General features: G+C 57.7%; 331 protein-coding genes and 4 pseudogenes. 155 read left to right on the forward strand and 180 right to left on the reverse strand.

What is annotated here, in order from left to right; translation table 11 throughout:
* Nucleotides 1–76: 76 nt before the first annotated feature.
* The gene (locus PVE98_RS20690) at nucleotides 77–2,221 is read right to left on the reverse strand and encodes a TonB-dependent siderophore receptor (protein ID WP_096074050.1); all 2,145 of its coding nucleotides are present in this window, start codon (nucleotides 2,219–2,221) and stop codon (nucleotides 77–79) included.
* Nucleotides 2,222–2,551: 330 nt separating this feature from the next.
* On the opposite strand from PVE98_RS20690, the gene PVE98_RS20695 reads away from it, so the two are divergent.
* The 4 genes from PVE98_RS20695 to PVE98_RS20710 are packed head-to-tail and all read left to right on the forward strand — an operon-like array spanning nucleotide 2,552 to nucleotide 7,423.
* A complete protein-coding gene (locus PVE98_RS20695) occupies nucleotides 2,552–3,439 on the forward strand; it encodes an ABC transporter substrate-binding protein (RefSeq protein ID WP_187143699.1) in 888 nt (295 codons plus the stop codon).
* Entirely contained in the window at nucleotides 3,436–4,362 is a 927-nt protein-coding gene (locus PVE98_RS20700) for an amino acid ABC transporter permease (protein WP_096074049.1), read from the forward strand. The genes PVE98_RS20695 and PVE98_RS20700 overlap by 4 nt, the downstream gene beginning before the upstream one ends.
* The gene (locus PVE98_RS20705) at nucleotides 4,355–5,116 is read left to right on the forward strand and encodes an amino acid ABC transporter ATP-binding protein (RefSeq protein ID WP_033748490.1); all 762 of its coding nucleotides are present in this window, start codon (nucleotides 4,355–4,357) and stop codon (nucleotides 5,114–5,116) included. The genes PVE98_RS20700 and PVE98_RS20705 overlap by 8 nt, the downstream gene beginning before the upstream one ends.
* 24 nt (nucleotides 5,117–5,140) lie before the next feature.
* Entirely contained in the window at nucleotides 5,141–7,423 is a 2,283-nt protein-coding gene (locus tag PVE98_RS20710) for a molybdopterin-dependent oxidoreductase (protein WP_096074048.1), read from the forward strand.
* A gap of 10 nt (nucleotides 7,424–7,433) precedes the next feature.
* Here the strand turns inward: PVE98_RS20710 and PVE98_RS20715 are convergent, their stop codons facing one another.
* Complete coding sequence (locus tag PVE98_RS20715; RefSeq protein ID WP_096074047.1) at nucleotides 7,434–8,735, reverse strand: MmgE/PrpD family protein; 1,302 nt, start codon at nucleotides 8,733–8,735, stop codon at nucleotides 7,434–7,436.
* Nucleotides 8,736–9,003: 268 nt separating this feature from the next.
* Here PVE98_RS20715 and PVE98_RS20720 point away from each other — a divergent pair, with 268 nt between their 5' ends.
* Together PVE98_RS20720 and PVE98_RS20725 are read left to right on the forward strand one after the other, a co-directional pair.
* Nucleotides 9,004–10,077, forward strand: coding sequence for an iron-containing alcohol dehydrogenase family protein (locus PVE98_RS20720; protein WP_096074046.1), 1,074 nt, complete (start codon nucleotides 9,004–9,006; stop codon nucleotides 10,075–10,077).
* A gap of 39 nt (nucleotides 10,078–10,116) precedes the next feature.
* Entirely contained in the window at nucleotides 10,117–11,418 is a 1,302-nt protein-coding gene (locus tag PVE98_RS20725) for an LLM class flavin-dependent oxidoreductase (protein WP_096074045.1), read from the forward strand.
* A 67-nt stretch (nucleotides 11,419–11,485) separates the two neighbouring features.
* Here the strand turns inward: PVE98_RS20725 and PVE98_RS20730 are convergent, their stop codons facing one another.
* A complete protein-coding gene (locus PVE98_RS20730) occupies nucleotides 11,486–11,887 on the reverse strand; it encodes an H-NS family nucleoid-associated regulatory protein (RefSeq protein WP_033748500.1) in 402 nt (133 codons plus the stop codon).
* A gap of 1,070 nt (nucleotides 11,888–12,957) precedes the next feature.
* Here PVE98_RS20730 and fhuE (PVE98_RS20735) point away from each other — a divergent pair.
* Nucleotides 12,958–15,123 carry a ferric-rhodotorulic acid/ferric-coprogen receptor FhuE gene (gene fhuE, locus PVE98_RS20735; protein ID WP_407568606.1) on the forward strand — a complete coding sequence of 722 codons (2,166 nt, stop codon included), beginning with the start codon at nucleotides 12,958–12,960 and terminating at the stop codon, nucleotides 15,121–15,123.
* A 107-nt stretch (nucleotides 15,124–15,230) separates the two neighbouring features.
* Here the strand turns inward: fhuE (PVE98_RS20735) and PVE98_RS20740 are convergent, their stop codons facing one another.
* From PVE98_RS20740 to PVE98_RS20755, 4 genes are all read right to left on the reverse strand, one after another.
* Nucleotides 15,231–16,340 carry an XRE family transcriptional regulator gene (locus PVE98_RS20740; RefSeq protein ID WP_096074043.1) on the reverse strand — a complete coding sequence of 370 codons (1,110 nt, stop codon included), beginning with the start codon at nucleotides 16,338–16,340 and terminating at the stop codon, nucleotides 15,231–15,233.
* 10 nt (nucleotides 16,341–16,350) lie between these two features.
* The gene (locus PVE98_RS20745; protein WP_096074042.1) at nucleotides 16,351–16,944 is read right to left on the reverse strand and encodes a hypothetical protein; all 594 of its coding nucleotides are present in this window, start codon (nucleotides 16,942–16,944) and stop codon (nucleotides 16,351–16,353) included.
* A gap of 105 nt (nucleotides 16,945–17,049) precedes the next feature.
* Nucleotides 17,050–18,150: an LLM class flavin-dependent oxidoreductase gene (locus tag PVE98_RS20750; protein ID WP_407568607.1), complete on the reverse strand. Its 1,101-nt coding sequence runs from the start codon at nucleotides 18,148–18,150 to the stop codon at nucleotides 17,050–17,052.
* The gene (locus PVE98_RS20755; protein WP_096074041.1) at nucleotides 18,150–19,295 is read right to left on the reverse strand and encodes an acyl-CoA dehydrogenase; all 1,146 of its coding nucleotides are present in this window, start codon (nucleotides 19,293–19,295) and stop codon (nucleotides 18,150–18,152) included. Before PVE98_RS20755 ends, PVE98_RS20750 begins: the two co-directional genes overlap by 1 nt.
* A gap of 201 nt (nucleotides 19,296–19,496) precedes the next feature.
* Between PVE98_RS20755 and PVE98_RS20760 the strand changes: the two genes are divergently transcribed.
* Nucleotides 19,497–20,555, forward strand: coding sequence for an ABC transporter substrate-binding protein (locus PVE98_RS20760; RefSeq protein WP_096074040.1), 1,059 nt, complete (start codon nucleotides 19,497–19,499; stop codon nucleotides 20,553–20,555).
* Between the two features lie 45 nt (nucleotides 20,556–20,600).
* On the opposite strand, the gene PVE98_RS20765 is transcribed toward PVE98_RS20760, so the two are convergent.
* Genes PVE98_RS20765 through PVE98_RS20775 form a run of 3 tightly spaced genes read right to left on the reverse strand, consistent with a single transcriptional unit; the run spans nucleotide 20,601 to nucleotide 23,738 of the window.
* Nucleotides 20,601–21,650 (reverse strand): PLP-dependent cysteine synthase family protein, encoded by a 1,050-nt coding sequence (locus PVE98_RS20765; protein WP_227741440.1) that lies wholly within the window; start codon nucleotides 21,648–21,650, stop codon nucleotides 20,601–20,603.
* 23 nt (nucleotides 21,651–21,673) lie between these two features.
* Nucleotides 21,674–22,678, reverse strand: coding sequence for an ABC transporter permease (locus PVE98_RS20770; protein ID WP_096074038.1), 1,005 nt, complete (start codon nucleotides 22,676–22,678; stop codon nucleotides 21,674–21,676).
* A gap of 10 nt (nucleotides 22,679–22,688) precedes the next feature.
* Nucleotides 22,689–23,738 (reverse strand): ABC transporter substrate-binding protein, encoded by a 1,050-nt coding sequence (locus tag PVE98_RS20775; RefSeq protein WP_096074037.1) that lies wholly within the window; start codon nucleotides 23,736–23,738, stop codon nucleotides 22,689–22,691.
* Nucleotides 23,739–23,930: 192 nt separating this feature from the next.
* Here PVE98_RS20775 and PVE98_RS20780 point away from each other — a divergent pair, with 192 nt between their 5' ends.
* Complete coding sequence (locus tag PVE98_RS20780; protein WP_096074036.1) at nucleotides 23,931–24,707, forward strand: ABC transporter ATP-binding protein; 777 nt, start codon at nucleotides 23,931–23,933, stop codon at nucleotides 24,705–24,707.
* Between the two features lie 10 nt (nucleotides 24,708–24,717).
* Here PVE98_RS20780 and PVE98_RS20785 read toward each other — a convergent pair whose 3' ends face one another.
* From PVE98_RS20785 to PVE98_RS20835, 11 genes are all read right to left on the reverse strand, one after another.
* On the reverse strand, nucleotides 24,718–26,025 hold the full coding sequence (locus PVE98_RS20785) for a type II toxin-antitoxin system HipA family toxin (RefSeq protein ID WP_033748516.1): 1,308 nt from the start codon (nucleotides 26,023–26,025) through the stop codon (nucleotides 24,718–24,720).
* Nucleotides 26,025–26,261 carry a type II toxin-antitoxin system antitoxin HipB gene (gene hipB, locus PVE98_RS20790; RefSeq protein ID WP_033748518.1) on the reverse strand — a complete coding sequence of 79 codons (237 nt, stop codon included), beginning with the start codon at nucleotides 26,259–26,261 and terminating at the stop codon, nucleotides 26,025–26,027. Before hipB ends, PVE98_RS20785 begins: the two co-directional genes overlap by 1 nt.
* Before the next feature lie 107 nt (nucleotides 26,262–26,368).
* Nucleotides 26,369–27,691: a glycoside hydrolase family 10 protein gene (locus PVE98_RS20795; RefSeq protein WP_096074034.1), complete on the reverse strand. Its 1,323-nt coding sequence runs from the start codon at nucleotides 27,689–27,691 to the stop codon at nucleotides 26,369–26,371.
* 391 nt (nucleotides 27,692–28,082) lie between these two features.
* A complete protein-coding gene (locus tag PVE98_RS20800; RefSeq protein WP_096074033.1) occupies nucleotides 28,083–28,661 on the reverse strand; it encodes a DUF4142 domain-containing protein in 579 nt (192 codons plus the stop codon).
* Nucleotides 28,662–29,219: 558 nt separating this feature from the next.
* A complete protein-coding gene (locus PVE98_RS20805; RefSeq protein WP_096074032.1) occupies nucleotides 29,220–29,489 on the reverse strand; it encodes an HPr family phosphocarrier protein in 270 nt (89 codons plus the stop codon).
* A 9-nt stretch (nucleotides 29,490–29,498) separates the two neighbouring features.
* On the reverse strand, nucleotides 29,499–30,359 hold the full coding sequence (locus PVE98_RS20810; RefSeq protein WP_096074031.1) for a class II aldolase: 861 nt from the start codon (nucleotides 30,357–30,359) through the stop codon (nucleotides 29,499–29,501).
* A gap of 62 nt (nucleotides 30,360–30,421) precedes the next feature.
* Nucleotides 30,422–31,906, reverse strand: a complete 1,485-nt coding sequence (locus PVE98_RS20815) for an L-fuculokinase (RefSeq protein ID WP_096074030.1) — start codon at nucleotides 31,904–31,906, stop codon at nucleotides 30,422–30,424.
* Complete coding sequence (locus PVE98_RS20820) at nucleotides 31,899–33,257, reverse strand: PTS galactitol transporter subunit IIC (protein ID WP_313619790.1); 1,359 nt, start codon at nucleotides 33,255–33,257, stop codon at nucleotides 31,899–31,901. The genes PVE98_RS20815 and PVE98_RS20820 overlap by 8 nt, the downstream gene beginning before the upstream one ends.
* A gap of 75 nt (nucleotides 33,258–33,332) precedes the next feature.
* On the reverse strand, nucleotides 33,333–33,620 hold the full coding sequence (locus PVE98_RS20825) for a PTS sugar transporter subunit IIB (protein WP_096074028.1): 288 nt from the start codon (nucleotides 33,618–33,620) through the stop codon (nucleotides 33,333–33,335).
* Entirely contained in the window at nucleotides 33,617–34,090 is a 474-nt protein-coding gene (locus tag PVE98_RS20830; protein ID WP_096074027.1) for a PTS sugar transporter subunit IIA, read from the reverse strand. Before PVE98_RS20830 ends, PVE98_RS20825 begins: the two co-directional genes overlap by 4 nt.
* A gap of 10 nt (nucleotides 34,091–34,100) precedes the next feature.
* Nucleotides 34,101–34,850, reverse strand: a complete 750-nt coding sequence (locus PVE98_RS20835) for a GntR family transcriptional regulator (RefSeq protein ID WP_313619793.1) — start codon at nucleotides 34,848–34,850, stop codon at nucleotides 34,101–34,103.
* 433 nt (nucleotides 34,851–35,283) lie between these two features.
* Here PVE98_RS20835 and PVE98_RS20840 point away from each other — a divergent pair, with 433 nt between their 5' ends.
* The 7 genes from PVE98_RS20840 (at nucleotide 35,284) to PVE98_RS20870 (ending at nucleotide 42,988) form a co-directional block, all read left to right on the forward strand.
* Nucleotides 35,284–37,887, forward strand: coding sequence for a sigma 54-interacting transcriptional regulator (locus PVE98_RS20840; RefSeq protein ID WP_096074024.1), 2,604 nt, complete (start codon nucleotides 35,284–35,286; stop codon nucleotides 37,885–37,887).
* Nucleotides 37,888–38,051: 164 nt separating this feature from the next.
* The gene (locus PVE98_RS20845; protein WP_096074023.1) at nucleotides 38,052–38,534 is read left to right on the forward strand and encodes a PTS sugar transporter subunit IIA; all 483 of its coding nucleotides are present in this window, start codon (nucleotides 38,052–38,054) and stop codon (nucleotides 38,532–38,534) included.
* Entirely contained in the window at nucleotides 38,531–39,709 is a 1,179-nt protein-coding gene (locus PVE98_RS20850) for a glycoside hydrolase family 88 protein (protein WP_096074022.1), read from the forward strand. The genes PVE98_RS20845 and PVE98_RS20850 overlap by 4 nt, the downstream gene beginning before the upstream one ends.
* A 12-nt stretch (nucleotides 39,710–39,721) precedes the next feature.
* Entirely contained in the window at nucleotides 39,722–40,219 is a 498-nt protein-coding gene (locus tag PVE98_RS20855) for a PTS sugar transporter subunit IIB (RefSeq protein WP_096074021.1), read from the forward strand.
* Between the two features lie 9 nt (nucleotides 40,220–40,228).
* Nucleotides 40,229–41,026 carry a PTS sugar transporter subunit IIC gene (locus PVE98_RS20860; protein ID WP_096074020.1) on the forward strand — a complete coding sequence of 266 codons (798 nt, stop codon included), beginning with the start codon at nucleotides 40,229–40,231 and terminating at the stop codon, nucleotides 41,024–41,026.
* Entirely contained in the window at nucleotides 41,019–41,858 is an 840-nt protein-coding gene (locus PVE98_RS20865; protein WP_096074019.1) for a PTS system mannose/fructose/sorbose family transporter subunit IID, read from the forward strand. Before PVE98_RS20860 ends, PVE98_RS20865 begins: the two co-directional genes overlap by 8 nt.
* A 158-nt stretch (nucleotides 41,859–42,016) precedes the next feature.
* The gene (locus tag PVE98_RS20870; RefSeq protein WP_096074018.1) at nucleotides 42,017–42,988 is read left to right on the forward strand and encodes a hydroxyacid dehydrogenase; all 972 of its coding nucleotides are present in this window, start codon (nucleotides 42,017–42,019) and stop codon (nucleotides 42,986–42,988) included.
* Nucleotides 42,989–43,130: 142 nt separating this feature from the next.
* On the opposite strand, the gene PVE98_RS20875 is transcribed toward PVE98_RS20870, so the two are convergent.
* Together PVE98_RS20875 and PVE98_RS20880 are read right to left on the reverse strand one after the other, a co-directional pair.
* A complete protein-coding gene (locus PVE98_RS20875) occupies nucleotides 43,131–44,588 on the reverse strand; it encodes an MFS transporter (protein ID WP_033748539.1) in 1,458 nt (485 codons plus the stop codon).
* Between the two features lie 73 nt (nucleotides 44,589–44,661).
* Nucleotides 44,662–45,408, reverse strand: coding sequence for an SDR family NAD(P)-dependent oxidoreductase (locus PVE98_RS20880; RefSeq protein WP_096074017.1), 747 nt, complete (start codon nucleotides 45,406–45,408; stop codon nucleotides 44,662–44,664).
* 129 nt (nucleotides 45,409–45,537) lie between these two features.
* Here PVE98_RS20880 and PVE98_RS20885 point away from each other — a divergent pair, with 129 nt between their 5' ends.
* A complete protein-coding gene (locus tag PVE98_RS20885; protein ID WP_096074016.1) occupies nucleotides 45,538–46,398 on the forward strand; it encodes a LysR family transcriptional regulator in 861 nt (286 codons plus the stop codon).
* 132 nt (nucleotides 46,399–46,530) lie between these two features.
* Here the strand turns inward: PVE98_RS20885 and PVE98_RS20890 are convergent, their stop codons facing one another.
* The 12 genes from PVE98_RS20890 to PVE98_RS20945 all read right to left on the reverse strand — a co-directional run bounded on the left by PVE98_RS20890 (nucleotide 46,531) and on the right by PVE98_RS20945 (nucleotide 58,486).
* On the reverse strand, nucleotides 46,531–46,821 hold the full coding sequence (locus PVE98_RS20890; RefSeq protein WP_096074015.1) for a chorismate mutase: 291 nt from the start codon (nucleotides 46,819–46,821) through the stop codon (nucleotides 46,531–46,533).
* Between the two features lie 104 nt (nucleotides 46,822–46,925).
* Nucleotides 46,926–47,519: a DUF308 domain-containing protein gene (locus tag PVE98_RS20895; protein ID WP_227741439.1), complete on the reverse strand. Its 594-nt coding sequence runs from the start codon at nucleotides 47,517–47,519 to the stop codon at nucleotides 46,926–46,928.
* 73 nt (nucleotides 47,520–47,592) lie between these two features.
* A complete protein-coding gene (locus PVE98_RS20900; RefSeq protein WP_127908350.1) occupies nucleotides 47,593–48,294 on the reverse strand; it encodes a hypothetical protein in 702 nt (233 codons plus the stop codon).
* A gap of 200 nt (nucleotides 48,295–48,494) precedes the next feature.
* The gene (locus tag PVE98_RS20905; protein ID WP_096074014.1) at nucleotides 48,495–49,085 is read right to left on the reverse strand and encodes a TetR/AcrR family transcriptional regulator; all 591 of its coding nucleotides are present in this window, start codon (nucleotides 49,083–49,085) and stop codon (nucleotides 48,495–48,497) included.
* A gap of 238 nt (nucleotides 49,086–49,323) precedes the next feature.
* On the reverse strand, nucleotides 49,324–50,172 hold the full coding sequence (locus PVE98_RS20910) for a VOC family protein (RefSeq protein ID WP_096074013.1): 849 nt from the start codon (nucleotides 50,170–50,172) through the stop codon (nucleotides 49,324–49,326).
* A 20-nt stretch (nucleotides 50,173–50,192) separates the two neighbouring features.
* Entirely contained in the window at nucleotides 50,193–51,323 is a 1,131-nt protein-coding gene (locus PVE98_RS20915; RefSeq protein WP_369826070.1) for an amidohydrolase, read from the reverse strand.
* Nucleotides 51,324–51,325: 2 nt separating this feature from the next.
* Complete coding sequence (locus PVE98_RS20920) at nucleotides 51,326–52,438, reverse strand: alkylhydroperoxidase domain protein (protein WP_096074011.1); 1,113 nt, start codon at nucleotides 52,436–52,438, stop codon at nucleotides 51,326–51,328.
* Entirely contained in the window at nucleotides 52,435–53,445 is a 1,011-nt protein-coding gene (locus PVE98_RS20925) for a putative FMN-dependent luciferase-like monooxygenase (protein ID WP_033748554.1), read from the reverse strand. Before PVE98_RS20925 ends, PVE98_RS20920 begins: the two co-directional genes overlap by 4 nt.
* Nucleotides 53,442–55,055 (reverse strand): ABC transporter ATP-binding protein, encoded by a 1,614-nt coding sequence (locus PVE98_RS20930; RefSeq protein ID WP_096074010.1) that lies wholly within the window; start codon nucleotides 55,053–55,055, stop codon nucleotides 53,442–53,444. Before PVE98_RS20930 ends, PVE98_RS20925 begins: the two co-directional genes overlap by 4 nt.
* Nucleotides 55,052–55,900 carry an ABC transporter permease gene (locus PVE98_RS20935; RefSeq protein WP_096074009.1) on the reverse strand — a complete coding sequence of 283 codons (849 nt, stop codon included), beginning with the start codon at nucleotides 55,898–55,900 and terminating at the stop codon, nucleotides 55,052–55,054. The genes PVE98_RS20930 and PVE98_RS20935 overlap by 4 nt, the downstream gene beginning before the upstream one ends.
* The gene (locus PVE98_RS20940) at nucleotides 55,897–56,841 is read right to left on the reverse strand and encodes an ABC transporter permease (protein WP_187143698.1); all 945 of its coding nucleotides are present in this window, start codon (nucleotides 56,839–56,841) and stop codon (nucleotides 55,897–55,899) included. The genes PVE98_RS20935 and PVE98_RS20940 overlap by 4 nt, the downstream gene beginning before the upstream one ends.
* Nucleotides 56,842–56,854: 13 nt before the next feature.
* Entirely contained in the window at nucleotides 56,855–58,486 is a 1,632-nt protein-coding gene (locus PVE98_RS20945; RefSeq protein WP_096074007.1) for a TIGR04028 family ABC transporter substrate-binding protein, read from the reverse strand.
* A gap of 324 nt (nucleotides 58,487–58,810) precedes the next feature.
* On the opposite strand from PVE98_RS20945, the gene PVE98_RS20950 reads away from it, so the two are divergent.
* The 8 genes from PVE98_RS20950 (at nucleotide 58,811) to PVE98_RS20985 (ending at nucleotide 66,476) form a co-directional block, all read left to right on the forward strand.
* Nucleotides 58,811–59,809, forward strand: coding sequence for an MsnO8 family LLM class oxidoreductase (locus tag PVE98_RS20950; RefSeq protein ID WP_096074006.1), 999 nt, complete (start codon nucleotides 58,811–58,813; stop codon nucleotides 59,807–59,809).
* 17 nt (nucleotides 59,810–59,826) lie between these two features.
* A complete protein-coding gene (locus PVE98_RS20955; protein WP_096074005.1) occupies nucleotides 59,827–60,981 on the forward strand; it encodes an amidohydrolase in 1,155 nt (384 codons plus the stop codon).
* A 79-nt stretch (nucleotides 60,982–61,060) separates the two neighbouring features.
* The gene (locus PVE98_RS20960; RefSeq protein ID WP_096074004.1) at nucleotides 61,061–62,374 is read left to right on the forward strand and encodes an LLM class flavin-dependent oxidoreductase; all 1,314 of its coding nucleotides are present in this window, start codon (nucleotides 61,061–61,063) and stop codon (nucleotides 62,372–62,374) included.
* Between the two features lie 13 nt (nucleotides 62,375–62,387).
* The gene (locus PVE98_RS20965) at nucleotides 62,388–63,329 is read left to right on the forward strand and encodes an ABC transporter substrate-binding protein (RefSeq protein ID WP_096074003.1); all 942 of its coding nucleotides are present in this window, start codon (nucleotides 62,388–62,390) and stop codon (nucleotides 63,327–63,329) included.
* Between the two features lie 10 nt (nucleotides 63,330–63,339).
* Complete coding sequence (locus PVE98_RS20970) at nucleotides 63,340–63,852, forward strand: GNAT family N-acetyltransferase (RefSeq protein ID WP_033748652.1); 513 nt, start codon at nucleotides 63,340–63,342, stop codon at nucleotides 63,850–63,852.
* Between the two features lie 9 nt (nucleotides 63,853–63,861).
* Nucleotides 63,862–64,791, forward strand: a complete 930-nt coding sequence (locus PVE98_RS20975; protein WP_033748654.1) for an amino acid ABC transporter permease — start codon at nucleotides 63,862–63,864, stop codon at nucleotides 64,789–64,791.
* Nucleotides 64,775–65,569: an amino acid ABC transporter ATP-binding protein gene (locus PVE98_RS20980; protein WP_033748656.1), complete on the forward strand. Its 795-nt coding sequence runs from the start codon at nucleotides 64,775–64,777 to the stop codon at nucleotides 65,567–65,569. Before PVE98_RS20975 ends, PVE98_RS20980 begins: the two co-directional genes overlap by 17 nt.
* A gap of 10 nt (nucleotides 65,570–65,579) precedes the next feature.
* Nucleotides 65,580–66,476: an ABC transporter substrate-binding protein gene (locus PVE98_RS20985; RefSeq protein WP_033748658.1), complete on the forward strand. Its 897-nt coding sequence runs from the start codon at nucleotides 65,580–65,582 to the stop codon at nucleotides 66,474–66,476.
* Nucleotides 66,477–66,555: 79 nt separating this feature from the next.
* On the opposite strand, the gene PVE98_RS20990 is transcribed toward PVE98_RS20985, so the two are convergent.
* Nucleotides 66,556–66,888, reverse strand: a complete 333-nt coding sequence (locus tag PVE98_RS20990) for a hypothetical protein (RefSeq protein ID WP_033748660.1) — start codon at nucleotides 66,886–66,888, stop codon at nucleotides 66,556–66,558.
* A 514-nt stretch (nucleotides 66,889–67,402) separates the two neighbouring features.
* Nucleotides 67,403–67,729 (reverse strand): four-helix bundle copper-binding protein, encoded by a 327-nt coding sequence (locus PVE98_RS20995; protein WP_096074002.1) that lies wholly within the window; start codon nucleotides 67,727–67,729, stop codon nucleotides 67,403–67,405.
* Nucleotides 67,730–68,218: 489 nt separating this feature from the next.
* Between PVE98_RS20995 and PVE98_RS21000 the strand changes: the two genes are divergently transcribed.
* The 3 genes from PVE98_RS21000 (at nucleotide 68,219) to PVE98_RS21010 (ending at nucleotide 70,017) form a co-directional block, all read left to right on the forward strand.
* Entirely contained in the window at nucleotides 68,219–68,779 is a 561-nt protein-coding gene (locus PVE98_RS21000; protein WP_096074001.1) for a non-canonical purine NTP pyrophosphatase, read from the forward strand.
* On the forward strand, nucleotides 68,776–69,570 hold the full coding sequence (locus PVE98_RS21005; RefSeq protein ID WP_033748663.1) for an SIR2 family protein: 795 nt from the start codon (nucleotides 68,776–68,778) through the stop codon (nucleotides 69,568–69,570). Before PVE98_RS21000 ends, PVE98_RS21005 begins: the two co-directional genes overlap by 4 nt.
* A gap of 105 nt (nucleotides 69,571–69,675) precedes the next feature.
* A complete protein-coding gene (locus PVE98_RS21010; protein ID WP_096074000.1) occupies nucleotides 69,676–70,017 on the forward strand; it encodes a YebG family protein in 342 nt (113 codons plus the stop codon).
* A 352-nt stretch (nucleotides 70,018–70,369) separates the two neighbouring features.
* Here the strand turns inward: PVE98_RS21010 and PVE98_RS21015 are convergent, their stop codons facing one another.
* Both PVE98_RS21015 and proP read right to left on the reverse strand, forming a co-directional pair.
* Entirely contained in the window at nucleotides 70,370–70,708 is a 339-nt protein-coding gene (locus tag PVE98_RS21015; RefSeq protein ID WP_096073999.1) for a cupin domain-containing protein, read from the reverse strand.
* Nucleotides 70,709–70,869: 161 nt separating this feature from the next.
* On the reverse strand, nucleotides 70,870–72,330 hold the full coding sequence (gene proP, locus PVE98_RS21020; RefSeq protein ID WP_096073998.1) for a glycine betaine/L-proline transporter ProP: 1,461 nt from the start codon (nucleotides 72,328–72,330) through the stop codon (nucleotides 70,870–70,872).
* 517 nt (nucleotides 72,331–72,847) lie between these two features.
* Between proP and PVE98_RS21025 the strand changes: the two genes are divergently transcribed.
* Entirely contained in the window at nucleotides 72,848–73,588 is a 741-nt protein-coding gene (locus PVE98_RS21025; protein ID WP_033790492.1) for an SDR family oxidoreductase, read from the forward strand.
* Nucleotides 73,589–73,620: 32 nt separating this feature from the next.
* Here PVE98_RS21025 and PVE98_RS21030 read toward each other — a convergent pair whose 3' ends face one another.
* A complete protein-coding gene (locus PVE98_RS21030) occupies nucleotides 73,621–74,895 on the reverse strand; it encodes a Glu/Leu/Phe/Val dehydrogenase (protein ID WP_033748673.1) in 1,275 nt (424 codons plus the stop codon).
* 376 nt (nucleotides 74,896–75,271) lie between these two features.
* Nucleotides 75,272–75,649 (reverse strand): RidA family protein, encoded by a 378-nt coding sequence (locus PVE98_RS21035; RefSeq protein WP_096074343.1) that lies wholly within the window; start codon nucleotides 75,647–75,649, stop codon nucleotides 75,272–75,274.
* A gap of 180 nt (nucleotides 75,650–75,829) precedes the next feature.
* Here PVE98_RS21035 and PVE98_RS21040 point away from each other — a divergent pair, with 180 nt between their 5' ends.
* From PVE98_RS21040 to PVE98_RS21070, 7 genes are all read left to right on the forward strand, one after another.
* Nucleotides 75,830–77,959 (forward strand): TonB-dependent siderophore receptor, encoded by a 2,130-nt coding sequence (locus PVE98_RS21040; protein WP_313618908.1) that lies wholly within the window; start codon nucleotides 75,830–75,832, stop codon nucleotides 77,957–77,959.
* A 12-nt stretch (nucleotides 77,960–77,971) separates the two neighbouring features.
* The gene (locus tag PVE98_RS21045; protein ID WP_096074342.1) at nucleotides 77,972–78,991 is read left to right on the forward strand and encodes an ABC transporter substrate-binding protein; all 1,020 of its coding nucleotides are present in this window, start codon (nucleotides 77,972–77,974) and stop codon (nucleotides 78,989–78,991) included.
* Between the two features lie 158 nt (nucleotides 78,992–79,149).
* Nucleotides 79,150–79,551: a hypothetical protein gene (locus tag PVE98_RS21050; protein ID WP_096074341.1), complete on the forward strand. Its 402-nt coding sequence runs from the start codon at nucleotides 79,150–79,152 to the stop codon at nucleotides 79,549–79,551.
* Between the two features lie 409 nt (nucleotides 79,552–79,960).
* The gene (locus PVE98_RS21055) at nucleotides 79,961–81,391 is read left to right on the forward strand and encodes a sodium:solute symporter family protein (RefSeq protein ID WP_033748684.1); all 1,431 of its coding nucleotides are present in this window, start codon (nucleotides 79,961–79,963) and stop codon (nucleotides 81,389–81,391) included.
* Nucleotides 81,375–82,544 carry an exo-alpha-sialidase gene (locus PVE98_RS21060; protein WP_096074340.1) on the forward strand — a complete coding sequence of 390 codons (1,170 nt, stop codon included), beginning with the start codon at nucleotides 81,375–81,377 and terminating at the stop codon, nucleotides 82,542–82,544. The genes PVE98_RS21055 and PVE98_RS21060 overlap by 17 nt, the downstream gene beginning before the upstream one ends.
* Nucleotides 82,541–83,011 (forward strand): YhcH/YjgK/YiaL family protein, encoded by a 471-nt coding sequence (locus PVE98_RS21065; RefSeq protein WP_033748689.1) that lies wholly within the window; start codon nucleotides 82,541–82,543, stop codon nucleotides 83,009–83,011. Before PVE98_RS21060 ends, PVE98_RS21065 begins: the two co-directional genes overlap by 4 nt.
* On the forward strand, nucleotides 83,012–83,689 hold the full coding sequence (locus tag PVE98_RS21070) for an SDR family NAD(P)-dependent oxidoreductase (protein WP_096074339.1): 678 nt from the start codon (nucleotides 83,012–83,014) through the stop codon (nucleotides 83,687–83,689).
* Here the strand turns inward: PVE98_RS21070 and PVE98_RS21075 are convergent.
* Nucleotides 83,686–84,432, reverse strand: coding sequence for an SGNH/GDSL hydrolase family protein (locus PVE98_RS21075; RefSeq protein ID WP_033749085.1), 747 nt, complete (start codon nucleotides 84,430–84,432; stop codon nucleotides 83,686–83,688). The genes PVE98_RS21070 and PVE98_RS21075 overlap by 4 nt on opposite strands.
* 660 nt (nucleotides 84,433–85,092) lie before the next feature.
* On the opposite strand from PVE98_RS21075, the gene PVE98_RS21080 reads away from it, so the two are divergent.
* On the forward strand, nucleotides 85,093–86,220 hold the full coding sequence (locus PVE98_RS21080) for an acyltransferase family protein (RefSeq protein ID WP_051905571.1): 1,128 nt from the start codon (nucleotides 85,093–85,095) through the stop codon (nucleotides 86,218–86,220).
* A 126-nt stretch (nucleotides 86,221–86,346) separates the two neighbouring features.
* Nucleotides 86,347–87,312, forward strand: a complete 966-nt coding sequence (gene corA / locus PVE98_RS21085; protein WP_033748694.1) for a magnesium/cobalt transporter CorA — start codon at nucleotides 86,347–86,349, stop codon at nucleotides 87,310–87,312.
* 40 nt (nucleotides 87,313–87,352) lie between these two features.
* Here the strand turns inward: corA and PVE98_RS21090 are convergent, their stop codons facing one another.
* A complete protein-coding gene (locus PVE98_RS21090) occupies nucleotides 87,353–88,345 on the reverse strand; it encodes a sugar phosphate isomerase/epimerase (RefSeq protein ID WP_033748696.1) in 993 nt (330 codons plus the stop codon).
* A 292-nt stretch (nucleotides 88,346–88,637) separates the two neighbouring features.
* Here PVE98_RS21090 and PVE98_RS21095 point away from each other — a divergent pair, with 292 nt between their 5' ends.
* Complete coding sequence (locus PVE98_RS21095) at nucleotides 88,638–89,363, forward strand: YoaK family protein (protein ID WP_096074338.1); 726 nt, start codon at nucleotides 88,638–88,640, stop codon at nucleotides 89,361–89,363.
* Nucleotides 89,364–89,421: 58 nt separating this feature from the next.
* On the opposite strand, the gene PVE98_RS21100 is transcribed toward PVE98_RS21095, so the two are convergent.
* Entirely contained in the window at nucleotides 89,422–90,117 is a 696-nt protein-coding gene (locus tag PVE98_RS21100) for a B3/4 domain-containing protein (RefSeq protein ID WP_096074337.1), read from the reverse strand.
* A 199-nt stretch (nucleotides 90,118–90,316) separates the two neighbouring features.
* Between PVE98_RS21100 and PVE98_RS21105 the strand changes: the two genes are divergently transcribed.
* On the forward strand, nucleotides 90,317–90,640 hold the full coding sequence (locus PVE98_RS21105) for a hypothetical protein (RefSeq protein ID WP_033748700.1): 324 nt from the start codon (nucleotides 90,317–90,319) through the stop codon (nucleotides 90,638–90,640).
* Nucleotides 90,641–90,671: 31 nt separating this feature from the next.
* Here the strand turns inward: PVE98_RS21105 and PVE98_RS21110 are convergent, their stop codons facing one another.
* A complete protein-coding gene (locus tag PVE98_RS21110; RefSeq protein ID WP_096074336.1) occupies nucleotides 90,672–91,874 on the reverse strand; it encodes an MFS transporter in 1,203 nt (400 codons plus the stop codon).
* A 122-nt stretch (nucleotides 91,875–91,996) separates the two neighbouring features.
* Between PVE98_RS21110 and PVE98_RS21115 the strand changes: the two genes are divergently transcribed.
* The 9 genes from PVE98_RS21115 to PVE98_RS21155 all read left to right on the forward strand — a co-directional run bounded on the left by PVE98_RS21115 (nucleotide 91,997) and on the right by PVE98_RS21155 (nucleotide 105,282).
* Complete coding sequence (locus PVE98_RS21115; RefSeq protein ID WP_033748705.1) at nucleotides 91,997–92,551, forward strand: TetR/AcrR family transcriptional regulator; 555 nt, start codon at nucleotides 91,997–91,999, stop codon at nucleotides 92,549–92,551.
* A gap of 809 nt (nucleotides 92,552–93,360) precedes the next feature.
* The gene (locus tag PVE98_RS21120) at nucleotides 93,361–94,734 is read left to right on the forward strand and encodes a NarK family nitrate/nitrite MFS transporter (protein WP_096074335.1); all 1,374 of its coding nucleotides are present in this window, start codon (nucleotides 93,361–93,363) and stop codon (nucleotides 94,732–94,734) included.
* Nucleotides 94,735–94,772: 38 nt separating this feature from the next.
* Nucleotides 94,773–98,507, forward strand: a complete 3,735-nt coding sequence (locus tag PVE98_RS21125) for a nitrate reductase subunit alpha (protein ID WP_096074334.1) — start codon at nucleotides 94,773–94,775, stop codon at nucleotides 98,505–98,507.
* Entirely contained in the window at nucleotides 98,504–100,039 is a 1,536-nt protein-coding gene (narH, locus tag PVE98_RS21130) for a nitrate reductase subunit beta (RefSeq protein ID WP_096074333.1), read from the forward strand. Before PVE98_RS21125 ends, narH begins: the two co-directional genes overlap by 4 nt.
* Entirely contained in the window at nucleotides 100,039–100,728 is a 690-nt protein-coding gene (gene narJ, locus PVE98_RS21135; RefSeq protein ID WP_096074332.1) for a nitrate reductase molybdenum cofactor assembly chaperone, read from the forward strand. Before narH ends, narJ begins: the two co-directional genes overlap by 1 nt.
* Complete coding sequence (gene narI / locus PVE98_RS21140) at nucleotides 100,725–101,405, forward strand: respiratory nitrate reductase subunit gamma (protein ID WP_096074331.1); 681 nt, start codon at nucleotides 100,725–100,727, stop codon at nucleotides 101,403–101,405. The genes narJ and narI overlap by 4 nt, the downstream gene beginning before the upstream one ends.
* 221 nt (nucleotides 101,406–101,626) lie before the next feature.
* Nucleotides 101,627–102,379 carry a YoaK family protein gene (locus PVE98_RS21145; protein WP_096074330.1) on the forward strand — a complete coding sequence of 251 codons (753 nt, stop codon included), beginning with the start codon at nucleotides 101,627–101,629 and terminating at the stop codon, nucleotides 102,377–102,379.
* A 384-nt stretch (nucleotides 102,380–102,763) separates the two neighbouring features.
* Nucleotides 102,764–104,638, forward strand: coding sequence for a phospholipase effector Tle1 domain-containing protein (locus PVE98_RS21150; protein WP_333620483.1), 1,875 nt, complete (start codon nucleotides 102,764–102,766; stop codon nucleotides 104,636–104,638).
* The gene (locus PVE98_RS21155; protein ID WP_096074328.1) at nucleotides 104,629–105,282 is read left to right on the forward strand and encodes a DUF2931 family protein; all 654 of its coding nucleotides are present in this window, start codon (nucleotides 104,629–104,631) and stop codon (nucleotides 105,280–105,282) included. Before PVE98_RS21150 ends, PVE98_RS21155 begins: the two co-directional genes overlap by 10 nt.
* Before the next feature lie 174 nt (nucleotides 105,283–105,456).
* On the opposite strand, the gene PVE98_RS21160 is transcribed toward PVE98_RS21155, so the two are convergent.
* The 3 genes from PVE98_RS21160 to PVE98_RS21170 form a co-directional block, all read right to left on the reverse strand.
* Nucleotides 105,457–106,923 carry an aspartate aminotransferase family protein gene (locus tag PVE98_RS21160; RefSeq protein ID WP_033748722.1) on the reverse strand — a complete coding sequence of 489 codons (1,467 nt, stop codon included), beginning with the start codon at nucleotides 106,921–106,923 and terminating at the stop codon, nucleotides 105,457–105,459.
* Nucleotides 106,924–106,941: 18 nt separating this feature from the next.
* On the reverse strand, nucleotides 106,942–108,324 hold the full coding sequence (locus tag PVE98_RS21165) for a diaminobutyrate--2-oxoglutarate transaminase (protein ID WP_071997408.1): 1,383 nt from the start codon (nucleotides 108,322–108,324) through the stop codon (nucleotides 106,942–106,944).
* A 442-nt stretch (nucleotides 108,325–108,766) separates the two neighbouring features.
* Complete coding sequence (locus PVE98_RS21170; RefSeq protein ID WP_096074327.1) at nucleotides 108,767–109,651, reverse strand: LysR substrate-binding domain-containing protein; 885 nt, start codon at nucleotides 109,649–109,651, stop codon at nucleotides 108,767–108,769.
* A gap of 101 nt (nucleotides 109,652–109,752) precedes the next feature.
* Here PVE98_RS21170 and PVE98_RS21175 point away from each other — a divergent pair, with 101 nt between their 5' ends.
* The 4 genes from PVE98_RS21175 (at nucleotide 109,753) to PVE98_RS21190 (ending at nucleotide 113,404) form a co-directional block, all read left to right on the forward strand.
* Nucleotides 109,753–110,085, forward strand: a complete 333-nt coding sequence (locus PVE98_RS21175; RefSeq protein ID WP_096074326.1) for a carboxymuconolactone decarboxylase family protein — start codon at nucleotides 109,753–109,755, stop codon at nucleotides 110,083–110,085.
* A complete protein-coding gene (locus PVE98_RS21180) occupies nucleotides 110,076–110,465 on the forward strand; it encodes a tautomerase family protein (protein ID WP_096074325.1) in 390 nt (129 codons plus the stop codon). Before PVE98_RS21175 ends, PVE98_RS21180 begins: the two co-directional genes overlap by 10 nt.
* Nucleotides 110,462–110,986, forward strand: a complete 525-nt coding sequence (locus PVE98_RS21185) for a DUF4865 family protein (RefSeq protein ID WP_096074324.1) — start codon at nucleotides 110,462–110,464, stop codon at nucleotides 110,984–110,986. Before PVE98_RS21180 ends, PVE98_RS21185 begins: the two co-directional genes overlap by 4 nt.
* Nucleotides 110,987–111,079: 93 nt before the next feature.
* The gene (locus PVE98_RS21190) at nucleotides 111,080–113,404 is read left to right on the forward strand and encodes an FdhF/YdeP family oxidoreductase (RefSeq protein WP_033748729.1); all 2,325 of its coding nucleotides are present in this window, start codon (nucleotides 111,080–111,082) and stop codon (nucleotides 113,402–113,404) included.
* Nucleotides 113,405–113,432: 28 nt separating this feature from the next.
* Here the strand turns inward: PVE98_RS21190 and PVE98_RS21195 are convergent, their stop codons facing one another.
* Both PVE98_RS21195 and PVE98_RS21200 read right to left on the reverse strand, forming a co-directional pair.
* Nucleotides 113,433–114,305 carry an aldo/keto reductase family oxidoreductase gene (locus PVE98_RS21195; protein WP_096074323.1) on the reverse strand — a complete coding sequence of 291 codons (873 nt, stop codon included), beginning with the start codon at nucleotides 114,303–114,305 and terminating at the stop codon, nucleotides 113,433–113,435.
* Nucleotides 114,306–114,400: 95 nt separating this feature from the next.
* Nucleotides 114,401–115,159: a MerR family transcriptional regulator gene (locus PVE98_RS21200; protein WP_033748733.1), complete on the reverse strand. Its 759-nt coding sequence runs from the start codon at nucleotides 115,157–115,159 to the stop codon at nucleotides 114,401–114,403.
* A 343-nt stretch (nucleotides 115,160–115,502) separates the two neighbouring features.
* Between PVE98_RS21200 and PVE98_RS21205 the strand changes: the two genes are divergently transcribed.
* Nucleotides 115,503–117,050, forward strand: a complete 1,548-nt coding sequence (locus PVE98_RS21205; RefSeq protein WP_096074322.1) for a sensor domain-containing diguanylate cyclase — start codon at nucleotides 115,503–115,505, stop codon at nucleotides 117,048–117,050.
* Nucleotides 117,051–117,053: 3 nt separating this feature from the next.
* Here the strand turns inward: PVE98_RS21205 and PVE98_RS21210 are convergent, their stop codons facing one another.
* Nucleotides 117,054–119,633, reverse strand: a complete 2,580-nt coding sequence (locus PVE98_RS21210; protein ID WP_313618901.1) for an EAL domain-containing protein — start codon at nucleotides 119,631–119,633, stop codon at nucleotides 117,054–117,056.
* A gap of 229 nt (nucleotides 119,634–119,862) precedes the next feature.
* Between PVE98_RS21210 and PVE98_RS21215 the strand changes: the two genes are divergently transcribed.
* Both PVE98_RS21215 and PVE98_RS21220 read left to right on the forward strand, forming a co-directional pair.
* Nucleotides 119,863–121,515, forward strand: a complete 1,653-nt coding sequence (locus PVE98_RS21215; protein ID WP_096074321.1) for a methyl-accepting chemotaxis protein — start codon at nucleotides 119,863–119,865, stop codon at nucleotides 121,513–121,515.
* Between the two features lie 228 nt (nucleotides 121,516–121,743).
* Nucleotides 121,744–122,034, forward strand: a complete 291-nt coding sequence (locus PVE98_RS21220; RefSeq protein ID WP_096074320.1) for a hypothetical protein — start codon at nucleotides 121,744–121,746, stop codon at nucleotides 122,032–122,034.
* 67 nt (nucleotides 122,035–122,101) lie between these two features.
* Here the strand turns inward: PVE98_RS21220 and yajD are convergent, their stop codons facing one another.
* Nucleotides 122,102–122,449 (reverse strand): HNH nuclease YajD, encoded by a 348-nt coding sequence (gene yajD, locus PVE98_RS21225; RefSeq protein ID WP_033790448.1) that lies wholly within the window; start codon nucleotides 122,447–122,449, stop codon nucleotides 122,102–122,104.
* Nucleotides 122,450–122,657: 208 nt separating this feature from the next.
* Between yajD and PVE98_RS21230 the strand changes: the two genes are divergently transcribed.
* Complete coding sequence (locus PVE98_RS21230) at nucleotides 122,658–123,128, forward strand: DUF1203 domain-containing protein (RefSeq protein WP_096074319.1); 471 nt, start codon at nucleotides 122,658–122,660, stop codon at nucleotides 123,126–123,128.
* A 101-nt stretch (nucleotides 123,129–123,229) separates the two neighbouring features.
* On the opposite strand, the gene PVE98_RS21235 is transcribed toward PVE98_RS21230, so the two are convergent.
* Together PVE98_RS21235 and PVE98_RS21240 are read right to left on the reverse strand one after the other, a co-directional pair.
* Nucleotides 123,230–124,261 (reverse strand): methionine synthase, encoded by a 1,032-nt coding sequence (locus PVE98_RS21235; RefSeq protein ID WP_096074318.1) that lies wholly within the window; start codon nucleotides 124,259–124,261, stop codon nucleotides 123,230–123,232.
* Between the two features lie 26 nt (nucleotides 124,262–124,287).
* A complete protein-coding gene (locus tag PVE98_RS21240; RefSeq protein ID WP_096074317.1) occupies nucleotides 124,288–125,271 on the reverse strand; it encodes a DUF1852 domain-containing protein in 984 nt (327 codons plus the stop codon).
* A gap of 406 nt (nucleotides 125,272–125,677) precedes the next feature.
* Between PVE98_RS21240 and PVE98_RS21245 the strand changes: the two genes are divergently transcribed.
* Both PVE98_RS21245 and PVE98_RS21250 read left to right on the forward strand, forming a co-directional pair.
* On the forward strand, nucleotides 125,678–126,448 hold the full coding sequence (locus PVE98_RS21245; RefSeq protein WP_096074316.1) for an ABC transporter substrate-binding protein: 771 nt from the start codon (nucleotides 125,678–125,680) through the stop codon (nucleotides 126,446–126,448).
* A 74-nt stretch (nucleotides 126,449–126,522) separates the two neighbouring features.
* Nucleotides 126,523–127,611, forward strand: a complete 1,089-nt coding sequence (locus PVE98_RS21250) for a DUF2817 domain-containing protein (RefSeq protein ID WP_096074315.1) — start codon at nucleotides 126,523–126,525, stop codon at nucleotides 127,609–127,611.
* On the opposite strand, the gene PVE98_RS21255 is transcribed toward PVE98_RS21250, so the two are convergent.
* A complete protein-coding gene (locus tag PVE98_RS21255; RefSeq protein WP_333620485.1) occupies nucleotides 127,596–128,363 on the reverse strand; it encodes a 2OG-Fe(II) oxygenase family protein in 768 nt (255 codons plus the stop codon). The two genes, PVE98_RS21250 and PVE98_RS21255, sit on opposite strands and share 16 nt — an antisense overlap.
* A 98-nt stretch (nucleotides 128,364–128,461) precedes the next feature.
* Here PVE98_RS21255 and PVE98_RS21260 point away from each other — a divergent pair, with 98 nt between their 5' ends.
* Nucleotides 128,462–129,397, forward strand: a complete 936-nt coding sequence (locus PVE98_RS21260; protein WP_096074313.1) for a LysR substrate-binding domain-containing protein — start codon at nucleotides 128,462–128,464, stop codon at nucleotides 129,395–129,397.
* On the opposite strand, the gene PVE98_RS21265 is transcribed toward PVE98_RS21260, so the two are convergent.
* From PVE98_RS21265 to PVE98_RS21290, 6 genes are read right to left on the reverse strand one after another with little or no spacing between them, the layout of a single operon-like run.
* Nucleotides 129,370–131,568 carry a glycoside hydrolase family 2 protein gene (locus tag PVE98_RS21265; protein ID WP_096074312.1) on the reverse strand — a complete coding sequence of 733 codons (2,199 nt, stop codon included), beginning with the start codon at nucleotides 131,566–131,568 and terminating at the stop codon, nucleotides 129,370–129,372. The two genes, PVE98_RS21260 and PVE98_RS21265, sit on opposite strands and share 28 nt — an antisense overlap.
* Nucleotides 131,565–134,261, reverse strand: a complete 2,697-nt coding sequence (locus tag PVE98_RS21270; RefSeq protein ID WP_096074311.1) for a PAS domain-containing hybrid sensor histidine kinase/response regulator — start codon at nucleotides 134,259–134,261, stop codon at nucleotides 131,565–131,567. Before PVE98_RS21270 ends, PVE98_RS21265 begins: the two co-directional genes overlap by 4 nt.
* A 9-nt stretch (nucleotides 134,262–134,270) precedes the next feature.
* Nucleotides 134,271–135,674 carry a DUF3131 domain-containing protein gene (locus tag PVE98_RS21275; protein ID WP_096074310.1) on the reverse strand — a complete coding sequence of 468 codons (1,404 nt, stop codon included), beginning with the start codon at nucleotides 135,672–135,674 and terminating at the stop codon, nucleotides 134,271–134,273.
* The gene (locus PVE98_RS21280) at nucleotides 135,659–137,155 is read right to left on the reverse strand and encodes a DUF3131 domain-containing protein (protein ID WP_407568608.1); all 1,497 of its coding nucleotides are present in this window, start codon (nucleotides 137,153–137,155) and stop codon (nucleotides 135,659–135,661) included. The genes PVE98_RS21275 and PVE98_RS21280 overlap by 16 nt, the downstream gene beginning before the upstream one ends.
* A 50-nt stretch (nucleotides 137,156–137,205) precedes the next feature.
* Nucleotides 137,206–138,564 (reverse strand): DUF3131 domain-containing protein, encoded by a 1,359-nt coding sequence (locus PVE98_RS21285; protein WP_096074308.1) that lies wholly within the window; start codon nucleotides 138,562–138,564, stop codon nucleotides 137,206–137,208.
* Nucleotides 138,561–140,381, reverse strand: coding sequence for a glycosyltransferase (locus PVE98_RS21290; protein ID WP_033748757.1), 1,821 nt, complete (start codon nucleotides 140,379–140,381; stop codon nucleotides 138,561–138,563). Before PVE98_RS21290 ends, PVE98_RS21285 begins: the two co-directional genes overlap by 4 nt.
* A 323-nt stretch (nucleotides 140,382–140,704) precedes the next feature.
* Here PVE98_RS21290 and opgC point away from each other — a divergent pair, with 323 nt between their 5' ends.
* From opgC to PVE98_RS21315, 5 genes are read left to right on the forward strand one after another with little or no spacing between them, the layout of a single operon-like run.
* Complete coding sequence (gene opgC, locus PVE98_RS21295) at nucleotides 140,705–141,919, forward strand: OpgC domain-containing protein (RefSeq protein WP_096074307.1); 1,215 nt, start codon at nucleotides 140,705–140,707, stop codon at nucleotides 141,917–141,919.
* Nucleotides 141,920–141,933: 14 nt separating this feature from the next.
* The gene (locus tag PVE98_RS21300) at nucleotides 141,934–142,851 is read left to right on the forward strand and encodes a hypothetical protein (protein WP_033748762.1); all 918 of its coding nucleotides are present in this window, start codon (nucleotides 141,934–141,936) and stop codon (nucleotides 142,849–142,851) included.
* A gap of 8 nt (nucleotides 142,852–142,859) precedes the next feature.
* Complete coding sequence (locus PVE98_RS21305) at nucleotides 142,860–144,095, forward strand: PP2C family protein-serine/threonine phosphatase (RefSeq protein WP_096074306.1); 1,236 nt, start codon at nucleotides 142,860–142,862, stop codon at nucleotides 144,093–144,095.
* Entirely contained in the window at nucleotides 144,085–144,429 is a 345-nt protein-coding gene (locus PVE98_RS21310; protein WP_096074305.1) for an STAS domain-containing protein, read from the forward strand. The genes PVE98_RS21305 and PVE98_RS21310 overlap by 11 nt, the downstream gene beginning before the upstream one ends.
* A gap of 3 nt (nucleotides 144,430–144,432) precedes the next feature.
* On the forward strand, nucleotides 144,433–144,870 hold the full coding sequence (locus tag PVE98_RS21315; RefSeq protein ID WP_033748766.1) for an ATP-binding protein: 438 nt from the start codon (nucleotides 144,433–144,435) through the stop codon (nucleotides 144,868–144,870).
* Here PVE98_RS21315 and PVE98_RS21320 read toward each other — a convergent pair.
* The 3 genes from PVE98_RS21320 to ascF form a co-directional block, all read right to left on the reverse strand.
* Nucleotides 144,867–146,042 (reverse strand): esterase, encoded by a 1,176-nt coding sequence (locus PVE98_RS21320; protein ID WP_096074304.1) that lies wholly within the window; start codon nucleotides 146,040–146,042, stop codon nucleotides 144,867–144,869. The two genes, PVE98_RS21315 and PVE98_RS21320, sit on opposite strands and share 4 nt — an antisense overlap.
* Nucleotides 146,043–146,138: 96 nt before the next feature.
* Nucleotides 146,139–147,569, reverse strand: a complete 1,431-nt coding sequence (locus PVE98_RS21325) for a 6-phospho-beta-glucosidase (protein WP_407568601.1) — start codon at nucleotides 147,567–147,569, stop codon at nucleotides 146,139–146,141.
* 8 nt (nucleotides 147,570–147,577) lie between these two features.
* Nucleotides 147,578–149,032, reverse strand: coding sequence for a PTS cellobiose/arbutin/salicin transporter subunit IIBC (ascF, locus tag PVE98_RS21330; RefSeq protein WP_033748771.1), 1,455 nt, complete (start codon nucleotides 149,030–149,032; stop codon nucleotides 147,578–147,580).
* Between the two features lie 270 nt (nucleotides 149,033–149,302).
* Here ascF and PVE98_RS21335 point away from each other — a divergent pair, with 270 nt between their 5' ends.
* Nucleotides 149,303–150,319, forward strand: coding sequence for a LacI family DNA-binding transcriptional regulator (locus PVE98_RS21335; RefSeq protein WP_096074302.1), 1,017 nt, complete (start codon nucleotides 149,303–149,305; stop codon nucleotides 150,317–150,319).
* Here the strand turns inward: PVE98_RS21335 and PVE98_RS21340 are convergent.
* Entirely contained in the window at nucleotides 150,316–151,332 is a 1,017-nt protein-coding gene (locus tag PVE98_RS21340; protein WP_096074301.1) for a lipoate--protein ligase A, read from the reverse strand. The genes PVE98_RS21335 and PVE98_RS21340 overlap by 4 nt on opposite strands.
* A gap of 154 nt (nucleotides 151,333–151,486) precedes the next feature.
* Between PVE98_RS21340 and eptA the strand changes: the two genes are divergently transcribed.
* Nucleotides 151,487–153,121, forward strand: a complete 1,635-nt coding sequence (gene eptA / locus PVE98_RS21345; RefSeq protein ID WP_096074300.1) for a phosphoethanolamine transferase EptA — start codon at nucleotides 151,487–151,489, stop codon at nucleotides 153,119–153,121.
* Between the two features lie 35 nt (nucleotides 153,122–153,156).
* On the opposite strand, the gene ascB is transcribed toward eptA, so the two are convergent.
* Nucleotides 153,157–154,554 (reverse strand): 6-phospho-beta-glucosidase, encoded by a 1,398-nt coding sequence (gene ascB, locus PVE98_RS21350; RefSeq protein ID WP_096074299.1) that lies wholly within the window; start codon nucleotides 154,552–154,554, stop codon nucleotides 153,157–153,159.
* 34 nt (nucleotides 154,555–154,588) lie between these two features.
* Nucleotides 154,589–155,965, reverse strand: a pseudogene (locus PVE98_RS21355) (PTS transporter subunit EIIC); the annotation flags it as partial.
* Nucleotides 155,966–156,452: 487 nt separating this feature from the next.
* Between PVE98_RS21355 and licT the strand changes: the two are divergent.
* Nucleotides 156,453–157,328 (forward strand): BglG family transcription antiterminator LicT, encoded by an 876-nt coding sequence (gene licT / locus PVE98_RS21360; protein ID WP_096074297.1) that lies wholly within the window; start codon nucleotides 156,453–156,455, stop codon nucleotides 157,326–157,328.
* Nucleotides 157,329–157,576: 248 nt separating this feature from the next.
* Here the strand turns inward: licT and PVE98_RS21365 are convergent, their stop codons facing one another.
* From PVE98_RS21365 to PVE98_RS21380, 4 genes are all read right to left on the reverse strand, one after another.
* The gene (locus tag PVE98_RS21365; RefSeq protein ID WP_096074296.1) at nucleotides 157,577–158,677 is read right to left on the reverse strand and encodes an NADH:flavin oxidoreductase/NADH oxidase; all 1,101 of its coding nucleotides are present in this window, start codon (nucleotides 158,675–158,677) and stop codon (nucleotides 157,577–157,579) included.
* 416 nt (nucleotides 158,678–159,093) lie between these two features.
* The gene (locus tag PVE98_RS21370) at nucleotides 159,094–162,849 is read right to left on the reverse strand and encodes an NAD(P)-binding protein (RefSeq protein WP_407568602.1); all 3,756 of its coding nucleotides are present in this window, start codon (nucleotides 162,847–162,849) and stop codon (nucleotides 159,094–159,096) included.
* 441 nt (nucleotides 162,850–163,290) lie between these two features.
* On the reverse strand, nucleotides 163,291–164,058 hold the full coding sequence (locus tag PVE98_RS21375; protein WP_096074295.1) for an amino acid ABC transporter ATP-binding protein: 768 nt from the start codon (nucleotides 164,056–164,058) through the stop codon (nucleotides 163,291–163,293).
* 1 nt (nucleotide 164,059) lies between these two features.
* Nucleotides 164,060–164,710: an amino acid ABC transporter permease gene (locus PVE98_RS21380; protein ID WP_033748787.1), complete on the reverse strand. Its 651-nt coding sequence runs from the start codon at nucleotides 164,708–164,710 to the stop codon at nucleotides 164,060–164,062.
* Between the two features lie 291 nt (nucleotides 164,711–165,001).
* Here PVE98_RS21380 and PVE98_RS21385 point away from each other — a divergent pair, with 291 nt between their 5' ends.
* From PVE98_RS21385 to PVE98_RS21395, 3 genes are read left to right on the forward strand one after another with little or no spacing between them, the layout of a single operon-like run.
* Nucleotides 165,002–165,766 carry an ABC transporter substrate-binding protein gene (locus PVE98_RS21385; RefSeq protein ID WP_051905577.1) on the forward strand — a complete coding sequence of 255 codons (765 nt, stop codon included), beginning with the start codon at nucleotides 165,002–165,004 and terminating at the stop codon, nucleotides 165,764–165,766.
* 47 nt (nucleotides 165,767–165,813) lie between these two features.
* The gene (locus tag PVE98_RS21390) at nucleotides 165,814–166,419 is read left to right on the forward strand and encodes a cupin domain-containing protein (RefSeq protein WP_033748790.1); all 606 of its coding nucleotides are present in this window, start codon (nucleotides 165,814–165,816) and stop codon (nucleotides 166,417–166,419) included.
* Between the two features lie 26 nt (nucleotides 166,420–166,445).
* Nucleotides 166,446–167,774 carry an FAD-binding oxidoreductase gene (locus PVE98_RS21395; RefSeq protein WP_096074294.1) on the forward strand — a complete coding sequence of 443 codons (1,329 nt, stop codon included), beginning with the start codon at nucleotides 166,446–166,448 and terminating at the stop codon, nucleotides 167,772–167,774.
* 33 nt (nucleotides 167,775–167,807) lie between these two features.
* Here PVE98_RS21395 and betA read toward each other — a convergent pair whose 3' ends face one another.
* The 3 genes from betA to betI are packed head-to-tail and all read right to left on the reverse strand — an operon-like array spanning nucleotide 167,808 to nucleotide 171,596.
* Nucleotides 167,808–169,487, reverse strand: a complete 1,680-nt coding sequence (gene betA / locus PVE98_RS21400) for a choline dehydrogenase (protein WP_096074293.1) — start codon at nucleotides 169,485–169,487, stop codon at nucleotides 167,808–167,810.
* 27 nt (nucleotides 169,488–169,514) lie between these two features.
* Nucleotides 169,515–170,987, reverse strand: a complete 1,473-nt coding sequence (gene betB, locus PVE98_RS21405) for a betaine-aldehyde dehydrogenase (protein WP_313621279.1) — start codon at nucleotides 170,985–170,987, stop codon at nucleotides 169,515–169,517.
* A 12-nt stretch (nucleotides 170,988–170,999) separates the two neighbouring features.
* A complete protein-coding gene (gene betI, locus PVE98_RS21410) occupies nucleotides 171,000–171,596 on the reverse strand; it encodes a transcriptional regulator BetI (protein ID WP_333620427.1) in 597 nt (198 codons plus the stop codon).
* A 230-nt stretch (nucleotides 171,597–171,826) separates the two neighbouring features.
* Here betI and PVE98_RS21415 point away from each other — a divergent pair, with 230 nt between their 5' ends.
* Nucleotides 171,827–173,854 (forward strand): choline transporter, encoded by a 2,028-nt coding sequence (locus PVE98_RS21415; RefSeq protein WP_033748797.1) that lies wholly within the window; start codon nucleotides 171,827–171,829, stop codon nucleotides 173,852–173,854.
* Between the two features lie 32 nt (nucleotides 173,855–173,886).
* Here PVE98_RS21415 and PVE98_RS21420 read toward each other — a convergent pair whose 3' ends face one another.
* The 7 genes from PVE98_RS21420 to otnK form a co-directional block, all read right to left on the reverse strand.
* On the reverse strand, nucleotides 173,887–174,471 hold the full coding sequence (locus PVE98_RS21420) for a DJ-1/PfpI family protein (protein ID WP_333620428.1): 585 nt from the start codon (nucleotides 174,469–174,471) through the stop codon (nucleotides 173,887–173,889).
* A 117-nt stretch (nucleotides 174,472–174,588) separates the two neighbouring features.
* The gene (locus PVE98_RS21425) at nucleotides 174,589–174,780 is read right to left on the reverse strand and encodes a tautomerase family protein (RefSeq protein ID WP_033748802.1); all 192 of its coding nucleotides are present in this window, start codon (nucleotides 174,778–174,780) and stop codon (nucleotides 174,589–174,591) included.
* Nucleotides 174,773–175,210 (reverse strand): cupin domain-containing protein, encoded by a 438-nt coding sequence (locus PVE98_RS21430; RefSeq protein WP_033748804.1) that lies wholly within the window; start codon nucleotides 175,208–175,210, stop codon nucleotides 174,773–174,775. Before PVE98_RS21430 ends, PVE98_RS21425 begins: the two co-directional genes overlap by 8 nt.
* A 29-nt stretch (nucleotides 175,211–175,239) precedes the next feature.
* Nucleotides 175,240–175,980, reverse strand: a complete 741-nt coding sequence (locus PVE98_RS21435) for a DeoR/GlpR family DNA-binding transcription regulator (protein ID WP_096074290.1) — start codon at nucleotides 175,978–175,980, stop codon at nucleotides 175,240–175,242.
* 4 nt (nucleotides 175,981–175,984) lie between these two features.
* Nucleotides 175,985–177,286: an SLC13 family permease gene (locus PVE98_RS21440; RefSeq protein ID WP_033748809.1), complete on the reverse strand. Its 1,302-nt coding sequence runs from the start codon at nucleotides 177,284–177,286 to the stop codon at nucleotides 175,985–175,987.
* A gap of 75 nt (nucleotides 177,287–177,361) precedes the next feature.
* The gene (locus PVE98_RS21445) at nucleotides 177,362–178,000 is read right to left on the reverse strand and encodes an aldolase (protein WP_033748810.1); all 639 of its coding nucleotides are present in this window, start codon (nucleotides 177,998–178,000) and stop codon (nucleotides 177,362–177,364) included.
* Nucleotides 177,993–179,252: a 3-oxo-tetronate kinase gene (gene otnK, locus PVE98_RS21450; protein ID WP_033748811.1), complete on the reverse strand. Its 1,260-nt coding sequence runs from the start codon at nucleotides 179,250–179,252 to the stop codon at nucleotides 177,993–177,995. Before otnK ends, PVE98_RS21445 begins: the two co-directional genes overlap by 8 nt.
* Before the next feature lie 322 nt (nucleotides 179,253–179,574).
* Between otnK and PVE98_RS21455 the strand changes: the two genes are divergently transcribed.
* The 7 genes from PVE98_RS21455 to PVE98_RS21485 all read left to right on the forward strand — a co-directional run bounded on the left by PVE98_RS21455 (nucleotide 179,575) and on the right by PVE98_RS21485 (nucleotide 188,055).
* Nucleotides 179,575–180,645 (forward strand): isocitrate/isopropylmalate dehydrogenase family protein, encoded by a 1,071-nt coding sequence (locus PVE98_RS21455; RefSeq protein ID WP_096074289.1) that lies wholly within the window; start codon nucleotides 179,575–179,577, stop codon nucleotides 180,643–180,645.
* A 53-nt stretch (nucleotides 180,646–180,698) separates the two neighbouring features.
* The gene (locus PVE98_RS21460; RefSeq protein ID WP_096074288.1) at nucleotides 180,699–181,352 is read left to right on the forward strand and encodes an arylsulfatase; all 654 of its coding nucleotides are present in this window, start codon (nucleotides 180,699–180,701) and stop codon (nucleotides 181,350–181,352) included.
* Nucleotides 181,353–181,413: 61 nt separating this feature from the next.
* Nucleotides 181,414–182,262 carry an amidohydrolase family protein gene (locus PVE98_RS21465; RefSeq protein ID WP_227741448.1) on the forward strand — a complete coding sequence of 283 codons (849 nt, stop codon included), beginning with the start codon at nucleotides 181,414–181,416 and terminating at the stop codon, nucleotides 182,260–182,262.
* 4 nt (nucleotides 182,263–182,266) lie between these two features.
* Nucleotides 182,267–183,673, forward strand: a complete 1,407-nt coding sequence (locus PVE98_RS21470) for an MFS transporter (RefSeq protein ID WP_127908356.1) — start codon at nucleotides 182,267–182,269, stop codon at nucleotides 183,671–183,673.
* Nucleotides 183,657–184,340: a transporter substrate-binding domain-containing protein gene (locus PVE98_RS21475; RefSeq protein WP_096074285.1), complete on the forward strand. Its 684-nt coding sequence runs from the start codon at nucleotides 183,657–183,659 to the stop codon at nucleotides 184,338–184,340. Before PVE98_RS21470 ends, PVE98_RS21475 begins: the two co-directional genes overlap by 17 nt.
* 125 nt (nucleotides 184,341–184,465) lie before the next feature.
* Nucleotides 184,466–187,114: an aconitate hydratase gene (locus PVE98_RS21480; protein WP_096074284.1), complete on the forward strand. Its 2,649-nt coding sequence runs from the start codon at nucleotides 184,466–184,468 to the stop codon at nucleotides 187,112–187,114.
* A gap of 2 nt (nucleotides 187,115–187,116) precedes the next feature.
* Entirely contained in the window at nucleotides 187,117–188,055 is a 939-nt protein-coding gene (locus PVE98_RS21485) for a LysR substrate-binding domain-containing protein (protein WP_096074283.1), read from the forward strand.
* Here PVE98_RS21485 and PVE98_RS21490 read toward each other — a convergent pair.
* Entirely contained in the window at nucleotides 188,042–189,139 is a 1,098-nt protein-coding gene (locus PVE98_RS21490) for a lactonase family protein (protein ID WP_333620430.1), read from the reverse strand. The genes PVE98_RS21485 and PVE98_RS21490 overlap by 14 nt on opposite strands.
* A 312-nt stretch (nucleotides 189,140–189,451) precedes the next feature.
* Here PVE98_RS21490 and phbB point away from each other — a divergent pair, with 312 nt between their 5' ends.
* Nucleotides 189,452–190,195: an acetoacetyl-CoA reductase gene (gene phbB / locus PVE98_RS21495; protein ID WP_033748825.1), complete on the forward strand. Its 744-nt coding sequence runs from the start codon at nucleotides 189,452–189,454 to the stop codon at nucleotides 190,193–190,195.
* 76 nt (nucleotides 190,196–190,271) lie between these two features.
* Nucleotides 190,272–191,609 carry a CitMHS family transporter gene (locus PVE98_RS21500; protein ID WP_096074281.1) on the forward strand — a complete coding sequence of 446 codons (1,338 nt, stop codon included), beginning with the start codon at nucleotides 190,272–190,274 and terminating at the stop codon, nucleotides 191,607–191,609.
* Nucleotides 191,610–191,643: 34 nt separating this feature from the next.
* Here the strand turns inward: PVE98_RS21500 and PVE98_RS21505 are convergent, their stop codons facing one another.
* The 9 genes from PVE98_RS21505 to PVE98_RS21545 all read right to left on the reverse strand — a co-directional run bounded on the left by PVE98_RS21505 (nucleotide 191,644) and on the right by PVE98_RS21545 (nucleotide 201,754).
* The gene (locus PVE98_RS21505) at nucleotides 191,644–192,537 is read right to left on the reverse strand and encodes a GntR family transcriptional regulator (RefSeq protein ID WP_096074280.1); all 894 of its coding nucleotides are present in this window, start codon (nucleotides 192,535–192,537) and stop codon (nucleotides 191,644–191,646) included.
* A gap of 423 nt (nucleotides 192,538–192,960) precedes the next feature.
* Nucleotides 192,961–194,208: an aromatic amino acid transporter gene (locus PVE98_RS21510; protein ID WP_096074279.1), complete on the reverse strand. Its 1,248-nt coding sequence runs from the start codon at nucleotides 194,206–194,208 to the stop codon at nucleotides 192,961–192,963.
* 21 nt (nucleotides 194,209–194,229) lie between these two features.
* Nucleotides 194,230–195,567, reverse strand: coding sequence for an amidase family protein (locus PVE98_RS21515; protein WP_096074278.1), 1,338 nt, complete (start codon nucleotides 195,565–195,567; stop codon nucleotides 194,230–194,232).
* Nucleotides 195,568–195,580: 13 nt separating this feature from the next.
* Entirely contained in the window at nucleotides 195,581–197,281 is a 1,701-nt protein-coding gene (locus PVE98_RS21520; protein ID WP_096074277.1) for an NAD(P)/FAD-dependent oxidoreductase, read from the reverse strand.
* Nucleotides 197,282–197,289: 8 nt separating this feature from the next.
* A complete protein-coding gene (locus tag PVE98_RS21525) occupies nucleotides 197,290–197,772 on the reverse strand; it encodes an aromatic-ring-hydroxylating dioxygenase subunit beta (RefSeq protein WP_096074276.1) in 483 nt (160 codons plus the stop codon).
* A complete protein-coding gene (locus PVE98_RS21530; RefSeq protein ID WP_096074275.1) occupies nucleotides 197,762–199,057 on the reverse strand; it encodes an aromatic ring-hydroxylating dioxygenase subunit alpha in 1,296 nt (431 codons plus the stop codon). Before PVE98_RS21530 ends, PVE98_RS21525 begins: the two co-directional genes overlap by 11 nt.
* Nucleotides 199,058–199,065: 8 nt before the next feature.
* A complete protein-coding gene (locus tag PVE98_RS21535) occupies nucleotides 199,066–200,004 on the reverse strand; it encodes a flavin reductase family protein (protein WP_096074274.1) in 939 nt (312 codons plus the stop codon).
* Nucleotides 200,001–200,408 carry a hypothetical protein gene (locus tag PVE98_RS21540; RefSeq protein WP_127908355.1) on the reverse strand — a complete coding sequence of 136 codons (408 nt, stop codon included), beginning with the start codon at nucleotides 200,406–200,408 and terminating at the stop codon, nucleotides 200,001–200,003. The genes PVE98_RS21535 and PVE98_RS21540 overlap by 4 nt, the downstream gene beginning before the upstream one ends.
* Nucleotides 200,387–201,754: an MFS transporter gene (locus tag PVE98_RS21545; protein ID WP_096074272.1), complete on the reverse strand. Its 1,368-nt coding sequence runs from the start codon at nucleotides 201,752–201,754 to the stop codon at nucleotides 200,387–200,389. The genes PVE98_RS21540 and PVE98_RS21545 overlap by 22 nt, the downstream gene beginning before the upstream one ends.
* Nucleotides 201,755–201,844: 90 nt before the next feature.
* Here PVE98_RS21545 and PVE98_RS21550 point away from each other — a divergent pair, with 90 nt between their 5' ends.
* Together PVE98_RS21550 and PVE98_RS21555 are read left to right on the forward strand one after the other, a co-directional pair.
* Nucleotides 201,845–202,732 (forward strand): LysR family transcriptional regulator, encoded by an 888-nt coding sequence (locus PVE98_RS21550; protein ID WP_096074271.1) that lies wholly within the window; start codon nucleotides 201,845–201,847, stop codon nucleotides 202,730–202,732.
* A 182-nt stretch (nucleotides 202,733–202,914) separates the two neighbouring features.
* Nucleotides 202,915–203,811, forward strand: a complete 897-nt coding sequence (locus PVE98_RS21555; RefSeq protein WP_096074270.1) for an alpha/beta fold hydrolase — start codon at nucleotides 202,915–202,917, stop codon at nucleotides 203,809–203,811.
* A 37-nt stretch (nucleotides 203,812–203,848) separates the two neighbouring features.
* Here PVE98_RS21555 and PVE98_RS21560 read toward each other — a convergent pair whose 3' ends face one another.
* The 5 genes from PVE98_RS21560 to galB all read right to left on the reverse strand — a co-directional run bounded on the left by PVE98_RS21560 (nucleotide 203,849) and on the right by galB (nucleotide 208,664).
* Nucleotides 203,849–205,084, reverse strand: a complete 1,236-nt coding sequence (locus PVE98_RS21560; RefSeq protein ID WP_096074269.1) for an MFS transporter — start codon at nucleotides 205,082–205,084, stop codon at nucleotides 203,849–203,851.
* Nucleotides 205,085–205,242: 158 nt separating this feature from the next.
* Nucleotides 205,243–206,118 (reverse strand): DUF1932 domain-containing protein, encoded by an 876-nt coding sequence (locus PVE98_RS21565; protein ID WP_033748849.1) that lies wholly within the window; start codon nucleotides 206,116–206,118, stop codon nucleotides 205,243–205,245.
* Between the two features lie 10 nt (nucleotides 206,119–206,128).
* Complete coding sequence (locus PVE98_RS21570) at nucleotides 206,129–207,211, reverse strand: 4-oxalomesaconate tautomerase (RefSeq protein WP_096074268.1); 1,083 nt, start codon at nucleotides 207,209–207,211, stop codon at nucleotides 206,129–206,131.
* Nucleotides 207,208–207,930 carry a 4-carboxy-4-hydroxy-2-oxoadipate aldolase/oxaloacetate decarboxylase gene (locus tag PVE98_RS21575; protein ID WP_096074267.1) on the reverse strand — a complete coding sequence of 241 codons (723 nt, stop codon included), beginning with the start codon at nucleotides 207,928–207,930 and terminating at the stop codon, nucleotides 207,208–207,210. Before PVE98_RS21575 ends, PVE98_RS21570 begins: the two co-directional genes overlap by 4 nt.
* Entirely contained in the window at nucleotides 207,927–208,664 is a 738-nt protein-coding gene (galB, locus tag PVE98_RS21580; protein WP_033748854.1) for a 4-oxalmesaconate hydratase, read from the reverse strand. Before galB ends, PVE98_RS21575 begins: the two co-directional genes overlap by 4 nt.
* Before the next feature lie 129 nt (nucleotides 208,665–208,793).
* Between galB and PVE98_RS21585 the strand changes: the two genes are divergently transcribed.
* The 3 genes and pseudogenes from PVE98_RS21585 to PVE98_RS21595 all read left to right on the forward strand — a co-directional run bounded on the left by PVE98_RS21585 (nucleotide 208,794) and on the right by PVE98_RS21595 (nucleotide 212,673).
* Nucleotides 208,794–210,023: a LysR family transcriptional regulator gene (locus tag PVE98_RS21585; protein WP_096074355.1), complete on the forward strand. Its 1,230-nt coding sequence runs from the start codon at nucleotides 208,794–208,796 to the stop codon at nucleotides 210,021–210,023.
* A 236-nt stretch (nucleotides 210,024–210,259) separates the two neighbouring features.
* Complete coding sequence (locus PVE98_RS21590) at nucleotides 210,260–211,639, forward strand: aromatic acid/H+ symport family MFS transporter (RefSeq protein WP_096074266.1); 1,380 nt, start codon at nucleotides 210,260–210,262, stop codon at nucleotides 211,637–211,639.
* A 43-nt stretch (nucleotides 211,640–211,682) separates the two neighbouring features.
* A pseudogene (locus PVE98_RS21595) lies at nucleotides 211,683–212,673 on the forward strand (VOC family protein).
* Between the two features lie 38 nt (nucleotides 212,674–212,711).
* Here PVE98_RS21595 and PVE98_RS21600 read toward each other — a convergent pair.
* The 4 genes from PVE98_RS21600 to PVE98_RS21615 all read right to left on the reverse strand — a co-directional run bounded on the left by PVE98_RS21600 (nucleotide 212,712) and on the right by PVE98_RS21615 (nucleotide 217,226).
* Entirely contained in the window at nucleotides 212,712–213,827 is a 1,116-nt protein-coding gene (locus tag PVE98_RS21600; RefSeq protein ID WP_096074264.1) for a metallophosphoesterase, read from the reverse strand.
* A gap of 268 nt (nucleotides 213,828–214,095) precedes the next feature.
* Nucleotides 214,096–214,827, reverse strand: coding sequence for a complement resistance protein TraT (gene traT / locus PVE98_RS21605; RefSeq protein ID WP_033748866.1), 732 nt, complete (start codon nucleotides 214,825–214,827; stop codon nucleotides 214,096–214,098).
* Between the two features lie 296 nt (nucleotides 214,828–215,123).
* Nucleotides 215,124–215,429 (reverse strand): GNAT family N-acetyltransferase, encoded by a 306-nt coding sequence (locus PVE98_RS21610; protein WP_096074263.1) that lies wholly within the window; start codon nucleotides 215,427–215,429, stop codon nucleotides 215,124–215,126.
* A 795-nt stretch (nucleotides 215,430–216,224) separates the two neighbouring features.
* Complete coding sequence (locus tag PVE98_RS21615) at nucleotides 216,225–217,226, reverse strand: zinc-binding alcohol dehydrogenase family protein (protein ID WP_033748869.1); 1,002 nt, start codon at nucleotides 217,224–217,226, stop codon at nucleotides 216,225–216,227.
* Between the two features lie 241 nt (nucleotides 217,227–217,467).
* On the opposite strand from PVE98_RS21615, the gene PVE98_RS21620 reads away from it, so the two are divergent.
* From PVE98_RS21620 to mdtI, 5 genes are all read left to right on the forward strand, one after another.
* A complete protein-coding gene (locus PVE98_RS21620) occupies nucleotides 217,468–218,268 on the forward strand; it encodes a MetQ/NlpA family ABC transporter substrate-binding protein (RefSeq protein WP_033748873.1) in 801 nt (266 codons plus the stop codon).
* A 251-nt stretch (nucleotides 218,269–218,519) separates the two neighbouring features.
* The gene (locus PVE98_RS21625; protein ID WP_096074262.1) at nucleotides 218,520–218,849 is read left to right on the forward strand and encodes a DUF1471 domain-containing protein; all 330 of its coding nucleotides are present in this window, start codon (nucleotides 218,520–218,522) and stop codon (nucleotides 218,847–218,849) included.
* Between the two features lie 236 nt (nucleotides 218,850–219,085).
* Complete coding sequence (locus PVE98_RS21630) at nucleotides 219,086–221,629, forward strand: excinuclease ABC subunit UvrA (protein WP_096074261.1); 2,544 nt, start codon at nucleotides 219,086–219,088, stop codon at nucleotides 221,627–221,629.
* Between the two features lie 613 nt (nucleotides 221,630–222,242).
* Entirely contained in the window at nucleotides 222,243–222,593 is a 351-nt protein-coding gene (gene mdtJ, locus PVE98_RS21635) for a multidrug/spermidine efflux SMR transporter subunit MdtJ (RefSeq protein ID WP_407568603.1), read from the forward strand.
* The gene (mdtI, locus tag PVE98_RS21640; RefSeq protein ID WP_096074260.1) at nucleotides 222,580–222,909 is read left to right on the forward strand and encodes a multidrug/spermidine efflux SMR transporter subunit MdtI; all 330 of its coding nucleotides are present in this window, start codon (nucleotides 222,580–222,582) and stop codon (nucleotides 222,907–222,909) included. Before mdtJ ends, mdtI begins: the two co-directional genes overlap by 14 nt.
* 30 nt (nucleotides 222,910–222,939) lie before the next feature.
* Here mdtI and PVE98_RS21645 read toward each other — a convergent pair whose 3' ends face one another.
* Complete coding sequence (locus PVE98_RS21645) at nucleotides 222,940–223,845, reverse strand: LysR family transcriptional regulator (RefSeq protein WP_333620433.1); 906 nt, start codon at nucleotides 223,843–223,845, stop codon at nucleotides 222,940–222,942.
* A 153-nt stretch (nucleotides 223,846–223,998) separates the two neighbouring features.
* On the opposite strand from PVE98_RS21645, the gene PVE98_RS21650 reads away from it, so the two are divergent.
* The 4 genes from PVE98_RS21650 to PVE98_RS21665 all read left to right on the forward strand — a co-directional run bounded on the left by PVE98_RS21650 (nucleotide 223,999) and on the right by PVE98_RS21665 (nucleotide 226,288).
* Entirely contained in the window at nucleotides 223,999–224,748 is a 750-nt protein-coding gene (locus PVE98_RS21650; protein WP_096074258.1) for an SDR family oxidoreductase, read from the forward strand.
* A 266-nt stretch (nucleotides 224,749–225,014) separates the two neighbouring features.
* On the forward strand, nucleotides 225,015–225,254 hold the full coding sequence (gene ycgZ, locus PVE98_RS21655) for a regulatory protein YcgZ (RefSeq protein WP_033748886.1): 240 nt from the start codon (nucleotides 225,015–225,017) through the stop codon (nucleotides 225,252–225,254).
* A gap of 170 nt (nucleotides 225,255–225,424) precedes the next feature.
* Complete coding sequence (locus PVE98_RS21660) at nucleotides 225,425–225,718, forward strand: hypothetical protein (RefSeq protein ID WP_033748889.1); 294 nt, start codon at nucleotides 225,425–225,427, stop codon at nucleotides 225,716–225,718.
* A 36-nt stretch (nucleotides 225,719–225,754) separates the two neighbouring features.
* Complete coding sequence (locus PVE98_RS21665) at nucleotides 225,755–226,288, forward strand: hypothetical protein (RefSeq protein ID WP_096074257.1); 534 nt, start codon at nucleotides 225,755–225,757, stop codon at nucleotides 226,286–226,288.
* Here the strand turns inward: PVE98_RS21665 and PVE98_RS21670 are convergent.
* From PVE98_RS21670 to PVE98_RS21680, 3 genes are all read right to left on the reverse strand, one after another.
* Nucleotides 226,260–227,246, reverse strand: coding sequence for a UV damage endonuclease UvsE (locus PVE98_RS21670; RefSeq protein ID WP_096074256.1), 987 nt, complete (start codon nucleotides 227,244–227,246; stop codon nucleotides 226,260–226,262). The two genes, PVE98_RS21665 and PVE98_RS21670, sit on opposite strands and share 29 nt — an antisense overlap.
* Before the next feature lie 108 nt (nucleotides 227,247–227,354).
* Nucleotides 227,355–227,813 (reverse strand): DMT family transporter, encoded by a 459-nt coding sequence (locus PVE98_RS21675; protein ID WP_313618862.1) that lies wholly within the window; start codon nucleotides 227,811–227,813, stop codon nucleotides 227,355–227,357.
* Between the two features lies 1 nt (nucleotide 227,814).
* The gene (locus PVE98_RS21680; protein ID WP_048782770.1) at nucleotides 227,815–228,249 is read right to left on the reverse strand and encodes a DMT family transporter; all 435 of its coding nucleotides are present in this window, start codon (nucleotides 228,247–228,249) and stop codon (nucleotides 227,815–227,817) included.
* A 96-nt stretch (nucleotides 228,250–228,345) separates the two neighbouring features.
* Here PVE98_RS21680 and PVE98_RS21685 point away from each other — a divergent pair, with 96 nt between their 5' ends.
* Entirely contained in the window at nucleotides 228,346–229,287 is a 942-nt protein-coding gene (locus PVE98_RS21685) for a LysR family transcriptional regulator (RefSeq protein ID WP_096074254.1), read from the forward strand.
* 379 nt (nucleotides 229,288–229,666) lie between these two features.
* Nucleotides 229,667–230,872: a diguanylate phosphodiesterase gene (locus tag PVE98_RS21690; RefSeq protein ID WP_033748898.1), complete on the forward strand. Its 1,206-nt coding sequence runs from the start codon at nucleotides 229,667–229,669 to the stop codon at nucleotides 230,870–230,872.
* A gap of 55 nt (nucleotides 230,873–230,927) precedes the next feature.
* On the opposite strand, the gene PVE98_RS21695 is transcribed toward PVE98_RS21690, so the two are convergent.
* On the reverse strand, nucleotides 230,928–231,143 hold the full coding sequence (locus PVE98_RS21695) for a hypothetical protein (RefSeq protein ID WP_033748899.1): 216 nt from the start codon (nucleotides 231,141–231,143) through the stop codon (nucleotides 230,928–230,930).
* A 74-nt stretch (nucleotides 231,144–231,217) separates the two neighbouring features.
* Nucleotides 231,218–232,099 carry an alpha/beta fold hydrolase gene (locus tag PVE98_RS21700; protein ID WP_096074253.1) on the reverse strand — a complete coding sequence of 294 codons (882 nt, stop codon included), beginning with the start codon at nucleotides 232,097–232,099 and terminating at the stop codon, nucleotides 231,218–231,220.
* Nucleotides 232,100–232,267: 168 nt separating this feature from the next.
* Between PVE98_RS21700 and PVE98_RS21705 the strand changes: the two genes are divergently transcribed.
* Nucleotides 232,268–232,858, forward strand: a complete 591-nt coding sequence (locus tag PVE98_RS21705) for an ABATE domain-containing protein (protein WP_096074252.1) — start codon at nucleotides 232,268–232,270, stop codon at nucleotides 232,856–232,858.
* On the opposite strand, the pseudogene PVE98_RS21710 reads toward PVE98_RS21705, so the two are convergent.
* Nucleotides 232,855–232,995, reverse strand: a pseudogene (locus tag PVE98_RS21710) (Lrp/AsnC ligand binding domain-containing protein); the annotation flags it as partial. The gene PVE98_RS21705 and the pseudogene PVE98_RS21710 sit on opposite strands and share 4 nt — an antisense overlap.
* Before the next feature lie 87 nt (nucleotides 232,996–233,082).
* A complete protein-coding gene (locus PVE98_RS21715; protein ID WP_096074251.1) occupies nucleotides 233,083–234,171 on the reverse strand; it encodes a YncE family protein in 1,089 nt (362 codons plus the stop codon).
* 397 nt (nucleotides 234,172–234,568) lie between these two features.
* On the opposite strand from PVE98_RS21715, the gene fhuE (PVE98_RS21720) reads away from it, so the two are divergent.
* Together fhuE (PVE98_RS21720) and PVE98_RS21725 are read left to right on the forward strand one after the other, a co-directional pair.
* The gene (fhuE, locus tag PVE98_RS21720) at nucleotides 234,569–236,740 is read left to right on the forward strand and encodes a ferric-rhodotorulic acid/ferric-coprogen receptor FhuE (protein WP_096074250.1); all 2,172 of its coding nucleotides are present in this window, start codon (nucleotides 234,569–234,571) and stop codon (nucleotides 236,738–236,740) included.
* A 265-nt stretch (nucleotides 236,741–237,005) separates the two neighbouring features.
* Nucleotides 237,006–238,334 carry an MFS transporter gene (locus tag PVE98_RS21725; RefSeq protein ID WP_096074249.1) on the forward strand — a complete coding sequence of 443 codons (1,329 nt, stop codon included), beginning with the start codon at nucleotides 237,006–237,008 and terminating at the stop codon, nucleotides 238,332–238,334.
* Between the two features lie 55 nt (nucleotides 238,335–238,389).
* Here PVE98_RS21725 and PVE98_RS21730 read toward each other — a convergent pair whose 3' ends face one another.
* Nucleotides 238,390–239,337 (reverse strand): NAD(P)-dependent oxidoreductase, encoded by a 948-nt coding sequence (locus PVE98_RS21730; protein WP_096074248.1) that lies wholly within the window; start codon nucleotides 239,335–239,337, stop codon nucleotides 238,390–238,392.
* Nucleotides 239,337–240,029 (reverse strand): RraA family protein, encoded by a 693-nt coding sequence (locus tag PVE98_RS21735; protein ID WP_313618861.1) that lies wholly within the window; start codon nucleotides 240,027–240,029, stop codon nucleotides 239,337–239,339. The genes PVE98_RS21730 and PVE98_RS21735 overlap by 1 nt, the downstream gene beginning before the upstream one ends.
* Nucleotides 240,030–240,200: 171 nt before the next feature.
* On the opposite strand from PVE98_RS21735, the gene PVE98_RS21740 reads away from it, so the two are divergent.
* Nucleotides 240,201–240,911, forward strand: a complete 711-nt coding sequence (locus tag PVE98_RS21740; RefSeq protein WP_096074246.1) for an IclR family transcriptional regulator — start codon at nucleotides 240,201–240,203, stop codon at nucleotides 240,909–240,911.
* Between the two features lie 102 nt (nucleotides 240,912–241,013).
* On the opposite strand, the gene PVE98_RS21745 is transcribed toward PVE98_RS21740, so the two are convergent.
* The 9 genes from PVE98_RS21745 to PVE98_RS21785 all read right to left on the reverse strand — a co-directional run bounded on the left by PVE98_RS21745 (nucleotide 241,014) and on the right by PVE98_RS21785 (nucleotide 249,180).
* Nucleotides 241,014–241,328 carry a DNA-binding transcriptional regulator gene (locus PVE98_RS21745; RefSeq protein ID WP_033748913.1) on the reverse strand — a complete coding sequence of 105 codons (315 nt, stop codon included), beginning with the start codon at nucleotides 241,326–241,328 and terminating at the stop codon, nucleotides 241,014–241,016.
* Nucleotides 241,321–241,665 (reverse strand): toxin, encoded by a 345-nt coding sequence (locus tag PVE98_RS21750; RefSeq protein WP_096074245.1) that lies wholly within the window; start codon nucleotides 241,663–241,665, stop codon nucleotides 241,321–241,323. Before PVE98_RS21750 ends, PVE98_RS21745 begins: the two co-directional genes overlap by 8 nt.
* 114 nt (nucleotides 241,666–241,779) lie before the next feature.
* Nucleotides 241,780–242,625, reverse strand: coding sequence for a type I 3-dehydroquinate dehydratase (gene aroD / locus PVE98_RS21755; RefSeq protein WP_096074244.1), 846 nt, complete (start codon nucleotides 242,623–242,625; stop codon nucleotides 241,780–241,782).
* Between the two features lie 94 nt (nucleotides 242,626–242,719).
* Nucleotides 242,720–244,108: a cytosine permease gene (locus PVE98_RS21760; RefSeq protein WP_096074243.1), complete on the reverse strand. Its 1,389-nt coding sequence runs from the start codon at nucleotides 244,106–244,108 to the stop codon at nucleotides 242,720–242,722.
* Between the two features lie 209 nt (nucleotides 244,109–244,317).
* The gene (locus PVE98_RS21765) at nucleotides 244,318–245,784 is read right to left on the reverse strand and encodes an aldehyde dehydrogenase (RefSeq protein WP_096074242.1); all 1,467 of its coding nucleotides are present in this window, start codon (nucleotides 245,782–245,784) and stop codon (nucleotides 244,318–244,320) included.
* 11 nt (nucleotides 245,785–245,795) lie between these two features.
* Nucleotides 245,796–246,833 (reverse strand): LLM class flavin-dependent oxidoreductase, encoded by a 1,038-nt coding sequence (locus PVE98_RS21770; protein ID WP_313591048.1) that lies wholly within the window; start codon nucleotides 246,831–246,833, stop codon nucleotides 245,796–245,798.
* A 20-nt stretch (nucleotides 246,834–246,853) separates the two neighbouring features.
* On the reverse strand, nucleotides 246,854–247,774 hold the full coding sequence (locus PVE98_RS21775; RefSeq protein ID WP_033748931.1) for a flavin reductase family protein: 921 nt from the start codon (nucleotides 247,772–247,774) through the stop codon (nucleotides 246,854–246,856).
* Entirely contained in the window at nucleotides 247,761–248,606 is an 846-nt protein-coding gene (locus PVE98_RS21780) for an alpha/beta fold hydrolase (protein WP_096074239.1), read from the reverse strand. Before PVE98_RS21780 ends, PVE98_RS21775 begins: the two co-directional genes overlap by 14 nt.
* The gene (locus tag PVE98_RS21785; protein ID WP_096074238.1) at nucleotides 248,578–249,180 is read right to left on the reverse strand and encodes an amino acid synthesis family protein; all 603 of its coding nucleotides are present in this window, start codon (nucleotides 249,178–249,180) and stop codon (nucleotides 248,578–248,580) included. Before PVE98_RS21785 ends, PVE98_RS21780 begins: the two co-directional genes overlap by 29 nt.
* A 457-nt stretch (nucleotides 249,181–249,637) precedes the next feature.
* Here PVE98_RS21785 and PVE98_RS21790 point away from each other — a divergent pair, with 457 nt between their 5' ends.
* Complete coding sequence (locus PVE98_RS21790) at nucleotides 249,638–250,315, forward strand: GntR family transcriptional regulator (protein ID WP_033748940.1); 678 nt, start codon at nucleotides 249,638–249,640, stop codon at nucleotides 250,313–250,315.
* Between the two features lie 3 nt (nucleotides 250,316–250,318).
* The gene (locus PVE98_RS21795; RefSeq protein ID WP_096074237.1) at nucleotides 250,319–250,603 is read left to right on the forward strand and encodes a DUF1330 domain-containing protein; all 285 of its coding nucleotides are present in this window, start codon (nucleotides 250,319–250,321) and stop codon (nucleotides 250,601–250,603) included.
* Between the two features lie 67 nt (nucleotides 250,604–250,670).
* Here the strand turns inward: PVE98_RS21795 and PVE98_RS21800 are convergent, their stop codons facing one another.
* Nucleotides 250,671–251,378, reverse strand: coding sequence for a phage antirepressor KilAC domain-containing protein (locus PVE98_RS21800; RefSeq protein ID WP_033749107.1), 708 nt, complete (start codon nucleotides 251,376–251,378; stop codon nucleotides 250,671–250,673).
* A 286-nt stretch (nucleotides 251,379–251,664) separates the two neighbouring features.
* Here PVE98_RS21800 and PVE98_RS21805 point away from each other — a divergent pair, with 286 nt between their 5' ends.
* The gene (locus PVE98_RS21805; RefSeq protein WP_033748946.1) at nucleotides 251,665–252,858 is read left to right on the forward strand and encodes a zinc-dependent alcohol dehydrogenase; all 1,194 of its coding nucleotides are present in this window, start codon (nucleotides 251,665–251,667) and stop codon (nucleotides 252,856–252,858) included.
* Nucleotides 252,859–252,896: 38 nt separating this feature from the next.
* Here the strand turns inward: PVE98_RS21805 and PVE98_RS21810 are convergent, their stop codons facing one another.
* The 3 genes from PVE98_RS21810 to PVE98_RS21820 form a co-directional block, all read right to left on the reverse strand.
* On the reverse strand, nucleotides 252,897–253,244 hold the full coding sequence (locus PVE98_RS21810) for a hypothetical protein (RefSeq protein WP_096074236.1): 348 nt from the start codon (nucleotides 253,242–253,244) through the stop codon (nucleotides 252,897–252,899).
* A gap of 30 nt (nucleotides 253,245–253,274) precedes the next feature.
* Nucleotides 253,275–253,448 carry a hypothetical protein gene (locus PVE98_RS21815; protein WP_179944755.1) on the reverse strand — a complete coding sequence of 58 codons (174 nt, stop codon included), beginning with the start codon at nucleotides 253,446–253,448 and terminating at the stop codon, nucleotides 253,275–253,277.
* A gap of 318 nt (nucleotides 253,449–253,766) precedes the next feature.
* Nucleotides 253,767–254,453, reverse strand: a complete 687-nt coding sequence (locus tag PVE98_RS21820; RefSeq protein WP_096074235.1) for a hypothetical protein — start codon at nucleotides 254,451–254,453, stop codon at nucleotides 253,767–253,769.
* 168 nt (nucleotides 254,454–254,621) lie between these two features.
* On the opposite strand from PVE98_RS21820, the gene PVE98_RS21825 reads away from it, so the two are divergent.
* Both PVE98_RS21825 and clcA read left to right on the forward strand, forming a co-directional pair.
* Entirely contained in the window at nucleotides 254,622–255,299 is a 678-nt protein-coding gene (locus PVE98_RS21825; RefSeq protein WP_096074234.1) for an SOS response-associated peptidase family protein, read from the forward strand.
* 84 nt (nucleotides 255,300–255,383) lie between these two features.
* The gene (clcA, locus tag PVE98_RS21830; RefSeq protein WP_187143695.1) at nucleotides 255,384–256,784 is read left to right on the forward strand and encodes a H(+)/Cl(-) exchange transporter ClcA; all 1,401 of its coding nucleotides are present in this window, start codon (nucleotides 255,384–255,386) and stop codon (nucleotides 256,782–256,784) included.
* Here the strand turns inward: clcA and PVE98_RS21835 are convergent.
* From PVE98_RS21835 to fdhF, 4 genes are read right to left on the reverse strand one after another with little or no spacing between them, the layout of a single operon-like run.
* Nucleotides 256,781–257,725, reverse strand: coding sequence for a cytochrome d ubiquinol oxidase subunit II (locus PVE98_RS21835; protein ID WP_096074233.1), 945 nt, complete (start codon nucleotides 257,723–257,725; stop codon nucleotides 256,781–256,783). The two genes, clcA and PVE98_RS21835, sit on opposite strands and share 4 nt — an antisense overlap.
* Entirely contained in the window at nucleotides 257,722–259,089 is a 1,368-nt protein-coding gene (locus PVE98_RS21840) for a cytochrome ubiquinol oxidase subunit I (RefSeq protein ID WP_096074232.1), read from the reverse strand. The genes PVE98_RS21835 and PVE98_RS21840 overlap by 4 nt, the downstream gene beginning before the upstream one ends.
* The gene (locus PVE98_RS21845) at nucleotides 259,082–259,570 is read right to left on the reverse strand and encodes a DUF1641 domain-containing protein (protein ID WP_033748956.1); all 489 of its coding nucleotides are present in this window, start codon (nucleotides 259,568–259,570) and stop codon (nucleotides 259,082–259,084) included. Before PVE98_RS21845 ends, PVE98_RS21840 begins: the two co-directional genes overlap by 8 nt.
* The gene (gene fdhF / locus PVE98_RS21850) at nucleotides 259,570–262,542 is read right to left on the reverse strand and encodes a formate dehydrogenase subunit alpha (protein ID WP_096074231.1); all 2,973 of its coding nucleotides are present in this window, start codon (nucleotides 262,540–262,542) and stop codon (nucleotides 259,570–259,572) included. Before fdhF ends, PVE98_RS21845 begins: the two co-directional genes overlap by 1 nt.
* Nucleotides 262,543–262,885: 343 nt before the next feature.
* Between fdhF and PVE98_RS21855 the strand changes: the two genes are divergently transcribed.
* Nucleotides 262,886–264,094, forward strand: coding sequence for a zinc-dependent alcohol dehydrogenase (locus tag PVE98_RS21855; protein ID WP_096074230.1), 1,209 nt, complete (start codon nucleotides 262,886–262,888; stop codon nucleotides 264,092–264,094).
* A gap of 81 nt (nucleotides 264,095–264,175) precedes the next feature.
* Here the strand turns inward: PVE98_RS21855 and PVE98_RS21860 are convergent, their stop codons facing one another.
* Nucleotides 264,176–265,159, reverse strand: a complete 984-nt coding sequence (locus PVE98_RS21860; protein WP_096074229.1) for a GlxA family transcriptional regulator — start codon at nucleotides 265,157–265,159, stop codon at nucleotides 264,176–264,178.
* Between the two features lie 113 nt (nucleotides 265,160–265,272).
* On the opposite strand from PVE98_RS21860, the gene PVE98_RS21865 reads away from it, so the two are divergent.
* From PVE98_RS21865 to PVE98_RS21875, 3 genes are all read left to right on the forward strand, one after another.
* Nucleotides 265,273–265,914: an HD domain-containing protein gene (locus tag PVE98_RS21865; protein ID WP_096074228.1), complete on the forward strand. Its 642-nt coding sequence runs from the start codon at nucleotides 265,273–265,275 to the stop codon at nucleotides 265,912–265,914.
* Between the two features lie 249 nt (nucleotides 265,915–266,163).
* A complete protein-coding gene (locus tag PVE98_RS21870; protein ID WP_096074227.1) occupies nucleotides 266,164–266,856 on the forward strand; it encodes a hypothetical protein in 693 nt (230 codons plus the stop codon).
* A 220-nt stretch (nucleotides 266,857–267,076) separates the two neighbouring features.
* On the forward strand, nucleotides 267,077–267,556 hold the full coding sequence (locus PVE98_RS21875; RefSeq protein ID WP_096074225.1) for a type VI secretion system tube protein TssD: 480 nt from the start codon (nucleotides 267,077–267,079) through the stop codon (nucleotides 267,554–267,556).
* A 142-nt stretch (nucleotides 267,557–267,698) separates the two neighbouring features.
* Here the strand turns inward: PVE98_RS21875 and PVE98_RS21880 are convergent, their stop codons facing one another.
* The 7 genes from PVE98_RS21880 to purB all read right to left on the reverse strand — a co-directional run bounded on the left by PVE98_RS21880 (nucleotide 267,699) and on the right by purB (nucleotide 275,211).
* A complete protein-coding gene (locus PVE98_RS21880) occupies nucleotides 267,699–269,651 on the reverse strand; it encodes a methyl-accepting chemotaxis protein (RefSeq protein WP_096074224.1) in 1,953 nt (650 codons plus the stop codon).
* A gap of 152 nt (nucleotides 269,652–269,803) precedes the next feature.
* On the reverse strand, nucleotides 269,804–270,955 hold the full coding sequence (locus tag PVE98_RS21885) for an amidohydrolase (protein ID WP_033748969.1): 1,152 nt from the start codon (nucleotides 270,953–270,955) through the stop codon (nucleotides 269,804–269,806).
* A 50-nt stretch (nucleotides 270,956–271,005) separates the two neighbouring features.
* A complete protein-coding gene (locus PVE98_RS21890) occupies nucleotides 271,006–271,767 on the reverse strand; it encodes an amino acid ABC transporter ATP-binding protein (protein WP_033748971.1) in 762 nt (253 codons plus the stop codon).
* A gap of 7 nt (nucleotides 271,768–271,774) precedes the next feature.
* Entirely contained in the window at nucleotides 271,775–272,446 is a 672-nt protein-coding gene (locus PVE98_RS21895; RefSeq protein WP_096074223.1) for an amino acid ABC transporter permease, read from the reverse strand.
* Between the two features lie 62 nt (nucleotides 272,447–272,508).
* Nucleotides 272,509–273,312: an amino acid ABC transporter substrate-binding protein gene (locus PVE98_RS21900; protein ID WP_407568609.1), complete on the reverse strand. Its 804-nt coding sequence runs from the start codon at nucleotides 273,310–273,312 to the stop codon at nucleotides 272,509–272,511.
* 28 nt (nucleotides 273,313–273,340) lie between these two features.
* On the reverse strand, nucleotides 273,341–273,844 hold the full coding sequence (locus tag PVE98_RS21905; protein WP_096074222.1) for a GNAT family N-acetyltransferase: 504 nt from the start codon (nucleotides 273,842–273,844) through the stop codon (nucleotides 273,341–273,343).
* Nucleotides 273,841–275,211: an adenylosuccinate lyase gene (gene purB, locus PVE98_RS21910; protein WP_033748979.1), complete on the reverse strand. Its 1,371-nt coding sequence runs from the start codon at nucleotides 275,209–275,211 to the stop codon at nucleotides 273,841–273,843. The genes PVE98_RS21905 and purB overlap by 4 nt, the downstream gene beginning before the upstream one ends.
* Before the next feature lie 667 nt (nucleotides 275,212–275,878).
* Here purB and PVE98_RS21915 point away from each other — a divergent pair.
* The 4 genes from PVE98_RS21915 to PVE98_RS21930 all read left to right on the forward strand — a co-directional run bounded on the left by PVE98_RS21915 (nucleotide 275,879) and on the right by PVE98_RS21930 (nucleotide 279,723).
* Entirely contained in the window at nucleotides 275,879–276,829 is a 951-nt protein-coding gene (locus PVE98_RS21915) for a LysR family transcriptional regulator (protein WP_096074221.1), read from the forward strand.
* Nucleotides 276,830–276,982: 153 nt separating this feature from the next.
* Nucleotides 276,983–277,735: an SDR family oxidoreductase gene (locus tag PVE98_RS21920; RefSeq protein WP_096074220.1), complete on the forward strand. Its 753-nt coding sequence runs from the start codon at nucleotides 276,983–276,985 to the stop codon at nucleotides 277,733–277,735.
* Between the two features lie 32 nt (nucleotides 277,736–277,767).
* Entirely contained in the window at nucleotides 277,768–278,847 is a 1,080-nt protein-coding gene (locus PVE98_RS21925) for an alkene reductase (protein WP_033748982.1), read from the forward strand.
* 294 nt (nucleotides 278,848–279,141) lie between these two features.
* The gene (locus PVE98_RS21930) at nucleotides 279,142–279,723 is read left to right on the forward strand and encodes a helix-turn-helix domain-containing protein (RefSeq protein ID WP_033749111.1); all 582 of its coding nucleotides are present in this window, start codon (nucleotides 279,142–279,144) and stop codon (nucleotides 279,721–279,723) included.
* Between the two features lie 23 nt (nucleotides 279,724–279,746).
* Here PVE98_RS21930 and PVE98_RS21935 read toward each other — a convergent pair whose 3' ends face one another.
* The 8 genes from PVE98_RS21935 to PVE98_RS21970 form a co-directional block, all read right to left on the reverse strand.
* A complete protein-coding gene (locus tag PVE98_RS21935; protein ID WP_096074219.1) occupies nucleotides 279,747–280,190 on the reverse strand; it encodes an acetyltransferase in 444 nt (147 codons plus the stop codon).
* Nucleotides 280,191–280,634: 444 nt separating this feature from the next.
* Complete coding sequence (locus tag PVE98_RS21940) at nucleotides 280,635–280,844, reverse strand: YdgH/BhsA/McbA-like domain containing protein (RefSeq protein ID WP_096074218.1); 210 nt, start codon at nucleotides 280,842–280,844, stop codon at nucleotides 280,635–280,637.
* A 246-nt stretch (nucleotides 280,845–281,090) separates the two neighbouring features.
* Entirely contained in the window at nucleotides 281,091–282,545 is a 1,455-nt protein-coding gene (locus PVE98_RS21945; protein WP_333620575.1) for a hypothetical protein, read from the reverse strand.
* A 51-nt stretch (nucleotides 282,546–282,596) separates the two neighbouring features.
* Nucleotides 282,597–282,962: a DUF305 domain-containing protein gene (locus tag PVE98_RS21950; protein ID WP_407568610.1), complete on the reverse strand. Its 366-nt coding sequence runs from the start codon at nucleotides 282,960–282,962 to the stop codon at nucleotides 282,597–282,599.
* A 150-nt stretch (nucleotides 282,963–283,112) separates the two neighbouring features.
* Nucleotides 283,113–283,940, reverse strand: a complete 828-nt coding sequence (locus PVE98_RS21955; RefSeq protein ID WP_096074215.1) for an alpha/beta fold hydrolase — start codon at nucleotides 283,938–283,940, stop codon at nucleotides 283,113–283,115.
* Between the two features lie 189 nt (nucleotides 283,941–284,129).
* On the reverse strand, nucleotides 284,130–284,879 hold the full coding sequence (locus PVE98_RS21960; RefSeq protein WP_033748987.1) for an SDR family NAD(P)-dependent oxidoreductase: 750 nt from the start codon (nucleotides 284,877–284,879) through the stop codon (nucleotides 284,130–284,132).
* 171 nt (nucleotides 284,880–285,050) lie between these two features.
* The gene (locus PVE98_RS21965; RefSeq protein WP_081876046.1) at nucleotides 285,051–285,506 is read right to left on the reverse strand and encodes a 4-hydroxythreonine-4-phosphate dehydrogenase; all 456 of its coding nucleotides are present in this window, start codon (nucleotides 285,504–285,506) and stop codon (nucleotides 285,051–285,053) included.
* 14 nt (nucleotides 285,507–285,520) lie between these two features.
* Nucleotides 285,521–286,075, reverse strand: coding sequence for a VOC family protein (locus PVE98_RS21970; RefSeq protein ID WP_096074214.1), 555 nt, complete (start codon nucleotides 286,073–286,075; stop codon nucleotides 285,521–285,523).
* A gap of 129 nt (nucleotides 286,076–286,204) precedes the next feature.
* Between PVE98_RS21970 and PVE98_RS21975 the strand changes: the two genes are divergently transcribed.
* Nucleotides 286,205–287,122 carry a LysR family transcriptional regulator gene (locus tag PVE98_RS21975; protein ID WP_096074213.1) on the forward strand — a complete coding sequence of 306 codons (918 nt, stop codon included), beginning with the start codon at nucleotides 286,205–286,207 and terminating at the stop codon, nucleotides 287,120–287,122.
* Between the two features lie 129 nt (nucleotides 287,123–287,251).
* Entirely contained in the window at nucleotides 287,252–287,656 is a 405-nt protein-coding gene (locus PVE98_RS21980) for a nuclear transport factor 2 family protein (RefSeq protein WP_096074212.1), read from the forward strand.
* A 232-nt stretch (nucleotides 287,657–287,888) separates the two neighbouring features.
* On the opposite strand, the gene PVE98_RS21985 is transcribed toward PVE98_RS21980, so the two are convergent.
* Nucleotides 287,889–289,247 (reverse strand): esterase-like activity of phytase family protein, encoded by a 1,359-nt coding sequence (locus PVE98_RS21985; protein ID WP_096074211.1) that lies wholly within the window; start codon nucleotides 289,245–289,247, stop codon nucleotides 287,889–287,891.
* A 401-nt stretch (nucleotides 289,248–289,648) separates the two neighbouring features.
* Between PVE98_RS21985 and PVE98_RS21990 the strand changes: the two genes are divergently transcribed.
* Together PVE98_RS21990 and PVE98_RS21995 are read left to right on the forward strand one after the other, a co-directional pair.
* Nucleotides 289,649–291,856: a DUF2157 domain-containing protein gene (locus PVE98_RS21990; RefSeq protein ID WP_096074210.1), complete on the forward strand. Its 2,208-nt coding sequence runs from the start codon at nucleotides 289,649–289,651 to the stop codon at nucleotides 291,854–291,856.
* Nucleotides 291,849–292,379, forward strand: a complete 531-nt coding sequence (locus PVE98_RS21995; protein ID WP_096074209.1) for a GDYXXLXY domain-containing protein — start codon at nucleotides 291,849–291,851, stop codon at nucleotides 292,377–292,379. Before PVE98_RS21990 ends, PVE98_RS21995 begins: the two co-directional genes overlap by 8 nt.
* 364 nt (nucleotides 292,380–292,743) lie before the next feature.
* Here the strand turns inward: PVE98_RS21995 and PVE98_RS22000 are convergent, their stop codons facing one another.
* The gene (locus PVE98_RS22000; RefSeq protein WP_096074208.1) at nucleotides 292,744–293,679 is read right to left on the reverse strand and encodes an aromatic alcohol reductase; all 936 of its coding nucleotides are present in this window, start codon (nucleotides 293,677–293,679) and stop codon (nucleotides 292,744–292,746) included.
* Between the two features lie 86 nt (nucleotides 293,680–293,765).
* Between PVE98_RS22000 and PVE98_RS22005 the strand changes: the two genes are divergently transcribed.
* Nucleotides 293,766–294,167, forward strand: a complete 402-nt coding sequence (locus PVE98_RS22005; protein WP_096074207.1) for a helix-turn-helix domain-containing protein — start codon at nucleotides 293,766–293,768, stop codon at nucleotides 294,165–294,167.
* 253 nt (nucleotides 294,168–294,420) lie between these two features.
* Here the strand turns inward: PVE98_RS22005 and PVE98_RS22010 are convergent, their stop codons facing one another.
* Nucleotides 294,421–294,927, reverse strand: coding sequence for an ATP-binding protein (locus PVE98_RS22010; protein WP_096074206.1), 507 nt, complete (start codon nucleotides 294,925–294,927; stop codon nucleotides 294,421–294,423).
* 382 nt (nucleotides 294,928–295,309) lie between these two features.
* On the opposite strand from PVE98_RS22010, the gene PVE98_RS22015 reads away from it, so the two are divergent.
* Entirely contained in the window at nucleotides 295,310–296,011 is a 702-nt protein-coding gene (locus PVE98_RS22015) for a glutathione S-transferase family protein (RefSeq protein WP_096074205.1), read from the forward strand.
* A 207-nt stretch (nucleotides 296,012–296,218) separates the two neighbouring features.
* On the forward strand, nucleotides 296,219–296,896 hold the full coding sequence (locus PVE98_RS22020; protein WP_048781165.1) for a hypothetical protein: 678 nt from the start codon (nucleotides 296,219–296,221) through the stop codon (nucleotides 296,894–296,896).
* Between the two features lie 67 nt (nucleotides 296,897–296,963).
* Here the strand turns inward: PVE98_RS22020 and PVE98_RS22025 are convergent, their stop codons facing one another.
* Complete coding sequence (locus tag PVE98_RS22025) at nucleotides 296,964–297,689, reverse strand: pirin family protein (protein WP_033749009.1); 726 nt, start codon at nucleotides 297,687–297,689, stop codon at nucleotides 296,964–296,966.
* Nucleotides 297,690–297,812: 123 nt separating this feature from the next.
* Here PVE98_RS22025 and PVE98_RS22030 point away from each other — a divergent pair, with 123 nt between their 5' ends.
* Nucleotides 297,813–298,700 carry a LysR family transcriptional regulator gene (locus PVE98_RS22030; RefSeq protein ID WP_096074204.1) on the forward strand — a complete coding sequence of 296 codons (888 nt, stop codon included), beginning with the start codon at nucleotides 297,813–297,815 and terminating at the stop codon, nucleotides 298,698–298,700.
* Between the two features lie 15 nt (nucleotides 298,701–298,715).
* Here PVE98_RS22030 and gap read toward each other — a convergent pair whose 3' ends face one another.
* The 4 genes from gap to PVE98_RS22050 all read right to left on the reverse strand — a co-directional run bounded on the left by gap (nucleotide 298,716) and on the right by PVE98_RS22050 (nucleotide 303,043).
* Nucleotides 298,716–299,717 (reverse strand): type I glyceraldehyde-3-phosphate dehydrogenase, encoded by a 1,002-nt coding sequence (gene gap, locus PVE98_RS22035; RefSeq protein ID WP_333620573.1) that lies wholly within the window; start codon nucleotides 299,715–299,717, stop codon nucleotides 298,716–298,718.
* A gap of 193 nt (nucleotides 299,718–299,910) precedes the next feature.
* Nucleotides 299,911–300,102, reverse strand: coding sequence for a hypothetical protein (locus PVE98_RS22040; protein WP_127908351.1), 192 nt, complete (start codon nucleotides 300,100–300,102; stop codon nucleotides 299,911–299,913).
* Nucleotides 300,103–300,333: 231 nt separating this feature from the next.
* Entirely contained in the window at nucleotides 300,334–302,259 is a 1,926-nt protein-coding gene (locus PVE98_RS22045) for a methyl-accepting chemotaxis protein (protein WP_096074352.1), read from the reverse strand.
* A 622-nt stretch (nucleotides 302,260–302,881) separates the two neighbouring features.
* Nucleotides 302,882–303,043 (reverse strand): hypothetical protein, encoded by a 162-nt coding sequence (locus PVE98_RS22050; protein ID WP_187143694.1) that lies wholly within the window; start codon nucleotides 303,041–303,043, stop codon nucleotides 302,882–302,884.
* A gap of 432 nt (nucleotides 303,044–303,475) precedes the next feature.
* Here PVE98_RS22050 and PVE98_RS22055 point away from each other — a divergent pair, with 432 nt between their 5' ends.
* Complete coding sequence (locus tag PVE98_RS22055) at nucleotides 303,476–303,661, forward strand: general stress protein (RefSeq protein ID WP_096074202.1); 186 nt, start codon at nucleotides 303,476–303,478, stop codon at nucleotides 303,659–303,661.
* Nucleotides 303,662–303,878: 217 nt separating this feature from the next.
* Here PVE98_RS22055 and PVE98_RS22060 read toward each other — a convergent pair whose 3' ends face one another.
* Nucleotides 303,879–304,436 carry a YbhB/YbcL family Raf kinase inhibitor-like protein gene (locus PVE98_RS22060; RefSeq protein WP_096074201.1) on the reverse strand — a complete coding sequence of 186 codons (558 nt, stop codon included), beginning with the start codon at nucleotides 304,434–304,436 and terminating at the stop codon, nucleotides 303,879–303,881.
* A gap of 175 nt (nucleotides 304,437–304,611) precedes the next feature.
* Between PVE98_RS22060 and PVE98_RS22065 the strand changes: the two genes are divergently transcribed.
* The 3 genes from PVE98_RS22065 (at nucleotide 304,612) to PVE98_RS22075 (ending at nucleotide 311,072) form a co-directional block, all read left to right on the forward strand.
* Nucleotides 304,612–309,201, forward strand: a complete 4,590-nt coding sequence (locus PVE98_RS22065) for an ATP-dependent helicase (protein WP_096074200.1) — start codon at nucleotides 304,612–304,614, stop codon at nucleotides 309,199–309,201.
* 382 nt (nucleotides 309,202–309,583) lie between these two features.
* On the forward strand, nucleotides 309,584–309,895 hold the full coding sequence (locus PVE98_RS22070; RefSeq protein WP_096074199.1) for a response regulator transcription factor: 312 nt from the start codon (nucleotides 309,584–309,586) through the stop codon (nucleotides 309,893–309,895).
* A 109-nt stretch (nucleotides 309,896–310,004) separates the two neighbouring features.
* Nucleotides 310,005–311,072 carry an SDR family oxidoreductase gene (locus tag PVE98_RS22075; RefSeq protein ID WP_033749021.1) on the forward strand — a complete coding sequence of 356 codons (1,068 nt, stop codon included), beginning with the start codon at nucleotides 310,005–310,007 and terminating at the stop codon, nucleotides 311,070–311,072.
* A gap of 32 nt (nucleotides 311,073–311,104) precedes the next feature.
* Here PVE98_RS22075 and PVE98_RS22080 read toward each other — a convergent pair whose 3' ends face one another.
* On the reverse strand, nucleotides 311,105–312,139 hold the full coding sequence (locus tag PVE98_RS22080; protein WP_272869526.1) for an NADP-dependent oxidoreductase: 1,035 nt from the start codon (nucleotides 312,137–312,139) through the stop codon (nucleotides 311,105–311,107).
* A gap of 234 nt (nucleotides 312,140–312,373) precedes the next feature.
* On the opposite strand from PVE98_RS22080, the gene fucO reads away from it, so the two are divergent.
* The 3 genes from fucO to PVE98_RS22095 all read left to right on the forward strand — a co-directional run bounded on the left by fucO (nucleotide 312,374) and on the right by PVE98_RS22095 (nucleotide 314,625).
* A complete protein-coding gene (fucO, locus tag PVE98_RS22085; protein WP_096074197.1) occupies nucleotides 312,374–313,522 on the forward strand; it encodes a lactaldehyde reductase in 1,149 nt (382 codons plus the stop codon).
* A 197-nt stretch (nucleotides 313,523–313,719) separates the two neighbouring features.
* Nucleotides 313,720–314,232 carry a 5' nucleotidase, NT5C type gene (locus PVE98_RS22090; RefSeq protein ID WP_096074196.1) on the forward strand — a complete coding sequence of 171 codons (513 nt, stop codon included), beginning with the start codon at nucleotides 313,720–313,722 and terminating at the stop codon, nucleotides 314,230–314,232.
* 219 nt (nucleotides 314,233–314,451) lie between these two features.
* On the forward strand, nucleotides 314,452–314,625 hold the full coding sequence (locus tag PVE98_RS22095) for a GhoT/OrtT family toxin (RefSeq protein ID WP_065426280.1): 174 nt from the start codon (nucleotides 314,452–314,454) through the stop codon (nucleotides 314,623–314,625).
* 417 nt (nucleotides 314,626–315,042) lie between these two features.
* Here PVE98_RS22095 and PVE98_RS22100 read toward each other — a convergent pair whose 3' ends face one another.
* The 3 genes from PVE98_RS22100 to PVE98_RS22110 all read right to left on the reverse strand — a co-directional run bounded on the left by PVE98_RS22100 (nucleotide 315,043) and on the right by PVE98_RS22110 (nucleotide 317,050).
* Entirely contained in the window at nucleotides 315,043–315,948 is a 906-nt protein-coding gene (locus PVE98_RS22100) for a manganese catalase family protein (RefSeq protein ID WP_313618850.1), read from the reverse strand.
* Nucleotides 315,949–316,009: 61 nt separating this feature from the next.
* Entirely contained in the window at nucleotides 316,010–316,516 is a 507-nt protein-coding gene (locus PVE98_RS22105) for a ferritin-like domain-containing protein (protein ID WP_187143693.1), read from the reverse strand.
* Nucleotides 316,517–316,573: 57 nt separating this feature from the next.
* On the reverse strand, nucleotides 316,574–317,050 hold the full coding sequence (locus PVE98_RS22110; RefSeq protein WP_033749031.1) for a ferritin-like domain-containing protein: 477 nt from the start codon (nucleotides 317,048–317,050) through the stop codon (nucleotides 316,574–316,576).
* 457 nt (nucleotides 317,051–317,507) lie between these two features.
* On the opposite strand from PVE98_RS22110, the gene PVE98_RS22115 reads away from it, so the two are divergent.
* The gene (locus PVE98_RS22115) at nucleotides 317,508–318,713 is read left to right on the forward strand and encodes an MFS transporter (RefSeq protein ID WP_096074193.1); all 1,206 of its coding nucleotides are present in this window, start codon (nucleotides 317,508–317,510) and stop codon (nucleotides 318,711–318,713) included.
* A 4-nt stretch (nucleotides 318,714–318,717) separates the two neighbouring features.
* Here PVE98_RS22115 and PVE98_RS22120 read toward each other — a convergent pair whose 3' ends face one another.
* The gene (locus PVE98_RS22120; RefSeq protein WP_096074192.1) at nucleotides 318,718–319,068 is read right to left on the reverse strand and encodes a cupin domain-containing protein; all 351 of its coding nucleotides are present in this window, start codon (nucleotides 319,066–319,068) and stop codon (nucleotides 318,718–318,720) included.
* Between the two features lie 114 nt (nucleotides 319,069–319,182).
* Here PVE98_RS22120 and glsB point away from each other — a divergent pair, with 114 nt between their 5' ends.
* The 4 genes from glsB (at nucleotide 319,183) to PVE98_RS22140 (ending at nucleotide 323,283) form a co-directional block, all read left to right on the forward strand.
* Nucleotides 319,183–320,103: a glutaminase B gene (gene glsB / locus PVE98_RS22125; RefSeq protein ID WP_096074191.1), complete on the forward strand. Its 921-nt coding sequence runs from the start codon at nucleotides 319,183–319,185 to the stop codon at nucleotides 320,101–320,103.
* 121 nt (nucleotides 320,104–320,224) lie between these two features.
* Nucleotides 320,225–320,644 carry a DUF2946 domain-containing protein gene (locus PVE98_RS22130; protein ID WP_033748149.1) on the forward strand — a complete coding sequence of 140 codons (420 nt, stop codon included), beginning with the start codon at nucleotides 320,225–320,227 and terminating at the stop codon, nucleotides 320,642–320,644.
* 75 nt (nucleotides 320,645–320,719) lie between these two features.
* The gene (locus PVE98_RS22135; RefSeq protein WP_096074190.1) at nucleotides 320,720–322,447 is read left to right on the forward strand and encodes a DUF2534 family protein; all 1,728 of its coding nucleotides are present in this window, start codon (nucleotides 320,720–320,722) and stop codon (nucleotides 322,445–322,447) included.
* A gap of 131 nt (nucleotides 322,448–322,578) precedes the next feature.
* Nucleotides 322,579–323,283: a pirin family protein gene (locus PVE98_RS22140; RefSeq protein ID WP_033748153.1), complete on the forward strand. Its 705-nt coding sequence runs from the start codon at nucleotides 322,579–322,581 to the stop codon at nucleotides 323,281–323,283.
* 31 nt (nucleotides 323,284–323,314) lie between these two features.
* On the opposite strand, the gene PVE98_RS22145 is transcribed toward PVE98_RS22140, so the two are convergent.
* Nucleotides 323,315–323,527 (reverse strand): hypothetical protein, encoded by a 213-nt coding sequence (locus tag PVE98_RS22145; RefSeq protein WP_033748157.1) that lies wholly within the window; start codon nucleotides 323,525–323,527, stop codon nucleotides 323,315–323,317.
* A gap of 183 nt (nucleotides 323,528–323,710) precedes the next feature.
* On the opposite strand from PVE98_RS22145, the gene PVE98_RS22150 reads away from it, so the two are divergent.
* From PVE98_RS22150 to crtB, 7 genes are all read left to right on the forward strand, one after another.
* Entirely contained in the window at nucleotides 323,711–324,298 is a 588-nt protein-coding gene (locus PVE98_RS22150; RefSeq protein WP_033748160.1) for a YtfJ family protein, read from the forward strand.
* A 277-nt stretch (nucleotides 324,299–324,575) separates the two neighbouring features.
* A complete protein-coding gene (locus tag PVE98_RS22155) occupies nucleotides 324,576–325,433 on the forward strand; it encodes a polyprenyl synthetase family protein (protein ID WP_227741446.1) in 858 nt (285 codons plus the stop codon).
* 34 nt (nucleotides 325,434–325,467) lie between these two features.
* Nucleotides 325,468–326,502: a type 2 isopentenyl-diphosphate Delta-isomerase gene (gene fni, locus PVE98_RS22160; RefSeq protein ID WP_096074188.1), complete on the forward strand. Its 1,035-nt coding sequence runs from the start codon at nucleotides 325,468–325,470 to the stop codon at nucleotides 326,500–326,502.
* Nucleotides 326,499–327,788: a glycosyltransferase gene (locus tag PVE98_RS22165; protein ID WP_096074187.1), complete on the forward strand. Its 1,290-nt coding sequence runs from the start codon at nucleotides 326,499–326,501 to the stop codon at nucleotides 327,786–327,788. Before fni ends, PVE98_RS22165 begins: the two co-directional genes overlap by 4 nt.
* Nucleotides 327,772–328,935, forward strand: a complete 1,164-nt coding sequence (gene crtY / locus PVE98_RS22170; RefSeq protein WP_096074186.1) for a lycopene beta-cyclase CrtY — start codon at nucleotides 327,772–327,774, stop codon at nucleotides 328,933–328,935. Before PVE98_RS22165 ends, crtY begins: the two co-directional genes overlap by 17 nt.
* Nucleotides 328,932–330,413: a phytoene desaturase gene (locus PVE98_RS22175; RefSeq protein WP_096074185.1), complete on the forward strand. Its 1,482-nt coding sequence runs from the start codon at nucleotides 328,932–328,934 to the stop codon at nucleotides 330,411–330,413. The genes crtY and PVE98_RS22175 overlap by 4 nt, the downstream gene beginning before the upstream one ends.
* On the forward strand, nucleotides 330,406–331,335 hold the full coding sequence (gene crtB, locus PVE98_RS22180) for a 15-cis-phytoene synthase CrtB (RefSeq protein ID WP_096074184.1): 930 nt from the start codon (nucleotides 330,406–330,408) through the stop codon (nucleotides 331,333–331,335). The genes PVE98_RS22175 and crtB overlap by 8 nt, the downstream gene beginning before the upstream one ends.
* On the opposite strand, the gene PVE98_RS22185 is transcribed toward crtB, so the two are convergent.
* From PVE98_RS22185 to PVE98_RS22195, 3 genes and pseudogenes are all read right to left on the reverse strand, one after another.
* A complete protein-coding gene (locus tag PVE98_RS22185) occupies nucleotides 331,274–331,807 on the reverse strand; it encodes a sterol desaturase family protein (protein ID WP_096074183.1) in 534 nt (177 codons plus the stop codon). The two genes, crtB and PVE98_RS22185, sit on opposite strands and share 62 nt — an antisense overlap.
* Nucleotides 331,808–331,957: 150 nt before the next feature.
* The gene (locus PVE98_RS22190; protein WP_096074182.1) at nucleotides 331,958–332,263 is read right to left on the reverse strand and encodes a helix-turn-helix domain-containing protein; all 306 of its coding nucleotides are present in this window, start codon (nucleotides 332,261–332,263) and stop codon (nucleotides 331,958–331,960) included.
* Nucleotides 332,256–332,613, reverse strand: a pseudogene (locus PVE98_RS22195) (type II toxin-antitoxin system RelE/ParE family toxin). Before PVE98_RS22195 ends, PVE98_RS22190 begins: the two are co-directional and overlap by 8 nt.
* Before the next feature lie 203 nt (nucleotides 332,614–332,816).
* Between PVE98_RS22195 and gstA the strand changes: the two are divergent.
* Complete coding sequence (gene gstA / locus PVE98_RS22200) at nucleotides 332,817–333,419, forward strand: glutathione transferase GstA (protein ID WP_096074351.1); 603 nt, start codon at nucleotides 332,817–332,819, stop codon at nucleotides 333,417–333,419.
* Between the two features lie 32 nt (nucleotides 333,420–333,451).
* Here the strand turns inward: gstA and PVE98_RS22205 are convergent, their stop codons facing one another.
* The 3 genes from PVE98_RS22205 to PVE98_RS22215 form a co-directional block, all read right to left on the reverse strand.
* Complete coding sequence (locus tag PVE98_RS22205) at nucleotides 333,452–334,468, reverse strand: NAD(P)-dependent alcohol dehydrogenase (protein WP_033748181.1); 1,017 nt, start codon at nucleotides 334,466–334,468, stop codon at nucleotides 333,452–333,454.
* Nucleotides 334,469–334,497: 29 nt separating this feature from the next.
* Nucleotides 334,498–335,079, reverse strand: a complete 582-nt coding sequence (locus PVE98_RS22210) for a flavin reductase family protein (RefSeq protein WP_096074180.1) — start codon at nucleotides 335,077–335,079, stop codon at nucleotides 334,498–334,500.
* Nucleotides 335,080–335,192: 113 nt separating this feature from the next.
* Entirely contained in the window at nucleotides 335,193–335,462 is a 270-nt protein-coding gene (locus PVE98_RS22215) for a hypothetical protein (protein WP_033749046.1), read from the reverse strand.
* A gap of 289 nt (nucleotides 335,463–335,751) precedes the next feature.
* Here PVE98_RS22215 and PVE98_RS22220 point away from each other — a divergent pair, with 289 nt between their 5' ends.
* Complete coding sequence (locus PVE98_RS22220) at nucleotides 335,752–336,309, forward strand: thioredoxin domain-containing protein (RefSeq protein WP_096074179.1); 558 nt, start codon at nucleotides 335,752–335,754, stop codon at nucleotides 336,307–336,309.
* Nucleotides 336,310–336,788: 479 nt separating this feature from the next.
* Here the strand turns inward: PVE98_RS22220 and PVE98_RS22225 are convergent, their stop codons facing one another.
* The 4 genes from PVE98_RS22225 to PVE98_RS22240 all read right to left on the reverse strand — a co-directional run bounded on the left by PVE98_RS22225 (nucleotide 336,789) and on the right by PVE98_RS22240 (nucleotide 339,584).
* On the reverse strand, nucleotides 336,789–337,763 hold the full coding sequence (locus PVE98_RS22225) for a YsnF/AvaK domain-containing protein (RefSeq protein WP_096074178.1): 975 nt from the start codon (nucleotides 337,761–337,763) through the stop codon (nucleotides 336,789–336,791).
* Between the two features lie 24 nt (nucleotides 337,764–337,787).
* A complete protein-coding gene (locus PVE98_RS22230) occupies nucleotides 337,788–338,195 on the reverse strand; it encodes a DUF2382 domain-containing protein (protein WP_033748188.1) in 408 nt (135 codons plus the stop codon).
* A gap of 549 nt (nucleotides 338,196–338,744) precedes the next feature.
* On the reverse strand, nucleotides 338,745–339,269 hold the full coding sequence (locus tag PVE98_RS22235; protein WP_033748190.1) for a phenolic acid decarboxylase: 525 nt from the start codon (nucleotides 339,267–339,269) through the stop codon (nucleotides 338,745–338,747).
* 183 nt (nucleotides 339,270–339,452) lie between these two features.
* Entirely contained in the window at nucleotides 339,453–339,584 is a 132-nt protein-coding gene (locus PVE98_RS22240; protein ID WP_255404256.1) for a hypothetical protein, read from the reverse strand.
* 184 nt (nucleotides 339,585–339,768) lie between these two features.
* Here PVE98_RS22240 and PVE98_RS22245 point away from each other — a divergent pair, with 184 nt between their 5' ends.
* The 4 genes from PVE98_RS22245 to PVE98_RS22260 all read left to right on the forward strand — a co-directional run bounded on the left by PVE98_RS22245 (nucleotide 339,769) and on the right by PVE98_RS22260 (nucleotide 342,973).
* Nucleotides 339,769–340,701 (forward strand): diguanylate cyclase, encoded by a 933-nt coding sequence (locus PVE98_RS22245; protein WP_096074177.1) that lies wholly within the window; start codon nucleotides 339,769–339,771, stop codon nucleotides 340,699–340,701.
* 144 nt (nucleotides 340,702–340,845) lie between these two features.
* The gene (locus tag PVE98_RS22250) at nucleotides 340,846–341,763 is read left to right on the forward strand and encodes an extracellular solute-binding protein (protein WP_096074176.1); all 918 of its coding nucleotides are present in this window, start codon (nucleotides 340,846–340,848) and stop codon (nucleotides 341,761–341,763) included.
* Nucleotides 341,763–342,560 (forward strand): molybdenum ABC transporter permease, encoded by a 798-nt coding sequence (locus tag PVE98_RS22255; protein WP_033749047.1) that lies wholly within the window; start codon nucleotides 341,763–341,765, stop codon nucleotides 342,558–342,560. Before PVE98_RS22250 ends, PVE98_RS22255 begins: the two co-directional genes overlap by 1 nt.
* Complete coding sequence (locus PVE98_RS22260; RefSeq protein ID WP_033748197.1) at nucleotides 342,560–342,973, forward strand: ASCH domain-containing protein; 414 nt, start codon at nucleotides 342,560–342,562, stop codon at nucleotides 342,971–342,973. The genes PVE98_RS22255 and PVE98_RS22260 overlap by 1 nt, the downstream gene beginning before the upstream one ends.
* A gap of 12 nt (nucleotides 342,974–342,985) precedes the next feature.
* Here the strand turns inward: PVE98_RS22260 and PVE98_RS22265 are convergent, their stop codons facing one another.
* From PVE98_RS22265 to PVE98_RS22300, 8 genes are all read right to left on the reverse strand, one after another.
* Nucleotides 342,986–343,765, reverse strand: coding sequence for an ABC transporter ATP-binding protein (locus PVE98_RS22265; RefSeq protein WP_033748199.1), 780 nt, complete (start codon nucleotides 343,763–343,765; stop codon nucleotides 342,986–342,988).
* Nucleotides 343,762–344,448, reverse strand: a complete 687-nt coding sequence (locus PVE98_RS22270; RefSeq protein WP_033748200.1) for an ABC transporter permease — start codon at nucleotides 344,446–344,448, stop codon at nucleotides 343,762–343,764. The genes PVE98_RS22265 and PVE98_RS22270 overlap by 4 nt, the downstream gene beginning before the upstream one ends.
* Before the next feature lie 9 nt (nucleotides 344,449–344,457).
* Nucleotides 344,458–345,183, reverse strand: coding sequence for an ABC transporter permease (locus tag PVE98_RS22275; protein ID WP_033790876.1), 726 nt, complete (start codon nucleotides 345,181–345,183; stop codon nucleotides 344,458–344,460).
* A 6-nt stretch (nucleotides 345,184–345,189) separates the two neighbouring features.
* Nucleotides 345,190–346,038, reverse strand: coding sequence for a transporter substrate-binding domain-containing protein (locus PVE98_RS22280; RefSeq protein WP_187143692.1), 849 nt, complete (start codon nucleotides 346,036–346,038; stop codon nucleotides 345,190–345,192).
* 10 nt (nucleotides 346,039–346,048) lie between these two features.
* A complete protein-coding gene (locus PVE98_RS22285) occupies nucleotides 346,049–347,248 on the reverse strand; it encodes a M20 family metallopeptidase (RefSeq protein WP_033748203.1) in 1,200 nt (399 codons plus the stop codon).
* Nucleotides 347,249–347,557: 309 nt separating this feature from the next.
* Nucleotides 347,558–350,269, reverse strand: a complete 2,712-nt coding sequence (locus tag PVE98_RS22290; protein ID WP_096074175.1) for a cation-transporting P-type ATPase — start codon at nucleotides 350,267–350,269, stop codon at nucleotides 347,558–347,560.
* Between the two features lie 450 nt (nucleotides 350,270–350,719).
* Nucleotides 350,720–351,418, reverse strand: coding sequence for a DJ-1/PfpI family protein (locus PVE98_RS22295; protein ID WP_096074174.1), 699 nt, complete (start codon nucleotides 351,416–351,418; stop codon nucleotides 350,720–350,722).
* 43 nt (nucleotides 351,419–351,461) lie between these two features.
* A complete protein-coding gene (locus PVE98_RS22300; protein ID WP_313619128.1) occupies nucleotides 351,462–352,358 on the reverse strand; it encodes an alpha/beta hydrolase-fold protein in 897 nt (298 codons plus the stop codon).
* 286 nt (nucleotides 352,359–352,644) lie between these two features.
* Here PVE98_RS22300 and PVE98_RS22305 point away from each other — a divergent pair, with 286 nt between their 5' ends.
* The 3 genes from PVE98_RS22305 to PVE98_RS22315 all read left to right on the forward strand — a co-directional run bounded on the left by PVE98_RS22305 (nucleotide 352,645) and on the right by PVE98_RS22315 (nucleotide 355,199).
* On the forward strand, nucleotides 352,645–353,598 hold the full coding sequence (locus PVE98_RS22305; protein ID WP_081876035.1) for a glycosyltransferase family 32 protein: 954 nt from the start codon (nucleotides 352,645–352,647) through the stop codon (nucleotides 353,596–353,598).
* Nucleotides 353,599–353,617: 19 nt separating this feature from the next.
* On the forward strand, nucleotides 353,618–354,571 hold the full coding sequence (locus PVE98_RS22310; RefSeq protein WP_096074172.1) for a glycosyltransferase family 32 protein: 954 nt from the start codon (nucleotides 353,618–353,620) through the stop codon (nucleotides 354,569–354,571).
* 82 nt (nucleotides 354,572–354,653) lie between these two features.
* Nucleotides 354,654–355,199, forward strand: coding sequence for a GNAT family N-acetyltransferase (locus PVE98_RS22315; protein WP_033749049.1), 546 nt, complete (start codon nucleotides 354,654–354,656; stop codon nucleotides 355,197–355,199).
* Here PVE98_RS22315 and PVE98_RS22320 read toward each other — a convergent pair.
* Together PVE98_RS22320 and PVE98_RS22325 are read right to left on the reverse strand one after the other, a co-directional pair.
* Nucleotides 355,181–355,504: an AzlD domain-containing protein gene (locus PVE98_RS22320; RefSeq protein ID WP_033748218.1), complete on the reverse strand. Its 324-nt coding sequence runs from the start codon at nucleotides 355,502–355,504 to the stop codon at nucleotides 355,181–355,183. The two genes, PVE98_RS22315 and PVE98_RS22320, sit on opposite strands and share 19 nt — an antisense overlap.
* Nucleotides 355,501–356,166 (reverse strand): AzlC family ABC transporter permease, encoded by a 666-nt coding sequence (locus PVE98_RS22325; RefSeq protein WP_313619129.1) that lies wholly within the window; start codon nucleotides 356,164–356,166, stop codon nucleotides 355,501–355,503. The genes PVE98_RS22320 and PVE98_RS22325 overlap by 4 nt, the downstream gene beginning before the upstream one ends.
* 102 nt (nucleotides 356,167–356,268) lie before the next feature.
* On the opposite strand from PVE98_RS22325, the gene PVE98_RS22330 reads away from it, so the two are divergent.
* From PVE98_RS22330 to PVE98_RS22345, 4 genes are all read left to right on the forward strand, one after another.
* The gene (locus PVE98_RS22330; RefSeq protein WP_369826075.1) at nucleotides 356,269–356,814 is read left to right on the forward strand and encodes a helix-turn-helix domain-containing protein; all 546 of its coding nucleotides are present in this window, start codon (nucleotides 356,269–356,271) and stop codon (nucleotides 356,812–356,814) included.
* Nucleotides 356,815–356,902: 88 nt separating this feature from the next.
* The gene (locus tag PVE98_RS22335) at nucleotides 356,903–357,421 is read left to right on the forward strand and encodes an N-acetyltransferase family protein (RefSeq protein ID WP_313619130.1); all 519 of its coding nucleotides are present in this window, start codon (nucleotides 356,903–356,905) and stop codon (nucleotides 357,419–357,421) included.
* A 355-nt stretch (nucleotides 357,422–357,776) separates the two neighbouring features.
* Nucleotides 357,777–359,321, forward strand: coding sequence for a methyl-accepting chemotaxis protein (locus tag PVE98_RS22340; RefSeq protein WP_096074168.1), 1,545 nt, complete (start codon nucleotides 357,777–357,779; stop codon nucleotides 359,319–359,321).
* Nucleotides 359,322–359,796: 475 nt separating this feature from the next.
* Nucleotides 359,797–361,029, forward strand: coding sequence for a sensor domain-containing diguanylate cyclase (locus PVE98_RS22345; protein ID WP_096074167.1), 1,233 nt, complete (start codon nucleotides 359,797–359,799; stop codon nucleotides 361,027–361,029).
* Between the two features lie 60 nt (nucleotides 361,030–361,089).
* Here PVE98_RS22345 and PVE98_RS22350 read toward each other — a convergent pair whose 3' ends face one another.
* Nucleotides 361,090–361,599, reverse strand: a complete 510-nt coding sequence (locus PVE98_RS22350) for a phenolic acid decarboxylase (protein ID WP_033748230.1) — start codon at nucleotides 361,597–361,599, stop codon at nucleotides 361,090–361,092.
* 105 nt (nucleotides 361,600–361,704) lie between these two features.
* Between PVE98_RS22350 and PVE98_RS22355 the strand changes: the two genes are divergently transcribed.
* Complete coding sequence (locus PVE98_RS22355) at nucleotides 361,705–362,595, forward strand: LysR family transcriptional regulator (protein WP_096074166.1); 891 nt, start codon at nucleotides 361,705–361,707, stop codon at nucleotides 362,593–362,595.
* Nucleotides 362,596–362,757: 162 nt separating this feature from the next.
* On the opposite strand, the gene PVE98_RS22360 is transcribed toward PVE98_RS22355, so the two are convergent.
* On the reverse strand, nucleotides 362,758–364,128 hold the full coding sequence (locus PVE98_RS22360; protein ID WP_313619133.1) for an aldehyde dehydrogenase family protein: 1,371 nt from the start codon (nucleotides 364,126–364,128) through the stop codon (nucleotides 362,758–362,760).
* Nucleotides 364,129–364,564: the final 436 nt, after the last annotated feature.

Raw genomic sequence — 364,564 nt, forward strand, 5'->3', positions numbered from 1 at the left:
CAGGTTAAATCAGCAATCTTTCACCGCCTGTCCGCCGTCGCGCAAATGCGTCGCGCAACGGCGGCGGCAGGGCCGGTCAGAAGTTGTACGTCACGCCGGCGTACCAGGCGCGACCGGGCTCGTTATAGGTCGACGCGCCCGCGTTCTCGCGATAGAGCCGCTTATCGAGCAGATTGCTGACGCCCGCGTTGGCGCGCAGGTTTTTCGTCAGGTCGTAATTAAGGTTAAGGCCCAGCACCGAGTAGGCGCCAACCTCACGCTGCGACAGATTGTTCACCTCCAGCCGCGATTCGGAAAACTCGCGCGGCTTCTGGCGGCCGTACATCGTCCAGTTGATATTGCCGGAAAGGTCGCGCGTCATCTGCCACTCAAGCTGCGAGTTGATGGTGTACTTGGGAATAATCGACAGTGGATTACCGGTCTCTTTATCTTCCGACTTCAGCATATAGGTGGCGTTGCTGCGCCACTCCAGCGTATCGGCGATCAGCGGCACCGTCAGGTTGCCTTCCAGCCCTTCGACCACCGCTTTGCCGCCATTTTCCCAGCGCAGAATGTTATAGCCGTTAGAGGCGATGCCTACCCGCTCGCGGCCAGAGACAATCTTGTTTTTATAATCGTTGCGGAACCAGGTGATGCCCGCCACATAGCCTTGATGGGTGAACTCAATGCCCAGCTCTTTATTCACGCTCACTTCCGGCTCAAGATCGTCGCTGCCCAGCAGATAACAGCTGCCTGACGCGATATCTTTCGGACAGCCGTTGCCGCGCGTGGAAAGCAGATAGCCTTCGGTGGACTGATAGAGGTTCGGCGCTTTGAAGGCGCGAGCGATACCCGCCTTAAGCGTAAAGTAGTCTCCCAGATCCTGCGACAGGTTGAGACTCGGGCTCCAGTTGGCGCCAAAGCTGTTGTGGTAGTCGAAGCGGATGCCGGGAATGATCTCGGTCGAGTCGGTCGCGGCAATATTATCCTCGAAGTAGAGCGAGCTGAGGGTGGCGCTGTTCTTGCTGCTGCGATCCGCCGCGTTGCCGCTGACGCCGCCGATATTGACGCCCGCCTGGTTGGCGGCCTGCATCGAGGCGGGATCGTTCAGCTTGTCATGGTTCCACTCCGCGCCCAGCGTTACCGTCTGGTCGCGCAGCCAGTCGAGCGGGAAGTTAATCTCCGCGTTGCCGCGGTAGCTCTCCAGTCGGCTGGTGGCGAATTTATCGCTGTTGATCATTCCCTCCACGCTGCCGCCGGAGCCTTCCTGCAGGCGCGTGTTATTGGTTTTTTCGTAGTTGAACGTCAGCTTCGACAGGCCCCAGTCCCAGATGCCGTTGTGCGCCAGGCCATAAGACTGGCGGTAAAGACGGTTGGTTTCGCTGCCGACCAGCGATTCGACCAGGCCGTTGGCGCTGTTATTGCCGTTGCTGTTTTGCGTGTCGCCCGCGTAGATATTGCCCTGGCGGCTGTAGCCGTATGAGAAATCAAGGATCTGCTCTGGGGTTAACTTCCAGGAGAGCACGCCGTTGATATCTTTATTACGTACGCCTTCGCGACCCGCGGCATAGGAGCCGTTCTGCGCGGTATTAATGTCCCAGGCGTCGGCGTCGGTTTTATTGATGTTGCCATAGAGGCGCATAGTCAGTGCGTCGCCCGCCAGCGGCCCGCTCAGGCTGAAGTTGGCGCGTTTGGTCGCACCCTCTTTGCTGTCTTCGGGCTGGTTGGTAAACAGCGAGAGCGACCCGTGCCAGTCGTTGGTCGGCCGCTTGGTAATGATATTCACCACGCCGCCCGCCGCGCCGGAGCCGTAGCGCGCCGCCGCCGGGCCGCGGATTACCTCGATACGCTCAACCATTTCCGGCGGCACCCAGTTGCTGTCGCCGCGCGAATCGCGTTCGCCGCGCCAGCTGTAGCGCACCGCGTTGCGCGAGGAAACCGGCACGCCGTCAATCAGGATGAGGGTATTTTCCGGGCCCATGCCGCGAATATCGATCTGGCGGTTGTTGCCGCGGCTGCCGCTGGCGCCGTTGCCGGTTAGATTGACGCCGGGCATTTTACGGATGATGTCGGAGAGGTCGTTCACCGGCGGGCTTTTTTCAATATCTTTGGCGGTAATGGTGGAGACGCCGGGCTGCTGCTTGAGGATCTGCTCGGCGGTGACCAGCATCGTCTCGTCGTCGGCCAGCTTTTCTGTCTCTTCCGCCGCGCCTACGCCGGTGGCGCTCAACATGCCAACCATCAGCAGGGCGCAAGGGCGCTTTCTGAAATCTACCGTTACATTCACTTAAACTTTCTCCCTGATACGTTAATGAGTGTAAGTAAATGCGCATGATAGTGATAATGATTCTCATTGTATAGTTGGTGTCAGCATATTTACATTCCTACACAATGGGTTAAGAAACGGCCTATACGTCACGCTAATGCTTGTTACGGCAATGCTTAGCGTTTTTTCGCATTTGTTAAGCCAGCCTCTCCTCCTTGAGAATGAAGCCGTCTGGCCGTTTGGATACATATCCACTTTTCCCGCAAGGGATTTTATTTGATCAGGAGAAAGGTCCCCGTGAAACTCATGCAACGTGTCACCCTTATTGCTCTCGCTCTGGCCGCGCAGGGCGCGATGGCCGCCGACACCTCGGTGCCCACCGACAGCTCGCTGCATGTGCAAGCCGATCCCGCGCTGAAAAGCCTGGTGCCTGCCGCTATTCTGCAGCGCGGCTATATTGTCGCCGGGACTAATCCCAATACGCCGCCGACCACCTTCTATAAAGAAGACAATAAAACCCTGGCCGGACGCGAAATCGACGTGATGAACGCCGTCGGCGAACGGTTGGGCGTCGCGGTACAGTGGCGCGACACCGGCGGCTTCGACAATATCATTCCCGGCCTGAAAACCGGCCGCTACGATGTGGCGCTCTCCAATATCAACGCCACTCAGGCGCGCCTGAAGCAGGTCGATTTCGTCGGCTACTACAACGCCAGCCGCCTCGGCATTATCTCTCTGAAAAGCGCCAGTATCGCGCCGTTCACCACCTTCGACGCGGTCTGCGGCAAAGAGGTCGGCGCGGGGGCGGGCACCACGCAGATCACCCGACTGGAAGAGGCGAGCAAAGCCTGCGAAAGCGCAGGCAAACCGCCGATTAAAATCGCCGTTTTCCCGGATCGTCCTGCTGGCGTGCAGGCGGTTGTCAGCGGACGCGTGCCGATGTTCTTCGGGCCTTACGAAGGGCTCACCTGGCAGGTGAAGCTGATCAAACCGCTGACCATGAGCGGCGAGATCAGCGTCAACGATGCCCCGGTTTCCGTGGCGTTCCCGAAAGATTCACCGCTGGAGCCCGCAGTACAGGCGGCGCTCAATTCGCTGATCAAAGACGGCAGCTACCAGAAGATCCTCGATCGCTGGGAGATCGGCTTCGGCGCGGTGAAAGAGGCGAAACGTAATCAGGAGATCTTCCAGTGAACCCGGAACCGCATCGCGCTGACGAGCTGCGCATCGTCGGCAAACGCTACTATGGCCGCTGGCTGAGCGCGCTGCTGGTGCTGCTGTGCGTAGTGGCGATGGCCCACTCGATGATCAATAACCCACGCTTCGAATGGGGCGTTATCGCCGACAACTTTACCGAAGCGTCGATTCTGCAGGGCGTTTTAATGACCCTGCAGCTGACGGCAATTTCGGTGGTGCTGGGGTTCGCCTTCGGCACGGTGCTGGCGCTGATGCGCCTCTCCTCGAATCCGGTACTGGTGGCGGTAAGCTGGGCCTATACCTGGTTTTTTCGCGGCGTGCCGATGCTGGTGCAGCTGTTTCTCTGGTACAACATCGCCGCACTCTATCCTACGCTCTCCCTGTCGCTGCCGGGCGTCGGCGAACTCTGGAGCGCCCAGTCCAACGCGCTGGTCAGCCCGTTCAGCGCTGCCGTTATCGCGCTGGTGATGCACCAGTCCGCCTACGCGGCGGAGATCGTGCGCGCCGGCATCCAGAGCGTTGGCAACGGACAGCTTGAGGCGGCGCGCGCGCTCGGCTATCGGCCGGCGCAGATATTCCGCTTCACCATCCTGCCGCAGGCGATGCGCGCCATTCTGCCGCCGGCAGGCAATGAGGTGATCGGCCAGCTAAAAACCACGGCGGTGGTGTCGGTGATCTCGCTGCAGGATGTGCTCTTTTCCGCGCAGATCATCTATCAGCGCACCTATGAAGTGATCCCGCTGCTGCTGGTGGCGACGCTCTGGTATCTGCTGATGACCTCGGTGTTGTCGGTCGGGCAGTTCTATGTCGAACGCTATTTCTCGCGCGGCGTGTCGCGCGGTCAGTCGCGCACCCTGTGGCGCAGCCTGCTCAACGGCTTTACGCCGACGCGCAGCGAAAGGAGTATCACCAATGGCTGAGGCAATTGCTCTGCGTAACGTGACCAAACGCTTTTCCGGCGTCACCGTTCTTGACGAGGTCGATCTGGATATTCCCGCCGGTTCGGTGACGGTGATCCTCGGGCCGTCCGGCTCGGGCAAATCGACGCTGCTGCGCTGCATCAACCACCTGGAAAAGCTGGACGGCGGCACCATCCGCATCGGCGGCGAGCTGGTGGGATACCGACAGAAAGGGCAGGCGCTGCATGAGCTGAGCAGCGGCGAGGTGGCGCGCCAGCGCCGCGACATCGGCATGGTGTTTCAGCAGTTCAATCTCTTTCCTCATCGCACGGTGCTGCAAAACATCGCCGACGCACCGATACGCGTGAAAAAAGCGCCGCGCCAACAGGCGCTGGAAAAAGCGCGCGCGCTGCTGCAGCAGGTCGGGCTGGCGGGTCGCGAAGAGGAGTGGCCGCAAAATTTGTCGGGCGGACAGCAGCAGCGCGTCGCTATCGCCCGCGCGCTGGCAATGGATCCCGGCGTGCTGCTGTTTGACGAGCCGACTTCCGCGCTCGATCCCGAACTGGTGGGCGAGGTGCTGCAGGTGATTAAGCAGCTGGCGCACTCCGGCATCACCATGGTGATCGTTACGCACGAGATCGGCTTCGCGCGTGAAATCGCCGACACTCTGGTGTTTATGGAAAGCGGCCGGATCGTTGCCGCCGGGCCGACGCAGCAGGTGCTTGACGATCCCAACAACGGACGCGTGCGAAACTTCATCGCAACGGTGCTCTGAGCGCCATTTCTCCGCAGGACGATCATGACCGACAGTATGCACAGCGCCCACTGGGGCGCATTTCGCGCGCGCCGCGACGGCGACAGCCTGACGATTACCCCCTTCAGCGCCGACCCCGATCCCAGCCCGCTGCTGGCGAATCTGCACAACGCGCTTGCGCATCCGGCGCGCGTGGCGCGCCCGATGATACGGCGCGGCTGGCTGGAGAACGGGCCGGGTCCCGACGCGCGTCGCGGCCTGGACAGCTACGTGGCGGTAAGCTGGGAAGAGGCGTACGCGCGGGTGGCAGACGAGCTGCGGCGCGTCGGGGAGCGCTATGGGCCGGCCGGCATTTTCGGCGGATCTTACGGCTGGTCGAGCGCCGGACGCTTTCACCATGCGCAAAGTCAGGTGCACCGCTTTCTGAATACTGTGCTGGGCGGCTATGTGCGCTCGGTCAACAGCTACAGCTCCGGCGCGGCCTCGGTGCTGCTGCCGCATATCGTCGGCGATATGAACGAGATTGCGCGGCGCGGCGTCAGCTGGGAGTCGATCGCTGAGCACAGTGAGGTGGTGCTGGCGTTCGGCGGACTGGCGCTCAAAAATTCTCAGGTGGCGAGCGGCGGCCTTAGCGAGCACACCGAGCGCAGCTTTATGCAGCGCGCCGCCCGACGCGGCACGCGTTTTATCTCCGTTAGCCCGCTGAAAAGCGATCTACCTGATGAAGCAGGCGGCGAATGGCTACCGCTGATCCCCGGCAGCGACGCGGCCCTGATGCTCGCGCTGCTGCATGAGCTGACCACGCAGGGCCTGACCGCCGACGACTTTCTGGCGCGCTATACCCACGGCTGGACGACGCTCAAAGCCTATCTGCTGGGCGAAGAAGACGGCATTACGCGCGATGCCGACTGGGCCGCCGATCTCTGCGGCCTGCCCGCGGCGCAGATCCGCGCGCTGGCGCATGCGCTGCACGGCAAGCGCGTAGTGATAACCGTGGCGCACGCCCTGCAGCGCGCGCAGCATGGCGAGCAGCCGGTCTGGCTGGGACTGACGCTGGCGGCCGCGCTGGGGCAGCCAGGCCTGCCAGGCGGCGGCTTTACCTATGCGCTCGGCGCGCTGGGGCACTACGGCAAACACCATAATCTGGCGAGTTTTCCGGCGCTGCCACAGGGTAAAAACGGCATCGATCGCTTTATTCCGGTAGCGCGCATCGCCGATATGCTGCTGCATCCCGGCGAAAAATTTCACTATAACGGCCGCCATCTTACCTATCCCGACATTCGGCTGGCCTACTGGGCAGGCGGTAACCCGTTTCATCATCATCAGGATCTGGCGCGGCTGCGGCACGCCTTTTGCCGTCTTGATACGCTGATCGTCCATGAGAGCGCCTGGACTGCCACCGCGCGGCACGCGGATATCGTGCTGCCCGCCACTATGACGCTGGAGCGCGAAGATGTCGGCGGGGCGCCGACCGACCGCCATCTTATCGCCATGCAGCCGGTGGCGGCCCCGTACGGCGAGGCGCGGGACGATTACCAGATTTTCAGCGAGCTGGCGCGGCGCCTGGGACGAGAGGCGGCGTTTACCGAAGGGCGCGACGCGCGCGGCTGGCTTGAACATCTTTATGCGCAGCTGCAGGAGAAGCTGGCGGCGCATCAGGTAGGGCTGCCCGATTTCGCCGCCTTCTGGCGGGAAGGCGTGGTGACGCTGCCGCAGCTGCAGGATGGCGGCCGCATGATGAACGCGTTTCGCGCCGATCCGGCGGCCCATCCGCTGCCGACGCCCACCGGAAAGATTCAGATCGCTTCCGAGGTCATCGCCGGTTTCGGCTATGAGGATTGTCCCGGCCATCCGGTCTGGCGCGCGCCGCGCGAGCAGCCCTGCGCAAACTATCCTTTCTGGCTGATCGCCAACCAGCCAGCGACGCGCCTGCATAGCCAGCTCGATTTCGGCGACTACAGCCGCAGCGGCAAGCGCAACGGGCGTGAGGTTTGCAGCCTGCATCCGCTGGACGCGCAGCGGCTGAGCATCGCCGATAACGACATCATTGAGCTTTATAACGCGCGCGGGCATCTGCTGGCGAGCGCCGCGCTCACCGAGGCGATCAGGCCCGGCGTGGTGCGGCTGCCGACCGGCGCCTGGTACGATCCGGTCGATCCCGCCGCGGCGCGACCGCTCTGCCGTCACGGCAACCCCAACGTGCTGACGCAGGATATCGGCACCTCGGCGCTGGCGCAGGGCTGCACCGGCCAGATTGCCGTGGTGAACGTCAGAAAATATATCGGCGCCGCGCCGCCGGTCGCCGCCTTTACGCCGCCGCAAGGCTAAGCGCCGGACGCTACAGCGCGGCGATCAGCGTCTGCGCCAGGCGGCGTAAATCCTCATCATCGCGCAGCGCGCTGCAGGCCAGCAGCGCGGGCTGCCCGTCCAGCGCCGCGCGCAGCTTGCCTGCGACGTCCACCGGCGTCGCCAGCGACTGCTGACGGGTGCGCCGCTGGCGCAGCAGCGTGCCGTCGTTGAGAAACAGCGTCACCTCATGGAAGCGCAACCCGGGATTGATGGCATCCGGCGGCGCATGCTGGTCGGGCTGGCGCGTTACCTTCGCCGCCAGCGCCATAATCTGCGGATTGACTTCGCCTTCGGCAAAGTCAGCCATGCGCAGGTCGCCGTAAATCAGCATGGCGGCGATGACATATTCCAGGCTAAAACGCGCCTCGATACCGTTTTTCGGCTGGCGCACCGAGGCGGCGATATCGCCGCCGGGCGGAAAGGCCACGGTTATGCGATCGATAGCGCTCAGCAGCTCTGGTGTCGAACCGCTCCAGCGCTGGCGGATCTCACGCGTCGCCTCCGCCGCGCTATGCGTGCCGGCGCAGGTGGCGAAGGGTTTGAACTCCAGGCCCGGCGTGACGATGCGCCAGGGCGCGCCCCAGTTTTCCAGCAGCTTTTCAGGCTGCGCCTCACGCGCGCTGCCCAGCGAAATAAAGGCCTCGAGCACACCCTCCGGCTGTCCGTCGAACCCCGCCAGCGCCAGCTGCGCGGCGCGCACCGCGCGCTCGGCGGCGAAACCGGCATGCAGCGGCTTCACCGCCGAGCCGAACTGGGCGCGCAGGCCGCTCGCTTCGGTAGCGGCGATGCCGAGCAGCACCGCGGTCTGGCGCGCGTCCGCGCCGCTAAAGCGCGCCAGTGCCGCGGCGGCGGCCAGCGTGCCGAGCGATGCGGTATTGTGGTAGCCGAGCATGTAGTGGCTTTGCGTCATCGCCAGGCCGAGCCGGCCGGCCATCTCTACGCCGATGATAAAGGCGTCCAGAAAGCGCGCCGCGTCAAACGCCTTGTTCTCCGCCGCCCACGCCAGCAGCGCAGGCAGGATCACCACGCTGGGATGGCCGCGAAAGTCGGCGTGAAAATCGTCATAGTCGAGCGCGTGCGCGGCGTAGCCGAGCAGCAGCGCGCGCGACGCGGGCCCGCCATCGCCATAAATCGTTTTCAGCAGCGGCAAGCCGCTGTCCGGTGCCTGTTGGTTGAGTATCGGCCAGCTTACGGCGAGAAAATCCTGCACCCCCTGGCGCGCGCGCTGGCGCGCGGCGTCATTGGGCTGTGACAGGCGGATCGGCTGGCTGAGCTGCGCGGTCAGGCTCACGGCGTCGCCGCCAGATAACGGAAAAAATGCATCGACATCTCCGAAATAAAAAGCAGAACCCAGAGGGTAGCAACAAAGGCGCCGCTGTCTATATCTGAAATATCGCTAAGCTAATGCGAATTTGTGAAGAGGCGAGGCCGCATAAGGCGTTGCTTAAATTAGCGTTTGTCGTACTATGCCCTGCATACGCCACGCGCATGAGCAACCTTATTAACTCTCTGTTTACCCGACCTTTTTAGCGGGCAGCAGACCCACAGCAGGATAAGCCGTGTTAGCCATCAAATCGCCGCAAGCCTATCTACAGCAGGCCGGGATCCGCGCGCGGGCCGGAGAACATATTCGTCCCATCGCTACCCATCTTCGCATTCTCTCCTCGCCGCGCGCCTGGCAGGCGGTGAATCCTGAACTCACCGAAAGCCTCGAGAGGCAGGGAATCCGCTGGCAGCTGGAGCTGCTCGACGGCGAATGCACCGACGAGGCGATTAGCCAGCTTCAGGCGAATACGGCGCAGCAGGGCGCGGAGGCGATTCTCGCCGTCGGCGGCGGGCGCGTGCTGGACTGCGCCAAAGCGGCGGGCGACGGGCTGGATAAGGTTGCGGTGATCAACTTTGCCACGCTGGCCGCCACCTGCGCCGCCTGGTCGCCGGTGGCGATCGTCTATAACGCGCAGGGCGCGCATCTGCGCAGCCAGCCGCTGCGCAATATGCCGGCGCTGGTGCTGGTGGACAGCGAAATCATCGCCCGCAGCGATGTGCGCTACCTGAAAGCGGGCATCGTCGATGCGCTGGCCAAGTGGTATGAGTTTCGTCCCTATCAGCGCCACAATCCCGACAGCCTGGCGCTCGATTTGAAGGTCATGGCGGCGCAGCGCGCGGTGGACGCCTATCGGCAGTGGGGCGACGAGGCGGTAGCGGCCAACCGGCAACGCCAGGTGACCTTTGCGCTGGAGCGTATCATCGACGCGAATATCGTGCTGGCTGGACTGGCCAACAGTATGCGCGATACTCTACCGACGCCGGGCTACGCCCACGCCATCCATAATCGCCTGACCGGACTGCCGGAGCTGCACCCCTGGCTGCACGGCGAAAAAGTCGGTTACAGCCTGTTGGTTCAGTCTTTTATGGAGCAGGGCAACGGCGAACCGGACCCGGCGCTGGTGGCGCTGCTGCGCCGCTTCGACGCCCCGCTGAAGCTGCCCGTGCTGGCAGGCGATCGCGCGGCGGCGCTGCATCGTCTGGCCGCTGAAGTGCGTTTTCCGGCAGCCAGCGCGGCGCGTCTGCCGTTTGACGTTTCGTCGGCGGCGCTGGAACAGGCGCTTATCGCCACCGACCATTTTTCATAGCCGCCCAAAGACGGCTCTTACTTTAATCAGGGAAATAATATGGACAGTTCATCTGCAAAAAATCATCTGCGTCTTGGTCTTTTCGTTCAGCCGGTAGGGCATCACGTGAGCGGCTGGCGCCTGACCGAAGAGCTGGGGGCGCCGACCGATATCGACTGGCTGATTCGCCTGGCGCAGAAAGCGGAAGCGGGACGTTTCGATCTCTTTTTCGTCGGCGACGCGCTGGCGACCAGCATGTATCGTCTGCCCTCTACCATGGCGCGCCTCGAGCCGCTGACCATGCTGTCGGCGGTAGCGGTCAATACCCGCCGTATCGGGCTGGCCGCCACCGCGTCGACCACCTTCAGCGATCCCTTCACCATGGCGCGCACCTTCTCCTCGCTGGATCATATCAGCCGCGGCCGCGCCGCCTGGAATGTGGTGACGTCGTTCTCCGCCGACGTGGCGAAAAACTTCAGCCGCGACGATATGCCGAACCACGCCGAGCGCTATGCGCGCGCGCGCGAATTTCTGCAGGTGACCAGTAAACTATGGGAAGGCTGGGAAGAGGGCGCGGTAGAGCCAGATCCGGCATCGGGCCAGTATTTCGTTAACGAAAAGATCAACCCGATCAACCACGTCGGCGAGCATTTCCAGGTGCAGGGTCCGCTGAATATCACCCGCTCCCCGCAGGGGCGTCCGGTGATTATCGAAGCGGGATCTTCCGCCGACGGGCAGCAGCTCGCCGCCGAAACCGCCGAAGTGGTCTTTACCGCCGCCGCCAGTCTGGAAGAGGCGCAGGCGTTTTATCAGTCGCAGAAGGCGCAGGTCGCAGCCGCAGGCCGCAACCCGGCTCACGTGGTGATCATGCCGGGCGTGATGCCGATTGTCGGCCGCACGCGTGAAGAGGCGAAAGCGCTGTGGAAAGAGCTGAACACGCTGGTGGATATCGACAACGGGCTGAAACAGCTTTCGCTGCGCTTTAGCATGGATCTCTCCAGCTATCCGCTGGATGGCCCGGTGCCGGAAGTGCCGCTGGGCGAGGGCAACCAGAGCCGCGTGAAGCTAATGACCGATATGGCGAAGCGCGAGAACCTGACGCTGCGCGAACTGGCGGCGATCGCGGCGGGCTCGCGCGGGCACCGGGTTATTGTCGGTACCGCAGAGGATATCGCCGACGACTTCCAGCTCTGGCTGGAGCAGGGCGGCGCAGACGGCTTTAATATTATGCCGGCCATTATGCCGGAGCAGCTGGATCTGTTTGTGGAGCTGGTGATCCCGGAACTGCGTCGTCGCGGCCTGTTCCCGACCGACTATGCCTACGCCACGCTACGTGAGAACCTTGGTCTGCCAACGGTCTGACCTGGCTGCCGCGCAGAAAGCCGCAATGCAGAAATAAAAAAAGGCGCTGATATCAGCGCCTTTCTTATTAGATCAGGAACTCGTCGAGCGAGCCGCCTGCATCCAGCACTTTTTTAATCGGCGAAGGCGTGCGGCCCTGACCGGTCCAGAATTTGGTTTCGCCGGTTTCATCCGTGAACTTATATTTTGCCGGGCGCGGCGCGCGTTTCGCTTTGGGTTTGCTTTCGTTCTGCGCCAGGTCGGCCAGATCGGAAATATCGATGCCGTCTTTCATCAGCATCTCTTTATACAACGCCAGCTTCTCCGCTTTTTCTTTTTGCGCGGCTTGTTCAGCATTCACTTCTTCACGGCGTTCTGCGACAACGACAGAGAACTTTTCGAGCATCTCGTTTAACACGTCGAGCTCAATTTCTCGTGCCTGAACGCGCAGCGTACGAAGATTATTCAATGCTTTCAGCGCATCACTCATGGATATAACCCTTAACGAATCAAAATATGTAAAGCGCGCAGTTTACGGTAAAAAGTAGATAAAGGAAATAAGCTAAAGCACAGAGAGTATCATTAAATTGATAGCCAATTGCTACCTCGCCCGGGTTAATGTATTAGCATAAAAAAACAAGCACAAATATAACGCAGCGGAAAGCAGGGAGGGCGATGAATAGTTTTCGCGCGGTTGCCGTTAAGGCGATCGAGCTGCGGCCTTACGTTTATTTTTAAACGTAACAGCTCTTATCCTGCTGATAACTGGCAGTTTAACTCACCTGCATCGCCATATCTCCCCGCTATTTTACAGGTGATCTGTACAATGGCGCCAAATTTATCAGCGAATACAAGTTATAAACCTATTAAAACGGCCACTCTTTGCACAGCGTTATCATTAACTTTTGCAATATTTACCTCTTGCAAGCGTCAGCGGCTATTTAGCGTAACGCGGCGGTAGTGACGTGCGGAACTATTTTCCCGCTTAAAAAGCTCGCGTTGTTTCACTATTTCATAATCTGGAATAAATTTTCTTCGGTCGCAGAGGCGCCCTTATATTAATCAGCCGACAATTAGCGAATTAATAAGGCCTCTGTTCTTTCCAGCCATCGCGTCGGTTATGGAACCGTCATAGATTCCCAGCATCGCGAGCTAAGCGGCGAAACCGCTTTATTTGGTCATCTCGCCTCAGGTTGCGGCCTGCGCGCCCAGAGTCTGCCGGGTCAGTTGCCGCCTGACTTTCCTGTAAATTCCAGTAGTTACGCCGTGCTTACGCAGATTTACTTCATAAACCTCTTATTAATCAGTGTTTTTCTGCCGATTCCTGGCTGATGAACTTTTGCAGCATTTATTAACAATTGCTTGCAATGATAATAGCAATGCGTATATTTCTCATTTGCTTTATTACAGCATCACGTCAGGACAGCGTCCTGCGGCCGGACAGGCGAGTCGATCCGGCAACCAGTGGCAGCCATACCCAATAATGAAAAAAGAGGAAGAGTGATGTCTTTTGATGTTCAGCGCGTCAGGGAAAACCGCGCAGGCGATTGCGCCAGCGCCATGAAACACCCTCTGCAACGCTTGCTGCTGGCCGTGCTAATCGCCGCCAGCGTCGCGCAGAGCGCCCATGCTGCCGATACGGCCGCCTCCAGCGGACAGACGCTTGTCGTCGAGGCCAGCGCCAGCAGCACCGGGCAGCAGGACGCGCGCGATTACAGCGTGCCGATTACGCGCGCTGGCACCAAAATGGCGCTGACCGCGCGCGATATTCCGCAGTCGGTCACTGTCGTCAGCAAGCAGCGCATGGAAGATCAGCAGCTGCAGTCGCTGAATGACGTGCTGCACAACACCACGGCGATCACCGCCGTCAGTCCCGATATGGATCGCATTACTTATTATTCGCGCGGCTTTCCCATCGACAACTTTATGGTCGACGGTATTCCGACCACCTTCGCCTCAAACTGGAACCTGGGCGACGCCAAGTCTGATATGGCGCTCTACGAGCGGGTCGAAGTGGTGCGCGGCGCGACCGGTCTGCTGACCGGGCCGGGCAACCCGTCGGCCGCTATCAACATGGTGCGCAAGCACGCCGACAGCAAAGAATTCACCGGCAGCGTCTCCGCGACCTACGGCAGCTGGGGCAAGCAGCGCTACGTCGCCGATCTCTCGACGCCGCTCAACAGCGACGGCAGCGTGCGCGGCCGCCTGGTAGCGGGCTATGACGACAAAAACAGCTTTATCGAGCGCTACGGCGCGACTAAGCAGTTTGTCTACGGCGTGGTTGACGCCGATCTGACCGACTCTACCACCCTCTCGGTGGGCTATGAGTTCTCGCAGGTCAATACCGACTCGACGATGTGGAGCGGCACGCCGCGCTGGTACACCGACGGCACGCAGATTCATACCCGCCGCGGTTTCAACACCGCGCCGGAGTGGGCCTATAACGATCAAGAGAACAAAAAGCTGTTCGTGAACCTGAAGCAGGATTTCGACAACGGCTGGAACATCACGCTGAACGGTACGCATAACGAGATGTACCTCGACAGCAAGCAGCTCTACCTCGACGGCTACTTTGATAAAACCACCGGCCTCGGCGTCTCGCAGTACGCCAACTATCCGGTAGTGGGCGGCACCGGCTACAACACCGGCAAGCGCAAGGTGGATGCGGTAGACGCTTTCGCCAGCGGCCCCTATGAGCTGCTGGGTCGTCAGCATGAGCTGATGATCGGCGTTAACTACAGCCGTCAGGACAATAAGTATTACAGCTCCTGGGCCAATATTTCGGCGGACGAGCTGGGCAACTACAACGACTATAACGGCAACTTCCCGGAGACCGACTGGGGCCCGCGTGAGCTAACGGCGGACAGCACCACTGTGCGGCAGAAAGCGGTCTACCTCGCGACGCGCATTTCGCTCGCCGATCCGCTGCATCTGATCCTGGGCGCGCGCTACACCAACTGGAATCGTCAGACGCTGGCCTCCGGGGAAGAGCTGGAGAAGAATAACACCACGCCGTACGGCGGGCTGATTTACGACTTCGCCGAGAACTGGTCCGCCTACGCCAGCTACACCTCGGTGTTCCAGCCGCAGGACTACCGCGACAGCAGCGGCGCCTTCCTCTCCCCGGTGATCGGGAAAAACTACGAGGTGGGCGTGAAGTCCGACTGGCTCAACAGCCGTCTGACCACCACGCTCTCCGTGTTCCGCACCGAGCTGGATAATGTTGGGGTAGATACCGGCCAGGTTATTCCGGGCTCGCAGAGCACCGCCTACGAGGCGAAGGATGGCGTGGTCAGCCGCGGCGTGGAGTTTGAGCTGAACGGCGCGCTCACCGACAACTGGCAGATGACATTTGGCGGCACCACCTATCTGGCGGAAGATCGCGACGGCAACGCCTATAACTCGCAGCTGCCGCGCACCACCTTTAATCTCTTTACCAGCTATCGCCTGCCGATGCTGGATCAGCTGACGCTCGGCGGCGGCGTAAACTGGCAGACGCACACCTGGCAGGACGTTGGCGCGCCGGAAGGCAACGGCACCTGGCACGCGAAGCAGGGCAGCTATGCGCTGGTGGATCTCTTTGCTCGTTATGAGGTGAATAAAAACCTGTCGCTGCAGGCCAACCTGAATAACCTGTTCGACAAAGAGTACGACACCTGGGTCGGCGCCTATAACGTCTATGGCGCGCCGCGTAACTTCTCGGTATCGGCGACCTATCGGTTCTGAGTGGACTTTCAGCGAGTAAAAAAACCACGGCGGGACAGCTCAGGCTGTACCCGCCGTTTTTGCTTCAAAGCGATGACATCGCCAGGCTAGCTGAACAGAGAGGCAAATTAAGGGATGTTTTTGATATAGCCGCTTAAATAAACGACATTCCCGCTAAAACGAATGTCGCCTTCAGGAGCAGCGACTTCAGTAAGCTCATCCAGTAAACAGGGGGTTATTGCCAACGCCTGCGCAACCGCTGCTTTATCAACATTCATATTCTCATAAAGAAAGTTCAGAGCGCTGGGCAAAAACTCCGGCTTCTCGCTGACGATCAAACTATCTTCCTTTTCATCTATCGCTTCGCCTTTGCGTTTCAATGCGGTAAAAGCCGTTTTGTACTGTGCGTCTGTTAATAAACCGAGCTGATGCGCTCTGTAGACGATCGCCGCTTTGCTGACCTTCCAGGTTAGCTTGAATTCGCTTAATCCTTTCCAGTTGATGCGTCCTCCGACCGGCGGCGGAAAGAAGCTTGCCATAGCCGAACGAGGAAGCAAAAGCGCTGAAGCAAAGCGGTTCGCCTGAGATTCTGTCGCACGATCGCCGGTCGTTACCCCGCGATGCAGAATCAGATGCGCAATTTCATGCGCTATATCGAAGCGCTGACGACAGGCTGATTTCTTCGCTCTGTTTCTGACGATAAACGGGCGTTCGAGCGGCACAGACAATGCGTCTACCTCATCGGAAAGGGAATCAAACGAGGTAACAAAAGCGCCGAGCTTTTCGGCCAGACGCGTCACATTATCAATCGGCCCCAATCCCAGCCCCCAGTCGACACGGCATTTTTCAGCCGCACTCTCAATCTCTTCCGGGGTATGGGCGGTAATCTCCTGAAAACAGACGGGAGGCAGTTCCAGTTGCCGATCGAGAAGGGTTATCAAACGGCCGTAAAGCTCGGCCTTTGCCAGCGTTGAAAGCCGCGTTGACACTCGCGTGCCTTCCCGTTTACGAAAGTGCACCAGCTCTTCGTTGACGCGTTGCGGCTCCTGTAGGCGAAAGAATTCAGGCGTCACCTTTAAAGCGACGGCTAATTCTTTTGCCAGTACGGGAGTAGGGACAGCAATGCCGGTTTCCAGCCGCTGTATGTACTGGCGAGTCTTGCTGACTCGCTCAGCCACTTGCTCCAGCGACAGCTCGTGATACAGACGAGCCAGTCGTAAATTCGAACCGTTAAACACGTTTCACCTGTTACTTATTATCTGATGGCCTTTGCTTATCGCGGGTCGGTGCCCGGATAGGATCCAGGACAATGGGAACGGATGCGGGCGGGGTATCGCCCATCGCATGCAGCGGCGGCACACGTCCTTCTCCAAAGGTCCATTTTGAAACAATTTCATCCAGCGCATTAGTGCCAATGAAATGCACTCGCGCGCCTTCACCCTCAAATTCTGGCTTCTCAACCACAAAACGATGCAGCGTAGGCGTGGTCAGCTGAGGCTCAAAGAGCTGGTCCACTTCATTCCTGCGAAAAAAACCGGGCTTTTTGGGATTGTCCGGATCGTCTGCGAAAAAGCGCACCGGAATATTTTCAATATTGAACGTCACATCCATTCCCGGATGGGTCAGCTGCAGCCAATTATGCTTACCACTCAGACAAAGAGCGATAAGCATTTGTCGCTGTCGGCCAAACGTACAGGTTCCGCGAGTGTAGTTATCATCCAGCGGTGAAGAGAGTTGCTGCCAGGTCATATCGAGTACCTTAAGCAGCTCTTCGGCAATAAGTGAAAGACGTTCTTCAGAAAGTTCAGGATAAAAAAGCCAGGGGTAAGGGTGAGTTTGCATTTTAATATTCCTTCAAATTGCAATTCGAGGGATTTGTCAATCGGGGTGTTGGTGCACAAAGGCAGATTTGTCAATCATTTTTGGGATGCACGACGCGTCAGAGGGTTATTTATGATGCTGTAAGTTAATGCCGACGCGCGCTGCATCATACGCCGCGACGCGCTCGCGGATCGTCGGCAGCAGCAACCGCCCATAATCCGCCGCGTCGCGCAGCTGATCGAAGCCGCGGAACAGGAAGGTGGTGACGCCGAGCTTGTAATATTCCAGCGCCGCCTCGGCTACCGTCTCCGGCGCGCCGACCAGCGAGGTGGAGTTGCCCGCCGCGCCGGAAAGGGCGGCGATGCCGGTCCACAGGCAGCTGTCGTAGACCTTGCGCGCCGTCGCCAGCTGATATAGCCGCTGCGAGCCGGTATTGCTGTCGGGCTGGATCGCCTGGCCGCCGAGCCTCGCCTGCGCCTGCGCGAGCAGATGGTCGGCGCGCTGCCATGCCTCTTCATCGGTCGTGCCCAGCACCGGGCGCAGCGACAGGCTAAAGCGAATCTGATCCTCGCGGCCATATTTCTGCGCCGCCGCGCGCACCTGGGCGATTCGCTCTTTCACCTGCTCCAGCGGCTCGCCCCACATCATATAAACGTCGGCATGGCGCGCAGCAATCTCTACCGCCGCATCCGACGCGCCGGAAAAGTAAATCGGCACGCGCGGTTTCTGGTACGGCTTCACCTCGGTAAAGTTGTCCCGCACCTGATAGAAATCGCCCTCAAAGCTGAACGGCTGCGGCGACGTCCATACCTGCTTCATAATCTCCAGATATTCGCCGCTGCGCGCATAGCGGCTCTCTTTATCGAGAAAGTCGCCGTCGCGCTGCAGATCGCCGCTGTCGCCGCCGGTAATCACGTTGATCGCCGCACGCCCCTGGCTGAGCTGGTCCAGCGTCGCGAACTGGCGCGCTGCGAAGGTCGGCGCCTGAAAGCCGGGCCGATGCGCCACCAGCAGGCCGAGCTTATCGGTGAACGCCGCCACGTAGCTGGCGATAATCATCGAATCTGGCGCGCGGGTATTTACCGGCAGCAGCACTTTGTCAAAACCCGCATACGCCTGCGTCTGGGCAAAGGCTTTGATAAAGGGCAGATCCACCACCTGACCGTTGCCGGCGTCGGACTCGCTCGCCTCATGCGCGCCTACCAGACCAATAAATTCCAGCGTCATCATTCACTCCTGTCGGATAAAAGGGCCGCTTTGCCGGCGGCGGTGAAAATAACATCGTCCTGCGGCATATGGATCCGGCCGCACAGTACGTTGCGCAGGTGGCGTTCGAGCGGGTTGGCGCGCGTCAGCGCGTGATTGCCGATATGCTCGACCATCAGCTGCACGCTGCGAATGGCGTTATCGATAGTGACCTGTTTCACTTTCGCCGCGTCGGCTGCGGCGATCTGGCCAGCTGCCGCACTGTCGAGCAGCGTGCGGCTGGTAAACAGCAGGGTTTCGATGCGGCCCGTCAGCTCCTGAAAGCGCGGCAGGCTCGCCAGCGGCTGGCCCAGGTTGGCGGGCACGCGCTGCTGCAGAAAGCGGATGAATTCACGCTGCGCCGCGCGCGCCACCGCGTCATAGAGCGTGCCCAGCAGTACCGCCATCCACAGGTTCTCTTCGTCGTTGAGCGCCGGACACGGCGTGCTCCAGCGGCTGACGTTGACCGCATTCTCCAGCGGCACCCAGACCTCCTCCAGCACCACGCGGTGGCTGCAGGTGGCGCGCATGCCCAGATGATCCCACTCCTCTTCAATGCGGATGCCGGGCGCGGAAGCGGGCACCAGCCAGGCGCCGACCAGCGGATCCGCGTCGTCGCTGCGGCCCCAGACCAGAAACCAGCTCAGTCCGACACTGCCGGTGGAGTAGATTTTTTCGCCGCTGATGCGCCAGCCGTCGGCGGCGCGTCGCGCGGTGGTGGCGGGCAGGCCGCCGCGCGCGGGCGTGCCCAGCTCCGGCTCGACGCGCAGCGCGTTAATTAGCGCCCCATGCTGCGCGATGCTCTGCGCCACCTGGCGGCGCACGTCGGCGGGCCAGCTGGCGTCGTCGCCGAGCCGACGGGCGTTCAAGTACTGCATAATCAGGATAAGCGCGGTAGAAGGTTCGCCCTGCGCCACCGCGGCGATCGCCGCGCGGCACGCCGCCAGATCCGCGCCGCCGCCGCCCGCAGACGCAGGCAGCGCGAAACTGAGCAGGCCGTGCTGGCGCAGCAGCGCGAAATTGGCCGTGGGAAATTCGCCACGTCTGTCCACCTCCGCCGCGCTGCTCGCCAGCGTCTGGCTAATCACCGGCAGCAGCTCGTGAAGATATTCGCTAAGCGCCATCATCTTGCCTCAGTTATTCAGGGGGATTGTCGATTCTTTATTTTTCTCTTAGCGAAGTAAAAGCATTAAAGCGGATAACCACATGCGGAATCGGCATAATTTACAGGCTGGTTGCCCCCTCTGTTTCCCATTACTCTGCCCCTGTCGTCATATTTCTTTGATATTTCATTTCCGGCAAAGGGTATTTCATTCGGGGGAAAGAGCATGCCAGTAAATAGCGTTTTATCTCGTCGGCAATTTTTGCATTATTCCGCCGCGGCGTTTGCCGCCAGCGCCTTTTCGCCGTCGCTCCGGGCGGATAACGCCATGCCCGGCATGTCGATGCCGCACGATCTGCTGCAGGGCGGCGCGGGCAAATGGGCGCTGGCGCAGCCGACGCCGGTGCGTCTGGCGGTCAATCTCAACGCCATCTGTCTGGCGCCGGTCGTGGTGGCGGATCAGCATCAGTTCTTTAAAGCGCACAACCTGGAGGTCGAGTTCGTTAACTTCGGCAACTCCACCGAGCTGCTGCTGGAGTCGATTGCCACCGGCAAGGCGGAAGCGGCGGTCGGCATGGCGCTGCGCTGGCTCAAGGCGCTGGAGCAGGGCTTTGACGTTAAGCTGACGGCGGGCACCCACGGTGGCTGTATGCGGCTGCTGACGCGCGACGACGGGCCGACCTCGCTGCAGGCGCTGAAAGGCAAAACCATCGGCGTCACCGATATGGCGGGCGCGGATAAAAACTTCTTCTCGCTGCTGCTCAAGCGGCACGACGTCGATCCCAATAGTGACGTGGACTGGCGCGTTTTCCCGCAGGACTTACTGCCGATGGTGCTGCAAAAAGGGGAGATTCAGGCGGCGAGCGGCTCCGACCCGGTGATGTGGCGTCTGACGCAGCAACCGGGCTTTCGGGAAGTCGCCACCAACCTCAGCGACGACTATGCCAACCTCAGTTGCTGCGTGATCGGCACGCGCGGCAGCCTGATCCGCGATCGCCCTGAAGTGGCCGCGGCGATTACCCACGCGATTTTGCAGGCCCACGCCTATGCCGCGCAGCATCCCGAAGTCATCGCACAGGCCTTTAACAGCAAGGCGTTGAATACCAATCCTGACGAAATCGCCAGCGTGCTGAAAACCCATACCCACGGGCACTATTCCTCAGGGGACGCCTTTGTGAAAGAGATCGATATCTACGCGCGCGACCTGAAGGCCATCAAGGTGCTGCGCCCGGAAACCGATCCGCTGCTGTTCGCCAAAGGCATAACTGCGAACGTGCTGGCGTAAAAAAATTCGGCAGCCCGAGGCTGCCGTTTTATTCCTCTGTCTCTCTTACAGCAGTAGCTGCGAGGTCTGCACCGCCGTCGCCTCTTTCAGGCTCTCCGCGGGGTGCTCGTGGCTGAACAGGCGCGTGCTGAGGTAGTTGACGCCGCCGTCGGCCAGCAGCAGAACGATGCGCTTGCCCTGATTTTCCGGCCGTGCCGCCAGCTGCTGCGCAGCAAACAGCACCGCGCCTGACGAATCTCCGACCAGTATGCCTTCCGCCAGCGCGAACTGGCGCGCAGCCTGATACGCCTGCCAGGTTTCCACCGCGATCGCGTCGTCATAAACCTGAGGATCCAGATTCGGCGGGATCCGCTCCGGCGGCTGGCCGCTGAAGGCGTGGACGCCGGTAATCTCCAGCGGTTCCGGATGCTGCGGGCTCGGCTGCGAGCCGATGCCTGGTTCCACGGCGACCACCTGAATGGCGGGATCCTGCGCTTTCAGATAGCGCCCAATGCCGGAGAGCGTGCCGCCGGTGCCTACCGAGGCGACGAAAATATCGAGTTTGCCCTGGGTATCGCGCCAGATTTCCGGACCGGTGGTCAGCTCATGCACGCGCGGGTTCGCCGGGTTCTGTAGCTGCTGAAGAAAATGCACGTCCGGCTCGGCTTCGGCCACCTGCGCCACCAGCCAGCGCGTGGCGGCGACAAAGTCGCCGTCGCTGGCCTCGTAGTAGTCGGCGAAGCCCGGCACGGTGCTGAAGGGCACCACCTCTGCGCCGTAGGCCTGAATAATCTTGCTGCGCTCGATACTGACGAAATCGTTGATATAGACGCGAAAGCGATAGCCTTTGGCCGCCGCGATCGAGGCGACGCCGATACCGGTGTTGCCGCTGGTGGTTTCGGCGATGATGTCACCCGGCTTGATAAGGCCGTCGCGCTCCGCCTGTTCAATCATCGCCAGCGCGATGCGATCCTTGACGCTGTGGTTAGGGTTAAAGAGTTCCAGCTTGCCGAGCAGTTCGGCGCGCACGCCCTGACGCTCGCTAAAGCGCGACAGGCGCAGCAGCGGCGTTTGGCCAATGAGTTCGGTCACAGAGTTATAGATAGATGCAGCCACAGGCGACTCCTCTTGAGAAAGCGTTACCATTTCACCGCGTTGCGCTGCCAGGCGAGCGTGCGGTCGCGCACCAGAAACAGCAGGGTGATCAGCGATGAGAACAGCACCGCCATCACGATCAGCGCGGCATACATATTGGCGTAGGCCGCCCAGCCCTGCGCCCACTGCAAATACCAGCCCAGCCCCGATTTAACGCCCATCATTTCCGCCGCCACCAGCACCGAAAAAGAGGCGCCTAACCCCATAAACAGCCCGACGAACAGGTGCGGCAGCGAGGCGGGAACCGCGACGCGCAGCACCAGAAACAGCGATTTCGCCCCCAGGGTGCGCGCCACGTCGTAATAGCGGCTATCGACGCTGGCGACGCCTGACCAGGTGAGCACCGTGACCGGGAACCAGGTCGCCAGCGCAATCAGAAACACGGCGGCGGCGAAGCTGGAGGGGAAAAAGTAGAGCGACAAGGGCAGCAGCGCCGTTGAAGGCACCGGGCCGAGAAAGCGCAGGATCGGATGCACCCAGTAGCCCAGCCCGCGTGACCAGCCGATGGCGACGCCGGTGATGAAGCCGACGACGCTGCCGTAGAGAAAGCCGAACGCCAGCAGGCGCAGCGAGTTGAGCACGCTGTCGAGCAGGCGCGGCCAGTCGGTGGCGTAAGCCTCGATCAGCGCACGCGGCGGGGCGAAGAAGGGCGCGGGCAGCAGCGCCAGCTTGGCGGTGACGTATTCCCACAGGCCGATCAGCAGCGCCAGCGCAATCAGCCAGCGGCCGCTGCGCTTCAGCGGCTGCCAGGCCTTCAGCGTGGGCGCGGCGCTGGAGCCGAGCACCAGCGCGGTAAGCAGCGTCGCTAGCGCGATAAACAGCTCGTGGGTCTCGTTGACGAAACGCGGCGTCGCGAAGCCCTGCGGCTTATCCGGTACGCCTACCATCAGCGCCACCAGCGCCCACCACGCCAGCAGCGCGCCCCACAACGCCGGTTCGAGGCGTCGCGACTCGGCGCGGCGGCGCAACGTCAGAATATCTGTGGCCATGCTGCTCTCCCTAACTCATTTTCATATGGTGATGCTGGCCGTTATCCGGCAGCAGATCGGGCACATAGTGATCGGCAAACTGCTGCGCGTCGGTGTCCGGGCGGATCACGTTGATTTTTTTCAGCTCGTTGACGTAGGTCGCCACTTCGCCGCGCAGCTGCGCCCCGGTGGAGTGGTGGCTGTGGGTATGCTCTTTCAGCATCGCGGCGATGGACTCGACCGGCACCGAGCCGGGCACGAACGGCTGGAAGATCTTCGCCGTCTCCTCCGGATGGTCGGCGGTCCACTGCTGCGCGTCGACAATCGCCTGGGTGATCGCCTGCGCAGTGTTGGGATCGTCGCGCACCAGCGAGCCGCGCAGCCCCAGCACGCAGCAGGTCAGGTGGGCATATTCGCCGTTCAGGTTATTGTCTACTTCTATCAGCCCGTGCTGCTGCTTCAGCAGCCAGCCCTGCGGATCATCGGTCGCCAGCGCCTGCACTTCGCCTTTGCGCAGCGCCTCGCCGAAGAGATCGGCGGGATACTGCAGCCAGTTCACCGCCTTATCGGGATCGATGCCCTGTTTCGCCAGCTGAATGGCGAAAAAGTTGCGGATTGGGCTCGCCTGGTCGGTCACCGCCACCGATTTGCCCACCAGATCTTTTACGCTACGGATGTTGCTGTTTTCCGGCGTCAGCAGACGCATGCAGCCGCCGTGGGTGCCAACAGTGAGATCGACGTCGAATCCCTGCTCCAGCGGCTTGAGCCAGCGCAGCGCCATGCCGATGCCGCCGTCCGCCTGACCGGTGGCGATCGCCTGCAACAGCGCGTCGGTCGGGCCGCTGAAGTTTACCGGCTCGACGTTGAGGCCATATTTTTTAAAGAATCCCTGCTTCAGCGCCACCGAGATGGGCGACTGGCAGACCGCGGTTTGTCCCCAGGCGAGTTTGATGGTTTTCAGTGGCGGATCCTCCGCCAGCACGGAACTGGTGAATACCGGACTTAAGCCGATTCCCGCACCCAGCGTGGCGAGGCCGCGCAGTACGGTGCGTCTGCTCAGCGAGAGTGAATGTAATGCCATAGCGCCTGTCCCTTTTAGTGAATTACCTGGAAACTAACGCATGCGCCAGACGTCACCAAATAACAATCCCGCATGTGCTCATGCGATATTTCATTATGAAGAACGGGCAAACCTATTACCGCTATCGGCATATTTCATTCGCGAGGCGCGTGCTATTTATGAGGTTATTAAGCGGACTTCGGAGACTATTTTATGGCGACGCAAGCGGCAGGCGTAAATATCGATATTGAAAATGTCAGCCACCATTTTACGCTGGAGGGCAGCGATTTGCCGGTGCTGGAAAATATCAGCCTGCAGGTGCGGCCGGGGGAATTTGTCGCGCTGCTCGGGCCGTCGGGCTGCGGCAAGTCGACGCTGCTGCGCCTGCTGGCGGGGCTTGAGCAGCCCGCCAGCGGCGTGCTGGCGGAAGAGGGGCGCGCCATCACCGCGCCGCATCCGTCGCGCGTGGTGGTGTTTCAGGATCCGACGCTCTATCCGTGGCGTACGGTGTACGACAACGTCGGGCTGGGGCTGCAGATCCGCGGCGAGAGCAAACAGGCGGCGCAGACCCGCATCGACGCCATGCTGCGTCGCGTCGGGCTGCAAGAGTTCGCGCGCGCCTGGCCGCATCAGCTCTCTGGCGGCATGGCGCAGCGCGCCGCGCTGGCGCGGGCGCTGGTCAACCATCCGCGCCTGCTGATCCTCGACGAGCCGCTCGGCAAGCTTGACTCGCTGACGCGCCTGCGCATGCAGCAGGAGATTGTCGATCTCTGGCAGGAGCAGAACTTCACCACGCTGATGGTGACGCACGACGTGGAAGAGGCGCTGGTGATGGCGAATCGTGTGGTGGTCTTTAGCTCGCGTCCGGCGCGGGTGCTGGACGTGATCGAAGTCGAGCAGGCCTATCCGCGCCGCCGCGACGATCCGGCGCTGGTGGCGCTGCGCAGCCGGGTGCTGGCGCTGCTGAGCGCGGAGCAGGCCGCCGCCTGACAAATGCCGCTTATTTCGTCAGGCGCGCCGCTATTTTCAGCGCGTTGTCGAAGATGGCGTCGGCGATCGCTGGCGGAATAGCCGCAGGCAGTTGCGCCCTGACGCGCGTCACGGCGACGGGCAGCGCCTCGGCGAAGAAGGCAAGGATCTGCGCCATCCGTTCCCTGGAGAAGCGCACGCTTTCAGCCGTGGCGAAGAAATGGCGTGGAAAGATTTTATCGATTTCGCTCTTTTTACCTTTCGACGCGCTCAGACCCATTGCCAGCTTCAGCTCGCGGATATTGAGACCCGCGCCGCCCAGCACCGGATAAGCGGAAAGAATGTCGTAGAAAGGCGTCAGCCGGTAGCTGCCGCCGCGCTCGATATAGAGAGAAAAGTTTTTCGCATGTCCATCTGTGGCACCGATCAGCCACTGAAACACCTGAAACTTCATAAAATCGTCGCGATCCTCAAGCGCATTGCTGGATCCCATCAGCAGCGACATGATCGTCGCGATGCCCGGGCCGCCGTCAGACTCATATTTGGTCGCCGAGGCGAGGCCGAGGCTCTGGCAGATATCTTCCTGCGGCAGACGCAGCAGCCGGGCGCCGTCGGCGCTCCAGCGGCGATCAAATCGTCTGACCGCCAGCGCGCGCAGCCTGCCTGCCGTAATAATACTGGCGTCGGGCACGCGGAAGCCCAGCTCACGCGCCAGCGCCAAGCAGACATACTCATTTTCCACGCTGTCGCGCATATCGAGGGTAGCGAAGGGCTGTTTAATTTCGCCGATCGGCAGCTTGATGATATGCGAGGTCGGCGTCGGACCCTGGGGGATCGCCCAGCCCCGATCGGTATGCAGCAGCGCGGTTTTCTCCTGCGCGCCCGCCACGGAGATGCGGAAATCGCGCTCTTCCGGGATCATGCCCAGCGGAATATCGCTCTGGTAGGCCGAGAGGATTTTTTCCAGCCGCGCAGCGTCGAGCGTTTCATAACGCACCGCAAGATCGGGCGCGGCGGCCTCTTCGGGCAGCAGCATCACCGCGCCGACGCTGTCGCGGCCTACTTCCCGCAGCAGATCGAACGGCTGCATCGATTTCGCCCGATAGCGGTTTAGGATGCGCTCCCTGACGCGCGGATTGTCCGGCAGCAGGTTGTCGAAAAAGTTAATCACGCTGACCGAGGCGATAGCGGGGTACTGCAGCGGCAGCGAGAGCGACAGCGGCCGCGCCAGCGGATTGCTCAGCCAGCTCGCCTCATACTGAAAAAGATGCGCGCCGTTTTTTTGTCGCGTCAGGGTGCCGACGCGCTCGCCGTTCATCCAGGCGATAAGCCGATCCATTACCAGTCAAGCTCCTTGCCGTTCTGCGCCGATTTACCCTGGATCACCAGTTCCTGCTCCAGCGACTGCAGGATCTTAAACAGCGTCGTCAGCGTGGTTTTGTCAGGATTGTTTTCAAAGTTCGACACCGTGGCCTGCTTGATGCCGACCCGGCGCGCCAAATCGCTCTGCGTCCAGCCGCGCTTCTGCCGTTCAAGCCGGATCAGCTGGGCCAGCTGTTTGGGGCTGTATATCATCGCCGCTCCTGATAAAAGGCGGGGATGCAGCTATCCCCGCCTGGGGGTAAACCAGAAAATATACCCACTAAAGGATAAAGTAAAGCGTATCCTTACTTGGGGATAAATCAGCCGCCCCAGCGCTGCTGCAGATAGCGAACGGCGGGCTGCGTCTGCGGCTGATTAAGGTAGTTTTCCCGGAACAGAATGGTGCCGTCGATGCCCGGTGTGCTTTCGTTCAGATCGAGCTGCTTCTTCAGCTCCGGCACGCCGCCTTCTACCGTCCAGTCTGGCTCGGTACGCGACGGCTCGCCGACTTTATAGAGCGCGACGCCGATATAAAGGCGCGTATGGGTCGGCTTCACCACCTGCGCCCACCAGTGCGCCAGCACGTCGTAGCGCGCCGCCTGTCGCGCGAAGGGCCAGTAGAGCTGCGGCGCGATATAGTCCAGTAGCCCCTGCTGCACCCAGCGTCGGGTATCGGCAAAGGCTTCGTCGTAGGCAGCCGCGCCGCGCGTGTCGGAGCCTGCTGCATCGTGCGACAGATTACGCCAGACGCCCGCCGGGCTGACGCCGAATTCCACCTGCGGTTTAATCTGCTTGATGGTGCGCGACACCTGCTCAATCAGCAGCTGCGTGTTGTGCCGCCGCCAGTCCGCTTTCGTGGCGAATCCCTGGCCGTATGTACGCCAGGTCTGTGCATCATTAAGCGGCGAGTCGGCCGTCTCTGCGTAGAAGTAATCATCGAACTGCACGCCGTCGACGGGATAGCGCCTGACCACTTCCGCTACGATGCTGGTGATCCAGTCACGCGCGTCCGGGATGCCGGGATCCAGCACCAGCCGATCGCCTGCGGTGCGGATCCAGTCGCGGTGCAGCACATAGACGCTGGCGGGATGCAGCGACAGGGTGCGGTTCAGCTCGGCAAGGGTTGACGGACGGGTATTGACGGCGACGCGGTAGGGATTGAACCAGGCGTGCACTTTCATGCCGCGCTTGTGCGCCTCATCCAGCATAAACATCAGCGGATCGTAGCCGGGATCGGCGCCGATAGTCCCGGTCAGCATATCGGACCAGGGCAGAATGTCCGAGCGCCAGAGCGCGGTGCCGTCCGGCTTGACCTGAAAGAAGACCGTGTTGATGCCGAGGCTTTTCAGCCTGTCGAGCTTGGCCGTCAGCGCCTGCTGCTGTAGCTGAATGCGCTGCGTGGCGCTGCTGACGTTAACCGAATTGACCGGCGGCCAGTCGAGACGGGAAACGGTCGCCAGCCAGACGCCGCGTACCGGCTGCTGCGCGGCTGCCGGCGTGGCTTTTTGCGGCTGCGGTTTCGCGGCGGGAAAGGGCGTGACCAGCGATTTGGGCGGCTCGGAGGCGCAGCCGGCCAGCAACAGCGCGACGGCGATCAGCAGTTTTTTGCGCGCCGCGCAGAAGGTGACGGTGGAATGACTAATGGTAAACTCCCTTTCATATCGCTAACTATCCGGAGAGCATCATTCTCTGGTTATCGTAGCGTAAGTCAACCGCTTATCGGAATGCGTTGTCTTGAGTAAAAAGGGGAACAGCAACCTGCAGAGGAGCGGATAAGAGGGGAAGGTTGCATACGAGGTGAAGGATGTCCGCTCTGTGTCAGACGCGGTGCTTCGCCCTCTTTGGGGCATCAAGTCTGTCTGCTGCGGATAAATTCCAGGAGTGAGTGTCAGATTGTGACGGCATACAGGCGAACATCAATCGGCACTTTAATAGAGCGGCCGTCCCGCTTCCTCAACGCTGACACTCGTGATCTGTTTTCCTGTAACCCGTTGAACTCAGGTCACAGGACCTTGCTACTACCGAGCAAGCTGTTTACTTGCCAGCCTGCGACATCTGCTGAGCGGCCTTCAGATGCTCCTCGACCACCGGCGTATGCGCGTCAGCCAGGGTTTTCACATCCGGATCCTTAATATTTTTGGCGTCACTCTGCAGTTTTGACAGCACCATCTTGTGGTCCATAGTGCCGGCATTTGTCATATACATCTTGTCAAAGGCGGTGCCGCTCTCTTTTTCCAGTTTCGCTGCCATGGTTTTGTGTTTGGCGTCCGGCTCCGTCGGCAGCGTCACGCCTTTTTGCTCGGCGACCGTCTGGACTTTGGTCAAAGCGGCGCCGTGATCGTCGACCATTTTCTGCGCGTAGGCTTTCACTTCGCTGCTTTGCGCTTTATTCAGCGCGATTTTGGCGGCAGCGACTTCATTAATATTGGCCTGCGCCATATCCTTCAGCGCTTTTTCATCGCCGGCGCTGAGTTTGCCGCCTGATGCGGTCTGGCCTGCGGCGCCGTTCTGCGCCGGGCTGGTTGGCGTCTGGGCATACACGCCAGCCGTGCTAAACATGGCGACTACTGCCGATGCGGTCAGCAGGGCTTTCAGGGTTTTATTCTTGTGCATATTGTTCTCCAGATACTTATAGGGTGGCTGGCGTCAGGCTATTAACCCCGGACAACCTTGTAGGGAAATCAGAAGTGCACTAGTGAGTATAGTGGGAGAACAATGTGAGGCTATAGAAATGACGAAAGCGCGAGCTAATAAGCACGAGCTGAAGGTCACTGGCATGCTAAATCCTGCGGCAATAAGGTCGTGAAGATCAGCGCAGCGCGCATAGCTGCTGATTAGGGATCGACTTGTATTGAACGAGCGCCAGATGACAGAAAAAGAGATTGCTGCCATCGTACCATGTTGATAGTCGGGAACCTTTAATAGAATATATGCTTCGCCCAATCAGGTGGCCGCAGATTTTTAATCATTACAGAGAAGATAACTGGTAGAGTATTTGATTGCGTCTTCTGCTTTTGGTGTAGCCATTCTGTCTGGCGCGCTTATATTTGCAGCTCAGGCGTTAGCCAGCCTATATGCCCTGTTGACGCCGGTTCCATCACTTTACACTGGCTTGAAATAAGCGGTGCAGCAAGTTTCTACAACCTACTGCACCCTATGACGACGATTTCACTACAAGGGCTCACCAAAACCATCAGCAAAAGCAGATTTTAATTCATTCATAAAGGCCAGTTCATCCTGCCCGTCACAAATTAAATCAATCATGGTGTTTCCCTTGATACCCGCGCCGAGAATACTCATCATCCCCTTAACAGGAATCTCTTTATCATTATTAACCAGCGTTAATGACGACTGATATTTTTTGACGATTTTGGCAAGCGTTGCGGCGGGGCGCGCATGAATACCTGTGCTATTGATAACGCGCACTTTTTGTCTAATCATCTTTTCTCCTCAAGAGGCTTTGTAGAGTGCGGGGTGATGTTTATTCATCAGCTGGATTTTAGAGTAAACGTCCTCTTCGACAGCCTGCTTTGCATTCGCCATAACGCGCGCCAGATTGGCCTCGTTATTATTGTTTACCCAGGCTTTACCAACGGTGGTGATAAAGGCTTTGCGCAGATCGCTCGCAATATTCACTTTGGCTACTTTGTAATTAATAAAACTGCGCAGAATATCCGCTTCAATACCAGAACCCCCATGAATGACCAGCGGTACCGGACTAACGGAAGCGATACGTTGCAGTAAGGGAATATCAATGCGCGGGATATCTTCCAGTCCGTGGACATTGCCAATAGATACCGCCAGCATATCGCACCCCGTTTCTTCAACGAAGCGCTGTACCTTTTCGGGTTCAGTTTTGCAGTCAGCCTCGCTGATATGGTCATCTTCCTTACCCAGAATAGCGCCCAGTTCCGCTTCGACGGGCACGCCAAAAGATTTACAAAAATCGACAGCTTCTCGGGTAAAAGCAATATTTTCTTCAAATGGCAAAGCCGCACCATCAATCATTATCGACGTAAATCCGGCCCTGACCGCCTGCTTAACATCGCCCAGCGTTTTCCCATGGTCCAGATGCAGACTGACAGGAACGTCCATTTTATCGGCATGCCGTTTAACAATTTCATAAATGTAATCGTATCCGGAAAGCTGCGCATTCGTTGGCGCGATCTGAATGAAATTAGGCAAGCCCGAACGCTCTATCGCATTAAGAATAGAGATTGTGGTCTCCAGATTAGTAGTATTAAACGCGCCAGCAAGCACGCGTTTCTCCTGAATACAATTGAGCAAGATCCTACCGTTGACTAAAGGCATATTAACTCCAGATATTAATGTGGATAAAGAAAGTAAATTAGCGAAAGACCGAGTCGTCAGCGCTATTCATTAGTAATCGATCCCTCCTGTTGCAGTTTAAAGCGGTAGAATGCAAGCCACTTCTGCTGAAATAGTTTCAACTTCGCAGAGCGAAGGGCGTCAGGAATATAGCGCGCAGCTACAGGAACCGGCGGGGGAGTAATATCCGGACAGGCTATCAGCAAGGCCCCAACAGAGACGGTTTCATCAAATGCTATCGCCTCGATCGGACATTGAAGGATGTCAGCTTTTAGCTGAAGCCAGTAGGGATTTTTCACCGCAGGGCCAATCACTTTAACCGTCGTATTTGCCGGAAGGCTGAAGCATTCATAGCAATGTGTAAATTCCATTGCCAGCCCGATAAACAGACTCTCCAGGAGAGATTCCGGAGCCAGCGTATCGGTCAAACCAAAAAGCAGGCCGCGAGAGTGGCGGTTTTTATTTGGCGACCCTGAACCCCGCAAATGAGGGATGAATACAGGCACTTGTTCGATAGACCAGGAGGGCTTGAGGTAGTGATCCAAAAGCATTTCCAGCGCAGCGTTAATTTCCTTGTCTGTCAAACGAAAGGTTTTCTTGCCCCATTCAAGCGCATAGCCACCAACGGGAAGAGAAGCGAAAAGGGTGAAAAACTCTCCATCGGAATAACAGCCATTTGCCAGCTTGTCTTTGCGAGCCTGACCATTAAGCGTCGGCTGCGTATTGAGCAGTAAAATACCTTCTGTAGTGCCGGTAGAGTTCAGTACCTCGCCCGGTTGCATCTGTAAGGCGCGAGCGCCAACCATATGATCGTGCCCGGCGAGCGTGACTTTAACCTCATATGAACATCCCAGCTCCTTTCTGAGCGCAGGCGTCATCCAGCCAGCTATTTCACCCGGCTTTATCAGCGGAGCCAGTACATTGAAGGGAATGCCAAGAATCCCGGCAGCCTTGCGAGACCAGTTACGGCGAGTAATATCCAGACACAGGGTTCTGCTGGCCATGGAAATTTCACTCTTTTTTTCACCCGTCATGCGCCACAGCAGCACTTCTGGCGCATGTAACCAGCAAATATCTTTTCGTCCATGCAGTGAGTAATTATCAAGCAACCATCGCATCTTGAATGCTGAGTAATTGCTGTGTAGAGGCAATCCGGTAATAGAGTAAATCTCTTCAGCCTCTGTTTTGCTTAATGACGAGAGGTAAGATTCACCTCGCCGATCATACCAGGCCAGCATTGGAGTCAGAATAGTATTCTCCTCATCGACAAAGACGCCAGACTCGCCGAAACTCGCAATGCTAATATTGTGTATCGGAAACGGTGTCGAAGATATCAGCTCTGCCATTATCACGCGTAGCGCCTGCCAAAGCGCGTCGATATCGAAATCGACCTCGCCTTTCTCAGACGACTTAACAGGCGTCGGAAATTTTCGGGTCTCCAGAACTGATGCGTCGTGACAGGAGTAACAGCTGACTTTACAGTTAGTTGTGCCAATATCAATGACAAGCGCTGCGCGGCAATCAGGCATAGACCGTTCCTTTTGTCAGGCGAAAGACACCGTAAATCATTAGAGCAACCACGGGGATTAACCCGATAGCAATGATATTGCCGTTGAATATTTCAAGCAGCCAGTAACGGAAGGGATTACCACCATCAAGGAAGCTGGATACCTGACCACTTGACCCTTCAGCCATTTTAAAATTAACGTCTTTCGCCATGCCGGTAATAAATGGCGCAATTTTGGTTGCGATCCACAAGTCAGCGGCGATAACAGGAATGGCGGTGATTACAGCCCGGAAAATATTTCCCCGGCAGGCCAGGACAATCATGGATGCCATTACCGCCAGGTTCGCGAGATCGCCAAGCGGCAGAACCTTATTACCAGGGAGCAGAAAAGCGATAAGCACGGAAATGGGCGTAAGTATCAGAGCCGTAGAAATAATGGCTGGATTGCCTACTGCTACTGCGATATCCAGTCCGATATAAAGGTCGTCGCGCCCTGGATATTTAGCATTCAGATATTTCTTGATTGCCTCAGACAGAGGCAGCAGACCTTCCATTAGAATGCGTACCATGCGGGGAAGAATAAACATGACGCCACCGATGCTAATCCCCAGCAGCAGGATATGTTTAAAGTCGTAACCCGCAATAATGCCCAGTAAAACCCCAAGAATGGTGCCCACCATCATGGGTTCCCCAAAGATCCCCAGCTTTTTCTGGACGTTCTCAGGGTCGATATGAATGCGATTCAGCCCAGGGATTCTGTCTATTATCCGGTCAAACAGCAGCCCTACCGGAAAGAAAACGACAGATGAGAGCGTTGGCAGCGAGATGCCTTCCAGACCAAAATATTTTGCGACTAGCGGCGCTGACCAGTCCGCCAGCTTGAGAACCACGACTGCCGCAAGCGCAGCTGCAAGAAGTCCCAACATAAAACTTCCGGTACTGTAGTAAACCAGCGTTCCCGCTAGCGCAAAGTGCCAGTAGTTCCACATGTCCACATCCACCGTTCTGGTCCTGTTGAGCGCCAGCATGGCGACATTGATCAGCATGGTCAGGGGGATGACGAACGGCGCAATGGGAGAACCCCATGTGATCGCGGCCAGCGGCGGCCAGCCCAGATCGACAACAGGAAGACTGATACCGGTTCGCTCAACCATTGCCTGCGCAGCAGGGCCAACGTTGCTGGTAAGAATGTCAAAAATGGCATAAATACCGACAAAGCCGATGCCGACTATCAATGATGAGCGAAGGGCTTTTGCTGGTTTGACTTTGAAAAATAATGCCAGAAAAAACAGAACCAGTGGCAATAAAACCGTTGGGCCAAATCCAAGGACATATTGCACAACGGTATAAAGAGTATGTGCTATATCTTTCATGTGAGACCTCTGTTCAGATGCGACCAGACCTCGCGTTAGCGCCTGGATAATTTACCTGTTTTTATATTTATAGGATTAGGCTTTCTCTTTAAGAATAGAAACTATTTTCTCCAGTACTTTCTCTTCTCCGACGCCTGTAATGATTGGCAGGCCATTTACGACCGGGATATTAAGCTCGTAGGGAACTTTTGTTGTGGAAACAATCAGCGTTGCGCCATCAGTATTATTTGGAAGCGACGCGACATTGGTCTGGGCATAATCGACCTTAAGCCCATTTTCCTTACAATATTCCATCACTTTTTCTGTTACTGCCGTGGAGGTTGCAATGCCCGTGGCACAAACGAACAAAATCATTTGACTCATAATTCACCTCTTTCAGATATACGTGCGTAAATAGACTGATAAACTTCATCATCATTCATGACCAGCAACTGCTGCATAAAATCCTCATCCTGGATAACATCCATAACCCAGCCCAGCACATTAAGCTGTTTATTGCTTTCACCTAACGCGAGCATGAATACCACTCTGACGGGAACGGACTCGGGTTCTCCGCCCATATCTTCAAAACTCACCGCTTCCGCCAGAATGCCGACGCTAATCGCATTCTGGCGAACATGCTTATGATCGGTATGGGGTATAGCGACGCCTACCGGTGTTACCGGGAGGCCTGTCGGAAATTTTTCCTCTCGCGCAATAACGTGGTCGGCAAAATCAGAGACAACCATCCCATCGAGAACTAATGGATTGGCCAGAGCCCTGATAATGTCATCCCGGCTTGTTTTTGTTGCAATGTGTCTAACATAATGTCGACGAAAATGTATGTCCTGCATGATTACCTCGTTACTCGTTAGCATCCCGGCGTTGTAAAATGGTGCCAAGATAATATTTATTCCCTTTTAGCCAGACGTTTCCAAACTCAACAGGCAGGCCTCTTGAGAAAAAAACAAGCTGTTCAAGATGGAGAACCGGCGCATCTTCAGCAATGTCAAGATAATGGCCACGCTCTTTCCCAATCAGTCGAGCGGCATAGCGACTTTCAGAAAAGCTTATTTTTTTATCAGAGAGTCTTTCGATAGTTGGAAATAAATTTTCTTTGTTAAAATCCACTTCTATGATGCCGGGGCAAAGGTCAATGTTGATGCGGTTTTCAATCAACATGACTTTTTCATCCCCAATAGCGCGCAGGCGCTCAAGAAACAAAACTTCTTGCCCCTGTCTAATATTCAATTTATCCGCAACAAAACGATTAGCTGGCTCAAGTCGGGCGGTAATCACGCTGGTTGTAAAATTTATCTTTTGACTGGCCAGCGCTTCAGCAAAGGAGAGCAATCCTTCCCCCAGTGGATAGGCAACGTTTTCCTTTTTCACAAAGGTGCCTTTGCCCTGAACCTGGATCAAAATACCTTCCCTGACCAGTTGGTTAACCGCTTTCTTAACGGTGCCGCGACTCACCTCCAGCATATCCATAATCTGATATTCAGAAGGGATCCGGTCATCTTCGGCCAGCTCGCCGCTATAAATGCTTTCCCTTATCCACTCCGCGACCTGCTGATAGAGCGGGGTTTGAGAACTTTTGCTTAATGTTTTCATGGCGCGCACCTGAACATTTAGGGTTGTCTATGGACAACTATGTACAACCTGAAAATCATCATAAGAAATTTCGATAAAAATGAGATGCGAAGGAGTCACAGTTTTGAGGTTCAAAACAGGATCAATTTTATGAGATATCGATCACATAATTACTGCTTCCTGCGGATGGAGATGAAAATAGCAGTGGCTTACAGGCAGGGAAATATCGGGGAAGCAGCACTTATGTGAAAATTATGCAGAGCTCAAGTCATTTTCGTTTATTGCGGCGGCATTGCTTTGACTATGCGGAGTGAGAACAACGTCACATTAATAATGAAACGACATTTCAATTCTTTCCATTAGCGTTGACAGTAGCAGTGTCTGGCTTTCGAATCAGCGTCTAATTCTCTTTAAAATTTCGACACTAATTCCTGTTAATCGGGGACATATTTGTATGGCTTTGTCTGCAAAGGAAAAACTCTTTAATAATCTTGTCGCTCATTACGCAGGCGGCGGGGCTGGCTTTACGGCGCAGGAGTGCGCCAAAATCGCCCAAATCAACCGCAGTGTGGTCAGCCATTATCTGAACCGACTGTGCGATGATGGATATTTGCGAAAAGAAAATACGCGGCCGGTACGCTTTTTTATCGTCCGTGGCCTTTCGGATAAGGCCTCGGCGCCGGCTGTTCTAAATAAAATGCCACGCGCATTCGCTTCATTGATTGGCTGCCACGGCAGCCTTGCTGAAGCCGTGTCCTTGTGTCGTTCCGCCGTAGATTACCCCGGCAGCGGGCTGCCGATACTGTTTGCCGGGGAAAGCGGCGTGGGTAAAAGCCACCTGGCTTCACTGGTCTATCAGTATGCGCTGGAGCGTGGCGTCATCCATTCGACGGCTCCCTTTGTTGAGCTTAACTGCGCTGATTATGCCAATAACCCGGAACTGCTCTCCGCCACGTTGTTTGGCTATATCAGAGGGGCTTTCACCGGAGCCGATCGTGAAAAACGCGGCGTATTTGATGAGGCCGATGGAGGTTTTCTGTTTCTGGACGAGGTGCATCGTTTATCTGCAGAAAACCAGGAAAAGCTGTTTATGTTTATGGATAAGGGCTATTTCTATCGCCTTGGCGACAGTCGCACATGTCGGCCTGCCAGCATACGTTTTATCTTCGCCACGACGGAAAATATCGAGACTGTTTTGCTCACCACTTTCCGTCGACGCATTCCAATAAGGGTAACTTTGCCCAATTATCTTTCCCGCCCACTGCCCGAACGTATCGCCCAAATTAGCCATTTCTTCCAGCAGGAGGCCGTGAGTCTGCAGCGGGATATTCACTATGATACCCAGTTGATGCATCAGCTTGCCACATCGCCGGTACGTGGCAATATTGGCGAACTAAAGAACCAGATAAAAGTGATGTGCGCGACGGCGTGGAGCAACGCCTCTGACTGCGGAGCGATCGCTCTTCAGGGCAGCTTGCCGGGTGGAGGCGTACTGGTCGCATCTGCCACGGCGAAAAGTGGAATACCGGATATCAGCGCGTTTTTGCCAAAAGCCTTGCATGATGAGGTTATTCTCAAGGAATTTTGCCATAGCGGAAACATACTGCTGCTAAACCGCAAGCTGGAACAGTTATTGACCGATATTAACGGCACCTTCTCTTCAGAATCGCTCTATAGCGGCTATATCTGGCAAAAAACGATGCGGGCGGTGAGGGATCTGGAGGATCAGTGCGGTATTCAGACAGGGCAGGAGCTGCGTAAAACCTTGTGGCTGTGTCTGAGCTATGCATTGCACACCATACAGGATGAAAAAACGCTGTCTGAACTCAGCGCTATTTCAGACTATGCGTCCGGGAAAGCCAGCATGTTGGCTGAAGAGTGCATGGCGCTGCTGAAAGAGCACGTCACTCCCCAGCCGCTGCCGCTGCTGCGTCCTTTACTGAGCTGTGCTTTTCATACTCTTGCCGGAGAGGACGATCCTGTCCAAGGCATTATTGTCGCCCATGGACGGAGTACGGCTAGCAGCATCGCAGGAGTCGCCAACCAGTTGAGCGGCGGCTATTACTTTAAAGCCTTCGATATGCCAGGCGCGACCTCTACTCGTGAAATTATCGACCTGTTGATCGCGCATGTCTCTCGGCTAAGGCAAGGAGCTGGACTCATTATTCTGGTCGATATGGGATCGCTGAAAGAAATATATGAGGAGATAAAACTTCATCTGCACGGCGAATTGCTGGTTATCAACAATGTATCAACGATGATGGCGCTGGATATTGCTTCAAAAATCCAGCAGCAGCTTTCGATGGCGGAGATTATTGAAAGCGCGCAAGGCGCTTACGAGGTGGAAACCAGATACTACGCTGGCGTGCTGCCAGGAAACAAAATCATTATTTCCTGTATATCCGGCGAGGGGATTTCTCGCAAACTGAAAGATATCTTCCTGCGATTTTTGGTACGCGAGGATCTCGACATTGTCACAATGGAATATGACGATCTGAAATGGAAGATTAACCATGCGGATCCCTCACTTAATGGTACCCGGCTAATCGTGACCACAACGGAACTGGAGGCGGGGTATATCCCTTTGCTCAGTGTCGAACAGCTCATTAAGGAGAGGGCGCAGATACTGAAGCGCGATTATTTTAACGGGCTATTACCGGAAGGCGCGCTGGAACCCATGATTGAGGAGATCGTGAAACTTTTTACCGTGGAGGGCATTGCCGGACGGCTAAGTTTCCTCAACCCGGTAGTGATTATTAATGAAGTCGAAGCTGTGATTAAGCAGTACGAAGAGTTTTATAAGATTCATTTTGAAAGCTATCTGCGGATGAATCTCTTCATGCACATCGCCCTGATGATCGAACGCGTGATGGTCAATAACGGCGTGCGCCACCGGGAGGAAGCAGCGCTGACGCCCCAGCAGCAGGCTTTCGCCGCGGTGCACGATACGTTTTTCCAGGCCCTTAACCGAAAATATCATCTCAGTCTCCCCCTGACAGAAATCCTGATGATCTATGAAATTATGGAACCCTGGATCGCGGTTGACACACCGGCCTAAAAAATCGTCCTGCCGGTTTTCCGGCAGGGCCTTCGACACTGATTGCATCTCCGCTTTAAACACTAAAATCTTCCTTTAAATTACATTGAAAATCAATAGATTACAATTTTGGCATATCTCTTGCTGAAGGGAAATAAATCATTTGTCTTAGAAAGGAATATGGAATGCGAGAGATCTATATCGCCACTCACGGGCGCTATGCCGAGGGTATCGTATCGGGCCTGAATTTGCTGCTGGGCGAGGATCATGGCGTTACGCCTCTCTGCGCTTACTGCGGCGATATCGGCTCAACAGCAGAGCTTGCCGCACGCTTTGAGGAGATGGCCGCTCGGGCTGCCGCGCAGGGGAATGAACTGGTGCTGTTTACCGATATGTCTGGTGGCAGCGTAAACAACACCGCGGTACAGATGCTCATTAAATATCCCCATGCGCATGTCATCAGCGGCGCGAATCTAATCATGCTGATGGAGTTCTGCATGTCAGAACACAGCACTACCGTGCTTCGATTGCATGACGCGATTGCCGCTGCGACAGAGGCGATGCAATACATGAATGTTCTGCCGGAAATTATTGCCGCCAGAGATGCCGCGCCATCAGAGAAGCCAGCGCGCAACGACGATTTCTTCGCTGAGGAGAGTGGACGATGACTATCAGACGCGAGCCGCTTAATTCCCGCTATATCGATGCTCAGACCAACCTGGATAAAGCATGGCTGAGCGAAGCGATTGCCGACGTGCTGAAAAAGCTGGATGCCATGCTGCCGCGCTTTTCCTCAACTTTTCCTGCCGCCAGCGGTACAGCGGGGGTTTATCCGGCGGTTGAGCAAGTGGACTGGACGGAAGGATTCTGGACCGGCATGTTGTGGCTGGCCTGGGAAGTCACGGGCGACAATAAATATCGCGCGGCGGCTGAAAACCTGCTCGACAGTTTTGAAGAGCGTCTCGATAAACATATCAAGGTAGACACACACGACCTGGGATTTTTATATCTGCTTTCCTGCGTGAATGCGTGGAAACTTACCGGAAACAGACGTGCGCGCAATCTTGCCCTGCGAGCGGCTGAGCTGCTTTATCAGCGGTTCAATCCCACCGCGGGCGTTATTCAGGCCTGGGGGGATTTGGCCGATTCTGCTCGCCAGGGACGGATGATCATTGACTGCAACCTAAACGTTCCGCTGCTGTTCTGGGCGGCAGATGAGACCGGCAACGTGCATTATCGAGACGCGGCCGCTCAGCATCTGGCGCAGGCGGCACGATACCTTGTACGGGAAGACGCATCTACATTCCATACCTGGTATATGGATGTCCATTCCGGCCAACCGCTGCGCGGCGATACCCATCAGGGGTTCAGCGATGATTCGTGCTGGGCGCGCGGCCAGGCGTGGGGAATATATGGCTTTGCGCTGGCGTTCAACCATACCGGCGATATTACGCAGCCGGAACTTTCGCGAAGCCTTACTCACTACTTCCTGAACAGGTTGCCGGATGATTATGTCTGCTACTGGGATCTTATTTTTACAGAGCGGGACCAGGCATACAGGGACACCTCTGCAGCCGCTATCGCCGCTTGCGGTCTCGCAGAACTGTTAAAGGTCCTGCCGCTGGCCGATCCTCTGCGGTCGGCCTATCACAATGCCATCGCGCTAATAATGCGCAACCTGCGGGAACATTACTTCATCCATCAGCAAGACGGCCTGCTGCGGGAAGGTGTTTATAACTTTGGCCGCAATATGGGAATAAACGAACCTAACCTGTGGGGCGATTACTTTTACTTTGAAGCCCTGGTTCGCCTTTCCCGCATCTGGACCCCTTACTTTTGTTAAACGGAGCTGCACATGATTTCTTTAGTTCGCATTGACGATCGGCTTATTCACGGCCAGGTGGCCGTCGTCTGGACCAGGCACCTGGGCGTCAACCGTATCCTGGTGGCTAACGACCAGATCGTTAATAACGAGGTACAAAAAATGTCGCTGCGTATGGCCGCGCCGGAGACCGCTAAGTGCGGCATTATGACCGTAAAAGATGCCGGCGATGTCCTGAACGATCCCCGTGCCGAGGGCATGCAAATTATGGTGATTATCAACAATGCCGCTGATGCCCGTCGGTTGGTTGAGCAGGTTCCAGCGATCAAGACCCTGAATGTAGCCAATTATGGCCGCATCACCGAAAACCTGGCGGCTAAAACCCGGCTCAGCGATACCGTCTATGTAACGCCCGAAGACGCCGCTGATTTTCGCGCCATTGCCGAGCGGGGCATAAAGGTTGAATACCAGGTTCTGCCGTCTCATCCGGTGAAAGACCTGATTGAGATGCTTGAAAACGTCGGCTGCTGAGAGGTCAACATGTTAACTTCTGCATTGCTTGTTTCGCTGGTGATGTACATTGCCAAATTTGCCGATCATACCCTTGGCCAGCCCCTTATCGAACGTCCATTAATATGCGGTGCGATGGTGGGACTGGTGCTGGGGGATCTGCAGCAGGGGATCATTATTGGCGCCACGCTGGAGCTGATTTTTCTTGGCACCATCACTATTGGCGGCTCGGTGCCTGCAGATCTTGCCGTGGGTTCGGTACTGGCGACAGCCTTTACTCTCCTTACTCGCGCCGAACCGGCCGTTGCGGTCGCACTGGCGCTACCCATTAGTCTACTGGCCGTCTTTGTCTACCAGGTGCTTAAACTGGTTTATACCGCTCTGGTGGAGAAATACGACGCACTTCTGGAAGAAGGCCGCGATCGGGCTGCGCTAGGAATGACGTTTGGCATGACGATGTTCTACGGCGTTCCGTTTGCTGTTCTGGCGTTCCTCGGCATTTTATTTGGCACCGACGTGATCCGCAGCCTGGTGGATAGCATTCCCCCGGCCGTCATGCGCGGTATGACGGCCGCAGGCGGCATTCTCCCTGCGCTGGGTTTTGCCATTCTGCTTAAAGCGCTGTGGAGCCGTAATCTGGCGGCCTTCTTCTTTATCGGTTTTGCGATGGCGGCTTATTTGCAGCTGCCAGTTATGGGGATTGCCATGATTGCCGGCTCTGTTGCGGTCTATCTCTGCTTTAACGAATTCAACCAGCTTAAAATCAATAAGCAGGCAGCGGTAGCAGCTGCTCCGGCGGACGATAAGGACGGGTTTTTCAATGACTGATACGCTAAAAAATGTCGTCGCCTGTAGCGATGAAAAAAGTGACAAGAAACTATTCCGTCAGCTCTTTATTCGCCAGTTTCCTCTGCTGGGATCGATGAACTACACCCGCATGGAAGGGTTAAGCTATGGCTGGGCGCTGGCGCCGATGCTGAAAAAAATCTATGCAAACGAACCACATCGTTATCTGGAATCACTGAAGCGCAACAGCCAGTTCTTTAATACCAACCAGCACATCGCTCCCTTTATTATGGGACTGACGCTGTCGATGGAAAAAGAGAATGCGGCCAACCCTGACTTTGATACCTCTAGCATTAATGGTATCAAGGTAGCACTGATGGGACCCTTTGCCGGGATAGGAGACTCTTTCTTTTACGGCGTGCTGCGAATTATCGCCACCGGCGTTGCTATCGGGCTGGCATCGCAGGGGAACCTGCTCGGTCCGCTATTGTTCCTGCTGATCTATAACATTCCCAGTTTACTGCTGCGCTATTACGCTGGCGTAGCGGGATATCGACTCGGGTCAAAATATATTACGGAGGCCACGCAGTCCGGGCTTCTGGGCTGTATAACCAGAGCTTCCACCATAATGGGACTGATGATGGTCGGCGCGATGAGCGCCAGTATGGTGAAATTTACCACGACGTTTAAAACCACCATTGCCGGTCAACCTTTTGTCCTCCAGGACATTCTCGACAAAATTTGTGTGGGTCTTATCCCGCTGCTGCTGGTTCTGCTGTGCCTGAAATTACTCAACAAAAAAGTCAGTCCTAATAAGGTACTGATCATGCTGATTGTTATAGGTTTTGGTGCCGCAGGCATCGGCATTATTTAATCCTGTCCCCTCGGAAGAGGGGACACATTCAACGTCTTTTCCTTTATTCCGCAATTTTGTCAGAACGCGAACCATGACAACAGTCAGCCATCTGCAGTTAAGTTGCAGATGGCTGTGAATTTTATATTGCGCCTTTAAATCAGACCCACGGAGATAATATGTCCTGGACAGCAGCGATGTTCTCACGGCAACCTGAAAAATTCAGACAGGTATATTCTGACGAGGTGCTAAAGCGCGTCAGAAACAAAACATCCTTATTTCCCAGGTTAATTACGCCAGACAATTTTCAACAACATCAGGATCAGCTTCGCCACGTCGATGTCATCTTTTCTACCTGGGGAATGTTTCCGCTGACGGAAGAACAGCTGAATGCCTTGCCCGCGCTAAAGATTGTGTTTTATGCCGCAGGCGCAACGGACTATTTCGCTGCGCCTTTTATATCAAGAGGCGTCAGGATTGTGAGCGCATGGAAAGCCAATGCTATCCCTGTCGCCGAGTTTTGTCTTGCACAAATATTGCTTGGATGTAAAGGCTATTTCCGCAATAGCAGAGAGTATACTCATCCGGAAAAGTTTGATGCGCTGGCCCATCATCATCAGGCCCCTGGTATATATCAGGAAAAAGTAGCGCTCATAGGCGGGGGCGCCATTTCACAGGCTCTGCAGCACCTTCTGCGACCGTTTAATCTTGAAACCGTTGTCGTGCCCTCCAGGCAAGAGAAAAGAGAGGTAAGCCTGGAACAGGCATTTTCTACTGCCTTTATCATCAGTAATCATTTACCTAATCGGGCTGATAACGCTGGCGTGCTGAATGCAAAATTATTCCGTCTGATGCGCCCTGGCGCTGTCTTTATAAACACCGGCCGTGGCATGCAGGTAAATGAAGCGGATTTAATCGCTGTTTTACAGGAGCGTCCCGATCTGACTGCACTGCTTGATGTATCGAAGCCTGAACCTCCGGCGGCGGGTTCTCCTCTCTATATCTTGCCGAACGTGCAGTTAACCACTCATATTGCAGGAGCGCTGAATAATGAAGTCGGGCGCCTGACAGACTATATTCTGGAAGATTTTGAGCGCTGGAAAAATAAGGAGGCCTTATGGTATGAAGTCGGCAAGGATATATATAAATAATGTTACATGCATCAGTTCATTTCACTCAGTATTGGTCAATATCAGTGTCATTTTATTCCATCTCTTAAAGAGGAAAGGAGCGGCCTCCCAGCTGGCTGGCGAATCAAACGGGCATCCGCTCAGCCAGCTAACGCTTATTATCTTACTTGAGGGAAAAGCGGGGCCGGGCGGCAGAGGGCGCAGAGGCGCGCCGAATTAGCCGGATACTCAGCCCTGCGCCCGTCGCGAGGCAGACGGCCATTGCCAGAAGGGCGACGATAAAGGCATGGGCGATATCCGCTTCGCTATAGCGGGTGCCCAATAGGCTGTAAAAAATGCCGCCGATAACGGCGACGCTCAGCGCCGTGCTGATCTGTAGCGCCGAGCTGGTCACGCCGGCAATCATACCTGAAAACGCTGGCGCAACCTGGCCTGTCACCATCCGCACCAGCGTTGGCATCGCCAGCCCCTGGCCCAGACCGGTGGCAAACAGGAGTAGCGCGAGCGGCAGCATAGCAGGAGGCGTGCCCGTCAGCGTATGGGCGATCAACCATGCCAGGCCCGCTAACCCTGAAGTCTCGAATCCCATCCCGATGGCGCTAAGGTAGTTTCCGACAAAACGCCTCAGGTACGGCGTCAGTAATGGACCAATCAGAAAGCCGATGCCAAAGGGCAGAAAAAGCGTACCTGCGGTCAGGGCGTTTAAGTGCAGCGCGCCCTGCAGATAAACAGAAAACAGCAGAAAGAAGGCGCCGATAGAGTAAAACAGCAGCACGATCGCCAGTCCCTGGCCCAGACCAGGCGCGCGTAACACGGCGGGATCAAGCAGCGGCGAACCGCCATTCTGGCTAAGGCGTCGTTCATAACGCCATAACCACGCGGCCAGCAGCGGGAAAGCAACGAATAACAGCCAGGTCCACCAGGGCCATCCCGCCTCACGGCCTTCAATCAACGGCACAATCAGCGCGCTCAGCGTCAGGGTGGCCAGCAGCATACCGACAGGATCGAGCCGCTGTGCCGATGGCGCCCGCGTTTCTTTAAGCAACGGCAGGCCAAAAAGCATGACCAGCAGCGCCACCGGCAGGTTAACGAGGAAAATTGCCCGCCATCCCAGGTGAAACAGGTCTGCTGCAATCAGGATGCCGCCCAACACCTGTCCGATTACGGAGGCCAGACCAAATACGGCACCATAAATACTCAGCGCTAACGGCTTCTCCGCCTCCGGGAAAATGGCCTGCACGGAGGCCAGCGCCTGGGGCGCCATAATAGCGGCCGTGGCGCCCTGCAATATGCGTCCGGTAATCAGCACCCACGGCGACCAGGCTAAACCGCACAGCAGCGATGCGGCGGCAAAACCGATAAGCCCCAGAAAAAACATCTTTCCTCGACCGTAAATATCGCCCAGACGACCGCCGGTAATGAGCGTTACCGCATATACGGCGGCATAGGAGGAAATGACCAGCTGTTCAGCCGAGGAAGAGGTGCCCAGGTTGCTCTGAATAGCAGGCAGCGCCACGTTAACGATAAAAAAATCGAGCGGCGGCAGAAAGGCACCGACCAGCAGAATGATAAACATCGCCCAGCGACGCGGCTCGGCTTGCGTGAGGCTATGTGCCGACATAGAACACTCCTTTGGAACAGACCCCGCTAAGGGACGCAGGGTAATGGCAGAATAGGGTGTGACGCCTCGGGGCTCAGCGCATACCGCCGGAGGCCAGAATCACCTCGCCGGAGATCCAGCGCGCCTCGTCCGATGCGAGAAAAGAGACGATTGGCGCAACATCCTGCACCTGGCCGATGCGGCCAAGCGGCGTCTGCTCTTCATTCCACGTCTGAAAGTCCGAGTTCATCGCGCCGACGCTATGGCTGCCTTCCGTTTCAATCAGGCCAGGGTTGACCGCGTTGACGCGGATGCCGCGTGGACCAAGTTCCTTAGAGAGAACGCCGGTGATGGCGTCGATAGCACCTTTGGCGCCGCTGTAGATGGCGCTCTCTGCAATAAAAACGCGGGTGACGAAGGAACTGATGTTAATGATGCTGCTGCCTTTACCGAGGTGCGGCGCGGCGGCGGCGGTCACTAACAGCGGTCCCAGAACATTGATATCGAACTGCCTGCGATAGAGTGCTTCGGTGCTCTCCTCAATCCGGGCGAACTGATAAATGCCGGCGTTGTTCACCACAATGTCCAGGTGGCCGAAGTTGTCGATGGCTGCGTTGACCAGCGCCTGGACCTCTGCCTGGCGGGTGACATCCGCCGCTACCGCCACAGCCCGTCCACCGGCGGCTTCAATATCGGCCACGACCTTATCGGCACCGATTCTGTCTGAGGCGTAATTGACGATAACCTGCGCACCGTCAGCCGCCAGCTGACGGGCAATCGCTGCTCCGATACCTTTGGAGCCACCGGTAACAAGGGCAACTTTATCTTTTAATTTGTGCATGTTTACAGCTTCCTGACAGGGCCGCATAAGGCTATTGAGTGATGGAAGCTATGGTGATACCTACAAAGTTGTTTGAGAACTGACAATTTTGTATATTCAACGTTCATTTTTGAACGGCGAGGCGGCGGCATGGAGTGGGGTGACGTTCAGGTATTTCTTGCAGTCATGCGTAACGGGTCTTTCGGCAAGGCGGCCCAGAGTCTTGGCGTGAGCCACCCAACGATCGGACGCCGCATAAAGGCGCTTGAGGATGAAGCGCAGCAGGCGCTATTTCGCCGGACAAAGGAGGGGCTGGTCCTCACTGACGCTGGTGACGGCGTGAGGAAGCTGGCGGAAGCGATGGAGAACTCCGCGCTGGCGCTGGAACGTCGCCTGGCAGGAAATCACGACCGCCTGGAAGGGATATTGCGCATATCCTCAGCAGAGTGGTTTGCCAACTATGTTCTGGCGCCGGTACTTGGCGAACTGACGCGTCGCCATCCGGCGATTGTGCCGGAAGTCATCGCAAGTTTCCGCCTGCTCAATCTGTCGCGCCGCGATGCCGACATCGCGTTTCGCATCGTGCCCTTTACCGATCCCGATATTGTCCAGCGGCGCCTGATGAGCATACCGTACGCTCTCTACGGCACGCCTGAAAATGCGCAGAAAATGGTCGCCGATCCCGCGTCGGTGGGCCTGATCCTGATGAACACCGAACAGTCGCACTTTCCCGATGTCGCCTGGCTTCTCGAGCGTTTTCCGCAGTCAAAGCCCGCGTTTAAAAGCACCAGCCGGGCGATTCAGGCGCAAATGTGCCGGTGCGGCATGGGCGTTGCCGTATTGCCGCAACCTCTGGGCGATGCCACCCCCGGGCTGCAGCGTATTGCCACTCCCGATCTGCCGCCATCAAGGGATATCTGGGTAGGCTACCATCAAGACCTCCGGCATATGGACCGCCTGCGCGCCATGCTCGATATCGCCGACAGTATGCTGGCTTTTAAAGAAAGTTAATTTGTTACAGAGGTTGAAAAGAGACGGGCCGACGCCCGAAAAAAACGGTGCGATCGGCCAGGCTATCCTTTGCTTGAAATATCATTGTGACGACGCAATCAGCTATTCTGGATTACTATTGCCTGAACAGCGTCACGCTTTTAATTTTTCATGCCTGCGTACGACCTCGTCAATAATTTTACGCATCACTTCTTCCATAAAAGTCACATCGAGACCCGAACTTTCCGCGATCGCTTTCAATCTGGCTAGCTGCACCGCTTCCCTGTTTTTATCGCTTTCCGGCATATTATGCGCTGCCTTAAGCTCACCGACTTTATGCGTGCACCGAAATCGTTCTGCCAGAATATAAATGAGCGCGGCATCGAGATTATCGATCGTTTGTCGATGCGATAATAGCGCTGCCTGATAATCATCAGTAGACATGTATTTGTCTCTCGCCATAAGTTTGAATAAAGGAAAGGGGGAACGCCTCGCTTGTTCACTCAGCGAAGAGGGTCAGGCGTATTTTTAGACAGGGCTATTCCCCGTTAATCCACTTGTCGTTTGGCAATAATTTTACTTTTGCGGCTGTTTTTTATCGTCAAGGTGACGGCTGAGATCAGGAAATAGAAGACGCCGAAAGCCGCATAGGGTGCAACAGTCGTAACATCTAAAAGCTGGTCACTGCTGGCCTGCTTAAACATAAATATGCCCGCTAATGCAGATTGCGCGCCGCTTAAAATCATCGCCCACTGTCCGTTAGCGGTTTTCCAGCGACGAAGCGAAGCGGAAAGCTGCAGTACGCCAGAAAATATTGCCCATAAGCCAAAGACTTTAATGGTCGTGTTGATGCTTATGGAGAGCGCCCAGACAATAGCCAGCGCGACAATCATGCTGACAATAAGGTTAAATTTCTGCGGTGGGTTTACCGCTAACCCTCCTGATTTTTGCGCATCGATATAATTAGCGAGTGCGTCCCAGGCAGGATAGAGCACCAGCAGAACGGCACCGATAACGGGATTCTCTTTCCCGAGAAGTACCGCAAGCGTAATCCAGATAACAGATACCGCAGCGCGCATATAATAGTAAGACTGAAGCCAATGGTTTTGCGGGTCAGTAGACGTTAAATTTTTGCTTTTCAAAATGATTCTCCAGATGGACAGGGGCTGTTACAGACAGAAAAAACGTTGTTTGGTGCATAAAAGAATGACCAAATTAATCCTCTTCATTAAGGTTATAACTATTCTGGCGGCGACCTGAGCGGTCTAAAAGACGCACTCTGCGTATACGAAAAGGGTGGCCGTTAGAAAATCGCGCAGGGAACCGGACAAACTCGGGCGAAACCCAAATAAAAATGTAAGTAAGCGGCAGCATCGCCATGGCAGGAAAATAGGGCTGAGCCGCAAACTGAATGTCTGCAACAGGCGTATTACACGCCAGGTTCAGGGGATCTGAATCATTGATCCGATCAGGACATGAGCGAGAATCGGTTTTGTGAATAGGCGCAGAAGAAGTTATTTCACAGGCTTCACTATCAGAGTGATTATCCTGACGACACTCTGCCAACGCTTTTCTGTTGGTCATTGCTGAATGACACTCAGGGCTCCTGGGAGGTAATAGCATTTTTCTACTGGCAAGCAGTTGTGCAAGCAGAGTATCGGTGTCTAACCGATGCGATGAGATATTTTCTGACTGCTTCAGCTGCATAGTTTCAATATTTAACGCATGACGTTGTGAAGCTTTCACCTGGTTCTGCAAGAGAGTCTGGAAACCTGATGCAGCAGAATCGGGAGATCGTTTTTTTATGCTGTCAACGTTCGACGATATTAAATTTACCGCTGAAGGCAGTGCACCAATGCTGGTCATAAATAACTTCCCCATGATGGCAAGCGCGTTTAAGCATAATTTCACCAGCATTATGCCTGTTGGTTGTAACTGTATTTTATCAACCTACTAGAAGGTAGGCTGAGCATCAACGACAAATCCAGCTCCTTATTCCCTTATACAAGGGGATTTAATATTCAGAGCAGCTATATTTTTTCTGTCTGCCAGCGAGGGGCAGAGCAGAGTGAATCGAGAACAAAAAGTGTCAGGCGCAGCTTTTAAGCAGACAACAGTCAGTTCGATTTCATCAGCTTATTGATTGCCGGTTCGACAATGTGCAGGAACAGGTCAACGTTATTAAAGGCGCGCGCTGCGACCATCGCACCGTGTACCGTTGCCATAAAAGATGCTGCCTCCGTCGCTGCACTTTCCCGCAAGGTAAATACGCCGCTCTTTTCGCCCCTGTTCAGCACGGCGGTCAGCCATTCGGTAAGGTCCGTAAAATGCCCGCTGACCTCCTTCGCCACCTCTTCAGGTAAAACCGGTAATTCCACCGCCAGCATGACGCAAATGCAAAAGGGCGAATCGTTGTTTTTAATGCAGGTAGCCCAGTAATTCACATAACCGTTAATTTCGCCCAGTGCATCCCCGGCAAAGTACTGGCTGGTTGCCGCCATTCCCGCCTGCGCCTGCTGACGATAATCACTGACTACCGCCTGTACTAAATCAGCTTTGTTTGGGAAATGATGATGAATACTGGCTTTGCGAATCTGTACGCGCTCGGCTATATCGGCGTAGCTAAAGCTTTTATAGCCGCCTGAGGTGAGCAGCATCCTGGCGTGATGCATGATTTCTGCGGCTTTCAGTGAACGTTCGGTATTCATGCATGCTCCGACAATAAAAATAAGGTAACGGCTGTTCATCAATCTACTAGTAGGTAGGATTACGTGTCAACCGTTATTCATCTGCACACAATGCACCGCACTTAAGACCTGAAGCCGGGATTATTCAGACTCACAAACACGAAAACGCGCTGTTGCAAAATCATGATCTCTCAGGCCGCCGCCTTAGATGCAGCGCAACAGCCTGGAGAAGGACGTAATGGCTGTACTATCCCTTACCTCACAAATGAAACCGCAGCGCTACGTTAAACCCCTGGTCTGCCGCCACCACAATTGCATCCGGCTCCTCGCGAAAGGGGATATCGCCCAGCAGCAGGCTCGCTTTCACCTTCGCCAGATCGTCGCTGCGGAAGCTGAGCGCGGACATACGTGCCGAGCCGTCATAATCTGCCGGCAGCGAGCCGAATCGCGTCTGCGCATAGGCGGCGGAGGCGAAACGCACCTTTGCTTCGCCCGCCTTCAGCACGAAGGCGCCATCCTGACAGGCGAGGATGCGATCCGCGCCGAACAGGTGACTGTAAACCTGGGCGGAGAGCGCCGGATCCTGCGCCACAATGACAAACTCGCTGATATTGCGCACGCCGTTAGGATGCGTCTGCCAGGCGGCCTGCCATACCGCATGCGGCGTGTCGTGCTGGCAGAAAAAGCTGCGGCCGTTGGGGATCAGCGCCGGGCGCAGCCGCACGGTGCGGAAGTGCGCCTCGCTCGCTTCGCCGTCCGGCAGCGTCACCGGCCGGTGAAACGCGGCGGGGGCGTCGCCGTCCAGATCCTGACGCTGCAGATGCAGCCAGGCGCTCTCTGCATCCTGAGTTTTCCATACCAGTCCGGTCAGGCCAGGCGGCGCCTGCCATAAATCTTTGCGCTGTTCGCCGCGGCCTGGCTCGTAGCCCAGCAGCTCAAGGTAGTTCTCGCCAAAAATCGCCAGATGGTTGCTGGAGCCGAGCGTATGGTGGCCGCGTTCGCTGAGCTGAAAGCCGAGCCGCCGGTAGAGCGCGCTCGCCTCATCCAGCCGATCCGCCACGTTAATGACTACATGATCCAGCACCGGTACGGGAACGGGAATAGCCATCTCCTTTCTCCTCTTGTTCGTCATGCGCTGGCCACGATATCCAGGGCGCGCGGCGCAAGCTGCGTAAAATAGTCCACCGCCGTTTCGAGCATGCCCTCATCGGGATCGAACCCCGGATGATGCAGCCCGAACGCGCTGGCGCTGCCGATGCTGACAAAGGCGCCCGGCACATGGTGCAGATAGAAGGCGAAATCTTCGCCGCCCATCTGCGGCGTGCCGCGCTCGGTGGCGAAACCGCGCGCCTGCGCCAGATCCAGAGCAAAGTCGGCCCAGGCGGGCGTATTGACCAGCGCGGGCGGCCCGGCGATCCACTCCAGCTCCGCTTCCGCGCCGAAACCCGCGGCGATGCTGCTGATCAGCTGACGCATCCGGTGCGGGATCGCCTCGCGGATCGTGTCGTTATGGGTGCGCACCGTGCCTTCCAGCTCGACGCTCTGCGGCAGCACGTTCCAGCTGTTGCCGGCGGTAAAGCGCGTCACGCTCAGCACCACCGCCTCCAGCGCGCTGAAAACGCGGCTCGGCAGGGTCTGCAGCGCAGTAACGATATGGCTACCGATCACAATCGAATCGATGCCCTCATGCGGCCGCGCGGCGTGCGCGCCCTTGCCGCGGATGCGGATGGTGAAGCGGTCAACGTTGGCGTAAAAGGCGCCTCCGCGCGTGCGCAATGTGCCGAGCGGCAGATCCGGCGCGTTATGCATGCCGAAAATCGCCTGCACGCTCTCCAGCGCGCCGGCGTCGATCAGCTGTTGCGCGCCGTTAAAGGTCTCTTCCGCCGGCTGGAACAGAATGCGCACCCGGCCGGGCAGCTGCTGCTCCTGCTGGCGCAGGCGGTGCGCGACGCCAAGCATTACCGAGGTATGCAGATCGTGGCCGCAGGCGTGCATTACGCCGGGCTGCTGCGACCGCCAGGGATGGTCGACAGCTTCATCAATCGGCAGCGCGTCGATATCGGCGCGCAGCGCGATGACGGGTTCGCCGTGGCCGATCTCCGCCACCACGCCGGTTTTTAGCGGCAGCGGCAGCAGACGAATATCGCCCTGACGCAGCCAGCGCGTGATGCGCTCGGTGGTCTGAAGTTCATGATTCGATAGCTCAGGATGCTGATGCAGCTCGCGCCGCCAGGCGATCAGTTGGTCAGATAACAACATGCTTATCCTTGTGCGTCAGAGGGCAAAAAGGGTTCGCCGAGCGTCAGCATCAGGCGGTTCGCCCAGGCGAAGAAGGCGGTTGACTGGATCAGGTCGAGCAGCGCCAGCGTATCCAGCTGCTGGTCGAGCAGCGCCTGAAGCTGCTTCAGGTTGGTCGCAGGTGGCGTGACGGAGAGCGAGGCGGCGAAGTCGATCTCGGCGGCCCAGCGCGGCGACTGGCCGTGCGACAGCACCGCGCCGGGCGCGACGTTAAGTAATTTCTGCACCGCATCGTTATCTTTCGAGAGCTGTGACGCCTTGCGCGCGTGCACCGATGCGCAGTAGATACAGCCGTTGATCTTGCTCGCCACCGTCGCAGCCAGTTCGCGTTCGGCGCGCGGCAGTCCGCCGGCGGTGTAGAAGATGCCTTTATCAGTCAGGGTGCGCTGTTCCAGCACCGGCTGGTTGCGCGCCAGCAGGCGGAAATAGTCGGAGTCGCTGTGGCCGAAGCGCGCCAGAAGCGCCTGCTCTTCGGCATTAAATGCCTCCAGCGGCTTCGCCGCCAGCCAGGGTTCCCAGCCAAGTTCCGCCTGGGTAAAGGCGGTCAGCGCAGTCTGGCCGCTAAGGGTCTGCGCGGCGGTGTGCCAGCGGCCCGCAACGGCGGCGTGCGCCGGACTGCTGCTCTCTTCGCCCTGCAGCAGGCGCAAACCGGCCAGCAGGCGGCTCTGAAAGCTGATAAAGCCGACCAGCTGCGCCAGCGTCACCACGCCGCGCTCGCTCCAGCCTGCGTCGCGCAAGGCTGCAATATGCGCCGGCGCGGCGGCGACCGGCTCAACGGTCAGGCGCTGCGCAAAATCGCGCGCCTGCTGATGGCGCACGTCGTCGCTCAGCGGCTGATACGTCGGATGGGCGGCATAGTGGGCGCGCAGCCGTTCAGCGCCGTGCCATTCGGCCACCTGCGCCGCCAGCGCGAGGCGCTCGGCCAGCGGAAAATCGCTCTCCTGCTGGCTAAACAGCACCTCGTAGCTGCCCTGCGCGTGGCGGGTCGCGGCATCGCGCGTGGCCCGCGCCTGCGCCAGCGCGCTGGCGGGATCGATATCGGCCAGGTCAGCCAGCAGATCGTGAGAATGGGTCATAGGGTCTCCTGAGAGGTGAGCGTGCGCAGCCAGGGCGCAAGCTGTTCGGCGATAAGTTCGATGGAGCGCAGCGTATCGGCAGGCGACGGCTCGACCGAGTGCACCTGAAAAGAGATATCGGTGACGCGCGGCAGCACGCTGTCCTGCGCCAGCGAGGCGCGCACCGTGACGGCGTCACCGACGTGGGCGTCGAACTGCGCGAAAAGATCGTCCAGCGATTCGCCGCGCAGCGCATGGCCGGCGGCGCGGTACTGCTGCGCCTGCTGGCGGATGCCCGGCTCCGCGACGCGGCGCGCATAGCTGTCTGAATCGGCGATAAAGGCGGTGCGCGAAGCGAGAATGCGCGGCGCAACCCCGGCGGGCAGCGCGTCGAGATAGGCGTCGATAAGCGGATTCTGTATCGCATCCAGCGGCAGCGCGGGATCCCAGGCCGGGCGCGGCTGGGTGCGCGACAGCATCAGCCCGTGTCCGGCGGCCCCGGCACGCGCTGCGCCTTCGATAGAGAAAGTGGCGATCCAGACGCGCTGCGCCAGCTGCGGCGCAGCGGGATAGAGATGGTTGTCGGGATGCGCCAGCGAATCGCCGCGCCAGGCGCCGAGCAGCTGATGCAGGTTGTCGGCGAAGGCGGCGGCGCGCTGGTCGAAGGTCAGGCCGAACGGCAGAAAGGAGTCTGGCGTGCCGCCGGAGCCCAGTCCGATCTCCAGCCGTCCTTCAGCCAGCAGATCCAGCACCGCCGCATCCTCCGCCACGCGCAGGGCGTTCTCCATCGGCAGGGTGATAATCGCCGTGCCGAGGCGAATGGTGCGGGTATGCGCGGCGACGTGCGCCAGAAACACCAGCGGCGCCGGCAGGCCGCCTTCCGCCTCGTGAAAATGGTGCTGGGCGATCCAGGCGCTGTCGAAGCCGAGCCGTTCCGCGTGCTGGATCTGTTCGGTCGCCAGGCGGTAGCGCTGCTGCGCAGGCGCCTTATCCAGCAGTCGGGTGAAAAAGCCAATGCGTCGCCTCATGCGGAAGCCCTCATACGCGGAGTGAACTGCGGAATGGCGGCGATCAGTTCGCGGGTATAGGGGTGCTGCGGGGAGGCGAACAGGGTGACAACGTCACCGCTTTCCACCACTTCGCCTGCGCGCAATACCGTGACGCTGTCGGCCATATGGCGCACCGTCGCCAGATCGTGGGTGATAAACAGATAGGTGAGCCCCAGCTCGTTTTGCAACTGTTGCAGCAGCAGCAGGATCTGCGCCTGAACGGTCACGTCGAGCGCCGAGGTCGCCTCGTCCAGCACCAGAATGTCGGGGTTGAGGATCAGCGCGCGGGCAAGGGCGACGCGCTGACGCTGGCCACCGGAAAGTTCGCGCGCGCCGCGCGACAGCATCTCGGCAGGCAGCGCCACGCGCTCGGCGACCGCTTCAACCCGGCGCCGACGCTCAGCGGCGCCGAGCCGTTCGAAGTTGCGCAGCGGCTCCTCAATGATCTGCAACAGCGTCTGGCGCGGATCGAGCGAGGCGAACGGGTTCTGATAGACGAACTGGATCTTACGCCGCAGCTGGCGCAGCGCTTCGCCGCGCAGGCTGCCGACGGGCGTGCCGTCCAGCGTCACGCTGCCGCTGTCCGCCCGTTCGAAGCCGAGCAGAATGCGCGCCAGCGTGGTCTTACCGGAGCCGGATTCGCCCACCAGCGCGTGCGTCGAGGCACGCGCCACCTGAAAACTGACGTTGTGCAGCGCCTGCAGCTGCCTGTTTTTGCCCAGCGCGAAGCGCTTGCCGATGGCGGCGGCGTCGATCGCGGGCGTTGCCAGCCGGTCGGGCGCGCGCCGTGTGATGCGATGCGGCGCCGCATCCCGCAACAGCTGGCGGGTATAAGGATGCTGCGGCGCGCCGACCAGCTGCGCGGCAGGCCCCGACTCCTGAATCTCGCCGTGGCGAAACACCATAATGCGATCCGCACGCTCGGCCGCCAGCGCCAAATCGTGGGTAACGAACAGCACGGCGGTGCCGGACTCGCGGCGCAGCGCGTCGAGCAGATCGAGGATGCGCTTCTGTACCGTCACGTCGAGCGCGCTGGTGGGCTCGTCGGCGATAATCAGATCCGGGCTGAGCGCCAGCGCGATAGCGATCAGCACGCGCTGTTTCATACCGCCCGACAGCTGGTGCGGATATTGATCGACGCGCTGCTGCGGATGGCTCAGGCCGACGCGCGTCAGCAGCTCTACCACGCGGCGGCGGCGTGCGTCGCCGCTGAGTGCGGTGTGCAGGAGCAGGATCTCCTCCAGCTGCGCGCCGACGGTTTTCACCGGATTGAGCGAATTGCCGGGATCCTGCGGCACCAGGCTGATGCGCACGCCGCGCAGCCGGTCGAGCCGCTTCTGCGACCAGTCGGCGATATCTTCGCCGTTGAGGCGGATCTCGCCGCCGTCGCGACGGCCATTCTCCGCCATCAGCCCGATAATCGCCTGCGCAGTGGTGGTTTTACCGGAGCCCGATTCGCCCACCAGCGCCACCATTTCCCCGGCCCGGAGTTCAAAGCTGACGTCATGCACCACCTGACGCCACTGATGCCCGCTGCGATAGCTCAGGCTGAGATGTTTCACCGCCAGCAGCGGCGCGGATGCGCTCATCGGCGACCTCCTGCAATCTGAATGCTGATGCGATTGGCGGCCAGCACCACGGCGATCACCAGCATGCCGGGGAAGGTGGTAAGCCACCATGCGGTAGAGAGATAGTTGCGGCCTTCGGCGATCAGCAGCCCCCATTCGGGCGCGGGCGGCGGCGTGCCGTAGCCGAGAAAGCTGAGCGTCGAGAGCGCGAGGATCGCCTGGCCGAACTGCAGCGCGGCGAAGGCGATCACCGGCATCAGCGCGTTGGGCAAAATATGGCGGCGCAGCACGGCGAAAAAGGTGCCGCCGCTGCCGAAGGCCGCCTCGACGTAGTCGCTGTGGCGGATGCGCACCACTTCGCCGCGCGCCAGTCGGGCAAAGCTGGCGATTGACGCCACGCCCACCGCCAGCGCGGCGTGCAGCGTGCCGAAGCCGAGCAGGATCAGCACGCTCAACGACAGCAGCAGAGAAGGGATGGCGAGCAGCACGTCGACGGCGCGCATAATCAACGTCTCGGTTTTGCCGCCGCTGGCGCCCGCCAGCACGCCGAGCGCAGTGCCTGCCGTCAGCCCCATCGCCACGGCGATCAGCGCGGCGGAGAGCGACGCCGAGGCGCCGTACACCATACGCGCCCAGAGATCGCGTCCCAGCTGATCGGTGCCGAGCCAGTGCCCCGCCTGCGGCGCCAGACGCTGCGCCCCGGCGATGCCTTCGGTGGCGCTCCAGGCGGTAAACAACGCGGGCGCGATGGCAGCGCCCACAGCCAGCCCTATCACCAGCCACGCCAGCCATAAGCCTGGCTGCACGCGCAGCGTCCGGCGTCCGCTTAAGGCGCGGCGCGCGGTTGAGTAATCGACAAGGCTCACAGGGCACCTCCCGCCACGCGCTGCAGGCGCGGATCGAACAGCGGCATCAGCAGATCCACCAGCAGGTTGATCGCCACGAAGCCGAGCGCCGAGATCATCACCACCGCCTGCAGCACCGCGACATCCTGATTATTTACCGCCTGCTGCGTCAGCTGGCCGAGACCGCCGAGGCCGAACACCGTTTCGGTGATCAGCGCGCCGGCTATCAGCTCGCCCAGCAGCAGTCCGGCGATGGTCAGCACCGGCAGCATGGCGTTACGCAAGACGTGACGCCACAGCACGCGGCTTTCGCTTGCGCCTTTGGCGCGCGCCACTGCCACAAAGGGCTGGGTCGAAACCTCATCGATGCTGCGCAGCAGGATCTGCGCCAGCGGCGCGGAGATCGGCACCGCCACCGTGACGATGGGCAGCAGCAGGCCCTGCCACGGCGAGGGGTTGATCACCGGAATCCAGCGCAGCTGAAAAGAGAAGATCTGGATCAGCGCGATGCCGAGCCAGAAGGTCGGAATAGAGATAAGCAGCGCGGGGAGCGACTGCAGCAGCGCACGCAGGCCGCGCAGCGCGGGCTGACGCGACAGCGCCGCCAGCGCGAACGCCAGCAGCGTCGCCAGCAGAAATCCGCACAGCGCCAGGCGCAGCGTGCCCGGCAGATTATCGGCGATCTGCGCGCTCACCGGCACGCCCGCCTGCACCGAAAAGCCGAAGTCGCCGCGCAGCATGGCGAACAGCGTATGCAGATACTGTTGCCACAGCGGGCTGTCCGCGCCGTAGGCGAGGCGCATCTCCGCAATCTGCTGCGGGCTCAGCCCCAAATCCGGGTTCTGAAACTTAATCAGCACCGCGTCGCCGGGCAGCACCTGCAGCAGCACAAAGGAGAGGGTAAAGGCCGCCCATAGTACCAGCAGCCCGCTAGCCAGCCGTCGCAGCAGATAGTGTTGCATCATTTATCCCGCCTTAATGTTTTTCCAGCCAGGCGCCGTAAAACGCCGGGCGCCCGACCGCTTCAAAGCGCACCCCTTTCAGCCAGGGCGCGCCGGCAAACACCTGCGGCTCCTCGAAGATCGGAATGACGTAGGCGTTATCCAGCAGATAGCGCTGCGCGTCGCCCGCTAGCTGCAGGCGCTTCGCCGGATCGACCTCGGCGGAGATCGCCAGCAGCAGCGCGTTGAGCTTGTCGTCGCGGAAGCTCTGCACTTTGTCGCTGGAGCCGCCTTTTTGCAGCAGCGCGTCGCGGTTGCTGGGGTAGAACTGGCTTTTGATGACGTCGGGATCGGCGCGGCCCACTTCCGAGACGGTCAGCGGCGTTTTCAGCGGATCGAGGCTGTCGAGGGTCTTGCTGCCCGCGTCGCCCGCTTTCACCGTCAGCGTCACGCCGACCTGACGCCACTGCTGGGCAATCAGCTGCAGCACCTCTTTGTTCTGCGGCTGCGGCAGCGATTCATAGATGGTCAGCGCCAGCGGCTTGCCCGCTTTGGCGCGGATGCCGTCGGCGCCCGCCTTCCAGCCCGCTTCGTCCAGCAGCTTTTTCGCCTGTTCCGGATCGAACGTCAGCCTGTCGCTGAGATCGACGAAGCCCGCCGCGCTGGCGGCGATCACCGATTTGGCCTGCGGGTAGTTGGGCGAGAAGAGGGTATCGACCACCTGCTTCGCGTTGGTGGCGTGCAGCAGCGCCTGACGCACGCGCAGGTCGCTCACCAGCGGGTTGTCCGGACGGAAGCTGATACTGTCGTTTACGCCGCGCGTCGGCGCCGCGTAAAGCGGGAAGTGCTGATCTTTCGCCTGCTTCTCGTCATAGGCCTGCACCTGACGGATCACGTCCGCCTGGCCCGCCAGCAGCGCGCCGATGCGCACGCTGTCTTCCGGCGTGACGATGATTTTGATGCCGTCAAGATTGGCGGGCCCCTGCTGCTGGCCGTTTTTCGGCCCCCACTGGTAGCCTTTGCGCGCGATCAGGTCGACCTCGCGGCCCAGCTTTTCGTCGCTGACCACGAAGGGGCCGGAGCCGATAATATGTCGCGCGTCGCCAAGCTGGTCGAAATTACGCGCCAGCGTACTGAGCGAAACCAAACCGGAACCGATGGTGGCGGTGCCCTGTAAAAAACCGGGCGAGGGCTTTTTGAAATAGAACTTCACCGTCAGGGGATCGATAACTTCGCTGTGGTCGTAGTTATTAATCACTTCAGAGACTGGCAGGCGCTGCGCTTTATTACCCAGACCGTAGGTATCGAAGTTTTTCGCGACCGCGTTGGCGTCCAGCGGCGTGCCGTCGGAGAAGGTGACGCCGGGCCGCAGCTTAAAGGTATATTCGGTTTTATCCCCATTGCTGCTCCAGCTCTCGGCAATCCAGGGTTCGACCTGCAATGTTTCCGGGTTCTGCCAGGTGAGCTTATCGGTAATTTGATTAAGGATGCCGCCGTTAGGATAGAAGCCGCCCGCAGGCGGATAAAGATTGGTGTGCGCCTGCTGCTCAAGATAGATCAGCGTGCCGCCTTTCACCGGCGTCTCCGCCGCGTGAACGGTGATACTCCCTGCAAGCAGAGCAAATGCCAGCGCGCGCGGCAGTGGCGAAAAAGTGAAACGCGTCATGTGAATTCCTTTGTTATCAACTGTCTTAAAAGACGGAATTCATCATCGGACGCGGCGCAGGCCAAATGAACCAACGAATTGCGCAAAGCTTATCTGAAAATAACAAATAACGGCGGGTTAACGAGACGAGCGTCATTCGCCAAAGACAATGAGTTTTATTATTTCTCTCGCTATCCGCTTTTATTTATTTCAGGAGCGCACTGCCCGGCAGAAATAACAGCCGCTATGCCATTTTTCGCGATCCTTTTTTCATATTTGTTGTTTTACGAATTATTAGCCTCGCTCCACACTGGGTCGCAACGGGATATAAGTGAGGAAGGGTGAATGTCATATCGTCTGAGTCTGTTAGATAAATCGCCGGTGCTCGCAGATGAGCCGGCCAGCAGCGCGTTACAGCGCACTCTGCAACTGGCGCAACAGGCGGAACGCTGGGGCTATCACCGTTTCTGGCTGGCCGAACATCACAATACCGCGCAGCTGGCGAGTCCGTCGCCGGAGGTGCTGATCGCCTGGATTATCGCGCAAACGCAGCATATTCGCGTCGGCTCCGGCGGCGTGATGCTGCAGCACTACAGCCCTTATAAAGTGGCGGAAAACTTTAACCTGCTGGCGTCGCTGGCGCCGGGCCGTATCGATCTTGGCGTCGGCAAGGCGCCGGGCGGGCTGCCGCTGTCGACCCGCGCGCTGCAGGCGGGCGTGGACGCGCAGGCAAAAGGCAGCTTCGCCGAGCAGCTGAAGCAGCTGGGCCAGTGGCTCGACGCGCCGCAGCGCGAGGCAGACGACGAAGAGGCGCTGCACGCTACACCGCTGCCGCCGCGTCCGGCTAACCGTTTTCTGCTGGGCGCCAGCGAAGAGAGCGCCACGCTAGCCGCGCAGCAGGGCTGGCAGCTGGTGTTCGCCGCCCATCTTAACGGCGATCGTCAGCTGATGGAGAATACCCTCGGCACCTACACGCGCCTCAGCGGCCAGCGCGCGCTTGTCGCAGTGCAGGTGGTGGTCGCCGACTCTCCGGCAGAGGCGGATCTGCTGGTCAACGGCCTGCGTCACTTTCACGTCAGGGTCAACGGTGGCCAGGGCGTCAATGTCGCCAGCCTTGAGCAGGCCGAACGCTATGTGCGTCAGGGCGGCTTTAGCGACTACGTTATTGAGCCGCGCACGCCGTCGCTGCTGAAAGGCACCGCCGCGCAGGTGCATGCCCAGCTGGATGCGCTGCAGCAGCACTACGCCGTCGACGAATTCATTATCGACACGCCGATTGCCGAACCGAAAGCGCGCGTCCGCTCGCTGGAGCTGCTGGCGACACACCATCTGGTCGCGGCCTGACCCTGGCGGAGAGAACCATGAGCACATTCGATTCCCAGCTGATTGCGTGGCGTCGCGAGCTGCATACCTGGCCGGAGCTCTCCGGCCATGAAGAGGCGACCACTGCGCGGCTGCGCGCATGGTTGCAGGCGGCGGATATTGCGCTGCTGGACTATCCGCTAAAAACCGGGCTGGTGGCGGAGATTGGCCAGGGCGAATCGCTGATCGCCCTGCGCGCCGATATCGACGCGCTGCCGGTGCATGAAGCGAGCGGCCTGGCCTTCCACTCGCGCCATCCCGGCGTGATGCACGCCTGCGGCCATGACGTGCACAGCGCGGTGATGCTGGGCGCGGCGCTGCTGCTGAAGCAGCTTGAGACGACGCTGAAGGGACGGGTGCGTATTCTGTTTCAGCCCGCAGAAGAGATCGCCGCCGGCGCGCGGCAGTTTATCGACGCCGGGGTGCTGGAGGGGGTGCAGGCGATCTTCGGCATGCACAACGAGCCGGGCCTGCCCACCGGCGTGTTCGCCACGCGCGGCGGTGCGTTCTACGCCAACGCCGACAAATTTATTATCCGCGTTAGCGGAAAAGGGGCGCACGCGGCGCATCCTGAAGAGGGCGTCGACGCGATTGTCGCCGCCAGTCAGATTATCCAGGGACTGCAAAGCCTCACCAGCCGCAGCTTCAACACTCTCGACAGCCTGGTGCTGAGCATCACGCGCATCGATGCGGGCAAAACCTGGAACGTGCTGCCCGGCAGCGTCGAGTTCGGCGGCACCGCACGCACTCACGACCTCGACGTGCGCGCCGGGCTGGAGGCGCGCGTGCGGGCGCTGGTCACCCATTTCGCCGAGGCGGCGGGCGCGCAGGCGACCCTGAGCTGGCACGCTGGTCCACCGGTGCTGGTCAACGATCCTGAGTGGGCGCGCTTTTCCAGCGAGATTGCCGGGCAGGCGGGCTACCGCGTGCAGACGGCCGATCTGCACCTCGGCGGCGAAGATTTCGCTTTTTATCTCCAGCAGACGCCTGGCGCCTTCGTCAGCATCGGCAGCGCCAGCCCGTTCGGCCTGCATCATTCCGCCTTTAATCCCGACGAGGCGCTGATCGCGCCCGCCGCCCGCTACTTCGCGCAGCTGGCGCAGCACGCGCTGCAGCGGCTCAGCGCGCGATGTTGCGACGCCATCCTGATCTGATCCCCTGAACTGAACGGCGTTCGCGCGTGCCGATGCGCCGCGCGAGCTGCACCGCTGCCACAAAAGAAGAGAGAACATCATGACCACGAGAGAGCTTCGACTGGGCACCATCCTGCATGGCGCCTCCGGCAATATGTCCGCATGGCGCCATCCCGCCGCGCAGGCGGACGCCAGCATCAGCTTCGACTATGCGAAACGCATCGCGCGCAAAGCGGAAGAGGGCAAGCTCGACTTCCTGTTCGTCGCCGACGGCCTCTATATCAATGAAAAATCGATTCCCCACTTTCTCAACCGCTTCGAGCCGCTGACGCTGCTGTCGGCGCTGGCGGGCGTGACCGAACATCTCGGGCTGGTGGGTACGGTATCCACCTCCTACAGCGAGCCCTTTATTACCGCGCGCCAGTTCGCCAGCCTCGATCATCTGAGCGGCGGCCGCGCGGGCTGGAACGTGGTGACCTCGCCGCTGGAAGGCTCGGCGAAAAACTTTTCCCGCAGGCAGCATCCGGAACATGCGCTGCGCTACCGCATTGCCGACGAATATCTCACCGTAGTGAAAGGGCTGTGGGATTCGTGGGAAGAGGACGCCTTCGTGCGCGATAAGGCGAGCGGCAAGTTTTTCGAGCCGGGCAAGCTGCACGCCATCGACCACCATGGCGATTTTTTTCAGGTGGCCGGGCCGCTGAATATTCAGCGCACGCCGCAGGGCCGTCCCATCCTCTTCCAGGCGGGCGCCTCCGAAGATGGCAAAAAGCTGGCGGCGCGCCATGCCGACGCGATTTTCACCCATCAGCCGACGCGGGAAGAGGCGCAGGCGTTCTACCGCGACGTGAAGCGCCAGCTGGTGGAAAACGGCCGCCAGCCGGAAGATCTGCATATCTTCCAGGGCGTCAGCGTGATCGTCGGCGACAGCGCCGAGGATGTCGAGCAGCAGTATCAGACCACCGCCGCGCTGGTGTCGATTCAGGATGCGCTGAACTATCTGGGCCGTTTCTTCGATCACCACGACTTCTCACAGTATCCGCTGGATGCGCCTTTCCCTGAGCTGGGCGATATCGGCCAGAACAGCTTTCGCAGCACCACCGACGAAATCAAACGCAAGGCGCGCGAGCACGGCCATACGCTGCGCCAGGCGGCGCTGGAGGCCGCGACGCCGCGTCCGCTGTTTCACGGCACGCCGGAACAGGTGGCGGACGGCCTGCAGCAGTGGTTCGAAAATTTCGCCACTGACGGCTTCATCATTCAGGGCGGCACGCCCGACACCTTCGAGCGCTTCGTCGATCGCGTGGTGCCGGTGTTGCAGGCGCGCGGCCTGACGCGATGCGACTACCCCGGCACCACCCTGCGCGCCAGCTTTGGCCTGAAGGAACCGGCTAACCAGTTCTCACAACAATAAGAGCACCTTCGCTATGCAGAATAATAAAACCCTTATCGCCCTGCTGTTGCTGGCGACGTCCGGCGGCGTGTATGCCGAAGGCACTAACGTCGATTACAACGGCCAGCGCGTCAGCCTCGACGCCAATAAAGCGCCGATTAATACCGCGAAGAATGACCAGGCGGTGGCGCAGCTGCCGGCCGGCCATCACTTTGTGGTGCCGGGCGCGTTTACCGTGGCGGTCGCCGCGCAGAACTCGCCGCCGCTGACGGTTTTCTCCGACGACAACAAGACCCTGCTCGGCAGCGAAGTAGACATCGCCCGGCTGGTGGCCGACAGCCTCGGCCTGAAGCTCAACGTGGTACCGACCTCGTGGGAAGACTGGCCGCTCGGCGTCGCCTCGGGCAAGTACGACGCGGCTATCTCCAACGTTACCGTCACCAGAGAGCGTAAAGAGAAGTTCGATTTCGCCACCTACCGCCGCGACACGCTCGGCTTCTACGTCAAGGCCGACAGCAAGATTACAGCGATCGCGAAGCCGGAGGATATCGCCGGGCTGCGCATTATCGTCGGCTCCGGCACCAATCAGGAGGCGGTGCTGCTCGCCTGGGATAAAGCCAATCAGGCGAAGGGGCTGAAGCCGTTCACGCCGATCTATACCAAAGATGACGCCGCCCAGACGCTGGCGCTGCAGTCGGGCCGCGCCGACGCCTACTTCGGGCCGAACGTGATCGGCGCGTGGAAAGCGGCGCTGACCGGCAAAACCCGCCTGGTGGGGAGCTTTGACGGCGGCTGGCCGAAAGTGGCGCACATCGCGGTGACGGTGAAAAAAGGCAGCGGTCTGGCCGAGCCGATCAATACCGCGCTGAACGGCGTGATCCAGAACGGCGACTATCTCAAGGTGCTCAACCGCTGGGGCGAAGGCGTAGAGAAGATCGATCGTTCCGAAATTAACCCGCCGGGCCTGGGCGACTGAGAGGTGAACCATGAGCCAGCAACATTTTCGCGACGTGTCGCCGGAAGCGCCTGAGCTGCAGCCGATCCTGAGCGGACTCTTCGCCTTTTACGCCTCGCGCTACGGCGACTTCTTCCGCAACAACCAGGAAGTGGAGAAAACCGAGTGGTATCTGCCGCCGCGCGGCCTGTTTATTGTGCTGGAGCGCGACGGCGAGATTATCGCCATGGGCGCCTATAAGCCCTTTGACGAGGAGACCGCCGAACTAAAGCGCATCTGGACGCGCGGCGATCTGCGGCGGCAGGGACTGGCGCTGTTAGTGGTGCAGGAGCTGGAGCGGCGCGCGCTGCGCGCTGGCTACCGGCGACTCTATCTCACCACCGGTTTTCGCCAGCCGGAAGCGGTGCATCTCTACAGCAGCTTCGGCTATCAGCCGCAGTTCGACCTGAGCGGCGATCTGGAACGCTACGGGCAGCCGCCCCATGACGGCCGTCTGCGTTTTACCAAAGTGATCGACGTTAACCGCGTCGCGCAGGCGAGTTAAGGAGGCAAAATGAGCAGGGAACATCAACAGTTGAAAGTGGTGCCGGCGCGCTATCCGGCCCGAACCTTTGGGGCGATCGTCGCCCTGTTTATTCTGGCAGGCGTGGTGGAGTCGGTGGCGCTCAATCCGCGCTGGGAGTGGAGCGTCTTCGCCCGCTGGTTTTTCGATCCGGTGATCCTGCACGGTCTGGGGCAGACGCTGCTGCTGACGCTGCTCGGCACCGTTTTTAGCCTGATTTTCGGCGGCCTGCTGGCGCTGGCGCGCCTCTCGTCGTCGTGGCTGCTCAGCACGCTCGCCCTGGGCTATATCTGGCTGTTCCGCTCGCTGCCGCTGATCGTGGTGCTGATTATTCTTTATAACTTTTCCTATCTCTACGACACGCTCTCGTTCGGCGTGCCCTTTACCGCGCTCGCCTGGGGCCATTTCCAGACCATTAACGTGCTGGGGCAGTTTCCGGCGGCGGTGATCGGCCTGACGCTGGTGCAGGCGGCCTACAGCGCGGAGATAATTCGCGGCGGCTTCCTCGGCGTCGATCACGGGCAGATGGAGGCGGCGTCGGCGCTCGGCCTCTCTGCGACGCGCCGTACTTTTCGCATTATTCTGCCGCAGGCGCTGCGCGCCATTATTCCTGGCGCCTTTAACGAAGTCATCAGTCTCGCTAAAGGCACGTCGGTGGTTTACGTGCTGGCGATGCCAGAGCTGTTTTACACCATCCAGATGATCTACAACCGCAACCAGGAGGTGATTCCGCTGCTGATGGTGGGCGCGGCCTGGTATCTGATCATCACCACGGTGCTGTCGGCGATCCAGCACGGCGTCGAACGCTGGCTGGCGCGCAGCGTCACCCGCGATCCGCAACCTTCGCGCTGGCGCCAGTGGCGCAGCCGCCTGAACCCCGTTGCCGCAAATGAGGAGATTAGCCATGTCCGAAGCCATTGATTACCGCCAGGCGCACGCCACCGGCGCCATCAGCATTACCGGCGTCAGCAAAAGCTACGGCCGCCACAAGGCGCTGGACGACGTGTCGCTGGCGCTGGATCCCGGCTCGGTGACGGTGATTGTCGGGCCGTCCGGCTCCGGCAAGTCGACTTTGCTGCGCACGCTGAATCATCTGGAACGCGTCGATGAGGGCTTTATTCAAATCGACGGCGACTATATCGGCTACCAGCGGCGCGGCGACAAGCTCTATGAGCTTAAAGAGAAGGCGATTTTGCGCCAGCGCGTTAACGTCGGCTACGTGTTCCAGAACTTCAACCTCTTTCCGCATCTTACCGTGCTGGAGAATTTGATAGAGGCGCCCATCGCCCATCGGCAGCTGTCGAAGCGCGACGCCGTCGCGCGCGCCGGTGAGCTGCTCGATATCGTCGGGCTGCGCCATAAGGCGGACGCCTGGCCGCGCCATTTGTCCGGCGGCCAGCAGCAGCGCATCGCCATTGCGCGCGCCCTGATGCTGAACCCGCGCGTGATGCTGTTCGACGAGCCGACCTCGGCGCTCGATCCCGAGCTGGTGGGCGAAGTGCTCGACGTCATCAAAAAGCTGGCGCGTTCGGGCACCACGCTGGTGATTGTGACGCACGAGATCGGCTTCGCACGCGAAGTGGCGGATAACGTGGTGTTTATGGTGGATGGCAAAATCGTCGAGCAGGGCAGCGCGGCGCAGGTGCTGAGCAATCCGCGCCATGAACGCACGCGCCGCTTCCTTGCGCGCGTGCTATAGGAAAACGATGATGAGAGCCTCTTTACTTGTGCTGCTGCTGGCCGGCGCGCTGCCGCCTGCGCTGGCGGCCACTCTCGACGTTACGCAGAATGAGACGCCGATAGCGGCCCCGGCGAATCCGCAGGCGATCGGCAAGATCCCGCAGGGCTTCCATTTTGTCGAGTCGGGCTATCTGACCGTCGCCACCACCAGTACCAACTCGCCGCCGCTGGGGCTGCTGGCGTCCGACAATAAAACGCGTATCGGCAGCGACGCCGACTTTGCGCGGCTGCTGGCGGACAGCCTGGGGCTGAAGCTGCATCTGGTGCCCGCCTCCTGGGAGGACTGGCCGCTCGGCGTGACCGCCGGACGCTATGACGTGGCGATGTTCAACATCGCGGTGACGGAAGAGCGTAAGAAGAAGTTCGACTTCGCAACCTACCGCGCCGACGGCCATGCATTTCTGGTAAAGGCGAACAGCCCCATCAACAGTATCAACAAGGCGGAGGATATTGCGGGACTGCGCATTATCGTTGGCTCCGGCACTAATCAGGAGCGCATCCTGCTCGGCTGGGACGCGCAGAACCGCGCGAAAGGATTAAAGCCGGTGACGCCGGTCTATCTCACCGACGAGGCGGCGGCGACCCTGACGCTGCTCTCGGGACGCGCCGACGCGCTGTTCGGCCCGCAGTCGATGGCGGCCTGGAAGGTGGCGTCGCGCAACGATATGAAGATTGTCGGCTACGGCCCGGTGCGATCCTGGGTGGCGGTCACCACGAAGAAAGGCAACGGTCTGGCGGAGGCGTTGCAGAGCGCAGTGAACGGCGCCATTGCGGGCGGAGAGTATCAGCAGGTGCTGAACCGCTGGGGCGAGCAGAATGAGGCGATTGCGACGTCGACGGTGAATCCGCCGGGGATCGTTTACTAAAACAGGGGCGGCGCTGCCTTAAGCGTCTGCCGGCGAAAAAGCCGCCTGATGGGCGGCTTATCATAGAAGCGCTGATCATTCAGGGGTTACGATACTCTTCGTAGGTCCGCGGTTCCGGATCGCCTTCTTTACGATAGAGGTTATCGGCGGCCTGACGCTCTTTAACGTATACCAGGGTTTCCTGCAGCTGCCGTTGCTCTTCGACCGGCATGGTATTAATCACTTCGCTGTTGATGGACGCCTGAATTTTATCGAAAATTTCTATAGCAAACCCCAGGAACTCACTGTCGGTGAGGATCTCGTTCCGATAAAGTTCGCAGAGCGTTTTCTGCTTATCTAACTCTTTTTTAAGATCCTCGACCTGTTTGTTACAGGCATCCAGCTGTGCTGACTCTGAAGCATTCGAAGCCATATTAAACATCCTTTTTGATTAGAGGTTTTTAATTAAAAAGCAGCTTAGTGTAATCCCGATACGGTATGAATAACAGGCGGTGGAGGTATAAATCGACTGGTATTTGTGCGTTAATTATCGTTCGATATTGATGTAATGCTCTGGTGTATAGGCGGTAACTGGGTTTTATATTCTGTTTTTCCGCTGCTTTACAGCGCCTTCCTCATCTGCTTAATAAGCACTTCAGAAAACGTTGATGCTAAATTTATGATTAGTATGGTTAAAGATTTTGCTGCCTTAAGGCAGAGATTGCCTGCCGAGCCATGCGCACCTCTGACTCTTTCAACATCATCGGGCAAGCGAAGAAACCGACCATGAAAGGCTTAATGAAGTCACAGGCGTAACGCCCGCGGTAGAGAAAAACTCTCGGAAAAGCTTTAACGCTTCTCTAACGGCCCGTGATTAACGGGCCGCATCTTACCGTCTAAAACGATAATAAAGTGAGCACATTTCCTGAGCGAACCGATGCCTTTTATCAGGCCGCCATTTTGCGACACTGTTCGGCACAGTGTCGGCACGCTTTAGCGCATGCCTGGCAATGATCGTGCTCGTGCTTGCCGCATTCGTCGCCGCACTGCTGGCAAATATCTGCACAGAGCTGACATAGCATTTTGGCTGATTCGCTGTTGAGCGCCATAAATTGCGCAGCCGCTCGACAAATACTGGCGCATTGCATATCCATCCTGATGCAGTTTCGCATCATCTCCAGGTTTTCTTCTTCAAGACAGGACGCCGCGCAATGGTCGCAGGCGGCAGCGCACAGATAACAGGCTTCGATGCACTCTTGCCAGGGATTTGTCATATTTCCTCCTTAACAGAACGTGTTTATTAAGCCTGGAAAAGAAATCTGATTATGCAAAGCGGAAATAAGTTAATCACTTTTTCGTCGCTGACTTTTCAGCTGTTCTGGCAGTTAGCGCCAGAAGCGTGACCCAGCATTGAGCACCCTCAATACAGCCGCAAACTGCCTGAAGACTGGCCGATGCTGGTAAAAGTGCCAGGCTTAGCCAATGCTAAATCAAACTTGATGGAGTCTCCCGATGGGCCGAGTTAAGATTCGGTGCCCAGCTTGCGGAGAGCGCCGCTTTCAGTTCACCCTTAAAAACGATGCAAAGAGGACGCCTCATGGCGCCGTCTGTCTGCGCTGCGGCAGGCCAGTGAAAAGCGACAGCCTTTTTCAACTTTGTCTGGTTCCTCCACGCATTTTTCGATAATGCGTGAAGCATATTCAACTATGATAACAAGCAGGTAAGGTTTCTTTCTAAAAACATAATAAGTTTATAGGCTTGCAATGAAAATCCGCTTTCTGTCAGCCAATGAGCACAAGCTGACCGAGGTACGCAAAATCCTCGAACCGGTAGGCGTCGACGTCCTGCCTATCTCGCGCCGCATCGACGAAATCCAGACGGAAAACGAAATTGCGCTGGTACGCGACAAGCTAACCAAGGCATTTTCCATTATTGGGCGCCCGCTGTTTGTCGAACATACCGGTCTCTATCTCGACGGGCTGAATGGCCTGCCTGCCGGACTGACGCGCATCTTCTGGAACCGGCTGGAGGCTGAACGTTTCGCCAAGCTGGTGCAGGGGCTCGACAGCCAGGCGGTGACGGCGAAAACCGTACTGGGCTACTGCGACGGACGCAAAATGTACCAGTTTCATGGCGAAGTGCGCGGTACCATCGCCGCCAGACCTGCCGGACCGCGCGAGTTTCAGTGGGACTGCGTTTTTATCCCGGAAGGCTATAGCCAGACTTTCGCCGAGATGGGCGAGCTGAAAAATGAGATCTCTATGCGTAAGCTGGCGCTCGATCGCTTCGCCGAATTTTTGAAAACCGCCCGAGGAGTGGCATGAAACCTGAACTGAAACGCGCCTATGACTCCGGCAAGCTGATCCTCTTTGCTGGCGCGGGCATCTCGCGCAATCTCGGATTGCCGGAGTGGCATGAGCTGATCGCCCATCTGGCGAATGAGCTGGGCTACGATCCGAAAATCTTCAACACCTACGGCACCCATCTTTCGCTGGCGGAGTATTACAAACAGAAGAAAGGGTCGCTGGGGCCGCTGCGCAGCTGGATGGATCGCGAGTGGCACCGCCCGGACATTGATGTCCGATCGTCAGAAATTCATACCATGATTACCCAGGGCAACTTTAGCCGCATCTACACCACCAACTACGATCGCTGGCTGGAAGCGGCGCACGAGGCGCACGGCGTGCCCTACAGCAAAGTCGCCAACGCGGCGGATCTGGTGGCGCTCACCGAGGACAAGCGGCATATCATCAAACTGCACGGCGATTTCGACGACGATACCTCAATCGTGCTGGATGAGAGCAGCTATTTTGAGCGTCTCTATTTCGATTCGCCGCTCGATATCAAACTTACCCATGACGTGATGGGCAATTCGGTGCTGTTCGTCGGCTACAGCATCAGCGATTTCAATATCCGCCTGCTGTTCTATCGCCTGACGAAAATGTGGGGCAGAACCGGCCTGGCGACCGCGCGGCCGAAGTCTTATCTCTTCACCAACCGCAATAATCCGGTGGCGCGCGAAGTGCTGGGGCAGTGGGGCATCGAAATGATCGTGTCAGAAGAGGATGACCCGCGCAAAGCGCTGGCTGACTTCCTTAATGATCTGATTTCATAAGGCAAATTTTCACTTTATCTGGCGTAGCGATAGCGTTGAAAAAAGGATGCAATCCGGCTGCATGAGGGATATACTGTATATATTAACAGTATCGGAGAGGCAAAAATGGCTGTCGAAATTAAATACGTAGTCGTCAAGAAGGGTGAAGAGAAAATGACGTTTGCCAGCAAAAAAGAGGCGGATGCCTACGACAAGATGCTCGACATGGCGGAGGCCTTTACCGACTGGTTAGCGCAGCATCAGCCCGATATGGATGAATCTCAGGCGGAAACGCTCGGCCTGCTGCTCGCAGAGCAGAAAGATGCGATTCAGCATATCCTGCGCACCAGCAAACTTCCGGATGCGGCTGACGTGGCGAAAAACGTTCGCGCTGCAGAGAATGCTGATGAAAGCGCCGAAGGCGACGTCGCTCAAACCAAGAAAGTGCGCGCCGTTAAGGCCGCTTAAGTTTAGTTTGCCTGATATAAACAACGCGCCGCAGCGCATTTGCCTGCGGCGCGTTTTCGTATGTGGGAAGCCTCTGCGGTCAGGCGCGCCTGGCCTGCAGGCTTTTATGCATCAGTGAGCGAACAGAGAGAAGGTGCCGAAATAGTAGCTTGCCATCCATGCCACATAGACCAGCCACACCATCAAACCTGCCGTTAAACCCAATTTACCCGTCATCAGCCTGCCTCCATTAGATGTGCGGTTACAGGAACCGTTGACACAAATTGACAGAAGGCTGCGCGGCGTGGATTGTTCTGGATCAAAAAACCTGCATACAGCGGTCAAGCGCTACCTCGGCGTGGATCAAAAAGCCTTAGAGCAGGTCGGTGCGATCGCCGCGCGTGGTAGGGTGCGAGATCACCAGAAATTCGACGTCGCTGTCGCTGTCGTTGCGGGCCTGATGTTTCGCTTCGGGAGGAATTTCCAGACCCTCATGCGCGTTGAGCAGGTGACGCTCGCCTTCAAGCTCCATACAGAGCGTGCCGCGCAGTACAAAAAAGAACTGCCGACTCTGGGCGTGATAGTGACGAATCTCCGCTGTACCGGCAGGCATCCGCTCGTGGATGATAGAGAGATCCTGCCGCTGCAGCAGTGTCCAGCCGTCGCATTGGTCGCCCCAGAAATAGTGTTCGGCATTATCTTTCGATACCATGTTGATTTTCCTTATCCGCTTTATGGAACCGATACCATAACGATTCTGTCGGCAAATAAATATGCTTTTTCAATCATTTTGATGCTGACGCGCGCTTTTCATACCAAAGATAAAAGAAAACCCGCCGGCGGCGGGTTTTTTATAGTGAAGCGATGATCTGGTTACTGCGCAGGACGCGCCTTATTGCGTGAACGCAGCTTTTTAACCAGACGGTGCGCTTCGGCCTCGCTGGCTACCGCAGGCGAAGAGCCGCGCAGCGGTTTACGCGCCGATTCGTGCAGCGTCAGCACGGTCAGCAGGCCAATCACGCCTGCGCCCATCAGGTAGTAGGCAGGCATCATCAGGTTATGCGTGGTATCCACCAGCCAGGCAGTAATCAGCGGCGTGGTGCCGCCGAACAGCGAGACGGAGAGGTTAAAGCCGATCGCCAGCGCGCTGTAGCGGATGTCGGTAACAAACAGCGCCGGCAGGGTAGCAGGCATGGAGCCGCTGAAGCAGGTATGCAGCGCGCCCAGCACGATCAGTCCGGCGAACACCAGCCACATATTGCCCGACGTCACCAGCATCATGCAGGGGATCGCCAGCAGGATCAGGCCAATCGCGCCGCTGCCAATGACCGGACGACGGCCAAGGCGATCCGCCCAGTGTCCCCAGAACAGCGTCAGCGGCATCATCACGAACATCACCACCATAATCAGCAGCAGGCTGCTCAACTCGCCCATGCCGAGGATGCCGGTCAGATAGCTCGGCATATAGGAGGTCAGCATGTAGTTGGAGACGTTAAACAGCAGTACCAGACCAATACATTTCAGCATCGGCTTGTGATACTTCTTCAGCATCTGCACTACCGTCATCGCCGGTTTGCTGTGCTCAAGCGCCTCCTGCTTCTCCATATGCTGCTGGAACGCCGGGGTCTCTTCCAGCTTGAGCCGCACATAGAGGCCGAACAGGCCAAGCGGCGCGGCGACGAAGAAGGGAACGCGCCAGCCCCAGTCGAGCATGGTCTGCTCCGGCAGCACCGAGGTCAGCGCGGTGACGAAGCCTGCGCCCAGCAGATAGCCGCCGAGGGTGCCGAACTCGAGAAAGCTGCCCATAAAGCCGCGACGGTTATCCGTGGAGTATTCGGCGATGAAGGTCGCCGCGCCGCCATATTCGCCGCCGGTTGAGAATCCCTGCACCAGTCGCGCTACCAGCAGCAATATCGGCGCAAGAATGCCTATGCTGGCGTAAGAGGGGATCAGGCCGATGCAGAAGGTGCCGATCGACATCATAATCATGGTCATCGCCAGCACTTTCTGTCGGCCGATGCGATCGCCGAGCGGGCCGAACACCAGTCCGCCGATGGGGCGCACCAGGAAGGCCGCGGCGAAGGTGCCGAAGGCCGCGATCAGCTGAGCAGTGTTGCTGGCGTTGGCGAAAAAGACCTTACCAATGGTCACGGCGAGGTAGCTGTAGACGCCGAAGTCGAACCACTCCATCGCGTTACCCAGCGCCGCTGCGCCGACCGCACGCTTCAGCATATCGTTATCGACAATGGTGATATCGTCGACCGTTAGCTCTTTCTGTTTTTTCTGCCAGAAATGCTTTTTGCTTTTATCTGTGGGTTGATTCCCGGTGCTCATAATATCCTCATTAACCAATGAGGCTCTTATAGCTTTCGTCGCCGAACTGCCAACAAACTCTGGGAAAGAAAGCTATAAGCAGCCTGTTAAAATAAATTACGGCAGCTTGTTTACAACAATTTACCTTACTATAAAAACGGCCTCGCTTTCAAATTAGCAGATTTTTAGGCTGTCATAGCCGATTAAACACGCAATTGATGCCGCTTTGATCCATCAGCATGGTTTAAATGGCTTTGTCTTAGAGGATTATCCTGTAAAAAAACCTTAAAGATGCGGTTAAAAAGAGCGTTGCACGGAAATAACCTGACTTAACGCAGGGATTAATAAGCGGCGCGCGATTGCCTTATTTAGCTTGAGAAAAAGTAACCCTGGTATAAATACGGTTATAAGCCGATGCAAAATGTCATCAATCGGTCACTGAGTTAATGACGCGTTATCGCTGTCGCCAGCTAACATTCAGAGAGAGTATTGATTCGCACGCGCCGCCCTGGTCTACGGCGGCCTTTCTGGAGGGGTTATGGCCCGATTTAGTGATAAGCGTATCCTGATTACCGGCGGCACCAGCGGCATGGGGCTGGCCGGTGCGCAGCGCATTCAGGCGGAAGGCGGCCGCGTTGCGGTCACCGGCCGCAATCCCAGTCGACTGCAGTATGCCAACAGCGTGTTGCACGACAATGCGCTGCTGCTGCGCAACGACGCCTCGCTGGAGGCAGATATCGAGGCGTTGGGCGAAGCGGTGGAAAAATGGGGCAAGCTGGACGGGCTCTGGCTGAACGCCGGTTACGCCGAACTGGGCGAGCTGGAGTCAATCACCGCGGAATCTTTTAACGCCATGATGAACGCCAACGTGCGCGGCCCTATGCTGCAGCTCGCCAGACTCTCGCCTCTGCTTAATCCCGGTGCGTCGGTGGTGGTCACCTCATCGTCGTCGAGCTATGAAGGCGCGGCGAGTACCAGTCTCTATGCCGCCACTAAAGGGGCGATTGTGGCGATGGCGCGCAGTTGGGCCACGGCGCTGGCGCCGCGCGGCATTCGCGTCAATGTGGTGGTGCCAGGGCCGATCGAAACACACTTCCGCGATTTTATGCCGGAAACGGCGCGTCAGCAGTTTGAGGATTTTATCGTCAGCCAGGTGCCGCTAAAGCGGGCAGGGAAGGCGGAAGAGGCGGCGGCGGTCGCGCTGTTTCTGCTCTCCAGCGACGCCTCTTATGTGACGGGCAGCCAGTACGCGGTTGACGGCGGCCTGGTGCGTTACTGAAATCTGGGCAGCCTGCGCTGCCCGTTAAGCCGTTAGCCCGGATAGATGCCGCGCTCTTTGCGCGCCATCAGAATGCGTTCGCAGGCAACGATATAGGCAGAGGTGCGCAGCGAGCACTCTTTCTCTTTGGCTTTATTCCAGACGTGCACCATCGCATCGGTCATGATCTTATCCATGCGCGCGTTGATCTCATCTTCGCTCCAGAAGAAGCTCGCCATATCCTGCACCCATTCGAAGTAACTTACCGTTACACCGCCTGCGTTACAGATAACGTCGGGCACCACGATAATACCGCGCTCGGCCAGCACGTCGTCCGCTTCCGGATAGGTCGGGCCGTTCGCGCCTTCCAGCACCAGCTTGCAGCTCAGTCGTTCCGCACGCTCGCGGGTAATCTGACCTTCCAGCGCCGCCGGGATAAAGATATCCATTTCGGTACGCCAGAACGCCGCTTCATCGATCTTCTCCGCGCCAGGGAAGCCGAGGATCTGCTTGTGCTCCTGCTGCCAGCGTGAAAGCTCCGCCATATCGATGCCGTCGGCGTTAGCGATGGTCGCGCTGTGATCCTGAATCGCCACCACAAAGGCGCCCGCTTCGCTGAAGAGACGCGCCGCCTCGCTGCCGACGTTGCCGAAGCCCTGCACCGCTACGCGCGCTCCCTCAACGGGAATGCCTGCGCGGCGCGCCACTTCGCGGCCGGTGATAAATACGCCGCGTCCGGTCGCCTTTTCGCGTCCCAGCGAGCCGCCCAGGTGGACCGGCTTGCCGGTGACCACGCCGGTCACGGTGGTGCCGCTGTTCATGGAGTAGGTGTCCATCATCCACGCCATCACCTTGCTGTTGGTACCGACATCCGGCGCCGGAATATCTTTCTGCGGCCCGATGATAATGCCGATCTCGCTGGTGTAGCGGCGCGTCAGGCGCTCCAGTTCGCCTTCCGACAGCGCGAAAGGATCGCAGCGGATGCCGCCTTTGGCGCCGCCGTAAGGCAGGTTAACCGCGGCGCACTTGATGGTCATCCATGCGGAGAGCGCCATGACTTCATTCAGATCGACATTGGGATGGTAGCGCACGCCGCCTTTACCCGGCCCGCGCGACAGGTTGTGCTGCACGCGATAGCCTTCAAAATGGCGGATGGTGCCGTCGTCCATTTGCAGCGGAATATCGACGATCAGCGCGCGTTTCGGATGGCGCAGCGTATCGATCCAGCGTCCCAGTTCGCCCAGATAGGGCGCGACGCGGTCGATTTGCTGAAGATAGGTGGACCAGGCAGATGTACTGTTTTCAGACGCGTAGGATAACTTTTCCATAAAGACCTTTCTTTTTTAAAGTCGTTTATTATGTGTTGCCGTGGATGGATAGCGGATCTAACCGCACCCCGTTAATTTACCACTTACCGAAGAAAGATAATTTTTCTTACGCCGCTGAAAAAAGCGGTTTTGCTACATTTTGGTGCAGCGCAGTGCATAAATAATGTGGCTGGCCGCGTCGCACTGAATAAAGATGTGCTTATGTTGCATGGTTGTTGCATAAATGAGATTTGTCGTCACTTTTCAGTTCCTTGAGTCATCTCATAAATTGAACAAAATACGCCCGCTACGTATTGACTTGGCAGCGAAAATTAGCCGCATGAGCCAGATTAATGAATGGATTACTTTTCATAATGGCGTATAGCGCGGCGCTGAATTAGAGCGCCATTATCCCTTCTATTTCAATTTTAAGATCGGGCGAAAACAGCGCGCTGACCTGTACTAAGGAACTGGCGGGTAAATGGTCGCCGTAATAATGAAACAGCACCTTGCGCAGGGCGTCGATATCCTTAAAGGAGGTGATGAATATTGTGACTTTCAGCAATGCGCTGAGCGTTTTGTTTTCTGCCTGAGCAATAAGCTGAAACTGTTTAAATATCGCCTCAGCCTGCTCGGCGATGGAACCGGCTTGCGCGGCGCTGCCGAATGCCGTAAGGCCGGAAATATAAAGCGTCTTTCCCTGTTTTACCGCATGGACATAGGGCGCTTTAACATCGCCCAGCGCGGGATAATTAATTCTTTCGATGGCTGACATTTATATCTCCTTCATTTTATCTGCCGTACGGCCGTCATTGATCAGACTAATCGCGCCATAACCGATTGTCGCTGTCGTTAAATGACCTTTTCGCTATATAATTGTAAATACAACGAAAGTGGTAAATTAAGGTTACACTTTCCCGCCGTTAATATCACCTGCAGAATTGACAGAATAAAAATGAAATTACTCTCCCGCGCGCGTTTTAAACCCCACCTACTTAGCTTGTTAATTTTAACTGCCCTGGAAACACAGGGCGCGCTGGCGTTCACAAACGATACGCTGGTTGTCTCTGCTGCGCCGGGCTCATCCTTGCGTCATGAGGACGCCACGCAAAAAAGCGCCATGCTGGGCAACGCCGGCCAGCAGGCGCTACGCAACACGCCGTTCTCTGTTCAGTCGCTTTCACGCGAGTTGATGAAACAGCAGCAGTTAAAAAGCGTCAGCGATCTCTATCGCTATATGCCGTCGGTACAGGGTGACGGCGCGCGGCCGCAGACGCGCGGTATGCAGGGCAGCGTGGTGCAGAACAGCATGATCGACGGTCTGAACGTCGTCTCAACGACCGATTACGCGGCAGAACAGTTCGACCATATCGAGGTGCTGAACGGCCTGGCCGGTTCACTCTACGGCCCGGCAAACCCGGCGGGGCTGTTCAATTTTGTGGCGAAGCGCGGCGCCGATTTACCACAGCGTCGTCTGCGTATTGGCGGCGGCAGCGGCGGCAATCATAACGTCGCGGCGGATTTCAGCGGCCCGCTCGATCAAAACGATCGCCTGCGCTATCGCCTGAATCTGCTGGATGACGAGCGCGGCGGCTATGTCAGCGGCAGCAAGGTGCGCCGCCAGCTGATTAGCCTGGCGCTGGACGCAAACCTCAGCGACAATACCGTGCTGGAGAGCAACTTCAGCTATTACCACTATTACGATAAAGGTCTGCCGGGCAAATTCGCGCTCGGCAATGGACTCACCTTCCCGGCGGCGCCCGACCCGAAAAAAAACGGACTTGGGCAAGCCTATGCGGGCGACGACAACCATACCCTGACCGCAGGGCTGCGCCTGCGGCATGACTTTGACGGCAACTGGCAGGGCGAAGTGGGCGTACTGCGCCAGATTGCCGACCGCGAATCGACTGGCGTCACCAATACCTTTACCGATCGGGCGGGGCGCTATACCACGACGACCTCTTCCTCGACCGCCAGTCGCTTCACCATCAACAGCTATATGGCGAATCTTAACGGCGAAGTCGATACCGGCAGCATCCATCATCAAATCGCCACAGGCATCCGTGGTTTTGTCTGGAAGAATATGAATCCGCTGCACGGCGCGACTTCGACGCTGGGCAGCGCCTCGCTGGAACGGCCCTCTCGCTTTGAGCGGCCGGACTACCCCGACTTCAGCAACCGCTATCACTCCGCCACCGCGACGCAGCACGCCTTTTTGCTGAGCGACAACCTGCAGTTTTCTCCGCAGTGGAGCCTGCTGCTGGCAGGCAGCGAAAGCCTGCTCAGCTCCGCCAGCTACGCGAAAACCGGCGTGCGCAGCAGCGAATCCTCTAACAGTGGCTTTTCTGGCTCCGCCAGCCTGGTCTATAAGCCGGTGGATCCGCTGACGCTCTACCTCACCTGGGCGGATAGCCTGCAGCAGGGCGACGCCGCTCCGTCGGGCGCCAGCAACGCCGGCGCGATCCTGGCGCCTTATCGCAGCAAGCAGACGGAAGTCGGCGCGAAGCTGACGGTGAATCGGCTGCTGCTGACGGCGGCGCTGTTTGAGATCAAACGTCCCTTTGCCTATACCAACGGCAGCGGCGACTACGCTGTGGACGGCGAACAGCGCAACCGCGGCGTGGAGCTGATGGCGGATGGCGACGTCATGCAAGGGGTGCATCTCTACGGCGGCATGACCTGGCTCGATCCACGCCTGTTCGATACCGGCAGCCGCGCGACGCAGGGAAAACAGGTGGTGGGGCTGGCACGCTATACCGCCAGCCTCTTCGCTGCCTGGGATCTGCCTGGCCTCAGCGGAGCCGATCTGCACGGCGGTGCGCGCTATGTCGGACGGCGCGCCACCGACAATGCCAACAGCGGCTGGGTAAGCGGCTATACCACCTTCGACGCGGGCGCGGCTTATCAAACTCGCCTGATGAACACCGCAACCACGTTTCGGCTCGATGTGACTAACCTGACCAATCGTCATTACTGGACCAATATCGTGCCGGGCGGCCTTAATGGCTACAGCGGCGCCGGGTATGCCAGCGCCTCGCTCGGCGCGCCGCGTCAGGTGCAACTCTCGATGCAGCTCGATTTTTAAGGAATCTGAATAATGAAAACGTTACTGCGGGCCAGCCTGACGCTGGCGCTGAGCCTGACGGCGGGCGTCGCCGCTGCCGCCACGCTAACCGACGATCTGGGGCAGCAGGTCGAGCTGCCGCATCCGGCGCGCCGCATCGCCGACGCCTGGTATGCGCACCATTCGCTGCTGATGACGCTGGGCGCGGGCGACCTGATCGTTGCGACCGTCAATCATCCCGCAGACCGGCCCTGGATGTTTAAGGTGCAGCCTTCGCTGAATCAGGCGCTGCAGGCGCGCGGAAAAACCTTTTCCAGCGAAGCGCTAGTGGCGCGCGGCGTCGACGCCATTTTCGTTCCTGCGCAGGATCCTGATGCGATAAGCTATCGCCAGGCGGCTATCCCGACGCTGAGTATGCGTTTTAACGACGTGGCGTCGATGAAACGTTCGCTGCTCACCACCGCGCAGGTGGTGGGTACGCCGCAGGCGCAGCGTCGGGCGCTGGCGTACAACCGCTATCTTGATGCGCAGATCGCCGCCGTCAGCACGCAAACCGCCTCGCTGAGCGAGGCGCAGCGGCCGCGGGTGCTGCATATTCAGTCGCTGCGGCCGCTGAAGGTTGACGGCAGCCAGACGCTGATTGACAGCTGGATCCGACTTGCCGGCGGCAGAAACGCGGCGGCGGCGGTAACGGGCAATATGAAAGAGGTTTCGCCTGAGCAGGTCATCGCGTGGGATCCCGACATTATTATTATTGGGGCAGGCGCAGGCAGGCTTGAGGCGTCGCCTTATGCGGCGCTGTTTAGCGGCCTGAAGGCGGTAAACCAGCATCGCGTGCTGCAAAATCCATCGGGCGTCTTTCCCTGGGACCGCTACGGCACCGAAGTGGCTTTGCAGATCCTCTGGGCGGCGAAGCAACTGCATCCGCAGCGCTTTGCGCAGCTCGACCTTATCGCCGCCACCCGCCGCTTTTATCACCGCTTTTATGGCTACCCGCTGCGTGTGGACGAAGCAAAGAGGATCCTGGCCGGTTTGCCACCAATTTCAGGCTGAAATCGCCCGCTTCGCTTTACTGAACCAAGTGTGCGGTGACTGGCGTAAAAAGCAGCGAAGAGGCGAATTCGGAACATGCTGACGCATTGTCTGATGGGAGAAAGTGTGACGTAGCGCTAAAATAGAGGCTTACTCGCAGCTGAGGTCTGACATAAATAATGATTTTACGTTTTTCCCCGATAGCCCTTATCGCCGTCGTCGCGCTCGCCGGATGCGCGAAAAAGCACTCTTACCAGGACGATCCTACGTTTACCGCCGGTCCCGCGCAGGTGAGCGTTTCCCATGTGATGACGCGCACCGATGACGGTTCATCAGTGTTCGTCACCGTCGACGGCAAAGATGCCGGCAAGCTGAACGGCGGGCAGAGTAAAGATCTCTTCCTGACGCCAGGCAAGCATAAAATCGGCGGCTACGTCGCCACCCTGTTTGGTCTGGGCCGCGTCACCATCAATCCAGTCGAAGTGAACACGGCTAAAGGCGAAGTGAAACATGTCGCTTATGAAGTAAAAAGCGACAAGCCGACCTTTACCGAATGGACACCGCCGTCTGCCGAAGGCTAAACCTCTCCTCCCGGGCCGGTCTGCGTCTGACCGGCTTTGCTCACGCTTTTCTCCTCCAGCTATTCCGTGCATGAGTCGTTAACTGCTTTTCGGCTAATCGTGATTATATGCAATCATAATTGACCATATGTGAGCATGATCAATTTATTGCACTGCTAATTCCCCTATAAATGCTCCTGTGACGCCTTCAAAAGAAAGTGCGCTGATTAAACTTAATCAATCTGTATCCTTACAGGAGACTAACGTGGCCTATCTCTACTGCAGCACGCGCTGCCCTGATTCAACATTCGCGCCGCCTTCAGGTGTCATCACGGCGATGCGCTAGCCCGTCAGCACGCGCAATAACTTAATGGAAAACAGACGAGGGTTATGACCCTCACGGTTTCGCTCGTCCTCAAGAGAGGCTCAGATGAATACGTTCAATGCTGAAGACACCCTGATTATCGTCGGCATCGTAGTGGCTTATATTGGTTTCACTACCTGGCTGACCTGGCGGCTGCGCAGCAAAAGCAGCGGCGATTTTATGGAAGGATCCCGCGCCATGCCCGCGCTGGTGGTCGGTATTTTGCTGATGTCGGAATATATCGGCGCCAAATCGACCGTCGGCACTGCGCAGGCCGCCTTTGAAGATGGCTTCGCCGCGTCCTGGTCGGTAATCGGCGCGGCAATCGGCTTTCCGCTGTTTGGCTTCCTGTTGGTCAAACGCATCTACAGCACCGGCAAAATCACCATCTCCGGCGCAATAGCGGAAAAGTACGGCAATACCACCAAAAACATCATCTCCGTCATCATGATTTACGCGCTGCTGCTGGTGAACGTGGGCAACTATGTGAGCGGCGCGGCGGCGATTTCGACCATCCTGAAAGTTAACCTGCCGGTTGCGGCCTTTATCACCGCCGTGGTCAGCACCTTTTACTTTTGCTATGGCGGCATGAAAGGGCTCGCCTGGGTCACGATGCTGCACAGCGCGCTGAAGTATTTCGGCATTCTCGCCATTATGGGGTTTGCGCTCTATAAAACCGGCGGCTTTACGCCGATGATCGAGCAGATGCCCAGCTACTACTGGACGTGGGATGGCCATATCGGCGCCAGCACCATCGTCGCCTGGCTGATCGGCACTATCGGCTCCATCTTCTGTACTCAATTCGTTATTCAGGCGATCTCCTCGACAAAAGATGTGCGCTCGGCGAAGCGCGCCACCTGGGTTGCCTTCTTCTTTTGTCTGCCGATTGGCCTGGCGATTGCGGTTATCGGGGTGGCGGCGAAATATCTGCATCCGGAGATCAACAGCCTCTACGCGATGCCGATTTTCCTGCAGGATATGAATCCCTGGATGGCTGGCGTGGTGACAACGTCACTGGTAGCGTCGATCTTTGTCAGCGTGAGCACCGTGGCGCTGGCCATCGCTTCGCTGGTGGTAAAGGATTTCTACGTGCCGTATCGCAAGCCGACGCCGGAGCAGGAGTTCAAGGCGACGCGCTGGCTGTCGTTGATTATCGGCTTCCTGCCGCTGATTTTTGTGTTGCTGGTGCCTGAGGTGCTGAAGCTCTCGTTCTTTACCCGCGCCATTCGCCTCTCGATTTCGGTAGTGGCGGTGATCGCCTTCTACGCGCCGTTCTTTAAAAGCGCGCGCGGCGCCAACGCCGGTTTGATCGGCGCCTGCGTCGCGACATCAGTCTGGTACCTGCTGGGCGACCCGTTCGGCATTAATAATATGTATATTGCGCTGGTCACGCCGGCCATCATTATGGCGATCGATTACCTGATCCCAAACCGACAAGTAGATGAAACGCGCCAGAGCGTTGAACAGAGGGGAGTCCGATATGTCCGTAACCGTTAACCGCGATGGCGTACTGCGCCCAGCAGAGCAGGATGCGCGCCTCATGACGGCGATGCTGCCGTCGCCATGTCCGCAAAACCATGCGGCCAACCTTTTGCCGCTGCCGGACGGTTCGCTGCTGTGCGTCTGGTTCGGCGGCACGCAGGAAGGCGTGGCGGATATCTCCGTCTACAGCTCGCGCCTGGCGTCCGGTGCCGATCGCTGGAGCGAGGCGGTAAAACTCTCCGACGATCCCGCGCGGTCGGAACAGAACCCGGTGCTGTTTCTGGCGCCTGACGGCGTACTGTGGCTGCTCTGGACGGCGCAGCTTGCCGGCAATCAGGATACCGCTATCGTGCGGATGCGCCAGTCGCGCGACCTGGGCGCCAGCTGGGGGCCGATCGAGACGCTGCTCGATCAGCCTGGCACCTTTATCCGCCAGCCGATTACCGTGCTGGAGAACGGCAACTGGCTGCTGCCGGTGTTCTACTGCCGCACCCAGCCGGGCGAGAAGTGGGTCGGCAACGATGACGTCAGCGCGGTGAAAATCTCCAGCGACGGCGGCAAAAGCTGGCGCGACGTCGCGGTGCCCGGCAGTCTGGGCTGCGTGCATATGAACATCACCGCGCTGCCGAACGGCACGCTGGTGGCGCTTTATCGCAGCCGCTGGGCGGATCACATTTACTACAGCCAGTCAGAAGATGGCGGCGAAAGCTGGTCACAGCCCGAGCCGACCACGCTGCCCAACAATAACTCTTCTGTTCAGGTCACCACGCTGCAGGACGGCACGCTGGCGCTGGTGTTCAACAATATGAGCGCGGCGGGCGCGACGGAGCGACGCGCTTCGCTCTATGACGAAATCGACGACGGCGACGACAGCCGCAAGGAGCCGCAGGCGCGCGAAGGGCGCAGCGCGTTCTGGGGCGCGCCGCGCGCGCCGATGACGGTGGCGCTGTCGCCAGACGGCGGCAAAAGCTGGCCGTGGCAGCGCAATCTTGACGAAGGCGACGGTTACTGCATGACCAATAACTCCCAGCAGAAACTCAACCGCGAGTTCTCCTATCCCACTATCAAGCAGAGCGACGACGGCACTCTGCATATCGCTTATACCTTCTATCGACAGGCCATTAAGTATGTGCGCCTGTCGCCGGCATGGGTAAAGGAGGCGTCATGATTATCGGTAATCTGCAGGCGCTGGCGATGGCGGGGCTGCCCGCCGCGCTACGCGCCATCCTTGAGCGCGAGGATTGTCGGCTTGAGGCGCTTAAACAGCGCGAAGATGGCCGCTTTCAGCCCGCGGATGCGCAATGGTTTTGCCATATCGGCCCGGCGCAGACCGAGCCGGCGGCGCAGCGCCATACTGAATATCACCGCCAGTGGGCGGATATTCAGGTAGTGCTGGCGGGCAATGAGGTGATTAACGCCAGCCAGCAGCCTCTGGCGCAGCCGGACGACGAAGAGCGCAAAGCGGATCTTTTTATCGCCGCTGCGCCAGTGCTGCCGGTTTCGCTACGCTTGAGCGCCGGCGATTTCGCCGTATTTTTGCCTGGCGAACCGCATCAGGCGCTCTGTGCCGCATCGCAGCCGGAAAGGGTGCGCAAGGCGGTGTTTAAAATTCCGCGTTCGCTTCTGGAGGCATAGATGCCGCATGCGATAGTAACCGGCGCCAGCTCTGGCATTGGCGAAGCGATTGTCGCCGCGCTGCTCGATCAGGGCTGGCAGGTGACCGGGCTGAGTCGCAGTGCGGTAACGCGCGACAGCGCGCTTTTTCGCAGCGTTCAGGTAGATATGACCGATGAGCCGGCGCTTATCCGCACGCTGGCCGATCTTCCCGTGCCTGATGCGTTAGTGCATGCCGCCGGCATGATGGCTGCCGCGCCGGTGGGCGAGATCAACCTCGGCGTCAGCTCTCGCCTCTGGTCGCTGCACGTGCGCGCGGCGGAGATCCTCGCCAGCCGCTTTGCACCAGAGATGCAGCCGGGCGGCCGTATTGTGCTGATCGGCAGCCGTACCTCGCGCGGAGCGGCTAACCGCTCCCAGTATGTCGCGACCAAAGCCGCTATGGTGGGGATGGCGCGCAGCTGGGCGATGGAGCTGGCGCCGCGCGGCATTACGGTCAATGTAGTTGCGCCGGGCGCGACAGAAACGCCGATGCTCTCGCAGCCGGGCCGCGAGGCGTCCAGGCCGGTCGTGCCGCCGATAGGTCGGCTTATTCAGCCGCAGGAGGTCGCCGCGCTGACCGCTTTCTTGCTCTCGCCGCAGGCCGCGGCTATCACCGGTCAGGAGATGGTGATTTGCGGCGGCGCCTCGCTGCGCTAGGCGCGGGGGTTTAGCTTCGCCAGCTGTGCGCCGAAATGCTGCTCGATCACCTTAAAGGTTTCCAGCGCCTTGACGCGGTAAAGCTGCTCTGAAGGATGAATGCAGTCGGGCGACATCATGGCGCGCCAGTCGGGCATTTGTTGAATGCGCTGGTACTGACTGACCAGCGGCACCTTTTCCGTGCGGGCGACGGCGTCAAGCCGCGCAGCATAAGGCGCGACATCCCATTTCTCCGCCCGGCCGCACAGCGGATGCGGCTCCTGCAACACCACCGCTTTGCCGTTCGCTCTGGCGCTGTCGATCAGCGCCGTCATCACTTCGCCGTAGCGCTGCGGGCTCACCTGATACGGTTTTTCGATATCGTGAAAGTGATAGTGGCGTGCGTCGTTGGTGGCAAAATTAAGCAGGATTAGACGCGCGCTCGACTGTTTCATCGCTTCCTGCCACGGCGGATTGTGCTCATATTTATAACGTCCGTTCAGGAGTTCAATCGCCTGTGCCGACGGCGCGCCGCGATTGATCACCTGCACGCCGCTGCCGTATTTCGCCTGTAGCAGCTGATTAAGCACGGCGATTTCATTGTGCTCGCTGACGATATTGCGCAGCCGGCCCGCTTCGCGCACCGCCAGCACCCCTTTGGTGCTGGATCCTCCCCAGGCTTCAATAATAAAGGTGTCGGGCGATGCGGACTGCGCCATGGCTGACGCAGAAGCGGCGAGGGTAAGCGCAATGGATAGCGCCATTTTAAAATGAATTTTTTTTCGAAGCATATCGCTCTCGGCTTGTTGCCTGCAGTGAATATCGCGGTTAAACCACGGCTGCGATCACGGTAGCAAAATTAATTAGCCGCCAACAACCCGAAAAGTCTCGATAGTTACCAGCAAAATTATATCAATACTTTGTTTTTGTAAGGCGACACTTTTTAAGCGGATCGCGGCGAACAGGACGTTTTTTTCGCGCCAGCAAAGTAAAATAAGCAGAATCGCATTCGTTAGCGATATTTCTTCTATTAACCGGCCTTATCAGCCGTCTCGTTTAGCGGAGTGCAACCCGCACCAGAACGGACATGAGCGGCATGCAGAAAAAGGAAATTGTCAGGCTATTGTTTTTGATAGATAAAACGGCGATGGCAGCGCCAAGGCGGTTAGCTTTTTATACCTGCATTATCTGGCCTTTTTCCTAATTCAATCGCGAAGCTTTAGGCATATTCCTAATGTCCTGTCTGCGCAATGCTTTTTATCGTTAAGTGATGATAGGCTTTACCCACACAGGCCAGACAGGGTTATTCTGATTTCTGCGCGGCCGACTTCACCAGGTCAGGATTATATCCTTTTCGCGTCTCGCTGTTAAAAATGCGGCAGGAGAGAGGCGACGTTCTGACGAATTATTGAGAAGGGTACAACGTGGAAAATAAAGCGTTTCTCTCGAGCCGAAATATCGGCCTGGATTTCCTGCGCGCGCTGTTGATTCTGGAAGGGGTTTTATATCATGCCGCGCGAAGTCTTCCCGGCGGTAATAACTGGTACTATATTTCAGGGAAAAATGAGGCGGACGGCTTTACCGCGCTGATCGAGTTTATGCATACCTTTCGAATGGAAGCCTTTTTCTTCCTGTCGGGCATGTTCTCGGCAATGGTCATCCTGCGTAAGGGCTCCGACTTTTTTTACAGTAACCGCAAGAAGCGCGTCGTGGTGCCGCTGATCTCCGCCTTCCTGTTTATTCCCGGGCTGATGTATCTCATTAACGCGCAAATCGACGGCGAAGCCCTCACCACCCATAACGCGCTGGGCGCCTATACTTCGCTGCACCACCTTTGGTTCCTGGTTTCGCTGACCGCGATGTCGTTCCTGATCCCGGGCAGTCTCTATCAGCGCGCGGCGATGATGATGCGCCGTCTGCCTTTCCCGCTGCTGGTCGCAGCGCTGATCGTCGCGGCAAACGCCTTCTTTGTGGTGAAGTTCTTCGTGAAAGACTTCGGCGAGTGGGTCAATCTTATCCCCGTTACCGCCCGCTTTATGGTGTTCTACGCGGCAGGCTATGCGCTCTACCTTAACAGCGATCAGATACCGCAACAGGCGCGCAGTATCCTGGTCAATACCAAAGTGGTGGCGGCGCTGGGGCTTGCCTGCTGGCTGGTGTTCTATGCCATTTTCCACTACAACATCACCAGCAGCCTGAAGTATCTGCCGGTGCTCTGCTCCAGCGTGTTCTCGGTGATTTTCTCGTACTGGGTGGTCTTCACCTTTGAGAAATTGCGTATGAAAGAGAGCCGCCTGGTGAAGGGCGTGGTGGATTCCGCGCTGGTGATCTACATCATGCACTATCCGCTGGTGATCACCTTCGCCTGGCTGCTGGATGGCTATCTGCCCGACGCGCTGCCGATAACCTATGTCGCGGTGGTGACCACGCTTGGCCTGATCTGCAGCGCCGCGCTCTATTTGCTGATTAAGCAGCTGCCGCTGATGTCGCTGCTGTTCGGGCTGAAACCGGCCCGCGTGCAGAACGTGCCAGCCACCGATCCCCGCAGCTAATTCCCTCGCGTTGCCTCTGCCCGGCGGACCTTGTCCGCCGGGCATTCTGTTACAAACCTCTTTATTTAGGCGCCGCAAAAGCGGTTATGCTGTTACTACTTCAGACAACCGTGTAGCGAAGGGATCATGATTGTAAATTGCATGGTATATCGCCCAGGCCAGACCGGGCAGGAATTAGACGTAGAAAAAATCAGCGATGTGCTAAGTGAGCCGGATGCCTTTATCTGGATGGGCCTTTATCAGCCCGAAGCGGAGTTCATGCATAAAATCCAGAACGAGTTCGGGCTGCATGAACTGGCGGTAGAGGACGCGCTATGCGCGCACCAGCGTCCCAAGATCGAGCAGTATGGCGAGTCGATGTTTATCGTGGTGAAGACCGTCAGTTCGGAAAATGAACACCTTCACCTGGGCGAAACCCACTTCTTTATCGGTAAAAACTTCCTGATCACCCTGCGTCACGGCGCTTCCGACAGCTATGCGCCCATTCGCGAGCGCGTGGCGCAAAACAGCGCGCTGCTCGATCATGGGCCAGGCTATCCGCTCTACTGTATTCTCGATTTTATCGTCGATCGCTATGGCGAATATACCGCCTCGCTGGGCGATAAAATCAATGAGATGGAGGCGGCGCTGTTCCGCTCCGAGTTTGATAATCTCGCGGTGAAAAAGGTTTATCGCCTGCGCCGCGAGCTGCTGAGCCTGCGCAATGCGGCACAACCGCTGGAAGAGATCTGCCAGCAGCTGGTGCGGCTGCACGAAGATATCGTGCCGAAAGAGCTGCGCGCCTATCTGCGTGACGTACAGGATCATGCGCGCCACGTAGTCACCGACGCGGAAGATATGCGGGAAATGCTCACCAGCGCCATGCACGTCAACCTGGCGATGGTGGCGGTGCAGCAGAACGAGGTGACGAAAAAACTGGCGGGCTGGGGTGCGATTCTGGTGGTGCCGACGGTGATCTTCAGCATGTACGGCATGAACTTTAAAGAGATGCCGGAGCTGAACTCGCCGCTGGGCTATCCGCTGGCGCTGGGCGGCACAATCGTCGGCTGCTTCCTGCTCTGGCTGCGGCTGCGCAAGTCGGGCTGGCTGTAGCGGCTGCGCCGCGACGCTCCGCGCGTCGCGGCCTGACGCCTTACTCTTCGATAGAGGTCAGCAGCGCATTTTGAATAATGCGCTGCGCTTTCAGGGGATTTTGCTCCAGCTGCGCCGCCTGCAGCGCGGCCATATCCAGCTTGTCGAGCGCGCGATAGATATGCTTGAGGAAGCGGATCGAAAGGTTGGCGGCTTCTACATGGTCTTCGCGGAACGGGAACTGATCGAGCTGCCAGACGCCGTCCCAGTTGTTGCACTTCAGCACGTAGAAAAACTCGAAAATTTCGGTCATATGTACGGTGCCGACCACGAGGTCGTCATCCCAGCCGCGCAGGTTGTCGTTCACGTCCATGCCAAACAGGCGGCCGCGATCGATAATCAGCTGCGCAGAGCCGGCCGGCGATTCGCCCGCGAACAGCGCATGACCGAAATCCAGCAGGATCCCTACGTTATCCAGCCCGATCTCCTCAATACCCAGCAGCGACTTCGCCGCAGAATCCCAGGTCATTTTAACGCGCGGCTCGCGCGGCTTGTATTCGATGGCGAATTTCACGTCCGGGTTCGCGCCGGCCAGCTCGCGCATGCCGTCGACCGCCAGCTTCCACAGGTTCTTATGATCGACCTGGAAAGGGTAATCCCAGCCATCCTGACCCGGCCAGACCTTAACGTAGTTCGCGCCCAGCTCGCGCACTACGTCGGCCGCTTCGTTCATCAGCGCCAGCGCCTCGGCACGCACCGCCGCGTCGGGATGGGTAAAGGCGCCGCGCGAGAATTTGCGCAGATAGATCTCCGGCGTCACGCCGATCGCTTTCAATCCCGCCTCCTGCAGCGCCTGCTTCACCTCGGCGACCGTGACGCCAGGGGTAAAGGGATAGGGGATATCGACATAGGCGAGATCCTCCACTTCAGCCGCCAGCTTGATCTGATCCAGCGTGCTGAGCGCCGGGCCGTAGCCGTCAACCGCGTAGCGATCGATGTAGTTCGCGAAATGCCACAGGCCAGCGCCAAACTTCGGATAGTTGTAGTCACTCATTGCCGATATTCTCCGTTCAGGATGCAGACAGAAAGGTGGTCGGATTGCGACGGCAATCCATAATGGAATATATATTCAGTAAGGATTATATATTCCATTGTGCGGGCGGAGTTGGCTAGGTTGCCAGCGCAGCGCGCGATAACTGTAAGGTGGGTCACAAAAAATCTCAGCGCTCCCTGGGAAGAGAAAGCGGATGTCGGCGCGCTAAGAACAGCGATTGGGGCCGTTCGGCTTGTTAAACGGTGTCATTAAGGGGATGATCTGCGCAGTCTGAGTCCACATCGTAGGCGCTATGCTCATCAGCACTGAAAACTTTCGCAGCTACACGGCCGATACGCAGCTTGCCTGCACGCTTGCGGCTGTCGCGGGCGCGCTAAATACCGCGGCGTTTGAAGTTGTCGGCTTTTTCTCCGCCAATATGACAGGCAATGTCTCTTCGCTTTCGGATCATCTGGCCAAGGCAAGCCTGGCGCCAGCTATCTTCTTTGTGTCGATTGTCGCCATCTTTATCACCGGCTCCGCTTTTTCCACTCTGCTGATCAATGCTGGACGGCGCAATAACATGCGCAAAGTCTATGCCTTCAATATTCTGGTGGAGGGCATCGGTCTGGTTGGGCTTGGCGGGGTTGAAACCTGGCTGACGCCGCAGTCGCCCGGCGTGGTGTTGATTTTATCCCTGAGCTTTTTGATGGGGCTGCAGAATGCAGTCGTCACCCGAATATCGAACGCGCGCGTGAGAACCACCCATGTCTCGGGCACCTCGACGGATATCGGTATTGAATTAGCGATGCTGTTCGACGTGCTGAGGCGCAAAGAGTCGCCGAAAGAGGCGCCGCTCTATATTGAGCGTCTGAAACTGCACGCCTTAACGCTGCTCTCGTTTTTGTCTGGGGGCGTGGCCGGGATCTGGCTCTATCGCGCGCTGGGCTATCCGTTCATTATGTTGATCGGCCTGCTGCTTATCGCTCTCGCGCTGCATACCATGCTGGGCAGGCGTGCCAGTCCGGCGAATCAGTAAAGCGCTTGCTGCCAGCGAGAGGCGCGGCTCGCTAAACCGCGCCTGTGGCAGGGGGCGATCAGCTAAAGCCGGCGCCCAGCAGCTGTTTATCGATGCGGCAGCCAGGCATCATCGCCTCCAGCCCGGCGATCAGCTCGTCGCTGGCGTGATGCAGCGCATCTAGCGGCATTTCGGGCAAGCTCTCGAGAATAAACCACATCTGCTGCGCGCTGGCGTCGAGACGCGTTCGCACGCCCTGGCGCCAGTTCCAGCGCCGGCAGGTGACGCCAAGATCGTCGCGCCAGATCACTTCGCCCGGTTCGGGCGACTCTTCACAGGGTTCGCCCGCTTTCAGCGTGTCGAAGCGTTCGCTGCCGTCGGCGCACACCAGCCGCGCATCGCCGACATAGGCGGCAGCATTTTCGCCGCCGATCGGCAGGGCGTACTTAATGCTGATGGCATTATAGAGATCGACGATCGGATCGATGGCAGGCAGCGCGCCGTCGCGGGCAACCCGCTTGCGTAGCGCTTCGACCGAGCTCGGCGTACGGGCCGGTTTCGCGCCGAAGGCCTTAAAGACGTCGCGCCAGGCGGCGAGATGCGCTTCGGCGTAGGGCACATCCTCGGTGGCGACGGCGCGGCAGGCGTCGTCCAGCGCCGTGCGCGCCACCTGCGGGTGCCGCACCTCAGTCGCTTCAACCAGAATGCTGATAGCGCGAAAGCCCGGCGCCAGCGCGAGTACGGTCAGCTCGACCACAGGAGAGAAAGAAAACATCGCTATTCCTTGTAGAGGGTTACGGCATGAAGTGTAGCGACGGATGGCGGTGACTGCTCGCTCGGAGCGGCTTTTAGCGCAGGCAGACCAGATAAAAATCCAGGAATATGCCGAATCCGCAGTAAATTACCCGCACTTTGCTGTGCAGTTGCATTATTTGTCTATACTGAAACTGGACTTAATAACTAGTGAGGGAATCATGAAAAAGACAATTATTGCACTTTCTGCTCTGATGCTGGCGACTCCGGTTTTTGCGGCTACCACACACGCTACCGATGAAACCGTGGCTGAAGCGCATAAAGGCGCCGACACCGCCAAAGAGAAACTGCATCAGGCGCAGGATGCGGGCGCTGAACAGAAGCTGAAAGCGGAACACGCAGCTGAAGGCAAAAGCCATGCGACCACCAGCAAAGTAAGCGAAGGTTCGCAAAAAGCCTGGCACAGCACCAAGCAGGGTAGCGAAAAAGCTTGGGATAAAACCAAGCAGGGCGCTGAAGACCTGAAAAACAAAGCAACGAACTAACAGAAAATGGCCGGTTAAACCGGCCATTTTTTTATCCTCTCTCCGGCTTCAGGCGCACCGCGCGCCGTCCCGCCAGCAGCGACACCGCCGCCATTGAAAAAATTCCCCAGCAGTAAACGTTAGCCGTCGCCACCAGGCCTATCATTGGCACCGCGCAGCCCGCCAGCAGCGCCGGCAGCGCAAAAGCGAGATAGCTTTTTATCAGAAAGGCCGCGAATAGCCCGGCGCGCTCGTGACTCTCCGCCAGCGGCATTACGATGCTGATAATGGTCGAAAAGATCGAACCGAATCCCTGCCCGGCAACCGCGGTGCCGAGAAACAGCAGCGCCGTCTGGTGATGATTAATGCCGATCAGAGTCACGCCAATACCCGCCATCAGCGCCAGGGTACCGAGAAACAGCGCGCGCTGCGGCTGCCAGCGGCGGAAAATAAACACCGACGCCGTGGCGCTCAGCATCAGCGTCGCCACCACGGTGCCGCCGACAAACGGCGAGCTGCGGCCGGTCGCGAGGATCGCCAGCGTCGGCATCAGCGATAAATAGAAGCCGCCCAGCGCCCAGGCCGCCACATTGACCGGCGCCAGCCGCAGCAGCGTTCCCAATGCGCGTGGTGGAATCGCGACCTGCGGCTTTAAAGCGCGCAGCGCGCCGGGCGTCCGCGCCACCGTTTCAGGCATGAGCGGCAGCAGCGCCAGCGCCAGCAGCATTAGCGTAAACAGCAGCGCATAGATGGAAACGGTGGGGAAAGGCGCAAAAGTGATCAGCAGCGCGCCCGTCAGGCTGCCCGCCAGCAGGCCGAGAAAAGCCGTTATCGAATTGAGCAACGGGCCGCGCGCCTTATCGCCGTCAAGGATCGCCGCGCCAAAGGTCGGCAGTGCGATACCCGTCGCAATGCCCTGAACTATTCGCGCGGCGATCAGCGTTTGCGCCGAGTCCGCCAGCATAAACATAATTAGCGCCAGCGCGTTGCACAGCAGCGCCGCCAGCATCATCACGCGCCGACCGATAAAATCGGAAAGGCGGCCCAGCGTCAGCAGGGCAAAAAGCAGGGCGAACGCATAGCTGGCGAAAATCAGCGTCACCGCCAACGGCGACAGATGGTAAAGCGTGCGATAGAGCGGGTAGAGCGGCGTCGGCGCGCTGCTGGTCGCGGAGAACAGCATGGCGCAGACAAAAGCGTAAAGAGTAATGCGCGCCGCGGCAGCGGCGGGCAACGTTGTGGTAGAGAAAGACATGGTTATCACCTTAAAGCAAAATATTAGCTTTAAGAGAGGTATACTTGCATTTCTCAGTTAACGCAATATCTTTGCATTAAACAATTTTCGACATGCTTATTCTTTTCGAAGAGGAAAAAAAGATGGCCAGGGAGATGATCAGGCAGGGCGGACGTAGCGCGCGCATACAGGAAGAGGTGCACAAGGCGGTCAATATGCTGCTGAAAACCCGCGACCGCAGCGAGTTGACGGTGCCAATGGTGGCAGAAACGGCGGGCGTGACGCCATCCACCCTCTATCGCCGCTGGGGCGATCTGACACAGCTGCTCGCCGACGTGGCGGTGGCGCGTATGCGCCCGATAAGCGAGCCTGAAGATACCGGCGAGATGCAAAGCGATATGGAAGCTTTCATTTTGCAGTATGCAGAAGAGATGTCGTCGAAACCGGGGCGGCAGATGCTGGCTGATGTTATCGGCAGCGGGAGTAATGGCGCGACGGTGAAGTGCTGCGGTTTTACCGCGCTTCATCTTGAGACGCTGCGAAAGCGCGCAATCGCGCGCGGCGAAGCGGGCTTCTCGATCGATGAGGCGGTGGATACGGTAGTGGCGCCGGTGATCTATCACATTCTGTTTGAAGACCGCGAGCCAACGCCAGACTACTGCCGCGAACGGGTAGCGCGGCTGTTTCAGAATCGCTAACGGCGGCTGCGATAAAAGGGATGCTGTGCAAAAGCGGCCGCGCAGTATCAAGGCAGCCATTTATAGTTACAACATGCTAATTGGTTTTTAGTAAAAGCAATCAGCACCGTGCCAAATGCAGCCTAAAAAAGTCAGCACAGAAAGGGCGCTAGCCATTAATTGCTCCCTAATCCGCTGACAACTAATGACCTGCCAGGCTTGTTCAAATCACTCCAGCGCACCGGATAGCGCTGGGCTAGTAATAAACCAGGCAAACAAATAGATTGAAATATTCGCTATATAATGCAATTAATAACGAATGGCGGCCAGACGGATTTTTATAGTTACTAAAATCGTAATTGAGATGAATTCGCACTAATATAAAAACAAGCGTGAAGGGCATCACTCGATAAATATTAACTTTTATTCAATCGTTATTTGATTTATATCAACCTGACTTGCGGCTAAGCAGCTCATTTATTTCCATAGAGATAAATTATACCTATAATTAGGTAGTTAACTCTGCCTGCACTATTCCTCATTCCAGCGTTGCTTTGCGCTGCGTCATGAAAGCCCCTACAAATCCTCTTGTTTTTCTGGCTTGCTAAGATAGGCTTATTAACCATTCTACAGGACGGAAGAGTTCGCCAAATAACGGCGCCTGAATAGCATCCGTATTTATTTAAAAAAGGCAAAGCTGATTCGGCGTCGTCATCTGATTACATTCAGATTCGTATTAATACGGATTTATTCGGTTTCTCATTTATTACTTTTTAATTACTACTCGCAGACAGCGGGAGCGATCCGTCTGCTGCTTATTGGGAGGATATGTGAGCGTAAAACCTCATTCCGGGCACGGCGCGCTTGAAAACTGGGCGCCTGAAAATCAACAATTTTGGGAAAGCCGCGGCAAACATATCGCCCGGCGTAACCTCATTATCTCCGTCTGCGCGCTGCTGCTCGCCTTCTGCGTCTGGATGCTGTTTAGCACCGTCGCCGTCAACCTGAATCGGGTAGGATTTAACTTCACCGTCGATCAGCTGTTCTTGCTGACCGCATTGCCTTCGCTCTCCGGCGCGCTGTTCCGCGTGCCTTACTCTTTTGTCGTGCCGGTGGTCGGCGGCCGTCTCTGGACGGTGATCAGCACCGCCGTGCTGATCATTCCCTGCGTCTGGCTCGGCTTCGCGGTGCAGAATCCGGCAACCCCCTACGGCGTATTTATCGTCATTTCGCTGTTCTGCGGTCTGGCGGGCGCTAACTTCGCCTCAAGCATGGGCAACATCAGCCTTTTCTTTCCTAAAAGTAAGCAGGGCTCGGCGCTCGGCATCAACGGCGGCCTCGGCAACCTGGGCGTCAGCGTGATGCAGCTGGTCGCGCCGCTGATTATCGTAGTGCCGTTCTTCGTGGGCGGCGCGACGCTGGAGGATGGCAGCCAGATTTGGCTCGCCAACGCCGCGTGGATCTGGGTGCCGCTGCTGGCGCTGGCTTCGATCGCCGCCTGGGGTGGCATGAACGATATCGCCGGCATGCGCGCCTCGCTGCGCGAGCAGCTGCCGGTGCTGAAGCAGGGACATCTCTGGACGCTTGGACTGCTCTATCTCGCCACTTTCGGCTCGTTTATCGGCTTCTCGGCGGGCTTCGCCATGCTGGCGAAAACGCAGTACCCGCAGGTAGACATTATTCATCTCGCCTTTTTCGGCCCCTTCCTCGGCGCGCTGGCGCGGTCGGCGGGCGGTTTTCTTTCTGACAAATTCGGCGGTGTGCGCGTTACGGCGATCAACTTTATGCTGATGACGCTTTTCTCCGCGCTGCTGTTCCTGACCCTGCCTGGCAGCGTCGCCGGCTCTTTCCTGAGCTTCTACGTGGTGTTTATGGGGCTGTTCCTGACCGCCGGCCTCGGCAGCGGCTCGACCTTCCAGATGATCGCGGTGATCTTCCGTCAGATCACGATGGATCGCATGACCGCCAAAGGCCACAGCAAGGAAGAGGCGCAGCACGCCGCCGTCACCGACACCGCCGCCGCGCTGGGCTTTATCTCCGCGCTGGGCGCGGTCGGCGGCTTCTTTATCCCGAAAGCGTTCGGCACCTCGCTGACCCTCACCGGTTCACCCGTCGGCGCTATGAAAATTTTTCTGGTCTTTTACATCGTCTGTCTGCTGTTGACCTGGCTGCTGTATGGCCGTCGCAAAACTAATAACAACTAAGCAGAGCATATGAGCACTAACCATACTGGAGATGCGCAATGAGCAAACTTCTCGACCGCTTCCGCTATTTCAAACAGAAAGGCGACAGCTTCGCAGAGGGGCACGGTCAGGTCTATAACACCAACCGCGACTGGGAAGAGAGTTACCGGCAGCGCTGGCAATATGACAAAATCGTGCGTTCCACCCACGGCGTAAACTGCACCGGCTCCTGCAGCTGGAAGATCTACGTTAAAAACGGCCTGGTCACCTGGGAGACGCAGCAGACCGACTATCCGCGCACGCGTCCCGACCTGCCTAATCACGAGCCGCGCGGCTGCCCGCGCGGCGCGAGCTACTCGTGGTATCTCTACAGCGCCAACCGGCTGAAATATCCGCTGGTGCGCAAGGTGCTGCTGGAGATGTGGCGCGAGGCGCGGGCGCAGCACAGCGATCCGGTCGACGCCTGGAACGCCATTATGGCGGATAGCGAAAAGAGTAAGACCTATAAATCGCAGCGCGGCCGTGGCGGTTTCGTGCGCGCCAGCTGGCAAGAATTGAACCCGCTGATCGCTGCCGCCAACATCTGGACCATCAAAAACTACGGCCCCGACCGTATTGCCGGCTTCTCGCCGATCCCGGCGATGTCGATGGTTTCCTATGCGGCAGGCACGCGCTATCTGTCGCTGATCGGCGGCACCTGCCTGAGCTTCTACGACTGGTATTGCGACCTGCCGCCCGCCTCGCCGATGACCTGGGGCGAGCAGACCGACGTGCCGGAATCCGCCGACTGGTACAACTCCAACTACATTATCGCCTGGGGCTCCAACGTGCCGCAGACGCGTACCCCAGACGCCCACTTCTTTACCGAAGTGCGCTACAAAGGCACCAAAACGGTCGCGATCACGCCGGACTATTCAGAAGTGGCCAAGCTGTGCGACCAGTGGCTGGCACCGAAGCAGGGCACCGACAGCGCGCTGGCGATGGCGATGGGCCACGTCATCCTGAACGAGTTTCACCTGAAAAACCCCAGCGACTACTTCCTTAACTACGCGCGTCACTACACTGACATGCCGATGCTGGTGCTGCTTGAGCCGCGCGAAGACGGCAGCTATGTGCCCGGACGACAGCTGCGCGCGGCGGATCTGGCCGATAACCTGGGCGAAGAGAATAATCCGCAGTGGAAAACCGTCGCCTATAACCAGGAGGGCGAACTGGTGGCGCCGAACGGTTCCATCGGCTTCCGCTGGGGCGAAAAGGGCAAATGGAACCTCGAACCGAAAGCGGCAGGCACGCCGACACAGCTGACGCTCTCGCTGCTCGACCGGCGCGATGCGGTGATGGATGTCGCCTTTCCTTACTTCGGCGGCATTGAGAACCCGCACTTCCGTCACGTGAAGCAGGAAGAGGTGCTGCTGCATAAAGTGCCGGTGAAAATGCTGACGCTGGCCGACGGCCGCGAGCTGCCGGTCGCCTCGGTTTACGATTTGACACTGGCCCACTACGGGCTCGACCGCGGTCTCGACGACGACAACTGCGCGCGCGACTACAGCGAAGTGCGCGCCTATTCGCCCGCCTGGGCGGAGCAGATTTGCGGCGTGCCGCGCAGCCAGATTGAAAAAATCGCACGCGAATTCGGCGAAACGGCGCACAAAACGCATGGCCGCTCGATGATTATCGTCGGCGCCGGCATGAACCACTGGTATCACATGGACATGAACTACCGTGGGCTGATCAATATGCTGGTGTTCTGCGGCTGCGTCGGTCAGACCGGCGGCGGCTGGGCGCACTATGTCGGCCAGGAGAAGCTGCGTCCGCAAACCGGCTGGACGCCGCTGGCCTTCGCGCTGGACTGGAACCGTCCGCCGCGCCAGATGAACAGTACTTCGTACTTTTATAACCATGCCAGCCAGTGGCGCTTCGAGAAGCTGCAGGTCAGCGAACTGCTGTCGCCGCTCGCCGACGCCAGCCAGTTCAGCGGCCAGCTGATCGACTTCAACGTGCGCGCCGAACGCATGGGCTGGCTGCCATCCTCGCCGCAGCTCGGCATTAACCCGCTGCGCATCGCCGAAGAGGCGAAACGCGCAGGCCAGTCTGAGCAGGCGTGGACCGTTGAGGCGCTGAAGTCCGGCAAGCTGCGCATGGCGTGCGAAGATCCCGATAACGGCGGCAACCATCCGCGCAACATGTTTATCTGGCGCTCGAACCTGCTCGGCTCCTCGGGCAAAGGCCACGAGTATATGCTGCGCTATCTGCTCGGCACCGAGAGCGGCATTCAGGGCGAACCGATCAGCGATGAGCAGGATCGCCCGGAAGAGCTGGAGTGGCGCGGCAAAGCGCTGGAAGGCAAGCTCGACCTGCTGGTGACGCTCGATTTCCGCATGTCCAGCACCTGTCTCTTCTCCGATATCGTGCTGCCGACCGCCACCTGGTATGAGAAAGACGATATGAATACCTCGGATATGCATCCGTTTATTCATCCGCTTTCCGCCGCGGTCGATCCCGCCTGGGAATCTAAAAGCGACTGGGAAATTTATAAAGGTATCGCGAAAACCTTCTCAGAACTCTGCGTCGGCCATCTCGGCGAGGAAACCGACGTGGTGCTGCAGCCGCTGCAGCACGACTCTCCCGGCGAACTAGCGGCAGGCGAGGTGCGCGACTGGAAAAAAGGCGAATGCGATCTGATCCCTGGCCAGACCGCGCCGCAGATTATCAGCGTGCAGCGCGACTATCCCGCCGTCTATGAACGCTTTACTTCGGTTGGACCGCTGCTGGAGAAACTGGGCAACGGCGGCAAAGGCATCAGCTGGAACACCGATAAAGAGGTCGACCTGCTGCGCCGTTTGAACTACACCAAAGCTGACGGCGTCGCCAAAGGGCAGCCGATGATCAACAGCGCTATCGACGCCGCCGAAGTGATTCTGACGCTGGCGCCGGAAACCAACGGTCAGGTGGCGGTGAAAGCCTGGCAAGCGCTGGGCGAATTCACCGGCCGCGACCATACGCATCTGGCGCGACCGAAGGAAGAAGAGAAGATCCGCTTCCGCGATATTCAGGCTCAGCCGCGCAAAATCATCTCCAGCCCGACCTGGTCAGGTCTGGAAGATGAACATGTCTCTTATAACGCCGGCTACACCAACGTGCATGAGCTGATCCCGTGGCGCACGCTCTCCGGCCGCCAGCAGCTCTATCAGGATCATCCCTGGATGCGCGCCTTCGGCGAAGCGTTCTGCGCCTACCGGCCGCCGGTCGATACGCGCAGCGTGCAGAACCTGGAGCATATTCCCTCTAACGGTTTCCCGGAGAAGGCGCTCAACTTCCTGACGCCGCACCAGAAATGGGGCATTCACTCTACCTACAGCGAAAACCTGCTGATGCTGACCCTGTCGCGCGGCGGTCCTATCGTCTGGATGAGTGAAACCGACGCCAAAGAGCTGGGTATCGAAGATAACGACTGGATTGAGGTGTTCAACGCCAACGGCGCGCTGACGGCGCGCGCGGTGGTCAGCCAGCGCGTTCCGGCGGGCATGACCATGATGTATCACGCGCAGGAACGTCTAATGAACATTCCAGGTTCTGAGATAACCGGCCAGCGCGGCGGCATCCATAACTCGGTCACGCGCGCCTGCCCGAAACCGACGCATATGATTGGCGGCTACGCCCAGCTGGCGTACGGCTTCAACTACTACGGCACCGTCGGCTCTAACCGCGACGAATTTATCATGGTACGCAAGATGAACAAGGTGAACTGGCTGGATGACGAAGGCCGCGATCAGGTACAGGAGGCGACAAAATGAAAATCCGCTCTCAGGTCGGCATGGTGTTGAACCTCGATAAGTGTATCGGCTGTCATACCTGTTCCGTCACCTGTAAAAACGTCTGGACCAGCCGCGAAGGGATGGAATACGCCTGGTTCAATAACGTAGAAAGCAAACCCGGCGTCGGCTATCCCCACGCCTGGGAAGATCAGGAAAAATGGCGCGGCGGCTGGATCCGCAATATCAAGGGACGGCTGGTGCCGCGCCTCGGCAGTCGCTCCTCGGTGATGATGAAAATCTTCGCCAACCCGGTGGTGCCGGGCATTGACGACTATTACGAGCCTTTTACCTTCGACTATCAGCATCTGCACACCGCTAAAGCGGGTAAGAGCCAGCCGACGGCGCGCCCGCGCTCGCTGATCAGCGGCCAGCGCATGGACAAAATCAACGGTGGCCCAAACTGGGAAGAGATCCTCGGCGGCGAGTTCAGCAAGCGTTCGGCGGATAAAAACTTCGATGCGATGCAGAAGGAAATGTACGGCCAGTTCGAAAACACCTTCATGATGTATCTGCCGCGCCTGTGCGAGCACTGCCTCAATCCCGCCTGTGCGGCCACCTGTCCGAGCGGCGCCATCTACAAGCGCGAAGAGGACGGCATCGTCCTGATCGATCAGGACAAGTGCCGCGGCTGGCGCCTGTGCGTCAGCGGCTGCCCATACAAAAAGATCTACTTTAACTGGAAAAGCGGCAAATCGGAAAAGTGCATATTCTGCTATCCGCGCATCGAATCGGGCATGCCGACGGTCTGTTCGGAAACCTGCGTTGGCCGTATCCGTTACCTTGGCGTGCTGCTCTATGACGCCGACAAAATCGCCGAAGCGGCCAGCACCGAGCATGAAACCGATCTCTACCAGCGCCAGTGCGAGGTTTTCCTCGATCCCCGGGATCCGAAAGTGATCGAAGAGGCGCTGAAGCAGGGCATTCCGCAAAGCGTCATCGACGCCGCGCAGGCGTCGCCGGTGTGGAAGCTGGCGATGGACTGGAAGCTGGCGCTGCCGCTGCATCCGGAATATCGCACGCTGCCGATGGTCTGGTATGTGCCGCCGCTGTCGCCGATTCAGTCGGTGGTCGATGCGGGCGGGCTGGTGTCGCAGAGCAGCGTGCTGCCGGACGTGGAAAGTCTGCGTATTCCGGTGCAGTACCTGGCCAACCTGCTGACTGCTGGCGACACCGCGCCGGTGCTGCGCGCGCTGAAGCGCATGATGGCAATGCGCCACTATAAACGCGCGCAGAACGTCGACGGGGTCACCGATACCCGCGCTATCGACGAGGTGGGCCTGAGCGAAGCGCAGGTCGAAGAGATGTATCGCTATCTGGCGATCGCCAACTACGAAGACCGTTTCGTGATCCCGAGCAGCCATCGCGAGCTGGCGCGCGAGGCCTTCCCGGAACGCAACGGTTGCGGCTTTACCTTTGGCGACGGCTGCCACGGCAGCGACACCAAATTCAACCTGTTCAACAGCCGCCGTATCGACGCGATCAATATCGGCGACAACGCGGGAGGCGAATAATGGCGCTGATTAAAGTGGTTGCCCTGCTGCTGGAGTATCCCGACGAGACGCTCTGGGAGCATCAGGATGAGCTGCGCGAGCGGGTCAGCGCGCAGCATCCCGCGCTGCTGCCTTTTATCGACCGCTACTTCGGCACGCCGCCGCTCGATATGCAGGCGGAATGGTGCGTGCTGTTCGAACGCGGCCGCGCTACGTCGCTGCTGCTGTTCGAGCATGTGCACGCGGAGTCGCGCGATCGCGGTCAGGCGATGGTCGATCTGATGGCGCAGTATGAGCGCGCCGGACTGGAGCTGAACTGCCGCGAACTGCCGGATTATCTGCCGCTCTATCTGGAATATCTCAGCATGCAGCCGGAAGCGGAGGCGCAGCAGGGCCTGCTGGACGTGGCGCCGATTCTGGCGCTGATTGGCGGCCGTCTGAAAGAGCGCGGCAGCGACTTTAGCGATCTGTTCGACACGCTGCTGAAGGTAGCAAACAGTCCGCTGAGCAGCGAAAGCGTGGCGGCGCAGGTCGCCAGCGAGACGCGCGACGATACCCCGGCCGCCATGGATGCGGTCTGGGAGGAGGAACAGGTGAAGTTTATCGACGACAGCGCCTGCGACAGCTCGGCGCAACAGCAACATCAGCGGCGCTTCTGCCACGACACCGCGCCGCAATATCTCGATCTCTCCGCTGGAGGAACAGCCTGATGCACTATTTAAACGTGTTGTTCTTTGATATCTATCCCTACCTGTGCGGCACCGTGTTCCTGATAGGGAGCTGGCTGCGTTACGACTATGGCCAGTACACCTGGCGCGCCTCATCCAGCCAGATGCTGGACAAAAAAGGCATGCGCTTCGCGTCGAACGTGTTTCATATCGGCATTCTCGGCATCTTCTTCGGCCATCTGTTCGGTCTGCTGACGCCGCACTGGATGTATGAGCCGTTCCTCGCCATCGCCACCAAGCAGAAAATCGCTATGGGCGCGGGCGGCGTGTTCGGCATCATGACGCTGGTCGGCGGCTTCCTGCTGCTGAAGCGTCGTCTGCTTAACCCGCGCATTCGCGCCACCTCAACGCGCGCCGATATTGTTATCCTCGGCATTCTGGTGGTGCAGTGCACGCTGGGCCTGACGTCGATTCTCTTCTCCATGCATCACCTCGACGGGGTGGGCATGATGAAGCTGGTCGGCTGGGCGCAGGCGATCGTGACTTTCCAGGGCAACGCTTCGCACTGGCTGGATGGGGTAGAATGGATTTACCGCGTGCACCTAATCCTCGGCATGACCATTTTCCTGGTGTTTCCGTTCACGCGTCTGGTTCACGTCTGGAGCGCGCCGGTAGAATATTTTACCCGTCGTTACCAGGTGGTGCGTGCCCGTCGCTGATGCTTCCTTCTGCGCCAGCCCAGCCTGCGGCTGGCGCACTTTTGCTCCCGCCGCTGATTGACTTTTCCGTAACACTGTCACGTCTTTACAGTAACTGAAGCAACACCGCTTTGTTTAAGTTACTTAACATTTTTATTAACTCTTTTAGATTAGGCCCTGTGACAAGGATCGCATTTCTCCCTACGCTTAAACTCAGGTAATAATAAAAAGGTGAAGCGTGCATGTTGATAAAAATGAAGCGAGAGCGATCTCATACGGAAGACCGTTATCTTGCTGTCTGGCTGGCGACGGCGGCCGGTTTGCTGAATGCGATGGCATTAGGCGCGTTTGGTTTTTTTCCCTCTCATATGTCGGGCAATACGTCGCAGCTTTCCAGCGAAGTCAATAACAGCGATCTGCGCGATCTCACCTTTCTCGGCTGTCTGCTGCTGGCCTTTGTCGCGGGCGCGGTAACCGCCCGACTGGCGGTAATCGCCGGTCTGAAACACAATCTGCGCACCATTTTCTGTCAGGTGTTAGTCGCAGAAGGGATTGCGCTGCTGTGTCTCTCGCTGTTTGAGATCTTTTTCTACTCTTCCGGCAATAACCGTGAAGTGCTGGTGCTGCTTGGCTTTCTGATGGGCGTGCACAACTCCACCTCGACGCAATTATCTAACGGGCGCGTGCGCGCGACGCATATCACCGGCACGCTGACCGATGCCGGCATTTCGCTCGCCTCGGTCATCAGCGCCATGCTGCGCCGCGACCCGTCGAAAAACGCGCATGTGCAAAAGAAGCAGCTCAAAACGCACCTGACAACGATTTTCTCTTTTCTCGGCGGCGGCATTGCCGGGCTCTGGCTGTTTCGCGTGGCGGGTTTTCACGCCATGGCGGCGCTGAGCGCGGTACTGATTCTGCTGGCGGTGACGTCGATGGCGTTGACGCTTATGAGGGTAAGGCGAACATCGATGGTTCATGCGCGCGATGTTAAATGATTAACTAACTATAAAATTGTATAGCGATACCTTTTCTTAATGTGGTCATTTCAATAGAGGCCAATAATTTTCAGGAAAGTCTATCGCTATCCGAATCGTTCATTAATACCGTCTTATTTACCCTTAACAATCTATTTATGGATTTAAATAAGACATAACCGTCTGCTAAAAAATAAAACCTGTAAAATTACTGTAAAAAACACGCAAGACTTGAGTATTTATTCAACATGGATGCCAGAATAAAACCCCGATTTCAGGCATTGCCCCTTATCAATACAGCCTTGAGATGCCTGGACATTAACAGAATATAAAGCAAAAAATTTGGGTCAGGTCACGATTAATGTATTATGCCAATGCGTATGGACACCTGTTTTATGAGGGATTATGGCAAAGGGATTTTTTTTGTATCACCTGGATAAAACCACCTGTGGGGGACGCATACTTTCCGGCGCGCCTGACGACACCTACGAAACCGGCGGTATTATCAGGCAGCAGGTCAGGGCTGGCGACCCGGTAACCTGTGGCAAGCATGAGGGACGGTTTCGCGTATGTGGCGGCATGGGAGACACCTATTCGGTCAATGGTGCCGTAAAAGAGTGGGCGGGTTCGCTGGACAGCTACAGCTCCTGCCCGTGTCGCGCCCGGTTTATACCATCCGTCCAGACGCACACCTACGAAAGCGACTGTAACGCCGGTCGTGTCGCAGAACGGGCAGTGACGGCGAAGCGAAAAGCGCGGCAGTCAGAACCGGAACAGCGTGCTCAGCCGGCGAAGAAGAAACGGGAAATTACGCTGACCATCGGCGTGTTCTTCGATGGTACCGGAAACAATGCAGCAAATACCTCCGATCGTCTGGCTGCCTGTACTGGTGAGCATTTTAAAATGAATGATGCGGACGCCCGCTCTGCTCAGGTTCAGTGTGTTCGTTTAAAATACGGCTACAGCAATACGGCAGCTGGCAGTCATCTTGGTTATTATACCAACGTCTACTGGCTCAATACTTTATATAACCAGGACATTCCGCCCGCTGAAGGAGAAGGGCAGCAGGCTATTTATATCGAAGGTATTGGCACGGAATATGGTAAGGGCGACAGCACTTTCGGGATAATAACCGGCCGAGGTGATACCGGCGTAATCCAGAAGACCAACATGGCGGTGGCAATGCTAGCTGAGGCCATTAGCGGGTATCTGGCTAAATATAGCGATGCTCGTTCCAGCGTAATTAAAGAGCTTCAGTTCGATATTTTTGGCTTCAGCCGTGGAGCGGCTGCGGCGAGACATTTTGCCAACAGGATATTCCGTCAGGACAGCGGGATTATCATGGCGATTCAATCCGGGCTGAGTGGTACCGAATATGCCGGTACGCCCGGCGGTAAAACCCGCTTTCTGGGCTTGTTCGATACGGTGGCGGCCATCGGCACGCCGGTCAACGGCCTGAATCCCCACAGCGCCGATAGCGGCGATGTCAATCTGGCTCTGCGTCCGGGCGTCGCGGAGAAGGTGTTTCATATCACCGCGCAGCACGAATGTCGGTTCAACTTTGCCCTGAACAGCGTAAAACCGGCGTGGCCGGAGCTGGCTCTGCCCGGCGCGCACTCCGATATCGGCGGCGGTTACAACCCTGACGAGCACGAGGCCTGTTTCCTTACCCGGCCGGTGTTTGAAGCCGTTTCTCTTTCCACGCCCGATACACAAACACGGGTTTACCGACAGACCTGTAAGCAGCTTAAAGCGATGAATGGCTATCCGGCGATAGCGCCGCTGCTGAATGCGGTGGATGTGAATATTGATACCTGGCATGACGACAGGATGGCCGCTGACCGTTACGGCGCTTTGCAGAAACGCAGCGGGGCCGCGCTGGTTATCGACCGGCCGATGCGCAACGACTGGTCGAAGGTGGTACTAAGAGTGATGCTTGATGCTGCACAGGATGCTGGCGTTGTGTTTAAGCCTGTCCGAGAAACTAATACAGAGCTTAAATTCCATTCAGAACTCAACAGAGTATGCGAAAAAGCAATTATGATGGGACGTGCGGTTCGCAGCGGTCGGACTGCTCCCGGCTTTACAACGCCTGAAATTCTGATGCTGGCCAAAAAATATATCCACTGCTCGGCTAACTGGAACAGCGTGATGAGGGATAGACAAGGGAAGATAAGCGGCGCGGTCAGCCCGGCAAAACTGGTGGCGTTCACAAATCGACCAGACGAACGCTGGCAGCGTACGGTTTACGATATGGAAGGAAATAAAATATGGAAATAACGCATCTGGCCGGATTGTTTACAGTATTCGTTCTGACGGCCTGCCACGGTAGTGACCAGGCCGATACATCCGGCAAAAACAATGTGCCGACAGAGTGGAAATTTAACTTTTTCACGCCAAAGGCGCTCCCTGCAAAGGTGACATTCGCCGTTATTCTTGATGCTGACGGTGGAGTATCCCGGTTTATTACGTTGAACAGTACCCCGGATATGCCTAACGTTACAGGGGAATGGAACGATCGTGATCGGGCACCAGGAGGACACTGGAATCGCGTCAAATCTCCCCCAAAGCAATTTTTCTTCTGCTGGGACTCGGTGATAGATAAAAAGGTTTATGAAACCTACCTGACCCTGCCTGACGACATGGTGGAAAAGATGCGTAGCCCCAGCGGGAAAAGTGATCCCTATCATAACACCTACGACACCGTGCAAATTGGTCTGGCTCCGGAAGGCAAAGTTGCTGTCTGGTTGGAGGGGATAGGGTTTGAGACTAATTACCGCGTAACGCCGTCAGATCTAACTACTCTCTCCGGGGATCAATTGCAGATTTGCAAAGGGGTCACCAGGAGTGATTTCTCTTATGGGTATGACAAAGACATAAAAGATTTTATTAAGGGGAAGGTTTATCCGTATGGAATCTGGTAACCCATCTTTTAAAGCCAGGGATCAACTCAGAATACTTTAAGGCTGCCTGGTGAATCATTGGGCGTTTTTTACACTGATTTGTATCATTTAGCAGGCGTCTGCGTTGCCTGCTCCGCATAGCGACAATAAAAAAGCCGGTAACTGGGTTACCGGCTTTTTTTGCGTCTCAGACCGTTAGCCTACCAGCGGCTTCGCGGTTTTCTCAACCAGCGCCAGCAGGACTTTTACATCTTCCAGCGTCACGGTCGGGTTAAGCAGCGTCAGCTTCAGGCAGGTCACGCCGTTGTGCTCGGTCACGCCGACGTTGGCGCGGCCCGATTCCAGCAGCGCGTCGCCGATGCGCTGGTTCAGCAACGCGGTTTCAGCCAGATCGTGACAGCCGCTTTCCGGGTGGAAGCGGAACAGCACGCTCGCCAGCTGCGGCTTCATCACCAGCTCCAGCAGCGGATGGGCGCTGATATATTTCGCGACCTGCTGGGCGAGGGTGACGCCGTGATCGATGATCGCCGCGTACTGTTTCTGCCCCAGCGCTTCCAGACCCATCCACAGTTTCAGCGCGTCGAAACGGCGCGTGGTCTGCAGCGATTTGGACACCAGGTTCGGCACGCCCGCCTCTTCGTCGAACTCAGAGTTCAGGTACGCCGCCTGATAACGCATCAGCTCGTAGTTCGCCGCGTCTTTCAGCAGGAACGCGCCGCAGCTGATGGTCTGGAAATATTGCTTATGGAAGTCCAGGGTGACGGAATCCACCAGCTCAAGGCCGTCCAGATAGTCGCGATATTTCTCCGACAGCAGCAGCGCGCCGCCCCATGCCGCATCGACGTGCACCCAGATATTATTCTGGGCCGCCAGCGCGGCGATGTCGCGCAGCGGATCGATAGCGCCGGCGTCGGTGGTGCCTGCGGTAGCGACAATCGCCAGGATCTGATCGCCGTTGGCTTTCGCCTGGGCGATCTTCTCTGCCAGATCGGTGACGTCCATACGGGCATATTCGTCGGTTTTCACCTGGGTCACGCACTGGTAGCCCAGGCCGAGCAGCGCCATATTCTTCTGTACGGAGAAGTGGGCGTTTTCGGAGCAGAAGACCTTCAGCTTACGCAGGTCGCCCACCAGGCCATCCTGCTGAACAGAGTGGCCCTGACGCGCAAAGAACGCGTCGCGCGCCAGCATCAGGCCCATCAGGTTGCTCTGAGTGCCGCCGCTGGTGAACACGCCCGCGTCACCCGCTTCATAGCCGACCTGGGCGCGCAGCCACTCGATCAGCTTCATCTCGATGATAGTCGCCGACGGGCTCTGATCCCAGGAGTCCATGCTTTGGTTGGTAGCGTTGATCAGCACTTCCGCCGCCTGGCTTACCACCAGGCTCGGGCAGTGAAGATGCGCCACGCACTGCGGGTGATGCACCGCCAGGCTATCTTTGAGAAAGAACTCGACCGCGCGCTCGATGGCGGCCTGGTTGCCCAGGCCGGTCGGATTGAAGTCCAGCGCAATACGCTCGCGCAGTTCCGCGACGGTTTTGCCCTGATACATTTCAGGCTGCTTCAGCCATTCGACGACGGCTTTGCTGCTCTGCTCGATAACCTGCTGATAGGCTTCGATGCTCTGCGCCGAGCCCGCCAGGATCGGATTTAATTCAGACATGATCGCATTCCGCTCCACTTAAACCGGCTGCACGCCAGCGGCCAGCAGCGCCTGCTCGAACTTGTCGAGGAACACTTCCAGCTCCTGGTTGGTGATCAGCAGGGAAGGCAGCAGACGCAGCACGCAGCCGTGACGGCCGCCGCGCTCGAGGATCAGGCCCGCTTCAAAGCACTTCTTCTGCAGCAGCGCAGAGAGGTCGCCGTCCGCCGGATAGCAGCCCAGCTGATCTTTAGCTTCATTCGGCTTGACGATCTCGATGCCGATCATCAGGCCCAGGCCGCGTACGTGACCGATAACCGGGAAGCGCTGTTGCATCTCGGCCAGTTTGCCTTTCAGCCACTCGCCTTGCTGCGCCACTTTGTCGGCGATGTTCTGCTCTTTAAGGATCTTCAGCGTGGTGAGGCCGGTGGCCATCGCCAGCTGGTTGCCGCGGAAGGTGCCGGTATGGTGACCCGGCGCCCAGGCGTCGAACTGCTTTTTAATGCCCAGCACGGCAAGCGGCAGGCCGCCGCCAACGGCTTTCGACATCACGATAATGTCTGGCTGAATGCCGGCGTGCTCGAAGGCGAAGAATTTGCCGGTACGCGCGAAGCCCGCCTGCACTTCGTCGATGATCAGCAGAATGCCGTGCTCTTCGGTCACTTTACGGATGCGCTGCAGCCACTCGGCCGGCGCCGGGTTCACGCCGCCTTCGCCCTGAACCGCTTCCAGGATCACCGCCGCAGGTTTGCGTACGCCGCTTTCCACGTCATTGATCAGATTTTCGAAGTAGTAGGTCAGCGCTTTCACGCCCGCTTCGCCGCCAATGCCCAGCGGGCAGCGGTAGAGGTGCGGGTAAGGCATAAACTGGACTTCCGGCATCATGCCGTTGACCGCTTCTTTCGGCGACAGGTTGCCGGTGACGGAGAGCGCGCCGTGAGTCATGCCGTGGTAGCCGCCGGAGAAGGCGATAACGCCTGAACGGCCGGTGGCTTTTTTCGCCAGCTTGATCGCCGCTTCAACCGCGTCCGCGCCGGACGGACCTGTGAACTGCAGTTTGTACTCTTTGCCCTGGCCAGGCAGCAGCGACAGCAGGTATTCAGAGAACGCATCTTTTAAAGGCGTCGTCAGATCGAGAGTATGTAACGGCAAGCCGCTGGTAATGACATTTTGGATGCTCTGCAACACGTCAGGATGATTATGACCCAGCGCCAGCGTGCCCGCGCCTGCCAGGCAGTCGAGGTACTCTTTATTGTCGGCGTCGGTGATCCATACGCCTTTCGCCTGGGTGATCGCTAACGGTAACTTGCGGGGATAACTTCTGACGTTTGATTCGAACTCAGCCTGACGGGCCAAATAGGTTTCATTGTTTGCGTTTGAAGTGGCATCTAAAGAATCAATACGGACTTTATCCGTCATCATATCTCTCCTACAACCGGGGCAATCGACTGTGCCGCAGTTGAATGAATGTTAAAAATTCGGGTTACCTGATTTTAGGCGCGGCCAATATAGAGCTTTTGCGATTCGGGCTCAATCTTTTATTTTGTTTAGATTTGTTCGCGTTTATTTATAACTAACTTTTCCTGCCTTACGACCTGACCGTAGAGCATGCGCGTGCCTGATGACGCCAGTGTTAAGAAGGTGTGACGGCTCGATGCAGCCGGTGAGCTTAACCGCGGTGAAAAACGCTAACCGAAGAAGAAACAGGCAATTAAAGCCCTTTTTTGTTGACGTATTAAACAAACGACTCGATAAAAATTATCACGCCGTAAATTAATCCGCAGCGCGAAGGTTAAGTTATATAAAAGGCTTAACCTTACGTGCGGGAAACATATTTAAACCAAATTGTTTAAACCAGGAGTTTTTAGCGCAGCAGCGAGGGAAGCAGCGCAGCGGATACGGCATCATGCAGCAGGCGCTGCGCCTGCGCATCCAGGCTGCGGTTCTGCCACAGCGTAATCCCGATACGGCCCGCCGCAGGCAGCGTCCCGTCGACGATATGCAGGCTACGCGGCAGCCCGATGGGCGAACGCAGCGTGATGCCAAGGCCCGCCTGCACGGCCGCCCAGATGCCGCTCAGGCTCGGGCTGGTAAAGACCACGCGCCACGGAATCCCTGCCTGATCCAGCGCGGCGATGGCGCGGGATCGCATCTGGCAGGGCGCGTCAAACATCACCAGCGGTAAAGGTTCGCCGCTCGCCAGCAGCGCCCTGAGTTCTTTCTGCGGCGAGGCTATCCACACCAGCGGACACTCCCCCAGGAAATCGCTCTCGTCGAGCGCCTGCTCGGGCTGCCACAGCAGCGCAATATCCACCTGCTTCTCTATCGCCGCCTGACGCAGAGCGCGGTTGCGCTCTATGCGCGCCGTGATGTTAAGACCCGGATGCTGACCAGCGAGCTGGCTGAGCAGCGCGGGCATCAGCGATTCGCCAAAATCTTCCTGCATGCCGATACGCAGCTCGCCTTGCAGCAGTTCACCGCGCACGGCGCGCTGCGCTTCGTCGTTGAGCGCCAGCAGGCGGCGCGCGTAGCTCAGCAGCCTCTCGCCGGCGGGCGTCAGCGCCAGCTTGCGCCCCTGTTTTACCACCAGTTCGGCGCCGCACTGCGCTTCCAGCTTTTTGAGCTGAGCGCTGACGGCGGAGGTCGATCGACAGAGCCGCTGGGCGGCGAGCGCAAAGCTGTCGCATTCGATGCCCGTCACGAAGCTGCGCAGCGCATCCATATCGAGAGAAACCGGGAGCCTGTTCATATCATCCTGTTTTTCGGGATTGAGCGTACTGAATAATTTGATTTTCAGGATAGTAGCAGAGGGCGAGACTGAGGGTCAGCGATAAATAGAGAGGAGCCATGATGAGCAACGCACTCGACAAAGAAACCCTTCAGCAGGCGTCGCCAAAGCTGGCAGAGATCACCAATAGCCTGCTGTTTGGCGATATCTGGCAGCGCGACATTCTGACGCCGCGCGAACGCAGCCTGATCACCCTGGCCTGTCTGGCCGCGCTGGGACGCGAGAAACAGCTCGGCTGGCATATGCGCTTCGCCGCTGAAAACGGCCTGAGCCGCCGCGAACTCAGCGAAGTCTTTACCCATCTGGCGTTCTATGCCGGCTGGCCTGCCGCCGTGACCGCGCTGCACTATCTGCCTGAAAGCGATTTGCCAAAGGAGGAAAGCCCATGCCGCTGACCCGCATCACGCTGCACGAGCAGACCAGCGAGGCGCGCATCGCGCAGATTTCCGACATTCTGCACCGCACGCTGGTAGAGACCTTCGATGTCCCGGCGCATGACCGGTTTCAGATAGTAGAGAAACTGCCTGCGGCGCAGCGCATTTATGACCTGCACTATCTGAGCGGCAGGCGCAGCGACGATTTCATCCTCTTTACGCTGCTTGCCGGCAAGCCGCGCTCGGCGGCGCAGAAATCAGCGTTCTGCCGCACGCTGACAGAGCGGCTGGCCGCGCAGCTCGCTGTCCGACCCGACGACGTGATGGTGGTGATCCAGTTCAACACCGCAGGCGACTGGAGCTTCAGCAACGGCGAAATGCTCGCCGGGGAGGCGTTATGATCCTGATGCACTATCGCTTTACGCTGCCCGCCGATTACGACATGACGATTATCGAACGGCGCATTGCGGAAAACGGCGCAAAGCTCGACGGCTTTCCCGACCTGATATTCAAGGCCTACCTTTATGCGCGACGCGACGAGGGCGCAAGAGCGAACAGCTACGCGCCACTCTATCTCTGGCGCGACAGCGCCGGAATGATCCGCTTTTTGCAGAGCGCTGGCTTTGCCAGGCTGACGCAGGATTTCGGCTGGCCAGTGATTCATAGCTGGCTGGGCGTGAAAATGCCGCCGATGGCGACGCTGCGCGACGCGCGCTTTGCGGCGCTGCGTCACAGGCCGATTGCGCCCTATAGCGATCTCGCCGCGCTAAACCTCGAGGCGGCGCTGGTGGGTTGGGATATTTCGGCCCAGTCGCTGCTTCAGGTCGATTTCGCCGCTGCTGAAGGGCTGTCGGGAGAGGGCTATCGTATCGGCTATCTCGCTCTCGGTGAACCTGCTATGCGAGACGCGGTAACATCCTGAAAGAATAAATTTAACATCTTTGGTCCCGCCGCCGCCGCACTCAGGATCTGCTCGCCTACGCTAAAAAGGATAAGCACTGGAGAGCAACGTCGTATGAAAAAACAAAACAGTAATATTGGTATTGCGCCTTATGGCGGTTCGGCAGGCGGCTGGGGCGCGCTCAAAGCGGTAGCGGATGCGATTCGCGGCCAGATGTCGGTTAAGCAGGATGTTATCGCGCTGTTCAAGGTCAACCAGCCTGAAGGGTTCGACTGCCCAGGCTGCGCCTGGCCCGATCCGCAGCACCGCTCCTCGTTTGAATTTTGCGAAAACGGCGCCAAAGCCGTCTCCTGGGAAGCGACCAGCAAACGCACCACGCCGGAGTTTTTCGCCGCGCACACCGTCAGCGAACTCTGGCAACGCAACGCCCTGGAACTGGAAGGCGAAGGGCGCCTGACCCATCCGATGAAATATGACGCGGCGAGCGACACCTATCAGCCCATCGAATGGGAGACGGCGCTGAACGAGATCGGCGCGCTGCTGCGCAGCTATGAGGATCCCGACAGCGTCGAATTCTATACCTCCGGCCGCGCCTCTAACGAAGCCGCCTTTCTCTGGCAGCTCTTCGCGCGCGAATACGGCACCAATAACTTTCCCGACTGCTCCAACATGTGCCACGAACCGACCAGCGTCGGCCTGCCGCAGTCGATCGGCGTAGGCAAGGGCACGGTCGAGCTGGAGGACTTCGATCACTGCGATCTGGTGCTCTGCATCGGCCACAATCCCGGCACCAACCATCCGCGCATGCTGGCGACGCTGCGCGACGTCTCGAAGCGCGGCAAAACCATCGTGGCGATCAATCCGCTGCGCGAGCGCGGCCTGGAGCGCTTTACCTCGCCGCAAAGCCCAATTGAGATGCTGTCGATGGGTTCGACGCAGCTGGCGTCCACCTATTACAAAGTGCGCGTCGGCGGCGACGCGGCGATGCTGAAGGGCGTGATGAAGTCTCTGCTGTCGATGCATGAAAAAGCGCTGGCGGCGGGCGAACCGGGCGTGATCGACGAAAGCTTTATCAACGAACACACCGAAGGGTTCGCCGCGCTGAAGGCGGATCTTGAGGCGACCGAATGGCCGCATATTCTGAAAGTTTCCGGCATGACGCTCGAAGAGATTCAAAATATCGCTCATCTCTACGCCGCGTCGGACAGCACCATTATTTGCTACGGCATGGGCATTACCCAGCACCAGTACGGCACCCAGAACGTGCAGCAGATCGCCAACCTGCTGCTGATGCGCGGCAATATCGGCAAGCGCGGCGCGGGCATCTGTCCGTTACGCGGTCACTCCAACGTACAGGGCGATCGCACCGTCGGCATCACCGAAATTCCGCCGCAGTGGATGCTGGACAATATTGAAAAGGTGTTTGGCTTTAAGCCGCCGCAGAAGCACGGTCACGGCGCGGTGGCGGCGATCCAGGCGATGCGCGACGGTAAAGCCAAAGCGCTGCTCTGCCTGGGCGGCAACCTGGCGGAGGCGATCTCCGATCCGCAGGTGACTTTCGAGGCGATGCGTAAGCTCGATCTGGTGGTGCATATGGCCACCAAGCTCAACCGCTCGCACCTGCTGCTCGGCAAGCATAATTACCTTTTCCCGGTGCTGGGCCGCACCGAAATCGACCGCCAGGCGTCGGGCGAGCAGAGCGTGACGGTAGAGGATTCGATGTCGATGGTGCACGCCTCGCGCGGCACGCTGAAACCCGCCTCGCCACATCTGAAATCGGAGCCGGCGCTAGTAGCCGGGCTGGCGAAAGCCACGCTGCGCAACTCGCGCGTCGACTGGGACAAAATGGTGGGCGACTACAGCTTTATCCGCGACGCCATCGAGGCGGTTTTCCCCGGCTTCGACGATTTCAACAACCGCATCCTGACGCCGGGCGGCTTCCGGCTGCCGGTGGCGGCCGCGCAGCGCAAATGGCTGACGCCGAGCGGCAAGGCGCAGTTCAAAGTGATGCAGGGGATCAATGAAGATCCGCGCTCGCTGGTCTGTCACGATCTGGTGCTGACAACGCTGCGCAGCCATGACCAGTACAACACCACGCTTTATGGCCTGAACGATCGCTATCGCGGCGTCACCGGCCGACGCGACGTGTTGTTTATGGCGGCGGACGAGGCGGAAAAACGCCAGTTCCGCGTTGGCGATAAGGTGAATATGGTGGCGCTCGATCCGCAGGGCAACCGTACCGGACGGCGGCTCGATAACCTGACCGTGGTGGTGTATGACATGGCGCCCGGTTCGGTTGCGGCTTACTACCCCGAGGCCAACGTGATGGTGCCGCTCGACAGCCACGATACCGAAAGCGGCATTCCGGCCTATAAAAGTATCCCGGTAGAGCTGGAGCTGTGCGAGGCGCCTGTAGAAACCTCAGGCGCGCTGCGGTAAAACGGAGTGGGTAAATTCAGGGGCCGCGCTAGCGGCCCTTTTTATTGCCGATATCGTCCAGCACCGCCAGCGCCTCATCCGGCAGCGTCAGCTGCGCCGCCGCCAGGTTTTCGCGCAGATGTTCTGGCGATGAGGTGCCGGGGATCAGGAGAATATTGGGCGAGCGCTGCAGCAGCCAGGCGAGCACCACCTGCATCGGCGTGGCGTTAAGCTGCTGCGCCACCTGAGTCAGCTGCGTAGACTGCAGCGGCGTAAAACCGCCGAGCGGGAAGAAGGGCACGTAGGGAATGCCTTGGGCGGCGAGCTTGTCAATCAGCGCGTCATCCTCGCGGTTAGCGAGATTATACAGGTTCTGCACGCAGGCGATCTCGGTAAGCTGCTGCGCCTCTTCTACCTGACGCGCGGTGACGTTGCTCAGTCCGATATGGCGGATCACCCCTTGCTCTTTAAGTTCTATCAGCGCCCTGAGCTGCGGTTCAAGCGAGCCTTCCGCCGGCTTTTGCGGATTGATCATGCTACGCAGATTCACCACTTCCAGCACGCCGAGATCGAGGTTGCGCAGGTTATCTTCTACCGCGCTGACCAGCTCGTCCGGCGAAAAAGCGGGCAGCCAGCCGCCTTTCTCATCGCGGCGCGCGCCGACTTTGGTGACGATAATCAAATCTTCCGGGTAGGGATGCAGCGCTTTTTTAATCAGCTGATTCGTCAGGTGCGGGCCGTAAAAATCGCTGGTGTCGATATGACGCACGCCGGCGGCGATGGCGTCGCGCAGCACCTGTATCGCGCGCGCTTCGTCTTTTGGCGGGCCAAAGACGCCGGGGCCGGCAAGCTGCATCGCGCCGTAGCCGACGCGGCCGACCTCATCGTCGCCAAGACGATAGCGAAGGAAAACCTGAGACATAGTAACCTCCTGATGAAAGGGACTCAGTAAGTGTACTCGCTGCGGCCTGATTGCGCGCTGGAAGGGCAGGGAAAGAAAGAAGAGAAGGCGGCCGCTCAGGCGACCGCGGGCAGTTGCGGATAGAGATGATGGACGCGGCGGTCAGGGCCGCAGAGCAGCACGGACTCGCCTTTGTTCAGGCGCGTCAGATAGTGTTCATGCATAAACTCCGTTAAACCTGCTCCGCACCACAGCAGGTGGTGAGGATGCGAGGAGGCAGACGAGTTAATCGCGTCGGCAGACTGCATTTCTACGCAAAACCCCTGGCCGCTGAGCCTGATGGCTTCCAGCCAGATTTCGGTCTGATTTTTTTCGCTGACGTTTTCCAGCAGCAGCGGGACGGCAGCGGTGCGTGCAGCGCTTCGGATTAGGCTTCCGGCGTGGGCGACAATCAGGCTATGAAAGCGCGCCAGTCGGCCGCAGGCGCCTGTACGCGTATCGTCGCGCAGCCATTGATTAAGCGGCAGCAGAAGCCGTAAAACGAAATCATCACCCGCAAAGTTGCTGGCGAGCTTGCGCAACAGAATGGCCAGGGAGCGTTCGCTGCCGAACTCCAGCTGCCAGAGCATATCGCCACGTCGTGCGGCCCAGCCGCCGCTACGTAACGGATTCGCTGTTTCCTGCGCCGTTTTGAGCTCTCTAATCGTTGCGCCGTTACTGGTCATCTCTCGCATGAGCAAGACTTGCTGCAGCTGCGCGTCCGACCACTGGTCTTTACCGACACCTTTGTGGATAAATCCACTGCGGTACCAGCGTTTTAGTGTAAAGGAATCGATGCCTGTCAGCGCGCAGACGGTATCAGAGGAGTAGATCATGTGCTGTCCTTAATCGGAGAGCGAATAGCCACCGCGTCGTCCAGTGGATGAATATACAGTCTGAACCTGTAACAGCCAAAATGATACAGCATAAAATAGTGTTTTAATGGGGGTTTGCCTCAACCACTCCAGGTTTCCATACGAATTAGCGAGTTAGCGATAGTGCAAAGAAGTGTGAATATTTTATTTAAAATGCACTTTTTACTATTTTATTTAAAATGCCCTTTTGGAAATCGCACAGTGCTCCGTCTTTTCTGGCCAGTTTGCTGGTGATTGCCCTGACTTGCCAGCCTCTGCTAGCTACATATGCTTAACTTACCTGATGCATTTAAAAAGGCGGTTCATGAGACGTAAAAGGAGAAGCGATCGGGCGATGTCGTTAAATCGCTCGCTGCCCCGAAGCATTGCGATGGCCGGGCTGCTGCTGACGCTGGCGGTGACCGGGCTTAACCTCTGGACGATGCGTGAAGCCTGGCGCGATACCCTGATTCAGTCTGAACAGATGGCGGTAAACCTTTCTCTTTCTCAGGCGCGTCAGGCGGACGACACCATATTACAGACGGAGCTGTCGCTACGGGAAGTACAGCATCAGCTAATGAGCGAAATGGCGTCCGGCGTCAACGGCGCCGCCCTTAGCCAGACCATGCAGGAGCTGGCGAGCCGGCTGCCGCAGCTGCATGGGCTGTTCTACTACAATGCGCAGGGCAAGTGGATCGCCACCTCCGCGCAGACCATCCCCAAAGGCATTAACAACGCCGATCGCGAATATTTTCACTACCACCGCATGAACCCGCGCGACAGCGTGCATATCGGCCCGGTGATACGCAGCCGCAGCACCGGCGATCTGGTGATCCCGGTGTCGCTGCGGGTCAATGACGCCTCCGGCGGCTTCGACGGCGTGCTGCTGGCCACCATCCGCGTCGACTATTTTCGTCACTACTACAGCTACTATGAGCTGGGGCCGCAGGATGTGCTGGTGCTGATGCTGGCAGACAGCACGGTACTCTACGCGCGGCCGATGCCGGACAGCTATATCGGCAAAAACCTCTCCTCCAGCCACCTTTTCCAGGCGATGCTCGCCAGCGCGGACAAAGGAAGCGGCCAGTGGCGCGCCGCGCTGGATGGCCAGGCGCGCATTTTTGGCTTTGCCCGCTCCGAGCGTTACGGACTGGTGGTGGCGGCGGGCTACGATAAAAATAATCTGCTGAGAAACTGGGTTAAAGGGCAGGTAGAGGATGTGCTCCTCGATTTGGCGCTGCTGGCGGGAATTGTGCTGCTCGGCGCCTATATCCTCAGCCAGGCGCGACGCAGCCTGCGCTATCAGCAGGAGCTGACCCGCCTGCGCGACGAGCTGACGGCGGCGAACCTCTCACTGGAGAACCTGGCGCACGCCGATGGCCTGACCGGGCTGGCGAACCGTCGCCAGTTCGACTTTATCCTGCAGCAGAGCCTGCTCGACGCAGCGGAGCACGGCCAGCAGCTGTCGCTAATTCTGATGGATATCGACTATTTCAAACGCTACAACGATACCTACGGCCACGTCGCCGGCGACGCCTGTCTGAAAACGGTCGCCAGCGCGCTAAAAGGGCTAACGCTACGCAGCGGCGACAAGGTGGCAAGATACGGGGGCGAAGAGTTTGCCATTATTTTACCTGGCGCCACAGGGGCGGATGCGCTGAACATCGCTAACGCGGCGGTGAAGGCGGTGAGCGCGCGCAATATTCCCCATGACTCCTCCTCGATAGCCGCGCACGTCACGCTGAGCGCGGGATGCGCTACCTTTCTGCCCGAAAGCGATCGCCCTGAGCCTAAGGCGCTGATCGAGAAGGCGGACGAAGCGCTTTATCTGGCGAAGCATGGCGGGCGCAACCAGGCGCGGCGCCGCGCCTGAGCGCTATGGCGAGGTCGGCGCGGCGCAGTAGGTTTCGACGATCTGCGCCAGCGGCTGAGGTTTGCCGAGGTAGTAGCCCTGCAGACCGTCGCACTCCATCAGTTTAAGCTGTTCCATCTGCGAGGCGGTTTCGACCCCTTCTGCGGTCACGCTCAGCGAGTAGGCCTTGCCGAGTCCGACCATGTTCTCGACAATCTGCCGCGCCTGCGCGGAGTCGTTCAGCGGAAAGATGAACGATTTATCGATCTTGATGCCGTCGAACGGAAAGCTGCGTAGATAGTTCAGCGAGGCGTAGCCGGTGCCGAAGTCGTCGATTAAAAACTTCACGCCCAGCGCTTTGATCGCCTGCATCACCTCAAGCGTGGTTTCCGGATCCTGCAGCATGGCGTTTTCCGTTACCTCGATCTCCAGCCGACCGCTCGGCAGGCCGGTGGCGTCCAGCGCGGCGCGAATACGCCGCGGCAGGCCTTTATCGCTGAACTCTACCGCGGAGAGGTTGACCGACACCGTCAGGCCCGGCAGGTCGCGGTGCGTATCTTCGCAGGCGCGCAGCAGCACCCAGTCGCTCAGCGCGCCGATCAGCCCGGTCTCTTCCGCCAGCGGGATAAACTGATCGGGCATCAGTACGCCGTGCTGCCTGTGGTGCCAGCGCACCAGCGCCTCCACGGCGGTGACGCGCGCGGATCGCACGTCGTAGCGCGGCTGCCAGGCGAGGCGCAGCTGGTTAGTGTGGATCGCCTCACGCAGTTCGCGCTCCATTTCGCGCCGCTGTACGATCTTCTCTCCCATGTCGCGCTGATAAAACACCCAGTTATTGCGCCCGGCGTTTTTCGCTTTATAGAGCGCAATATCCGCATAGCGCAGCAGATCGCCAGGGTTGTTGCCATCCTGCGGCGCCAGCGCGATCCCCATGCTGGCGCCGATAAAGACGTCGGCGCCGTTGATAGCGAAGGGCTGATTGATCTGAGCGATGATACGGCTGCACAACTCGCCGATCTCCTGCTGGCTGTGGATATCGGAGACGATCATGACAAACTCGTCGCCGCCGAGGCGGGCGGTCATCCCGGCATCCTTAAGGCAGGCGTTGAAGCGCAGGGAGACCTCGTGCAGCACGCTGTCGCCGGCGGCGTGGCCGTAGAGATCGTTCACCGGCTTAAACTTATCCAGGTCGATCATAATGACCGCCAGCGGGCAATCGCTATGCAGCGCATCGCTGAGCTTGCCCGCCAGACAGGCGTTCATCTGCGCGCGGTTGGGTAACCCGGTCAGTTCGTCGAACTGCGAGAGATAGCGGACGCGCGCCTCGGCCTCGACCTCGAGGGTAACGTCGGTGGCGGTACCGCGGTAGCCCTTTTTCCCCTGCGGCAGGGTAACGGGACGCAGCGTGAGGTTGCAGAAGCGAATATGCTGCTGCGCGGATCGGTAGCGGCAGCGCAACAGCGTCAGCGGCTCGGCGGGCTGCTCCCGCTGCGTCAGCCGCTGCGGCAGGTCGGCGTCGTCGAGCAGAAAATCGTGCAGCGGCTGCTGCAGCCAGTCCTGGCTGTGATAGCCGGTGACGGCGGGAAAACGGCCGGAGATCCAGGTAAAGCGCAGCTGCGCGTCCGCTTCCCAGATCCAGTCGGTGGTGCTCTCCGCTACGTCGCGAAAGCGCTGCTCGCTGGCGGCCAGCGCCTGCTGGCTCTGCTCCAGCAGAAAAGTGCTGACGTCGCTATGACGCGCTTTGCGCAGCGCGTTGCGCATCAGCATGGTGGCGGTGAAAAAGGTGGCGCACATCAGCAGCGCCAGCAGCGGCAGCAGCCAGGTGAGCAGCGCGCCGCCGGGATCGTCGCTCTGCCACTTCAGCGTCACGACGCCGCCCAGCGCCGACGCGAGGTAGCGGTCATGCTCGCCTGTGCCCTCGGGCGGCGCGTCGGCGTAGCTAAGTTTTTTAATGCCATACTCCGCGCCCGCGCTTGCCAGCTTGGCGGGGGTCAGACGATCGACAAAAATCATGATCGAAGGCGGGCCCGCGACCATTTTTACGCTGTGGTCGCCGCCGGGGGTAATCCAGGCGGCGCCGAGCAGCGCCAGCTGGTCGCCGACGCGCACCAGCCGCGCTATCGCCTTGCCGTCGCTCTGCTGTAGCCGCTGCTTCAGGGCGTTAAGCGCATCCTGCCCCAGCCACGCCTGAAAGCGCTCGTGGCGCAGCGCGCCGTCAAGCACGCTGTAGCGCGTTTCGCCATTCGGCGCGATGACGAATACGCCTTCATAGCCGAAGGTTTTGAACAGCGATTCGCCCAGGTTCTGGTTGCGCCAGGCCCAGTCGAGGTTCAGCGTGCGATGCAGGTTGTTATAGGCTTCGCCCCATTCGGCGTTGTCGCTGAGGTGAAAGCGCATGCTCTCCTCGCTGCTGGCGAACGCCTTACCCAGCAGCAGCCCGCTGCGAAGATCCGCTTTATCGTTTAGATCGTCGGCCACACAGAACAGCGCGGTCAGCGCGGCGCAAAAAGAGAGGCCCAGCAGCACCAGCATAATGAGCATCGGTTTTCTGACGAGGCCGCGCGCGCGTCCGTCAGATGAGGGATGAAAAGCGTAAGTCGTCATGTTTAGTCGCCGCGCCAGAAAGTCGATAAAGGGTATTGCAAATACCTCTCTCGGTTATCGGCAGCAGGGCCATGGACTACAGCCTGAGTAGAGACGAATGGCGATAATCTGAGGGCGCTGTCAAAGCGCGGTAATAAAATTAATTAAAGGCGAGGCGTTGCCGATGATAAGGAGGCTAAACCCTGCCTGAATACATAAGGTCAGGGACATTTACCTTATGGAGAACAGGATGAATATCACCCAACGCCTGCTGTTGGCATTTTCGCTGCTGTTTGGCGCGATTATTTTACAGGCCGTACTGGCTATCTCGCTGCTGTCCGGATTTCAGGATCGCTTCGAATATGTGCAGGCCAACGCCATTCCCTCGATTAAAGATCTGGGGAAAATGATCGATGAAGGCAATCAGCTGGCGATCACTCTCTACAAGCACCAGAGCCAGACCGAAGACGCGAAATTTGCGGATGTGGAAAAAAACATCGCCGCGAGCCTGGCGCAGATCAAATCACAGATCGACTACTACATGGCCAACGATATCTCCAGCGACGAGGACAAGCGCCTGACCAACCTCGCCTATGAAAACCTGCGCGCTATCAGCGATCGGCTGCCGGCCTTTCTCGCCGCCTCCCATGCACATCAGGACAGCCTAACGCTTGGGCTGATTGAGGGCAATGAGGGCGTCGGCGCGGCGATTCGCCAGATGATTGACGACTATCAGAAACAGCTGACGCTGAATATCGATATCAGCAACCAGCTGCGCGATACCAACCGCAGCCTGTTCACAACCGTGCTGTGGGCCACCATTGGCGGGGTTATCGCCACCATCGTGCTGTTCGGCCTCTTCTCCGCCTTTACCATTCTGCGCATTCGCCGCAGCCTGTCGGCGATGGGCAACGTAATGGCGCGCGCCAGCGACAATCTCGATCTGACGCTGAACGCCGATGAAAGCCGCCGCGATGAAATTGGCAATATGGCGCGCGCCTTTAACCACCTGATGCAGCGCGTCGCCTCGGCGCTCGCCTCGGTTAACCAGGCGTCGCAGTCGGTCAGCAGCGCATCGGTGCAGATCACTGCCGGCAATGAAGATCTCTCTTCGCGCACCGAGCAGCAGGCGGCGTCGCTGGAGCAAACCGCGGCCAGCATGACCGAACTGAGCGAGACGGTGCGCCAGACGGCGGATAATACCCGTCAGGCGAGCCAGCTGGCGGCCAACGCCAGCAGCCTCTCGGAGAAGAGCGGCGAATCGCTGACTACGATGCTGGCGACGATGGACAATATTCGCGGCAGCTCGCGCAAGGTGAACGATATTGTTTCGCTGATCGAAGGCATCGCATTTCAGACCAATATCCTGGCGCTCAACGCCGCGGTAGAGGCCGCGCGCGCTGGCGAGCACGGCAAAGGCTTCGCCGTCGTAGCGGGCGAGGTAAGAAACCTGTCGCAGCGTTCTACCGCCGCCGCCCATGAAATCAAGGCATTGATCGAAGCCTCGCATCAGCTGACGGAAGCGGGCGCCGCGCAGGCGAGCGACGTAGGCCGCAATATGGACGTGATGAAAGACGCGATTCGTCAGGTGAGCGATCTGGTCGGCGAAATCGCCGCCGCCGCGGTCGAGCAGAGCCAGGGCATCGCACAGGTGCATCAGGCGGTGAACCAGATGGATGACGTCACGCAGCAGAACGCCGCGCTGGTGGAAGAGGCGTCGGCGGCGGCGCAGTCGCTGCAGGAGCAGGCCAGCACGCTGACCGAACTGGTCGGCAAATTCCGCGTCGGCAACGATTTCGACGCTGTCGCGCCGCGTGCGCCGGCGGCACAGCCTGCGCGTCTGCGCACCCCCGCGCCGCAGCGCGTTGCGGTGCTCAACGAAGCGGACTGGCAGAGTTTCTAACGCGAAAAGCGGGGATGCCGCATACGGTCATTCCCGTTAATACGCAATATCCATCCGGAGGTGAGTTTGCCTCCGGATTTTTTCAATCTTTTATCCCACCTTTCCGCACGACGACGCGTCTGCATTCGCCTTCATTCTCTGGATAAGATATATCTCAAATACACATTTTTAAAACAATAGCGGCTATAATTTAAGTTATCTTAAATTACATGACGATTGAGGATGACTATGGCTAGCTATACAATCCGGGTCGAATTGAAAGATCAGACCGACAGAATGCGCACCGAGCTACTTTTCACGATGCTGGATAATGGTTTTTCCCGCAGCGTGGTATGTGAAAGGGGCTTTACCTATGCGCTACCCTCTAACGAATTTATCTATGTCGGCACGGAGAAGATCGCCCTTCTGATGAATCGGATCGTGATGTTGATCAGCAAATTCAGCGACAATCCGTCGGTGCTGGTGACCCGCTCGGACGAGAGATGCTGGTCAGGGCTGCGCGTCGTTCATCTTGAATAGTATGATATTTCTCCGCCACAGGCCGAGAGCGAGCAGGGCAGCCAGCATGCTGGCTGCCCTGTCTGCGTTATTTTTTCTTATTGAGCATCGCCTGCAAGTCAGCGAAGGGGTTATAGGTGGCGGCGCCGATATCTTTTTGCGCATCTTCTCCCGCCACCACGCGGGTGCCGTACTGATCCGCTTCCGTATATTTTGAGTGTTCGTGGTCATGACAGTAGAGACACAACAGCTCCCAGTTGCTGCCATCTTCCGGATTATTGGTGTGGTCGTGATCGATATGGTGGACGGTGAGTTCTCGCAGGTTCGAATAAACGAACTCACGCGCGCAGCGCCCGCATACCCACGGATAGATTTTCAGCGCTTTCTCGCGGTAGCCGCTTTCCAGCCGCGCGTAGTTTTTGGGGATCAGAGCCATGGTGGTTGTTACCTGTTTAAAAGTATTGCCTGTGATGTGCGCAGGCTAGCCTGCCCGGCGACGAACATCAAGCCAGCTTATTATCCGATGCTTCGCGTCGGGTAAAGGGTAATCCTGAATTTTGCCTGTTTTGCTTCCATGACCCAAAACAGCGCGTTGCTCTTGCTGTGGCAGGCTAGTCTGTTTCGGTCAACCACAGGAGCAAGATATGGCATATAAAATTTCAGGCCTTCAGGCGCATCCGTTTACCTCTTTTTTTGGGCTGGGCGAAGCCTGGCTTGCAAAGCAGGGCGCGGTAAGAGTGAAGGTGGACAGCTATCCCGGCTATCCCGACAGAATTTCGCTGCGCGAGATTCCCCTCGGCGAAACGGCATTATTGATCAACCATACTTACCAGCCTGCCGAGACGCCCTATTTCGGCACACATGCCATCTATATTTGGGAAGGTTGTACGGAGCAGGGTATATACATCAATGCGCTACCGGCGGTGATGTCGGGAAGAGTGCTGTCGCTGCGGGCCTATGATAAAAAGCACTTTTTAAGGCGGGCGGATCTCTGCTCGGGAGAGTTTGCTGAACCCCTCATTCACCGATTCTTTGCCGATCCCTCGATAGATTATATCCATATCCATAATGCTAAGCAGGGATGTTTTTCCTGCCTTGCCGAGCGGCTGGCGTGAGTCTGTCAGATCAACGGAGCCGGGACGCACTTATTGATAGTTGCAGCCCGGTCAGGCGCTGCCTGATCGGGCTGCATTTTCACGTAGCGCTCGTCCCGACGTTACTTCGCCAGCAGCTCTCTTCTGACAATCTCCGCGCCCGCGCTCAGCGCATTGAGCTTGCCGTTCGCCACGTGGCGAGGCAGCGGGATCATGCCGCAGTTGGTGCAGGGATAGAGCTTGTCGGCGTCGACAAACTGCAGCGCCTTGCGCAGGGTGCTGGCCACCTCTTCCGGCGTCTCGACGGTGTTGGTCGCCACGTCGATGGCGCCCACCATCACTTTTTTGCCGCGAATCAGCTCAATCAGATCCATCGGCACGCGCGAGTTCTGACATTCGAGCGACACGATATCGATATTCGATTTCTGCAGCTTCGGGAAGATCTCTTCATACTGACGCCATTCCGTTCCCAGCGTCTTTTTCCAGTCGGTATTAGCTTTGATGCCGTAGCCGTAGCAAATATGCACCGCCGTTTCGCACTTCAGACCTTCAATAGCCCGCTCCAGCGTCGCGATTCCCCAGTCGTTCACTTCATCAAAGAAAACGTTAAAGGCAGGCTCATCGAACTGGATAATATCGACGCCGGCCGCCTCAAGTTCTTTAGCTTCCTGGTTGAGAATTTCGGCGAACTTCCACGCCAGCTTTTCGCGGCTCTTATAGTGGCTATCGTAAAGCGTATCGATCATCGTCATCGGGCCAGGCAGCGCCCATTTGATCGGCTGGCTGGTCTGCTGACGTAAGAATTTCGCATCCTCGACGAAAACCGGCTTTTGACGGCTCACTTCACCGACCACGGTCGGCACGCTGGCGTCGTAGCGATCGCGAATTTTCACGATTTCGCGCTTTTCAAAATCGACGCCGCTCAGGTGCTCAATAAAGGTGGTGACGAAATGCTGCCGCGTTTGCTCGCCATCGCTGACGATATCGATGCCGGCCTGCAGCTGATCCGCCAGGCATAAACGCAGGGCGTCTAGCTTGCCGTCGACTAATTCTCGATCCTGCAATTTCCAGGGCGACCAGAGCACCTCAGGCTGTGCCAGCCAGGAAGGTTTAGGTAAGCTGCCGGCGGTAGAGGTTGGTAATAACTTTTTCATCAAGCGTGACCCTGTCGGTTAAATAATCAAAGAACGGAATGCGCAACCCATTGTTCAAGCATCGTCTGGTAGGGTTTAATAAAGTTCTCTTCGGTGAACTTACCCTGCTCAACGGCCAGCTGGCTACGTTCTTCGCGGTCGTAAACAATGCGCGTTAAAGAGTAATCCTGATGATTCAGGTCTGGCTGATAACGTTTTCCCGCCGCTGAATTGGCGTTATAGATTTCAGGCCGGTAAATCTTCTGGAACGTCTCCATGGTGCTGATGGTGCCAATCAGCTCAAGGTTGGTGTAGTCGGCTAGCAGGTCGCCGCTAAAGTAGAAGGCCAGCGGCGCGACGCTATTACGCGGCATAAAATAGCGCACCTGCAGCCCCATTTTGGCAAAGTAGCGGTCGGTTAAAGAGGGCTGATCCTGCTGATATTCGACGCCCAGCACCGGGTGGTGATTATTGGTTCGGTGATAAACGTTTTTGCTGGAAACGCTCAGGCAGATAACCGGCGACTTTTGAAAGCACTCTTTATAAGCCGCCGACGCAACGAAACCTCTGAAGATGGCGCCGTGCAGATCGCCGAAATCCTCAGGAATGGTGAATTCCGCTTTATTTCTATTGTGCTCATTGAGCCGTACGCTGAAATCGTAATCGCGCACGTAAGAAGAGAAGTTATTGCCTGGAATACCTTCGATACGCTGGCTGGTTTTGCGGTCGATGATATTAGGTCTTAATATTTCAATTACCGGAAAAGTGGCGCGGCGGCCTTCCGTCTCGATAATCATTTCAGCAGAAATAATATCGACTTCGACGGCATAGCGATCGCTGTTCGGGTTATCCCATTGCGCCAGCGAATTGAAACGGTTGTCAATCATCGCCAGCGCGTTGCGCAGATTCTGCTGGCGTTTGTCGCCTCGGGCCAAATTGGCAAAGTTGGTGGTGATGCGCGTATTTTCCGAAGGATTATAATTTTCGTCGAAACGAAGAGTTTTAATCGTAAAGTTGAAGGGTTGCGTCATTTTAATCTGGCATCCTAATTCGTGATGGACAATCTGGCGTTAATTCTTTCTTTTCAGGATATCCCGATTTGTTAAGCTGCTATCTCGTTCACAACTTTTCGCGTTACCAATACTTAACATCCATGTATCTTTTATGCCTGAGTCGGGAATCAACGAAAAGTGATATAAATTCAACGAACATGAGCTTTTTTCATGATCGCCTTTGCCCTCATGCGGTGGGCAGAGCAAGCCCGGAATGAAAAAGCAGGCGTTAAGCAAAACTTAACGGGGCGGATAAATTCGCTAACGTATTAACAACTATAAGAATTAACTCTCGATCAACCCGCGTTTTCGGTGGTGGCCGGTCGTCCGTCATGGTATTAACTCTGGATGACGTTTTATCCTTGCCCGCCTGCTGGAGAGAATAATGAAAAAGAGACTGTCCTTCGCTTTACTGCTGTCGCTGGGCGCGTTTAGCCAGCTTTCGCTGGCCGAACAGACGCTGCGCTTTGGCGTCGATCCGACCTTCCCGCCGTTTGAATCCAAAGCCAGCGATGGTTCGCTGCAGGGTTTTGATATCGAGCTGGGCAACGCCATCTGCGCGCAGGCGAAGGTGACGTGCCAATGGGTGCAGATCGGCTTTGACAGCAGCATCCCCGCGCTGCAGGCGAAGAAGTTCGATGCGATCCTTTCGGCGATGTCGATGACGGAAAAACGCCGCGAGCAGGTCGCTTTCAGCGACATGATCTACAACACGCCGAGCGCGCTGCTGACGCCGAAGCACAGCGCGCTGACCGACGATATCCGCACGCTGCGCGGCAAGTCTGTCGGCGTGGCGCAGGGAACGATTCAGGAGACATACGCCAAAGCGAAGTGGGCGGCGCAGGGCGTCAATATCGTCTCCTACCCGAACCAGATGGAGATCTACCCGGATCTGGTGGCTGGTCGCCTTGACGCTTCGCTGGCGAACGCGGTGTCGGCGGCTCAGGGTTTCCTCAATACGCCCGAAGGCAAAAATTACGCGATTCAGGCGACGCTTGTCGATAAAGAATTGCTCGGCAACGGCGTCGGCATTGGCCTGCGCAAGGGCGACGCCGCGAATCTCAAGCTGATCAACGACGCGCTGGCGCAACTGCACGCTAACGGCACCTACGACCGGCTGGCGAAAAAGTATTTCGCCTTTAAGGTTTACCCATAAGCAGCGGTGCGCGTCGCCCTCAGCCGCTGGCCGGTTAAGGGGGCGACCCGCCGCTGCCCGCCACAGGAAATCCCATGTCCGATCTGCCGCATTACGCTTCCCAACGCGCCCGTTTTGTCGCCGCCGTCGAGCGCCAGAATGGCGTTCTGACCTCTTATCGGCATCCGCTGCCCGGCCCGCAGGGCGAAGCGCTTTTTACCGATGTCGCGGTGCTGGGCGATCCCCAGGCCGCTAACCTGATGCTGATTATCTCCGGCACGCACGGCGTAGAGGGTTATTACGGCTCCGACAGCCAGATTGCATGGCTCAATCGCTTTCATCTCACCGCCTTGCCCGACGACACCGCGATCGTGCTGCTGCATCTGCTTAACCCCTGGGGAGCCGCGCATCTGCGGCGCGTCAATGAAGACAACGTCGATCTCAATCGAAACTTTATCGACTTCGCTCAGTCGCCGCCCGCTAATGCGGCCTATGCCGAATATCACCATTTTTACCACGGCGAACGCGCTCAGGCCGATCGGCTGCTGCAGGCGGCCCTCGACGGCGCGGGCTGGGGCGCGATAAAGCCGGTGGTGGAAGCGGGGCAGTATCATTTTGCCGACGGCCTGTTTTATGGCGGCGCGCAGTCCAGCTGGTCTTACCGCACACTACAAACGATCGTTGAACATCATCTCGCGCGCGCGACGACCCTCCTCAGCTTCGATTTGCATACCGGCGCGGGCGCGTGGGGACATCCGATGCTGCTCTCGATCGCCGAACGGCCCGTCGCCGCACATCAGTGGGGAAAAACGCTCTACGGCGAATGGCTGACCCTGTTGTTCACCGGCGCCGGACGAGAGAGCGACACCGGCGTAACCGCCACCGCCACGGGCTATCTTTCGCAGTTCCTGCTGGACGCCTTGCCCGATACGCATATTTTGCCGCTGGTGGTGGAGTGCGGCACCTTTCCCGGCGAAGAGATGCATCGCCGCGTGCGCGACGATCACTGGCTGCACCTGCAGGGCGATGCGGCCAGCGAGGCAGGGCATGCCGTCAAACAACGGCTGGTGGAAGGGTTCTGGCCAGCAGACCGCGACTGGCGCGATCTGGTGGCCTTTCGCACCCAGCAGATTTTCACGCGGGGGTGGAACGGCTTACTCGACCTGGATCACAGCCGTCCGTAAAAGGTCATGCGCGCCGTCTCGGAGAGCGCCACGCCCGGCTGGGTATTGTAAGCGAGCACGGCCAGCATACGCGTGATATCGCCCTGGGTCGGCGTTACCCGGTGCAGCGAATTGCGGCCGCGAAACAGCACCAAATCGCCAGGATCAATCTCCAGCGCCTCCACCTGCCGGCGCTGATCGAGCACCTCGGCCACGCCGTCGAAGTTCATCTCGCCGGCCTCTGCGTCGCGCAGATCCTTCACATACTGGAAAAGGCCACCGCCGCGCGGCTTCTGCACCAGCAGGGTGATGGCGAAAGAGGAGTTGTCAAAGTGCCAGCCGAGCTCCTGTCCGTCAGGGGCGTAGTGCAGGTTGATGGAGGAGAGCGGATCGGCATAGGGATAGAGCGCGTTTTCTCCCAGCACATCGCACAGAAACTGTTTAAACAGCGCGTCGTTATAGAGCTGGCGCAGTGGCGACTCGGTGCCGATCAGGTCGTCGGTAATACAGCCTTTGGTGCTGTTCACATCGCGATTGCGCGGATGATCGGCGCTATAGGCCGCGTCGGGTTTCATCAGATAGACGTTGTGCTTGCTGACAATGTGAAAAGCAAGATGGCGCTGCGCCTCGCCTTCGGCAACGATCGCCTGCAGCGCGGCGGGCTGTAAAAACTGACGTAGCACCAGCGCGCCATGCTGATTGAGCTGTTCCCGGCAGTCGCGCCGCCAGCGGGCGTCGGCGAGCGGGTGTAAATCGAAACGGATCAAATCCATAGCGGCGGTTCTCATCGTAACAGGTGGGTGAAAACTGTAACCTGCTGATATGTTGGTGCATAACGATAGTTATTTAACGACCTGTTAAGGAAAGATTAATGCCCGCCCAGTCGCCGCGTTTGCCTAAAATCAGCGTTATTCAGTCGTTCAAGGTTGCTGCGGAGCTGGGCAGCCTGGCGAAAGCGGCCGCCCAGCTAGCGCTGACGCCCGCTGCGGTAAGCCAGCAAATCCGTCAGTTAGAAGAGCAGCTCGGCAGCGCGCTTTTCGTGCGCACGCAGAGCGGCGTCATGCTCACCGAAACCGGCAAAGAGTACCTGCGCTACGTGACGGAAGCCTTCGATATTTTGCATCTTGGGCAGCAGAACCTGCGGCACGTCGCCCTAATGCCGAAGCTGACGCTCTATGCGCTGCCAGCGCTCGCCTCAAAGTGGCTGTTGCCCAACATTATGCAGTGGCGCGAACGCTGTCCCGATATCGATCTCTCGCTGCACGGCACCCACGCGCAGGTGGACTTCAACGCCACGCCGGCGGATTTCGTGATCTGTTTCGGCGAGGATCGCTATCCGCAGCTCGATAAGCAGCGCCTGTTTGTAGATGAGGTGGTGCCCGTCGCCAGCCCGTTGCTGCTTCAGCGCTATCCGCTAGCGCGCGCGCTGGAACAGGCGCCGTTAATTCATCTCGACTGGGGTAATGAGGGGCGGTTTCTGCCGGACTGGCGTAGCTGGCTGCAGGCCAGAGGCGCGGCGACGCCGGCGGCTCAGCCATCGCTCAGCTTTAACCTGACCTCGCTGGCGATTGACGCCGCGGTCGCCGGCGCAGGTTTACTGTTAGGACAGAAACGGCTGATCGCCGCGGAGCTGGCGCGCGGCGATCTGGTGGCGATTGATGCGCTCAGCCTGCCGCTCAGCAAAGCCTATTATCTTGCCTGGCCGCAGCGCTCGCGCAGCCAGCCGGGCAGCGAAGCCGTAATCGCGTGGCTCGCCCGACTCGCGGCAGAACCTGCGGTTTACGGCGTCACCCCGAACGCCATCTGATTACGCGCCAGGGTTTTATTGCCGCTATCGACAATGCGCGTCGTTACGCGCAGCGCTCCTGTGCGTGACGGTGTCACCGGCAGCTCAACCACTTTTTTACCGCTGTCGGCGGCGATATTGACCGGCTGCTTGCCCTGCGCCAGCACGCTGTCGCCCTGGACGATGCGCCACTCAAGCTGGCTGCCGTGGTAAGCGACCGGCAAATCGTTGATGGTCCACAGGTTGATTTGTCCGGTCTGACCGACTTTCCAGTCGAGCCTGTTGGGCTCTATCGACGGCAGCAGCGGCTGATAGGCGCGCTGCATCGCGAAATAACCCGCTTTCGGCTGGCGCAGATAATCGACGACGCCCCAGTTTGCGGAGGGCCAGGTTTCCACGAACATAAACTGAAACAGCGCGGTGACCGGCTGAAACCGCTGACGCCGGTAGCTTTCCGCAGCGATAGCGACCAGCTGCGCCTGATAGCGCTGGGTATTGGCGATAAAACTCTGAATAGTGTCGCCGCGTGAAATTTTCGCGTTCTGGAAGGTCTGGATAGGCTGAAAATTATGATACTTCCAGCGCACCCACTTCGGATCGCCTGGCTGGGTAGTGGCAGGCCAGAGCTCGCTGCGCGGAATAAAGGTGCGCAGCGTGGCGAGTCGGGGCAGCGCCTGAGCGCCAAACTCGGTGATGGTGGCGGTTTTCGCCGGCTCCAGCAGGTTCGCCAGCGAGCCGAAATACCAGCCTGCCCAGTAGTGCTCTTCCACGGCGGAGAAGGGATGCACAATACGGCTGGTGTCCTGCGCCAGCGTATCGGCGACGCGCTGCATCAGATTGCGGTTAAGATCCTTATGCCAGTCGGGAAAGCGCTTGCCCATCCACGGCGAGTTGAACGGCGGTTCGTTTTGTCCGCCCCAGACCACCACGGCAGGCGAGTTGCCGAACTGCTCCACCATCTCCTGCGTCTGCCTGACCGCGTTGTCGGCGAAGGCGGCCGTATCGTTATAGCCCCACTGCAGCGGCACATCCTGCCAGATCATCAGCCCGCGCTCGTCCGCCGCCTGGTAGAGCGCGCGGCTGGCCACATGACCATGCACGCGAATGGCGTTGGCGTTCATTCGCTCCACCATATCGAAATCGCGCGCGTAGCGCGCCTTATTCATGGTGCTGAGCCAGGGGGAGCCGATGTAGTTGGTGCCGCGAATAAACAGGCGCTGGCCGTTAACCAGCCAGCCCTGATTTTGCGCCTGCTCAATAACCTGACGCAGTCCGGTGCGGCTGCTGCGCTGGTCGAGAACGCCCTGGTCGTCGCGCAGTTTCACCTCGACCTGATAGAGCGCAGGCTTGCCGTAGCCCTTCGGCCACCAGAGCTGCGCCTTCGGCATCGGCAGCGTGACGGCAATGCGCTGCGCTGCGTCGCCGCTCGGCTGCAGCGCTACGGCCTGCGAGAGGCGATAGGTCTCGCCGCTGAAATTATCGGGCCGCGCGGTGAGGTCCAGCGTCGCCGCTTTCGCCGCCGGGGCGCGATAGACGAATTCAACGCGCAGGCGCGGCTGCGTCAGTCCCTGCGACCAGTCTGGTCTGAGGATCACGTTATCAATCGCCACGCTGCGACTGAGGCGTAATCTCACCGGCGACCAGATGCCGCCGGAGTTAGCGTCCTGTCCCTGCGGCGACCAGGCGCCCCCAGGCCGGGAGTCGTGCTGATTCAGAATGCCTTTCATCAGGTTTTTGCGCAGCGGCCAGTTCTTTTGCGGATCTTCGAACGGGCTGTCGACGCGCACCGCCAGCCGGTTATAGCGCCTCAGGCTGTCGGTAATATCGACGGCGAAGCGCTGAAAATAGCCTTCATGCCGCGCCAGTTTCATGCCGTTGAGCCAGACGTCGGCAAAGTAATCTACGCCGTCGAACTCCAGCGTCGCCAGCCGATCGGCCGCCGGCTTGCGCAGGGAGAATTCGGTGCGATACCAGAGCGCGCCCTGATGATCCCAGCCGGCGCTGTACCAGTTTGCCGGCACCCGCAGCTTGCGCCACGTCCGATCGCTGCCGCGCCAGCCGACAAAATCGGCGTCGTTGGCGTCGTGGGCGCGCCACTCTCCCGCCAGCGACCAGCTCTCCGGCGGCGGAAGCGGCGCGGCGTACAGCGGCGCACAAATCAAGACGCTCAGCGCCAGGGCGTAACGCATCATAGCTTCTCCTGCAGGTGGCGAAGTTGAGTAAAGAGCGCATCCGACTGCTGCTCGAGTTCGCTTGTCAGTGCGGCGCTATCCAGCTGCGCCTCATCGCGGGCTGACTCCTCCAGCGCCTGGAGATAGCGCGTGAAGGCGTCGAAGCCAAAGGTCGAGGATTCACCGCGCAGCTTGTGCGCCAGGCGGCATATACGCGTCATATCCTGTTCGCAGAGCGCGCTTTTCAGCTGGGCGATCATCTCCGGCAGGCCGGCGGCGAACAGCGCCAGCAGCTCGCTCAGCAGCGCGTCATCCAGACCAAGCCGCGTCGCCAGCGTCTGCCGATCGGGCGGCGGCGAGGGCGCGACGGGCTGCGCTGGCGTCGGCAGCGTGACCACGCGCAGGATCTCGTCGTTCAGCGATTCCAGGCTGACCGGCTTCGACAGATAGCCGTCGAAGCCGTGCTGCAGGCAAAATTCTTTATCGCCCTTCATGGCGTGCGCGGTCATAGCGATAATGCGCTGATGCGCCCGGCCGGGACGGCTCGCTTCGCGCTCGCGGATCAGGCGCGTCGCCTGCTCGCCATCCAGCTCGGGCATCTGCAGATCCATCAGGATCAGATCCCAGCTCGCTTTATCCAGCTGCTCCAGCGCTTCGAGGCCGTTGCCGACAATGGCGAACTGATGGCCGAGCCGCGTCAGGAAATGCGCGGCCAGCTTCTGGTTCACCAGGTTATCCTCAGCCAGCAGAATGCGCAGCGGCCGCTCCGCGCTGGCGGCAAGCTCGCGCGGCGGCGCAAGGGGCGCGACGGCGCTGGTCGGCTGCAGCGCCAGCGCCTGCCTGATGACGTCATACAGCTCGCGCTGGTCCACAGGCTTGCCGAGAAAGTAGTTCACGCCGATGCGGGCGAGCTGATCGGCGTCCATCACGCGGCTCATCGAACTGAGCATAATGATCTGGCTGTCAGCCAGCGCGGGCGTCGCTTTGATCTCCTGCGCCAGCGTCATGCCGTCTTTATCGGGCATCTGTGCATCCAGCAGGATCAGCGAGAAGCCAGGGTGCGCCTGTAGAATCGCCAGCGCCTCGTCGGCGCTGGCCGCCAGGCTCGGCAGCAGGCCCATATTGCGCAGCATATCGCTCATGATATGGCGGTTGGTGGCGTTATCGTCCACCACCAGCACCGGCACGCTGCCGAAGCGCGGCGAGGTTTTCAGGGCGTCGCTGACGGGCTGATGCGGCGCGGGCAGGCTAAAGCTGAATACGCTGCCTTTACCTGGTTCGCTCTGCACGCGCAGCTCGCCGCCCAGAATCTCTACCAGCCGCGCCGAAATGGTCAGCCCCAGTCCGGTGCCGCCATATTTGCGCGTCGTCGAGGTATCCGCCTGGCTGAAGGATTCAAAAATCAGCTGCTGCTTGTCAGCGGGAATGCCGATACCGGTGTCGCGCACCTGGAAGCGCAGCCTGTTGCTCTGCTCGTCGCGCCGCACGGAGAGCTCGACCTCGCCGGATGGGGTGAACTTCAGCGCATTGCTCGCCAGGTTGGTCAGCACCTGCCGCAGGCGCACGCTGTCCGCCGTCAGCAGATCGGGCACGTCGGGCGCGACGTTAACCAGCAGCTCGACGTTCTTTTCCGAGGCGGTAGGCATCAGCGGCCGCATCAGCGCATGCAGAAAGCCGCGCAGCTGGAACTCCTCCTCGTCCAGTTCGATCTTGCCCGCTTCAATCTTGGAGTAATCGAGAATATCGTTGATGACGCGCAGCAGCGTATGGGCCGAGTGGTAAACCAGCGTCATATACTCGCGCTGCTCGGCGGTGAGCTGAGTATCCAGGCAGAGCTGGGTCATGCCGAGAATGCCGTTCATCGGCGTGCGGATTTCGTGGCTCATATTGGCAAGGAAAATACTCTTCGCCTCGTTCGCCGCCCGCGCGGCAGCCAGCGCCTGCAGCGAAAGCTGCTCCGCCTCTTTGCGTTTGGTGATGTCCTGCAGCGTGCCGATGACGCGTGCGGTTTCACCGCTGACGGTCACGCTTGCCACCTGGCCGGAAAGCAGCATCCAGCGGTAGTTTCCGTTACGGTGTAACAGACGGATCTCGCTTTCGAACACCGGCAGCTGCTGGTTGCTGGCGCTGGAGAAGAGCTGTTGCAGCGGCTCGCGGTCGTCGGGATGCAGCAGCGTATCAAGGAAACTGGCGCTGTAGTGCCAGGTCTCGCGCGGGTAGCCCAGCATATTGAGCAGGGCGTCGTTGACCTGCAGCAGATCTTTTTGCTGCTGCCAGTCCCAGATGCCGATTTGGGTGGATTCCGCCGCCAGCACGAAGTCGGCATGCAGCTGGTTGCGCGATTCGCTGATCGGTTCGAAACCTGTGATATCGATATGCAGGCTGACGATGCCGCCTTCCGGCGTGCGGTTGTGCTGAATAAAGACCTGCCGGTTGCCGATGCGGCGCATTTCGCTGTGGTTATCCAGGCGGCAGCGGCTGACCAGATTCTCAATCATCGCCTGCCGGCTCTGCTGATTTTCCGTCATATAGGCGGAGGCGATAAAATCCTCCGCCAGCTGCGTCAGCGTGATGCCCAGGCGAATGCGCGCTTCTATGCCAGGATAGAAGCGCACCACCTGATTGTTGAAGGCGATCAGGCGCTCCTGGTCGTCATACATCAGTACCGCCGCGCGCAGCGAATCGAGCGCTTTAGGAAGCTGGCTTTCAGGCATCACGCCTCCTTAATTGGGGCTGCCGCGCTGGGCGGCGTAGTTAACAGGAAAACAGCGGTTCGGCGTGGTGAAGGGATCCTCCAGCTGCCGGCGGAAATAGCTCTGCTGGCTCAGTTCGCTGTCGCGCAGCAGCGCGCCCATATTGGCTTTAAACAGCAGCGCCTCCAGCACCATGGCGTTAGTGGTGAGCGTAATGGCGCGATTGTAGTCGCCGGTCGCCTCGACGCGTCCTTCGAACCAGCCGCGCTGCGGATCGTTCTGCCGCTGGGTCATCGCCATCAGCGCGTCGGTAAAAGGCGTTTGCCACAGCGCCCAGAGTCCGAAAACGGCGCGGGTCGACACCTGCGCCAGACGCGGCACCCATTTACCGTCGTCAGCCAGCGTGTTCCAGGCGTAGCCGTTGGCGAAAATGGTGTCGTTGACGTGCCAGGGCGGCGCGGAGATATTGAAATCGCTGCGGGCGGTCAGAATATTTTTCTGCTGCCAGCGCATCTCCTGCACGCGATAGACATTGCTGGCGCGCTGACGCTGAAGCGTCACGATATCGCGATCGGCGCCGGGCAGCGTCCAGGCGTACTCCATGCCGCTTAGCACATAAGGCGTGGTGGTAATCGCGGCGGGTGTCCAGGTGGTGCGCGGATCGCGCGCGTCGATATCGAGCGCCAGCCCGTCGATAATCACATGCTGGGACGGCGGACGCAGCGACTGATCGTTGGCGAAGCCCCAGAGACCGAAACCCGCCGCGCTGTATTCGCTGTCGCCGAGACGGCCTTCCGCCTGCGGCATCAGCTTTTTATCGCGCATCTGTCCGGCATAGAGCTGTCCTTTATCATCCACCACGCGACAGAAGTCCCAGCGTAAAATCACGCGCTCCAGATATTCACTGTACTGAGGATGAAACGCCGCCACGATGCGCAGCGCCATCATCAGCCGCGCCATATCTTTTGCCGACCAGCCGATAACCTGCGGCGTATTGCCGTAGCCCACCATTGCTACGCTGGTGGCGCTGTAGAGCAGATTCGGCACGTTCGCCGAGGTGAGCGGCAGGCGGTTCAGGGTGCCAAGAATCAGCGTCAGGCGGCGATCGAACGCTTCATCATCGATCAAATCGAGCTGGCGCGCCGCCGTGAGGGCGATCAGGGTATCGCCCATCTGCCACAGGCTGACCACCGGTCGTTTATCGCTGCCGTTCACCAGCCCGGTTTGCGGCTGCGCGTTGTTCTCGAAGTAGCGCCAGGCGATGGTCGCCCAGCGTCGCTCCTGCTCGTTGAGCGCGCCCAGCCGCGCGGTGGTGTGCCAGCCGCCGTTGACCAGCCAGCGCCAGCCTGCTCCCTGGTTCCAGGCCAGCAGGCCAGTAACCAGCGCTATCGCCAGCAGCAGCGCGAGAAGAAGACGAATTACTGTTTTAGGCATGTCGTCGCCACCGGCGGTAACTTAACGGGCGCCTGACTGTCGCAGCGCGCGCATTTGCAGGCCTGACATGACGGAGCGCTGCGCACGGCGGTGCCGCTCTGCTCGCACCAGTTTTTTATGCCTGGCGTGACGTTAAGGAACGGGCGGTTGCGCGGCGTGTTGTTGGGTTCGAAGATATCGACCAGCCGTTTCTCCCACATAGAGGGCGCATAGCTGGCCTTACGCGGATCGTTGCTGTTAAAGCGCAGCAGCTTGCCTTCTTTTTTGAACATCAGCGCCTCCATCATGATGCCGTTGTTATTGGCGGTGAACTCTTTAATCGGGCCGTCGCCGTTTTCATACAGACCTTCGTAGTAGCCTTTACCCTGTTCGTCGGCATTTTCTATGCTGTCGAACAGGCGGTCGGTATAGGGCGAATCCCACAGCACCCACATGCCGAGCGCGGCCTTGAGCGAAACCGCCGCGACGTTGGGCACATACTGGCCTTTGTCGGTAATGGTGTTCCAGTTGTAGCCGTCGCTAAACACCGTGTCGTAAACGAAGTAGGGAGATTTATCGAGCTGGTGCTCCGAGCGCGCCGTGAGCGTCCCGGTGATCATGTAGCGGTTTTCCTGCGCCTGATAGACGCGGTCGGCGAAGTTTTTCATCCACGGATGGCTAAAGTCGCGCGCATCGTTATCGCGATCGTCGGCGTTGTCCCAGCCCATCTCCAGGCCGTGCAGCAGATAAGATTCGGTCACCACGTAGTTATGCTGGTTGGTCATGCGCGGATCGCGCGTGTCGTAGGGCACCAGTACGCAGTAGATATCCGCCAGCGCGTAAGGCTCGGGCCGGCTCGCCTGGCAGGTGGTAAAGCCCCACAGCTGGTAGCCCGATGCGGCGTACTCCTCATAGCCGAGTCGGCCTTCCTGCACGTATTGCGGCTGTTTTTTGCCGTCTAGATAGGCGCCGTAAAGCGTGCCGCAGTCATCCACCACGTGGGTGAAATCCCAGCCGAGCACCACGTTGTCGATGCTGTTGCCGTGCTCCGGATAGCGCTCTTTGATGATTTTCAGCCAGAGCAGCATGCGGCCGATATCGATGGCGGAGAAGCCGATCTCGCCGGGTTTGTTCAGGTAGTCCACTTTCTGGCCGGTAATGGTGTTATAGGCTTTATTGGGCACCTGGTTCTGGAACAGTACCAGTTTGTTCAGCGTCGCCATAAACTGCAGCAGACGCCGGTCGAACTCCGCTTTATCGATAATGCCGAGCTCGCGCGCCGCCGTCAGCGCCGCCAGATAAGAGGCGCTGTCCCACATGGTGGTGGAGGGATATTTGTTAACCGCGTTCACCAGGCCGGTCGTGGGCTGCGTGTTGGCCACAAAATAGGCCCAGGCGTTTTTCGCCACCGCCATTTCGCGCTCGGTCAGTTCGCCGTGACGCACCTTGTAATCGGACGCAGGCAGGCTAACCGCCGCCTGAATCGCAGGCGCCAGAAACATCAGCGCAGCCAGCAGGGCAGCGAGGCCGGAACGGCGAAGCCATAAAGATCTCATTTCGTTGTTACTCCTTGTTGCTGCGGCTGCTTAGCGGGTAAAGGGGCGGCGAGACAACCCAGGCAGAGAAGCTGGCCGTGGGCGATATAGGAGAGGCTCTCCAGCACCATCGCGTTGGTATCCGCATCGATAGCGGCGTTGACCGAACCGTCGGCATTGAAGCCCGCTTTCCAGCCCTTGCCGGGTTCAATCATCGGCAGCATCCCTTTGCGCAGCGCCTCGCTCCAGCGGTTGCGGAACAGCGCATACCAGGCGAAGGCGGAACGGGTTGAGGTAAGGGCGCGGCTGGCGAGCGTTTCGCTGGCGCTGTCGTTGATGTTCTGGATGGGCAGCGGCTGGCTGCCCGGCAGCGCGCCGGCGAAATCAGGCGCCTGCTCGGCGTAGTCGCTGTTGATCTCGCCCGCGTCGGACGGGGTGCCGGTGCGGTTCTGGACAATCTGCATAATGCGCCAGGTGATTTCGCCGCTGCGCGCGTCGAACCCCTGTTCCAGCCCGGTCAGCAGATAGGGCATGCTGATCAGGGACGGCTGCTTGCCCCAGGGCGTGCGCAGACCCTCATCAGGCACCGCATGGCCGTCGATCTCCACCAGCTTCAGGCCGTCCGGCGGCTGGCTGACCGCCAGTCCGGCTGAGGCGTTAATCAGTCGCAGCACGCTGCCTGCATAAAGGCGATAGCCGTAGCTGCCGCGCGGATCGTCGGTGCGGATGACCCAGCGGTTGACCGGCAAACTGGCGCCCTGCGGCCCGCTGCTCTGCAGCAGTCCCGCGAGCTGCCAGCGCGACAGTAGCTGATTGACCGCCGCCGCATGCTGCGGATAGCGCCACAGCAGGATCTGCAGCGGCATCAGCAGGCGCCCCATATCGATGGCCGAACCGGCATTTTTATCCGCCGACGGCAGCGCCTCCAGCGTGTCGGCGTGGTAAAAGGCGGCAGGCAAACCATCCGGCTTCAGCGGAAGCGCGCCCAGCGCCTCCAGCGCCGAGCCGATGCGATCGTCGAACTCCGCGTCGGGAATGATGGCGAGCTGTTTCGCCGCGATCGCCGCGAGCAGGTAGCTGCCGGTGCTCCACAGGCTAAGCCAGGGCTTGTCTGCCTCGGCGTTCACCAGCCCGTTGGTCTGGGTGTTATTGACGAAGTATTGCCAGGCGATACGCGCCCAGACCGCCTCGTCGAAGCTCAGTTCGCGCTGCTCAGGCAAGGGCGGGAACGACTTGCTCAGCACGATGCCGTCCGTGGTTTCGACGCGCGTCGGCATCTGCCGCTCGACCCACAGTACGATGGCGAAGCCGATTAAAAAGCCGATCAGAATCGTGAGATAGCTGCGCGCGCTGTAAATGCCCGATTTCAGGCTCATTCCGCTTCCGCCTCCTGCGTAGCAGGCGGCGTCCACATCGCCGCCATAATCATAGGCATCATGGCGGCGATGTTGACCGCGCCCCAGAAGATATTAATCACGTAGCCTGACGGATCGTCGACGTTGCCGCGCGCCACCTGTATGCCGCCCCAGATCAGGCCGAGCAGCGTCAGCGCCACGATCGCCAGCTGCGGCTTTACCAGATAGAGAAAACGCCCCGACTGCCGCTCTTTCGGCGTCACGTGAAACTTCACCTTCTCGCCGCGCAGCACGGTGCTCAAAGCGCGCAGGTTGACGGAGAAAAAGGCGAGATAGGAAGAGCGCCCGTCCCATGCAGAGATGCCCCAGGTGCCGAACATAAACGCCAGTTCCGACACGATGAAAAAAGGCAGGAAGTGCAGGTAAAAGGGCGTCGAGTAAGCCGACACGGGCGGAATGCCGGTAAAGAGATAGATCAGCGGCGAGATCAGAAACACGGTGTTCCAGATACAGGCGAGATAGGACCAGAAGGTGGTGCCGTACATGAGCGTCTGGCCCAGGCTGAGTTTAAAGCGGCGACGGCTGAAAATCTTGTCGTGGAACAGAATATCCAGCGAACCCGCCGCATATTTAAAGCGCTGGATCATCCAGGTGAGCAGGTCCTGCGGCGACAGCATTTTCGACTCGATGCCAGGATGCATGACCGAACGCCAGCGCCGCCCGCTGTCGCCGTGCAGCACGATAGAGGTGTAGATATCTTCCGATACGTGAAATTTGTAAGGCGTTAGCTCGGTATCGGCGATCACGTGCGGGCGCATCGCCAGACTCAGCGTGGCGCGCATCTCTTCGTCGCGAATATCGCGGGTATGCCGCGAAATCTCCTCTTCGACGCTGAATACGTAGCTGCGCAAGGCCGCCTGCATCACCGCCTCACGGCGATGAACCGACGCCGCGCCGCAGCAAAACGCGGCGTTTGCCCAGTTGCGGCGGCGCAGGATCACATCGTAGAACATGCGCGGATCGTTAAAAAAGGGATCGCTGCCGACCGTAAGCCGCCCGAACAGCCCCTCTGCGGCGCGGCCGAACAGATAGCCCGGCAGGCCAGCGCGGCGGCGCAGCCAGTCGGCGAAACGCTCTCCCTCCGGCAGATCGTAAAACCACTGCGGCGTCTGCACCCAGGCGACGTCGGGATCGCGAAAATAGCCCAGCGTATTGGCCAGCAGCGTGGGGAAAACGCGGGTGTCCGCGTCGCAAATCACCAGAAAGTCGCCGTCGGTCTGCTCCATGCCGTTACGGATGTTGCCCGCCTTAAAGCCGATATTGTTTTCACGCGTGATGTAGTTCACCCCTTCCTGTTCGCACACCGCGCGCATCTCAGGCCGCCGACCGTCGTCCAGCACGTGGATGGCGAGATCGAGTGGCGTGGGATAGGTCAGCTTAAGCGCATCCCGAATCGAGAGACGCACCAGTTCAGGATCCTCGGAGTAGGTGGCAATAAAGAGATCGACCTTCGGCGGGCGCGGATCGGCGCGGTCCTGCTCCAGCAGACACTGGTTAATCTCGTCGGGCGGCGGCGGACAGGCGGGATCCTTGACCTGCCAGATATTGATGGTGAAGAGCAGCGTGCCGACCCAGGCGAGCGTTTCCGCCAGCGCAAGCGGAATGGCGTACCAGAGCGCATCCATATTGAGCGACTCCATCCAGCGCCAGCGGACGTAATTCGCCCCCAGAATCAGGCCGGCTACGGCCAGCACCTGCCAGAGCCGCATTACCCACAGCGGCGTATGGAGCGGAGCGGGCGGACGTCGGTGTTCAAAGCGTGAAAAGTAATAATCCATGGCGTCTCGTTTCAATGGCGGAAGCGTCTGTTGGTTATCTTTTCACCTGGTGGCAAGAGTTAATTCATTAGCTTATTAAATAGTGACAATTAAAGTATTTTTATGTTTTTAACGGAGCGATCATGCATAAATATTAACCAATAAATCCAATTGCGCTCTCTGACAATTTATATAGTATTAAATTACAGGTATTTACAAGTGGATTAAGAATTTTTTCATTTCAGCGTGACTTAAGCAGCAACAGCGCTAAACTTCTCCTTACAGAGTAACGATCTACTTCATTTAACTAAAAAATATCCTTACATCACTTACGGTAATCATTTATGGCGGATGTGGCGGTTGAGCCTAAAACGGTAAGCCTTGACTGGCGCGCGTGGCGCTATGCGGTGCCTGGCAAACGCGATCTGCGCGTCGATATGCTGCGCGGCATCGCGCTGGTGATGATGGTGGTGGCACACACCGAGCTGCTGTCGCTGGTGAATATTTTTACCTGGGAGCGGTTCGGCCTGACCACCGGCGCCGAAGGCTTCGTTATTTTGTCAGGCTTTATGCTGGGCATGCTCAACCGCCAGCGACTGCAAAAAGAGGTGCTGCTGACGGTAAGCTGGACCCTGTGGCGGCGGGCCGGGAAAATCTATCTGGTTAACCTGACCATCATCGGCCTGATGCTGCTGCTGTCGCGCATTCCTTACGTCAACACCTTTGAAGTCACCCACTTCGTCGATCGCTACTCCGGCACCGTCTGGTCGCTGTTCCCCACCACGCCGCAGATTAAAGAGACCTGGTTCAATATCATTCTCTATCTGCAAATCGGGCCGCATCAGACGCAGATCCTCGGACTCTATATTTGCCTGCTGCTGCTCAGCCCGCTGTTTCTGGCGCTGCTGAAGGGACGCCGCGCAGGCTGGCTGCTGCTGGCGTCGCTGGCGGGTTACGTCAGCTATCATCTCTGGCCGACGCGCCTGACGGTGGCGGAGTTTGAGTTCGCCTTTCCGCTGCTCGCCTGGCAGTTTATCTATGTGTTGGGCATGTGCTGCGGCTGGTACAAGGATGAACTGATGTCGCTGGCCCGCACGCCGGGCGGCTATATCGTGATGGGCATTATGGTGATCTATGCGCTGGTCATGATGTTCGTCGCGCAAAACCATACCAACCCCTTTATGCCCTCGTTTTTGCTGCTGCACGTTATTCCGCCTGCCGATTTCAACTGGTTTTACTACCATCTCGCCAGTAAAAACGCCCTTGGCCCCTGTCGCGTGCTGAACGATTTCAGCCTGATGCTGCTGGTTTATCTGGTGCTGACCTTCTGCTGGCGCCCCATCGAACGCGCCCTCGGCTGGTTTCTTATCCCGCTCGGACAGCACTCGCTCTATACCTTTATCCTGCACGTTTTCGTGGTAATGGCGGTCAGCCAGTTCGTGGATTTCGACCTCTGGCACCAGGCATGGATACGCAACACGCTGATTCATCTCGCCGCGCTTGGGCTGCTGTGGTGGATGGCGAAAAAAGAGATTGGCGGGCGTTTCATCCCTAATTAAGCGAGGAGTGCGGCATGGTTTACCCGGGGCTTTCGGCCAGAGGAGCAGGATGGCTGACTATCGCGTTCGCCGCAGGCGCGGCGGCGCCCGCTTTCGCCGTTGCGACCGACAACGAAACGGTTTCGGCGCACGAAGAGCCGATTCAGGCGGGGGTATTCACCAGCCGCTGGGGCCGCCTGTTTTCCGGCAATAAAGATAAGTTTTCCAGCGCGCTCAGCTTCTCAAGCGGCCTGAAAGAGCAGTGGATCACGATTCCTAACGGCGAGGAATCGGCGCAGCAAAAAAAGAAGATCAATCAGCTGGTGAACCTCAGCCTGCAGTATTCTCCCTACAGCTTCTGGTTCGCTAACGTTACGCTGCGCGCGCCTGTTACCGATTTCGATAAATACACCACCGATTTTCGCTACAGCTTCGGCTATGACGACTGGCACCCCAATACCTTTAGCCTGGTCTATAGCAACTATGGCGATAACCACCTGTTTCCCTCAGGCAACGCGCGCCGCACCTACTTCGAGCAGGGCGCCTTTACCTTCGCCTATAAATTTTCGCTGCCGAAGGCGCTGGAGAAGCATCTGCTTATCAACAAAGGGGACGCGCTCACCTGCCAGGTCGGCGTCAGCTGGGTGCCGCGCTACTATTCGCTGGCGGATAACGATCTGCGCTCCAATAAAGAGGTCGGGCTGGGCGGCTGCGGCTATACCTTTAAGCAGCACTTCTTTATTCGCGCCACCGCCTTCTGGTTTCCGCACTCTGAACAGCAGCAGCCGTGGAACGGCGATTACAGCTACAGCTTCGGCTATGCCGGCTATACGCCCGGCTCGTTTTCGCTCCAGTACAGCAACTACAGCGGCACGCGCTTTCCCGGCCGCAGCAGCGCCAACGCGAAATTTCGCGAGGGCACGATCTCGCTTATCTGGTTTCTTCCTTTCTGAGGTTTTTTATGGACGCGCTACCGCCTCAATCCGTGCTCATCGTCGACGACGCGCTGCTCTACCGACGACTGCTGGCTGGCCTGCTGCGGCAGTGGGGCTATCAGGTTTTCGAAGCGGAGAATGGCGAGCAGGCGCTGGCGCTGCTGGCGCAGGAAACCGTGAGTCTGGTGATCAGCGACTGGGAGATGCCGGTGATGGATGGCCTGACGCTGTGTCGCGAGATCCGCCAGCAGATGCAGGATCGTTATATCTACATAATCGTGCTCACCGCGCGCGACAGCGTAGAGGATCTGCGCGTCGGTTTCGCCGCAGGCGCGGACGACTTTTTACGCAAGCCGGTTAACCAGGTTGAGCTGCAGGCTAGGCTGCACGCAGGCGAACGTATTCTCCAGCTGGAGGGGACGCTGGCCAGTAGAAATCGCCGTCTCAGCGAAGCGCTGTCGCAGATCCAACAGGATTTGCAGGCGGCGGCCACGCTGCAGCGCAGTATTCTGCCGCCGCACCATCTGCGTCAGGGCGACTATTTCGCCGACTGGCTGTTTATGCCCTCCGCATGGGTGTCCGGCGATCTCTTTCATCTCTTTCCTCTCGATGACAAAGCCGTGGGCTTTTACTGCGTCGATGTCGCCGGACACGGCGTAACGGCGGCGATGATGTCGGTGGCGGTGGCGCGCCAGTTTCTGCACGGTCGCACGGTCGATCCCTTTCTGTTCGACGGCGAGGCCGTTACGCCGCCGTCGCAGGTGGTGCGCATTTTGAACGAGCGCTTTTGCGCGCAGCATCCCGAGGTCACCAGCTATTTCACCCTGGTATACGGCGTGATCGATCGCCATAGCGGCGAAGGGCGGCTCTGCCAGGCGGGCCATCCCACGCCGTTTATCGTCAGTGACAGCGGCGCGGTGCGCGAAATCGGCGAGGGTGGCCCGCCAGTTGGGCTGCTTGAGCACCTCGACTGGGACGAGTACGCCTTTCACCTGGCCCCGGGCGAACGGCTTTGCCTTTACAGCGACGGCATCAGCGAGTGCGAAAACGCAGATCAACAGATGTTCGGCGCCGCGCGACTGGAAGCCTTGCTGGCCTCGCTGCACGACCACTCCATCGAGGCGCTGCTGGCAGCGGTGGAGCAGTCGCTTAATCAGTGGCGCGGCATGACTACGGACGGAGCCGCGTCAGCGGCGGATGATATTTCCCTGCTGGTGATTGAACGTCAGCAGGGCTTAACGGGAGAAAAAAATGAAATTTGAAACTGAAAAGATCGACCAGGCTTTATTCTTCACGCCGGTCGTGCGTCGTCTCGACGCCTCTGTCGCGCTACGTTTCAAAGAGGCGGTGGCGGCGGTGATCCAGCAGGGCGAAACGGCGCTGATCCTCGACTTTTCGCGCGTCGATTTTATCGACAGTAGCTGTCTGGGCGCCCTGATTTCGCTGCTGAAGTCGCTGAGCGGCAAGGGGCAGCTGGTGCTTTGCGCGCTCAACGCCAATATCAAAGCGATGTTTGCGCTGACGCGCATGGATCGGGTGTTTACCATCTGTGCCGACCGCAGCGAGGCGATCGCCGCGATCAACGAAGGAGGCTGACCTATGTCCGAACACGCCCAGGAAAAAGAGCTACGGCTGCCCGCGACCATTAACAGCCTAACCACGCTTGGCGTCGCGCTGCGTCAGTTTCTGGCCGCGCTGCCGGTGAACGAGGGCTGGATCTATCCGCTTGACCTGGCCTTATGCGAGGCGGCGAGCAATATTATTCGTCACGGCTATCATGACGACGCCACGGCGTGTTACAGGGTCAATTTTAGCCACGACGGTCGCGCGGTCACGGTGAAACTCTGTGACAGCGGCGTGCCGGTGCCGGAGGAGAAGCGCCAGCCGCCGGTGAGCGATCCCGATGCGCCGCTGACGCTGGAGAGCCTGAGCGAGGGCGGCCGCGGCATGCAGCTTATTTTTTCAGGCGTGGACCGGGTCAGCTACCATCAGGGGGAAACGGAAAACCAGCTGACCCTGGTGAAAACGCTGCCTTAGTTTTCCGTCTTGAACAGTTTCTGCACAAAATCGATATAGGCTGGGCGCCAGACATCCATTTCATGCCCCAGTTTAGGGTAGCTATGCCAGTCGCTGCGAATGCCGCGCTGATCGAGCTGCGCCTTTAGCCCGGTCATATCGCGACCGGTGATAATGTCCTCTTCGCCGCTCACCAGCGTCAGCAGCTTAAGCTGGCGATTTATCGCTGCGGGCTTCTTCATCTGCGCCGCCACGCGAAAGTCAGGCACAGTTTCAGTGGTCACGCCGCTGAAAATCCCCAGCCAGGCGAATTTGTCCAGATGACGCATACCGCTGACCAGCGCCTGATAGCCGCCCTGAGAGAGACCCGCCAGCGCCTGGCTGCCGGCATCTTTGCGTACCGGATAGCGCGCGGCCACCAGCGGCATAATCTCCTCTGTCAGCTCTTTATCCGCTGCCTGCGCGTTACGCGGATAGAAAACCTCGCGGCGCGTGGCGGGAGCAAAGCTTTCTGGTATCGCGCCCTCGGCGTCGGTTTCGGTATCCGGCATCACCACCAGCATCGGCACGATTTTCCCCTCGGCGAGCAGGTTGTCCATAATCTGCGGCACGCGTCCCTGGGTCAGCACCGACATGCCGGTATCGCCAAAGCCGTGATAGTAGTAGAGCACGGGCAGCGGCGGGGAGTCGGCGCGCGTGCCGGGCGGCACCCAGACGGCGATGCGTCGTTCGCGCTTCAGCGACGGCGAATGCCAGCTCAGGGTGTGGATCTCGCCGTGCAGCACTTCGCGATCGTCCAGCAGGCTGCCCGGTACGAGGATCAGGCTGGTATTAACCTGCCGCTGCGGTTTCGCCAGCGCATTGCCCGTGTCGACGCTGCGAAAACCGTCCACGTTGAAAAAGTATTCATATAAGCTGGGCTGCAGAGGTTCGCTGGTAAAAGACCAGATGCCCTGATCGTTTTTGGTCATGGGATGCGAGACGTAACGATCGGGCGTGGGTCCGGTCACGACCTCGACCGCTTTGGCGGCAGGCGCCCATAACTGCCACGTTATCGTATTGTTAGCGTTGACGTGGCTAATATACTGTTCCGGCGGAAGGGTGTCGGGCGGGCGCTGAGGCAGCGGAATCGCCAGCGGCGACTGGCTCCATATCTCCAGAGTCAGGCCGAGAAAGAGGCAGCGAAAATTCATCAGATATCCTTAACAGAATGCAGGTGCGTTAAGTGTGGCATAAGCTGAGAAAATTGAGCTGCCGCGCATGAATTTTGCTGCCTGATTCACCCTCTCTTAGTTGAGATCGCGGCCGTTGCTGGCGATCACTTTTTTGTACCACCAGAACGATTTTTTCCGTGAGCGCGCCAGCGTGCCGCGTCCTAAATCATCCCGGTCGACATAGACGAAACCGTAGCGCTTACTCATCTCGCCAGTCGAGGCGGCGACCAGATCGATGCAGCCCCAGGTGGTGTAGCCCATCACCGGCACGCCGTCGTCGATTGCCTGCGCCATCGCCCGAATATGCTCGCGCAGATAGCTGATGCGGTAGTCGTCGTTGATGCTGCCGTCTGTTTCTACCGTATCCTGCGCGCCCAGCCCGTTCTCTACCAGAAACAGCGGCTTCTGATAGCGGTCGTACATCATGTTCATGGTGATGCGCAGACCCAGCGGATCGATGCCCCAGCCCCAGTCGCTGCGTTTAATATAGGGATTGGTCAGCGATTTCACTACGTTGGCGGCGCTGCTGTTCTGCTCGTTCATCTCCGCCGAGGCGCAGCGTGACGCGTAATAGCTGAACGACACAAAGTCGACGCTGTTTTTCAAAATCTCCACGTCGTCGCTCGCCATCTCGATAGCGACGCCTTTTTCGCGGAACAAGCGGGCGGCATAGGATGGATAGGCGCCTCTGGCCTGCACGTCGATAAAGAAGAGATTCTCGCGATCCTTTTCCAGTGCCGCCCAGACATCTTCCGACTTGCAGGACCAGGGATAAAAGTTGCCGCCCGCCAGCATACAGCCGACCTGGTTGGCCGGGTTGACCTCGTGGGCGATTCGGGTCGCCAGCGCGCTGGCCACCAGCTCGTGGTGTGCGGCCTGATACTTCACCTGATCCTGATTCTCGCCCGCCTCAAACGCCAGACCGGCGCCGGAAAAAGGGCTGTGCAGCAGAATGTTAATCTCATTGAAGGTGAGCCAGTATTTCACCAGCCCGTCGAAGGCCTCAAAGCAGGTGCGCGCATAGCGGGCGAAGAAATCGACCATTTTGCGGTTGCGCCACGAGCCATACTCCATGACCAGATGCATCGGCACGTCAAAATGACACAGCGTAACCAGAGGCTCGATACCGTACTTTTGGCACTCCTCGAACAGGCTGCGGTAAAAAGCGATGCCCTCCGGGTTGGGCTCGCGTTCGTCGCCGCGCGGGTAGAGGCGGCTCCAGGCGATAGAGGTGCGGAACACCGTAAAGCCCATCTCCGCCATCAGCGCGATATCCTCTTTATAGCGATGATAAAAATCGATCGCCTCATGGCTGGGATAGTATTCGTCATCGCGCAGCGCAAAGCGCTTCTCTAACCCCAGCTTAACCGGCATGCGCGCGGCGCCGTGCGGGATCATATCAACCGTCGTCAGGCCTTTCCCGCCTTCACGATAGCCGCCTTCAGACTGATTCGCGGCGAGTGCGCCACCCCATAAAAAACCTGCTGGAAATGTCAGTTCCGACATAAATTACCTCAATGATGGACTGCTGCCTTAACGGGCTTAATCGCGTCGGATGGCGTGGGCGAGGCGCTGGCCTCGGGCGCGCTTTCCGGAATATCTTCAAAACCTAAAATCAACGTCAAAATAAAAGAAAGCACCACGGAGAGCACCATCACCGCCACCACCCAGACGATGCTCATCGGGTTGGCGGGATCGAAAAACTGCACGCTGGTAAAGAGTCCCGGCGACGCCATCGAGTGGCTGGCGAGCCCGCCGACCCCGGCAACCGCGCCGCAGACAAAGCCGCTGATCAGACAGGCGACCAGCGGGCGCTTCAGACGCACCGCCACGCCATAGAGCGCCGGTTCGGAAATGCCCGCGACAATCGCGGAAGCGGCAGCGGCGAGGGCGGTCTGGCGCAGTTCGCGGTTTTTGGTTTTAAAGGCGACCGCCAGCGAGGAGCCGCCCAGCGACAGGTTGGCGCCGATCTCCGACGGCATCACCATGCCCTCTTTGCCGCTCTCTGCGATGGTCTGAATAATGGTCGGGGTGAAAACGCGATGCATGCCGGTCATCACCAGTAGCGGCCAGATCGCGCCCATAATCGCCACCGAGAGCCAGCCGAGATAGCCGTGCACGGTATAAACCAGCGCGGAAATGCCGCTGCCGATCCAGATGCCGAGCGGGCCAATCAGCAGAATGGCGATCGGCGCGGCGACCAGCACGATCAGCATCGGCTTCAGGAAGTTTTTCGTCACCGCCGGCGTGATGCGGTCGATGATGCGTTCGATATGCGACAGGATCCAGGTCATCACCAGCGCCGGGATCACCGTGTAGGTGTATTTCACCGGCGTCACCGGAATCGACGCGAAGTCGACCGCCTGACCCTGCGCCGCTTTCGCCATCAGGTCGATAAAGCCGGGATGCAGCAGCACGCCTGCAATGGCGATCGCCAGCGACATATTGGTTTTAAACTTCAGCGAGGCGGACGCGGCCACCATCACCGGCAGGAAGAAAAAGGCGCCGTCGCCGATCACCGTCAGGATGGTCAGCGTCGAGGAGCCTTTCGGCAGCACGCCGCTCATTTCGAGCACCATCGCCAGCAGTTTCACCATCGAGCCGCCGATAATGGCCGGTATCAGCGGCGACATGGTACCCACCAGCGCATCGAGAATGCCGGCGCCGATGCTTCTCAGGGTGATTTTACGTTTCACTGGCGCGCCGCCTGAGGCGGCTGGGGTACCGAGTTCCAGGATCGCCTGATAGGCCTTGCCGACGTTGTTGCCGATAATGACCTGACACTGTGTATCGTTGTTGACCACGCCCATCACGCCAGGCAGCGCTTTGAGCGCGGCGCTGTCGATCAGGCCGCGATCTTTAACCACGAACCGCAAGCGCGTCATGCAGTGGGTGACCGCCTCAATGTTCTGCATACCGCCCAGCGACTGTACGATGGCGCGAGAGACTTCTGCGTAGGGATTAGGCATAGTTTTGCGTCTCTGTTGTTATGAGTAGAGTGTTTTTTACCGGCCGCCTGCTGTTGTAGGGACAGAGTGCGCGCTGATTCGCTAAGGCGTGATGATGCGCCATAGGAAACCGGTTTCACAAAATCATGAACAGTTGCAAAATCGATAACAAGATGGCAAATGCGGATATTTTTCAAACTGTGACTGGCATCACTTACTGGATTGATGCTTGTCGAGCGGCGTCTGAGGTTAAGTAGACTGCTCAGCTGACTGAGGGAAAAGGGAATAATTATGGCCACCATACTTGAGGTTGCGAAACGGGCAGGGGTATCAAAAGCCACGGTTTCCAGAGTGCTGTCGGGCAATGGCTATGTCAGTCAGGAGACGCGGGAAAAGGTGATGCAGGCGGTGGCCGAAACGGAGTTTCGTCCTAACCTGCTGGCGCGCAATCTGTCGGTGAAATCAACCCAGACCATAGGACTGGTGGTAACCAACACCCTCTACAGCGGCAACTACTTTTCCGAGCTGATGTCGCACTCCGCGCGCATGCTGGAACAGCAGGGCCGCCAGCTTATTCTGGCCGACGGCAAGCACAGCGCGGCGCAGGAGCGGGCGGCGATCGACTTTTTGCTCGACCTGCGCTGCGACGGCATCATCATCTATCCGCGCTTTCTAACCATCGACGAAATGGACGAGATCATCGCGCAGCACAAACAGCCGGTGCTGGTGGTAAACCGACGCCTGCGTCAGCACCACAGCTTCTGCATCTACGCCGATCAGAAGCGGATCAGCGCGATGGCGGTACAATCGCTTATCGATCTCGGCCATCGGGATATCGCCTTTATCACCGGCTCGCTCGATTCCCCGACCGGCCTTGAGCGCCTGGCCGGCTATAAAGCGGCGCTGGAAGAAAACGGCATCCCGCTGCGCGAGGCGCTTATCGCCCAGGGAAACTGGCATGCGGAGAGCGGTGCGCAGGCCACGTCTGCGCTGCTCGCCAGCGGCTCAGCCTTTAGCGCGCTGGTGGCCAGCAACGACGAGATGGCGATCGGTGCTATCAAAGCGCTGACCACGGCGCAGATTCCGGTGCCGACGCAGGTGTCGGTGCTGGGCTTTGACGATATTCCGCTCGCGCCCTTTACCGTGCCCGCGCTTTCCAGCGTCAAAATCCCCGTCACGCAAATGATTCAGGAGGCGATTGCGCGCCTGCTGGCGATGCTCGACGGCGGGTCCTGGCAGGACGCCGAGGCGTTCGCCGCCAGCCTGTCGCTGCGCGAATCGGTGATGCCCGGCCCCTTTGCGCGCTAGCGGACGCTGGCGGTAAGCCAGCTTTCCAGCTGCGTCAGCTCCTCATGCTGCGCGGGCCAGGCCGTTTTCAGCTGCGCCACCGCGGCGGCCAGTGTATCGGGACGATAGGCGACGCCCTGCAGCTGCGTCGCCAGCGCCTCCAGCGGCGCAGGATTCAGGCTATCGCTAAAAATCTGACAGCGGCTGATCATGCCGCGCTCGACGTCGAAATGGATCTCCACGCCGCCCCAGGCAAAGCGGGTATCGAGCAGGTGAGAGAAATCGGGCGACTGGCCGAAGTTCCACTCCCAGCTGCTCTGCCGCGCAAACTGATCGGCAAAGCCAGGCAGGTCGGGCAGCGCCTCCGGCGAAATGCGTTCCGGCTGGCAGCGCGCCTGATAGTAATCGAAAAAAGATTCGGTGACGGCGTCACAAATAGCGGTGTAATTTATGGCTGGCGCGATTTCCGTTAAATTCGCTACGCGCGAGCGCACCGAGGTGATGCCTTTGGTTCGCAGCTTTTTGATGTCCGGGTTGAGATAATCCGCCAGCCGCGACAGATCGGAATTGATTAAAAAAGTGCCATGATGGAAGCCGCGATCGGGGGTTTCATGATAGGCGGAGCCGGAAATTTTGCGCATCTCTTCACCGCGTCTGACCACGATATCGTTACGTCCCGACGCTTCGGCTTCAATCCCCAGCCTGCTCAGCGCGTGCAAAATGATGCCGGTCGAGACGCTCTTGTCATATTCCGGCTTGCCCGCCATAAAGGTAAAGCAGCAGTTGCCCAGGTCGTGAAACACCGCGCCGCCGCCGCTGCTGCGTCGCGCCAGCTTGATGCCGTCCTGCGCCATACGCCGCGTGTTGCACTCTTTCCAGGGATTTTGCGCCCGGCCGATGACCACGGTTTCGGCGTTGCGCCAGAGAAATAACACCTTCTGCGTGGCGGGCATCTGGCGGTAAATGCACTCCTCGACGGCGAGGTTAAACCAGGGATCGTTGGATTCCGAAAGCAGTAGGCGCAGCGTGGTCATCTCTTCTCCTGTGATCGTAAGCAAGGCGGGCGACAAGTTTAACGCGCTTTGCCGCCGTCAGCATGATGGCGCGTGCTCTGATTAAAGCGGCTTAAGGTTTCCCTAAAGTTAATACAGCATGCTGCCCGCTCCTGTTAACAGATGGACTGCAAGCATGTTTTTCCCACTCAATAAAAGACCGACGCTAAATCGGCTCTCTTTTCTGCTGCTGTTTTCGGTTTATATCGCGGTATTTCTCAACCTGGCCTTTTATCACCAGGTGATCGCCGCCATGCCGCTGGATAGTGTGCGCAACTGGCTGGTGTTTCTTTCGATGCCGCTGGTGGCGATGTCGGTGATTAATATCGTCGTGACCATCGCCTCTTTTATCTGGCTCGATCGCGCGGTGATCGCGCTGTTTATTCTGGTCTCCGCCGCCGCGCAATATTTCATCTGGAATTATGGGGTGATTATTGATCGGTCGATGCTGGTGAATATCCTCGACACCACGCCGTCAGAGAGTCTGGCGCTGATGACGCCGCAGCTGGTGGCGACGCTGCTGCTTTCCGGCGTCGTTATGGCGGCTTTGGCGTTCTGGGTGCGCGTTCGCACCACCAGGCCCTTCTGGAAAAGCGCGGTTTATCGCATTATCAGCGTGGCGGCGTCGGTGATCTGCATTCTGCTGGTGGCGTCGCTGTTCTACAAAGATTACGCCTCGCTGTTTCGCAATCAGAAAGAGCTGGTGAAGTCGCTCAGCCCGTCCAACTCCATTGCCGCCACCATCTCCTGGTATAAACACAACCGGGATATGAATTTGCCGCTGGTGAAAATCGGCGAAGACGCGCATCTGCAACCTGCGATGCAAACGGGCAAAAAGAATCTGACCATTTTAATCGTCGGCGAAACCTCGCGCGCCGCGGATTTCTCCCTTTCCGGCTACGATCGCGAAACCAATCCGCTGCTGAAAAAAGATAACGTCACCTATTTCCCGCATACCGCCTCCTGCGGCACGGCGACGGCGGTGTCGGTTCCCTGCATGTTTTCCGGTATGCCGCGCGTCCACTATGACGACGCGCTCGCCGGGCATCAGGAAGGGCTGCTGGATGTGATTCAGCGCGCCGGCATCAAGGTGTTGTGGAACGATAACGACGGCGGTTGCAAAGGCGCCTGCGATCGCGTGCCGCATCAGGATGTTTCCAGCCTGAACCTGGCGGGCATGTGCATTAAAGGCGAATGCTACGACGAAGTGCTGTTTCACGGGCTAGAGGCGTATATTCAGCAGCTGCAGGGTAACGGCGTGATCGTGCTGCATACCATCGGCAGCCACGGTCCGACGTATTACAATCGCTATCCGCCGCAGTTCCGCCGCTTTACGCCGACCTGCGACACCAATCAGATCCAGGACTGTTCGCAGCAGCAGTTGGTGAATACCTATGACAACACCTTGCTGTACGTCGATTTTATCGTCGACAAGGCGATTAAGCTGCTGCAGGCGCATCAGGACAGATTTACCACCAGCCTGGTCTATCTCTCCGATCATGGCGAATCGCTGGGCGAGAACGGCACCTATCTACACGGGATGCCTTATGCCATCGCGCCAGAGGTGCAGAAACATGTGCCGATGCTGATCTGGCTGTCGCCGGACTACCAGCAACGCTATGGGGTGAATAAAAGCTGTCTCGATAAACTGGCGGCGCAGGATGACTTTTCGCAGGATAATCTCTTCTCTACCATGCTGGGGCTGACCGGCACGGCGACTAACGTCTATAAAGCGGATGACGATATTCTGACTTCCTGCAGGAAAAGCTAATCGTGAAAGCCCTGCCAGTGCAGGGCTTTTTTTTGCTAGCGGCTGAGCGTCGCGCCACGGCTGTTGATCACGTCGCGATACCAGTAAAAGCTCTTTTTCCGGCTGCGCTTCAGCGTGCCGGAGCCGTCCTGATGACGGTCCACATAGATAAAACCATAGCGTTTCTCCATCTCCGCTTTTGAGGCGCTCACCAGATCGATCGGTCCCCAGTAGGTGTAGCCCATGATCTCTACGCCATCATTAAGCGCTTCCCAGACCTGCACCAGATGATCGTTGACGTAACGAATGCGGTAGTCGTCGTTGATCTGGCCGTCTGCATCAGGCTTTTCCCTGGCGCCAAGGCCGTTTTCAACGATAAGCAGCGGCTTCTGATAGCGATCCCATAAAATATTCAGCAGCGTGCGCAGCCCGACGGGATCGATCTGCCAGCCCCATTCCGAGCTGTCGAGATGGGGATTGGGCACCATATCGAGAATATTGCCGCGTAGCTTTTCAGCCTGACTGGCGTCGGCGGTGGCGCAGCCGGACATGTAATAGCTGAACGAGATGAAATCGACCGTATGGCTCAGGGCCTCGACGTCAGTCGGTTCGGTGTGCAGCATAATATGCTGCTCGCGAAAGTAGCGTTTGATATAGCCTGGATAGCGGCCGCGGCACTGTACGTCGCCGAAGAACAGCCAGCGTCGATTCTCCTGAAGTGCGGCGAACACATCATCAGGCTTGCAGGTCAGCGGATAGAGCAGACCGCCAAGCAGCATATTGCCGATGCGCGCATCCGGGATAAGCTCATGACAGGCTTTCACCGCCAGGCCGCTGGCAACCAGCTGATGATGTATAGCCTGATAAATCTCCGTCTGACTCGCGTCGCCCTGTAAACCCACGCCGGTTAGCGGCGCGTGCAGCGACATATTGATCTCATTAAAGGTCAGCCACAGCTTTACCTTGTTGCGATAGCGCGTAAAAACGGTACGCGCGTAGCGTTCGAAGAAGGTAATGAGCTGGCGATTAGCCCAGCCGCCATAGTTCTGCACCAGCCCCCAAGGCATCTCATAGTGCGACAGCGTCACCAGCGGCTGGATATTGTGACGCGCCAGCTCGTCAAACAGCTTATCGTACCAGGCCAGGCCCGCCTCGTTTGGCTGCTGTTCATCGCCCTGCGGAAACAGCCGCGCCCAGGCGATAGAGACACGCAGGCAGGTAAAGCCCATTTCCGCGAACAGCGAGATATCCTCGGGATAGCGATGATAAAAATCGATAGCGATATCTTTGATGTTGAAGTCGCCTGGCTGGCGTGCCACCACCGGCCCAAAAATGCCCTGAGGCAGCATGTCGGAAGTGGATAATCCTTTGCCGTCTTCGCGATACGCGCCTTCAGCCTGATTAGCGGCCAGCGCACCTCCCCATAGAAACTCCTGCGGAAATTCACTCTTCATGGACGTCTCCTTTTTATCACAGCGCTTAACCGGCGTCGGCGCGCTGCGGCTGTGGTAAGCCTGCAACCACTGTCAGCAGGCAGGCAAGAATCAGGGAAAAGGCGGCGCCGACGATCGCGCCCCAGACGGAGCTATCAATGCCGTTTGCGGGAATGATCTGCGCCAGCGTGAAAATACTCGCCAGCCCGAACGAGTAAGCCTGGCTATGGCTCAGCGCAACGATAGCGCCGCCAAGCGCACCGCCGACGCAGCCGAAAATAAAGGGGCGACGGCTGGGGAGCGTCACGCCGTAGACGGCGGGTTCGGTAATGCCGAATATCCCAGAGATAACGCTCGAGCCAGCCAGCGCTTTTAGTCGCGCGTCGCGCGTTTTCAGGAATACGCCAAGCGCGGCGCCGACCTGACCAAATACCGCGGGCAGCAAGATAACCAGCATCGGATCGTGCCCCAGCACCGCCATGTTGTTCATCATTAGCGGGATCAGCCCCCAGTGGACGCCAAAAATCACGCAGACCTGCCACACCGCGCCGAGCAGTCCGCCAGCCAGCCAGGGCGCGGCTTTGTAAACAAACTGGAAGCCGTCCGCCAGCAGCTGGCTAAGGGCGGTCGCCAGCGGGCCGATCGCCAGAAAAGTCAAAGGCACGGTCACCGCCAGACAGATGAGTGGCGTAAAGAAGCTTTTCACCGCCGAGGGCATGATCCTGTCGCACTGGCGCTCCAGCCAGCAGCAGAACCAGGCGGAGCAGATGACGGGGATTACCGACGAGGCATAGTTGATAAACACAATCGGCACCCCGAAGAAGGTCGCAGCTTCTCCCGTCGCCGCCGCCTGAAAAGCAGCCAGCATGGTGGGATGAACCAGCGCGCCGCCAATAACCAGGGTAACAAAAGGGTTGCCGCCGAACTTTTTACCGGCGGTATAGCCGAGCACCAGCGGCAAAAAGTAAAACAGCGCGTCGGCCGCAGCGAATAATATCCGCCAGGTTCCGCTGCTTTCCGTTAGCCATCCTGCCGCCTGGCAGAGGGCAAGCGCGCCTTTCAGAATACCGCAGGCCGCCATGACGCCGAGAAAGGGCGTGAATATGCCGGACACCACATCGATAAAAGCCGCCGCCAGCGCCTGCTTTTCTTGGTGTTGCGTTGGCGCGCCGCGCTTTACGTCGTTCAGGCCCGCTTCCCGACAGAGCGCTGCATACACTTCCTGCACATGACTGCCGATCACCACCTGAAACTGACCGCCGCTTTCGACCACCATAATGACCTCTGGATTGGCCTTCAGACTTTCAGCGTCCGCCTGCTGGCTGTCGTTGAGCTTAAAGCGCAGCCGTGTGGCGCAATGCACCAGACTACGAATATTCTCTTTGCCGCCGACCTGCCTGAGTATGTCCTGAGCGAGTGCCTGATATTTCATTTTTATACCCGCGTTGATTCAAGATTAATAAAGCGCAAAAAAAAACCTGAGAAGACTTATTACAGCACCGCTGCGATAAGTCTCTCAGGTTTTGCCTGTTGGAAGTAACAACCCCGAAACAGAAAGAAATTAACAGTCGACGGTAAAAGAGTCCAGCCTCATCACCAGTATTATTGTGATGTTGCTCAAGGAATTAAATTGCTACAGGGTAGCATGGATCCAGCTACCGCTTAATTTACCAAATCTATTAACGCGAAGATAAACTCAACTCAATCAGCTGCATGACTTTTACTTTTCATTCACATGAAGAGCATAATAAAAATAGAAAGCGCAATCCTGGATGCAGCATCACATTTAACAACAAGGCCATGACAAAACGGTTTGATTTGCTTTTCCCGGTGCTACCATAAAGCACGAATTACAGAGGGAAACCTTAATCAGGAAAATAATAATAGATAAGGTAAAAAATATTTATTTGGGGGAAGGTATGAAAATAGCGAAAATACTCAACAACAACGCCGTAATAGCGGTAAATGCGCAGCAGCGGGAAGTTGTGGTGATGGGCTGCGGCCTGGCGTATAAAAAGCGGCCGGGCGAGACGCTGGATGCGACGCGCATCGAGAAAGTCTTCTGTTTGCAAAGCGACGAGCTTAACAGTCGGCTGGGCGAACTGCTGCGACAAATCCCGCTTGAGGTGATGATCGCCTGCGATCGCATTATCGCGCGGGCGACGCAACAGTTGGGCGAGCTACATGAAAGCATTTATCTGACGCTGACCGATCATTGCCATTACGCCATTGAGCGCCAGAAGCAGGGGCTCAGCCTGAAAAATGCGCTGCTGTGGGAGATCCGTCGCTTCTATCCTCACGAATATGCGATGGGCGAAGAGGCGTGCGCGATTATCGCCCGTCGTTTGAATATTCAACTGTCGGAAGATGAGGCGGGGTTTATTGCCCTTCATTTGATCACGGCGCAGCTTAACAGCGCCATGCCGGAAGTGATGAAAATAACGCGCGTGATGCAGGATATACTGGATCTGGTAGAACAACAGCTCCAGATAAAATATATGCCAGACTCGCTAAGCTATCAGCGATTTATTACTCATCTGAAGTTTTTTGCCATGCGGATGCACGCGCAAAGAACTGAAGCCGAAGAAGATGACACGCTCTGCAATACGATAAAAAGTAATTACGCTACCGCATGGCGGTGCGCGAAAAAAATAGAAAATCTCCTGCAGCTGCATTATCACTATGACCTGGAAAGGGACGAACTGACCTATTTAACGCTCCATATCGAGCGCATAAGAAAGTGTATGACGACATCAACCGAAAGCGCGACAGAGAGCGATGCGCCACATCAGTGACAGCGTCACATTTTTCAGGTTCTGAACCAGATAGCTAAGTAGCTAATTACGCTTGCAGACGCGATCAGCATCGCCAGATATTCTTCGCGTTTAAAAAGCAGGGCAGATTTCATTTTTACTCTCCTCAGTAACTGAGTAGAGTTTTACATTTTACAGCTTAGAGAAACCTTAAGATAAAAAAGCGCTGCTGTCGCGCGTCACAGAAACGAGAGAAAAACCGGCCCTGAGGAGAGAGCCGGCAGAGAGAGTTAGCGGTTAGCCTTTAACGTACCTTTCAATCCGTGCGGTTCAGAACGCAGATACTGCGGTGGTGCAATCGCCTGCGCGCCCAGTTCGGCGGCAGCATGCCACGGCCAACGCGGATCGTAGAGCACGCCGCGCGCCAGCGCCACCAGATCGGCGGTGCCTTCCTGCAGCACCGCTTCGGCGTGTTTCGGCTCGGTAATCAGGCCGACGGCGATAACCGGAATATTCACCTCTTTGCGAATATCGCGCGCGAACGGCAACTGGTAGCCTGGTCCTACCGTAATTGACTGCTGAGGCGCAAGGCCGCCGCTCGAGACGTGAACGTAATCGCCGCCTGCGGCCTCAAATTCTTTACTGAATTCAATGGACTGCGCATTATCCCAGCCGCCCTCAACCCAGTCGGTTGCGGAAATACGCACGCCGATCGCGATATCATCAGAGACCGCCTCGCGCACCGCGCGGAAAATTTCCAGCGGAAAGCGCATGCGATTTTCCAGCGAACCGCCATATTCATCTTCACGGTGGTTGCTGAGCGACGACAGGAACTGATGCAGCAGATAGCCATGCGCAGCGTGCAGCTCAATGAGTTGAATGCCGAGTTTCTCCGCGCGCTTCGCGCTGTCGACAAACTTCTGTTTAACACGTGCGAGATCGTCGCGGCTCAGTTCCAGCGGCGGGCGATCCTCTTCATGGAAACCTTGCGCGGAAGGCGCGACCGTTTCCCAGCCGCCTTCTTCAAGCGTCAGCTGATGACCGCCTTCCCAGGGCGCGGCGCACGAGGCTTTGCGGCCAGCATGCCCCAGCTGAATGCCGACCGGAATCGGCGAATAGGCACGAATATCTTCCAGTACCGTGCGTAAAGCCACTTCGGTATCGTCGTCCCACAGGCCGAGGTCGCCCGGAGTAATGCGGCCAATCGGCTCAACCGCGGTGGCCTCGATAATCAGCAGGCCCGCGCCGGAAAGCGCCAGCTGCCCAAGATGGATGCGATGCCATGCGGTGGCTTTGCCTTCGCTCGCGGAGTATTGACACATCGGCGCAATAACAATGCGGTTTTCCAGTGCCAGCTTGCCAATATGCGTTGCGCTAAAGAGTTGACTCATGAATACCTCATTTCCTTGTAGTGACTGCCTCGAAACAGAAAGTGTAATCGACTACTGGCAGATCATCGGCTTAATGCAAAAAAATAGCATAAAGAGAGCGGGTAAGAGTTTACCGTTATGGCTGCGAAGAGAGGCAACTGGCGCCGCTTCAGCGAAGTGGCGATTAAACGACCTTTTTCCGTATAAAAGTTAAACATCGCAAAAACGATCGCGCTACGCGAATTCTGGCGGCAAAGCAGGGGAAGAGTGCTGCAAAATTTACGTAGCGCTGCCATTTTGCCGTTTAAAAAACATCCATTTGCCTGTATGTGACTTTATATAATGCCCATTATACAAAGTCAGCGATCTGGAGGATCCTTTTTGCTACCGGGATCGATAGTGGACGCCAGACGCAACGCGCCCGGCGTCCGCTTTGGTTACGCCGTTGTTTTACGGTTAGTAAGCAGCGCTTTCACCGTTTCGGCCGCGCGCTTGCCCGCCAGGAAAGCGTGATCCGAATTGTAATACTCCCATTCGCTGTAACGTCCGGAAAGATGAATGCCCTGCGCTGCCAGCCAGCTGCGGATCAGTTCGACGTTCGCTTTGCGCTGATGATCGTAAACCACATAGGCATACGGCATATCCACCTCATTGGCGGTGACGATAACGTCATCCTCGCGAATAATGCCGACGCGAATACAGTCATCAATGCAGCGCTGGATCAGCGCCTCGCCTTCATACGGCAGCGGCTGATCGGCGCGATAAGTGATTTCGCAGGTCAAACCAAAACCGCCTGGCGGGTTGCATTCCGGGCTGGCATTGCCCTGCAGGAAAATACGGTGGAACAGCGTATCGCCAGGATAGTAGATCCAGTGCTTGTCGCTGAGGTTGGCGCGTCCGATGCCGAGGTTAACGCAGCGCACCGACACGTGACGCAGCAGCGAGGCAGCTTGCTGCACTGCCTGCGGCGCGCGGTTGCCCATCAGGCGCACCAGCTCGGGTAGCGGCAGAGTGCTGATCATCTGATCGTAGTGATAGTGACGACCATCCTTAAGGATTACGCTGCGGCTTTGCGGCTGGATGTCGGCTATCTCTGCATCCGTTTCCAGTACGCAGCTAAGATGCGGCAGGAAGCCATTCATCAGCGACTGAAAACCGCCGCGTTTCGGGTAGCCAAAGCGGGCATTCGGGCCGACCGGTTTATCCAGCGGCGCTAGCGCGCCAGAGATGATCTGCTGAAGATCGGGCAGCGGAACGCGCCCGCCGAGCCAGGAGGTTTCCATATCGGCAAGCGGGGTTTTCCACAGTTTTCGGTTGTAGGGAACGGCAAAGTGATGCGCGATGCCGCGTCCCCAGGTGCGAAAGATAAAGCGCTCGAAATCCTCGTTCATCTCTTCTGCGCCGGCGGATTCAGTTGCTTCGCTACCTAGTACGCCGTCGGCGCAGCAGTCGCGGCAGTCGGTATTAGCCGCCGGACGTACCGCGCTAAGCGGCGCCGCCTCCTGCGTTCCCGTGACACCGTAACGTGCCTCAATGGCGCCCAGCACGCATTCGCCAATTACCTCTGCCGGCAGCCCATGCAGCGCCGACTGGAAAGGATAACGAGTGAAGACGTCATGGCTGTAAACCCAGGCTTCGCGGTTTTGCCAGTGCAGGTTATCGCCCAGCAGTTTGTCGTAAAGCTGAAGCACGTAGGGATCGTTGGAGAACATAATGTGGCCCGCATAGTCGAAGGTAAATCCCTTATCTGCGATAGAGCGGCACCAGCCGCCAGGCGTCTCGTTTTTCTCCAGCACCACCGCGCCTTCGCCGTAGTGGTAGCCCGCGCTCAGGCCAGTCGGCCCGGCGCCCAGGATCAGACACTCCACCGGGCGCAGCGTTACCGCGCGCACGCCGTCGGTAGTTTCCGGTACTTTCGCGGCGACAACCGGCTGCACCACGTTATCGCGCAGGCTAGCGATATGCGCCTGCATCTGTTCCGCAGTACGATCCCACGACGTTTCGGCGATGATCGCCGCCATCTGCGCTGCCTGCTGGCTCCGCGCCTCCTCGCTCAGCCCCAGCGCGGCTTCGCAGGCGAGGATAAAGCCCTGCGGCGTGTCGGCGATACTGACGATATCGCTGTAATGACGCACTACATCCGGCACGGCGGTGCTGACGATCGGCAGCTGCGCCGCCATATACTCCAGCACTTTGGTCGGACTGATAAAACGCGTTGAGGCGTTCAGCGCGAACGGCATCAGACAGACGTCCCATCCGGCCAGAAAATGAGGCAGCGCTTCATAGGGCTGCTGGCCGAACCAGTGCAGATTGGGCCGCTGCGGCAGGCTGAGCGGATCGATCTTCACTACCGGGCCGACCATGGCGATGTGCCAGTCGGGATGCGCATCGGCGAGGGCGGCGACCAGCGCGATATCCATACGCTCGTCAATCACGCCGTAGTAGCCCAGTATCGGGCCAGGCAGATTTTCCTGCAGCGGGTGGCCGTTGCTGCGATCGAGCGCCTGCTCGAAATGCGCGGCGTCAACGCTGCTGGCAAAACAGTGCACGTTCTGGTGGCGATGCTTTTTCGCTTCATACAGGCTGGTGCCGCCGGTAAAGACCACGTCGACGCGACTCAGCAGCGCGGACTCGCGCTGCTGCAGCTGGCGCGGCGCCATATTGAAGGCGGAAAGCTCATCCATGCAGTCATAGATAATGGCGCTGGGATTGAAGCAGGCCAGCAGCGGCAGCGCCATCGGCGTATAGAACCACACCAGCGGCTGCTCATCGCTATCCAGCAGCGTGGCGAGCAGGGGCTGCAGCACGGCGATCTGGCTGTCATGGAAGCCCGGCGCCGCGACGTCAGTATGCGGCTCAATAACGGTAACGTTAGGCGCGGGCGACTGCTGTCGTAAACCCGCCTCGCCGGGCTGATAAACCGGCTCCTCAATGAACAGCACGCGATGGTGCTGGGCAAGACGCGACAGTAAATGCTGTGGCCGTTGAAAGACGAAACCCCAGCGAAGATGACTAAATACCACCAAAACGGACTGTTTCATAGAGGACTCCTGTGGCTCGCCGGCCGGCGACAAAAGCGCGTGAAACCGGTGCAGCGAACGTTGTGATTGCCGCAACGCTGCGGCGGTAGGCTGGTGCAGCTGACGCGTAAAATCAGGGGCGACATCCCACAGACCGCTGCGCGGCCAGTGATGAGGATCTTCCCAGAGAGGGCTTTCTATAATGGGGTAAATGCAGACGCCCAGGATTTCGCAGCCGTCCAGCTGCGCCTGCGCAATCTGCGCGGTGATATAGCTCATCCAGGCGGGACGACCGCTGCCGACATGGCTGGTTTCCGCCAGCAGTATCGGACGCTGATAGCGCTGCGCTAAATTCAGCAGCAGCTTATGGAGCGGCTTTCTTCGCCCGTCGCCCAGGTGCCACGCCAGCCGCTGATTGGAATTGGCCTCCCATTGATTGGCGTGATAGTAGTTGGCGCCGATGATATCGAGATAGCGCGGCGCGCCGCCCAGCTCCGGGTTGCGTATGCCGGCCAGCATATCCCAGGCCTGAAACTGCGCGTCGTTCAACTCGGCGGTGAGCTGATAGCAGGCTTCGCTCTCTTCATCGGGAACCAGGTGAATAATAGGATCGCAATGAAGAAAGCGCGCCCGGGGATCGGCCAGCCAGATGGCGTCGCAGCCCGCGAGGGTCGCGCGCACCAGCTGGCGCTTGATATCGTCAGGATCCGCCTCGCGGTGGTTGCCGAACAGACCGACCGACAGGCCCCAGCTAAGAAAAGAGATCTCATTCATCGGCGAATAGATCGGCGCACGACGATACCAGGGCGCCAGGAAAGCGGCGACGCGCTGGCAAAAAGCGGCGAAGCGCGGGACAAAGTTGTCTGAAAAAAGATCGACGTCGTCGGGCCAGCCGTAGTGGCAGAAGGTCCAGTTAATCTGAATGCCCAGCTCCTGCGCCGCCTCCATTTTGGCCCGCAGCGTGGCGAACGTCCGTTCCGGATCCTCTTCCGCCTGGCGCCAGCCGATGCTCTCGCGCACGGTACGGATGCCAAAATGCTGTAAAGCGAGATAGTCGCTGTAAAACCGCGTTTGATGTCCCGTTAACGCATCCATCACCAGGCGCTGGCCTGCCGTATTGATATGGTCGGCGCCTTCGTACCCGGCCTGCCAGAAGCTAGAAAAAGGCAACATCGTCTCCTCCTGTAAAAATCAGGATTAAAAAGGGCCTATGCTATTGCGCGCGCGGAATGCTCCCCGGCATAGCAATCAGGTTGGAAAAGCTATAGAGAACAACGTTGCTGTCGTGAATTCCGTGTCCGGAAAAGAAGACGGTGCGCGACCGGCCGGGCCTGGCCGCAGTAAAAGCGTTATCCCGCACGCAGAGAAAAGGGGGTAGAGATTATTAGTTTCAGTGAGCAATCACTGTTGATCGAAGTATAACTCTGCCTGGTTTTCTCACAAGTATTTGAAGCCAAACAAAAAAAGCCAAGCGGCAAATCGGCGGGTCAGCGGAGGGAATAAACGCTGAATAACTTTATGAGAACAGAGGTCCTGCGCGCGGACACCTGCGCCGCGCCGGCGCTGCGTCCTCCACTGCGGTTTAGCGCCAGCCGCGCGCAGAGCGCGCAGCCTTTAAACGACCGCCTGACACTGGCGACAAAAATGGCTGTCGCTGCTGCCGAGAACGCGACGCAGGAAGTCCTGCGTGCGCGCTTCCTGAGGCTGCAGCAGAATTTGCTGCGCCGGTCCCTGTTCGACAATCTGCCCGCTGTGCAGAAAGCAGACGCGATCGGCCACTTCGCGGGCGAACTGCATCTCATGCGTGACGACAATCATCGTCATCCCTTCCTGCGCCAGGTTGCGCATCACCTGCAAGACTTCGCCGACCAGTTCAGGATCGAGCGCGGATGTCGGCTCGTCGAACAGTATTGCTTTCGGCTGCAGCGCCAGCGTGCGCGCAATGGCTACGCGCTGCTGCTGGCCGCCGGAGAGCTGCCCCGGCCAGGCGTTGATCTTGTCCGCCAGCCCTACCAGCGCCAGCAGGGATTTGGCGCGTTTTTCCGCCTGAGCGCGCGACTCGCCGTTGACGTGAACAGGGCCTTCCATCACATTTTCCAGCACGCTGCGGTGCGGGAAAAGGTTGAAGCGCTGAAACACCATGCCGATCTGGCGACGCAGATCGTTAATGCTCATATGGCGGTTATCGACCCGTCGATCCAGCACGCGGATCTCGCCGCCTTCATAGCTTTCCAGCCCGTTAATGCAGCGCAAAATGGTCGATTTGCCAGAGCCGGACGGGCCAATCAGGCAGACCACCTCGCCAGCGTTTACGGAAAAACTGACGCCTTTCAATACCTCGACGCGGCCGAATTTTTTGTGGACTTCGTCAATCTCGATCATCTCAGGCTCCTTTAATCTGGCGTTTTTCCAGCCGTTTGGTCAGCGCCATCAGCGGCATGCACAGCAGCAGATAGAGTACCGCCACCAGCGTATAAACCGTGGTGTTGTCAAAAGTCGACGCGGCGATCAGCTGACCTTGTCGGGTCATCTCCGTAACGGCGATGGTGGAGGCGAGGGCGGAATCTTTCAGCATCATCACCAGCGTATTGCTGTAGGGCGGCAGCGCGACGTGAAACGCCTGCGGCAGGATCACGCGACGCATCGCTTTGGCAAAGCCCATGCCCATTGAGCGCGCCGCTTCAAACTGACCGCGATCGACCGACTCGATGCCGGCGCGAAATATCTCGGCGATATAGGTGGAAAAGCAAAAAGCGATGCCAATGACGCTGGCCTGAAAAGAGGTCAGGGTGATGCCAATATCGGGGAAAACAAAGTAGATATAAAACAGCACCACAATCATCGGCAGGCCGCGGGTAATATTAATCACCGTCGCTACCGGCCAGGAAATAATTTTCCACGGGCACATCTTTGCGGCGGCAAATATTAATCCCAGCGGCGTGCTAATCACCAGCGACAATAGCGTGATAGAGATCGTCATTTCAGCCCCTTTTAGCAAAAAGGGCAGATACGTATGAATGCTGCTCCAGTCCATCTTAGGCTCCTGAACGTGCTGCGTAACGGGGTTTGGGGCAACGGCAATTCATTATAATGAATATCTTTACCCGCCACACGCTGTCAATAAATACCGGTTCTCGCGAGATAGCGAATTGTTATTACCGCGATAAGAAACAGCTATAGATAGGCGAAATGATTAAAGCAACGGCTTTTTCAGCAATGTGTGAGGTGCGGCGTTTTCGCAAAATAAAACGTTGACAGCGGCAGCATAAATTTCATTATAGTGAAAAAGACGTTCGCCCTTTCGCTACTGAACCAGGAGTGAGTTATGTCTGTCGCCCGTAAAATAAGCCTGCTGAATATCTCCATAGCCTTGAGCATCGCCGCAGTAGTCAGCGTTAACGCCCAGGCCGCCGCGTTAACGGCAGGGTCGCCGCCCTCCAGCGCGCCTACCACCTTCCTGAATACCCAGAGCGGAAAAATTGAAGGCTTTATGCCGGACGTCGCGGCGGAAGTGGCCAGGCGTCAGCATCTGGAAGTCAATTTTACCGCCGTGCCGTTCTCAACGCTGATTCAGTCGGTTATCGCCGGGAAAATCGATATGATCGTCGCCGGTATGACGCCGACGCCGGAACGCGCGAAGCGAATCGGTTTCTCGCAGCCGGTCACCGCTTTCGGCGCAGGGCTGGTGGTACGCGACGACAACGCTAAAAAATATGACTCCTGGCAGGATTTGAAAGGCGACGTGGTGGGCACCATGGCGGGCACCGACTACACGCAAAGCCTGATGCAGAGCGGCATCGCCAAAGAGGTGAAGGTCTATGACAGCCCCGCGGACATGACGCGCGATCTTTCGCTGGGCCGCATCGCGGCGGGCATGAACGACTATCCCATACTGAAAGCGCAGGCTAAAGCGGGCGGGCTGAAAGGCATGCACGTTGTAGAGGGCTATAAGCCGGAACATGTTTCGCCCATGGCGTTCGGCGTGAAAAAAGGCAACGACAAGCTGCTGGCGGAGATCGACAGCGCTCTGACCGCTATGAAACAGGACGGCACGCTTCAGACCATCAAAGATAAATGGGGCATGCCCTGATTTAACCCAGGTCGGCGAACAGGCGCGACGGCAAACAAGAGCATGAGATGAAAAACGCATCGCAACACAAGGCGGAACCCGGCGCCGCTGAAACGGATATCGGCTCGCGGCTGAAAAGCCTGCGCAAGGCGCGCAATCTGACCATTACCGAGCTGGCGCTGCTGGCCAACGTTTCCGCCGGCGCTATCAGCCAGATTGAACGCAACCTGACGAATCCCACCGTACGGGTGCTGGAACAGCTGCGGCTGGTGCTAAAAGTGCCGCTGACGGCGTTTCTGGAGGAGAGCGCCGCCTCGCTGCGCGGCGCCGAGCATTACGTCCGCCGAGGCGCGGAGCGGCCGCGCTTCAACGTCGGCAAGCGCGGCATCGCCAAAGAGATGCTGTCGCCGTCGGGCGACCACGATATGCAGTTCATGGTCATCGACATTCCGCCAGGCGTCCGCTCCGACGAAATGCTGATCGGTCAGGGCGAAAAGGCGGGGCTGGTGGTTGAAGGCGAACTGACGCTGGAGATCAATGGCGATACCGCGCGCCTGATGACCGGCGACAGTTTTCAGTTTAAAAGCCATCTGCCGCACAACATTTTCAACCATACCGAGAGCGATGCCAGAGTGTTGTGGATCATGCATATCCCGCCTGAAAAGCATCTCTGAATGCCCTGAACTTAAAAGGTTTCTCTATGCGCATAAAAATCAATGCTGTGACAGACAGCCCGACATTTCCCGAGCAGGTCGATGTGGTGGTGATCGGCGGCGGCATTATCGGCACTTCCGTCGCCTACGAGCTGGCGAAGCAGGGCGTTGCGGTGGCGCTGTTCGAGAAAGGCGTGATTGGCGGCGAGCAGTCCGGGCGCAACTGGGGCTGGGTGCGGCAGCAGAACCGCGACCTCTACGAGCTGCCGCTGGCGATGCGCAGCCTGCAGAGATGGGAGGAGCTGGGAGGCGAAATCGGCCTGGATCTCGGCTTTCGCCGCAGCGGCATCCTTTACGGCACGCAAAACGAAGCAGACGTGGCGCGCTGGGAAAAGTGGGGCAAACAGGCGAAGCAGCTCGGTTTCGTCAGCCATCTGCTGTCGCCGAAAGAAGCGCATGAGCGGCTGGGCGACCAGGCGCGCTGGGTTGGCGGCATCTGGTCGCCGACCGACGGGCGCGCCGAGCCGTCGCTGGCGGCGCCTGCTATCGCCGTCGGCGCGCAAAAGCTGGGCGCCTCCGTTCATCAACGCTGCGCGGTGCGCGGGCTGGATATTAGCGCGGGCCGCGTCTCCGGCGTCTGGACCGAGCGCGGCCGCGTGCGCGCCAGCCAGGTGATCTGCTGCGGCGGCGCATGGAGCTCGCGCTTCTGCAAGCAGTACGGCATCGATCTGCCCAGCGCCAATATTCTCGGCACCGCGTTTAAAACTACGGCGGCGCCGGAGGTAATTCAGGGCTGTCTTAGCATGCCGGAGCTCTGTATCCGCCGCCGGCTGGACGGCAGCTACACCGTGGCGATCCCTGGCCGCGGCCAGCTCGATCTCGCGCCGCAGAATATCCGCTATGCGACGAAGTTCTACCCTATGTACCGCAGCAAGATCGCCAAAAAGCTCAAGCTCCGGCTGAACGGCTCATTTTTTAACGGGCCGGAGGCGGCGGGGCGCTGGTCGAATGACGCGGTGTCGCCGTTCGAGAAGATTCGCGTACTGGATCCTGAGCCCGATCGGCAGATTCTTAATGAAGCGCTGGGTATTCTGGTGAGGGCGTTTCCTGCGCTGGAAGGAATTAAAATCGATCACGCCTGGGGCGGCTGGATTGATACCACGCCGGATCTGGTGCCGGTTATCGATGAGATGCCGCGCGTGCCCGGTCTGTTTATCGCCTCAGGCTTCAGCGGGCATGGTTTCGGCATCGGCCCTGGCGCGGGCCTGCTCTGCGCGCAGCTGATGACAAATCGGCAGCTCTTTACCGATATCGCGCCGTACCGCCTGACGCGTTTCGACAAAGGCAATGCCATCCGCGAGCCGCAGATGATGTAACGGCAAAAGCCCGCCGAAGCGGGCTTAAGCGCGTTACGCGCGTCGCGGTTCGCCGCGTACCGGCGTCTCGCCAGCGACAAAGTAGCTTGCCGTCGAGGCGGGAAGCGGCTGGCGACCACGAATGTTATCGGCGATTTTTTCGCCGATCATAATGGTGGTCGCATTCAGGTTGCCGGTGATGATCAGCGGCATAATCGACGCATCGACGACGCGCAGCCCCTGCATGCCACGTACGCGGCCTTCGCCATCCACCACCGCCATCTCATCGCTGCCCATTTTGCAGGTGCCGCAAGGATGGTAGGCCGTCTCCGCGTGGTTGCGCACGAACTCATCCAGCTGCTCGTCGGTCTCGCACTCTACGCCGGGACTGATTTCGCGTCCGCGGAACTTGTCCAGCGCCGGCTGGTTAATAATCTGGCGCGTGATACGTATCGCGTCGCGGAACTCATGCCAGTCCTGCTCGCTTGCCATATAGTTGAACAGGATTGCGGGATGGCGGCGCGGATCGCGCGACTTAATGCGCACATGGCCGCGGCTCGGCGAACGCATTGAGCCGACATGACACTGGAAGCCGTGCGCGTTGACCGCGTTCGATCCGTTGTAGTTAATCGCCACCGGCAGGAAGTGATACTGAATATTCGGCCAGGCGAACTCTTCACGGCTGCGGATAAAGCCGCCCGCTTCGAAGTGGTTGCTGGCGCCGATGCCGGTGCCGTTGAACATCCACTCCGCGCCGATTTTCGGCTGGTTCCACCACTTCAGCGCAGGGTAGAGCGATACCGGCTCTTTGCACTCGTACTGCAGATACATCTCCAGGTGGTCCTGAAGGTTCTCGCCGACGCCGGGCAGATCGTGTACCACGGGAATATCGAACGACTTCAGCAGGCTGGCGGCGCCGACGCCGGAGCGCTGCAAAATCTGCGGCGAGGCGATGGCGCCCGCGCAGAGCAGCACCTCGCGCCGCGCATGCACCTTGTGCGAGGTATTGCTCGCGCCCAGCAGATACTGCACGCCGACGGCGCGCTTGCCGTCGAACAGGATGCGATCGGTGGTCGCATGGGTAACGATCTTCAGGTTCGGGCGGTTTTTCGCCTGATCGAGGTAGCCGCGCGCGGTGCTGGAGCGGCGCCCCTGCGGCGTCACGGTACGATCCATCGGGCCGAAGCCCTCCTGCTGATAGCCGTTGAGATCCTCGGTGCGCGGATAGCCCGCCTCGACGCCCGCGTCGATCATCGCGGCGAACAGCGGGTTGTTGCCCGCCTTCGGCGTCGCCACGCAGACCGGACCGTCGCCGCCGTGATAATCATTCGGCCCGATATCGCGCGTTTCCGCTTTGCGGTAGTAGGGCAGACAGTTCTGATAGCGCCAGGACTCCAGCCCCGGCGCTTCCGCCCAGCCGTCGAGATCCATCGCGTTGGCGCGGATGTAGCACATGCCGTTGATCAGCGATGAGCCGCCCAGGCCTTTGCCGCGTCCGCACTCCATGCGGCGATTGTTCATATGCGGTTCCGGCTCGGTCTCGTAAGCCCAGTTGTAGCGTTTTCCCTGCAAAGGAAAGGCAAGCGCCGCAGGCATCTGCGTGCGAAAATCTATACGGTAATCTGGGCCGCCCGCTTCCAGCAGCAGAACGTTGACGTCGCTATCTTCGGTCAGTCGGGCAGCCAAAACGTTCCCTGCGGATCCGGCTCCGATAATGATGTAATCAAATTCCATTAGTCGCTCCTCAGGTTTCTTCATTAATCAAAATACAGACTGAAAACGGTCCAGCTCGACCTGCACGGATTTCACCTGGGTGTAATTCTGCAGAGTCATCAGGCCGTTCTCGCGGCCGACGCCGGAGTGCTTATAGCCGCCGACCGGCATCTCTGCGGCGGATTCGCCCCAGGTGTTGATCCAGCAGATACCCGCTTCAATCTGGTGAATAACGCGGTGCGCGCGATTGAGATCCTGCGTGACCAGACCTGCCGCCAGGCCGTACTCGGTGGCGTTGGCGCGACGCACCACTTCCTCTTCGCTCTGATAGGTCAAAATCGACATCACCGGTCCGAAGATCTCTTCGCGCACGATGGTCATCTCATCGCTGCAGTCGGTAAAGACGGTAGGTTCGACCCAGGCGCCGGCGTCAAAGCCTGCGCCCGTCATCCGCTTGCCGCCGCACAGCAGGCGCGCGCCTTCTACAACGCCGCGCTCGATGTAGCGCATCACGTTGTCGCGATGACCAAAGCTCACCAGCGGGCCGAAGTTCGTCGCGGGATCGTTGAGGTCGCCGGCGCGAATGCGGGCGACGCGCGCCAAAATTTTCTCTTCAAACGCCGCTTTCAGGCTGGCTGGAACAAAGACGCGCGTGCCGTTGGTGCAGACCTGTCCGGAACTATAGAAATTGGCCATCATGGCGATATCGGCGGCGAGATCGAGATCCGCATCGTCGAAGACTATCAGCGGCGACTTGCCGCCCAGCTCCATGGTGACCTCTTTCAGGGTCGATCCCGCTGCGTTAGCCATCACTTTTTTGCCGCTGGCGACGCCGCCGGTGAAAGAGACTTTATCGATGCCGGGATGCTCGGTGAGCAGCTGACCGGTCACCGCGCCGCTGCCCGGCAGCACGTTGAACACGCCGTCCGGCACGCCCGCTTCGCTGTAGATTTCCGCCAGCTTCAGGGCGGTAAGCGGAGTCACTTCGCTCGGCTTAAAGATCATTGCGTTGCCGGCTGCCAGCGCCGGCGCGGATTTCCACAGGGCGATCTGAATCGGGTAGTTCCACGCGCCGATACCCGCCACCACGCCGAGCGGTTCGCGACGCGTATAGACGAAAGCCGTATCGCGCAGCGGGATCTGCTGGCCCTCCAGCGACGGGACCAGGCCCGCGTAGTACTCCAGCACATCCGCGCCGGTAACGATATCCACGCTGGCGGTTTCGCTCAGCGGCTTGCCGGTGTCCAGGGTCTCCAGCGCGGCCAGCTCGTCGTTGCGCTCGCGCAGGATATCCACCGCGCGACGCAGAATGCGCGAGCGCTGCATCGCGGTCATCGCCGCCCAGACCTTCTGGCCTTTGCGCGCGGCGGCTACGGCGCGGTCGACGTCGTCGCGGCCAGCCTCATGCACCTTCGCCAGCACTTCGCCGTTGGCGGGATTGATGGTGTCAAAGGTGTCGCCAGCCGCTGCCGGGACGTAAGCGCCATCAATATAGAGGTGCTGCTCTGCGAATCGGGACATGGTTCCTCCTTATCAGGAATGGGTGTTGCCAGCTAACTGCTGGCGAATGAACTGGGTCGTCAGCGAGCGAGCCAGCTGAAAATCAAAGGGCTTGCCGCCCAGCGCCGCGCGCAGCCAGAGGCCGTCGATCAGCGCCGCCAGCCCATAAGCGGCGGTGCGCGCCGCCTCGCGCGGCAGCTCGCGACGGAACTCTGCGGCCAGCGACGAGAAGAGGCGGCTGCTGCTGACGCGCTCCAGCCGGTTGAGCTGAGGCTGATGCATGCTGCTCGACCAGAAGTCGAGCCACGCCTTCATCGCCGCCTTATGCAGCTGGCTTTCGTCGAAGTTGCCTTCGACGATGGCGCAGAGGCGCGCTTCGGTGCTGCCGCCGGCTAACGGCCGGAGCCTGACCGCCACTGCGTCGCGCAGCTGCCGCGTCACGTCGCGCATGGTGGCTTCCAGCAGGCCGTTCTTGTCTTTGAAGTAGTGGCTGATGATGCCGGTCGAGACGCCCGCGCGCCGCGCAATCTGCGCGATGGTGGCGTCGTTGATCCCGACTTCGTTAATGGTTTCCAGAGTGGCATCAATCAGCTGCCGACGTCGTATCGGCTGCATTCCTACTTTTGGCATGACAAGCGCTCCGCCCTAAACAAGTCCACTATTAGAACTTTTATTGATTGAACGTTCAATATAAAAAAGAAAGTTGTTAGGATACTGTGCCTTGATTGTTGCAAAGCGCAGCGTACAACTCATCGCTTTACCGCTACGCTTAAAGGTCAGGAGGAGAAGAATAAAGGAGACGCGTTTACACGCGGAGGACAATATAACCTGTTGAATTTATTATAAACCAGAGGTAACTGATGATTAATCCACCTGCAAGTGAAAAGGACAGAATCAATCCCGTGGTGTTCTACGCCTCGGCCGGACTGATTCTGACATTTTCACTGGTGACGATACTCTACAGCGATCAGGCTGCGGCATGGATTCAGGCGGCAGTGAACTGGGTATCGTCTACGTTCGGCTGGTATTACATGCTGGCCGCGACGCTTTACATCGTATTTGTGCTGTTTATGGCCTGTTCGCGCTTTGGCGCGATTAAGCTTGGACCGGAGCAGTCCAAGCCGGAGTTCAGCCTGCTGAGCTGGTCGGCAATGCTGTTCGCCGCCGGTATCGGCATCGACCTGATGTTTTTCTCGGTGGCGGAGCCGGTCACGCAGTATATGCAGCCGCCGGAAGGCGCGGGGCAGACGCTGGAAGCGGCGCGGCAGGCGATGGTCTGGACGCTGTTCCATTATGGTCTGACTGGCTGGTCGATGTATGCGCTGATGGGCATCGCGCTGGGCTACTTCAGCTATCGCTACAACCTGCCGCTGACCATCCGCTCGGCGCTCTATCCCATCTTTGGTAAACGCATTAACGGCCCCATCGGCCATACCGTCGATATTGCGGCGGTGGTCGGCACCATTTTCGGCATCGCCACCACGCTCGGCATCGGCGTAGTGCAGCTGAACTACGGACTGAACGTACTGTTCGATATCCCTGAAGGGCTGGCGGCGCAGACCGCGCTGATCGTGCTCTCGGTGGTTATCGCCACCATTTCGGTGACCTCCGGCGTCGACAAAGGCATTCGTATTCTTTCCGAGCTGAACGTGGCGCTGGCGCTTGGCCTGATCCTGTTCGTGCTCTTTTTCGGCAAAACCGATTTCCTGCTTAACGCGCTGGTGCTTAACGTCGGCGACTATATCAACCGCTTTATGGGCATGACGCTCAATACCTTCGCCTTTGATCGTCCCACGCAGTGGATGAACAGCTGGACGCTCTTTTTCTGGGCCTGGTGGGTCGCCTGGTCGCCGTTCGTCGGTCTGTTCCTGGCGCGTATTTCGCGCGGCCGCACCATTCGCGAGTTCGTGCTGGGCACGCTGATTATTCCGTTTACCTTCACGCTGCTCTGGCTGTCGGTGTTCGGCAACGCCGCGCTCTACGAGATTATTCACGGCAATACCGGCTTTGCGCAGGAGGTGATGGCGCATGCGGAACGCGGCTTCTATCTGCTGCTGGAGCAGTATCCCGCCTTTAAGCTGAGCGCTTCAGTGGCGACCATTACCGGTATGCTGTTCTACGTGACGTCGGCGGATTCCGGCTCGCTGGTGCTGGGCAACTTCACATCGAAGCTGAAGGACATTAACAGCGACGCGCCAAACTGGCTGCGCATCTTCTGGTCGGTGGCGATCGGCGTGCTGACGCTGAGTATGCTGATGACCAACGGCATCTCCGCGCTGCAAAACACCACGGTGATTATGGGCCTGCCGTTCAGCTTCGTGATCTTCTTCGTGATGGCGGGGCTCTATAAATCCCTGAAGGTGGAAGATTACCGTCGCGCCAGCGCCAGCCGCGATACCGCGCCCTATCTGGCGACCAGCAATGACCGGCTGAGCTGGAAAAAACGTTTGTCGCGGCTGATGAACTACCCTGGCTCGCGCTATACCCAGCAGATGATGGAGAGCGTGATCTTTCCGGCGATGCAGGAAGTGGCGAAAGAGCTGGAGCTGCGCGGCGGTCGCGTGACCCTGGAGCGGCTGGAAGCGGAAGAGAGCGCACTGGGCTATATCGATTTGCGCGTCAACCTGGGCGAAGAGCAGGATTTCGTCTATCAGGTGTGGCCGCAGCAGTATTCCGTGCCGGGCTTTACCTATCGCGCGCGCAGCGGCAAATCGACCTACTACCGGCTGGAAACCTTTCTGCTGGAGGGGAGCCAAGGCAACGATCTGATGGACTACAGCAAAGAGCAGGTGATTATCGACATTCTCGATCAGTACGAGCGTCACCTGAACTTTATCCATCTGCATCGTGAGGCGCCGGGCAACAATATTACCTTCCCAAGCGTCTAATATCGAAACGGGCCAGCCAGGCTGGCCCGCTATTAGTTGCCCAGCCGATCGCTGCGCCAGCGGTCATAGTAGATATGCTCCGCCTGGAAATCCGCCGCGCCCGCCTTGCCGGTCAGCCGCAGCGCCAGCTGCAGCGCGAAGTCAAAAGCGACGCCCAGCCCTCTGCCGCTGAGCAGATTGCCATCCTCTACCACGTCCGCCATCACATACTCGCCATCCTCGTAGTGCATCCAGAGTTCTCCCGAGCAGGTATAGCGGCGTCCTTTCAGCAGACCGTTGCCCGCCAGCACGCGCGCCGCCGCAGAGCAGACAGGCGCAATGATCTTCTCCGCCTCGTCGTGGCGGCGGATAAAGGCGCTCACCGCTGGGCTCGCGGCCAGATTCATCGTGCCCTCCGGGCCACCGGGAATAATGACCGCATCGAACAGCTCGTGCTGGGTCTCTTCCAGCAAACGATCCGCCAGCGTCACCACGCCGTGATAGCTGACAACCTGATTGTGCGGATGGCAGGCGACGGTAGTTACCACGACGCCCAGCCGGCTCAGAATATCGAAGGTGATAAAGGCTTCCGCTTCTTCGAAGCCCGGCGCCAGCAGTAGGGCAGCTTTCTTTGACATCGTCTCTCCTTGCATCTGTCATCTGGACTGTGAATATAAATTAAAACGGCGTTTCATTTATATCCTGGTTAGCCCGTAATTGACAGCCGACAGGGAGAGATCGGGCAGCGAGATGCGCTATTTACCGCGCTCGCTATAAAGCACGCCGCCGCGCGCCTTATCGCTGGCTTTGGTCTCGACGATCGACACTACCACGCGATCGCGCTCTACGCCGAAGCTCTCTACCACCGCCTCGGTGATCTTCACCATCAGGGTTTTCTTCTGCTCGGCAGAGCGGCCTTCTACCGCATACACCACAATCTCAGGCATTCTTTTCTCCTCTTTCTTTGATAATGTGCTCCGCCGCGATCGGTCGCGTTTCGCCGGTTTCCACCAGCGTACGGGTAGCCTCCGGTGAACCATAAATCCACATAATTTTCATCGTCTCGGTGGCGGAAGCATTTCTGAACCGATGCGGCACGCCTGCGGGAATAAAGGTGACATCCAGCGGCCGAAGATCGAACGCTTCGCCGTCGATATCGAAAATGGCATGTCCCTCCACCAGCAGCACGCTCTCTTCACAGTTATGAAAGTGAAAAGGGATTTTGGCGCCGCCGGCAAACTCAGTGTAGCCGGTAATGAAGGCGCTGGCGCCCATGCCCGCCGTCACCAGCGGCGTAGTGCGCGCGCCGCCGCCGCGCTCGTGTGGCTGAATATCGGCCGGGTGGAGCAGCCGGGAACCGGATGCGGTATGCGTCATGCGTTCTCTCCTTGTCGGGTAAGCCTGAGTCAGTCTTGCAGCGGATGCAGCTTCAGCGGATCAACGCGTCCCTGAAGCATCCTTTCCGCCGCAGGAAAATTAGTGATCACCACGTCCGCGATAGTGAGGCTATAGAGGTTGAACAGGCCGCTTTGATCGTAGCGGCGGCTGTCCGCCAGCAGTACCGTGCGGCGCGACGCCGTAGCCAGCGCGCGATACCAGCGCTGACGATGCTCATCATGATGCCAGACGCCGCGCTCGCTCCAGCTCATCGGCGACAGATAAAGCAGCTCGAAGCTCAGTGAGCCGAGCGACTCCAGCGCCAGCGACTTATAGCAGCTATGGTCGCTGCGACTGAGTTCGCCGCCAATAAAAAAAAGCTGCGCGGGCGTGTCACGCAGGATATCGCCCGCGATCAGGAAGTCGTTGGTCACCGCCGTCATCTCCGCCGTCCAGGGGATCTGCTGCGCCAGCTGGCGACACAGCGCGCCGCTATCGAGGAAAATAACGCGACTCTCTTTAAGATAGCTCAGCGCCGCGCGCAGCAGCGAACGGCTCTCTGCCACGCCCTCGCGGCTGCGCGCGACGGAGGCGATTGACTTGACCCCGCCGCGCACGGCGATCAGCGCACCGGAGGCAGAAAGCTCGGCGACGTCCCGGCGAATGGTCATCACCGAAACGCGCAGCCGATCCGCCAGCGCTGCAAGGCTAAGGCAGGATTCGTCGGCCAGCGCGTCGAGAATATGTTGATGTCGTTCTGCCGGGATCATGGCGTTATACCGGCACGATGCCCAGCAGCATCGCCGCCAGCAGCGCGCTAACGCTCAGGATCCAGACCTTGATCATGGAGTGACGAATATGCTCGTCCACGCGTAGATTGAGCAGACTCAGGCCGAGATGGGTTGCCGGAATAACCGGGCTCAGCAGCAAACCAATCTGTTCGGTGATCAACATAGCGATGGTGACGTGCAGCGGCGAGACGTTAAAACTCTGTCCCAGACCAACCGCCAGCGGCAGCAGGGCGAAATAGAAGGCGTCCGAGCCGATTAAAATCACCACTGGCACGCTAAAGGCCGCCAGAATAAGATAGAGATACGGGCCGAGGCTGTCAGGAAATATCGCTGCCAGTTCACTGACCAGCACTTTGATAATGCCAGTATTCTGCAGTATGCCGACAAAGACGCCGATTGTAAGAAAAATCACGATAACCGGGAAAATGGTAATCGCATACTCTTTGATTTTCTGCTGCGCTTTTTTGGCGTCGGGATAATTAATCATCACCGCCAGCGCAAAGGCGATCATAAACAGGAAATTGCCCGCCACCCAGCCCGCCACCAGCGTTACAATGGTCGCGATAACCAACGCAAAGTTGAGTTTCAGCAGCCAGGGACGCGGATTGGCCGGCGGGTTCAGCATCGCCTGGCGCATCTCATAAAAAGCTTCGGGCGAAATGCCCGATCCTCTGCGGTTCTCGACGCGCGCCATCCAGGCGCAAAGCAGGACGCCCAGCACAAAAAGCACGCCCTGCAGCGGCAGTAGCTGGTAGTAAACGGCGAGAATATCGAGATGGGTGACCGCGACGGCGCGGTTCAGGGATCCGCCCCAGGGCGTAATGCCGGTGACGCCGACGCCGACCGTCACCAGCAGCAGCAGCGTTTTTCGGCTGATGTTCATCTTCTCATAGATGGGCAGCAGCGCGGGCACGGTGACCAACAGGGTGGCGTAAGCGTTGCCGTCGAGGCTACAGACTGAGGCGATGACCAGCGTCGCTAGCAAGATGGAAAAGGTTGACGGGGTGACAAAGCGCAGAATAAAACGGACGATGACGTCAAACACGCCCGCTTCTTTCATCAGCGTAAAGAACATGGCGCTAAAAGCCACCAGCGTGGCGGTGCCCACCACCGACTTCAGCCCCTGCGCAACATAATCGCCCAGCTCTCTAAAACCAAATCCGCATATCAGCGCGGCAATCGTCGGCAGGATAATAAACAGAATGCCCGGCGGAAAACTATTTTTCAGTAAACACCAGGTCAGCACGATAAACATGACGATCCCGGTAATCAGCATCAATGACATGGTCTTATTAACTCTGTTTTTATTTTCAGGGCACAGAAAGCCCGGGCGAAGGTCACCCGGGCGCGAAGACAGTGGCTATTTCATATTAAAAAGGTGATTTAATTCGGCGACATTTTCCGGCGTCAGCGAATTCATGCCAAACGGCTTCAGCATAAAATAGAGTCTGGCGGTTTCTTCAAGCTCTTCGGCGTTGAATACCGCTTCACGGATGTCTTTGCCGGAAATAATGGGGCCGTGATTAGCCAGCAGCATCGAATTATGTTCAGCGGCGAGTTTTTCCACCTCTTCGGCTATTACCGGCGAACCGGGACGAATGTAGCGAATTACCGGCAGTTTGCCGACGCGCATTACATAGTAAGGCGTGATTGGCGGCAGCGCGTTGTCATAATCCAGCCCGGGCAGGCAGGAGAGCGCGGTCAGCCACGGAGAATGAAGATGCACGATGCCGCCGCACTGCGGGCGCTGGCGGTAGATCGCCAGATGCATCAGTATCTCCTTTGACGCTTTCTCTCCCGCCAGCAGCTCGCCAGTCATGGTCACTTTGCTCAGCGTGTCAGGGTCAAGATCGCCGAAGCTGGAGTTAGTCGGCGTTGCCAGCACGTTGCCGTCTGGCAGCTTCAGGCTAATATTACCCGCGCCGCCGCTGCTGTAGCCGCGTTGATACATTGAGCGGGCGTAGCGCACCAGATCCTGGCGCAGTTGATATTCACTCATGGAAAGGCTCCTGTGCTTTCAGGAAGAAATCGCTGTTGCCAAAGTTGCCGGATTTGAGGATCACCCATTTTCGTTCATCAAGAACCTGCGTCCAGGGCACGCCAGGGGCGACGGCGTCGCCGATCACCATGCCGCGAATATGCAGTCCCTGCGTGACGGCGCCGGAGGTTTCGCCGCCCGCCACAATGAATTTGTTAAAACCCTGCTGGCTCAGCGTCTGCGCCAGCGCGGCGAAAAACCCTTCAATCTTTTCGCTCACCCGCGCCGCACCGTACTTCTGCTGGATCTGCGCGATGACCTGCGGCGGCTGCGTGGCGTAGACCAGCGGGGCGAGGGCGTCCTCAGCGTGCTGGCGTACCCACTCCGCCACGACAGGCAAATAGGCCGCATCGTGAAGGATTTTTTCGACGTCCAGCGCCAGCGAGGCGGCACGCTGCTGGTAGAAATCGACCTGCTGGCGGGTCATCGACGAACAGCTTCCCGACAGCACCACGCTATAGCCCTCGGCATCGATGGTCATGGCGCTGCCAGCACCTTGCTGCTGCTGCCTGTCAACCGCCGCGATGGCGTAGCCCAGTCCGGCAGCACCCGTTACCAGCGGAAACGCGGCGGTGGCGCGCGCCACGGTCAGCAGATCGGCGTTATCGAGCACGTCGAAAATCACATAGCGAGCCTGACTCTGCTGTAGCGCTGTCAGCTGATCCTGAATCTGATCCGGATGATTTTTTACCGTATCGAGGGTGATATTGCCGCACAGGCCGGTTGACTGCGCCTCCATCAGCTTTTTCAGCGATGACGCTTTCATTGGCGTTACCGGATGGTGTTGCATGCCGCTTTCGTTAAGCAGCTCGCCTTTAACGAACAAATGGCCGTGCACGATGGTGCGGCCGTTATCCGGTACCGCCGGGCACACCAGCGTCATGTCAGCGTGGAGGTTTTTCATTAGCGCATCGGTGACTGGTCCAATATTGCCCTGCGCAGTGGAGTCAAACGTCGAACAGTATTTAAACAGCTGACGCTGACAGCTCTGCGCCTTGAGCCAGTTGGATGCGGCCAGCGACTGGCTCACCGCGTCCTCTACCGCAATCGAGCGGCTCTTGAGCGCGATAACGATCGCGTCCACGCCTTCAGAGGCGAACGCCTCTTCGGGCACGCCGTTAAACATCACCACTTTCCAGCCGGCGTTCACCATAAAGCTGGCGATATCCGTTGCGCCGGTAAAGTCATCGGCGATAACGCCTAACCTGATCATACTTTTTCCTTCGTGCTCAATGAATGGGCACATACTGCTTTTATATATTTATAAATGCAAAGTGTGTGAATGTTAATTTGTGGTTAAGATCACAAAATTAATCCAGCACTTGGTTGATTACTGATTGCGGTAAGTAGGGTAATGAATAGAGATATAGAGGGATATGTCGGCTGGCGATTCTCTTGCCGCTAACTGACTGAAATCAAACAGCCTTGAACAAATGTGATTTTTTTGTGTGATAAATGTGATCTGCATCACCGTGCTATCAGTGCATTTATTGATATAAAAATGCAATCAAAACTGACCTACTATTGGAGTGTATATGCGTATTCTGGTTCTGCCTTGTGACGGCATCGGCCCCGAAATCACCTCAGCTGCGGTAACCGTGCTGAATTCACTGGACAAAGCCTATGGCCTGGGTTTCGAGTTTGACTATGAGGATGTCGGCTTCAAAAGCCTGGAGCTGCACGGTACTACCCTGCGTCAGTCATCGCTGGAAAAAGCCAAAACCTATGACGGTATTATCCTCGGCACCCAGTCCCACGCTGACTATCCGGCGCCGGAGAAGGGTGGACGCAACGTCTCTGCCGGCTTCCGCATCGGTCTGGATCTTTACGCCAACGTGCGTCCTGCGCGTACCCGCCCGTTCCTGACCTCGAATATGAAAGAGGGCAAGACCATGGATCTGGTAATCATGCGTGAGGCGACCGAAGGCTTCTATCCCGATCGCAATATGTCGCGCGGCTGGGGCGAAGTGATGCCGAGCCCGGATATGGCGCTTTCTACCCGTAAAATTACCCGCCACTGCTCTGAGCGCATCGCGCGCAAGGCGTTTGAGCTGGCGATGCAGCGTCGTAAAAAAGTCACGGCGATCCACAAGGCCAACAGCTTCCATATGACTGACGGTCTTTTCCTCGAAGCCGTGCGCGACGTTGCTAAAGAGTTCCCGGAAGTGGAGCTGGACGACCTGCTGGTTGATGCTTCGACCGCGCACCTGGTGCGTAACCCGGAGCGTTTTGACGTGCTGGTTGCCACTAACTTCTACGGCGACATCATCAGCGACCTGGCGAGCGAGCTGTCAGGCAGCCTGGGTCTGGCAGGCTCTATCATGGCCAGCGATACCCACTGCTGCGCGCAGGCTCAGCACGGCTCTGCGCCGGATATCCAGAATCAGGATAAGGCCAACCCGGTGTCGATGATCCTGTCGGCGGCGATGATGCTGGCATGGTATGCGGAAAAGCATAACCAGCCGACCTTCCTCAAGGCCGCGCAGGAAATTAACCGCGCCATTGACGAAGTGCTGGAAAACCCGGAATCGCGCACGCCGGACCTGGGCGGCAGCTGCGGCACCAAAGCCTTTGCGGAGCGCGTGGCTGCGGCCATTCGCGCGTAACGGCTGACGTCAGGCTGCTGCACGGGCGGCAGCCTGTTTTCATGGAGAACATCATGAGCCAACGCATTGTGTTGATCCACGCCACGCCGCTGGCGGTGGCGCCGGTCAACGACACCTTCGAGCGGCAGTGGCCGGAAGCGGAGATCGCCAACCTACTGGATGACGCGCTGAGCGGCGATCGCGGCAAGGTTGGGGCGCTGACGCCGGAATTTTATCAGCGTATCGACGCGCTGGTGGATTATGCATTGTCGATGCACGCCGCTGCGATCTTGTTTACCTGCTCGGCGCTGGGAGAGGCGATCGATGCCAGCGCGCAGCGCCATGCCCTACCGGTGCTGAAGCCCAACGAAGCGATGTTTGAAGCGGCGCTGGCGCAGGGCAACGACATTCTGATGCTGGCAACTTTCGCGCCCGCCGTGCCGAGCATGGAGGCGGAATTTTACCAGCTCGCCGCCGCGCAGGGCTCGAAGGCCACGCTGAGAACGCAGGTGGTGGCTGGCGCGCGCGACGCGTTGAGCGCAGGCGACGTTGAGCTTCATAACCGGCTGGTGGTCGAAGCTGCGCGCCAGAACCCGCACGTTGACGCCATCGTTTTGGCCCATTTTTCGATGGAAGTCGCCTTCGAGGAAATAAAAGCGGCCGCCGCCTGTCCGGTATTAAGCAGCGCGCAAGCCGCCGTCGCGAAATTAAAACGCCTGATGGCGTAATCTCTTTTCTAACCGTCAATAATAAAGGCCAGCCGTGAATAGCCACTCTATTAAGGAGGAGGTGAAATATAGCGATATTTCATCTTCGCCGGACAGCCTGTTGCCGGAAAACAGCTGCGACTGTCATCACCATATTTATGACCATCGGTTTCCCTATGCGCCGGACGATACGCGTAATTTACCGGACGCGACGCTTGACGACTATTCGCGTTTGAAAAAACGGCTGGGTTTTCAGCGGCATGTTCTGGTGCAGCCCTCATCCTACGGCACCGATAACCGCTGTCTGCTGGCGGCCCTGGCGCAGGCGGGCAACTGCGCGCGCGGCGAAGCGGTGGTGACGGATCGGATCAGCAAGGCTGAACTGGACGCGTTGGAGCAGGCGGGCGTGACCGGCGTGCGCTTTAACTTCGGCGCCGGCAGCGCCACCACGCCGGAGATGATGCTGCCGCTGGCGCATCGGCTGGCGGCGCGCGGCTGGCATTTGCAGATCCACGCCTGCGCCGATCGGCTCTGGTCGCTGCGCAAACTTCTGCTGCAGCTGCCGGGTAATGTGGTGATCGACCATGTTTTTCGTCTGCCGCAGCCTGAACCGATGGCGCATCCGGCCTGGCGGCTAGCGTGGGAGCTCATCAATCAGGGACGCTGCTGGGTCAAGCTCTCCGGGCTGTATCACCAGTCGCGGCGCGATGACGTCTCGGATATGTCCGCCGTTATAAAAAGTTTTTTAAGTGAAGCGACAGAACGCGTGTTGTGGGGCAGCGACTGGCCGCACCCCAGCCTGATTAGCGCAAATAAAAAGATGCCAGACGACGCATTAATTCTTTCGAAAATTTTCCACTGGGCAAGTAACGAACAGGTTCGGCACAAGTTATTTGTGGCAAACCCGGCTGAACTTTACCGATTTAACTAATCGAATGCCAGAAAAGGCCGAAATAATGGATACCTTAAACTCTGCACCACGAAAAAATAAACCAACGCACTATCGCTATATGATATTGCTGATGGTGTTCCTCAGTATTGCGCTTAATCACGGCGATCGCGCTACTTTTTCTATCGCCGGAACGGATATGGTGAAAGCCGCCGGACTCGATATTGTCGCGCTGGGCTATTTGATCTCTACCTTCACCTGGGCTTACGTGCTGGGACAATATCCCGGGGGCTGGCTGCTGGACCGCTTTGGCTCGAAAAAGGTGCTGGTGACCGGCGTCTTCGCCTGGTCGTTTTTTGTTTTCCTGGTGGGATTTAGCACCGCGTTCGACAGCGTCTGGGTGACGCGCGTCATGATGTTTGGCTTTATCTTTATGATGGGGCTGATCGAGGCGCCGACGCTGCCGGCTAACTCGCGCTTTCTCGCCGCCTGGTTTCCGGCGCGCGAACGTGGTAAAGCCTCGGGCTTTACCACCGCCGCACAATACTTCGCGCTGGTGGTGTTCCTGCCATTGATGGGCTGGTTCTCCTATACCTTCGGCTGGGAGTCGGTATTCTGGTTCATGGGCGGCATCGGCATCCTGATATCGCTGCTGATGAGCCGTGTGCTGGCGGACACGCCGAAAGTCCATCCGCTGGTGAACAACGCTGAGCTGGAATATATCCAGTCCGGCGGCGGCCTGACCAACCTTAAAACCGCGAAAAAAGGAGACGTCAGCGGCAGAGGCTACACCAAAAAATTGCTGACCAGCCGTCTGGCGCTGGGCGTCTATATGGGGCAGTTCTTTTTCACCGTGCTCTCCTACTTTTTCCTCACCTGGTTCCCGGTCTACCTGGTGCATGACCGCGGTATGACTATTCTAAAAGCGGGCTTTGTCGCCTCGCTGCCCGCGCTGTGCGGCTGCGCAGGTGCGCTGCTGGGCGGCGTGCTTTCTGACTATATGCTGCAGCGCGGATATAGCCTGTCGGCGGCACGCAAAACGCCAATCGTGATCGGCATGCTGCTGGCCGTCAGCATGGTGGTCTGTAACTACGTCGACTCTGCGTGGATTGTCGTGGCGATCATGTCGCTGGCCTTTTTCGGCAAGGGATTCGGCGCGATGGGCTGGTGCGTGGTCTCCGACTTCTCACCGAAAGAAGCGGTAGGGCTGAGCGGCGGCCTGTTTAATATGATTGGCAATATTTCCGGGATCTTCACGCCGATTATCATCGCCTACATTATTAAGGACACCGGCTCCTTTAACGGCGCATTGATTTTCGTCGGCGTCTGCGCCTTCCTGAACCTCTGCTGCTATCTCTTCGTCGCCGGTAAAATCCAGCGGTTGAACTTCGAGACCAGCCAGCAGGATCCAAACGACCGCTTCCCGGAGGAACCGCATGTCAGTCACCGCTGATTCAGAAATCCGTTTCGCCATTAATCTCGGCAACGCCGTTCTGGCCAACACCCTGCCAGACGGCGCACCCGGCGGCATTACCGTCGAGATCGCCCGTAAAATAGCGACCGCGCTAGGCACTCAGCCGCGGTTCGTCACTTACCCCACCGCAGGAAAAGTGGTGGACGATGCGAAAAATAGCCGCTGGGATATCGCGTTTCTTGCCGTCGATCCCAAACGTGAAGAGGTGCTGCGCTTTACGCAGCCCTATATCCAAATTCAAGGGACGGTGCTGGTGAAAGCAGAGAGCAGCTGGAGGAGCGTTGACCAGATGGATCGGCCGGGCGTGGTCATCAACGTCGGTAAAGGTGCCGCCTACGATCTGCATCTGACGCGCCAACTGCAGCACGCGACGCTGAACCGACTCGACTCTTCCCAAGCTGCAATCGATGCGTTTCTGAGAGGAGAAGGGGATATGGCGGCCGGCATTCGCCAGCCGCTGACCCGCGTCGCCCGCGAACAGGCGGGCTATCGCGTTTTGCCGGACAACTTCGGCGCCATCAATCAGGCGATTTGTGTGCCGCGCCAGCAGCCGGCGCGCTATGAAAAGATCGTGGAACTGCTGACGCAGTGGCAGCAGGACGACAGCCTGCAGTCCATCATTGACCGCTATCTGGCTGACGCCTGAGCCGCTCGCAGAGCGTTCTCGTTATGAGAACGCTCTCTTATTCAAGGTTCAATTTTCAACTTCCTTCTGGCGTGGCACGTTATCCATCTGAGAACATAACAATGCTGTGATAGCGGAAGGTTTGTATGACATCGCCCTTATCTCTGAAACGATCAACGCTGGTCATTGATGGCCGCCCCTTTCAGTTTCTCGATCTGACCCGGCTGCTGCCGCTCGATCGGCTACAGCGCCTGCCGTTCAGCCTGCGCATTCTGCTGGAGAACGTCGCGCTGCGCTCGCCGCAGGCGCTGCCCCATTTTCTGCGCATGCTTCAGGGCGAAGAGGCGGCTGGAGAGGTCGCCTTTTATCCCGACCGCCTGATGTTTCACGACACCACCTGCCTGCCAGCGCTGGCGGACTTTGCCGCGATGCGCGATCTCACCGCCGAACTCGGCGGCGATCCGCAGCGCATCAATCCGCATATTCCGGCAGTGCTGACCATCGATCACTCGGTGATCGTCGAAAGCTACGCCTCCGCCGACGCGCTGGAGCAGAACCTGCAGTTCGACTTTCGTCGCAACGCCGAGCGCTACCGCTTTATTCGTTGGGCCGAGCAGAGCCTTGATAACTTCCGCGTGATCCCGCCAGGCACCGGCATTATTCACCTGATGAACCTGGAAGCGATCGCAGAGATTGTCACGGTGGATGCGCAGGAAGAGGTGCCGCTGCTGCACGCCGACTGCATGGTGGCGACGGATAGCCATACGCCGATGATCAACGCGCTGGGCATTCTGGGCTGGGGCGTCGGCGGACTGGAAGGGCAGGCGACGCTGGTCGGCGAACCGGTCACGCTGCGCTTTCCGGAGGTCATCGGCATTTCGCTGTCAGGCGAGCTGGCGTCGGACGTCAGCGACAGCGATCTGGCGCTGCATATCACCAGGCTGCTGCGCGACAAGGGCGTGGTCGGCAAGTTCGTCGAGTTTACCGGCCCGTCGCTGCATCTGCTGCCGCTGGAGTCGCGCGCCACCATCGCTAATATGGCGCCGGAATATGGCGCCACGGTGGTATTTTTCCCGTGGGACGATCGCAGCGCCGATTACGTGCAGATGACCGGACGCAGCGAAGAGAAGCAGGCGATCATTCACGCCTATATGCAGCAGCAGCATCTCTGGCGCACGCCGCAGACGCCGACGCCCGACTTCACCCAGTTAATCGAGCTCGATTTGGGCAGCATCGAGCCCTGTATGGCGGGGCCGGTGAATCCGCATCAGCAGGTCCCGCTGAGCCGCGCCGGTGACAGCTTTCGCGAGAGCCTGACGGCGGAGGCGCGCGGGCGGCAATGGCAGCATCAGGCCTATCCGCAGACGATTGAGCAGGGCGCTATCGCCATTGCCGCCATTACCAGCTGCACCACCACCGCCAATCCCTGGCTGGTGATCCAGGCGGCGCTGTTTGCGCGCAACGCCGCGCGTCACGGCCTGAAGCCCAAACCCTGGGTGAAGACTTCGTTCTCGCCGGGATCGCGCGCCGTCACCGACTATCTCAGCGCCTGCGGTCTGCTGAGCGAGCTGGAGAAGATCGGCTTTGACGTGACCGGCTACGGCTGCATGACCTGCATCGGCAGCTCCGGCGCGCTGCAGCCTGCTATGGAGTCGCTGGTGAACGAAGGTTTACAGGCGGTCTGCGTGCTGTCGGGCAACCGTAACTTCCCGCGTCGCGTCAATCCCAGCCTGGGTCACGGTTACCTGTGCTCCCCGGCGCTGGTGATCGCCTGGGCGCTGGCGGGCCATATCTCGCACGATATGCTGAACGATGCGCTGGGCTACGATGCGCAGCAGCGGCCGCTCCGCATGCGCGATCTGATGCCGACGCGGGAAGAGGTGGAAGAGTGGGTCGAGCGCGCCATCAAGCGGGAGTTTTACGTCAAGCGCCGCGAGATTATCTGGCAGGGCACACCGCACTGGCAGCAGATCGCTGCGCCGGGCAGCATGCACTATCCGTGGGAAGCGAGCTCGACCTATCTGCGTCGTCCCGGTTATCTGCAGCGTCTGCCGCGCGATCCCGCCGCGCCGCTGACGCTACGCGGGGCGCGGCCTTTTCTGTGGTTCGGCGACGACGTCACCACCGACCATATCTCGCCGGCCGGCGCTATTCCGCCTACTAGCCTGGCGGGAAAATGGCTGCTGGAACACCATGAGGATCCGCAGGATCTCAATCTCTACTCGACGCGCCGCAGTAATCATGAGGTGATGGTGCGCGGCGCTTTCACCAACAAGGCGCTGGCGAACCGGCTGCTGCCGCCGGAAAAACGCGGCGGTGGCGGGTTCGCCTGGGATGCCGATCGTCAGCAGATCCTGCCCGCTTATGAAGCGGCGCAGAGCTGGCTGGCGCGCGGCGTGCCGCTGGTGGTGTTCGCCGGCGAACGTTACGGTGCCGGCTCCAGCCGCGACTGGGCGGCGAAAGCGCAGGCGCTGATGGGCGTTAAGGCGGTCGTGGCGGAGAGCTTTGAGCGCATCCATCGCACTAATCTGATTGGCATGGGGATCCTGCCGCTGCACTTCTGCGCGGGCGAGGCGGCGCGTCTGCCGGAAATGGACGGCAGCGAAACGCTGGACTTTATCGGGCTGGACCATTTACAGCCCGGCAGCACGCCGCTGCAACTGCGCGTCAGTCGAGATAGCAGGCTGCTCGGCGAGTTTGCGCTGACGGCGGTGATTGACTCACAGCAGGAGCTTGCTTATCTGCTGCACGGCGGTATTTTGCCCTTTGTTATCCAGCAAACCCTGAAAGGCTGACCATGCGTTACGATCTGGTTTCGTTATCTCTTTTTGTCGCCGTGGCGGAAACGCAAAACCTGACCCACGCCGCACGGCGCAAGCATACGGCGGTATCGGCGGTGAGCAAACGCATCGCCGAACTGGAGCAGCAGGTGGGTACCCAGCTGATGCTGCGCCTGCCGCGCGGCATCGAGCTGACGCCAGCGGGCCATTCGCTGCTCTATCACGCGCGCCAGATTTTTCGCAATCTGGAACAGATGGAAGAGGAGCTGAGCGATTACGCCGCCGGCATCCGCGGGCATATTCGCATCTTCACCATTTCAGCGGCGCTGATGCACTGCCTGCCGCGCGCCATCAGCCAGTTTCTGACGCACTATCCGCAAACCGATATCGATATTGAAGAGCAGACCGGCGTCGGCGTGGTGCAGGGGCTGCTGGAAGGCAACGCCGATCTGGGCATTTTCTCCAGCTGGACCACCGCCTCCGGCATCGACGTCTGGCCGTGGCAGCAGGATCAGCTCTCCGTGCTGGTGTGGCACGATCATCCGCTCGCGTCGCGTAAGTCACTGCAGCTGGCCGATCTGCTGGATGAGAAAATAGTGGGGCCGCACCGCGACAGTGCCGTGAGCCATATTCTGGCACGCGAGGCGCGCAGGCTGGGACGAACGCTCAGCATCGGGCTGCGCGTCAGCAGCTTTATTTCGATGGCAGAGCTGGTCAGCCAGCAGCTCGGCATCGCTATCCTGCCAGTCAACGAGATCGCGCCTGCGTCGCTGCACAGCGGCGTGCGCGCCATTCCGCTGGCTGAACCCTGGGCGAGGCGGGAGTTGCTGGTAGGCGTCAAGGCGCACGCGCTGGCGTCGCCGTCGGTAAAAACCCTGATTGAAAGCCTGACCGCCGCCAACAGGCGGGGCGGTCAGGAAGAGGAGTCGTCAGACAGCGTGGTTAATCTGCGCTAGCGAAGCAGATGCAGGTGGGGCTGGGCGTGACAATCGTCTGCTGACGCTTGTGCAGCCGCCCGGTTTGCAGATCGACGTCGAACGCCTGAATGGTATCGGACTCCTCGTTGGCGCTGAAGAAACTGCGTCCGTCGGGCGAGAGCGTGGTGAAGCGGGGCGTTTTGCCGCCGCATTCCACCCAGTCTATGACGCTGAGTGTGCCGTCGCGTGAATCGACCGCAAACACGCCGATGCTGTCATGGCCGCGATTTGCTGCATAAACAAAGCGGCCGCTGGGATGCACCTCTATTTCGCTGGCGTCGCTGCGTGTCAGATAGCCCTCCGGCAGCGCGCTCAGCGTCTGTTTTAGCCTTAGCGCGCCGCGCTGGGCATCCACCTCCAGTACCGTCAGCGTGCTGCTCAGCTCGCTCAGGCAGTAAAGCCATTTTCCGCTGGGATGAAAGTCGACGTGTCGCGGCCAGCTGCCAGGCGCGAGCCTGATTTCATCCAGCAGCCACGCTTCACCCTTATGCCAGCGATAAAGCCGGATCATATCAATGCCGTTGCCCGCCGCACGTCCCTGTATCGGCACGGCGAACAGATCGCTGTTGGGCGCAAAGACGATTTCATGCGGTCGAGAGAGGCTTTCCGGCGTGGCAGGGTGGCCGGGAATGCGCGCCAGCGAGTGAGGCGGCTGTAGGCCCTGTTCGTCAATGGCGAGCGCTGCGATATTGCCCCCTTCGTGGTTGGCGATCAGCAGATGTTGGCCATCAGGCGTCAACGCCGCGCCAACCGGGTTGTTGCGCCGCTGCGGATCGAGATCGGGATGTGCATGACGCGGACCCGTGGTCTGTTGCGTTAGCAGGCTCAGCAGGCCGCTCTCCTGATTGCGCTTCCAGACCGCAACCACATCCCCGTCGCCGTGCAGCGCGTAAAGTCGATCGCGAAGTGGATCCAGCGTCAGCCATGACGGGTTCTCCTGCACCGATTCGACGCGCTGAATCAGCCGCCATTCACCGGATGGCAGCACCTGATAAACCTCTATCCCTTTTCCGCGCGCGCCGCGCCAGGCGGATGTGCGGCAACCTACATAGGCATACATCATGCTAACCCCCTAAATTTATGCATTTATATTAATATAAGTGCAAAATCCTTGTCGTGATGGATATCACGATAGTTGCCTGTCAGCGCGTTAAACCCTTCTCTGTCGCCATTAATACGCTTTTCATAGTGCTGATACGGAGCAGGGAGTGGTGCTGCAAAAACTGCATTATTGCATTTAAATATCTTTAAAAGCATAAATTAGCCGATCCTGTTCACATTTTCGACGCGGGCAGATTGCAGAAAAAGCGGGCACGCCGCTTACTGTTAACGCGAAGTGAACGAATGTTAAAAAAATGCATCTGGGAGTAAGGGTATGACCCAACGTATCGCGTATGTCACCTCTGGAATGGGCAGTCTCGGCACGGCGATTTGTCGTCGGCTGGCAAAAGACGGCTTTAAAGTTATTGCCGGTTGCGGTCCTGATTCAAAAAGAAAACAGGCCTGGCTGGATGATAATAAAAAACTGGGCTTCGACTTTATCGCCTCGGAAGGCAATGTCGCCGACTGGGACTCCACCGTTAAAACCTTTGAAAAGATCCGGCGTGAGATCGGCGAAGTAGACGTGCTAATTAATAATGCCGGCACTGCGCGTAATGCGTTATTCCGTGATATGCAGCCACAGGAGTGGCAAGCGGTTATCGATACCAATATGAATTCGCTGTTTAACGTCACGCGTCAGGTAATCGACGGCATGATGTCGCGCGGCTGGGGACGCATTATCAATATCTCTTCGCTTAACGCGCAAATCGGTACCGTCGGTCAGGTGAATTACTCCACGGCAAAATATGCGGTGCGCGGTTTCACCCGCGCGCTGGCGCGCGAGGTCTCTGCGCGCGGCGTCACCGTGAATACCGTGTCGCCGGGTTATCTCGCCACCAGCAAGCTGAAAACCGTCACGCCGGTGCAGGTGATCGACAAGATCGTGCAGGAGATTCCGGTGCGGCGACTGGGATCGCCGTCGGAAATCGCCTCAATCTGCGCCTGGCTCGCCTCTGATGAATCGGGCTACGCCACTGGCGCGAACTTCTCCGTCAATGGCGGTATGCACATGAGTTAACTTTCCCGCGCTGTAAAAAAATATAACGACGACAACTTTACTCGCGCCTTTATTTATAAGGGCGCCGGAGGCTCTTATGCTCTCTTTGCTGGGTTACGGCATGATCGTGGTCTTTATGATCCTGATTATGACTAAAAAGCTTTCTGCTCTGGTCGCACTGACGATTATTCCTATTATCTTCGCGTTAATTGCCGGTTTCGGCGGCGAGATGGGCGAGATGATGATAGAGGGATTAAAGAAAGTGGCGCCGACCGCCATTATGGTGATCTTCGCCATTCTTTATTTCAGCACCATGTTCGATACCGGCTTATTCGATCCCATTATTCGCTTCTTCCTGCGGATTATTAATGGCGATCCGGTGAAAGCGGTTATGTGCAGCGCGGTGCTGGCGGCGATGGTTTCTCTGGATGGCGACGGCTCCACCACCTATATGATTTGCGTCACCGCGATGCTGCCGCTGTTTAAACGCATCCGCCTCGATCCACTTTCTTTAACCTGCGTGGTGTTCCTGGCCGGCAGCATCACCAATCTGCTGCCGTGGGGCGGGCCGCTGGCGCGCGTAGCGGCTTCGCTGAAAGTGGAGTCGAGCGATCTCTTTATTCCGTTGATCCCGTCGATGGTGTGCGGCTTTGTCGGCGTGCTGGTGCTGGCGTGGTATATCGGCATTCGCGAGCGTCGTCGCCTGGGCAAACTGAGCATTCAGACTCGCACCGACGGCTCGGTGGTGGAAGAGGACGCAGAGAGCTATCTGCCCGCGATTAATGAGGTTAACGAAGAGCTGCGTCGGCCGAAACTGTTCTGGCTGAACGCCGGCCTGACGCTAATACTTATGGCGTCGCTGGTGATGGAACTACTGCCGCTGTCGGTGCTGTTTATGGTCGCCTTCGCACTGGCGCTGCTGATCAACTATCCCCATCTGGATGCGCAGCGTCAGCGTATCGCCGCCCATGCGCCGGCGGCGCTTAACCAGACCTCGATCTTTCTCGCCGCGGGCATTTTCGCCGGAATTTTATCCGGCACCGGCATGGTGACGGCGATGTCCGGTTCGCTACTGGCTATTTTGCCGCAGTCGTGGGGACCCTATCTGGCGCCGATCACTGCGCTCATCAGCCTGCCGGGCACTTTCTTCATGTCGAACGACGCCTTTTACTACGGTGTGCTGCCTGTGCTGGCGGAAGCGGCGAAAGCCTATGGCATTGAACCGATCGAAATTGGTCGCGCCTCGCTGGTCGGCCAGCCGGTGCATCTTCTCAGTCCACTGGTGGCGTCAACCTATCTGCTGGTGGGGCTGGCGGGCGTCGAATTTAGCGATCATCAGAAATATACCTTCAAATGGGCGTTTCTGCTCTGCATGATCTTCCTGGGGACAGGCTTGCTGTTAGGGCTTTATCCTGTCTACTCAACGGCGGCATAAGCAAAAACGGCTCAGAAAATGAGCCGTTTTTTATTCAGATTTCTGCGCTGATACGGCGCATTTTTTTATTTTCCAGCGCCACCGCCAGATGCTGCTTCATCATATATGAGGCTTCGATACGCTGCCCCGACTCAATCAGCCCCAGCAGGCGCAGGTGGTCTTTGACCTCGGCGTAATAGCGGCTGCGGTCGTCCATAATGCGGTAGTCCATAAGCATGCGCATGCGGTTGACGTTGCGCAGCGAGATTTCGAAGAAGGGGTTATTAGAGAAGGCGATTACCGTCTCGTGAAAGCGGTAGCCAGCAAGCTGCAGCTGTTTTGGCGAGAGTCGCTCAATGCCGTTGTCGAGCAGCATCTCCAGCTCGCGGCGTATTTCGTCGATCTTCTCCTGCGGCGCGTTAAAGGTCGGCTCCAGAATCGCCATCGGCTCAATCACCATGCGAAAGCTAAAAATATGCTCCAGCGCCGCTTTGGTTTTCGCCACCGGCAAAAAACGCCAGCCGTAACCCTGTTTTCGTTCAACCCAGCCCTCGCTGATGCCGCGCGCCAGCAGCGTCGAGAGCTGGCTTTTGGTCAGGTTGTAGCGCTTCATCAGATAGAGTTCGGTGACTTCCGCGTCGATATTGTCCTGCAGCCAGTCTTCCGCCAGCTGATAATATTCCGGCAGGTCGCTGCCGTCGGCAGGCGCCGCTTCGTCATGCTGCTGTGGCGCATAATCCTCTTTAACAAAAAAGCCGCGATTAAGCTTTTGCTGCAGAACGCCTTTTTGTTCGAGATAGACCAGCGCCTCGCGTACCGGCGAGCGCGAGACGTCAAAGGTTTCGGCCAGCTTCGGCACGCTCAGGTGCGCGCCCGGTGCAATGTTGCCGGTATCGATCAGGCTAACGATTTTCTGCGAGAGTCGCTCAGTCAGGGCGCTTATTTTCATTTATGCTTAGCGTTAAGTAATGAATAGAAGAATATTGCATTTAAATAAAATCAAATGCAATGCAGCTGGGCATGTTACAGGAAGCGGGTTTAACCCGTTAATATCAGGGGCGAAAAGCTGGTTGAAATCTGTTCCAGCAAAACAAAACCGACACAACGTCGGATGCTCTCCTGATATAATAAAGTGCGCATAATCATGATTATGTTAAATGCGATATCACTGATGGTCAGGATGCTGTGCTTATACGGTTGCTCTCCCTCCCTTTTCAACAGGAAGGCCGTCTGGAAGGTTTACGCGAAGACGAGCAGAAAGCGAGCATAAGGATCGCCCGCAACCTGCTGGAAAATGGCATGGATATTTAGTGGGTAATGAAAGTAACCGGCCTGGCTGACAACAACGGCAGCAGGCCCGTTATTAAAAACGCTATCCGCTAAATCTGGGCAACATATTCAACCAGCTCAGCGTCCAGGCCAGAATATTCAACACGCCAAAAGCTATTACTATCGCCGGCGCAAAGGTGCTTAGCGCCCCTGCTTTTTCCTCACTGGCAAAGCGCCTGCGCGCTTTGATATAGAGTAACGCCGGCACAATCACCGCCCAGAGCGTAGCGAACAGCCCGGCGAAGCCGATAGCGGCGAGAAAGCCGTCTGGAAACCATAATGAAGCGCTCAGCGCGGGCACAAAGGTCAGCAGAGCCACCTTAAAGCGCGCCAGCGGCGTATCGCCGAGCTTCAGGCGATCGGCGATAAAGTCAAAAAGGCCAGCCGTTACGCCCAAAAACGAAGCAATCACCGCAAAATGGGAAAACAGCGTCATCATAAAGCTCAGCGCGCCGACATGCAGGCGATCGCGTAAAGCGGCGAGCAGCGCGGCGATATCTCCACCAGCCGCCACCACGGCGGGAAACGCGGCGCGCGGCAGATTGCCCATCGTACCGGTAATCCAGAACAGATAGATAATCAGCGACATCAGGGTGCCGTAAACCAGCGCGCGCCTGACCTGCTTCTGCTCGCCGCCATAGTAGCTTATCAGGCCCGTGATATTGCCATGATAGCCAAACGAGGCGAGACAAAACGGCAGGACGCCGAACGCATAGGGCCAGTAGCCGCCCTCGCCGTTGCCGGCGTCGGCAAGCGTAAGCAGATCGACCTGCGTGAGCAGCCCGCCGAAGACCGTTACCAGCAGCAGAAGTTTGGCCAGCACGCAAAAGGTCATGATCCTGCTGACCCCTTTTGTGCCCAGCCAGACGACGATGGCGACGCACAGCGTCAGGATCGCTTTCGCGCCCGCGGTGGAGACAGGCAGACCGGCGCTGTTAAGCGAATGCTGATAGACCGGCCCGCTGGCCGAAATATAGGCATAGGTCAGGATGCCGAGTACAAACAGGATACTCAGGCCATTTAGCGCGGCCCACCGGCGTCCTAACAGCGATCGGGTTAACGTGTCGTAGCCAGACCCGAGCGGAAAATAGCGGCTCGCATGCTGAAACAGCAGTCCCGACAGCAGCATACATCCCCAACTTACTAGCAGTATCAGCAGCGACCAGCCGAACCAGGCGCCGGCCATGACCACTGGCAGCGTAAACATACCGGCGCCAACTACCGTCCCGCAGATAATCATCGCGCCCCACCATACTGAAGGCTGACGCTGGGTTAATGCTATTTCTGTCATTACGTATTCCGATAAAAAATATTAAGCCTGCACCAGGCGAGCGACGGCCAGAGCATAACTCATTAGCTGGCGATCCTCTCCTGGCAGACCATCTACAGAAAGGCCGACGGAGAGTTCGCCTGCTCTTCCAACCGGCAAAGTCAGACTGGGCGCGCCTGCACTGCTTGCGATATCCGTATTGCGAACCAGTTTTTCAAAAACAGCAGGATCGTGCGCATCTGTCAGGCGCGGCACTGCGCAGCTCACGGTTGGGTAAAGTAAAACATCAAGCTGATGTTCAGAAAACATCTCTTGCCAGGCAGTGCGAACATCGCCTGTCGTACACAGGCCAGCCAGATAGTCATCCCAGGAAACGCTGCACTGCTGCAGCTGCCGTTGAAGAAGATTACGTACCTGGTCATCGCTCAGCTGTTCCAGAATGGAGTGAAATCGCCATTCGAGCCCTTCAGCCAGCAGAAACCGAGGGAAATCGATAAAAAACTCATAAAACGGAACGGCGAACTGAACTGACGCATTGAGTTCACCAAGATGGCTGTCATCAAGTCTGATAACCTCCACGCCCTGAGCCTCAAGCCTGGCGACAGCCTCCCGGCATCGCTTCTCTACCGATATATCCAGTTCCTGCCACAGAAAGCGCTCAGGAATCCCCACGCGGCGCGGCATAACTGGCTCAACCGGCTTTTCACCCATGAGGGCGGCGTCGAGCAGCACGATATCGGAAACGCCGGGCGCAATAAAGCCTGGCGTATCCCGAGTGTGGGAAACCGGCACGATGCCGACAGACGAGTAGCGTCCGGTGGTCGGACGGAACCCTGACAGACCGCATAGCGAGGCCGGAATACGCACCGATCCCCCGGTATCGGTCCCGACGGCGAAAGCGCTGGCGCCGGCAGCAACGGCAGCCGCGCACCCCCCGCTGCTTCCGCCAGCAAGATGTCCGGGATGAACGGGATTGCCTACCGTGCCCCAGGTGCCGTTACATGAGGTCACGCCAAACGATAATTCATGCATATTATTTTTGCCGCACAGCACTGCACCCTGCTCGATTAGGCGTGCAACAACGGGGGCGTCTTTTTCAGGCAGGAAATCGGCCAGTCCCGGCGTACCTGCTGTCGTCGCGAATCCGCGAGCGTTGATGTTGTCTTTACAGGAAAAAGGCAGTCCAAAAAGCGGCGCGTGGATGCTCTCTGCAGGTGCCGCTTCACCGTTCAAACGCTGCGGGTCATAAGCAATAAATGCATTAAGCGACAGCGTTTCACGGTAGCGTTCCAGTCGGTACAGATGATTCTCTTTTAATCCGGTCGGGTGGCGATTCGAGGCCACCTCAGCGGCCAAAGAGCCAGGTTGTTTAGTCAGCATGAACGTGTCGCTCTCAGTAGTGAAAATGGCGCGCCATGGCGTGCAGCGGATTATAAGGTATCAACGAACCACCCAGACTAGAGATAGCGGCGCACGCGGCATTGATCCCGGTCTGTACGGCCCCTTCCGCCCACCCTCCGGTAAAGGAGCAGCTGCATCCTGCGAGGTATATTCCTCTGTCGGTCTCAGGTTTGACGGCACTCTGGAACTGGAAAAAGAGCGCTTCTGAGTAACGGTCGTCGCCCGGATAGTTCAGTTTGAACGCCCCCATCGAGAGAGGATTGGTCAGCCAGTCATACTCCAGAATAAATTTTGCATCGTTATTCATTGGAACAAGGTGGCGGGCGAAATCTGGCGCGGTCTGGCTGAGCTCCTCGACAAGCCTTGCCAGACGAGTCTCTTTATCCTTCAGCGTGACCAGCTTGTGCGAATCATCTTCCCACGTATAGCTGATGAGCACGACGCCGTGTCCGTCGGGATCGCCTGGCTGATAGTCAAGGCAGTAGACCCCTTTCGCGAGCGTATCTGTCAGGATGGTGTGCGGCAGTTTCTCTTTTAGCCAAAACTTGTCCCGGGTAAGCAAGAAAAGCTTCGACGAACCGATAAGATGCGTCTCATTTATCGCTCGCGAGACCTCTGGCGAGAGCCATTGCGGGCGCTGAGAGAGCTTTAAAGCGATCTGCATCGCGCGCGTCGATACCGTAACAATGACGCGGTCAAACAGCGTAGCTCCGCCCTCGGCGGTCACAACGTCGAACAGCTTATCGTCACGTTCTACGATAGCCGTGACTTTTTGATAGCGGATGCGGCTCGACAGGGGCTGCCCGTCAATATGCTCTTCGCCCATGCGATGAGTGAGCGTAGCAATCCCTGCCGGCACCAGCCGCTGATCCTCTTCCAGGCCATTGACAACCAGCCGCATGATCTCAATAAAAGAAGCGCGGAAAACGGGCTGAAAACCACCGGAGCCGATGCCAAGCGAGCCAAACAGGGCAAAATCGGTGGGTTTAAGCCAGGGCTCCCCGCCGGGCGGATTTTTGCCGGTGAAAATGCGAACCAGAGCCGAGTAAAAACAGCTGTCGCCAAACAGATCCAGATAACATTGCCACGCCTCTTTTGCGTCTGCGAGCCTTCCCTCTTTCAGCGCCTGCGTGATGGCGGCGGGCGCAACCAGCACCTTGCCGTTATCCAGGGTCAGCCCCTCTTTTATAAACGACCGCCATCCTTTATCGACTTTCTGAAACAGCGCGGGCGGCGGCGCGCCAGCGCGCCAGGCAAATGCCTGTCCCTGATAGTGGATTTCGGTATCGACAATGCCCGGGTCTGGAAAAGCGGATGCGGTACTAATATCGAAATGGTTTAAATAGTGAAACAGCCCGACTTCCGTGGGAGGAAAGCGCATAGCCCCCATTTCGGCAATATAGTGCGGCATGGAAGGATCAAAGCGCTGGCTGAGCAGTCGACCGCCATAGCCGCCCTGCTCAGCTTCAAACAGCGTCACGTGGCGTATTCCCGCCCGAAGCAATTCACGCGCGGCGATCAACCCGCTTAAGCCGGCGCCAATAATAGCGACGCGAGGCGCGCTTTCGCTCTCTGGACACTGGCCGATGCCTCCCTGCGACTGCGCTCGCGCAAGAAAATCACCGTAATCATATAGCGTATCAATATAGGGGAAAGCATGCGCCGCCCCGTTTTCATGTGATGGAGATGTCATAGGTGTTCTCAGATGATCAACTGGAGGCTGTCGAGAGGACGTTCAAGATTAAGCAAAATCGTTTTGCGCGCAGCGATTAGCCATTGCCCTTCCACCAGACGAAACGCATGCTCAATGCGGGCAGCGTAATGCCACTCTTGCTCGCCGCGGCTTTCGCTGTAGATGACCTGAGTAGCAGCCGCAGCCTTTAGCTCGCCTTCGCGCCAGGCAATCACCGGCCGCTGCAAAAGGTGCTGACTGCGGCTCTTTGGCTGTTGAGAAAAATTACGCGCGCTGCGCAGGCGATTAACGCGTAGTTGCGTGACAAAACGATCCTCATAAAGCAGCGAAGACTCGGTTAAAGGATCAGGCTGACCATGACGCAGGGGCATCCACCAGGTGTAATCCTCAGAGAGGAGCGCCATCCAGGCATCGTAATTTTGCTCGTCCAGCAGTTCGGCTTCGTTATAGATTAGGTCGGTCAGCAGCTTATAAACATGTTCAGGAGACATGATGTTCCTCCAGCATATGCTGCCACATGGCATAGAAGTTTCTCATTGCAATCTCACTGGTTCCTGAGGTGACGGCCGTGCGGTTCCATTGCTCATCCGCCTGATAAAGACGTGCGATATTGACCCACTCACTTGCCTGGCTTTGCAGCCCCTCCGTCGCGCGTTCATACATCTCTACATCGTCATGCGCCACCATGGAACAGGGGGAATTGATCAGGTTGTTGTACTGAACGGTTCGTTCCAGCATCTGCTGCGGTGCGCCAACCAGTTCCAGTATCCAGGATTCGACCAGGGTCTCGGTGGCCGAGACGGGACGAATGATGCGAAGGGTTTGTATTGGGCCTTTTACCATCAGGTTGGGGAAGTAGACGGTATTGTGCCGCGTATCATCGAGAATTTGCCGGGCCCGGGTTTCGCCATAGCTTTCAACCATACTTTCCCAGTAACCGGGGATGGCTGAATAATCTTTGTGGATTGAATTACGGGTTCCCGTATGGCCGTGTCCGTTTGGCCAGATGCGAATCCCCATTTCAGCAAAGAAAGCGTGCGAGGACATAAACGGAGAAAAGAGTTCCACCGCCATCGGCTGCTCAGCCTGCCGCGCTGACTGCGCCCAGAGATTGACGGCTTCTCCTGCTGAAGATTCATGCGCCACCATGGGATGGCAAGTGTCAGTCTGATTATCCATGACCATTTTCCAGTTGCATCGATGGCGATGGCGCAGCGGCGCGCCGACGACACGAAGTTGGCCAGCTGGAGAGCGATCGATCATATTGTCCAGGGTAGAAAGCGCATCGCCGTAAAACGCTTCAAAAGAGAGGCCGTGCTGACTCAGACGCACAAAAATGAAATCGCGATAATTGACGACATTTTCGACGCGCGCCATGCCCTGGCCTGCTTCACACGCGGACATCACACAGGGATCGTATTCATTTTTCACAGGAATGCTCAGCAGTTCACCTGTCGGCTTAAACGTCCATGCATGGTAAGGACAGCGTAGAAAGCGACCGCAGTTGCCTGAGGATTCGGCTAAAACCTTGACGCCTTTATGCGGGCACCGGTTAAACAAGACGGTGATGTCACCTGCTTTTTGACGAATAGCGACCAGGGGCTGAGCAGCAAGCTCAACGGTAACATAATCCCCCGCTGCGGGGAGTTGACTGGCGTGGCACAGGTAAAGCCAGCTGTGCGCAAAGAGAGTTTTTTGCTCCGTGAGAAAAAGCGTCTGATCAAGGTAGGCGGATTTATGGATTTCGCTGCCGCGAAAAAGGTTGTTGAGGTTCATGGCTTAACTCATAAAGCTAATTTGAGAACGCTTCCTTTAGCTCTGGAAACGCAGGGATAAATTGTCCGGCTGGTTGCCGCTTCCTGCGGCGTCATAATAAAGTCGCGGTGCTCGACTTCTCCCTCAACGACCTCAAGCGCACAGAGTCCGCATTCCCCTCGTCGGCAATCGTAAAGGGGCTCCAGACCGGCCTCTTCCAGCGCGTCCAGCAGAGACTGACCGCGAGTGACCTGAAACCTTACCCCCGTCTCTGTCGCCTCGACCTCATAACCGCCCGTTTCAGCCTCAGTGGGAAGAGCGTTAAAGATTTCAAATGCAAGATGGCTGCGGGGAAAATCATGGGCATCGCAGTAGTCCAGCACCGCACTCAACAAACGCGCCGGTCCGCAAACGTGAATGCGATCGTTGCGCTGCAGCTTACCCAGCAACGCCTCAATAGTGATGCGTGGGCCTTCTGAGGTGTGCAAACGAAACCTCTCTTGCGTCAGACTTTCCAGGCGATCCGAGTAAGCCGCATGGGATCGAGAAGAGGCAAAGTAATGGCATTCAGGCTGGCGCCCGGCGTCGACCAGACGCGTGACGATCCCCGTCAGGGGCGTTATTCCAATCCCGCCGGCGATAACGATATCTCTTCCATCCAACGGCGCGGATAGCTGTGGGAAATGATTGAACGGCCCCTCCAGAGTGACGATGTCCCCCTCCGCCAGACCTGACAGATAGCCGCTGCTTAACGAGTCCGGCGAGAGTCGCACAGCAAACGTCAGCGCGGTCGCGGGCAGTTCGAGCATGACGCAGGAATAACACCGCGCGCCGATCCCGTCAGGCATTTGCCAGCGGTAGTGCGCTCCCGGCGTGAGCAAAGCCAGCTCATTGTTATCCGCGTCGAGAGTGAACTCGCGAACGGCTTCGCCCAGAGAACGAATAGTCGTGATGACAAAACGCTTCATAATGATTCCGCTACCGCCGTTTCTTGCAGGTAGCGCCAGCGAGGCTGGCCTGACACAAACTCAATAATGGCGATTGACCAGCGGACATGCGTGGCGCCATTTTCATGATGCGTTTCGCGATAGCGACAGGTTACCGACGTTTCCGACTGGTCGAGCGTTTCACAGGCGTCCGTCTCAATACGCAGGTCTGGCCGTATTCCTGTGTTGTTACGGAACAGGCTTTCCACTTCAGATAAGCCGACAGGCTGTCCCTTCATGGTAACCATGCTGAAACAGTCGCTGAAGCTGGCGAGCAGCCGATCAAGGGCTGAGGGATACCCAGCGCGCCCGGTAAATACCTCTTCAATCCACTGATGCAGTTCAGTCACGCTGTAATGGGCGATTAACTCTCTTTCCGATCGCATAAGACCTCCGATTTTTGGGTAAGATTGATGAGCCCGAGCAGAGGAAGTAACCCTAGCCCGGCGGCAATAAGAAACGCGGAATGGTAAGCTGACGTCATCGTTGTGGACTTCTGCAGCAGGTTGAATAACAGGGTAAAAACCGCTGCGCCTGTGCTGAAAGAAATTTGACGGTTCAGATTCCAGATAGTGCTGGCGCGTGCAAGGCGATCCCCTTCAAAATCCATCATCGCGGTGGTCTGGGCGGTATTGGCCGCTATACCGCCCCCGGTTCCCATGAGCAGATAAGCGCAAACAAGAAACAGAAGATCGTGTGACGCCTCGGTGACCGACAGCATCGCAATACCAGCGGCGTGAAGCAGTAGACCAGCAAGAAAAAGGGGTGCGGCGCCGGTGCGGTTATATAAACGGCCGCAAAGCGTCATCGCGCAGAACGATCCGCCGGCGTAGAGCACCATCAGCAGACCCGTTTCGCTCGCTGCCCAGCCCAGCACCTCCTGCACGAAAAAAATATTAAGCAGATTGACCCCGGTAAAGATGCCCGGCACCGCGTAATAAACGATGACCGAAAAACGCATATGCGCGTTTCCAAGCACGCTTAAATCCAGCACAGGGTTAGCCTGGCGGCGATAGTGCAGCACATAAGCAAAAGCCAGCGTTATGCCTGCCAGAACCAGCCCCAAAGGTAAGCTCTGGTGAGCAGAATCAGCATATAAGGACATGCCTGACAGCAGAGCCGTCAGCGCCAGGCTGATAATGATCAGGCCAACGATATCGGGCCGTGGCGCTACGCTTTTTTCAGGTTTGATCCACAGCAGCGCCAGCGCAGCGGTCACGAGGCTGAAAGGAATATTGCAGAGAAAGACCCAGCGCCAGGAGAAATGGTCGACAATTGCCCCGCCAGCAGCCGGTGAAATGGCTGGGGCGATAAGGGCGACAGCCATCACCAGCGTAGAAATTTTGGCTCTTTCATCCTTTTTAAACAGGTCAAAGGTTAACGCCTGCCCTACGGGAATCAGCAAGCCTCCACCCACACCCTGGATAAAGCGGAATAACACCAGGCTGCCAAAATGGTCGGCAAGCCCAGAGAGCAGTGCGCCAGCAGAGAATATCAGCATTGAAGCTGTCATCGTCAGACGCGCGCCAAAGCGGCTGGCGAGCCAGTGGCTAAGCGGAATAATAAGCGTTAAACCAAGAATATAGCTATTAGCTACCCAGGCAACGCTGGAAGCTGAGACCTGTAACTCGCGCGATATGTCAGGCAAGGCGATAGCCGACATAAATATATTGATACAGTCGATAAAAAAACCAGCAAGAAAAACACAAGCAATGCGATAGCGATACGTCATTGTGACCTCCGACGCGGAGTCTAAGGCGGCTTGACGTTGAGAGTCGATTAAATTAAATTAAACGCGGTGTTTACTTAAAATTAACAGTTAATGTTTAACCATTTAAACCGAATCCAGACATTTATCGCGGTGGTCGACTGCGGTTCCTTTACGCGCGCGGCAGAACGTCTCTTTATCAGCAAAGCCATGGCAAGCATTCATGTCAAATCGCTCGAAGAGGCGCTTAAGGTTCAGCTGTTAATTCGCAACTCGCGCGGTATTATCCTGACTGAAGCGGGTGAAGCGCTATACAAAGATTTCTGCGAAATCTTCATTAATATCCAGAGCTCGCTGGAAAATGTATCTGACAGCCATCGGTCGCTCTCTGGCGCGCTAAATATTACTTCAACCACGGAATTCGGCGAACAATATGTCATTCCTTTGACTGGAGAGTTCTGCCAGCTACACCCCAACCTGGGTATTAATTTTTACGCAGACTCATCTCTGAATGATTTAGTTTCCGATCGCCTTGATTTAGCTATTCGCCTTGGCACACTACGTGATTCGGAATTAAAAAGTAGAAAGTTAGCTAGCTATGATATTTTGCTGGTCGCCTCGCCTGAATGGCTGAAAAATAATCCATTACGCTCTATCAAAGATTTAAACACCGCAGCCTGGATTGCTAATAGTAATTTACAGACGCCGACGCAGTGGACGCTGTGCCATAAAGACGGTACGTCCACAGAAATACGCGCCATAGCGAAATACCACTCCAACTCGTCAACCGCCATTAAATCAATGGCTATCGCCGGTCTTGGCGTAGCCATTCTTCCTGAATGGATGGTTCGCAAGGAGCGTGAAGCAGGCAAGCTGATTCAGCTTTTTGCGGACTACGCCTTACCGGCGCAGGATATAACGATAGTCTATGCCGGCGACCATCGCATTCGACTTAAATGCCGAATTTTTATCGATTTTTTAATAAAAAAAATCAAAATATAATCCTCTGATCGCCTGAAATCAGTCCCTGCATGAAAAGTCGCATTGACGCTTGACGCGCTCCGACGGGCACAATTAGGATATGATCGTTTCCTAATTTCGCTAAGCAGCGTGCCTCAGGCATGCATGCCGCCGTGTTCAACCCGCAGCGCTACCCCACTTTCATTGCATAGAAGGAACACGTCATGATCCATGGTTCAATGCCGACCGCGCCTGAGGGTTTCAGCCACAAATTCGCCACCGTCAACGGTTTACGCTTTCACTACGTCGAAGGCGGCGCGCCAGGAGAGCCGACAGTGGTGCTTATGGCGGGTTTTCCAGAAAGCTGGTACGCCTGGCGTCACGTGATGCCGCAGCTGGGTCGCCGTTTCCATATTATCGCGCTCGATTTGCCCGGTCAGGGCGACAGCGATCGCCCGCTGGACGGCTATGATACGCAGACCATCGCTCGCCGCACCCACGATCTTCTGGCTCATCTGGGCGTCAAACGATACCGCCTCGCCGCCCATGACGTCGGCGCATGGGTCGCCTTTCCCTATGCGCATCTGTTCGCGCAGGAGGTGGAGGCGCTGGCGCTGATGGATGCCGGCATCCCTGGTGTAACGCTGCCGGACAGGCTGCCGGCCGCCTCCCCTGATGCCTGGAAGACCTGGCACTTCGCTTTTCACGCCGTGCCCGATCTCCCTGAGATCCTGCTTGAGGGGCGTGAGCGCGCCTATCTGGAGTGGTTTTTCTGGACGAAGACGGCCAGTCCGGCTTGCTATGGCGAAGAGGAGATCGCCGAGTATCTGAGGATTTACGGCGCGCCCGGCGGCATGCGAGCAGGTCTGGCCTTTTACCGCTCGGCGGCGCTATCTGCTGAGCAAAACCGGGCGTTAGCGCAAAAAGGCGAGCTCACCATGCCGGTGCTGGGTTTAAGCGCCGATCAGGGGTCGATCCCGGATATGTCTCTCCTTCTGCGCGCGTTTGCCGCTGACGTTGTCGGAGAAACGATTACGGAGTGCGGGCATTTCCTGCCCGAGGAGAAACCCGATGCCGTTGCGGACGCCTTAACGCGATTTTTTTCGCGCTGTGCACAATAAGGAAGCCTGAGTAGCCAGCCGCAGCCTGAGGAGGTCATTAATTTATCTTCGACAGATCGACTCCGGTTGCATTCGGCAGGCACAGCGCAGCGGTAATGCCGATAAGATATGATGCGATAGCCAGCATGCCCATGGCATAGCCTAAGTGAAGCTGGCTGGACAGGATGCCCACCAGCGCGGGCATAAGTGAGCCGAATCCTCGACCAAAACTGGCGCAAAATCCGGCGCCGCTTCCGCGTATGTATGTAGGATAAAGCTCCGAAAAAGCAGGCGTTAAACCAGAAGCTAACCCGCCCTGCAATGCTCCCATGAAAAACCCCAGCGCCAGCGTCATGTCCAGGCTAATAGCCGCAAACAGATATATGCTTACGACCAATATTTGACCCAGCAGAAAAACAATAATAGTTTTCCAGCGCCCAAACTTATCGCTTAATCTGCCATAAATAAAAGGACCAATTAGTGAGCCGATAATATTGATAGCCAAATAGCCAGACATTGAGACAACCGGTAACCCTAACTCCATCCGTAAATAGGTTGGCAGCCAGGTAATCATAATATATGCACCGCCAAATATCCCACTGGCCAGAATGGTCGCCGTCACGGTTATCCGGCGATGCTGCTGATGAAAGATGTCGGTAATTTTTTTCTTTTGCTGGTTTTCAGTGCTGTGTGCAAAAACAGGCGACTCTGGAACCAGTCGGCGAATGAACCAGACGAGAATAGCCGGAACGATACCGATAAGGAAAAAAAGCTTCCAGGCAACCTCCTGTGGAAAGAAATTAAGCAGGACGGGCAGTACCGCTAAGGAGATAGCGTAGCCAAGCGCATAGCCGCTCTGAATAGAGGCGCCGACGCGGCCGCGATAGCTTGCACGGATCACTTCGCTGATTAACACGCCGCCGACGACCACCTCCCCGCCATAGCCTAATCCCTGTAGAAAACGCACCGTCAAAAACTGCCAGAATTCGCCGCATAGCGCGGTCAGCGCCGTAAAGCAGGCTACCCATAAAACCGTTAACTGCATAACCCGTATGCGGCCCCAGCGATCGGCTAACATGCCCGCGCTCCATCCGCCGAGCGCGCTGCCAATAAGCGACGCGGAACTTAACACACCGGCCTCCGACTTAGTCAGAATTGACAGGCTGAGTAATATGGGCATGACCAGCGAATATATTGTGCTGTCCATTGAGTCAAGCGTGAATCCGCCCAGGCAGGCCCACCACGTTTTTTTCTCACTCTGAGTTAACTCGCCATACCATCCTGCTTTCATCATTGACCTGCCTTTGCATTAAAAATAGAAAAGCCTCTCAGACAGGCGCTGAGATCATAGGGTTCATTAAAGGTAATTATGAAAAATTCGGTATCTGCGTGATTGTGCTTACCTCTGTAAAGGTATTATTCGTCGCGGATATTTTTTAAAACCGGATGAAACTATTTAGCCAGACGCTCTAACGTATCCTGCCAGGAGAAAGGAAGTAATTCCTGATAACTTACGCCCTTTTCAACCATTTTGGCCGGTAACCCAGCCTGCACTTGTTGGATAGCCTGACTCATCAGCGCGGCGACGCCTGCATCTTGCAGCGTTTTGACCACTTCACCCATCTCTTCTGCGCGTCTGACGCCATGTTCCGCCACACGACTAATAAAATAATGCGGCAGCCGATCGTCCCATCCCAGAGAGGGAAAGCTGGCGTGCAGCGAAGCGAGTACCGCCTCTTCTACGCCATACTGCTTTGCGGCGCTGAGGCATTCGGTCGTGAGCGCTTCCAGACCCTTGATCATCACGCTACGACACATTTTTATGGCTGATACCTCTCCGATGCGTTTGCTGACGGCTCGGGCATTGCACCCCATAGCGCATAAAGCGACGGCGGCGCGAGCAGCTGCCTCACCGCTAATTAACAACGGTGTCTGCAGCCTTTGGGGCGGAACGGGAGCCATGACAGCAACGTCCAGATAGTCTCCCGCGCCCTCTCTTATCGCCTTTGCCGCCGCGCGTTTGGTGTCAGGCGCAACGGAGTTGAAGTCGAGAAACAGTTGTCCGCTCTGCATTAACGGCGCCGCCTGCGTAGCGACTTCCAGCGCGTTACCCGCAGTGACCAGCGATAGCACAAACTCAGCGCCTTCCAGCGCATCCGCCAGCGAGCGTGCTGGCTGTACAGCGGCCTGTTTCGCTTTCGCACCTGGCCAGTCGCTTTGCCCGGTAATAAATTTTTTATCCCAAACGCGCGTATTCGCTGCGCGCGCCAGATCCTGCGCATAAATTTGCCCTGCTTCGCCAAAACCGATAATGGCTACACGCGTCATTTTCGACTCCTTATTTGCCTGACCAGACAGAACCGGGAATGGCGATACGTCCTTCAAACAGCAAACGAGCGGTGCGAATCAGCCCGCTGTTTATAACGTTGTCCGACTCATCCCGCGTAAGCATTACGCTGAACTCACCTTCGGGATGTTCTATTGCCAGACGCTGTTCGCGCGCCTCGCTAACGTGCGCCAGCCCTTCCGTCACCGAACCCGGTATCAGACAGGCTGTCGCCACGCTGACCGCGCCCAATACGCCAATGGAGGCATGGCAGCGATGAGGGATAAAAGTGCGGGTAGTCAGCGCACCACCCTTTTCCGGCGCCGCGATGAGGGTCATTTTGGGGACGGTGCGTTTCGCTACGTCGCCCAGGTTCATGCGCGGCCCAGCCTGTAAGCGAATGGACTCCAGCCGCGCTTTCAGTTCATCGTCGCTGTCCAGCTGCTCACGGGTTTCCAGTCCGCTTCGTTGCAGATCGGCGGCGCGCAGCAATACCACGGGCATCCCATTATCGATACAGGTCACGTCAATGCCGTCGAACCTGTCGCGCGCATTGCCTGTGGGCAGTAGCGAGCCGCAGCTGGAACCGGCAATATCCTGAAAGTTCAGCACCTGTTCAGCAGCAGTACCGGGTACACCGTCGATCTTCGTCTCACCCTGATACTCAACGGTGCCATCCGGCGTTGCGATGCGCGCCTGCGCAATTTGACCCGTGTTAATCATGTAAATGCGCACTTGCGTAACCGCGCCTTGCGCTTTTATCAATCCTTTCTCAACGGCGAAAGGTGCCACGGCAGCCAGAATGTTGCCGCAGTTTTGACCATAATCCACCACCGCTTTATCTACGTTGACCTGGGCAAACAGGTAATCGACATCTGCATCCTCACGCAATGAGGATGAAATAATCGCGACTTTGCTGGTCAGGGGATCGGCGCCGCCAATGCCATCGATCTGCCGCGGATCGGGCGAGCCCATCGCCGCCAGAAGGACCTCATCACGCAGTCGCGTCTCTGCGGGAAGATCGCTGGCCAGAAAGCAGGCGGCTTTGGACGTGCCGCCACGCATCATTACGCAGGGAATCAGGGTTTGCTTCATGGCGATATCTTCTGCAGTTCATCCAGCGAATCAACGTAGCGCAATCCTTTTTCCGCTAACTGCGCGCGCATCTGATAAATATCCAGGCCAAGCTCGCCGGCCGCCAGACGCATCCGCTTTCCCTCTTCCGCGGCGACGCGCTGCTGCGCAGCCTGCGCTACTGCGGCGGCATTGGCACGCGGCACAACCGCTACGCCATCGTCATCGGCGACAACGATATCCCCCGGATAGACCAGTTGACCGGCGCAAATCAGCGGCACATTCACGGACCCCAGCGTTGCTTTCACCGTGCCCTGGGCATACACAGCGCGTGACCAGACGGGAAAGTTCATCTCGCGCAGCGTCTGGCTGTCGCGGATGCCGATATCGCCCACCAGCGCCACGACGCCGCGCGCTTTTAAGGAGGTGGCGAGCAGATCGCCAAAAAAACCGTCATAACAATCTGATGTCGGCGCCACCAGCAGCAGATCGCCCGGCTGGCACTGTTCGACCGCAACATGGAACATCCAGTTGTCGCCGGGAGAGACCAGCACGGTGACGGCACTACCTGAGACAGTCACGTTTTGCTGGAGAGGCCGCACTCGTACATCAAGCAGGCCTTGCCGCTGCTGCGCTTCATGAACTGTCGCCACGCCATACCGTGCGAACTGTTTAACTAACGCGTCGCCGGCACGCTCGATATGACGAACCACTACGCCCCTTTTATTCACCAGACTCATGACAAATCCTCCGTCACGCGCGGAAACAGGCTTTGATACCCTTCGCCGTGCGTGATGACACGCGCTGAAGTAATGCCCGTATTGCGTTTCGCCTGCACGCCGCGCTGCATCGCTACGCGCGTATAGTATTCCCACAGGTGTTCCTGGCCCGCCATGCACTGAATAGCTTCGTATTTTTTATCCCAGACAGGGGTAATATCGAGCAGCACATCCGGCTTCCACTGACATTGTTCGGGCTGATGAGGCTCAAAACAGTAAACTGGCGGCGCGCCGACCACCGGTTCGCCCGGGCGATAACCTTCAGCCTGAGCGATGATGCGCGCTTCCTGCGTGAGGTGGGCCGCCAGAGGATGGTCATAGTTATAGGGATCGGCAATCGAATGCGTCAGCACAAAGTGCGGCTGAACGCGACGATATACATCCGCCAGCCGGAACAGCGTCTCTTTATCGGCTCGCAGTGGGTAATCGCCTAAATCAAAAAATTCGATACTGGCGCCCAGAACGTTAGCCGCCGCTTCCGCTTCGGTGCGACGATGCTGTTTTACCTTCTCTTCGGTCATGTTTCCTTTGCGCCACAACTTCGCTGATTCGCCGCGTTCGCCAAAGGAGAGGCAAACCACATGCACCTCATAGCCGCGTGCGCTGTGCAGCGCAATGGCGCCGCCTGCGCGCCAGACAAAATCAGCAGAATGCGCACTGACCACTAAAGCACTTTTTTTTACCGCGTCTTCCATTCTGTTTTCCTGCTGTTAGTTTTTTTTCATCCTGGCATGCGGCTTTTCTGGCGAATAATGCCTTTCATTGCTTCAGCTATGATTTTTATTTATGTTGTGATGACGATCTGGTATTCAGACCTGATAAAAATGAAAACAAAAAATGATCATTATGATATTAAAATCATGCAATTAAGGTCACTTTGCATGGTTGCTGGCAGAGGGACGGTCTCCAGTGCTGCAGAAAATTTATTTCGGACACAGTCTGCTATTACGCGATCTATTCGTGATCTGGAACACACCCTGGCCGCTCCGCTTTTTGAACGGCATGCCAGCGGCATGTTATTAACCGAATATGGAAAGTGCGTACTGCCGCGCGCGCAACGCGCTATTCAGGAACTGAATCAGATACCGGGCCTGCTGGCGCGTTTTAAGCAGCGGGAAAGCCTGCGTGATGACGCCGAACCCGTCTGGCTGTTTAATGTCAGACGCCTGCAAATATTTTTACGTCTCTTTCATCTGCACCATACGCAGAGCGTTGCCAGTCTGTTGGGTATCAGCCAGCCAGCCGTCAGCGCCGCGTTGAAAGTGCTGGAAAAAGGCGCCGGCGTGGCGTTATTTCAGCGTTCGCCTAAAGGGATGATCCCCTCCGCAGCCGCACGGGAAATGGCGCCTCTTGTCAGCCGCGCGCTGAATGAAATTCGTCATATCCCTGAAGATCTGGCGGCGCAGGCAGGCGTATTGCAGGGCACCGTCACCATTGGTGCGCTTCCGCTGTGCCGTAGTACGATTTTGCCCCGCGCTATCGCACGCCTCGTCACGGCACATCCGGCCGTTAAAGTGGTCACTAATGAAAGCGCCTATAGCGCCCTGGTGACTGAATTACGGGCCGGAGACGTGGATCTTATTCTGGGCGCGCTGCGACGCGATGAGGGAGTGAAAGATATTGCCAGCCAGGTGCTGTTCACCGAAGAGTTAGTCCTCCTGGTACGGCCGCAGCATCCGTTGGCGGGAAAAAACCTGGCGCCTGTCGACCTTACCGCCGTTCAGTGGATCTTGCCGCGCGATAATACGCCAGCACGTCATCTGCTGGACCGCGCTTTTCACACGCTGAGCCTGCCCGCCCCCGTTCCGGTAGTGGAGAGCGGCGACCTCGCGATTGTGCGCGGTCTGCTGCTCAACTCTGACATGGTGGCGGCGGTTTCCCGGCATCAGCTGGAATATGAACTGCGCGCCGGCATTTTGCTGCCGCTGACCTTGCCATTATCCGATACACGCCGCGAAATAGGCATCACGCTGCGCCATGCCGCGCTCCACTCTCCCGCTACGCTGGCGTTGATTGAATGCATTAACGCCGAGGCCGCCTCTTACGCTTCCTAAACGAAATTCATACACTGAATAGCCAGTGAACGCTCGGCAGGCCCCATGCTGGCAACTTGCACGCTGTTGCTGGCGCCTGGGAGTATGCCAACTCGCTCACAATATAAACGCAACTCATACCGCTAAAAGCCTTTTTTGACAGACACCGAGCGCCGCTCTGCATACCGTGTAACAGGATTGTTAAAGATGGTGATGACGGCAAAACGCCCCTCAGTGCCTTACAAGAGAGCTACCTCATGAACACAAATAAGCTGGTCGATATCAAGGCCTGGATTGATTCTCGACCCATTTCGACTTTTCAGTGGCGCGTACTGTTCCTCTGCCTGATTATCATTATGTTTGATGGCTACGATGCGGCGGTGATGGGTTTTATCGCGCCCGCGCTCATTGAGGAGTGGCACATTTCCCGCGCGGCGATGGGGCCGATCCTTGGCGCCGCGATGTTCGGCGTCGCGATCGGCGCGCTTATCGCAGGTCCCTTATCCGATCGTTTTGGCCGTAAGAAGATTATTTTGCTCTCCGTTCTGATGTTCTCTGTGTTCAGCCTTATTTGCGCCTTCGCGGCGACGCCTTTACAGATGGCGCTGTTGCGTTTTATCGCTGGCCTGGGCCTGGGCGCCGTTATGCCTAACTGCGTGACGCTGCTGGCGGAATATATGCCGGAACGTCGCAAGGGCGTGATGATTACTCTGATGTTTAGCGGCTTCAATATTGGCTCGGGATTAGGCGGTTTTATCGCGGCCGCGCTGCTGAGTCGATACAACTGGACGGCCGTGCTTATTTTCGGCGGCGCCGTTCCGCTGATACTGCTGCCCTTCCTGAGCCTGCTGCTGCCTGAATCCGCGCTGAATTTGCTGGTGCGAAAGGCGCCGCGGGCGACAATCGCCGCGCTGTTGAATCGCATGGGTGGCCATTTCACGCAGGATGCCGCGTTTGTGATCAATTCGCCGCGCATTAACCGCCACAGCACCATTTCACAGCTGTTTCGTCACGGTTTCGCCCGCGGCACGCTTATTTTATGGACGACCTATTTTATGGGGCTGTTCGTGATCTATCTGCTAAACGGATGGCTGCCGACAATTATGCGTTCCGGCGGCATCTCGCTGGAAAAGGCCGCCATCCTGGCGGGTTTGTTCCAGCTCGGCGGGCCGCTTGGCGGCATTCTGGTCGGCGCGTTAATGGATAAGTTACATGCCAAATATGTCATTGGCGTCGTTTACCTGCTGGGCTGCATTTGTCTGCTGGCGCAGGGTCTGTTCAGCTTTTCGGGCACCGCGCTGGGCATATTTATTTTTTTCATCGGCATGTGCATTAATGGCGCGCAAAATGGTTTGCAGGTTTATTCCCCGGCCTACTATCCCACCGAAATCCGCGCAACCGGCGTGAGCTGGATGCATGGCATTGGGCGCACCGGCGCGATTTTGAGCTCGTCTGTCGGCGGATTATTAATAGGGGCGTTTCCTGAGCAGTCAGCCATTTTCTTTATTCTGGCCGTACCCGCCTTACTCGCCGCGTTAAGTATCGTGCTACACCGTAACGTTTCGCTCGCGTTAAAAATTAAAGGCGCGGATTTAAATGACATTCCTTCGCTTTCACAAACGCTGAATAACAGATAAAACCTGGCTCGCTCAACTGGATTAAATTTACAGGAATCACATTATGACCAATCATCTGCCGGAACCCTGTTTTGATATTGCCCATCTGGCACACGTTGAGATTTATAGCGACAAATTTGAAGAGAGTCTCAGCTTCTTCGTCGATGTTTACGGTCTTACCGTTTCGGCGCAGGATGAAAATCACGCATGGCTGCGCGCATGGGATGATTACGAGTTCCATAGCTTAAAACTTACCCGTCATCATACGACCGGCGTTGGACACATTGCTTATCGCGCCAGCTCGGAAGCGGCCCTGATGCGACGCGTGGCTGCGATCGAGGCCAGTGATTATGAGGTGCTTGGCTGGTCGAATGACGATCGGGGACATGGACGCGCCTTCCGCTTTGCCGATCCTTTTGGTCACGTTTTTGAGATCTATTACGATACCGTCCGCTATCAGGCGGAACTGAATGAACGTCCTTCGCTTAAAAATCTGGCGCAGCGCTTTCATGGGCGAGGAGCCTGCCCGCGACGCCTCGATCATCTGAATCTGCTGGCTGCTGACGTGCGCGAGTTCAGAAACTTTATGGAAACCTGCCTCGGCTCGCGGGTAACCGAGATGATTCAGCTGGATAACGATTCAGCTGGATAACGGTCGTATCGGCGGCTGCTGGTTCACCATCAATAATAAAACTTACGATCTGGCCTGTACCGAAGAGCACGGCGGCGGTAACGGACGCCTGCATCATGTGACCTGGGCCACCGACTCGCGGGAAGAGATTCTGCGCGCGGCTGACATCTTCCTGGAAAATGGCGTTCACATTGAGACAGGCCCGCATAAGCATGCGATTCAGGGTACCTTCTTCCTCTATGTCTGGGAGCCTGCTGGCAACCGCATAGAGCTGGCGAACTCCGGCGCGCGTCTGATTCTGGCCCCAGACTGGCAAACAGTTATCTGGACAGAGGCGGAGCGAAAAAAAGGCCAGGCCTGGGGGCTGAAAACCATCGAGACGTTTCATACTCACGGCACGCCGCCGGTGCCGCTTAAGCATTAACAGCCGGAAAAGCCGCCTGAAGGCGGCTGTACGTGTGGCTACTCTCTTCCCCGCAGCGTTATGCGCGTCAGTTCCGACGGCCGCCCTAACCTGATCGCCATGCCGGGCCAGAGGGCGGTGCCGTTGTTCACGTAAAGCTGCATGCCATCCACCTGATAAAGCCCTGAAACAAAGCCGCCGTTGGGTTTGGCAAACAGCCGGTCAAAGCCGGCGATCAGTCCGCCATGCGTATGGCCCGACAGCTGTAAATCGACCTGCTGCTGCGCATTCTGGCGCGCGTTGCGCGGCTGGTGGTCGAGCAAAATAACCGGGGCGTTTTTCGGCGCGCCTTTTAACGCCATCGCCAGATCGGGGCCGTCCGCGTTTCTTCTTGATGCGGAGATGTCAGGCAGACCCGCAATAACCAGCTCCGCTGCGCCGCGTTTAATAATAGTGTGGCTGTTATGCAGGGTCGGCAGGCCCAGCGAAGCGAGGTGCTCGGTCCAGCGCTGCTGTTCGAAAAAATATTCGTGATTGCCGGTAATGGCGTAAACGCCGTCCGGCGCGTGCAGATTACCCAAGGGTTCTACATCCTTTATGCGGTTCTGCACGGTTCCATCAATAACATCGCCGGTGATAACGATCAGGTCGACGTCGAGCGACATCGCCCGCCTGACCATCTCTGCACTCCAGGCGGCGTTGAAAAGTTTGGTGATATGCAGATCCGTCAGCTGAAGTAGCTGATAGCCTTCAAACTCGCGCGGCAGATGATCAATTCTGATAGTGACCTCTTTCACCGGCGGCACGCGTATCGCCTGCTGTACGCCAACGGCCGCCAGCGCCATAGCCAACAGCGCAGCCAGATAACGCACCATCGGCGTAATCTCCAGCGGATGCCTGAATAAAAGCGACATTAACGCCACCGCGTCAATCAGCATCTGCAGCAGCGCAAGAAACAGCACGGCGCCGAACGCCCAGTTGCACAGGATGATCAGCGCGCGGGGCATCTCCGGTGAAAAGATGCCGCCCGCGGTAAAGCGGCTAATCAACAGATATTGCGAGGCCAGCAAGACCAGCGCTGCTAAGACGATTTTCAACGCTAGCGGCATCGCTAATGGGATAAGGAAACGGATGATGACATACCAGCTCGGTATACTGAAAATCAGATGAAACATAGATCTTCCCTGGTTACAGGCGCTTGTTCAGCGCGAAAAGGGGTTTGACAGGATGTTATTACGCCTGTCAGGCGTTGAAGCGTAGCACGAAAGCGACCAGTCGCTTCGTTATGATCTTTGTCGTCGATGCCGATGAAAGGGTCAGGCGGAAAAAAGAGGGAATGAATAAGGCAGGAAAGCCGGACATTTCATGCTCGTCTGGCATAAAGCGATAACCGGATGCTCAGCCACGCCTGATTTCGCTAAGGCGTGACTGAAGCGAAGAAAGTTACATAATACCGGCGACCGATTTCGCCAGCTGGGCTTCCAGCACCGGTTTAGCCTCTTCGAATTTCAGGTTGACCTTATTGGCGTTAGACACCACGCGCGTCTGGTATTTCATGCGGTTGCCCTCTTCGCTGCTGGTCTGCAGCTTAATGCCGGCGTTGCCCTGACGCAGCGCACCGATATTATCGGTCGTGACGGTGGATTTGCTGCGCTCGGAGATTTGCAGATCGGTCACCATCGTAAAGTTTACGTCCTCAACCAGCGCATCTGCCGCCATGCCTGCCAGCCCGGCCGCGAGGCCAATTCCCAGAATAGCGCCGCCTGAGTTGCTGTTATAGGCGGTAATGCCGGCACCCAGCGCCGCGCCGGTGGCCGCGCCCTCATATCCGGTCGACAGAAAGCCCTGCGACTGACGCAGATCCATTTTTTCTGCCTTAAGCACGTTGGCCTGAATCCAGTAATACGCTGTGTCAGGCGACGATGTCACGGTATAGCCTTTAGCGCGCAGATCCTGTGCCAGTAATGTCTGAAGATCGCTCATATCTTTATCTGACGTATTACGAACCTGCAGATACACCGTTTTTTCATTTGACGGCTCAAGCCATACGGTCTGGCTCATCTGCGTTTTGACTTCGAGATTACGTTTCTTGATGGCCGTTCCCATTGCGCTACAACCTGAGAGAACCAGACATGATGCGACGACAGCCGCCATAACTAAATTGCGGTTTTTCATTTACTGCTCCTTGTTAAATTAAAAAACGGGACAGTCGCGCCCCGACGCGCACTCAGGTGATGGATATATTTGAAAACGCATCCTCTACCCTCAGAGTGGCGGAATGGTTATCGGAAGAGAGGAGAGAAACTTAAATCTTTTTCATCGGTGTGGCAGGATCGCGCGGTAGTTTATTGCAAGCATCGCGCGCCTGGTATGCGCCCAGCGCCAGCGGCACGGGGAGAAATGATAAAGGAAACGTCAGGATCTACACCTGACCGGCGAGAAGCGGCCGCGGTAGCGCTGCCACGTAAGGTTTAGCCATGATAGTCATCAGCCAGCAGCCCGAACACCCAGTCGTCCCGCCACTCGCCGTTTAAATAATAGCTTTGCCGAATTACCCCTTTCTGCCTGAATCCGCTTTTAAGCAGCAGACGCTTTGAAGCAATATTTCCCGCTGTCACCGTGGCGGTGAGTTTTCGGTAACCCAGCGAATCGAACGCGAAGCGAATGATGGCGTTCAGCGATTCTGTGCCATAGCCTTTACGCCAGGGTAATAAGCGCGTTTCAAACGATGCGGATCGTATTTCTTCTTCATTCTGGGGATCGGCTATGTACGCCATCAGGTTTCAGTCCTGATGCAGCGCCGGGAAAAAAGGCCAGTCCTCTTGTTTTAGCGGCCGGTAAACAAGCCGTTCTGAAGAAATAACCGTTCGTACTTACCCCTTCTTTCTCTGCCCAGCGTTAAACCAGATGATGCTGTTCAGACAAGATTCTGCCTTTTCAAATAAGCCGCCAGCCGGTGTTTGAATCGGCGCGTCTGAAAGCGTATTTCACTCCAGACATATAGCGGCGACTTAATGAAAATCTCTCGCTCTTCGGCACGAATTTGCGCGCATTTTTCACAGCGGAGACAGCTGTCGTAAAACCAGAAATATTCGTCCCGACTTAAAAGCGCGCGGCAGTGCCTGCAGTAAGCTCCCATACATTCCTTATTATTTGATGCGTTCGCCAGCGGTCAAAGCAGCGTTTAACGCCTGATGTTAACTGCGACGCTATTGCCGGCGGCGAAGCACCCAATAAATAACTGGCACTTCCCACATCCGGCATATTCCGCAGTCTGACCTGTTGCCTCAACCTACGGGCACAGCAGCACTGGTAGCAATGAGAGTTATTCTCAAATATTGCGCTCTGCGAGCGCAGGCATGACTTTTTCGCTAAATAGTGGTTAAGGACGCGGCAGCGGCGCCCGGGCATCACGCTGGCGGCGCGGCGGTTGCCAGCAGCGCAGGTTCGCAATCGGGCCAGCAGGAAGCAGGCCGAGCGGTCGGTCTCCTTGCAGCGCAAATAAAAAACCCGGCCATTTGGCCGGGTAGTCTGTCGCAGGCAAACTGCGATGGTTCTCTTGTCAGGCTGGGTTAAAACCCTTCGAGTACGATTTTGCCGCGTGCCCGGTTGCTCTCGATGAGCGCATGGGCGCGACGCAGGTTTTCCGCGTTGATGGCGCCGTAATGCTCGCCTTTGGTGGTGCGCAGCGTGCCATCGTCGATCAGGCGGCGCACATTTTCCAGAATCTCATTCTGGCGCGCCATATCCGGCGTCTGGAACAGCGAGCGGGTAAACATCAGCTCCCAGTGCAGCGAGATCGCTTTACGCTTCAGCGGCATCGCGTCGAGGGTGTCCGGATCGTCAATGACCGCCAGACGGCCCTGCGGCGCCAGCACCTCGACGATCTGCTGATAGTGTTTGTCGGTATGGGTCAGGCTGGCGACATAGCGAACGTTCTCGACGCCGATTTCGCGCAGCCCTTCCGTCAGCGGACGAGAATGATCGATAACGTCGTGCGCGCCCAGTTCGCGCACCCACTCGGCGGTTTCAGGACGCGACGCGGTAGCGATAACGCGCAGTCCGGTCAGCTTGCTGGCCAGCTGCGTCAGAATCGAACCGACCCCGCCGCCCGCGCCGATAATCAGCAGCGCTTCGTTCTCATGCTCTTTCACCTCAAGGCGGTCGAACAGCAGCTCCCAGGCGGTCAGCGAGGTCAGCGGCAGCGCGGCGGCATCAGCGTTGCTTAGCGAAGCAGGCTTGTGACCGGCGATACGCTCATCCACCAGGCCATATTCCGCGTAGGAGCCGGGGCGATCGATGGCGCCGGCGTAAAAGACTTCGTCGCCGGGCTTGAACCGGGTCACGCTCTCGCCGACCGCTTCTACCGTGCCGACGGCATCCCAGCCGACAATGCGCGGCTGCTGCGTCGGCGCGTTGTTGCGCACTTTGGTATCGACCGGATTGACGGCGATCGCGGCGATTTTCACCAGCAGATCGTGCGCGCCCGGCTGGGGCTGCGGCAGCGTAGTGTCGTAGAGCGATTGCGGATCGGCGATCGGCAATCCATTCTGGCTGTAGACGATAGCTTTCATCTCTGTTCCTTTTTGCAGTAATAAGTTTGCTAATGCTGGATAACAGCATAGGCGGCCTGTGTCAGGAGAAACACCTGCTGGCGACAGCAGCACTTTCACTGCTGGAGTGAAAATAGCTGTGCATCGGTAGAAAACGGTGTCAAATGAAGCGGATAAAAAAACGGCAGTCGCGCAGTTACGGATGTACAGACGTCTAGATGTAGATTATAGTCGTTTCCCTACGACAAAAGGGATCTGGCTTATGAACAAAAAAGTGCTTTCTATTCTGCTGGCCGCGTCAGTTACGCTGCTTAGCGCCTGTAATAAAGATGACGACAGCAAAATCAAAGTGGCTATTAATACCGGCCCGGACCAGACGTTATGGGATACCGTTAAACAGGTGGCGCATGACAAATATCATCTGGATGTCGATGTCGTGGCGTTCAATGACTACGTGCAGCCGAATGAAGCGCTGTTCAATAAAGATGTCGACGCCAACGCCTTCCAGAGCCTGCCCTATCTGGAGATGCAGTCTAAAGAGCGCGGCTACCATTTCGCCGTGGTCACCAATACCTTCGTCTTCCCGATTGCCGGCTATTCGCGCAAAATCAAATCGCTGGATGCCCTGCCGGACGGCGCTACGATCACCATCTCTAACGAAGCGACCACGCTGGGCCGCAGCCTGCTGCTGCTGCAGGCGCAGGGTCTCATCAAGGTGAAACCGGAAGCGGGCCTGCTGCCGACCACGCTGGACGTGACCGACAACCCGAAAAAACTGAAGTTTGTCGAGGTCGATACGCCGCAGCTGGCGCGCACGCTCGACGACCCGCAGGTTTACGTTTCTATTATCAATAACAACTTCGCCGCGCTGGCGAATCTCTCCGCCTCGCGCGACGGCATGTTTATGGAAGGGAAAGCCTCGCCGTACGTGAATGCCATCGTGGCGCGCGAAGATAATAAAGACAGCCCCAATATCCAGAAGCTGAAAGAGGCGTTCCGCTCGCAGGAAGTGCTGGATAAAGCCAATGAGCTTTATAAAGGCGATATTATCAAAGGGTGGTAAAACCGCTCCCGCCTCCGCATCCCCCTTCAGGTTGCGGAGGCGTTTCGCTTCTCATTCAGGCATGTCAAAAACAGCCAGAATGTAATCAAATGAAAATATCTTCGCCAAACCCTCGTTAAGTTATCAGCCGCTGTTTCCATAACATCTCATTAGCAATTAAAGCTAAAACGCATAACAAGTTCTGGCGTTTATTACCTTCGTTACGACCGAAAATAAAATAACCGTGCGTTAATCCCTTAAGGAGTCGGCTAATGAAAGAGTTAGTGCAGGATGTTTTATCCATTTTCTCTCCGCAGAGCGTGAATCCCGTGTTGATTCGTACGGGCCTCACTCAGCGTGAAATCGCTTCCGTTCAGCCCTTCGCCGTGACTTCGGTCAGCTGGGCAACCTCTATGGAGGAGCTCAACGCCGCGTTTGCCCATAAAGCGCATGAAGCGGGCGCCGTCGGCTACCACATTACCGATGTGGAATCACACAAATCGGGCAGCGACGGCCAGCCGCTGCTGGCGGCAAAAGCGACGCTCTATAATATCCCCGACGACAGCGCCAATGCGCCAGCGGCGGCAGGATTTATATTGTAATCCGTCCTAATCGGCGCAGACCTTAAATACCGCCTGCTGCCTTCTGTCTGTTATAAAACACTCTTCGCTTTCAGGCTCAGGCGGCTCAGGCCGCCCCAGCCTTCGTTCTGCTTTTTATCTCCCGCGCCTCAGTCAGCGCATATCCCTGCTACCCTTTGACGACTTATCGGCTAGCTGCGCAGACGGCGAGCCGACACAACAACACTTTTTATAGAAACTCTTTTTGTGGGAGCGTTATGACGTCTAAAGGAAAGGAAAACAGCGGCAGCCTACCGCATCGCAGCAACCACAGCGGCGTGAGCGTTCAGGGCGCAAGAACGCATAACCTTAAAGATCTCTCCTTCACGTTTCCCCGTGACGCCATGGTGGTTTTCACCGGCGTTTCGGGATCGGGCAAGTCGTCGCTGGCGTTCGACACGCTCTATGCAGAGGCGCAGCGGCGCTTTATGGAATCGGTCGCGCCCCATGCGCGCCGCCTGATAGATCAGGCGGCGGCCCCGGACGTAGACAGCATCGATGGCCTGCCTCCAGCGGTTGCGCTGCAGCAGAGCCGCGCGGGCGCGCAGGAGCGCTCCACCGTCGGCAGCCTGACGCGCGTTTCCGTAACGCTCAGACTGCTCTATTCTCGCGCCGGGAAGCGGCCTGACGGCGTCTCCTTTCTGGCTGCCGAATCTTTTTCCCCCAATAACCCGCAGGGCGCCTGTCCCGCATGCCAGGGCATGGGCATGGTGCATCAGGTGAAGACGGAGGCCCTGGTGCCAGATGCATCCCTGAGCATTCGCGAAGGCGCTATCGCCGCCTGGCCGCATGGCTGGCAGGCGAAAAACCTGCGCTCAATCCTGGAGGCGCTGGATTACGACATCGACGCGCCCTGGGAAACGCTCTCTGAACGGGACAGAGAGTGGATCCTGATGACTGATGAACAGCCTTCTGTGCCTATCTTTATGGGGCTTACCGCCGAACAACGCAAAGCGGCGATAGCGGCTGAGGTCGAACCTGCCTATACCGGTACCTATACCAGCGCCAGAAAATATGTGCTGCAAAGCTACGCGGGTGGCAAAGAGAGCGTCAAAAAACGTCTTTCCCGCTTTGTCGCCGTGGCGCCCTGCGCGCTCTGCCAGGGGAAACGACTTAACCAGGATGCGCTCTCCGTGACCTTCGCAGGTTACGACATCGCTGAAATGGGCGAGCTGACTATCGCTCAACTCAAGGCGCTGTTTTCCCCGCTGGCGAAGGGCGCTTCTTCTCTCTTTCCTGAAGAGACGGCGCTAAGGGAAGCGACGATCCGCATGGCGACGGATATTTGCGGGCGTCTGGACCAGCTGGAAAACCTCGGCCTTGGCCATCTTTCCCTCGGCCGCAGGACGACGATGCTCTCTTCGGGCGAGCTACAGCGCATCCGGCTGGCGACGCAGCTGATCTCGCAGCTTTTCGGCGTCATGTATGTGCTGGACGAACCGGCGGCCGGCCTGCACCCGGAAGATGTACGCGCGCTGATCCGCTCGTTGCGCGCGCTGCTGGCAGCGGGCAACTCGCTGGTGATCGTCGAGCACAATCTTGACGTTATCGCCGAAGCGGACTGGCTGACGGAGATCGGACCGGGACCGGGCCGCCTGGGCGGCGAAATCGTTTATAACGGCGCGCCCTCCGGCCTGGCGCGCAACGGCCGGTCGGCGACGGCAGACTATCTGCTCGGCGATCGTTATCCCGGCCTGCGTCAGCGCAGCCTGCCTGAACAGTGGCTGCAATTTGAACAGGTGACCTGCAATAACCTGCGTGCGCTCGATTTTTCGCTGCCGCTCGACAGAATGACGGTGATTACCGGCGTTTCCGGCTCAGGAAAGTCGACGCTGCTGATTCGCGTCCTGCCCGCATTGCTCCAGAGACTGGATAACACACCGGCCGATGAGGGCGAAGATGAGGATGAAACCGTCACGGCGGTTCAGGGCAACGTGGTTGCCGGCGGCGCTTCCCTGAAGCGACTGGTACGTATCGATCAGCGCCCTATCGGTCGAACGCCTCGTTCCAATCTTGCGACCTATACCGGCTTTTTTGACACCGTCAGGCGGCTGTTTGCCGAGACCGATGAGGCGAAGACGCGCGGCTTCGACGCCAGCCGTTTCTCGTTCAATCTGCCCGCCGGACGCTGTCCCGCCTGCGAAGGACAGGGCCTCATCACCATTGAGCTGCTGTTTATGCCCCAGGCGAGCGCGCCTTGTTCTACCTGCGGCGGCCGTCGCTATAATGCCGAGACGCTTGAAGTGCACTGGAACGGCAAAACCATCGCCGACGTACTGGCGCTGACGGTAGACGAAGCTGCCGCGTTTTTCAGCGACAATGAGAGTATTCAGCGCTCCCTTACCGCGCTCAAGGCGCTGGGTCTGGGCTATTTGACGCTAGGCCAGCCGGCGACGGAGCTGTCAGGCGGAGAGTGCCAGCGCATCAAACTCGCCTGGGAACTGCAGCGCGCGCAGCGCGGCAAAACGCTCTATCTGCTCGACGAACCTTCGACCGGCCTGCATCCCTCAGACATGGATAAGCTGATGCGGGTGCTGGATCAGCTGGTGAAACGCGGCGATAGCGTGGTGATGGCAGAGCACGATATGCGAATTGCATCCGAGGCTGACTGGATAATCGATCTTGGACCGGGATCAGGGGAAAATGGCGGTCATATCGTGGCGGCCGGTACGCCGGAAGAGGTCAGCCGCGCTGAGAACAGCGTGACCGCGCCCTATTTAGCCCAGCGGCTTAAAAACAGGCGCGGCGATCCGCAGGCGTAGCGCGGGACACTATTCTGCGGTTCGCGAAAACCCGACGGATAAAACAGAGAAACCAGCAGGCATCCGGAGGCATTTTCGCTTCCGGGCGCCTTGCTGCTGCGATGTGCAACAAGAACAAGCGCTGCACCTGACTGGCCTTTTTTGCCTTCGTGACAACGTCACTACTGCACTTTTGCTGCCAGAAGATGCTTTGCACGGTGTCAGAGTGAATATTTATTGCTATATATGTATGTTGTAACTATAAGAAGCCGCATTGAATCTCTTTATCCTGACTGAGACCAGGCGTAGCCACGACACAATAAACTTTGTCATAAATCAATATTAGAAATTGCTGCTATTGAAACGGCAACTGGCAGATGCTATAACTGCGCCGTGTTTATTACTGGAGTACAATCCGTCCACCGATGAGAAGCAACAGCGTGGATGTCTTGTTTAAATTATGCGCGTAGCATTTATCAATCATTCTCTTTTCATCTGCTCTCTTCCCGTCTGGAATATCGCCGATCAGCACTGGCGTAGCGCCCTGTAGGCCCCTCTCCTCGTTTCCGTTTGCCATAAGGAACTTGCGCCTGTGCGGTGCAGGTCAATTGAATAATTGCGACAGGAGTTAGCCATGTTTGCATGGGTTTTATTATTACTTGCTATTTTTAGCGAAATTATCGGCACGCTGGCGATGAAATGGTCCAGCGTCGACGAAAGCGGCTCGGGTTATTTAATCATGCTGGTAATGATCGCCTGCTCCTATATTTTCCTGAGTTTCGCCGTCAAAAAAATCGCGCATGGCGTCGCCTATGCACTGTGGGAAGGCATCGGCATCGTATTAATTACGCTATTTAGCGTGCAGCTGTTCGGAGAGCCGCTCTCTCCAATGAAAATCGCCGGACTGACGGTACTGATCGCCGGCATTATGCTGATTAAAACCGGTACTACGCAGAAGAAGGAGCCGCAGCATGTCATCAGCTGATATTACGCATCTGCTTTGGCTGGCGCTGGCGATCCTGCTGGAAATCGCCGCCAATATTTTTCTGAAATATTCCGACGGCTTTAAAAAACCGCTGCTGGGTATCTCCTCGCTGGTTTCGGTGCTGCTGGCGTTTAGCGCGCTCTCTCAGGCGGTAAAAGGTATCGATCTGTCGGTCGCCTACGCCCTGTGGGGCGGTTTCGGCATCGCCGCTACGGTGGCGGCGGGCTGGGTGCTGTTTGGCCAGCGGCTCAACGCCCGAGGCTGGGCGGGGCTGAGTCTGCTGCTGGCAGGCATGATCTTAATTAAGTTCGCCTGATAATGCATAACGTCCTGCCGTGGCGGGACGTTATAGTCCTACCCGCGCGGGGAAAATTTCCTGCAGCCAGCGAATAAAGACCCGCAGTCGATGCGTCACGTAGCGATTTTGCGGGTAAACCACATGAAACGGATAGCGCGCCGGCCACCACGGCGTGAGGATCTCCACCAGTCTCCCCGCTCTGATATGCGCCGCGGTGGCATAGGTAAAGGTCTGTACGATGCCCAGCCCTGACAGCGCCGCCGCCAGATGCGCGTTGCTTTCGTTTACCCCGACGCGATAGTCCGCCTTAATCTCCGTTTTTTCCCCGTCGCGCTCAAAGCGGAAGGGAAAGGCGCGTCCGCTCTGCGGCGAAAGGTAGCTGATTAATCGATGGCCGTTTTTAAGTTCGTCAGGATAGGCCGGAACGCCATAGAGCTTGAGATAGGCGGGCGTGGCGCAGGTAATTAGAGTAGCAAAGCCGATCTGGCGCGCGATCAGCGAGGAGTCGTTTAACGGGCCGCCGCGGATCACGCAGTCGACATTGTCGCTAATCAGATCGACGGCGCGGTCGGCGACGCCGAGATCGATACGAATATCGGGATAGCGCGCCATAAAATCGGGCAGCGCCGGAATCAGCACCTCGCTGGCGGTGGAGCCGCCGACGTCAATGCGCAAGTCGCCGCGCGGCGAGCTGCGCGCCACGTTGAAAGAGGCGTCGATATCCTCAAGATCGTGCAGGACGCGCAGCGTTTTCTCATAATATTCCCGCCCTTCCGGCGTCACCGTGACGCGGCGCGTGGTGCGCTGCAGCAGACGGATGCCGAGGTGCGCCTCCAGCTCCTGCACCAGCTTGCTGAGCGTGGCGTTCGGCATATCGAGCGAGTCCGCCGCGCGAGTAAAATTACCCGCTTCCACCACGCGGGAGAAAGCCCGAATCGCCATCAGCTGATCCATCGTCGTCTCCTGAACCCTGAATTATCCACACACAGAAATAGTGCTTTTCATTTTACAGGATTTTTCAACAAATCCGTAAGAGATAGATTGCTCCTCAGCGCTGCAGTGACCTGGCGCACTGACCCTAACCCACACGCTTAAGAGGAAACAATCATGACTAACGCACCTAACGGCAAAATCGCCTTAGTAACCGGCGGCACCAGCGGTATCGGCCTGGCGTCAGCACAGCAGCTCGCCGCACAGGGCGCCCGCGTCTTTATTACCGGACGCCGTCAGGAAGCGCTGGATGAAGCGGTGGCGCTTATCGGTTCCGCCGCGACCGGCATCCGCGCCGACGCCTCACTTCTCACCGATCTTGATGCGGTCTACGCCGAGATAGCGCGCAGCGCCGGCCACCTGGATATTCTGTTCGCCAATGCGGGCGGAGGCGATATGCTGCCGCTGGGCGCGATTACGGAAAATCATTTCGACCGTATCTTCGCCACCAACGTGCGCGGCGTGCTTTTTACCGTGCAGAAAGCCCTGCCGCTGCTGGTAGACGGCGCATCGGTAATTTTAACCTCCTCTACTACCTCGGTGCAGGGCACCGCCGGATTTAGCGTATACAGCGCCAGCAAGGCGGCGGTGCGCAATTTCGCCCGCTCATGGGCGCTGGATCTTAAAGAGCGCGCTATTCGCGTTAACGTTGTCAGCCCAGGTCCGGTTCGCACGCCAGGCCTGGGTGAGCTGGTGGATGAAGCGAACCGCCAGGGCTTGTTTGACGCGCTGGCGGCGCAGGTGCCGTTAGGTCGCCTGGGCGAACCGGAGGAGATTGGCAAGGTGGTTGCCTTCCTCGCCTCCGACGCGGCCAGCTTTATCAATGCCACCGAACTTTTTGTTGATGGCGGTATGGCGCAGGTATAAGGCGGACGCTCTGCAGGAAATTTCCTGCAGGGCGTTACGGTTAACAGAAGTTGTACAGCCGTAAAAGAGTCCTAAAAATACTTGACGCTGGGCCCGCTTTCGCCACAATACAAAGGGTTAACAAAAGATATACTCATTTGAGAGCATTTTTTGCAAAAAAGTTAACGGCTTTTTCTTGCATATTCTTGTACACATTTACTATCGATGTACAACTTGTCAGTTTTTTTGACTGATCATCGTTTAACTCATTTTGTTGGGGTAAAATTATGCGTCAGAGCAGCAGCCTTCTCTCTTCATCCGAAGATATCGCACGTTATTTTCGTGAAGCCAGCCTGCCTTCCGAACAGGAAACGCTGGGCCAGATCGTTGTTGAGCTTCTCCGCGCAGGCAAAAACGTCAACCGTAAAGGTATTTGCACTAAGCTGGTAAGACGACTGGAAGTTGCCTCGACGGCCGAAGAAGAGAAACACTATCAGCGTCTGATCGGCTTGCTGTTGGGCCGCTAATTCCCGATTACAGTTACGATTTCCGTTTTTCCGGCACGGCCTTAAGATGTAAGCAGGCATTCGCTGGCTCACGCCAGCACCAGCCAGGTGCGCTGGTTCTTTCTGTAGTCAACCGCACCTCAATCCTGCCCCAACTGCTGGGGCGTGCAGCGGGACACAGAGCAAATGTTATGTATAAAAGTAATGAAGAAAGACTGACCGACATCGTTATTGGCGAGGCGACGCTGGAGCTGCTGCTGTCTGATAAAGCGGTTTCCAGCCGCGCGCTGATGGACGTCCTGCAGCGCATGGCGGCGGAAGAAGCTGATGAAGAGCGGCAGCAGATTATCGTTCGCGCCATTAACGAGGTGCAGCAGAACCTTACCACGCAATCCACTCAGTCTCGCGTGACGTTACGCGATCGCAACAACAATGAGCATCACTTTAAGGGCGATGCGATGCCGGGCGATAAACGCAGGCACTGACCCTCTCTTTTGCGGTTTTCTTTTCAGGAGCACTCGATGAATATTGCCTGTTTAGGTTGGGGCTCGCTGATCTGGAAACCGGGCGATCTTCCCGTCGAAGGCGCATGGCATCAGGATGGCCCGCGCTTTCCAGTCGAGTTCTCCCGCACCAGCGACGGCGGCGAGCTGGCGACCGCGATCTGCATGAACGCGCCGCCGGTGCCGGTTCTGTGGGCAAGGCTGGCGATGCAGGATTTAGGACAAGCCTGCCTGCAGCTGCGCGAGCGCGAAGGGATCCCTGATGAACGCGTCGACGGCATCGGCATTTTTTCCGTAACAGCGCACACGCCTGGCGTGCTGGCCGAGTGGGCGCGCGCCCGTGAGCTGGATGCGGTCATCTGGACCGGACTGCCGCCAAAGCTGGGCAGCGTTGAAGGTTTAGTTCCTACGCTGCCACAGGCGATAGACTATCTTCAGCAGCTGGAAGGCAAAGAGGCAGACCACGCGCGCGCCTATATTTTGCAGGTGCCCGCGCAGATCGATACCCCTTACCGCCGCGCCATTACCGCCCACTTCGGCTGGGATCGATAAGCTCTCTGCTCAGCGCATAGTCATAAAGCCGCTGACTGGCGAGATTTTTCATTTTCACCTCGCACATGATATCAAAGGCGCTGAACGACAGCGCCCAGTCGTTCAGCGTCGAATTGAAATAGTAGTCCGAATGCGCGCGCAGTTTGGTTTTCGCCACGCCAAGGCTCTGCTGATCGGGATAGCCATGTTCCGGTATTAGTCCTTCCTGCGAAATCGAATAGTGCAGCACCGGCTGAACGCCGCGCCATGACTCTTGAATCAAGGCGATACGGCTATCGTCCGGCTGAATAAAGGCGTTCTCTTTCACCCAGTGATGATGGATATCCAATACAATGGGACAGAGCGCCCTCGCCTGCAGCACCTCATCCAGCGAACAGGAAATCTCATCATTTTCCACCGTCAGCATATTGCGCGCTTCGGGCGTGAGCTGACCAAAGGCCTGCTGAAATCCTTCGAAGCCTTTCTTACCGTTCATATGAATGTTGATTTTAAAATCCTGAAACGTTTTGCCGTAGCCCATCAGTACGGCGCAGAGCGCATGGTACTCCACATCTTCGATCGCCCGCTGCACCACATCAGGATTATCCGACGCCAGCACCGAATATTGTCCGGGATGGAAAGAGAGACGGATCCCATGCTGCCGCGCCAGCGCGCCGCAGCGCTCAAACAGCGGGTAGAGATCGGGCAGAAATTCCCGGTAGAGCGGCATCGCTTCCGGCACGGTAAAGAGCGGCAGCAGATCGCTGCCGATACGCATCATGCGCAGGGTCTCTGGCTGCATAGCCAGCGTTGCTAGCAGGCCGGCAAAATTCGTCAGGTTCAGGCGGGCAAGGCTGGCGATCAGCGCAATCTGCTCATCGCGCGGCAATCTGAGAAAACGGGTACGGGTTGTGCTCTTAAACGGGAAATGTTGTTTGCCGTCTGCATCCAGATATTTACACGCGAAGCCTAATTTCATATTTCCCCCTGTTAAACACAAACAGTAAGTTTAACAGTTATTTGAAAACCGGCTGGATGCGAGACGCGACAATCAGTAATGCCTGCGCAGAGGGCGCAGGCATCGCGGTCAGGCACTCGCTTTTTTCGGCTTGTTGCTGCTGTAGATAAAGAACAGCGCAATCGCCAGGCAGACCACCGCCGCCAGCCTGCCTGGCGAGAAGGCGATTGCCGTATTGCCTAACCAGCCGAAATTATCGATCAGCATGCTCATGGCGAGCTGGCCGAAGATAACCGCGACGGTAGCGGCGGCCGTCCCGATGCGCTGCACCGCCAGCACCATAATCACGATATAGGGAACGCCGCACAGCGCGCCCAGCAGCTGCCACTTGGGCACATCCATCAGGCTGTGCGCCTGCGGCGGCTCAAAAAAGAAGATCAGCAGCGCCGTTACCACTGCGCCCAGCGCGAAGGTGAGAAAGGCGCAGCGGAAAACGCCCACTTTGGCGCCGAGCTGGCCGTTAATCGCCGCCTGAATACTCAGCAGCGCGCCGCCCAGTACCGCTAAACAGATCATAAAAATCGTCATATTAACCTCGGGCGACCAGCGCCAGTGCGATAACAATAAACACCAGCGCAATGATGCGCTTGCCATCGATTCTGCGATGCGGCGTTCCCAGCAGGCCGAAGTGGTCAATCACCAGGCTTTTAAATACCTGACCGGCGAGAATGCCGATCATTGTCATGGCGATGCCGATCACCGGCGTCGCCAGCGTCAGGATCACCACGTAGCCAGGGCCTAAAATTCCGCCGAGCAGCTGCCAGCCCGGCTGGGCGAAAAACGACGGGCTATTGCGCGGGCTGAAAAAAAGCATCAGCAAAAAGGTGAGCGCCGCGCCGACGCCAAAAATGCTGAACGTTGCCCAGAGATCCCCAACCTGCTGACCCAATGGGCCGAGCAGCCCCGCCTCTACCGACAGTCCCATCCCGCCGGCGATAACCAGAAATAGAAAAATGAGTTGCATAATCGCTTCCTTTAAATCGAAGCGAAACAGCATAATGGAGTCGATTAAGATGAAAAACGCTATAGTGTAGCAAACACCTTTGCAGGAATTGCATTAATGGACGGTACCGGTTCGATTGATCTGCGCGCCCTGCGCTTTTTCCTTAGCGTGTACGATGCGCAAAATTTTTCCGTGGTAGCGCGGCGCGAAGGGGTATCCGCTTCCGTGGTGTCGCGCACTATTCTCCAGCTGGAGGATGCGCTGGGGCAGCAGCTCTTCTACCGCAACACGCGCGCGGTGATCCCGACCGAAGCGGGCCGGCTGTTTGTTGACTATGCGCGCGCCATCGACAGCCAGTTCAGCGACGCGCGTCAGGCATTGCAGGAGCGATCGCTTCAGCCGTCAGGCCTGGTGCGGCTTAATGCGCCTGTTTTTTTCGGCCAGCGGCATATCGCGCCCTGGCTGGCGGGCCTGTCTGCACGCTATCCGCTGCTGGAGATTGAGCTGACGCTAACTGACGACTATGTCGACCCGCACCGCACCGCGACCGATCTTATCTTTCGCATCGGCACGCTCACCGACTCCTCATTTCACGCGCGAGTGCTGGGCAGTCAGCGCTACTATCTGGCCGCTGCGCCGGACTACCTCGCCAGGCATGGCGTTATCGCCAGTCCGGATGCGCTGAGCGAGCATCACTGTCTGGTCTATCGCGGATCCGCAGGCGCCAACCGCTGGCTGTTCCGGCGCGACGGCGCGCCCTGGGTGCACTATCCGGTGATGCCGCTGCTGTCGTCGAACAACGCTGAAACCTTGCTGACCGCCGCGCTGGGCGGCATGGGGATGGTGCTTTTTCCTGACTGGCTGACGGGCGATCATCTGCGCACGGGCAAGCTGGTGAGGCTGCTGGAGGAGTTTGAAGCGGGGATCAATCCCGTACCGCAGCAAATTGCGGCGATCTATCCCAATACGCGCCATCCGCCGCTCAGCGTGCGCGCGGTGATCGATTACTTTGTCGAGGTGTATGGTTCGCCGCTTTACTGGCAGCGTGGCGATAGTTAACGTTTTTGCAATATTAAGCGGTTATTAAAGCGAAGCGGCTAATGCCGGGCGAGGGTATTTCAGGCTCTGCCGGCAGGCGCTACGCATTACTGCGTACCGAGGTAACGTGCATCTTTCTTGCAACTTTATCTGACCTGAAAGCAGATGATTTCACTCCCCTAAAAAATGAAAAATTTCAATAGCTTATAAATAATATAGGCGAAGAAAAAGAGGAACGTAATAAGAAAGGGAATTTAAGCGAAACGAAAAACTGTTATGACCTGTTTTTTAAAAAACACCTTCTCGCAAACTTTTTTTTATTTCTAAAAAAAAGCGCTAGACAATTCCTGCGCGACCTCTGTTAATGTGTGCCTCACAAAAGCTAAGACTGGAATTATCCATGCTGACAACAATAATCTATCGCAGCCATCTATCAGACGACGTGCCTGTAAAAACGCTGGATAATTTAGCCACACGCGCCAATACAACGAACGAGACTTTCGACGTTACCGGAATTTTGCTGTTTGACGGCACCCATTTTTTTCAGCTTCTGGAGGGTTCCGATGCAGCGGTATGCGCCATTTATGAGCGCATTTGCGCGGATAAGCGTCATCATAATTTAGTTGAACTGATGTATGACTATTCGCCGTCGCGCCGCTTCGGCAACGTCGGCATGGAGCTGTTCGACCTGCGCAAGTATGACAAAGAGACGGTGCTGCAGGCGGTGCTCAATAAAGGTACCTCAAAGTACCAGCTTACCTATGACGACCGCGCCTTGCAGTTCCTGCGCACCTTCGTCGAAGCGCGAGAAAAAGCCAACTACTTTGAAATCCCGCCGACCGATACCCTGCATTTTGTCGTAGAGGAGGCGCTGGAAAAAGCCATTGCGCCGCCGGACGCCGCTGACTGCAGCTTCGCCTTTCAGCCGATTATCGATCCGCTGATGCAGCAAATCGTCTCGCTGGAGGCGCTGATCCGCACGCCGGACGGCAGTGCGCCGACCGACTATTTCGCCCAGTTCTCCGGCGACGAGATTTACGCTGCCGATATCAAAGCGAAAGGCGTCGCCTTCGCGCTGGCGAAAAAGCTCGATATTCAGGGCCAGACGTTATCGGTCAATTTACTTCCGATGTCGCTGGTGGTGGTGCCGAACGCGGTAGAGATTTTGCTGGATCAGATCAAGCAGAATGGACTGGTGCCGGAACAGGTGGTGGTGGAGGTGACGGAAAACGAGGTGATTTCACGTCTTGATGAGTTCACCATCGCCGTTAAGCAACTGCGCGCGGCAGGCATCAGCATCGCGCTGGATGATTTCGGCGCCGGCTTTGCCGGGCTGTCGCTACTGTCTCGTTTCCAGCCGGACAAAATTAAAATCGACCGTAATCTCATTATCGACGTGCACAAAAGCGGGCCGAAACAGGCGATCGTGCATGCGATTCTTAAATGCTGCTCCTCGCTGGAGATCAGCGTTATCGCTGAAGGGGTCGAGAAGCCGGAAGAGTGGATGTGGCTGGAAGCCGCTGGCATCAGCAATTTCCAGGGTTATTTGTTTGCCCGCCCGCAGCTGAACGGCATTCCGGCGGTCGCCTGGCCGGAGATTCAGTAAGGCTACCAGATGGGCCGCCTTCAGCGCGGCCCCTCTGTTATCACTCAGCCAGATGCTAGATTTCGTCGTTCGGCGGAATGGCGTTTTTCCCCAGCTTCACCAGAAAACTGCCGTCGACGCGTTTGATTTTCGCGCCCCGATCGCCCCAGTACATCGCGATACCAAAAAACTCATCGGCAGAAAGCTCATAGCCGATAACCACTGATTTATGCTCCCCGCTGCTGAGCAGTTCATTCAGCTCATCCAGATTGCTGGCGATAGCGTAATCCATGTTTCCCCCCTGATGATTCACTTTAAATAGTGCGGCCAAAGTTTAACCATACGCTATCCCGGCAAATCCGCCATCTAAACCGCTTCGCCGCCGATCACCTGTCTGATGCGCTGCGCGATATAGACCGCATGGGTTTCCAGCGCAAAATGGCCCGTATCGAGCAGCTCGACCTGCGCCTGTGGGTTATCCCGCAAATAAGCCTGCGCGCCCGGCGGAATAAAGAAGGGATCGTGTTTGCCCCAGATAACCAGCGTCGGCAGCTGTTTTTCGCGGAAGAACTGCTGAAAAGCCGGGTAGCGCGTCAGGTTATTAGCGTAGTCCAGGAAGAGATCCAGCTGAATCGCTTTGTTGCCGGGCCGCTCCATCAGCAGCGCATCGAGCATATAGCCTTCCGGCGCCACCAGCGTTTCGTCGCTGACGCCATGCAAATATTGCCAGCGGGTCCCTGCCAGATTGAGCACGTTGTCATGCACGGCCTGGCGATTTTCCGGCGTCGGCTGCGCCCAGTAGCGGCGAATCGGCTCCCATGCGTCGCCCAGTCCTTCCAGATAAGCATTGCCGTTTTGCGACACCAGGCCGGTTACCCTGTCGGGATAAGCGAGCGCCAGCCGCAGTCCGCTCGGCGCGCCATAGTCGAACACGTAAAGCGCGTAGCGTTCGAGCCGTAATGCATCGACGAACGCGGCGAGCGTTTCGCCCAGCGCGTCGAAGCTATAGACGTAACGGCGCGCGTCCGGCACTTCGGTAAAACCAAAGCCAGGCAGATCAGGCGCCACCAGATGAAATCTGTCGCTCAGCAAGGGAATCAGATCGCGAAACTGATGCGAGGAGCTGGGATAGCCGTGCAGCAGCAGCAGCGTGGGGAGTTCAGGATTGCCTGCCTCGCGGTAGAACACGCGCACGCCGTCAGCGTCGATATAGCGATAATGCACTGGATAGAGCGGATTGCTGATCATTTCGACCTCTTATGTAACCGTTAAAGTTGTTTTTTACAGGTTGTTTTATACCCTGGCACAGAATTCAGACCTTTAAAAGTTATTTTTAGCGGTTACCTGAGTGTGTCACCGTTGCAGAGAGTAACCATTCAAAGTAATCTTTAATGGTTATCAGGAGAGCCAAATCAAATGAAAGAGAGAAACAGCGAAAGCTTACCCGCCGCGCCGTTGCAGATTGGCGATCATCTGGCGCTCGATTTTCTGAACACCGTGGCGCAGGTCGATGGCGAGCCGCATGATTTTTTTCAGCGTGACGAGGATGTGGTGCGCTGGCTTGAGGCGGCGGGATGCGGGTCAGCCGGGAGGGAGCGTGAAGCGCACGCTGGCGGATTGCTCAAGGCGGCGCGTGAACTGCGCGCCGTTATCCTGCAGGCGGTACAGCGGAAAAAGAGAGAAGAGATATGGCAGCCGGAGCAGCTCAATCACTTCCTTCGCAGCACCTCCAGCCACTTTGAGCTGACGCTGAATCGCGACGGCCAGTATGAGTATCGCCGTGTCTACGCGACGGCCACGCCCGAGCAGCAGCTGGGTCCGGTGGCGGAACAGGCTGCCGATCTACTGGTAAACGGCGATTTCTCGCTGGTGCGCGAGTGCGAGCATCCCGACTGCACGCTGTGGTTTTACGACCGCACCAAAGCGCATCGCCGCCGCTGGTGCAGCATGGCACTCTGCGGCAACCGGGCCAAGGCGGCGCGCTTTCGCCGGATGACTCAAGGCTAAAGCGACACGGCCGGCCGCGTCGGTTCGGACATGCTCTGCATCTCTTTGATTCCCGGCAGGCGACGCATAACGCTCATGGCGAAATCGGCATAGCTGTCGAGATCGGCGGCCACTACCTGCAACAGGAAGTCGCTATCGAACTGGTGGCACTGGGGCTGGCGGGGCCGAAGAAAGCAGTTACCCGCCTGACCGGCAATCTAAAGCTCTATCGTTAGCGCGGCGCATTACGGCAGCGCAATGCGCACTACGCTGTCCGGCCCTTTCGTGGAGTTGTCTTTGTTGAAATCCTGCTTCAGCGTGACGTAGAGCACCCCGCCGTCTGGGGAAAGCAGCAGGCTGTTGGGATGGCTGTTAAATGCCCAGCTGTTTTTCACTGCGTAGCTGGTGGCGTCAAGCTGAAGCACCTTCTTCGACTCGCGTTGGCTGATATAGATCTCATTGCGCGCCGGGTTGAACTTAATGCCCAGCGCATCGCCGTCGAGACGTTTGATCACTTTGCCGGAACGCTCGTCAAACACCAGCGTGGCTTTCGCTTTTGAGTCGTCAGTGACGAACAGGCGGCCGGTAGCGGGATCCTCCGCCAGGTTCAGGAACAGATACTCTTTGCCGTCATGCGGCGAGAGACGTTTCTCGATACGGTGGGTATGAGGATTGATCACCAGAATTTCGCCGCCGCCGTTGGCAGCATAGACGCGGTCGGTCAGCGACGAGTAGATGATGCCGGTCACCCATTTTCCAGCGTTGGGAATGCGCTTTTTCAGCGTCATGCGCTTCGCATCCACCACAGAGATAAAGCCGGGATCGGCCACGCCCCCGATGAAGAGTTCGTTGTTGTGGAACAGCACTTCTCGCGCACCGATGGGATCGCCATCTTTATCTTTACCTTTGAACATCAGACGCTGCAGCACCTTGCCGCTCTGCACATCCACCTGCGAGACGCCGCCGTCAAGCGTGTTGGTGGCGTAAAAGCGATCTCCGCTGCTGTCCACCGCCATGCCGAAGTTTTTCAGATCGGTGTGGGTGACGCCTTTGGTCGCCAGCGTAGTGGGATCAAGACGATAAATAACGCCGCCGTTTACCGCATTAAAGCCCTGCGCGCTGGCGACAAACAGGGCGTTTGCCGCAGGCGCGTAAGCCATCTCGTAAAGCCCCTCGCCCAGCTCGCGCTGCGTCAGGTTAGCGGCGGCGGGCTTAGCTACAGCCGTCGCGGCGGGCGCAGCAGTGCGCGCCGGTGTCTGACAGGCCGTCAGAGCTGACGCTGCGATAATGACAACGGCAAGCGCGCGTTGGCGCGGGGTGAATAGCGATTTCATGCAGGACTCCATCAATGGAAAAGCTTCTCCCGTCAGGCGCTGCCGAGGCGGGAATAGCAAAATGAATGAGAATCATACTCATTAACATTAAAGTCGACAATCCGGTTGCCTGTGGCCAGGCCGGACGACGTCTGCCGCCGTACCGCTCAGAGAGGTAATTACGTTTGCTTTATGAACAGCTTGTTCTGATGCTGCGGCTGAAATGATGCAATTCAAATTGTAACATCATGATTAATATTATTTTTACATTTAATTACAAATGCGACGCAATTTCTGTGCGCCGAATTAAAGCAAATGATTATCATTAACGTTCTCATTACAGTCCCATATTCTCTGCGCTTCGTTGCGACAGAGACGAGCAAGGGCACCATAACAATACTTCCTTATGGAAAAAATTATGTCTTTCAGCGGCAGGGAAACAGGCGCGGCAGCGCGCGCACCACGATCGATAAAAACCTTCACGCTCACATTGCTGGCGCTGGCGATCCACGCTGGCGCGCATTCCGCCTGGGCCGCAGAGAGCGACGCTTCGCCTCAGCAGCTGGTGGTTGACGGCAGCGTGACGGACGCGGCACAAAGCAGCCAGGATTATCAGGTCACCACCACGCGAGCCGGCACCAAAATGCTGCTGACGCCGCGTGACGTGCCGCAGTCGGTTACTGTCGTCACCCGCCAGCGCATAGACGATCAGGATCTTCAGACGGTAGATGATGTGCTGACCAACGCCACCGGCGTCTCATCGCAGCAGGTTGACAGCGAGCGCAGCTACTACTACTCGCGCGGCTTTCAGATCACCGACTTCTCCTATGACAACATCCCCACCACCACGGGCGACGCCTGGAACTATGGCGACGCTGCAGAAGATACGGCGATTTACGATCGCATCGAAATTGTGCGCGGCGCCAACGGCCTGATGACCGGCGCGGGGGATCCAGGCGCTACGGTCAATATGGTGCGCAAGCACGCCGACAGCAAAACCTTTACTGGCAACCTCAGCGCCAGCTACGGCAGCTGGAACGCGCAGCGCTATGTGGCGGATCTCTCCGCTCCGCTTAACGCCGACGGCAGCGTGCGAGGCCGCGTTATCGCCGGCTACCAGAATCAGGAGAGCTGGCTCGATCGCTACCAGAAAACCAAAAAATTCCTCTATGGCGTGGTGGATGCCGACCTGAGCGACCACACCACCCTGTCGCTCGGCTGGGATTATCAGCAGCAGCATACCGGCAACCCCACCTGGGGCGGCTTACCGAGCCTGTTCAGCAACGGATCGCGCACCCGCTACGACCGCAGCACCAATACCTCGACCGACTGGGCGAGTTATGCAGTGGAATCGCGTAAGGTATTTGCCAACGTCACCCATAACTGGGACAACGGCTGGACCTTCCAGCTGAACGGCACCCATGGCGAACAGACCCTCAATGACAAACTGCTCTACGTTATGGATAATCCGGACGAGGAAACCGGACTCGGCGCCAGCGGCTTCGGCAGCCAGGATCGCGGCAAACGCACGCTGGACTCCTGGGACGCCTACGCCAGCGGCCCGTTTGAGCTGCTGGGACGTCAGCATCAGCTGATGGCGGGGCTGAGCTACAGCCGCCAGCACAACGCCTCCTGGAGCGCAAACGGCCCGGTCAGCAGCGAACAGCTTGGCGTCTTCAGCAGCAGCTGGGACGGCTCCCTAGCCGAGCCTGAATGGGGTGACTGGTATCTGAATAACGACGATATCGTGCGGCAGAAATCCGCCTATACCGCCGCGCGTTTCTCGCTGGCCGATCCGCTGTCGCTGATCGTCGGCGCGCGCTATACGCAGTACAGCACCGACGGCAGCAGCGGCGATATGCGCAAGAACAACGTGACGCCTTACGGCGGTCTGGTGTACGACCTGAGCGAGAGTCTCTCCGCCTACGCCAGCTACACCTCGATCTTCTCGCCGCAAACCAAACGCAGCGCCGACGGCGCCTGGCTGTCGCCTGTTACCGGGAAAAACTATGAAACCGGCCTGAAAGCGGACTGGATGAATGGCCGTCTGACCAGCAATCTTGCTATTTTCCGCATCGAACAGCAGAACGCCGCCGAGGCGATTGACGGCATCTTTGTCAACGGGTCGAGCGAGCAGGCCTACCGCGCGACGCAAGGCGCGGTGAGTAAAGGCGCGGAGCTGGAGGTGAATGGCGCAGTCACCGACAATCTGCAACTCACCTTCAGCGCCACGCGCTATGTGGCGCGCGACAGCAGCGGTCGCTACAACAGTTTTGCGCCGCAAACGCAGCTCAAGCTCTTTAGCCGCTATCGCCTGCCGATGCTGCCGGAGTTGACGCTGGGCGGCGGGATAAACTGGCAGAACCGCGTTTATCAGGATATCACCGGACCGAGCGGCGAGACGCAGCGCCTCTACCAGGGCAGCTACCCGCTGGTGGATCTCTTTGCCCGCTATCAGGTGACGAAGCAGCTGGCCGTGCAGGCGAATCTTCATAACCTGTTCGACCGCGAATACTACTCTTACCTCGACAGCTCTGCCGTTTACGGGGAGCCGCGCAATATGTCGGTCAGTCTGAACTACAGCTTCTGATGCTGTTCCCTGGCGCCCGCCGGGGAACATTACCTGTTTCCTTCCCCTGCCCAATCATGGGCAGAATTTTAATGCCATCACATAACCGCTATCATCGCGCCATCTTTTTGTGACATCTCACTCAACCTTGCAACATGCCACTGCAGATAAAAGCACATGCAGAGATAATGAGTTGTACTCTGTACATAGCAGTTTTACACAGTAAAACAACCTACTCCCGCAAGGTCGCGCTTTGCCGGGGACGACTTCTGTTAAGAGGTACATCATGTCTGAAAAGATGCACGCTTCATCTGCGCCCTCAGAGCTGGAAAGGCAAACCGTCAGGCGCGTCGTCTGGCGGATCCTGCCCTTTTTGATCGTCTGTTACCTGATTGCGATCATCGACCGGGGCAATATCGGCATGGCATCGCTGCAAATGAATGAGGATCTGGGGTTGTCGAAAGCGGTTTTCGGCCTGGCCAGCAGCCTGTTCTTTATCGGCTACTTTCTGTTTGAAGTGCCGAGCAACCTGGCGATGCAAAAGATCGGCGCAAAGATCTGGATCTCCCGCATCATGATTACCTGGGGCATCGTGTCGGTCTGCACCGCTTTTGTAGAGAGCAGCGAAATGCTTTATCTGCTGCGCTTTCTGCTGGGCGCCGCGGAAGCGGGTTTCTTTCCCGGCGTTATCCTCTATCTCACCTACTGGATCCCGGCGAAGTACCGCGCGCGCGTTATCGCCACCTTTATGGTGGCGATCCCGGCAGCTAACTTTATCGGGTCGCCGATTTCCGGCGCGATCCTGTCGCTGGACGGCTGGTTCGGCATGCGCGGCTGGCACTGGCTCTTCATTCTCGAAGGCGTTCCCGCGGTGCTGCTGGGCGTGGCGGCCTTTTTCGTGCTGAGCAATCGTCCGGACAGCGCGAGCTGGCTCACCAGCGAGCAGCGCAGCTGGCTCTCATCCACTCTGGCGGCGGAAAATGCCCAACGCAAAGCCATCGGCCATATTTCCCTGTGGCAGCTGCTGCGCCACAAGCATATCTGGGTCATGGCGCTGATCTACGCCGGCGCTTCCGCCGCCGGATCCACGCTCAGCGTCTGGTCGCCGCAGCTGTTGAAGTCGTTTGGGCTGGATAACTTTACCACTGGCCTGGTGAACGCGATCCCTTACGGGCTGGCATCGGTGCTGATGATTGTGTGGGGCCGCAGTTCAGACCGCACCGGCGAACGACGCTGGCATACCGCTTTGACGCTGTTTCTGATTGCGGGCGGCCTGCTTTCCGCCTTTATCAGCCAGTCCCTCACCGGCAGCGTGGTGATCCTGTCGCTGGTGTTGATCGGCGCCTATTCGATGAAAGGTCCGTTCTGGGCGCTGGCCTCAGGCTGGTTATCCTCTTCGACCGCGGCGGCCGGGCTGGCGGCTATCGGCGCCGTCGCCAATTTGATCGGCGGCGGCCTGATGGTGAACGTGTACGGCATGATCAACCAGGCGACCGGCAGCCATACGCTGGCGATGATGCCGCTGGCGTTGCTCTGCGCGGCGGGCGGTATCGCGGTGCTGGTGATGGGCCGCAAGTCGCAGCTGCGGGTTGAGGCTGAGGCGCAGCCGCGATAAGCAATCGACAGGCGTAAAAAAAGGCGCGATAAGCGCCTTTTTTGTTGCCTGCTATTTATACCGGCGAAGGCGCCTCGGCGGCGTCTTCCTGCAGCACGCTCAGCACATTGCGCGCCGCCGCGCAGCCCATTTTTACGTATGAGGTATCGCTTACGCCGCCGATATGGGGAGAGAGGATCAGGTTGTCCAGATGCTGCCAGCGGTGCGGCGCGGTCAGCGGCTCCTGCGCAAAACTGTCCAGCGCGGCGCAGCGCAGCGTGCCGTCCTGCAGCGCTTCCGCTAACGCCTCTTCATCAATGAGACCGCCGCGGGCGGTGTTGATCAGCATGGCGCCTGGTTTGAACTGCGCCAGCGCCGCGCGATCGATCATGCCCTGGTTTTGGGTGGTCAGCGGACAGTGAAGCGACACTACGTCGGCCCGACGCAGCAGCGTCGCCAGCTCGACCGATTCGCATCCGTCAGGCAGCTGTTTCGCCCAGGGATCACAGGCGATGACCTGCATGCCGAAGGCCGCGCCCGCTTTCGCCACGCGGCCGCCGATCGCGCCCAGTCCGATCAGCCCCAGCGTGCGTCCCTCCAGCTCCAGCGATTTATGCCGCGCTTTATCCCAGTGCCCTTCGCGCATGCGCCTGTCCAGCGTAATTACCGATTTGGCGCAGGCGAGGATCAGCGCCCAGGTGTGCTCCGCGACGGCGGCGGCGTTGGCGCCCACCGCGGCCAGCACGCGAATACCGCGCTGCGCCGCCGCAGCCTGGTCAATCACGTCGATTCCGCTGCCATGTTTGGCAATCACCCGCAACGCCGGGGCGGCCGCCATCACGCGCTCGTTAATCTTGCCGTAGCGCACAATGATGGCGAGCGGATTATGCTGCTGGCACAGGGCGATCAGATCCGCCTCGCCTGGCTGACGGCCGGCATAGACCAACTGATAAGCGTGCAGCAGATCGACCGCCTCCTGCGCCAGATCGCTGCCGGTAATGATAATGGTCGGCTTATGGCTCATCACAGCATCTCCCCGTCGTTCAGCATGCCCGCCGCGCGCAGCGCCTCTTCCAGCCAGGGCGCGCGAATATCGCCCTGACGAATGGCCTGAAGCCGGCGATTTTCGCTATCCAGCTTTTTCTGCGCCAGCTCCAGCAGCGCTGCGACCTCTTCCCGCGGCAGCACTACCACGCCGTCCGCGTCGCCGATAATCAGATCCCCTGGCTGGATTGCCGCGCCCGCCACCGATACCGGTTGATTAACGCGCCCGGCAATGGATTTAGTCGGACCGCAGGGATTAAGCCCGGCGGAGAAAACCGGAAAAGCGCCCTGTGCCAGCGCATCGCTGTCGCGCACTGCGCCATCGATAATTATCCCGGCGATACCGGCGGCGTGCGCCTGGGCAGACATGATCTCCCCGATCAGGGCGCAGCTAAGATCCCCTTTCCCGTCGACGACGATAACGTCGCCCGGCTGGGCAATCGCCAGCGCCGCATGAATGGCCAGGTTATCGCCGGGGCGCACTTCCACGGTTACCGCAGACCCGGCGACTTTCATGGCTGGGTTTAGCGGTTTAATTCGCCCGTGCAGCGTGCCGCGTCGTCCTGCCACATCCGCGAGTATCGCCGCCTGAAATTCTGCGGCGCGTTTGACGAGGTCGGACTCGACGCGCGCAATAGCGCGTTTTAATAGAGATGATGGATGATCGGTCATGGCTGTCGCTCCTGTTGTTTTACTCTGTAAAACTATGTTTTACTATATACAACAACTATAGCCAGCCAGCCTCTGGCAAAGCCACTGTTAACGATTCATTTGTGATGTAAACACGATGTAAATCACAAATTGCAGGTTACAATCCGTAGCGCCAAAATCAGGAGGAACAGGATGGGAAATGAAGGCGTAGTTGCCGTAGAGAAAGCGCTGGCGCTGCTCGACTGCTTTAAACCGGGCGAGGAGTCCTTGACGCTGACCGCGCTGGCGCAGGCCTCGGGTCAGCATAAAACCACGGTCTATCGCCTGATGAATTCGCTGGAGCGAATGCATTATGTCATCCGCCGTGAGAACGGCAGCTACTCGCTTGGGCCGCGTCTGCTCTATCTCGGCAAGCTCTATGAACAATCTTTTCATCTGGCGAACATTGTCCAGCCGGAGCTGCACGCGCTGGCGGCCGCCACCGGCGAAAGCGCCTCCTGGTACGTTATCGAGGAGGGGCAACGGCTCTGCCTGTTCCGCGCCGAGTCGTCGGAAGGGCTGCGCGAAACGCGGCTGGCGGGCAGCTCGCTGCCGCTGGATAACTCCGCTATCGGCCAGGTGCTGCGCCACTGGGGTCTGCACGAGCCGCTGTTTGCCCAGCCGCCTGCGCTGCCGCTCTATACGTCCGGCATTCGCGATCCGCATATCGCCGCGTTTTCGCTGCCGGTATTCGGCGAGGGCGATACGCTGGCCGCCGCGCTGGCTATTACCGGCCCCTCATCACGTCTGACGCCGGAACGCACCGACCGCGACGTTGCCCGCGCAATGCAGGATAGCGCTTATCGCCTGTCGACGCGGCTGGGCGCCAGCAAGAGATTTTGCGACCGCTTTTATCAGCGCTGACGGGTATTGGAAAAAAGAGAGGAAGATCGCGCACCGCCGTTGCTTGAGCGGTGCTCGACGTTATTGGTGTTTCTTCGGCAGGTAATCAGGCTGGCGCCCTGTTCAGAGATGCGCGAGTACGTTAAGCGTGTCGGGATTTTGCTGAACCATACGGATCAGCAACACAGCCTGAGCATTAGGCTTTGCGCGCCCCTGCTCCCAGTTCTGATAGGTGGTCTCACCTGTGTGAAGATAATGAGCGAAAACAGCCTGAGAGAGATTAAGATTTTCACGCACGCGACGTAACTCTTCAGGTGCAATCGTGGCAGGCGCGCGTTTTTCAACTTTATAGGATTTAAGCGTTATTTTGCCTTCCTGATGATCTTTTAGCTCCTGCATACCTGCCATCAGTTCACTAAAGATATCGCGTTCAGCCATTTCTCAACCCTTTCTTAATTACGTTAAGCGCCTCAGCAAGCGCATCGCACTGTTGTCTGGACAAATCGTCATTTTGGTCTTTGTCATAGAGCGTAAACAGGATGAACTGGCGATGTCCGAGCGACCAGTAATAGATAACCCTGATACCGCCTCGCGTTCCCTTGTTTCTGCGTTCGTCCTTGAAGCGAACCTTACGTAAGCCTCCTGTATCAGGAATAAGATCGCCCTTTTCAGGATTCATCAGTAACATGTTCTGAAACTGCCGAAACTGATCGTCAGTAAGGTACTCAGCCCGATATCTTTGAAAGCTGGCAAGCTCGATGAAAGTAGCGTCCATGATATTCCCTGTCCCGAACCTGAGAGTAAATTACCCCCAACTTGGGGATACTTCAAGCGCTTTGTCAGGGCTATAACGGCACGCTACAATCGTTAGTCTTTACTGAATCGCAATTTAAAATGATGACGCATTCGCCTTATGCAGCGTGCTCATCGCCCGATCCAGCGCCTGCACCTCAAGCTGACCCGGCGCGGACGCTTCGTCCAGGGTGCCGAAAGTCAGATTGCTGCCGAAAATCTCACCCGACATGCGCGTCACCGCGCCCAGGCCGCCCATCGCCATGGTCAGCAGCGGCCTGTCGCTGCGCTGGCGCATCTGCCAGGTCACGTCGCTCAGGCGGCTGACGTCGTGCGGCGTTTTCGGCATCACCGCTATCTTCAGAATGTCCGCGCCGTGCGCCTCCTGCCACGCCAACCGCTGCAGCATGTCAGCGTTATCCGGCGTCGCCTGGAAGTCGTGATAAGAGAGGATAACCGCGACGTGACGGCGGTGCGCCTGCGTCACCAGCCGATCCACCGCCGGCGCGCCGATGCGCATCTCGATATCGATAAGATCGGCGAAGCCTGCCTCGATCCACTGCTGATAAAGGGCGATATAGCTGGCGTCGTCCGGCGACAGGCTGCCGCCTTCGTTTTTAGTGCGCAGCGTCAGCAGCAGCGGTTTGCCCTGTAGTTCGCGGCGCATCTCTCGCCCGAGCTGCGCGACTTTGTCAACGTTAGTGGCGAAATCGAGCTTATCGACGCGAAGTTCGGCCATCTGCACCTGCGGCGTTTGCGCGGCCTGGCGCGCCAGCTTCAGCGCGCTCTCCGCATCGTCGCCTGTGGTCGAGACGATAATGGCCGGTTTGCCCTGCTGAATAGTGAGATTGCCCACCTGCAGCGGCCGCACGTGCGGCGTCGGCGGTTCCGCAGCCGCTGCGGAAACCGCCATCATCAGTAACGCTAACGGTGCTTTGAGCATAAAATTTCTCCCTGTCCTGAATAAAACACAGGGTTTAAGATCTAGCTCACGCATTTGCCGTCAGCAAGCGGGATCGCCTCCGGCGTTGCTTTACCTATTGCGCGCGCTGCTGCTGGGGCGCCGTCAGCGACGCGCCTTTTTTATGGAACAGCAGATAGGCGGCGCTGGTCACCACCAGGCTGATCACCCAGGAGATATCGGCGCCAGGGATCAGATGCGCGTAGGGTCCGGTAAAGAAAGCGTTCTCAACGAACGGAATCTGCACCACCACGCCGCCGAAATAGATCAGCAGCGCGTTGGCGTTCACCAGCCCGTAGCGCCCCCCGTCGGCGCGGAAAATCGAAGGGATGTCATAGCGCTGTTGCTTCACCACATAAAAGTCGAGCAGGTTGATCACGCTCCAGGGGATCAGTACCCCAATCAGCGCCCAAATCAGATTCAGGAAGAAGGAGACAAAGTTGGCCGATGCCGCCAGCGACACCAGCACGCCGCCCACCAGCACCACCGCTGAAAATACCACGCGCACGCGCGCCGCCGGCAGCCAGGCCGGGCGGAAGGTCTGCAAGGCGGTAATCAGCGAAAGCACCGAACCATAAAGATTCATTGAGTTATGGCAGATGATATTCAGCAGGAACAGCACCATCAGGATCGGCCCGAGCCAGCCGGTCGCCTGCCGCACAGCCGCCATCGCATCCCCTTCGCCGCCGACTAAATTCACCGCCACCACGCCGAACAAAAATGCCAGAATTGTGCCGCAGCAGGCGCCGAGCCAGGTGCAGATAAAGGGTTTGAACACCCCGATATTGGCGGGCAGATAGCGGGAATAGTCAGAGGTATAGGGTGAGAAGCTAATCTGCCACACCGCGCAGATGCAGAACGTGGCGAACCAGCCGTTGAGGCTGAAGCTGCCGCGCTGCCAGAAATCCACCGGTAGCGGACGGTCGAGCATCACGATCAACCCCACCACCAGCGCAATGCCCATGACCCAGGCGCCGACCTTGTTGATATGGTGGATAAAGCGATAGCCGACGATACCGATCAGCGTTGCCGCGACCGCGCCGAGGATAGTGGCACTGTGGACCGGCAGCGCCGGGATCACGTTATTGATCACCTTGCCGGAGAGCGTCACGTTGGAGATAAAAAAGCCGAGGTAGATCGCCGTGGTAAAGCAGATCACCAGCAGCGATCCGTAGCGGCCAAACTGCGCGCGGCTCTGCACCATTTGCGGAATGCCGACGCGCGGCCCCTGCGCCGAGGTCAGCGCCAGAAACAGCCCGCCAAACAAATGACCAGCGATAATCGCCGAGATCGCCGAGAGAATATTGAGATGGTAAGTCTGGGTCGAGATGGCGCCGGTCACCACCGCCAGCGGCGCGATATTGGTGCAGAACCACAGAGTGAACAGGCTGCGCGCCTGACCGTGCCGCTCGTTTTCCGGCACGTAGTCTACCGATTTATTTTCTATCACGTTGTTTTGAGACATTTTTATCCTCCGCACTGGGGATTTTTATTTTGTGATGTGTAGGGTTGTTTAGCTGAACTGCGGCAAAGCCTGGCCGGAGGCCGTCGTGGCCCCGACAACAATCGGGCTTCTGGATTCATCCTTTACGTCAGACGCGACGCCGGTATCCGTGCGGCGCGCGCCTGCGGGTAACCTCGTCCGTGAGGTTTTTTCCTGGTGTGGAAACGCAATTAACGCATGATAAAGGGATCGCCGATGGGCTCATCGCTGGTGCGCAGCCACACCGTTTTGGTGGTGGTGAACTCCAGCGCCGCCTCCATGCCGCCTTCGCGGCCGTGGCCCGACAGACCGTAGCCGCCAAACGGCGCCAGCGGCGACACCATGCGGTAGGTATTGATCCAGACCACGCCGCTGCGCAGCGCCTTCGTCACGCGATGGGCGCGCGCCAGGTTCTGCGTAAAGACGCCCGCGGCCAGCCCATAGGCGGTATCGTTGGCGAGGCGAATGGCCTCCGCTTCGTCGCGAAAGCTCACCACCGATAGCACCGGACCGAACAGTTCGTTCACCACGGTTTCGGCCCGCGGCGCGGCAGAGCAGTCGAGAATGGTCGGCGGATAGTAGAAGCCGGGCCGGTCGATAACGTAGTGGCCGGTCAGCAGTCTCGCCCCCTGCTCCAGCGAGCGGGTGACCAGCGACTGAATGCGGGTTTTCTGCTGTTGCGTGCAGAGAGGGCCGAACTGCGTCGCCATCTCCTGCGGCGCGCCGATTACGATGCGCTCGACGCGCGCCACCAGCGTCGCCAGAAAACGGTCTTTGATGCTTTCCGCCACCAGCAGGCGCGAACCAGCGACGCAGCTCTGGCCCGACGCGGCAAAGATCGCCGCCACCTGCGCATTGGCCGCGCTCTCCAGGTCGGCGTCGTCAAAAACGATAAACGGCGACTTGCCGCCCAGCTCCAGCGTGGTTTTGCTGAGGTTCTCCGCGCTGTTGCGCACGATGTGGCGCGCAGTCTCCGGACCGCCGGTGAAGGCGATATGCGCCACGTCGGGATGAGTGGTCAACACCGTGCCGCAGCTCTCGCCGAAGCCGGTAATAACGTTGCAGACGCCCGCCGGGAAACCCGCCTCGGCAATCAGGCGAGCGAAGGCGAGCAGCGGCGTCGGCGCGCTTTCGGCCGCCTTCACCACCAGCGTACAGCCTGCCGCCAGCGCCGGGCCGATCTTCACCGCGGAGAGAAAAAGCTGGCTGTTCCAGGGAACGATCGCCGCCACGACGCCTACCGGCTCGCGCCGCGTCCAGGTTTCGGTGTCGGCCTTATCGATGCTGAGCACGCGCCCTTCCATCTTATCGGCCAGTCCGGCGTAGTAACGGTAGTAGTCCGCGACATAGGCGATCTGCGCGCGGGTTTCGCGGATGATTTTGCCGGTGTCGAGCGTTTCCAGCCGCGCCAGCTCATCAGCGTTCTGTTCGACCAAATCCGCCAGCCGCATCAGCAGCTTGCCGCGCATCGTAGCGGTCAGGTCGCGCCATGCCGGCGCGTTAAAGGCCTGATGCGCCGCCGCGACGGCGCGGTTGACCTCTTCCGCGCGCGCTTCGGCGATGGTCGCCCACGGCTGACCGGTGGCGGGATTCAGCGAGTCGAACGTTGCGGCGCCCAACTCAAACTGGCCGTTGATAAAGAGTTTGAACGATTCCATCTCGGCACCTGTTAGTGAAATTCGGGCATCACCTGGTTGATAAAGCGGGTCAGAGACGCTTTTTTACGTTCGAACGTCATGCCGCTGTCGATCCAGAGCGCAAATTCGTCATAGCCCAGCGCTTCGTAGTGCTTAAGCCGCGTGATCACCTCGTTGGCGCTGCCGATCGCCAGGTTCTTGCGCATCGCGGCGGCGGAGTAGTAGGTATTGGCGGCAATGTCGGCATCGCTCAGCGGCTGGATCAGCCCCTGACTGACCGGACGTTCGTTTTTGAACCAGGCACCGAAGTAGTTGTAGAAGCGGTTAAGCTCTTCCGCCGCCTGCTGTGCGTCCGCTTCGTCCTCTGCCACGTAGCCATGCTGCAGCAGCATGATCTTCAGCGGCTTCTCCGGCGCGAGGCGCTGGCGCGTTTCGTGGAAGCACTGCGCCAGACGTACGATCTCTTCATCGCCCTGATGCAGCGGCGTAACCTGGACGTTGCAGCCGTTAGTCACGGCGAACTCGTGGCTGTTGGGATCGCGCGCGGCGATCCAGACAGGCGGGTGTGGCTGCTGCTTCGGCTTCGGCGACGAGGTAGAGAGCGGAAACTGCCAGAACTCGCCGTCGTGGGCATAGTCTCCTTCCCACAGTTTTTTCACCGCCGGCACCAGCTCGCGCATGCGCTGGCCGGCATCCCAGGCGGTCAGGCCCGGCATCATACGTTCATATTCGTAGCTGTACGCGCCGCGCGCGATGCCCAGCTCCAGGCGACCGCCGGTAATGATATCGGTCATCGCCGCCTCGCCCGCCAGCCGCAGCGGATGGTTGAAGGGCGCGATCACCGTGCCGGTGCCGAGCCGCACGTTTTTGGTACGGTTCGCCAGATCCGCCAGGTTGATTAACGGGTTAGGCGCGATGGTGAAGTTCATGCCGTGATGCTCACCGGTCCAGATGGCGTGCATATTGGCCTGATCCGCCATCTCGCACAGCGCCATCATTTCCTGGTAGAGCTTGTCCTGCGGCTCATCGGGCGAAATGCGTTCCATATGGATAAAAAGTGACAGTTTCATAGGGTACCCCGGTACGAGTTTCAGCTGGCGAATTGTTTTATTGAACCGTTGATTTCATCGCCGTAATAGATGCTGTAATTGCCGACGCTATTCTCTCTGACGAAGCGGTTCATCAGCGATTTCAGCGCCGAATCTTTGATGGAAAGCGCAGAAATTTTTTCCAGATCGAGCCATTCGCCCTGGCTGAGCGCCCCAGGCGTGCTGTCGGTCGGCAGCGCGCAGAGAAAGACAATGTGCTGCTTGTTGCTCTGGCGATCTTCGTAAACCGAATAGACGAAGCCGGGACTGGCGTTGACGCCCAGATCGGCCATCAGCGCAGTAAGGGTCTCGCTGACGCTGCCGTCGGCGACATGGCGCGAAGGCAGGCTGGCTGCGCCCTCTTTCTGCACCATGATGGCGTGGCCGTTGCATTCGATCAGCGCGCTGACTTCAACGGTCAGGCGATTGATCAGGGTTTGCGCATTCTGGTACGGCGTGAAATAGGCGCCGCGGTAGTAGCCCAGACCGGCGGTCGCCTGAGAGTCGAACTCGTCGACCCTGCCGATCAGGATCGCATGGTCGCCCGCGTCCACCACCTGATGCAGCGCACAGTCGAACCAGGCGGAGCTGCCTTCCAGCAGCGGCGTGCCGTTGTCGCTGGCGCGCCATTCCACCAGCGCAAAGCGATCCTCTACCTTCGAGGCGAAGATATTCGACGTCTCTTTCTGCTGCTCCGCCAGAATATTCACCGCAAAGTGCGCGCACTCGGTAAAGTTGGCGAAGTTGGCCGAACGCTTGTCGATGCTGACCAGCAGCAGCGCCGGATCGAGCGACACCGAGGTAAAAGAGTTGGCGGTAAAGCCTATCGGCTGGCCCGCTTTGTCGCGGCTGGTCACCACGGTGACGCCGGTCATAAAAGCGCCGAACGCGTCGCGCAGCTGTCTGCGTTTATCTGTCTGCATGAGAAACTCCTGCCAGTGCGTTGATCTGTTTTTCCGCCGCGACGGGCGCGGTTAAGAAGTCCATCATCTCCTGACTGACGCGCTCGGCGTCCGTCAGGCTCACCATATGCCGCGCGTTGGCGATAACGATCGCCTGTCCATGCGGCGCCGCAGCGGCCATGGCGCGCGCCATCTGCGGATTCGAATTGGCGTCCAGCTCGCCGGTCAGCACCAGCACCGGACAGGCCATTTCGTCCCAGCGATCGGCGTAGACCTCGTCGCCGCTGGCGAACGCCTGGTAGGCGTCGGCGTAACCCTGAAGATTGACCTGCTGCAGCCAGCCGCCGACGCGATCGCGCAGCGCGGTTTCGTGTTCGTCGTCGCCGAACCAGCGCGCCAGCGGCGAATCGAGATCGGCGCTGCCGGCCGCCAGCTCCTGAGCGCGCCGCAGTACCGCCTGACGCGCCGCGTCGCTGCGGCGGTAGACGCCGCTCATCACGATGGCGTGGCTGACGCGTTCTGGGTAGTCGATCGCCAGCCCGGCGGCGATCAGCGCGCCCATCGAGTGCCCTGCCACGGCGAAGCGTGACTCCGACCGCTGGTCGAGAAACTCTGCCAGCCAGGCGACATAGTCCGGCAGCGAGACCGGCCGACTAAAGGCGTCGCTCTCGCCGTGCCCCGGCATATCGACCGCGATCACGTGGAAGCGCGCGCTCAGCGCCTCAATCTGCGGGTACCAGGCTTCGGCGTTCATCCCGACGCCGTGGATCAGCACCAGCGGCGCGCCTTGCCCGGCTTCGAGATAGCTGACGCGCATCTGGCTGCTAGAGAGCCGCTGGGTTTTTCGCATCATGGCCTAACTCTTTCAGGTCGGAGTAACGGTTGCCGATACGGTGATGCGGACGGCCGCCCATCGCCGCGCCCAGCGCGATGACGATCTCGTCGTAGCGCGGCGCGTCGCCGATAGTAAACTGCATGGTCAGGTAGTGTTCGCGGCTGCCTTCGTCGTTTTTATGCATCATCGGGATCAGCACCGGCGTGTTGGCCGGACCGCGCGTGTTGTTAAACGCCAGATAGCTTTTGCTCTGTACCGCGCTGCGGTAGTGGTTGCCGAAGTGCAGCGTGTGGATCAGTGCGGAAGCGTGTTCCAGTTCGCCATCGAGCCCGACTACGGCGCTTTTGCCAAAGGCTTCGACGTTTTCGCCGCTCCCCGCTTCTTTCAGGATCAGCCGGGTAAGCAGTTCGCCCAGCACCGGCGCGAACTCACGGATCTGCGGCGCGAGATCCTCAACGTAGCCCTGATCGGCCCAGGGGTTTTTCACTACGGCGGCGGCGGCGATCATCACCAGCGGTTTAGCGGCAGCCTTGCCGCCGTCGACGTACAGCGTTTCGGTGGTCACGAGCGTTTTACGAATGGCGGGATGCATAGTCCTCTCCTGAAAGTTATCAAAATGCTAAATGAATGTTTCGTGAGTGGTATAGCATTGGGGAAATTGCCATGTCAAAATATGGTATACCATCATACGATATGGCATTTTAATGGCTGTTGACGATGATTTGCTGATGTTAGTGAGCTGATTTGAAAAGGGATTTTAGACAGGGGGAATGCCGCGTTATTTAACCGCTCGTTGCTGGCAAATTTAAAATGCGTAAGCGAAAAAGACACGTACATCAAGGCATTGCGCGTCGCCAACTGGCGCGATGCACTATTTTTAAGCAGAATGCAAAAGTGTGAGGCGGGCCGAATTTAACGTCTGAAAGCGCATCCGCTGTTGCAGCGAGGGCATTGCGCGCGTCGATCGTTCGGTGTTAATAGTAAGTTATCTTCCGGCGCAGTCGGACCCGCGTCAGGTTTATTTATCTAATTGAATACAGAGGGATTTGATGGTTGAAAACCATTCTCTGAGAATTGAAAACGCGCCGGTGACTCTGCGCGAACTGGCGCTGAAGAAAGTGCGTCAGGCGATTATAGCCGGCTATTTCAAGGCGGGCGATCGGCTGGTGGAGCGTCAGCTTACCGAGCAGCTCGGCGTCAGCCGCAGCGTGGTACGTGAAGTGATCCGCTATCTGGAGGCGGAAGGCCTAATCGAGATCCTGCCGAAAAAAGGGCCGATCGTCGCCCTGCTGACGTGGGAGATCGCCGAGCAGATTTATAATATTCGCCTGCTGCTGGAGCAAGAAGCGGCCTATGACTGCGCGCAGCGCGCTAACGAGGCCGATAAGGCGCGGCTGCGCCAGCAGCTGCAGCAGATTGCGCAGGCGTCGCGCGAGCACGACGATATCAAGCGCGTCGAGGCGTCGCAGGCGTTTTACGAAACGCTGTTCAGCGTGGCGCATCACACCATCGCCTGGGAGATTGTACAGCGTATGAATAGCCGCATCAGCCGCCTTCGCGCGCTGACGCTTGCCTGGCCGGAGCGCGAGGTAGCAGGCTTTGAACGCATGTCGCGCATCTGCCAGGCGATCGAGCAGAACGATGCGCCGCGCGCGAAACAGGCGGTTTATGAACATCTCACCGAAGCCGCCAGCCTGGCGAAGCAGATCCTTTCTCAACCGGAGTAAACCATGGCCGCATACTGGATTGCGCACGTCACCATTCACGACCCGACGCAGTATCAGCACTATATGGCGCTGGCGCCCGCCGCCTTTCAGGCCTACAACGCACGTTTTCTCGCGCGCGGCGGCGAAGCGACGTCGCTGGAGGGCGCCGCATTTCAGAAGCATGTGTTAATCGAGTTCGACGACTATCAGAGCGCGCTCGACTGCTATCATTCCGAGGCCTATCAGCACGCCCGCGCCGCACGCGCCGACGTAGCAGAAGCGATGATCACCATCGTGAACGGGCTATGATGCGCCATTGAATTGCAGGCATAAAAAAACCGGTCAGCGACCGGTTTTAACATGAATGCGGCAAGATTCAGGCGGCGACGCCTTTAGGCTGCGTAGCGACATGTCCCGCCCACAGGCTGGCGACCCACTTCACCCCTTTGGCGGTAAAGCGCGCCTGCGAAAACGCATGCTGATTTTCTCCTACGCCCGAGCGCAGCGTAAAGTAGCCCGCCTGCATATGGTGATGCTGCGGCGTCAGCGTGCCTTTGTCACGGTACATGATATTGCGCTCCAGCAGGAACTGGCGAAACTCCGGCTCTTTCACCTTCAGCATTTTGCACAGCTGGCGAAAGCCAAGCGAGTCCGTCACCTCGACGAAGCGGTCAAAAAATTCCGCCTTTGGGGCGGAGAGCGCCAGCTGTTCTTCGGCGGCGCGGCGCTGCTCAAACTGCTCGGCCCAGGCGCGCGCGGCTTCGGCGGGATTGGTGAAGTCGGGCAGATGCGCCACTTTCTCACGCTCCTGCCATTTATCGAGCAGATCGGCGGTAAAGCCCGGCGACAGGCGCGCAACGGCTAACAGCGAGTCGCGCTTGTTCAGGCAGAACTCCTGACGCATCTCTCCTTCATGCTCGTAAAGGTTGATCGTCACCGGCTGCGAAAGCCGCTGTGCGGTTTCCAGGCTTTTGATCAAACGTTTTACTTCACCGTGGGTAATGCCGGTCAGTCGGGCGATTTCACGGCTGCTCATCAGGACAGAAGCGTTGAGAGCAGAAAGATTTTCAGTAGAGAACATCATCAGCGTCACCTCATGCAAACGTACGCAGCCGTTTGGGCTGTTGAATAAGTATACAGGATACTGTTGTTATATCCAGTATTTTTTTTAAGCGTTTTACTAAGAATTTGCCGTCTCGCCTGATTGCGCAACAGCCGCCGCGCTTGCGTTACCTGTATCTGCGGCCAGGCTTAAACCAACTCCGTCTTCTACGCCAGCCATCCCTGAAAGTACGGGAAGCGCACCCCCGGCGTGGAATTTCCGTGTTGCGTCATGGCGACCGGCACACTCATCAAGAAAGGATGTTGTTATGAGAGCTCTGACCTATCATGGCCCGCACCGGGTTCGCGTTGAGACCGTTCCCGATCCTGTTCTGCAGGAGCCGGACGATATTATCTTGCGCGTGACGGCCACGGCGATTTGCGGCTCTGACCTGCACCTCTATCGTGGCAAGATCCCCGGTACCGAGCATGGCGAAATATTTGGCCACGAATTTATGGGCGAAGTCGTCGAGGCGGGTTCGGCGGTGACCAGCGTCGCCGTCGGCGATCGCGTGGTGGTGCCCTTCGTCATTGCCTGCGGCGACTGCTTCTACTGCCATCTGCATCAGTATGCCGCCTGCGAAACCACCAACAGCGGCCGCGGCGCTATCCTGAACAAAAAGAATATTACGCCGCCGGCAGCGCTGTTCGGCTTCAGTAACCTCTACGGCGGCGTGCCCGGCGGTCAGGCGGAATATGTGCGAGTGCCGAAAGCCAACGTCGGCCCGTTTAAAGTGCCGCTGACGCTACCGGACGATAAAGTGCTGTTCCTGTCCGATATCCTGCCGACCGCCTGGCAGGCGGTGCAGAACGCCGGTCTGGATAAAGGCTCCAGCGTGGCGATTTTCGGCGCGGGTCCGGTGGGGCTGCTCAGCGCCGCCTGCGCCCGCCTGGTCGGCGCGGAAGAGATCTTTATGATCGACCATAACAATTATCGGCTGGAGTTCGCCCGTCAGCGTTACGGCGTCACGCCAATTAACTTTGACGATATCGACGATCCGGCGGCATGGATTATCGAGCATACGAAAAATAATCGCGGTGTTGACGCGGTTATCGACGCTGTCGGCTTCGAAGCGAAAGGCAGCCTGACCGAAACGGTATTAAGCAACCTCAAGCTGGAAGGCAGCAGCGGCAAGGCGCTGCGCCAGTGCATCGCCGCCGTCAGGCGCGGCGGCGTGGTGAGCGTGCCGGGCGTTTATGCCGGCTTTATTCACGGCTTTATGTTCGGCGACGCCTTTGATAAAGGGCTGACGTTCAAGATGGGACAAACGCACGTGCAGGCCTATCTGCCGCGCCTGCTGTCGCTGATCGAACAGGGATTGCTGACGCCGGAAGAGATCGTTACCCACCATATGCCGCTTGAAGACGCGGCGCACGGCTATGAGATCTTCGAAAAGCGCAAGGATGACTGCCGCAAGGTCATTCTGGTGCCGGGCATGGCGTCGCAGCGCGCCGCCAGCTAACACGGTCGTCCAGGCTGCCGGAGGCAGCCTGGCGACGGTTAACGCACGATATCTTCGTCGCTGTCGTTGAGTTCCGACAGCGAAATTTCGCGTGACGGCGCGTTATCGAGACGGTCGCCATATTCGCCGCGCACGTCCGGCAGGCTGGTGAACTGACCGTCGACGAATAAAAAGCTCAGGTGCCGGGCGACATCATTCAGCATCTCTTCAGCCTCATTTTCCGTGGCGCCTTTCGCCTTTTTGCCGTCGAGCTGCCAGCGCAGCTTACCGCCAACCAGCTCGGCGCCGCCGATATCGACCACATGGCCGTCAATATTTTCCACCAGCAGGCGAGACTGGCAGTAATAAAGTAGGTAAGGCATCAGGTCACGTTTATTTTCAGACATCTCTTCTCCTGCGGCAGACTATTTCTGCGGTTAAAAATGGAAATAATAACGTAGCGCATAGATCGCCCAGTAAATGGCATTTGCAGCCAGGTAAATCCAGCATCCCCAATAGGCGACGGGTTCACGTTTGGTTCGGAGTTTGGGCAGAAAAGCCAGCAGATAACCGGCAGCGGCGATAAGCGAAACGAAATAGAAAAACTTCATCTTCCCTCCTGAAAGTCGTTTATTTCATAGAAGGATAGTCAGTTTTTAGGGTAATAGCGTGAAAGGAGCGTAAATAGATTTCAGGCTGGATTAGGCGCTACGCTTAAGAGCAACTTCAGCGGGAAAGCGTTCAACTTCGAATTTTTTCTGTGAAATTGGTTTGTTTTTTCCGCGATACCTTTACCAAAAGTTGAACTTTATCGCTATGGGTAAACTATTACCAAAATAATGCTTAATAACGTGCGGTTGCCGGTTATTCTTTATCGCTTTTGGAAAACGCTGCCGATACGGCGCAGCGTCTTTATCCTAAACCGCGCGTCAGGAGGGCTTTTTCAACAGTCGCGGCAGCTGATTATCAAGTTCCAGCAGGCAGGCATCCATCATTTTCTCTGTTTCCTGCGTCACTTTCTGATAATTGTTCGCCTGCCATTCAGCCAGCGGTGCGGTTTTCGCCGCAGGCTCGCAGCTTGCCACCGTAAAGGCGCTAAACACCGTGCCGCCCTCAGGACGCTTATAGAAAATAACGCGATAAGAGAGATCGTAATTGCTGTTAGCGGAGGATAAATCCGTATAGACCAGAGACCAGCTTGACGCGCCGATAATAAGCGCGTGCTGCCAGGCATAGCTTCCGCCGTTCTTATCTAAATATTCCGCGATTTTCGCTTCTGCCTTTGGTGCGAAGTAGCGGCTGGTCGGCTCCGGCAAGGCGTCTATTGTCGTGCCCCGATACCCCTTTTTATCAAACATATCGGAGCTGATGCTGGCACCGCCCAGCAATGCGCCTACCGCGGTCAGGCCCGCAACCACGCCGGTGGAGCCAGGTCCAACAACGCGCAGGTGAGCGTCGGGATAGTGGTTGCCGTTCATATCGGTCTGCGCCAGGGTAGTAAGAACCTCCAGGCTGCTGCCGCCTGAGCCTTTAACTACCGTGGGTTTTTTGCCGCCTGCGCATCCTGCAAGGAGCGTGATAGCGAGCGTGCCTGCTGCAATAGTCTTGATATTCACTGGCCTTTCCTTTTTTAACGTCCCTCATGCATCTCACGCCGCCTGTCTTCTTGCATCAGCGCTGCGCAAGACAATCTGACACTATTAACGGACAAAAACCGGTAAGCTTTAGTAATGAATTCATGCCGCTCGCCTGGCAGTCTATGCTTAACAGCGGAGGTAATGACTATGTGTGGACGCTTTGCGCAGTATCGCAGCCGGAACGACTATTTTGACGCGCTCGGCATCGCAGACGACGAGCTGATTTACGATCCCGAGCCGATTGCGCGCTACAACGTTGCACCGGGCACCCGCGTGCTGTTGCTTAACATGCGCGACGAGCATCTGCATCTCGACCCGGTATTCTGGGGCTACGGCCCCGAATGGTGGCATAAGCAGCCGCTGATTAATGCCCGTAGCGAAACCGCGCCCACCGGCCGCATGTTCAAGCCGCTGTGGCATCATGGCCGTGCCGTAGTGCCTGCCGACGGCTGGTTCGAATGGAAAAAAGAGGGTAGCCGCAAACAACCTTTTTTTATCTACCACCAGCAGCGCGAGCCGCTGTTTTTCGCCGCTATCGGCAAGGCGCCCTTTGATAAAGAGCACGGGCATGAGGGATTCGTTATCGTGACCGCGGCCAGCAACAAAGGCATGGTAGATATTCACGATCGTCGTCCGCTAGTGCTGCGCGCCGACGCGGTGGAGGAGTGGCTCAGCGAGGAAACCTCGCCTGAACGGGCGCAAAAAATCGCCGAGCAGGCGGCGCTGCCGGAGACGGCATTTCGCTGGCATCCAGTGACGAAGAAGGTCGGCAATATCCATAATCAGGGCGAAGAGATGATTGAGGAGACGGTCGAAGCGGAGTAGCCGCGTTAGCGAGCAAATGATCTCAATGCAGGACGGAAAATGGCGATTGCAGTAAACTTCAGCTCTCCTTTTCTGCAGCAGTGAATGACAGTGAATAACGAAACGCACTCCTCAGTTAACGTTCCTCAGTCGATCCCGGCGCGCAATCGCATGTTCCGGGCGTTGCTTAACCGCGATAAAACCCCTGTCGCGGTGCTTATCTCCGCCGCGCTGGTCGGCGTCATCGTCGGGCTGGTCGGCAGCGCATTCGCCAGCGCGGTCCACTGGGTGCAGCACTGGCGTCTGTCGCTGGCCGATCCGACGCTGCTCAGCGGCTGGAAGCTCTACGCGCTGGCATTTATGCTCTCCGCGCTGCTGGCGATGGTGGGTTATTTTCTCGTGCGCCGCTTTGCGCCGGAAGCCGCAGGCTCCGGCATCCCTGAAATCGAAGGCGCGCTGGAAGAGCTGCGTCCCGTACGCTGGTGGCGCGTTATCCCGGTGAAGTTTTTCGGCGGGATGGGCACGCTGGGCGCGGGCATGGTGCTGGGTCGCGAAGGACCGACGGTGCAGCTTGGCGGCAATATCGGCCGCATGGTGCTCGATCTACTGCGTATTCGCAGCGACGAAGCGCGCCACTCGCTGCTGGCGACCGGCGCGGCGGCGGGGCTGGCGGCTGCTTTTAACGCGCCGCTGGCGGGCATCCTTTTCATCATCGAAGAGATGCGGCCGCAGTTTCGCTACAACCTCATCTCTATCAAGGCGGTCTTCACCGGCGTCATTATGGCGAGCATTGTCTTTCGCCTGATCAATGGCGCGCATCCGGTGATCTCTGTCGGCAAACTGGCGGACGCGCCGGTAGAGACGCTGTGGCTCTATCTGGTGCTGGGTATGCTGTTCGGTATGGTGGGCGTCTTGCTTAACCGGTTGATTTTTCTCTGTCAGGATGCCTTCGCCCGCCTCTATGCCGGCCGGATCTGGCGCGCGGTCGCCATCGGCGGCGCGCTCGGCGGCGGCTGCGGTCTGCTGGCGCTGTGGTTCGCGCCGGGCACAGGCGGCGGGTTCGAGCTGATCCCGCAGGCGACCGGCGGCCACTACACCTTCGGCGTGCTGCTGGTGATCTTTGCGGTGCGATTGTTCACCACGCTGCTCTGCTTCAGCTCTGGTGCGCCAGGCGGCATTTTCGCGCCGATGCTGGCGCTGGGCACCGTGCTGGGCACCGCCTTCGGCGTGCTGATGGCGGATCTTTTCCCGCTCTACCATTTGCAGCCCGCCACCTTCGCCATTGCCGGCATGGGCGCGCTGCTGGCCGCGTCGGTGCGCGCGCCGCTGACCGGCATCGTGCTGGTGCTGGAGATGACCGATAATTATCAGCTGATCCTGCCAATGATCGTCACCGGACTGGGCGCGACGCTGCTGGCGCAGTTCCTCGGCGGCAAGCCGCTCTACTCGTCTATTCTGGCCCGCACCCTGGCGCGGCAGCAGCAAACGGAGAGCGGCAAGGCCTAGCGCACTTTGCCGCGAAATACCCAAAACGCCCAGCTGTGATAGAGCAGCGTCAGCGGCATCACGATGGCGGCGCCGATCAGCACAAAGCGCTGCGTCGTAGGCGAAGCGGCGCTGCGGTGCAGATCGTGCTGGTACGGAATAAGCCAGGGATAAAATCCGCAGGCGACGCCCGTGAACACCGCAGCAATCAACCACAGCGTTAATGCCAGCTGCCATGTTGGGCGACCACGCCACAGCGCCAGCAGCTGAGCCAGCCAAAAGATGAAAATCAGCGTAATGGCGATCTTACCCGGCCAGCGCTGCCAGCTTGCCGACCAGATATCGCCGTTAAGCAGCAGCACCGAGAGAAAAATCACCAGCGACAGCATCCAGAACAGCCAGGCCAGGATGCTGGCCCGCTCGTCCGTATCCTCGCCGACGCGCCAGCGGATCCAGCAGCAGCCGAGCAACAGATAGATCACCACCAGTCCCACGCCGCACAGCAGCGGCGTCAGGGCGAAGCCGGCTTCCAGCCCGCGCTGCGGATCGGCGCTAAACACGACGCCCGCGCACCAGCCCTGCAGAAACGCTGCCAGCGCCGAGCTGGCGCACATCAGGCGATCCAGCCAGTGGCGGAATGCTTCGTCTGCCTGCGCCCGATACTCCAGCGCCAGACCGCGCACAAACAGCGCCAGCACCATGGCGAAGACCGGCGCGCACAGGGTGCTGAACAGCTGGCTGTAAGCCTGAGGAAAAAGCGCGAACATCCCGCCCGCCAGCAGCACCAGCCAAGTTTCATTAGCGTCCCAGACAGGCAGCAGCGTATTGATCATCCGTTTACGCTGCGACTCCTGGTGAAACGCCAGCAGCAGCATGCCGACGCCCAGATCGGTGCCGTCGAGCAGCACATAAATCAGCATAGAGAGCAGCAGCATCAGGGCGGCAAGGTCGGCGATAGTCATGGCGCTGTCCTGATCTCTTGCGTGACAACGTCACCCCCTGGCTTCAGCGGCGCAGACACCATGCGTATCAGATAGCGCAGCCCCAGCGCGAAGCTGAGGCCGTAAACCACGACGATAGCCATAAGCACCGCTATGGTCGTAGAGAGCGACAGTGGTGAGAGGCTGTCGGCGGTGCGCAGCATGCCGTAAACCGTCCAGGGCTGACGCCCGATTTCCGTTACCAGCCAGCCCGCCAGCATAGCGATAAAACCTGCGGGGGAGAGCCATACCAGCATACGCAGCAGGCGGCGCGAAGTGGTCAGTCTTCCGCGCCAGTGCTGTACGTTCGCCACCAGGCTGGCGAGCAGCATCACCACGCCCAGCCCCACCATCAGGCGAAAAGCGAAAAAAACCGGCGCGACCGGCGGCAGAGTCTGCGCATCGAATTCACTCAGGCTTTTGATGTGTCCAGAGAGATTATGGCGCAGATAGAGCGAGGCGATATCGGGGATCGCCAGCTCCAGCTTGTTGCGCTGCGCCTGCTGGTCAGGCCAGGCGAACAGCCGCAGCGGCTCGCCCTCGTTCGCCGCAGGCGGATGCCAGCTGCCTTCTATCGCCGCCAGCTTGGCGGGCTGGTGCGCCAGCGTATTCTCGCCATGCAGATCGCCGACCACCACCTGGAGCGGCACCGCCACCAGCGTGAACGTAAGCGCGGCCGTCAGCATGCGCCGCGCCGCCTGCTCCTGAGCATCAAGCAGTAAACGGCGCGCCGCCACGCCCGCGATCATAAAGGCCACGGCAATCAGCGAGGCCAGCAGCATATGGCTAAAGCGAAAGGGAAACGACGGCGCAGAGAGCACCATCGCCCAGCTTTCCGGCTGAAAGCGCCCGCTCTCGTCAAGCGTAAAGCCCACCGGCGTTTGCAGCCAGGAGTTGGCGGCCAGGATCCAGAAGGCGCTCAGCAAGGCGCCGAGCGTGACAAAGCAGGTGACGATAAAATGAACGCCCGGCTTGATTTTTCCCATGCCGAACAGCATCACGCCGGTTAGCCCCGACTCGAGAAAAAAAGCCACCAGCACTTCATAAAACAGCAGCGGGCCAATGACGCCGCCAACTTTTTGCGACAGTCCGGCCCAGTGGGTGCCGAACTGCACCTCCATCACCACGCCGGATACCGCGCCGATCGCCACCGTCAGGGCAAAGATTTTCAGCCACAGCAGCAACGCCTCGCGCGCGCCCGGCTGCTTTCCCCACAGCCAGCGCGCTTCAAACCAGAGCAGAAACGGCGCCAGCCCCAGCGTCAGCGCCGCCAGGGTGATATGCATACCCATCGTCAGGGCGAACTGGCCGCGCGACAGCAGCAGCACCCATTCCGCGTCACTCATTGCTCGGCTTTCCGCTGTAGCGGGTGATCGGCTTCTCCTCCTCGCGCTGCATGCCGGCGGAAAAAGCCTCCAGCGCGGCGAACAGCGGCCGCAGTCCCTGCCACAGTTTTTCGTCGCTCAGCAGATGCAGCACGCCGCGCAGGCCTGGCGCAGCGTGGCCCTCCTGCTGCGTGGCGTCGCTGGCGGGCTTCATCGCCATCGCGGCGTCGCGCAGCGCCAGCAGAATATGGTTGAGCCGCTCCGGCGGAATAGTGCTCAGCGTCATCAGGATCAGCGATATATTCTGCAGCGCGCTCTGCGTGCCTGGCCGGTTCAGGCCGGCAACCAGAATTTTGCCGATATCGTTGTTGGCCTTGATGGCGTCGTTCGCCAGCCGCAGAAAACCGTGCTCATGCAGATTTTCCACCAGTTCGTCCATCGCTTCCTGCGCGGTTTTTTCGGTGCGCGTCGGCGGTACGGTATAGGACAGTCGTTCTGCCATTAGAATTTCTCCGGGTGTTCAACGTGTTCAGGCGGCTCGACATAACCTTCCTGCTGCCATTTCTGCTCAATGGGCAGATGATCCAGCGGCGTGCGCTGGCCGTGGCGGAAATTATGGCGCGGAATCGGATTCGGCTGCGGCGTGCGCGCCAGTTTTGTCATATTGACGGCAATCTCTTTGTAGGCCGGGGTGTTGACGTCGGGATCGTGATGCTCGCCCGTCAGGCCGTTGACGCCCGGCTTGCCGTGATGGATCGGGATAAAGAGCACGTTGCCCGCCACGCGATCGGTCACCACCACCGGTACCTCCACCGTGCCGCGCCGCGATGTCAGCGTGACCCACTCGCCCTCTTGCAGTCCGCGCGCCTGCGCCAGCTGCGGCGAAATCTCGACAAACCAGTTAGGCGAGAGCGACATCATGCGGCCGCCCTGGCCCGTTTGATTGGTGGACTGGAAGTGTTCCAGCATGCGGCCGTTATCCAGCATCAGATCGTATTCGGCATCCGCCTCTTCCATTGGCCGCTGCCACTCCAGTGGGTAGAGCCGCGCCTTGCCGTCGGGGAACTTGAATTTTTCGGTATAGAGCAGCGGCGTGCTCTCGCCGTCCGGCGTCACCGGCCAGATCTGCGACTGCCAGCCCACCAGCCGCTCGTAGCTGACGCCGGCGAAGATCTCCGCGATGCCGGCCGCTTCCGCCATAATCGCGCCCGGGTTGGGGTAGTTCCAGTGATGGCCCAGCCGTGCAGCCAGCTCGGTGAAAATCCACCAGTCAGGGCGGCTATCGCCCAGTGGATCCATCGCCGGCGAGAAGTGCTGGATGCGGCGCTCGGTGTTGACGAAGGTGCCCTCTTTCTCCACGCTCGGGCAGCCCGGCAGCACCACGTCGGCGAACTCGGCGGTGCGGCTCATGAAAATATCCTGTACCACCATAAAATCGAGGCGGCTGAAAGCTTCATGCACTTTGGTGGAGTCCGCATCGGAGAAAGCGGTCTCTTCGCCGGTGATATACATGGCGCGCAGTTTTCCTTCGTGCGCGTGCTGCACCATCATAAAATTGTCCGCGCCGGGCTGGTCGGAAAGCGCCTCCGGGTTGACGCCCCAGGCGCGCGCCCATTTTTCACGTATCAATGGATCAGAGACTTTTTCATAACCGGGATAGATGTTGCTGAGGCAGCCAAAATCGCTCGCGCCCTGTACGTTGTTGTGGCCGCGCATCGGATAGCCGCCGGTGCCTGGACGCCCGTAGTTGCCGGTCACCAGCAGCAGATTCGACAGCGCCGTGCTGGTGTCCGCGCCGTGGCTGTGCTGGGTAATGCCCATCGCCCACAGCAGGCAGACGCTGCCCGCCTGGCCGATCATCTCCGCCGCCGTGGTAAGCTCTTCCACGCTCAGGCCAGTGACTTCGCTGGCGAAGTCCAGGGTAAAGGGCGCCAGCGACGCGCGATACTCCTCGACCTGATTGACGCGCTGCGCCAGAAATGCCTCGTCGGCATAACCGTGATCGAACATATATTTCGCCATCGCCGAGGCCCACACCATATCGGTGCCCGGCTTGATGCGCAGGAACTGGTCGGCGCGCTCGGCCATCTCATGTTTGCGCGGATCCACCACCAGCAGCTTCTGCCCGCGATGCTTGTGGCTCTGCTTGATGTGCGAGGCGATAACCGGATGGTTCTCCGCCAGGTTGCTGCCGACGGTGATTATCAGATCGGTTTTCTGCAGGTCGCGAATGGTGCCCGCGTCGCCGCCGTAACCCACGGTGCGAAACAGTCCTTCGGTCGCCGGGTTCTGACAGTAGCGCGACGAGTTATCGACGTTATTAGTGCCGAAAATCAGGCGGGCAATTTTCTGCGTCAGGTAGGCCTCTTCGTTGCTGGCCTTGCTGGAACCGATAAAGCCGATAGCGTCGCCGCCGTACTGACGCGCCACGTCGCGCAGCCCCTGCGCCACGCGATCCAGCGCTTCATCCCAGCTGGCTGGACGGAAGCGGCCGTTTTCGCGGATCAGCGGCGTGGTCAGGCGCTCCGGGCTGTTAACGAAGTCCCAGCCGAATTTGCCTTTTACACAGGTGGAAATGCCGTTGGCGGGCGCATCCGCGACCGGCTGCACCTTCAGGATATGCCGATCGCGCGTCCAGATTTCGAAGCTGCAACCCACGCCGCAGTAGGTGCAGACCGTTTTGGTGCGCTTAATTTCCGCCTGACGCAGCGCGTCATCGATCAGCGAGATGCCGGTGATCGGCTCCATGCCGATGCTGTTCTCCAGCGATTTGACGAAGTCGATCATCGGACGTTTCAGTCCTTCATCCATTGCGGTAAAGGGTCCCGCGTCGGGCTGCATGGTCTTCTCCAGCAGCGCGTTGCAGGGACAGACCGTCACGCAGTGGCCGCAGCTGACGCAGCTCGATCCGGCGATCTGGGTGCCGCCGTCCCACAGTACGCGCGGATGCTCCTGGGTGTAATCGATGCTCAGCGTCTCATTCACCTCGACGTTCTGACACGCCTCGACGCAGCGTCCGCAGAGAATGCACTGGTCGGGATCGTAGGTGTAAAAGGGATTCGAGTGATCCTTGCTGGTGGGCTTGCGCTGGTAGGGGTAATACTGAATCGGGATATGCATATCCGCGACGGTGTTATGCAGCGTACAGTCGCCGGTGTTGTGCTCGCAAACCGTACAGTAAAGCTCGTGGCGATTCAGGATGCGGTCCATCCCTTCCTGCTGCGCGGCGCGCGGCCACTCCCCTTCGCTGTTGATTTCCAGTCCCTGGAAAGTGCGCAGCGTACAGCCGCGCACCTTTTCCCCGTTGGCTTCCACCCAGCAGACATCACAGCTCTCCAGCGGCTGCAGCGCCGGGTGGTAACAAACGTGAGGTAATTTTTTTCCCTGCTCGGAGAGAAAGTCGATCAAGGGCTGATTAACGGCGCCCACCAGGGGTTCGCCATTATAAATAATGGTACAGGTTTTCTCTGACATTTAACGCCTCGTTCTCGACATTGCAATTGGCTTCTGCCAGCGTGCTTTTTGTTTGTTATGTAAAGTTATGTCTTCAGCTTAGCGACTATTACATTGCCTGCCATTTAACGGCTTCGTTTATTAACCACAGCCTGGTGAAAATAGCCGCATTTAATCTTGGGTTTACTTATAAAAAGCCAGATATTTCAGCGAGGTATATTTATTTATGAGAGAGATCCCAAAAAGTGTTAAACATTGCTAACCGTCGCGCTTATTTATCTGTCGCGCAGGATTTCTGACGCTTTCTATACTTTTTAGTCTGACTTGTTTCCAGCAAACGACATATATGCGACAGAGGTGAATAATGAAGGCACTAGTCTGGCACGGCGTGGGAAATATCCAGCTGGATAACGTTCCCGATCCGCAAATCGAACAACCGGGCGATGCCGTCATTCGTATTACCGCCTCGGCGATCTGCGGCACGGATCTGCATTTTATTCGCGGCACCTTTAGCGATATGCAGCCCGGCACCATTCTTGGCCACGAGGCGGTCGGCATCGTTGAACAGGTAGGCGACGAGGTGCGCAACTTCAGTCCGGGCGATCGCGTGGTGGTTTGCTCTACCGTCTCCTGCGGCGTTTGTCCTCCCTGCCGCGCCGGGCATACCGCACAGTGCGACAACGCTAATCCCAACGGCCCTGAGGCGGGCACCTGCTTTTTCGGCGGCCCCAAAGCCACCGGCCCGGTAAATGGTTTGCAGGCAGAGAAAGCACGCATTCCTTACGCCGCCAATACGCTGGTAAAAATTCCTGACGGGGTGACCGACGATCAGGCCATCCTGATCAGCGATATCTTTCCTACCGCCTGGTTCGGCGCCGAGTTAGCCGATATCACGCGCGGCGATATCGTAGTGGTGTTCGGCTGCGGACCGGTCGGGCAGTTCGCCATCGCCAGCGCCCTGCTGATGGGCGCGGCGCGGGTAATTGCGGTGGACTGTCATGAAGATCGACTGGCGATGGCGCGCCAGCAGGGCGCGTTCCCGGTTAACTTCGAACGCGAAGATCCGGTGGAGGCGATCAAAATGCTGACCGGCGGCACCGGCGCCGACTGCGCCATCGACGCGGTAGGCGTTGACAGTCAGCACGCTCACCACGGCCCGGCCAGCGAGGAGGCCGAAGAGAAAGCGGAGAAATTCAGCGAAGAAGTGGCGCAGGTGGCGCCTGAAACCCATCCGCAGAATGGCAACTGGGTGCCGGGCGATGCGCCAACCCAGGCGCTGGAGTGGGCGATCGCGGGCGTGAAAAAGGCGGGTCGCATCAGCATCATTGGCGTTTACCCTCCCGCGGCGGAGATCTTCCCCATCGGCAAAGCGATGAACAAGAACCTGACCCTGAAGATGGGCAACTGCAACCACCATACTCATATCCCCTATCTGCTGGAGCTGACGCGCAGCGGCGTTATCGATCCTGCCAAAGTGCTGACCAAAGTCGAGCCGATTGAGGATGTGATTAAGGCTTATGAGGCGTTCGACAAGCGCGAACCCGGCTGGATTAAAGTAGAGCTGGAGACCTGAACAGCCAGTGGGTCACTTTTGTGCTGCATTTAAGCTCTGACTACGCCCCGCTCGGGGCGTTTTTCGTTTAACTGGCACGGGTTATTCTCGGCACGGCACGGCGGACGACTGCAAAAACAGGCGTCGATACACCGCCGGCGTCATGCCGGTGCGCCTGGCAAAAGCGCGGCGCATGACATCGCCGCTGCGGTAGCCGCACGCTGCCGGAATCGCCTTGAGCGGCAGCCGTCCCGCTTCCAGCAGTTCGCGCGCCTTCTCAATACGGGCATCCTCCAGCCAGCTTCCCGGCTGCATATCCAGCTCCTGACGGAACAGACGTCCAAGATGACGCACGCTGAGATCGATATGCGCCGCCAGATCCTGCACGCCGCCAATCTTTGGCAAATGGGCCAGCGCCCAGCGCTGCAGCTCCTGCAGCGCGGCGCGGCCGCTGAGCGATACGCTGTCGCGCCGGGCGAAGTGGCCCTGATTGACCGGCCGCCGGAAAAACATCACCAGATTCGCCGCTACCTCTTCCGCCACCTCGCGACCCAAATCCTCCTCCACCAGCCGCAGTGCCAGATCCAGCCCGGCGGTCACGCCCGCCGAGGTGCGCAGCGGCCCGTCCGAGACACAGAGCGCGTCCGGCTCGACCCGCGCCTCGGGGCAGCGCTGCGCCAGCAGATCGGCGCAGGCCCAGTGCGTCGTCACGCGCCGCTGGCGTAGCAGGCCGGTTTGCGCCAGCAGCAGCGCACCGCTGCAAACGGAGCCGTAGCGCTGGCTGCGCGCGCAGATCGCGCTCAGCTGCGCGCACTGCGCCTCGTTTAAATAGCGCTGTTGCGCATCCGGCGCGCCCGCCACCAGCAGCGTATCGATCGGATGGCGACCCGCCTCGTGCAGCAGGAAATCGGCGCTAAGCCGCACGCCGGAAGAGGCGGTAATGGCGCTGTCATCCGCCGCCATCACGCGCAGGCTGTAAAACGGGCGCCGCAGCGCGCGATTCGCCTCGGCGAAGACGTCGAGCGGGCCGGAAACGTCAAGCAGCTGCACGCCGGGCAGCGCGAACAGGGTAACGGAATGAGACATGATTACGGGGTGTCCTGAACTGCTGTTATGTCCTGAATCATCGTTATAAGGCAATTTGAGACAGCGATCATCCGTTTTATGCTCACTGGCAGCTAACCCAACGGAGAATCCTGATGAGCTTTCATATAAACGGTATTGCCATTCCTGATACACAGCTCGCCCGCGACGCTACCGCTTTTATCCGCGACAGCGAATCCGATTTGCTGTTTCACCACTCCAGCCGCGTTTACTACTGGGGCGCACTGGCGGGCCAGCAGCGCGAGCTGAAGTTCGATCGCGAACTGCTCTATGTCGGCTGCATGTTTCACGATATCGGCCTGACGCAGGAGCACTGCAGCTGTGACAAACGGTTCGAGGTAGACGGCGCAAACGCGGCGAAAGCCTTCCTGGCCGGTTACGGCATTGCGCAAAGCGATATCGACAAGGTCTGGACGGCGATAGCCCTGCACACGACGCCCGGCATTCCTGAATTTATGGCGGCGGAGATTGCGCTGGTGACCGCAGGCGTTGAAATGGACGTGCTGGGCATCCGCTACGACGAGTTTAGCGACGAGGCGCGCGAGGCGGTGGTAAGCCAGCATCCGCGCAGCGCCGCGTTTAAAGAGGAGATTATTCAGGCCTTCTATGATGGCATTCAACACAAACCGCAGACCACCTTCGGCAACGTCAAGGCGGATGTGATCGCAGACAAGGAGCCTGGCTTCGCGCCGCTTAATTTTTGCAGCATTATTCGGCAGTCGCGCTGGCCAGGCTAAGTGGCGGTACTAAAAAAGCAGCCTCACGGCTGCTTTTTTTACGCTTACGGAGGCATGAAGGTCAGCCCTTTTCAGCCCTTACGTTGAAAAAGAGCGTCGACCACCATAAGGAACAATTTCGCTGTTTACATATCAACCTAAAAGACCTTATATTTAGTATGGTAATATGGTTACCCTCCTTGTTTTGACGTGAAGCCTGGAGCTAAGGGATGGTTAACTCAGGAGTTCCACAGCCAAAAGGAGAGGGCTATGTATTACAAAGACGACATTATCAGTTATTTGCAATCTAATAATATTCTTGCTTTAAAACTCGACCATGCAATAACAGGTGTTCGCCATGCCATTTTAGATCAGATAGATACGATTGGAGCAGGTGCAAGACGCGCTCTTTATTACACGTCCTGTTTTACTGAAGAATATTACGATGTATGTGAAAACCAGAGAAATGAGGATTATCGATTTACTCTGGCCGTATTACGCCTTTTACAGCACGAAGATATTATTAGCGAGATGCTGAGAATTTATTTCCAAGAAATATTTAGATATAAGACTAACGATCAATTACAACATATTAAAACCTTATTAATGGATGTTAATATTCATATTGCTTCAAGTTCTCTAACAGCTACTGGTTTTGCACTAGCAACGGCATCTGCCGCCGTTGCAGGCATGAATATGAATGTTGAGCTGAGCGCATCAGTGGGAGGCCGCGCGTCTGGTATTATTAACGGCATCGGAATTTATGGTATCATCCAGAAAGCGGCGAATAGCGCAAGCCGCCTTAAATTTACCAATCCAGTCTATTACTCTGCTTTATATAGTCAGGATTTAGAGATGATGTATTTTTTGATAGAACCACTTTTCGAACGTGTTAACGGCATTATAGTACAAGGCATCTCAGATCCTGAAGTTGCCAATATCATTTCAGGGATGATTCGCTAATGCTTCGGCAGTTTATCTCTAGAGTTCTTTACAGAACTTTCAGATCGTTACTATCCTTATACGGCCCATCATTGTTAACTATAACATTTGCATTATTGCAAATTTGGCTATTTCCCAATGCACCACTCTGGCCTATCCCTCTATTTTTCTTCAGTGTCATTTTTTTGTTTAAATGGTGACATTCATGGAAATCATTATCGTAAAATTTTAAGGAAAAAATATGTCTACTCCCGCACACCTCTGGCTTGAAGATGAAAACGGATCGCCTGTTATTGGTGGTTGTACAATGCCACAGCGCTTAGGCTCTATCGAATTAAAGTCTTTCTCTCACGGCGTAACTATTCCGGTTGATCCCAACAGGGGTAAATTAACGGGAACGCGCATTCATCGACCGATTACTATAGTCAAAGAATTTGATAATACTACTCCGATTCTTTATCGCGCCGTATGTGAAGGTCGCCCAATGAAGAAAGCGACGATTAAAATGTATCGTATTCTGGAAGCGGGTATAGAAGCCGAATATTTCAATATCATTTTGGAAAATGTAAAAATCACTACCGTTTCGCCCTACCTTGCACCTAACGGCATGAGCAGCACCCATCTGGAAACGCTGGAAATGCGCTATGAAGCTATTACATGGAAATATGTCGACGGGAATGTTATTTACCGCGACACATGGAATGAGCGAGCGATGGCCTGAAGATGATTTCTAAACCGCGCCCGACCTCCTGGCGTGTCGTGGCGGTTGAACGTCATCCTCTCGCTGTCGCAATTAGTCAGGGCCTGAACCAGCTGAGGTACGTATAAAAAAAGCAGCCCTCAGGCTGCTTTTGCATATGGGCTTAAGCAGGCTGCCCCTCCAGCCGGAACTGTTCGACCGACTGCGCCAGCAGAGAGGAGTGATCCTCCATCGCGCTGGCGGCGGCGGAAATCTCCTGCACCAGCGCGGCGTTCTGCTGTGTCACGCTGTCCATCTCGTTGACCGCCACGGAAACCTGGCTAATGCCGCGGCTCTGCTCGTCGGAAGCGGTGGCAATCTCGTCGATAATCGCCTGCACCGAGGTCACCGCCTGGGTGATCTCCTGCATGGTGTCGCCCGCATGACGCACCAGGCTAACGCCGCTGTCAACGCGCTGCGTCGACTCTTCGATCAGCGAGGCGATATCTTTTACCGCCGCGGCGCTGCGCTGCGCCAGATTGCGCACCTCAGACGCCACCACGGCGAAACCGCGGCCCTGCTCGCCGGCGCGCGCCGCTTCTACCGCCGCGTTAAGCGCAAGGATATTGGTCTGAAACGCAATGCTGTTGATGATGGCGGTGATATCGCCGATCTTGCGCGCGCTGTCGTTGATTTGCGCCATGGTCTGCACCACCTCGCCCACCAGCGCCTCGCCTTTGCGCGCGGTCTGAGAGGCATTTTCCGTCAGCGACGTCGCCTGATGCGCATTGGCGGCGTTGTGTTTCACCGTCGCCGTTAGTTGTTCCATGCTGGCGGCGGTCTCCTCCAGCGCGGCGGCCTGCTGCTCGGTGCGCGACGCCAGGTTGATATTGCCTTTGGCGATCTCCTCCGCGCCGTCGCGCACCGAGGCGCTGGTCTCTTTAATATGGCCGACCATCGCAATCAACCGCGCCTGCATGGTATGCAGCGCATAGAACAGGCTGCTCTGATCGCCCGCCTTCAGCGGAATGCGGGTATTGAGCTGTCCATCCGCTACCGCCAGCGCAAAGGCGGCCGCATCGGCGGGTTCACCGCCCAGCGGACGCAGCACGATGCGGCTGAAGACCACACCCAGCAGCAGGCTCACCAGCACAATACTTGCCAGCATCATCCACAGGGCATTGTGTAGCTGCTGACGCGCGGCGCTCATCACTAAGTCCAGCGGCGCGGCAACGCCCAGATACCAGACGTTGCTGCTGTTGCCGATAGCAATCGGCTGCCAGGTCATCAGCGATTTTTCGCCGAGCAGCGCATCCTCCTGCTCTGTCACCGCGGTGGTCAGGTGGTTTTTGTCGCCCTTCCACTGCTGGTTATTTTGCGCTTTATCGGGCGAAGAGACGATCTTACCGCCGCTGGAGAGCAGCATAGCGTAGCCCGCGCCCTGCCAGGGTTTGATCTCATTTACCCGCTGCTGCAGCTTCGCCAGCGAAATATCGGAAGTAACCACGCCCCAGAGTTTGCCGCGATCGATAATCGGTGTAGTGATCGATGTCAGCAGCGTCGGCACGCCGTTATAGGCATAGCTGTAGGGTTCGGTCGGAAAGTCCTTGCGCGTACGCTGCGGCACCAGATAGTAATCTCCCTGGCCGGGCGTCAGATAGGAGGTCAGGGGATGCATTTTATAATTGCCCGCCTGATCGACATCGACAAACCAGGCGTAACGCCCTTCCGGCGCCTGGCCGCTCTGCGCGGCGAACTCGGCGTCGCGTCCGTCGAAAACATCTTTTTCCAGGATAACGGAAATGGAGAGGTAGTCAGGGTTGCTGCGCAGCGCATATTCAGCCAGCTTGTCGGCGACGTGGCGATCGTGCACGCCGGCATCCGGCAGCGCGATGATACTTTGCCCCAGACTCTGCGCCACATCGCGCGCATGGTTAAGGCTTTGCTCTACTTCCAGCGCCTTGCTGCGCGCAATCTGTTGCAGATATTCTTCCGCCAGCGTGCGCTGCGCCTGGCCCGACTGCCAGCTCAGCACGCCGATAGTGACGGCGAAGCCGGTGGCGATGGTCAGCGCGCCGGTCAGCAGCATCATGGCGCGGGTACTTAATCTCTTTTTCGGAACGCGATCCGCTTTCATTATTGGTTTCCCCACTTTTCGGATACAGGCGAATAAAACAGCAGCGCTGTTAAAAACCTTATCGGCGTGGGCGATTGAAACTTAAGCAGCTAAACGCGGGAATGCGGGGCAAGAGGGCGAACGCGCAGGCGTTCACCCCGGATAGAAAAGAATCAAGCCAGCTTATTCAAGGCGTTAACCGCCAGCTGCGCCAGATACTGCGCGGTCGGGAAAAGCGCTTTATCGTCAACGCGGAACTTCGGGTGGTGCAGCGCCCAGGGCCCGCCGGAGCCGACCATCATAAAGGTGCCGGGGATCTTCTGCTGATAGAAGGCGAAGTCTTCGCCAATAGGGCTGGCGTCGATGCGGCGCGCCTCGAAACCGACGTCGCTCGCCTGCTCCAGCGCAAAATCGACCCACTCCGCGGTATTCACCACCGAAGGCGGGCCGGCGTGCCACAGGAACTCGATTTGCGCGCCGAACGCGGCGGCGAGCCCGTCCAGTAGCGCCCGGAAACGCTGCTCGATCAACGCGCGCGCCTCGCTGCTAAAGGTGCGCACCGTGCCCTCCAGATATGCAGTATCGGGGATCACGTTCCAGGTGCTGCCGCTGTGGATCTGCGTGATCGAGACCACGGCGTTCTGATCTGACGGCACGTTGCGGCTGATCAGCGTCTGCACCGCGCTAATAATTTGCCCCACGATAATAATGGGATCGTTGCCCTCATGCGGTTTCGCCGCGTGCGCGCCTTTGGCCGCCACCTTGATTTCAAAGCGATCGACCCCTGCCGTCAGCGCGCCCTCTTTGCCGCCCACCACGCCCACTGGCAAAGTCGGATCGTTATGAATGCCGAAAATCACCGCGGCCTCGTCCAGCGCGCCGGTGGCGATCAGGTCGGGGGCGCCCAGACCGGTCTCTTCGGCTGCCTGGAACAGGATGCGCACGCGCCCTTTCAGCGAGGCCGCCTGCTGCTGCAGCAGAATGGCTGCGCCCAGCGCAGCAGAGGTGTGAAAATCGTGACCGCAGGCGTGCATCACGCCCGCGTTCTCAGAGGCGAAGTCGACGCCCGACTCCTCTTCAATTGGCAGCGCGTCGATATCGGAGCGTACCACCACCAGCGGCCCCGCCGCCTCGCCAACCTCGGCCACCAGACCGGTTTTCAGCGGCAGATCGAGGATGCGGATGCCCGCCGCGGTCAGGGCCGCGCGGATTTTTTTAGTGGTTTCGAACTCCTGATTCGACAGTTCGGGAAAACGGTGCATGTCGTGGCGAAACGCCTGGATCTGGCTGGCAAGCGCCCGATCCTGCTCGCGGATCTCTTTCATATTATTTCCTTCCAGTGCGACGGCCTGCGGCAAAGTATGCGGCGGCACGCTTAAATATTGAAATCATCATTCGTGTCGATGTTAGTCATCTGGCGCAAAAAGCGGCGCGTTACCGGGTTGTCGGAGAAACTGATTACCTGTTCCGCCGGGCCCTGCTCGACGATATGGCCATCCGCCATAAAGATGACGCGATCGGCCACCTCTTTGGCGAACTGCATCTCGTGCGTGACGATGACCATAGTGGTCTTTTGCTGCGCCAGGCTCTTCATCACCTGCAGCACCTCGTGCACGCGCTCGGGGTCGAGCGCGGAGGTCGGCTCGTCGAACAGAATGGCGCGCGGCTTAACCGCCAGCGCGCGCGCAATGCTGACACGCTGCTGCTGACCGCCGGAAAGGGTGATCGGATACTGATGCGCCTGCGGCGCCATACCGACCAGCTCCAGCAGCTGCATGCCGGTCTCGCTGGCCTGCGCTTTCGGCATCTTCTTCACCATGATCAAACCTTCGGTGATGTTCTCCAGCGCGGTTTTGTTGCGAAACAGGCTGTAGTTCTGGAACACCATGGCGGTCTGCCCGCGCAGCGCATGCTCTTCTTTCGCGCTGTAGCTGGCGGTGTCGAGCGCCACGTCGCCAATCTGGATCACGCCGGACTCCGGCTTTTCCAGTAAGTTGAGGCAGCGCAGCAGGGTCGACTTGCCGGAGCCGGAGGGCCCGATAATCGCCACCACTTCGCCTTCGCCGATAGTCAGGCTGATATCGTCCAGCACCACCTTGTCGCCGAAACGTTTATTGAGCTGTTTTACACTGATCATAAGAGCCTTAGCGTTGCAGTGAGTGACTGAGTTTTTTCTCCAGCAGCGCCTGCAGGCGGGCGTAACCGATAATCACCAGCCAGTAAATCAGACCTACTACGAGGAAGGTTTCAAAGTAGCGCAGCGACTCCGCCGCGATCATTTTGCCTTCGGCAAACATCTCCGAAACGCCCAGCGCAAAGGCGACCGAGGTATCTTTGATCAGCGAGATAAAGGTGTTGCCGGTGGCGGGTAGCGCATTGAGCAGCGCCTGCGGCAGAATGATGCGGCGATAGATTTGCGCCCGACGCATACCGATAGAGAGCCCCGCTTCCATCTGCGTGGGATCCACCGACGCCAGACCCGCGCGGTAGATCTCCGCCATATAGGCTGAGGTCTTCAGGCTGAAGCCGATAATCGCGGCGGTGGTGGCGGACATGCCGGTCAGCGCCGGGAAGAGCTGCGGCAGGCCGAAGTAGATAATAAACAGCTGCACCAGCGACGGCATGCCGCGAAACAGCGAAATATAGAGCTCGACCAGCTTGCTCACCAGCATGGATTTGCTGTTGCGCAGCAGCGACAGCCCCAGGCCGATCACCATGGCGCACGCCATCGACACCACCGCCAGCATCAGGGTAACCGGCAGATAGCTGAGGATTTGCGGCGAAATTTTCAGCAGGTAATTAAAATCGAAATTCATAAAAAGCCCTTAACGACGTTTGCCACCCGGCGGTGGCAAACGTTGACAAGTAAACGCCAGGATTAGTGAGACGGCTGCGCGGTGATATCTTCGCCGAAGTATTTTTCCGAGATCGCTTTCAGGCGGCCATCTTTACGCATCGCATCGACCTCTTTGTCGAACGCGGCGCGCAGCTTGTCGCCCTTCTCATCTTTGTGGAACGGAAAGCCGACCGACTCGATTACCAGCGGCTGGCCGACAAACTTCAGCGGCAGCCCTTTCTGGTTGATCTCCGCCAGCAGAATCGGTCCGGAGTTGACGTAGCCCTGTACGCGATTGTTGATGGCGTCGTTCATTGCGCCGTCGCGGCTCTCGTAGGTGCGGATGGTTACGCCGTTATCGCCGAAGGCTTTTTTCAGGTTGACCAGGTGGTTAGAACCCAGAACGCCGGCGATGGTTTTGCCGCGCAGGTCGTCCAGCGTGTTGATATCGGCGTTGCTTTTGTTGGTGACGATCTGACTGCCGTAATAGCTGTAAGGGGTGGAGAAGTTATATTTCGCCTGGCGCGCCGGGGTGATCGCCACCACGTTAGCCACCGTATCGAGCTTGCCGCCCTCCAGCTGGCCCATCAGGCCGCTGAAGTCAGAGGTGACCCACTCGATTTTGTAGTTCAGATCTTTAGCGATCGCTTCGGTGACCTCGACGTCGAATCCGGTCAGCTTGCCATCTTTCTTAAACGCGCCGGGAAAGCTCAGACCGGTCGCGCCGACGCGGATAGTGGATGCGTCGGAGCCGCCTTGGGCCGATTTGTCGCTGTTGTCGCAGGCGCTAAGCAGTGAGGCCGCCATTACGACGGACAGTGCGATTAACCCTTTTTTCATGGTGATCTCCCTGGTTTCTTATCTGCAGCCGCGCTTAGCGGGCGTGCGGTGAATGAAGGTTTTTTTGCATGTAAACGGTGATGTGGCCTTTGCCGAGGTCTTTTTTGCTGACCTTCTCAAACCCCATCGCCTCGTAAAGCTGAATTAGCCACGGATGGCTCTCGGCGGTGCCAAGAGAATAGGCCGGCGCGCGCAGCTGATCGCGCAACACCGCCTGCTCCAGCCAGTCCAGCATCTTCACGCCCAGCCGCTGTCCGCGATAGTGCGGCGCGGTGGCGAACCAGCCGATATGCGGCAGCCCGAACGGGCCAGGCAGCGGCCCCCAGGGATAGCGCAGCGTGACCGACGCCACCAGTTCGCTGTCGCGGAACATGCCGTAGACGCCGTGAGCGGCGAGATGGCGCTGCATCTGCGCCGCATCGGCCGTAGCGGCATCGAATTTAATGCCCAGATCGCGCGCGGACGCATAGGCCGCATGCACCAGCGCGTAATAGGCCGCGGTATCGGCCTCGGTCAGCTGGCGGAAGCTGTCGCTCATGCCCGCATCTCCAGCAGACCCGACGCCTGCGCGGCGGCGAGCACCTCATCCACCTTGCGCGGCGCCGAACCGAGATAGTTCACCGGATCGAGCCAGCGGTTCAGTTCGTCGTCGCTAATGCTGTTGTCCATCTGCGGATGGGCGCGCAGCGTCTCTTTGAAGTCGCGCTGCTGTTCCCAGGCGTGCATGGCGCACTCGTACACCAGGTGGTGCGCGGTCTGCTTGCCCATCTTTTTACCCAGTTCGAACATCACTTTTTCCGACAGCAGCAAACCGCCCTGCATATCGAGATTACGGCGCATGCGCGCTTCGTTCACCGTCATGCCGCGCAGAATGGCGATGGCGTTTTGCAGCTGCGCCGAGAGGTAAATGCAGATTTCCGGCAGCGCGATCCACTCGGCGCGCCAGCTCATGGCGTCGCGCTCGTGCTCGACATGCATCGATTCATAAATCAGCGCGGCGCTTTTCAGCACCGGTGCGGTCAGGCTGGCCAGCCCTTCCAGCGCGGCGGGGTTGCGCTTGTGCGGCATGGTGGTCGAGCCGATCTTGCCGGCGGAGAACGGCTCCTCAATCTCGTTGATCTCGGTGCGCATCAGGTTGTAAAGCTCGTTGCCGATTTTGCCCAGCGTACCGCTGATCAGCACCGCCACGGAGGCGAACTCCGAGAAGCGGTCGCGCGCCGACTGCCAGCCGATATTCGGCGTCGCCAGCCCGAGAATATCGAGCGTGCGCTTTTCCACTTCCGGGCCTGACGGGCCAAAGGAGGCGTAGGTAGAGATGGCGCCGTTGATGTTGCCCGTGAGCGTGCGCGATTTGATCTCGTTAAGGCGGGTCAGATGGCGCAGGAACTCATCCAGCCAGACGGCCACTTTGAAGCCGAAGGTAGTCGGGAGTGCCTGCATGCCGTGAGTGCGGCCCACCATCGGGGTATGCTGATAGCGCCTGGCGACGACTGCGAGTTCATTCGCCAGCTGGGTCGCGTCGCGCTGAATAATGGCGAACGCGTCGCGCAACTGCAGTACGGTTGCGGTGTCGACGATATCCTGGGTAGTAGCGCCGTAGTGGATAAACTCGCCCGCCTCGCCGCACTGTTTTTGCAGCGCAATCAGCGTCGGCATCAGGGAGTGTTTCATCTGCGCGCCCTGCTGGGCGATTTCGTCGATATTCAGCTTCGACGGATCGGCGCGTTCGACAATGGTTTTTGCCGCCTGCGCCGGAATGACGTCAAGTTCGCCTTCCGCCTGCGCCAGCGCAACCTCGACCTGCACCTGCTGCCGCAGTCGGTTTTGCTCCGACCAGACGTCGCGCATTTCTGGTGTACCAAAATTGTTGCCAATTAAAAGAAAATCAATAATATGTGACGCCATCGTTTTGTCACTTATGTTGTTTTTACAGAGCCTTAAAATAACACCTCTAAACGGGCCTGGCCGATAATGGAAAGGCATATGTTATAGCGGTAAGTTATAACTCTGTGGCAAAAGCTTCTCTTCTCACGGCTCTGCGCAATAGAGGGCAAACTAGCCTTAGCCCTTGCCAGACAAGGAAAGCACGTGGTGTTAACCTGAGGCATGTAAACAGTAATCGATTTTCTTATTGCGTTTTTGTTATAAGAAGAGAGCCTGGCGCCGCTCTTTTCAGAAAAGTTGCATTTCCCTTAATAATCATCCGGAAACAGGGGTTGATGCTGATTATCCTTTATCATGCGGCCTTCCATTCTGCAGCCTCTCACGCACTGGGTGACGTAACCAACACCAGCCTATATCTACCCTAATGAGTGGCAATGAGCCAGAGGCTTGCCGAGTCTGTTTGTACTCCAGCGCGGGCGGCGGAGCCTTTTCGTCGCCTCGATGGACGCAACTCTCCGCGCTCAGGCGCGGTACAAATAGCTGCATCGCTGCAAACGCCCGCAGCCGCTTATCGGTAGCAGGCGTTTTGTTTCAACCGCACGTTGTTACCAGCAACAGAGTAACTGTTCAATACAGGTTCCGTTTTATATGATTCACAAACCTGAATCTTTGATGAACAGATGCCTTTATGGAACAGATTACGATTGAACGCCTGACGGGCCTGATTGCATTTACGCGTGCGGCATCGCTCGGCAGTTTTTCTGCCGCCTCTAAAGCGTTGGGTATTTCTCCTTCAGCCGTCAGTAAAAGTATTGCGCGGCTTGAGAAGCAGATGAGCCTGACGCTTTTTACCCGCACCACGCGCTCTTTACATCTGACGCAGGAAGGCCGGGTGCTGTATGAAAAGGCGCTCCAGCTGCTACAAGAAGCTGAAAATATTCAGCAGGCTGTCATCTCTACCCGAAGCCGTCCTTCTGGCCTGCTGCGAGTAACGGCGCCCTGGCCCATTGCCGTGCATATACTGGCCCCAGCGTTACCCGCCTTTCATGAACGCTATCCCGATATTTTTGTCGATATTCGTAGCAGCGATCAGGTCAGCGATATGGCGGCGGAAGGCATCGATATCGCCCTCCGGGTAGGGAGTATTCCAGATTCCCGCCTGATTGCTCGTCGGCTAGGTCATCATCGCGTCTGCGCTTTTGCTTCGCCCTCCTATCTCAACCGCAAAGGTATGCCCTCGCATCCTGACGAATTAAAGGATCACGACTGCGTTAATTTTCGGTTCCAAAGTACCGGGCAGGTATTTCGCTGGGCATTCAGTATCAAAGATGAAATTGAGGAGTACCCGGTCAACGCCTGGATGATGGCGGACGCGAGCGAAATCGTATCTGGCGTAATCGCGGCAGGCGGCGGCATTGGATTTTTACCTACCTATATGAGCGCCCATCACGTCAGAAATGGCGTTTTGGTACCTGTGCTGCCGGCATACGCCTTCAATCGTGCCTGGATCACAGCGCTATGGCCTGAGAGCCGCCGTAACAGCCTTAACGTACGGGCATTTATCGATATGTTAAGCGAGGTGTTTGCGTCGCCAACCGCCTGGGAACAGGAACTGATGGCCGTGAAAGAACCAATCTGAATCTCTGCCTGGGTGCGAGCCTAAATCTACAACCTGATTTGTTCCATAATGGCACTTACAAGGTGAGTATTAACGCCATTAAATCAGCAAATAAAATCTCCTAGTATGTCCGGGAAGAGTTAATAACCCACAACTGCATTCCCGGAGAAGAATATGAACATCACCAAAGACCTTCCAGTTACAGACAAGGCGCAGGGCATCGCTGGCAGCCATATCGTGATTTTTGGCGGCAGTTCTGGCATCGGCCTGTCGGCTGCGCGCCAGGCGAAGGAAGCCGGCGCCCGCGTCACTATTATCGGATCGGATGCGGCTCGCACAGCGAGTGTCGCTTTGCAGCACGGATTCGACTGGCGTAGTGCGGATGTTACCGATACAGAAGCCGTTAACGTCGCCTTGTCTGACATCGGCGCCGTGGATCACCTGGTTCTGCTGGCAGGGTCCTTTGTGGCAGGGAAAATTATGGATGCGAACACCGGCTATCTGCGCCGCGCGTTCGACGAGCGCATCTGGGCTTCGGTCGATATTCTTCGCGCGCTTGGCGAGCGGCTGAGCGAAACGGCTTCCGTTACCTTTATCTCGGGCATTCTGGCCGATCGCCCCAACGCCATCGGGACGGCTGTTCTGGCTGCCGCCTCCTCAGCGATGGAAGGTTTTGCCCGAGGCCTTGCGCTGGAGTTAGCGCCGCGCCGTTTTAATACGCTGTCGCCGGGCACCACCAATACGGCCCTGCTGGGACGTACGCTGGGCGACGCGCGAGACGGCTACGTTGCTTCCTTAAGCACGCAGCTTCCCTTAAAGCAGATTGTTTCCGCTGATGCGGCGGGCGCCGCCGTGCTGTTTCTCATGCAGAACCCGTTTATGAATGGCGAGGTGCTGCACATCGATGGTGGACAACGCCTCGTTTGAGACGTCCGGCTTTTGACCTGGAGAAAAAAATAATGCGTAAACTTTTTGAACCCCTGCAGCTGGGCGCTATCGCCATGCCTAATCGTTTTATTATGGCGCCTATGACGCGCGCTCGCGGCACGCGGGATAATGTGCCAACGGCAATAATGGCGGAGTACTACGCTCAGCGAGCGTCTGCAGGTTTAATCATTAGCGAAGCTATCGGCATTTCCAGACAGGGCCTGGGCTGGCCCTATGCCACCGGCATATGGAATGCAGAACAGATAGCGGGCTGGCAGCGCGTTACCTCGGCGGTGCATGCTGCAGGCGGCAGGATAATTGCGCAGCTGTGGCATATGGGCCGCGTGGTTCACTCCAGCATGGGCGGCGCGCAGCCTGTGTCGGCATCAGCAACCACCGCGCCGGGCCATGCTCATACCTACGCGGGAAAAACAGCTTATGAACAGGCGCGTCCGCTCGACCTCAGCGAAATCCCCGAGATTATCGAGCAGTATCGGCAAGCCGCCAGAAATGCCATCAATGCCGGCTTCGACGGCATACAGCTTCATGCCTCTAACGGTTATCTTATCGATCAGTTTCTACGCGACAGCGACAACCTCAGAACCGATAACTATGGCGGCTCAAGGCAAAATCGCATTCGTCTGCTGGCGGAGATTACCCAAGCGGTGTCAGATGAGATTGGCGCAAATCGGGTCGGCGTGCGCCTTTCTCCTAATGGTGAAACCCAGGGCATACGTGACTCCGATCCTGTGCCGCTTTTTCGCCTGGCGCTAGAGACGTTGTCAGATATAGGGATTGCTCACCTGGAGTTAAGAGAGCCACCCATTGATGGCACGTTTGGCGTGGGTGAGCAGCCTCCGCTGGCGCAGGCGCTGAGAGGCTCTTTTCGCGGTCCCTTAATCCTGAACTCGGACTTCAGCGTAGCCCGTGCTGAGCAGGCCCTGCTGGAGGGAACCGGCGATGCGGTCAGTTTTGGCCGACCCTTTATAAGCAACCCGGACTTTCCGTATCGTGTCGCTCAAGGACAGCCGCTTACGCCTGACGATCGCAACACCTGGTTTAGCCAGGGAAGAGAGGGCTACATTGATTACGCCTGGGGTGGCACTGATTAAATTGGCCTTACTGAGCCGAAATATCCCTGGTCCTGAGCCAGCCTGAGATTATCAGGCCAGGGTGTTTTTATTTAAATCGCATAAACACGCTGTAAGCCTTATTGGGTAATGGTGAATGTCCGCTTTGTGCCATAAGCGGCCATAATCGTTGCAAATTGATGCTCAAATGATGGCGTGTGTTCTTAAAGGCGGAGACCTACTATTCGATGCCGGTTTTTATCAAACTTGTACAATCAATTATTCCAGCCTGATTTATGTAATGGCATAATCAGGCTGGCAAAAGTGAGGGTAAAGATGGATAAAACATCTAAAAATCAGATAGTAGATAGCGACATTGCACGTTTATTGCTTAAACACAGAAAGGCTCGCAACTTGACAGTAACTGAGCTTGCTCAACGTTCGGGCGTTAGTCAGGCTATGATTAGCAAGGTTGAACGAGGTACTTCTAGCCCCAGTGCAATGATACTTAGTCGTTTGGCTAACGCGATGAATATTACCTTATCAAAGCTTTTCGCAGAGCTTGAACTACAACAGAACTCACTGGTTCTCTTTTCTCATCAGCAACAGCACTGGACGGATGAGCAGTCAGGTATTACTCGCTGGTCTCTTTCCCCGGCAGGGGCATGTCCGGAACTTATAAGAGTTGAAATTCCTGCCATGGGTGAGCTGACGATACCCGCTTCGGCGAATGAACATCTTTCCGGGCAAACACTTTGGGTGCTGAGTGGCAGTCTTGATTTTCTGGTCAATAAACAGACTCATCATTTACGCGCCGGTGACTGTCTCGCCCTTACCTTTGCAAGCGAGTACCAAATGACTAACCCTGACAGTGAGCAGAGCTGTTCTTACATCGTCGCTTTTAGCCAAAAAGAATAATGAAATTTTCTCTGTCGCAATGGTTACATCTTATTAGCTGGTCTTAGATGCAACAGGGGGTATGGCCTCCCCTGATTGTCCCGCTCTGAACGCCCTAATACCTGAAAACCCATATGCTGATAAAACCCTACAGCCTGCTGGTTTTGTTCATTTACATCGACGCTTAGATCCGGATGCAGCGCCAGCGCATGTGAAATCAACCTTTTGCCAACGCCTAGTCCGCGAGCAGAAGCATCTACAAAAAGTGCCTCCAGATGACCATCATGCAAAAACATAAATCCCAGTGGTTGATCATCCCGATTTGTTGCAACCCATACAGGGGTTTTTGAAAAAAAGCTGACAACTTCTTTTTCGATTTCTTGTCGATCATGAGCTGTCAAAAAATCGTGCGTAGCATCTACGGAATTCTTCCAAATTTGTATAATTTCTGACGCTTCAGAGGGTCGGGATATTCTGATTACTAACATTTTTCAACCTTATGGTGATTTTTACCGGGTGCTTTAACGTACAAGAAGAGCCTGGTTAAATTTACTATAGTGAAATTAAATTCACAATAGTAAATTTAAAGCTCATATCGTTTGTTCCTTATGAGTAGTGCAAAGACTCTGCCTGGCCTGACCCTTTTTCATCATCTGCGACAAAGCTCCTGCTTTTAAACAAACGTCCGCTTCTCGCTCATACCCGCCCTCTAAGCCCTACGCATAAGCAGCTAAGTGCCACGTTTTTGAATAAGCGAATGAGCGTCAGAACCAGTAAAAACTTACTCAGCCGTTAAAGTTACTCTACTGCCAGCAGCAAAAAGTTCGTCAGAAACATTTGATCAGCACCGCCTTTTATCCCGCTATTCCTGGCTTGTGCCCAAAAACTGAAGGCCGCTTTCGCGGCCCTGAATCACCCACTAAAACCCTTGCTTATTTGTTCAACTCGGCAGAGATGTAGGCGCCATTATTGAAACGTGCACCTGTGATTTTGTACGAAGCACCTGCCTGATGTGCCTGAGCAGCAATCTGCGCTTCTGCAGCATCCAGAGTAGAGGCTGACGCGGTTACACTCTGAGCAAAACTACCGAATGAAACAGCAGAGAGAGCGATAACTGCAACGAAAGTTTTGATGTTTTTCATGATCTGTTCCTCAATGATTTATTTAGTTTGTAAGGCTATTTGCCTCGATGGATTAATCATGCGCTTACGACCCTCGGTTTAAAAGCAAAGAGATTTACTTAAAACATTCAAAAAATATGAATAAAAATTAGAGGCGTTTTTGCCGTAATAATCCATAAAAAAACCCGCCATTTAGACGGGTAATAGTGAGCCAGAATTTCAGTCATGCCGACGCGTCATGGCTGGATTAAACACACTAGTGAAGTATTAGCGCGCCTGCACCTGGACGACGCTCCCCAACTGGCTGCCGTCGCTTTTGGCAATCACAAGGTAGCGACGTTCATCCGCGTGATGGGCCTCCACGATTTGCCGTATCGGGCCAACCGCGTTAACAATGGCCGCGCCAGCAGGGTTAGTCATAAAGCGCGTCAATGGTTCCAGCTCACCGCTGCCGTCGGCTCGCGATGACAATGCCAGCAGGTAAGGTTGTTTGGGTGCTAAACCCGTCGCCGACGCCTGCAGAACCTGCGTTATCCCTTGTTCAAACAGTGAAACCGTTGTCGTCGCCTGCGCATTTTCGGCAGCCCCCACGCTTCTCAACTGGAGATGCACTGCCTGGCCGGCTATCCCCAGAGGCTGCAAGCCCTGTATGCCATCCCCTTGCGGCACAGCGTCGGGCACATAGGCAACAGCCTGCGGTGCCTGTCCAATCGGGATGGTAGCCACTCTCTTGTAAGTTGTCGTATCAATGGCTGCAAGCGCATCGGCATTCTCCAGACCGACATAAATACGCTTCCCGTCACCAGATGGCCACAGGCCGTGCGGGAGATTTCCGACCGGGATGGAGGCCACCTGTGAGAAATCATCCGTGCGGTAGACGTTGACTCGGTTCAGACCACCGACGGTGACCCATGCAAAACTGCCTTTCGCGTTTTCTACGATGTTGACGTGATTGGTGATGGGGCCGGTATCCAGCGTTTTTAATATGTTGAATGGCGGCCTTGCGTTAAAGACCTGGACTTTCCCCGTGTCCTTAAGGGTAAACCATACCTGTTTTCCATCGGGAGTTGCCGCAATGTTCGGGCAGAAAGGGCTGGCCTGTTTTACCGAGCCGACAATGTTGTGCGTACTGACGTCAACCACCACGGTTTCCGGGTTAAACGAAGAGCAAACGTAACCGTACCGCCCGTCGGGCGAAAAGATCTGCATGCCCGGACCGCCAGGCACTTTAATGCGCGTCTTCTCTTCACCGCTGCTGGCATCAAGTACTGAAACGTAGTCCTCGCCACGGACCGTCACCCACACTTCTTTTCCATTCGGCGTAAAGAACGCCTCGTGCGGAGAACGTCCCACGTAAGTGATATGCCTGACTGCGTTGGTGGCAGTATCGATAAAGCTCACCGAATTTGAGCCAATCGAGACCACTACCAGCGTTTTACGATCCGGTGAAAATCCCATGCCGTGTACCAACACCTGGCCTTTGTACAGGGGACTGAGGTTTGCCGGCTGGGAATCGCCCAGTCGGATGACGCCGAGCAACTTATTACTGGCTGGGTCGGTGACGGAGACCGTATTTGAGAACTGTTCTGCGGCATACACACGGTCATGGTGGCTGAGAGGGAGCTCGGAGGCTGCAGCACCAAAGGGAGCCTGGCCTGCCATCGCGGGCCAGGCGGAGAACGCGACAGCGAAGGCAAGTCCGGTCCTTAATAACGTTTTCATTGCATCATCCTGTTTAGTGGGGTCTGTCAAAAGGAAGATCGGTGAGGGTTATCAGGGAGTCATCCCCTTTACTGGCGCAATCTGATCGGGAGCCGCCTGCGCAGGCGGCAGCGGTTTATTCAATGCCTGATACATAGCAGTGATCTCCTGCTGCTGAGTGACAATGATTTCCTGCGCAATACGGCGAAGCTGCGGATTGGTGCCGTAGCGGAGTTCGCCGATGGCCATGTCTATCGCGCCCTGATGGTGCGGGGCCATCATCGCCACAAAATCCTCATCGATGTTGCATGTGGGCTTAGCCTCCATGCCTGCCATCATCCGGTTCATCGCCGTCTGATTGTCCTGCATGAATGCGGCTTCAGCAGCGTCCGACTGAGCACCCTGATGAGCATGATCCTGTGCTTCAACATCCGCCATAAATAACAGCACCAACAGGGAAGGAATTAATTGATATAATTTCATACGCATGCGTGCCTTTATTACAGAAAAAGGAAATGCGGCGTGAGGGTAATAAAATTAAATAGCGTGACCACCTCATGGTTAAATGAGGCGGCTAACAGGGATGACCTACGACTTAATAAACCCCAGCAAATCCTGGTTAAGTTGATCCTGATGCGTTGCCGCCAGACCGTGAGAGGCACCTGGATAAATTTTCAGCTCGGCATGAGGAATAATGTCAGCAGAGAGCAGGCCAGCATGGTTAATGGGGACGATCTGATCATCATCGCCATGAATGACCAACGCCGGCACGGTGATTTTTCTCAGATCTTCGGTGTAATCCACCTCTGAGAACGCCTGGATACAGGCGTACTGACCGACAATCGAGCCTGACATGCCCTGATTCCAGAAGCTCAGGCGCAGACCTTCGTTGATCTCTACCCCCTCGCGATTCATTCCGTAGAAAGGGATAGCGAGGTTGAGATAAAAGTCTGAACGGTTATCAAAGACACCTTTGCGAATGCCATCGAACACTGCCATATCGGTACCTTCAGGCCACTCAGCCGATGAAACCATGATGGGCGGCACCGCGCCAACCAGCGCCACTTTTGCTACGCGAGCTTCGCCATGGCGCCCGATGTAATGCGCGACTTCACCACCACCGGTCGAGTGTCCTACCAGTACCGCACTTTTTACATCCAGCTCATTCAGCAGCACGGCGAGATCGTCGGCGTAGGTGTCCATGTCATTGCCGTAAGACGGCTGGTCGGAGCGACCATGGCCGCGACGGTCAAGCGCTATCACACGATACCCTTGCTGCAGCAGGAAAAGCATCTGTCCATCCCAGGCATCTGAACTTAATGGCCAGCCGTGCGAGAAAACAACCGGCTGTGCATTTTTGTCACCCCAGTCTTTATAAAAAAGACGGGTTGTATCAGGTGTGGTAATAAAGCCCATTTCTTTTTCTCCGTTGATGATGTGCAGGTTATTCCTGGCCTGACGTTATACCCGAGAGAATAAATATCGTCTTTTACAACGGCATTTATTCATCGCTCTGATATGCATGGCGCAAGGCTAACTATCGACAAAATGAATAATCATGTCGTCGTTGTTATAAATAATTGATAAGGTCTGTCTGGTAGTGAATTAAATCTGCGCTAAGCCGCCGTCTACAAATATTTCCGCAGCATTAATAAAGCTCGCATCATCAGACGCCAGGAATGCCACGGTTTTACCGATCTCGTCCGGTTCACCCAAACGCCCTAAGGGTACGCCAGCAGCGAGCGCATCAAACAACCCCTGGCGGTGCTCTTCCGGTACAAGACCTCCCAGACCTGGTGTACGGACAGGACCCGGGCTAACGACATTGACGCGGATGCCACGTTCCTTCAGGTCAAGCGCCCAGGATCGAGCCAGATTACGCACGGCGGCCTTGCTGGCGCTGTAAACGCTGAAGCTGGCCGTACCTTTCGCCGCAGCGGTCGAACCGGTTAGAATGACGGAGGCACCGTTGGTCAACAGTGGAAGCGCCTTCTGTACGGTGAACAGCACGCCACGCACGTTGGTGCCAAAAATACGGTCAAAATGCTCTTCAGTGATGGCGCCGAGCGGCATCATGTCACCGCCACCTGCATTTGCGAACAGCACATCAAGTTTTCCTGATTCGCCCGCAATGGTGGAAAACACCCTATCGAGATCGCCGAGGACTGATGCATCCGCGCGGATCCCTGTGGCTGACGGCCCTATAAAGGCTACTGCCGCATCAAGCTCTTCCTGGCGGCGGCCGGTAATGTAGACTTTCGCCCCCTGCTCCGCCAGCTCCTGCGCTGAGGCCAGACCAATGCCTGAGCTGCCGCCCGTGACTAACGCGATTTTGCCTGACAGTTTTTTACTCATGTTGGAACTCCTTAATCAAAGTATGAATTAGCTATTAAAGTCAATTATTTACAGTGAAGATCAGCCTGCTGAGTTCGGTTAGCACTATAACGTCATTAATGAGTACGAAAAAATGCATGAATTCAGAAAACACTTTCCACGTGACTGGATAATCAAAAAATAAAGAGCACGTTATTTATTAAGAAAGACCCGGGCGCTCGACAACTTACCCGCGCTGACCGTAAAGACATCTTCTCCCCGTACCAGATACGGATTGTCTTTTGGACCATAACCCCAGGTCACACGGGCAATGCCGTGATTCCACTCGACAGCTGCCGGGGTGAAGATAAAGCCCGGATGCTGTGACTGAACTCTACTGATGGCGGCATTCACGCGGTCCACCCCTGCGTTCAGTCCGTCATAATCGGCAACGAAAAAATCTGACGAGTAAACCGCAGTAAAGGCTTTCTCTCGCTCAACGGCATCGGTGTTATTCCAGATAGCAAAGTGGCGATCGATCAGCTTCTGTAAACCTGCGGGTGCGATCTGTGCCGTGGTGATATTCATGGTTGTGTTCTCCGCTAATACGTAATTTGATCCGGCCAGCAGTGCCGCCAGCAGCAGGGATTGGGTAAGGACCTTTTTCATATCTGCGTCCTCTGTCAGTTTGCTGTATTCGTTTTGCCTACCAGTTCAATCTGCGAGCCCCATGGCGTCAGGAAATAAAACCACTGGGTGCCGTCGGCGTTGGTCACTGGTTCATTCAGGGTTTTAAGTCCGGCTTTTTGAATCGCTTTAAAACTGGCGGGCACATCATGGGTTCTCAGCGCGATATGCGTCGCACCGTCATCATCCTGATGTGGACGTGTATGGTCGATTTGCGCACCGCTGTACTGGAACAGTTCGATTCCGGTGCCATCAGGCAGACGCATCATGACAAAACGCTTGAGGTCACTGGACTGGTGCCAGTTAAACGCCGATTTCCACGCATCCGGGATAGCGCCAGGGGTGATGTCCGATTCAATCTTGCCGCCAAAAGTCGTCTGGAAAAACGCAATGGCTTCAGCCAGGTCAGGAACATTGATACCAGCGTGGTCAACGCCTGAAATGGTGACCAGCGGCGTAGGGTCAGCGCTAAAAACCGGAGCAGAGAAACTGGCTGCGCCCAGCAGCAGAGAGGAGGCAAACAGAGTTGAAGCGATACGTTGAGTTTTCATGTCTTATATTCCTGTGATCGGTGAATTAGCTCATTGACGACAGCGGTTGTTGTCGCGATGGAATAAGCATATCGACGTACGGCGACTTTCAAAATAGAATGGTTTGAAACTCATCATTGCAGATTTGAAATGAACAGATTCCCCGATTTCGAAGGACTCGCGATGTTTGCGAAAGTGGCAGAGGAAGGTTCTTTTGCGGCGGCGGCCAGGGTGATGGGGGTTTCCGTGCCCACCGTGTCACGTGCAGTTGCTCGCCTGGAAGAACGGCTGGGCGGTCGGCTGTTTAACCGGACGTCGCGCCAGCTGGCGTTAACGGAGTTCGGTCAAAGCATGGCGGCAAAGGCGTCAGAGATGTATCGCCAGGCAGAAGAAGTGGAAAGCGAAGCCCATGAACTGTCGGTTCAGCCGCGGGGACAGGTACGTTTGGCGGTGCCCATGTCGTTTGGCTTGCGCTGGGTAGCTCCCTTATTGCCAGAACTTATCCGCCAGTTCCCGGAGCTGAGTGTCGACCTGCATCTGTCCGATGCCTCGGTCGATCTGATTGCTGAAGGCTTTGATGCCGCGTTACGTATTGCCGTATTACCGGACTCTTCGCTGGTGGCGCGCAGGCTGTGTGCCGTGACGCAATATCTGGTGGCCTCACCGGCGTATCTTGCTGAGCAAGGTGTACCGCAACATCCGCGTGAACTCACCTCCCGGCAGTGCTTCAGTTATGCCTATCGCGCCAGAAGCCAGGTATGGCGCTTTACGCATAACTCCGGCGCGCAGGAAGATATTGTCCCGAGCGGACCGCTGCGCGTAACCAACTCTGATGCACTGCTGCCCCCCCTGCTGGCCGGTCTTGGGATTGCGGAACTGCCAGAATTTATCGCCGCGGAGTATCTGAAAGATGGCCGCCTGATACATCTGCTGGACGAGTGGTCAATGACACAAGGTGGGCTCTATTTTGTTACACCCACTTCGCGCAGCCGCCCGTTGAAGGTCAAGGTGCTGTCGGATTTCTTCGCCAGACATCTCAGTGAACCTGAATGGCGCTGGCCTGAGTGATCCTTTTTATCATTTCATTTATGAAATGATGTCTTTCATTCTTTGTTATTTTGATTGCTCCTGAGTTTCAATATTGTTGCTTCATGCCGACGACAGTCGTCCGGCCCTGAAAACAGGAGCACTCTTATCATGAAAACTGCCGTTCAATTACTTCAGAACTACCTGGACAGTATCCAGGATCCTAAAGCCGCCGCGGCGCTTTTTGCCGTAGATGGCGTGCTGGAATTGCCCTATCTGCAAACGCTTGGCCTGCCGCACAGAGTGCAGGGGCCGGCTGAAATCGAACGCTTCATCGCCGGACTGCTGGTGAAAATTCCAGATTTCCGCTTCCGCAATATTCAGTTCTTTATCGATACCCCAACACAGGCCTTTGGCGAATACAGCGTAAAAGCCGAACTGGCGGGCACCGCTCGGCTATACAAGCAGACATATGCCGGAAGGTTGGTAGCAGAAGAGGGAAAAATCAAACTGCTGCGGGAATCGCTGGATACCCTCGCCGCGTGGCGTGCATTCAGTGGCGAGCAGTCCGCCTGATGCGGTTTTGCATGCGATATAAAGACAACTCGATATAAAATCTAAAAAAACAAAAGTTAAGGTTAACCCTGCTACTGTTGGGTCATAAAAAACGCGAAAGCACAGTTCCTTACCCTGGCATTGAAGTCGATGATGCTCTGGAAATATCTGAGTCTGTTGAAGTCTAAATTGCGAGGGCTGCAACAGCAGCCCTGTAACAGAAGCGGACCCTGACGTTTCATACCCTTGAATCTTATTTCAGCGATTCCGTTAGCGTAATAATCCACAACTCACTATCCGACTCCGGTTTCTTCAGCGGCTTCAGATCGATAGTCGTTGCAACCGGCTTATCATCTATCGTCAGCGTTCCCTGCTCGGTCAACCGGTAATCCTTGCGCTTCTTACCTTCAACCGGGTTCTTCATTACCGTTTTAACACCAAAGTCATTGTCATTAGTGACCGCCAGCGTTCTATTGTCGATCAGCGCCAGCCCTTCGGCCTTCTCCTGTTGCCAGCCGAGTTGCCGTAAATCGACCACCTGCGTTTTAGCGGCAAGTTTAATGCCGCGCTGGGCCAGCCTTTTCTCGTCGTCAAACTCCGGATATTCGCCTGGTTTATCAAAGGGTGAAAGCTCGCTAGCCGGACTGAGATCCACCTTATAGACAAGGTTGCGCATGGCGTCGTTTTTGTCGCTGCCCTGTTCTATCAGCAGGATATGCTGATTGTCGATCGCCACGATGTCGCCAATTTTTGCGTCGCTGTTTTTACTGTAAGCCTCGCTGTCGACAGGGTAACCATACATCGCGGTTTTTCCAGTGGCTGGATCGAAGCTCACCAGGCGGGTAAAACGCGCCTGCTTTTTACTTTTACCGTCGATATCCAGCGTGCTCTGCACCGCAGCCATGATGCGCCCATCGGGCATGCGGGTGATGCCCTCAAAGCCCCGATTGGGCTGACGCCATTTGAGTATGTTCGGCAGACCGCCCGCGATGGATCTCTCCCCTTCGGCGGCCTGCGGCCCACGAATCGCCAGGATTTTGCCGCGTTCATCAACGTGAATCAGGAACGGACCATACTCATCACACAGCCAGTATCCGCCCTTCCCATCCGGCGTAATGCCTTCCGTATCCAGACCGCGGTTATCACCCTGCAGCACTTTCAGCGTATCGCTGAGCGCGACCTCATTGGTTGATCCGATGACGTCATCCTGCAACGGCAGTCCGTTAATGTTGCCCTTATCGTCGTGCAACGGTCTGGCATCTGTGGCCTCTGCTTTGCCGTTCTGCACCCCAATATTCATCAGCAGTGGTGCGAAGTCCGGCGTGACGAAAATCTTTGACTCTTTCTTACCCGCATCAGGCGAATCAGCATTTGGCCCGCGATCGGTGACGGTCGCGAAGGTCAGCGCATCCCCCTGCTTGCCGGTAAACAGTAAACCAGAGCCGATCCCCACCGGCAGTCCCTGAGGAAATGCGCTGGCGAACGCACCGTTGTAGCTCACGCGTGTCCCTTCGGGGAAACTGACGACGTAACGTTCGGCCTTCGGCTGTGCCGCTAACGTTGATAAAGAGAGCGCACAGCCAATAACCAGAGAAATAGCTTTTATTTTCATGTTTTTATATCCATAAAGGAAAGCCACGAGCCTAAAGAATAAAAATGACAGAAAAATGAAATCGCCGGGAAACACTGGCGGTTAACCGGGTAATTATTCCCCCGTCAGGTTAGTGGGATGAACCTGTCTGTTCAGATACAGCTATCCAGACTCCGCGAGCAGTAAACGCAGGCGCTTCCGGTCAGCGATAGTCATGATTATCAGGATGCGATGGATCGCGCAGAGTTCACCGCTCGCCTTTGATTTACGCTGTTATATCCCATAAAAGATGTTTACATTTGTTCAGCAAAATAATCAGCCGCTCAGCAGAGCGTCACTGACCGGCACAGGGATTAATCGCGGGCAAGAACAGTGGTTAACGTCATTATCAACGTCACACCGTAACCAGTGGCAGGGAAAGAATGAGCGAGATTGCACCTGATAGCATAACCGGGATGCCGTCACGGACGGCAGCGTATCTTTGCCGTCAGATCGCTGGCCTGGTTAAAACAGGGAGCCTGAACCCGGAGAGCTGCCAGCGTATCTTTGCTTGCTGTGGTATCAGACCTTCAGATACTCAGTGGCGTCAGTTTCTTATACCGGTTCTTTGCTTTCTGGGATTACTCTCTCTGGTTGCCGGATCGCTGTTTTTTATTGCCTGGAACTGGGCCTGGCTACCGAAGATGGCGAAATTCGCCCTGGCCGAGTTGCTGATCGTCGCGCTGGCGGTGGTGGTCTGGTGGCGCTGGTACAGCAGGCTGGCTCGCAGCGCATTGCTGGCGGCAGGGCTCAGTTTCGGTGCCCTGTTTGCGCTTTATGGACAGATTTATCAGACCGGTGCGGACAGCTGGGAGCTATTCCGGGCCTGGTTATGCGTTCTTCTGCCGCTGGCGTTGATCGCCCGGCAAAACAGCCTGTGGTTTTGCAGCTGGCTGATCGCTAACCTGGCGTTCCAGCTCTACACCACCACGTTGCCGACCTCGCTGCTGGATGTCGCCGTGTCTGACAGCATCACCCGGCTCCCGACGACGGTGCTTTACGGCTATCTGGCGCTGCTGGCAGCCTGCCTGATTATCAGGGAGGTCCTGGCCTGGCGGGCAATAACGCATCGCCCTGAGAGCTGGCTGGCAAGCCGCTGGTTCTCGCGGGTAATGGCCGGATTTTTACTGCTGCTGCTGACCGCCCTCGTGGCCGAAAACATCTCTGACTGGCATAGTGCTCATCACTTTACTTCTGTTACGGCCAGCTGGATCATCGCCCTGCTGGCAGGCTACTACCTGTACCGTTATCGCTTTGTGGATCTCTGCATGCTGACGATGGGCATCGCAAGTCTGACCGTTGTGGGCTGCGCGCTGATCGTGCAGTTATTTCTGTTAGCCTATGATACGGGCGACCTGTTTCTGACCGGCACCCTAATGATTCTCTGGGTGGCGGCAAATGGCACGATCCTGCTGAAGTGGCAACGCAAGCTGGCTGAAAAAGGTCCTGTCGATCAGGCTCCGGCCGAGCTGCTCTTACTGACTGATACCCTGTGTCAGCGGGGCTTGCTGAGCGTCTCGCAGATTGAGGAGATTCAGCAACGCGGTCATGCTTCTGACCTGCCCTGGTATCTGAGGCTGGCGCTGAGCGTCGGAGGCTGGGTCGCCGCAATTATCATTCTGTTACTGATGGTACTGCTGCTCTATATCGCTGACCTGCTTGATGACCCGAACGCTGTTACTTTTATTCTTCCTTCACTGGTGCTCGCCGTTATTGCGCGCGGCCTGTTGCGCAATGAGCGCGACGGTAAATATCACCTTGGGCTGGCATGGGCCATTGCGGCGACGTGCGGGCTGATAGTCGGCGTTGTGCTGCAAATCCCGAGCAGTGACGTGCGCTTTATGATGCTGAGTTCACTGTGTGCGTTGCCGATCCTTGCCGCGATGGCGGTGGCTATGCCTGACCGCACTTACCGGCTTATGGCCATCACTGCCCTGACCTTTTTTCTGGTGCTGGCAGGCTATTTGCTGGCCCGGCTTTACCTGTCACCGACGGCGGGTCGCTTTGCTGTTTCCACACTGGTGGCGGCGGTCATGTTTTGGTGGCTCTGGATTGTCAGTCATCAGCTGAGGTTACAGGCAGGGCCCTATGCTGACGCGGTATATCCCCTGCTGTATGGCATCCCGGCGGGCCTGATGTTGCTGACTTTCCTCGGGATAAACGCGGCGTTTCTTACGGATTTCATCTGGTCTACTGCGCCTTTTTCTCTGCTTCAGTCTGCGACAGGCACAGGAATAGCAGCAGGTTTAGTGCTGAGTGCGCTTAGTCAGAAAAAGAACAGCCAGCCGCTGTTTTCGATTATCACACTGCCCGCAGCCCTTATCTGCGGGATTGTTGCCCTCTATGCACCGGGTATTGGGCTGGGCTTGTGGTTGATTCTGATGGCGCGATATCAGGGAAGTCTGGGATTGCTGGTGGTCAGTGGCGGTTTCATGGTGCTGTATCTCATTGGCTGGTATTACTTTCTGGAGGTAATACTGCTGCACAAAGCGCTGCTTCTGCTGGCTGGCGGTCTGGTTTTACTGGGGCTGGCATGGGGAGTCAGGAAAGTGTTACCCGCACAGACTGGAGGTGCCAGTGAGAATGCGTAAACAGAGCCGATGGCTGGCATGCACGGTGATAACGCTGGCGCTGGTGGTCGTCAATGTCAGCATCTGGCAAAAAGAACAATTGCTGAAACAGGGCGCGCTCATGATTTTACCTCTTGCGCCGGTTGACCCGCGCTCCCTGATGCAGGGTGATTACATGGCGCTGAATTATGCCCTCACCCGACCTCTGGAGCAGACGTTTTATCAACAGGCTGTGGCCTGCCGCGCGACCCTGTCAGCGCCATGCCTGCCCACCAGCGGGACCCTGATTGTTGACCTCGATGCGCAGCATCATGCGACTCAGGCCCGGTTTGATCAGGGTGAGCCTCTGCAGGCGAATCAGCTAAGGGTGAAATATCATCACAATTCTGGCTCGCTGACCGTCGGAACCAACGCTTATTTCTCTCAGGAAGGTCATGGCGAGCGTTTCGCGCAGGCACGATACGGGGCATTTCGCGTGGGAAGCGATGGGACGGCGCTGCTGACGGATTTGCTAGATGAACAGGGTAAGGTGATTCAGCCTTAGCTATACGAGATGCTCTCTGCCCTGGACAAAAATAGCCTGACAGGCGCCTGAGTAGCTTAACCACTTATCGCCTCAGCGCTGCAATACGGGCAATCCCCTTTGAAAAACCATGCTGCTGACAAAGGGTGAACTGAATGTCTGCTTTGTGCCAGAAGCGGAGATTGAACGCTGATTTAGGGCAAAGGCAGGTCCTGAGTATATTAGGGCTATCATTTTAAGCGCTGGCTCTATTGATAGATGAGTAAACCAAAAAGTCAGCAAAACTGCAGTTTTTGCGCTGAAGACAATAGCAATAGATATTAACGACGTCGGCATCTGATTTCAGTCTGCGCCGCTTAAAATTATGCTTAACAGTACCGGAGTGCTAGATGTGGTTCTGTTTTGCCAGCCATTGAATGGCCGTTGTCGTTGAAATTCCCTGACGGTGATTGTAAGTATTACGCTTACTCCAGGCTACGCCGTCTGGCCGTGCGAAAGCAAGTCGGTAATTTGCACCTACATCTTGCGAATTGTGCTGCACATCATCCTGAAGCTTTTGCCCGTCCAGTAATTTTCTGTTTACTTCAGTGCCCCAGTGATCACTCATTAAATCAGCAAGCTCACTATAAGTCAGCGTATCACCTGCAATATAAACAATCTCGTTTTTGAAAGTGGGCTGATGAAAGAAAATGTCCGCAGTCAGCTGGCCGATATCTTCAGGTGTGGTTAGGGTTACCGCGTACTGCCAGTCTCCCAGAGCACAAACAGTTTTACTTTGCGCGTCAATCACACCAAAACCGGGCTCAAACAGATAGCTAGTAAAAATACCTGTAGATACAATGACCCAATCTGTCGCGCTTTGCTGGCGTAAAAGTTGGCGAACGTCAAGTTGTTCATCCCAGACTTGTTGCCCACTGCCTTTACCCACTACGTCATAGTCGACGCCAAACTGCCATGGGAAGTAGCGGGCTACAGCCACTTTCAATACCGCCTGGGTAATTTTTATCTGTGTTCCCGGCCCACCGACAAAACCACTGCAGTTGATGACGGCGTCGAAAGCAGCAAAGAGTTCACTCAGTTCATCAATATTCTCTTCCTGCAGATCGCCCTCTACTACAGTGATTCCAAGCTTCGTCAGTTCATCCAGACGTGCCTTACGCGAGCCAGAAACGGCATGGACGGCTTCGCTTCTGAGTAACACGCTAATTTTTACATCGGTATGTTCCTGCGTTTTATTGCTCATCGCTCTCAATACCTGAATACCAAGCTCGCCTGCACCCAGTATTAGAACAGTATATTTAGGTTTTTTATCGGTATTCATTGTTGCTTCCTGTTGTATAAAAAACGTCATCCTGACAGCTGACATGGCCTGTTTCAATTAGGCACACGCATGATACCGGAGGTGATATGGAGACTGAGCGGGAAGCACTGTTGCAATTTTCCAGGGAGTTTTGCGAGGAATTAAGCAACGATGATGAGGGCCTAAAACGTGAGATCCTGGCCCATGCAGGTAATCGCTGGTCGCTGGGCGTGCTGCATATTCTTGGTACCCATGGGCCTCTTCGCTACGGAGAGTTACGCCGCTACCTTACGAATGTCACTCAAAGAATGCTGACGCGAACACTGCGCCATCTGGAGCGGGACGGGCTTATATCCCGCTATGATTATGAGGAAAAATTGCCCCGGGTGGTTTATGCGATTACAGATATGGGAAAAGAAATGCTTCTGCGGATGCTACCTTTATGGTCCTGGATTATCACATCCGCCAGTTATTTCCGGGAAACAAGAGCACAGTATGACGGTGAATGAACCTTCCCGTGACGACATGGCAGAAAGAAGCTTCAGGTATGAAACGCTCATCAGGTAGGTTTCATCGTGATATTGCAGCCTACACTAAGATTCGTTAGGTCCGCGTTTTAATTACAGCGGGCCTTCAACTCAGTTGACTTGTCCGTGCTTAGCCTGAAGCGAATATTTAGTTCGCTTCAGCATCTTATATAACCATAAGAAATGGGAAACTAATAATGCCCCCAACTGGCGGCTTATATGCAGAAAGATAAATTCAGTTGTATTCAATAATATCAAAACCTTCATCATCCGTTGGTTCTGAAAAATAACGCGTTATAGTTTCAAATTGTTGATCTGACGCCGAAAATTCATGCGCACCTTCCGCATTACGGGCGCGTAACCGGGATTTACATACTTCATCTGATACTTTCAGATAATGCAGCCTGTTACGGGCACCTGACTCCTTAATGATGCTCATCATCCATTCACGATGTGTTTGTGTGTTTGCCGGAAAATCCAGAACGATGGATAAACCAGCTTTGAGTAATGACACCAGATGAGGTTTCATAGCATTTCTCAGTCGTGAGGAATACTGTACATAATCAGATATGGATTGCATTTCATCAGCAAAGAGGGCTGCTAGCCAGTAATCCTCACTGACAATTACGGTACCGGGTAATGAACCCAGTCTTGCTGACAATGTAGATTTTCCTGATGCGATTTTTCCACATAACAGGTGCAAAGTAGGTTTCTCTAACGCGGTTACTGTAGCAGTGTCCATTATTTACCTCACTGGATTATTACCGGTAAGGCCCGCCTTACCGGCGGGAAAATGGCGAACGCTATCCCACCTGAGTCAGACAGGTGATAATAATAATTGAATGGAACAAGACGGAGTGTGTTTTCATTGTCCTTTAAGTTAACAAGGCTTGAATGCAAAATCAGCATTTATTTTACTTATACACTGAATGCCCGCTTCTCGCTCATAGCGAACCCTATAAGCGCACCCCAACGCAGGTTAAACGTCCCCTTATCAATCGCAAGTCGCACAAAAGATTTTCCTAACAAGCGTTAGATAGATATTGACGTGCATCAAATCGCCCGCCAAGGTTTACCTAACTTACGTTAGTTAGACACTTCAGCCATCAACCTTAGGATTTACCATGACGACTAAACTTCAGCTTTTTACTTCGCCTTCTGCCTTCCCCAATCCACAGCGTCTGCGTCTGTTCATGCACGAAAAAGGCATCGCTGATCACTTTGCCGAGACCATTTATGACATGTCCCCTGTAGGCGAACAGCGTGGCTGGCGTCATTTGAATATGAACCCGTGGGGCGAAACGCCCACCCTTGAACTGGCTGACGGTAGTTACATTTCCGAAACGGCTGCTATCGTTCGTTATCTCGACCAGACGTATCCCGGCCGCAAGATCATGGGAGAGACCGCACTGGAACAGGGTCTGGACAACATGTGGGATAACCGGGTGTGGGTGCACATCCTGTACCGCATCGTAACAGCGTTCCACGTGCTGCATACCGGCCTCGGCTTCAAGCTTGAACTGACCAAAAATGAGGCCTGGGGCGAACACTGCCGTAAAGAGGCGCTAACTCATGCCGCGCTGGTCAATCGTCATCTGTCAGACGGCCGTGAATGGCTGCTTGGCGGCGACGCCCCGACCTTCTCGGACATCACGCTGGCAACCGCGATCGCCTTCTCGAAATTCCCGGTCAATGCCACTCCACTTGACGAGCGTTTTGAGTTCTTAGATGCGTACTGGCAGCGCTGGACAAAACGCCCAGCCTTTCAGGCGGCCTACGCCGATCGCAGCAGCGGCATTCCTGAGCTGGATTCGCCCGCCCAGTAACCGCTTCTCAACGGATATGCCAATAAGCAGTGCCTCGACAGGATGGCGAGAGAAAGTAAAAGCGATACACGCCAGTAAAGCGCTAAAACGTAATGCACGCCGTCGATGCATACTGAGTAAATTTTCTGCAAGCAGGGCCGCGCTTTGCCCTGCGCTGTCCCTCCATTACACTGTGCCCATCGCGTATCACCTTTATGGATAAAAGAAATGATAATTGAAAAAGCGGATGAGCCATTTCTGCACACTTTTTTCGGCGAGCCGGTAGAGACGATCGAGCCAGGCTCCGCACAGGCGGAATCAATACGTCAGGCGCTGCAAAGCGCGCGGGCGCAGCGAACTGTCGAAGTAGAGAGCGACTGGAAGCGTAACGCGCTGTTCCTGGCGCTGTTCGTCTTTCTCTATGCCGCGCTCGGCGCTTCGCTGACGCTGGATCTCTCGCGCACCACCGGTCATAAGAGCCTCGACTACGCGCTGCAGGCGGTACCGGTGCTGCTCGCCTTCTCCGGCTTTTTTGTGTCGCTGCTGTTTCTGTTCGTTACCCGCAGCAGCGCCCGCCGGCAGCAAAACTGGGAGCGATCCATCGTGCTGCTGGAGAAGTATGCCGGCGGCAATCTCTATAAGCAGATAATGGATCTCGGCGCGCGCACCACGCACTACTCGTTTTCCGCGATTAACGTCGCGCTGGCGCTGTTTATCTGCGTAACCTGGGTGGTGATGTACAACTTCTTTACCTTCACCACCAGCGGCGTTATCGGTAGCGTGATCTCGCTGTTTATTACCACCATGACCTATGTGATTCTGGATATTCAATTGCTGAAGCCGCACAGGCTGGATCATGAAGTGCCGCTTGGGCTGGAGAAAGAGGAAGAGCGGGACGATAAATAAGCGAAAACAGCACGTCGACAATGCGACGTGCTGCTTTAAGTAACAGGGTGCTGGCCTTTAACAGCGATCAGCGGCTCGGATGATTCACCTCGATCGGACGCAGGTCGAACAGCAGCACTTCGGCATTATCGCCCTCGCTAAAGGTCAGGCTTGCCTCGTTACGCACGCGCGCGCCGTCGCCTGCATTGAAACGCATGCCGTTCACCGTCACGCTGCCGCGCGCAACGTGGATATACGCGTAGCGCGTCTCGTCCAGCGGGAAAGTCTGCTGCTCATCGCCATTGAAGAGACCGGCGTAAAGGCGCATATCCTGACGCACCGATAAAGCATTGTCCTCACCTTCGGGCGAAACGATCAGGCGCAGCTGACCGCGCTTTTCGCTTTCCGGCACCGAAATCTGCTGATAACCGGGCGGCGTTCCTTTTTCAGACGGCACAATCCAGATCTGCAGAAAGTGCACGCCTTCGCTTTTCGAATGGTTGAACTCGCTGTGGGTCACGCCGCTGCCCGCGCTCATCAGCTGCACGTCGCCCGGGACGATAACCGAACCGGTGCCCATGGAATCTTTATGCTCCAGCGCCCCTTCCAGCACGTAAGAGAGGATCTCCATGTTGGAGTGCGGATGCGCGCCGAAACCGCGAGAAGCCGCAACCCGATCGTCGTTGATCACCAGCAGGTCGGAAAAGCCGCTCTGTTTCGGATCCCAGTAGTTCGCAAACGAAAAGGTGTGGCGTGAGTTCAACCAGCCGTGGTCGCCATGGCCGCGTTGCTCTGACAGTCGTTGCTCAATCATGGTCTGCTCCTGTGTTGTAAGGGGGAAGCGCCTGTGCCCTTCCGATGGGACAGACAATACCGTAAACTAAAACCCTTAAAAACAGGCCAATATGGCAATCACTGTCACAAATAAGTGGACAATATGCAGACTGAAGATCTTCGTATTTACGTTGCCGTGATCCATGCGGGCAATTTCACCGCCGCGGCGGAACAGCTGATGCTCTCCAAGCAGTACGTCAGCCGCCGTATGGCCGCGCTGGAGGCGTCGCTCGGTTCGCAGCTTCTGATCCGCAATACGCGTAAGCTTTCAGTGACCGAAGCGGGCATGCTGTTTCTCACCCATGCGCAGCGCATTCTCGACGATATCCATGAAGCGGAGCAGGCGATGTCGACCCGACGCCAGGAGCTACATGGCACGTTCCGCATCAGCATGCCGATGTCGTTCGGCATGAGCCACCTCTCGCCGCTTATCGCGCAGTTTCTGGCGCAGCATCCTGCGCTGCAGTTTCACATCGAGCTGGCGGATCGCTACGTCGATATGATCGGCGAAGGATTCGATATGGCGATTCGCATCGGCGCGCTGGCGGATTCGACCCTGATTGCGCGCCGCCTCGGCGAGCAGCGGCGTCTGATCTGCGCCAGCCCCGCTTACCTCGCGCGCGCGGGCACGCCCGCTACGCCGGACGACCTCGCTCAGCACGCCTGCCTGCGCTATGGCCGAGAAGCCCTGAGCGGCTGGGAACTCCAGCAGGCGGGCAAAAGCAAGAGCGTGCCGGTGCAGGGCCCGATGCTGAGCAATAACGGCGAGGTGCTGCGCGATGCGGCGATCGCCGGGCTGGGACTGGTGCTGCTGCCGGGATTTATCGTCGAGCCGGCGCTAAAGCGCGGCGAACTGGTGAGCGTTCTGGAGGCATATCAGCCCGCGCCGCTCTGCCTGAATGCGGTTTATCCGCAGCATCGCCAGCGCAGCGAGGTGAACCGCGTGCTGCTGAACTTTTTGCAGGAGCAGCTGGGAAATAAGGCGGGCTGAGCAGCCCGCCTGCGATTACAGCGATACGTAAAGATGCAGCACGCGCACCAGCTGGGTCACGAAGCCATATTCGTTATCATACCAGGAGACGGTTTTCACCAGCTGCAGGTCGCCCGCTTCGCTGATCTCCGTCTGGGTCGCGTCAAATATTGAGCCGTAAGGCACGCCGATCACGTCGGTAGAGACGATCTGATCTTCCGTATATTTGAAAGATTCATAGTTCTCGCAGGCGCGCTTGAGCGCCGCGTTGATCTCGTCGACCGTGACCTTTTTATCCAGAATCGACACCAGCTCGGTGACCGAACCGGTTTTGGTCGGCACGCGCTGCGCATGCCCTTTCAGCTTGCCGGTCAACGCTGGGATCACCAGCCCGATCGCCTTCGCCGCGCCGGTGGTGTGTGGGATAATATTTTCCGCTGCGGCGCGCGAGGAGCGGAAATCTTTGCCGCGCGGCCCATCCACCAGCGCCTGAGTGCCGGTGTAGGCGTGAATAGTGGTCATGGTGCCGACCTTGATGCCGAAATTGTCGTGCAGGGCTTTCGCCATCGGCGCCAGGCAGTTCGTGGTGCAGGAGGCGACGGAGATGATTTTGTCTTCGGCGCTGATAGTGTCGTGGTTGACGTTATAGACGATGGTTTTCATCTCGCCGGCCGGCGCGGAGATCAGCACCTTGCCCGCGCCCGCGTCCAGGTGCGCCTGCGCTTTTTCCGCCGAGGTATAGAAGCCGGTGCATTCGATAACCACGTCAACGCCCAGCGATCCCCACGGAATGTTTTTCGCCTCTTTCTCGGCGAAAACGGTAATTTTCTTACCGTTAACCAGCAGCGCGTTGCCGTCCACGCTGACGTCGCCGTGGAATGCGCCGTAGTTGGAGTCATACTTCAGCAGATAGGCGAGCATCTCGGGCGAGGTGAGATCGTTGATCGCCACCACCTCCACGGCTTCCTGCTGTTCCAGAATACGTCTTAAAACCAGACGGCCAATACGTCCAAAACCGTTGATGCCAATCTTCTTCATGGTGATCTCCCAATTCCGGTAACACTGCGTGTTGAGGGTAAATAGCGGGTGAATCTGCGCATCAAACCATTACTGCATAACACCATTGCACGGCGGTGAAGCAGGAGAGTATAGCCTGAGCGGGATAGCGGAATTTGTCAGCAAGAGGCGCGAAGAGGGAGATGACAGGCAGAAAAAAACCGCCGCTGGCGGTTTAATCCTTGAAGCGTTTACGTCTGAACATGGCGTTCTGTTTACTGCGGTTCACCTTTCGTTTGGCGTAGGCCATGATGGTGGTCCAGTCGGGATCGGCGGTGTTTTTCATGTAGTAGCTCAAGGCATCCGCCAGCTCGCTCCAGGCCTGCACCTGCTGCTGCGCATCGCTGGTCAGCGTGGCTTTAAGCATATCGATAAGCCCGTCGACCTTCTTTTTTACATCCGGTAATTTTTCGCCTGTCTGGTACCCTGCTGCAATGCGTCTTAATTCAAGCGCATAATGATCGACATCGACCTCTGTTATATACAAACCTACCTCTGCTCTTTTTGGTCTGGTCCATAAGCATAGCGGTTTCAGCCGTATGCGTTACGCAAAAACGGCAGAAACTTACTGCCGTTTTGCTGACGCTCTGCTGCAGCTTCAGAGCGTACGGAATACCGCGACCATATGGCGCAGCTGCCCGGCGCGTTCAGCCAGATCGTCCGCCGAAACCGCCGACTGCTCCACCAGCACCGCATTCTGCTGGGTCACTTGATCCATCTGATTAACCGCAATATTGACCTGCGAAACGCCGCTGCTCTGCTCTGCCGACGAAGAGGAGATGTCGCGGATCAGCTGCGAGGTCTGCTCAATAGCGTTAAGGCTCTGCTTCACTTTCTCGCCCGCGCTTTGCGCCATGTTCATTCCTTCCTGCGCCTGGCCGACCGACTGCTCAATCAGGCTTTTGATCTCCTTCGCGGCGCTGGCCGAACGCTGCGCCAGCGCGCGCACCTCCGTGGCGACCACCGCGAAGCCCTTGCCCGACTCGCCGGCGCGGGCGGCCTCTACCGCGGCGTTGAGCGCCAGGATATTGGTCTGGAAGGCGATGCTGTCGATGACTGAAGTAATCTCCTCAATCTGGCCTGAGCTGCCGCGGATCTTGCGCATCGACTCCATCACCGAATCCATCGCCTCGCCGCTCATCAGAGCCGCCTGGGTGGCGGAAACCGCTTTATCCGACGCAAAGCGGGTATTGTCGGCGTTCTGCTGAATAATCGAGGCCAGCTGCTCCATGCTGGCGGCGGTTTGCGCCAGCGAGGCGGCCTGCTCTTCCGTGCGGGAAGAGAGATCGCCGTTGCCCTGGGCTATCTCTTCGGAAGAGGTCGCGATAGTGGCGGCATGGTTTTTGATATCGGAAACCAGACGGGCAAGGTGCTGCTGCATCTTCATCAGGGCGTGCAGCAGCTCAGCCATTTCATTGCTGCCGCCAATGTGCAGCGTCGAGGTGAGATCGCCTGCCGCGACCTGGCTGGCGAGGCGAACGGCGTCCTGCAGCGGTCGCGTAACCGAACGGCTGATCATCAGCGCCATGAAAATGGCTACCAGCGCGACCGCCAGCAGACCGGCCAGCAGCATAAATTGCGCATGACGACGCGTATCGATCTGCTTTTGCAGCATCTGCGTCAGGCGGTCGCTGTTCTGCTCGCCGAGCGCGCTGAACTGGTTGATGGCGTGGGTAAAGGTCTGAACATATTCAACCGGCGCGACGCTGGCGCTTCTGCTGACAAAAATGCGCTCGGCCAGCTGCAGCGCGCCGAGCGCCTGGCGCTCCGCCTCCTGCGCGGCAGCGCCAAAATCCGCAGCCAACGCCGGTTCGATGGCGTAGACCTTCTCAAGGTTGCCGTTAAACTGATCCAGCGCCACTTTTCCCGTATCTATCTGAAATGACATGCGGCTGTAATCGCTTTCAGAAATGGTGCCAGAGCCAAGCAGCGAGGCGCCGGCAGCCCGGATTTGTCCCAGCGTCTCGGTGAGCTGCGGCAGTCGGTTAAAAATGCTGGTAATCAGCTGGTAGGTATTCAAATCGCTGTCAAGAGACATGCCGTAATAGTCCAGCACGTCAAGATTGGCGCTCAGCATGAGCTGGATTAGCTGCGCATGCGCGGTCAGGCTGTCAGCGAAAGAGAGCGCGCCGCCGTTGATATCGCTCTGCAGCTGTAGCCACGCCTGTCCCATTTTATCAAGACGCTGCAACGGCTGCGCGCTAGCGTCCTGCTGTCGCAGCTCTGACTGAATAACGTCGGAGAGCCGGTTGATCTCGGCCACCAGCGCCATACGCGGCGGGTTGTCAGGCTTCTTCAGCGCGATAGCGATAGCCGTTTCCGCGCGATGACGCTGCAGCAGGTTCAGTAGCTTCAGCATATGTTTTTCCACCGGAACGCCGCTCAGCTCGCGCTGCTTGGCGTCGATAAGCTGATTTCCGGTCTGAATAAAGAGCGTCGTCGGTAAAACAAATAAAATCAGGGCGAATAAGCCGAGGATAAGAAATTTAACGGGCAGGTTAATTTTATCAAGCAGGTTTTTCATCATTTTCCATCCTGGTAAGTCTGACTGGTGGCATTGGCAATAAGTGTAAAAAATAAGCCGGGCTAATTTTTCAACAAATAGTCAGGGTTGCGCCGCTAATACTCTGCGACACCTTTTTTTAAAAACGCACGGCAAAAATACGCAACGGAAATGGAGTATAGGTTGCTAACGGTGATTTACCACTGAGTGTAAAGACGATATTTACTGCATGATAAAACTAAGCCAAACTGATTAAAAATCTTACAATACATAAACTTAAAAGAAATCTTTTTATTGATTATTCCCATCAAGGTAAGCCATGCTGGAGGATAAGGTTTTATTACTATCTAAAACTAAAGTTTACCGCACGCATGCCGATACCCCGGCGCCAGCATTTATTTTCGGCCTAGACTGGCAGAAAAAATAAGCGTTACAGAGGCGCAGTCGCTGTACTGAATTAATAAATTTTCCGCTTTGGCATTCATATTGATTGATTTTTCTACGAGCTGGCGTTTATGTTTCAGAGAGAGTGGTCAATCAGGAGTGAGTTTTTTCTTGCAGGGGTAATAACGGAGAAAAGCAACCGACGCTTTTGTCTGGTGAGAGTCTCATTTACAAGCCAGATTTGCATCAGGACAAGAGATTACGGGCTCAGTTTGCTGCGCGCGAGCCACGCCTTCCAGCGATTTTCTACCAGATGGTAGCGATAGCCTCGAAAGCTGTCTCGTCTGAGCCAGCGCTCCTCAAAAAACTCATCGCTGCGGATCCAGCGCTCAAACAGCTGGCGTTCATCCTCTTCGCTCATTGTCACCTCATCTTGCTGGCTGTTTCTCGCTTCGGTTACATCGAGTATAGACCACTGAAATGTCCCGCTGCGCTGCTGGCGCGCCAGCCGCTGCAATAGTGTGAGGCACAATGTCTTTCTCTGCTGCCTGCCTGGCAGCCGCATCAGAGCTTAATGCTGACTTAAGCGAAACCAAACGGGAATGACAGTGATTACTCTGTGATTACCTTCACGAATTAGCATTTTCGGAAAATATGTACAGCTGAAAAATAATTGTACAAAAGTGTCATTTAATTTATTTAATATGAACAGATTAGATGCGCCAGATTTTGCCTGACTATTAATCCTTTTCAGGAATTAAATATTATCTCTGCAGTGCATTATTGAAATATCAGGTTTCTGATTTCATAGTTCATTCGTCTCTGGATATTTTTCCCTGAGCGAGGTGACGATATGTTTCAACGACGCGGTGGTCCGGGTAACTTTGCGGAAAACCCGGAAAGGGCGCGGGTTGCGGGGCGCAAAGGCGGTCAGCTAAGCGGCGGGAATGTTACAAACAGTCGTGAACGTGCGCTTGAAGCGGGGCGAACGGGCGGCAAAATTAGCCGTCGGCCGTCATCAGAAAAAATCGCGCAATAATCAGTCGAGTTTTGCCTAATATAACAGATAATTTTTTTGTTCTTCTTCTGACTTTAATTGAACGCTTTTATTAATAGCTGAATCTGATGCTATACCAGGGAATTTTATTGTCATCACTAAAGGCGGGCGTGGTTTACCGCCAGGCGAACGCGTTGGCGGCAAACCACATCTCCGGCAGCTACGCCGCGCAGGCCGTTTCGGCCTGCGCCCTGCTCTTTTACTCCTGCGGATCGTTGCTGAACCGCCCCACCAGCGAGGCTGCGCCGAGCGCGTGGCCTTTTAGCTGCTTTACCAGCTCTTCATGCGTCAGACCAGGCTTAAGCTGTTCAGGCGGCAAATCAGTAGCGATGACGACAAAGTTATAGTGATGCATGCCGCTGCCGACCGGCGGGCATGGCCCATACCAGGCGTTGGTGCCAGGAGAATTTTTGCCGCCGGTATAGCCTTTGCCTTTGGTGAGATCGCCTTGGGCGAAGGCGGTAGTGGCGGCGGGAATGTTGTAAGCCACCATATGGGTGACGCCGAGGCCTTTGGCCCCGACAGGATCGGTGACCAGCAGCGCAAAGCTTTTTGTGTCCTGCGGCGCGTTCGACCAGCTCAGCGCAGGCGAGACGTTGTCGCCGGTACAGGCGGGGCTGCTTTTATTATTTCCGGCAAACGATTTTGGTAAAAAGGCGTTGTCCGTAAAATCCTGCGATTGCAGCGTAAAAAGCGGCGCGGCGGCGAAACTCGCCGCCGGCAGTGCCGCCAGCAGAAAGGCGCTTGCTAATCTCATGAATTCTGTCTCCGTTTGGATGGCTGAAGCCTAAGTATGGAAGGCGCAGCGGGAACAGGCATAAAAATGAGAACACAACATTAAGCAAAACCTGAGGCATTTTTTCACCGCGCAGCGCTTAGCGCCAGGGTCTACGCTTAGGCATTCCCTGCTAACACGGTGATTTCAATCTTATATGTCCGCTAAGGCTGCTGCGCTTTCACGCTTTTCTCCCGCGACTCAAGGCTGGTTCCAGCTCTCCTTCGCCGCGCCCACGCTGGTGCAGTCGGCGGCCTGGGATGCCATCGCCAGCGGCAAACATGCGCTGGTGATCGCGCCGACCGGATCGGGTAAAACCCTCGCGGCGTTTTTGCATGCTATTGACGCGCTGTTTCGCGAGCGCGAAGCGCAGGAGACGCCGGAGAAAGCCACGCGCACGCGCATTCTCTATATCTCGCCGGTTAAGGCGCTGGCGGCGGACGTGCAGCGCAATCTGCAGCTGCCGCTGGAGGGCGTTTACCAGCAGCGTCACGCGCGCGGCGAAAAGGCGATTACGCTGACGGTGGGCATGCGTTCAGGCGATACCCCAGCTAATGAACGGGCTAAGCTTCAGCGCACGCCGCCCGATATCCTGATCACCACGCCGGAATCGCTGTTTTTAATGCTGACGTCGCGCGCCCGCGAAGCGCTGCGCGGCGTTACAACGCTGATTCTGGATGAGGTACACGCGGTGGCAGGCGGCAAACGTGGCGCGCAGCTGGCGCTGAGCCTGGAGAGGCTGGATGCGCTGCTGCCCCAGCCGGCCCAGCGCATTGGTCTCTCGGCCACGGTGCGGCCGGTGGAGCGCATCGCGCAGTTTCTCGGCGGCGCGCAGGAAACCCTCATCGTTAACCCGCCCGCTTCGCGCGCGCTGGAGATGCGCATCGCCGTACCGGTCGAAGATATGACCGATATACCAGCACGCCCCGATAGCAGCGGCGCGCCCGACGGCAGCATCGCATCTGGCTCAATCTGGCCCCATATCGAACAGCGCATCCTTGAGCTGGTGCTGGCGCGCCGCGCCACCATCGTGTTTGCCAACTCTCGCGGGCTGGCGGAGAAGCTGACGGCGCGGCTTAACGAACGCTACGCCGCCAGCCTCGGCGATGCAGAGGCGCGGGCGAAACCCGCCCACGCCTACGGATCATTCAGCGGCGGCACCGAGAAACGCAGCGACGGCGCGTCAGCCACTATCGCCCGCTCGCATCACGGCTCGGTTTCGAAAGAGCAGCGACGTGAAATCGAAGACGCCCTCAAAGCTGGCGAACTGCGCTGCGTCGTCGCCACCTCAAGTCTGGAACTGGGTATCGATATGGGAACGGTCGATCTGGTGATCCAGGTCGGCGCGCCGCCCTCGGTCGCCAGCGCGCTACAGCGCGTCGGCCGTGCCAGCCATCAGGTCGACGGCATCTCCAGCGGCATCGTTTTTCCGCGCACGCGGCGCGATCTGCTCGACGCCGCCGTGATTGTGCAGTGCATGCTGAGCGGCGAACTGGAGCCGGTTGCGCCGCCGCAAAATCCGCTCGACGTGCTGGCGCAGCAGACGGTCGCCGCGGTGGCGATGGATACCCTCTCGGTGGATGCGTGGTTCACCGTCGTGCGTCGCGCCGATCCTTTTCGCAATCTGCCGCGCAGCCTGTTTGACGCCACGCTGGATATGCTGGCGGGCAAATATCCCTCCGACGAGTTCGCCCAGTTTCGTCCGCGCCTGATATGGGATCGCGAGGCGAATCTGCTGACGCCTCGTCCCGGCGCGCAACACCTCGCCGTCACCAGCGGCGGCACTATTCCCGATCGCGGCGCCTTCAGCGTGATGCTGCCCGAAGGCGAAGAGCAGGCGGGATCGCGCCGGGTCGGCGAGCTGGATGAAGAGATGGTGTACGAATCGCGGGTAAACGACATTATCACGCTCGGCGCCACCTCCTGGCGCATTCAGCAGATCACTCACGATCAGGTGGTGGTGGTGCCCGCGCCCGGCCGCTCGGCGCGTCTTCCCTTCTGGCGTGGCGACGGGCTGGGAAGATCGGCGCTGCTGGGCGAAAGCATTGGCCGCTTTTTACGCCAGCTGGACTGGGCGCAGCAGTCCGGCGAGGTCAGCCAGATACCGGGACTCGACGCCAGCGCGCAGCATAATCTTCAGGCGCTGATAGCGGAGCAGCGCGAGGCGACAGGTCTGCTGCCGACCGACGCCACGCTGCTGATCGAGCGCTGCCGCGATGAGACCGGTGACTGGCGCGTTATTCTCCATTCGCCGTGGGGCCAGCGCGTACACGCGCCCTGGGCGCTGGCGGTCGCAGCGCGTATACGCCGCAGGATGGGTCTAGATCCCTCTGTCGTGGCGAGCGATGACGGCATTGTCGCGCGCTTTCCCGATATGGAAGGACGCGTGCCGGGCGCCGAGCTGTTTCAGTTCGACGCCGATGCCCTGCCGCGCGAGGTCGCGGAAGCCATCGGTCATTCGGCGCTGTTTGCCGCACGTTTCCGCGAATGCGCGGCGCGCGCTCTCCTGCTGCCGCGCCGCAATCCTGGCAAGCGCTCGCCGCTCTGGCAGCAGCGTCTGCGCGCCGGAGAGCTGCTGGCGATAGCGCGCGACTATCCCGATTTTCCCATTCTGATCGAGACGGCGCGCGAGTGTCTGCAGGATGTGTACGATTTGCCTGCGCTGCATGAGCTGATGGCGCGCATTCAAAACGGCAGCGTGCAGTTTGCCGAGGTGACGACCGAAGCGCCGTCGCCTTTCGCCGCGCCCTTGCTGTTCGGTTACGTGGCAGAGTTTATCTACGCCACCGATGCGCCGCTGGCGGAACGGCGCGCCTCGCTGCTGGCGCTCGACAGCGGCCTGCTGAGCGAGCTGCTTGGCCAGGCCGATATGCGCGAACTGCTGGATGCCGGGGTGACGGCCCAGGTAGCGAAAGAGTTGCAGCGCCTCGCCGCGCGCTACAGGGTCAGCGAAAAAGAGGGCGTTGCCGATCTGCTGCGCGAGCTGGGCCCGCTGAGCGCAGCGGCGCTGGCCGCCCGCTTCGACGGCGACGCACCCGAGCGCGCCATCGCTGAGCTGGTGGAGGCACATCGCGCCATCGACGTCACCATTAGCGGCGAACGGCGCTGGGCAGCGATTGAAGACGCCGCGCGCCTGCGCGATGCGCTAGGGGTAACGCTGCCGCCAGATATTCCCGTTGCCTTTTTACAGCCGGCCGCCGATCCGCTGCGCGATCTGTTCAGCCGCTACGCGCGCACCCATACGCCCTTTACCACTGGCGAGCTGGCGCGTCATTTCGGGCTGGGCCCGGCGGTGGTCAGCGAAACGCTGGAGCGCATGCGCAGCCAGGGCAAATTGCTCAAGGGCGATTTTGGCCTGCCCGAAGAAGAGCGGGCCGGGTGGCGCGAACAGTGGGTGGCCGAAGAGGTTTTCAGGCGCCTGCGCATTCGCTCTTTGCAGGCCGCGCGCGAGGCGACGCGTCCGGTGCCGTCGGAAGCCTGGGTATCGCTACTGCTGGAGCGGCAGGGATTAACCGGCGAGGCGCCGCATTCGCCTGTCGCGCAGGGACGTTACGAAGGGGTGAACGGCGTGGCGCGCGTGGTTGAACAGCTCGCCGGGCTGGCGCTGCCTGCCTCGATCTGGCAGTCGCAAATCCTGCCGTCGCGCGTGCATGACTATCAGCCCGCGATGCTGGACGAGCTGCTGTCGGCGGGCGACGTTATCTGGGCAGGCGAGCGTTCGCTGGGTCATAACGACGGTCTGGTTTCGCTGCACCTGCGCGAGTTCGCGGCAGAAACGCTGCTGCCGCTGCCACAGGGCAATGACGCGCTGCGTCTGACGCCGCTGCACGACGCTATTCTGGCGCGGCTGGATGATGGCGGCGCATGGTTCGCGCACCAGATCGCCGCCGCAGTCGCCGCTGAGCAGCCCGTCGATGAGGCGCAGATCCAGAGCGCGCTGTGGGAGCTGGCGTGGGCCGGCTATGTCACCTCCGATACCTGGGCGGCGCTGCGCCAGCTGACCGGCATGGCGAACAGCGCGCGGGCGAAACCGACACGTTCGCTGCGCACGCGACGCGGCCGCATTAGCCTCCCGCTGGGACGTCCTGCCACGCCCGCCCTGCCCGGACGCTGGTCGCGCCTTTATCGTTCGGTCGCGCCCCCGGCCCAGCTGGCGCTGGCGATTGCCGAGAATATGCTGGACCGCTGGGGCGTGGTGACGCGCGGTGCGGCGATTGCAGAGCAGGTACCGGGCGGATTCCCGGCGCTGCAGCCGGTGATGCGCGGGCTGGAGGATGCCGGACGCGTGCTGCGAGGTCGCTTCGTCGCCGGGCTGGGCGGCGCGCAGTTTGCGGAGAACGCCACTATCGAGCGCCTGCGCATTATCGCTGAACGCGCCGCGCGCGATCCGCTGGCGGTGGCGCTTTCCGCCGTCGATCCCGCCTCTCCCTTTGGCGTAACGCTGCGCTGGCCCGCGCATAGCGCCGCTTCGCGTCCGGTTCGCCGCAGCGGCGCGCTGGTGGTGATCTGTCACGGTCAGCTGGCGCTCTACCTGGCGCAGGGCGGTAAAGAACTCCTGAGCTATGGCGAAGAGAGCTGGCACGCCGCCGCGATCGCGGCACTGGCCGTCGCGCTGCGTCGAGAGAGAGCGTCTGGCTTTACGCTGGAAACGATCGACGGCAAACCCGCAGGACAGTCGCCGTTGATCGACGCGCTGCGCCGCGCTGGCTTTTCACGCGAGCCGAAAGGGTATGGCTGGTATGGGTGAGGGACCAGCGTCAGGGGTGAGCCAGGCGACTGGCTTACTCTCTTCTTACGCGCTGGGTGCTGGGAATTCATTCAAAATGATGATTAATTCAATTAAACTTTACGTAAGCATCAGGCTTTGACGCTACATTCATTCTTATTTTCAGATGAAGGTTAAATTCAGCAGTTCATAATTATAAATCTGCTCTGCCTGCGGGGTCGGATGTCAATAAGAAGCATTAAATTAAACGTTTTTTTGAGCATTCGAATATCTGATAGTGACGTCAGCCAGCGAACCAAATTAATTCGACTGGCTGACGTTTTCCCCAGTGCTGCTTTCGGTTATCACCCAAAGCGACGACTGTTATGCGGCCGAATCGCTTCTCTGGTGCGAAAGACAACTTATGCAGATGCGGCTAATTGAATTCAATGCGCAAATGTACAGGCTGGTTGATATGGCGGCTGTAGGGACGCAGGCTATCCGCCCGGACGCAACCAAAGCAATATTTACGCAGCGCGAACATGAGGTGCTTTACTGGGCCAGCATGGGAAAGACCTATCCGGAGATCGCCGCTATCCTTGTTATTTCCGTTAGTACGGTAAAATTTCATATGGGCAATATCGTCAATAAACTTCAGGTAGCCAATGCGCGCCAGGCCATCAGGCGCTGCGCTGCGATGAACCTTATTAGCTCGCCAGCCAGGACGGAAAGTTAGCCCAGGATGCTGGCGCGGCCTGAGCCAGTTCGCCTGCACGCCAGGCTTAACCGTCGATCTCGGTCTACACTCCCCTATTGTCTTGTTGTAAGAACTAAGGGAGAAAAGCATGTCGAAGAAAGCACTTATCGCCGGGATCAGCGGCGTGATCGGCACCGCGACAGCGGAGCGCCTGCTGGCGGATGGCTGGGAAGTTTACGGGCTGTCGCGCGGACGCACGCCGGTGCCGCAGGGCTGCCATGCCCTTACCGCCGATTTGACCTCGCCGGATTCGGTAAAAGACGCGCTGAAAGATCTCCAGCCCGACGCGCTTTTCTTCAGCGTCTGGGCGCGCCAGGAAACGGAAAAAGAGAACATTCGCGTTAACGGCGCAATGGTGCGCAACGTAATAGAGGCGCTGGGCGACCGTCTTAACGGCAGTCACGTCGCGCTGGTGACCGGCCTTAAGCACTATCTCGGGCCGTTCGACGCTTACGGCAAAGGCGCGGTGCCGATGACGCCGTTTCGTGAAGAGCAGGGACGCCAGCCGGTCGATAACTTCTATTACGCGCAGGAAGATGAACTGTTCGCCGGCGCGGAGAAATATGGCTATCGCTGGAGCGTGCATCGCCCGCACACCGTGATCGGTTTTGCGCTGGGCAACGCGATGAATATGGGACAGACGCTGGCGGTCTACGCTTCGCTGTGCAAATTCCATAACCTGCCGTTTATCTTTCCCGGTTCGGCGGCGCAGTGGCACGGCGTAACCGACATGAGCAGCGCGACGCTGGTGGCGGAGCAGCTGGAATGGGCGACCAGCGCGCCGGGCGCGCAAAACGAAGATTTCAACACCGTAAACGGCGACGTGTTCCGCTGGAAATGGATGTGGGGCGAGATTGCCAGTTACTTTGGCATTGAGGCACAGCCGATGCCGGATGAAACCCAGCCGCTGGAACAGCGTATGACAGACGCCGAGGCGCAGTGGAAAGCAGTGGCGCAGCACTACCAGCTACGCGAGGCGGATATCAACCGTCTGGTTTCCTGGTGGCACACTGATGCCGATCTGGGCCGTCCGATGGAGGTCTTCACCGATATGAGCAAGAGCCGCAAAGCGGGCTTTACCGGCTATCACAGCACGCGCGACGATCTCTTCGCGCTGTTTGACCGCCTGAAGCAGGAAAAGCTGATCCCGGCATAAAAAAAGTCCCGCCTGCGGGCGGGACCTCTGTTTTACTCTTCGTCCTGCGCCACGCGCACCACGGTTTTGCCGAAGTTTTTCCCCTCCAGCATGTCAAAAAACGCCGCCGGCGCATTCTGCAATCCGTCGATCATGTGCTCTCGATAGCGAATCTCACCCTGCTCTACCCAGGGCTCCATCGCCTCAAGGAACTCGCCATAGCGATTGCCGTAGTCGTCGAATATGATAAAGCCCTGCACCCGCAGGCGTTTCTTGAGAATATCGCCCATCAGCAGCGACAGGCGATCCGGGCCGTCCGGCAGCTCGGTTGCGCTGTAGCCAGAGACCAACCCGCACACCGGAATACGCGCTTTGGTATTCAGCAGTGGCAATACCGCGTCGAATACCTTGCCGCCGACGTTTTCATAATAGATGTCGATGCCCTCCGGGCAGGATTTTTCCAGCTGCGCCGCCAGGTCATCCTGATGGTGATCCAGACAGAGATCGAACCCCAGCACCTCGACCGCATGGCGACACTTCTCTTCGCCGCCGGCGATGCCGACGACGCGACAGCCTTTCTTCTTGCCGATCTGCCCTACCGTTGCGCCCACCGGCCCGGTCGCCGCAGCCACCACCAGAGTTTCGCCAGGCTGCGGTTCGCCGATATCCAGCAGGCCCATATAGGCGGTAAAGCCCGGCATACCCAGCACGCCCAGCGCCCAGGATGGGTTAGCGAGGTCGTTACCCAGCTTTTTCACCGCAGAGGCGGGCGCGACCGAATAAGCCTGCCAGCCGCCGCTCGACAACACCCAGTCGCCTGGCTGGAAATCGCCATGGCGCGACTCCACGACGCGGCTCACCGTGCCGCCGACCATCACGTCGCCCAGCTTCACCGGTTCGGCATAGGATTTTGCGTCGCTCATCCGGCCGCGCATATAGGGATCGAGCGACAGGTAGATGGTGCGCAGCAGCAGATCGCCCTCTTCCAGCGCGGGCAGCGGAATTTCGCCGAATTCGAAGTTCTCCTGAACCGGTTTACCGTGCGGGCGCGAGGCCAGTCTCCAGCCGTGATTTTGCGGTTTCGCCATCATTTCCTCCATTGGTTAAAGCTTTAATGCTCCCATTGAGGCTAACAGAGGATGAGAAACTTGCCTGGCAGGAATGGCTTTACCTGGGTCAGAAAATGATGCTGCTTGAGCAAGCAACTGCTAATTTGTTGATTTTTATCAATTGTATTCCACAGGGAATGTGACGAAGACAGCAGAAACGCAGAGCAGTTAAGCGGGAAGGTAATGGGAATTTTGTTGAGCAAGGATGTGAAAATGACACAGCGTATGATTTTGAATGAGACCGCTTTTTTTGGCGCAGGTGCCATCCGTAACCTGCCTGATGAAGTCAGGCGGCGAGGCCTGGCGAAGGCGCTAATCGTTACCGATAAAGCGCTGGTTGCCGCTGGCGCGGTGAAGCGCGTCACTGACCTGATGGATGCGCATCAGCTTCACTGGGCGCTCTACGACGAGGTAGTGCCGAACCCCACCATTGCCGTGGTGCAGCGCGGCGTCGAGATATTTAAGCGCGCTGAGGCGGACTATCTTATCGCCATCGGCGGCGGTTCGCCGCAAGATACCAGCAAAGCGATCGGCATAATTATCAATAACCCTGAGTTTGCGGACGTGCGCAGCCTTGAAGGTTTCGCCCCGACGCGTAATCCCTGCGTCACGCTGATCGCGATCCCCACTACCGCAGGCACCGCAGCGGAAGTCACCATCAACTATGTCATTACCGACGAAGAAAAACGCCGTAAATTCGTCTGCATCGATCCGCACGATATTCCAAAGGTGGCGATCATCGATGCGGAGATGATGGCCAGCATGCCGCCAGCGCTGAAAGCCGCAACCGGCATCGACGCGCTGACGCACGCCATTGAAGGCTATATTACGCGCGGCGCCTGGAAGCTGACCGATATGCTGCATCTCAACGCCATTGAAATCATTAGCCAGTCGCTGCGCGATTCAGTGAAAGGCGATATGCAGGCGGTCGAGCAGATGGCGCTGGGTCAGTATGTCGCCGGCATGGGCTTCTCCAACGTCGGGCTTGGCCTGGTGCACGGTATGGCACACCCGCTGGGCGCTTTTTATAACGTGCCGCACGGCGTCGCCAATGCGATCCTGCTGCCCAGGGTAATGGCGTGGAATGCAGACTACACCGGCGAGAAATATCGCGATATCGCGCGCGCGATGGGGGTAAAAGGCGTGGATACGCTGTCGCTGGCGCAAGCGCGTCAGGCGGCTGTCGAGGCGGTAAAACAGCTCTGCCGCGACGTGGGCATACCGGCTTCGTTGCGCGACGTCGGTTTGAATCCGGATGATGTGCCAGCGCTGGCTCAGGCTGCGCTGGACGATGTCTGCACCGGCGGCAATCCGCGCGAGGCCACACTGGAAGATATCAAAGCGCTCTATCTGCAAAGTTAAGCCTCTGTGCCGCCTTTCGGGGCGGCATTCTCCTCTCTTTTCCCTGCTTCTGGCGCACCTCACAGTAATCCACGACATAACAGGCTTCAATTGCTTATTTAATAACCTGTCTGGAAGGCGTTTATTCAGAGACTACAAGCGGAGCCGCGCGACTGCTATTCTAGCCGCCTTGGCATGATGATTGACGAGGGGAAACCATGAAACGTATCGCCATTGAGATGGATGAAGTCATTATCGACTTGAACCACAAATTTAGCCCTGACGCCGCCTCTCATGAGGCTCAAACAGGTTCACTGGACTCAGCAAAACCACAACAGTCGCGCCCGGCGCTGTTTCAGGAGATTGAAGAACTGATCGGCGAGGAGAGTTTTTACGCCGGATTGCCGGCATTGCCCGATGCGCAGCGCGTTATTGAGCGCCTGGCGCAGGAGTATGAAATTTTTATTACCACTGCGGCGGTGGAATTCCCGCGCTCGCTAACGGCAAAACTTGAATGGCTGAAAGCGAATTTTCCGTTTATCAGCCCGATGAATATCATTTGCTGCAGCAGCAAAGGCATTCTCAATGCAGACTATTTGATTGACGCCCACCCGCAGAACTTCGCACAGTTCACCGGCGAAGGCGTGTTGTTCACCACAGCGCAGAATCAGCAGGAAACGGGCTATGTGCGCGTAGATAGCTGGCGCGATATCGAACAGCGCTTTCTCTAAACCGAGCTGACTTCGCCACGCGCATTCGCGCGTGCAAGCCGCGCGCCTGAAGGACCTGGCGCGTTTTTCTCGGCGAATTTCAGCCTGAAATCGCTCGCGTCAGACGCCCTGTCAGTAAGAAATCAAATTCTTTAAAAAACACCATGGCTTTTTACTTGATCTGGATCACGATTTTCCGCATAGTGCGCAACAAAACCACTATAACGATGCGGAGTATTGATGAGCCTCTATCAACATATGCTGGTGTTCTATGCGGTTATGGCTTCGATCGCCACGCTAATCACCTTTTTTATCGCAAAGGATAAGCTGACGATTCGCGCGCTAAGCGCCTTTCTGGTCGGCGCCACCTGGCCGATGAGCTTTCCCGTCGCCCTGATGTTCGCCCTGTTCTGATCCCGAATGCCCTGCAAGCCGCCTTGCGGCTTCATCCTGATTTTTCGACCTTTTCCTGCCGCCAGCTACACTTAGCAGTACGCCTCTGGTCACGCTGCTGACCAACGACGTTTGTTTGCTTACTTCATTTCATCACAAGGAGCGGATATGCGTTTTGTTGCCTTTGCCCTGTTTATTACTCTGCTTAGCGCCTGTCGGTCAGGCCCCATGGCGCCAGAAAAACCCGTGCCTTCCGCTGAAACGCGACAGCAAACCTGCCAGCCAGGCACAACCGCCAGCCAGAATGACTGCGGCCATTTTCCTGAACCGGAATTTCATTAAGCAGGGAAAGCGGACGCGGCGTCGAGCCTGTGCTGAAGCATCGTTCAAAAAGGGGAATATCGCGTCAGTCAGCATTGTGACTGACGCGAGAGGTGCTTACGAGCGAGGTTTATCAGATTTCAGCTGATTCGCTTCGCCCAGCGTTGAGCCAAGCTCTGCACCCGTGGTTGGGTTCAGGCTGGGATCGGAGGCGGTGCGGCTGGCCATATTAGCGAGATCGGTCGCCTGATCGGACGGCAGGGTTACTGACGCGCTGCCGTCGCCGCCGTCAACTGCCGGCGCCGGATCGGCCACGAACTCAAAGTTCTCGTCAGAGTTCCAGCTACCGCGCATATCGCCTTCGCCGGCAGACATGTTGTAGTAGACGTTGGCGTACTGTTCAATCGGCGGCAATTTACCTGGCGGGAAATTGTTGCGAATTGAGTAAAGCGCTTTTTCAAACGAGATCTGGTGCGCGACTTCACGCGTCATTAAAAAGCCCAGCGCATCTTTTACGCCGACATCGTCGGTCATGTTGATCAGACGCTCATACAGGATTTTTGCGCGCGCTTCGGCGGCGATGTTTGAACGCAGGTCGGCGGTCACTTCGCCGATGGTATCGACATAGGCCGCAGTCCATGGCACACCGGCAGAGTTAGTCAGCGGCGGCCCGCCGCCGTAAAGCAGCGAGGTCAAATGGCTGTCGTTACCGGCACCGGTAATGTTGCGATAAATCTCGCCCTCTTCCTCTGTGCCTTCAGCCAGCTGACCTTTCGCGCCTTTGTTCAGCATACCCACCAGCGAGCCAATGATTTCCAGGTGGCTCAACTCTTCCGTCGCGATATCCATCAACATATCTTTACGGCCTGGATCGTCATCGCCCAAACCCTGGGTGAAGTAGCGACATGCCGCAGCGAGTTCGCCCTGCGGGCCACCAAACTGCTCAAGCAGCAAGTTAGCCAGTCCTGGATTGGGCTTTTCAACACGGACTGTATATTGCAGTTTCTTAACGTGTCTGAACATTGCTCATTCCTTTCAAGTTGGATTGTCGGCCCTCTGAGAAGAGGGCCTGGCTGCGGCGTTATTATTTTTTCGCTTCAACGCCTTCAGCTGCATCACGCGTCATGAACTGTTGAGTTACGTCCGGCAGATGCGTCAGACACCATTCCGCCATCGCGATCTCTTGCTCACGAATTTGTTCGAAAATACGTACGCCTTCGTGGTCGCCCACCAGCTCCGCCGCAGCGATTAGCGAGGTGTAGTTAGCGATTTCGAACTGTTCGAAGACATAACCGCTGATCGCGCCTTTCACTACTTCGTCGTCAGCCAGCATGCCGCCCATCGCCTGGCCCATTGCCGATAGCTTGCCCATAGCGTCTTTAAAGGCGGAATTTGAGGTGTCGTTACGATCGATTACCGACTGTAATAACGACTGCTGCTGGCGCGTTTCTTCAATATGCTGCTGGATACGCGCTTTTAAATCGGGATAGTGTTCGAGACGAGACGCCATTTTTTCCAGCATGCTTTCCGCCTGCTTTTCCATGGCGTGTGCGTCTTTCAACCAGGCCAGATAATTCTCTTGATGTGACATGATTCACCTCTTTAAAATTGTGAGCGCTGCAAATACAGATTTCATCACGTCGGATAATTAACTGGTTTTTTCAGCAATCACATTCAGTTTTTCATCCGTGGCTTTTTCTTCCTGCAGCGTTTCCGCCAGCAATTTCGCCGCCTCGTCAAAGCCCAGGCGTTTCGCCATTGCCGTCAGGGTGCCGTAGGTGGCAATTTCATAGTGTTCGACTTTCTGGGCGGCACCAATTAAGCCAGCATCGCGTACCGGGCCCGCTTCAACGGAGTCGATAATCTCCTGAGCCTCTTCCACTAAGCCTTCCAGTGCATGGCATTTCATACGGCGAATACGCAGTTCTTCTGTCTTTTCAACAATTTGATCCAGACGTTCAATTTGTCCGCGCGTCTCTTCCAGGTGCGCTTCAAACGCGGCTTTTAGCGATGCGTCTGTTGCAGCGCGCGCCATTTTCGGCAGTGCGCGAGTGATCTGTTTTTCTGCGCTATAGACATCAGAAAGGTCATGAATAAAGAGATCCACCAGTGTTTTAATCGCCATTACAAGTTCCTCTTATCAAATCAGGTGATTGCTTTCCTGGCCAGGACGCTACAGAAATTAATAATAGTTGCTAAGTACAATTGCGCAAATTTAATAAAAGCGAAGCGCGGAATAAAACGGGATTGATTATTAAGGAATAATCTTATTTTTGCTGACGCTGCCGCTTCAGTTAAATAGCGCGCGGCAGGATCCCGCTATTAAAAAACACATTTGGATCATCGGCTCGCTTATTTAGCGCGCGGCGTATCTGCCTGGCAAAAATAAGCCAGCGCTTTTATTGCCGTTCAGCAGGTTATCGCACAGCACGATAAAACGCCGCCGCTGCGGGTTAGCTTTACAGCGGCGGCATCCCTCAGTAAAGTAGCGCGCAGACACCGGCCCCCTTTTGCTGGTGCGTAAGCGTTAACGTCAACCAACGCACCACAGCGGCTTTGCCGCACTTTGTGATGCGAATCTTATGACCCTTCCACAGGCTTCTGCTCTACGCGCTTCTCGCTTTACCCAATCTGGCTTTTTCCTGCTGGTATTGCTGCTGACCGCCGCGAACCTGCGCGCCCCCATTACCGCCGTCGGTCCGGTGCTGGAAAACGTACGCCACGCTTTCGGCTTGAGCGCCGCCGCCGCGGGCTTCTTTAATTTCATTCCGCTAATGCTGTTCGCCGCGCTGGCGCCGGTCGCCGCCATGCTGGGCAATCGCTTTGGGCTGGAGCGCAGCCTCTGGGCGGCGCTGCTGCTGATAACGCTGGGTTCGATGGTTCGCTGGCTGCCGCTTGAGGCGGCACTCTGGAGCGGTACGGTGCTGCTTAGCGCCGGCATCGCCGCCGCCAACGTGCTGCTGCCGCCGCTTATCAAACGCGACTTTACGCAACACACCGCGAAATATATCGGGCTTTATGCCGCCACCATGTCGCTGACCGCTAGCCTGGCGTCAGGGATCGCCGTGCCGCTCGCCGCTCTCTCCGGCGCGGACTGGCGCCTGTCGCTCGGCGTCTGGGCAGTGCCGGGCCTTGTGGCGCTGCTCGCCTGGCTGCCGTTACTGACGCCGCGCGCTGTTGGCTCGTCAGGCGTCACGCCCTCTCTCGCCGCAGATGGTGCGACGCCCTGGCGGTCGGCGATCGGCTGGCAGGTTTCACTGTTTATGGCGCTACAGTCGCTGGCGTTTTACACCCTGATCGACTGGTTTACGCCTTACGCGCAGAGTAAAGGCTACAGCCAGGCGGAAGCGGGCTGGCTGCTGTTTCTCTACCAGGCTATCGCGATTGTCGCTAACCTCGGCTGTATGGTGGCGCTAAAGCGGCTGCGCGACGCGCGTCTGACGGCCTTTGTCGCTTCCGCCGCCATTTTCTGCGGCGTGCTGGGTTTGCTGCTGCTGCCGCGTCTGGCGGCGTTATGGTTGATTATCGCCGGCTTAGGTGCGGGCGCCTCGCTGGTGCTCTGCCTGTCGCTGTTTAACCTGCGCGCTCGCGATCATCGTCAGGCGTCGCAGCTTTCCGGCATGGCGCAGTGCGTAGGCTATGCGCTGGCGGCGCTCGGCCCGCTGTTTTTCGGCATTTTGCACCAGCGGAGCGGCGACTGGACGCTGCCGCTGACCCTGCTGGCGCTGCTGAGCTTTGCGCAAATGCTGCTCGCGCCGCTGGCCGGCAGCGCCAGGCAGATGGAGTGAGCCTTTAACTTCCCTCATCTGGCGGCAGCTCATAATGAACCGCCAGCCAGAGAGTCGGTTCGTCGCTGCTGGTCCAGTTCACGCGGTGGCGCGTCCGCGCGGGCAGATTGATGAAATCTCCCGCGCGCAGTACCCGCTCCTGCGCTTCACCCTCCAGCTGCAACCCTGCCGCGCCCTGCACCACCAGCACCCACTCTCCCTGCGGCTGGCTGTACCAAAAGCCCGGCGGGCTCGCCTGGCCGGTAGAGACAATGCGCTCGATGCGCAGTTCGGGTCGCCGCAGCAACTCTTCAAATGTCTCTTGCTCGCCACGCACGGCGGCTTGCGGTAAAGCGTCAAACAGGCTGGTTATCATAGCGGCCTCGGGGTTGCGGTGAAGAGTTCACAGATTTTGCACGCGCTGCATTGATTCAGCGGCGACTCACGTTCATTATCCGGCGCCAGACGCCTCAGAAAAGGAGATTCACTCGTGACCGAACTCAGCAATGCGCTACTGGAAGAGATTCTGGAGCAGGTACGCCCGCTTACCTCGCGCGGCAGCGTCGCCAGCTATATTCCCGCGCTGGCCGAAGCGCCTGCGCACGCGCTCGGCATCGCCGTGGCTACGCCTGACGGTCAGAGCTGGCAGGCGGGCGACGCGCAGGAGCGTTTCTCCATCCAGTCCATCTCTAAAGTATTGTCGCTAAGCGTCGCGCTCACCCGCTATTCCGACGATGAAATCTGGCAGCGCGTCGGCAAAGAGCCCTCCGGCCAGCCGTTTAACTCGCTGGTGCAGCTGGAGCTGGAGCACGGCAAGCCGCGCAACCCTTTTATCAACGCCGGGGCGCTGGTGATTTGCGATATGCTGGAAACGCGCCTGACCGCGCCGCGCCAGCGCATGCTGGAGATTGTGCGCCAGCTAAGCGGCCAGCCCGATATTAACTATGATCGTCACGTCGCCCGCTCGGAGTATGAGCACTCGGCGCGCAACGCCGCCATTGCCTGGCTCATGAAGTCGTTCGGCAATTTTCATAACGACGTCAGCAAGGTTATGCAGACCTATTTCCACTACTGCTCGCTGTCGATGAACTGTGTCGAGCTGGCGCGCAGCTTCGTCTATCTGGCCAACCAGGGCAAAACGGCGAACGGCGTTCAGATGATTACTCCGCGCCAGGCGAGACAGATTAACGCGCTGATGATCACCAGCGGCATGTATGACGGCGCGGGCGAGTTCGCATGGCGTGTCGGTATGCCGGCGAAGTCGGGCGTCGGCGGCGGCATTATCGCTGTCATTCCCAATAAAATGAGCATTGCGGTCTGGTCGCCAGGTCTGGACGCCATCGGCAACTCGCTGGCGGGCACCGCCGCGCTGGAGCTGCTTAGCGATCGTCTTGGCAGCTCGGTTCTCTAGCGCATGCGCGGCGGACGTCAGGCTGTACACGTATACCCTAAGAATTTTTACAGAATTAGCCCCGTTGAGAACCGTAACGCGTTAAAATAGCGCCTGACGTTTACCAGCCAGTGATGTTTTCATGACCTTTTTCACCCCGTTGCAACAGCGACTCAGCGCCTGCCTGGCTATCCTGGCGGTGCTGCTGCTGTTCGTCGCGCCCGTGGTGTCGAAGGATCTGATGGCGCGCCACGGCGGCGCGATGGCCGCTCCAGTGATGGCGATGTCGCACAGCGCCGACACCATGCCGATGATGCATCATATGGACGACGGCATGATGCCTTCCGGCCATATGATGTCGGGCGAAGAGGGCGTCGCCTGCGGCTACTGCGAGCTGCTGGTGCATGTGCCGCTGATGATCTGGGCTGCGGTTCCCCTTCTCTGGCTGATGATGCTAATCTCGCGCGCGCCGCCCTCGATGCTGCGCGCGGACCCGCCGCTGTGCCGACGCGAACGCCGCGTCTACCGGCCTCGCGCCCCGCCTTCCCGCTGCGTTTTTTAATCAGAATGCCTGCCATTCCGCCGCGTAAAGCGACGGAAGCGGGTTCGTCTTTAACTGAATAAAAATGGATGTGCTATGTCATCACTTCGGGAAACGGCGCCGCCGCGCGGCTCGTTATTCACTTTGCTGCGCCGCCTGCACTTTTACATCGGGCTGTTTATCGCGCCTTTTATTTTTATTGCGGCGCTGACCGGCACGCTGTACGTGCTGACGCCGCAGATTGAGAATGTTCTTTACGCTTCCGCGCTGACCACCGAGCCGCAGGGAACGGCGCAGCCGCTTTCGGCGCAAGTCGCCGCGGCGCGCCGCCATATCGGCGAGGCGGCGCCTGTTTATGCGGTGCGTCCGGCACCTGGCGCGCAGGAGACCACGCGCGTGCAGTTCAGCCAGAACGACCTTGGTCCGTCAGAATCGCGCTCGGTGTTTATCGATCCCTACACCTTGCAGGTCAAGGGCGATATGACGGTTTACGGCACCAGCGGCGTGCTGCCGCTGCGCATGTGGCTGGATCAGCTGCATCGCGGCCTGCTGCTGGGCGACGTCGGTCGAATTTACAGCGAGCTGGCCGCCTCCTGGCTGTGGGTTGCCGCGCTCGGCGGACTGGTGCTGTGGCTCGGCACGCGCCCGCGCAGAAAGATGAAAAAGCCCGCGTCGGGCTTCGCCTTCGCCCGCCACTGGCATGTAACGCTTGGCCTGGCGCTGTCGCTGGGTTTGCTCTTCTTCTCGGTCACTGGCCTCACCTGGTCGCAGTGGGCGGGCGGCAATATTGATAAAATGCGCAGCGAACTGGGCTGGATGACGCCGCAGGTGCGCACCGCGCTGGACGCCAGCGCGCCCGCCGCCAGCGCCGATCCCCATGCCGATCATCATGCTATGCCGCAGATGGACGGCATGGATATGAGCGGTATGGCGATGCCAGCGCAGCCGGCCAGAGCGGTAAATGCGCCGGACGCCGACTGGGACAGCGTGCTTAACGCCGCGCGCCGCAGCGACATCCGCGCCGCGAAACTGGAGCTGCGCCAGCCGAAAGCAGAGGGCCAGGCCTGGACGGTAAGCGAGATCGACCGCAGCTGGCCGAGTCAGGTTGACGCCGTTTCGGTAGATCCCGCCACGTTCGCCATCGTCGACCGCGTGGAATTCGCGCATTTTCCGCTGGTGGCGAAGCTGACGCGCTGGGGCGTCGACGCCCATATGGGCGTGCTGTTCGGCTGGCCGAATCAACTGCTGCTGGCCCTGTTCGGCCTGGGTCTGTGCGCCACCATCGCGCTCGGCTACCGCATGTGGTGGATCCGTCGCCCGGCGCTGCCCGCGCAGAATCCGGCGCAAACGCTTCTTGTCGCCTGGCTGGCGATGCCGCGCTATGCGCAGGCCGCCTCGCTGATCGTTGCGCTGGCGCTGGGCTGGGCGCTGCCGGTAATGGGAGGCAGCCTGCTGGCGTTTATCGCTATCGATCTGCTGCGCTGGCGCAAGGCACAGCGCGCCGCCATGCCGCAGCCGGAAACGCCGCTGGAGCAGCAGTCTCCGCTGGGTATCGTGCGCGGGCGCTTCGCTGCAAAGCAGAAAGAGATGCGTTATTTCCTGCGCAGCGTGGTGATTTTGTGGCTGATTGTCGGCACGGTGATGGGTAAAGCCATTATCAGCGGCGTTATCGAGCAGTATCAGATCGCTTTTAGCGACTGGTCGCTGATGATGTACGTCACTCAGGCGTTAATGGTACTTCTCTATACCTCGGTCTTTACCGGTCTGATGTCGATTCCGCTGTGGTATTTCTTCCTCGGCGAGAGCGACGAACAGGGCAAATAAAGGCGTCTGCTGCCCGTCCCCGCGACGGGCAGCTTATTCAAAAAAGTTGAACTCTCTCAGCAAATCCCCCTCCTTCTCATCTTTCCCGATCGGTTTATCATCGCTTTATAAGCTCATAACGGGAGAAGATGATGAATGTTGTGCGTGCCCATCGCGGCCAGCTGTTTGAATATGGTCCCTTTACCATTCGCCGTCTGCGCCCGGGCGAACGCTTCGGGCCGCTGGCGATTGTCGATATGACGACGCTGAAACTCGGCGCGCGTATTCCAATGCACGAGCATGTGAACGACGACATCCTCAGCTACGTCTGGCGCGGATCGGTGCAGCATACCGACCTGCAGGGCGAACGCACGCCGCTGTCGGCGAAACGGGTAATGGTGGTGAATGCGGGCGAAGGCCTGCGGCACGAAGAGTCCGCGCCGCTGATTGAAGCCGAAGTGCTGCAGGCGTTTATCCGTCCAGCGCGCGCCGGCGGCGAAGCGAAAACCCAGCTGCTGGAGCGCGCTGACGGCGTCGCCCATAACGCCTGGACGTGGCTGGCAGGGCCGGAAGGCAGCGCCGCGCCGTTGACGCTGCGTCAGGCAGTGCATATTTACGACGTGCGGCTGGAGCGCGGCAACACGCTGGAGGTACCCGCTCTTCCCGGCTTCGCGCCCTGGCTGGCGGTGCTGGACGGCGTGGTGAATCTTGAAGGGCAGCGCCTGCATAAAGGCGATGTGGCCGGCGACACCGAAGCGCTGCCGGCCGTAACCGCCGAGCGCGACGCCACGCTGATCTGCTTTCTGGTGGATGCGGAAGCGACCGGCGTGATGAGCGGAACCGTCAGCGGCAGTTAAAGCAAGGGAAGGTGAAAACCTTCCCTTTTCTTTATCCGTGGTGACGCGCGCGCTGTAGCGTATGCCGGAACTGGCGCACCTGCTCGCGCGACCAGCAGCGTTCTCTGAATGCCACGTTTTTTACCGGCTCGGGCAACGGCACCCCGTCCAGCGATCCGCGATTACAGTAGGCGCGCACCAGCCTCAGCGGAGAGACGCCCAGGTAGCGCGCGAATTCAGACAGGGTCATTAACTCACTTTTCATATACGTCTCCTTTTGCCAATGATTCTCTGCATCATCGAATCCTTTGACCGCACGTTGTTTGATCTGGCTCATTGAAGGTATGATTAAAATTTGAGCTAAGCGTAAAATTCATTTTTTTCCTGACTGGCGAAGCGGCAGATTTTCACCCAGGCTTGAGGCTCATCCTTCTGTGTGCGAGGCTGCGTGAAACCCTACTCTCTGCTGCTTATCTGCCTGCTTGTTCCCGGCCTGACCGCCGCGCACAGCGTGGAAACGGGCAAAACCCTTCCGCCAGTCTTTATCGCCAACGAGGGCGAACTGGTGATGCAACATGAGATGCTGGGCTACCAGCGCTGGAGCAGCCAGTCGCTGACCGGCAAAGTCCGTATGGTGATCCACGTTGCCGGACGGCTTTCGGCCAAAGAGCAAAACGCGCCGCTGATCGCCGCCATTCAGCAGGCGAACTTTCCGCGCAGCCGCTTTCAGACCACCACCATCGTTAATACAGACGATGCAATCCCCGGCAGCGCGATTTTCGTCGAGCGCAGCATCAAATCGAGCAAGCGCGACGCGCCCTGGCAGCATTTTGTTATCGACAGCAGCGGCGTGGCGCGAAACAGCTGGCAGCTGACGCCGCACGGCTCTACGGTCATTCTGCTGGACGCGCAGGGCGTCGTTCGCTTCGCGAAAGATGGCGCGCTCACGGCACAGGAGGTTAAAGAGGCCGTCGCTTTGCTTAACCAGATGTTGTCCGAAGGGCCTGCGCCTTCTGACGCCGCACTTAGTTCGTGAATAAAATTATTATTTTATTGCCACTTATCTCCGTTTCACCCGTCAGAGCGGCAATTCTCGTCTACGCTTTATTGCACCGCCGCGTCAAAACAAAACAACAATGTTCAGTTTACGGTGGTGCTAAAAATAACAGGATTCACTTTTTCTTAGATGGCTCCTTCTGCGCCACTTTGTTCATTTGCAATTACGACAGGCCGACGCTCACCTGCAAGTAAGGACTGCCATCATGACCATTTTTGCTGAAAGAGATCCTACCCTCATTTACAGCGATCCCCTGATGTTACTCGCGAGTATCGAACAGCGTCTTGATCGACTGCTGCCGGTAGAAAGCGAACGCGACTGCGTGGGGCTCGCGATGCGCGAAGGGGCGCTGGCGCCGGGCAAACGCATCCGGCCAGTGCTGCTGATGCTGGCCGCGCACGACCTGGGCTACCGCGACGAACTCAGCGGCCTGCTCGATTTCGCCTGTGCCGTTGAGATGGTGCATGCCGCCTCGCTGATACTCGACGATATACCCTGCATGGACGACGCCGAACTGCGGCGCGGCCGCCCGACCATCCATCGCCAGTTTGGCGAGCCGGTGGCGATTCTGGCCGCCGTCGCCTTACTGAGCCGCGCCTTCGGCGTTATCGCGATGGCGGACGGCATCAGCAGTCAGGCGAAAACCCAGGCTGTGGCGGAGCTTTCCCACTCCGTCGGCATTCAGGGGCTGGTACAGGGACAGTTTCGCGATTTGACCGAAGGCGGCCAGCCGCGCAGCGCCGACGCTATTCAGCTCACTAACCATTTCAAAACCAGCGCGCTGTTCAGCGCGGCGATGCAGATGGCCTCGGTGGCCGCCGGCGCGCCGCTGGCGTCGCGTGAAAAGCTGCACCGCTTTGCGCGGGATCTCGGCCAGGCTTTCCAGCTGCTGGACGACCTGACCGACGGTCAGAGCGACACTGGAAAAGACGCCCATCAGGATGTGGGAAAATCGACGCTGGTCAATATGCTGGGCAGCAAAGCGGTGGAGAAGCGGCTGCGCGACCATCTGCGCCGCGCCGATCGCCATCTGGCTTCCGCCTGCGACAGCGGTTACACCACCCGGCATTTCGTGCAGGCCTGGTTCGACAAAAAACTCGCTATGGTCGGCTGACCGCGCGTTTCCCGTCTGAGTATATGGAGCAGCAATGAAGGACACGGACCTGACGAAACGCAAAAACGATCATCTGGACATTGTTCTGCGTAACACCACGCCAGCATCGGGCAGCTTCGCCCGCTGGCAATTCACGCACTGCGCTCTGCCGGAACTGCACCTGGATCAGATCGATCTGCGCACCCGGCTGTTCAATCGCCCCATGCAGGCGCCTTTTCTGATTAGCTCAATGACCGGCGGCGCGGCGCGCGCCCTCTCTATTAATCACCATCTCGCCGAAGCGGCGCAGGCGCTTGGCCTGGCGCTGGGCGTCGGTTCACAGCGCGTGGCGCTGGAAAGCGACAACAATTTCGGCCTGACGCGCGACCTGCGCCGTATCGCCCCGGATATTCCGCTGCTGGCGAATCTGGGCGCCGCGCAGATTCTCGGCGAGCAGGGCCGCAGGCTGGCGCAGAACGCGGTCAGCATGATTGAAGCGGATGCGCTGATCGTCCATCTTAATCCGCTGCAGGAAGCGCTGCAGCGCGGCGGCGACCGCGACTGGCGCGGCGTGCTGCAGGCGATTGCACAACTTGTTAAAACGCTCGACGTGCCGGTCATCGTGAAAGAGGTCGGCGCGGGCATCTCGCCCGAGGTTGCGCAGCGGCTTGCCGAGGCGGGCGTCAGCATGATCGACATCGCAGGCGCGGGCGGCACCAGCTGGGCGGCGGTAGAAGGCGAACGCGCCAGCACGCCGCAGCAGCGCGCGGTGGCGATGGCTTTCGCCGACTGGGGCATTCCCACTGATGAAGCGTTGCGCGCCGTGCGCCACAGGCTGCCCGCCATGCCGCTTATCGCCTCCGGCGGCATTCGTGACGGCATCGATGCGGCGAAAGCGCTGCGTCTGGGCGCGGACGTGGTCGGCCAGGCGGCGGCGGTGCTTAGCAGCGCCCTGCACTCCGCCGACGCGGTAGTGACGCATTTTGAGACGCTGATCGAACAGCTGCGCGTCGCCTGTTTCTGCACCGGCAGCGCCAACCTGCGCCAGCTGCGCCTCGCGCCGCTGCGGCGCGCGGGAGAAAGCGAATGAGCCATTTCGCGGTTATCGCCCCGCCTTTTTACAGTCACGTGCGCGCGCTTCAGGCGCTGGCACAGGGGTTAATCGCGCGCGGCCATCGAATTACCTTTATTCAGCAGGCAGAGGTCGCTGCGCTGCTCAGCGATGTGTCCGTCGGCTTTCACGCCATCGGCCTGGCGTCGCATCCTGTCGGCACGCTCGATCGTACGCTGCAGCTGGCGGCCCATCCTGGGGGATTAGGCATTCTGCGCCTGATCCGCGATATGGCCAGCAGCACCGATATGCTGTGCCGGGAGCTGCCGGATGCGCTGCGGGCGCTGGCGGTAGACGGCGTTATTGTCGATCAGATGGCGCCAGCAGGCGGACTGGTGGCGGAGGCGCTGCGGCTGCCATTCGTTTCGGTCGCCTGCGCGCTGCCCGTAAACCGCGAAGCGCATTTTCCGTTGCCGGTGATGCCCTTTTTGTGGGGCACCAGCAGCGCCGCGCGCGAGCGCTTCGCCTCCAGCGAAAAAATTTACGACTGGCTGATGCGCAGCCACGATCGCGTGCTGGCGCGTCATGCCGACGCTTTCGGCCTTGCGGACCGCCGTCAGCCGCATCAGTGTCTGTCGCCGCTGGCGCAAATCAGCCAGCTGCCGCACGCACTCGACTTTCCGCGCGGCGAACTGCCCGCACATTTCCACGCCACCGGCCCGCTGCGCGAACCGGCGACCTCCGCTGAGCTGCCGCTGTTCAGCAATGGCGGCCAGCCGCGCGTTTTCGCCTCGCTCGGCACCTTGCAGGGCGGCCGCTATGGGCTGTTTAAAACTCTGGCGAAAGCCTGTCGTGAACTGCAGGCGGAGTTACTGATCGCCCACTGCGGCGGCCTGAGCGATTTTCAGGCGCGAAAACTGCTGCGCGCCGGCGCCGCCCAGGTCACGGATTTCGTCGACCAGCGCGCCGCGCTGGCGCAGGCGGACGTGGCCATTACCCACGGCGGTCTGAATACGGTGCTGGACGCCGTTGCGCAAAGCACGCCGCTGCTGGCGATTCCGCTGGCGTTCGATCAGCCCGGCATCGCCGCGCGGCTGGCGCACCATGGCCTGGGGATACGCGCGTCGCGCTTCTCCACCAGCCATCAGATTGCGCGTCGCCTGCGTCGCCTGCTGGACGATCGGGCGATTAAACAGCGTATGTCGCGCCTGCAGCCGCAGCTGGCGGCCTGCGGCGGCGTCGAGCGTGCGGCCGATATTACCGAACGCGCGCTGCTGACGCGCCAGCCGGTGCCTGCGGAGAAGTGCTATGACATCGCAGTATGATCTGCTACTGCTCGGCGCCGGGCTGGCGAACGGACTGCTGGCGCTGCGGCTTAAACAGCAGCAGCCCAGTCTGCGCGTGCTGGTGCTTGAAGCCGACGCCCGCGCGGGCGGCAACCACACCTGGTGCTTCCACCAAGAGGATCTCAGCGCCTCGCAGCATCAGTGGATCGCGCCGCTGGTGGCGCACCGCTGGCCGCACTACGAAGTGCGCTTTCCTCAGCTGACGCGTCAGCTCGACAGCGGCTATTTCTGCATGACTTCCGCCCGTTTTGACGAGGTGCTGCGCGCGACGCTCGGCGACGCGCTGCGGCTTAACCAGACTATCGCCTGCAGCGGGCCTGACCACGTTCAGCTCGCCAGTGGCGAAGTGCTGCGCGCGCGCGCCGTGATCGATGGCCGCGGCTATCAGCCCGACGCCGCTCTGCAGATCGGCTTTCAGGCTTTTCTCGGTCAGGAGTGGACCCTGAGCCAGCCGCATCGGCTTGAGGGTCCGATTCTGATGGATGCCGCCGTCGACCAGCAGGGCGGCTATCGTTTCGTCTATACCCTGCCGCTCTCGCCGACGCGTCTGCTGATCGAGGATACTCACTATATCGACGACGCCTCGCTGGCGGCGGCGCAGGCGCGGCAGAATATCTGCGACTACGCCGCGCGTCAGGGCTGGCAGCTGGAGACGCTGATGCGCGAAGAGCGCGGCGCGCTGCCGATTACCCTGGCGGGCGACTTCGACCGCTTCTGGCATCAGCGGCCGCCCAGCGTCGGCCTGCGCGCCGGGCTTTTCCACCCTACGACCGGCTATTCACTGCCGCTGGCGGCGGCGCTGGCGGATGCACTCGCCACAGAGGCCGATTTCTCCCCTGAGGCGCTCGCGCCGCGTATCCACCGCTTCGCGCAGGCAGCATGGCGGCGGCAGGGCTTCTTTCGCATGCTCAACCGCATGCTGTTTCTGGCGGCCGACGGGGACCAGCGCTGGCGCGTGATGCAGCGCTTTTACGGGCTGCCCGAGGGGCTCATCGCCCGGTTTTACGCCGGACGGCTTACGCTGGCCGACCGCGCGCGCATTCTTAGCGGCAAGCCGCCCGTCCCGGTACTGGCGGCGCTGCAGGCTATTCTCACTCACCCTTCTGGACGAAGAGCATCACGATGAAGCACACCACGGTAATTGGCGCAGGATTTGGCGGACTGGCGCTGGCGATTCGCCTGCAGGCGGCGGGCGTTCCAACGCGGCTGCTGGAGCAGCGCGACAAGCCGGGCGGCCGCGCTTATGTTTATCAGGATCAGGGCTTTACCTTTGATGCAGGCCCAACGGTGATTACCGATCCTTCCGCCATCGAAGAGCTGTTCGCCCTGGCGGGCAAATCGATGAGCGATTATGTCGAGCTGTTGCCGGTGACGCCCTTCTACCGGCTCTGCTGGGAGTCGGGCGAGGTATTTAACTACGACAACGATCAGGCGCGGCTGGAGGCGGAGATCCGCAAATTCAATCCAGACGACGTGGCGGGCTATCAGCGCTTCCTCGACTATTCGCGCGCCGTGTTCGCCGAAGGCTACCTTAAGCTCGGCACCGTTCCCTTTCTGTCGTTCCGCGATATGCTGCGCGCCGCGCCGCAGCTTGCGCGCCTGCAGGCCTGGCGCAGCGTCTACAGCAAGGTAGCGAGCTTTATCGAAGATGATAAGCTGCGTCAGGCATTCTCTTTTCATTCGCTGCTGGTCGGCGGCAATCCCTTCGCCACCTCGTCGATTTATACCCTGATCCATGCGCTGGAGCGCGAATGGGGCGTCTGGTTTCCGCGCGGCGGCACCGGCGCGCTGGTACAAGGCATGCTGAAGCTTTTTCAGGATTTAGGCGGCACGCTGGAGCTGAACGCCCGCGTCAGCCATATAGAGGCGAAAGACGCCGCGATCTCTGCCGTGCACCTGGAGGATGGCCGGGTATTCGAGACCCGCGCGGTCGCCTCTAACGCCGATGTGGTGCATACCTACGGCGATCTGCTCGGCAAACATCCCGCCGCCGCCGCGCAGGCCAAAAAGCTGAAGGGCAAGCGCATGAGCAATTCGCTGTTCGTGCTCTATTTCGGCCTGAACCACCATCACGATCAGCTGGCGCACCACACCGTCTGCTTTGGCCCGCGCTACCGCGAGCTGATTGACGAGATCTTCAACCGCGACGGACTGGCGGAAGATTTTTCTCTCTATCTTCACGCGCCCTGCGTCACCGATCCTTCGCTGGCGCCGCCGGGATGCGGCAGCTACTACGTGCTGGCACCGGTGCCCCACCTCGGCACCGCCGATCTGGACTGGAATGTTGAGGGGCCGCGCCTGCGCGATCGTATTTTCGCCTATCTGGAAGAGCACTATATGCCCGGCTTGCGCAGCCAGCTGGTGACTCATCGCATCTTTACGCCGTTCGATTTTCGCGACGAGCTTAACGCCTATCAGGGCTCCGCCTTTTCCGTCGAGCCGATTTTGCGTCAGAGCGCCTGGTTCCGGCCGCATAACCGCGACAGTCATATTCGCAATCTCTATCTGGTCGGCGCGGGCACGCATCCAGGTGCGGGCATTCCCGGCGTGATCGGTTCCGCCAAAGCCACCGCAAGCCTGATGCTGGAGGATCTGCATGAATAATCCGACGCTGTTGCACCATGCCGTGGAGACGATGGAGGTGGGCTCGAAGAGTTTTGCTACCGCCTCGAAGCTGTTTGACGCCAAAACGCGCCGCAGCGTATTGATGCTCTACGCCTGGTGCCGGCACTGCGACGACGTGATCGACGACCAGCAGCTTGGCTTTCCCGGCGAGATCCCTTCGGCGCAGACGCCCCAGCAGCGCCTGGCGAATCTGGAGTGCAAAACCCGGCAGGCCTATGCGGGCGCGCAAATGCACGAACCAGCGTTCGCCGCCTTTCAGGAGGTGGCGCTCGGCCACGACATTTCCCCCGCTTACGCCTTCGACCATCTGGAAGGGTTCGCCATGGACGTGCGCGGCGCGCGCTATGAAACGCTGCAGGATACGTTGCGCTACTGCTACCACGTCGCGGGCGTAGTCGGGCTGATGATGGCGCAAATCATGGGGGTGCGCGACGAGGCGGTGCTGGATCGCGCCTGCGATCTCGGCATCGCTTTTCAGCTGACCAATATTGCGCGCGATATCGTCGAGGATGCGCGCGTCGGCCGCTGCTATTTGCCGGAAAGCTGGCTGGAAGAGGCCGGTCTCGATCGACTTCACTTTGCCGATCGCGCGCATCGACCGATGCTGGCGGGACTGGCGCGGCGGCTGGTAAGCGAAGCGGAGCCCTATTACGCTTCCGCTTCAGCAGGCCTGGCTGGGCTGCCGCTGCGCTCCGCCTGGGCGATCGCCACGGCGAAAGAGGTCTATCGCCGCATTGGCGTTAAGGTTTACGGCGCGGGCGAAACCGCCTGGGATCGCCGCCAGTCCACCAGCAAACAGGAGAAGCTCCTGCTGCTGGCGGCGGGTGCGGCGCAGGCGATCAGGTCTCGGGCGGCCGCTTCGCCGCCGCGTCCGCCCGAGCTTTGGCAGCGTCCGCGTTAGGCTGACGACCGTGGCGCTGGCGTAGCGTCGCCTGTAATTTCGCCAGCGGCGGCGCATAGAGGAAGCCGAAGGAAACGCAGTCTTCCCGCCCGCGCACCGCATGGTGCATACGATGCGCCATATAGAGTCGCTTAAAGTAGCCGCGACGCGGTATGTACTTAAAGGGCCAGCGCTGATGCACCAGCCCGTCATGCACAATAAAATAGAGCAGGCCATAAAGCGTCATGCCTGCGCCTATCCACTGTAGCGGCCAGACGCCGCGACTGCCCAGGTAGATTAAGAGAATCGCCAGCCCGGCGAACACCACGGCATACAGGTCGTTGACCTCAAACCAGCCGCTATGCGGCTCATGATGCGATCGGTGCCAGCCCCACCCCCAGCCGTGCATAATATATTTGTGCGACAGCGCGGCGGTAATTTCCATCGCTACGACGGTCAGTAATACGATTCCAGCGTTCCACAACCACAGCATATCTTCTCCCGTCAGTGCATCCTGCCAGCCAGCTCAGGCTGGCTATCATCTGCTGCGGCACCCCGCAGGCGAACAGTAAGTTTAGGCTATGGCCTGTAATTCGCCGCAGGGTTTAAAGTGAAGCATTGCTCTGCCGCTGAGGAGGTGCACTTAGACCCGCAGCGTTCGGCCGCCCAGGCCATCAGGCATTTCGATCAACAGGCTTAGCGTGCCGCCCATCGCTTCAACGTAACGCTTAATCGTAATCAGACGCTGATCGGCTCCAGCCTGTTCAATTTGCACGATCCGCGGTTGCTTAACGCCCATCGCGGCGGCCACGCTTTTTTGCGAGATTGCCAGCTCTTCACGTAACAGTTGCAGGCCAGTTTCGAGGATCATGGTGCCAGCCATTTGCTGAACATCCGCCAGTTCAGTATCAGAAAACTCAGCCTTCAGGAAATCATTCAGTTCAGTCATGAGGGTTTCTCTTAAGTTCTTCCAGATGCTGGCTAAATATGTCATCCGCCAGCGCTATCATGCGTTCGTAAAATTGCTTATCGCCCGTTTTATCGCCAGCGCACAGCACAATCGCCTGACGCGCCGGATCAAAGGCATAAAAGGCGCGTACAGGATGTCCGCCGTACTGAATTCTTAGTTCTTTCATATTGGTAAACCGGGACCCCTTGACGGTGTCCGCATAGGGCCGAGGCAAAGCTGGTCCATAATGTTGGAGGTTTAGCAGGCTGGCGGCGATGCGCTTTTTTAAGGCTGGTTCCTGACCGCGTAGCCATACTTTTAAACTCGTCCGTAAGTATTACCGCCCACATCGCCAGTTCTCCTTATAAGCGATTCCTTATACAAATATATAAGCTTTCTCTTATAGCGGCAAGCGCATACCAGACATGGCCAGGCCTGAAGTGAACGGCAAAATTCTCGTCATTCTAGCCTGTTAGCACAAAAGGCAATGGCGCAAGCGGTCCGCGCTGCCGTAGACTGCGGCAGCAAAAAACAAAACAGGGATAACAACGAGATGAAGCTGTTCTATAAAGCGGGCGCCTGCTCGCTGACGACCCACATCGTTCTGCACGAAACCGGATTGCCGCATACCTCCGTTGCAGTGGATTTAAAAACCAAACGTACCGTCGAAGGCGACGATTTTCTGGCGATCAACAGCAAAGGTTATGTGCCGGCATTGCAGCTCGACAACGGCCACGTGCTGACCGAGGGCGCCGTTATTGCCCAGTATCTGGCGGATTTGAAGCCGGAGAGCCATTTGCTGGCGGCAGGCGGCGAAGCGCGCTATGCGGTGCTGGAGTGGATGAACTTTATTTCCACCGAGCTGCACAAAGGCATTGGAGCGTTTTTCAACCCGGCTATCACGCCGGAATGGAAGGCGGCTGCGACGGCGACGTTGACCAAACGTCTGGACTGGCTGGCGGAAGCGCTGGGAGATAACCGCTATTTATACGCTGACCACTTCACCATTGCCGATGCCTATCTGTTCAACGTATTGAGCTGGTTCCGCGTGGTTGATTTCAGCCTGGATCACTGGCCGGCGCTGCAGCGCTTTGCTGCGACTCATGCGCAGCGTCCGTCAGTGATCGCCGCGATGAAATCGGAAGGCCTGATGTAATAAAACAGCGCGCCCGAGGGCGCGCTGTTCGATCAGAAGTCCGCTTTCAGCACGATGCGGTAGTGCGCCTTGCCGGCGCGCAGGTGATCGAGCGCGTCGTTAATTTTCGACATCGGGAAATATTCCACGGTCGGCGCGACATCCGCACGCGACGCCAGACGAAGCAGCGAGCGCAGCTGGCCCGGCGAACCGGTAGAGGAGCCGGTCACGCCGCGATCGCCGAGGATCAGGTTGAACGCCTGCACCTCGAACGGCTTCATCACCGCCCCCACGGTGTGGAAGCGACCATTGGCCGCCAGCGCCTGAAAATAGGGCTGCCAGTCAAGATCCACCGCGACGGTGCTGATGATCAGGTCGAACTGACCGGCCAGCTTGTTCAGCGCCTCAGGATCGCGGCTATTGACGACGTAGTCCGCGCCCATCTGCTTAATGGTTTCAGTTTTGGAAGGCGACGAACTGAAGGCCGTGACTTCCGCGCCCAGCGCGCGCAGCAGTTTAATCGCCATATGGCCAAGACCACCGATGCCGATCACGCCCACGCGGCTGGTAGCGGTAATGTTATGCATCAGCAGCGGTTTAAAGACGGTGATGCCGCCGCACAGCAGCGGACCGGCGGTCGCCGCGTCCAGATTTTCCGGCAGCGGAATAACCCATTGCCAGTTGGCGCGTAAATGGCTGGCGAAGCCGCCATGGTTGCTGATGGTGGGAACGTTATTGTTGACGCAGTTAACCTGCTCGCCGTTGATGCAGGCGTCGCAATATTGACAGCTTTTCGCCGTCCAGCCGATGCCGACGCGCTGGCCCATGCTCAGGCCTTTATTTTTGGCGCTGTCGCCCAGCGCAACCACGCGGCCAATCACTTCATGACCGGCGATCAGCGGATAGGCCGAGATGCCCCACTCGTTGTCGATCATCGAGAGATCGGAGTGGCACACGCCGCAGTAATCGACTTCAACTTCGACATCTTCCGCGGCCAGCGGGCCGGGATCGTACTCATAGGGTTGAAGCGCTTCTCCAGCCTTCATGGCCGCGTAACTTTTAAATTTCATGCTTTTCCTCGCTAAGGTAGTGAATGCGCTCAAGGCATTTTGGCGCTGAAGCTGTCCGCAACCGTCACGAACTGCCCGCCGCCAAGATGATGCAAAGTGTGAAGCGCGCGGTTTTCGGCGCTGAAATGCCAGCGACCGTCATAAAAGACTCGGCTGTCAGCTGCCGCTGCCACTACTTCGCCGAACAAAGTGTCGTAGTTTTGCTGCGCCTCTGTTGCCGGCAGCAGCCGACACTCCAGCCAGGCGACGCAGCTCTCTTCCAGCAGCGGCACGCCCAGCTCAGGACTCTTGATGGCCTGAATATCCCAGGCGGCGAATTTATCTTCATCGCGCCCCGATCGGTTGCCGACGGCATAGGTCAGATCGGCGAAGGCGGCAGCCGGCACGCAGACGCCAAAGGCGCCGCTCGACTCAATCAGCTCACGCGACCAGGTCGCCTTATCCACCACGATCGCCACGCGCGGCGGCGTAAACTCCACCGGCGTCGACCAGGCGGCGGCCATAACGTTGCGGCGCTGAGTCTGCGGATGCTGGCTGGTAATCAGAATGGTAGGACCGTGATTGAGCAGACGGCTGGCGTGCTGAAGCGCCACCGGACGGAAATGCGACATAGCGGTTCCTTACTGAATTGACGCACGCTGCTTTGTACATCATAAATTGCTGTAAACGTTTTACTTTACGCGTTTTCGCCAGCAGCGGTTTACCGCTGAGTGCCGAGCCGTTTTTATAATAGATCGTGATTCAACGGTGTGCGAAAAGCGTGGCGGGCTGCGCTCATCAGCTGTGCGGCCGTAACGGTGGGCGGCAGTCGCGTCAGCACTTTGCTCGCCTGCCAGTAGCACAACACCATCACCTCATCGGTTTCGCTTTCGGCCAGCTCTTTCAGCCGTGCGCGCAGCGTCGGAACGTTGAGCGTCTGCTGCTCGTCCAGCATCTCTTCGATGGTCTTGATAATGACGTCATGGATAGTTTTCCAGGAAAGATTAGTAAGCAAAATCAACCTCTTCTAGCGCTTTCCGGCTCCGGAACAGTTATAACTTTTACCGCGCGGTTGACACCTGCGCGGGCGAGATAATGTTAACATGGCATTAACTATAGCTGCATCATCGGGCTTTCGGCGACTTTTACACAGCGGGATTATCACCGTGGAAGCGTTTTCAAAAAAGCGGCTGGTTTAGCTGTAAAAGCGGGTTTTTGATGCCTGATTAGGGCAACCTTGTAAGGTGCTGAGACAGGGCAATTTTTTGAATGGCAGAGGTTTTAGATTTAACAGGAGAGAAAAAATGAGCAGAGACAAATTTGTGGCTGATGCGCTGGTGTGGGGCCAGGGACCATGCGTTTTCGAGATTTTTCTGGAACCAACATGCCCTTTTTCCGTACGCGCCTTCAATAAGCTTGATGCGCTGCTGGAATATGTCGGCGAAAAAGAGATGACGTTGAAAATCCGCCTGCAGTCGCAGCCGTGGCATCTCTTTTCAGGGCTGATTGTGCGCTATATTCTGGCGGCCTCGACTCTACCCGACGGGAAACATGCCGCCAGAGCGGTGATGAAAGCGGTAGCCGATCACCGCGAAGAGTTCGAGTTTGTCGATCACTGTCGCGGCCCCAATATGCACACAACGCCTGAAGAAATAATCGACCGCCTTAAGCGCTATAGCGACGTCGACGCTCGCGCCCCATTCGACCGCGCAGAGCTGCAAAACGAGATCAAGTGGCACTGCAAATATGCGCGTCAGAATGGCGTGCACGTTTCACCGACTTTTATGATCAACGGGTTAATTCAACCGGAGATGGGCAGTGGCGATGAGATTAGCGAGTGGGCAAAGCGTCTGATGGCATAGAAAGCATCGCCTGCGGAGAGCGCAGGCGATATGGATTACTGGTCGGTGTCGTCATCTTCGTAAGCAGGTATTTCCGCATCATCCGGCAGCGGTTCAGTATCGGGACGTTCAGACATAAAAAAGCTCCTTCGGGCGGCTATGAAAAACCTGACATATCGCTGCAACAACGCTAAATTCAGACGCCTTCTGACCAAAAAAGCGCAGACTAGACGAATCCGCATTTAACGCGTTGAGTTAACCTGCGGCAACGGCTGCGCAATCATGCGGTTAGCGAAGCAGAAAGCAAAACGCAGCGTGCGGCGAATTTTCGGTAACATCTGGCAATATAATAAACTACTGAAAATTGCGGCAATGCCGATAGATTGATGCGTGCAGACGGGGAGGTTGGCAGCGAGCCAACACCAGGGCAACCGCGTTGACTTCCCCGCTGCAGCTGTTCAGGTTCGGCCTGACGACTGCTCGCCAGACTGAACAGAACCTTATGGACGTTTCAGCAGAGGATCGACTTTATCCTTTTCTTCAACGCCTGATACGCCGCTTCTCTCAACGATATCGTCATCTGCGCCGGTGGTTCCGGTAGTGTTAAAAGCGCCGGCAGGTTTTGCCGTAGCGCTGCCGGTACCTGTCAGAGGGGCATCCGCAGCGAGATGGCTGTCTGCATGATCGATGTCCACTTCCTGGCGACGAACAGAATCTGTGACGTTTTCAACGCGCTCGCTCTGGTCTGTGCGTACCACCACTTCTTCCTTGATGCGCGCGGTTTTGTTGATAACCGGCTGCTCATGCGTTTCCGCTACTTCGATGGTTTTATCTTCCCAGTCAACATTATCCGTCGCGGCCAGATCGTTGGTTGAACGGCGGAAGATATCCGCATGCTGCTCCTGCAGAGAGATATTTTCTGAAACCTGATCGGTCACGGTATAGCGACGGACGCGCGTGGTCCCCTCGCTGACCAGACGTTTGCCGACTTCCAGACGCTCTTCAGCCAGGCGCAGCACTTCTTCTTCGCTTTCATCGCCGGTAAGCGAAGTGCGAACCGGCTGCGTCAGACCGCTGTCGGCAACGCTGTTGACGCCAGTCGCGCTCTGCGCAGTCGAAACGGTGTAGCCGTCATCCTGCGACAGGCCGTTGCCGGCTGGCAGTTCGCCGGTGTCATGCGCATCCAGAATACTGTAGGCGCGCGGCAGCTTATCCTCTTCAGCGCGCAACGTCAGCACGACGCTGCCTGAGTTAATCGCATCTTCATACACGCCGCTCTGCTCTTCATCCAGCGTGCTGCCGAACAGACGCTGCCAGAAGCCTGGATGACGGGCTTCGTGTCCTTCCGATTTCAGACGCTCGCCAGAAATCACATCAATATCATGCTCGGCGAAACCCGCCTTGATAAGGCTACGCTTAGCCCCTTCAGCCTGAGCCAGAGTACTGAACATTGTTACGATTTTTTCGTGTGCCATGATTTCCTCCTGCGTGATGATGGCTTAGGTGTCGTCTTTTTTCCGGTTAATCTCGACATGCTGTTTACGTAGTGAAACGGTCTCTTCCCAGGGAACCTCTTCATGCGTTCGCCGGATATGCAACTCCTCTTTCAAAACCAGCCTGCGAATGATTTCAACTTCCTCTTCTACGACCGGAACGATAAGGACGCCTTCCTCTTCCCTGATATCCGGCATAGACGCGATGCGCTCATTTTTCGGCACATGCGTCACCTCGACGTTTTCCCGGCGCAACAGTAGACTTACTGGCTCGTTATGCGTGGAAGTCTGGCGTTTGACAGTGACATATCCATCCAGTACTTCTTCTCGCGATACGCTCAGCTTTTCTTCAGCCAGATGCAGTATTTCCTCTTCTGCATTTGGATGTTCGTCGTTGTTTGAAGAAGAAGCCATATTTCACCCTTAATGAAATGCCCGGTTGAAATAAACACCCTGATATAATCAAATCAAAAGCATTTACAACTAATGAAACTTAAGTCTGAATCAAAACCCAGCCGTTGCAAGCCAAACGGTAAAAAAAAAGAAAATTAAAACAAAGACGAGAACGCGGCTAAAAAACCAGACATTAATCCAACAAGAATTTATCCTTTGCGAGCAAGGGTTTATTGTAATTTCGTTGTTTTATTGCGCACGCTGTTAATTCAGGATAATTCCTACCAGCAAAAATTTTAAATTTAGCTACGTCACCTGAATATTATTATTAACGCGCTGATATGCATTGTTTTTATATTGCCTTTAAATAAAAAATCGTATAAGCATGTAAAAATATGTCAGCGAGTGAATAATTACGACGCCAGGCATGCAAAAAGCGTTATTACGGGGATTAAATCGCCAGCGCGACTCGTTTCAAGCCAGCTGAAAAGTGGTTTTTTGGCGCGAGGGCAACATGGTAAAGGAGGATGGGGTAGGCTCTGCCGCGACGCACGCGGCAGAGCGAGGTCGTTATTTCCCTTCAAAGAAATTTTCAGGCAACTGTCCCGGCGCGCGGTCAATAACGCTGTCGTTATCGGGCCCTTCATTTTTCATATAGGTAACTTCGGCAAATTCGGGAATGATGACATAAGGATAGGCTGGGCCTTCATCTCTGAAACGATGCATATCTTCGATAAACTCATTCTGATAGCAGATGGTTTTTTCAGGATGCTGACCTTCTCCGGCGATCCACTGCGGGAAAAAAATGGTGCCATGCAGCAGTTTGCGGTTCAAGTCAAACAGCAGGCTGACGCAGGTGCCGGTCGGTTCATGCCAGTCCACCTTAAATATACCAGGGGCAAACTGCACGGCATTCATCTTCTGATTAGTCACCCAGCGCCCACCAACCAGGCCCTGATGGATGCGATAGTCGCAGGTCGTTTCATTACGCGCGTACCACTCATACTTCCAGCCGTTATCGTAGGTATAGACAAAATGCGTACCGACAAACTGCGATAGATCGCGTGATGACTCGTTAAGCGAAGCGATAGTCATGGCTTACCTCATGTTATAAGTAAGGAGGGCTCCGGCCTGTTGCGCAGAGCCGCATTCTCTTTTGAGACCGGCCGTTAATATTTTGCCGGTTCACTTATTATTGATGAGGATCCATTATTCACCACTTCAGCAGCGATTTAAGATGCGCAGCGGCGCAGGATGCAAGAGGCAAAAGCGGCCATTCTATATTTTACTGTTTTCTTCCACTGCGATTAAAATCTGAACAACAATAGAAGCGTCATCACGCTTTTTTTCATCAGTGCTAATTACAAAATATGGATTTAACCCATTGGCATCTTCGCCAAATATAGCCATGCAGAAACCTGCCGTTACATCATGCATATATTTATCACATTAAAAATTCGTTGCTAAATTAATCATAAACGGTTCTTTTACCCCGCACTGAGAAATCATAACGCGCAGGATATGATCGTAATCAACGCCTTTCGACACGTCTCTTACTACCCTTCATTAATGTTTTACTAACGTAACTAATAAAATGATAACGCTGCGAAAAATTAACGGTTTTGAATTAGAACGGGATATCGGCGAACTTAATCAGGCAATCGCTCAACATTATATCTGGTCCAGTCAACTAACCACGACGGCGCTGTTCCATGACAGCCCCGATCCAGAGGTGATGGACACCGAATCACATCTGCACTGCCGGTTCAGTAAATGGCTGGCCATTCGTTTGCGGCTGAAGAATTTTGAAGATCCAGCGGTTAAACAAATTGAAGAGCGCCACGCGGCTATCCACGCCTCTATGCGCGAACTGCTGTTGGCAATGCAGCAAGGCACCTTAACGCGCGCGCAGCTACAGGACTATTACGCGGACCAGCGGGCCTTCCTCGACGCCATCGATCGTTATAAAACCGAGCTGATCGCGCTACGGAATAACCACGATGCGTTGACGGGGCTGCCGCTCAGAAAACTGCTTTATCGCGATTTCCCGTTACTGCAGCAGGCTGTTGGTCGTAATGAAGCGCCTTCGCTCTATCTGACCCTGATTGACATTGACCACTTTAAACAGGTCAACGACAAATATGGCCATACGACTGGCGATGCAGTGCTGAGAGAACTTGGCAGCTTACTCTCCATGAATAGCCGCAGCCAGGACAAAACCTACCGCTTTGGTGGCGAAGAATTTATTCTGCTGCATGTTTGCGACAGCGATGCGGCCTTTAACGCCACGCTGGAGCGACTTATGGCGCAGATTCGCGCGCATAATTTCATTACGCCGACCGGCACGCTGCAGATCACGGTAACCTGTGGCGCCGTGCATGCAGACAGCGATGAGGCGTTACAGACGCTGATCGAAAAGGCCGACCGGGCAATGTATCTGGGCAAACAGCAGGGCCGCGATCGCATTATCTTTTGTCCGCATGAAAACCAGGCGCCGAGCCACGCTGGCGAAGCGACCTGCTGGTAGACGAAACCTAAACTCTTCCTCAACGCAGCGCGACTTTCCGCCTCGCGCTGCCGCCTTTTCTCTCTTACCGCACGGCTGACGCTTGTCTGGCTGACGCGACCTCACGATAATCGCTATCTACTTTACTTTATAACGAGAGTGCAGATGAAAAAGCTCAGGCTTATCGCGTTGATAAGCGCCCTATTATGCAGCGCTTCCGCCATGGCGACCGATATTCGCGTCACCTACGCTGGTTCAATGGGCAAGGTAATGGATGAGAGTTTAGGCCCGGCATTCGCCAAAGCCAACCACGGCAGCTATCAGGGACAGGGTCAGGGCGCCTACGGCATGGCGCGACTGCTGGCGAGCAAAAAAATCACCGCTGACGTTTTTGTCTCAATTACGCCAGGTCCGATGCAGATCCTGAAAGAGGCGGGCCTGATCGATAACGCCGTGCCAGTCGCCAGCACCAGCATGGTGATCGCCTATAGCCCAAAAGGCCCCTATGCGCAGCAGTTCGCCGCCGCCGCGAAGGCAGGCAATGCCAGCTGGCTTAAGCTGCTGGCGACGCCCGGCCTGAAGTTTGGCCGTACCGATCCGGTTAACGATCCTAAAGGGCAGAATATTGTCTTCTCCCTGCTGCTGGCGGAGAAGTATTACGGCAAGCCTGGCGCAGCTGACAGCATCATGGGCGGTGTGCAGAATCCGGCGCAGACTCATCTTGAAGGCGGTTTGCTGGCACGGCTTGAGAGCGGCCAGGTCGACGCCGCGGCCGGTTATGAAAGCGAAGTCATCTCTGCGCATCTGCCCTACGTCGCGCTGCCGGACGAGATTAATCTGAGCAATCCGGCACAGGCTAAAAAGTGGTACGACACCGTTAGCTTTACGATCAAAGACAGCAAAGGCGAGGAGAAAACCCTGCACACCCAGCCGCTGGTCTACTACGCGGCGGTGCTGAAAAATGCGCCTCACGGTGCGAAAGCGGGACAGGCCTTCGTCGATTTTATGCTGAGCAAAGCGGGTCAGGCGCTCTACCAGCAGAATGGCTACGCCGCGCCTAAAGGCGACGCGCTCTACCCGTGATAAAGCGTCGCCCCTCTTCGGCACTCTGGTTATCGCTGCCCGCGCTTGCGCTGCTGGCGGTGCCTTTCCTGACGCTGATCGCCCTGACTCGCTGGCGCCATTTTCATCTTGCCTGGGGCGACGGCAACGCTATCGCGATCTCGACCGGGCTGGGAATGATATCGCTGCTGCTGATCGTTACCACCGGCCTGCCCGTCGCCTGGTGGCTGTCGCAGGCGCGCGGCAAGGCGCGGACGGTGGTGGAGATACTGGTGTTGATCCCGCTGCTGACGCCGCCGCTGGCGATGGGCATTCTGCTGGTCAGCGCCTATGGACCCTACGGACCGGCAGGCTCGCTGCTGGCGCGCATGGGCGTTGAGCTGGTTAACAATCCGGCCGCCTTTGTGCTGGCGCAGTGGTACGGCGCGCTGCCCTGGTTTATTACGGCGGCGCGGTCGGCCTTTGCCGCCGTGCCCGTCGCCATCCTGGAGGCGGGCCGCACGCTGGGCGCGTCGCCGTGGCAGCGTTTTCGCCGTCTGTCACTGCCGCTCGCCGCGCCGGGTCTCGCGACGGCGGTAGCGCTCGCCTGGGTGCGCGCTATCGGCGAATTCGGCATCGTGATGATTTTTGCCTATTTCCCGCAGGGCATTCCGGTTAAGCTCTACAACAATTTGCAGAATGACGGCGTGGATGCGGTTTATGTGCTGCTGTGGCTGCTGCTGTTGTTTACCTTACCTTTGCCGCTGGCCTGCTTTGCCTTTGTGCGTCGTTACGCACGCGAAAAAGAGCCGCGGCGCACCCGATCGGGAGTGATCTGATGTCCGTTTCGCTGGAGCAGTTGATCGAGAAGTACCCAGAGGCGCATGCATGGGCGTTCGGCGACTCGGCCGAGTTGGCCGATCGTCTCGTTACGCTGGTGATTGCCGGTAAAAAGATGGCGAGCTGCGGCTCGCTGCACGGCTGGCAGGATGACGAATCAAAGCCTGAGCCTGGCGGCTACAGCATTATCCTCGACGGCGCGGGGCAGCCGCGTTGCGTAATCCGCACCACCGGCCTCTTTTTGACCCGCTTCGACCGTGTGACGCCGGAGATGGCGATGCTGGAAGGCGAAGACGATCTTAGTCTGGAAAGCTGGCGCCGCGAGCATCAGCGCTTTTTCCAGAACGAAGGCACCTTTCACCCCGAGATGGAGCTGGTGTTCGAGACCTTCCAGCTGGTTGAGGTGGTGTAGTTCAGCCTACAGCTAGCTCGCATTACGCTGGAAGTGGCTGTTTACAAACGCGCGGCAGCGCGGCGAAACAGGGTCAAGAAACAGCTGCTCCGGCGCGCCCTCCTCTTCCACCATTCCCTGATGCAAAAACACCGCCTTATTCGACACGTCGCGCGCGAAGCCCATTTCGTGCGTCACGATAATCATCGTGCGCCCCTCTTCCGCCAGGCCGCGGATCACGCGCAGCACCTCGCCCACCAGTTCGGGATCGAGCGCAGAGGTCGGCTCATCGAACAGAATCGCCTTCGGCTGCTGCGCCAGCGCGCGCGCAATCGCCACGCGCTGCTGCTGGCCGCCTGACAGCTGCGACGGCCAGGCGTCGCGCTTCGCGTAAAGCCCCACCTTATGCAGCAGCGCCTCCGCCTCTTCCGTCGCCTCTTTGACGTTGCGCTTCTGTACGTGCACCGGCGCTTCGATGATGTTCTGCATTACCGTCTTGTGCGGCCAGAGATTAAAGCTCTGGAACACAAAGCCAAGCTGCATCCGCATCAGCTTAATGCGCTGGCGCTGCGCGCGACTCAGCTTTTCATCGGCGTTATCCAGCGTCACGCTGTTCTCGCCCACGGCGATCTCGCCCGCCTGCGGCACTTCAAGAAAGGGAATACAGCGCAGCAGCGTACTTTTTCCCGATCCGCTGGCGCCGATTAGCGAGATGACATCGCCGTCCTGCGCCGTCAGGCTGATGTCGTGCAGCACTTCATGTCCCGCATAGCTTTTTCTGAGATGGCTCAGCATGATGGTTGGTTGGGTCATGAACGCGCTCCGAAATAGTAGGGGGAGAGGCGCCGCTCCAGCAGAGAGACGCCTTTGCTCACCAGTATGCTGAGCAGCAGATAGATCGCCGCCGCGCTGAGGAAAACTTCCAGCGCGCGGAAGGTAGAGGAGACGATAGAGTCAGCGATGCCGGTCATCTCCATCAGGCTGATGGTACTCACCAGCGAAGTAGACTTGAGCATAGAGATAATTTCATTGCTGTAGGCGGGCAGCGCCTGACGGATGGCGATAGGCAGCGTAATGCGGGTGAAGATCTTATGCGACGGCATGCCGCAGACCCTGGCCGCCTCCAGCGACTGACGGCTCACCGCGTTGAGGCCGCCGCGCAAAATCTCCGAAGTATAGGCCGCGTCGTTGAGGATCAGCGCCAATAGCCCGCACCAGTAAGGATCGCGCAGCAGCGGCCAGAACATGCTTTCGCGCACCGCCGGCAAACTGCCCAGGCCGTAGTAGATCATAAAAATTTGAATCAGCAGCGGCGTGCCGCGAAACAGCCAGACGTAAAAACGGGCGAAATAGCCACCGACGCGCGTCTGACGCAGCAGGTTCAGCCCCAGCGCCAGCAGGCCGCCGCCCAGCAGCGACAACACCGCCAGATTAATGGTCAGCGGCAGGCCTTTGAGCAGCGCCAGCAGGGTTTCCTGCAAAAAAGGGAGATCCATCGGCTTTCCTTAAACGTTAGCGCGCTGCTGGCCGCGCATAGCGAACTTCTCTACCGCGCGGAAGACCCAGTCGGAACAGGTGGTGATAATCAGATAGATCACGGCGCCGACGCTGTAGAAGAAAAACGACATCTGCGTGGAGTTGGCGGCCGTGGTGATCTGGTTCATGGTTTCCACCAGTCCGGTCACCGAGACCAGCGCCGACTCCTTGATCACCGACTGCCACTGATTGCCCATTCCCGGCAGCGCGGTGCGCAGCGCCTGGGGCACAATCATGCGGCGGAACAGCATCAGCCGCCCCATGCCCGTGACCGTCGCCGCCTCCAGCGTGCCGCGCGGAATGGCGTAGAACGCGCCGCGAAACACGCCGCTCTGGTAGGCGCCGGAGATCAGGCCGATGGCGATAGCGCCGGCGATAAAGCCGTTGATATCGAACGGCCCCTGCATGCCCAGCGCGGTTCCAACCGAAGAGAGTACCTGACGACCGCCGAAGTAAAACAGGTAGATCACCAGCAGTTCCGGCACGCCGCGAAACACTGTGATATAGCCTGCCGCCAGACGCCGCTGCCAGCGCGAACCGGCAATCTGCATCCAGCAGAGCAGGCTGCCCAGCGCTGCGCCCAGCAGCCACGCGCAGAGCGAAACGGTTACCGTGACCGTGGCGGCGCTCAGCAGCACGCCGCCCCAGCCTTCGTCGCCGAAGCCAATTAGCTGCCAGTCGATTTGGGTCAACATCGGCTATCAGGCTTTCGGCGCGACGTCTTCGCCGAACCATTTGATGGAAAGTTTGCTCAGCGTGCCGTCTTTAATCATCGCGGCAAGCGCGTCGTCCAGCGCCGCCTTCAGCTCAGCGTTGCCTTTGCGCAGGCCAATTGCCGATCCCGCTCCCAGCACGCCGCCGCTAAACCCATAGCCGCTGCTGCTGATGGCGTTCGCATGTTTTTTCACAAAGGCGTTAAGGTTAGTGCGCGACGCCATCACCGCATCTACGCGGCCGTTCATTAGATCGGCAAAGGTTTCCGGGCCGGCCTGATAGGTACGAATCGTGGCGACGTCGCCCAGATATTTTTGCAGGAAGTCCGTCTGAATGGTGGCGACCTGCACCGCGATGGTTTTGCCCTTGAAGCTGGTTTTCAGTTCATCGATCGCTTTCTGCATGCCGGCAGCGTCATCGGCCGTCACCACGGTGCCGGTGCCGGGCAGCGTCGCCAGCGGCGAGCTTTTGGCCGTCACGAAGCTGGAAACGCTGACGGTGTATTGCTGGGTAAAGTCGATCGCTTCAGCGCGCTTCGGCGTAACCGTCACTGCGTCGATAACCGCATCATATTTGCCGTCGATCAGACCGGGGATCATGCCTGACCACTTTTGCGCACTGATTTCATATTTGAAGCCGACGCGCTTCGCCAGCTCTGCCACGATATCGGGTTCATAACCGACGATCTTGCCGTTCGGCGTGGTCTGGTTAAACGGAGGATAGCTGCCTTCGGTGGCGAATTTCAGGGTGCCAAAATCTTTTGCCAGGCTGAGCGCCGGTACGGCTGCCAGGCCCAGAGCCAGGGTGGCCGCGAACAGCCCTTTGCGCATCATCATAGTGATATCCTCATTTATTATTGTCAGAAAGCAGATCGACGGCCAGTCGCACCATCGCCTGCGCGCCTGCGGCGATGCTGCGTTCATCCGGCTGATAATCGGAGTTATGCAGATGGTCGTCGCGGCCCGGCGTGCCGGAGCCGATATGGATCTGACAGCCCGGCGCGCGCTCGGTAAACAGGGAAAAATCTTCCGCGCCGAAGCTGTCGCTCGGTTTCGCGACAATGGGTTTGCCGAACTGATGCGAAAGAATCTCCTCCAGCGCGTCAATCAACCGGTCGTCATTCATTAGCGGCGGCACGCCGCGCAGATAGTCCACCTCGACGCGCACGTTCATCGCCAGCGCGACGCCTGCGCATATGCGACGGAACGAGGTTTCCATATCGGCGCGCACCTGCGGCGATTTAGTGCGAATAGTGCCCTGAAGCAGGCAGCTGTCGGGAATGATATTGTGCGTGGTGCCGCCCTGGATATGGCCAATAGTCAGCACAGCGGAGTGGGCCGGATCGCGCTCGCGCGAGATCAGCGTTTGCAGCTGGCCGATCAGAGAAGCCGCGGCAACGATGGGATCGACGCCCATATGGGGCCGCGCGGCGTGCGTCGAAACGCCATGCACTCGCACGTCGAACTCGTCGCTCGAGGCGGTGCTGCCGCCTCGCGTCAGCGCCACGTCGCCGGCCGCCAGCTCCGGCTTGTTGTGCAGCGTGACGGCCCAGTCTACGCCCTCAGCGGCGCCATCGGCGATCATCGCTTCCGCGCCGCTTTCCGGCGTTTCTTCCGCAGGCTGGAAGATAAGCCGCACTCGGCCTTTCAGCTGTTGACGGTAGTTGGGCAGGATCGCCGCGACGCCAAGCAGCGTAGCGGTATGGAGATCGTGTCCGCAGGCGTGCATTTTGCCGGGCAGCGTGCTGCTGAAGGAGAGACCGGTCTGCTCCTGGATGGGCAGCGCGTCCATATCCGCACGCAGCAGCAGCGTTTTACCCGGCTGCGCGCCGACAATGTCTACCAGCACGCCGGTGCGGCCGACGCCTGTTTGGGGAGTGAGGCCATGGGCGCGCAGCCAGTTAGCGACGATCTCCGCAGTGCGCACCGTATCGAAGCCGAGCTCCGGATGCGCATGGATATCGCGTCGGATGGCGATCAGTTGCGGCTCAAGATCGGCTACTCTGGCGCTTATTTCCCTCGCCAGGCGTGCTTTTTCGTCAGTCATATTTTCCCTGCAGAATGCCTTTACTTACGGCGTCAGGCGCAGCGGTTCGAGCCGCTGGCTATATTGTTGTGTTTGCAGGCTTTATTTATTCACAGAGGAAAGCAGAAAGCAACGCGCGGGATATTGAGGAAAAATTATTAAAATCAATAAATTAGAAAACATCACTTTTAAGACGCCTGAGAATGCAGCGAATCAGCAAGATTATTAATAATCCCCGACCGTTCATCACATCGTCTAATTATGTTATTGCACAAAGTGTGCTGCTGCCGATAAAAAAACGCCCTGCGAACAGGGCGTTTTCAGTGGTAATCAGGCGCGGCGCCAGCGGCGCGTCAGCTGTTTTTCCAGCTCGACGATGATGAAGATCGCGGCGCCGACGATAAAGGCGATGACCCAGTATTTAAACGGCAGCGGACGAGTGCCGAACAGGGTATTCATCAGCGGCAGATAGATAATCAGCGCCTGCAGCACTACCAGCACGCCGCTCACCAGCCAGATGCCGCGATTTTTCAGCATGCCGCTGTCGAGTGAGAAGCTGTTGGTGCTGCGGCAGTTCAGCATATAGACCCACTGCGCGGTGACCAGCGTCTGCAGCAGCACGGTGCGGATGAATTCCGGCTCATAGCCGCGCGTCTGCAGCCAGGCTTCGAGAACGAAGGCGCTAACGGAGATCAGCAGGCCGACGAAGAGCATACGCCAGACGGCGTAACCGTCCATTACCGAGGCGCTGACGTCGCGCGGCGGACGGCGCATCACATTCGCCTCGGCCGCTTCAAACGCCAGGCCGAATGAGAGCGTGGCGGACGTCGCCATATTCATCCAAAGGATCTGAACCGGCGTCAGCGGCAGCAGGTTGCCCATCAGGATGGCGATAATAATCAGCAGGCCCTGCGCCAGGCAGGTCGGCATAATAAACAGAATAGTTTTAATCAGGTTATCGTAGACCCGACGCCCCTCTTTCACTGCGGCGGCGATGGTCGCGAAGTTGTCGTCGGCGAGGATCATATCGGCGGCCTCTTTGGTCACCTCCGTGCCTTTGATGCCCATGGCGATGCCGACGCTCGCCTGCTTCAGCGCAGGCGCGTCGTTGACGCCGTCGCCGGTCATGCCAACCACTTCGCCGCTGGCGGCCAGCGCTTTCACCAGACGCAGCTTATGCTCGGGGCTGGTGCGCGCGAAGATATCGTACTGACGCGCCGCTTCGGCAAGCTCGCTGTCGCTCATATGCTCCAGATCGCGCCCCGTCAAGGCTTTATCGCTGTTGCTGATGCCCAGCATTTTGCCGATCGCCATTGCCGTCTCCTGATGATCGCCGGTGATCATCTTGACGCGGATGCCGGCCTGCTGGCAGTCGTCGATAGCCGCGACCGCTTCCGGACGCGGCGGATCCATCATGCAGGCGAGCCCCAGCAGCACCATATTCTCGCGCAGATCCGCATGATCCAGCGAGTCGATCGCCTTCGGCACGCGTTTCCACGCCGCCGCGACGGTGCGCAACCCTTCGCTGGCGTAGCGGGTAATCGCCGCCTCCCAGTAGGCGCGATCCAGTGGCTGTGCGCCGTCGGCGCTCTGCTGATGCGTGCAGAGCGACAGCAGCACGTCCGGCGCGCCGGTCATCAACACCCAGGCCTCGCCGTCCGCTTCGCCGCTGACGGCCATATATTTATAGAGCGAGTCGAACGGCAGCTTGCTGACCAGCTGCTGCTGACCCACTTTTACGCCCCCTTTCGCCGCCAGCACTTTCAGCGCGCCTTCGGTCGGCCCGCCGACAATGCGCCAGCGCCCTGCCGCATCCTGCTGGATCTGGCTTTCGTTGCAGATATCGATGGCGGCGAGAAAGCGCGACATGACCGGATCCTGCGCTGCGATAAGCCCGCTGTCCGGCGTCTCCGGGACAATCTCGCCCACCGGCTCGTAGCTGTCGCCGCTGACGCGCCAGCGGCTTTCCGCCAGCACCACCGCTTTTACCGTCATCTCGTTCATGGTGAGGGTGCCGGTTTTGTCGGAGCAGATCACCGACATGGCGCCCAGGGTTTCGACCGTCGGCAGCTTGCGGATAATCGCGTTTTTGCGCGCCATCGACTGCACGCCCAGCGAAAGAATAATCGAGATAATTGCCGGCAGGCCTTCAGGCACCGCCGCCACTGCCAGACTGATCACCGACAGCGCCAGCGAGGCCAGCGGAATGTCGCGCAGCAGATAACCAAAGACAAAGAGTCCGGCCATCATCAGCAGGATCGCCGCGAAAATCGCTTTGCCGAGCTTATCGATTTGCAGCAGCAGCGGCGTTTTGGCGGTTTCGATGTTGCCCATCATTTCGTTGATATGACCCAGCTCGGTGTTGCGGCCGGTAGCGATCGCCACGCCCAATGCGGTGCCGGAACTGACGGTGGTGCCGGAGAAAGCAAGATTGAGTCGGTCGCCCAGCGATTTGTCACCTTCGAGCGCCTCGCTGCTTTTCGACACCACGGTCGATTCGCCAGTCAGGATAGCTTCTTCCACGCGCAGGTTGTGCACTTCGAACAGCCGCAAATCCGCCGGAATACGATCGCCAGGCCGCAGCATCACCACGTCGCCAGGCACGAGGGTTTCGCCCGGCACCGTCATAATCTCGCCGCCGCGCACCACCACCGCTTCGTTCGAGAGCATATTTTGAATGCCCTTCAACGACTTCTCGGCGTTGCTCTCCTGAATAAAGCCGATGAACGCGTTGATTACCGCCACGCCGAGAATAACAAAGGTATCGACCCAGTGGCCCATGATTGCCGTAATCACCGCCGCCGCCAGCAGGATATAGATCAGCATATCGTTGAAGTGGGCCAGAAACTTCAGCCAGGCCGGCTGAGGCTTCTTTTGCGGCAGCGTGTTGGGGCCGTTTTTCGCCAGCCGCGCCTGCGCTTCGTCGACAGATAGCCCTTGCGGAGAGCTATCAAGCTCGGCGAAAACGGCTTCGCTTCGATGCTGATACCACGGCCGCGCTTTTAAAGCGGCATTTTGCAATGTCTTGCGGTCGTTATTCATTTCTTACTCCGTGCAGGCAACCGGCGACTGGATCGCAGTTAAATTAAATGGGCCAGCATAGTGCGACAGCTTAAATAAGCTGATACTGATTCAGGTCATATTTTTGTTGTTTTAATTCAGTAAAACTGTTGCCGGAATAATTCTTCCATCACATCGGTTTCAGCATGAATACAGCGAGCAAATATCGTGGAAAATAACTTAGAAATCAAAGTACTAATATTTGTTGTTTTTGCAGTTGCTGCGACCAGCGCTGTAGGATGGCTGACATATTTCGTGGTTGATAATTTCTTGTAAGCGTTAGCCTTTATAGCGAGAACAGCTTATTTCACTGGTCCGCTTCTCATCCAATAAAAATACCCACACTCCTGCTGGGTATTTAGACATGGCAAAAATAAATCTCTGCTAAAAATTAAACGGCAGCTAAACAGCGATATAAAAAAACGGCTCTGTTTACGCTTTATTCTGCGCAAGGTTCCGCGCCGCCAGCTCCGTTGCGCGGCGTCTGACCGCGATAAAATCCGCCATCTGCGCGCGGGCGGTCTCCACCTGCTCAGGCAAGGCGGAATGCGGCGACCCGGCATTAAACGGCGGTTCGGGATCGTACTCCATCTGCAGCTGAATCGCCTGAGCGACATCCTGGCCCCGTAATTCCGCGACCAGCGTCAGAGCAAAATCGATCCCTGAGGTGACGCCCGCGCCGGTTAGCCGGTTGCGGTCGCGCACCACGCGCGCGTCCACCGGCTCCGCCCCCAACAGCGCCAGCTGATCGCGCGAGCTCCAGTGCGAGGTAGCGCGATAGCCGCGCAGCAATCCGGCGGCGCCCAGCACCAGCGATCCGGTGCAAACAGAAGTAATAAACTGCGCCTGCTCTGCCTGACGGCGCAAAAAGCAGAGCGTTTCACTGTCCGACATCAGCGCAATCTGGCCCGGCCCGCCCGGCACGCAAATGACGTCCAGCGGCGGGCAGTCGCTAAAATCGCAGTCTGGCAGCAGCGTTAAACCGCGATCCGAGCGCACCGGCTGTTTCTCTTTCCAGATCAGATGACACACCACATCCGGCGTGCGGGCGAACACCTCGAAAGGGCCAGTGAGATCAAGCTGGGTGACATCCGGGAAAAGCAGTATGCCGATATGCAGAGGCGTTTTCATGGCGGCGATCCTTTATGGGCTGTGGAGAAGGGCGACGCGTGCGTTACTCCGCGCCGGAGAGGATGTTCAGCGTTGCCTCGAGCGAAGAGGGCAGCAGTTCGCCGTGCGTCTGACCAGGATAACGTATTTCATGCAGCCTGACGCCTTTATCGCGCAGCGTAGCGATCAGCGCACGATCGGCGTCGTTAAGCTGCGCTGCGCGCTTCTCTTCATGACGATCGCTGCGCCCGTCCCCTTCGATCAGGTAGAGGGTTTTACCGCTCAGCGCCTGCGGCGCGGCCTGCTGCGCCAGCTCGACGATGCGCTGATAGCGCCAGCCAAGCGACGGTGCCGCGCTGAAATAGTGCGTGAAAGCCGCGTCGCTATAGAGGGTATCCAGCACGAAGAGTCCGCCGTAGGAGTGGCCCCACAGCGCTCGCCGCTGCGGATCGCTTTTCGCCTGTTTCTCCGCCCAGGGCATAATCTGCTCCAGCAGCAGCGCGCGAAAGGCGTGACTTCCGCCCCCTGGATAGCGTTCATGCCGCGCATCGCCTCGCTGCCCGCCAGGCGGGGTATAGTCGAGCGCGCGCGCCTCGACGTCGAACGGCAATCGGGTGTCATACCCCACCGCCACCAGCGCCGGCGGCTGGTGTCCCGCCAGCTGCTTCAGGCGATCTTCGCTGAGACGCGCCATCGCCGCGTTGCCATCCAGCAGGTAGAGCACGGGAAAGCCCGCTGTCGGCGCCGCCTGCTTCGGCACGCCAAGCCAGACTTTATAGCGGCGCAGGCCGTCGGCAGAGGTGAAGGTCTGGCTGGTAAAGCGATAAAACGCCGAGCCACGATCGGCAACGTTGTCGCCCAGCGGCGCCATGTGTGGCCTGCCGTTCGCCTGCGTCGCGAGCGTTAAACCAACACTGAGCGCCAGCAGGGCCGTGGAGAAAATCTTCAGCGGGTATTGCATATAAAGCCTTCCTGACCTGACGAAAAGATTCGCCATCCTAACAAATCACACGTGATAATGAGAAGCTTTCTCAATAAAACAGATTACATTGGTTTATGCCTGCTTATCAGAGCCGCTAGCTAAACTCTGATTTAGCGAGACAGGGATTGCGAATCGACATCACAGATCGTTAAATTTCAGCATTCGACCAGACTTTTTTTATTTTGATGCCGGACGTTTGTTACGACAAACGGGCCGATACTCCTTTCAACCGACACCAGCAAAGCCATTAATCAGAGGTTGTTAAATGGATCGCCTTAAATACCAGATAAGGGTTGTACGCTTTTTATGTTTGTACGCCCTGTTTCGACTGAGATTATTCAAATTCAGCGACCTCGCCTATTCTGATAGCCATGAAAATGAGGCATTAGATATTCTCACCAGACACGACAGCGAAAAAAGCGCTATCCCAAAAGTGATCTGGATGTACTGGGACAGTCCTAACCCGCCTGACCATATCATGGCCTTCCATCAAAAAATGAAGACGATTAATCAGGCGCATGAAATTATTCTGCTCGACCGCAACAGCCTGAGAAAATATCTTCCAACGCTGCATTTCGATTTTCAGGGGATTGGACTGGCGCATAAAAGCGACGTCATTCGCCTCGCCCTGCTCAAGCGCTACGGCGGGATCTGGGTCGACTGCTCGACGCTGGTTTATCAGGATTTCAGCTGGGTGCATGAACGCAGGGGCTATGACATGGTGGGCTACTACAGCGACGCCAACACTCAGGACGCGCGTTTTCCGGTGATCGAAACCTGGTTTATGTGCGCGCCGCCTGAAAACCCTTTCGTCAGCCGCTGGCTGGAGTTGATCATGCCGCTGACCAAGATCAGCGTCGATGACTACTACAATCGCATCAAAGATCGTCCCGATTTCGAACGCATTAAACAGGGCATTCCGCGCGGCAGCTATTTAACCACGAACTACCTCTGCCAGATTGCCATGCGCGAAGCGGATAGCGTTAACCTTTATCTTAAAAAATGCGAAACCTCGGCCTTTTATTATCAGAACGTCTTTAAGTGGAATTGTCTGAAGATGTCGCTGTTTTTACTCTGTACGCGCCAGCCAACCACCCATCCGAAATTGATTAAGCTGACCAACAGCGACCGCCAGTTTTTACCGCTGGCCCGTAAGCTGCGCATTCTCGACGCAGAAAGTATTCTCGGGAAATTAATGCTGGAACAACAGCATCCTTAATCAACAAGCGGATAAAAAAATGGAACAGCTGAAACGACATCTCAGAACGGCAAAATTTCTCCTGCTTTATGTTTTATATAAGCTGCGCCTTTTTCGCTTTCCCGATCTGGCCTATTCAGAGGCGCACGAAAACGACGTAAAAGATATCGGTCGGCGAGCCTCAGCGGCGGCGCCCGCCATTCCAAAAGTGATCTGGATGTACTGGGACGACCTGACGCCGCCCGACTTTATTCAGGCGTTTTACGTCAAAATGAAGCAGATGAACCCGGACCATCAGATTCATCTGCTCAATCGCGAGTCGGTCAGGGAATTTCTGCCGTGGCTGCGCTTTGACTACGCGCAGATCGGCATGTCCCATAAAGGTGACGTGATCCGCCTCGCCCTGTTGAAAAGCTACGGCGGTATCTGGGTCGACAGCTCAACGCTGGTCTATCAGGACTTCTCCTGGGTGCACCAGCGCAGCGGCTACGATATCGTCGGCTACTACAGCGACGGCACCACGGTAGACAAAGCCTTTCCTGTGGTGGAAGCCTGGTTCCTCGCCTCGCCGCCGGACAACGCGTTTATCGCTCGCTGGCTGGAGCTGATTATGCCGCTGACGCAGATCGGCATCGACGACTATTACGCGCAGATTACCCGACGCAGCGATTTTGCCGAGATACGCCAGGGCATCAACCGCGGCAGCTATATCATTATCAATTTTCTCTGCCAGATCGTGATGCGAGAGCAGCCCGGCTTTAGCTGCTATCTGAAAAAGTGCGAAAGCTCCGCCTTCTTCTATCAGGATGTGTTCCAGTGGGACAGCCTGAAGATGTCGCTGTTTTTGCTCTGCGCGCGCGAGCCGGCGACGCATCCCAAACTGATTAAACTCACCAACGACGATCGCCGCTTTCTGCCGCTGGCGCGCAGGCTGAATATTCTTGAGCGCGACAGCGTAATGGGCAAGCTGCTGACGCCGCAGCGCGCGCCATAACGCCGCGCGTTGTTCAGGGAGAAAAACAGGCTATGCTGGCGGGCGGATGACCGCCGGTCATCGCCGCTACAGGGATCTGAACATGCAGTTAATTTCCGAACGTTTAGTGATGCGCCCCGTTGTCGCGCAGGATCGAGAAATGCTGATGCGTATTTATGGCGATCCCGCCACTAATACCTTCAACCCCGCCGGGCCGCTGGAGAATCTGGACGAGGCGCAGCAGCTGCTGGATCGCTGGATTGCGCACTGGCAGCAGCACGGCTTTGGCAATATGGCGCTGATTCCGCGCGATGCCCCCTGTGAGATCCTGGGCTTTGGCGGTTTCAGCCTACGCGAATTTGGCGGCAAGCCGGTAAATAATCTGGGTTATCGTCTGGCAACCCACGCCTGGGGCCAGGGCCTGGCCACCGAGTTTACGCGCACGATGGTACGCTATGGCTTTGAAGAGTGCGGGCTACAGGTTATCGACGCCGCGGTGCGGCCTAACCATCTCGCCTCCCAGCGCGTGCTGGAGAAAGCGGGCTTTACGGTGAACGGGCACGTTTACGATGTGCCCGACGCGCCCGCCAGCCTGACCTTTGAGTTAACGCTTGCGCAGTGGCGCGATGCTCAGGGCACGCCGCAGTAGCGCAGTGCGGCCGTCATCACGGCGGCGCCGATGATCACTGCGATTAGCGGCGCCTTGCGCCAGGCGAGAAAGATGGCGAACGCCACGCCCAGCACCCGCGCCATGCCGGCAAAATGCTGGCCTTCGAACAGCGTGCTGGTCGAGGCAACCGCCAGCAGCAATATCGTCGCCGCGTCCGACAGCATGGTTTGGGTTCGCTCGGCAATCGGCAGCCGGTTGCCGAGCTTAACGCCCGCCAGCCGCATCAGATATGTCCCGGAAGCCAGCAGCGCGATACCCGCAATTATCAGGGCCTGATGGCTCATTTACGCATCCTCCACGACAGTAATCCCAGCAGTGAAAACAGCACCGGCATGCCCGCCGGGACGAAAGGCGTCGCCAGAATCGACAGCAGCGCGCCGCCTGACGCCGGGATCAGCGTGCGGCGCTGGCGCAGTGCCGGGAATATCAGCGCGATGAGAATGGCTGGAAACACGGCGTCCAGCCCGATGGCGGAAACGTCGGGAATAAACTGGCCGATGGCGGCGCCGGTGATTACCGTCAGCGGCCAGATCAGGCCGATGCCGATACCGCACAGCCAGAACGCGGCCCGACGCTGCGCCAGCGTCGACTGGGAAATGCCAAATACCACGCTTTCATCGTTCATAATGTGGCAGCCGAACAGGCCGCGCGCGCCGCTCCCCACCAGATCTTTCACCGCGATGCCGAACGGCAGGTGACGCGCATTGACCAGCAGACCTGCCAGCGCCGCGGTGATCGGACTGCCGCCGCCCGCCACGATGCCGATAAACAGAAATTCCGAGGCGCCAGCCAGCACCAGCGTCGACAACGCTACAGGCACCCAGAGCGGGAAGCCGTCAGCACTGGCCAGCGAGCCGTAGGATAAGCCGACGATGCTGTCGGCCAGACAGACCAGAATAATGGCTTTTACCACTTCCCGGCTTAACGGGATGCGCTGCCTCTGCATAAGAAATTCTTCCTGTAACGAACAAAATTTCCATTATAATGAACGCAGCTGAATCGTTTTACAATGCGAACGATTCGTTCGATTTAGAAAACAGGAGTGAACGTGGCCCCGATCACAATTATTGCCAATAGCCTGGTGCGCGAACGTCAGCGCGCCGGCCTTTCGCTGGCTGAAGTTGCGCGCCGTGCGGGTATCGCCAAGTCTACGCTGTCGCAGCTTGAAGCTGGCAATGGCAATCCCGGAATTGAAACGCTCTGGGCGCTGTGCGTCGCGCTGAATATCCCCTTCGCGCGCCTGATGGAGCCGGAAGAGAAACGGATGCAGATAATCCGACGCGGCGAAGGGCCGACGGTCACCGCCGAGCTGGCGGACTATCAGGCGGTGCTGCTGGCGACCTGTCCGCCCGGCGCGCGGCGCGACATCTATCTGCTGAATACGCAGCCCGGCAGCGAACGCGGCTCGCAGCCCCACTCGCCGGGTACTATCGAGCATATTATTCTCACCCAGGGCCGCGCGCTGGTCGGCCCGAAGGCATCGCCCGTTGAACTGCATCCCGGCGACTACATCTGTTACGCGGGCGATGAGGAGCACGTATTTCGCGCGCTGGAGCCGGATACGCTGGCGGTGCTGGTGATGGAGCATAGCTGAGCCATCACTTTTTCCTATGGCTCGCGCTGCTGCCGACAGGGTAGCGCAGGTGTAGTATGGCGTTATCAAGGTTGCTTACGAGAACGTTATGCGCATTCTTCCCGCCACAGCCCATCATATACCCGCGATTCAACATATCTACGCCTGGCATGTGCTGCACGGCAGCGCTACTTTTGAAACCGATCCGCCTGGCGTCGAGGAGATGCAGAATCGGCTCAACGCGCTGCTGGAGAAAGGCGGGATCTGGCTGGTGGCAATGGAGGAGGATACCCTGATCGGCTACTGCTATCTTGCGCCCTATCGTCCCCGTTACGCCTATCGCTTCACGCTGGAAGATTCGATTTATCTCGATCCTGAGCATACCGGCCGCGGCGCAGGCCGCGCGCTGCTGTCGGAAGCTATTCGTCTCGCCGAAGCACGCGGTTTCCGGCAGATCGTCGCCGTGATCGCAGGCAACAGCAACCAGGCGTCGATTGGCCTGCACCGCGCGCTCGGCTTTCGCGCCACCGGCGTGCTGAAAGCAGTAGGATTTAAGCATGGCAGCTGGCTGGATACGCACCTTATGCAGCGCGAGCTTGGCGAAGGCGACGCCACTTCGCCGGAATAAAGCGGATTTATCGTTTCATATTTTAATGTTCGCTAATGCTTTCAGCTTCTCTTTTTCAGCATAGTTTTGAGGTTAATACAGAGACAGGTTTAACGTTGTCTGCCCACGGCAATTTTTCGCGCCAGACTGCATAAAGAGAGAATTAACGCCTCATCCTGTATGACCCTTAAAAATATCGCGCCATTTATAACCAGCGTCCTCTTTATGAACCAGCTGGTCCGATTTTATTTCCTGGATTCATTATCAAATTAATCATTGATTTAAGTAAATAACACGATGGTCAGCGCGTAATCAACTAAGGAGTAAGCCGGCAAGGCCGATATACCGGCTAACCCTAGTAAACTGGAAATTTGATATGTCGCTGAAAAAATCTTCGCTGCTCGTGTTTTCACTGATGATAATCCTCTTCCTGACCAGCGTTGCGGTTAGCATTTGGTTGCTGGTCCGCAGCAATGAATCTCTTAATGCTGTGAATAAAGAGATTCGCGTCGTGCTCTCCGTTATCGATCCCATAAACCACAGCCGCACCCTGCGGGTCCGGTTAATGGAATACATGAAAGAGATTGAGGTCAATGACGGCCAGTCGGCCGCGTCGCTCGAGGGAGTGAAAGCGGCCGCAGAGAAAGCGGACGTGGCGTTTCACGCCTATCTCGACAGCCCTCGACTAAAGGGCGAAGAAGCGGAGGCTGATGCCTATCGTCAGGCTTTTCTGGCATACAGAAACCAGGGCATTCAACCTTTGATAGAGGCTGCTGAAGCCCGGGATCAGGCTCGATTCAGGGAACGTCTGCCTGATGTCATTCGTCTTGATCGCGCCTACGAAATCATCCTGGATAAAGTGCTGGCGCAGCATGAAGCCTACGCCAAAAAACTGAATGAAGATGCCCAAAGCCATTTCAGCTCAGGCGTTATGCTGCTGCTGTTAATTGGAAGTTTATTTGGCCTGGTGGTGATTTCTATATCGATACTGATGCATCGCTTTGTGCTTACGCCTTTAATTAACGCAGGAAAACACCTTAATTTAATCGCTGATGGCCATCTTGATACGCCCGTTCCGGTTAAGCCAGCTTCGCGCAGCGAAATTCAGAGCCTGATGGGTTCTCTCGAGGCCATGCGCTTGTCGCTGACGACGATTATTATGCAGGTGCGCGATTCCGCTCATTCCGTTTCCTCCGCCTCCAGCGAAATAGCAGCCGGAAACGTCGATCTCGCTTCTCGTACCGAGCAGCAGGCGGCTGCATTAACGCAAACGGCTGCCAGTATGGAAGAGCTTGGCGCAACGGTAAAACAGAATACAGATAATGTGTATGAAGCCTGTCGTCTTACAGGTGAAGCGGTTGAAAATGCGCATAAAGGAGAAAATGTTTCGCGCGAGGTGATTAATTCAATGGACCTGATTAATTCAAGTTCGAAGAAAATTGAAGATATTATCAGCGTAATTAACGGCATTGCTTTTCAGACCAATATTCTGGCGCTGAACGCAGCCGTAGAAGCCGCCCGCGCCGGCGAGCAGGGACGAGGATTCGCCGTCGTCGCCGGTGAAGTGCGTAACCTCGCGCAGCGCAGCGCCGTTGCGGCAAAGGAAATTGAAAGCCTTATTGCCGAATCGGTCAACATCATTGGCAGAGGCTCTGAGCAGGTCAGCCGGACAGGAGAAGCGATGAATGCCATCATCTCTTCTGTGAGCCGCGTAAACGTCCTGATGGAACATATTTCAACCGCATCAGATGAGCAGAGTCGCGGTATCGCGCAAATTGAAAAAGCGGTTACTGAAATGGATTCCGTTACCCAGCAAAACGCGGCGCTTGTACAGGAGTCGGCTGCGGCAGCGGCATCGCTTGAAGACCAGGTGCAACATTTGACCCACTCTGTTTCAACCTTCCGCCTTTCGACGGGCTAAGGCCGGCCAGACCACAAGCCTCTTCAGGGAAAATTTAAGTCTGGCTGGCTACAGCCAGACTTTTTCAAGCCGCCGTCTGGAAAATGCCTTCCTGTTCCCCCTTCAGGCCCATGGATATCATCAATAATTAAAGCGCTGCTGGTACGCGACAGCGGCCTGCTACCAATCGTAGCCATTAGCCGAGATGATTAAAGATTGTGAGTCGGTTAGCCGATAATAACTGACTCATACTTCTGGCCCTGCATCGCGTCACCGACAGATTGCCGCGCATCTGTACGCGCAAGAAAGTGCGATATAAAAGCGGTCAGACAAGCCGCAGCATTCGCCACCGCTGATGACGCTCGTTGCCGCAGCACAGCACGCCTTATGACCCATTGCCTGGTCTGCGATTGCGGTAAACAGGGCGATTAAGAGGTTTGTCACGTCGGGTATCGAGGTTATCCAGTATTGTCAGCCAACAATGGAGCCGACCACTATGCATCCTGTGATCCAACCTACTTTTTCCGCTGTTTGGACCACGGACGCCCAAGGCATTTGCATCGTCAGTCAGGAGTGCCCTGCAGGCCTGATCCCCGCGCTGAAAGGCGTTACCTTGTGCGACTGGCTGAGATTCGCCCAGGCGGATGATGATGCACAAATCGCGCTGCAGCTTACTGCGGCGTTAGAGTGCGTGACCCCTTTTCATATCGAAGTGCCGATTCAGTGTCTTGATGGGACAACGCGACGCGTGCTGGTGTCGGGCTTGCCGAATGGCCAGCCTGCGGCTTCCCGCCTGCAGTACAACGGATTCATTCTTGATATTACCGGGCAGCGCAAAGCGCTTGAAGATGCGCTGCGCACGGCGGCGGAATACCGTCTGCTGATAGAAAACAGCACTGACCTTATCGCCCATTGCGACGCAGAAGGCAGATACGTTTCGATCTCCCCTTCCTACAGTGAAATGATCGGCTGGTCTGCCGAAGAGGTAATTGGTCAACGGGTGGTGGATTTCCTGCATCCCGACGACCGCGCACCTGCTGCCGAGGCGCTGGCAAGCCTGTTTAAAGGCGGCGTGCTGCCGGACGTGGTCGAAGTGCGTAAGCTTCATCGCGACGGCCATTATATGACGCTTGGCACCAAAGCCTGCGGCGTCAGCGATCCTTCTACAGGCAATAATATCGGCGCGGTGCTGGTTTCGCGCGACATCACGCGTGACAAGGAAAGAATACGCATGCTGGAGACGCTGGCGACCCGCGATGCCTTAACCGGTTTACCTAATCGCGCCTGGATCAACGACCAGATTCGCTCCATGCTCGCGCAAAGCAACGATCCGGCGTACACCGCTGTGCTGTTTATCGATCTTAACGGATTTAAGGCTGTGAATGATTCGATGGGACATGCCACAGGGGATGCCCTGCTGCTGCAGGTAGCCGAACGGCTTCAACGCTGCATGCGCCCGGGCGATTCGGTGGCGCGGATGGGCGGAGACGAATTTGTGGTTGCTGCGAAGTGCGGCCATCGCGATGCCGCGTCCGCTATCGCTCAGCGCATCATAGAGAGTCTCAAAGAGCCGTTTGTTATCAACAGTATGGATGTGTGGATCGGGGCAGCTATCGGCATCAGTCTCGCACGATTTGGTACAGCATCGGCTGAAACGCTATTTGAAAACGCCGATATCGCGATGTATCAGGCGAAAGCGCGACGTGATGGTTCATACCAGTTTTTCTAGCACTTTCGTCCTCGCAAATCAGAAAGCAGAAGAGCTCATGACGAGCTCTTCTGACGGCCATTAGTTTTTCAGGTTGTCCGGGAAATTGGCGGGCAGTTCGCTGGCCGGGCAATCAATCACGCTGTCGTTGTTTTCTCCTGCGTCGCGCACAAAGGTCAGCGTCGCGAACTCATCAATCACTTCGGTGGGATAAGCCGGACCCGCTTCGCGATAGCTGGCCATCTCTTCAAGGTGATCGTTCTGGAAGCAGACGGTTTTTTCCGGATTGTTCATCACCCAACGCGGGAAGAAAATGGTGCCGTGGAACACCTTATCGGCCATGTTAACGGCCAGGCTCACGTCGGTGCCGGTAGGTTCGGTCCAGGAAACTTTATAGACATCTTCTGCCAGACGGACGATATAAGCGTGCTGATTTTTAACCCAGCGGTTGCCCACCATACCGCTGTGAATACGGTAATCAACGGTATTGGCATTTTTAATATAAAGCTCGTAGTTCCAGCCGTTGTCGTAGGTGTAGACCAGATGTTTGCCGACCAGACCAGACAGATTGTGTTTATCGAAAGTGCTCATTGTGGCCTCCTCATTTATTTGCCTTGAGGAGATTATTACTCGTTGCAAAAACGATTAATAACGCTATTTTTAGCGCTTAATCATCCAATTTTTAGATGAATGATCATGCACAAGACAACGCTCGAACAGTGGTATTTGCTTGATGCCGTCGTGAAGGAAGGCAGCTTTGCGCAGGCGGCGGAGAAGAACAATCGCAGCCAGTCGTCATTAAGCTATCAGCTTGGCCTGCTGCAGCAGCGGCTGGGCATGACGCTGCTGAGGCAGGAAGGACGTCGCGCCGTTCTCAGCGCGGAGGGGCACCAGCTTCTCGCTCAGGTGCGTCCGCTGCTGGAGGGTTTCAGCGCGCTTGAAGCCCGGGCAAATGCGCTGCAACGAGGCGAACGCTCGCGTATCGATCTGATGGTTGATGCCATTATGCCTAAGCCGCTGCTTTTCGATGTGCTGCAGGCGTTTCAGCAGCGCTATCCCCATGTACGTATCTGGCTTAGTGAAATCGTCCGTAGCGAGACGGCTGACAGGCTGGCCGAACAGCAGGCCGATCTCTGGCTGGTGGCGCAGTATGGCGATGAGCAAATAGCGGGAGAAAGTCTTCTGAGCGTCGATTTTATCGCCGTCGCCCATCGCGATCATCCGCTGCACAGCGAGCCGGGGCCGCTAAGCGCCGCCACACTCGCGCGCTGGCCCTGCATAACGATCCTGGATCGTCAGCAGCAGCAACAGACGGCGTTGAACGGTGAGCAGGCCGAGAGCTGGTCCTTCACTACGCTATCGGCTGCCATTGAGGCGGTTCAGCATCAGTTAGGCTATGGCTGGCTGCCGGAGCTGAATATCGCTCCCTTCCTGAAGAGCGGCGAACTTCGTCCGCTGCCGTTGCTACAGGGGAGACGACGCTCAACCTCGCTTATGTTACGCATTAACGAGGAGAGACTGCCGGGCAATGGTACAATTTCTGCGCTGGCTGAGATGTTTATCGAGCGGGTAGCGCAGGCGAAATAAGCCGGTTTTATCGCGCGGGAGCGAAACAGAGGTTTTAAGGTTGCTACAAATCGGAAATTAACGCTGCGAAGCGTGAATTAAGCGCCTCAGTGCAGCGTGGCGCCCTTAAACGACAAAAGCGAGGGACAATGCCCTCGCTTCTCTATCGTCGCTCAGCAGGCCTTAGCGGCGGTTTTTCCAGATGGTCTGAATGTTGCAGAACTCATGGACGCCAAAATGGGAGAGTTCGCGACCATAGCCGCTCTTTTTAACGCCGCCAATAGTGACGCGAGGATCCGACGCGCCATTGCCGTTAATAAACACCGCACCGGTTTCGATCCGATCCGCCAGACGATCCGCCACAGCGTTGTCGTTGGTCCAGACCGTAGCGCTCAGACCGAATTCGCTGTCGTTGGCGATTGCCAGCGCATGATCGGCGTCGCGAGCGATAGCGATCGCCGCTACCGGACCAAACAGCTCTTCACGAAATGCCGTCATCTCGGTGGTGACGTCTGACAGGATCGTCGGCGCATAGTAATTGCCCTCGCCTGCGATCTTTTCGCCGCCCAGCACCAGACGCGCGCCTTCGCTCAGCGACTGCTGAACCTGACTATGCAGCTCATCGCGCAGATCAAAGCGTGCCATCGGGCCGAGATAATTTTTTTCATCCAGCGGATCGCCCATGGTCAATGCCTGTACCGCAGCGCTGAAGCGTGCTTCAAATTCCTCTGCGATGGACGCCTCGACGATAAAGCGTTTAGCGGCCATGCAGACCTGTCCGGTGTTCTGATAGCGGCCAGTCACGGCTGATTTCACCGCTTCGTCCAGATCGGCGTCAGCCAGCACGATAAAAGGATCCGATCCGCCCAGTTCGAGAACGGTTTTTTTCAGGGCCGCACCCGCCTGGGCGGCGATAGCTGAGCCGGCGCGTACGCTGCCGGTTACGGCGACGGCGGCGATGCGCGGATCTTTAATCGCGGCGGATACGCCATCGTTATCGACATTCACGGAAGCGAAGGCCCCTTTAGGCAGATCTGTCGCGTCAAACAGCTCTGCCATTAACGTGGCGCAGCCCATGACGTTCGGCGCGTGTTTAAGCACGTAGGTATTTCCAGCGAGCAGCATGCCAACAGCGCCGCGCAGTACCTGCCAGAACGGGAAGTTCCATGGCATCACCGCCAGAATGGTGCCGACAGGTTTAAAGCGCTGCCAGGCGTCAGGCACCTGTGTGGGTTGATCTTCCAGCATTGCCGGGCCGTGCTCGGCGTACCAGTCGCTGAGAGTGGCGCATTTAAGGATCTCGGCGCGCGCCTGCGCCAGAGGTTTGCCCATTTCCAGCGTGATAGTGCGCGACAGTTCCGGTTCGCGCTGGCGCAGCTGTTCAGCCAGCTGGCGCAGCACTTTCACGCGCGACGCCATATCGGTCTCGCGCCACTGTTTAAAGGCTGCAGCGCTGGCGTCAAGGGTATTTTCCAGCTCAGTCAGCGACTGCATTGGGTAGCGAGCCAGAATTTCGCCGTTGGCGGGATTTTTTGAAACAGCGTAATCGGTCATGGTGCCTCTCAGAATGTCTGTGGACGATGGGCTTACCCTACGCTTCTGCATTAGTGATGAAAAATGAATAATAGTGAGTAAGTTGTTTTCATATTATGAAGAGAGGATGTGCACGGTGTGCAGTTTTTTAAGCGTTATGTTGCAGATGACACTTGTCAGGCATCATGGCGACGATCGTTTATCCACATATACAGAGAGAAGATCCTAATAAACGATCATAAAGAGATCTAAAAGAGATCCTAAGAGATCCCCGATCGTCGCAGGCCGCACGCCACAAGGGCTCAGAAGGTGATCGCGTTCACTATAATCAGTAAAGAGTTCACTGTAATCAGTACTTTATTCACTATACACAGTAGAATGTTCACTATAAACAGTGCTAGTGTTCACTGTAGTCAGAAAACGATCCCTTTCATCCACAGAATGAAGATCTCATGCT

This window comes from Pantoea sp. GABEPS69 (assembly GCF_045780835.1).
Lineage (GTDB): Bacteria > Pseudomonadota > Gammaproteobacteria > Enterobacterales > Enterobacteriaceae > Pantoea > Pantoea septica.

Bases quoted from the DNA above. Each gene is read 5' to 3' on its own strand.
- phbB (WP_033748825.1), top strand. From the start codon at position 189,452: ATGACCCAACGTATCGCGTATGTCACCTCTGGAATGGGCAGTCTCGGC.
- PVE98_RS20875 (WP_033748539.1), bottom strand. From the start codon at position 44,588: ATGTCGGCACATAGCCTCACGCAAGCCGAGCCGCGTCGCTGGGCGATG.
- PVE98_RS21100 (WP_096074337.1), bottom strand. From the start codon at position 90,117: ATGTTTTCTTTCTCTCCTGTGGTCGAGCTGACCGTACTCGCGCTGGCG.
- PVE98_RS22070 (WP_096074199.1), top strand. From the start codon at position 309,584: ATGCAGATGCGGCTAATTGAATTCAATGCGCAAATGTACAGGCTGGTT.
- PVE98_RS21550 (WP_096074271.1), top strand. From the start codon at position 201,845: ATGTTTAACCATTTAAACCGAATCCAGACATTTATCGCGGTGGTCGAC.
- PVE98_RS21025 (WP_033790492.1), top strand. From the start codon at position 72,848: ATGGCCCGATTTAGTGATAAGCGTATCCTGATTACCGGCGGCACCAGC.
- PVE98_RS20920 (WP_096074011.1), bottom strand. From the start codon at position 52,438: ATGACCCATTCTCACGATCTGCTGGCTGACCTGGCCGATATCGATCCC.
- PVE98_RS20810 (WP_096074031.1), bottom strand. From the start codon at position 30,359: ATGCCTTTAGTCAACGGTAGGATCTTGCTCAATTGTATTCAGGAGAAA.
- PVE98_RS21630 (WP_096074261.1), top strand. From the start codon at position 219,086: ATGACGTCTAAAGGAAAGGAAAACAGCGGCAGCCTACCGCATCGCAGC.
- PVE98_RS21230 (WP_096074319.1), top strand. From the start codon at position 122,658: ATGGCATATAAAATTTCAGGCCTTCAGGCGCATCCGTTTACCTCTTTT.
- PVE98_RS22110 (WP_033749031.1), bottom strand. From the start codon at position 317,050: ATGGCGATTAAAACACTGGTGGATCTCTTTATTCATGACCTTTCTGAT.
- gstA (WP_096074351.1), top strand. From the start codon at position 332,817: ATGAAGCTGTTCTATAAAGCGGGCGCCTGCTCGCTGACGACCCACATC.
- PVE98_RS22005 (WP_096074207.1), top strand. From the start codon at position 293,766: ATGGAGACTGAGCGGGAAGCACTGTTGCAATTTTCCAGGGAGTTTTGC.
- PVE98_RS22060 (WP_096074201.1), bottom strand. From the start codon at position 304,436: ATGAGATTAGCAAGCGCCTTTCTGCTGGCGGCACTGCCGGCGGCGAGT.
- PVE98_RS22285 (WP_033748203.1), bottom strand. From the start codon at position 347,248: ATGACTGACGAAAAAGCACGCCTGGCGAGGGAAATAAGCGCCAGAGTA.
- PVE98_RS21590 (WP_096074266.1), top strand. From the start codon at position 210,260: ATGAACACAAATAAGCTGGTCGATATCAAGGCCTGGATTGATTCTCGA.
- PVE98_RS21155 (WP_096074328.1), top strand. From the start codon at position 104,629: ATGGAAATAACGCATCTGGCCGGATTGTTTACAGTATTCGTTCTGACG.
- PVE98_RS20710 (WP_096074048.1), top strand. From the start codon at position 5,141: ATGACCGACAGTATGCACAGCGCCCACTGGGGCGCATTTCGCGCGCGC.
- ascF (WP_033748771.1), bottom strand. From the start codon at position 149,032: ATGCCTAATCCCTACGCAGAAGTCTCTCGCGCCATCGTACAGTCGCTG.
- PVE98_RS21325 (WP_407568601.1), bottom strand. From the start codon at position 147,569: ATGTCGGAACTGACATTTCCAGCAGGTTTTTTATGGGGTGGCGCACTC.
- PVE98_RS21525 (WP_096074276.1), bottom strand. From the start codon at position 197,772: ATGTCTCCTGAACATGTTTATAAGCTGCTGACCGACCTAATCTATAAC.
- aroD (WP_096074244.1), bottom strand. From the start codon at position 242,625: ATGCTCAAAGCACCGTTAGCGTTACTGATGATGGCGGTTTCCGCAGCG.
- PVE98_RS20725 (WP_096074045.1), top strand. From the start codon at position 10,117: ATGGACAGTTCATCTGCAAAAAATCATCTGCGTCTTGGTCTTTTCGTT.
- PVE98_RS22055 (WP_096074202.1), top strand. From the start codon at position 303,476: ATGTTTCAACGACGCGGTGGTCCGGGTAACTTTGCGGAAAACCCGGAA.
- PVE98_RS21935 (WP_096074219.1), bottom strand. From the start codon at position 280,190: ATGTTAGTAATCAGAATATCCCGACCCTCTGAAGCGTCAGAAATTATA.
- PVE98_RS21995 (WP_096074209.1), top strand. From the start codon at position 291,849: ATGCGTAAACAGAGCCGATGGCTGGCATGCACGGTGATAACGCTGGCG.
- PVE98_RS22120 (WP_096074192.1), bottom strand. From the start codon at position 319,068: ATGATAACCAGCCTGTTTGACGCTTTACCGCAAGCCGCCGTGCGTGGC.
- narJ (WP_096074332.1), top strand. From the start codon at position 100,039: ATGGCGCTGATTAAAGTGGTTGCCCTGCTGCTGGAGTATCCCGACGAG.
- PVE98_RS21560 (WP_096074269.1), bottom strand. From the start codon at position 205,084: ATGATGAAAGCAGGATGGTATGGCGAGTTAACTCAGAGTGAGAAAAAA.
- PVE98_RS21145 (WP_096074330.1), top strand. From the start codon at position 101,627: ATGTTGATAAAAATGAAGCGAGAGCGATCTCATACGGAAGACCGTTAT.
- PVE98_RS21620 (WP_033748873.1), top strand. From the start codon at position 217,468: ATGAACAAAAAAGTGCTTTCTATTCTGCTGGCCGCGTCAGTTACGCTG.
- PVE98_RS21610 (WP_096074263.1), bottom strand. From the start codon at position 215,429: ATGGCGTACATAGCCGATCCCCAGAATGAAGAAGAAATACGATCCGCA.
- PVE98_RS20755 (WP_096074041.1), bottom strand. From the start codon at position 19,295: ATGATGGCGCTTAGCGAATATCTTCACGAGCTGCTGCCGGTGATTAGC.
- PVE98_RS21210 (WP_313618901.1), bottom strand. From the start codon at position 119,633: ATGACGACTTACGCTTTTCATCCCTCATCTGACGGACGCGCGCGCGGC.
- PVE98_RS22220 (WP_096074179.1), top strand. From the start codon at position 335,752: ATGAGCAGAGACAAATTTGTGGCTGATGCGCTGGTGTGGGGCCAGGGA.
- PVE98_RS21280 (WP_407568608.1), bottom strand. From the start codon at position 137,155: ATGTTTCTGGCGCCTGCGATTCAGGCGGCGGTTAGCCTGCCTGCGTCC.
- PVE98_RS21415 (WP_033748797.1), top strand. From the start codon at position 171,827: ATGATTAATCCACCTGCAAGTGAAAAGGACAGAATCAATCCCGTGGTG.
- PVE98_RS21835 (WP_096074233.1), bottom strand. From the start codon at position 257,725: ATGACTATCGCCGACCTTGCCGCCCTGATGCTGCTGCTCTCTATGCTG.
- PVE98_RS21800 (WP_033749107.1), bottom strand. From the start codon at position 251,378: ATGATGTTCTCTACTGAAAATCTTTCTGCTCTCAACGCTTCTGTCCTG.
- PVE98_RS21185 (WP_096074324.1), top strand. From the start codon at position 110,462: ATGATCCTGATGCACTATCGCTTTACGCTGCCCGCCGATTACGACATG.
- PVE98_RS22100 (WP_313618850.1), bottom strand. From the start codon at position 315,948: ATGTTCAGACACGTTAAGAAACTGCAATATACAGTCCGTGTTGAAAAG.
- PVE98_RS21540 (WP_127908355.1), bottom strand. From the start codon at position 200,408: ATGCGATCGGAAAGAGAGTTAATCGCCCATTACAGCGTGACTGAACTG.
- PVE98_RS21515 (WP_096074278.1), bottom strand. From the start codon at position 195,567: ATGCTGACTAAACAACCTGGCTCTTTGGCCGCTGAGGTGGCCTCGAAT.
- PVE98_RS22300 (WP_313619128.1), bottom strand. From the start codon at position 352,358: ATGCAATACCCGCTGAAGATTTTCTCCACGGCCCTGCTGGCGCTCAGT.
- fhuE (WP_407568606.1), top strand. From the start codon at position 12,958: ATGAAACACCCTCTGCAACGCTTGCTGCTGGCCGTGCTAATCGCCGCC.
- PVE98_RS21960 (WP_033748987.1), bottom strand. From the start codon at position 284,879: ATGAGTAAAAAACTGTCAGGCAAAATCGCGTTAGTCACGGGCGGCAGC.
- licT (WP_096074297.1), top strand. From the start codon at position 156,453: ATGAAAATAGCGAAAATACTCAACAACAACGCCGTAATAGCGGTAAAT.
- otnK (WP_033748811.1), bottom strand. From the start codon at position 179,252: ATGATCAGGTTAGGCGTTATCGCCGATGACTTTACCGGCGCAACGGAT.
- PVE98_RS21675 (WP_313618862.1), bottom strand. From the start codon at position 227,813: ATGACGATTTTTATGATCTGTTTAGCGGTACTGGGCGGCGCGCTGCTG.
- PVE98_RS21390 (WP_033748790.1), top strand. From the start codon at position 165,814: ATGAAAAACGCATCGCAACACAAGGCGGAACCCGGCGCCGCTGAAACG.
- PVE98_RS21765 (WP_096074242.1), bottom strand. From the start codon at position 245,784: ATGGAATCGTTCAAACTCTTTATCAACGGCCAGTTTGAGTTGGGCGCC.
- PVE98_RS21315 (WP_033748766.1), top strand. From the start codon at position 144,433: ATGTCCGAACACGCCCAGGAAAAAGAGCTACGGCTGCCCGCGACCATT.
- PVE98_RS21040 (WP_313618908.1), top strand. From the start codon at position 75,830: ATGAAATTACTCTCCCGCGCGCGTTTTAAACCCCACCTACTTAGCTTG.
- PVE98_RS21920 (WP_096074220.1), top strand. From the start codon at position 276,983: ATGAACATCACCAAAGACCTTCCAGTTACAGACAAGGCGCAGGGCATC.
- PVE98_RS21170 (WP_096074327.1), bottom strand. From the start codon at position 109,651: ATGAACAGGCTCCCGGTTTCTCTCGATATGGATGCGCTGCGCAGCTTC.
- PVE98_RS20785 (WP_033748516.1), bottom strand. From the start codon at position 26,025: ATGGATCGGCTTATCGCCTGGATGAACGGCGAGCGCGTCGGCACCCTG.
- PVE98_RS20995 (WP_096074002.1), bottom strand. From the start codon at position 67,729: ATGACAAATCCCTGGCAAGAGTGCATCGAAGCCTGTTATCTGTGCGCT.
- PVE98_RS21895 (WP_096074223.1), bottom strand. From the start codon at position 272,446: ATGAATTTCGATTTTAATTACCTGCTGAAAATTTCGCCGCAAATCCTC.
- PVE98_RS20805 (WP_096074032.1), bottom strand. From the start codon at position 29,489: ATGATTAGACAAAAAGTGCGCGTTATCAATAGCACAGGTATTCATGCG.
- PVE98_RS20815 (WP_096074030.1), bottom strand. From the start codon at position 31,906: ATGCCTGATTGCCGCGCAGCGCTTGTCATTGATATTGGCACAACTAAC.
- PVE98_RS21005 (WP_033748663.1), top strand. From the start codon at position 68,776: ATGAAACCTGAACTGAAACGCGCCTATGACTCCGGCAAGCTGATCCTC.
- PVE98_RS20775 (WP_096074037.1), bottom strand. From the start codon at position 23,738: ATGGCATTACATTCACTCTCGCTGAGCAGACGCACCGTACTGCGCGGC.
- PVE98_RS21840 (WP_096074232.1), bottom strand. From the start codon at position 259,089: ATGAGTGACGCGGAATGGGTGCTGCTGCTGTCGCGCGGCCAGTTCGCC.
- PVE98_RS22065 (WP_096074200.1), top strand. From the start codon at position 304,612: ATGTCCGCTAAGGCTGCTGCGCTTTCACGCTTTTCTCCCGCGACTCAA.
- PVE98_RS21300 (WP_033748762.1), top strand. From the start codon at position 141,934: ATGGTTTACCCGGGGCTTTCGGCCAGAGGAGCAGGATGGCTGACTATC.
- PVE98_RS21175 (WP_096074326.1), top strand. From the start codon at position 109,753: ATGAGCAACGCACTCGACAAAGAAACCCTTCAGCAGGCGTCGCCAAAG.
- PVE98_RS22210 (WP_096074180.1), bottom strand. From the start codon at position 335,079: ATGTCGCATTTCCGTCCGGTGGCGCTTCAGCACGCCAGCCGTCTGCTC.
- PVE98_RS21735 (WP_313618861.1), bottom strand. From the start codon at position 240,029: ATGACCGATCATCCATCATCTCTATTAAAACGCGCTATTGCGCGCGTC.
- PVE98_RS21490 (WP_333620430.1), bottom strand. From the start codon at position 189,139: ATGATGTATGCCTATGTAGGTTGCCGCACATCCGCCTGGCGCGGCGCG.
- PVE98_RS21190 (WP_033748729.1), top strand. From the start codon at position 111,080: ATGAAAAAACAAAACAGTAATATTGGTATTGCGCCTTATGGCGGTTCG.
- PVE98_RS22015 (WP_096074205.1), top strand. From the start codon at position 295,310: ATGACGACTAAACTTCAGCTTTTTACTTCGCCTTCTGCCTTCCCCAAT.
- PVE98_RS22245 (WP_096074177.1), top strand. From the start codon at position 339,769: ATGATAACGCTGCGAAAAATTAACGGTTTTGAATTAGAACGGGATATC.
- PVE98_RS21195 (WP_096074323.1), bottom strand. From the start codon at position 114,305: ATGTCTCAGGTTTTCCTTCGCTATCGTCTTGGCGACGATGAGGTCGGC.
- PVE98_RS20830 (WP_096074027.1), bottom strand. From the start codon at position 34,090: ATGCAGGACATACATTTTCGTCGACATTATGTTAGACACATTGCAACA.
- PVE98_RS22350 (WP_033748230.1), bottom strand. From the start codon at position 361,599: ATGAGCACTTTCGATAAACACAATCTGTCTGGTCTGGTCGGCAAACAT.
- PVE98_RS21205 (WP_096074322.1), top strand. From the start codon at position 115,503: ATGAGACGTAAAAGGAGAAGCGATCGGGCGATGTCGTTAAATCGCTCG.
- PVE98_RS20840 (WP_096074024.1), top strand. From the start codon at position 35,284: ATGGCTTTGTCTGCAAAGGAAAAACTCTTTAATAATCTTGTCGCTCAT.
- PVE98_RS21165 (WP_071997408.1), bottom strand. From the start codon at position 108,324: ATGATGACGGATAAAGTCCGTATTGATTCTTTAGATGCCACTTCAAAC.
- PVE98_RS21395 (WP_096074294.1), top strand. From the start codon at position 166,446: ATGCGCATAAAAATCAATGCTGTGACAGACAGCCCGACATTTCCCGAG.
- PVE98_RS20910 (WP_096074013.1), bottom strand. From the start codon at position 50,172: ATGGCTATTCCCGTTCCCGTACCGGTGCTGGATCATGTAGTCATTAAC.
- clcA (WP_187143695.1), top strand. From the start codon at position 255,384: ATGACAGTGAATAACGAAACGCACTCCTCAGTTAACGTTCCTCAGTCG.
- PVE98_RS21250 (WP_096074315.1), top strand. From the start codon at position 126,523: ATGTCCGATCTGCCGCATTACGCTTCCCAACGCGCCCGTTTTGTCGCC.
- PVE98_RS21715 (WP_096074251.1), bottom strand. From the start codon at position 234,171: ATGAAATCGCTATTCACCCCGCGCCAACGCGCGCTTGCCGTTGTCATT.
- PVE98_RS20985 (WP_033748658.1), top strand. From the start codon at position 65,580: ATGAGAGCCTCTTTACTTGTGCTGCTGCTGGCCGGCGCGCTGCCGCCT.
- PVE98_RS21750 (WP_096074245.1), bottom strand. From the start codon at position 241,665: ATGGACGCTACTTTCATCGAGCTTGCCAGCTTTCAAAGATATCGGGCT.
- PVE98_RS21110 (WP_096074336.1), bottom strand. From the start codon at position 91,874: ATGTCTTTCTCTACCACAACGTTGCCCGCCGCTGCCGCGGCGCGCATT.
- PVE98_RS22345 (WP_096074167.1), top strand. From the start codon at position 359,797: ATGCATCCTGTGATCCAACCTACTTTTTCCGCTGTTTGGACCACGGAC.
- PVE98_RS21485 (WP_096074283.1), top strand. From the start codon at position 187,117: ATGCGTTACGATCTGGTTTCGTTATCTCTTTTTGTCGCCGTGGCGGAA.
- PVE98_RS20845 (WP_096074023.1), top strand. From the start codon at position 38,052: ATGCGAGAGATCTATATCGCCACTCACGGGCGCTATGCCGAGGGTATC.
- PVE98_RS21035 (WP_096074343.1), bottom strand. From the start codon at position 75,649: ATGTCAGCCATCGAAAGAATTAATTATCCCGCGCTGGGCGATGTTAAA.
- PVE98_RS21000 (WP_096074001.1), top strand. From the start codon at position 68,219: ATGAAAATCCGCTTTCTGTCAGCCAATGAGCACAAGCTGACCGAGGTA.
- PVE98_RS22140 (WP_033748153.1), top strand. From the start codon at position 322,579: ATGAATGTTGTGCGTGCCCATCGCGGCCAGCTGTTTGAATATGGTCCC.
- PVE98_RS20980 (WP_033748656.1), top strand. From the start codon at position 64,775: ATGTCCGAAGCCATTGATTACCGCCAGGCGCACGCCACCGGCGCCATC.
- PVE98_RS21425 (WP_033748802.1), bottom strand. From the start codon at position 174,780: ATGCCTGAGATTGTGGTGTATGCGGTAGAAGGCCGCTCTGCCGAGCAG.
- PVE98_RS22355 (WP_096074166.1), top strand. From the start codon at position 361,705: ATGCACAAGACAACGCTCGAACAGTGGTATTTGCTTGATGCCGTCGTG.
- PVE98_RS22325 (WP_313619129.1), bottom strand. From the start codon at position 356,166: ATGCAGAGGCAGCGCATCCCGTTAAGCCGGGAAGTGGTAAAAGCCATT.
- PVE98_RS20770 (WP_096074038.1), bottom strand. From the start codon at position 22,678: ATGGCCACAGATATTCTGACGTTGCGCCGCCGCGCCGAGTCGCGACGC.
- PVE98_RS22360 (WP_313619133.1), bottom strand. From the start codon at position 364,128: ATGACCGATTACGCTGTTTCAAAAAATCCCGCCAACGGCGAAATTCTG.
- PVE98_RS22175 (WP_096074185.1), top strand. From the start codon at position 328,932: ATGAAGCACACCACGGTAATTGGCGCAGGATTTGGCGGACTGGCGCTG.
- PVE98_RS20885 (WP_096074016.1), top strand. From the start codon at position 45,538: ATGGAGTGGGGTGACGTTCAGGTATTTCTTGCAGTCATGCGTAACGGG.
- PVE98_RS21075 (WP_033749085.1), bottom strand. From the start codon at position 84,432: ATGGCGCTATCCATTGCGCTTACCCTCGCCGCTTCTGCGTCAGCCATG.
- PVE98_RS21950 (WP_407568610.1), bottom strand. From the start codon at position 282,962: ATGGCGGATGTTGAAGCACAGGATCATGCTCATCAGGGTGCTCAGTCG.
- PVE98_RS21615 (WP_033748869.1), bottom strand. From the start codon at position 217,226: ATGAAAGCTATCGTCTACAGCCAGAATGGATTGCCGATCGCCGATCCG.
- PVE98_RS21915 (WP_096074221.1), top strand. From the start codon at position 275,879: ATGGAACAGATTACGATTGAACGCCTGACGGGCCTGATTGCATTTACG.
- PVE98_RS22105 (WP_187143693.1), bottom strand. From the start codon at position 316,516: ATGTCACATCAAGAGAATTATCTGGCCTGGTTGAAAGACGCACACGCC.
- PVE98_RS21180 (WP_096074325.1), top strand. From the start codon at position 110,076: ATGCCGCTGACCCGCATCACGCTGCACGAGCAGACCAGCGAGGCGCGC.
- betI (WP_333620427.1), bottom strand. From the start codon at position 171,596: ATGCCAAAAGTAGGAATGCAGCCGATACGACGTCGGCAGCTGATTGAT.
- PVE98_RS22335 (WP_313619130.1), top strand. From the start codon at position 356,903: ATGCGCATTCTTCCCGCCACAGCCCATCATATACCCGCGATTCAACAT.
- PVE98_RS21780 (WP_096074239.1), bottom strand. From the start codon at position 248,606: ATGATGCGAAAAACCCAGCGGCTCTCTAGCAGCCAGATGCGCGTCAGC.
- PVE98_RS21105 (WP_033748700.1), top strand. From the start codon at position 90,317: ATGAAAAAGACAATTATTGCACTTTCTGCTCTGATGCTGGCGACTCCG.
- PVE98_RS21240 (WP_096074317.1), bottom strand. From the start codon at position 125,271: ATGACGCAACCCTTCAACTTTACGATTAAAACTCTTCGTTTCGACGAA.
- corA (WP_033748694.1), top strand. From the start codon at position 86,347: ATGATTGTAAATTGCATGGTATATCGCCCAGGCCAGACCGGGCAGGAA.
- PVE98_RS22225 (WP_096074178.1), bottom strand. From the start codon at position 337,763: ATGGCACACGAAAAAATCGTAACAATGTTCAGTACTCTGGCTCAGGCT.
- PVE98_RS21600 (WP_096074264.1), bottom strand. From the start codon at position 213,827: ATGTTTCATCTGATTTTCAGTATACCGAGCTGGTATGTCATCATCCGT.
- ycgZ (WP_033748886.1), top strand. From the start codon at position 225,015: ATGCGTCAGAGCAGCAGCCTTCTCTCTTCATCCGAAGATATCGCACGT.
- crtB (WP_096074184.1), top strand. From the start codon at position 330,406: ATGAATAATCCGACGCTGTTGCACCATGCCGTGGAGACGATGGAGGTG.
- PVE98_RS21860 (WP_096074229.1), bottom strand. From the start codon at position 265,159: ATGTCTCATTCCGTTACCCTGTTCGCGCTGCCCGGCGTGCAGCTGCTT.
- PVE98_RS21015 (WP_096073999.1), bottom strand. From the start codon at position 70,708: ATGGTATCGAAAGATAATGCCGAACACTATTTCTGGGGCGACCAATGC.
- PVE98_RS22030 (WP_096074204.1), top strand. From the start codon at position 297,813: ATGCAGACTGAAGATCTTCGTATTTACGTTGCCGTGATCCATGCGGGC.
- PVE98_RS20730 (WP_033748500.1), bottom strand. From the start codon at position 11,887: ATGAGTGATGCGCTGAAAGCATTGAATAATCTTCGTACGCTGCGCGTT.
- PVE98_RS21555 (WP_096074270.1), top strand. From the start codon at position 202,915: ATGATCCATGGTTCAATGCCGACCGCGCCTGAGGGTTTCAGCCACAAA.
- PVE98_RS20865 (WP_096074019.1), top strand. From the start codon at position 41,019: ATGACTGATACGCTAAAAAATGTCGTCGCCTGTAGCGATGAAAAAAGT.
- PVE98_RS20900 (WP_127908350.1), bottom strand. From the start codon at position 48,294: ATGCTGGTGAAATTATGCTTAAACGCGCTTGCCATCATGGGGAAGTTA.
- PVE98_RS21730 (WP_096074248.1), bottom strand. From the start codon at position 239,337: ATGAGCCATAAGCCGACCATTATCATTACCGGCAGCGATCTGGCGCAG.
- PVE98_RS21160 (WP_033748722.1), bottom strand. From the start codon at position 106,923: ATGTCTGAATTAAATCCGATCCTGGCGGGCTCGGCGCAGAGCATCGAA.
- PVE98_RS21445 (WP_033748810.1), bottom strand. From the start codon at position 178,000: ATGAGTGAATATCAACTGCGCCAGGATCTGGTGCGCTACGCCCGCTCA.
- PVE98_RS22040 (WP_127908351.1), bottom strand. From the start codon at position 300,102: ATGCTTAAAGCCACGCTGACCAGCGATGCGCAGCAGCAGGTGCAGGCC.
- PVE98_RS21435 (WP_096074290.1), bottom strand. From the start codon at position 175,980: ATGATCCCGGCAGAACGACATCAACATATTCTCGACGCGCTGGCCGAC.
- PVE98_RS22080 (WP_272869526.1), bottom strand. From the start codon at position 312,139: ATGGCGAAACCGCAAAATCACGGCTGGAGACTGGCCTCGCGCCCGCAC.
- PVE98_RS21385 (WP_051905577.1), top strand. From the start codon at position 165,002: ATGTCTGTCGCCCGTAAAATAAGCCTGCTGAATATCTCCATAGCCTTG.
- PVE98_RS21585 (WP_096074355.1), top strand. From the start codon at position 208,794: ATGAAAACAAAAAATGATCATTATGATATTAAAATCATGCAATTAAGG.
- PVE98_RS21505 (WP_096074280.1), bottom strand. From the start codon at position 192,537: ATGAAAATAAGCGCCCTGACTGAGCGACTCTCGCAGAAAATCGTTAGC.
- PVE98_RS21255 (WP_333620485.1), bottom strand. From the start codon at position 128,363: ATGGATTTGATCCGTTTCGATTTACACCCGCTCGCCGACGCCCGCTGG.
- PVE98_RS20975 (WP_033748654.1), top strand. From the start codon at position 63,862: ATGAGCAGGGAACATCAACAGTTGAAAGTGGTGCCGGCGCGCTATCCG.
- PVE98_RS22340 (WP_096074168.1), top strand. From the start codon at position 357,777: ATGTCGCTGAAAAAATCTTCGCTGCTCGTGTTTTCACTGATGATAATC.
- PVE98_RS22275 (WP_033790876.1), bottom strand. From the start codon at position 345,183: ATGTTGACCCAAATCGACTGGCAGCTAATTGGCTTCGGCGACGAAGGC.
- PVE98_RS21955 (WP_096074215.1), bottom strand. From the start codon at position 283,940: ATGGGCTTTATTACCACACCTGATACAACCCGTCTTTTTTATAAAGAC.
- PVE98_RS21030 (WP_033748673.1), bottom strand. From the start codon at position 74,895: ATGGAAAAGTTATCCTACGCGTCTGAAAACAGTACATCTGCCTGGTCC.
- PVE98_RS21520 (WP_096074277.1), bottom strand. From the start codon at position 197,281: ATGACATCTCCATCACATGAAAACGGGGCGGCGCATGCTTTCCCCTAT.
- PVE98_RS21760 (WP_096074243.1), bottom strand. From the start codon at position 244,108: ATGTCTCAAAACAACGTGATAGAAAATAAATCGGTAGACTACGTGCCG.
- fhuE (WP_096074250.1), top strand. From the start codon at position 234,569: ATGTCTTTCAGCGGCAGGGAAACAGGCGCGGCAGCGCGCGCACCACGA.
- PVE98_RS21855 (WP_096074230.1), top strand. From the start codon at position 262,886: ATGAAGGCACTAGTCTGGCACGGCGTGGGAAATATCCAGCTGGATAAC.
- PVE98_RS22075 (WP_033749021.1), top strand. From the start codon at position 310,005: ATGTCGAAGAAAGCACTTATCGCCGGGATCAGCGGCGTGATCGGCACC.
- PVE98_RS22155 (WP_227741446.1), top strand. From the start codon at position 324,576: ATGTTACTCGCGAGTATCGAACAGCGTCTTGATCGACTGCTGCCGGTA.
- PVE98_RS21685 (WP_096074254.1), top strand. From the start codon at position 228,346: ATGGACGGTACCGGTTCGATTGATCTGCGCGCCCTGCGCTTTTTCCTT.
- PVE98_RS21115 (WP_033748705.1), top strand. From the start codon at position 91,997: ATGGCCAGGGAGATGATCAGGCAGGGCGGACGTAGCGCGCGCATACAG.
- PVE98_RS21370 (WP_407568602.1), bottom strand. From the start codon at position 162,849: ATGTTGCCTTTTTCTAGCTTCTGGCAGGCCGGGTACGAAGGCGCCGAC.
- PVE98_RS21010 (WP_096074000.1), top strand. From the start codon at position 69,676: ATGGCTGTCGAAATTAAATACGTAGTCGTCAAGAAGGGTGAAGAGAAA.
- PVE98_RS21460 (WP_096074288.1), top strand. From the start codon at position 180,699: ATGAGCCAACGCATTGTGTTGATCCACGCCACGCCGCTGGCGGTGGCG.
- galB (WP_033748854.1), bottom strand. From the start codon at position 208,664: ATGGAAGACGCGGTAAAAAAAAGTGCTTTAGTGGTCAGTGCGCATTCT.
- PVE98_RS20750 (WP_407568607.1), bottom strand. From the start codon at position 18,150: ATGACGCTGGAATTTATTGGTCTGGTAGGCGCGCATGAGGCGAGCGAG.
- crtY (WP_096074186.1), top strand. From the start codon at position 327,772: ATGACATCGCAGTATGATCTGCTACTGCTCGGCGCCGGGCTGGCGAAC.
- PVE98_RS21845 (WP_033748956.1), bottom strand. From the start codon at position 259,570: ATGGCAGAACGACTGTCCTATACCGTACCGCCGACGCGCACCGAAAAA.
- PVE98_RS20780 (WP_096074036.1), top strand. From the start codon at position 23,931: ATGGCGACGCAAGCGGCAGGCGTAAATATCGATATTGAAAATGTCAGC.
- PVE98_RS22115 (WP_096074193.1), top strand. From the start codon at position 317,508: ATGACCCTTCCACAGGCTTCTGCTCTACGCGCTTCTCGCTTTACCCAA.
- PVE98_RS21945 (WP_333620575.1), bottom strand. From the start codon at position 282,545: ATGAAAACGTTATTAAGGACCGGACTTGCCTTCGCTGTCGCGTTCTCC.
- PVE98_RS21095 (WP_096074338.1), top strand. From the start codon at position 88,638: ATGCTCATCAGCACTGAAAACTTTCGCAGCTACACGGCCGATACGCAG.
- PVE98_RS21940 (WP_096074218.1), bottom strand. From the start codon at position 280,844: ATGAAAAACATCAAAACTTTCGTTGCAGTTATCGCTCTCTCTGCTGTT.
- PVE98_RS21365 (WP_096074296.1), bottom strand. From the start codon at position 158,677: ATGAGTCAACTCTTTAGCGCAACGCATATTGGCAAGCTGGCACTGGAA.
- PVE98_RS21790 (WP_033748940.1), top strand. From the start codon at position 249,638: ATGGTTGAAAACCATTCTCTGAGAATTGAAAACGCGCCGGTGACTCTG.
- PVE98_RS21770 (WP_313591048.1), bottom strand. From the start codon at position 246,833: ATGAAACTGTCACTTTTTATCCATATGGAACGCATTTCGCCCGATGAG.
- traT (WP_033748866.1), bottom strand. From the start codon at position 214,827: ATGAAAAACCGCAATTTAGTTATGGCGGCTGTCGTCGCATCATGTCTG.
- PVE98_RS22270 (WP_033748200.1), bottom strand. From the start codon at position 344,448: ATGGATCTCCCTTTTTTGCAGGAAACCCTGCTGGCGCTGCTCAAAGGC.
- PVE98_RS20930 (WP_096074010.1), bottom strand. From the start codon at position 55,055: ATGAGCGCATCCGCGCCGCTGCTGGCGGTGAAACATCTCAGCCTGAGC.
- PVE98_RS21305 (WP_096074306.1), top strand. From the start codon at position 142,860: ATGGACGCGCTACCGCCTCAATCCGTGCTCATCGTCGACGACGCGCTG.
- PVE98_RS21260 (WP_096074313.1), top strand. From the start codon at position 128,462: ATGCCCGCCCAGTCGCCGCGTTTGCCTAAAATCAGCGTTATTCAGTCG.
- opgC (WP_096074307.1), top strand. From the start codon at position 140,705: ATGGCGGATGTGGCGGTTGAGCCTAAAACGGTAAGCCTTGACTGGCGC.
- PVE98_RS22050 (WP_187143694.1), bottom strand. From the start codon at position 303,043: ATGAGCGAAGAGGATGAACGCCAGCTGTTTGAGCGCTGGATCCGCAGC.
- PVE98_RS20915 (WP_369826070.1), bottom strand. From the start codon at position 51,323: ATGTTGTTATCTGACCAACTGATCGCCTGGCGGCGCGAGCTGCATCAG.
- PVE98_RS20905 (WP_096074014.1), bottom strand. From the start codon at position 49,085: ATGAATACCGAACGTTCACTGAAAGCCGCAGAAATCATGCATCACGCC.
- PVE98_RS22095 (WP_065426280.1), top strand. From the start codon at position 314,452: ATGAGCCTCTATCAACATATGCTGGTGTTCTATGCGGTTATGGCTTCG.
- PVE98_RS21440 (WP_033748809.1), bottom strand. From the start codon at position 177,286: ATGTCATTGATGCTGATTACCGGGATCGTCATGTTTATCGTGCTGACC.
- PVE98_RS20850 (WP_096074022.1), top strand. From the start codon at position 38,531: ATGACTATCAGACGCGAGCCGCTTAATTCCCGCTATATCGATGCTCAG.
- PVE98_RS21890 (WP_033748971.1), bottom strand. From the start codon at position 271,767: ATGATCAGTGTAAAACAGCTCAATAAACGTTTCGGCGACAAGGTGGTG.
- PVE98_RS21570 (WP_096074268.1), bottom strand. From the start codon at position 207,211: ATGAAGCAAACCCTGATTCCCTGCGTAATGATGCGTGGCGGCACGTCC.
- PVE98_RS21215 (WP_096074321.1), top strand. From the start codon at position 119,863: ATGAATATCACCCAACGCCTGCTGTTGGCATTTTCGCTGCTGTTTGGC.
- mdtI (WP_096074260.1), top strand. From the start codon at position 222,580: ATGTCATCAGCTGATATTACGCATCTGCTTTGGCTGGCGCTGGCGATC.
- PVE98_RS21975 (WP_096074213.1), top strand. From the start codon at position 286,205: ATGAACAGATTCCCCGATTTCGAAGGACTCGCGATGTTTGCGAAAGTG.
- yajD (WP_033790448.1), bottom strand. From the start codon at position 122,449: ATGGCTCTGATCCCCAAAAACTACGCGCGGCTGGAAAGCGGCTACCGC.
- PVE98_RS21050 (WP_096074341.1), top strand. From the start codon at position 79,150: ATGATTTTACGTTTTTCCCCGATAGCCCTTATCGCCGTCGTCGCGCTC.
- PVE98_RS21455 (WP_096074289.1), top strand. From the start codon at position 179,575: ATGCGTATTCTGGTTCTGCCTTGTGACGGCATCGGCCCCGAAATCACC.
- PVE98_RS21060 (WP_096074340.1), top strand. From the start codon at position 81,375: ATGTCCGTAACCGTTAACCGCGATGGCGTACTGCGCCCAGCAGAGCAG.
- PVE98_RS21290 (WP_033748757.1), bottom strand. From the start codon at position 140,381: ATGGATTATTACTTTTCACGCTTTGAACACCGACGTCCGCCCGCTCCG.
- PVE98_RS22135 (WP_096074190.1), top strand. From the start codon at position 320,720: ATGTCATCACTTCGGGAAACGGCGCCGCCGCGCGGCTCGTTATTCACT.
- PVE98_RS21905 (WP_096074222.1), bottom strand. From the start codon at position 273,844: ATGAGCGACAGCTTCCGCCAGCTGACCGAGGCCGATACCGCGGCCTAT.
- PVE98_RS21275 (WP_096074310.1), bottom strand. From the start codon at position 135,674: ATGCCTAAAACAGTAATTCGTCTTCTTCTCGCGCTGCTGCTGGCGATA.
- PVE98_RS21980 (WP_096074212.1), top strand. From the start codon at position 287,252: ATGAAAACTGCCGTTCAATTACTTCAGAACTACCTGGACAGTATCCAG.
- PVE98_RS22000 (WP_096074208.1), bottom strand. From the start codon at position 293,679: ATGAATACCGATAAAAAACCTAAATATACTGTTCTAATACTGGGTGCA.
- PVE98_RS22185 (WP_096074183.1), bottom strand. From the start codon at position 331,807: ATGCTGTGGTTGTGGAACGCTGGAATCGTATTACTGACCGTCGTAGCG.
- PVE98_RS20870 (WP_096074018.1), top strand. From the start codon at position 42,017: ATGTCCTGGACAGCAGCGATGTTCTCACGGCAACCTGAAAAATTCAGA.
- PVE98_RS21815 (WP_179944755.1), bottom strand. From the start codon at position 253,448: ATGAAGTTTTTCTATTTCGTTTCGCTTATCGCCGCTGCCGGTTATCTG.
- PVE98_RS21530 (WP_096074275.1), bottom strand. From the start codon at position 199,057: ATGAACCTCAACAACCTTTTTCGCGGCAGCGAAATCCATAAATCCGCC.
- PVE98_RS21870 (WP_096074227.1), top strand. From the start codon at position 266,164: ATGTATTACAAAGACGACATTATCAGTTATTTGCAATCTAATAATATT.
- PVE98_RS20820 (WP_313619790.1), bottom strand. From the start codon at position 33,257: ATGAAAGATATAGCACATACTCTTTATACCGTTGTGCAATATGTCCTT.
- PVE98_RS21810 (WP_096074236.1), bottom strand. From the start codon at position 253,244: ATGTCTGAAAATAAACGTGACCTGATGCCTTACCTACTTTATTACTGC.
- PVE98_RS21740 (WP_096074246.1), top strand. From the start codon at position 240,201: ATGGGAAATGAAGGCGTAGTTGCCGTAGAGAAAGCGCTGGCGCTGCTC.
- PVE98_RS21045 (WP_096074342.1), top strand. From the start codon at position 77,972: ATGAAAACGTTACTGCGGGCCAGCCTGACGCTGGCGCTGAGCCTGACG.
- PVE98_RS21695 (WP_033748899.1), bottom strand. From the start codon at position 231,143: ATGGATTACGCTATCGCCAGCAATCTGGATGAGCTGAATGAACTGCTC.
- PVE98_RS22320 (WP_033748218.1), bottom strand. From the start codon at position 355,504: ATGAGCCATCAGGCCCTGATAATTGCGGGTATCGCGCTGCTGGCTTCC.
- PVE98_RS21665 (WP_096074257.1), top strand. From the start codon at position 225,755: ATGAATATTGCCTGTTTAGGTTGGGGCTCGCTGATCTGGAAACCGGGC.
- PVE98_RS21510 (WP_096074279.1), bottom strand. From the start codon at position 194,208: ATGACAGAAATAGCATTAACCCAGCGTCAGCCTTCAGTATGGTGGGGC.
- PVE98_RS21670 (WP_096074256.1), bottom strand. From the start codon at position 227,246: ATGAAATTAGGCTTCGCGTGTAAATATCTGGATGCAGACGGCAAACAA.
- PVE98_RS21320 (WP_096074304.1), bottom strand. From the start codon at position 146,042: ATGAATTTTCGCTGCCTCTTTCTCGGCCTGACTCTGGAGATATGGAGC.
- PVE98_RS22010 (WP_096074206.1), bottom strand. From the start codon at position 294,927: ATGGACACTGCTACAGTAACCGCGTTAGAGAAACCTACTTTGCACCTG.
- PVE98_RS21705 (WP_096074252.1), top strand. From the start codon at position 232,268: ATGAAAGAGAGAAACAGCGAAAGCTTACCCGCCGCGCCGTTGCAGATT.
- PVE98_RS21880 (WP_096074224.1), bottom strand. From the start codon at position 269,651: ATGAAAGCGGATCGCGTTCCGAAAAAGAGATTAAGTACCCGCGCCATG.
- PVE98_RS21200 (WP_033748733.1), bottom strand. From the start codon at position 115,159: ATGATCTACTCCTCTGATACCGTCTGCGCGCTGACAGGCATCGATTCC.
- PVE98_RS20970 (WP_033748652.1), top strand. From the start codon at position 63,340: ATGAGCCAGCAACATTTTCGCGACGTGTCGCCGGAAGCGCCTGAGCTG.
- PVE98_RS21700 (WP_096074253.1), bottom strand. From the start codon at position 232,099: ATGATCAGCAATCCGCTCTATCCAGTGCATTATCGCTATATCGACGCT.
- PVE98_RS20690 (WP_096074050.1), bottom strand. From the start codon at position 2,221: ATGGTTGGCATGTTGAGCGCCACCGGCGTAGGCGCGGCGGAAGAGACA.
- PVE98_RS21985 (WP_096074211.1), bottom strand. From the start codon at position 289,247: ATGAAAATAAAAGCTATTTCTCTGGTTATTGGCTGTGCGCTCTCTTTA.
- PVE98_RS21340 (WP_096074301.1), bottom strand. From the start codon at position 151,332: ATGACCACGCTGCGCCTACTGCTTTCGGAATCCAACGATCCCTGGTTT.
- PVE98_RS21930 (WP_033749111.1), top strand. From the start codon at position 279,142: ATGGATAAAACATCTAAAAATCAGATAGTAGATAGCGACATTGCACGT.
- PVE98_RS21690 (WP_033748898.1), top strand. From the start codon at position 229,667: ATGCTGACAACAATAATCTATCGCAGCCATCTATCAGACGACGTGCCT.
- PVE98_RS20945 (WP_096074007.1), bottom strand. From the start codon at position 58,486: ATGACGCGTTTCACTTTTTCGCCACTGCCGCGCGCGCTGGCATTTGCT.
- PVE98_RS20855 (WP_096074021.1), top strand. From the start codon at position 39,722: ATGATTTCTTTAGTTCGCATTGACGATCGGCTTATTCACGGCCAGGTG.
- PVE98_RS21335 (WP_096074302.1), top strand. From the start codon at position 149,303: ATGGCCACCATACTTGAGGTTGCGAAACGGGCAGGGGTATCAAAAGCC.
- PVE98_RS22315 (WP_033749049.1), top strand. From the start codon at position 354,654: ATGCAGTTAATTTCCGAACGTTTAGTGATGCGCCCCGTTGTCGCGCAG.
- PVE98_RS21645 (WP_333620433.1), bottom strand. From the start codon at position 223,845: ATGGATCAGCTGATGGCGATTCGGGCTTTCTCCCGCGTGGTGGAAGCG.
- PVE98_RS21825 (WP_096074234.1), top strand. From the start codon at position 254,622: ATGTGTGGACGCTTTGCGCAGTATCGCAGCCGGAACGACTATTTTGAC.
- PVE98_RS21375 (WP_096074295.1), bottom strand. From the start codon at position 164,058: ATGATCGAGATTGACGAAGTCCACAAAAAATTCGGCCGCGTCGAGGTA.
- PVE98_RS22260 (WP_033748197.1), top strand. From the start codon at position 342,560: ATGTCCGTTTCGCTGGAGCAGTTGATCGAGAAGTACCCAGAGGCGCAT.
- PVE98_RS20835 (WP_313619793.1), bottom strand. From the start codon at position 34,850: ATGAAAACATTAAGCAAAAGTTCTCAAACCCCGCTCTATCAGCAGGTC.
- PVE98_RS21380 (WP_033748787.1), bottom strand. From the start codon at position 164,710: ATGGACTGGAGCAGCATTCATACGTATCTGCCCTTTTTGCTAAAAGGG.
- PVE98_RS21070 (WP_096074339.1), top strand. From the start codon at position 83,012: ATGCCGCATGCGATAGTAACCGGCGCCAGCTCTGGCATTGGCGAAGCG.
- PVE98_RS21150 (WP_333620483.1), top strand. From the start codon at position 102,764: ATGGCAAAGGGATTTTTTTTGTATCACCTGGATAAAACCACCTGTGGG.
- PVE98_RS21475 (WP_096074285.1), top strand. From the start codon at position 183,657: ATGTCAGTCACCGCTGATTCAGAAATCCGTTTCGCCATTAATCTCGGC.
- PVE98_RS21065 (WP_033748689.1), top strand. From the start codon at position 82,541: ATGATTATCGGTAATCTGCAGGCGCTGGCGATGGCGGGGCTGCCCGCC.
- PVE98_RS22145 (WP_033748157.1), bottom strand. From the start codon at position 323,527: ATGAAAAGTGAGTTAATGACCCTGTCTGAATTCGCGCGCTACCTGGGC.
- PVE98_RS22280 (WP_187143692.1), bottom strand. From the start codon at position 346,038: ATGATGATGCGCAAAGGGCTGTTCGCGGCCACCCTGGCTCTGGGCCTG.
- PVE98_RS20925 (WP_033748554.1), bottom strand. From the start codon at position 53,445: ATGAGGCGACGCATTGGCTTTTTCACCCGACTGCTGGATAAGGCGCCT.
- PVE98_RS21270 (WP_096074311.1), bottom strand. From the start codon at position 134,261: ATGCCTGAAAGCCAGCTTCCTAAAGCGCTCGATTCGCTGCGCGCGGCG.
- PVE98_RS21265 (WP_096074312.1), bottom strand. From the start codon at position 131,568: ATGATGCGTTACGCCCTGGCGCTGAGCGTCTTGATTTGTGCGCCGCTG.
- PVE98_RS21865 (WP_096074228.1), top strand. From the start codon at position 265,273: ATGAGCTTTCATATAAACGGTATTGCCATTCCTGATACACAGCTCGCC.
- fdhF (WP_096074231.1), bottom strand. From the start codon at position 262,542: ATGTCAGAGAAAACCTGTACCATTATTTATAATGGCGAACCCCTGGTG.
- betA (WP_096074293.1), bottom strand. From the start codon at position 169,487: ATGGAATTTGATTACATCATTATCGGAGCCGGATCCGCAGGGAACGTT.
- PVE98_RS20825 (WP_096074028.1), bottom strand. From the start codon at position 33,620: ATGAGTCAAATGATTTTGTTCGTTTGTGCCACGGGCATTGCAACCTCC.
- PVE98_RS21775 (WP_033748931.1), bottom strand. From the start codon at position 247,774: ATGCAGACAGATAAACGCAGACAGCTGCGCGACGCGTTCGGCGCTTTT.
- PVE98_RS21470 (WP_127908356.1), top strand. From the start codon at position 182,267: ATGCCAGAAAAGGCCGAAATAATGGATACCTTAAACTCTGCACCACGA.
- PVE98_RS21090 (WP_033748696.1), bottom strand. From the start codon at position 88,345: ATGAGTGACTACAACTATCCGAAGTTTGGCGCTGGCCTGTGGCATTTC.
- PVE98_RS21650 (WP_096074258.1), top strand. From the start codon at position 223,999: ATGACTAACGCACCTAACGGCAAAATCGCCTTAGTAACCGGCGGCACC.
- PVE98_RS21885 (WP_033748969.1), bottom strand. From the start codon at position 270,955: ATGAAAGAGATCCGCGAGCAGGATCGGGCGCTTGCCAGCCAGATCCAG.
- PVE98_RS21575 (WP_096074267.1), bottom strand. From the start codon at position 207,930: ATGAGTCTGGTGAATAAAAGGGGCGTAGTGGTTCGTCATATCGAGCGT.
- PVE98_RS22020 (WP_048781165.1), top strand. From the start codon at position 296,219: ATGATAATTGAAAAAGCGGATGAGCCATTTCTGCACACTTTTTTCGGC.
- PVE98_RS21245 (WP_096074316.1), top strand. From the start codon at position 125,678: ATGAAAAAGAGACTGTCCTTCGCTTTACTGCTGTCGCTGGGCGCGTTT.
- PVE98_RS21055 (WP_033748684.1), top strand. From the start codon at position 79,961: ATGAATACGTTCAATGCTGAAGACACCCTGATTATCGTCGGCATCGTA.
- PVE98_RS22265 (WP_033748199.1), bottom strand. From the start codon at position 343,765: ATGACCCAACCAACCATCATGCTGAGCCATCTCAGAAAAAGCTATGCG.
- mdtJ (WP_407568603.1), top strand. From the start codon at position 222,243: ATGTTTGCATGGGTTTTATTATTACTTGCTATTTTTAGCGAAATTATC.
- PVE98_RS21285 (WP_096074308.1), bottom strand. From the start codon at position 138,564: ATGAGCCTGAAATCGGGCATTTACAGCGCGCGCAGCTATCTCACGATT.
- PVE98_RS21680 (WP_048782770.1), bottom strand. From the start codon at position 228,249: ATGCAACTCATTTTTCTATTTCTGGTTATCGCCGGCGGGATGGGACTG.
- PVE98_RS22165 (WP_096074187.1), top strand. From the start codon at position 326,499: ATGAGCCATTTCGCGGTTATCGCCCCGCCTTTTTACAGTCACGTGCGC.
- PVE98_RS21725 (WP_096074249.1), top strand. From the start codon at position 237,006: ATGTCTGAAAAGATGCACGCTTCATCTGCGCCCTCAGAGCTGGAAAGG.
- PVE98_RS22090 (WP_096074196.1), top strand. From the start codon at position 313,720: ATGAAACGTATCGCCATTGAGATGGATGAAGTCATTATCGACTTGAAC.
- PVE98_RS22205 (WP_033748181.1), bottom strand. From the start codon at position 334,468: ATGAAATTTAAAAGTTACGCGGCCATGAAGGCTGGAGAAGCGCTTCAA.
- PVE98_RS22230 (WP_033748188.1), bottom strand. From the start codon at position 338,195: ATGGCTTCTTCTTCAAACAACGACGAACATCCAAATGCAGAAGAGGAA.
- PVE98_RS21565 (WP_033748849.1), bottom strand. From the start codon at position 206,118: ATGACGCGTGTAGCCATTATCGGTTTTGGCGAAGCAGGGCAAATTTAT.
- PVE98_RS21535 (WP_096074274.1), bottom strand. From the start codon at position 200,004: ATGAAGCGTTTTGTCATCACGACTATTCGTTCTCTGGGCGAAGCCGTT.
- PVE98_RS22130 (WP_033748149.1), top strand. From the start codon at position 320,225: ATGACCTTTTTCACCCCGTTGCAACAGCGACTCAGCGCCTGCCTGGCT.
- PVE98_RS22250 (WP_096074176.1), top strand. From the start codon at position 340,846: ATGAAAAAGCTCAGGCTTATCGCGTTGATAAGCGCCCTATTATGCAGC.
- PVE98_RS20860 (WP_096074020.1), top strand. From the start codon at position 40,229: ATGTTAACTTCTGCATTGCTTGTTTCGCTGGTGATGTACATTGCCAAA.
- PVE98_RS20960 (WP_096074004.1), top strand. From the start codon at position 61,061: ATGACCACGAGAGAGCTTCGACTGGGCACCATCCTGCATGGCGCCTCC.
- PVE98_RS21925 (WP_033748982.1), top strand. From the start codon at position 277,768: ATGCGTAAACTTTTTGAACCCCTGCAGCTGGGCGCTATCGCCATGCCT.
- PVE98_RS21745 (WP_033748913.1), bottom strand. From the start codon at position 241,328: ATGGCTGAACGCGATATCTTTAGTGAACTGATGGCAGGTATGCAGGAG.
- fucO (WP_096074197.1), top strand. From the start codon at position 312,374: ATGACACAGCGTATGATTTTGAATGAGACCGCTTTTTTTGGCGCAGGT.
- PVE98_RS21480 (WP_096074284.1), top strand. From the start codon at position 184,466: ATGACATCGCCCTTATCTCTGAAACGATCAACGCTGGTCATTGATGGC.
- PVE98_RS20955 (WP_096074005.1), top strand. From the start codon at position 59,827: ATGAGCACATTCGATTCCCAGCTGATTGCGTGGCGTCGCGAGCTGCAT.
- PVE98_RS21805 (WP_033748946.1), top strand. From the start codon at position 251,665: ATGAGAGCTCTGACCTATCATGGCCCGCACCGGGTTCGCGTTGAGACC.
- PVE98_RS20800 (WP_096074033.1), bottom strand. From the start codon at position 28,661: ATGCACAAGAATAAAACCCTGAAAGCCCTGCTGACCGCATCGGCAGTA.
- PVE98_RS21795 (WP_096074237.1), top strand. From the start codon at position 250,319: ATGGCCGCATACTGGATTGCGCACGTCACCATTCACGACCCGACGCAG.
- PVE98_RS20940 (WP_187143698.1), bottom strand. From the start codon at position 56,841: ATGCAACACTATCTGCTGCGACGGCTGGCTAGCGGGCTGCTGGTACTA.
- PVE98_RS22240 (WP_255404256.1), bottom strand. From the start codon at position 339,584: ATGGCTATATTTGGCGAAGATGCCAATGGGTTAAATCCATATTTTGTA.
- PVE98_RS20965 (WP_096074003.1), top strand. From the start codon at position 62,388: ATGCAGAATAATAAAACCCTTATCGCCCTGCTGTTGCTGGCGACGTCC.
- PVE98_RS20705 (WP_033748490.1), top strand. From the start codon at position 4,355: ATGGCTGAGGCAATTGCTCTGCGTAACGTGACCAAACGCTTTTCCGGC.
- PVE98_RS21965 (WP_081876046.1), bottom strand. From the start codon at position 285,506: ATGAAAAAGGTCCTTACCCAATCCCTGCTGCTGGCGGCACTGCTGGCC.
- PVE98_RS22290 (WP_096074175.1), bottom strand. From the start codon at position 350,269: ATGAATAACGACCGCAAGACATTGCAAAATGCCGCTTTAAAAGCGCGG.
- PVE98_RS21430 (WP_033748804.1), bottom strand. From the start codon at position 175,210: ATGACGCATACCGCATCCGGTTCCCGGCTGCTCCACCCGGCCGATATT.
- PVE98_RS20890 (WP_096074015.1), bottom strand. From the start codon at position 46,821: ATGTCTACTGATGATTATCAGGCAGCGCTATTATCGCATCGACAAACG.
- PVE98_RS22310 (WP_096074172.1), top strand. From the start codon at position 353,618: ATGGAACAGCTGAAACGACATCTCAGAACGGCAAAATTTCTCCTGCTT.
- hipB (WP_033748518.1), bottom strand. From the start codon at position 26,261: ATGATATACAGCCCCAAACAGCTGGCCCAGCTGATCCGGCTTGAACGG.
- PVE98_RS21785 (WP_096074238.1), bottom strand. From the start codon at position 249,180: ATGCATCCCGCCATTCGTAAAACGCTCGTGACCACCGAAACGCTGTAC.
- PVE98_RS20880 (WP_096074017.1), bottom strand. From the start codon at position 45,408: ATGCACAAATTAAAAGATAAAGTTGCCCTTGTTACCGGTGGCTCCAAA.
- PVE98_RS22190 (WP_096074182.1), bottom strand. From the start codon at position 332,263: ATGACTGAACTGAATGATTTCCTGAAGGCTGAGTTTTCTGATACTGAA.
- PVE98_RS22295 (WP_096074174.1), bottom strand. From the start codon at position 351,418: ATGAAAACGCCTCTGCATATCGGCATACTGCTTTTCCCGGATGTCACC.
- PVE98_RS21125 (WP_096074334.1), top strand. From the start codon at position 94,773: ATGAGCAAACTTCTCGACCGCTTCCGCTATTTCAAACAGAAAGGCGAC.
- PVE98_RS21420 (WP_333620428.1), bottom strand. From the start codon at position 174,471: ATGTCAAAGAAAGCTGCCCTACTGCTGGCGCCGGGCTTCGAAGAAGCG.
- PVE98_RS21545 (WP_096074272.1), bottom strand. From the start codon at position 201,754: ATGACGTATCGCTATCGCATTGCTTGTGTTTTTCTTGCTGGTTTTTTT.
- PVE98_RS20695 (WP_187143699.1), top strand. From the start codon at position 2,552: ATGCAACGTGTCACCCTTATTGCTCTCGCTCTGGCCGCGCAGGGCGCG.
- PVE98_RS21220 (WP_096074320.1), top strand. From the start codon at position 121,744: ATGGCTAGCTATACAATCCGGGTCGAATTGAAAGATCAGACCGACAGA.
- PVE98_RS21970 (WP_096074214.1), bottom strand. From the start codon at position 286,075: ATGAAAACTCAACGTATCGCTTCAACTCTGTTTGCCTCCTCTCTGCTG.
- PVE98_RS20760 (WP_096074040.1), top strand. From the start codon at position 19,497: ATGCCAGTAAATAGCGTTTTATCTCGTCGGCAATTTTTGCATTATTCC.
- PVE98_RS21310 (WP_096074305.1), top strand. From the start codon at position 144,085: ATGAAATTTGAAACTGAAAAGATCGACCAGGCTTTATTCTTCACGCCG.
- betB (WP_313621279.1), bottom strand. From the start codon at position 170,987: ATGTCCCGATTCGCAGAGCAGCACCTCTATATTGATGGCGCTTACGTC.
- PVE98_RS22305 (WP_081876035.1), top strand. From the start codon at position 352,645: ATGGATCGCCTTAAATACCAGATAAGGGTTGTACGCTTTTTATGTTTG.
- gap (WP_333620573.1), bottom strand. From the start codon at position 299,717: ATGAAGAAGATTGGCATCAACGGTTTTGGACGTATTGGCCGTCTGGTT.
- PVE98_RS22025 (WP_033749009.1), bottom strand. From the start codon at position 297,689: ATGATTGAGCAACGACTGTCAGAGCAACGCGGCCATGGCGACCACGGC.
- ascB (WP_096074299.1), bottom strand. From the start codon at position 154,554: ATGAAGAGTGAATTTCCGCAGGAGTTTCTATGGGGAGGTGCGCTGGCC.
- narH (WP_096074333.1), top strand. From the start codon at position 98,504: ATGAAAATCCGCTCTCAGGTCGGCATGGTGTTGAACCTCGATAAGTGT.
- PVE98_RS22235 (WP_033748190.1), bottom strand. From the start codon at position 339,269: ATGACTATCGCTTCGCTTAACGAGTCATCACGCGATCTATCGCAGTTT.
- eptA (WP_096074300.1), top strand. From the start codon at position 151,487: ATGTTTTTCCCACTCAATAAAAGACCGACGCTAAATCGGCTCTCTTTT.
- PVE98_RS21990 (WP_096074210.1), top strand. From the start codon at position 289,649: ATGAGCGAGATTGCACCTGATAGCATAACCGGGATGCCGTCACGGACG.
- proP (WP_096073998.1), bottom strand. From the start codon at position 72,330: ATGAGCACCGGGAATCAACCCACAGATAAAAGCAAAAAGCATTTCTGG.
- PVE98_RS21625 (WP_096074262.1), top strand. From the start codon at position 218,520: ATGAAAGAGTTAGTGCAGGATGTTTTATCCATTTTCTCTCCGCAGAGC.
- PVE98_RS22045 (WP_096074352.1), bottom strand. From the start codon at position 302,259: ATGAAAAACCTGCTTGATAAAATTAACCTGCCCGTTAAATTTCTTATC.
- PVE98_RS21235 (WP_096074318.1), bottom strand. From the start codon at position 124,261: ATGAAAAAGTTATTACCAACCTCTACCGCCGGCAGCTTACCTAAACCT.
- purB (WP_033748979.1), bottom strand. From the start codon at position 275,211: ATGGCGTCACATATTATTGATTTTCTTTTAATTGGCAACAATTTTGGT.
- PVE98_RS21875 (WP_096074225.1), top strand. From the start codon at position 267,077: ATGTCTACTCCCGCACACCTCTGGCTTGAAGATGAAAACGGATCGCCT.
- PVE98_RS21500 (WP_096074281.1), top strand. From the start codon at position 190,272: ATGCTCTCTTTGCTGGGTTACGGCATGATCGTGGTCTTTATGATCCTG.
- PVE98_RS21660 (WP_033748889.1), top strand. From the start codon at position 225,425: ATGTATAAAAGTAATGAAGAAAGACTGACCGACATCGTTATTGGCGAG.
- PVE98_RS20950 (WP_096074006.1), top strand. From the start codon at position 58,811: ATGTCATATCGTCTGAGTCTGTTAGATAAATCGCCGGTGCTCGCAGAT.
- fni (WP_096074188.1), top strand. From the start codon at position 325,468: ATGAAGGACACGGACCTGACGAAACGCAAAAACGATCATCTGGACATT.
- PVE98_RS20745 (WP_096074042.1), bottom strand. From the start codon at position 16,944: ATGCAAACTCACCCTTACCCCTGGCTTTTTTATCCTGAACTTTCTGAA.
- PVE98_RS20990 (WP_033748660.1), bottom strand. From the start codon at position 66,888: ATGGCTTCGAATGCTTCAGAGTCAGCACAGCTGGATGCCTGTAACAAA.